The organism is Glutamicibacter sp. NPDC055354 (assembly GCF_053644955.1).
The window spans coordinates 1151271-1610872 of the sequence record NZ_JBSHMB010000001.1 but is presented as its reverse complement, the minus strand read 5'-3'; the positions used below and the strand labels follow the sequence as shown (position 1 = coordinate 1610872).

At 60.8% G+C, this 459602-nt stretch carries 445 protein-coding genes, 6 tRNA genes, 1 pseudogene and 4 riboswitches (1 of these 456 only partly in view); of the genes and pseudogenes, 286 read left to right on the top strand and 166 right to left on the bottom strand.

All coding sequences use genetic code 11. The annotated features are described in order from the left end of the window. From ACWICV_RS07525 to ACWICV_RS07515, 3 genes are all read left to right on the top strand, one after another. The coding region (locus ACWICV_RS07525; RefSeq protein WP_454152483.1) for an LPXTG cell wall anchor domain-containing protein at positions 1–456 on the top strand (456 nt) is incomplete at its 5' end. Positions 457–572: 116 nt separating this feature from the next. Next, complete coding sequence (locus ACWICV_RS07520; protein ID WP_388025240.1) at positions 573–1328, top strand: DUF5819 family protein; 756 nt, start codon at positions 573–575, stop codon at positions 1326–1328. Beyond that, positions 1319–2392, top strand: coding sequence for an HTTM domain-containing protein (locus ACWICV_RS07515; protein ID WP_454090547.1), 1074 nt, complete (start codon positions 1319–1321; stop codon positions 2390–2392). The genes ACWICV_RS07520 and ACWICV_RS07515 overlap by 10 nt, the downstream gene beginning before the upstream one ends. Positions 2393–2493: 101 nt before the next feature. Here ACWICV_RS07515 and ACWICV_RS07510 read toward each other — a convergent pair whose 3' ends face one another. The 3 genes from ACWICV_RS07510 to ACWICV_RS07500 all read right to left on the bottom strand — a co-directional run bounded on the left by ACWICV_RS07510 (position 2494) and on the right by ACWICV_RS07500 (position 5668). Continuing rightward, complete coding sequence (locus ACWICV_RS07510) at positions 2494–3876, bottom strand: NAD-dependent succinate-semialdehyde dehydrogenase (protein WP_454090548.1); 1383 nt, start codon at positions 3874–3876, stop codon at positions 2494–2496. Between the two features lie 272 nt (positions 3877–4148). After that, positions 4149–5210 carry an L-glyceraldehyde 3-phosphate reductase gene (gene mgrA / locus ACWICV_RS07505; RefSeq protein WP_365943115.1) on the bottom strand — a complete coding sequence of 354 codons (1062 nt, stop codon included), beginning with the start codon at positions 5208–5210 and terminating at the stop codon, positions 4149–4151. A gap of 296 nt (positions 5211–5506) precedes the next feature. Beyond that, positions 5507–5668, bottom strand: coding sequence for a hypothetical protein (locus ACWICV_RS07500; protein ID WP_166650864.1), 162 nt, complete (start codon positions 5666–5668; stop codon positions 5507–5509). Positions 5669–5818: 150 nt separating this feature from the next. Between ACWICV_RS07500 and ACWICV_RS07495 the strand changes: the two genes are divergently transcribed. Together ACWICV_RS07495 and hrpB are read left to right on the top strand one after the other, a co-directional pair. Beyond that, on the top strand, positions 5819–6604 hold the full coding sequence (locus ACWICV_RS07495; RefSeq protein WP_448937909.1) for an alpha/beta fold hydrolase: 786 nt from the start codon (positions 5819–5821) through the stop codon (positions 6602–6604). Continuing rightward, positions 6601–9159 (top strand): ATP-dependent helicase HrpB, encoded by a 2559-nt coding sequence (gene hrpB, locus ACWICV_RS07490; protein ID WP_365943117.1) that lies wholly within the window; start codon positions 6601–6603, stop codon positions 9157–9159. The genes ACWICV_RS07495 and hrpB overlap by 4 nt, the downstream gene beginning before the upstream one ends. A gap of 70 nt (positions 9160–9229) precedes the next feature. On the opposite strand, the gene ACWICV_RS07485 is transcribed toward hrpB, so the two are convergent. Together ACWICV_RS07485 and ACWICV_RS07480 are read right to left on the bottom strand one after the other, a co-directional pair. Next, positions 9230–10462, bottom strand: coding sequence for an acyl-CoA dehydrogenase family protein (locus ACWICV_RS07485; protein ID WP_454090549.1), 1233 nt, complete (start codon positions 10460–10462; stop codon positions 9230–9232). 103 nt (positions 10463–10565) lie between these two features. Further along, positions 10566–11255, bottom strand: coding sequence for a TetR/AcrR family transcriptional regulator (locus ACWICV_RS07480; protein ID WP_454090550.1), 690 nt, complete (start codon positions 11253–11255; stop codon positions 10566–10568). Between the two features lie 161 nt (positions 11256–11416). Here ACWICV_RS07480 and ACWICV_RS07475 point away from each other — a divergent pair, with 161 nt between their 5' ends. Next, the gene (locus ACWICV_RS07475; protein WP_105659096.1) at positions 11417–11848 is read left to right on the top strand and encodes a DoxX family membrane protein; all 432 of its coding nucleotides are present in this window, start codon (positions 11417–11419) and stop codon (positions 11846–11848) included. A 104-nt stretch (positions 11849–11952) separates the two neighbouring features. Further along, positions 11953–12135, top strand: a complete 183-nt coding sequence (locus ACWICV_RS07470; RefSeq protein WP_105662724.1) for a hypothetical protein — start codon at positions 11953–11955, stop codon at positions 12133–12135. Between the two features lie 78 nt (positions 12136–12213). On the opposite strand, the gene ACWICV_RS07465 is transcribed toward ACWICV_RS07470, so the two are convergent. The 3 genes from ACWICV_RS07465 to ACWICV_RS07455 all read right to left on the bottom strand — a co-directional run bounded on the left by ACWICV_RS07465 (position 12214) and on the right by ACWICV_RS07455 (position 15369). After that, positions 12214–13668 (bottom strand): DHA2 family efflux MFS transporter permease subunit, encoded by a 1455-nt coding sequence (locus ACWICV_RS07465; protein WP_105659094.1) that lies wholly within the window; start codon positions 13666–13668, stop codon positions 12214–12216. Positions 13669–13729: 61 nt separating this feature from the next. Continuing rightward, entirely contained in the window at positions 13730–14728 is a 999-nt protein-coding gene (locus ACWICV_RS07460; protein ID WP_402473471.1) for a PhzF family phenazine biosynthesis protein, read from the bottom strand. 95 nt (positions 14729–14823) lie between these two features. Next, positions 14824–15369, bottom strand: coding sequence for an AMIN-like domain-containing (lipo)protein (locus tag ACWICV_RS07455; RefSeq protein ID WP_332730864.1), 546 nt, complete (start codon positions 15367–15369; stop codon positions 14824–14826). A 211-nt stretch (positions 15370–15580) separates the two neighbouring features. Here ACWICV_RS07455 and ACWICV_RS07450 point away from each other — a divergent pair, with 211 nt between their 5' ends. Then, positions 15581–16675: a mechanosensitive ion channel family protein gene (locus tag ACWICV_RS07450; protein ID WP_365943121.1), complete on the top strand. Its 1095-nt coding sequence runs from the start codon at positions 15581–15583 to the stop codon at positions 16673–16675. Positions 16676–16744: 69 nt separating this feature from the next. Here ACWICV_RS07450 and ACWICV_RS07445 read toward each other — a convergent pair whose 3' ends face one another. Both ACWICV_RS07445 and ACWICV_RS07440 read right to left on the bottom strand, forming a co-directional pair. After that, positions 16745–17389, bottom strand: coding sequence for a YqaJ viral recombinase family protein (locus ACWICV_RS07445; RefSeq protein ID WP_286134416.1), 645 nt, complete (start codon positions 17387–17389; stop codon positions 16745–16747). 64 nt (positions 17390–17453) lie between these two features. Further along, complete coding sequence (locus tag ACWICV_RS07440) at positions 17454–17714, bottom strand: glutaredoxin family protein (protein ID WP_105659091.1); 261 nt, start codon at positions 17712–17714, stop codon at positions 17454–17456. Between the two features lie 132 nt (positions 17715–17846). On the opposite strand from ACWICV_RS07440, the gene ACWICV_RS07435 reads away from it, so the two are divergent. The 3 genes from ACWICV_RS07435 to ACWICV_RS07425 all read left to right on the top strand — a co-directional run bounded on the left by ACWICV_RS07435 (position 17847) and on the right by ACWICV_RS07425 (position 21161). Beyond that, positions 17847–18590, top strand: coding sequence for an ABC transporter ATP-binding protein (locus tag ACWICV_RS07435; RefSeq protein WP_454090551.1), 744 nt, complete (start codon positions 17847–17849; stop codon positions 18588–18590). After that, on the top strand, positions 18587–19912 hold the full coding sequence (locus ACWICV_RS07430; protein WP_332595053.1) for an FtsX-like permease family protein: 1326 nt from the start codon (positions 18587–18589) through the stop codon (positions 19910–19912). Before ACWICV_RS07435 ends, ACWICV_RS07430 begins: the two co-directional genes overlap by 4 nt. A gap of 190 nt (positions 19913–20102) precedes the next feature. After that, positions 20103–21161, top strand: a complete 1059-nt coding sequence (locus ACWICV_RS07425) for an ABC transporter substrate-binding protein (protein WP_365943124.1) — start codon at positions 20103–20105, stop codon at positions 21159–21161. A gap of 6 nt (positions 21162–21167) precedes the next feature. On the opposite strand, the gene ACWICV_RS07420 is transcribed toward ACWICV_RS07425, so the two are convergent. Continuing rightward, a complete protein-coding gene (locus tag ACWICV_RS07420; protein ID WP_454090552.1) occupies positions 21168–21968 on the bottom strand; it encodes an MBL fold metallo-hydrolase in 801 nt (266 codons plus the stop codon). 20 nt (positions 21969–21988) lie between these two features. Here ACWICV_RS07420 and ACWICV_RS07415 point away from each other — a divergent pair, with 20 nt between their 5' ends. From ACWICV_RS07415 to ACWICV_RS07405, 3 genes are read left to right on the top strand one after another with little or no spacing between them, the layout of a single operon-like run. After that, a complete protein-coding gene (locus ACWICV_RS07415; RefSeq protein ID WP_454090553.1) occupies positions 21989–23038 on the top strand; it encodes a FecCD family ABC transporter permease in 1050 nt (349 codons plus the stop codon). Further along, positions 23035–24141: a FecCD family ABC transporter permease gene (locus ACWICV_RS07410; protein ID WP_359195781.1), complete on the top strand. Its 1107-nt coding sequence runs from the start codon at positions 23035–23037 to the stop codon at positions 24139–24141. Before ACWICV_RS07415 ends, ACWICV_RS07410 begins: the two co-directional genes overlap by 4 nt. Before the next feature lie 3 nt (positions 24142–24144). Then, positions 24145–26052 (top strand): SIP domain-containing protein, encoded by a 1908-nt coding sequence (locus tag ACWICV_RS07405; protein WP_454090554.1) that lies wholly within the window; start codon positions 24145–24147, stop codon positions 26050–26052. A gap of 75 nt (positions 26053–26127) precedes the next feature. Here the strand turns inward: ACWICV_RS07405 and ACWICV_RS07400 are convergent, their stop codons facing one another. Further along, positions 26128–26520, bottom strand: a complete 393-nt coding sequence (locus tag ACWICV_RS07400) for a MarR family winged helix-turn-helix transcriptional regulator (protein ID WP_181148955.1) — start codon at positions 26518–26520, stop codon at positions 26128–26130. A 190-nt stretch (positions 26521–26710) separates the two neighbouring features. Between ACWICV_RS07400 and ACWICV_RS07395 the strand changes: the two genes are divergently transcribed. Then, entirely contained in the window at positions 26711–28555 is a 1845-nt protein-coding gene (locus ACWICV_RS07395) for an ABC transporter ATP-binding protein (RefSeq protein WP_454090555.1), read from the top strand. On the opposite strand, the gene ACWICV_RS07390 is transcribed toward ACWICV_RS07395, so the two are convergent. Then, positions 28552–29037, bottom strand: coding sequence for a MarR family winged helix-turn-helix transcriptional regulator (locus ACWICV_RS07390; RefSeq protein WP_105659082.1), 486 nt, complete (start codon positions 29035–29037; stop codon positions 28552–28554). The genes ACWICV_RS07395 and ACWICV_RS07390 overlap by 4 nt on opposite strands. 141 nt (positions 29038–29178) lie before the next feature. Between ACWICV_RS07390 and ACWICV_RS07385 the strand changes: the two genes are divergently transcribed. Further along, the gene (locus ACWICV_RS07385) at positions 29179–29754 is read left to right on the top strand and encodes an NADPH-dependent FMN reductase (protein ID WP_454090556.1); all 576 of its coding nucleotides are present in this window, start codon (positions 29179–29181) and stop codon (positions 29752–29754) included. 123 nt (positions 29755–29877) lie between these two features. Continuing rightward, the gene (locus ACWICV_RS07380; RefSeq protein WP_454090557.1) at positions 29878–30987 is read left to right on the top strand and encodes a glutathione S-transferase family protein; all 1110 of its coding nucleotides are present in this window, start codon (positions 29878–29880) and stop codon (positions 30985–30987) included. Between the two features lie 69 nt (positions 30988–31056). Here ACWICV_RS07380 and ACWICV_RS07375 read toward each other — a convergent pair whose 3' ends face one another. After that, positions 31057–31365, bottom strand: coding sequence for a hypothetical protein (locus ACWICV_RS07375; RefSeq protein WP_332498779.1), 309 nt, complete (start codon positions 31363–31365; stop codon positions 31057–31059). A gap of 117 nt (positions 31366–31482) precedes the next feature. Between ACWICV_RS07375 and ACWICV_RS07370 the strand changes: the two genes are divergently transcribed. After that, positions 31483–32394 (top strand): RNase H family protein, encoded by a 912-nt coding sequence (locus ACWICV_RS07370; RefSeq protein WP_365943133.1) that lies wholly within the window; start codon positions 31483–31485, stop codon positions 32392–32394. 64 nt (positions 32395–32458) lie between these two features. Here ACWICV_RS07370 and ACWICV_RS07365 read toward each other — a convergent pair whose 3' ends face one another. Beyond that, positions 32459–33907 carry an APC family permease gene (locus ACWICV_RS07365; RefSeq protein ID WP_454090558.1) on the bottom strand — a complete coding sequence of 483 codons (1449 nt, stop codon included), beginning with the start codon at positions 33905–33907 and terminating at the stop codon, positions 32459–32461. Between the two features lie 265 nt (positions 33908–34172). On the opposite strand from ACWICV_RS07365, the gene ACWICV_RS07360 reads away from it, so the two are divergent. The 10 genes from ACWICV_RS07360 (at position 34173) to ACWICV_RS07315 (ending at position 48090) form a co-directional block, all read left to right on the top strand. Beyond that, the gene (locus ACWICV_RS07360; protein ID WP_454090559.1) at positions 34173–35345 is read left to right on the top strand and encodes a serine hydrolase domain-containing protein; all 1173 of its coding nucleotides are present in this window, start codon (positions 34173–34175) and stop codon (positions 35343–35345) included. 47 nt (positions 35346–35392) lie between these two features. Continuing rightward, positions 35393–36169: a GDSL-type esterase/lipase family protein gene (locus tag ACWICV_RS07355; RefSeq protein ID WP_442904123.1), complete on the top strand. Its 777-nt coding sequence runs from the start codon at positions 35393–35395 to the stop codon at positions 36167–36169. Positions 36170–36271: 102 nt separating this feature from the next. After that, positions 36272–36369, top strand: a riboswitch (glycine riboswitch). Between the two features lie 164 nt (positions 36370–36533). Further along, positions 36534–39380 (top strand): aminomethyl-transferring glycine dehydrogenase, encoded by a 2847-nt coding sequence (gene gcvP, locus ACWICV_RS07350; RefSeq protein ID WP_454090560.1) that lies wholly within the window; start codon positions 36534–36536, stop codon positions 39378–39380. Between the two features lie 13 nt (positions 39381–39393). Further along, entirely contained in the window at positions 39394–40521 is a 1128-nt protein-coding gene (gene gcvT / locus ACWICV_RS07345) for a glycine cleavage system aminomethyltransferase GcvT (protein WP_365943140.1), read from the top strand. 60 nt (positions 40522–40581) lie between these two features. Further along, complete coding sequence (gene gcvH, locus ACWICV_RS07340; protein ID WP_105659073.1) at positions 40582–40962, top strand: glycine cleavage system protein GcvH; 381 nt, start codon at positions 40582–40584, stop codon at positions 40960–40962. Continuing rightward, complete coding sequence (gene glyA, locus ACWICV_RS07335) at positions 40962–42284, top strand: serine hydroxymethyltransferase (RefSeq protein WP_402473454.1); 1323 nt, start codon at positions 40962–40964, stop codon at positions 42282–42284. Before gcvH ends, glyA begins: the two co-directional genes overlap by 1 nt. 185 nt (positions 42285–42469) lie before the next feature. Further along, a complete protein-coding gene (locus ACWICV_RS07330; protein WP_105657073.1) occupies positions 42470–43879 on the top strand; it encodes an L-serine ammonia-lyase in 1410 nt (469 codons plus the stop codon). A gap of 416 nt (positions 43880–44295) precedes the next feature. Then, positions 44296–45651, top strand: a complete 1356-nt coding sequence (gene mgtE, locus ACWICV_RS07325) for a magnesium transporter (protein ID WP_402473451.1) — start codon at positions 44296–44298, stop codon at positions 45649–45651. A 58-nt stretch (positions 45652–45709) separates the two neighbouring features. Then, positions 45710–46819 (top strand): oxidoreductase, encoded by a 1110-nt coding sequence (locus ACWICV_RS07320; RefSeq protein ID WP_402473450.1) that lies wholly within the window; start codon positions 45710–45712, stop codon positions 46817–46819. A gap of 140 nt (positions 46820–46959) precedes the next feature. Next, entirely contained in the window at positions 46960–48090 is a 1131-nt protein-coding gene (locus ACWICV_RS07315) for a baeRF2 domain-containing protein (RefSeq protein WP_286134138.1), read from the top strand. Between the two features lie 74 nt (positions 48091–48164). Here ACWICV_RS07315 and ACWICV_RS07310 read toward each other — a convergent pair whose 3' ends face one another. Beyond that, positions 48165–49232 (bottom strand): CPBP family intramembrane glutamic endopeptidase, encoded by a 1068-nt coding sequence (locus tag ACWICV_RS07310; RefSeq protein ID WP_400288713.1) that lies wholly within the window; start codon positions 49230–49232, stop codon positions 48165–48167. 259 nt (positions 49233–49491) lie between these two features. Between ACWICV_RS07310 and ACWICV_RS07305 the strand changes: the two genes are divergently transcribed. The 3 genes from ACWICV_RS07305 (at position 49492) to ACWICV_RS07295 (ending at position 53058) form a co-directional block, all read left to right on the top strand. Further along, on the top strand, positions 49492–50745 hold the full coding sequence (locus tag ACWICV_RS07305; protein ID WP_332485868.1) for a YibE/F family protein: 1254 nt from the start codon (positions 49492–49494) through the stop codon (positions 50743–50745). A gap of 68 nt (positions 50746–50813) precedes the next feature. Then, positions 50814–51920 carry a metal ABC transporter solute-binding protein, Zn/Mn family gene (locus ACWICV_RS07300; protein WP_454090561.1) on the top strand — a complete coding sequence of 369 codons (1107 nt, stop codon included), beginning with the start codon at positions 50814–50816 and terminating at the stop codon, positions 51918–51920. 19 nt (positions 51921–51939) lie between these two features. Next, a complete protein-coding gene (locus tag ACWICV_RS07295; RefSeq protein ID WP_402473444.1) occupies positions 51940–53058 on the top strand; it encodes a CDP-glycerol glycerophosphotransferase family protein in 1119 nt (372 codons plus the stop codon). 10 nt (positions 53059–53068) lie between these two features. On the opposite strand, the gene ACWICV_RS07290 is transcribed toward ACWICV_RS07295, so the two are convergent. The 5 genes from ACWICV_RS07290 to ACWICV_RS07270 all read right to left on the bottom strand — a co-directional run bounded on the left by ACWICV_RS07290 (position 53069) and on the right by ACWICV_RS07270 (position 59016). Further along, positions 53069–54559, bottom strand: coding sequence for a gamma-aminobutyraldehyde dehydrogenase (locus ACWICV_RS07290; RefSeq protein ID WP_454090562.1), 1491 nt, complete (start codon positions 54557–54559; stop codon positions 53069–53071). 20 nt (positions 54560–54579) lie between these two features. Further along, positions 54580–54948, bottom strand: coding sequence for a cupin domain-containing protein (locus ACWICV_RS07285; protein WP_454090563.1), 369 nt, complete (start codon positions 54946–54948; stop codon positions 54580–54582). Continuing rightward, the gene (locus ACWICV_RS07280) at positions 54948–56393 is read right to left on the bottom strand and encodes an NAD(P)/FAD-dependent oxidoreductase (RefSeq protein ID WP_402473442.1); all 1446 of its coding nucleotides are present in this window, start codon (positions 56391–56393) and stop codon (positions 54948–54950) included. The genes ACWICV_RS07285 and ACWICV_RS07280 overlap by 1 nt, the downstream gene beginning before the upstream one ends. A 276-nt stretch (positions 56394–56669) precedes the next feature. Beyond that, on the bottom strand, positions 56670–57110 hold the full coding sequence (locus ACWICV_RS07275) for a hypothetical protein (RefSeq protein ID WP_365943179.1): 441 nt from the start codon (positions 57108–57110) through the stop codon (positions 56670–56672). Continuing rightward, the gene (locus tag ACWICV_RS07270) at positions 57094–59016 is read right to left on the bottom strand and encodes a primary-amine oxidase (protein ID WP_454090564.1); all 1923 of its coding nucleotides are present in this window, start codon (positions 59014–59016) and stop codon (positions 57094–57096) included. Before ACWICV_RS07270 ends, ACWICV_RS07275 begins: the two co-directional genes overlap by 17 nt. Before the next feature lie 130 nt (positions 59017–59146). Here ACWICV_RS07270 and ACWICV_RS07265 point away from each other — a divergent pair, with 130 nt between their 5' ends. The 4 genes from ACWICV_RS07265 to ACWICV_RS07250 all read left to right on the top strand — a co-directional run bounded on the left by ACWICV_RS07265 (position 59147) and on the right by ACWICV_RS07250 (position 63750). Next, entirely contained in the window at positions 59147–59740 is a 594-nt protein-coding gene (locus ACWICV_RS07265) for a TetR/AcrR family transcriptional regulator (RefSeq protein WP_454090565.1), read from the top strand. A gap of 104 nt (positions 59741–59844) precedes the next feature. Continuing rightward, a complete protein-coding gene (locus ACWICV_RS07260; protein WP_332503671.1) occupies positions 59845–60768 on the top strand; it encodes an AraC-like ligand-binding domain-containing protein in 924 nt (307 codons plus the stop codon). 113 nt (positions 60769–60881) lie between these two features. Beyond that, positions 60882–62312, top strand: coding sequence for an APC family permease (locus tag ACWICV_RS07255; protein ID WP_365943153.1), 1431 nt, complete (start codon positions 60882–60884; stop codon positions 62310–62312). A gap of 25 nt (positions 62313–62337) precedes the next feature. Further along, positions 62338–63750, top strand: coding sequence for an aldehyde dehydrogenase family protein (locus ACWICV_RS07250; RefSeq protein WP_454090566.1), 1413 nt, complete (start codon positions 62338–62340; stop codon positions 63748–63750). Positions 63751–63831: 81 nt separating this feature from the next. Here ACWICV_RS07250 and arr read toward each other — a convergent pair whose 3' ends face one another. Further along, positions 63832–64242 carry an NAD(+)--rifampin ADP-ribosyltransferase gene (gene arr, locus ACWICV_RS07245; RefSeq protein ID WP_402473434.1) on the bottom strand — a complete coding sequence of 137 codons (411 nt, stop codon included), beginning with the start codon at positions 64240–64242 and terminating at the stop codon, positions 63832–63834. A 102-nt stretch (positions 64243–64344) separates the two neighbouring features. On the opposite strand from arr, the gene ACWICV_RS07240 reads away from it, so the two are divergent. After that, positions 64345–65160, top strand: coding sequence for a shikimate 5-dehydrogenase (locus ACWICV_RS07240; protein ID WP_454090567.1), 816 nt, complete (start codon positions 64345–64347; stop codon positions 65158–65160). Between the two features lie 23 nt (positions 65161–65183). Here ACWICV_RS07240 and ACWICV_RS07235 read toward each other — a convergent pair whose 3' ends face one another. From ACWICV_RS07235 to ACWICV_RS07210, 6 genes are all read right to left on the bottom strand, one after another. Continuing rightward, on the bottom strand, positions 65184–65639 hold the full coding sequence (locus ACWICV_RS07235) for a hypothetical protein (RefSeq protein WP_454090568.1): 456 nt from the start codon (positions 65637–65639) through the stop codon (positions 65184–65186). 112 nt (positions 65640–65751) lie between these two features. Further along, positions 65752–66228: an HtaA domain-containing protein gene (locus tag ACWICV_RS07230; RefSeq protein WP_286134134.1), complete on the bottom strand. Its 477-nt coding sequence runs from the start codon at positions 66226–66228 to the stop codon at positions 65752–65754. 91 nt (positions 66229–66319) lie between these two features. Further along, positions 66320–66757, bottom strand: coding sequence for a hypothetical protein (locus ACWICV_RS07225; RefSeq protein ID WP_454090569.1), 438 nt, complete (start codon positions 66755–66757; stop codon positions 66320–66322). Positions 66758–66795: 38 nt separating this feature from the next. After that, positions 66796–68154 (bottom strand): FAD-binding oxidoreductase, encoded by a 1359-nt coding sequence (locus ACWICV_RS07220; protein ID WP_454090570.1) that lies wholly within the window; start codon positions 68152–68154, stop codon positions 66796–66798. Positions 68155–68213: 59 nt separating this feature from the next. Beyond that, the gene (locus ACWICV_RS07215; RefSeq protein ID WP_454090571.1) at positions 68214–69593 is read right to left on the bottom strand and encodes an aminotransferase class III-fold pyridoxal phosphate-dependent enzyme; all 1380 of its coding nucleotides are present in this window, start codon (positions 69591–69593) and stop codon (positions 68214–68216) included. Between the two features lie 5 nt (positions 69594–69598). Continuing rightward, complete coding sequence (locus ACWICV_RS07210) at positions 69599–71101, bottom strand: CoA-acylating methylmalonate-semialdehyde dehydrogenase (protein WP_454090572.1); 1503 nt, start codon at positions 71099–71101, stop codon at positions 69599–69601. Positions 71102–71212: 111 nt separating this feature from the next. On the opposite strand from ACWICV_RS07210, the gene ACWICV_RS07205 reads away from it, so the two are divergent. Beyond that, positions 71213–72739 carry a PucR family transcriptional regulator ligand-binding domain-containing protein gene (locus ACWICV_RS07205; protein WP_332485880.1) on the top strand — a complete coding sequence of 509 codons (1527 nt, stop codon included), beginning with the start codon at positions 71213–71215 and terminating at the stop codon, positions 72737–72739. 61 nt (positions 72740–72800) lie between these two features. After that, positions 72801–74543, top strand: a complete 1743-nt coding sequence (locus tag ACWICV_RS07200; protein WP_454090573.1) for an HNH endonuclease signature motif containing protein — start codon at positions 72801–72803, stop codon at positions 74541–74543. On the opposite strand, the gene ACWICV_RS07195 is transcribed toward ACWICV_RS07200, so the two are convergent. From ACWICV_RS07195 to ACWICV_RS07180, 4 genes are all read right to left on the bottom strand, one after another. Next, the gene (locus ACWICV_RS07195) at positions 74540–76462 is read right to left on the bottom strand and encodes an acyl-CoA dehydrogenase family protein (protein WP_365943164.1); all 1923 of its coding nucleotides are present in this window, start codon (positions 76460–76462) and stop codon (positions 74540–74542) included. The genes ACWICV_RS07200 and ACWICV_RS07195 overlap by 4 nt on opposite strands. 79 nt (positions 76463–76541) lie before the next feature. After that, positions 76542–77600, bottom strand: a complete 1059-nt coding sequence (locus tag ACWICV_RS07190; RefSeq protein ID WP_105657046.1) for an ImmA/IrrE family metallo-endopeptidase — start codon at positions 77598–77600, stop codon at positions 76542–76544. 156 nt (positions 77601–77756) lie between these two features. Then, positions 77757–79136, bottom strand: a complete 1380-nt coding sequence (locus tag ACWICV_RS07185) for an aspartate aminotransferase family protein (protein WP_105657045.1) — start codon at positions 79134–79136, stop codon at positions 77757–77759. Continuing rightward, positions 79133–79600 carry an Lrp/AsnC family transcriptional regulator gene (locus ACWICV_RS07180; protein ID WP_105657044.1) on the bottom strand — a complete coding sequence of 156 codons (468 nt, stop codon included), beginning with the start codon at positions 79598–79600 and terminating at the stop codon, positions 79133–79135. Before ACWICV_RS07180 ends, ACWICV_RS07185 begins: the two co-directional genes overlap by 4 nt. A gap of 210 nt (positions 79601–79810) precedes the next feature. Between ACWICV_RS07180 and ACWICV_RS07175 the strand changes: the two genes are divergently transcribed. The 9 genes from ACWICV_RS07175 (at position 79811) to rpsN (ending at position 85967) form a co-directional block, all read left to right on the top strand. Then, positions 79811–81034, top strand: a complete 1224-nt coding sequence (locus ACWICV_RS07175; RefSeq protein WP_105657043.1) for an ABC transporter substrate-binding protein — start codon at positions 79811–79813, stop codon at positions 81032–81034. Positions 81035–81049: 15 nt separating this feature from the next. Then, positions 81050–81211: a hypothetical protein gene (locus tag ACWICV_RS07170; RefSeq protein ID WP_400288699.1), complete on the top strand. Its 162-nt coding sequence runs from the start codon at positions 81050–81052 to the stop codon at positions 81209–81211. Beyond that, positions 81208–82341: an ABC transporter ATP-binding protein gene (locus ACWICV_RS07165; RefSeq protein WP_332727292.1), complete on the top strand. Its 1134-nt coding sequence runs from the start codon at positions 81208–81210 to the stop codon at positions 82339–82341. The genes ACWICV_RS07170 and ACWICV_RS07165 overlap by 4 nt, the downstream gene beginning before the upstream one ends. Then, positions 82338–83261: an ABC transporter permease gene (locus ACWICV_RS07160; RefSeq protein ID WP_105657041.1), complete on the top strand. Its 924-nt coding sequence runs from the start codon at positions 82338–82340 to the stop codon at positions 83259–83261. Before ACWICV_RS07165 ends, ACWICV_RS07160 begins: the two co-directional genes overlap by 4 nt. Position 83262: 1 nt before the next feature. Then, the gene (locus ACWICV_RS07155) at positions 83263–84060 is read left to right on the top strand and encodes an ABC transporter permease (RefSeq protein ID WP_133833539.1); all 798 of its coding nucleotides are present in this window, start codon (positions 83263–83265) and stop codon (positions 84058–84060) included. 360 nt (positions 84061–84420) lie between these two features. Further along, positions 84421–84921, top strand: a complete 501-nt coding sequence (locus ACWICV_RS07150) for a MarR family winged helix-turn-helix transcriptional regulator (RefSeq protein WP_105657039.1) — start codon at positions 84421–84423, stop codon at positions 84919–84921. A 327-nt stretch (positions 84922–85248) separates the two neighbouring features. Continuing rightward, positions 85249–85485 carry a 50S ribosomal protein L28 gene (rpmB, locus tag ACWICV_RS07145; RefSeq protein WP_013349911.1) on the top strand — a complete coding sequence of 79 codons (237 nt, stop codon included), beginning with the start codon at positions 85249–85251 and terminating at the stop codon, positions 85483–85485. Between the two features lie 2 nt (positions 85486–85487). Then, entirely contained in the window at positions 85488–85658 is a 171-nt protein-coding gene (gene rpmG / locus ACWICV_RS07140) for a 50S ribosomal protein L33 (protein WP_013349910.1), read from the top strand. A gap of 3 nt (positions 85659–85661) precedes the next feature. Next, positions 85662–85967 (top strand): 30S ribosomal protein S14, encoded by a 306-nt coding sequence (gene rpsN, locus ACWICV_RS07135; protein ID WP_013349909.1) that lies wholly within the window; start codon positions 85662–85664, stop codon positions 85965–85967. Between the two features lie 60 nt (positions 85968–86027). Here the strand turns inward: rpsN and ACWICV_RS07130 are convergent, their stop codons facing one another. Beyond that, positions 86028–86609, bottom strand: a complete 582-nt coding sequence (locus ACWICV_RS07130) for a DnaJ family domain-containing protein (protein ID WP_166650710.1) — start codon at positions 86607–86609, stop codon at positions 86028–86030. Between the two features lie 219 nt (positions 86610–86828). Between ACWICV_RS07130 and ACWICV_RS07125 the strand changes: the two genes are divergently transcribed. The 11 genes from ACWICV_RS07125 (at position 86829) to ACWICV_RS07075 (ending at position 98342) form a co-directional block, all read left to right on the top strand. After that, positions 86829–87797, top strand: a complete 969-nt coding sequence (locus ACWICV_RS07125; RefSeq protein WP_365943167.1) for an SDR family NAD(P)-dependent oxidoreductase — start codon at positions 86829–86831, stop codon at positions 87795–87797. A gap of 174 nt (positions 87798–87971) precedes the next feature. Continuing rightward, on the top strand, positions 87972–88256 hold the full coding sequence (locus ACWICV_RS07120) for an HU family DNA-binding protein (RefSeq protein WP_013349906.1): 285 nt from the start codon (positions 87972–87974) through the stop codon (positions 88254–88256). 275 nt (positions 88257–88531) lie between these two features. Continuing rightward, a complete protein-coding gene (locus ACWICV_RS07115; protein ID WP_013349906.1) occupies positions 88532–88816 on the top strand; it encodes an HU family DNA-binding protein in 285 nt (94 codons plus the stop codon). 158 nt (positions 88817–88974) lie between these two features. After that, a complete protein-coding gene (locus tag ACWICV_RS07110) occupies positions 88975–89583 on the top strand; it encodes a hypothetical protein (RefSeq protein WP_332730598.1) in 609 nt (202 codons plus the stop codon). A 43-nt stretch (positions 89584–89626) separates the two neighbouring features. Next, entirely contained in the window at positions 89627–90217 is a 591-nt protein-coding gene (locus ACWICV_RS07105; protein WP_105657035.1) for a copper resistance CopC family protein, read from the top strand. A gap of 76 nt (positions 90218–90293) precedes the next feature. Further along, complete coding sequence (locus tag ACWICV_RS07100; protein WP_454090574.1) at positions 90294–90830, top strand: copper chaperone PCu(A)C; 537 nt, start codon at positions 90294–90296, stop codon at positions 90828–90830. Then, positions 90817–91965 (top strand): Dyp-type peroxidase, encoded by a 1149-nt coding sequence (locus ACWICV_RS07095; RefSeq protein WP_454090575.1) that lies wholly within the window; start codon positions 90817–90819, stop codon positions 91963–91965. Before ACWICV_RS07100 ends, ACWICV_RS07095 begins: the two co-directional genes overlap by 14 nt. 65 nt (positions 91966–92030) lie before the next feature. Continuing rightward, positions 92031–94085 (top strand): cytochrome c oxidase assembly protein, encoded by a 2055-nt coding sequence (locus ACWICV_RS07090; protein WP_454090576.1) that lies wholly within the window; start codon positions 92031–92033, stop codon positions 94083–94085. Beyond that, entirely contained in the window at positions 94078–94842 is a 765-nt protein-coding gene (locus tag ACWICV_RS07085; protein ID WP_332498521.1) for a hypothetical protein, read from the top strand. Before ACWICV_RS07090 ends, ACWICV_RS07085 begins: the two co-directional genes overlap by 8 nt. Before the next feature lie 172 nt (positions 94843–95014). Then, positions 95015–96922: an NHL domain-containing thioredoxin family protein gene (locus ACWICV_RS07080; protein WP_332498522.1), complete on the top strand. Its 1908-nt coding sequence runs from the start codon at positions 95015–95017 to the stop codon at positions 96920–96922. 181 nt (positions 96923–97103) lie between these two features. Continuing rightward, on the top strand, positions 97104–98342 hold the full coding sequence (locus tag ACWICV_RS07075) for an MFS transporter (protein ID WP_332485896.1): 1239 nt from the start codon (positions 97104–97106) through the stop codon (positions 98340–98342). On the opposite strand, the gene ACWICV_RS07070 is transcribed toward ACWICV_RS07075, so the two are convergent. The 8 genes from ACWICV_RS07070 to ACWICV_RS07035 form a co-directional block, all read right to left on the bottom strand. After that, complete coding sequence (locus ACWICV_RS07070; protein WP_365943172.1) at positions 98339–99361, bottom strand: zinc ribbon domain-containing protein; 1023 nt, start codon at positions 99359–99361, stop codon at positions 98339–98341. The two genes, ACWICV_RS07075 and ACWICV_RS07070, sit on opposite strands and share 4 nt — an antisense overlap. A 66-nt stretch (positions 99362–99427) precedes the next feature. Further along, the gene (locus ACWICV_RS07065) at positions 99428–100963 is read right to left on the bottom strand and encodes a helicase HerA-like domain-containing protein (protein WP_402473408.1); all 1536 of its coding nucleotides are present in this window, start codon (positions 100961–100963) and stop codon (positions 99428–99430) included. Between the two features lie 18 nt (positions 100964–100981). Then, positions 100982–101749 carry an amino acid ABC transporter ATP-binding protein gene (locus ACWICV_RS07060; protein WP_332498525.1) on the bottom strand — a complete coding sequence of 256 codons (768 nt, stop codon included), beginning with the start codon at positions 101747–101749 and terminating at the stop codon, positions 100982–100984. Then, the gene (locus tag ACWICV_RS07055) at positions 101736–102401 is read right to left on the bottom strand and encodes an amino acid ABC transporter permease (protein WP_105657025.1); all 666 of its coding nucleotides are present in this window, start codon (positions 102399–102401) and stop codon (positions 101736–101738) included. Before ACWICV_RS07055 ends, ACWICV_RS07060 begins: the two co-directional genes overlap by 14 nt. 73 nt (positions 102402–102474) lie before the next feature. Further along, positions 102475–103302, bottom strand: a complete 828-nt coding sequence (locus tag ACWICV_RS07050; protein ID WP_105657024.1) for an amino acid ABC transporter substrate-binding protein — start codon at positions 103300–103302, stop codon at positions 102475–102477. An 87-nt stretch (positions 103303–103389) separates the two neighbouring features. Continuing rightward, positions 103390–104319 carry an AEC family transporter gene (locus ACWICV_RS07045; RefSeq protein WP_332728374.1) on the bottom strand — a complete coding sequence of 310 codons (930 nt, stop codon included), beginning with the start codon at positions 104317–104319 and terminating at the stop codon, positions 103390–103392. 69 nt (positions 104320–104388) lie between these two features. Continuing rightward, positions 104389–104459, bottom strand: a tRNA-Gly gene (locus ACWICV_RS07040). A gap of 105 nt (positions 104460–104564) precedes the next feature. Then, entirely contained in the window at positions 104565–105050 is a 486-nt protein-coding gene (locus ACWICV_RS07035; RefSeq protein ID WP_332485899.1) for an SseB family protein, read from the bottom strand. Positions 105051–105161: 111 nt separating this feature from the next. Between ACWICV_RS07035 and ACWICV_RS07030 the strand changes: the two genes are divergently transcribed. Next, positions 105162–106868, top strand: a complete 1707-nt coding sequence (locus tag ACWICV_RS07030) for a fumarate hydratase (RefSeq protein ID WP_454090577.1) — start codon at positions 105162–105164, stop codon at positions 106866–106868. 417 nt (positions 106869–107285) lie between these two features. On the opposite strand, the gene ACWICV_RS07025 is transcribed toward ACWICV_RS07030, so the two are convergent. Beyond that, positions 107286–108146 (bottom strand): M15 family metallopeptidase, encoded by an 861-nt coding sequence (locus tag ACWICV_RS07025; protein ID WP_454090578.1) that lies wholly within the window; start codon positions 108144–108146, stop codon positions 107286–107288. A 189-nt stretch (positions 108147–108335) separates the two neighbouring features. Here ACWICV_RS07025 and dcd point away from each other — a divergent pair, with 189 nt between their 5' ends. After that, positions 108336–108917, top strand: coding sequence for a dCTP deaminase (dcd, locus tag ACWICV_RS07020; RefSeq protein ID WP_013349886.1), 582 nt, complete (start codon positions 108336–108338; stop codon positions 108915–108917). A gap of 80 nt (positions 108918–108997) precedes the next feature. Here the strand turns inward: dcd and ACWICV_RS07015 are convergent, their stop codons facing one another. Continuing rightward, positions 108998–110320: an MFS transporter gene (locus ACWICV_RS07015; protein ID WP_454090579.1), complete on the bottom strand. Its 1323-nt coding sequence runs from the start codon at positions 110318–110320 to the stop codon at positions 108998–109000. Positions 110321–110546: 226 nt separating this feature from the next. On the opposite strand from ACWICV_RS07015, the gene ACWICV_RS07010 reads away from it, so the two are divergent. The 6 genes from ACWICV_RS07010 to mnhG are packed head-to-tail and all read left to right on the top strand — an operon-like array spanning position 110547 to position 116870. Further along, entirely contained in the window at positions 110547–113516 is a 2970-nt protein-coding gene (locus ACWICV_RS07010) for a Na+/H+ antiporter subunit A (RefSeq protein WP_332594838.1), read from the top strand. Beyond that, complete coding sequence (locus tag ACWICV_RS07005; RefSeq protein WP_105657017.1) at positions 113513–113962, top strand: Na(+)/H(+) antiporter subunit C; 450 nt, start codon at positions 113513–113515, stop codon at positions 113960–113962. Before ACWICV_RS07010 ends, ACWICV_RS07005 begins: the two co-directional genes overlap by 4 nt. Further along, entirely contained in the window at positions 113959–115560 is a 1602-nt protein-coding gene (locus tag ACWICV_RS07000; RefSeq protein ID WP_105657016.1) for a Na+/H+ antiporter subunit D, read from the top strand. The genes ACWICV_RS07005 and ACWICV_RS07000 overlap by 4 nt, the downstream gene beginning before the upstream one ends. Before the next feature lie 8 nt (positions 115561–115568). Next, a complete protein-coding gene (locus ACWICV_RS06995) occupies positions 115569–116198 on the top strand; it encodes a Na+/H+ antiporter subunit E (protein WP_332504067.1) in 630 nt (209 codons plus the stop codon). Between the two features lies 1 nt (position 116199). Further along, a complete protein-coding gene (locus ACWICV_RS06990; protein ID WP_105657014.1) occupies positions 116200–116466 on the top strand; it encodes a monovalent cation/H+ antiporter complex subunit F in 267 nt (88 codons plus the stop codon). Next, positions 116466–116870: a monovalent cation/H(+) antiporter subunit G gene (gene mnhG, locus ACWICV_RS06985; protein ID WP_105657013.1), complete on the top strand. Its 405-nt coding sequence runs from the start codon at positions 116466–116468 to the stop codon at positions 116868–116870. The genes ACWICV_RS06990 and mnhG overlap by 1 nt, the downstream gene beginning before the upstream one ends. Positions 116871–116926: 56 nt before the next feature. Here the strand turns inward: mnhG and ACWICV_RS06980 are convergent, their stop codons facing one another. Then, the gene (locus tag ACWICV_RS06980) at positions 116927–117178 is read right to left on the bottom strand and encodes a DUF4235 domain-containing protein (protein WP_286134132.1); all 252 of its coding nucleotides are present in this window, start codon (positions 117176–117178) and stop codon (positions 116927–116929) included. A 75-nt stretch (positions 117179–117253) separates the two neighbouring features. Further along, a riboswitch (TPP riboswitch) is annotated at positions 117254–117376 on the top strand. Positions 117377–117441: 65 nt separating this feature from the next. Between ACWICV_RS06980 and ACWICV_RS06975 the strand changes: the two genes are divergently transcribed. Together ACWICV_RS06975 and ACWICV_RS06970 are read left to right on the top strand one after the other, a co-directional pair. Continuing rightward, entirely contained in the window at positions 117442–118050 is a 609-nt protein-coding gene (locus tag ACWICV_RS06975; protein ID WP_105657012.1) for an ECF transporter S component, read from the top strand. Beyond that, the gene (locus ACWICV_RS06970; protein WP_454090580.1) at positions 118047–120374 is read left to right on the top strand and encodes an ATP-binding cassette domain-containing protein; all 2328 of its coding nucleotides are present in this window, start codon (positions 118047–118049) and stop codon (positions 120372–120374) included. Before ACWICV_RS06975 ends, ACWICV_RS06970 begins: the two co-directional genes overlap by 4 nt. Here ACWICV_RS06970 and ACWICV_RS06965 read toward each other — a convergent pair. Beyond that, on the bottom strand, positions 120371–121246 hold the full coding sequence (locus tag ACWICV_RS06965) for an aminodeoxychorismate lyase (protein WP_105657010.1): 876 nt from the start codon (positions 121244–121246) through the stop codon (positions 120371–120373). The genes ACWICV_RS06970 and ACWICV_RS06965 overlap by 4 nt on opposite strands. Positions 121247–121412: 166 nt before the next feature. Between ACWICV_RS06965 and cls the strand changes: the two genes are divergently transcribed. Continuing rightward, positions 121413–122909 (top strand): cardiolipin synthase, encoded by a 1497-nt coding sequence (gene cls / locus ACWICV_RS06960; protein WP_286134130.1) that lies wholly within the window; start codon positions 121413–121415, stop codon positions 122907–122909. Between the two features lie 10 nt (positions 122910–122919). On the opposite strand, the gene ACWICV_RS06955 is transcribed toward cls, so the two are convergent. From ACWICV_RS06955 to ACWICV_RS06940, 4 genes are all read right to left on the bottom strand, one after another. Continuing rightward, the gene (locus ACWICV_RS06955; protein WP_454090581.1) at positions 122920–124929 is read right to left on the bottom strand and encodes a chorismate-binding protein; all 2010 of its coding nucleotides are present in this window, start codon (positions 124927–124929) and stop codon (positions 122920–122922) included. After that, on the bottom strand, positions 124916–125425 hold the full coding sequence (locus tag ACWICV_RS06950; protein ID WP_105657007.1) for a low molecular weight protein-tyrosine-phosphatase: 510 nt from the start codon (positions 125423–125425) through the stop codon (positions 124916–124918). The genes ACWICV_RS06955 and ACWICV_RS06950 overlap by 14 nt, the downstream gene beginning before the upstream one ends. 138 nt (positions 125426–125563) lie before the next feature. Continuing rightward, the gene (locus tag ACWICV_RS06945) at positions 125564–126187 is read right to left on the bottom strand and encodes a LysE family transporter (RefSeq protein ID WP_454090582.1); all 624 of its coding nucleotides are present in this window, start codon (positions 126185–126187) and stop codon (positions 125564–125566) included. Continuing rightward, on the bottom strand, positions 126184–126696 hold the full coding sequence (locus tag ACWICV_RS06940; protein ID WP_332498194.1) for a MarR family winged helix-turn-helix transcriptional regulator: 513 nt from the start codon (positions 126694–126696) through the stop codon (positions 126184–126186). The genes ACWICV_RS06945 and ACWICV_RS06940 overlap by 4 nt, the downstream gene beginning before the upstream one ends. Positions 126697–126825: 129 nt before the next feature. Between ACWICV_RS06940 and ACWICV_RS06935 the strand changes: the two genes are divergently transcribed. From ACWICV_RS06935 to ACWICV_RS06925, 3 genes are all read left to right on the top strand, one after another. Then, the gene (locus ACWICV_RS06935) at positions 126826–128967 is read left to right on the top strand and encodes an MMPL family transporter (RefSeq protein WP_332594639.1); all 2142 of its coding nucleotides are present in this window, start codon (positions 126826–126828) and stop codon (positions 128965–128967) included. Positions 128968–129272: 305 nt separating this feature from the next. Continuing rightward, positions 129273–130814 carry a DEAD/DEAH box helicase gene (locus ACWICV_RS06930; RefSeq protein WP_454090583.1) on the top strand — a complete coding sequence of 514 codons (1542 nt, stop codon included), beginning with the start codon at positions 129273–129275 and terminating at the stop codon, positions 130812–130814. Between the two features lie 191 nt (positions 130815–131005). Then, positions 131006–131479 (top strand): small multi-drug export protein, encoded by a 474-nt coding sequence (locus tag ACWICV_RS06925; protein ID WP_105657003.1) that lies wholly within the window; start codon positions 131006–131008, stop codon positions 131477–131479. A gap of 82 nt (positions 131480–131561) precedes the next feature. On the opposite strand, the gene ACWICV_RS06920 is transcribed toward ACWICV_RS06925, so the two are convergent. Then, on the bottom strand, positions 131562–131780 hold the full coding sequence (locus ACWICV_RS06920) for a PLD nuclease N-terminal domain-containing protein (RefSeq protein ID WP_105657002.1): 219 nt from the start codon (positions 131778–131780) through the stop codon (positions 131562–131564). A gap of 249 nt (positions 131781–132029) precedes the next feature. On the opposite strand from ACWICV_RS06920, the gene dnaK reads away from it, so the two are divergent. From dnaK to ACWICV_RS06900, 4 genes are all read left to right on the top strand, one after another. Beyond that, entirely contained in the window at positions 132030–133883 is a 1854-nt protein-coding gene (dnaK, locus tag ACWICV_RS06915; RefSeq protein ID WP_105657001.1) for a molecular chaperone DnaK, read from the top strand. 13 nt (positions 133884–133896) lie between these two features. Then, positions 133897–134478, top strand: a complete 582-nt coding sequence (locus tag ACWICV_RS06910; protein ID WP_105657000.1) for a nucleotide exchange factor GrpE — start codon at positions 133897–133899, stop codon at positions 134476–134478. Positions 134479–134563: 85 nt separating this feature from the next. Next, positions 134564–135538, top strand: coding sequence for a DnaJ C-terminal domain-containing protein (locus ACWICV_RS06905; protein ID WP_105656999.1), 975 nt, complete (start codon positions 134564–134566; stop codon positions 135536–135538). A 113-nt stretch (positions 135539–135651) separates the two neighbouring features. Next, complete coding sequence (locus ACWICV_RS06900; protein WP_105656998.1) at positions 135652–136080, top strand: heat shock protein transcriptional repressor HspR; 429 nt, start codon at positions 135652–135654, stop codon at positions 136078–136080. Here the strand turns inward: ACWICV_RS06900 and ACWICV_RS06895 are convergent. Continuing rightward, positions 136077–136703: a GNAT family N-acetyltransferase gene (locus tag ACWICV_RS06895; protein ID WP_332485912.1), complete on the bottom strand. Its 627-nt coding sequence runs from the start codon at positions 136701–136703 to the stop codon at positions 136077–136079. The genes ACWICV_RS06900 and ACWICV_RS06895 overlap by 4 nt on opposite strands. A gap of 50 nt (positions 136704–136753) precedes the next feature. After that, positions 136754–137611: a tRNA (guanosine(46)-N7)-methyltransferase TrmB gene (gene trmB, locus ACWICV_RS06890; RefSeq protein WP_105656997.1), complete on the bottom strand. Its 858-nt coding sequence runs from the start codon at positions 137609–137611 to the stop codon at positions 136754–136756. 126 nt (positions 137612–137737) lie between these two features. Here trmB and ACWICV_RS06885 point away from each other — a divergent pair, with 126 nt between their 5' ends. Further along, positions 137738–138148, top strand: coding sequence for a YccF domain-containing protein (locus tag ACWICV_RS06885; RefSeq protein ID WP_105656996.1), 411 nt, complete (start codon positions 137738–137740; stop codon positions 138146–138148). Between the two features lie 73 nt (positions 138149–138221). On the opposite strand, the gene ACWICV_RS06880 is transcribed toward ACWICV_RS06885, so the two are convergent. From ACWICV_RS06880 to ACWICV_RS06870, 3 genes are all read right to left on the bottom strand, one after another. Continuing rightward, positions 138222–139406, bottom strand: coding sequence for a TerC family protein (locus ACWICV_RS06880; RefSeq protein ID WP_105656995.1), 1185 nt, complete (start codon positions 139404–139406; stop codon positions 138222–138224). A gap of 308 nt (positions 139407–139714) precedes the next feature. Further along, entirely contained in the window at positions 139715–140182 is a 468-nt protein-coding gene (locus ACWICV_RS06875; RefSeq protein ID WP_454090584.1) for a GNAT family N-acetyltransferase, read from the bottom strand. A gap of 30 nt (positions 140183–140212) precedes the next feature. Further along, positions 140213–140707, bottom strand: a complete 495-nt coding sequence (locus tag ACWICV_RS06870) for a DinB family protein (RefSeq protein WP_454090585.1) — start codon at positions 140705–140707, stop codon at positions 140213–140215. Between the two features lie 170 nt (positions 140708–140877). On the opposite strand from ACWICV_RS06870, the gene clpB reads away from it, so the two are divergent. Further along, positions 140878–143466 (top strand): ATP-dependent chaperone ClpB, encoded by a 2589-nt coding sequence (clpB, locus tag ACWICV_RS06865; protein ID WP_454090586.1) that lies wholly within the window; start codon positions 140878–140880, stop codon positions 143464–143466. Between the two features lie 73 nt (positions 143467–143539). On the opposite strand, the gene ACWICV_RS06860 is transcribed toward clpB, so the two are convergent. After that, positions 143540–144181 carry a septum formation family protein gene (locus tag ACWICV_RS06860; protein ID WP_105656992.1) on the bottom strand — a complete coding sequence of 214 codons (642 nt, stop codon included), beginning with the start codon at positions 144179–144181 and terminating at the stop codon, positions 143540–143542. Between the two features lie 222 nt (positions 144182–144403). On the opposite strand from ACWICV_RS06860, the gene ACWICV_RS06855 reads away from it, so the two are divergent. Together ACWICV_RS06855 and ACWICV_RS06850 are read left to right on the top strand one after the other, a co-directional pair. After that, the gene (locus ACWICV_RS06855) at positions 144404–144622 is read left to right on the top strand and encodes a DUF3073 domain-containing protein (protein ID WP_454090587.1); all 219 of its coding nucleotides are present in this window, start codon (positions 144404–144406) and stop codon (positions 144620–144622) included. 191 nt (positions 144623–144813) lie between these two features. Further along, a complete protein-coding gene (locus ACWICV_RS06850; protein WP_454090965.1) occupies positions 144814–145704 on the top strand; it encodes a Sir2 family NAD-dependent protein deacetylase in 891 nt (296 codons plus the stop codon). A 245-nt stretch (positions 145705–145949) separates the two neighbouring features. On the opposite strand, the gene purM is transcribed toward ACWICV_RS06850, so the two are convergent. The 4 genes from purM to ACWICV_RS06830 form a co-directional block, all read right to left on the bottom strand. Beyond that, complete coding sequence (gene purM / locus ACWICV_RS06845) at positions 145950–147092, bottom strand: phosphoribosylformylglycinamidine cyclo-ligase (protein WP_454090588.1); 1143 nt, start codon at positions 147090–147092, stop codon at positions 145950–145952. 79 nt (positions 147093–147171) lie between these two features. Beyond that, on the bottom strand, positions 147172–148695 hold the full coding sequence (purF, locus tag ACWICV_RS06840) for an amidophosphoribosyltransferase (RefSeq protein WP_402473387.1): 1524 nt from the start codon (positions 148693–148695) through the stop codon (positions 147172–147174). 105 nt (positions 148696–148800) lie between these two features. Then, complete coding sequence (locus tag ACWICV_RS06835) at positions 148801–149127, bottom strand: hypothetical protein (protein WP_105656989.1); 327 nt, start codon at positions 149125–149127, stop codon at positions 148801–148803. A 4-nt stretch (positions 149128–149131) separates the two neighbouring features. Continuing rightward, entirely contained in the window at positions 149132–149512 is a 381-nt protein-coding gene (locus ACWICV_RS06830; protein WP_105656988.1) for a sterol carrier family protein, read from the bottom strand. A gap of 302 nt (positions 149513–149814) precedes the next feature. Between ACWICV_RS06830 and purD the strand changes: the two genes are divergently transcribed. Continuing rightward, on the top strand, positions 149815–151101 hold the full coding sequence (gene purD, locus ACWICV_RS06825) for a phosphoribosylamine--glycine ligase (RefSeq protein ID WP_402473386.1): 1287 nt from the start codon (positions 149815–149817) through the stop codon (positions 151099–151101). A 15-nt stretch (positions 151102–151116) separates the two neighbouring features. Next, positions 151117–152022 carry a phosphoribosylaminoimidazolesuccinocarboxamide synthase gene (locus ACWICV_RS06820; RefSeq protein ID WP_332485918.1) on the top strand — a complete coding sequence of 302 codons (906 nt, stop codon included), beginning with the start codon at positions 151117–151119 and terminating at the stop codon, positions 152020–152022. A gap of 85 nt (positions 152023–152107) precedes the next feature. Here ACWICV_RS06820 and ACWICV_RS06815 read toward each other — a convergent pair whose 3' ends face one another. The 4 genes from ACWICV_RS06815 to ACWICV_RS06800 form a co-directional block, all read right to left on the bottom strand. Then, a complete protein-coding gene (locus ACWICV_RS06815; RefSeq protein ID WP_365945059.1) occupies positions 152108–153916 on the bottom strand; it encodes an ABC transporter ATP-binding protein in 1809 nt (602 codons plus the stop codon). Beyond that, positions 153913–155748, bottom strand: a complete 1836-nt coding sequence (locus ACWICV_RS06810) for an ABC transporter ATP-binding protein (RefSeq protein ID WP_402473385.1) — start codon at positions 155746–155748, stop codon at positions 153913–153915. The genes ACWICV_RS06815 and ACWICV_RS06810 overlap by 4 nt, the downstream gene beginning before the upstream one ends. Positions 155749–155910: 162 nt before the next feature. Then, positions 155911–156864, bottom strand: coding sequence for a metallophosphoesterase (locus ACWICV_RS06805; protein WP_332594633.1), 954 nt, complete (start codon positions 156862–156864; stop codon positions 155911–155913). A 119-nt stretch (positions 156865–156983) separates the two neighbouring features. After that, the gene (locus ACWICV_RS06800; RefSeq protein ID WP_454090590.1) at positions 156984–159272 is read right to left on the bottom strand and encodes a transglycosylase domain-containing protein; all 2289 of its coding nucleotides are present in this window, start codon (positions 159270–159272) and stop codon (positions 156984–156986) included. 225 nt (positions 159273–159497) lie between these two features. On the opposite strand from ACWICV_RS06800, the gene ACWICV_RS06795 reads away from it, so the two are divergent. Both ACWICV_RS06795 and ACWICV_RS06790 read left to right on the top strand, forming a co-directional pair. Then, positions 159498–159974, top strand: coding sequence for a RidA family protein (locus tag ACWICV_RS06795; RefSeq protein WP_105656982.1), 477 nt, complete (start codon positions 159498–159500; stop codon positions 159972–159974). A 61-nt stretch (positions 159975–160035) separates the two neighbouring features. Beyond that, positions 160036–160950, top strand: coding sequence for an NUDIX hydrolase (locus tag ACWICV_RS06790; RefSeq protein WP_105656981.1), 915 nt, complete (start codon positions 160036–160038; stop codon positions 160948–160950). A gap of 68 nt (positions 160951–161018) precedes the next feature. Here ACWICV_RS06790 and ACWICV_RS06785 read toward each other — a convergent pair whose 3' ends face one another. Continuing rightward, positions 161019–161696, bottom strand: coding sequence for a Crp/Fnr family transcriptional regulator (locus ACWICV_RS06785; protein ID WP_022874282.1), 678 nt, complete (start codon positions 161694–161696; stop codon positions 161019–161021). 204 nt (positions 161697–161900) lie between these two features. On the opposite strand from ACWICV_RS06785, the gene ACWICV_RS06780 reads away from it, so the two are divergent. Then, positions 161901–163091, top strand: a complete 1191-nt coding sequence (locus tag ACWICV_RS06780) for a MarP family serine protease (RefSeq protein WP_454090966.1) — start codon at positions 161901–161903, stop codon at positions 163089–163091. Positions 163092–163100: 9 nt separating this feature from the next. On the opposite strand, the gene aroQ is transcribed toward ACWICV_RS06780, so the two are convergent. Together aroQ and acs are read right to left on the bottom strand one after the other, a co-directional pair. After that, positions 163101–163553, bottom strand: a complete 453-nt coding sequence (gene aroQ / locus ACWICV_RS06775) for a type II 3-dehydroquinate dehydratase (protein WP_105656979.1) — start codon at positions 163551–163553, stop codon at positions 163101–163103. Positions 163554–163683: 130 nt separating this feature from the next. Further along, positions 163684–165660 (bottom strand): acetate--CoA ligase, encoded by a 1977-nt coding sequence (gene acs, locus ACWICV_RS06770; RefSeq protein ID WP_454090591.1) that lies wholly within the window; start codon positions 165658–165660, stop codon positions 163684–163686. A gap of 203 nt (positions 165661–165863) precedes the next feature. Between acs and nth the strand changes: the two genes are divergently transcribed. Together nth and ACWICV_RS06760 are read left to right on the top strand one after the other, a co-directional pair. Next, complete coding sequence (gene nth / locus ACWICV_RS06765) at positions 165864–166658, top strand: endonuclease III (RefSeq protein WP_454090592.1); 795 nt, start codon at positions 165864–165866, stop codon at positions 166656–166658. Further along, positions 166655–167332, top strand: coding sequence for an NUDIX hydrolase (locus ACWICV_RS06760; RefSeq protein WP_332728228.1), 678 nt, complete (start codon positions 166655–166657; stop codon positions 167330–167332). Before nth ends, ACWICV_RS06760 begins: the two co-directional genes overlap by 4 nt. A 6-nt stretch (positions 167333–167338) precedes the next feature. Here ACWICV_RS06760 and ACWICV_RS06755 read toward each other — a convergent pair whose 3' ends face one another. Beyond that, on the bottom strand, positions 167339–168988 hold the full coding sequence (locus ACWICV_RS06755; RefSeq protein WP_454090593.1) for a bifunctional 3'-5' exonuclease/DNA polymerase: 1650 nt from the start codon (positions 168986–168988) through the stop codon (positions 167339–167341). Positions 168989–169075: 87 nt separating this feature from the next. Here ACWICV_RS06755 and ACWICV_RS06750 point away from each other — a divergent pair, with 87 nt between their 5' ends. The 7 genes from ACWICV_RS06750 (at position 169076) to ACWICV_RS06720 (ending at position 173695) form a co-directional block, all read left to right on the top strand. Beyond that, on the top strand, positions 169076–170200 hold the full coding sequence (locus tag ACWICV_RS06750; protein WP_365945054.1) for a hypothetical protein: 1125 nt from the start codon (positions 169076–169078) through the stop codon (positions 170198–170200). Next, positions 170197–171438, top strand: coding sequence for a TadA family conjugal transfer-associated ATPase (locus ACWICV_RS06745; RefSeq protein ID WP_332730737.1), 1242 nt, complete (start codon positions 170197–170199; stop codon positions 171436–171438). Before ACWICV_RS06750 ends, ACWICV_RS06745 begins: the two co-directional genes overlap by 4 nt. Before the next feature lie 3 nt (positions 171439–171441). Then, entirely contained in the window at positions 171442–172122 is a 681-nt protein-coding gene (locus ACWICV_RS06740; protein ID WP_365945053.1) for a type II secretion system F family protein, read from the top strand. After that, positions 172119–172655 (top strand): type II secretion system F family protein, encoded by a 537-nt coding sequence (locus ACWICV_RS06735; RefSeq protein WP_332503650.1) that lies wholly within the window; start codon positions 172119–172121, stop codon positions 172653–172655. The genes ACWICV_RS06740 and ACWICV_RS06735 overlap by 4 nt, the downstream gene beginning before the upstream one ends. 126 nt (positions 172656–172781) lie before the next feature. Next, positions 172782–172964: a DUF4244 domain-containing protein gene (locus ACWICV_RS06730; RefSeq protein ID WP_105656970.1), complete on the top strand. Its 183-nt coding sequence runs from the start codon at positions 172782–172784 to the stop codon at positions 172962–172964. A gap of 3 nt (positions 172965–172967) precedes the next feature. Next, the gene (locus ACWICV_RS06725) at positions 172968–173303 is read left to right on the top strand and encodes a TadE family type IV pilus minor pilin (RefSeq protein ID WP_105656969.1); all 336 of its coding nucleotides are present in this window, start codon (positions 172968–172970) and stop codon (positions 173301–173303) included. Further along, positions 173300–173695: an Rv3654c family TadE-like protein gene (locus ACWICV_RS06720; protein ID WP_332727160.1), complete on the top strand. Its 396-nt coding sequence runs from the start codon at positions 173300–173302 to the stop codon at positions 173693–173695. The genes ACWICV_RS06725 and ACWICV_RS06720 overlap by 4 nt, the downstream gene beginning before the upstream one ends. Before the next feature lie 15 nt (positions 173696–173710). Here ACWICV_RS06720 and ACWICV_RS06715 read toward each other — a convergent pair whose 3' ends face one another. Together ACWICV_RS06715 and ACWICV_RS06710 are read right to left on the bottom strand one after the other, a co-directional pair. Continuing rightward, complete coding sequence (locus ACWICV_RS06715) at positions 173711–176041, bottom strand: DEAD/DEAH box helicase (RefSeq protein ID WP_402473368.1); 2331 nt, start codon at positions 176039–176041, stop codon at positions 173711–173713. A 98-nt stretch (positions 176042–176139) separates the two neighbouring features. Further along, positions 176140–176796, bottom strand: a complete 657-nt coding sequence (locus ACWICV_RS06710) for a GNAT family N-acetyltransferase (protein WP_454090594.1) — start codon at positions 176794–176796, stop codon at positions 176140–176142. Between the two features lie 165 nt (positions 176797–176961). Between ACWICV_RS06710 and trhO the strand changes: the two genes are divergently transcribed. Then, positions 176962–177861, top strand: coding sequence for an oxygen-dependent tRNA uridine(34) hydroxylase TrhO (trhO, locus tag ACWICV_RS06705; protein ID WP_105656965.1), 900 nt, complete (start codon positions 176962–176964; stop codon positions 177859–177861). Between the two features lie 54 nt (positions 177862–177915). Here trhO and ACWICV_RS06700 read toward each other — a convergent pair whose 3' ends face one another. After that, positions 177916–178494: a GNAT family N-acetyltransferase gene (locus ACWICV_RS06700; protein ID WP_454090595.1), complete on the bottom strand. Its 579-nt coding sequence runs from the start codon at positions 178492–178494 to the stop codon at positions 177916–177918. Between the two features lie 73 nt (positions 178495–178567). On the opposite strand from ACWICV_RS06700, the gene ACWICV_RS06695 reads away from it, so the two are divergent. The 6 genes from ACWICV_RS06695 to proC all read left to right on the top strand — a co-directional run bounded on the left by ACWICV_RS06695 (position 178568) and on the right by proC (position 186548). Further along, positions 178568–180157 (top strand): DUF7059 domain-containing protein, encoded by a 1590-nt coding sequence (locus ACWICV_RS06695; RefSeq protein ID WP_454090596.1) that lies wholly within the window; start codon positions 178568–178570, stop codon positions 180155–180157. 23 nt (positions 180158–180180) lie between these two features. Then, on the top strand, positions 180181–180831 hold the full coding sequence (locus tag ACWICV_RS06690) for an ArsR/SmtB family transcription factor (protein WP_105657083.1): 651 nt from the start codon (positions 180181–180183) through the stop codon (positions 180829–180831). Between the two features lie 149 nt (positions 180832–180980). Continuing rightward, positions 180981–183770, top strand: coding sequence for a type I DNA topoisomerase (topA, locus tag ACWICV_RS06685; protein WP_454090597.1), 2790 nt, complete (start codon positions 180981–180983; stop codon positions 183768–183770). 32 nt (positions 183771–183802) lie between these two features. Next, entirely contained in the window at positions 183803–184822 is a 1020-nt protein-coding gene (locus tag ACWICV_RS06680; protein WP_105656961.1) for a Ppx/GppA phosphatase family protein, read from the top strand. A gap of 54 nt (positions 184823–184876) precedes the next feature. Further along, positions 184877–185701 (top strand): sugar phosphate isomerase/epimerase family protein, encoded by an 825-nt coding sequence (locus ACWICV_RS06675; RefSeq protein WP_105656960.1) that lies wholly within the window; start codon positions 184877–184879, stop codon positions 185699–185701. 4 nt (positions 185702–185705) lie between these two features. Further along, the gene (gene proC, locus ACWICV_RS06670) at positions 185706–186548 is read left to right on the top strand and encodes a pyrroline-5-carboxylate reductase (RefSeq protein WP_105656959.1); all 843 of its coding nucleotides are present in this window, start codon (positions 185706–185708) and stop codon (positions 186546–186548) included. Positions 186549–186623: 75 nt separating this feature from the next. Here proC and ACWICV_RS06665 read toward each other — a convergent pair whose 3' ends face one another. Continuing rightward, positions 186624–187262: a potassium channel family protein gene (locus tag ACWICV_RS06665; RefSeq protein WP_105657082.1), complete on the bottom strand. Its 639-nt coding sequence runs from the start codon at positions 187260–187262 to the stop codon at positions 186624–186626. Positions 187263–187287: 25 nt separating this feature from the next. Further along, on the bottom strand, positions 187288–188721 hold the full coding sequence (locus ACWICV_RS06660) for a TrkH family potassium uptake protein (protein ID WP_332485933.1): 1434 nt from the start codon (positions 188719–188721) through the stop codon (positions 187288–187290). 205 nt (positions 188722–188926) lie between these two features. On the opposite strand from ACWICV_RS06660, the gene ACWICV_RS06655 reads away from it, so the two are divergent. From ACWICV_RS06655 to ACWICV_RS06635, 5 genes are all read left to right on the top strand, one after another. Further along, entirely contained in the window at positions 188927–190096 is a 1170-nt protein-coding gene (locus tag ACWICV_RS06655) for an acetoin utilization protein AcuC (protein WP_400288764.1), read from the top strand. A 95-nt stretch (positions 190097–190191) separates the two neighbouring features. Continuing rightward, the gene (locus ACWICV_RS06650) at positions 190192–190635 is read left to right on the top strand and encodes an ArsR/SmtB family transcription factor (protein ID WP_353615988.1); all 444 of its coding nucleotides are present in this window, start codon (positions 190192–190194) and stop codon (positions 190633–190635) included. Between the two features lie 190 nt (positions 190636–190825). Further along, entirely contained in the window at positions 190826–192169 is a 1344-nt protein-coding gene (gene gdhA / locus ACWICV_RS06645; protein WP_454090598.1) for an NADP-specific glutamate dehydrogenase, read from the top strand. 256 nt (positions 192170–192425) lie between these two features. Next, positions 192426–192650, top strand: coding sequence for a helix-turn-helix domain-containing protein (locus ACWICV_RS06640; protein ID WP_013349804.1), 225 nt, complete (start codon positions 192426–192428; stop codon positions 192648–192650). Between the two features lie 139 nt (positions 192651–192789). Beyond that, positions 192790–192888 carry a 30S ribosomal protein bS22 gene (locus ACWICV_RS06635; RefSeq protein WP_005504750.1) on the top strand — a complete coding sequence of 33 codons (99 nt, stop codon included), beginning with the start codon at positions 192790–192792 and terminating at the stop codon, positions 192886–192888. A gap of 102 nt (positions 192889–192990) precedes the next feature. Here ACWICV_RS06635 and ACWICV_RS06630 read toward each other — a convergent pair whose 3' ends face one another. Then, positions 192991–193797, bottom strand: coding sequence for an HAD family hydrolase (locus ACWICV_RS06630; RefSeq protein WP_105656956.1), 807 nt, complete (start codon positions 193795–193797; stop codon positions 192991–192993). 62 nt (positions 193798–193859) lie between these two features. Here ACWICV_RS06630 and ACWICV_RS06625 point away from each other — a divergent pair, with 62 nt between their 5' ends. Both ACWICV_RS06625 and ACWICV_RS06620 read left to right on the top strand, forming a co-directional pair. Further along, entirely contained in the window at positions 193860–194105 is a 246-nt protein-coding gene (locus ACWICV_RS06625) for a glutaredoxin family protein (protein ID WP_332485935.1), read from the top strand. A 27-nt stretch (positions 194106–194132) separates the two neighbouring features. Further along, on the top strand, positions 194133–194807 hold the full coding sequence (locus ACWICV_RS06620; protein ID WP_332502783.1) for a redox-sensing transcriptional repressor Rex: 675 nt from the start codon (positions 194133–194135) through the stop codon (positions 194805–194807). Between the two features lie 106 nt (positions 194808–194913). Here ACWICV_RS06620 and ACWICV_RS06615 read toward each other — a convergent pair whose 3' ends face one another. Then, positions 194914–195690 (bottom strand): AI-2E family transporter, encoded by a 777-nt coding sequence (locus ACWICV_RS06615; protein WP_105656954.1) that lies wholly within the window; start codon positions 195688–195690, stop codon positions 194914–194916. A gap of 174 nt (positions 195691–195864) precedes the next feature. Between ACWICV_RS06615 and ACWICV_RS06610 the strand changes: the two genes are divergently transcribed. The 5 genes from ACWICV_RS06610 to ccsB are packed head-to-tail and all read left to right on the top strand — an operon-like array spanning position 195865 to position 200606. Continuing rightward, positions 195865–196527 (top strand): histidine phosphatase family protein, encoded by a 663-nt coding sequence (locus ACWICV_RS06610; protein ID WP_454090599.1) that lies wholly within the window; start codon positions 195865–195867, stop codon positions 196525–196527. Between the two features lie 36 nt (positions 196528–196563). After that, a complete protein-coding gene (locus tag ACWICV_RS06605; protein ID WP_332485937.1) occupies positions 196564–197157 on the top strand; it encodes a TlpA family protein disulfide reductase in 594 nt (197 codons plus the stop codon). An 8-nt stretch (positions 197158–197165) separates the two neighbouring features. Beyond that, a complete protein-coding gene (locus tag ACWICV_RS06600) occupies positions 197166–197921 on the top strand; it encodes a cytochrome c biogenesis CcdA family protein (RefSeq protein ID WP_332485938.1) in 756 nt (251 codons plus the stop codon). Then, positions 197921–199549 (top strand): cytochrome c biogenesis protein ResB, encoded by a 1629-nt coding sequence (gene resB, locus ACWICV_RS06595; protein WP_454090600.1) that lies wholly within the window; start codon positions 197921–197923, stop codon positions 199547–199549. Before ACWICV_RS06600 ends, resB begins: the two co-directional genes overlap by 1 nt. Beyond that, entirely contained in the window at positions 199542–200606 is a 1065-nt protein-coding gene (ccsB, locus tag ACWICV_RS06590; protein WP_105656949.1) for a c-type cytochrome biogenesis protein CcsB, read from the top strand. Before resB ends, ccsB begins: the two co-directional genes overlap by 8 nt. Positions 200607–200872: 266 nt before the next feature. Here the strand turns inward: ccsB and ACWICV_RS06585 are convergent, their stop codons facing one another. Then, entirely contained in the window at positions 200873–201316 is a 444-nt protein-coding gene (locus ACWICV_RS06585; RefSeq protein WP_332502784.1) for a PLD nuclease N-terminal domain-containing protein, read from the bottom strand. On the opposite strand from ACWICV_RS06585, the gene ACWICV_RS06580 reads away from it, so the two are divergent. Next, on the top strand, positions 201217–201660 hold the full coding sequence (locus ACWICV_RS06580) for a DUF4229 domain-containing protein (RefSeq protein WP_400288619.1): 444 nt from the start codon (positions 201217–201219) through the stop codon (positions 201658–201660). The genes ACWICV_RS06585 and ACWICV_RS06580 overlap by 100 nt on opposite strands. Positions 201661–201794: 134 nt before the next feature. On the opposite strand, the gene ACWICV_RS06575 is transcribed toward ACWICV_RS06580, so the two are convergent. The 3 genes from ACWICV_RS06575 to ACWICV_RS06565 all read right to left on the bottom strand — a co-directional run bounded on the left by ACWICV_RS06575 (position 201795) and on the right by ACWICV_RS06565 (position 204872). Beyond that, positions 201795–202679, bottom strand: coding sequence for a 1,4-dihydroxy-2-naphthoate polyprenyltransferase (locus ACWICV_RS06575; RefSeq protein ID WP_332502785.1), 885 nt, complete (start codon positions 202677–202679; stop codon positions 201795–201797). Between the two features lie 75 nt (positions 202680–202754). After that, positions 202755–203882, bottom strand: coding sequence for an AMP-binding protein (locus ACWICV_RS06570; protein ID WP_454090601.1), 1128 nt, complete (start codon positions 203880–203882; stop codon positions 202755–202757). Positions 203883–203909: 27 nt separating this feature from the next. Next, on the bottom strand, positions 203910–204872 hold the full coding sequence (locus tag ACWICV_RS06565) for a 1,4-dihydroxy-2-naphthoyl-CoA synthase (RefSeq protein WP_400288615.1): 963 nt from the start codon (positions 204870–204872) through the stop codon (positions 203910–203912). A gap of 185 nt (positions 204873–205057) precedes the next feature. On the opposite strand from ACWICV_RS06565, the gene ACWICV_RS06560 reads away from it, so the two are divergent. Beyond that, entirely contained in the window at positions 205058–206497 is a 1440-nt protein-coding gene (locus tag ACWICV_RS06560) for an amino acid permease (RefSeq protein WP_454090602.1), read from the top strand. Positions 206498–206569: 72 nt separating this feature from the next. Here the strand turns inward: ACWICV_RS06560 and ACWICV_RS06555 are convergent, their stop codons facing one another. Beyond that, positions 206570–207997, bottom strand: coding sequence for an MFS transporter (locus ACWICV_RS06555; RefSeq protein WP_402470393.1), 1428 nt, complete (start codon positions 207995–207997; stop codon positions 206570–206572). A gap of 336 nt (positions 207998–208333) precedes the next feature. On the opposite strand from ACWICV_RS06555, the gene ACWICV_RS06550 reads away from it, so the two are divergent. From ACWICV_RS06550 to ACWICV_RS06540, 3 genes are read left to right on the top strand one after another with little or no spacing between them, the layout of a single operon-like run. Then, positions 208334–209557: a thiolase family protein gene (locus ACWICV_RS06550; protein WP_402470396.1), complete on the top strand. Its 1224-nt coding sequence runs from the start codon at positions 208334–208336 to the stop codon at positions 209555–209557. Position 209558: 1 nt separating this feature from the next. Beyond that, the gene (locus tag ACWICV_RS06545) at positions 209559–210353 is read left to right on the top strand and encodes an enoyl-CoA hydratase/isomerase family protein (protein ID WP_454090603.1); all 795 of its coding nucleotides are present in this window, start codon (positions 209559–209561) and stop codon (positions 210351–210353) included. A 2-nt stretch (positions 210354–210355) separates the two neighbouring features. Then, on the top strand, positions 210356–211228 hold the full coding sequence (locus ACWICV_RS06540) for a 3-hydroxyacyl-CoA dehydrogenase family protein (RefSeq protein ID WP_013349785.1): 873 nt from the start codon (positions 210356–210358) through the stop codon (positions 211226–211228). An 80-nt stretch (positions 211229–211308) separates the two neighbouring features. Here ACWICV_RS06540 and ACWICV_RS06535 read toward each other — a convergent pair whose 3' ends face one another. Then, the gene (locus tag ACWICV_RS06535; RefSeq protein WP_013349784.1) at positions 211309–212211 is read right to left on the bottom strand and encodes a serine protein kinase RIO; all 903 of its coding nucleotides are present in this window, start codon (positions 212209–212211) and stop codon (positions 211309–211311) included. A gap of 140 nt (positions 212212–212351) precedes the next feature. Here ACWICV_RS06535 and ACWICV_RS06530 point away from each other — a divergent pair, with 140 nt between their 5' ends. The 3 genes from ACWICV_RS06530 (at position 212352) to ACWICV_RS06520 (ending at position 217415) form a co-directional block, all read left to right on the top strand. Then, positions 212352–213074 carry a tyrosine-protein phosphatase gene (locus ACWICV_RS06530; protein WP_454090604.1) on the top strand — a complete coding sequence of 241 codons (723 nt, stop codon included), beginning with the start codon at positions 212352–212354 and terminating at the stop codon, positions 213072–213074. 115 nt (positions 213075–213189) lie between these two features. Beyond that, a complete protein-coding gene (paaZ, locus tag ACWICV_RS06525; RefSeq protein WP_454090605.1) occupies positions 213190–215313 on the top strand; it encodes a phenylacetic acid degradation bifunctional protein PaaZ in 2124 nt (707 codons plus the stop codon). Positions 215314–215639: 326 nt separating this feature from the next. Further along, complete coding sequence (locus ACWICV_RS06520) at positions 215640–217415, top strand: carbohydrate-binding module family 20 domain-containing protein (protein ID WP_454090606.1); 1776 nt, start codon at positions 215640–215642, stop codon at positions 217413–217415. A 57-nt stretch (positions 217416–217472) separates the two neighbouring features. Here ACWICV_RS06520 and ACWICV_RS06515 read toward each other — a convergent pair whose 3' ends face one another. The 6 genes from ACWICV_RS06515 to ACWICV_RS06490 all read right to left on the bottom strand — a co-directional run bounded on the left by ACWICV_RS06515 (position 217473) and on the right by ACWICV_RS06490 (position 224154). Further along, complete coding sequence (locus ACWICV_RS06515) at positions 217473–218186, bottom strand: nicotinamide mononucleotide transporter (RefSeq protein WP_402470411.1); 714 nt, start codon at positions 218184–218186, stop codon at positions 217473–217475. Between the two features lie 216 nt (positions 218187–218402). Further along, complete coding sequence (locus ACWICV_RS06510) at positions 218403–219020, bottom strand: TetR/AcrR family transcriptional regulator (protein WP_013349779.1); 618 nt, start codon at positions 219018–219020, stop codon at positions 218403–218405. A 31-nt stretch (positions 219021–219051) separates the two neighbouring features. Then, complete coding sequence (locus ACWICV_RS06505) at positions 219052–220371, bottom strand: AMP-binding protein (RefSeq protein WP_441717914.1); 1320 nt, start codon at positions 220369–220371, stop codon at positions 219052–219054. Between the two features lie 32 nt (positions 220372–220403). Further along, entirely contained in the window at positions 220404–220850 is a 447-nt protein-coding gene (locus tag ACWICV_RS06500) for a hotdog fold thioesterase (protein ID WP_402470417.1), read from the bottom strand. Positions 220851–220966: 116 nt separating this feature from the next. Further along, positions 220967–221980 carry a GNAT family N-acetyltransferase gene (locus tag ACWICV_RS06495; protein WP_402470420.1) on the bottom strand — a complete coding sequence of 338 codons (1014 nt, stop codon included), beginning with the start codon at positions 221978–221980 and terminating at the stop codon, positions 220967–220969. A gap of 20 nt (positions 221981–222000) precedes the next feature. Further along, positions 222001–224154, bottom strand: a complete 2154-nt coding sequence (locus ACWICV_RS06490) for a S9 family peptidase (RefSeq protein ID WP_454090607.1) — start codon at positions 224152–224154, stop codon at positions 222001–222003. 202 nt (positions 224155–224356) lie between these two features. Here ACWICV_RS06490 and ACWICV_RS06485 point away from each other — a divergent pair, with 202 nt between their 5' ends. The 9 genes from ACWICV_RS06485 to ACWICV_RS06445 all read left to right on the top strand — a co-directional run bounded on the left by ACWICV_RS06485 (position 224357) and on the right by ACWICV_RS06445 (position 231993). Next, positions 224357–225823 (top strand): amino acid ABC transporter substrate-binding protein/permease, encoded by a 1467-nt coding sequence (locus tag ACWICV_RS06485; protein WP_454090608.1) that lies wholly within the window; start codon positions 224357–224359, stop codon positions 225821–225823. Next, the gene (locus ACWICV_RS06480) at positions 225820–226575 is read left to right on the top strand and encodes an amino acid ABC transporter ATP-binding protein (protein ID WP_105656927.1); all 756 of its coding nucleotides are present in this window, start codon (positions 225820–225822) and stop codon (positions 226573–226575) included. Before ACWICV_RS06485 ends, ACWICV_RS06480 begins: the two co-directional genes overlap by 4 nt. A 195-nt stretch (positions 226576–226770) precedes the next feature. Beyond that, positions 226771–227220 (top strand): DoxX family protein, encoded by a 450-nt coding sequence (locus tag ACWICV_RS06475; RefSeq protein WP_332489071.1) that lies wholly within the window; start codon positions 226771–226773, stop codon positions 227218–227220. 141 nt (positions 227221–227361) lie between these two features. After that, positions 227362–228348: a 1,2-phenylacetyl-CoA epoxidase subunit PaaA gene (gene paaA / locus ACWICV_RS06470; RefSeq protein ID WP_105656925.1), complete on the top strand. Its 987-nt coding sequence runs from the start codon at positions 227362–227364 to the stop codon at positions 228346–228348. A 1-nt stretch (position 228349) separates the two neighbouring features. Beyond that, positions 228350–228640: a 1,2-phenylacetyl-CoA epoxidase subunit PaaB gene (gene paaB / locus ACWICV_RS06465; protein WP_105656924.1), complete on the top strand. Its 291-nt coding sequence runs from the start codon at positions 228350–228352 to the stop codon at positions 228638–228640. Beyond that, the gene (gene paaC / locus ACWICV_RS06460; RefSeq protein ID WP_332489070.1) at positions 228637–229497 is read left to right on the top strand and encodes a 1,2-phenylacetyl-CoA epoxidase subunit PaaC; all 861 of its coding nucleotides are present in this window, start codon (positions 228637–228639) and stop codon (positions 229495–229497) included. The genes paaB and paaC overlap by 4 nt, the downstream gene beginning before the upstream one ends. Positions 229498–229534: 37 nt before the next feature. After that, entirely contained in the window at positions 229535–230032 is a 498-nt protein-coding gene (gene paaD / locus ACWICV_RS06455; RefSeq protein WP_105657077.1) for a 1,2-phenylacetyl-CoA epoxidase subunit PaaD, read from the top strand. Beyond that, on the top strand, positions 230029–231189 hold the full coding sequence (paaE, locus tag ACWICV_RS06450) for a 1,2-phenylacetyl-CoA epoxidase subunit PaaE (protein WP_332498867.1): 1161 nt from the start codon (positions 230029–230031) through the stop codon (positions 231187–231189). The genes paaD and paaE overlap by 4 nt, the downstream gene beginning before the upstream one ends. Positions 231190–231207: 18 nt before the next feature. Beyond that, positions 231208–231993: an enoyl-CoA hydratase/isomerase family protein gene (locus ACWICV_RS06445; protein WP_454090609.1), complete on the top strand. Its 786-nt coding sequence runs from the start codon at positions 231208–231210 to the stop codon at positions 231991–231993. Between the two features lie 76 nt (positions 231994–232069). Here ACWICV_RS06445 and ACWICV_RS06440 read toward each other — a convergent pair whose 3' ends face one another. Next, positions 232070–232522, bottom strand: a complete 453-nt coding sequence (locus tag ACWICV_RS06440) for an Lrp/AsnC family transcriptional regulator (protein ID WP_013349765.1) — start codon at positions 232520–232522, stop codon at positions 232070–232072. A 226-nt stretch (positions 232523–232748) separates the two neighbouring features. Between ACWICV_RS06440 and pdhA the strand changes: the two genes are divergently transcribed. The 4 genes from pdhA (at position 232749) to ACWICV_RS06420 (ending at position 237666) form a co-directional block, all read left to right on the top strand. Continuing rightward, positions 232749–233912, top strand: coding sequence for a pyruvate dehydrogenase (acetyl-transferring) E1 component subunit alpha (gene pdhA / locus ACWICV_RS06435; protein ID WP_105656919.1), 1164 nt, complete (start codon positions 232749–232751; stop codon positions 233910–233912). Position 233913: 1 nt separating this feature from the next. Then, entirely contained in the window at positions 233914–234996 is a 1083-nt protein-coding gene (locus ACWICV_RS06430) for an alpha-ketoacid dehydrogenase subunit beta (RefSeq protein ID WP_454090610.1), read from the top strand. Next, entirely contained in the window at positions 234997–236406 is a 1410-nt protein-coding gene (locus tag ACWICV_RS06425; RefSeq protein ID WP_454090611.1) for a dihydrolipoamide acetyltransferase family protein, read from the top strand. A 234-nt stretch (positions 236407–236640) separates the two neighbouring features. Further along, positions 236641–237666 carry a hypothetical protein gene (locus tag ACWICV_RS06420; RefSeq protein ID WP_332498871.1) on the top strand — a complete coding sequence of 342 codons (1026 nt, stop codon included), beginning with the start codon at positions 236641–236643 and terminating at the stop codon, positions 237664–237666. 25 nt (positions 237667–237691) lie between these two features. Here the strand turns inward: ACWICV_RS06420 and ACWICV_RS06415 are convergent, their stop codons facing one another. After that, on the bottom strand, positions 237692–238555 hold the full coding sequence (locus ACWICV_RS06415; RefSeq protein ID WP_402470438.1) for a phosphatase PAP2 family protein: 864 nt from the start codon (positions 238553–238555) through the stop codon (positions 237692–237694). A gap of 80 nt (positions 238556–238635) precedes the next feature. On the opposite strand from ACWICV_RS06415, the gene ACWICV_RS06410 reads away from it, so the two are divergent. The 3 genes from ACWICV_RS06410 to menD all read left to right on the top strand — a co-directional run bounded on the left by ACWICV_RS06410 (position 238636) and on the right by menD (position 243769). Next, complete coding sequence (locus ACWICV_RS06410; protein WP_454090612.1) at positions 238636–239631, top strand: o-succinylbenzoate synthase; 996 nt, start codon at positions 238636–238638, stop codon at positions 239629–239631. Positions 239632–239756: 125 nt separating this feature from the next. Then, positions 239757–241922 (top strand): PhoX family protein, encoded by a 2166-nt coding sequence (locus ACWICV_RS06405; RefSeq protein ID WP_454090613.1) that lies wholly within the window; start codon positions 239757–239759, stop codon positions 241920–241922. A gap of 155 nt (positions 241923–242077) precedes the next feature. Further along, positions 242078–243769, top strand: coding sequence for a 2-succinyl-5-enolpyruvyl-6-hydroxy-3-cyclohexene-1-carboxylic-acid synthase (gene menD, locus ACWICV_RS06400; RefSeq protein ID WP_454090967.1), 1692 nt, complete (start codon positions 242078–242080; stop codon positions 243767–243769). Positions 243770–243840: 71 nt separating this feature from the next. Here menD and ACWICV_RS06395 read toward each other — a convergent pair whose 3' ends face one another. The 4 genes from ACWICV_RS06395 to ACWICV_RS06380 all read right to left on the bottom strand — a co-directional run bounded on the left by ACWICV_RS06395 (position 243841) and on the right by ACWICV_RS06380 (position 247819). Further along, entirely contained in the window at positions 243841–244623 is a 783-nt protein-coding gene (locus ACWICV_RS06395) for an amino acid ABC transporter ATP-binding protein (protein WP_105656911.1), read from the bottom strand. 13 nt (positions 244624–244636) lie between these two features. Continuing rightward, complete coding sequence (locus tag ACWICV_RS06390) at positions 244637–245428, bottom strand: amino acid ABC transporter permease (RefSeq protein ID WP_105656910.1); 792 nt, start codon at positions 245426–245428, stop codon at positions 244637–244639. Positions 245429–245526: 98 nt separating this feature from the next. Continuing rightward, positions 245527–246315, bottom strand: a complete 789-nt coding sequence (locus tag ACWICV_RS06385; protein ID WP_105656909.1) for an ABC transporter substrate-binding protein — start codon at positions 246313–246315, stop codon at positions 245527–245529. Between the two features lie 166 nt (positions 246316–246481). Further along, the gene (locus tag ACWICV_RS06380) at positions 246482–247819 is read right to left on the bottom strand and encodes an isochorismate synthase (protein ID WP_454090614.1); all 1338 of its coding nucleotides are present in this window, start codon (positions 247817–247819) and stop codon (positions 246482–246484) included. 290 nt (positions 247820–248109) lie between these two features. Here ACWICV_RS06380 and ACWICV_RS06375 point away from each other — a divergent pair, with 290 nt between their 5' ends. Further along, on the top strand, positions 248110–249207 hold the full coding sequence (locus ACWICV_RS06375) for a polyprenyl synthetase family protein (protein ID WP_454090615.1): 1098 nt from the start codon (positions 248110–248112) through the stop codon (positions 249205–249207). 83 nt (positions 249208–249290) lie between these two features. Here ACWICV_RS06375 and ACWICV_RS06370 read toward each other — a convergent pair whose 3' ends face one another. The 4 genes from ACWICV_RS06370 to ACWICV_RS06355 all read right to left on the bottom strand — a co-directional run bounded on the left by ACWICV_RS06370 (position 249291) and on the right by ACWICV_RS06355 (position 252013). Further along, entirely contained in the window at positions 249291–249461 is a 171-nt protein-coding gene (locus ACWICV_RS06370; RefSeq protein WP_454090616.1) for a hypothetical protein, read from the bottom strand. A gap of 183 nt (positions 249462–249644) precedes the next feature. Beyond that, positions 249645–250157 (bottom strand): HIT family protein, encoded by a 513-nt coding sequence (locus ACWICV_RS06365; protein WP_332498877.1) that lies wholly within the window; start codon positions 250155–250157, stop codon positions 249645–249647. After that, the gene (locus ACWICV_RS06360) at positions 250157–250591 is read right to left on the bottom strand and encodes a hypothetical protein (RefSeq protein ID WP_105656905.1); all 435 of its coding nucleotides are present in this window, start codon (positions 250589–250591) and stop codon (positions 250157–250159) included. The genes ACWICV_RS06365 and ACWICV_RS06360 overlap by 1 nt, the downstream gene beginning before the upstream one ends. Positions 250592–250609: 18 nt before the next feature. Then, positions 250610–252013, bottom strand: coding sequence for a PucR family transcriptional regulator (locus tag ACWICV_RS06355; RefSeq protein ID WP_454090617.1), 1404 nt, complete (start codon positions 252011–252013; stop codon positions 250610–250612). A 114-nt stretch (positions 252014–252127) separates the two neighbouring features. Between ACWICV_RS06355 and ACWICV_RS06350 the strand changes: the two genes are divergently transcribed. From ACWICV_RS06350 to gabT, 3 genes are all read left to right on the top strand, one after another. Continuing rightward, positions 252128–253735, top strand: coding sequence for a sodium-dependent transporter (locus ACWICV_RS06350; protein ID WP_400288575.1), 1608 nt, complete (start codon positions 252128–252130; stop codon positions 253733–253735). A 2-nt stretch (positions 253736–253737) separates the two neighbouring features. Next, positions 253738–253881 (top strand): methionine/alanine import family NSS transporter small subunit, encoded by a 144-nt coding sequence (locus ACWICV_RS06345; RefSeq protein ID WP_332487043.1) that lies wholly within the window; start codon positions 253738–253740, stop codon positions 253879–253881. Between the two features lie 206 nt (positions 253882–254087). After that, entirely contained in the window at positions 254088–255431 is a 1344-nt protein-coding gene (gene gabT / locus ACWICV_RS06340; RefSeq protein ID WP_332727360.1) for a 4-aminobutyrate--2-oxoglutarate transaminase, read from the top strand. Positions 255432–255525: 94 nt separating this feature from the next. Here the strand turns inward: gabT and rarD are convergent, their stop codons facing one another. After that, positions 255526–256464, bottom strand: coding sequence for an EamA family transporter RarD (gene rarD, locus ACWICV_RS06335; RefSeq protein WP_400288572.1), 939 nt, complete (start codon positions 256462–256464; stop codon positions 255526–255528). 238 nt (positions 256465–256702) lie between these two features. Between rarD and htpX the strand changes: the two genes are divergently transcribed. Beyond that, positions 256703–257581: a zinc metalloprotease HtpX gene (htpX, locus tag ACWICV_RS06330; RefSeq protein WP_105656899.1), complete on the top strand. Its 879-nt coding sequence runs from the start codon at positions 256703–256705 to the stop codon at positions 257579–257581. Between the two features lie 466 nt (positions 257582–258047). Continuing rightward, entirely contained in the window at positions 258048–258395 is a 348-nt protein-coding gene (locus ACWICV_RS06325) for a hypothetical protein (RefSeq protein ID WP_400288567.1), read from the top strand. A 114-nt stretch (positions 258396–258509) separates the two neighbouring features. Here the strand turns inward: ACWICV_RS06325 and ACWICV_RS06320 are convergent, their stop codons facing one another. Further along, on the bottom strand, positions 258510–258998 hold the full coding sequence (locus ACWICV_RS06320) for a YajQ family cyclic di-GMP-binding protein (protein WP_105656897.1): 489 nt from the start codon (positions 258996–258998) through the stop codon (positions 258510–258512). 182 nt (positions 258999–259180) lie between these two features. Between ACWICV_RS06320 and ACWICV_RS06315 the strand changes: the two genes are divergently transcribed. Together ACWICV_RS06315 and trxA are read left to right on the top strand one after the other, a co-directional pair. Beyond that, positions 259181–259262: transfer RNA gene (locus ACWICV_RS06315), tRNA-Tyr, on the top strand. 141 nt (positions 259263–259403) lie between these two features. After that, positions 259404–259778: a thioredoxin gene (trxA, locus tag ACWICV_RS06310; protein ID WP_105656896.1), complete on the top strand. Its 375-nt coding sequence runs from the start codon at positions 259404–259406 to the stop codon at positions 259776–259778. A 24-nt stretch (positions 259779–259802) separates the two neighbouring features. Here trxA and ACWICV_RS06305 read toward each other — a convergent pair whose 3' ends face one another. Further along, on the bottom strand, positions 259803–260765 hold the full coding sequence (locus ACWICV_RS06305; RefSeq protein WP_400288564.1) for a DNA-3-methyladenine glycosylase family protein: 963 nt from the start codon (positions 260763–260765) through the stop codon (positions 259803–259805). A gap of 139 nt (positions 260766–260904) precedes the next feature. Here ACWICV_RS06305 and ACWICV_RS06300 point away from each other — a divergent pair, with 139 nt between their 5' ends. Both ACWICV_RS06300 and ACWICV_RS06295 read left to right on the top strand, forming a co-directional pair. Beyond that, positions 260905–262269: a pyridoxal-phosphate dependent enzyme gene (locus ACWICV_RS06300; protein WP_400288562.1), complete on the top strand. Its 1365-nt coding sequence runs from the start codon at positions 260905–260907 to the stop codon at positions 262267–262269. A 27-nt stretch (positions 262270–262296) separates the two neighbouring features. Next, positions 262297–263454: a cystathionine gamma-synthase gene (locus tag ACWICV_RS06295; RefSeq protein ID WP_332487056.1), complete on the top strand. Its 1158-nt coding sequence runs from the start codon at positions 262297–262299 to the stop codon at positions 263452–263454. A gap of 88 nt (positions 263455–263542) precedes the next feature. Here ACWICV_RS06295 and ACWICV_RS06290 read toward each other — a convergent pair whose 3' ends face one another. Continuing rightward, positions 263543–263959: a hypothetical protein gene (locus ACWICV_RS06290; protein WP_133833604.1), complete on the bottom strand. Its 417-nt coding sequence runs from the start codon at positions 263957–263959 to the stop codon at positions 263543–263545. Positions 263960–264267: 308 nt separating this feature from the next. On the opposite strand from ACWICV_RS06290, the gene ACWICV_RS06285 reads away from it, so the two are divergent. Then, the gene (locus tag ACWICV_RS06285; protein ID WP_105662540.1) at positions 264268–266187 is read left to right on the top strand and encodes a DEAD/DEAH box helicase; all 1920 of its coding nucleotides are present in this window, start codon (positions 264268–264270) and stop codon (positions 266185–266187) included. A 92-nt stretch (positions 266188–266279) separates the two neighbouring features. On the opposite strand, the gene thiC is transcribed toward ACWICV_RS06285, so the two are convergent. Together thiC and ACWICV_RS06275 are read right to left on the bottom strand one after the other, a co-directional pair. Then, positions 266280–268022, bottom strand: a complete 1743-nt coding sequence (thiC, locus tag ACWICV_RS06280; RefSeq protein WP_402470471.1) for a phosphomethylpyrimidine synthase ThiC — start codon at positions 268020–268022, stop codon at positions 266280–266282. After that, positions 268019–268126, bottom strand: a riboswitch (TPP riboswitch). Its footprint overlaps the gene before it by 4 nt. A gap of 273 nt (positions 268127–268399) precedes the next feature. Beyond that, a tRNA-Thr gene (locus ACWICV_RS06275) sits at positions 268400–268471 on the bottom strand. Positions 268472–269004: 533 nt separating this feature from the next. On the opposite strand from ACWICV_RS06275, the gene ACWICV_RS06270 reads away from it, so the two are divergent. After that, positions 269005–269076: transfer RNA gene (locus ACWICV_RS06270), tRNA-Thr, on the top strand. A gap of 47 nt (positions 269077–269123) precedes the next feature. Next, a tRNA-Met gene (locus ACWICV_RS06265) sits at positions 269124–269200 on the top strand. A gap of 82 nt (positions 269201–269282) precedes the next feature. Here the strand turns inward: ACWICV_RS06265 and ACWICV_RS06260 are convergent. Then, the gene (locus tag ACWICV_RS06260) at positions 269283–270059 is read right to left on the bottom strand and encodes a GTP pyrophosphokinase (protein WP_286134123.1); all 777 of its coding nucleotides are present in this window, start codon (positions 270057–270059) and stop codon (positions 269283–269285) included. Between the two features lie 241 nt (positions 270060–270300). On the opposite strand from ACWICV_RS06260, the gene ACWICV_RS06255 reads away from it, so the two are divergent. From ACWICV_RS06255 to ACWICV_RS06220, 8 genes are all read left to right on the top strand, one after another. Then, positions 270301–271242, top strand: a complete 942-nt coding sequence (locus ACWICV_RS06255; RefSeq protein ID WP_365946136.1) for a DUF2797 domain-containing protein — start codon at positions 270301–270303, stop codon at positions 271240–271242. An 87-nt stretch (positions 271243–271329) separates the two neighbouring features. Beyond that, positions 271330–271605, top strand: a complete 276-nt coding sequence (locus ACWICV_RS06250) for a hypothetical protein (RefSeq protein ID WP_332487064.1) — start codon at positions 271330–271332, stop codon at positions 271603–271605. Between the two features lie 101 nt (positions 271606–271706). Continuing rightward, positions 271707–272153, top strand: a complete 447-nt coding sequence (locus tag ACWICV_RS06245) for a MaoC family dehydratase N-terminal domain-containing protein (RefSeq protein ID WP_105656888.1) — start codon at positions 271707–271709, stop codon at positions 272151–272153. Between the two features lie 2 nt (positions 272154–272155). Then, on the top strand, positions 272156–272596 hold the full coding sequence (locus ACWICV_RS06240) for a MaoC family dehydratase (protein WP_133833607.1): 441 nt from the start codon (positions 272156–272158) through the stop codon (positions 272594–272596). Then, positions 272572–273798: an MFS transporter gene (locus tag ACWICV_RS06235; protein WP_388063445.1), complete on the top strand. Its 1227-nt coding sequence runs from the start codon at positions 272572–272574 to the stop codon at positions 273796–273798. The genes ACWICV_RS06240 and ACWICV_RS06235 overlap by 25 nt, the downstream gene beginning before the upstream one ends. 52 nt (positions 273799–273850) lie before the next feature. After that, entirely contained in the window at positions 273851–274912 is a 1062-nt protein-coding gene (locus ACWICV_RS06230) for a UDP-N-acetylmuramate dehydrogenase (RefSeq protein ID WP_365946135.1), read from the top strand. A gap of 46 nt (positions 274913–274958) precedes the next feature. After that, the gene (locus tag ACWICV_RS06225; RefSeq protein WP_365946141.1) at positions 274959–275153 is read left to right on the top strand and encodes a hypothetical protein; all 195 of its coding nucleotides are present in this window, start codon (positions 274959–274961) and stop codon (positions 275151–275153) included. After that, positions 275060–275479, top strand: coding sequence for a GNAT family N-acetyltransferase (locus ACWICV_RS06220; RefSeq protein ID WP_454152491.1), 420 nt, complete (start codon positions 275060–275062; stop codon positions 275477–275479). The genes ACWICV_RS06225 and ACWICV_RS06220 overlap by 94 nt, the downstream gene beginning before the upstream one ends. Positions 275480–275560: 81 nt before the next feature. On the opposite strand, the gene asd is transcribed toward ACWICV_RS06220, so the two are convergent. From asd to ACWICV_RS06175, 9 genes are all read right to left on the bottom strand, one after another. Then, positions 275561–276679 carry an aspartate-semialdehyde dehydrogenase gene (gene asd / locus ACWICV_RS06215; RefSeq protein WP_332594903.1) on the bottom strand — a complete coding sequence of 373 codons (1119 nt, stop codon included), beginning with the start codon at positions 276677–276679 and terminating at the stop codon, positions 275561–275563. 112 nt (positions 276680–276791) lie between these two features. Further along, complete coding sequence (locus ACWICV_RS06210) at positions 276792–277019, bottom strand: NF038396 family protein (protein WP_105656882.1); 228 nt, start codon at positions 277017–277019, stop codon at positions 276792–276794. A 7-nt stretch (positions 277020–277026) separates the two neighbouring features. Further along, positions 277027–277602 (bottom strand): dihydrofolate reductase, encoded by a 576-nt coding sequence (locus ACWICV_RS06205; RefSeq protein ID WP_365946134.1) that lies wholly within the window; start codon positions 277600–277602, stop codon positions 277027–277029. Beyond that, positions 277599–278408 carry a thymidylate synthase gene (locus ACWICV_RS06200; protein ID WP_365946139.1) on the bottom strand — a complete coding sequence of 270 codons (810 nt, stop codon included), beginning with the start codon at positions 278406–278408 and terminating at the stop codon, positions 277599–277601. The genes ACWICV_RS06205 and ACWICV_RS06200 overlap by 4 nt, the downstream gene beginning before the upstream one ends. A gap of 109 nt (positions 278409–278517) precedes the next feature. Beyond that, positions 278518–278847, bottom strand: coding sequence for a GNAT family N-acetyltransferase (locus ACWICV_RS06195; RefSeq protein WP_332594902.1), 330 nt, complete (start codon positions 278845–278847; stop codon positions 278518–278520). A gap of 139 nt (positions 278848–278986) precedes the next feature. After that, positions 278987–279994, bottom strand: a complete 1008-nt coding sequence (locus tag ACWICV_RS06190; RefSeq protein WP_332502983.1) for an NUDIX hydrolase — start codon at positions 279992–279994, stop codon at positions 278987–278989. Then, positions 279994–282210, bottom strand: a complete 2217-nt coding sequence (locus ACWICV_RS06185; RefSeq protein ID WP_365946133.1) for an RNA degradosome polyphosphate kinase — start codon at positions 282208–282210, stop codon at positions 279994–279996. Before ACWICV_RS06185 ends, ACWICV_RS06190 begins: the two co-directional genes overlap by 1 nt. An 84-nt stretch (positions 282211–282294) precedes the next feature. Next, positions 282295–283251, bottom strand: a complete 957-nt coding sequence (gene mshD / locus ACWICV_RS06180) for a mycothiol synthase (RefSeq protein ID WP_454090618.1) — start codon at positions 283249–283251, stop codon at positions 282295–282297. Positions 283252–283303: 52 nt separating this feature from the next. Then, on the bottom strand, positions 283304–283972 hold the full coding sequence (locus ACWICV_RS06175) for a winged helix-turn-helix domain-containing protein (RefSeq protein WP_332487083.1): 669 nt from the start codon (positions 283970–283972) through the stop codon (positions 283304–283306). A gap of 198 nt (positions 283973–284170) precedes the next feature. Between ACWICV_RS06175 and ACWICV_RS06170 the strand changes: the two genes are divergently transcribed. From ACWICV_RS06170 to ygfZ, 3 genes are all read left to right on the top strand, one after another. After that, positions 284171–284839, top strand: a complete 669-nt coding sequence (locus ACWICV_RS06170; protein ID WP_105661542.1) for a hypothetical protein — start codon at positions 284171–284173, stop codon at positions 284837–284839. A gap of 266 nt (positions 284840–285105) precedes the next feature. Beyond that, complete coding sequence (locus ACWICV_RS06165; protein WP_365946129.1) at positions 285106–285720, top strand: FABP family protein; 615 nt, start codon at positions 285106–285108, stop codon at positions 285718–285720. A gap of 2 nt (positions 285721–285722) precedes the next feature. Continuing rightward, positions 285723–286805: a CAF17-like 4Fe-4S cluster assembly/insertion protein YgfZ gene (gene ygfZ / locus ACWICV_RS06160; protein ID WP_133833615.1), complete on the top strand. Its 1083-nt coding sequence runs from the start codon at positions 285723–285725 to the stop codon at positions 286803–286805. Positions 286806–286879: 74 nt separating this feature from the next. Here the strand turns inward: ygfZ and ACWICV_RS06155 are convergent, their stop codons facing one another. From ACWICV_RS06155 to ACWICV_RS06140, 4 genes are all read right to left on the bottom strand, one after another. Continuing rightward, positions 286880–287908 (bottom strand): 6-phosphofructokinase, encoded by a 1029-nt coding sequence (locus ACWICV_RS06155; RefSeq protein WP_400288553.1) that lies wholly within the window; start codon positions 287906–287908, stop codon positions 286880–286882. 254 nt (positions 287909–288162) lie between these two features. Then, on the bottom strand, positions 288163–288405 hold the full coding sequence (locus tag ACWICV_RS06150; protein ID WP_105656871.1) for a PspC domain-containing protein: 243 nt from the start codon (positions 288403–288405) through the stop codon (positions 288163–288165). Between the two features lie 35 nt (positions 288406–288440). Further along, positions 288441–288689, bottom strand: a complete 249-nt coding sequence (locus tag ACWICV_RS06145; protein WP_400288551.1) for a hypothetical protein — start codon at positions 288687–288689, stop codon at positions 288441–288443. 12 nt (positions 288690–288701) lie between these two features. Further along, entirely contained in the window at positions 288702–290024 is a 1323-nt protein-coding gene (locus ACWICV_RS06140) for a PspC domain-containing protein (RefSeq protein WP_400288549.1), read from the bottom strand. 126 nt (positions 290025–290150) lie between these two features. Between ACWICV_RS06140 and ACWICV_RS06135 the strand changes: the two genes are divergently transcribed. Together ACWICV_RS06135 and ACWICV_RS06130 are read left to right on the top strand one after the other, a co-directional pair. Next, positions 290151–291404 carry an ATP-binding protein gene (locus tag ACWICV_RS06135; RefSeq protein WP_400288547.1) on the top strand — a complete coding sequence of 418 codons (1254 nt, stop codon included), beginning with the start codon at positions 290151–290153 and terminating at the stop codon, positions 291402–291404. A gap of 4 nt (positions 291405–291408) precedes the next feature. After that, on the top strand, positions 291409–292077 hold the full coding sequence (locus ACWICV_RS06130; RefSeq protein ID WP_133833619.1) for a LuxR C-terminal-related transcriptional regulator: 669 nt from the start codon (positions 291409–291411) through the stop codon (positions 292075–292077). A 74-nt stretch (positions 292078–292151) separates the two neighbouring features. Here the strand turns inward: ACWICV_RS06130 and ACWICV_RS06125 are convergent, their stop codons facing one another. Then, on the bottom strand, positions 292152–293351 hold the full coding sequence (locus ACWICV_RS06125) for a pyridoxal phosphate-dependent aminotransferase (RefSeq protein WP_400288545.1): 1200 nt from the start codon (positions 293349–293351) through the stop codon (positions 292152–292154). A 268-nt stretch (positions 293352–293619) separates the two neighbouring features. Between ACWICV_RS06125 and ACWICV_RS06120 the strand changes: the two genes are divergently transcribed. The 8 genes from ACWICV_RS06120 to ACWICV_RS06085 all read left to right on the top strand — a co-directional run bounded on the left by ACWICV_RS06120 (position 293620) and on the right by ACWICV_RS06085 (position 299243). Next, positions 293620–293692, top strand: a tRNA-Trp gene (locus ACWICV_RS06120). A 114-nt stretch (positions 293693–293806) separates the two neighbouring features. Next, positions 293807–294055, top strand: a complete 249-nt coding sequence (gene secE / locus ACWICV_RS06115; RefSeq protein WP_038992215.1) for a preprotein translocase subunit SecE — start codon at positions 293807–293809, stop codon at positions 294053–294055. Between the two features lie 72 nt (positions 294056–294127). Then, on the top strand, positions 294128–294997 hold the full coding sequence (nusG, locus tag ACWICV_RS06110; RefSeq protein ID WP_332487099.1) for a transcription termination/antitermination protein NusG: 870 nt from the start codon (positions 294128–294130) through the stop codon (positions 294995–294997). A 130-nt stretch (positions 294998–295127) separates the two neighbouring features. Then, positions 295128–295559, top strand: a complete 432-nt coding sequence (gene rplK / locus ACWICV_RS06105) for a 50S ribosomal protein L11 (protein WP_105657674.1) — start codon at positions 295128–295130, stop codon at positions 295557–295559. A gap of 135 nt (positions 295560–295694) precedes the next feature. Next, positions 295695–296399 carry a 50S ribosomal protein L1 gene (gene rplA / locus ACWICV_RS06100; RefSeq protein WP_105661540.1) on the top strand — a complete coding sequence of 235 codons (705 nt, stop codon included), beginning with the start codon at positions 295695–295697 and terminating at the stop codon, positions 296397–296399. 557 nt (positions 296400–296956) lie between these two features. After that, positions 296957–297478 (top strand): 50S ribosomal protein L10, encoded by a 522-nt coding sequence (rplJ, locus tag ACWICV_RS06095; RefSeq protein ID WP_105657672.1) that lies wholly within the window; start codon positions 296957–296959, stop codon positions 297476–297478. A gap of 73 nt (positions 297479–297551) precedes the next feature. Then, on the top strand, positions 297552–297926 hold the full coding sequence (rplL, locus tag ACWICV_RS06090) for a 50S ribosomal protein L7/L12 (RefSeq protein ID WP_133833621.1): 375 nt from the start codon (positions 297552–297554) through the stop codon (positions 297924–297926). Between the two features lie 147 nt (positions 297927–298073). Continuing rightward, on the top strand, positions 298074–299243 hold the full coding sequence (locus tag ACWICV_RS06085) for an acyltransferase family protein (RefSeq protein ID WP_400288541.1): 1170 nt from the start codon (positions 298074–298076) through the stop codon (positions 299241–299243). Here ACWICV_RS06085 and ACWICV_RS06080 read toward each other — a convergent pair. Then, complete coding sequence (locus ACWICV_RS06080; protein WP_105657669.1) at positions 299197–299694, bottom strand: aminoacyl-tRNA deacylase; 498 nt, start codon at positions 299692–299694, stop codon at positions 299197–299199. The two genes, ACWICV_RS06085 and ACWICV_RS06080, sit on opposite strands and share 47 nt — an antisense overlap. A 614-nt stretch (positions 299695–300308) precedes the next feature. Here ACWICV_RS06080 and rpoB point away from each other — a divergent pair. From rpoB to ACWICV_RS05980, 20 genes are all read left to right on the top strand, one after another. After that, complete coding sequence (gene rpoB / locus ACWICV_RS06075) at positions 300309–303815, top strand: DNA-directed RNA polymerase subunit beta (protein ID WP_388022745.1); 3507 nt, start codon at positions 300309–300311, stop codon at positions 303813–303815. Positions 303816–303912: 97 nt separating this feature from the next. After that, a complete protein-coding gene (locus tag ACWICV_RS06070; RefSeq protein WP_400288537.1) occupies positions 303913–307803 on the top strand; it encodes a DNA-directed RNA polymerase subunit beta' in 3891 nt (1296 codons plus the stop codon). 269 nt (positions 307804–308072) lie between these two features. Further along, positions 308073–309290 carry a phospholipase D-like domain-containing protein gene (locus tag ACWICV_RS06065; RefSeq protein WP_400288535.1) on the top strand — a complete coding sequence of 406 codons (1218 nt, stop codon included), beginning with the start codon at positions 308073–308075 and terminating at the stop codon, positions 309288–309290. A 461-nt stretch (positions 309291–309751) separates the two neighbouring features. Next, complete coding sequence (gene rpsL, locus ACWICV_RS06060) at positions 309752–310126, top strand: 30S ribosomal protein S12 (protein ID WP_013349694.1); 375 nt, start codon at positions 309752–309754, stop codon at positions 310124–310126. Continuing rightward, complete coding sequence (rpsG, locus tag ACWICV_RS06055; protein ID WP_096256908.1) at positions 310126–310596, top strand: 30S ribosomal protein S7; 471 nt, start codon at positions 310126–310128, stop codon at positions 310594–310596. Before rpsL ends, rpsG begins: the two co-directional genes overlap by 1 nt. Before the next feature lie 69 nt (positions 310597–310665). Then, positions 310666–312780 carry an elongation factor G gene (fusA, locus tag ACWICV_RS06050; protein WP_105657667.1) on the top strand — a complete coding sequence of 705 codons (2115 nt, stop codon included), beginning with the start codon at positions 310666–310668 and terminating at the stop codon, positions 312778–312780. A 242-nt stretch (positions 312781–313022) separates the two neighbouring features. Then, positions 313023–314213 (top strand): elongation factor Tu, encoded by a 1191-nt coding sequence (gene tuf, locus ACWICV_RS06045; RefSeq protein ID WP_105657666.1) that lies wholly within the window; start codon positions 313023–313025, stop codon positions 314211–314213. Positions 314214–314367: 154 nt separating this feature from the next. Continuing rightward, on the top strand, positions 314368–318114 hold the full coding sequence (locus ACWICV_RS06040) for a hypothetical protein (protein ID WP_400400515.1): 3747 nt from the start codon (positions 314368–314370) through the stop codon (positions 318112–318114). 398 nt (positions 318115–318512) lie between these two features. Next, a complete protein-coding gene (gene rpsJ / locus ACWICV_RS06035; protein ID WP_013349689.1) occupies positions 318513–318821 on the top strand; it encodes a 30S ribosomal protein S10 in 309 nt (102 codons plus the stop codon). A 20-nt stretch (positions 318822–318841) separates the two neighbouring features. Then, complete coding sequence (gene rplC / locus ACWICV_RS06030) at positions 318842–319492, top strand: 50S ribosomal protein L3 (protein ID WP_013349688.1); 651 nt, start codon at positions 318842–318844, stop codon at positions 319490–319492. 4 nt (positions 319493–319496) lie between these two features. After that, complete coding sequence (gene rplD, locus ACWICV_RS06025; protein ID WP_105657664.1) at positions 319497–320099, top strand: 50S ribosomal protein L4; 603 nt, start codon at positions 319497–319499, stop codon at positions 320097–320099. Continuing rightward, the gene (gene rplW, locus ACWICV_RS06020; protein ID WP_013349686.1) at positions 320096–320398 is read left to right on the top strand and encodes a 50S ribosomal protein L23; all 303 of its coding nucleotides are present in this window, start codon (positions 320096–320098) and stop codon (positions 320396–320398) included. Before rplD ends, rplW begins: the two co-directional genes overlap by 4 nt. A 31-nt stretch (positions 320399–320429) precedes the next feature. Further along, a complete protein-coding gene (gene rplB / locus ACWICV_RS06015) occupies positions 320430–321269 on the top strand; it encodes a 50S ribosomal protein L2 (RefSeq protein ID WP_105657663.1) in 840 nt (279 codons plus the stop codon). A gap of 12 nt (positions 321270–321281) precedes the next feature. Beyond that, positions 321282–321563 (top strand): 30S ribosomal protein S19, encoded by a 282-nt coding sequence (rpsS, locus tag ACWICV_RS06010; protein ID WP_013349684.1) that lies wholly within the window; start codon positions 321282–321284, stop codon positions 321561–321563. 59 nt (positions 321564–321622) lie between these two features. Next, the gene (rplV, locus tag ACWICV_RS06005) at positions 321623–321988 is read left to right on the top strand and encodes a 50S ribosomal protein L22 (RefSeq protein WP_013349683.1); all 366 of its coding nucleotides are present in this window, start codon (positions 321623–321625) and stop codon (positions 321986–321988) included. Then, positions 321989–322771 (top strand): 30S ribosomal protein S3, encoded by a 783-nt coding sequence (gene rpsC, locus ACWICV_RS06000; protein WP_013349682.1) that lies wholly within the window; start codon positions 321989–321991, stop codon positions 322769–322771. Then, positions 322772–323188, top strand: a complete 417-nt coding sequence (gene rplP / locus ACWICV_RS05995; protein ID WP_105657662.1) for a 50S ribosomal protein L16 — start codon at positions 322772–322774, stop codon at positions 323186–323188. A gap of 2 nt (positions 323189–323190) precedes the next feature. Beyond that, the gene (gene rpmC, locus ACWICV_RS05990; protein ID WP_105657661.1) at positions 323191–323454 is read left to right on the top strand and encodes a 50S ribosomal protein L29; all 264 of its coding nucleotides are present in this window, start codon (positions 323191–323193) and stop codon (positions 323452–323454) included. Then, the gene (gene rpsQ / locus ACWICV_RS05985; protein WP_105657660.1) at positions 323454–323741 is read left to right on the top strand and encodes a 30S ribosomal protein S17; all 288 of its coding nucleotides are present in this window, start codon (positions 323454–323456) and stop codon (positions 323739–323741) included. Before rpmC ends, rpsQ begins: the two co-directional genes overlap by 1 nt. A gap of 99 nt (positions 323742–323840) precedes the next feature. Next, entirely contained in the window at positions 323841–324260 is a 420-nt protein-coding gene (locus ACWICV_RS05980) for a RidA family protein (protein WP_454090619.1), read from the top strand. On the opposite strand, the gene ACWICV_RS05975 is transcribed toward ACWICV_RS05980, so the two are convergent. After that, positions 324257–325045 carry a helix-turn-helix domain-containing protein gene (locus tag ACWICV_RS05975; protein WP_402470524.1) on the bottom strand — a complete coding sequence of 263 codons (789 nt, stop codon included), beginning with the start codon at positions 325043–325045 and terminating at the stop codon, positions 324257–324259. The genes ACWICV_RS05980 and ACWICV_RS05975 overlap by 4 nt on opposite strands. A gap of 72 nt (positions 325046–325117) precedes the next feature. On the opposite strand from ACWICV_RS05975, the gene ACWICV_RS05970 reads away from it, so the two are divergent. The 20 genes and pseudogenes from ACWICV_RS05970 to rplQ form a co-directional block, all read left to right on the top strand. Beyond that, positions 325118–325624 carry a VOC family protein gene (locus ACWICV_RS05970; protein ID WP_332730658.1) on the top strand — a complete coding sequence of 169 codons (507 nt, stop codon included), beginning with the start codon at positions 325118–325120 and terminating at the stop codon, positions 325622–325624. A gap of 142 nt (positions 325625–325766) precedes the next feature. Next, positions 325767–326684 (top strand): endonuclease/exonuclease/phosphatase family protein, encoded by a 918-nt coding sequence (locus tag ACWICV_RS05965; protein WP_400288520.1) that lies wholly within the window; start codon positions 325767–325769, stop codon positions 326682–326684. Positions 326685–327196: 512 nt separating this feature from the next. Further along, a complete protein-coding gene (gene rplN, locus ACWICV_RS05960; RefSeq protein ID WP_013349674.1) occupies positions 327197–327568 on the top strand; it encodes a 50S ribosomal protein L14 in 372 nt (123 codons plus the stop codon). Positions 327569–327570: 2 nt separating this feature from the next. Continuing rightward, positions 327571–327915: a 50S ribosomal protein L24 gene (rplX, locus tag ACWICV_RS05955; RefSeq protein WP_013349673.1), complete on the top strand. Its 345-nt coding sequence runs from the start codon at positions 327571–327573 to the stop codon at positions 327913–327915. Beyond that, positions 327915–328484: a 50S ribosomal protein L5 gene (gene rplE / locus ACWICV_RS05950; protein WP_038992189.1), complete on the top strand. Its 570-nt coding sequence runs from the start codon at positions 327915–327917 to the stop codon at positions 328482–328484. Before rplX ends, rplE begins: the two co-directional genes overlap by 1 nt. Positions 328485–328541: 57 nt before the next feature. After that, positions 328542–328940, top strand: coding sequence for a 30S ribosomal protein S8 (gene rpsH, locus ACWICV_RS05945; RefSeq protein WP_013349671.1), 399 nt, complete (start codon positions 328542–328544; stop codon positions 328938–328940). 20 nt (positions 328941–328960) lie between these two features. After that, positions 328961–329497: a 50S ribosomal protein L6 gene (rplF, locus tag ACWICV_RS05940; RefSeq protein ID WP_105657655.1), complete on the top strand. Its 537-nt coding sequence runs from the start codon at positions 328961–328963 to the stop codon at positions 329495–329497. Positions 329498–329499: 2 nt separating this feature from the next. After that, positions 329500–329871 (top strand): 50S ribosomal protein L18, encoded by a 372-nt coding sequence (rplR, locus tag ACWICV_RS05935; protein WP_105657654.1) that lies wholly within the window; start codon positions 329500–329502, stop codon positions 329869–329871. Between the two features lie 29 nt (positions 329872–329900). Beyond that, positions 329901–330578: a 30S ribosomal protein S5 gene (rpsE, locus tag ACWICV_RS05930; protein ID WP_181148849.1), complete on the top strand. Its 678-nt coding sequence runs from the start codon at positions 329901–329903 to the stop codon at positions 330576–330578. Between the two features lie 3 nt (positions 330579–330581). Next, positions 330582–330788 carry a 50S ribosomal protein L30 gene (gene rpmD, locus ACWICV_RS05925; protein ID WP_073705901.1) on the top strand — a complete coding sequence of 69 codons (207 nt, stop codon included), beginning with the start codon at positions 330582–330584 and terminating at the stop codon, positions 330786–330788. A gap of 2 nt (positions 330789–330790) precedes the next feature. Further along, positions 330791–331243 carry a 50S ribosomal protein L15 gene (gene rplO, locus ACWICV_RS05920; RefSeq protein WP_105657652.1) on the top strand — a complete coding sequence of 151 codons (453 nt, stop codon included), beginning with the start codon at positions 330791–330793 and terminating at the stop codon, positions 331241–331243. A 256-nt stretch (positions 331244–331499) separates the two neighbouring features. After that, the gene (gene secY / locus ACWICV_RS05915; RefSeq protein WP_105657651.1) at positions 331500–332804 is read left to right on the top strand and encodes a preprotein translocase subunit SecY; all 1305 of its coding nucleotides are present in this window, start codon (positions 331500–331502) and stop codon (positions 332802–332804) included. Continuing rightward, positions 332801–333373, top strand: coding sequence for an adenylate kinase (locus ACWICV_RS05910; protein WP_105657650.1), 573 nt, complete (start codon positions 332801–332803; stop codon positions 333371–333373). Before secY ends, ACWICV_RS05910 begins: the two co-directional genes overlap by 4 nt. A 145-nt stretch (positions 333374–333518) precedes the next feature. After that, a complete protein-coding gene (gene map / locus ACWICV_RS05905; protein ID WP_105657649.1) occupies positions 333519–334352 on the top strand; it encodes a type I methionyl aminopeptidase in 834 nt (277 codons plus the stop codon). Between the two features lie 230 nt (positions 334353–334582). Next, entirely contained in the window at positions 334583–334804 is a 222-nt protein-coding gene (gene infA / locus ACWICV_RS05900; RefSeq protein ID WP_013349662.1) for a translation initiation factor IF-1, read from the top strand. Positions 334805–334929: 125 nt separating this feature from the next. Continuing rightward, entirely contained in the window at positions 334930–335043 is a 114-nt protein-coding gene (gene rpmJ, locus ACWICV_RS05895; RefSeq protein WP_013349661.1) for a 50S ribosomal protein L36, read from the top strand. Positions 335044–335191: 148 nt separating this feature from the next. Further along, entirely contained in the window at positions 335192–335566 is a 375-nt protein-coding gene (rpsM, locus tag ACWICV_RS05890; protein WP_105657648.1) for a 30S ribosomal protein S13, read from the top strand. A gap of 43 nt (positions 335567–335609) precedes the next feature. Continuing rightward, positions 335610–336011: a 30S ribosomal protein S11 gene (rpsK, locus tag ACWICV_RS05885; protein ID WP_038992179.1), complete on the top strand. Its 402-nt coding sequence runs from the start codon at positions 335610–335612 to the stop codon at positions 336009–336011. 170 nt (positions 336012–336181) lie between these two features. Next, a complete protein-coding gene (locus tag ACWICV_RS05880; protein WP_105657647.1) occupies positions 336182–337183 on the top strand; it encodes a DNA-directed RNA polymerase subunit alpha in 1002 nt (333 codons plus the stop codon). Between the two features lie 82 nt (positions 337184–337265). Further along, positions 337266–337706: pseudogene (gene rplQ / locus ACWICV_RS05875) on the top strand (50S ribosomal protein L17); the annotation flags it as partial. A 166-nt stretch (positions 337707–337872) separates the two neighbouring features. Here rplQ and ACWICV_RS05870 read toward each other — a convergent pair. Together ACWICV_RS05870 and ACWICV_RS05865 are read right to left on the bottom strand one after the other, a co-directional pair. Next, positions 337873–338313, bottom strand: a complete 441-nt coding sequence (locus ACWICV_RS05870) for a hypothetical protein (protein ID WP_400288514.1) — start codon at positions 338311–338313, stop codon at positions 337873–337875. Positions 338314–338440: 127 nt separating this feature from the next. Beyond that, on the bottom strand, positions 338441–338893 hold the full coding sequence (locus ACWICV_RS05865; protein ID WP_400288511.1) for a ferritin family protein: 453 nt from the start codon (positions 338891–338893) through the stop codon (positions 338441–338443). Positions 338894–339061: 168 nt separating this feature from the next. On the opposite strand from ACWICV_RS05865, the gene truA reads away from it, so the two are divergent. The 6 genes from truA to ACWICV_RS05835 all read left to right on the top strand — a co-directional run bounded on the left by truA (position 339062) and on the right by ACWICV_RS05835 (position 345109). Further along, positions 339062–339997: a tRNA pseudouridine(38-40) synthase TruA gene (truA, locus tag ACWICV_RS05860; protein WP_286134203.1), complete on the top strand. Its 936-nt coding sequence runs from the start codon at positions 339062–339064 to the stop codon at positions 339995–339997. Positions 339998–340322: 325 nt separating this feature from the next. Then, positions 340323–340766: a 50S ribosomal protein L13 gene (gene rplM, locus ACWICV_RS05855; protein ID WP_105657642.1), complete on the top strand. Its 444-nt coding sequence runs from the start codon at positions 340323–340325 to the stop codon at positions 340764–340766. 38 nt (positions 340767–340804) lie between these two features. Then, positions 340805–341305 (top strand): 30S ribosomal protein S9, encoded by a 501-nt coding sequence (rpsI, locus tag ACWICV_RS05850; protein ID WP_060702200.1) that lies wholly within the window; start codon positions 340805–340807, stop codon positions 341303–341305. 169 nt (positions 341306–341474) lie between these two features. Further along, entirely contained in the window at positions 341475–342821 is a 1347-nt protein-coding gene (glmM, locus tag ACWICV_RS05845) for a phosphoglucosamine mutase (protein WP_105657641.1), read from the top strand. Between the two features lie 148 nt (positions 342822–342969). Continuing rightward, positions 342970–344343 carry a UDP-glucose dehydrogenase family protein gene (locus tag ACWICV_RS05840; protein WP_454090620.1) on the top strand — a complete coding sequence of 458 codons (1374 nt, stop codon included), beginning with the start codon at positions 342970–342972 and terminating at the stop codon, positions 344341–344343. 58 nt (positions 344344–344401) lie between these two features. Next, the gene (locus ACWICV_RS05835; protein ID WP_402470545.1) at positions 344402–345109 is read left to right on the top strand and encodes an SDR family NAD(P)-dependent oxidoreductase; all 708 of its coding nucleotides are present in this window, start codon (positions 344402–344404) and stop codon (positions 345107–345109) included. A 13-nt stretch (positions 345110–345122) separates the two neighbouring features. On the opposite strand, the gene ACWICV_RS05830 is transcribed toward ACWICV_RS05835, so the two are convergent. The 3 genes from ACWICV_RS05830 to glmS form a co-directional block, all read right to left on the bottom strand. Continuing rightward, the gene (locus ACWICV_RS05830; protein ID WP_400288499.1) at positions 345123–346571 is read right to left on the bottom strand and encodes an NAD(P)H-hydrate dehydratase; all 1449 of its coding nucleotides are present in this window, start codon (positions 346569–346571) and stop codon (positions 345123–345125) included. A 161-nt stretch (positions 346572–346732) separates the two neighbouring features. Further along, positions 346733–347083, bottom strand: a complete 351-nt coding sequence (locus ACWICV_RS05825; RefSeq protein WP_105657637.1) for a holo-ACP synthase — start codon at positions 347081–347083, stop codon at positions 346733–346735. Between the two features lie 87 nt (positions 347084–347170). Further along, entirely contained in the window at positions 347171–349042 is a 1872-nt protein-coding gene (gene glmS, locus ACWICV_RS05820) for a glutamine--fructose-6-phosphate transaminase (isomerizing) (RefSeq protein ID WP_332487181.1), read from the bottom strand. Between the two features lie 167 nt (positions 349043–349209). On the opposite strand from glmS, the gene coaA reads away from it, so the two are divergent. From coaA to tsaD, 7 genes are all read left to right on the top strand, one after another. Continuing rightward, positions 349210–350169, top strand: coding sequence for a type I pantothenate kinase (gene coaA, locus ACWICV_RS05815; RefSeq protein WP_105657688.1), 960 nt, complete (start codon positions 349210–349212; stop codon positions 350167–350169). A gap of 110 nt (positions 350170–350279) precedes the next feature. Beyond that, positions 350280–350678, top strand: a complete 399-nt coding sequence (mscL, locus tag ACWICV_RS05810) for a large conductance mechanosensitive channel protein MscL (protein ID WP_105657635.1) — start codon at positions 350280–350282, stop codon at positions 350676–350678. A gap of 144 nt (positions 350679–350822) precedes the next feature. Then, positions 350823–352022: an alanine racemase gene (alr, locus tag ACWICV_RS05805; RefSeq protein ID WP_133833636.1), complete on the top strand. Its 1200-nt coding sequence runs from the start codon at positions 350823–350825 to the stop codon at positions 352020–352022. Beyond that, positions 352015–352593: a tRNA (adenosine(37)-N6)-threonylcarbamoyltransferase complex ATPase subunit type 1 TsaE gene (tsaE, locus tag ACWICV_RS05800; RefSeq protein WP_105657687.1), complete on the top strand. Its 579-nt coding sequence runs from the start codon at positions 352015–352017 to the stop codon at positions 352591–352593. The genes alr and tsaE overlap by 8 nt, the downstream gene beginning before the upstream one ends. Further along, positions 352586–353260, top strand: coding sequence for a tRNA (adenosine(37)-N6)-threonylcarbamoyltransferase complex dimerization subunit type 1 TsaB (tsaB, locus tag ACWICV_RS05795; protein WP_400288497.1), 675 nt, complete (start codon positions 352586–352588; stop codon positions 353258–353260). Before tsaE ends, tsaB begins: the two co-directional genes overlap by 8 nt. After that, complete coding sequence (rimI, locus tag ACWICV_RS05790) at positions 353260–353751, top strand: ribosomal protein S18-alanine N-acetyltransferase (RefSeq protein ID WP_400288495.1); 492 nt, start codon at positions 353260–353262, stop codon at positions 353749–353751. Before tsaB ends, rimI begins: the two co-directional genes overlap by 1 nt. Beyond that, positions 353748–354827 (top strand): tRNA (adenosine(37)-N6)-threonylcarbamoyltransferase complex transferase subunit TsaD, encoded by a 1080-nt coding sequence (gene tsaD / locus ACWICV_RS05785; RefSeq protein ID WP_400288494.1) that lies wholly within the window; start codon positions 353748–353750, stop codon positions 354825–354827. The genes rimI and tsaD overlap by 4 nt, the downstream gene beginning before the upstream one ends. Positions 354828–355224: 397 nt before the next feature. Here tsaD and ACWICV_RS05780 read toward each other — a convergent pair whose 3' ends face one another. From ACWICV_RS05780 to ACWICV_RS05755, 6 genes are all read right to left on the bottom strand, one after another. Continuing rightward, on the bottom strand, positions 355225–355419 hold the full coding sequence (locus ACWICV_RS05780; RefSeq protein WP_105657631.1) for a hypothetical protein: 195 nt from the start codon (positions 355417–355419) through the stop codon (positions 355225–355227). Between the two features lie 28 nt (positions 355420–355447). Then, positions 355448–355852 carry a hypothetical protein gene (locus ACWICV_RS05775; protein ID WP_400288492.1) on the bottom strand — a complete coding sequence of 135 codons (405 nt, stop codon included), beginning with the start codon at positions 355850–355852 and terminating at the stop codon, positions 355448–355450. Between the two features lie 200 nt (positions 355853–356052). Next, positions 356053–357048 (bottom strand): metallophosphoesterase family protein, encoded by a 996-nt coding sequence (locus tag ACWICV_RS05770; protein ID WP_400288491.1) that lies wholly within the window; start codon positions 357046–357048, stop codon positions 356053–356055. A 234-nt stretch (positions 357049–357282) separates the two neighbouring features. Next, on the bottom strand, positions 357283–358581 hold the full coding sequence (locus ACWICV_RS05765) for an MFS transporter (RefSeq protein ID WP_133833644.1): 1299 nt from the start codon (positions 358579–358581) through the stop codon (positions 357283–357285). A gap of 39 nt (positions 358582–358620) precedes the next feature. Then, positions 358621–359526: a carbohydrate kinase family protein gene (locus tag ACWICV_RS05760; RefSeq protein WP_400288489.1), complete on the bottom strand. Its 906-nt coding sequence runs from the start codon at positions 359524–359526 to the stop codon at positions 358621–358623. Continuing rightward, positions 359523–360995: a GH32 C-terminal domain-containing protein gene (locus tag ACWICV_RS05755; protein ID WP_400288487.1), complete on the bottom strand. Its 1473-nt coding sequence runs from the start codon at positions 360993–360995 to the stop codon at positions 359523–359525. The genes ACWICV_RS05760 and ACWICV_RS05755 overlap by 4 nt, the downstream gene beginning before the upstream one ends. Before the next feature lie 122 nt (positions 360996–361117). Between ACWICV_RS05755 and ACWICV_RS05750 the strand changes: the two genes are divergently transcribed. The 10 genes from ACWICV_RS05750 to ACWICV_RS05705 all read left to right on the top strand — a co-directional run bounded on the left by ACWICV_RS05750 (position 361118) and on the right by ACWICV_RS05705 (position 372898). After that, positions 361118–362146 carry a LacI family DNA-binding transcriptional regulator gene (locus tag ACWICV_RS05750; protein ID WP_400288486.1) on the top strand — a complete coding sequence of 343 codons (1029 nt, stop codon included), beginning with the start codon at positions 361118–361120 and terminating at the stop codon, positions 362144–362146. A 370-nt stretch (positions 362147–362516) separates the two neighbouring features. Then, positions 362517–363542 (top strand): LacI family DNA-binding transcriptional regulator, encoded by a 1026-nt coding sequence (locus ACWICV_RS05745; protein WP_105657624.1) that lies wholly within the window; start codon positions 362517–362519, stop codon positions 363540–363542. A gap of 44 nt (positions 363543–363586) precedes the next feature. Continuing rightward, on the top strand, positions 363587–365263 hold the full coding sequence (locus ACWICV_RS05740; protein WP_400288484.1) for an ABC transporter substrate-binding protein: 1677 nt from the start codon (positions 363587–363589) through the stop codon (positions 365261–365263). A 73-nt stretch (positions 365264–365336) separates the two neighbouring features. Beyond that, positions 365337–366314 (top strand): ABC transporter permease, encoded by a 978-nt coding sequence (locus ACWICV_RS05735; protein WP_105657622.1) that lies wholly within the window; start codon positions 365337–365339, stop codon positions 366312–366314. Positions 366315–366319: 5 nt separating this feature from the next. After that, on the top strand, positions 366320–367294 hold the full coding sequence (locus ACWICV_RS05730) for an ABC transporter permease (RefSeq protein WP_400288482.1): 975 nt from the start codon (positions 366320–366322) through the stop codon (positions 367292–367294). Continuing rightward, positions 367291–368208, top strand: coding sequence for an ABC transporter ATP-binding protein (locus ACWICV_RS05725; RefSeq protein WP_105657620.1), 918 nt, complete (start codon positions 367291–367293; stop codon positions 368206–368208). Before ACWICV_RS05730 ends, ACWICV_RS05725 begins: the two co-directional genes overlap by 4 nt. Next, positions 368205–369152: an ABC transporter ATP-binding protein gene (locus ACWICV_RS05720; protein WP_105657619.1), complete on the top strand. Its 948-nt coding sequence runs from the start codon at positions 368205–368207 to the stop codon at positions 369150–369152. Before ACWICV_RS05725 ends, ACWICV_RS05720 begins: the two co-directional genes overlap by 4 nt. A gap of 8 nt (positions 369153–369160) precedes the next feature. Next, on the top strand, positions 369161–370741 hold the full coding sequence (locus tag ACWICV_RS05715) for a glycoside hydrolase family 32 protein (protein WP_400288481.1): 1581 nt from the start codon (positions 369161–369163) through the stop codon (positions 370739–370741). A gap of 214 nt (positions 370742–370955) precedes the next feature. Then, a complete protein-coding gene (locus tag ACWICV_RS05710; protein ID WP_400288480.1) occupies positions 370956–372227 on the top strand; it encodes an MFS transporter in 1272 nt (423 codons plus the stop codon). Further along, positions 372224–372898, top strand: a complete 675-nt coding sequence (locus tag ACWICV_RS05705; RefSeq protein WP_400288479.1) for a FadR/GntR family transcriptional regulator — start codon at positions 372224–372226, stop codon at positions 372896–372898. Before ACWICV_RS05710 ends, ACWICV_RS05705 begins: the two co-directional genes overlap by 4 nt. Before the next feature lie 27 nt (positions 372899–372925). Here the strand turns inward: ACWICV_RS05705 and ACWICV_RS05700 are convergent, their stop codons facing one another. Then, the gene (locus tag ACWICV_RS05700; protein WP_332731262.1) at positions 372926–374068 is read right to left on the bottom strand and encodes a glutamate--cysteine ligase; all 1143 of its coding nucleotides are present in this window, start codon (positions 374066–374068) and stop codon (positions 372926–372928) included. A gap of 155 nt (positions 374069–374223) precedes the next feature. Further along, positions 374224–375465 (bottom strand): class I SAM-dependent methyltransferase, encoded by a 1242-nt coding sequence (locus ACWICV_RS05695; protein WP_454090621.1) that lies wholly within the window; start codon positions 375463–375465, stop codon positions 374224–374226. A gap of 455 nt (positions 375466–375920) precedes the next feature. Between ACWICV_RS05695 and ACWICV_RS05690 the strand changes: the two genes are divergently transcribed. The 4 genes from ACWICV_RS05690 (at position 375921) to ACWICV_RS05675 (ending at position 380807) form a co-directional block, all read left to right on the top strand. Continuing rightward, positions 375921–377462 (top strand): amino acid permease, encoded by a 1542-nt coding sequence (locus ACWICV_RS05690; RefSeq protein WP_400288473.1) that lies wholly within the window; start codon positions 375921–375923, stop codon positions 377460–377462. A gap of 204 nt (positions 377463–377666) precedes the next feature. Then, on the top strand, positions 377667–377963 hold the full coding sequence (gene groES, locus ACWICV_RS05685) for a co-chaperone GroES (protein ID WP_133833647.1): 297 nt from the start codon (positions 377667–377669) through the stop codon (positions 377961–377963). A gap of 33 nt (positions 377964–377996) precedes the next feature. Further along, positions 377997–379598, top strand: a complete 1602-nt coding sequence (gene groL / locus ACWICV_RS05680; protein ID WP_105657612.1) for a chaperonin GroEL — start codon at positions 377997–377999, stop codon at positions 379596–379598. Between the two features lie 207 nt (positions 379599–379805). Beyond that, positions 379806–380807 carry an NADP-dependent oxidoreductase gene (locus tag ACWICV_RS05675; protein ID WP_454090622.1) on the top strand — a complete coding sequence of 334 codons (1002 nt, stop codon included), beginning with the start codon at positions 379806–379808 and terminating at the stop codon, positions 380805–380807. A gap of 40 nt (positions 380808–380847) precedes the next feature. Here ACWICV_RS05675 and ACWICV_RS05670 read toward each other — a convergent pair whose 3' ends face one another. Further along, positions 380848–381432, bottom strand: coding sequence for a TetR/AcrR family transcriptional regulator (locus tag ACWICV_RS05670; RefSeq protein ID WP_400288470.1), 585 nt, complete (start codon positions 381430–381432; stop codon positions 380848–380850). Between the two features lie 316 nt (positions 381433–381748). On the opposite strand from ACWICV_RS05670, the gene ACWICV_RS05665 reads away from it, so the two are divergent. Together ACWICV_RS05665 and guaB are read left to right on the top strand one after the other, a co-directional pair. Then, on the top strand, positions 381749–383902 hold the full coding sequence (locus ACWICV_RS05665; protein WP_454090969.1) for an acyltransferase family protein: 2154 nt from the start codon (positions 381749–381751) through the stop codon (positions 383900–383902). 121 nt (positions 383903–384023) lie between these two features. Beyond that, the gene (guaB, locus tag ACWICV_RS05660) at positions 384024–385529 is read left to right on the top strand and encodes an IMP dehydrogenase (RefSeq protein WP_454090623.1); all 1506 of its coding nucleotides are present in this window, start codon (positions 384024–384026) and stop codon (positions 385527–385529) included. An 81-nt stretch (positions 385530–385610) separates the two neighbouring features. Here guaB and ACWICV_RS05655 read toward each other — a convergent pair whose 3' ends face one another. After that, entirely contained in the window at positions 385611–386378 is a 768-nt protein-coding gene (locus ACWICV_RS05655) for an SDR family NAD(P)-dependent oxidoreductase (RefSeq protein WP_105657607.1), read from the bottom strand. 24 nt (positions 386379–386402) lie between these two features. Next, positions 386403–387737 carry a short-chain fatty acid transporter gene (locus ACWICV_RS05650; protein WP_388022969.1) on the bottom strand — a complete coding sequence of 445 codons (1335 nt, stop codon included), beginning with the start codon at positions 387735–387737 and terminating at the stop codon, positions 386403–386405. A 292-nt stretch (positions 387738–388029) separates the two neighbouring features. On the opposite strand from ACWICV_RS05650, the gene ACWICV_RS05645 reads away from it, so the two are divergent. The 11 genes from ACWICV_RS05645 (at position 388030) to ACWICV_RS05595 (ending at position 403120) form a co-directional block, all read left to right on the top strand. Next, positions 388030–389091, top strand: a complete 1062-nt coding sequence (locus ACWICV_RS05645; protein WP_286134196.1) for a LacI family DNA-binding transcriptional regulator — start codon at positions 388030–388032, stop codon at positions 389089–389091. A 76-nt stretch (positions 389092–389167) separates the two neighbouring features. Continuing rightward, positions 389168–390490, top strand: a complete 1323-nt coding sequence (locus ACWICV_RS05640) for an MFS transporter (RefSeq protein WP_332731638.1) — start codon at positions 389168–389170, stop codon at positions 390488–390490. A gap of 28 nt (positions 390491–390518) precedes the next feature. Further along, positions 390519–391304, top strand: coding sequence for an SDR family oxidoreductase (locus ACWICV_RS05635; RefSeq protein WP_286134194.1), 786 nt, complete (start codon positions 390519–390521; stop codon positions 391302–391304). A gap of 11 nt (positions 391305–391315) precedes the next feature. Continuing rightward, a complete protein-coding gene (locus tag ACWICV_RS05630) occupies positions 391316–392248 on the top strand; it encodes a 3-keto-5-aminohexanoate cleavage protein (protein WP_454090624.1) in 933 nt (310 codons plus the stop codon). A 271-nt stretch (positions 392249–392519) separates the two neighbouring features. Further along, positions 392520–393836, top strand: a complete 1317-nt coding sequence (locus tag ACWICV_RS05625; protein WP_454090625.1) for a BtrH N-terminal domain-containing protein — start codon at positions 392520–392522, stop codon at positions 393834–393836. 174 nt (positions 393837–394010) lie between these two features. Continuing rightward, a complete protein-coding gene (locus tag ACWICV_RS05620) occupies positions 394011–395162 on the top strand; it encodes a GuaB3 family IMP dehydrogenase-related protein (protein ID WP_448937656.1) in 1152 nt (383 codons plus the stop codon). A 174-nt stretch (positions 395163–395336) separates the two neighbouring features. Further along, the gene (locus ACWICV_RS05615; RefSeq protein WP_454090626.1) at positions 395337–396146 is read left to right on the top strand and encodes an SURF1 family cytochrome oxidase biogenesis protein; all 810 of its coding nucleotides are present in this window, start codon (positions 395337–395339) and stop codon (positions 396144–396146) included. Between the two features lie 50 nt (positions 396147–396196). Then, positions 396197–396661 carry a DUF3817 domain-containing protein gene (locus ACWICV_RS05610; RefSeq protein WP_105657600.1) on the top strand — a complete coding sequence of 155 codons (465 nt, stop codon included), beginning with the start codon at positions 396197–396199 and terminating at the stop codon, positions 396659–396661. A gap of 146 nt (positions 396662–396807) precedes the next feature. After that, a complete protein-coding gene (guaA, locus tag ACWICV_RS05605) occupies positions 396808–398394 on the top strand; it encodes a glutamine-hydrolyzing GMP synthase (protein ID WP_105657599.1) in 1587 nt (528 codons plus the stop codon). 185 nt (positions 398395–398579) lie between these two features. Then, entirely contained in the window at positions 398580–402803 is a 4224-nt protein-coding gene (locus tag ACWICV_RS05600; RefSeq protein WP_332489168.1) for a DUF4011 domain-containing protein, read from the top strand. After that, positions 402803–403120 carry a hypothetical protein gene (locus tag ACWICV_RS05595; protein WP_332728456.1) on the top strand — a complete coding sequence of 106 codons (318 nt, stop codon included), beginning with the start codon at positions 402803–402805 and terminating at the stop codon, positions 403118–403120. The genes ACWICV_RS05600 and ACWICV_RS05595 overlap by 1 nt, the downstream gene beginning before the upstream one ends. Positions 403121–403124: 4 nt before the next feature. On the opposite strand, the gene cpaB is transcribed toward ACWICV_RS05595, so the two are convergent. Beyond that, entirely contained in the window at positions 403125–403835 is a 711-nt protein-coding gene (cpaB, locus tag ACWICV_RS05590; RefSeq protein ID WP_400288453.1) for a Flp pilus assembly protein CpaB, read from the bottom strand. A 61-nt stretch (positions 403836–403896) separates the two neighbouring features. After that, positions 403897–404511, bottom strand: coding sequence for a 5-formyltetrahydrofolate cyclo-ligase (locus ACWICV_RS05585; RefSeq protein WP_105657595.1), 615 nt, complete (start codon positions 404509–404511; stop codon positions 403897–403899). Between the two features lie 85 nt (positions 404512–404596). Here ACWICV_RS05585 and ACWICV_RS05580 point away from each other — a divergent pair, with 85 nt between their 5' ends. Together ACWICV_RS05580 and ACWICV_RS05575 are read left to right on the top strand one after the other, a co-directional pair. Beyond that, positions 404597–405217, top strand: a complete 621-nt coding sequence (locus ACWICV_RS05580; RefSeq protein WP_105657594.1) for a GNAT family N-acetyltransferase — start codon at positions 404597–404599, stop codon at positions 405215–405217. A 180-nt stretch (positions 405218–405397) separates the two neighbouring features. Beyond that, positions 405398–406231, top strand: coding sequence for a hypothetical protein (locus ACWICV_RS05575; RefSeq protein ID WP_454090627.1), 834 nt, complete (start codon positions 405398–405400; stop codon positions 406229–406231). 68 nt (positions 406232–406299) lie between these two features. Here the strand turns inward: ACWICV_RS05575 and ACWICV_RS05570 are convergent, their stop codons facing one another. Beyond that, positions 406300–406806 carry an Lrp/AsnC family transcriptional regulator gene (locus ACWICV_RS05570; RefSeq protein WP_105657592.1) on the bottom strand — a complete coding sequence of 169 codons (507 nt, stop codon included), beginning with the start codon at positions 406804–406806 and terminating at the stop codon, positions 406300–406302. 112 nt (positions 406807–406918) lie between these two features. Here ACWICV_RS05570 and ACWICV_RS05565 point away from each other — a divergent pair, with 112 nt between their 5' ends. The 4 genes from ACWICV_RS05565 (at position 406919) to ACWICV_RS05550 (ending at position 410829) form a co-directional block, all read left to right on the top strand. Continuing rightward, positions 406919–407389: an NUDIX hydrolase gene (locus tag ACWICV_RS05565; RefSeq protein ID WP_402470595.1), complete on the top strand. Its 471-nt coding sequence runs from the start codon at positions 406919–406921 to the stop codon at positions 407387–407389. A gap of 40 nt (positions 407390–407429) precedes the next feature. Next, positions 407430–408335, top strand: coding sequence for a glycine betaine ABC transporter substrate-binding protein (locus tag ACWICV_RS05560; RefSeq protein WP_400342097.1), 906 nt, complete (start codon positions 407430–407432; stop codon positions 408333–408335). Positions 408336–408427: 92 nt separating this feature from the next. Continuing rightward, the gene (locus ACWICV_RS05555; protein ID WP_105657589.1) at positions 408428–409648 is read left to right on the top strand and encodes a pyridoxal phosphate-dependent aminotransferase; all 1221 of its coding nucleotides are present in this window, start codon (positions 408428–408430) and stop codon (positions 409646–409648) included. A gap of 317 nt (positions 409649–409965) precedes the next feature. Further along, positions 409966–410829 carry a PPK2 family polyphosphate kinase gene (locus ACWICV_RS05550; protein WP_454090628.1) on the top strand — a complete coding sequence of 288 codons (864 nt, stop codon included), beginning with the start codon at positions 409966–409968 and terminating at the stop codon, positions 410827–410829. A 17-nt stretch (positions 410830–410846) separates the two neighbouring features. Here ACWICV_RS05550 and ACWICV_RS05545 read toward each other — a convergent pair whose 3' ends face one another. Both ACWICV_RS05545 and xseA read right to left on the bottom strand, forming a co-directional pair. Further along, entirely contained in the window at positions 410847–411077 is a 231-nt protein-coding gene (locus ACWICV_RS05545) for an exodeoxyribonuclease VII small subunit (RefSeq protein ID WP_388022645.1), read from the bottom strand. Positions 411078–411105: 28 nt separating this feature from the next. Next, complete coding sequence (gene xseA, locus ACWICV_RS05540) at positions 411106–412368, bottom strand: exodeoxyribonuclease VII large subunit (RefSeq protein ID WP_454090629.1); 1263 nt, start codon at positions 412366–412368, stop codon at positions 411106–411108. A 276-nt stretch (positions 412369–412644) separates the two neighbouring features. Here xseA and ACWICV_RS05535 point away from each other — a divergent pair, with 276 nt between their 5' ends. The 3 genes from ACWICV_RS05535 to ychF all read left to right on the top strand — a co-directional run bounded on the left by ACWICV_RS05535 (position 412645) and on the right by ychF (position 416202). Continuing rightward, positions 412645–413925, top strand: coding sequence for an SH3 domain-containing protein (locus ACWICV_RS05535; RefSeq protein WP_454132709.1), 1281 nt, complete (start codon positions 412645–412647; stop codon positions 413923–413925). Positions 413926–413952: 27 nt separating this feature from the next. Continuing rightward, positions 413953–415044, top strand: coding sequence for a 4-hydroxy-3-methylbut-2-enyl diphosphate reductase (locus ACWICV_RS05530; RefSeq protein ID WP_105657584.1), 1092 nt, complete (start codon positions 413953–413955; stop codon positions 415042–415044). A gap of 72 nt (positions 415045–415116) precedes the next feature. After that, positions 415117–416202 (top strand): redox-regulated ATPase YchF, encoded by a 1086-nt coding sequence (ychF, locus tag ACWICV_RS05525; protein ID WP_105657583.1) that lies wholly within the window; start codon positions 415117–415119, stop codon positions 416200–416202. A gap of 102 nt (positions 416203–416304) precedes the next feature. Here the strand turns inward: ychF and ACWICV_RS05520 are convergent, their stop codons facing one another. The 5 genes from ACWICV_RS05520 to ACWICV_RS05500 form a co-directional block, all read right to left on the bottom strand. Continuing rightward, positions 416305–417294, bottom strand: a complete 990-nt coding sequence (locus tag ACWICV_RS05520) for a Clp protease N-terminal domain-containing protein (protein WP_454090631.1) — start codon at positions 417292–417294, stop codon at positions 416305–416307. Beyond that, on the bottom strand, positions 417291–417536 hold the full coding sequence (locus tag ACWICV_RS05515) for a hypothetical protein (RefSeq protein ID WP_015771057.1): 246 nt from the start codon (positions 417534–417536) through the stop codon (positions 417291–417293). The genes ACWICV_RS05520 and ACWICV_RS05515 overlap by 4 nt, the downstream gene beginning before the upstream one ends. 227 nt (positions 417537–417763) lie before the next feature. Then, positions 417764–418366, bottom strand: a complete 603-nt coding sequence (locus ACWICV_RS05510) for a GNAT family N-acetyltransferase (protein ID WP_332728461.1) — start codon at positions 418364–418366, stop codon at positions 417764–417766. Then, complete coding sequence (locus tag ACWICV_RS05505) at positions 418363–418968, bottom strand: TetR/AcrR family transcriptional regulator (RefSeq protein WP_332727107.1); 606 nt, start codon at positions 418966–418968, stop codon at positions 418363–418365. The genes ACWICV_RS05510 and ACWICV_RS05505 overlap by 4 nt, the downstream gene beginning before the upstream one ends. Before the next feature lie 613 nt (positions 418969–419581). Beyond that, on the bottom strand, positions 419582–419941 hold the full coding sequence (locus ACWICV_RS05500; protein WP_400288430.1) for a MerR family transcriptional regulator: 360 nt from the start codon (positions 419939–419941) through the stop codon (positions 419582–419584). A gap of 175 nt (positions 419942–420116) precedes the next feature. Between ACWICV_RS05500 and ACWICV_RS05495 the strand changes: the two genes are divergently transcribed. Both ACWICV_RS05495 and ACWICV_RS05490 read left to right on the top strand, forming a co-directional pair. Continuing rightward, on the top strand, positions 420117–421448 hold the full coding sequence (locus ACWICV_RS05495) for an NtaA/DmoA family FMN-dependent monooxygenase (protein ID WP_454090632.1): 1332 nt from the start codon (positions 420117–420119) through the stop codon (positions 421446–421448). A gap of 349 nt (positions 421449–421797) precedes the next feature. Next, positions 421798–422385, top strand: a complete 588-nt coding sequence (locus ACWICV_RS05490) for a GNAT family N-acetyltransferase (RefSeq protein WP_388022628.1) — start codon at positions 421798–421800, stop codon at positions 422383–422385. A 397-nt stretch (positions 422386–422782) separates the two neighbouring features. Here the strand turns inward: ACWICV_RS05490 and ACWICV_RS05485 are convergent, their stop codons facing one another. From ACWICV_RS05485 to ACWICV_RS05465, 5 genes are all read right to left on the bottom strand, one after another. Continuing rightward, positions 422783–423076, bottom strand: coding sequence for a DUF4287 domain-containing protein (locus tag ACWICV_RS05485; protein ID WP_105657576.1), 294 nt, complete (start codon positions 423074–423076; stop codon positions 422783–422785). A gap of 706 nt (positions 423077–423782) precedes the next feature. Beyond that, positions 423783–424622, bottom strand: a complete 840-nt coding sequence (locus tag ACWICV_RS05480; protein ID WP_454090633.1) for an alpha/beta fold hydrolase — start codon at positions 424620–424622, stop codon at positions 423783–423785. Between the two features lie 73 nt (positions 424623–424695). Continuing rightward, on the bottom strand, positions 424696–425463 hold the full coding sequence (locus tag ACWICV_RS05475) for an SCO1664 family protein (protein WP_402470624.1): 768 nt from the start codon (positions 425461–425463) through the stop codon (positions 424696–424698). Continuing rightward, the gene (locus tag ACWICV_RS05470; protein WP_332594880.1) at positions 425460–425999 is read right to left on the bottom strand and encodes a DUF3090 domain-containing protein; all 540 of its coding nucleotides are present in this window, start codon (positions 425997–425999) and stop codon (positions 425460–425462) included. Before ACWICV_RS05470 ends, ACWICV_RS05475 begins: the two co-directional genes overlap by 4 nt. Positions 426000–426009: 10 nt before the next feature. Further along, the gene (locus ACWICV_RS05465; RefSeq protein ID WP_332727113.1) at positions 426010–426693 is read right to left on the bottom strand and encodes an MSMEG_4193 family putative phosphomutase; all 684 of its coding nucleotides are present in this window, start codon (positions 426691–426693) and stop codon (positions 426010–426012) included. A 367-nt stretch (positions 426694–427060) separates the two neighbouring features. On the opposite strand from ACWICV_RS05465, the gene ACWICV_RS05460 reads away from it, so the two are divergent. Next, positions 427061–428026, top strand: coding sequence for an RluA family pseudouridine synthase (locus tag ACWICV_RS05460; protein WP_402470628.1), 966 nt, complete (start codon positions 427061–427063; stop codon positions 428024–428026). Positions 428027–428055: 29 nt separating this feature from the next. After that, positions 428056–428919, top strand: coding sequence for an MBL fold metallo-hydrolase (locus tag ACWICV_RS05455; protein ID WP_454090634.1), 864 nt, complete (start codon positions 428056–428058; stop codon positions 428917–428919). A 66-nt stretch (positions 428920–428985) separates the two neighbouring features. Here the strand turns inward: ACWICV_RS05455 and ACWICV_RS05450 are convergent, their stop codons facing one another. The 4 genes from ACWICV_RS05450 to ACWICV_RS05435 all read right to left on the bottom strand — a co-directional run bounded on the left by ACWICV_RS05450 (position 428986) and on the right by ACWICV_RS05435 (position 433475). Next, a complete protein-coding gene (locus ACWICV_RS05450; RefSeq protein WP_402470634.1) occupies positions 428986–429450 on the bottom strand; it encodes a phage tail protein in 465 nt (154 codons plus the stop codon). A 63-nt stretch (positions 429451–429513) separates the two neighbouring features. Further along, positions 429514–430713, bottom strand: coding sequence for an acyl-CoA dehydrogenase family protein (locus tag ACWICV_RS05445; protein WP_448939514.1), 1200 nt, complete (start codon positions 430711–430713; stop codon positions 429514–429516). Continuing rightward, positions 430710–432296 (bottom strand): fatty acyl-CoA synthetase, encoded by a 1587-nt coding sequence (locus ACWICV_RS05440; RefSeq protein ID WP_454090635.1) that lies wholly within the window; start codon positions 432294–432296, stop codon positions 430710–430712. The genes ACWICV_RS05445 and ACWICV_RS05440 overlap by 4 nt, the downstream gene beginning before the upstream one ends. A gap of 30 nt (positions 432297–432326) precedes the next feature. Then, complete coding sequence (locus ACWICV_RS05435; RefSeq protein WP_400288756.1) at positions 432327–433475, bottom strand: acetyl-CoA C-acetyltransferase; 1149 nt, start codon at positions 433473–433475, stop codon at positions 432327–432329. A gap of 651 nt (positions 433476–434126) precedes the next feature. Here ACWICV_RS05435 and ACWICV_RS05430 point away from each other — a divergent pair. Genes ACWICV_RS05430 through ACWICV_RS05420 form a run of 3 tightly spaced genes read left to right on the top strand, consistent with a single transcriptional unit; the run spans position 434127 to position 435943 of the window. Continuing rightward, entirely contained in the window at positions 434127–434885 is a 759-nt protein-coding gene (locus ACWICV_RS05430) for a class I SAM-dependent methyltransferase (RefSeq protein WP_454090636.1), read from the top strand. Further along, positions 434878–435423 (top strand): GNAT family N-acetyltransferase, encoded by a 546-nt coding sequence (locus tag ACWICV_RS05425; protein ID WP_454090637.1) that lies wholly within the window; start codon positions 434878–434880, stop codon positions 435421–435423. The genes ACWICV_RS05430 and ACWICV_RS05425 overlap by 8 nt, the downstream gene beginning before the upstream one ends. Then, on the top strand, positions 435416–435943 hold the full coding sequence (locus ACWICV_RS05420; protein WP_402470646.1) for a 2'-5' RNA ligase family protein: 528 nt from the start codon (positions 435416–435418) through the stop codon (positions 435941–435943). Before ACWICV_RS05425 ends, ACWICV_RS05420 begins: the two co-directional genes overlap by 8 nt. Here ACWICV_RS05420 and ACWICV_RS05415 read toward each other — a convergent pair. Continuing rightward, a complete protein-coding gene (locus ACWICV_RS05415) occupies positions 435940–436518 on the bottom strand; it encodes a CDP-alcohol phosphatidyltransferase family protein (protein ID WP_402470649.1) in 579 nt (192 codons plus the stop codon). The genes ACWICV_RS05420 and ACWICV_RS05415 overlap by 4 nt on opposite strands. 181 nt (positions 436519–436699) lie before the next feature. Continuing rightward, positions 436700–436993 (bottom strand): Fe-S cluster assembly protein HesB, encoded by a 294-nt coding sequence (locus ACWICV_RS05410; protein WP_105657563.1) that lies wholly within the window; start codon positions 436991–436993, stop codon positions 436700–436702. Between the two features lie 235 nt (positions 436994–437228). On the opposite strand from ACWICV_RS05410, the gene ACWICV_RS05405 reads away from it, so the two are divergent. The 4 genes from ACWICV_RS05405 (at position 437229) to ACWICV_RS05390 (ending at position 439548) form a co-directional block, all read left to right on the top strand. Next, on the top strand, positions 437229–437708 hold the full coding sequence (locus ACWICV_RS05405; RefSeq protein ID WP_286172153.1) for a GNAT family N-acetyltransferase: 480 nt from the start codon (positions 437229–437231) through the stop codon (positions 437706–437708). Positions 437709–437764: 56 nt separating this feature from the next. Continuing rightward, positions 437765–438148 carry a VOC family protein gene (locus ACWICV_RS05400; RefSeq protein WP_402470652.1) on the top strand — a complete coding sequence of 128 codons (384 nt, stop codon included), beginning with the start codon at positions 437765–437767 and terminating at the stop codon, positions 438146–438148. Positions 438149–438180: 32 nt separating this feature from the next. Next, entirely contained in the window at positions 438181–438657 is a 477-nt protein-coding gene (locus tag ACWICV_RS05395; protein ID WP_402470654.1) for a GNAT family N-acetyltransferase, read from the top strand. Positions 438658–438786: 129 nt separating this feature from the next. Beyond that, positions 438787–439548: an isocitrate lyase/PEP mutase family protein gene (locus tag ACWICV_RS05390; protein WP_402470656.1), complete on the top strand. Its 762-nt coding sequence runs from the start codon at positions 438787–438789 to the stop codon at positions 439546–439548. A gap of 227 nt (positions 439549–439775) precedes the next feature. On the opposite strand, the gene ACWICV_RS05385 is transcribed toward ACWICV_RS05390, so the two are convergent. From ACWICV_RS05385 to ACWICV_RS05375, 3 genes are read right to left on the bottom strand one after another with little or no spacing between them, the layout of a single operon-like run. Beyond that, entirely contained in the window at positions 439776–440393 is a 618-nt protein-coding gene (locus ACWICV_RS05385) for an NAD(P)-dependent oxidoreductase (RefSeq protein ID WP_402470659.1), read from the bottom strand. A 41-nt stretch (positions 440394–440434) separates the two neighbouring features. Beyond that, positions 440435–440722, bottom strand: a complete 288-nt coding sequence (locus ACWICV_RS05380; protein WP_133833678.1) for a transcriptional regulator — start codon at positions 440720–440722, stop codon at positions 440435–440437. A 5-nt stretch (positions 440723–440727) separates the two neighbouring features. After that, positions 440728–441159, bottom strand: a complete 432-nt coding sequence (locus tag ACWICV_RS05375; RefSeq protein ID WP_454090638.1) for a hypothetical protein — start codon at positions 441157–441159, stop codon at positions 440728–440730. Positions 441160–441310: 151 nt separating this feature from the next. Here ACWICV_RS05375 and ACWICV_RS05370 point away from each other — a divergent pair, with 151 nt between their 5' ends. Next, positions 441311–442048 carry a hypothetical protein gene (locus ACWICV_RS05370; RefSeq protein ID WP_133833680.1) on the top strand — a complete coding sequence of 246 codons (738 nt, stop codon included), beginning with the start codon at positions 441311–441313 and terminating at the stop codon, positions 442046–442048. On the opposite strand, the gene ACWICV_RS05365 is transcribed toward ACWICV_RS05370, so the two are convergent. From ACWICV_RS05365 to ACWICV_RS05355, 3 genes are all read right to left on the bottom strand, one after another. Then, a complete protein-coding gene (locus ACWICV_RS05365) occupies positions 442045–442539 on the bottom strand; it encodes a DinB family protein (protein WP_454090639.1) in 495 nt (164 codons plus the stop codon). The genes ACWICV_RS05370 and ACWICV_RS05365 overlap by 4 nt on opposite strands. Then, the gene (locus tag ACWICV_RS05360; RefSeq protein ID WP_454090640.1) at positions 442536–443435 is read right to left on the bottom strand and encodes a GNAT family N-acetyltransferase; all 900 of its coding nucleotides are present in this window, start codon (positions 443433–443435) and stop codon (positions 442536–442538) included. Before ACWICV_RS05360 ends, ACWICV_RS05365 begins: the two co-directional genes overlap by 4 nt. A 116-nt stretch (positions 443436–443551) precedes the next feature. After that, positions 443552–445663, bottom strand: a complete 2112-nt coding sequence (locus ACWICV_RS05355; protein ID WP_454090641.1) for an oxidoreductase — start codon at positions 445661–445663, stop codon at positions 443552–443554. Positions 445664–445938: 275 nt separating this feature from the next. Here ACWICV_RS05355 and ACWICV_RS05350 point away from each other — a divergent pair, with 275 nt between their 5' ends. The 6 genes from ACWICV_RS05350 to ACWICV_RS05325 all read left to right on the top strand — a co-directional run bounded on the left by ACWICV_RS05350 (position 445939) and on the right by ACWICV_RS05325 (position 450724). Then, entirely contained in the window at positions 445939–446625 is a 687-nt protein-coding gene (locus tag ACWICV_RS05350) for a VOC family protein (RefSeq protein ID WP_454090642.1), read from the top strand. A gap of 60 nt (positions 446626–446685) precedes the next feature. Then, positions 446686–447405, top strand: a complete 720-nt coding sequence (locus ACWICV_RS05345) for a lysoplasmalogenase (protein ID WP_454090643.1) — start codon at positions 446686–446688, stop codon at positions 447403–447405. Further along, complete coding sequence (locus tag ACWICV_RS05340; protein ID WP_454090644.1) at positions 447396–448190, top strand: alpha/beta fold hydrolase; 795 nt, start codon at positions 447396–447398, stop codon at positions 448188–448190. The genes ACWICV_RS05345 and ACWICV_RS05340 overlap by 10 nt, the downstream gene beginning before the upstream one ends. 121 nt (positions 448191–448311) lie before the next feature. Beyond that, on the top strand, positions 448312–448746 hold the full coding sequence (locus ACWICV_RS05335; RefSeq protein WP_166650724.1) for a GNAT family N-acetyltransferase: 435 nt from the start codon (positions 448312–448314) through the stop codon (positions 448744–448746). 31 nt (positions 448747–448777) lie between these two features. Further along, positions 448778–449209 (top strand): OsmC family protein, encoded by a 432-nt coding sequence (locus ACWICV_RS05330; RefSeq protein ID WP_105657548.1) that lies wholly within the window; start codon positions 448778–448780, stop codon positions 449207–449209. A 294-nt stretch (positions 449210–449503) separates the two neighbouring features. Next, positions 449504–450724: a mechanosensitive ion channel gene (locus ACWICV_RS05325; protein ID WP_454152482.1), complete on the top strand. Its 1221-nt coding sequence runs from the start codon at positions 449504–449506 to the stop codon at positions 450722–450724. A gap of 83 nt (positions 450725–450807) precedes the next feature. On the opposite strand, the gene ACWICV_RS05320 is transcribed toward ACWICV_RS05325, so the two are convergent. Continuing rightward, positions 450808–451767 (bottom strand): GNAT family N-acetyltransferase, encoded by a 960-nt coding sequence (locus ACWICV_RS05320; protein ID WP_454090646.1) that lies wholly within the window; start codon positions 451765–451767, stop codon positions 450808–450810. Between the two features lie 79 nt (positions 451768–451846). Further along, positions 451847–451951: riboswitch (TPP riboswitch) on the top strand. Here ACWICV_RS05320 and thiO point away from each other — a divergent pair. The 7 genes from thiO to ACWICV_RS05285 all read left to right on the top strand — a co-directional run bounded on the left by thiO (position 451949) and on the right by ACWICV_RS05285 (position 458367). Continuing rightward, positions 451949–453046 (top strand): glycine oxidase ThiO, encoded by a 1098-nt coding sequence (gene thiO, locus ACWICV_RS05315; RefSeq protein ID WP_402470682.1) that lies wholly within the window; start codon positions 451949–451951, stop codon positions 453044–453046. Its footprint overlaps the riboswitch before it by 3 nt. Positions 453047–453072: 26 nt before the next feature. Further along, on the top strand, positions 453073–453318 hold the full coding sequence (thiS, locus tag ACWICV_RS05310; RefSeq protein WP_105657546.1) for a sulfur carrier protein ThiS: 246 nt from the start codon (positions 453073–453075) through the stop codon (positions 453316–453318). Positions 453319–453320: 2 nt separating this feature from the next. After that, positions 453321–454142, top strand: coding sequence for a thiazole synthase (locus ACWICV_RS05305; protein ID WP_402470685.1), 822 nt, complete (start codon positions 453321–453323; stop codon positions 454140–454142). Next, on the top strand, positions 454139–455284 hold the full coding sequence (moeB, locus tag ACWICV_RS05300; RefSeq protein ID WP_402470687.1) for a molybdopterin-synthase adenylyltransferase MoeB: 1146 nt from the start codon (positions 454139–454141) through the stop codon (positions 455282–455284). The genes ACWICV_RS05305 and moeB overlap by 4 nt, the downstream gene beginning before the upstream one ends. A 67-nt stretch (positions 455285–455351) precedes the next feature. Beyond that, on the top strand, positions 455352–455894 hold the full coding sequence (locus ACWICV_RS05295; RefSeq protein WP_400288368.1) for a GNAT family N-acetyltransferase: 543 nt from the start codon (positions 455352–455354) through the stop codon (positions 455892–455894). A 147-nt stretch (positions 455895–456041) separates the two neighbouring features. Next, positions 456042–457949, top strand: coding sequence for a translational GTPase TypA (gene typA, locus ACWICV_RS05290; RefSeq protein ID WP_105657542.1), 1908 nt, complete (start codon positions 456042–456044; stop codon positions 457947–457949). Further along, positions 457930–458367: a hypothetical protein gene (locus ACWICV_RS05285; protein WP_105657541.1), complete on the top strand. Its 438-nt coding sequence runs from the start codon at positions 457930–457932 to the stop codon at positions 458365–458367. Before typA ends, ACWICV_RS05285 begins: the two co-directional genes overlap by 20 nt. Positions 458368–458430: 63 nt before the next feature. On the opposite strand, the gene ACWICV_RS05280 is transcribed toward ACWICV_RS05285, so the two are convergent. Together ACWICV_RS05280 and ACWICV_RS05275 are read right to left on the bottom strand one after the other, a co-directional pair. Then, positions 458431–458940: a helix-turn-helix domain-containing protein gene (locus ACWICV_RS05280; protein ID WP_105657540.1), complete on the bottom strand. Its 510-nt coding sequence runs from the start codon at positions 458938–458940 to the stop codon at positions 458431–458433. Positions 458941–459065: 125 nt separating this feature from the next. Beyond that, the gene (locus tag ACWICV_RS05275; protein ID WP_400288366.1) at positions 459066–459308 is read right to left on the bottom strand and encodes a putative acetyltransferase; all 243 of its coding nucleotides are present in this window, start codon (positions 459306–459308) and stop codon (positions 459066–459068) included. A 214-nt stretch (positions 459309–459522) separates the two neighbouring features. On the opposite strand from ACWICV_RS05275, the gene fdxA reads away from it, so the two are divergent. Next, a protein-coding gene (gene fdxA / locus ACWICV_RS05270; protein WP_013349521.1) for a ferredoxin crosses the window boundary here: on the top strand, positions 459523–459602 show its 5' end (the start). It continues 244 nt past the right edge of the window; only the first 80 of its 324 coding nucleotides appear in the window; the start codon lies at positions 459523–459525; its stop codon lies beyond the right edge, outside the window.

Sequence of the window (459602 nt, the reverse complement as noted above, 5' to 3'; positions counted from 1 at the left end):
ACTGATGCGAACACCGATGCGAACACCGATGCGAACACTGCGGATAACGCTGATGCGAACACCGATGCGAACACTGCGGATAACGCTGATGCGAACACTGATGCGAACACCGATGCGAACACAGATGCGAACACTGCGGATAACGCTGATGCGAACACCGATGCGAACACCGATGCGAACACCGATGCGAACACTGCGGATAACGCTGATGCGAACACCGATGCGAACACTGCGGATAACGCTGATGCGAACGCCGGTGCCAACACGGATGCAAACACCTCGGATAACTCGGACTCTAAGTCGGATGACTCTAAGGGATCCCAGAAGGATGACTCCAAGAAGGATCGCCTTGCGGATACCGGTTCTAACGGAGCCCTCTGGATCAGTGCAGGTGCACTAGCACTTGTACTGCTCGGAGCTGGTGTGGCTGTCTTCGCGCGAAAGCGTTCAGCATAGTCGAACTGCAGTAATTTGAAATAGGAGGGGCATCTAAACGATGCCCCTCCCATTTCGCTTTCAAGTAGTCTTTGCAACAATTCACGGGTGTCGAAGAATTTGGAGACAATAGCCTGATGAGGCAACAGAAAACTAAGCCCAAGCTGTTTACAGTGTTGGTGCTTTTAATTGCGGGTGTAGCCGCGTTAGGGCATATCGGAGCCACATTGGCGTTCACGGGTCCTTCAACACCCATCAAGTCATCATTACAGCCCGAATTGAACAAGTATTTTCTAGGGCCGTTAGATCAAGGCTGGAGCCTTTTTGCTCCTGGGCCCTATTCGCAAGATGAATATTTCACAATGCGTGTATGTCTTTCTAGCGCGGAAATTTGTGCCAAGGGTAGCCAACATGGTGCGAAATTCTCAGAGTGGCGCGACGTTACGGCCGAAGAAATGGAAAGCCGTGCCGGCAACATGTTTGCCAATCGTGAGACAAAACAATCCAAATCTATTCACGGACGGCTATGGAGTGCGGCTTCGGATTTGACTGCGGATTCTCGAGCGGAAATCTCTAGACCCTTTATTCAGGGAACGCCCGTTTTTGGTGTGGAACTCAACTCAGCGGAGGCCCGCGAGAAGTATTCTGCAACAGAATTGAGCAATCTTCGAGCCTATAAACGTATGGAAGATACGGCCGTCGGATTCGCGTCACTCTACGCAATAGAACAGTGGGGCGGAGCATCAATGGTGGAAATTAAGCTCCGACGTGAACCAATTGTTCCGTTTGCTCAGCGGAGCGATGAGAACGCAACAACAAAACCTCGCGAAACCTACATCGGATGGCGAGATACCAAGGAATTTAGTCAAGCGGCGGTGTCGGTATGGAGCTGAAACGTGAAACAAGCAGTGCTCCTTCGATCAGCCAATGGATTTCTAAGAATCGCGATTTCGTCCCCAAAGCACTGAACTGGGTCTACGGGTGGTTTACCGAAAACCGGCATGCACCATACGGTCTTGCAGTCATGCGCATGTCGTCGGGACTCTTCATTCTGGGTTGGTTAATTGCCAACATACCAGTCGCAGCTAAGATCTGGGGACCTGGTTCCGAGTACCTTGAACCCTACCGTTCTGTACTTGGGTACCAGTGGCCTTTGGATATTCTGCGTGACGCGGGACTCGGGTTCTTCGTCTTTTGGTACGTGATGGCCATCGTGTTGGCAATCGCATTTGTAGTTGGTTGGCAAACTAGATTCGTCACGCCGCTCTTCTTCATTTTTTATACGGCGATTAACGCACAGAATACGCCGGTTTCGGATGGCGGAAATTATTTCATCCGTATCATGCTGATCTATCTGATTTTTGCTGACTTGTCCAAGCACTGGTCTGTCGATTCTTGGCTACGTAAACGCGCGAGGAAAACGAAGAAAGAATTCGAAGCCGTTACGGTGCTGCACAACCTTGCGTTATGCCTGGTCGTAGCTCAACTTTGTGTTGTCTATCTTGAAGCTGGACTGTACAAGGTTCAAGGCACACTTTGGCAAAACGGTACAGCTATGTACTACCCGGTCAGTTCCGAGGCGTATGGTGTCTTCCCTTGGCTTAGTGATTTGATCACTACGAATTCGTGGATCGTTGCCTTGATCACCTATGTGACAGTGCTTGCTCAAATTGCATTCCCATTCATGCTGTTCCATAAGATCAGCCGGAGAATTGCGCTGATTACTATTCTTGGGATGCATATCGGCATCGCAGTTGTTATGGGCCTGCCTTTCTTCTCAGGAATTATGGCTTCCGCAGACGCTGTGCTGGTGTCTAGCGCGACCTGGTTGACGATTCAGCGCTGGTTCTCAGCGTTGTGGAGGGGTCGGTTCCGTGCGAAGAAGCCGTCGCTGACGGTCTCCGAACAGAACGAAGTTGGCGTGGGATCAGGCGAGAAAGTCTCTTCCAACGCCTAGGAGAAGAAGCACTAGAAAATAAACTTAGGGGCGAACCGTTTTGGTTCGCCCCTAAATTTATGTATCTCTTAGTTCAGGCAGCCGTTGCGGGCCTACCCAGATTATTCGCCTACGTAGAACAGGCGCTTGTTCACGAATTCGTCCATGCCCAGCGGGCCAAGCTCGCGGCCGAAGCCCGAACGCTTCACGCCGCCAAATGGCATTTCTGCACCTTCTGCGCTGGCTGCATTCACGTTGGTCATGCCGGACTGCAGCTTCTGGGCCACCTTGGAAGCGCGCTCGACATCGGTGGAGTGCACCGAGCCGCCCAGGCCGTAGATGGTGTCGTTGGCCAGCTCGGTGGCTTCCTCGTCGCTGGCTACCTTGTAGACCACTGCTACCGGGCCGAAGAGCTCCTCGTAGTAGGCACGCATCTCCTTGGTGATGCCGGTGAGCACCGCAGGGGAGTAGTAGGCCGAAGGGCCGTCGTGCAGCACGCCGCCGGCGTGCAGGGTAGCGCCCTTGGCCACGGCGTCCTGGACCTGCTCGTGCAGGGACTCTGCCGCCTTGCGGGAGGACAGCGGAGCGAAGGTGCCTTCGGCTTCCGCCATCGGGTCGCCAGGCTGCAGGCCTTCGGCACGCTTGGTCAGTTCGGAAACGAACTCGTCATAGATGTCTTCCATGACGATCATGCGCTTGTTCGAGTTGCAGGCCTGGCCGGTGTTGTCGATGCGGTAGCCCCAAGCGGTATCCACGATGCCCGGTACGTCATCGGAGTCCAGGACAACAAATGGATCCGAGCCGCCCAGCTCCAGTACGGCCTTCTTCAGGTTGCGGCCGGCCTGCTCGCCAATAATGGCGCCAGCGCGCTCCGAGCCGGTCAAGGAAACACCCTGGATCCTGGAATCGGCGATGATGGTGGAGATCTGGTCGTGGGTGGCGAAGAGGTTGTTGTAGACGCCGGCCGGTACTCCAGCCTCATCCATGATTTCCTGGATGGCCAGTGCTGAACGCGGGCAGGACTCGGCATGCTTCAAGATGATGGTGTTGCCCAGCATCAGGTTAGGTGCCGCGAAGCGCGCTACCTGGTACAGCGGGAAGTTCCACGGCATGATGCCCAGCAGCGGGCCAACCGGTCGCTTTTGAACGACGGCCTTGCCGCCGGAGAAGGACTTGATCTCCTGGTCCGCTGCCAAGGCTGGTCCCTCGGTGGCGAAGTACTCGAAGATCTCCTGGCAGAATTCAGCTTCGCCCACGGCCTCGGACAATGGCTTGCCCATTTCGGTGGTCATGATCCTGCCGAGTTCTGCTGCGCGCTCGGCGAAGAGCGTGCCTACCTTGGAAACAATCTTGGCGCGTTCGTTGATGTCAACGTCCTGCCATGATTCGTAGGCGCTCTGCGCGGCAGCCAGCGCCTGTTCGACTTGCTCATCGGTGGCCGCGGCGAATTCCTCGACGACTTCACCGGTTGCCGGGTTCAAGACCTTGTAGGTTGGGGCGCTCATCAATGCTCCTGTCGTATGCACAAAAGTGGTCAGCGTAAGCCGTGTGGATCTAACGCTAGCGGACTCCACGCAATAAATGAATGTAATTCACTTCATATTGCGTCTACTCCGAGCTTATCCGCAGAAACAACATTCAGCCACCAAGGAACAGCAGGTATTTGGCTTGAGTAGAAGTTGCAGACGGAAGCGAATGAAAAAGCCGCGGTTTCCAAGACTTGTCTTGGAAACCGCGGCTCAAGAACACAGGTATTACCTGTGTGATCAGTGGATTACTAGCCGATAGCGGAAGAACGCCACCAGTCGATTCCGGCATCGCCCTGGGCGATCTTGGCAATCTGGGCCAATTCGGACTCGGAGAAGTCAAGGTTGTCCAGCGCACCCAAGTTCTCGTCGAGCTGCTTGGTGGACGAGGCGCCGATCAATACCGAGGTTGCCGCGCCATCGCGCAGCAGCCAGGCCAGGGCCATCTGCGCCAGCGACTGCCCGCGTGCCTGCGCAACCTCGTTCAGGCTGCGGACCTTGGCCAGGTTCTGATCGGTCAGCTGGGCTTCGAGCGAACGGCGTCCGCCTTGGCGAACCACATCAGTGGTTTCCAGGTACTTATCGGTGAGCAGGCCCTGGGCCAGCGGGGTGAAAGCAATGGTGCCCATGCGTTCCTTTTCCAGGGTTTGCAGCAGGCCGTGCTCTACCCAGGGGTTCAGGATGTTGTACGACGGCTGATGGATTACCAGCGGGGTTCCCAGGTCCTTGGCGATTGCGGCAGCCTCGGCGGTGCGTTCTGCCGAGTACGAGGAGATGCCCACGTAGGTGGCCTTGCCCTGGCGAACCAGGGTATCCAAAGCGCCGATGGTTTCTTCCAGGGGAGTCTTCGGATCGAAACGGTGCGAATAGAAGATGTCCACGTAGTCCAGATTCATCTTCTTCAGCGAGGCTTCGCAGGAGGCCAGCAGGTACTTGCGCGAGCCGAAGGTGCCGTGCGGGCCTGGCCACATGTCGTAGCCGGCCTTCGATGAGATGACCAGTTCGTTGCGGTAGGGCTTGAAGTCCTTTTCCATCATGCGGCCGAAGTTCTCTTCGGCTGAACCTGCCGGAGGACCGTAGTTGTTGGCCAGATCGAAGTGGTTGATGCCGTTATCGAAAGCGTGGCGCAGGATCTCGCGCTGGGAATCGAATGGACGGTTATCGCCGAAATTCCACCACAGTCCCAGGGACAGCGGGGGCAGGCGCAGGCCGGAGTCGCCAACGCGGCGGTAGCCGAAGTGCTCATAGCGGTCTGCGGCAGCAGTGTAGGGACGGTGCAGTTCCGGGATGGACGGGAGGCGTTCGTATTCCACGAGGCACCTTTCTGCCAGGTCAAGCGCTGGCGAGCGGAAATCGATTTGACGTCATTTTCCACAATAGGCCAGAGCCTGAACTAAATAAATAGCGCAAAGGTGAATCCGCTGTGTGCGTAAAGGTTTCGTGGATTTGGATTAAATGACGAACCGACCCGCCAGGCCAAGGAAGTAACGCCTGTGCGGATCGGTTCATCTAGATCACTCGCACCTTGAGAAGGTACTAACCACACTAGGAGCTGAAACTTGAAAGTAGCTGAATGCGAGGTGTGCGGTCTCTTGGGAAAAGGCTTTTGCTAATAATTCGAGGGCGGATCCGAAGCCGGGAATGACTCGTCTTCCCACTCTTCGACGAGAGCTTCATCGTGCTCGTCATGGCGCTTCTTTTCTTCTGCGGCCAGTCGCAGCTTTTCCTCTTCAGCGCCACCGGGCTGCCCAGCAGCTGATTGTTCAGGCATGATCTTCCTCCCAACTTCCGTGGGCCACCCCCTGCGGATGGCTGGACCCTGTGTCTTCAGTGTTCACCTATTAGCCGCGGATGTCGAGGGCGGCGGCCAACACAGATTTCGCCTTCACCGTCAATACAGGATTTAATCGAAGGCATGCCGATGATCAATAATCCCGCAGATGGTTCCGAAATCTTCTTTGACGATGACGGGGCGGCCGGGGAGCCGATTCTCTTCCTCCATGGCTCCGCCTTGTCCCGGTCCATCTGGAGAGGGCTCGGCTACACCAAGGCGTTGGGCCAGGGGCACCGCACCATCCGCATGGACCTGCGCGGGCATGGCAAGTCGGCCAAATCCCACGACGTGGCCGACTACACCATGGACAAGGTGGCCGGCGATATCCGCGCGGTGATGGATCACCTGGGCATCGGACGTATTCACATTGTCGGCTACTCTTTTGGCGCACGCACCGGGCTGCACATGGCCATGCACCACCCAGAGCAGGTGATCTCGCTTATCATGCTCGGCGGCACCTACGAAATTACCCCCGGCGAAATCGGGAAGCTCTTCTTCCCCGGCTACCTCGAGGTCCTGCGCAATGGCGACATCGAAGGATTCGTCACCGGGCAAGAAAAGAATGGACGCCTGGATCCAGCAACCCGCATGGCCTTCAAGTCCAACGACCCGCTGGCCCTGGCTGCCTACTACGAGGCCGCCGAGACCCTGCAGAATATCAACCTGTCCGAGCTGGCGAAGATCAGAATCCCGACCTTGCTGCTGATCGGCACCCGGGACCAGCCGCGCTTCGACCAGAACAAGATCATGGTCCGCACCTTGCCCAATGCGCGCATGGTGGCCTTGCCGGGGCGAACCCACGGCAGCACCCTGTTCCCGATTGAGCCTGTGGTCAAGGCCATCGAGTCCTTCTGGGATGGACGCCAAGCATGAGTTCGGCCCGCTTCGACCTGAACAGGATTGCTTCAGGGCTGGCTTTCGGTCCCAGCAGGGAAGAACTCCATGAATCCTTGGTGGCTAATCCTGCCCAGCCGCTGGTGATCCAGGCGCCACCGGGATCCGGCAAGACGACGATAGTTCCACCCACGGTAGCCAACGCCCTGGACCAGGCAGGATTGGCTGGCAAGATCATCGTGACCCAGCCACGCCGTGTCGCTGCCCGGGCTGCTGCCCGTCGCCTCGCCCAGCTTGATGGATCGGTTCTGGGGAAGCGCGTTGGCTTCGCCGTGCGCGGGGAACGGCAGTCTTCGGCGCAGACCCGCGTGGAATTCGTGACCGCAGGCCTGATGCTGCGCAGGTTGCTGGCCGATCCGGATCTTGCCGGTGTGAGCGCGGTGATCATTGATGAGGTCCACGAGCGGTCGATCGATACGGATTTGTTGCTGGCGATGGCCAACCAGGTCAGCGAATTGCGTGATGACCTGTCGCTGATCCTGATGAGTGCCACCTTGCACGCCGGGGAACTCTCGGCGCTGCTGGCCCGTGGCCATGCCGCTCCAGTGCTCAGCGCCCACACCGCGCAGTATGCCGTGCAAGAAGCTTTCGACAGCTTCGCCGGAATCCGGAATACCGAACGCGGACTGAATGATGACTACCTGCGCCACGTTGCCGCCGTCGCGGTACGCCACAGCGCGGAAGCCAACGCAGCAAGCGCAACCCCGGTGGACACCTTGGTGTTCGTCCCCGGGGTACGGGAAGTCGACCGCGTCTGCTCTCAGATTGCTGCCTCCGGAGTGCAAGCCCTGGCCTTGCACTCGCAGATCTCTTCCAAGGAACAAGACCGGATCCTCAGTGAGCCGGAGGCTGGCAGCGCCCCGCGGATCATCGTCTCCACCTCCATTGCCGAATCGTCGGTGACCGTGCCGCGCGTGCATCTGGTGGTGGACGCCGGCTACGCCCGCGAGCCGCGCCGAGACAGCTCGCGTGGTTTCTCGGGGTTGATGACCGTGGTGGCCAGCCGTTCCGCGGCCACCCAGCGGGCGGGCCGGGCAGGACGACTCGGGCCGGGCAAGGTGGTGCGGACCTTGGACCCCAAGTCCTTTGCCGCCGCCCCGGCGCACTCCACACCGGAAATCCGCACCGGCGACCTGGTCGCCGCCGGCTTGTCGCTCGCGGCATGGGGGACCCCGCGTGGCGAGGGGCTGGCCATGTGGGAAGCGCCGCCGGCTAGCGCCATGGCCAGCGACGAGCAGATCCTGCGCAGCCTGGACGCGGTTGACGGCACCGGGCAGATCACCGCCCTGGGCGAGCAGATGATGAAGGTTCCAGCAGACCCGCGTGCCGCCCGCGCGTTGCTCGAAGGCAGCCGGATTTTCGGCACCCGGGCTGCCTCGGATGCTGTCGCATTGCTGGCCAGCTCGGAACGCATTGCCAGTGCGGACCTGGATGAATTGCTTGCCGCGGTGCGCCGGAGTTCGCATCCGGCGCACCGTGCCTGGAAGCATGAAGCGCAGCGCCTGGAAAAGCTCCTGGGCAGTGCGGAAAACCGCACCGGGCGGCAGCCTGCACCGGCAGCTGCGGCCCTGGCAGGCGTGTGCGCTTTGGCCTACCCGCAATGGATTGCGCGCAAGGTCGGCCCGGAGGAATACCTGTTGGCTTCGGGGACCCGGGCAACCTTGCCGCGCGGCAGCCAGCTGATGCATGAGGAATTTCTTGCGGTCGCCGAGGTCTCCCGTGCCGGATCCAAGGCGGTGATCCGACGGGCCGTTGGCATCGAACTTGGCACTGCCGTCGACCTGTTGCCGCAGATGCACCAGAAGCGCGAAGTGGCGGAGCTGGTTGACGGCAGGATCACCGCTCGCCAGATCGAGAGCTTTGGCGAGATCGAGCTGGCGGCCCATCCGGTCAAGGCCACCGCAGAGCTGGGCATGCAGGCTGTTGCCAGCGCCATAGCTACGCAGGGGATAGCCTTCTTCGGCACCCATGAAAAGTTTGATGCCTTGCGCCGGCGGATGGCCGTGGCCCATCGCCTGCTGGGCGAACCCTTTGCCGCGGTGGATGACCAGGCCCTGATTGCCTCGGCGGGCAACTGGCTGCAGCCGGTCTTGCGGCAGGTAGCCGCCGGCAAGAACGCTGCCAAGGTTGACCTGTATTCGGCATTGCGGACCTTGCTGCCGTGGGAGCATGCCCATGATTTTGATTCGCTGGTGCCCGAACGGCTCCAGGTGCCTTCGGGATCAAGGATTTCCGTGGCCTATCCCGAGGTCGGTGAAACCGGTCCAGCGGTCGTCGCCGTGAAATTGCAAGAATGCTTCGGGCTCGATGAGTCGCCGCGGCTGGTCAAGGGCAAGCTTGCCGTCCAGTTCCACTTGCTTTCACCCGGTGGCAGGCCGCTGGCGGTGACCGATGACCTGGTCAGCTTCTTCAATGGGCCCTATGCCCAGGTGCGGTCTGAAATGCGCGGGCGCTACCCGAAGCATCCTTGGCCGGAGAATCCATGGGACCACGTGGCAACGGCAAAGACCAAGAACCGATTGGGCCGGCAGTAGGCAAAAGCACGCCGGGGCCGGGGCCCGGAAGAACGAGCCAGGTCCCGGCGTGCTTTCCGGCGCCCAGATTCTAGGCGAACGCTGAGAAGCCGGTGATGTCGCGGCCCATGATCAAGGCCTGCACGGTTTCGGTGCCTTCATAGGTGTGGATTGCTTCCACATCGGCGAAATGGCGGGCCACGCGGTTGCTGGTCAGGATGCCGTTGCCGCCGAGCAGGTCGCGGGCGTTCGCTGCGATGGCGCGTGCGGTGCGCGTAGCGGTGTACTTGGCCAGCGACGCCTGCGGGCCGGTCAGCTCACCGGAAGTTTCGCGCTTGGTCGCCTGCATGACCAGAACCTGGATAGTAGCCAGTTCGGACTGCATGCGGGCCAGGCGCTCCTGGACGATCTGGCTGGCGGCCAGCGGACGCCCGAACTGCACGCGCTGCTTGGCGTAGCTCACGGCCGACTCGTAGCAAGCGGTCGCGTGGCCCACGGCAGACCAGGCGACACCCAGCCGGGTGGCGAACAGGACGCGCGAGGTGTCCTTGAAGCTCTTGGCTTCGGGCATCACATCGTGGTCCGGAACGAAGACGTTCTCCATGCGGATATGCGCCTGCCAGATAGCGCGCAGGGAGAGCTTGTTTTCGATGGTGGTGGCCTTGTAGCCTTCGGCATCCTGGTGCACGATGAATCCGCGGACCTTGCCCTCGTCGTCGCGGGCCCAAACGATGCTCACGCCGCCGACCGAGCCGTTGCCGATCCATTTCTTTTCACCGCTCAGGCGGTATCCGCCCTCGACCTTGGTGGCACGGGTTTCCAGCGAAACCGAATCGGAACCGTGAGTTGGTTCAGTCAGCGCGAAAGCGCCTGGAAGTTCGCCGCGCAGCATGGGGATGGCGTACTTCTGGATCTGCTGGGCATTGCCGCAGTACAGCACGGAGCGCAGAGCCAGACCGCCCTGGACGCCAACAATGGTGGAGACCGAACCGTCGCCACGGGCCATCTCCATGTTGACCAAGCCGGCAGCCAGCGGGCTCATTTCCTCGTAGCCTTCCAGGTTCAGGCCATCGCGCAGCAGATCCGCATCGCCGAGCTTCTTGAGCAGATGCAGCGGGTAGTCGGCCTTGTCCCAGTACTCGTGGATGTCGTCCTTGACCTCGTCGAGGATGAATGCGCGGGCCTTGGCTCGCCACGCGTTGTCCGCTTCGCCTATTTCGGCGAAGATTCCGGTCGGATCGATATTGACGTCTCCGGACCACAGGTCGTATTCGGGTTCGACAACGCCGGCGGGAAATTCAAAACCGGTCTCCAGCTGGGACATTTCAGATGCTCCTAATAGCTACGGTGAAAAAAGCTTCACTCCTAGACTAGTGGAACGCAGTGCCATGTCAAGAAACTTGGTTTCAGAAGTTGGGTGGAATCGATTATTTTCCGTGCTCTTTGAGCGCGCGGGAGACGGCCTGGAGAATCGCCTGCTCATCGGCGCCGGCATCCAAGACGGAAACCACCACGCTGGGGGCCGCCGGCTTGGTGGCAGCCGCTGCCTGTCCGGGGTCGAGCAGATCTGCGAAGCGGTTCAGGAACTGGCGCACATCGTTGGCCAGCTTGGTGCGGTCCGTGCTTTGCGCGTCTTTCAGCCAGCTGCGCAAATGATCGTTGTGGATCGCAACCAGGCCAGCGCTAACGCCCAGGCACAGCGACTTCTCCGTGGCGCTCTTTGCCAAATCGCGACGGTTCAGGAACCCGTAAAACGCCCGTTCGTAACGGTGAGTGGAGACCAGCTCGCGCTCTCGCAGCGACGGCACCGAGGAGAGCAGCTTGTGGCGCAGCTGGGCACCTTCGGGGTTGACCGTGTACTGATCGAAAACCACATGCGCGGCATCGATGAGCGTAGTGATTGCATCAACCGACGAGGCGGCCAGCGTGGTCTCGACGTGTGTAATGATCATTTCCTGGTCGGCGAAGACCATATTCTCTTTCGACCCGAAACGGCGGAAGAAAGTGGAACGGGAAATGCCAGCGGCAGCTGCCAGCTCGTCGACGCTGGTGGCATCGAAGCCCTGGGTAATGAGTAGATCAAGGGCTGCTGGGGGTACTGCGGAAGAAGCGATCATGATTCACGAATTTAGCACGATTCAAGCTGGGAAATTCTTGGGTTCAGCTATGCGCGCCGCGCAAATGATTGTGAACTACTGCGCCCATGACTACGCTGAACATCAGGGCGTTCCATGCAGGAACGCCATTCTTGGACGAAATGAAAGAGAAGTGAGGGCCCATGGGAATCTCGATTGCAAACGCCGCGCTACGTTTGGTCAGTGGTGCGTTCATTCTCAACAGCGGCATCAACAAGTTGCGCATCGATGAAGCCAGCGCCGCAGGCCTGCAGCAGATGGCAGCCAACGGCGTGCCTCAGCTGGCCGAGCTGGAACCGGCAGTTTTCGGCAAGGCCGTATCCATCGGCGAGATCTCGCTGGGTAGCGCCTTGCTGCTGCCGCTGATCCCATCGCGGCTGGCCGGCTTAGGCCTGGGCGCATTCTCCGGTGTGCTGCTGGCTTCCTACCTGCGCACTCCGGGCATGACAGAATCCGACGGCATCCGCCCAACCGCGGATGGCACCGCCCTGGCCAAGGACGTATGGCTGGCAGGTATCGCTGTGGCATTGATTCTTGGCCGCAAGGGCGCCAAGAAGATCAAGAAAGCAAAATAAGCGGACGGAATCGTTTGAGCAAAACGTTCGGCAAGCCGTAAGTTGATCTTGGAGACTGCGGTTTTCAGCGGCCACATTTGAACTACAAGCTAAGAGGAGAACCAATGGGTTTCTTAGATGATGCAAAGAAGAAGCTGGGCGAGGCAGTCGAAAACGCGAAGGATTTCGCAGGCGACGCTACCGAGAACGTGAAGAACTTCGCAGCGGACGCCCAAGAAAAAATCGGCGAGAAGGTCGATGAATTCAAGAACGGTGATAGCAACGAAGAACCTGAAGACAAGGTCTAGCGACCACGAAGCCAGCGCCTGATCCAGCGACTTTCGAGTCCTGGACCAGGCGCTGGCTTCGTTAAGAGCTGCCTCTGGCTAGTGGCGCTGCGCCTTCTTGCCATCGCTGAGGAACGCTACAACGAGGACAGCAGCCACGCCGATGAAGCCTGGCAGCATCAGTGCCTGTCCCAGGCCAACAGACGTGGCTTCCATGATCACCGCAGGATCCTTGGAATCTGCCTGCGCGATCTGTGCCGAAATGCGGGCATCCATCATCACCGCGATCAGCGCAGAACCAAGCACTGAACCGATTTGCCGGGTGGTGTTGTAAATCCCTGAACCGGCACCCGCATCACGCGCGGTCAAGTCCTTGGTGGCTGCCAGCGATAGCGATGGCCAGATCATGGCTGAACCGATGCCTTGAACCGCTGAAGGAATCAGCAGCATCCACAGCGGGATATCGGCGTGCATCATGAAGGCGTAGACCACCGTGGCACCGCCAAACAGGAAGAACCCGGGCACGGCCAAGATCCGCGGGCTGAGCTGATTGACCTTCTTTCCCAGCTGCGGCGCGAGGAAGATCGCCACGAAAGCCATCGGAGAAATCATCAACGCGGATTCGGTGGGAGTCAGGCCGCGGACATTCTGCAAGAAGAACACCATCGGCAAGGCGATGGTCGCGATGGTCAGGCCCATGAAGGTGATCGCGACATTGGCCAAGGAGAAATTGCGGACCTTGAACAATCGAAGCGGAACCAGCGGTTCAGACGTGGTCTTGGACTGCCACCAGATGAAGGCTCCCATCAGCACCGCGCCGATGATAATCAGATGCCACGAATTCAGCGGGCCAATGAATGGTTCCCAATTGGTGGCATCGCCTTCCTGGATGCCGAAGACCAAGCAGAACATGGCTAAAGCCGAAAGGATGACGCCGAACCAGTCGAAGGAATGCGCTTGGGATTCAAGGGCTGGCACGAATTTGAAGACCATGGTCAAGCTGACTACCGCGATGGGCAAGTTGATGAAGAAGATCCATTCCCAGCCGATGGAGTCCACCAGCAGACCGCCGGCAATCGGACCGATCAGCGAAGCGATGCCCGCCACTGCACCCCATAGGCCCATGGCTGCACCGCGGTGCTGATAAGGGAAGAGGCGGGTAATGAGCGTCATCGCCTGAGGGGAAATCATCGAAGCGCCAAGGCCCTGGACGGCGCGCGCCGCCACCAGCGAGCCGAGGGAATCGGACAAGCCGCACCACAGCGAGGCCAGCGAGAAGACCACCATGCCGATGAGGTAGATATTGCGCGGACCGAAGCGGTCACCGAGGCGCCCGGTGACCAGCAGCGGCACCGCGAAGGTGAGCAGGTACGCGCTGTTGACCCACAAGATGCTGGAGATATCGGCGTCCAGCGACGTCATGATGGAGGGCATTGCGGTGGACACGATCGTGGTGTCCAGCAGGATCATGAAGAAGCCGATGACCAGTGCCCAGAGGGCACGCCAGGCGGCTTTCTTGTCGAAGTGTGTTTCGGGATTCGCAGTTTCAGGCACTGGTCAAGGCTAGTCCCTATCAGCCCCGTGCGGAACGGATAGCGAAACTATGCATAGGAAATCAGTCGAAACTCACATCGCCCGAGATGCGGGTGGCGACATCGCCACTGACCCAGACGCCTTTTTCGGTAGCTTCAATATGCAAGATCGCTTCGCGGCCCAAACGCGTGCCCTGGCGCACGGTATAGCGCTGGGGTGCATAACCGGTCTGCGTCAGCCAGATGCCGAACGCAGCATTCAGCGAACCGGTGGCAGGGTCTTCCGGAACAGCCTCGCCGGGAATGAAGGCACGGACCTCATAGTCCGCCGGAGGCTGCAGCACCACATTGCGGAAGCGCTCTTCGGAACGCTCAAAATCAGAGAAGTCCAGCGGACGCAGCTCTTCGCGGGTACCGGAAACGCGCGGCATGACCGATCCGCGCGGTTGCCACACGCTCTGCGAAACGCTGGCTGCGGTGTAGGGGCCGATGACGCCTACTTCCAATCCCTGCAGCGCCTCATAGTCAGGTTCGATGCCCAGCACGATATCGGCGTCACGCACCACCAGGCCCGCAGGATGCGGACCGTTGACCAGCCACTGGTGGTCCACCACGTCTTCTTCGCGAATGCCCAGCCCGGCAATCGCCCATTGCAGGACATCTGGTTCCAAAGGGCCCGACCTGGTCAGCGGGGGTGCGAGGAAGGCCAAGCGCCGCGAGTGGCGGTCGCTGCTTTCCCGTTCCACACGCACCGGAATCAGCCCGGCACCGCATTGCTGGATCAGATGGCCTGCGGGACCAGCCTCGCCACCGGACTCCAGCCAAGCATGAGCCGCGCCCAGCGTCGGATGGCCAGCAAAGGGCAGCTCGGTGCTCGGGGTGAAAATGCGAATGGCGTAGTCCGCTTCCTCATCAGTGGGCTCGACGAAGAATACAGTTTCCGCAAGATTCATCCACTGCGCAAAGTGCTGCATCTGGTCATCGCTCAGGCTGTCGGCATTGAACACGACTCCCAGGCCATTGCCGTTGAAAGCAGTGGGTGCAAAGACATCAACCTGCTGATAAGAGAATGTGCGCGACATACTTAGCATGGTGGCACATTAATCAGCAGGTTGACCCGGTGTTACGTGGTACGTCACGCAAAAAGTTGCGAACGCATCAAGGAAATGAACCTTCTTTACCAATGGTGCGCAACATCGATGACCAAGCGTGAACCGTCGCCAGGTCCAGGCAGTGCGAACACGCGCATGGGCAGCCGTGCCCTGGTCGAGAGCCCCACTTTGGTTTGGCCTTCAAAGCTGCCCAGCCACACCAATTGGCGGAACGTCGTGTAGCCCAGATTCTTCACTTCGGCGCCCGGGTTGAAATCCTCGGTTGCCGGGGCCTGCACCAGGATTTCCAGGTTGGCACCGCCAGTGGTGTCCACCTGCAGGCCGGAACCGATTCCGGTCAGTTCGCTGACATACCTGGCTGAATGGCTGGCAGCTGGTCCTGCGAGATCGATGACCAACCGGTCAAAGCACAGGTGCCGTCCGGTCCGAAGATTTTCCACTGCGGAATGCGTGGACAAGGAGCTGGTTTTGGCCAAGGATCCCCAATAAACCGTTGGGCAGGAAGCAGACGCGAGGGCGGCCGGAGCGGGGGCCGCCGCGGAAGCGGGCGTCACCACGAGCAAGGCTGCCGCCACCGTGCCTAGAACGATTCCAATTTTTCCGTGGCGCATATGGATCACCGTCTCTCTTGGTTTGCGCCCGCAGGCAGAGCGGACTGCCAGTGAGTCAACTAAAGGCCTGGAATGCGGCAAGCGCAAGGGCAGAAAAGAATTGGAACCACTCTGAGACGCTTCTGCAATGGAGCCGGAGAACTCCCGGGCCGTAGGGCGGAAGGCAGGTTCCACACAGCATTTATTTAGCGCCATATGACATGCTTTAAACATGTCACCTACCCCCGTTGAACCCATCGGCGAAACCGTCGAGGAAGTCATTACAGCCTCAAGCTTCCTCCCCGAATCGTTGCAATTTTGGGTTGTCCTGCTCATCGGTGCGCTCGTAGCCGCAATCCTGGCGTTTGTTTTCAGCGGCGTTTCCCGCCGCGTGCTGCGCCGGATCGGCGTGGACGAAGCCGACGTGAAAGCCACCAGATTCCCGTTCTTCGGCCTGGTTACCTCGATTATTGCCAAGTCGGCCTTCGCGGTCTTCTATCGAGAACGCACTTGGTACAACCCCTGGCAGTTCGCCATCCTGATCATTCTGGTCTTCTTCCTCACCTGGTTCATCATCAAGCTGGTGCGCGTGATTGAGACCGGCATGATGGCACGCTTCGAGGTGAGATTCGGTCCAGGGCGCAGGCTGGCCAAGGTCCAGACGCAGGTCGGCCTGATGCGACGGGTACTGGTTGCGGTGCTCTGCATCATTGCAATCGCCGCGGTGCTGCTGACGATCGAGCAAGTCAGGGCGCTGGGCGCCGGCCTGTTGGCCTCGGCTGGCCTGGCTTCGGTGGTCGTTGGCCTGGCCGTGCAGTCAACCTTGGCGAACGTATTTGCCGGCTTGCAAGTGGCCTTTACCGACTCGATTCGCGTGGACGACACGGTGGTAGTCGAGGGGGAACGCGGCACGGTAGAGGAGATCACCCTCTCCTACGTCGTGGTGCACCTGATCGACGGGCGCCGGATGATCCTGCCATCGACCTACTTCACCACGACGCCGTTTGAGAACTGGTCGCGGCGCAGCACGGAGATCTCCGGAAACGTAGCACTGCAGCTGAAGCTCAATGCGCCGATTTCCTACCTGCGCCAGCGCAGCAGCGAACTGCTTGAAGCCTCCGACTGGTGGGATGGCCGGGACAATGAGCTGCTCGTGACCGACGCGCAAAACGGCTTGCAAACAGTGACCATTTATTTATCCGCGCGCAACGCCGGGGACCTGTGGAACCTGCGCAATATGCTTCGGGAGAAGCTGCTGGCCGAGCTGGTGGAAAACTACCCTGATTGCCTGCCGGATCCCCGGATGATTCCAAGCAACCCGGTCTAGCGGCATAACGGAAGCCGCTGATCCCAGTACTGTGAACTGGGATCAGCGGCTTTTGCCGTTTCCGGGGACTTAGAGCCGCAACGCAGCGGGTCCGTAGTCGTTGTAGCGCTCCTGGCGGGCCGTCGCTTCGCGCAATGCGGATATGAGCGACTCGGCCTTGCCAATGAGATCCTGGATCAAATCATCGTCGCGTTCCACCCAAAGGTATTCGGGAACCGCGCGCACCGGCACGAAATTATCGTGCTCTTCCCAAACGAACAACGTGCGTTCGGCCCCGATCACATGCTGCTGCCAGAGCACCTGGCGCAGGTAGCTCTTGGGGATCTTCTTGAAGGGCTTGTTGGTGGTCTTGATTTCAGCCAAAACCGGAACTCCCGATGCATCGAAACCCAAGCCATCGGGAGTCGCCAGATGGAGTCTCGAATGCTGCGAGTGGAAGAGCTGGGAGGAGGGGAAAATATTGAAATTCTCTTGGACCCAGGCAGCGATGACCGGTTCGCGCTTGCGCCCGTGATCGGTGTAGGGATTGCCGGAGAAGCCATTGCCGTATAGCTTGTCCCATGCGGCGTTCTTGATGGACTTCTCGGTGGACAACTTGGCCACGTCCGTTGCGGTGATGCCCTGGGCCCGTGCGCGGAGCCACTCAATGCGGTTGGAAGAGTCGGCTAGAACACGTTCGAAGCATTCATGTTGGACGCCGGGCACAGTAATCACTTGACCTATTCTTCCCCATGAATGGGCAAGAACCGTGCACCTTGGGCTTCGAGCTGGCGTGAGACTAGTCGCTGGCTTCAGCGATAGCGCTCAACAGCTGATTGATAGTCGGTGTCTGGCTGGCACGGAATTTCTCCGTGCCTTCCTGCAATAGCCGAATGACCGGGGTGCTGGTGATTCCCATTTCCTCGCCGCGCTCCACCTGCTCCACGACATTGATCTCCTCGACCTCCAACGCGGGCAGCAGTTCCTGCACGCGGGCGACAGCCAGCCGCGTGCGCACGCACGGTGCGCAGAATGGTTGCGTATACAGTTCCAGCTTCATCTGTTGGCTACTGCTCCTGCTGTCGTCGTGAACTAGCTGCCGGCTGCTCCTACCGGGGGATGAGCCTGGCCGGAGGCTACTTGGAACCCTGCGCTGATGTGCGCGGGTGCCATTTGTTGAAAACATTGGGTCATGCTTGAAAATTCCCTTGACCAACCTCCCGTACTCGCCGCTCACGGACTCTACCGCAGCTTCGGTTCCACCACTGCACTGAACGGCGTCGATCTGCAGATTTCACTGGGCCAGTCCCTTGCCATCATGGGCCCCTCGGGTTCCGGAAAATCCACGCTGCTGCACGCCTTGGCCGGTATTGAACTTCCCGACGCCGGCAGCATCATGCTGAACATCCCGGGCCGAGCACCGGTGGATATCCAAGGGCTCAAGGATAAGGCGCGCACCAGGCTGCGCCGTGAATCCTTCGGCTTCGTCTTCCAATCCGGACTGCTGATTCCCGAGCTCACTGCCGAAGAGAACGTGGCCATGGCCTTGATGATCAACGGGGTGCCACGCAACACCGCCATTTCCAGTGCCGGGGCCGCCTTGGCAGAACTGGGTCTGGCAGGAATGGAGCAACGCCGCATCGGCCAGCTCTCCGGCGGGCAGCAGCAACGAGTAGCCATTGCCCGCGCGCAGGTCACCGGGGCGATGGTGGTCTTTGCCGATGAACCTACCGGCGCGCTGGATTCAACCACGGGCTTCGAAGTGCTGGAGATCTTGCTGCAGTGCACGGTCGGTGCCGGAAAATCCCTGGTGATGGTGACCCATGATCCCAATGTCGCCGCGCGCTGCGACCGTGTAGTGCAACTGCAGGACGGCCAGCTGATCAGCGACAGCCTGCACCCATCGGCCACCGTGGATGGCGGTGCCCAGAAGTGAATATCCTGCACCTGTCATGGATGCTTGGCCGGCCGGCGAAGTCCCGGCTGGCGCCACTGGTCCTGACCGCCAGCGCCTACGCCATGGTCAGTGCGATCCTGCTGATCGTGCTGGGAGGCGCCTACTCCTTTACCAGTTTCGAATCCGCGGCCCAAGGCATGTACCTGCCATTGGCAGCGTTCGCCGTAGTGCTGCTGGTGGTCCCATTGCTGGTGCTGGGATCGGCCGCTGCCCGGCTCTCCGCGCGGTCAAATGACCGCGCCCTGTCGTCCTTGCGCTTGCTCGGCGCGACCGGGGCGCAGATCGGCCTCGTGGCCGTGCTGCAAGCCGCCGGCACGGCGTTGGCCGGCGCACTCGCCGGAATCGTACTCTACCTCCTGGCCGCACCATTGGCTTCGCTGATTCCGTTCCAAGGTGCGCCGATCGGTTCGGCCATCTATTTGCCGCTGTGGGTGCTGGCGATAGCAGTAGTCGCTGTCGTGCTCCTCTCGGCAGGCAGTGCAGCTGCCGGCTTGCGCAAATTGGTGATCACCCCGTTGGCGGTGGCAACCCGCAGCACGGTGCCCACCCCCAGCTGGCTGCGCGCGGTGATCACGCTTGCCGGCATTCTGGTGCTGTACATGGTGTTCTCCAACATGGGCCAATTCGTGCAGTCCATCGCCGCGATCATCGCAGTGGTGGTTGGCGGTTTCGGCTTCGGCTTGCTGGTGATGAACCTGGTCGGTCCGTATCTGGTGGCGAAGGTGGGCAAGGCCAAGCTGCGCAAGGCCAGAACTCCGCAAGAGCTGCTGGCAGCCCGCATGATCCTGGAAAGCCCTGCCGAATCCTGGCGCCAGGTATCCGGGGTTGCCATGGCTTCGTTCGTCGCTGTGGTGGGCGGCAGCGGGGCCGCCTTGATGGAGCTGACCGGAAGCGAACTCGATCAGGGCACCTGGCTGGAGCATGTGCCCGCCGATGTCACCACCGGCGTGCTGGTGACCTTGGCGATCAGCTTCATCTGCGTGGCCGCTTCGGCGGCGATCTCCCAAAGCGCCAGTACCCTGGATCGCGCTGAGCTGTATCGCGGGCTGAACCGGTTGGGCATGCCCTACGAAACGATGAACGCCGCGCGCACCAAGTCGATCATGATCCCGGCGCTGGCTGCCTCGATCGGTTTCGCCATCGCCTCCACGGTGCTCGTGCTGCCCCTGGCCGGGGCCGCCATCCTGCTCAAGCCGCTGACGGTCATCACGGTAATTGTCTCCGTGTTACTCGGCTTGCTGCTGGTGCGGGGAGCAATTTTGGTGGCTGATCCGCGGAAGCTGCTAGCAACTAGAGAATAAAGTCTCTGGTCAGCCCACCGAAAAAACCGCCCGATTTGGTTAGGGTCACTTCAGGGTCGGTGATTAGGGACGTTTCGTGTTGCGTAATGCGCAGAGAAACGCGTATCGTGGCATACGGCCCGGATAGGCTTGCCTAACTTAGCTAAACAAAATGTTGACAGAACCTCGCATAGTCTGGAATCACCGACCCATGAAAAATTCACGTCGCGCCGGAATTTTCGCCGCTTCAACTGCCATCCTCGCCTTGGGCCTGACCGCCTGCGGCGCGTCGAGCAACTCAGCGGATCCGTCGGCTGACACTTCAGCCAAGGCCGCAGAAGACTTCACTCCGGTCACCATCGAGAACATCTATGGTGAAACCACGATCGAAAAAGTCCCGGAACGCATTGCGACCATCTCGTGGGTCAACGCAGATACCCTGCTGGCTCTGGATACCGTGCCGGTCGGCATGGACACCGACACCTACGGCATGAACGAGAACAACTCCACCGCATGGAAGGACGCCGCTCTGGAAGAGCAGGGCGCTTCCATCGGCTCCGAGAAGGCGCCCGTGCAGTACAAGGTGGGCGATGACATCGACTACACCGGCATCGCCGCCAGCAAGCCCCAGGTCATCTTCGCTCCATACTCGGGGTTGAAGAAGGAGCAGTACGAGAAGCTGCAGGAAATCGCTCCGGTCGTTGGCCCCATCGAGCCTAACTACCTGACCAGCTGGGAACAGGTCACCGAAGTTGCCGGCCAGATGCTGGGCAAGGAAGAAGAAGCCGACGCCCTGATCGAAGAGATCGAAGGCAAGCTGGCCAAGGTCGGCGAAGACAACCCAGCGCTGAAGGACACCACCTTCATCGCAGCTGACCTCTCGGCGCCGGATACCGCCTACGTCTACTCCGAAGGCGACACCCGCCCGCGCTTCCTGAGCGCACTGGGCATGACCCAGGCCGAGTACGTGCAGAAGAACGCCGCCAAGGACACCTTCTTCTTCACTGTTTCCCCGGAAAAGGTCAACGAGTGGGATTCGGACATCGTCTTCGCCTCGGCTGTTGCGGACAACACCATGGAAGACGTCGTCAAGGGCCAGCCGCTCTACGGCCAGATCCCTGCCGCGAAGAACGATGCCGTGGCACTGCCAGGCACCGATGAAGCAACACTGGCGATCTCCGCGGCTTCGCCGCTGTCCATCGAATGGGCACTGGATAACGTAGTTCCCGGCATCGTGAAGGCTGCCGACAACGCAGCTGCCGCGAAGTAGATCCGGCTAGGGATTCACTGACAGATATTGCAATTGGGCTTCCAGGGAATGGGTAGCTGCGCCCACCAAGCGCGCATCGAGGTCGGGGTAGACATGCTCCAGCAATTCAGCTGGCTGCGTGTGGACCCCGGCCTTGCCGAGTTTCTGCAAAGTCGCACGCACCTGGTCCAGCCGCGCATGCCGATGCTTGATGTACATCTGCAGCAGCGGATGCGAGGAATCATGCTGCTCGCCGTGCGCCGGATGCAAAGCCATATCGGGCAGCGCGAGCAGCCGCTGCAGGGAATCCAGGTAGTCGGCCAATGTGCCGTCCGGGTGTTCCAAGATGGTGGTGCCCCGGCCCAGCACCGTATCCCCGGTGAACAAGTGGGCAGCCCCGCCCTGGCGGATGAAGCACACCGAGTCCGAGGTGTGGCCAGGGGTGAAGACCACCTGGATGCTGGCACCGGCGGCGCTGATCGTTTCGCCATCGGTGAAGACCGGGGCATCCCGGCAGTACTGCTCCAGCGTGGCACGCACCGGCGCACCGGTCATCCCGTAGAGCGCATCGATGCCTCCCGTGTGATCGGCATGCCGATGGGTAATGAGCACCAGCTGGATGTCGAAGGCCGCCAAGGCCTGCAGATGGTCCTCGAGCTCAGGGCCCGGATCAATCAGGACGACCGGAGTTCCAGGAAGAAGTTCGTCCACAGCAGGGTCGAACAGCAGATAGGAATTAGTCCCGTCCAACGTCATTTCAGAAGGGTTCTGCGCGCGAAGCAGGCCGATGCCTGGAGCGATAATAGTGGGCAAGGGAAGAAGAGCCATAGCAATGAGTGTAGGAACCAATGACCGCGACTGAAAGTATTACGCGCCAAGCACCGGGGGCCAAGTCGCCAAAAGCCGGCCGGAAGATCGGCTCCTTGCTGCTCCTTGCCCTGTTGCTCGGGCTGGCGCTATTCGCTTCGCTGCTGCTGGGCGCGCGAAACGTCTCGATGGGCACCGTGATCGATGCCATCTGGAATTTCGACCCGTCCAATGGCGACCAGGGCGTGGTTGCGTCCCGCTTCGCCCGCACCATCGGAGCCATCGTGGTTGGCGCTGCCCTGGGTTTGGCTGGCGCCGGATTGCAGGGGCTGACCCGCAACCCGCTGGCCGATACCGGGATCCTGGGCTTGAACGCCGGATCCTCCATGGCCGTGGTGCTGGCGATCGCCTTCCTGGGCGTCAGCTCCCTGGCTGGAATCATGGTGGCCGCCTTCCTCGGCGCTGCTGGGGTGATGGCCCTGGTTTATCTCGTGGCCAACGTGGGCCGTGAAGGCGCCACGCCCATTAAGCTTGCGCTGGGCGGTGCCGCCATGGCTGTGGGCGTGGGCGCGATTACCAATGCGATCCTGATGATTTCCGATGCCACCATGGACCGTTTCCGCATGTGGCAGATCGGCACATTGTCCAGCAGCGGCATCGACACCTTCCTCGGGGCCATTCCCGTGGTGGCCGCCGGCGCACTGATCGTGCTGTCCACCGCCAAGGTATCCAATGCCGTGTCCATGGGCGATGACACCGCGATCGCCTTGGGCTTCAACTTGAACCGTGCCCGGCTGATCGGCTCCATCGGGGTGGTCATTCTCGCTGGCACCGCCACCGCCGTGGCCGGGCCCATCGCCTTCGTCGGCCTGATGATCCCGCATGCCGTGCGCTTGCTGGTCGGTTCCGACTACCGCTGGCTGATGCCAGCGAGCCTGATCGCCGGGCCGATCCTGCTCTTGCTGGCTGATACGGTGGGACGAATCATTGCCCCGCCCAGCGAGATCCAGGTAGGCGTCATGTGCGCCATGCTGGGTGGACCGATCTTCATCATCATGATGCGCAGCGGCATGAAGTCGGTGAGCCTGTGAGCACGAGCGAAATGGCAGCAGCGAACATGACCCAGCCCCGCAGCACCACGGAAACGGCCGGACCGGCGACGGCCCCGGCCTCGAAAGCCGCACCGGCGCTGGCAGCCCGCCGCAGATCCCGGGTGCGCCGCACCGCCTTGTGGATGGCCCTGGCCCTGGTGCTCGCCGTGGCGGCCTACCTGTTCTGGGGGCGGGACCGCCTTCCAGCTGCCGAAGTCTTCCAGGTGCTCAGCGGTGAAAAGGTGCCGGGCACCAGCTTCATCATCATGTCCGACCGCCTGCCGCGCATCGCGGTGGGTGCCCTGGCCGGTGCCGGCTTGGGCATTTCCGGTGCCTTGTTCCAGCGCTGGCTGGGCAACCCGCTGGCCAGTCCCGACGTGATCGGCGTGGGCTACGGCGCATCGGCGGCCGCGGTTTTCGCGATGATCACCCTTGGCTATACCGACTGGAAGCTCAACGCCTTCGCACTGGCCGGCGGGCTGCTGGTCGCTGCATTGATCTACTGGCTCTCGGCCTCGGGCAAGCGGACCGGTCCCCGGCTGATCCTGGCGGGCCTGGCCATCGGCGCGATGCTCCAGGCGCTGATCCAGTACCTGCTGACCCAGGCGCAGGTGAATACGGCCAGCGATGTGATGCACTGGCTGACGGGTTCACTGGCCTCGAGCAACTGGGAAAATGCGCTGCTGCTTTTGGCGTCCCTTGGCGCCATCGGCATCCTGTTGCTGCCCCTGGTGCTTCGCCAACTGAAAATGCTGGAGCTGGGCGAGGACACCGCGGCGGCCCTGGGGCTGCACGTGGGCTGGGCCCGGGCGATCTTGGTCTTTGTTGCGGTGGCCATGGGCGCCTTGCCGATTGCGGTCACCGGGCCGATGGCGTTCGTTGCCTTCCTGGCCGGCCCGATTACTGCCGCGCTGACCCGCGGCCCGATCAACATCCTGCTTTCCGGCCTGACCGGGGCAACGCTGGTGACTGTTGCCAATTTCTTTGCCGCGAACCTGTTCGCGGATCTTTCGCTGCCGGTGGGCGTTATCACCGGCGCATTCGGTGCACCCTTCCTGATTTGGATTCTGGTGCGCGCAAACTCAACTGGAAGCGGGGCATAACCCATGGCCACTTTGCAGGCAAGCGATCTGACCCTGGCCTATGACAAGGTCACCATCGTCGACGAGCTGTCGCTGGATATCCCTGCCGGGCAGGTGAGCATCGTCGTCGGGGCCAACGGTTGCGGCAAGTCCACCCTGCTGCGCGCACTGTCGCGGCTGCTCAAGCCAGCCGGGGGCCAGGTGCTCCTGGACGGCGCGGACATCCACTCCAAGCCGGCCAAGGAAGTCGCCAAGACCCTGGGCTTGCTGCCGCAATCGCCCACCGCTCCGGACGGCATCACCGCCCGCGAGCTGATCAGCCGCGGCCGCTACCCGCACCAGGGCCTGTTCAAGCGCTTCTCTGCCGAGGACGAGGCAGCGGTTAATCGCGCCATGGAGCTGACCGGCACCACCGAGCTGGCCGACCGCTCGGTGGACGAGCTCTCCGGCGGTCAGCGCCAGCGCGTCTGGATCGCCATGGCCCTGGCGCAGGAGACCGACCTGCTGCTGCTCGACGAGCCGACCACCTTCCTGGACGTGGCGCACCAGCTCGAAGTCCTGGATGTGGTCAGCGAGCTGAATCGCAGCCGCGGGATCACCGTCGTGATCGTGCTGCACGATTTGAACCTGGCCGCCCGCTACGCCGACTACCTGGTGGCGCTGCGCCACGGCAAGATCTACGCTGCCGGCCATCCCAGCGATGTGGTCACCGAAAAGACCGTCAAGGATGTTTTCGGCATGCCCAGCCGCGTGATCCCCGACCCGGTGGGCGGCACTCCGCTGGTGCTTCCCATTGGCCGCCACCGGGTGCTGCGCACCGAGCAGGTGCTCGCTTCCCAGGGCATTTTCCGTACCGAAGCTTCTGCGAAGAAAACTGCGGTGAAGCAGGCGGCAAATGTGAAGCAAGCTGCCCAAGCAGCCGCCGCGCTTGATCCGCAATCGGAGCGCCCGGCCCATGAGCATGTGCCGACGTTGGCCTTTGATACCACTGTGGTCAATAGCCAGCAGCTCGCGCCATCCTTCCGCCGGGTGACCGTCAGCGGCGAGGACCTGGAGTACTTCGGCACCAACAGCCACCCGCTGGATATGCGCATCAAGCTCTTGCTGCCACCGGCCGGCGGTACTGCGTTGACCGACGAGATCGCCTCGATGCGACCCGGGGCGATGACCAGTCCTGCCGAGCAGCAGGGCTGGTACAAGCGCTGGTTGTCGATTGATCCCGATACCCGCGGCCACATGCGCACCTATACCGTGCGGGCCTTCCGCGAAGCCGGGCACCGGGACAACATCGGGGCCACAGCCGAGCTGGATATCGACTTCGTGATGCACGGGCACATGGTTGACGGCCAGCTCCAGGGCGGGCCGGCTACGGAGTTCGGCGACCGGGCCAAGGTGGGCGACCAGCTGTTGCTGCTGGGCCCGAACAAGACCCTGAACGACTCCAGCTACGGCGGCATCGAGTTCCGCCGCGGCGAGGCAACCCGCGTGGTGCTTGCCGGTGACGAAACTGCCGCCCCGGCGATTTGCGCCATCCTCGAAGCCTTGCCCTCCAACGTCACCGGCCATGCGCTGATCGAGGTCCCGGAGACCACGGATATCCTCGGTGCCTCCACCCGCTCCGGCGTCTCGGTGCAGTGGCTGACCCGTGGCAGCCATGAGCATGGTGAATTGCTGCAGTCGGCATTGCGCCAGGTAGTCGCGATTCCAGCAGCCGGCGTGGTCCATACCAACGCCGAGCCGGAAGATATCGATGTTGATGCGGACATCCTGTGGGAGACGGGCCAGGAAAATTCCGCACCGTTCTACGCCTGGATTGCCGGTGAAGCCGGCACGGTCAAGGAAATGCGCCGTTATCTGGTGCGCGATGCCGGCGTGGACCGCAAGCAGGTAGCCTTCATGGGCTACTGGCGCCGCGGGAAGACCGAGAACTAGCCAGCAGCGGCAACCAGCGCCCGAGGCCCCGGCACGCATATGCCGGGGCCTCGGGTTCTATCCGCTAGCTGGCAGCTAGTTCTCTTTCGCCGGGTTCTTGCAAGCGCCGCGCACCGGCCGCGGGTTCTCGCGGTCCAGGATTGCCAGCAGCCGGGTGAGTTCGGCACGGTCCTCGTCGCCGAGCTTGTCGAAATAGCCGTCCATGCTCGAACGGCGCAATTCGGCGAGCTCGCCGAGCTGGGCGCGGCCCGTGGCACTGAGCGCAATCAACGTGGCGCGGCGATCGGCCGGATCGGGGGTGCGCACGACAAGCTCCTTGGCTTCCAGCTGGTCGACTACCTCGGTGGTCGAGCGCGCGGCGATGTGCAGCTGTTCTGCGAGCTGCGAGTTGCGCAGCCCGATCCTATCGGCCCGGGACAGCAAGGTCAGCACCCTCGATTGGTGCGGAGTGATGCCTAGGGGAGTCAAGCTGTCCCTCCACCTGCCGCGAAGCATGCGTGAAGCGTGGAGGAAAAGATCTGCCAAGTCAGGCTTGGGCTCTTCGTTCTGCATATGCTCAAGGATAGTGTGTTTCTCGGAACAATTTCAAGATGCAACCACATAGTGAGGTTCCCTCTGTTATTCTGGACTTGAGAAATCCAAAGGTAGAGGGGGGCCCATGAGCGCAATGGGAATGCCGGGGCCGTATCCGGGCGGTGGCGGGCAAGGACGGTCCGGCAACGCCGCCCGGGACAAGCAGCGGCTCACCGAGCATCCGGTGTCCCTGGCGCGCATCGCCGCGCTCTTCCGGCCCCATCTGGGGTCGGTGATTGCGGTCATGGCGCTGATCGTGGCAGCGTCGGTCATCGGCCTGGCCCAGCCGTTCATCATCCGCGAACTCATTGATGACGCGATTCCCAACAGCAATATCCGATTGCTGCTCTTGGGTGCCGGGGGACTGGTGCTGATCTCCCTGGCTACCGCGATTCTGGAAGTCGTCCAGACCTGGCGGGCAACCCTGATGGGCCAACGCGTCATGCATGGCCTGCGGACCGGGCTGTTCACGCACCTGCAGAAGCAATCCCTGGGATTCTTCACCAACTCGCGCTCAGGGGACGTGCAGTCGCGCCTGGTCAACGACGTGGGGCAGATGCAATCGGTGATTACCAATTCGGCCACGAGCATTGCCTCGAACCTGACCACCGTTGTTGCCACCGCCTGCGCGATGGTGGCGATCTCGTGGAAACTGAGCCTGATCTCATTGGTCGTGCTGCCGCCAGCGGTGCTGCTCGCCAAGCAAACCGCGAAACTGCGCCGCGCCGTGACAGGAAAGCGCCAGCGCGAGATGTCGAACCTGGCTTCGCTGATCGACGAGCGCCTGAGCATCTCCGGGGTCCGCCTGGCCAAGATCATGGGCACCGGAGCCGCTGATGCGGCGGCCTTCGGAGAGTCCAGCCACAAGCTCATCGACCTGGAAATGAAAAGCGCTTTGGCCGGGCGTTGGCGCATGGCCACGATGAGCATCATTTTCGCGGCCATCCCCGCGGTGCTGTACATCGTGGCGGGGCTGCCCGCCACCGGGCAGGGAATGAGCATCGGCACCTTGGTGGCTTTTACCGGGCTGCAGGCCGGAATCTTCCGTCCGGTCATGGGCATGATGCAGATTTCGGTCCAGTGGGTCTCGGCCTTGGCCTTGTTCAGCCGTGTCTTCGAATACCTGGATACGGACCAGGCGCTGCCGGTACCCCAGCGGCCGCGAGCGGTCGAACCCGGGAAGCTGCGTGGTGAAGTGCAATTGCGCAATGTCAGCTTCCGCTACCCCGAGGCGGACCGCGCCACCCTGGAACAGCTGGATTTGACTCTGGAGGCGGGAACCATGACCGCGGTCGTCGGTTCCACCGGTTCGGGAAAGTCCACCCTGGGGTCCTTGCTGCCCCGGCTGCTTGACCCCACCGAGGGCCAGGTATTGCTCGACGGCATTGACCTGAAGGAATTCGATCCTGAAGGCATCGCCCAGGCGGTCTCCGTCGTTGCCCAGGAAAGCTACCTGCTGCATGCTTCGATTCGGGAGAACCTCCTGTGGGCAGCGCCCCAAGCCACCGAGGAAGAGCTCTGGCAGGCGCTGGAAGCCGCGCAGATTGCACAGTTGGTCCGCAGCCTGCCACAGGGCCTGGAAACCCAGGTGGGGCAGCGCGGCCACCGTTTCTCCGGCGGCGAGCAGCAGCGGCTGGCCATTGCCCGCACCATGCTGCGCAAACCCAAGGTCCTGGTGCTCGATGAGGCGACCAGTGCCCTGGATACGGTCACCGAAGCTTTGGTGCAGCGGGCGCTGGACGAGCTCGCACTGGGGCGAACCACCTTGCTGATCGCGCACCGGTTGAGCACCGTGATGCGAGCGGACCGCATCGTCGTGCTAGAAGCTGGCCGGATTGCCGAAGCGGGAACTTTTGACGAGCTGGTCCAGCTTGGCGGGCAATTCGCCCAGCTGGTAGCCAAGAGCGAACTGGCCGAACGAGCCAGCTAGCACTGGCCATCTTTCAGGCCCTGCTTTTCCAGCGAGGCCAGGATCTTCGGCAGCGCCGATTCCAATGCCGTGCGTTCGGAGGGGCTCAGGGAATCGAAGATGGTTTCACGCACGAAGCTCACGTGGGTTGGCGCGGCTTCCTCAATGGTCTTGCGCCCCTGGGCGGTGAGCGTAATCTGGTGCCCGCGGCGGTCGGTCTCATCTGAGCAGCGGCTGACCAGGCCCTTGGCTTCCATGCGGCGCAGCAGGTGGGAGAGGCGCGAACGGTCCCAGCGCAATGCGGTCGCCACGTCGGCCGGGCGTAGACTTGGTTCGGTTGTTTCCGAAAGCACAGCCAGCACCGAGTATTCACCGGAGAGCATGTTCGAATCGCGCAGCAGCTGGCGATCCATGCCGCTGGGGAACTGCCAGAGGAACTCGCGTATGGTGCGCCAGAGGTCCTGCTCGCTGTCGGTGAGCCAGCGGGTCTCTTCGCTCTTCATTCTCTTTCCTAACCATGTTGTCCCCAGAGGGGACATTCAAAATATTGTTGACGCATCAATCATCTCCTGTATAGTGGAATTTAGCAAGAGAAGATGACGTGTCAACTAAATTGTTGGCCGGAGAACTCCAAGGAGAGCAAGTTGTCGAAGATCGCTATCGTTACCGGTTCCACCCGTCCAGGACGTGTCAACCAGGGCGTCGCCCAATGGGTGCTGGCCAGGGCCCGGGAATTCGGTGGTGCCGACTACGAGCTGGTGGACCTCGTTGATTTCAACCTGCCGATGCTCGACGAGCCGTTCCCGGCCGCCTACCAGAACTACCAGAACGGGCACACCAAGGCCTTCGCCGCCAAGATGAGCGAATTCGATGGATACATTTTCATTGTTGGCGAGTACAACCACTCCGTCCAGCCTGCATTGGCCAACGCACTGAGCTACCTGAATGCAGAACTGAACAACAAGGCCGCCGGCATGGTCGGATACGGCTCCGCCATGGGCTCGCGTGCCGTGGAGCACCTGCGCGGGATCCTCTCGGAACTGCAGATCGCCCACGTGCAGAAAACCGGCATGTTCTCGCTATTCTCCGACTTCGAGAACTTCTCGGCTTTCGCTCCGACTGAACGGTCGGCCAACAGCGTGCAGCCCATGCTTGAACAGGTGCTCGCCTGGAGCAAGGCGATGCGCACCGTACGCGAAGACGCCTCGGTCAACGCCTAGACCGGGTCGAAATCGGCGGGGAGTGGAAAAGTGCATTGCGCCATTTCCATACCTGCCCAACTGCCATAGTCTCGAGGTGAATGGTTTATGCACGGGACTTCAAAATTCTTTGGAAGGAATGCGATGAGCGAGGAATATTCGACCAAGGGCGCCTACGTCACCGGCGGAGAATTCACCCGGGACACCAACTACATCCAGGACCGCATCGTCGCTGATGCCAGCGCCGAGCACTATGGCGAGGGAAACAGCCACAGCAAGATCGGGCATCCCAACGCGGGGCTTTCGGACGGGTCCCGGCTTTGGCCGGTGGAAGCTGGCCGCTACCATCTGGTCGCAGCCCGCGCGTGCCCCTGGGCCAACCGCACCCTGATCGTTCGCCGCCTGCTGGGCTTGGAAGACGCGCTGTCCGTCGGACTGCCCGGCCCAACCCACGACGCACGCAGCTGGACCTTTGACCTGGACCCCGGGGGCAAGGACCCTGTCCTGGGTACCGAGCGGGTCCAGGAGAACTACTTCAAGCGCTTTGCCGACTATCCACGCGGCATCACCGTGCCGGCAATCGTCGATATCCCCACCGGTGCGGTTGTCACCAATGACTACCCGCAGATCACCTGGGACATGTCCACGCAGTGGAAGGAGTTCCACCGGGAAGGCGCCCCGGACCTCATTGCGCAGGACCAGCTCGATGAGATGCTTCCGCTGATCAAGCGGATTTTCACCGAGGTCAACAACGGCGTCTACCGTGCCGGGTTCGCGGGGGACCAGCAGGCCTACAACGATGCCTACGACCGGTTATTCGCCACCTTGGACTATCTCGAAGACCGGCTGGGCACCCGACGCTTCCTGATGGGTGATTACATCACCGAGGCCGATGTCCGGCTGTTCACCACGCTGGTTCGATTCGACCCGGTCTACCATGGCCACTTCAAGGCCAACCGCAACAAGCTCATCGACATGCCGAACCTCTGGGGCTATGCGCGGGACTTGTTCCAGACCCCGGGTTTCGGCGACACCATCGACTTCGAGCAGATCAAGGCGCACTACTACGTGGTGCATGAGGACATCAACCCGACCAGGATCATCCCGAAGGGGCCGGAGTTGGCGAACTGGCTCGAAGCGCCGGGCCGAGACGAGCTGGCCAAGAACGGTCCGTTCCTGAACGGTACGGCACCGGGCGAAGTCCGGGCTGACGAGCGAGTCCAAGCCGGGCACAACCCGTTGTACCCCGCCTAGGCGCGCTGGCGATCCACGGCGGATCGGCTCAGGAGCCCGCTATTTCGAGGGGTCCTGGGCCGATCTGTCCTATTCGAAATCGAAGCCTTGCCCCTCGCAAGCTTCCTGGAAAGCGGCCAAGTCAATAATCCGGGGATCCCCCGATTCATCGGCGGCCACCGCAGCGCTGATCTGTTCGGTGGAAGCCTTCGCCCCATGATCAGCGGCTTTCTGCATATTCGTTGCGCCGATGCCCTCGGGGTCAACCAGGCCCCCGCCAAAATGCACGCAGGCGGTATGGCCCTGGGGATCGAGCTGGCGCAGCTCGTCGACCGAGGGGCCAGCGCATGCGGACAGGACCAGAACCAGGGTGGCCAGTACAGGCAGGATTTTCTTCACATTCCAATCCTAGGCATGGACCTGGCTGGATGCTGTGATCCATTGTGCAAGTATTCGCTGGCGACATGGCCCAATGCATGGAACCGAGTGCGGGCGTCAACGTGGCAGGATTAAAGCATGACGATCATTGCAGCTGCGGATGGATCAGCCCTAGGAAACCCCGGACCGGCAGGTTGGGCCTGGTACGTGGACCAGGACAACTGGGCCGCTGGCGGTTGGGACCACGGAACCAACAACATGGGGGAGCTCCAAGCGGTGCTCGAACTCTTCCGGGCCACCGAGCACCTGCCAGAAGAAGAACTCAGGATCCTGTGCGATTCGCAGTATGCGATCAACTGCATCAGCAAGTGGATGCCGGGTTGGAAGAAGAAGGGCTGGAAAAAGGCCGACGGCAAACCGGTCTTGAACCAGGACATCCTCAAGGAACTTGACCGGGCCATTGCCGGGCGCAAGTACACCTTCGAGTGGGTCAAGGGCCATGCCGGTCATGAGCTGAATGAAGCTGCTGACGGCCATGCGCGCGCGGCTGCCACCGCGCATCAGCAGGGCTCTGCAGTAGAGGCCGGGCCGGGCTACACCGCCGTCGGCGGCCCAGCGGCTTCCCATGCTCCAGCGGCTGAAGACGCAGTGCTGGCACCCGGCGGGCCACCCGCCGCCGCACCGGAACATGGCGTGGACATCGCGGCTACCGTCTTCGAACTGGAACAAGGTTTCCTCGACCCGCAGATCCGCACCAGTTTCGCGGAACTCAACGACTTCCTGCATCCGGGCTACCAGGAAGTGACGCGCCATGGCGGCCTGCTGGATGTGGCCACGGTCCGGACCATGTTGGAATCCGGGGCGAGCCTGCCCAGCACCGGTGCGGTGCAGGTCCTTGCGGCCCGGGAAGTGGATGCGCAAATGGTGCTGCTCGCTTACCGCATGAAGCCTGCAGAGGGCCCGGTGCTCGTCGTATCTTCCTGGTGGCAGCGCACCGAAGGCGGCCTGAAGCTTCGTTTCCGCCAGGAAACGGTCGAGCAGACCGCATAGAAAACACGCGTTAAAGCAGTGATGCCCGCCAAATGGCGGGCATCACTGCTTTAACGGTTTGGGATCAGTACTGTCCCGGGCGGGTTTCGATGACGCCCTTCTTGTAGTTGATCCGGTTGACCAACCAGGTCACGGCCCACAGCAGCACGCCGATGACCAGCAGCAGGCCGGCAATCTCGTACTGGACCCAGTCCTCGCGCGAACGAGCCCATGGGCCGGCAAGGAACAGGCAGAAGAACACGCCGAGGATCGGGATGATCGTTGGAGCGCGGAACGCATCGGGTTCCGGCTTGTCGCGGCGCAGCACCAGCAGGGCTACGTTGACTACGGCGAACACGCACAACAGCAGCAGCGCGGTCGTGCCGCCCAGCGAGCCGACAATGCTGCTTCCGTTGCTCAGGTTCACGTAGACCACCAAGGCGATGGCCAGCACGGTGCTGAACAGGATCGCAGCCCATGGCGAGCGTCGGGTCGAATGCACCTTGCCCAGGAACTGCGGCAGCACGCCTTGGCGGGCCATGCCGTAGAGCAGGCGGCTAGCCATCAGCATGTTCATCAGCGCGGTGTTGACCACGGCGAAGACGGTCAAGAACGGGAAGATCGCGTCAACTGGCAGGTTCGGCAGGCCGATGCGCACAACATCCAGCAGGATGCCGGCATCCGGGTTCTTCGGGTTCAGCAGATCGCCGGTCGGGACCACCATGATCACCGTGACGGCCACCAGCATGTAGATCAAGGCGCAGATGCCCAGGCCGATGAGCATGATCTTCGGGAAGGTCTTCTTGGGATTCTTGGTTTCCTCAACCAGGTTCACCGAATCCTCGAAGCCCACCATCGCGAAGAACGCAATGGCAGTACCCATGGTCACGGCGGCGAAGACGCTGCGGTCGGTGGGGGTCTCGAAGACCACCAGGCGGGAAATGTCACCCTGGCCCGAGGCGATCACCGCGAAGCCGATGCCGATGATCGCGGCCATGATGGCCAGCGAAACTATGGTCAGCACGAGGTTGAACTTCACGCTCTCGCCCACGCCGCGGAAGTTGATCACTGCGAGGATCACGATGATCGCAGTAGCTGCCCACATGCCCGCTTCCGGGGTGTTGGGAACACCCTCGACAAACTGGCCAATGCCAATGAGCAGGTTGCGCCCCACCAAGGTGGCCGAGGTGGCGGCGCTGGTGATGCCCGAGCAAGCCACGGTGAACGCCACCAGGAAGGTGACGAAGTGGATGCCGAATGCCTTGTGGATGTACAAGGCGGCACCGGCCGCGTGCGGATATTTGGTCACCAGTTCGAGGTAGCTGAAGGCGGTGAGGGTCGCGATCGTGAAAGCGATCAGGAACGGCAGCCAGGCGGCTCCGCCCACCTGGCCGGCAACTTTGCCGGTGATGGCGAAAATTCCGGCGCCGATGATATCGCCCATGATGAGGAATAGCAGCAGCTTCGGGCCAATCACCCTGCGGAGTTCTGTTTCTTTGCCGTCGGTAACGGCCGTGTCACTGTTCACAGTCATGCGATCGAGATCATCTCCTTCAATTTTGTAGGCAAACATTACAACTTTAGGGTCAGCGCATGAAGTGGGCAAACCGGCTTCAAGGCTGGCTCACAGACCTCGGAGTCCAGCGGTAGTGAAATGTCGATTAGTGGCTAAAACAAGCTAATGCTGTGAGCTGACGTACCTATATGCTAGGTGTCGGGTCAGCGTGTGGAGCCACCGGGTCATGGGATCGAAGCGGTTAGGGTTAGTTGATGAGAGACAAGCACTTTAAAGGATTTAGATGCAATCGGTGATCACTGAATATTTCGCGCCCCTGGCGGAAGCACTAGAGGCGCGAGCCGCTGAGGAAGAAGGCTATTCGGCGCAGCTGGCCCTGTACCACCGCGGCGAATTGGTGCTCAGCCACAGCGTCGGCGAGCACCTCTCTGGTGACGCGCTGACCTGTGTCTTCTCCTGCACCAAGGGCCTAGGCGCGCTGGTCGTGGCACTGCTCGTGCAAGATGGGCTGATTGATCCGAACGCGCCAATGGCCACCTACTGGCCGGAATTCGGGGACAACGGGAAATCCCAGCTCACCGTCGGCGAGGTGCTCAGCCACCAAGCGGGAGTGCTCGGTGTGCCCGGGGGCGTGCCCAGCGAGATCCTCTTGAACTCCGCCGAATACGCCAAGGTGCTCGCTTCCATGCCAAGCGTCTGGCCGCTGGGCCAGCACATTGTCGGCTACCATGCGATCACCATGGGCGTGCTCATGGAAGAACTGGTACGCCGGGTCACCGGCAAGGAACTGAAAGACGTCTTCGAGGAGCGCATCCGCAAGCCGCTGGGAGCCGAAGCCTACATCGGCCAGGACCCCGCGCTGGAATCGCGCTACCGCGATGTACTGCCGGGCGCTGACGCCGCACCGGAATTCTTCGATCCGTTCTCCCCGGCCGGGCTTTCGGTGAACTCGGCCTCCGGTTTCGCGCTGGAAAACGGCCCGGTCTACAACTGGCACGAACTGGCCAACGCGCCTCAGGTGCGCGAACTGGGCCCCGCATCCATGGGCGCGGTCGCCAATGCCCAAGGACTGGCCGCAATCTATGCCGCCTCATTCGGTGCCGTGCCGGCACTGGGCGCCACCCGCGGATTCCTCACCGCCGACACCTGGTCCCAGGTTTCCACCGAACTGGTCTACGGCCATGACCGGACCAACGGGCTGCTGCAGGCCTTCGCCCTGGGGTTCATGAAGGCCACCGCGCGCAACAACTACGGATCGATTTTCGCCTACGGCCATGACGGTGCGAACTCCTCGCTGGCCTTTGCTGATCCAGCCCACCAGCTGGGCTTCGGATTCATCCCCTCGCGCAATGAAGGCGCCAAGGAGATCTCCACCGGAGTCAAGCTCAGCCAGCTGGCCCGCCAGCTGATCATGCAGAAGAACATGTCGGCCCAGGCTGCCGGCAGCAACGCGTAGTAAACCCATCGGGAATGGAACGAAGCAGGAGCGAAGTGAAGAAGTTTGTGGCACTAGGTGACTCGTTCACCGAAGGCGTTGGCGATGTGGATCCGACCCGGCCCAACCAGGTCCGCGGCTGGGCGGACCGGGTTTCGGAAGTGCTCTGCGCCGAAGGCGAATGGGAATACGCCAACCTGGCGGTGCGCGGCAAGAAGATCGGGCAGGTGATCAACCAGCAGCTGGACCAGGCGCTCGCACTGGCCCCGGACCTGGTCACCATCTATGCCGGCGGCAATGACATCCTGCGCCCGAAGGCGGACCTGGATGCGCTGATGCGCGGCTATGAAGGCATGGTGCGCCGCTTTGCCGAAGCCGGAAGCGCGGTCGTGCTGTTCACCGGTTTCGACACCGTGGAATCACCGTTGTTCTCCAAGACCCGTCCGCGCACGGCCATTTACAACGAGAAGGTTCGCGAAATCGCGGACGAGTACGGCGCGGTGATCGCCGATTACTGGCGGTGGCGCGAATTCTCCGATCTGCGCTACTGGGCGGTGGATCGGCTGCACATGAACGAGCTGGGCCACACGCTGATGGCCTCGAAGGTCCTTGACGTGCTCGGCACCCATCGGATCACCGAGGGAAACTGGTCCTCCAGGATCCAGCAGCCGTCCCTGCCGGAACTGGCCGTGAACTCGCGCGGCGAAAAGCTGAAGCAGGAATTGGGCTGGGCCAGAGAGCATTTGGCTCCGTGGGTCAAGCGCCGGATCACCGGCACCTCGTCGGGTGATTCCTTGTCAGCGAAATATCCTGATTACATCCGTTTAACTGCCGACGCCAACTGAACGCATTTATGACTTTTCCGGACCCCGCTCCTGTTTGACCTTGGGGGCGGGGCAGGTAACATGGTGGTGTGCTGCAGGTCTCCGGCCGGCAGCGCGCGCCATAGACGGATGGCGGGAGAGTCCCGTTCACACCATGGACGGGCGCCGTAGGAGCAATTCCTCCCCAGGAAACTCTCAGGCACCCGTACCGCCATCATGAGGCAACTCTGGAAAGAAACCGGCCCGTTCCGGTTCACCGAAGGTGCAAGTGCCCGGCTTGGTTTGCTGGATGCGTAAAACTCTCAGGTTATGCAACAGGGATGGGGAGGTAAAAAGACCTTCCTTTGGCATGCGCCAAGACAGATCCCATGGAGATACCAGCACCATGACCATCACGCAGACTTCGGCACGAGCGAATACTGAATTCGTTTCACGCCATATCGGCCCACGTCCTTCCGACGTCACCACCATGCTTCAGACCCTGGGCTACGACAGCCTGGAAGAACTGATCGACACCGCCGTTCCGGCAGACATCCGCCAGGACTCCGCACTGGAAATCCCTGATGCCCTGAGCGAAACCGAAGCCCTAGCCCACCTGCGTGCGCTTGCCTCGAAGAACGTCATGAAGACCCAGATGATCGGCCAGGGCTTCTACGACACCATCACCCCAGCTGTGATCCGCCGCAACATCGTGGAAAACCCAGCCTGGTACACCGCTTACACCCCGTACCAGCCGGAAATCTCCCAGGGCCGCCTCGAAGCCCTGCTGAACTTCCAGACCATGGTCATGGACCTGACCGGCCTGCCCATCGCCAACGCGTCGCTGCTGGACGAATCCTCCGCTGCCGCCGAAGCCGTGCTGATGATGCGCCGCGCCAACAAGAAGAAGTCCAAGGGCAAGACCGTGCTGGACTCCAACATCTTCCCGCAGACCCTCAAGGTCGTGCAGGGCCGCGCTGACGCGCTGGGCTTCGAAGTCGAGATTGCCGACCTTTCCGCAGGCCTGCCAGAGGGCGAGATCTCCGGCATCGTCCTGCAGCAGCCTGGCAACGACGGCTCGATCGCGGACCACGCTTCGATCATCGCAGCCGCCAAGGAAGCCGGCGCCATGGTTACCGTGATTGCCGACCTGCTGGCCCTGACCATGATCACCCCTCCGGGCGAGCAGGGTGCCGATATCGCCGTGGGCAACACCCAGCGATTCGGCGTGCCGCTGTTCTTCGGCGGACCGCACGCTGCCTACATGGCCGTGGCCGATGGCCTGACCCGCTCCATGCCAGGACGCCTGGTGGGCGTTTCGGCCGATAACGCCGGAGTCCCTGCCTACCGCTTGGCCCTGCAGACCCGCGAGCAGCACATCCGCCGCGAAAAGGCCACCTCCAACATCTGCACCGCACAGGCCCTGCTGGCCATCTGCGCTTCGATGTACGCCGTCTACCACGGCCCAGCCGGCCTGAAGCAGATCGCCTCGCGCGCCAACAACCACGCCCGGGTCATCGCCAGCTCGCTGGTTTCCGGCGGCTACACCCTGGCATCGGACTCCTTCTTCGACACCGTTGTAGTGAACGTCGAGAACGCCGATGCCATCATTGCCAAGGCCATCGAAGCAGGCATCAACCTGCGCAAGGTGGGCGAGACCCAGGTGGGCATCTCCACCGACGAAGCCACCACCTCGGGCGTAGTCAAGACCCTGCTTGAGGTCTTCGGCGCAGAGCTCTCGGCTCCGGAAGGCTTCGAGATCCCGGCCGGGCAGGTGCGCACCAGCGACTTCATGACCCACCCGATCTTCAACACCATCTCCTCCGAAACCCAGATGATGCGCTACCTGCGCCGGCTCTCGGACCGCGACCTGGCCCTGGACCGCACCATGATCCCGCTGGGTTCGTGCACCATGAAGCTGAACTCGGCCGCCGAAATGGAATCCATCACCTGGCCGGAATTCGCCTCGATCCACCCCTACGCGCCTGCAGCGCAGACCGAGGGCTGGCGCGAGCTGATCGCCGACCTGGAAGGGCGCCTGACCGCAATCACCGGCTACGCTGGCGTTTCGATCCAGCCCAACGCCGGCTCGCAGGGCGAGTACGCGGGCCTGCTGGCCATCTCGGACTACCACCGTTCGCGCGGCGAAGGCCAGCGCGATCTGTGCCTGATTCCGGCTTCGGCCCACGGCACCAATGCCGCGTCGGCAGTGCTGGCCGGGATGCGCGTGGTGGTCGTGAAGACCGCAGCCGATGGCACCATCGACGCGAATGACCTGGATGCCAAGATCGAGGCCAACAAGGACGTCCTTGCAGCCATCATGATCACCTACCCATCCACCCACGGCGTCTACGACGCGGACGTGCGCGAGGTCTGCGACAAGGTCCACGCCGCCGGCGGCCAGGTGTACATCGATGGCGCGAACATGAACGCCATGGTTGGCTTGGCCCAGCCAGGCAAGTTCGGCGGCGACGTGTCGCACCTGAACCTGCACAAGACCTTCTGCATCCCGCACGGCGGTGGCGGTCCAGGCGTAGGCCCAATCGGCGTTGGCGAGCACCTGCTGCCATTCCTGCCAGGCGATGCTTCGGGCACCTACTCCGAGCGTGACGGCGTGCCGGTGGTGGCGACCGCTTTCGGCTCGGCCGGCGTCCTGCCGATCTCCTGGGCCTACATCGCGATGATGGGCGGGGACGGCTTGACCGAAGCCACCAAGCACGCGATCCTGAACGCGAACTACATTGCCAAGCGCCTGAACGAGCACTTCCCGGTACTGTTCACCGGCAACAAGGACCTGGTTGCCCACGAGTGCATCCTGGACCTGCGCGAACTGACCGCCAAGACCGGGGCCACCGCCGAGGACGTGGCCAAGCGCCTGATCGACTTCGGTTTCCACGCGCCGACCCTGTCCTTCCCTGTGGCAGGCACCCTGATGGTGGAGCCCACCGAATCCGAGGACCTGGCCGAGATCGAGCGCTTCATTGAAGCGATGATCACCATCCGCCAGGAAATGGACGAGGTTCTCTCCGGTGCCTACAGCATCGAGGAGTCCCCATTGCGCAACGCTCCGCACACGGTCTCCGCTGTGGTCAACAGCAAGTGGGACCGCAAGTACTCGGTCGAGCAGGCGGCCTTCCCGGTCCCGGCGCTGAAGTTCGACAAGTACTTCCCAACCGTGGGCCGCATCGACGGCGCCGGTGGCGACCGCAACCTGATCTGCTCCTGCCCGGCTCCCGAAGCCTTCGAAGACTAAGGAAGAGTTAGAGATGACTGAGACTACCCAAGCACTCAAGCACACCGCGCTGCACGCGCAGCACGAAGCTCTCGGCGCCAACTTCACCGACTTCGGCGGCTGGGACATGCCGTTGAAGTACGGATCGGAACTGGCAGAGCACAAGGCCGTGCGCTCCACCGCTGGCCTGTTCGACCTGTCCCACATGGGCGAGGTCTACCTCTCCGGCCCGGAAGCCGGCAAGGCGCTGAACACCGCCCTGGCAGGGAACCTGGGCATCATGAAGGTCGGCAAGGCGAAGTACTCGCTGATACTTGACGCCGAGGGCAAGATCATCGACGACCTGATCGTCTACCGCCTGGAAGAGGAGAAGTTCCTCGTCGTGCCCAACGCCGGCAACGCCCCGGTGGTTGCCGCCGAGCTGGCTGCCCGCGCCGCCGGCTTCGACGTCGTCGTGGACGACGCTTCGGGCCGCCAGTCGCTGATCGCCGTCCAGGGACCGAACGCCGAGGCGATTGTGCGCAAGCTGGCCGCCGACGAGGCAACCGCCCAGGCTGTCACCGAGCTGAAGTACTACGCTGCGGTGAAGGTGGTGCTCGGCGGCATCGACGTGCTGCTGGCCCGCACCGGCTACACCGGCGAAGACGGCTTCGAGCTGATCATCGAAAACGAGGATGCGGCAGCACTCTGGGAAAAGAGTGTTGAAGCCGGCAAGGACCACGAGCTGGTTCCTTGCGGCTTGGCTGCCCGCGACTCGCTGCGCCTTGAAGCCGGCATGCCTCTGTACGGCAACGAGCTGTCCCTGGAACGCACCCCGTTCGATGCCGGATTCGGTCCGGTGGTCTCCTTCAAGAAGGAAGAGGACTTCGTGGGCCGCGAAGCCCTGGAAGCGTTGCGCGGTGCGACCCCGCCACGCAAGCTCGTCGGCCTCAAGGGCCTGGGCAAGCGCGCCGGCCGCGGCGGCTACGCCATCGTCAAGGACGGCGCAACCATCGGTGAAATCACCTCCGGCCAGCCTTCGCCAACCCTGGGCTACCCGGTTGCACTGGGTTATGTCGACGCCGAATTCGGTGCAGTGGGAACCGAGCTGGAGGTAGACCTGCGTGGTAAGACTTTGCCTTTTGTCGTAGTCGAACTGCCGTTCTACACCCGAGCCAAGTAACGTTAAACATCAGTAGGGCTAAGCAAATCGCCCGCTAATTCCCTTGGGAGAGGAAATACCGTGAGTAAAGTTCTTTCGTCATTGCGCTACTCGGCCGAACACGAGTGGATCGATGCATCGTCCCCAGCAAAGATCGGCATCACCCAGGTTGCCGCCGACGCCCTGGGCGACGTGGTCTATGTCGACCTGCCAGAGGTCGGCGACTCCGTTACCGCAGGCGAGACCTGTGGCGAAGTCGAGTCCACCAAGTCGGTTTCCGACCTGTACTCGCCAGTGACCGGCACCATCGTTGCCATCAACGACGAGGCAGTGGACAACCCAGGCATCCTGAACGAAGACCCATACGGTGCCGGCTGGCTGTTCACCGTTGAGGTCGCCGAAGAGGGTCCGCTGCTTTCGGCAGCTGACTACGCAAGCGCGAACGGTGGAAACGTCGAGTAATGAGCAACCAGACTTTTGAATCCGTTGCCGCTGCAACGTTGACCCAGTCGCTGGCTTCGCTGGACCCGGAGATCGCGCAGCGTATTGACGCTGAGCTGGCTCGCCAGCAGCGCGGCCTGGAAATGATCGCTTCGGAGAACCACACTGCGCAGGCAATCATGCAGGCGCAGGGTTCGGTACTGACCAACAAGTATGCCGAGGGCTACCCGGGCCGCCGCTACTACGGCGGTTGCGAGGAAGTTGATGTCATCGAGACGCTGGCGATCGAGCGGCTCAAGGACCTGTTCGGCGCGAAGTTCGCCAACGTGCAGCCTCACTCCGGTGCGCAGGCCAACGCGTCGGTGTACCACGCGCTGGTGCGTCCGGGCGATACCGTGCTGGGGCTGAACCTGAACCACGGTGGCCACCTGACCCACGGGATGAAGCTGAACTTCTCGGGCCGCTTGTTCAACATCGTTCCTTACGGTGTGGACGAGGAAACCTATGAAGTGGACATGGACGAGGTGGAGCGCCTTGCCATCGAGAACCAGCCGAAGATGATTGTTGCTGGCTGGTCGGCGTACCCGCGCCAGCTGGATTTCCAGCGTTTCCGCGAAATCGCGGACAAGGTCGGCGCGTACCTGTTCGTGGATATGGCGCACTTCGCTGGCCTGGTGGCTACCGGGTTGCATCCTTCGCCGGTCCCGCACGCTCACGTGGTGACTTCCACGACGCATAAGACGCTTGCTGGTCCTCGTGGCGGCATTATTCTCTCGAATGATGCGGAGATCGCGAAGAAGCTGAACTCGGCGGTGTTCCCTGGCCAGCAGGGTGGTCCGTTGGAGCACGTGATTGCTGGCAAGGCGGTGGCGTTCAAGATTGCTGCGTCGCCGGAGTTCAAGGAGCGCCAGGAGCGGACCTTGGCTGGTGCGCGTATTTTGGCTGAGCGCTTGACCCAGGAAGATGTTGTTGCCAAGGGCATCAGCGTTTTGACTGGTGGCACGGATGTTCACATGGTGCTCGTTGACTTGCGTAATAGCGAGTTGGATGGGCAGCAGGGTGAGGATCTTTTGGCTCAGGTGGAGATCACGGTGAACCGCAATTCGGTGCCGTTTGATCCTCGTCCGCCGATGGTGACTTCGGGGTTGCGTATTGGTACCCCGGCGTTGGCTACCCGTGGTTTCTCGGAGGCTGCGTTCGCTGAGGTTGCGGAGATCATTGCACAGACGTTGATTGCTGGTGCTGAGGGTAATGCGGCGGTGTTGCCGGAGCTGAAGGATCGTGTTCTGAAGCTTGCCGCGGCCCACCCGCTGTACCCGGAACTGGCTAAGGTTTCCGAGTAGCATCATCTGATTAGGATGTGGGCCCGGAAGGTGGAAATACTCGCTTTTCGGGCCCGCGGTCTTTCAACATCCAGAGGTCCAGGCGCTGCACGGTACGTGCGGTGGCCGCACGCCTCTGGAACCACACTCCACAGATCCGGGGCAGAAGCTCTCGGATTACCCAAGTTCTAAGGATGTGACCCGCTATGGCGGTTAGCGTATTCGATCTTTTCTCGGTTGGCATCGGACCGTCTTCCAGCCATACCGTGGGACCAATGCGTGCAGCACACGCATTCATTGCCCAAGTAATCCGAGAAGGCCAACTGGACGCACTGGAAAATATCCGTGTTGATGTCTACGGATCCCTGGCCGCTACCGGACGCGGCCACGGCACCTTCACTGCCATCATGCTGGGGCTTGAAGGCTTCGAACCTGAAACCGTGCTGCCATCACAGGTCGATGACCGCCTGGCGGACATGGAAGCCACTGGAATCCTCCACCTGGCCGAACAGCTTGATCAGCGCAAGGACCTGAACTACAAGGTCGAAGACATGATCCAGCATCCGCTCACCGTACTGCCACGCCACACCAACGGCGTGAAGTTCATTGCCCTCGACGCTGACGGCAACGAAATCGCCAACGAGACCTTCTTCTCCGTAGGCGGCGGCTTCATCGTGCGCGAAGGCGCCGAAGACCGCATCGAGAAGAACCTCGAAGAGAAGCTGAACAAGCAGCCCTATCCCTTCACCACGGCAGCCAAGCTGCTGGAACATGTGAAGGAAACCGGCCTGTCCATTGCCGACATCATGATGGCCAACGAAATGGCCTACCGGTCCCGCGACGAGATCCGCAACGGCCTGGTCCACATCTACGAAGTGATGGAAGACTGCAAGGATTCCGCGCTGGAACGCACCGGTGTGCTGCCCGGCGGCCTGAAGGTTCGCCGCCGTGCGCCCGAATGGCATGAACGCCTGCGCAAGGAAGACAAGGACCGGGATCCGGTCTACTGGCAGGAATGGATCAACCTCGTTGCGCTGGCCGTCAATGAGGAGAACGCCTCCGGCGGACGCGTGGTCACCGCTCCAACCAACGGCGCAGCGGGCATCATCCCGGCCGTGCTGTTCTACGCCACCCACTACGCACCGGGCGCAAAGTACTGGAATGAGGAGGAAAAGCACGACGCTGTCGTACGCTTCCTGCTCACCGCTGGTGCCGTCGGCGTGCTGTATAAGGAGCAGGCATCGATCTCCGGCGCCGAAGTCGGCTGCCAGGGCGAAGTCGGTTCGGCATCATCGATGGCTGCTGGCGGCCTGGCCGAAATTCTTGGCGGCACCCCAGCGCAGGTAGAGAACGCAGCGGAAATCGCCATGGAACACAACCTTGGCCTGACCTGCGACCCGATCGGCGGACTGGTCCAGATCCCTTGCATCGAACGCAACGCCATCGCTGCTTCCAAGGCAGTGAACGCGGCGAAGATGGCGCTGATGGGCGACGGCGAACATCACGTCACCTTGGATGAAGTCATTATCACCATGCGCGAAACCGGCAAGGACATGAGCGACAAGTACAAGGAAACTGCGATGGGCGGCCTGGCCGTCAACGTGGTGGAATGCTGATTTCCCAGTAACGCATGACCCAGTTCGGGAGGCCTGCACTGCAGGTCTCCCGAACTTTTTAAATGTGATCTTGGCCCCCAAGTCCGGCAATTCCCAGCCATAGCTGATAGAACTGGGACTAGGCCCAAAGCGCGCTAGCGCAAACCAGTTTCGAGGAGGTGAGTGTCGTGGAAGACAGTTCTAGTCGATCTATGCACACGAACTCACCCGGACGCTCGTAGCCGAATCAGCCGAATCTGGCAGCATCCTGCCATGGGATCCCAACGAGTTCGTGACTCTTGTACATGTCACCGGCGCCTGGTCCTGCACGCAAATACTGACTGATTTATCTCCCTGTATTCATGGGGTGATTGAGCGGTGAGAAGTTGCTGGCAGGCTTGTATTCACGCGCCAAATGAACCATTTGGACCAAAATCATGTTTTCTCCAGAAAAGGTAGACTTCTCTACTATTTCGCGAGCCTTGCGCTCCCATCTCAATCACGCAGAATTCCAGCTCGCGGCAGGGTTGCTGGGCGGTCTGCACATCGCCCAGACCATTGAGCACCTCGAAGCACTGGATGCCACGGAGGCTGCCCTGGCCTACCGGCTGCTGGACAAGCAGGCCGCGGTACTGGTTTTCCGGGAACTCGACGCCCCGGTGCAAGCCGACCTGGTGCGGGCGCTGCAGTCGCAGACCGTCATCGATGCCTTCGCCCAGCTCCCCGCCGCGGGACGGGTAGCGCTGTTCGATGAACTGCCAGCGATCGTGGCCACGAAACTGCTGTCAGGGCTGCCGAAGGCCAAGCGCCAGGAAACCGGAATCCTGCTGGGCTATCCGGAAGCAAGCGCCGGCAGGGCGATGTCCCCGGATTTCATCGCCACCCATCCGCAGCTGTCTGTGGCCGAAACCCTGGAACGCATCAGCGCACGCCTCGGGAACTGCGAGAACGCGCAGCTCATCCTGGTGATCGATGATGAACGCCGGCTGCTTGGCACCATCAAGCTCAGCGAGCTGCTCACCGAGCCGGCCGGGACAACGATCGGAGAACTGTGCACCCAGAGCCCGGTCGTCCAGGCCTGCGAGCCGGAGACGAGCGCGGCACGGGTGGTGGTGGATCGGAAGGCAGGGATGCTCCCGGTGCTTGATCGGGAAGATCGCCTGCTGGGAGTGCTGACCTTGCCCATGGCGATCGGGATCCTTGAGGATGCCGAAGAGCGCCGCTCCGCGTACGGCTCCGGAACGGATCCGCTCTTCCGCCCTTACTTGGGGACGCCATTGCGCCACCTGGTGAAGGCGCGCATCATCTGGCTGCTGGTCCTGGCTATCGGCGCCACCTTGACGGTCAAGGTGCTGTCCAGTTTCGAGCAGACACTGGAGTCGATGGTGGTGCTCAGCTTGTTCATCCCCTTGATCGTGGGCATTGGCGGGAACACCGGCAACCAGGCGGCGACCACTGTCACCCGTGCGCTGGCCATGGGGGATGTGCGGGGAAGCGACTTCTGGCGGGTGCTGATGCGCGAGGTGCGAATCGGAGCGGTCCTGGGACTGTGCCTGGGCGCCATAGCGCTGGTGGTGGCCGGGAGCATTTTCGAACTGCGTATCGGATTGGTGATAGGCATCAGCCTGGTGGCGCTGTGCAGCATTGCTGCCGCTGTCGGCGGGGTGATGCCGATCATCGGTAAATTCTTCAAGGTTGATCCTGCGGTATTTTCCAACCCCTTCATTTCAACCTTCGTGGATGCCGCCGGGCTGATCGTCTACCTGTCGGTGGCCGTGCTGATTCTTGGATAGCCTGCAGCTGCACTGGGGTGCGCGGAATAAATTCGCGCATCCCAGCGTCGTAACAGGTATGCCTCATAGCAAGCTCTTTACTGAATTTACTGTCCCGGCCAGAAGCGGAGAAGGCCTGAAGCTTCGCAACCGCGTCGTGCTTCCGCCGATGTGCCAGTATTCCGTGGAAAAACGCGACGGCGTTCCAACGACCTGGCACTTGGCTCACCTGGGTTCCATGGCCCATGGCGGATACTCCTTGGTGATCGCCGAAGCAACTGCGGTGGCAGCTGAAGGCAGGATCTCGGATCGCGATACCGGCCTGTGGAATGACGAGCAGGCCGAAGCCTGGAAACCGATTGCCCGATACATCCGCGCCCATGGGGCAGCCGCCGGCGTGCAGCTGGCGCACGCCGGAGCCAAGGCATCGACCTATGGCTGGCTCAAGGATCTTGAAGAAGCTGGAAAATCCGGCAGCATCAGCGCGGAAGATGGCGGCTGGGAAACCTTCACTTCCTCGCCCAGCGAGCTCTACGGGCTGAAGCCAGCTACCGCGATGAGCGTGGAACAGATCGAGGCATCGGTGCAGGACTGGGCTGATGCGGCCAAGCGTGCCGACGCGGCCGGATTCGACCTGATCCAGATCCATGCCGCGCACGGCTACCTGGTGCACCAATTCCTGTCGCCGCTGACCAATAAGCGCACCGACGAATACGGTGGCAGCTTCGAGAACCGCACTCGATACCTGCGTGAAGTCATCGAGGCAGTGGCTGCCGTGTGGCCGGAAAACAAGGCCCTGGGCATTCGCTTCTCCGGAGAAGACTGGGTGGACGATGGATGGAGCATTGCTGACACCGTTCGGATCGCCAAGGAACTCTACGGCTACGGTGTGCGCCACTTCGACCTCTCCAGTGCAGGAATTGGCAAGTTCAACGGACCGTCTGGTCCGGGCTACCAAGTGCCGTTGGCTCAGGCAGTGAAGGAAGCGCTGCCCCAGGATGCCTTCGTTACCGCGGTCGGCGTCATCACCGAGCCGATGCAGGCAGAGCAGATCGTCGTGACCGGGCAAGCGGACGGCGTCTGCGTTGGGCGCGCTGCACTGGGCGATCCGCAGTGGGCTAACCGTTCGGCGCAGGAATTGGGTGCACCGATGGCATTCCCCGCCCAATACTGGCGCGGCCGCTGGTAAACGCAAGTTGCCATGCTGATTTCATCCAAACAACGACATAGTTTCTGGTTACCTCTTCCAGCCACTGAATAGTGATGTTAGGTTAGTGCCACGGATCTAGTCGCACCGCGGCCAAGGGTCGCGTGCGGAAGGGAGTCAGCATGGCACTACGCGCGGATTCTAATGGAATCGACGCTTCGCTCTATCGGAGAAACGGCTCGTGGAGCACAGCTCTCGTGGATGCATCGTTGGGAACCACTGCTGCCCAGGAAGCAGCAGACCGGCTTCCGGACGAGGTAGCCAAGCTGCTCAAGAGCCAGCAGGCGCAGCCCAGCGATGTCCAAGCACTGATCGGCGCACTGGAGCCAGCCCAGGGACTGCGAGCACCAGTAGCACGGTTCGTAGCTGTTCATGACGGCGAAATCGTCCTGAACGAAGTCATCCCAGGCCTCAAGGTCCAAACTTCATCGGTTGATGTGGGTCCGTTCCCGAACTTCACGGCGCTGGCCCGCGCCCGTGGCGGATCGTTCTCCTACCTCGTAGCTGAAGTCAGCAAGGACGGAGGCGAGGTGCACCTCTACAATACGGCGTCACCTGAACGCCTGGGCAGCCGTGGCATCGTCGGGTTGCCCGAGGAAATCCACCATGCACGCAAGGTGCCCGGGGAATACGACCAGCCCAAGGCGCAGGCCGCCGCCGATGAGATGGCTCGTCGAAACGCTGACGAAGTTGCCGAGCTGATCAGTGAAATGTCCAACGAGAACTACGTCCGCCTGATCATTCTTTCGGGCGACATCAAGGCTCGTGAACTGGTGCTCGGGGCAGTACCCGTGGCGCTCAAAGACTATGTAGAAGTCATCGACTCGCATACGCGCACCGGGGGTGCGGACACCAAGCAAGTCGATGCCCAAATCACCAAGCTTGTTGAGGAAGTGAAAGCCAAGTCCCTGGCTGAATTGGAATCGAAGATCGCTGCGCAGTCCGGCAACGGCAAAGCGCAGCTTGCTGTCGGACTCGATGAAGTTGTCACTGCGCTCCAATCGGCGCAAGCCGAAATGGTGCTGGTTGGACAGTACCAAAGCGAGCATACCCTTCGCGCCTTGAGCGCCGAACCATGGATTGCCCATCAGGACGGAGATGACCATGCAGAGCTGGTCGTCGGGGAATGGCCGGCGCCAGAAGTGCTCCTGCGGGCCACCGCGCTGACCGATGCCAGCATTCGCTATGTACCGGATTCGGTGATTCCTGGCGGTGCAGGAATCGCAGCCTTGCTGCGCTGGGCCAAATCCTGAACAGTTCACTAAATGAAACGATCCGCACAGGAAATCCTGCGCGGATCGTTTTTTGCGTTCCAGCTATCTGGTGCCTAGCGATCTGACGAGCCGGCTGCCGGGGGAGCCGGTGGGGAAACATCTGAACCGTGATCGGAGTTCTGCTGCTGTCCAGGCTGATAGGCCGGAGGAGCCCAGTAGGCCTGGTTAGGGTGAACCGGTGGCTGGTTCATCTGCCAAGGCTGCAGCATCGGACGGCGCTCTGCTGCTGGAATCGGGCCTGCCGTACGCGCAATGCCTTGCCTGTCTGCCAGCTTCACCAGCACGAAGGTCAATAGGGCCATGAAGCACACCGAGAAGACCAGCGAGAGCGGGTTGGATTCCGTGGCGTTCAGATCAACTACGCCCATTGCACCGAGCAGGAACAAGAAGGTGTTGTTGATGATGTGCATCGCCATCGCTGCTTCAAGGCCACCGGTGCGCCAGGTCAGATAGCCTGCCGCGATAGCGAACGCCGCCACATCGAGAAGCCCCCAGACATCGTAGAGATGGCCGATGGTGAAGAAGGGAACTGGGAGCAGGATGGCGAACAGTGGATGCTTCAGCCAGCTGCCGATGACCTGCATGAACGCGCCACGGAAAACAAGCTCTTCAGCTGCGCACTGGAAGGGCGTCAAGAGGATCACCAGCAGGGCATAGAACAGCGGATCGGCCGGCAGGCTGCTCGCCGGCACGGGTTCGGACTCGCCAATGCCCAAGGCGCCCAACCCGAAACTCAGCCCGAAATACACTGCGAACAAGATGGCGCTGGCACCCAACGTCAGGCCGAACCAGCGCCAGCGCAATTTGCCGGCGACCGATATCAGCAAGCCGACAGGCTTGGGCCCGATGAGCAAGTAGGCGAGGTAGACCGCCGGGATCATGATGATCAGGGAGACCATGGTCATCGAGAAGTCCGTCGCCGTGGCCATGTTCAGGGTTGGATCCATGAGGAACTGATCGGGAGCCTCATCTGGATTCTCCGCAGCCCACGTCAGCGGGTTCATGATCAGTGCAATGAACATCGCCAGTATGGCGATGAGCAATGCCGCGCCGTAGAAGCCAATGCCGATGCCGGTGAACGCCAGCGGTCTCCACCAGCGGTAGTTCTCACTGCGTCTCATTAGGCGATGGAACGAATAGTTCATCTCACCCTCGGCGCCTTGCGGCAAGGGTGGCTGGTTCATTGGCAAGCTCATGGCTCAATTCTCCCGTTCCGCAGTGTTTGAAGGTATGAACCTTACGGAGGATTTATCGGGTCATCCTTTTGAATATCCAGGACCAGCTCTTCGCAACGCGGTCGGCATCCAAGGCAAACTCCAAGGGGCTAGCTCTTACACTTGGAAAGAACGATTCGCCTTCTTTGATTTGGAGCAGCACCACGTGGGCCATCATCACCATGACGAACCGATTTTGCAGGATCCCCGGCGCCGGCGGCGTGCCTCGATCATCTTGTGGGCGCTGCTTGCGCCTATCGGCGCCCTGGCCCTGGTCATGGTCATCTTGTTGTGGCCGCAAGGCAACTACGACAAGTTTGCCCTGAACGGAGCCATGGACACTACCGGTGGCGCAACGATGGAAGTGGGCACTGTCACGCGCAGCACAGTCCAGGACTGCCCGTCTTCCCAAGGGTTGGAAGAAGTTGGTGGCAAGGTTCTCGAATGCCAAGTCACCTACGTGATGCCCGAATCCGGTGGCGCGGAGATCCAATTGGAAATCCCACCGGAAATGCTGCAATCACGTGATGCGCGCGCGGGCGACAGCATTCGATACCTTGATCTCTCCGCGGTGGACACCACCAGCGGCAGCCCGTACGTATTCGTTGACTTCGTGCGCACTTTGCCCATGGCACTGCTGGCCATCGCCTATGGCGTGGTCGTGGTGCTGGTCGCCGGATGGCGCGGCACGCGGGCGATGATCGGCTTGGTCGGTGGCATCGCCTTCATGATCATCTTCATGGTTCCGGCCTTGCTTGAAGGCGGCAATCCGGTCCTGGTGGGACTCACCGGTTCTACCGCCATCATGTTTGTCGCGTTGTATTTCGCCCATGGGCTGAACGCGAAAACATCCACAGCGCTGCTGGGAACGCTCTTTGGCCTAGCGGTGACCGCGGCGATGGTGCTTTGGTTGACCGATGCGGCCGCTTTGACTGGAGCCAACGATGAATCGGCAATCACCCTATCGACGGTGGCCCCGCAAATTTCCCTGCCCGGCTTGCTGATCTGCGGCGTGCTGGTTGGCGGCATGGGTGTGCTCAATGACGTGACAATTACGCAGTCGGCAACCGTCTGGGAACTGGCAGAGAGCACGCCCAAGGCCTCGGCCAGGGAACTGTTCTTCCGCGGCATGCGCATCGGCCGGGACCATATCGCTTCGACCGTATACACCATCGCCTTCGCCTACGCCGGTGCGGCCCTGCCGGTGCTGGCCATTGCGGCGCTGAGCAACCAGAGCTTCGGGGTCACCCTCGGCTCCGGCGCCATGGCTGAAGAGGTCATCCGAATCCTGATTGGTTCCATCGGATTGGTATTGGCGATCCCGGTAACCACCGCCATTGCAGTGATGGTGGTGAAAGCTACCGGCACCGGCGGTGCCCACGGCAAGCGGGCTTTGCAGAGTGTAAGCTCCGACTCCTAGGTGCGAACCATTCTCATATGTAATGTAGAATAGTTCTCAATAGCGATCCGATTTAGATGGAGACCACCATGAAGAACTACCGCTCGCTGCTCGCAGCTGCCGTCGCCCTGCCCGCTGCCGGACTGATCCTTGCCGGATGCGGTAGCGCCACAGGAAGCGAATCGAACGAAGCGGAATCTGCAGAGATCAGCGTAGTGGCCACGACGAACGTCTACGGACAGATCGCCCGTGCCATTGGCGGAGATAGCGTGGAGGTCAGCGAGATCATCACTTCGGCCGCACAGGATCCGCACTCCTATGAGCCAACCGCACGCGACAAGCTTGCGATCTCCAGCGCGGACCTGGTCCTTGCCAATGGCGGCGGATATGACCAATTCATGGACTCTCTCGTTTCTTCGCTACCGGAAGGCAAGTCTGGAGAGATCACGCTCATTCACGCTGTGGACTCCTCGCCGGTAGCTGCGGAATCCGAAGAGGCCGGGCATGAGGGCGAAAGTGCCGAGGAGCATGCGCGGCACGCTGATGAGGGCGGCCATGAGGGCGAAAGCGCCGAGGAGCATGCGCAGCACGCTGATGAGGGCGGCCATGAGGGCGAAAGCGCCGAGGAGCATGCGCAGCACGCTGAAGAGGGCGGCCATGAGGGCCACGACCACGCGGGCTACAACGAGCACATCTGGTACGACCTGGATTCCATGGGTGAACTTGCTGATGCGCTGGCCGAGTCCTTCGCCAAGGTCGATACCGCCAACGCGGATCAGTACAAGCAGAACGCAGCAGCCTTCAACGAAGGGATCGGGAAACTCGAAGCCCAGCTCGAAACCGCCAAGCTGGATGGCAAGAGCTTCATGATGACCGAGCCGGTTCCATTCCACTTGCTGGAAGCAGCCGGCATGGAGAACACCACTCCTGAAGGGCTGAGCGAAGCCATCGAAGAGGGCGAGGGCATTGCGCCGATGACCATGAAGAAGGCTGAAGACAAGCTCGTTGCTGGCGACGCTGACATGCTTGCCTACAACGTGCAGACCGAAGGCAGCGAAACCAAGGCGCTGAAGAAGAACGCTGAGCGGGGACAGGTACCTGTAGTCGACTTTGCAGAAACCATTCAGGATGATTCCAGCTACCTCGAATGGATGGAATCCAACATTTCCGACTTGGCTTCCGCAATCAACGGCTAAACCTACGTAAACTAAATGCATGGCATTGTTCTCTTCCCAGATAACGCAAGCGACAGGTAAAGCACGCTCCCTCATTGCGGAGCGGTCTGTTCGAGCGGAGATCGCTCACTCGGACCGGGGAATCGAGCAAGCCGACCATGTGCTTTTCTTCGCCGAGGGGCCCGGGCAGTTCTACCAGCTCGGAGTCTGGCTGGGTACCTTCGAGCGCCTGGCTGCCCAGGGGCTCAACGTCGGCGTGGTGCTCATGGACGCACTAAGCGCACGACATGCGCTGGCAGAATCGAACCTGCCGATATTGTTCTCGCGTTCCATGGAGCAGATCGAGAATAAGCTGCGCGAGTGGAATACCAAATCCATCAACTACGTGAACAACGCCCAGCGGAACTTCACAATGCTGCGCTTCAACGGACCGGCGCATATCCACCTGAACCACGGTGAGAGCGAAAAGGCCTCCATGGTCTCCAACCAGCTCAAAGCCTACGATTTCGCCTGCGTGGCTGGTGCTGCCGCGGTAGAGCGCATCACCGAGAACATCTCTCGTTTCGACCCATCGCATCTGGTGCAGATCGGACGCCCGCAGCTCGATGACCTGGAATTGCCCGGCCCTTCGGAGAAGATCCGGGTTCTCTACGCACCGACTTGGGAGGGCGACTCGCAAGCCATGGCGTACTCCTCGGTGGCTACTTTGGGCGAGAGAATTCTGGCCCAGCTGAGCAACGATGAGCGTTTCGAAGTGCGTTTCCGTCCTCATCCGAAGACCGGTGATGTGTCCGCAGAGGCAAAAAAGGCCGTGGTCAGCCTGAAAAGCAACTACGCTGCCACCGTGGATGCGCTCAGCGACGCGGCGCAGTCCTTGGTCTGGGCGGATGTGGCCATCTGCGACACCTCGGCGATGGCCTATGACGCGGTAGCGCTCAACATCCCGCTGTTGCTGGCCGGAGACCCCCAAAGCAAGCTCCATTCAGGGTTGCCATTGGACCAGCGGCTGGGCAACGCCAACGGGCTGGCGCAGCGGGTTGCGGATCTTGCCGCGTCCTCGGTTGCCGGGGCGCAAAAACAGCTGGCCCAGTACTTCTTTGCCACCACAGAACCCGGGGTGGCTACGAAGAAACTGAGCCAGCTGCTTTCGAGCCTCTAGCCTTCTGGACCTAGCGCTGCTTGAAGACCGTATCCTGCCATTCGCGATGGGCCGCGGGATCATGGGAGATCATCACATGCTTGACATTGGTGTACTCATCGAAGGAATACTGGCTCATGTCCTTGCCCATCCCCGAAGCCTTGTAGCCTCCATGCGGCATGTCGGAAACGATCAGGATATGCTCGTTGATCCACACGCAACCGGCCTGGATTTCGGCGCTGGCACGCATCGCGCGGTCAACGTTCTTGGTCCATGCGCTCGCCGCCAGGCCATACGGGGTGTCGTTGGCCAATTCGATGGCTTCGTCATCGGTATCGAATGCCAACGCCACCAGGACCGGGCCGAAGACTTCCTGCTGCACGATCTCTGAATCCTGCGCAGCTCCCACCACCAGGGTAGGACGGTAGAACCAGCCATCGCCCGGAAGCTGCCGGCCTCCGGCAAGCACCGTTGCTCCGGCATCCTTGGCACGCTCAACCATCGAGGAAACCTTCTGCAGGTGGGCTTCGCTGATCATCGAACCCATGTCGGTATCGGGATCGGCCGGATCTCCCACCACCATGGCCTCCATCAGTTCGGCCACCTTGCTGGTGAACTTCTCGAAGACCGAGGAATGCACGTACGCGCGGGTGGCGGCGGTGCAATCCTGTCCGGAATTGATCGTCGAGCCGGCCACCGCACCATGCGCGGCAGCTTCGATATCGGCATCATCGAAGACCACCATCGGCGCCTTGCCGCCGAGTTCAAGATGAACCCGGGTACCGGTCTCGGCCGCCATGGACATGATCTTCAGGCCCACGGCGGTAGAACCGGTGAACGAAGTCATCTTCACCAGCTTGTGGCGCACTAGGGGCGAACCAACGCTGGGCCCGTCGCCAACGACAATATTGATCACGCCGTCCGGCAAACCGGCATCCTTGGCGGCCTGGGCAAAGAGCACCGAGGTGCCCGGGGTCAGCTCGCTGGGCTTGAGCACAATCGTATTGCCGGCGGCAATCGCTGGCAGGACCTTCCACGCAGCCATCTGCAGCGGGTAGTTCCACGGGCTGATCGAACCGATCACGCCGATAGCTTCACGGCGAACCATCGAGGTGGTGTTGCCCGCATAGTCCCCGGCGGCCAATCCCTGCAAATTGCGTGCAGCGCCAGCAAAGAAATTCACGTTGTCGATGGAACCGGGCACATCGAATTGGGTCGACATGCGGATGCTCTTGCCGGTCTGAGCGGTTTCCAGGACGGCGATTTCATCGGCATGCTTTTCCAGTTCGCGAGCGAATGCCAGCAGGTGGTCGGCCCGTTCGCCCGGGGTCAGCCTGGACCAGGCCTTGAAGGCGCCGGCGGCCGCCTGCACCGCCTGGTCAACCTGCTCGCCGGTCGCGGTATCCACGTCCAGCAGCTTCTTTCCGGTGGCTGGATTCGCGCGCTCCAGCACCGGGCCGTGCCCGCGGACCTGCTGGCCATTGATGAACTGGTGTCCAAGGGAACTATCGTAGTAGGCCATGTGAATTCTCCTAGGGGGATTCAGAGGGTGAAATAGATCTTGCGCAGGGTTTCGGTGACGATCCAACGGGTTCTCATGCCCGCATGAAGCCGGACAACGCTGCCTGGAACCAGCACCAGTTCTTGGGCGCCGAAACCATCGGCTTCCAGAATCTGCACCGTCGCGCACCCGGCAAGCACCACGAAGTACTCGTCCGCTTCAATATCCTGCATGGCGCCGCGGGACATCTCCCAGACGCCGATTCCTGCATCCCCGAGGGTGCCCAGCTCGCGGTAGCCTGCGGTTGCGGATGCCTGACCGGCGACCACCTGCTCGTCGCCGATGGCAACATGCTTGACCTCAAGGGCATCGGCTTGGACGATGCCGGCTTGAAGTATTCTTTCAGGCATCAGGAATCGAACCCCATTCCGATCTTATCCATCAGCTTCAAGAAGGCCGAGCGCTCGCCTCGATTGCGATCGGCCTTGACCAGCTGGCTTGTCATCAGGTTCACGCCCACCCATGCGGCAGGTTCCGGCGGGAATGGGATCGGCTTGGTACGCACCAGTTCCAATTCGGTCAGCTCGGTCTTCTGGCCCGAGAGCAGATCCAGCATGACCCTTGCACCGAAACGGGTCGCGCCGACACCGAGGCCGGTGAAGCCTGCACAGTAGGCCACCTTGCCGCCGTAGGCCAGATCGAAGAAGGAGAAGAAGCGGGAGCAGGTATCAATGGCGCCACCCCATGCATGGGAGAACTTCACCTGTGAGAGGTCCGGGAAGCTGCCGAAGAAATGCGCGGCGAGCTTCTCGAAGGTCTGCTGGTTGGTGTCGTAGCTGGAGCGGACCTTGCCCCCGAAGTGGTAGACCGCGTCGTAGCCGCCGTAGAGAATGCGGAAGTTCCCTTCGGCGTCGGTGGTTGGGCGGGCATAGTGGAACCGGTTGTTCAGGTCGGCCAAGCCCACCATGCCATCCCAGCCGATGGCCGCGCGCTGCTGCGCAGTGAGCGGTTCAGTCATCAGCGCGTAGTCGTATACCGGCACAATGCGGGAGCGGTGGCGCTTGAGCAGAGACGGGAAAACATTGGTTGCCAGGGCCACGTGCTTGGCGGTGATCTGCCCGTCGGCGGTCAGCACCTGCACCTGCGTGCCGGCATTGTTCATCTCCACGGCGTGGGTATGCTCGTAGAATTCGACGCCTAATTCGCTGCAGACGCGGGAAAGCTCCCAGACCAGCTTGGCGGGGTGGACCAGCGCGGTTGAATCATGGTCACGGGCGCCGGCCAGGAAGTCTGGCGAATTGACCAGTTGCCTTACCGCGCCGGCATCGAGGTAGTCGACACCCGGTGCCTCAGCTTCCTCGGCCACCCACGCAATCTGATGCTGTTCGGTGGCCACGCTGAGCGCGCCCTCGCGGACGAAGTCCACGTCCATCGCATAGCGGCGCACCGTCGCTTCGAACTCGTCGAGGTTCTTCCTGCCCAATTCCGCAAGCAGCGCATTTTCCTTGGGCAGATGGTTTTCTCCGTTGGCCTCGCCGTGGACCAGGGAGGCTTCGCAGAAGCCGCCATTGCGCCCGGAAGCAGCCCAGCCCAAGCGCTGGCCCTCGATCAGTACAACTTTTCGGCCGGGGTTCTGTTCCTTGGCTTGGAGCGCGGTCCACAATCCGGTGTAGCCGCCGCCGATAATCAGCAAGTCGGCGGTGAGTGAGCCATGCAGCGCCGGGTGGGGTGCGGGGCGGTGCTCATGATCCAGCCAGTAGCTGGTGCGCTTGGCGCCGGCCAATGCTCGGGAGATCAGGGTGGGGGAGACTTCGGCTTCATGCCTGTCAAAAGTCAGGTCATTGGTGCTGTTCATTAGTTCTTTCCTCGAAGGTAGCGGGTTCGGCAGGCGCTATCGAGGCAGGGGAACGACCAGTGGTCCGTGCGGCTTTGCCGTCTGCTGGGCACCGGGGATGCCAGTTGAGTGCCAATCGGCGGCCAAGGCTATCCCTCTTCTCGGAAAGATGAATACAAATTGAATGTGATTCATTACTCATCTAAGCCTGCGCCGCTCGGGGTTGTCAAGGTCCCGAAGCCAAGCCGAAACCCGGCCTTCGAAACAGCAAAGCACTGCTTCGAAGACCGGGCCTGGTCATGCGGGAACCGCGACCGGTTTACCGCTAGTGAATTGATGCGCCCGTCCCGGGAAATGGCGGCTGAGCCAAGCCGCGCCGAACATCAGGAGGAATTCGGCGGCCGCAACTGCCAGCATCACCGGTGCATGCTGGGCGCCGTGCGCAGCGTGGGACGCGTGATGGCCGCCAAACCACGGCATGCCGATCACCATCGCCACATGGGCGGTGCCCATGAGCGCGCTCATCACCAGCAGGCGCAGGGGAGAACCGCCGCGCAGCACGCACCAGGAGCATTTGATGCACCACAAGGTCATGGCAAGCAATGCCAGGTTCCACCACAGGGAGTGCGGCATCAGAACCAGAACCAGCAGGTGGGTTGCGGCCAGGCCCAGCGACGCGGCTCCCAGGGCAATGTGTCCGGCCGGCACCCTGGCCGCATGGCTAGTCGCCGCTGCCACAGCAACCGTCTGATTCCTTGGTGGCGCAGCAGCCGTGCTGGACCGGGGCTGGAACATCAAGGACAGGGGAGCGGTCGAAGAAGCCCTCGGGGCGGATGGTGAAGCCAACGGTGTCCACAGGCATCATCGGCCAGTCCTCGGTCCGCGGGAAGTGGGTCAACGCGAAGGTGTGCCACAGGCTGATCTGCTCGCCGTCGATGTTCTTGTCGTCCTCGATCCACGAGCCAATGCCGTCAACGCCCGGGTTCTGGTTCACGAAGTCACCGGTTGGATAGCGGTGGCCGTCCTCCCGCTTGGTCACCCACAGGGCCTTGGAGGCGAATTCTGCGCGACGATGGATGGAGGATCCTTCGGCGGCCAGCAGGGTCGGCAGTCCCTGGGACATCAGCTTGTAGCCCACCGGCTTGCCGAGGTAGTTCTTCGAATCCGGGTTGGTCACCACCCAAGTGCGGCCGGCGGTCGGATTGCTATCGCGTACCGCCTGCTTCTCGGTAGCCAGCACCGTGTGGCTGCGGGTGAAGGCGTTGCCCCGGGGGTTCTCCTTGCTGATGGGCAGGCGCACGGCTTCTTCTTCGATGACGCGGCTGGGTCCGCCGTCCAGGGCGAAGTCCAGCCGGGCGCCGAAGATGTGCTGGTGGAAGGGCGCGCCCAGGCCAGGCGCCATTTCCGAGCAGTAGCGCTCGTCGAGCATGGCCGAGGTGAACACGATGCCGGTGGCCTTGGCCTCGAATTCGATGGTGCCGTCCAGGTACAGGTACCAGTAGAAGCCGTAGTCGTAGTTGCCCACGGTAGTGAAGAAGCTGATCACCAGGCGGCGGTTGCGGCGCGTGTACTTCACGCCTGACCAGTCATCGGCGTGCTTGGAGAGGATCGAGGCGTCTTCCTCGTGCATGCAGATGCCGTTGGTGATCTTCTGCGCATTGCCATCGGCGTCGGTGACCACAGGGGAGATGTAGTGGATTTCGCCCAGGCAGTCGCAGCCCAGCTCCAGCGAGTTGGCCAGGCGCCCGATCAGGTACTCGCCGGTGTCGAAGTAGTTCTGCCAGCTGCGCACCGGGGAAGGGTCCCCGTAGGGGACTACCATTTCCGCGATGGACGCACGATCCAGGATGCGGCGTTCGGTGCCCCGATCGTTGAAGGCGATGTTGTAGAGCACCAGCCCTTCACGCATGTCGAAACCGATATCCAGCGACCATTTCTCCCACTCGACGTGGTTGCCTGCGCTGACCGTGAAGCTGGCGCCCTCAGGCTGGGTGATCTCGATGGGCTTCTGGGTGGTGCGCACCGGGCCAGTGAGTTCCGGATCCGTGTAGTTGCCGTGGGTTTCGGGCACCGGGATGACTTCCAGGTCCAGCAACTGGTCGATCTTTCCGGCGATGGTGTCAATGTAAACCACCAGTCCATCAACGGGATGGGCCCAGGCGGAGTCTTCGGCGAAATCCTGGCGGAAGGCCAGGCCGCGCAGGATGCGGCGCCCGGCTTCTTGCGGGTACTCGTCCTCATAGACTCCTGCGGAGAGCGGGGCAACGCGCACCTGTTCTGGCGTCAGGTTGCGCTTGGCCAGAGCGGCCGCCCACTGCGGATCGGCAACCAGGATGGCCTCCACCATTTCGAATTCCTCCAGCAGCACGGGCATCTGCCCCACCTTGGCCGGATCCAGGTCGATGCGGGAGTGCACGGCCTGCCCGACCAAGTCCAGGACGACGTCCTTGGGTGAGTTGGCCAGCTTGTCCATGAGCATGACGCGGACAAAACGTCCGGGGCGGTCAGCGCGTGGATCCTCCAGGCCCATGTAGGCGATGCGGGTGTTCTCGGTGAAAAGCTGGTGGCTGACCAGCAATTCCTTGGCGGTGGCAATCTCTGCTTCGCTGAGCAGGGTGAAATCCGTGGTGGTGGTGATTGGCATGGGATTGGCTCCTTCGGCACTGAAGTGTGATCTGCGACATTTATTATTCTCTAGTTGTAGAGAATACGGACGGGGTCAATGTGACGCAAGCCCTTGCCTGAAATAAATTGTTTTTCGCTAATCTTGAACCATGCCGAAAATCGTGGACCATGATCAGCGTCGCCGGGAGATTGTCGAAGTCACTTGGCGATTCATTGCCCGCCAAGGCATCGAGAAGCTGAATCTGCGTGACTTGGCGGCCGCAGCCGGCTATTCGAATGGCGCCTTCAAGCCCTACTTCCCGACGCGCGATTCGCTGCTGGTTGCCACGTTCCGCTACGTGGCCGAGGCTACCGACCGGCGCATCGCCCGCATGTGCCAGGGGCAAGCCGGGCTGGGTGCGCTGGAGGCGTTCTCGCGCGAAGTGCTCCCGCTTGATGAGCTGCGGCGCAATGAAGCCCGCATTGCTGTGCACTTCTGGCATCTGGCCCTCGGGGACCGTGCGCTGGCTGCGGTCAATGCGCAAACCATGGACCGGTGGCGCGAGCTCATCGACCAGTGGCTTGGGCAGCTGCTGGGTCCGGAGCATCCCGCGGCGCGTGTTGCCCGCGACTCGATGATCAATTTCCTGATGGGCGCTCAGGCCAGCAGCGTGCTCGATGAAGCTGTCAACACTGCCGAGTCGCTCGAAGCGCAGCTGCAATACCGCCTGGATGCGTTGCGCCGCCTGCACCCCCAGAGCTAGGCGGATATTCTCCGCGCGAAGAAAATAGTGACTTTTCGCTTCGCTCGGCGTACTCTCATTCGTGATGCCCGACACAGTTGATGGGCTTCAATGGGGAGGCAAGCATGTACCAACTTCAGCACGTCGATTCGTTCACCGCGTGGTCGCGGCTCATTTCCGACGCCTTCGTCAGGCTGCAAAGCGAGCAGATTTCCAGCGGCCACTTCACCGCCACGCTGGGTGCCAATATGCTCGGCGATATCGGTTTGATGCGCATACATGCCAAACCCCACGCAGTGCAACGAACCGAGAACCTGACTTCCAGCGGCGACGGGGATTTCTACAAGGTCTCCTACCAGCTCGATGGCTACGGGCTGCTGATCCAAGACGGTCGCGAGACCCTGCTGGCGCCAGGGGACCTGGCGATCTATGACACGCAGCGCCCCTACACCCTGGCCTTTGAAAAGCCGGCGTCGGTGCTCGTCGCATTGGTTCCCCATGGTCTGTTCCGCCTGTCCCAGCAGCAGGTCGGCCAGCTCACCGCCGTCGCCCTGAGGCAAACCCACCCGCTATCGGGAACCGTCGCCCCGCTGCTGCGCCATCTTGGCGCCAATCTGTCCCAATGGGATGAATTCGGCGGCTACCAGCTGGCGCGCAATACCGTGGACCTGCTGGCAACTGCCCTGGGCGGGGCGCTGGGCGCCGAGTGCCATGGCGATGCCAAGGAGCGGCAGCGCGAATTGGCCACCAGCTACATCGGCGCGCACCTGGATGATCCCGACCTGGGACCTGCACGCATCGCTGCCGCCCACTTCATGTCCGTGCGCAGCCTGCACGCGCTTTTCGAGAACCAGCCGCTCAGTGTTGCCGCCCTGATCCGCCATCTGCGGATGCGCGAGGCCGCGCGCCTGCTGCGCGACCCGCTGCTGGCCGAACTGCCCGTCCAAGCCATCGGGTCCCGGGTCGGGATTGCCGATGCGGCCGGATTCAGCCGCATGTTCTCCAAGGAATTCGGTTCCACCCCGGGCAAATACCGCTGCGCCGGCTGAGGCGCAGGACACTCTTGTGCACGCGGAGCCAATGGTCCTGCACTCAATGCCAAGGACAAGCCCGAGCACTTGGGCGATGCTGATATCCAAGCACTCGGCAAATGGGGGATCGAATGGGACTCGAACAACGCACACTGACGGTGCCGGCTCTGGTCGTGATGATCATTGCCGCCAGCGCACCGCTCACCGCCGTGGCTGGCGGCGTGACTACCAACTACGCGGTGACCGGCATGGAATCCGTGCCGCTGTCCTTCCTCATGGTCGGTGCCATCCTGCTGGTTTTCAGCATCGGCTACACCGCGATGAGCCGCTACATCCCGAACGCCGGCGCCTTCTACGCCTACATTGCCCAGGGGCTGGGGCGGGCATTGGGCGTGGGAGCGGCAATGGTCGCCCTGGTCAGCTACAACCTCATGCAGATCGGCATCTACGGCATGTTCGGATTCGCCGCGGCATCCTTTGCCAATGCGTCCTTCGGCACCGCCATCCCATGGTGGGCCATGGCCCTGGCCGCCTGGGCAGTTGTCGGCTTCCTGGGCATGAACCGGGTCGACTTCTCCGTCAAGATCCTGGGCATCGTCGTGGCCGCAGAATTCCTCGTCGTCATCATCTACAACATCATGGCCTTCGTGCTGGCTCCCGAAGCGCCGCAGCCGGCCGCATCCTTCAACATGGCTGACGCCATCGCACCGGGCATGGGCGCCGTCATGGCCTTCACCATCGCCGCTTTCATGGGCTTCGAATCCGGAACCATCTACAACGAAGAGGTCAAGGATCCAGCACGCACCGCCCGGCGTGCCACGATGATCGCGGTCGTCATCATCGCCTGCTTCTACGCGTTTTCGGCCTTCGCCGTAGCTGTCGGCGAAGGCGCCTCGAACGTCATCGGCGCTTCGGCAGAATTCGGCCCCGACCTGATTTTCGCGTTCTTCGGCGCCAACGCGCCAGCCTGGTTCGTCGATCTGGCCAACATCCTGTTCATCACCAGCCTGTTCGCCGCGCTGCTGGCCTTCCACAACGTCATTGCCCGCTACTTCTACTCCATGGGCCGCGGCGGGGCGCTGCCGAAGTTCCTTGCCGCAACTTCGCGCACCACCCACGCCCCCGTTGCAGGCTCGCTGGCGCAGTCCACCCTCGGACTGGCGGTTATCGCCGTCTTCGCGGTGATCTCGCATGGCAAGGATCCGATGTATGTCGTGTTCACGATGTTCACCTGGATGACCAACTCGGCGGCCTACGGGCTGGTGCTGCTCATGGCACTGACCTCTTTTGCCGTCATCGGATACTTCAAGGCGAACCGCAGCGGAGAATCCCTGATAACCCGGGTGATCGCTCCGCTGGTCTCGGGCATCGCCCTGGTCTATGTCTTCGCTCAAATCGTCATCAACTTCGAAATCTTGCTTGGCATGGCAGAACCGGGAATGCTCGGTTATGTGCTGCAAGGCATCGTGATCCTGCCTGGCCTCATCGCATGGGTGCTGGCACTGGTCATCCGCTCGTCCAAACGGCGTGCACCGATGGCCGAAAAACTTCCCGTCACCTAACAACTCATTACCAAGGAGCTCAAAGATGGCTTACGCAAACGCCCAAGAACTGCTGGATGCGATCCAGCCAGCAACCGGTGGCACCGAAATCCTGGACCCGGCAACCGGTGAACTGGTTGGCCGTGTTGCCGAGCAGAGTGCCGCCGATCTCGACGCGGCCGTTGCCGCCGCAAAGTCCGCCCAGCCGGCCTGGGATGCCTTGGGCCACGACGAGCGCAAGCGCGTGCTTAATGCGGCCGCGGACAATATCGAAGCCAATGCGGAAGCGCTCGCCGAGCTGCTCTCCCGTGAGCAGGGCAAGCCGCTGAACGGGCCGAATGCGCGCTTCGAGGTCGGGGGAGCAGCCGCCTGGCTGCGCGCCGCCACCGCTTACGAAATCGAGCCGGAAGTGGTCGTGGACGACGGCGAAACCTATGCAGCCAAGCACTTCCGCGCACTGGGCGTAGTGGGCGCCATCGGCCCGTGGAACTGGCCCATGATGATCTCCATCTGGCAGCTGGCTCCGAGCTTGCGCATGGGCAACACCGTGGTGATGAAGCCCAGCGAATACACCCCGCTCTCGGTCCTGGCCCTGGTCCACGTGCTCAACGAAGTGCTGCCAGCAGACGTGCTGAAGATCGTGGCTGGCGGACGCGAGGTCGGCGAGAGGCTCTCGGGCCATCCGGATATCGCCAAGATCATGTTCACCGGCTCCACCCGCACCGGCAAGGCCATCATCCGCTCCTCGGCCGATACCGTGAAGCGCCTGACCATGGAACTGGGCGGCAACGACGCCGGCATCGTGCTCGGAGACGCCGATCCGCAGGCCATCGCCGAAGACCTGTTCTGGGGTGCCTTCATCAACACCGGCCAGACCTGTGCCGCGCTCAAGCGCCTGTACGTGCCCGAATCGATCTACGACGCGGTGTGCGATGCACTGGCCGGCGTCGCCGCGCAGATGCCCATGGGTGTCGGCCTCGACGAGAACAACGTGCTCGGCCCGCTGCAGAACAAGGCCCAGTACGACATTGTCGCTTCCCTGGTCAAGGATGCCGTGGATTCCGGTGCCAAGGTGCTGCTCGGTGCCAACCCCGATGAAAACGCGGCCGGCTACTTCTACCCGACCACGCTCATTGCCGACATCGACCCGGGCAACCCGCTGGTGGTCGAGGAGCAATTCGGCCCGGCCCTGCCGATCATCAAGGTCAAGGACACGGCCGAAGCGGTCAAGCACGCCAATGCCCTGGAAGTCGGGCTCGGAGCCTCGGTATGGAGCAGCAACCGGGAGAAGGCACTGGAAGTCGCGGCGCAGATCCAGGCAGGCACCGTGTGGATCAACTCGCACGGCACCATCGACCCGCGCATTCCATTTGGCGGCGCCAAGCAGTCCGGTTACGGCCTGGAATTCGGTATTGACGGCTTGAAGTCCCTGGCCCAGCCGCAGATCATCAAGGGCTGACGGAGACTGCGTTCTCCAGCATTCCCCGGCGGTGCTCGGTGCCTATCCAGGCATCGGACACCGCCTATTTGCGTGCGAAGGCTAGTTGATGATCTCGGCAGTGGGGTCATCGGCGATCCTTGCGATGCGTACACGCCAGCTTTGCAAGGCTTCGGGCGACAGCCGGGTCCAATCGTGGACTTCACGGATCACCCGTACGGGGTGCGCACTGCGGTAGGAGCGCGTGGGGTTGCCCGGGAATTTCTTGTCGGTGACATTCGGGTCATTTTCATACGCCCCGGTCGGTTCCACTTCATAGACATGGGCGGTCCCCTCCAGGGCCGCAATTTCGGCGGCCAACCCCGCGCCATCGGCAAATGCGGTGAAGTAGATGTGGTTCATGATGATTTCCGGACGATAATTCGACGGGAATCCGGCAGTCAAGACTTCTCCTGGCTGCAGTTCGGCTTTCGTGCCGTGGAAGAACGGGCCGTCATCAAGTTCGTTGTTCATAGGCCAAGACGCTAGTCGCCATTGCCGGTTCATGAAAGGATCCGCCGCGTATCGCCACGTATATTGGGAAGTGAACCGACGACAGTATTTGGAGAGCAACGCGTGCCTATTTTGAACAAGGACATGACCCTATGCATTTCGTTATCTGGTCGACCATCTAATATCGGCACCCGGTTCCATAATTACCTGTATGAAGAACTCGGGCTGAACTTCATCTACAAGGCCTTCTCGACCGAAGACCTCGCTGGTGCCATCGCTGGGGTCCGGGCCTTGGGCATTCGTGGCTGTTCGGTATCCATGCCTTTCAAGGAAGGCGTGATGAACATGGTCGATGAGATTGAGCCTTCGGCCAAGGCAATCGACTCGGTGAACACCATCGTGAATACCAACGGGCGACTGGTTGCTTCAAATACCGACTTCGAGGCGATCGCGACGCTCATCGAACGCCACCAGCTGGATCCTGAAAGTTCCGTGCTTGTCCGAGGCTCCGGAGGAATGGCCAAGGCCGTCGTGGCCGCCTTCCGCGAAGCCGGATTCAACGACCTGACGGTGCTGGCACGTAACGAAGTTTCCGGCCAAGCCTTAGCTGACAAATACGGTTACCGATTTACCAGTGCTGACCCGGCTCCAGGACACCAGATTCTTGTGAACGTAACGCCGCTGGGCATGGACGGAGCCCAGTCTGAGGAGCACGCATTTAGCACCCAGCAGATTGAAGCCGCACGAACCGTCTTCGACGTGGTGGCTTTCCCAAGTGAAACACCATTGATCCGCGCAACACGAACTGCTGGCAAGCAGGTGATTACCGGGGCAGAAGTCATCGCCCTGCAGGCCGCGGCGCAGTTTCAGAAGTACACCGGCCACGCACTAAGTGAAGAGCAGGTATTGCGTGCCTCAGAATTCTCCCGGGAATCCTGAAGCCCCGAATATCAGTACGCGCCCTAGTTGGCGGTATGCACCTGGCTTATGATGTTCTTTCCACGAAAAAATACCATCAGCAGGACGAAGAACGCGATCGGCAAGAGCACGATCAATCCCATGGATAGCAACTGGAAGAATTGCGTGTTCAATGCAATTCCATTCGTGATCGGTACACCGTTCTCGGGCATGTAGTCGGCGTACCTTGCAGGCCTGGATGTCGCCCACAAGATGAAGAACCGGAAGATGAATGCACCTGCCGCGGTGATGGCGAGCGAGGGAAGCAGAAGTGACTGGTTGTCGGCACTTGTGCGCCTTATTTGGCATATACGGGCGAAGACCGATATTAGTGCCGAAGCGCCTAGACCCAGCGTGATGATCTGCAATAACCACGAAGGAGCCATGACGAAAGACAAAGCCATCATCGCCATGCTCAGTGCAGTCAGGATTCTGATCTTCGACAGGAAAGTTCTAGACATGATCCGAACCTACCTTGCTAAATGAAGAAAACCAGCCCCGGCAACTGAACACGGGTGATAGATATGCCAATGGCCCGGCACTTTCGTGCCGGGCCCTGTTGCTGGTGAGCTGCTAACCGCGCAGCACGACCTCGACTTCTTCCATCTGCTGGCCGGCAGGGTACTGGCCGTTGAACAGCTTCGAACCTGCCTCGGTGAGCACCGCCGAGAAGCGGGTCTTGACCAAGCCGAAAGCGTTCGAAACGCTGGTTTCGGTGAGCTCGGCAATGGCAACGCGTTCGCCGGCTTCGTCGATCGTGAGGCTGATGTTCTCGTCATGGTTCACGATGCGCGGTTCAAAGAGATCCAGCTTCATCATGCCGCCGTGCCCGGAGAAGGACACACGCCCGTTGAACCAGATTTCGTTTTCCGGTACCTCTGCAGCGGGGGAGACGGGGAACGCCAACGCGTTGCCTGCCTGCCATACCCCGTTGGCAGCTTCAATGCGTCCGTCGGCGAGGGAAGAAATATAGCTCACGAACGAGGTTTTCAGACCCCATTCAAGATGCGGCTGGAACGGATCGCCTGCTGGCGCACCACTTCCGGTCATTGTCTTTTCCCTCCACAGGATATCGGCGTGAAAATATGCTGTGGCCAGTATTTCATACTGAAGTTGGATCATGGCGACAGTTCTCTGCCAGCTAATCCTGCGTCATCTTCGGTTCAACTAGTGGACGGTAGGCAGACTGCATTGAGATCTGGGCATCCACGTAGCTGGTGCCATCGGCAAAGGCGATATCTGCTGTTGCCCACGACCCGTTCCAGTACTTGATCTCCAACTCGGTCGGCGAATATTCCTTCTGGACGTTCGCCACGAGGTTGCTCATCGCGGTGTTGTAGCCGGTGATGCCCATGAGCAGGCAGATGGCCGTTGCCACCACAGCAATTCCGGCAGAAATGAACTCGGTGCGGATGGATGCGCGTCGCGCATAAGTCTGCTCCCCGTCACGCAGGCGGGTGAAGCCGTTGCGTCGGATCAGGGCGTGGATGATCAAGGGCAACCCGATCAGCAAGAAGATCACAGAAGCCGCCAGCGACACGAGAGGAAGGCTGAAGTCCACCGGTAGATACTCATCCATGTATTTACCCTACCCATGTCAGCGGATGACTTCTAGGGTTAAATCGCCTTGCCCGGGTTCAAGATGCCCTGTGGATCGAACACCGCGCGCACCCGTCGCTGCAGCGCAAGCGAGGTTTCCCCCAGCTCCTGGGCCAGCCAATCCTGCTTGAGCAAACCGATGCCGTGCTCGCCGGTGAGCGTGCCGCCCAGGAACTTGGCGAGGTGGAACATGTCTCCCAGCGCGGCCTTCGGCGCGCCGCTGGTGATGGATTGGCCTTCAGGCACCACGATGATCGGATGCAGGTTGCCATCGGCGGCATGGGCGATAGTGAAGATCGATACTCCGCGTTCATCCTCGATGCGCTGCAGGCCGGCGAAGGCTTCGGCCAAGCGATTGCGCGGCACGCCGATATCGCAGATCGAGGCGGTGCCCAGCAGCTCCATGCTCGGGATCGCCTGGCGACGGGCTTCGATCAGCGCCTGTGCTTGCTCCTGGTCCGTGGCGATCTCGATGTGCGCGGCCAGCGGGGCGATCGCATCCTGCAGCGCCTGCATTTCCAGCTGCGCGCCGTAGCCGTCGGTCTGCGCGAGCAGCAAAGCACCGCCGCGCGCTTCGTGATCCGTTCCGAGCGCCGCATCCACTGCCTTCAGGGTCTTGCCGCACATCAGCTCCAGCACCGAGGGGGCCAGCCGTTCGGCGATCACCGCCGAGACGGCCTTTGCCGCGGTATCCTCATCGGGGAAGTAGGCGACCAAGGTGGAGGTGTGCTTGGGCTTCGGGCGCAGGCGCAGCAGCGCTTCAACCACAATGCCCAAGGTGCCTTCCGAACCGATCATCAGCGCATTCATGTCATAGCCGGCCACGCCCTTGATGGTCCGCCGCCCGGTACGCAGCAACTGCCCGTCGGGCAGCACCACCAGCAAGCTGAGCACCGACTCGCGGGTCACCCCGTACTTGGCGCACCACATGCCGCCGGCGTTGGTGGCGATATTGCCGCCGATCGAGCAGATCGCTGTACTGGCAGGATCCGGGGCGTAGAACAGCCCGTGCTCGCCGGCGGCCTGGTTCACCGCCGCATTGAGCACGCCGGGCTGCACCACCGCGGTGGCTTCCACCGGATCGATTTCCAGGATCTTGTCCATTCGGGACAAGTCGAGCACGATCTGCCCGGCCTCGGCGCTGGCCCCTGCCGCCAGCCCGGTGCCGGCCCCGCGCGGGACGATCGTGGCGCCATGCTTGTGGGCCAACTGCATCGCCAGCACCACATCATCGATGTCCTGCGCGAAGATCACCCCGTCGGCAAAGGTCGGGGGCACATAGCCGGAGCGGTCCACGCTGGCCTGCTTGCGGTCCTGCTCATCGAGCGAGGCCCGGGGATGGGCGCATAGCACTGGACTGGTCGCCACGGTAGTCATCTCGATCTCCTTTGAATGCAGAACTGGCAGGACAGCTGAACTGTCCTGCCAGATCGGTGCTATTGAACGAACGTGTCGGCGACGGCCAAGGCCTGCTCGAGGCGATCCAGTGCTTCGATCAGCACGTCGTCCTCGATATTCATCGCCGGCACCACATGCAGCCGGTTGAAGTTCGCGAAGGGCAGCAGCCCTGCGGCCTTCGCGGCGGCAACCACCTGGTTCATCTCCGGGCTGCTGCCTCCATAGGCGGCCAGCGGCTCGCGGGTTTCCCGGTTCTTCACCAGCTCGATCGCCCAGAACACGCCGGTTCCGCGCACCTCGCCCACGCTCGGGTGCTCGGCGGCGAACTGCGCCAGGCGCGGCCCGATGATTTCCTCGCCCAAGCGCTTGGCGTTCTCCACCATGGCCTCGTCCTCCATCGCGGTGATGGTGGCTACCGCCGCCGCGCAGGCCAGCGGGTGGCCCGAATAGGTCAACCCGCCCGGGTAGACCCGCTCGCGGAAGGTCTCGAAGATTTCCGGGCTGATCGCCACCCCGCCCAGCGGCACGTAGCCGGAATTCACGCCCTTGGCGAAGGTCAGCAGGTCCGGCACCACCCCGGCATGGTCCACCGCGAACCATTGCCCGCTGCGCCCGAATCCGGCCATCACCTCATCGGCGATGTACACGATGCCGTGCTTCTTAGTCAGCTCGCGCACGCCCTGCAGGTACCCCGGAGGCGGCAGGTAGATGCCGGCGGTACCCGGAATGCTCTCCAAGATGATCGCGGCAATAGTGCCCGGGCCTTCGAGCAGGATCGTGTCCTCCAGGTGCTTCAGCGCCCGGGCCGTCTCCTCCTCGAGGGTGCTCGAATTGAAGTAGGAGCGGTACGGGTAGGCCGGGAAGAAGCGCACCACCCCATCGGTGGCGTGGTCCGAGGCGAAGCGCCGCGGATCCCCGGTGAGGTTCACCGCCAGGTGGGTGCCGCCGTGGTAGGAACGGTACGCGGAGAGCACCTTGTGCTTGCCGGTATGCAGCCGCGCCATGCGCACCGCATGCTCCACTGCATCGGCACCGCCATTGGTGAAGAAGATCTTGTCCAGCTGCCCGGGGGTGTGCTTGGCGATCAGCCGGGCCGCCTCAGAGCGCGCATCATTCACATGCTGCGGGGCGATGGTGGCCAGCTTGCCGGCCTGCTCCTGGATCGCGGCGATCACCTTCGGGTGCTGGTGCCCGATGTTCGTGTTCACCAGCTGGCTGGAGAGGTCGATCAGCGCGTTGCCCTCGCCGTCCCATACCCAGGAGCCTTCGGCCTTCAGGATGGTCATCGGGGCGAACGGCCCCTGGGCCTGCCAGGAGTGGAAGACGTGCTTGCGGTCCAGCTCGTAGGCGTGCTGGCCAGCGGCGATATCCGCTGCGGAAACGCCCTGCGTCAGTGGCTGTGTCAGTGGTTCAGTCATGGGTATCAGTCATTCTGCGGGAAGCCGAGGTTGATGCCGCCGTGGCTGGGATCCAGCCAGCGCTTGGTGATCACCTTGTTGCGGGTGAAGAACTTGAAGCCCTCCGGGCCGTAGGCGTGCTGGTCGCCGAACAGCGAGGCCTTCCAGCCGCCGAAGGAGTGGTAGCCCACCGGTACCGGGATCGGCACGTTGACCCCGACCATGCCCACCTGGATCTCGTCCTCGAAGCGGCGGGCCGCGCCGCCGTCGTTGGTGAAGATCGCGGTGCCATTGCCGTACGGCGAGGAGTTGATCAGCCCGATGCCCTCGTTGAAGCTCTCCACGCGCACCACCGAGAGCACCGGACCGAAGATCTCCTCGGTGTAGATGGACATGTCCGTGCCCACGCGGTCGAACATCGTCGGGTGCAGGAAGAAGCCCTCGCCATCGGCGTCCACGGTGCCGGTGCGGCCATCGAGCACCAGGTCCGCGCCGGCGGAGATGCCGGCCTCGATGTATCCGGCCACCTTCGCCTTGTGCTCGCCGGTAATCAGCGGGCCCATGTCGCAGCCGCGGGTGCCATCGCCCACGCGCAGCGTCTTGGCACGTTCGGCGATCTTGGCCACCAGCTCATCGGCAATGGTGTCGATCGCGACGACCACGGAGATCGCCATGCAGCGCTCGCCGGCCGCGCCGAAGCCTGCGTTGACCGCCATGTCGGCGGCCAGGTCCAGGTCGGCATCCGGAAGCACCAGCATGTGGTTCTTCGCGCCGCCAAAGGCCTGCACCCGCTTGTTGTGCGCGGTGCCGGTGGAGTAGACGTACTGCGCGATCGGGGTGGAACCCACGAAGGACACGGAGTTCACGCGCGGATCGGTCAGCAGGGTGTCCACCGCCTCCTTGTCGCCGTGCACCACGTTCAGCACGCCCTCGGGCAGGCCGGCCTCGGTGAACAGCTCGGCCAGCCAGTTGGCGGCCGACGGGTCCTTCTCCGATGGCTTGAGCACCACCGCGTTGCCGGCGGCGATCGCTACCGGGAAGAACCACAGCGGCACCATGGCCGGGAAGTTGAAGGGGGAGATGATGGCCGAGACGCCGACCGGCTGGCGCATGGACTGCACGTCGATGCCGGTGGAGGCGTTCTGCGAGAACTCGCCCTTGAGCAGGTAGGGGGCGTTGCAGCACAGCTCGACGACTTCCAGGCCGCGGGCCACTTCGCCCAGCGCGTCGTCCAGCACCTTGCCGTGCTCGGCGGTGATGATCGCGGCCAGCTCGCCCTTGCGCTCGGCCAGCAGCTGGCGGAAGTTGAACATGATCGCGGTGCGGCGGGCCAGCGAGGTGTCGCGCCACTTCGGGAAAGCCTCGGCGGCTGCGGCGATCGCATGCTCGGTGGTGGCCTTGGAGGCCAGCGCAACCTGGCGGGTGACCTCGCCGGTGGCGGGGTTGTAGATCTTGCCGGTGCGGTCATCGGCGGAGTAATTGGCGTTGTTGATCCAGTGCTGCAGGGTGCCGGTCAGCGTTGCGGTCATCGTATCGGCCTTTCGAAGTTGGGTGCCTGCCTTCATCATGGGTCATGGATGTGAGGGACGACACCATCACTGTGTCATGATTTAAGCACTAGTGCTGACGGAGTGTAAAAAATGCTGACGGTAGACGAGGTACTGCACCTGCCGGTGGTCCAAGCCGCCGACCCCCAGGTGCTCTGCGGAACAGGGATGGACGCGCCGCTTCGCTGGGTGCACGTGACCGAATCCACCGAGAACATCGACCTGCTGCTGGGCCGCGAGCTGATCCTCACGACCCTGCGCAACGTGAGCGACGTGCGCGCCTTCATCACCGCGCTGCGCGAGGCCGGGGCCGTCGGGGTCATCATCGAGGACCTTTCCGGCGCACCGCTGGACGTCGCCGACCTGGGCCTGCCGGTCATCGCCCTGCGCACCACCACCCGCTTCGTGTCCATCACCGAGGTCATCCACCAGAAACTCGTCGCCGAGCAGCTCGAGGCCGTCCAGTTCTCCCGCACGGTGCACGAAATCTACACCGGGCTCTCGCTGACCGAGGCCGACGAAGCGCAGATCGTGGACCGCACCGCGCAGCTGCTCTCGGCCCCCGTGGTCCTGGAAGATGTCCGCCACCACGTGCTCGCCCAGTCCGGCGCGCAACTGGAACACTGGATCACCCGTTCGCGCTTCGTCGGGTTCCTGGAGCACACTGGACGCGCCACCGGCACCGAGAACTGGCTGCAGACCCCGGTCGGCGCGGTCCGCAGCCGCTGGGGGCGGCTGATCGTCCCGGCCGTGCTGGAGGACGACGACCGCGCGGCCCTGGTGCTGGAACGGGCCGGCCAGGCGCTGACCATCGCCCGCCTGTCCGGGCGCGACCAGCGCGAGCTGCTCTACCAGGCGCGCACCTCCACGCTGCACGAACTGCAGGCCGGGCACAGCTACAGCGACAAGGACATCGCCATCCGCACCCAGGCCCTGGGCCTGGCCGCCGCCCCCTACTATGTCCCGGTGGTCATCTCCCTGGCCGGTTCCGGCACGCCGACCGAAACCCAGCTGGCCGACCGCGCCCTGCTCGAAGTGCTCGACCAGCTGGCCGACACCCTGCACCTGGGCATCCTGGCCGGCTCGCTCAAGCCCGGGTACCTGGGGCTGATTCTGCCGCTGCGCGCCCGCGAACTGCTGGACTCCACCCTGCAGGGCTTCACTCGCCGCCTGGCCGAGCAGCTCACCGCGCCGGTGGCCATCGGCGTGGGCCCCGAAGGCACCCTGGCTACCAGCATCGCCGGGCTGGAGGAAGCCGCGCAGGTCGCGCAGATCGTCCCGCACCTGCCCACCCGCGCCCAGCCCTACTACCGCTTCGCCGACCTGCGCCTGCGCGGGGTGCTCTCGGCCATGGGCAGCGACCCGAAGCTGCGCACCTTCGCGCTGGCCGAGCTCTCCGGCCTGCTCAACCCGCTCGACCTGGCCGCCCTTGACCTGCTCGATCTCTACCTGGCCCACGGCGGGAACAAAACCGCGCTGGCCAAGGCCGGCTACCTCTCGCGGCCCACCCTCTACTCCCGGCTGGCCAAGCTCGAAGCCAAGCTCGGGGTGCAGCTGGACTCCGCCGAATCCCGCGCCTCGCTGCAGGTGGCGCTGCTCTGGTACCGCATGCACGGCTGAGCTATCCACACTTGGCTCCCGGTGAGAAAACCCCGCAGGACGCCGCAGGCATCATGGGGGCATGAGCACAGAGCAGGCACAGGCGCTGAAGGACCTGGCCGACGCGGAAGAACTCATCGCATCGGCCACCGCGGTCCTTGCCGGCGGGCCATTGAGCCCCGGCCACGCGGCCTGCTTTGCGCAGCTTGCTGACAAGCTCGCCCGCCGCCAGAGCCGCACCCAGCTGCACGCCGCCCATGCGCTGCGCCGCACCGGTGCCCACAAGCTCGACCAGGAATCCTTCCAGGCCGTCACCGAGGCAGGCGAGCACCCGAGCCTCGCCGCATTCCAGGCGGCCGCCGGGCGCACCACCACTGCCCGCACGCATTTCAAGAACACGGCCGGGCTGCTGCACGGCTGGCTGGACATCCCGCGCAGCACGGTCCGCGACCGGCTGGCCCTGGTGGATTGCTTGCTGGGCGGTGTCGACGAGGCAGGGCAAACGCTGCCCGCCTGGTTGCCGGAACTGGCCGGGCAATTCGCCGACCCCGACGTGGATCCCCGGCTGGTGTCCTCGGCCGCGCTGAAACTGCATTCGGCCCGCAAGGACTTCGGCGAAGGCCAGGCCGGGCAGGCCAAGAAGGACCAGCTGCAAGCCGAATCGGCCGCCTTCATCCGCAGCGAACCCAAGGCCGCCCGCAGGCACATCAACGCACTGGTGGCGCAGGTGAAGTCCGGCCAGCGCCCGTTGCAGGCCCTGCTGGATGGGATCGGGATCTTCAAGAAGGGCATGCGCCAGGGCCTGGTCGAATACGTCCTGCGCGTCCTGCCCGCCCATGCGGCGATGATCGAAGCGTATTTCAACGCGCTGGACAACCCGGCCACCGTGGCCGGGAACCGCGAAGCCCTGGCGCACGCCGAGGCGCAGTTCACCGGTGCCCAGGGCAGCGGCTGGGATGACGAGGAATCGATGCCCGACTGGGCCAAAGACGGGGAACCTGCCGGATCGGCACCCGAGGGATCCGCCGAACCTGAAGAACCCGAAGAACCTGACAAACCTGACAAACCTGACGAACCTGGAGAACCCGAGGAACCTGACGAACCCGAAGAACCTGAAGAGCCCGAGGAACCTGCCGGCCCGGCCGCCACCCAGTTCGAGGAGCTCAAGCCAGAACGACGCCGGCTCGTAGGATTCCTGGCCTTGCTGATGACCGACCGCAACCAGAGCGGTTCGCCAGGGAAACAACCCGGGTTGGCGGTACCGCAGGTGAGCATCATCCTGGATTACGAGAAGATGAGACGCGACGGCAAGGAATTCGCGGTCACTTCCACCGGGATCCAGCTATCCCCGGGCGAAACCAGAGCGGCATTGTGCACGGCCGGAATCTATCCGCTGGTGCTGAACGGCCAGAGCCTGCCCCTGGATCTGGGCCGCACCCAGCGGCTGTATAGCAAGGCGCAGGGCCGCGCCATCCGGGCGGCCTATCGAGGGTGCCTGTATCCGGGATGCAGCATGCCCGCCGAACGATGCGAACTGGATCATCTCGACGCGTGGGAAAAGGGCGGCAACACGGACATCGAGTCCGCGGCCTTGGGATGCATGATCCACCATATCGGCAGGCATTGCGGGTTGTTCCACGCGGTGAAGATCCCTGGATGCCGGCCGATGGCCCTGCTGTCCAAGGAACTCGACCCGCAGCAGAAACTCCGGGTGAACACCTACTGGATGACCCCGCAGGAAGCCCTGGCGGCCGATGCCCTCGCCGAGCGCATGACCGCGAAGTGGCGTGCCGGGGAACTGGACATCGAGATCGTGGAGCCCTAGGCATCCTCCGGGTAGGGCCACCGCACGTCTTTGCGAACTCCATCGGACCACTGGGCGATCCACTCTCCGGTGCCTTCGGAGACATCGCGGACCCCTGCCTCCAGCCACTGGAACTTCCCGTCCAGCAGGTCCGCGGCGATCCGTCCATCGGTACGGGTGGTGTTTTTCCAGAGCCTGCCGAAATGCTCCTCGCAGCGTTGCGCGGCCTGTTCGCAGAAGGCCAGGGCAAGATCCTGCGCCGAGTTGCGCTGGCCAGCCGGGGACTGCGGCAGCGCAGTGGTCTTGGCGATCACGGCGGACATGGCGAACAGCTCCGCGCCGATATCCACGATATGGCCCAGGAAGACCTGCTGCTTTTCCAGGCCGGCCTGCCAGCGCGCCATCCCGGCGAACGTCTGGCGTGCCAGCCGCCGCGAGGTCCGCTCCACATAGCGCAGGTGCTTGGCCAATGGGCCGTGCTCGGCATAGGAGTTCGGAAGCGAGCCTGCGCCCATCGCAAGCTTGGGCAGCCACCGGGCATAGAACCCCGAGGCATCCACCGCCGCTCGGGCCTTGTCCTGGATGCTCGACCCGGCACGCGCCAGGTCCCCGGCCGCCTGCAGGTGCGCATCCACGGCCTCGCGGGCAATCAGGAGGTGCATGATTTCGGTGGAGCCTTCGAAGATGCGGTTGATCCGCAGGTCGCGCAGCATCTGTTCGACCGGCACCGCCCGCTCGCCGCGCGCTGCCTGCGACTGCGCGGTCTCGAATCCGCGCCCGCCGCGGATCTGCAGCAGCTCATCGGCGATCGTGCAGGCAGCCTCCGAAGCCCAGAGCTTGGCCAGGGCCGCCTCGATGCGAATATCCTTCATGCCGGCATCGGCCAGCCGGGCGGACACCTCGAACACCGCTTCCAGCGCATAGCTGCTGGCCGCGATGCAGGCGAGCTTGCCGGCGACGGCTTGGTGCTTGCCGACCGGGTGGCCCCACTGCACGCGGGCCGCGGACCATTCACGGGCGATCTTCGTGGACCATTTGCCGGCCCCGGCGCACATGGCCGGGATGGACAAGCGCCCGGTGTTCAGGGTGCTCAGCGCGATCTTCAGCCCCGAGCCTTCCTTGCCCAGGCGGTTGGCCGCCGGCACGCGCACCGAGCGGAACCGGGTCACCCCGTTCTCGATTCCGCGCAGGCCCATGAACTGGTTGCGGTTCTCGACGGTGATGCCCGCGGTATCGGCCTCGACGATGAAGGCGGTGATTCCGCCGCGACCTGCAGGCTCTTGGCCGAGGGCCTCATGCGGCTGCACCGCGGCCATCACCACGAGCAGCTCGGCGACCACCCCGTTGGTGGTCCACAGCTTCGCGCCATCCAGGATGTAGTGGCTGCCGTCGTGACTGATCCGGGCTTCGGTGCCCAACCGTGCAGGGTCGGAACCGACATCGTTCTCGGTGAGCAGGAAGGCGCTGATGGCTCCTGCCGCGCAGCGCGGCAGGTACTCGCGTTTTTGCTCCTCGGTGCCGAAGGCCTTCACCGGTTCGGGGACGCCGATGGACTGGTGGGCCGAGAGCAGCGCGCCGATGGCCGGGGAAACCACGCCGACGCGCATCAGCGCCCGGCCGTAGTCCAGCAGGCTCAGCCCCAGTCCGCCGTATTCGACCGGGATCTTCATGCCGAAGGCACCGATGCGGCGAAGCTGGGCAATATATTCGCCGGGGATGCGCGCCTGGGCTTCGATGCGCTCCGGATCGATGCCATCGAGGACCGCTTCGAGCTGCGGCAGGAATTCCTGTCCGCGTTCTGGATGCAGGGCGCTGGGCAATGGTTCGATCAGGGAGAAGTCCACGGCCCCCATGTACAGGCCCTTGGCGAAGCTGGGCCGGTCGAACTGCTCGCGGGACTCCTCGGCGACTTGCCGGGATTTGTCGGCGTTGATTTGCATGGCGATCCCCTTTGGCTCGGCGATCGGCCGCGGCGCCATCGCCTGGTGGCACCAGCGTAGCTGCCAAACCCCGGGGTTGCTAGAGCGCGTGCAGGTGGCCGCGGGTCGCCTGGCCGGCGTCGTGCAGGTTCTCTCCTTCGAGCAGCACGAACGCCTGCCCGAAGGTCAGCTCATGGATCTGCGATGCGGTTTGCCCTAATTCGCGGGCGATCCGTGCGGTGCTGGCCCGATGGTCGCGCTGCAGGGAGGGGAAGACCAGGGAGAAGACCCGGGAGACCAGCTGCTGGTGCTCCTGGGCCGGTTCCAGCGCCAGCTCCTGGGACAACCACTGGTAGGCGCCTTCGCCCAGCAAGCCGCGGGCACGCGAATGCGCGAGGATCACCTGGGCCGGTGCACCGAACTGCTCTTCGAGTGCCAGCAGCTGCGGGATCTGCAGGGAATCGGAGACCCGAACCTGCAGGGACAGGGAGGGCAGGAGCAAGCGTGCCGCGAATTCGTCGGCTTCGCGTTCCGCGGCGGCCACCTGCTCGCGGTTCTCGCCCAGCGACGAGTGCATCAGCAGATGCCCCAGCTCGTGGGCCATCGCCAGGCGCTGTGCATTGCGGCTGCCGGCGGCCAGGAAGATGAAGGCCTGCCCGTCTTCCCAGAAGCTGAAGGTCTTGACCGCTTCGAGCGAGGCCGGCAGGCTCAGCACCCGCACCCCGCGGGCTTCGAGCAGATGCAGCAGATCGGGCAACGCGCCGCATCCCAGATCCCATTCGGTGCGCAGATGCGCGGCGGCATCTTCCGGGGTGAAGCCGCACAGCTCGGGGATCCCGGTGTGCGGGAGCCGGAAGTTCCGCGTGATCAGGTTGTAGAGTTCCACGCCGTTGCGGCCCAGCGCGGCCGCGGCGACTTTCTGCGCGGTGCTGGTGCGGCGCGGGGAGCGGAAGAAGATCCGCTCGGTGTCGATGCCCTGGGCCGCGGGAAGCCGGAAGAACTGCGGCGCGCAGCCCAGCGCATCGGCCAGCGCAAGGGAAAGATCCTCGGGAGCATGGGCGAGTTCGCGCTCGCAAATACCCAGCGAGGCGGCCAAGGCGGACCGGCTCAGCGCTGCACGTTCGCGTGCCAACCTGATTCTGGTCGGTTCCAAAGTCATGAGGTTCCTGCAATCTTCCAAAAGGCGATCTTGATCGTCTAATGACCTCAGACTAGTGGCCTATGCCACAAAGCACCAATTGCGTGCAGCTTCGTGAAGTAACACGCTCTGACTTGCGAAAAGGCTCGCAGGCGATGCCTGCGAGCCTTCGTGGCGCTAGATCTTGCTGGCCGCTTCCTTCAGCACGGTGCGCAGGATGGATTCGATCTGGTCGAACTCCGGCTGCCCGATCGTGATGGGCGGAGCCAACTGGATGACCGGGTCGCCGCGATCGTCGGCGCGGCAATACAGTCCCGCCTCCCACAGGGCCGGGGAGAGGTACCCGCGCAGCAGGCGTTCGGACTCCGCGTCGCTGAAGGTCTCCTTGGTCGCCTTGTCCTTGACCAGCTCGATCCCGTAGAAGTAGCCGGCGCCGCGCACATCGCCAACGATGTCCAGATCGGTGAGCTTCGACAGCGTGGATTTGAACGCGTCGGCATTGTTCTTGACGTTCTCGTTCAATCCTTCCCGCTCGAAGATGTCCAGGTTCGCCATCGCCACCGCGGCTGCCACCGGATGCCCGCCAAAGGTGTAGCCGTGGTAGAAGGTGGTATCGCCCTTGGTGAAAGGCTCGAACAGCTTGTCGGAAACGACCATCACGCCCAGCGGGACATAGCCACTGGTCAGCGCCTTTGCCGAGGTGATGATGTCCGGGACGTAGCCGAAGTCGTTGCAGGCGAACATCGAGCCGATGCGGCCGAACGCGCAGATGGTTTCGTCGGAAACCAGCAGCACGTCGTATTCGTCGCAGATCTCGCGGACCCGGTCGAAGTACCCCGGTGGTGGCGGGAAGCAGCCGCCGGAGTTCTGCACCGGTTCCAGGAAGACCGCCGCCACGGTGTCGGCGCCTTCGAATTCGATGGCTTCGCGGATGCGCTCCGCGGCCCACAGCCCGAAGTCCTTCTCGTTGTCCGCGAACATCTGCGGTGCGCGGTAGAAGTTGGTGTTCGGCACGCGGAAGGTGCCGGGGACCAAGGGCTCGAACGGGGTCTTCATATCCGGCAGCGAGGTGATGGCCAAGGCTCCCTGAGGGGTGCCGTGGTAGGCCAGGGCGCGCGAAATGACCTTGGTTTTGCCCGGCTTGCCCTTCATCTTGAAATGCTGCTTGGCCAGCTTGAAGGCGGATTCGACCGCCTCGCCGCCGCCGGTGGTGAAGAAGACGCGGTTCAAGTCGCCCGGTGCATAGCTGGCCAGGCGCTCAGCCAGGTCGATCGCCGGTTCGTGGGCGTAGGACCACAGCGGCATGAAGGCCAGCTTCTCGGCCTGCTTGGCCATGGCTTCGGCCAATTCGGCGCGCCCGTGCCCCGCGTTGACCACGAACAGCCCGGCCAAGCCGTCGATGTATTCGCGCCCGGCATCGTCGTAGATCTTGTGCCCCTCGCCGCGCGAGATGATCGGAACGTGCGCGCCGTTGGAAATTCCGGAGTGCCGGGCCATGTGCATCCAAAGGTGATCGCGAGCGGCTTGCTGGCGATCGGTACCACGTGGTGTGTTCATCGTGTTCCCCAGTTGTATTCCTGTTTTTTGAGTGAAAGGTAGGTGTACGTATTGGTGCTGACCACGCCTTCGAGCCCGCGGATCGTTCCGATCACGCGCAGCAGGTCCTCATCGTTCGAGCAGATGACCTCCGCGAGTATGTCCGAGCTGCCGGCAGTGACCACGCAGTAGTCGACTTCCGGAAGTTCGGCGATCCGGTCGGCGGTGCCGCTGATGTCGCTGGCGGCGACGACGCCGATCATGGCCTGGCGGGTGAAGCCCAACTCCAGCGGGTTGGTGACTGCGACGATTTGCACGACGCGGCTCTCGACCAGCTTCTGCACGCGCTGGCGCACAGCCGCTTCGCTCAGGCCCACTGCCTTGCCGATGGCGGCATAGGAGCGCCGGCCATCTTCCTGCAGCTGCTCGATGATCTCCTTGGAAATTTCATCAATGGCCTGTGCCGTATGCGAGGGCAGCGTCATATCGACCTCCTAGGTCTAAGGGACTTTCCACAGACCCTACCGTCACTGATTCAGTTGCGAAAGGGGTATTTTTGAAAGTTTTCAGTTTTCGTAACGTAATTTTTACAAGGAAACTTGCGTTCGGGTCTTGTTGGACCTGTGCATTGCTGGCAGGATGAACGACAACACTTTCATGTGTGGCCGATCACATTCGTCGTTAGGATTCCAGCCATGTCGCACTCGCAACGCCGACTTCCGCAAGACCCCCAAGTCCGCGCACTGGTCCAGGCCATGAGCCAGCGCAGCTACTCCCGCCGCAGCGTGCTTTCCGCGGCCGGCGCATTGGGCCTGACCGGGCTGCTCGCAGCCTGCGGCACCGGAGGAAGCAGCACCAAAGCCGCACCGTCGATCGAGGACATTTCCGCAAATGACCCCACCGTGAACTGGGCCAACTGGACCCTGTACCTGGATTACGACGACGAGAAGAAGACCTACCCGACACTGGATGCGTTCACCAAGCAGACCGGCATCAAGGTGAACTACCGCGAGGATATCGACGGCAACGACACCTACTACGGCAAGGTGCAGGGCCAGCTCAAGGCAGGCCAGGACATCGGCCAGGACATCATCACGATGACCGACTGGATGGCCGGCCGCATGATCCGCCAGGGCTACGCCCAGGAGCTGGACCTGGCGAACATCCCCAACTCGGCCAACCTGCTGCCCAACCTGAAGGACGTGGACTTCGACCCGGGACGCAAGCACTCGCTGACCTGGCAGTCCGGCTACGCCGGCATCGCCTGGAATAAGAAGGCATTCCCCAAGGGCCTGAAATCCGTCGAGGACCTCTGGGATCCAAAGCTCAAGGGCCGTATCACCGTGCTCGATGAAATGCGCGACACCATCGGCCTGCTGATGCTGCACAACGGCGTGGACATCGCCGGCCAATGGGGCGAAAGCGAATTCGGCGCCGCTGCCGACGTGCTGCGCGAGAACATCGGCAATGGCCAGATCCGCCAGGTCAAGGGCAACTCCTACAAGGAGGACTTCGTCTCGGGCGATGCGATCGCCGGCATCGTCTGGTCCGGCGATATCGTGCAGATGAACTTCGAGAACGATGACCAGTGGGAGTTCGTGATCCCCGAGGCCGGCGGCACCCTGTGGAGCGACAACCTGATGGTCCCGGTGGCCTCGCCACGCAAGGCCAACTCCGAGAAGCTCATGGACTTCTACTACGACCCGGCCGTGGCCGCGCAGGTCGCAGCCTACGTGAACTTCATCTGCCCGGTGGTTGGCGCCCAGGAAGAAATGGAAAAGATCGACCCGGACCTGGTCGGCAACCCGCTGATCTTCCCGACCGATGAGGATCTGGCCAAGGCGCATGTCTTCCGCTCGCTGGAAGCGGATGAAGAGACCGCATTGAACTCTGAATTCCAGAGTGCAATCGGCGCCTAGAAAGCGGGGAACACCATGACTCGCCAACGAGCCATCAACTGCCAGCGCCTGCCCAAAGGCCGCGGTCCGGGCCCGGCCAGCGCCAGGGACGTCGTCAACCGGGCAACCTCCGCACGTGCTGTACCGGCAGCAGAAACCGATTTCCACAACCAGTTCCAGGAAGTGATAGGGGCATGACAACCTTGGCAACGCGTACCGAAACCACTGCCACCGGCGCGGATCTGCACCTCTCGGGCATCACCAAGCGCTTTTCCAGCTTCGTGGCGGTCAAGGACCTGGATTTGGTGGTCCCTTCGGGCACCTTCTTCGCCCTGCTCGGACCCTCCGGTTGCGGCAAGTCGACCACCCTGCGCATGATCGCGGGCCTTGAGGCCCCCAGCGAGGGCAGCATCTCGATCGGCGGCCAGGACGTCACCGCGCTGGCCAGCCACCAGCGTCCGGTGAACACCGTGTTCCAGTCCTATGCGCTGTTCCCGCACATGAGCGTGCTGGAAAACGTGGCCTTCGGGCTCAAGCGCAAGAAGGACAAGCAGGCGATGGAGAAAGCCAGGGCCGGGCTGGACCTAGTGGAGCTCGGGCACCTTGCCAATCGCAAGCCGATCCAGCTCTCCGGCGGGCAGCAGCAGCGCGTGGCCCTGGCCCGGGCTCTGGTCAACCGCCCGCAGGTGCTGCTGCTCGATGAGCCCCTCGGGGCACTGGACATGAAGCTGCGCCGCCAAATGCAGCTGGAGCTGAAGAACATCCAGACCGAAGTCGGCCTGACCTTCATCCACGTCACCCACGACCAGGAGGAAGCCATGACCATGGCCGACGTGGTCGCGGTGATGAACGGCGGACGGATCGAGCAGATGGGCCCGCCGCGCGAACTCTACGAACTGCCCAAGACCGCGTTCGTCGCGAACTTCCTGGGCAAGTCGAACCTGATGCGCGGCACGGTCAGCGGCAATGACGCCGGCATGCTCAGCGTCATGGTCAACGGCCAAACCATCTTGCTGCCGGCCGACCGCGCCGTGCAGGCCTCAGGGGAGGTGGTCGTCGGGGTGCGCCCGGAGAAGATCACGATCTCGCGCGAGGGCTATGCGGGGGAGAACCGCTTGTCCGGCACCGTGGTCGACGTGTCCTTCACGGGCACCACCACCGAGTACCTGGTCGAGGTGGACGGTATCGGCACGCTCGGGACCTTCACGCAGAATCGCGGCCAGCAGCCGGCTGCCGAAGGCGACACCGTGTACCTGTCCTGGGAAGCGCAGCATTCCTTCGGCCTGGCCGGTGCCGAGCACGAGGATGCCGGAGTTGACCAGCCATGACGGTCATGACCAAGAAGGGCATCGTCGACCTGCGCAGCCCCGAGGAGATCCGGGCGGAGCGGCGCAAGGGCCGCACCGGCGTCTACCTGATCGCCCCGGGCATGCTGGTGCTCGCCCTGTTCTTCGCGCTTCCGGTGGTTGTCCTGCTGGCAATGAGCCTGTACGTGAAGCCCGAGGGCGGGGAAATCGGCGAATTCGTGCCGGGTTTCGAAATCGGCAACTACGCCACGGTGCTCGCCGCCTACTGGCCCGAGCTGCTGCGCTCCTTCGGGTTCGCGCTGATCGCCACCGTCCTGGCCTTGCTCATCGGCTTCCCGATGGCCTACCTGGTCGCAGTCCGCTTGCGCGAGAAGACGCTGCTGCAGGGCATCTTGCTGGTGCTGCTGATCGCCCCGTTCTTCTCCAGCTTCATTCTGCGCACCCAGGCCTGGAAGCAGATACTGGCCGATGAGGGGTTCATCGCCCAAACGCTGAAATTCCTGGCGATCCTGCCAGCCGACGGGCACCTGACCGCCACGCCGTTCGCGGTCGTCGCGGGCCTGACCTATAACTTCCTGCCGTTCATGGTGCTGCCGATCTACGCTAACCTGGGCCGGCTGGACACACGCCTGCTCGAGGCCTCGGGGGATCTCTATGCCAGCCCGATGACCTCCTTCTTCAAGGTGACGCTGCCGATGAGCGCCCCAGGCGTCTTCGCCGGCACCCTGCTGACGTTCATCCCGGCCGCCGGCGACTACGTGAACGCGGCCCTGCTGGGCAATAACCGCAATACGACGATGATCGGCCAGATCATCGATTCCAGATTCTTCAAGGTCATCGATTACCCGGGCGCCTCGGCGTTGAGCTTCGTGCTGATGGTCTCGATCCTGGTCCTGGTCACGATCTATATCCGCCGCTTCGGGACCAAGGAGCTGATGTAGCATGAAGCAGAAAATCGGACGCTGGTTCATCCCTGCTGTCGGCGGGCTGGCTTTCATCTACCTCCTGGTCCCGATCGCGTACATCTTCGTGTTCTCCTTCAACGATGCCGGCCGCACCAACCTGGACTGGCGCGGCTTCACCCTGGAGAACTGGCAGAACCCCTGCGGCGCTCCGGCGGTCTGCGAATCGCTGGTGCACTCGCTGCAGGTCGGCACGGTGGCCACGATTGCCGCTACCGCCTTGGGCACGCTGATCGCCATCGGCCTGGTCCGCTACAAGTTCCGGTTCCGCAAGCTCACCGATGTGCTAATCATTTTGCCGTTGGCTACGCCGGAGGTCGTGCTCGGTGCTTCGCTGCTGGCACAGTTCCTGAACCTCGGTTGGGAACTGGGCTACGCCACCATCGTGATCGCCCACATCGTGTTCTGCATGTCCTTCGTGATCGTCACCGTCAGGGCTCGTGTCTCCTCGCTGGATCCGCGATTGGAAGAAGCGGCCGCCGATCTCTACGCCTCGCCGCGTGCGGCCTTCTGGAAGGTGACGTTCCCGCTGCTGCTGCCAGGCATTGTGGCCGCCGCGCTGTTGTCCTTCGCGATGAGTTTCGATGATTTCATCATCACGAATTTCAACTCCGGCACCTTCCAGACCTTCCCGAAGTTCATCTATGTGGCAGCTACCCGCGGCATCCCGGCCCAGGCGAATGTCATTGGTTCGGCGATGTTCATCCTTGCCCTGCTCGTGGTGGTCATCGGACAGGTGATCAGCTACCGGAAGAAGAAACAGCTGGAGAATTCCTAGGTTCCAAAGGCCCGCGCTCTTCAGCGCGGGCCTTTGGCTTGCCAGCTGGTCAAAAAGCAGGGATCGTCACTAGCATGAGCGTTACCCAGCTCGCTCCTTGCGCCCTCTGGAACCTGCACGTTTTTGGACTGGCGCTAGGCCTCCGGCCGCTTGCTGCTCTTGCGGTGATTTGCAGGACCATTGCCTGCAGGATGCAGCCGGGCCCAAAGGCCATTAGGGTGGCTGGCGGAACGAAATATTGGCAGAGAGCCGAAATGCGGGCATCTGACATATAGTAAATACTTAGCTTTACAATATATGGTCTACAGGTTGATACCTTGCTGGCCTGTAGGTGCAGGTCTATGAACGATTGGAAACTTCATGAGCGATAAGCCAGTTTGGCTCTCCGGGCCTGAACGCGACGCCTGGCTTGGACTGCATGCTGTCATGACTTTGCTTCCGGCGGCCTTGGATTCCGATCTGCAGGGCCTGGAAGGCATCACGCTTTTCGACTACCACATGCTCGCCATGCTCTCCGAGGCCAAGGACCATCAGCTGACCATGACGACGCTGGCTTCGCACACCAGTGCTTCGCTTTCGCGACTGTCGCATGTGGTCAAGAAGCTGGAGAAGCGCGGCTGGGTTACCCGCGAGCAGTCCGCAGAGGATGCCCGTGTGAAAATCGCCTCATTAACGCAGGCCGGATGGGAAGCCGTGCAGCAGATGGCGCCTCACCACGTTGCCTCGGTGCGCGGACTTCTCTTCGATACCCTTGATGACAAGGACGTTAACGATCTCACGCGGATCGCACGCAAAATTACAACTTCGCTTGATGCGGATCATTGGATCCTGAATTCGGAAAACCTCGATTTGGAACACTGAGGAATTCTCGATAAGCTAATCAGGCGTTAATCGCGTGTGTTGTTATGCCGTCTAACAGCAGAACAACTGCGCGTTGCCCGTAATACCGAATATCGTGGCCGACTGAGTACGGGGAAATTGCTCGACCGGTTGCGAAGTTCACCGACTTACATACTTTAAGGCTCTTCGGTTGGTTCTCACCCAGCCTGGTTACCTTCCTAGTGTGCAGTATTAACGGTGTTTCACTGGTTGGCGGGACTCATAACGCAGAAGCGGTGTCGATATTTTGGTATGGGCACTGTGCGCGAGTACCGCCGAATTTTACTACTAACTAACTGAGGAGTGATCATGGCAGCTGTTTGCCAGGTAACCGGTACTACTCCGGCCTTCGGACATAGCATCTCCCACTCGCACCGTCGCAACAAGCGTCGTTTCGATCCGAACATCCAGAAGAAGACCTACTACGTGCCTTCCCTGCGCCGTAAGGTGACCCTGACCCTGTCGGTCAAGGGCATCAAGGTCATCGATGCTCGCGGTATCGACGCTGTAATTGCTGACCTGATTGCGAAGGGTGTGAAGCTCTAAAAATGGCAAAGAAGGATAAGGACGTACGTCCGATCATCAAGCTGAAGTCCACCGCTGGAACCGGTTTCACTTACGTAACCCGTAAGAACCGTCGTAACAACCCTGACCGCATGGTCATGAAGAAGTACGACCCAGTCGTCCGTAAGCACGTTGAATTCCGAGAGGAGCGCTAAGACATGGCCAAGAAGTCCAAGATCGCAAAGAACGAACAGCGCAAGGTCATTGTCGAGCGTTACGCTGCAAAGCGTCTCGAATTGAAGAAGACCCTGGTTGATCCAAACGCAACCGACGAAGCTCGCGAAGCTGCACGCGTAGGCCTGCAGAAGCTTCCACGCGATGCTTCCCCGATTCGCGTTCGCAACCGCGACGCAATCGACGGTCGCCCACGCGGCACCTTCCAGAAGTTCGGTATCTCCCGTGTTCGCTTCCGCGACATGGCGCACCGTGGTGAGCTTCCGGGCATCACCAAGTCTTCCTGGTAAGACCTGCAAGTCTTTTGACTTAGCAAGCCGCCTTCCCTTTCGGGAAGGCGGCTTCGCCTTTTAACGTCGCCACCACCGGCGTTTCACCGGTGCCTTCTCTGCCACCGGTGCAGGTTCTGCCGCCCGGCGTTCCTGCCAACCAAGCACCTCTGCGGTGGAATCGCGCAAAGCGGTGATCACCGGCGGGCCGCCAAGCAGCTGCCGCCGCGCCTCGATAATGCGGGCATTGAAATCCTCGATATGCTCACGCACGGCCCGCTCAGAGGGCAAGCGGTCCAAGGTCTGCTCCATCTGCTCATCTTCCACGCGCAAAGTCAGCGCTGGTGGGCCCAGCCCGGTAAGCTGCTCTCGGCGCATCATGGACTTCAGCCACCAGTCGGGATCGTCATTGCTGGTGATATGGTCGATCTTCTGGCCCGAGAGGGCAAGATTGTCGAAGTCCCCGCGGGCGAAAGCCTCATCGAGCACGGAGTTGGCCACTTCCCATGCCTCGTCCTCGGCATGCAGCTGCAGCGGCGTCTTCTGCTTCTCGACGGGTGCCATCCCGGTGGCCTGCGCATACTCGTCCACCGGCAACGGCTCGCTGTCTTGCTTCATCTTGTACCGGGCCGCATTCAGTGCGGCATCCTCGCTGTGCTCCATCTTCCAATGATCCCACCGTGTGCCTGAGCCCGGCAACGGCACTGGGACTTTCCGAAGCAATTGATGGGGGAGGTGGGAAGATAAAATCATTCCCTTCGGGTTCGGGCGCTTCGCCAAGGATCCAGTGCCCAGCAAGCGGCTGCGAGGTGGCTGGAGATCGCTATAAGCGGCCATGTCCCACCCGCAATCGAGCATTATCCCTGTAGTAGCGTGTATTCCATGAAGCCAGCGACGCGCTATCCGAGACCCGCAACTGACATCTACGCGAACCGGCAGCGGTGGGCGCCGCTGGGCCAAGGCAAGACCGTTGTGGTGACCGGCGCGAATAGCGGCCTTGGCTTCTTCGCGAGCCTCGGCTTGGCGCGAGCCGGTGCGCAAGTCATCCTGGCCTGCCGCAACCAGAGCCGTGCGGAGCATGCCATGGAGCAGATCCGGCTGCGCGTACCGGCGGCTAGCGTGGAATTCATGCAGTTCGACTCCTCGCGCATGGAATCCGCAATGGGACTGGCAGCTGAACTGCGCAATCGGCCATTGGATGCGCTGATCGCCAATGCCGGGGTCATCCGGGCGCCGCAGAGCCGCGTCGAGGGCCTGCTGGGCCATGAGCTGACCATGAGCACGAATTTCATCGGGCATGCGCGGCTAGTCGGCGAGCTGGCCGAACGCTTCGCCCAGCCGCTGCGGTTCATCGGGCTGGGATCGATGTCCACCCGGATGCTAGCTACCGATCCGCAAAACCTGGCCTTGACCCGCGACTACCATCCATACCGTGCCTATGCGCAGTCCAAGGCGGCAGTGCAAGCCTTCACCTTGGCCCTGGACCACCGGCTGCGCCAGCTGGACCTGCCTGCTCGCGCGCTGGCCATCCACCCGGGGTATTCGCTTTCCGGGCTGACCCCGCAGGTGCCCAACATCAACGAACCGGACTTTGCCAAGCGGCTGATTGGCCAATTGCAGTCCAGTTTCGCGCAGGGCAAACATGAAGGTGCGGTGGGATTGGTCGAAGCGGCATTGGCGCCGGAACTCGAAGACGCGCCCCGAGGCAGCTACTTGGGGCCGAAATACCTCACGAAGGGTCCAACGGCACTGGCCAGCCCGGCGAAAGCGACCCGCGGCAAGGAGCTGCAAAGCAAAGCCTGGGAACTTTTCGTGGAGGCAAACGAAGGCCTCGATCCGTTCGCGCTGTAGGTCCCGGGTGAACTTTCACACCCTTGATTTGGCGAAAATTCAGCAGAATCCGCAAGATGATGCACTTTTTGTCGCTTTCAGCTGGTAAGTTCAACTCTTGATAAGTCCGTGCGACCGTGCGGCGTTCGGGGCCCGGAAGAGGGCTTTGGATCACTAGTCCAGGAGGACCATACATTGGCTATGAACCGTAGCGAACTTGTTGCTGCTGTTGCAGCGAAGACCGAAAACTCCCAGGTTGCCGTTAATGGTGTTCTGGATGCAGTCTTCGAGGTTTTCGTCGACCAGATTTCCAAGGGTGAGAAGGTGTCGATCCCAGGTTGGTTGGCTGTAGAGCGCACCGATCGTGCAGCTCGCACCGGCCGCAACCCACAGACCGGTGAAGCAATCCAGATTCCTGCTGGCCACTCGGTCAAGCTGACCGCTGGGTCGAAGCTGAAGGCTGCTGTAGCCAAGAAGTAAGCTTCCGCTAGAGCTTTGCGCAAGGCCCGCTATCCGTTCCCGGATTGGCGGGCCTTGCGGCGTTAAGGAACGTTGCAAAAGCCTTCATTGAACCCGAAAATGCTGCCGTTGAGCCAAGAAATCTGCAATTAGTTGAAAAAATCCCGGTTTTCCGCCTGTTTTCCGCAGTTCTGGGGCAAAACGTTTGATATGTTCTCACTGGTAAGACCGTGCGACCGTGCGGCGTTCGGGGCCCGGAAGAGGGCTTTGGATCACTAGTCCAGGAGGACCATACATTGGCTATGAACCGTAGCGAACTTGTTGCTGCTGTTGCAGCGAAGACCGAAAACTCCCAGGTTGCCGTTAATGGTGTTCTGGATGCAGTCTTCGAGGTTTTCGTCGACCAGATTTCCAAGGGTGAGAAGGTGTCGATCCCAGGTTGGTTGGCTGTAGAGCGCACCGATCGTGCAGCTCGCACCGGCCGCAACCCACAGACCGGTGAAGCAATCCAGATTCCTGCTGGCCACTCGGTCAAGCTGACCGCTGGGTCGAAGCTGAAGGCTGCTGTAGCCAAGAAGTAAGCTTCCGCTAGAGCTTTGCGCAAGGCCCGACCCGCTCCGGAGAAATCCAGGAGGCAGGGTCGGGCCTTCTGCTTTATCGGAACACCGTTTGAGGCGCTCTTCTACTTCGCGTAGAATCAGCTTCGATCGTAGAACTCCGCGAAGAATGGCTGCCCATCGTGTCACAGAAACCCGCAACCCGCGTTATCCGCGGCTGGTTGGCGGCAAGCGTGTGCACCTGGACAGCCTTTGCCGCGCACGCCCACAGTGCGCCTACAGCGCTATCGGTGGTGGCCATGGTGCTCATTACCTGCGTCTCTGCGGCAATCGGCGTCGTGCTGGTGGGCCGGAAGTTCTCCTTGTGGGCGACCAGCCTGGTCGTGCTGCTCAGCCAGGGGCTCTACCACCTGAGCTTGTCGGTGATGAGCCACCAGGGCGGCGATCTTTCCGGACTGGAACACGCGCACCATGCGGGGCGCAATCCAGCGCTGGCGCAGGACATCACCGCGCAGTACGCCAACGTGCATACCGAATCGATGCTCTACGCCCACGTGCTGGCCGCGATCGCCAGCGTTCTGGTGCTCTACGGCGGTGAACGCCTGCTCAAGGCCTTGGCCGGCTGGCTCACCCTTTCAACGGCCCGGCGGATCCTCTCGCGCATTCGCGTGCAGGTACCTGCTGCCCGGCCGCTTCGTGCCTACTTCCCCTTGCGTTTCCAACTCAAGCTGGCGCAATTGGGAAGACTGCCGGAGCGCCGCGGTCCGCCCTGCTTCATTCTTGCTGCCTGAGTAAAGAATCGAAGCGCCCCGCAAGGGGCTTGGAAGGAACATCATGAGCGTAGTAACCAAGAACATCACCCGGCTGGTCGCAGTACTGGCATTCTCCTTGCTGGCTTTCGCCGGCTCGATCGGTGCCGCCAACGCGCACGACCAGTTGATCGGCTCCACCCCGGAGGCCGGGGCCACCATCCAGGAAGTGCCCGAGGACATCACCCTCGAATTCTCCGGCGTGCTCCAGAGCCTATCCGGCGTGGACTCCACGGTGGTCTCGCTGACCCTCGATGGGGAAAAGATCGACACCGAGGCCAAGACCAAGGGCACCAAGGTCACCGTCACTCCGGCCAAGGAGCTGGGCAACGGCGAGTACCAGCTGGCCTACCGCGTGGTCTCGTCTGACGGCCACCCGATCGAGAACAAGATCGGCTTCAGCGTCGACGCGCCACAGGCCGCCCCCACCCTGGTCAGCTCGAGCGCGCCAGCGGCGCCTAGCGACTCCGCAGGGTCCGCCGACCTTGATCCAGGCGCTAACCCGGTCCAGGACCTGGGCAGCTCGATGAGCCCGGTGGTCTGGGTCATCATCGGCGTGGTCATCCTTGGCGGCGCGCTGGGCGTGCTGGCCAAGTTCATGCGCCAGTCCAAGTAGCCCCCACCCTTCCGGTGCGCCCGAGGCCACCGCTGCCTTTGGCGCGCCTGCACACCGAACCCGAAAGCTTGAGAACATGAATTTCCGCAAAACCACTGCACTGGCCCTGGTCCTTGGACTGCTGCTCACCGGCTGCGCGCAGAGCGCCGACGGGCAGCAGCCCGCACCGGCCGCCGAACAGGAAACCGCCGGGCAAGCCGAAGCGCTGGCCACCAGCGAAACCTGGGCCAAGGCCGCCGAGTCGGGCATGAGCGCGGCCTTCGGCATCCTGCACAATCATTCTGGCACCCCGATTGCGCTGCGCAAGATCAGCAATGCCCAGGGCGATCAGATCCAGATCCACGAAATGCGCGGCACCGGCGACGGGATGACGATGGCGCAGCTCGAAGGGGATCTGGTGATCGAACCCGGCAAGGACGCGGTGCTGGCACCGGGCGGCCACCACCTGATGTTCATGGACCTGCAGGAACCGCTGGTGGCGGCCCAGACGGCGAGGCTGAAGCTGGAATTCGCCGACGGGTCGAGCACCGAGGTGGACTTCCCGATCCGCAACTTCGACGGGGCCAACGAAAGCTACGACGAGCATGCCGGGGATGCGCATGCCGGGCACTAGCGTCAACCGCCGGGTGCTGGTGGGCACCACCGCGGCCGTCGCGCTGGGCGGGATGCTCACCGGGTTCGGCACCGGAAAGCTGAGCGCTCCAGCCCCAGCGGCCACCGCCAACCCGCAGGGGTACCGCCCGTTCTACGGGAAGTACCAGTCGGGGATCCTCGACGGCCAGCAGGCTCACGCGGTCTTCGCCGGGTGGGATCTGCACTGGCGCGAGGGCTCCAAGAAGGAGCAGCTGCGCGCGGTGCTGCAGATGATCACCGATGATGCGGCCCGGCTGGCCAGTGGCCGCGGGGTGCTGGCCGACACCGAACCGGAAATGGCGCAGCCCGGAGGCGAGCTGACGCTGACCGTGGGGCTGGGCCAGAGCCTGCTGGATGTGGCCGGGCGCGGGCAGATCGGCACGCTGCCGCGCTTCGCCGGGGACCAGCTCGATGAGCAGTACGGGCAGTGCGATCTGCTGATCCAGTTCTGCGCGCAGGAGCAGACCGTGCTGCACCATGCGGTGCGGGCGGTGTCCAAGAACCTGCGCGGGCTGGGCGCCAGGCGCTTCGCCCAGACCGGGTTCATCAACCCCGGCGGGCGCGGGTTCCGCAACCTGTTCGGCCAGCTCGACGGGATCAACAACCCCGGCGGAGAACTGCGCGAGAGCGCGGTGTTCGGCCAGCCGGGCTGGATCGAGAACGGGACCACCTTGGCGCTGCGCAGGTTCGAGATGGACCTGGACGGCTGGGACGAGGTGGACGGCGCCGGACGGGACCATGCCCTGGGCCGCCGGCAGTCCGACGGCGCGCCGCTGTCGGGCGCCAGCGTGGATGATCCGGTGGACCTGGCCGCGGCCAATGAGCTGGGGCTGCCGGCGATCGCGGCCAACGCCCACGTGGCGTTGGCCAAGCCGGCCAGCGCGGACGAGACCATGCACCGGCGGGGCTACAACTTCGACGGGGCGGCTTCCGGGTTGCTGTTCGCCAGCTACCAGCGCGACCCGGCCACCAGCTTCATCCCGGTGCAGCACCGGCTGGCGGCCGCAGATGCGCTGAACACCTGGCTGAAGCCGGTGGGATCGGGCCTGTACGCGATCCTTCCCGGGGTGCGCGAAGGCGGCTACCTGGGGGAGGCGTTGCTGGGCCAGGTGTGAGATGCGCCCAAAGCGGGCTGCCGCGCGGTGACCGGCCGGGCGAAAAATGAGATGATGAGAAGGTTATGGATACAGCACAGCGCACGGTTTCAGTCACCCGCTTCATCCTGCCCGGAATCCTCGCTGCGGCGGTGGCCTTCCTGGCGGCGGTGTTGTTCACCGGGATCGCCCGGCCGGCGGATTTGGCCGATCCCGGGGCTTTCGTGCGCTGGTCGCTGCCCATCTCCCGGGCCATCCACCATGCCTCGATGTCGCTGAGCATCGCCGCACTGGTTTTCGGTGCGGCGATCATCCCGCGGTCCGCCAAGGTGACCGGCGATGCCGAAGGCCAGGCCCATCCGGCGTTCGCCCGCACGATGAATATCGCCGCCGGGGCCGCGGTGGTGTGGACCCTGTCCGCGGCCACCGTCATGCTGCTGACCTTCTGGGATTTGGCCGGCATCCCGATGAGCCTGGATCCGCAGTATTCGGCCGCGATCCTGGACTACATCCTGTCGATCACCAGCGGGCGGACCTGGGCCTGGATGGTGGTGATCGCCGCGATCACCAGTTCGCTGGCCCTTGCCGCGCGCTCCAGGACCACGGTGGGGCTCAGCGCATTCTTCTCGCTGTTCGGCATCCTGCCGCTGGCCTTCATCGGCCACGCGGCCGGGGGAGACGACCACTTCGCCGCGGTGAACTCCATCGGCCTGCACCTGCTGGCCGTGGTGCTCTGGTTTGGCGGCATCATGGTGCTGGCCCTGCTCGCTCCGACGCTGGCCGGCGAAGCGCCGGGACGCAAACGCGGGCAGGTGCTGGCCGGGGTGGTGCTCAAGCGCTATTCCGCGCTGGCCACCTTCGCGGTGTTCCTGATGATCGGCTCGGGCCTGGCTTCGGCGGTGATCCGCATTACCGGCTGGGACCAGTGGCTGACCCCGTACGGCATCCTGGTGATCGTGAAGATCCTGATCACCCTGGGGCTGGGCGCACTGGGCCTGTGGCACCGGCGCATGGTGATCCCGCGGCTGCTGGAGGGCAAGTTCACGGCGCTGCGCGCGGCCTGGCAGGTCGTGGCCGGCGAGGTCATCCTGATGGCTGCGGTGATGTCGGTGGCCACCGTGCTGGCGCGCACCGCTCCGCCGACTTCCGATGAGCCTCCGGTGCAAGCGACCCCGGCCCGCCTGCTCACCGGCTACGACCTGCCGCCGGCCCCGGATACCGCCGCGTGGTTCACCACCTGGCGCATGGACTGGATCTGGGTGGCCGTGTGCCTCTTCGGCCTGGCCGTGTACCTGTGGGCCTTCATCAAGCTGGCCCGCCGCGGCGACAAGCCCAGCGTGCTGCGCCTGGCCAGCTGGATCGTGGGCCTTTTCGCGCTGTTCTACGTGACCAGCGGCGCGGTGGCCGTGTACGGCAAGATCCAGTTCTCCACCCACATGGTCGATCACATGTCGCTGACCATGATCGTGCCGATCTTCCTGGTCCTGGGCACCCCGGTCACGCTGCTGCTCAAGGTGCTGGGATCGCGCGTCGACGGCACCCGCGGCCCGCGCGAATGGATCCTCTACCTGGTGCACTCGCGCTACTCGAAGGTCATCACCCACCCGATTTTTGCCGCGGTGAACTTCGCCGGCTCGATCGTCGTCTTCTACTTCACTCCGTTGCTGGAACCGGCCATGCGCTACCACGCGGGCCACGAGCTGATGAACCTGCACTTCCTGCTCACCGGATACCTGTTCGCGCTGTCGCTGGTGGACGCCGACCCGGTCCCCAAGCGCTACCCGTACCCGATGCGCCTGGTGGTGCTGCTGGCCACCGTCGCCTTCCACGCCTTCTTCGGGGTGGCGCTGATGAGCACCGAAACCCTGCTGGCCCCGGATTACTTCGGGAACATGGGCCGCACCTGGGGCGGCACCGCACTGGAGGACCAGGTGGTGGGTGCCGGGGCGATGTGGGCGATCGGCGAAGTGCCGACCCTGGTCCTGGCCATTTTCGTGGTCATCTCGTGGCTGCGCCAGGACAAGAAGGACACCAAGCGCTACGACCGCCAGGCCGAGCGCGACAACGACGCCGAGCTGGCTGCCTACAACGAAATGTTCGCCCGCTTCAAGCAAGCCGACCGAAGGGACCCACGTGCCTAGCACCCAGAAAATCCTCGCCGCCTCCCTGGCGGTGTGCGCGCTGCTGGCCGCAAGCGCCTGCTCCGCGCAATCCGAAATGCCGCAGGACGAAACGCACAAGATCGCCGTGCAGGGCACCGCGACGCCCAGCGCATCGCAAGAGCCGCAAGAGCCTGCCCAGCCGGAAGAAATGACCACCGCGCAGGTGGCCACCACGGCCGGCGCAGTGATGGCCGCCGAGCTCGGCTTCCCCTCCAGCGCCAAGATCCAGGGCGAGGACCTCGAATCCCTGGCCACGCCGCCCACCGATACGCTCAAGGACCTGGTGGTCCTGCCGTCCCAATGCTCGGCTCCGATCGAGGACTTGAACTGGTCGCCGGTGCAGCTGGGCACCGAGGCGGCGCGCACCGACTTCACCAACGAGAACCAGTCGATCACCGGGTCGGTGGAGGTGGCCAAGCTCGGCGACGGGGCGGCGAAGGTGGCGGCGCACAATGCGAACGTGGCCACCATCCTGGAGGAATGCAAGAGCGTGAAGCTCAACGGGCTGGACTACCGCGAGACCCTGGCGTTCTCCGATCCGGGCGTGCAGGATGCGGATTCGGCCCTGTACTACAGCCGTGATGGGCAGTATGCGCAGGATTCGCTGGTGCTGATCAAGAGCACCGGGGAGTATGCGGTGATGGTCTCCTTCCTCTCGGCGACCTCGCTGCAGGATGCCGCCTTCAACCAGGTGGCCACCGGCATCATGGACACCGTGCTCGCGCAGCTGCCCTAGCTCGCCGCCCCGGCAGGGAATAGAAGGCGTGGGCCTGCGGTTACACCAGCAGACCGTGAGCGAGTTTCACACTTTTCTCAATGTTGCTTAACACCGTTAGCCCCAGCGGGCCGCGGTGGCAGATAATTGAGGTTCGAATTGCCGCAGCCGCGGCGACAGCGAAAGGATCACCATGAGCACTTCCGAATCCGTCCGCGCCAATTACAAGGTGCGCGCCAGCGAACTGCTGGGCCGCAACTGGCTGAATACCGGCGGCAAGCAACTGGATCTGGACGCATTGCGCGGCAAGATCGTGCTCCTGGACTTCTGGACCTTCTGCTGCATCAACTGCCTGCACGTGCTCGACGAGCTGCGCCCGCTGGAGGAGCAGTACAAGGACGTGCTGGTCACCGTCGGCGTGCACTCCCCGAAGTTCGAGCACGAAGCGGATCCGGATGCGCTGGCCGCGGCCGTGGAGCGCTATGAAATCCACCACCCGGTGCTCGACGACCCGGAATTGGTCACCTGGCAGGCCTACGGCGCCCGCGCCTGGCCTACCCTGGTGGTATTGGATCCCGAAGGCTACATCGTCGCGCATCTGTCCGGCGAGGGCCACGCCCAGGGCCTGGGCTCGCTGGTCGAGGAACTGGTAGCCGAGCACGAAGCCAAGGGAACGCTGCACCGCGGCAACGGGCCGTACGTGGCACCGGCAGCCCGCGAAGGCGACCTGCGCTTCCCGGGCAAGGCCATCGCCCTGGCCAACGGCAATTTCCTGGTGGGCGATTCGGGCCACCACCGCCTGGTCGAACTGGCCGGCGACCTGTCCACCGTGGTGCGCACCATCGGCGCCGGGGTCAAGGGCTATGCCGACGGGGACGCTGCCACCGCGCAGTTCAACGAACTGCAGGGGCTGGCCGCCTTGCCGGCGGAACTGGCCGCCGAAGTCGGCTACGACGTGATCGTCGCCGACACCGTCAACCACCGCCTGCGCTCGGTGAACCTGGCCACCGGCGCCGTGGGCACCCTGGCCGGCAACGGCGTGCAGCGCCTGCTGGATTCGGAGAACGCCCGCCAAGAAGTCCAGCCCACCGAGCTGGGCACCGATGCGCTGAATATTTCGCTCTCGTCCCCATGGGATGTGCTCTACCACCCATCGGGGCAGGTCATCGTCGCGATGGCCGGAACCCACCAGATCTTCGCCTTCGATCCGCGCACCGGCGCCGTGTCGGTCTTCGCCGGCACCGGGCTGGAAGGCCTAACCGATGGCGCGCCGGATGAGGCCTGGTTCGCCCAGTCCTCGGGCCTGGCGCTGGATGGCGAGAACGTGTGGATCGCCGACTCGGAAACCAGCGCCCTGCGCTGGATCGAGGTTGAAGAAGGCAAGGCCAAGAGCGTGAACACCGCGGTGGGCACCGGCCTGTTCGACTTCGGCTTCCGCGACGGCCAGGCGCAGCAGGCGCGCCTGCAGCACCCGCTGGGCGTGGCCGTGCTGCCGGACCACTCGATTGCGATTGCCGACTCCTACAACGGCGCGGTGCGCCGCTTCGATCCGGCCACCAAGACCGTGTCCACCCTGGCCAAGGGCCTGAAGGAACCGGCCGACGTGCTGGTGGACACCACCGTGGACGGAGATCCGGTGCTGCTGGTCGTGGAGACCAACTCCCACCAGCTGGTGCGCATCCCGATCCCTGCCGAAGCACTGGTGGTCGACCAGGGCGCCAGCCAGACCCAGCGCCCCAAGACCCGGGTGCAGGCCGGCAAGCACGGGATCCTGGTCCGCTTCGCCGCACCCAAGGGGCAGAAGCTCGATGACCGCTGGGGCGATCCGACCCAGCTGAAGATCTCGGCCAGCCCGGAGGAACTGATCCTCGACGGCGCCGGCACCTCGGTGGGCCTGTCCCGCACCCTGGAACTGAACCCGGAGGTGGCCGAGGGCGTGCTGCACATTACCGCCCGCGCGGCGGCCTGCGATGGCGAACCGGGCGGCGAGATTCCCGATCACGCGGCCTGCCACCTGTACCAGCAGGACTGGGGCATCCCGGTGGTGCTGGACGCAGAGGGCGAGGACGAACTGCTCCTTGACCTGCGTGGCGTGAACTAGCCCCGGCCCGAAGCATGCATCAGGCGCACCAAGGATGGTGCGCCTTTTGCGTGCCCGGCGGCGAACGCCCGGGCAGCGCCACAGCAAGAATCTGAGGAAACCTCAGCATTTTCCTGCCCGGGTGGCTAGACTGGAGGGCGGGAGGAGCCGGAGGGATCTGGCGGTAGCTATGGCGTCGAAAATGTTCCGTGCACTGGAAGTACCAAATTACCGGTTGTGGGTGATCGGTGCGCTGGTCTCCAATATCGGAACCTGGATGCAGCGCGTGGCCCAGGACTGGCTGGTGCTCACCGAGCTCACCGACCACGATGCAGTGGCCACCGGCATCACCACCGGCCTGCAGTTCCTGCCCGTGCTGCTGCTGGGCCCCTATGCCGGATTGATCGCCGACCGCTTCGACAAGCGCCGGTTGCTGATCCTCACGCAGAGCTTCATGGGAGTCTGCGCCCTGGTCCTGGGCCTGCTGGTGGTTACCGGCACGGCGCAGCTGTGGCATGTCTACGTGCTGGCCACGATGCTGGGCATCGGCGCCTCCTTCGACGCCCCGGCACGCCAGGCGTTCGTCTCCGAGGTGGTTCCCGGCACCCACCTGGCCAACGCGGTGGCGTTGAACAGCGCCAACTTCAACTTGGCCCGGCTGGCCGGACCCGGCGTGGCCGGTGCGGTCATCGCCCTGGTGGGCACCGGACCGGCGTTCCTGCTCAACGGCACCTCATTCCTCGCGGTGATTTTCTCGCTGGTGTTCATGCGCAAGGACGCACTGAACCCTTCCAAGCCGGTCGCGCGCGCCAAGGGGCAGGTGCGGGAGGGCTTGGCCTACGTGAAGAACCGCAAGGACCTGGTGCTGATCTTCTTCCTGGCCGGCGTGATCGGCACCTTCGGGCTGAACTTCCAGATGACCAACGCGCTGATGGCCACCGAGGTCTACGGGGTAGGAGCAGGGGAGTACGGCATCCTGGGCTCGATCATGGCCGTGGGCACCTTTGGCGGGGCGCTGTTCGCTGCCCGGCGTTCGGCTCCGCGCTGGCGCTTCCTGATCGGCGGCGGCGTGTTCTTCGGCATCGCCGGGATTGCCAGTGCGTGGATGCCCAACTACATCGCATTCGCGCTGGTGCTGATCCCGGTGGGACTGGGGTCGCTGACGTTCTTGAACAGCTGCAACACCATGGTGCAGACCTCGGTGCCCCCGGAGTACCGGGCGCGCGTGCTGGCGCTGTACCTGATGGTGGTGATGGGCGGTACGCCCATCGGCTCGCCGCTGATCGGCTGGTTCGCTGAACTGTTCGGGATCCAGATCGCCGTGACCATTGGCGCCGGGTTGTCGCTGGCCGCCAGCTTGGCAGCGCTGGTGGTCTGGCAGAAGTTCAAGACCAACGCGGTGCCGCTGCGCAGCCAGTTCCGCGAACTGCTCGGACGCTAGCCGGCCACCTGTTCGCCGCCGGCCACCGGAACCACGGAAACTTCGGTGGTGCTGGTGGTCAGCTGCGCGGTGAAGGAGTAGTCATCCTTGACGGTCTTCTTGGCCTTGGCGCCGGTGCGCAGATCCTGCTCAGTCAGGGTCAAGGTGGCGGTGGCCTTCAGCGGGGACAGCACCCAGGCACCGTTGTAGTAGTTCACTTCAATGGTGGGGTACTTCGCGATGGACCAGTCGATGGTTGCCGGGTCCACGCGCGCCGAGGTGCTGTAGGCGAACGGGCATCCGGCAGGCATCAGCACCTGCTCGCTGGCGCACTCGTTGAGGTAGTTCTTCACCTTGGCATTGATGGCAGCGATGAATTCCTTGGTCGGCTCGGTCTTCAGCGCGATCTCCACCGGCTCCTTGGCAGGCTTGGTGACCACCATCCCGCGGGTGTCGGCCGCAAAGTTCTTGGTGCTGAAGCTCGCGTCGAGGATCGAGGGGTAGAACACCGGAAGGGTGCTCACGCCAGCCGATAACGGGATCTTCTGCTCGTTGACCGTGACCTCGTTGACGGTGTTGGCCTTGATCTTCACGCTGGGCAGCGTGCTTGGCTCGAAGGCCCACTTGTCGAACAGCAGCCAGGATTTGCCGGCATGGCGCAGCGTGTAGGTCGATTCCTTGTCCACGCCGTGGGCCTTGTAATGCGCGGTGACGGTGCGCAATTGCTCATCGCCCTCTACCGCCTGGGCCTTGTCGGTGGTGAAATCCGTAATTCCGGCCTGGGTGCGCTTGAGCACGTCCCCGTCCAGGGCAACAGCATCGCCCTGCGGGACCTGGGCCTGCATCAGGCCCAGGGCTTCGGCGCCTTCGCCCCTGGCCAGATGCTGCTGCAGTGCCTGCACCTGGTGCTGGGGGGAGAAGAGCGTACGGTTGGCGGCGATCGTTCCGGCAATGACCAGAACGACGACAGCCGCTGCAGCCAATGCCCAGCGAAGAGCCAGGCGGGCAGCGGAGATCGGCGTGGAATTACGAGTGTTCATCAGTAGCTAGGCTATCTGGTTTCCGGGCCCAGACCGAAAACGGCGTGCTGGAAGAGCCAGGTATTACTAACGGCGGCGCTTGCGGTTGCCGAAGAAGCCGCGGATCAGCTCGCGGCCAAGCACCTTGGCGGCCCCCATGGCCATGTCCATCATCGGGTTCCCTTCTTGGCGCGGTTGGCTCTGGCGTGGGGCGCTTTCCCGTCGTGGCTCCTTCGCCGGCTCGGGAGCAGTCGCTGGCGCCGGCGCCGCGGCCCGGGTTTTGGCCTCGAGCATTTCGCGGGCAGAATCACGATCCACTGCGGCGCTGTACTGCGCAGCCAGCGTCGAAGTGCCACGGACCTGGGCCATCACCTCAGGTGAGGCCGGGCCGATGTTGGACCCCGGCGAGGACATCTTGGTCCACGCTACCGGGGTCGGTGCACCTTGCTCGCCCAGCACGGTGACCACAGCCTCGCCGACACCGGCCTGGGTCAGCGCCTCCTGCAGGTCCAGCTCACCGGTTGGGAAGGTCTTGATGATCTGCTTGAGCGCGCCCTGGTCCTTGGCGGTGAACACGCGCACCGCATGCTGGATGCGGTTACCCAGCTGGCCGAGCACCTCATCGGGCAGGTCGGTCGGGGACTGGGTGATGAAGAACAGGCCCACGCCCTTGGAGCGGATCAGGCGCACGGTGTTGATGATCGCATCGGTGAACGCCTTGGTAGCATCCTTGAAGAGCAGGTGGGCCTCGTCGAGGAAGAACACCAGCTTGGGCTTCTCCAGGTCCCCGGCTTCTGGCAGGTCCTCGAACATGTCGGCCAGGAGCCACATGAGGAACGTGGAGAAAAGCATTGGCTGGGAGCTGACCGAGGGCAGTTCCAGGATGTTGATGACGCCCGCGCCGTCGCGCACCTGCAAGAAGTCCGCGGTATCGAACTCCGGCTGCCCGAAGAACTGGTCCAGTCCCTGGGTCTGCATGATCGTGATGCCGCGCAGGATCACCGATGCGGTGGATGAGGAGACGCCGCCCAGGGCGGCCAGCGCCGGGGCGCCGTCGTCGCTGAGCAGGAAGCTGATGACAGCTTTCAGGTCGCTGAGGTCATCCAGCGGCAGCTTATTGGAATCGGCGTAATGGAAGATCAGCTGCAGGCATTCTTCCTGGGTTTCGTTCAGTTCCAGGACACGGGCCAGCAAAATCGGGCCGAAGGCGTCCACGCTGGCGCGTACCGGGACGCCCTGCCCATTGCCACCCAGGCTGAGGAACTCGACCGGGTTGGTGCGCGCAACGAATTCGTGGCCGAGCTCGGCCAGTCGGGCACTGAGCTTCTCCGACGGTTCGGCAGGCTGCGCCAGGCCGCTCAGATCGCCTTTGACATCGGCGAGGAAAACCGGAACCCCGGCCACGGAGAGCTGTTCTGCCATGGTCTGCAAGGTGACGGTCTTGCCGGTGCCGGTGGCACCAGCGATCAGGCCGTGGCGGTTGAGCATTTTCAACGGCAGGCGGACCTGCGCGGTTGGCTCGGCTTTGCCGCCGATCAGTGCAGCCCCGAGCTCCAAGCAATCGGATTCGAAGTTGTAGCCCTCAACGAGGCTGGTCAGCAAAGTATTCGTTTCCTGGGTCATGGCTTCACTCTATTGCTTTTAGAACGGGTGCAACAGACGCTGGACGAAAGTTTGGGTGCGGGGGTTGGCAGGCGTGCCGAGCACCTGGGCCGCCGGACCGGTCTCCACGACCACCCCGCCATCCATGAACACCACGGTGTCGGCCACATCCCGGGCGAAGGCCAGCTCGTGGGTCACCAGCACCATGGACCAGCCCTCCTGGGCCAATTCCTTGATGACCGTGAGCACCTCGCCGACCAGCTCCGGATCCAGTGCGCTGGTGGGTTCGTCGAAGAGCAGCAGATCCGGCTGCTGCATCAGCGCGCGGACAATGCCCACGCGCTGCTGCTGGCCGCCGGACAGGGAGTTCGGGTAGGCGTCGGCCTTGGCTTCAAGGCCCACGCGGGCCAGCAGCTTCTTCGCCTGCGCCAGGACCTGGTCCTTGGGACGCTTTTGCACCTCGATCGGCCCGATGCTCACGTTCTGCAGCACCGTCAGATGGGGGAACAGGTGATGTCCCTGGAACACCATCGCCGAACGCTTGCGCAGGATCTGTGCGGCCTTGGGTTTCATCCCGGCGCTGAAGGAAACTTCCGGCCCGCCGGCGAATCCGACGGTGCCGGCATCGGCGATTTCCAGGCCGTTCAGGCAACGCAGGGCGGTGGTCTTGCCAGAGCCCGACGGGCCAATCAGTGCCAGCACTTCACCGGAATGCACGGTGAAGTCGATGCCTTCGAGCACCTGGTTCTCGCCGAAGGCCTTATGCAGGGCGGTGACGGAGAGCAGGGCGGAATTACTTGGCGACATACTTTTCAAGCCTTCCTTCAACAGAGTTTTGCAGGGCCGAAAGTACCAGGCAGATGACCCAGTAGATGGCTGCGGCCTCGCAATAGAGCAGCAGGAACTCGTAGGTGGAGGCCGTGATTTCCTGGGCCTTGCGGAACATTTCGGTGACCAGGATGGTGGAGGCCAGCGAGGTGTCCTTGACCAGGGAAATGAAGGAGTTCGACAGCGGCGGCACAGCCACCCGGGTGGCCTGCGGCAAGATCAGCCGGTACAGGGTGCGCGTGCGCGACATGCCCAGGGTGTAGCCGGCTTCCCATTGGCCCTGGGGGACCGAGAGGATCGCGGCACGAATGATTTCAGCGGCGTAACCGCCGATGTTCAGGCTGAAGGCGATGATGGCACTAGGCCACGGGTCGATGGTCAGGCCCACCGAAGGCATGCCGTAGAAGATGACGAACAGCTGCACCAGCAGCGGCGTGCCGCGAATGATGGAGATGTAGATCCGGGCAATCGAGGAGATGACCCGGTTCTTGCTGATCCGCATCAGCGCCATCAGCAAGGCGATGACCAGGCCCAAGGCCATGCTGATCAGGGCCAGCGGAATGGTTGCCGTGATCGCCCCGAGGGCTAACGGCCCGAGCGAGTCGAGGAATAACTGCCATTTCGAATCCATGGGCTACCTTTTGCGCAAATGAGACTGGCTCCACGCGTTCTTACGTGTGGAGCCAGTCTACTTATAGTGTTTGCTACTTGCTGACGTCTTCGCCGAAGTACTTCTCGGAGATCTTTGCCAGTTCCCCCTCGGCGCGCAGCTCCTCGAGCGCGGTGTCAATGGCCTGGGCCAGTTCAGTGGAATCCTTGCGCAGGGCTACAGCGGATTCGCTCTTCTCCTCGGATTCGGCAGCGATCTTGATGCTGTCATCCGGGTTGGTCTTCTGCGCATCCAGGAACGTCAGCTTGTCGTTCACGGTGGCATCGACACGGCCCTGCTTGAGCAGGGTGATCGACTGGGCCCAGCCTTCCACCGGCTCGACGTTCGCGCCGGCGGCCTTGGCGGTCTCGTAGAAGTTGCTGGTCAGCGACTGCGCGGTGGTCTTGCCTTCCAACGTCTCGAAGGAGGTGATCTCGCTGTTATCGCTCTTGGTCACCACCACGCCGGTGGAGACGGTGTAAGGCTCGGTGAACAGGTACTTCTCTTCGCGTTCCGGGTTGATCGAGACCTGGTTGGCGATGGCATCAAAACGCCCGGCATCCAGTCCGGCGAAGATCGCGTCCCACTGGGTTTCCTGGAACTTGACCTCGACGCCCATCTTCTCGCCGACGGCTTCGATGACCTCGACGTCGTAGCCGGTCAGCTCGTTGCCCTCGTGGTAGGAGAACGGGCGGTAGGTGCCTTCGGTGCCCACGGTCAGCACGCCCGAATCCTGGACCTTCTTCAAGGTGGCTCCGGTGTCCGCCGAGGACTTGGCGCCACCGGATTCGCTTGCGGAGGTCGATGGGCCTGCCGAGCCGCAGGCGCTCAGTGACAGGGCGATAATTGCGGCAGTAGCCAGCAGTGGTGCAGTGCGCTTCATGGTGACCTCGCTAGGGGAGTGGATAAAAGCTGTTGTCCTACTGAACACTCTAGTGATGATCGCTTATTCCTGCAGGTGGAAGTTACGCTAAATTCCGAGGACGATCGCCAGCAGCATCATCAGCGGGATCGCGCAGATGGTGGTGACCAGGACCGTGTCCTTCGCGATTACCACCCCGTGGTCATAGCGCATGGCCGTCACGAAAATGTTCTGCGCAGTTGGCAGGCCGGCCATGATGACCGACGCCACCAGCAGCTCGCCACGCAGATTGAATACCCAGTAGGCCAGTGCCCAGGCCAGGAACGGGTGGAGCAGCAGCTTGGCTCCGGCGGCGATCAGCACATCGGCGCGGCGGCCCGACTTCTTTTCCAGCGGCTTGGAACCCACCAAGGAGATGCCGAAAGCCATAAGCATGGCGGGAATCGAGGCGCCGGCAATCAGGTCGATCGGTTCGAGCACGATGGAGGGCAATTCGATGCCGGTCAGCGCGACGGCCAAGCCGAGCAGCGACCCGATGATCATCGGGTTCTTCGCGGTGGCCAGCAGCAAAGCGATCGGGGTGGTGCGGTGCCGCGAGGTGGTGGCATCCAGCATCGCCAGATTGATCGGCTGGTAGAGGGCTAGCTGGAAGAGGATGATCGGGGCCGCGTAGGACATGTCGCCGAGCACGTACAACGCGATGGGCAGGCCCAAGTTGGCGGAGTTCACCGTGGAGGCGGACATTGCCGCGATGATGTTTTCCGAGGCCGGGCGCTTGAGCATCCGGGCCGTTGCCAGGTAGTAGAGCACCGCGGTCAGCGCCGCGGACAGGGCGGCAACCCAGAGCAGCGGCCCGAGCACGGAAACCGGATCGGACTCGGCCAGGGTGGTGAACAGCAGGGCGGGGCTGGCCACGAAGAAGGTGACCCGGCTGAGCACGTGGCGGCCTTGCTCGCCCAGCACCCCGGTGCGGCCCACCAAGTAGCCGACGAGAATGACAACCCAAATGATGGAGAAGCCTTCGAGGACTCCGGTCATCGTGCTCCTTCGCTGGCTATCAGCAGACCAACAACGCCGGAGCACCATTGGTGCCCCGGCGTTCGCTTGAGCGGGCGACGGGAATCGAACCCGCGTATCGAGCTTGGGAAGCTAGCGCTCTACCATTGAGCTACGCCCGCAGTGCACCGAGCGGCCTATTGACGGCCCGGGCATCAAAAGCATATCCCACGAATCCCGCGCACCGGAAAACGGCACGGAAAATCGTGGCCAAAGTTACGCAATGCCTATTCGGAGGGCTTCTCGTTGAGCAGCTGCTCGCGCAGGATCGCCACCCCATCGGCCGGGACCTCGAAGCTGAGCTCGTCGCCGGGGTTCACCACGAAGCCGGTATTGTCCAATGCGCGCACCACGGTGGCGCCCTGGACCTTCACGCCGTAGGGCGCCATGTCGATGTACGAGGAGGGGATGCGCTCCAAGGTGGTGAAGACCGCAACCACGGCCTCGCCGGAAGGGTTGGTCAGCATCATCGGCTGGGCATTCTTGTTCTCGCCGGTGACCTCGTCACGGGAGAGGAAATACACCTCGGCGCTCATGAAAGCGCCGATGACCGAGCCGGACAGCTCAGGTTTATTGAGCCCGGCCTGCAGCATCATTTCGAAATGCGTCTTGGGCTGTGCCCGCTGCTTGTCCATTGGCGTTTCGATGATCGCATCCGGGACCTGGTCTGGTTCTTGGCCTTCAGCGGCGGCGGAGGTGTTCTCGTTGCTCATGTACTACAGCATGTCGCGATAAACCCCCAGGTGCAAACGCCGAATGCGGTTAATTCGGGGTAAAGGCCTAAAATGGCAGATGAGCACACACGATTGAATCAAGGACTGAGCATGCCTGAATTCCGTTACGAGGATCTTCTGCCAATTGGCGAAGATACCACCCCGTACCGCAAGATTTCCTCCGAAGGTGTCGAAGTTGTCGCCGGCCCGGATGGAAAGAACTTCCTGAAGGTCGCGCCGCAGGCACTGGAGCAGCTGGCCGAGACCGCGCTGCACGACATCTCGCACTACCTTCGCCCGGCCCACCTGCAGCAGCTGCGCAATATCCTCGACGACGAGGATGCCAGCCCGAACGACAAGTTCGTCGCCCTGGACCTGCTGAAGAACGCCAACATCGCCGCCGGCGGCATCCTGCCGATGTGCCAGGACACCGGTACCGCGATCGTCATGGGCAAGCGCGGCCAGCGCGTGCTGACCGAAGAGCAGGACGAGATCTCGCTCTCGCGCGGCATCTACAACGCCTACACCCGCCTGAACCTGCGCTACTCGCAGCTGGCTCCGATCACCACCTGGGAAGAGAAGGCCACCGGCAACAACCTCCCGGCGCAGATCGACCTCTACGCGAACACCAAGGACGGCGCTGACACCAGCTACAAGTTCCTGTTCATGGCCAAGGGCGGCGGATCGGCCAACAAGTCCTTCCTGTACCAGGAGACCAAGGCGATCCTCAACGAGAACTCGATGCTGAAGTTCCTCGATGAGAAGCTGCGCTCGCTGGGCACCGCCGCGTGCCCTCCGTACCACCTGTCCATCGTCATCGGCGGCACCTCGGCCGAGATGGCGTTGAAGACCGCGAAGTACGGTTCGGCCAAGTACCTGGATTCGCTGCCGACCGAAGGCGCGATGACCGGCCGCGGCTTCCGCGACACCGAGCTGGAAGACAAGGTCCTTGAGCTGACCCGCCACTTCGGCATTGGCGCGCAGTTCGGCGGCAAGTACTTCTGCCACGATGTGCGCGTGGTGCGCCTGCCTCGCCACGGCGCCTCGCTGCCGGTGGCCATCGCAGTATCCTGCTCGGCTGACCGCCAGATGCTGGCCAAGGTTACCGAAGAGGGACTGTTCGTCGAGCAGCTGGAAACCGATCCAGCCCGCTTTATGCCGGCGGAGGGCCACCCGGCCCTGGCCGCGCACGACGACGAGACCGATGGCGTCACCGGCACCGGTGGCTCTTCGGTGGTCAAGATCGACCTGAACAAGCCGATGAGCGAAATCCTGGCCGAACTGACCAAGTTCCCGGTCAAGACCCGCTTGTCGCTGTCCGGTCCATTGGTTGTGGCCCGCGATATCGCACACGCCAAGGTCAAGGAACGCTTGGACGCTGGCGAGGAAATGCCGCAGTACCTCAAGGACCACCCGGTCTACTACGCAGGTCCTGCCAAGACCCCTGAAGGCATGCCTTCGGGTTCCTTCGGCCCGACCACCGCAGGCCGCATGGACTCCTACGTGGACCAGTTCCAGGCTGCCGGCGGCTCGATGGTCATGCTGGCCAAGGGCAACCGCTCCAAGCAGGTCACCGACGCATGCAACACCCACGGCGGCTTCTACCTTGGTTCCATCGGCGGCCCGGCGGCACGCCTGGCCCAGGATTGCATCAAGAAGGTCGAGGTGCTCGAATACGAGGAACTGGGCATGGAAGCGATCTGGAAGATCGAGGTCGAGGACTTCCCGGCCTTCATCGTTGTCGATGACAAGGGCGAGGACTTCTTCGCCGAGACCTTGAAGCCGACCTTCACCGGCATTCCGGTGCGCGCGAAGTAATTCTCCAGCGCTCTGGGCAGGAACCACCTGCCATGAACTGCTCCCCAAAATTTGGACTGTAGAAGCCAGCAACTTTTGGGGAGCATTTTCATGCCACCTGGCGCCACGCAACCTGGAAAACCGTTCCCGGGATTGCTCGCGGTGCGGAGGGCAGATTCCAGGATGCTCCCGCAAAAGGGAAGCCCCTTGCGCGAAGCGCAGAGGGGCAGGGTGCTGACGAGGCTACTTCGCGTGAACTTGCTGCTTCGCGTCCCGGGCACTAGTTAATATTGGACGCTAGTGCTGGATACCCCGCTGCACCATGATTCGGGCGTTGCCCAACGCCCAGCGGATTGCGGGCGGAGCCGCGAAATGGCGACTCGCAGCGGCAATGTACGTGGTTTCGGCGGTACTGGCATCGGCCTGTTCCAGACCAGGCTACTGGGTGAAGCCGAAGCCCCAGTCGCGGTACGGCGGAAGGAAACGCAGGACCATCAAGTCCTCGTCCACGACCACATCTTCGCCCGCCTTCGTGGATTTTTCCTGCGGCTCTTCGTCTTTGGCTTTCGCGGGTTCTTTCTCGACCGCTGCCTTTGCTTCACTTTGCTCGGCCTCCGCTATCGAGGCGGCCAGCATCTGGTGGTACTCTTCGAAAGTTTCCGCTCCGGAAGCAAGCATCGCTTCGGCATGCTCGACGCCGACATAGCGCACATGCCACGGCTCGTACTTGTAGCCGGTGATCTCTTCCTTGCCCTGGGGGTAGCGGATGATCAGGCCGTATTCCGCCGCGTGCTCGGCAATCCACAGGCCGGCCGGGGTCTGGCCGAATTCGGCTTTCAATTCGGCGCGGCTATTGGTGTAGCCCAGGTCTGCGGCCAAACCAAGCTGGTGCTCGCTGGTTCCGGGGCGCGCAGAAATCCGTTCGGCATAAGCCGTGCCGTACTTGGCTTGGTACTGGTTGAACAAGACCGCCTGGCGCTGGTATGAACGGTATGCGCTCAGCAGCTTGATCGAATGGCCGGCAGCGCGCGCATCAGCAATGAACACTTCAACGGCCTTTGCCGCCTCGGGACGCAGGGTCATCGAGCTGCCGGCAACACCAACGAGCTTGCCGGGAACATAGTCCTCCGGCGAAAGCTTCGTGGTGGGGTTGATCAAGGCCAAGGGGCTCGATGCCTTCGACAGCTGCGAGCTCTCGACGGCAGGCAGATCCTCGGCCGGCGCAGCGAGTGCGGCGGTGCCGGAGAGCAGCAATGCCGATGCGAGTACGGTGCCAGTCAGCGCGGAGGCTAGGCGCATGTTGAATAAACCCTTGAGTTGCGGAGCGATGATGGGAAATCCCACCTTAACGATAGCTGGAAACGCTGGGTAATTGGTGGGAAATCTGCGACCAGCTGGTGAACAGGAGGCGGCCAGTGATCTCGACTCACAGTACATAATTGGCCTAATAGTTCGGCTGCCGGGGAAAGTCAGGATAAATTTATACGCGTGTTGTATTCAGATGGTGACATTCGTCGAGAAATAGCGTCCGGTGAGATTGGGCTAGAGCCCTTTGACCCGCAGATGGTCCAGCCCGCATCCGTGGATGTTCGACTTGACCGGTTCTTCCGGCTTTTCGATAATCACAAGTATGCGCACATCGATCCTTCGGTGGAGCAAGATGAACTGACGCGCCTGGTCGAGGTCGACCCCGATGAGCCATTCATCCTGCACCCGGGCGAATTCGTGCTCGGCTCGACCTACGAAGTGGTGACCTTGGGCCACGGCGTGGCCGCGCGGCTGGAAGGCAAGAGCTCCTTGGGCCGCCTTGGCCTGCTGACCCACTCCACCGCAGGGTTCATTGATCCAGGGTTCTCCGGCCACGTGACCTTGGAACTGTCCAACATGGCTACTTTGCCCATTAAGCTGTGGCCGGGATCGAAGATCGGCCAGCTGTGCTTCTTCAAGCTGACGTCGGACACCGAGCATCCATACGGTTCGGGACCCTACGGCAACCGCTACCAGGGCCAGCGTGGCCCCACGGCTTCGCGCAGCCACCTGAACTTCCACCGGACCATCATCGAGAACTAAGCGGCAGTACCGCTCAGGATCCCGCAAACGGAGCTGGCCCCCAACACTTGTTGGGGGCCAGCGCCGTTTGCGGCTGGAAGCTACGCGGTGACCTTCTTGGGCGACCGGATTGGCAGGAGCAGGAGCAGGCCGAGCGCCAAGACCACCAGAATGCCCAGGATGCCGTAACGCTGGGCTTGGCCGGATGCCACCAGCGGGGTAGCGATGGCGATGGCCCCGGCAAACAGCGCCGGTGCCAGGAAGGACACGGCGCGACCGGTGGTCGCGTACAACCCGAAGAGCTCTCCTTCGCGTCCTTCGGGAATCAAGCGCGAGAGGTAGGAGCGGGAAGCTGCCTGTGCCGGTCCGACGAACAAGCACAGCAGCAGGCCGAAGATCCAGAAGCCCGCGGCTTCGGGGGAGAAGAAGACTCCGGCGCCGGCAACCAGCAGGCCGATCAGCGAACCGACAATGACCGCTTTCGGGCCCGCCACGTCATCGATGCGGCCGCCAAGCACCGCGCCCAGGGCCGCAACGACGTTGCCGACGATCGCGAAGATGATCACTTCGGTCAGTTCGAAACCGAAGGTGCCCGCGGCAATGACGCCGCCGAAGGTGAAGATGGCGGCCAGCCCGTCGCGGAAGACGGCTGAGGAGCAGAGGAAGAAGAGCAGGTTGCGGTCGCTGCGCCACAGTTCCCTGATGTTGTTGAACAGCACCTTGTAGGTAAGCATCAGCGGGATTTTCTTCGAGGTGCTCGGTGGCGCTTCGGGAATCACGAAGAACAGCGGCAGCGCGAAGAGCAAGCACCAAGCGGCAGAGAACACTGCCACCCAGCGCAAGTTCAACGATTCTTCGGTGCTGGTACCTGGCCAGTCCACGATTGGCTGCACGAACAGGAAGAGCACCAGGGCGAGGGCGAGGATTCCGCCGACATAGCCCATGCCCCAGCCGAAACCGGAGACCTTGCCGACCGTTGCCCTGGTGGAAATCTGGTTCAGCACCGCGTTGTAGTTCACGCCGGCGAATTCGCCGAAGACCGACATGGCCGCGACCAGGATCGCGCCGAACCAGAGGTAGGAAGGGTCGGGGTAGACGAAGAAGCAGGCCGCGCAGATGGCGACGAGAACCAGGGTGTTGACCACGATCCACAGCTTGCGCCGCCCGGCAACATCGGCGCGAAGCCCGGTGACGGGCACCAGCAGGGCGATGGCCAGGCCGCCGATGGCCAATGCCTGCGAGAGGACCAGCGACGCATGGTCGGTGTCGCCGAATAGCTCGCTGGTGAGATAGACGGTAAACACGAAAGTGATCATGACAGCGTTGATCGCGGCTTGTCCCCAATCCCAGCTGGCCCACGCCCAGGTGTACTTATTAAGCCACTTTTCACGAATCGCCGACGGTTCGACCTGATTGATTCCCATGCTGGCATCGTACCTGCAACAGGTAATCAGGCGATGAATAGGAACGACCTTTTGGAGAATAGCGGCTAGCTTGGAAAATCAGCTGGTCGCGGAAAACGCAGGGAATATTCCTTAAAGGGCACATTCGTGCGATTGCAGGCAGGTCACGGCTGATAAAATTACAGATGCAGGCGCTTTTCGAAGTGCTCTGGATACTCTGCCCACCACCAGCCGACAGAGGAAAAGCGTGCTAATAATTCTCACTGCGCTGTTTGCCACCGCTGTTTTATGCCCATTAATATTCCGGGCCTTGAAACGAAACGGTTTTTACGTTGTGGCGGCCGTGCCCGCAGTGGGATTCATCTGGTTGCTGACCCGCATGCCGGCGGTGCTTTCTGCCGATAATTCCCTGGCCAATGGTGCGCCAAATGCGCCGCCATCGGTTCAAATGGAATGGATTCCCGGGCTGAATATCGCCCTGAATTTCCGCATGGATTCTTTGGCCGCGACAATCTTGCTGCTGATCCTCGGCGTGGGCGCGCTGGTGCTGTTCTATTGCGCCCGCTATTTCAAGAATGATGATCCGCAGATCGGCAGCTTCGCGGCGAAGATGGTCGCTTTCGCCGGAGCCATGACCGGCTTGGTCACGGCCGATGACATCATCATCATGTTCATCTTCTGGGAAATCACCAGCGTGCTTTCCTACCTGCTCATCGGTTTCAGCCAGGCCCTGATCACCGCGCGCCGTTCAGCCATGAACGCCCTGATCATCACGACCCTTGGCGGACTGGTGATGCTCGCCGGCATCTTGATGCTCGGCGCGGCGGCCGGCAGCTACCAGCTCTCGGAGATCATGGCATCGGCCGATGAACTGGTGGCCTTGGGGGCCTTCACCGATGTTGCGGTGGCGCTGATTATTGTCGGGGCGATCTCCAAATCGGCCCTGGTGCCTTTCCACTTCTGGCTGCCCGGCGCGATGGCCGCTCCGACTCCGGTGTCCGCGTACCTGCACGCGGCAGCCATGGTCAAGGCCGGCGTCTACCTGATCGCCCGCCTGGCCCCGGGCTTCGCCGAGACCACCCTGTGGGTCCCCATGACCGTAGGCATCGGTATTCTCACCATGCTCATCGGCGGCTACCGGGCGCTCAAGCAATACGACCTGAAGCTGATCCTGGCCTTCGGCACGGTCTCGCAGCTGGGCTTCATCATCGCGGTCTTCGGCTTCGGCACCCCCGAAGCGGCTTTTGCCGCACTGGCCATGACGCTGGCCCACGGACTGTTCAAGGCGACGCTGTTCCTGAGCGTGGGCATCATCGACCACAACACCGGTACCCGCGATATCCGCAAGCTCAGCGGCTTGCGCCGTGCCATGCCGATCCTGGCCACGACCACCGGCATCGCCGCGGCGTCCATGGCCGGCGTGCCGCTGCTGTTCGGCTTCGTTGCCAAGGAAGCGGTATACGAATCGGCCCTGCACCTGGAAACCGGGTGGGGAATGGCCGCGCTCATCGGCATCCTGATGGGTGCGGCGCTGACCATGGCCTACTCGCTGCGCTTCTTCTTCGGGGCTTTCGGCGTGAAGAAAAAGAAGCTGCCTGCATTGCAGTGCAAGGCCCCGACACTGATCTTCCTGGCGCCCTTGCTGGTTCTTTCGGCGGCGACGCTGTTCCTGGGCCTGTACCCGCAGCTGGTGGAGCCGCTGGCCATCCACTGGTCGGCCGCGCAGGGCGGACCGGGCAAAATGCACCTGTTGCCATTTGCCGGCTTCAACGCGGCACTGGGGCTGAGCGCCATTTCGGTGGGCCTGGGCCTGTGCTTCTTCTGGCTGCGTCACCGCACCGACACCGGCGCACCGCTGCGCCGGATGGTCACCTCGGCCGAGGAAATCTACCGCATGTCGGTGAACGTGCTGGACAAGGTGGCCATCTGGATCACCGGTCGCACCCAGCGTGGTTCGCTCTCCTTCTACCTGGGCGTCATCCTGGTCGTGGTGCTGGTGATCCCGCTGGCCATCGCGCTGACCGTCTACACCCCGTGGCCAACGAACTGGATCATCGCCGACCACCCGGCCCAGCTGCTGATCGGTGCGGTGATCATCGCCGGTGCCGTGGTCTCCATTACCGCGCCGAAGCGTTTCATGGCGGTGCTGATGGTTTCGGTGACCGGCTACGGCATGGTCGCGATCTTCGCCCTGCAAGGTGCCCCGGACCTGGCGCTGACCCAGCTGCTGGTGGAAACCATCGTGCTGGTTTCCTTCGTGCTCGCCTTGCGCGCCCTGCCCAAGCGACTGTGGGTGGGCCTGACCCGGATCAAGTGGGGCCGGGCCATCCTGTCGATCGCCTTGGCCGTGATGGTCGTCTACATTGCCATCGCGATGATGGCCGCCCGCAACGAGGCCCGCATTTCCCTGGCTTGGCCGGATCTGGCCTACTACGAGGGCTACGGCAAGAACATCGTCAACGTGGCCCTGGTGGACCTGCGCGTGTGGGATACCTTCGGCGAGATCACCGTGCTGGCAGCGGCTGCCACCGGTGTGGCTTCGCTGATCTTCGCCGGGCGCAGCTTCGGCAATCGGGTGCGGGCCCACCAGGTGGCACCGGGCAGCATCGACGCGGGTTCCGAAGCCATGGGCAGCAAGGACTCCAAGGAAACCGAGCTGCGCATTGCCCGCCGCTTTGCCTCCAGCTCCAACCAGGACTGGTTGATGGCTGGCAGCACCCTGGTCGCCGAGCGCCGCTCGATCATCTTTGAAGTGGTCACCCGGCTGATTTTCCACACGGTGCTGATCATGTCGGTGTACACGCTGCTGACCGGGCACAATACCCCGGGCGGCGGCTTCGCTGGCGGGCTGATCGCCGGCTTGGCGCTGACCATCCGCTACCTGGCCGGCGGCCGCGTGGAACTTTCCGAGTCGATGCGCATCGCTCCGGGCATGCTGATCGGCGGCGGCATAGCGCTGGCCGGATTGGCGGGCATCGTGCCGCTGCTGCTGGGTGATGGCATCTTCACCACCTATGCCCTGGAATTCTGGTTCTTCGGCGAGCACAAGTTCGTTTCCTCAACGATTTTCGACATTGGAGTGTATCTGGTGGTCCTTGGCCTCGTGCAGGACGTGCTGCGTTCTTTGGGCAGTGAGATTGATTCGCTCTCCGAGGGCCGCAGCCCGGTGGAGCGCCACGACGAGATCCAGGCCTCCCGGACTGGAGTTGGCCGATGAGCGTGAACATCACTTTCCTCGTAGTCACCGGCGTGCTGCTGGCGGCCGGCTTCTACCTGGTGCTCGAACGCACCCTGACCCGGGTGCTGCTGGGCATCATGCTGCTGGGCAACGGCATCAACCTGCTGATCCTCACCAGCGGCGGGCGCAAGGGCGCGGCGCCGTTGTTCAAGCCGGATGCGGCGGCCGACTCGTACTCGGACCCGCTGCCGCAGGCCCTGATCCTCACCGCCATTGTGATCACCTTCGCGGTGACCGCCTTCCTGCTGGCGATGATCTACCGGTCCTGGACCCTGACCAGCGCTGATGAGCTCACCGATGACACCGAAGATATCAAGGTGTCCCAGAAGACCGCCTACGACGAGGAAGAAGACTCGCCAGTGGCCGAGGATACGACCGAATTCGTCGATGAAGAAGGACGCCCAGTGCGCGAGGGGGAAGAGTGAATTTCCTGGATCTAGCCCCTTTGGCCGTGGTGCTGCCGATCTTCGGCGCCGGGGCAGCCTTCCTGGCCCGCCGCCAGGTCCGCCTGCAGCGCCTGATCACCATCGGCATCCTGTGCCTGACCCTGGTGCTCGAAGCGGGAATGCTCGCCGCCGTATGGGGCGGGGAAAGCTATGCCATCCATATTGGCGGCTGGGAGTCGCCCTTCGGCATCGCCCTGATGGTCGACGGGTTCAGCGCCTTCATGCTGCTGGTCTCCACCGTCGTCTCGCTGGCTGTGCTGCTCTTCGCCACCAGCCAGGGCCTGGCCGACGGGGACGAGCCCGGACCGGTGTCGATATTCCACCCGGCGTACCTGATCCTGCTGGCCGGAGTGTCCAACGCCTTCCTGGCCGCTGACCTTTTCAACCTGTACGTCGGATTCGAAATCCTGCTCACCGCCAGCTACGTGCTGCTGACCTTGGGCGGTACCGCCGAGCGCATCCGCGCCGGTACCACCTATGTGGTGGTTTCCGTGGTTTCCTCGGTGATCTTCCTGATGGCCATCGCGATGACCTATGCGGCCACCGGCACGGTGAACATGGCTGACCTGGCGGTGAAGCTGCCCGAACTGGGCCAGGGCCCGCAGCTGATCTTGCATGTGCTGCTGCTGATCGCTTTCGGCATCAAGGCCGCGGTCTTCCCGCTGTCCCTGTGGCTGCCGGACTCCTACCCGACCGCACCGGCCCCGGTGACCGCGGTGTTCGCCGGGTTGCTGACCAAGGTGGGCGTCTACGCGATCGTCCGCACCGAAACCCTGCTCTTCCCGGGCGGCTCGGTCAACGCCGGACTGCTGGTGGTGGCCGCGCTGACCATGGTCATCGGTATCCTCGGTGCGCTGGCGCAGACGGACTTCAAGCGCATGCTTTCCTTCACGCTCACCAGCCACATCGGCTACCTGATCTTCGGCGTGGCCGTGGGCGGGCCGCTGGCCATCGCCGCGACCATCTACTACGTGGGCCACCACATCATCGTGCAGACTTCGCTGTTCATGGTGGCGGGACTGATCGAACGCCGTGCCGGCAGCTCGAATGTCACCCGGCTCGGCTCGCTGGCCAAGCTTTCCCCGGCATTGGCCCTGCTCTTCTTCATCCCGGCCATCAATCTGGGCGGCATCCCGCCGTTCTCCGGATTCCTGGGCAAATTCGGGCTATTGCATGCGGCCGCGCAGGATGCCGATCCGCTGACCTGGGTCGTGATCGGCGCCGGATTGCTGACCAGCCTGCTGACCTTGATGGCGATCATCCGCGTGTGGGCCCGTGTGTTCTGGCGCCGTGCCGCTGATGCCGAGGTGCCCAACCAGGACCTGGTGGCCGAAGCGACGCAGGTCGCCGACGAGACGTTGGCCGGCGGCGCGCAGAACCCCCGCTTGGGGTTGAAACTGGCCAAGCAGCTGGAAGCCGACTCCTTGCCGTGGGGCATGCGCTACGCCACCGGTTCGCTGGTGCTTGCGGGCATCGCCCTGACCGTCTTTGCCGGGCCGATCTTCGAATTCTGCGAGCGGGTGGCTGCGGAACTGATCGCCCGCGAACCGTATATCAGCTCGATCTTGCCATTCTGATTGGAGGGATGATGCCGAACAAGAACTTTGAACCGCGTGACCAGCGCATTGACGATGCGCTGGATACCTCCGGCGTGCGCCACCGCGCGACACTCAAGCAGGAATGGCCGCTGCTTCTGCTGCTGCTCTTCGTCTGGGGTGCTCTCTGGCAGGACTTCTCCCTGGGGAACATGGTCTTCGGCGTGATCATCGCGCTGCTGATCGTGAACCTGTTCCCGCTGCCGCCGGTGGTCCTTTCGGGCCGGATCAATGCCTGGTACTGCCTGAAGCTGTTCATCTGGTTCCTCGGACAGGTCTTCGCGGCCAGCGTCCACGTGGCCTGGCTGGCGCTGGTCCGCGGGAAGCGCACCCGCAGCGCGGTCATTGCGGTCCCGCTGCGCACCGACTCGGACCTGATCGTGATGACCGTGGGCCACGTGCTCACGCTGATCCCGGGCTCCTTCGTGATCGACGTGGACCGCAGCTCGTCGACGCTGTACCTGCACTACATCGACATCGAGTCGCCTGCGGACGTGGAGAAGGCGCGTTCCGGCATCCGGGACATCGAACGCCGGCTGATCATGGCTATCGGCAGCCGAGACGAGTACGAAGCGATCAAGAGCGAATGCGGACCGAACTTTGATGCGAGGAAGGGGTAACATGCTGGATATCGTCATTTGGATCTGCGGCATCATGCTCGGGCTCGGTGCTGTCGCCTGCCTGGTCCGTGTTGCCAAGGGGCCGTCAATCCTTGACCGGGTGCTGGCCCTGGACGTGATGCTGCTGATCATCTCCGCCGCGCTGTGCCTGGAAATGGTGCTGCACAAGCACACCGACTACTTGCTGTTCGTCGTGGCCGCCTGCATGCTCGGGTTCATCGGTTCGGTGACCGTCTCGCGCTTCGTTTCGGATCAGAGGAACGCCTAATGGAAATCTTCCTTGATGTCCTCGTTGCCGTCCTGCTGATCCTTGGCTGCCTGATGTCATTGATCGCAGGCATCGGCTTGCTGACCTTCCCGGACATGCTCACCCGCATGCATGCAGCGACCAAACCGCAGGTACTCGGCTTCCTGCTGATTTTCGCTGGACTGGCCATTTACCTGCGCAGCTGGGCTGTGGTGCCGGTACTCGTGCTGGCCTGGGGAATGCAGCTATTGACCGCACCGGTTTCGGCCCACATGATTGGCCGTTCCGGCTACCGGACCAAGCACGCTGCCAAGGAAACCCTGTTCTCCGATGAGCTGAGCCACGTGGTCAACAAGGTCAACGGAACACCGCCGACCGGAACCACCCCGGTTTCCAAGACCGGATCGCCAGACGAACAAGATTGAGAAAAAGCGGGAGCCGCCCCTCTGGGCGGCTCCCGCTTTTGGCTCAACGCCGAAGCTTACTTGGTGAACTTGGCAACAACCTTGTTGGCGCTGCGATCAGCCACGGTCTGCAGGATTGCTGCGACCAGGGCCGAAACGACTGCGAAGCCCAAGGCACGGCGGAAAGAAGCTTCCGCTGCTTCCTCAGTGCCCTTGCGTGGTGCTTTGCTGCCGGTTGCCTTCAACCAAAGGAAATCAACCAGCTTGCCGCCGAGCATGCCAGCGCCAACGGTGATACCGGTAGTGGCAAGTTTCTGCACTTTATCCATTTTTTCCTCGCGATCAAGCTCTTGACATATCGTTCCTCTGCCCAGCATACCTGCGGTATGGTGGGGGAGCAGTAATTATTCCGACAGGGGAGCGTCAGACTTTTAAAAAAAGTCGCAAGACGCTGAGAGTGCGATAGATCGCAGACCCTCGAACCTGCCCCGGCTAGTACCGGCGAAGGAAGTCGAGCATCTCGGATGCGGATAGGCGCGGCAGTATGCCCTCATTCCGTCCATCTCCCCTCCTTTCCACAGGAGGACCAGCAATGAACGAAACAGTTTCGAAGCAGCGTACCGGCTGGCGTGTAGTTGATATCGTCGTCGCCTCGGTGATCGCCGTCGCTTCAGGGGTTATTTTCTGGGCGTGGAGTGCCGGCTATGGCCTGTTCTCACTCGCCTTTGCGGCTTTCCCGCCAGCCACCGCGCTGCTCACCGGCATGTGGCTCTTCCCGGCGGTGCTCGGCGCACTGATCATCCGCAAGCCAGGCGCCGCAATCTACTGCGAGCTGCTGGCCGCCGTAGTTGAAGCGCTGCTGGGCTCGCACTACGGCTTGACCGTACTGATCTCCGGCCTGGTCCAGGGCCTGGGTGCAGAGCTGGTCTTCGCAGCATTCCGCTACCGCAAGTGGAACCTGGGCGTGGCGCTGCTGGCCGGCTTGTTCGCTGGCTTGTTCGCCGGCATTTCCGAGGCCTACATCCTGGCCTACTATGTTGAGTACACCGCCGGAATGAAGATCTTCCACGTGATCGCCACCGGTATTTCCGGCGTAGTCGTCGCAGGGCTGCTGTCCTGGTTGGCCACGCGTGGACTGGCGAAGACCGGTGCATTGAGCGCCCTGCCGAGCCGGCGTGCGCACCTGGAAAGCGCAAAATGAGTTCCTTTGCCAATTCCGGCGCAGCCTCGCTGACCCAGCGCGGTGCCGCCATCACCGCAACGGGGTTCGGCTGGCAGCACTCCGAGAGGAAGAATCCTGCCATCTCGGGACTGGACCTTGTGATCCACGCCGGTGAGAAGGTGCTGCTGGTCGGTCCATCGGGCGCCGGCAAGTCAACCTTGCTGCACGCGATGGCCGGGTTGCTGGATGCGGATGAGGGCGATCAAGTCGCTGGCCGGCTGCTCATAGATGGCAGCGATGCCTTCATCCGGAGCCACCCGGTGGGCTTGATGCAGCAAGACCCGGAAACCCAGGTAGTGCAAAGCAGGGTCGCCGATGATGTGGCCTTTGGCGCGGAGAACCTCGGAATGGATCCCGAACTGATCCGCCAGCGGATCCCCGAAGTGCTGGACGCTGTGGGTCTGGGTGCGCTGTCCTTCGAGCACCGCACCCAGCAACTTTCCGGCGGACAGAAACAGCGGTTGGCCTTGGCCGGCATTCTGGCCATGGAACCCAGCGTCATGCTGCTCGATGAACCGACTGCCAATGTGGACCCGCAGAGCATTGAGCTCTTGCGCGATGCGGTGCTGAACGCCGCCCGGCTTTCCGGTGCCACGCTGGTCGTCGTGGAACACCGGATTGAAGCCTGGGCGCAGCATGTGGACCGGGTTATCGTGCTGCAGCCCGGTGGGGGAGTCGCGCACGATCTGGACCCGCAGCAGCTGTACACCGATGAAACGGTGCGCGAGGAGCTGGCTGCTGCCGGGCTGTGGATTCCAGGCTACTTCCCGCAGGTGGCCCGGGCAACGAACGGTGCCGGTGCCATGCTGCTGGAAGCGCAGCAGCTGGTATCCGCCCGCACCGCCACGGCACCGCGCACCCAAGCGGTGGACGTGAAAGTGCAAGCGGGCACCGCGACGGTGATTCGCGGCGAGAATGGCGCTGGAAAGTCGACGCTGGCCTTGACCTTGGGCGGATTGCTCGTCCCGGCCGACGGCGGGTTGGCGGCCACCGCGCAACTGGCCGACGGTCTGGGCAACTCCCCGTTTGCCTGGAAAGCCGGTGCATTGATTGGGCGGATCGGTTCGGTGTTCCAGGAACCCGAACACCAATTCGTGACCCAGAGCGTTCGGGAAGAGCTGGCTTTCGCTCCCAGCCGCGCGCAGGCCAGCAGCGCCGATGCGCCGAAATACGAGCCGGCCCAGGTCCAAGCGCGCGTGGACGCGTTGCTGGAACGCTTGGGCCTGGCGCATTTGGCAGACGCGAACCCGTTCACTCTCTCCGGGGGCGAGAAGCGGCGCTTGTCCGTGGCCACTGTTCTGGCCGCATCCCCCCAGGTGCTGATCCTCGACGAACCGACCTTCGGGCAGGATGCGAATACGTGGAGGGAACTGGCCGGGCTGCTGGTTGAGGAATTGCAGCAGGGCACCGCGATCATTGCTGTGACCCACGACGATCACTTTGCCTCGGTGCTCAAAGCAAGGGACCTGGTGCTCACTGCCGGCACCCCGGAAGCTGGTACCCCGCGACAGGGGCCGGTGCTTGATGCGCCGGTAGGGCATAGCTGGTTGGCGAAGATCAATCCGCTGGCCAAGCTCGGTGCGGTGGCTGCGGCAACACTGCCGTTGATCACCACCTTGGATTGGGTTTCGGCGCTGGTCGTGATCGTGGCGACCGTGGTGTTCTTCCCCCTGGCAGGGCTGAGCCCGCTGAAATTCCTCAAGCGCGCGTGGCCACTGCTGATTGCCGGAATCCTTGCGGCGTGGGGCATCGCCTTGGTGGGCCAGGATAGCGGCATGGTCTACGCCCAATTCGGCGCCTTCAGCATCACCGAGGGATCGGTGGCCGGGGGCATTGCCACCGGACTGCGCGCTTTCGCGCTGGCCATCCCGTGCATCTTGCTGCTGGCCACCACGAATCCAAGCGATTTGGGCGGGGCGCTGTCTCAGCAGCTGAAGGTACCCCACCGGTTTGTGCTCGGGGCCTTGGCCGGCATGCGATTGCTCGGGTTGATGGTGGAAGAATTCACCACGCTCACGCTGGCCCGGCGCGCTCGCGGTGTCGGGAACTTCGGCACCGTGGGCCAACGCATCAAGGCAACCCTGGGCCAGGTGCTGGCCTTGCTGGTGCAAGCGATTCGCCGCGCCGGACGGTTGGCCACCACGATGGAGGCCAAGGGGTTCGGCACGGCCAAGCGCACATGGATTCGCACGGCCACCTTCACCTGGCGTGATGGCATGGTGCTGGCCACGGGGATCCTGTTTGGCACGGCCGCAATGGCTGCGGCCGTGCTGGCAGGGACCTACAACTTGGTGTGGTCCTAGCGGATTGCTTCGCTCAGGGCGCTGAGCTCTTCATGGAGCTCAGCGTCCAGGCGCAACGGCTTGGCATCGATGGTGCGCACCGGGGTCAGCAGGCGGATGGAGGAAACCAGCCACACGCCATCGGCCTGATACAGGTCTTCCGGGCGCAACGGGCCGTAGCCCAGCTCCCAGCCATCCTGGGCCGCAGCGTCGAAAATGGCGCTTTGCGTGGTGCCTGGCAGGATGCCGGTTTCAAGCATCGGGGTCAGCAGCCGCTTGGTCTCGCCATCGCGCTGGGCTACCAGCACGGTCGAGGTCGGAGCTTCCAGGATGATCCCGTCGGCGGAGGTGAAAATGACATCATGGGCGCCGTGCTTGTGCGCGTAGCGCAGGGCGGCCATATTGATCGAATAGGAAAGGGTCTTGGCGCCCATCATGAGCCATGGCGCACGTTCGGCCAGCTTCGAGTCGTAGCCGCGATCCAGCATCAGGACATCCACACCGGTTTCACGCTGTTCCCTGCCCAAAGCCGGGGCAGGGGTCACGGTGACCCAGCAAATGGCAGGATCATTGTCGTGCTCGCCGCGCGCGGCGACCAGCTTGACCACCGCTTCTTCAGCGCCGCCGGTGGCATCGAAATCGGCCACAGCGGTATCTACCGCGGCAAACCAGCTGCGCGCATCGGGAATGGCCAAGTCGGCAACTTCAGCCGAGGTCGCCAAGCGTGCCAGGTGCGCTTCGAATTTGCGTACGGCCTGGTTGGTGTAGAGCATCGATTCAAAGATGCCATCACCTCGCGTGACTCCCTGTGCTGTGACCAGAAGTTGCGGTGCAGTGATGTCTGCAAGACGACCAGCCGGATAGGCCGGATCCAAGAATACAAGTGAGCTCATAAAGACAGATTATCGAACCCCAGCGTCTTCTGCGCGATTTCTGCAGGCGGAGATTCAGACAAGTCCGGCAATGTTCGATAAGCTAAGCGAAGGATTTTGGCCTGTACATCGCAGATCAGAGGCCGATAATGCCGAATTCGCGGGGTGTAGCCAAGGGGGTGCCCGAGTGTGGCCAAGTAATGAAGTCTTCTTGCAGATTGGCGGCGTTCTCTGGAGCGTGCTGGTCGCAATAGAGCTAGCGGTTCGCTACTTCATGATCGGCATCGTTCCGGGCAACCGGCGCCCCACCACCGCCATGGCATGGCTATTGGCTATCTTCTTCCTGCCCGTTGTGGGACTTGTCGCATACTGGCTTTTCGCCAATCCGCACCTGTCGCGCCGCCGCTTGGAAAAGCAGCGGCGTGCGCACGATGAAATCATGAAGGCCACGAGCCACATGCAGCTGCCCGAAGAATTCCATTCCCAGGAGGAATGGGTCGAATCGGCAGTCATGCTCAACCGCAATCTTGGTGCCATGCCGCTGGAAGGCGGCAACCAGGTAGAGGTCATCTCCGATTACCGGGCTTCGCTCGATGCCATGCGCAAGGAAATCGATAACGCCACCCGCTATGTGCACATCCAGTTCTACATCATGGGCGATGACCCGGATTATGTTGGACCGGTACTCGATGCGCTGGAAGCGGCCGCGGAGCGCGGCGTGCACGTCCGGTTGCTCTTCGACCACCTGGGAACCTTGCGCGTCAAGGGCTACAAGGATTTCAAGAAGCGGCTGAAGAAATCCGGTATCAACTGGCGCCCGATGCTGCCCATCGACCTGATTGGCCGTCGTTGGCGCCGCCCGGATCTGCGCAACCACCGCAAGATCCTCGTTGTTGATGGCGAGGTGGCCTTCACCGGAAGCCAGAACCTGATTGAACCCGGCTACAAGCGCGAGTCCTCGCATAAGGTGGGCCGCGAATGGGTTGAAATGATGCTCCGGGTCGAAGGTCCGCTGGTGCGCAGCCTCGACGTCACTTTCGCTACCGACTGGTGGCAGGAGGACGACGACCAGGAAGTGCTGATGGACATGGCCGAGGCCCGCCACCCGCTGGCCTATGAGGAACGTCCCGGTTCCACCCTGGCGCAGCTGCTGCCCAGCGGCCCCGGATACGGTACCGAGAACAACCTCAGGCTGTTCAATACGCTGATCTATTCGGCCTCCGAACGCCTGGAAATCACCAGCCCCTACTTCGTTCCCGACGATTCGCTGCTCTATGCCATCACCACTGCCGCCCAGCGCGGAGTAGAAGTGGAATTGTATGTTTGCGAAGAGGGCGACCAGTTCCTGGTGCACCACGCGCAGCAGTCCTACTACCAGCAGCTGCTGGAAGCCGGCGTGCGCATTCACCGCTACCCGGCACCGATGGTGCTGCATACCAAGTGCTTCACCGTGGATAACGACGTGGCCGTGGTGGGATCCTCGAATATGGACATGCGCTCATTCAGCCTGAACATGGAAATTTCCGTGATGCTGCTGGGCAAGGAAATGGTCGATGCGGTTAATCAGGTGCAGAACCACTACCGCGGGATTTCCTCGGAAATCACCCTCTCGCAGTGGCGCCGCCGTCCTCGCATGCAACGCTGGATCGACAACGTGGCGCGCTTGACGGCCACCTTGCAATAATTCAGTTGGCTTAAGTGTCTTGCGGGAAGCTGGCGCCCAGCGCTTGAAGCACGCCACGGGATTTGGTGATGACCTCGTCCCACTCTTCAGCGGGCACCGAATCAGCGGTGATTGCCCCGCCAAGGCCCAGGCTCAACCGCCATGACTGGTCAGCTAGCCGGTCGCACACCAGGGTTCGGATCACCACGGAGAAATCGGCGGCACCATCGGCACCCAGATACCCCACGGCCCCGGAGTACAGGCCGCGGGCACGGTGCTCTTCGAGCTCATCCAAGATGCTCATCGTGGACAGCTTCGGTGCACCGGTCATGGAGCCCGGCGGGAAAGCTTCGCGCAGGGCTTCGGCGGCCAGCTGCGGGGAGGATAGCGTGGCGTCGATGGTGGAGACCATCTGGTACACGGTCGCGTAGGTTTCCACCGCGCACAGCCGGGCGACCTTCACCGACCCGGGAACCGCATGGTGCGACAGGTCGTTGCGCAACAGGTCAACGATCATGATGTTCTCGGCCCGGTCCTTGGGATGGGTGGCCAGATCATGCTTCAACGCGAGATCTGATTCTTCATTTTCGCCACGCGGCCGGGTGCCCTTGATCGGCTCGGCCCGCAACTGCCCGTCCTTGGACAGCGCGAGGAACCGTTCCGGTGAAATGCTGGCGATTTGCAGATCAGTGAAACGCAGGTAGTGGGCAAACGGTGCAGGGCTGGAGCGGCGCATCCGGCAGTAGGCCTCGAACGGATCGAACAGTTCGGCATGGGCCGTCAGTTCGGTCGTCAGGCAAACTTCGTAGGTGTTGCCTTCATAGATCTCGCGTTGGGCCTGGCGTATCTTCTGCTTGTAACCGGCTTCGGTATCCGCGCAGCTGAACTGCGGGATAGGCAACGGGTGGTGGGCGCGCAGTTCTGGAGGATTGCCCAACAGGATGCTCAGCGCTGCTGCCGGTTCGCTAATGCTGTGCAGATGCATCTGGCCTTCTTGATGGTCAATGACCACCACGGTATCCGGCGCAAAGAACTGGGCATCGGGGCGCACCCGCCCGGGTTCAACCACTGCCTGCAGATCCGCGGCGCCGAGCTCGCGCTTGAGCTCATAACCGAGGTACCCCACCCATGCCGGCAGCGGGTAGCCGACTTTAGCGGTGGTTCCGGCAGGCCAGAGGCCTGCCAGCGCGCGGAAGAAATCCTCGCCCAGCCGTACTTGCGCTCCGGGCAGGCTGACGGTCGTGCCGTGGCTGGTGGCGCTCAGTACCGGGGGCTGTTCTGCCGCCGAAAGCGCGATCACCGAGTAGCGGTTGCGTCCCAACGGGTCGTTGAGCTTATGGCTTGTTGATTCCAATAGTGCGGCATGCGGAAGGGACCGGGCCAGTTCCTCGAAGAGTGACGCCGTATCGTCTGGCGCCTCGTAGCTCTGGCGGAAGGTTGGGGCAATGGGGGACTGGTTGGAGCGGAGGCAAAGCTGGCGCATCATGGCCGGCAGGTAGCGGCAGGAACGCGCCCAGATCTCGATGGGGTCCTGGTCGTCAGCGGCATCAATGAGCAGGGTTGCTGCGGCGTGCGGCTGATGGGCCAGCAGGTAGCGTTCCTCTTGTACGGCCCACATCTGCCAGTACGGACGGTAGGCCTGTCCATCGCGTGCCAGCGCCCGGTCGCGGCGGAAGCCTTCGGGTGCTTCCAGCCAGATCCCGATGTCGAGGAATTCTCGGGCGTCGGAATGGATCGCTCCTACGCCTTCGATGATCACTACCTCGGCCGGAGTGAAGTTCTTGGATGCGCCAAGGGCACCCGCGGCCCAATCCCAGGTGGGGTAGGTGATCGTGTTGCCTGCTGCGAGCTGAGGCAGGATCCGGTGGTAGAGATCGAAGGACCGGTGCAGCCCGTCCCAACCGTGGTAGAGCTCTTCAAGGCGCAAAATAGCTACGGAGGCGGTGGCTTCCAGGTATTTCGCTAGGTCTGTTGCAAAGGTGCTTTTGCCGGATCCGGAACGCCCGTCAATGGCAATCAGCGTTGGTCTAGCGGTTTCCACGAGAGGCGATGTTACTCCGCACGTAATCTACAAGGGCAGGCAGGGAAGCAGAAATGAGTTTCCAGGTCTCGCGGAAGTCTCCGGCATCACCGTACCAGGGGTCATAGATGCCCTGCTGGTCGTGCGGGGAGCTCGCGGTTCCCGGATCAAAGGAACGGAACATCCGCAGTTGCGGACGTTCGCTCGGATCGATTTCGGCCAATTCGGGAACGAGTTCCTCGAAGTGGTCGGTGTCCATCGCCAGTACGAGATCCATCTTGGCGATTTCGTCCGAGTCGATCTGGGCGGCAATGTGCTCAGATGCATCAAGGCCATGGCTGCGCAGAGTACTGGCAGCACGCTCATCGATGCGCTTGCCGACTTCACCGTCGGTGATGGCTCGCGATATGACCTCGACCTGCGAGACCTCGGCATCCTTGAGCGCATTCTTGAGCATGTACTCGGCCATAGGCGAACGGCAAATATTTCCCGTGCACACGATCATTATCCGGAACATGGCATCAGTCTATGGGCACAAGGCGATTCGATCGATAGCTACGCGCCCGTTTCCCGGCAACAAATCGGCAACGATTCGGAAATTGGCCCGGGAATCGGTTCACGGCTAGGAGTTCTACGGCAAGAGCGGGCGAAAATGCTAGTGCATGAGCAGCAGGAGCGCGGCGACCAGGATGAACAGTACGCCGAGGAGGATGTTCAGCAGCTTGGCGCCGCGGTAGGTCGCGGTGAAGCGCTGGAAGGTGCGGGCCGTGCCGGCAAAGAAGAAGAACATCACCGCGATGTCCACCACGATGACCGTGCCGATGAAGATGGCGTATTGGGCCAGGAGCGGCTGATCGGTGCGGATGAACTGCGGGGTGAAAGCCAAGAAGAAGACGATGGCCTTCGGATTGAGCAGGTTGACCAGGATGCCCCGGTTGAGCATGGACCAGCGGGTCAGGCGGTGCCCGGTGCTGGTTCCATCGGAGGCGACCTCCGGCTTGGAAAGCAGCATGCGGATACCGAGATACACCAGATAGGCAGCGCCTGCGTAGCGGATGATGGCGAACAGCAACGGCGAGCTGGCCACGAGCAAACCGACTCCTGCGGCAACGATCACCACGTGGATCAGCAAGGCGATCTGCTGCCCGAGCACGCCCCAAATGGAAGCGCGCCAGCCTTGGCGCATTGAATTGCTCATCGTGTTGATGGCTCCGGCGCCGGGGGTGAAGCTGATGACGATGCAGGCGCTGAGAAGGGATATCCAGAGTGAAAGGGTCACTGCTTAAGGCTAGTGTCCGTCGCGCTCTTGGCTGGTTTCGTTGTCCGCTGTGTTACGACTTCTTCGCGCGCGCTGTCCACGCCGGCGACGGCTTCTGCCATGAAGCGGGCTATGACCTGCAGCTGCTGCTCGTCGTAGTGGCTGATCACTTCCCGCATTTTGGCACCTAGCGGCATGAACATTTCCATGCCCTTGCCGCGGGCTTTGGGTGTCATGGCGATGCGGATGACACGGCGATCCCGGTCCGAGCGCTGGCGCTCGATCATTCCCAGTTTTTCCAGGCGGTCGAGCATGGCGGTGGTAGCCGGGGAACTCAGTTGCAGGTCGCGGCTCAGGTCGCGCGGGGAAGGCAGAAGGCTGCGCTGCTCGTATTTCATGATGATCGACAGCGCATTCATGTCCGTGCGGTGCGTTGCGTAAAGTGCTCCGGTGGACTCAACGTAGCGGTCCGAGGCTTGGCCGAATTCCTGCAGGAGCATGACCAAATTGTGCTGTTCTCTTGCGCTCATAGGCGCAATCCTAGTCGGAAAAGCATTTAATAGCCTGGGAAGTATTTCTACCATGGAAGTAAGTCTTGTAGTATGGCATTCGGATCGCCCTTTGATCCACCGCCAGCAATCACGAGTGAGGACGGATCAGTGGCGCATGTAGCGAAAACCGACCAGCCATCGGGCAAGAAGCGATTGGACAAGAAGGGTATCGGCATCAGGGCAGGAATCTACGCCCTGCTGATCATCCTCTGGCTGGGTGTAGCAGGAATCGGCGGCCCGACCTTCGGCAAGCTTTCCGAGGTCCAGACCAACGACCAGACCTCGTTCCTCCCGGCCACCGCCGAAGCAACCGAAGCCCTGGAATGGCAGAATAAATTCCGCTCCACCGAAGCAATCCCCGCGGTGGTCCTGCTCACCAGCGATGGCGAGGTCAGCAAGGAAACTGCTGGAGGGATCGGCGAGGCGCTGAAGGACTTCACGCATCTGGACGGGCAGATCACCGGGCCCTTCCTTTCCGAAGACGGCAAGGCCGCTGAATTCATCGTTCCGGTCTCCGGCGAGGTGGAGGCCGATACCGGAGTCGAAGAGCTGCGTTCGCTCCTGGCCGCCGAGAAGCCCGAAGGTACCACCGCCTATGTCACTGGGCCGGCAGGCTTCAGCGCCGACCTGGTCGAGGCCTTCGGCGGCATCGACGGCGTGCTGCTGGGCGTGGCCCTGGTAGCTGTGCTGGTGATCCTGCTGCTGGTCTACCGTTCGATCCTGCTTCCCTTCACGGTGCTGCTCACCTCGGTCGTCGCGCTGTGCGCGGCAATTGTCGCGGTGTACTTCATGGCATCCGAAGGCTGGATCCGGCTCGACGGCCAGGCCCAGGGCATCTTGTCCATCCTGGTCATCGGTGCGGCTACCGACTACTCGCTGCTGTTCGTGGCCAGGCACAAGGAAGCGCTCATGGCCGGCCAGGACAAGTGGCAGGCCGTGGCTTCCGCATGGAAAGGCTCGCTGGAACCGATTGTCGCTTCGGGCGGCACCGTGACGGTGGGCCTGCTGTGCCTGCTGTTCTCCGATCTGAACTCCAATAAGGCACTGGGACCCATTGGCGCCTCGGGCATCATCTTCTCGATCATTGCCGCGTTGACGTTCCTGCCGGCGGTGCTCGGCTTGCTGGGACGGGCCGCTTACTGGCCCTTCCCGCCCAAGCCGGCGGCCGTGGACGCCCAAGGCCAGGAGAAGGAAGGCTTGTGGGGCCGCATCGCGCGGTTCGTTGCCAGCCATCCGCGCCCGATCTGGATCATCACCGCTCTGGTGCTCGCCGTGGGAGCGCTGGGCATGACCCAGCTCAAGGCCCATGGCGTGCCACAGAGCGAGCTGGTCGTAGGCGGTTCGGAGTCGCGTGACGGGCAGATCGCCCTGGGCGAGCACTTCCCTGGCGGCTCGGGATCCCCGGCCACGGTGATTGTCGATGAAGCCGAAGCGCAGACGGCCCTGGAAAAGGCCCTTGATGTCACCGGCGTGGATTCGGCCTACTTGCAGGCTGAAGACGGCGGACCGGCCATGGCCGCCCGCGGGGCCGAGCCAATGAGCGTCGAAGGCCGCAACCTGATGTCGGTGACGCTGGCCGATGCGGCCGACTCGGATGCCGCCAAGCAGACCGTGGTCGAACTGCGCGAGCAGCTGCATGCGGTCGACGCCGACGCGCTGGTCGGCGGCACCACTGCGACCCAGCTCGATACCAACGAGACGGCCATCGCGGATCTGTTCAAGATCATTCCGATTACCCTCCTGGCCATTTTGCTGATCTTGATGCTGCTGCTGCGTTCCATTCTGGCTCCGGTGCTGCTGATCCTGACCACCGTGCTGTCCTACGGCACGGCGATGGGTGTCAGTGCGCTGGTCTTCAACAATGTCTTCGGCTACGTGGGTGCCGATCCATCCGTACCGCTGTTCGGCTTCGTCTTCCTGGTGGCGCTGGGCGTTGACTACAACATCTTCTTGATGACCCGTGTGCGCGAGGAATCCTTGAAGCGCGGAACCCGTGAGGGCATGCGGGTGGGCTTGAAGGTCACCGGCGGCGTGATTACCTCCGCCGGCGTGGTGCTTGCCGCTACCTTCGCCGCACTGGGTGTGGTGCCAATCATGTTCCTGGGCCAGTTGGGCTTCATCGTGGCCTTCGGGGTGCTCTTGGATACCTTCGTCGTGCGAAGCCTGCTGGTGCCGGCGCTGGTCGAAGAAATCGGACCTAAGGTCTGGTGGCCCTCGAAATTGGCGAAGAAGGAATTCGAGCTGAACTAGGCAGCGCGGTGGACTGTCCCGGGAGCCCTAGTGGTGAACGTCTCCCGGGGCGGCAGTGCAAAGCGGGGCCGCTCACAGACGGGCCCCGCTTTTGCACTGTAGTATGGATACTTGTGCGTCACCGGAAAATTCTGTGGCGCATGCGTCGACAGTTTAGATTTCCCTCCTGTGGATCGCCCGGAAAACCTCCGCCGGTCCACTTTTGGCAGCAGGCCTTCCTTGGCCTTGCATGTTGCGGACTTCCTCCTGGCTCGGCGAAACCCAACGCCTGAAACAGGCGTGCGAATCAGAGAGAAAGTTTGAATATGTCCGTAACTTTTAGCGCCCTCGGCGTGCCCGAATACCTGTCGAAGGTCCTTGCTGCCAGCGGAATCGAAGCCGCTTTCCCGATCCAGGAAGCCACCTTGCCGTCGACCTTGGCCGGCGGCGACGTCCTGGGCCGCGGCCAGACCGGCTCCGGCAAGACTTTGGCCTTCTCGCTGCCCCTGGTAGCTCGGCTGGCAGATCGCCCACAGCGCCGCAAGGCCCGTTTCCCACGAGCGCTGATCATGGCTCCAACCCGTGAACTGGCGACCCAGATTGCCAAGACCGTTGACCCCCTGGCAAAGGCCGCAGGCCTGCGTACCACCGTGATCTACGGTGGCGTGGCCCAGAGCCGCCAAGAAAAGGCCATGAATGAGGGCGTGGACATTGTCATCGCCTGCCCGGGCCGCCTGGATGACCTGATCAAGCAGAAGGTCGTGGACCTGTCCCAGCTGGAAATCTCCGTGCTGGATGAAGCCGACCACATGGCCGACATGGGCTTCCTGCCTGTAGTTCGCCGCATCATGGACCGCATGCCAACCGGCATCCAGCACATGCTGTTCTCCGCTACCTTGGACAACGGTGTGGACAAGGTGGTCAAGCGCTACCTGAGCAACCCGACCATTCACTCGGTGGATGCACCCAAGGCCGCTGTGAACACCATGGAGCACCACGTCTTCGTCATCGGCAACGATGATAAGAAGGACCTGATCCGCGTTCTGGCCCAGGGCACTGCCCGTCGCATCATGTTCATGCGCACCAAGCACCACGCCAAGAAGATGGCGCTCACCCTGTCCAAGGCTGGCGTTCCGGCGGTAGACCTGCACGGTAACCTCTCGCAGAATGCCCGTGACCGCAACCTTGCTGCTTTTGCTTCAGGCGAGGCGAAGGTTCTTGTCGCCACCGACGTAGCCGCTCGTGGCGTGCACGTTGATGGTGTGGAGCTGGTTGTCCACGTAGATCCACCAGCAGAGCACAAGGCCTACACCCACCGCTCCGGCCGTACCGCACGTGCGGGTTCGGATGGAACTGTAGTGACCATCTGCACCCCTGATCAGCAGGGCGACGTTTCGACTTTGCTGAAGCAGGCCGGACTGAAGGTGCCTTTCGAAAAGGTCAACCTGAATTCTCCGGTTGTGGCCAAGGTCGTCGGCGAAGTTGCCGAGCCGGTTGCCTACGTTGCTCCGGCTCAGCAGAAGCGCAATCCTGCCAAGAGCAAGCCTGCCGGTGAAGGTGCCGGCCGCGGTGGCCGCGGCCAGCGCCCGGCGCGTGGCGCCAGGCCAGCTGCCGAAGCCCAGGGCCGTGGCGGCGAACGCCGCCGTACGGAACGTGACGGCGCTAGCCAGGGCGAGCGTCCAGCGCGCAGCGCCCGCGGTGCGAACTCTGACCGTCCAGCCCGCGGCGCACGAGGTGCCAACGCTGAACGCCCGTCGAGCCCTTCGCGCTCACCGCGAACCGACGGCCGGAATGCCGCTGGCGGTGCAACCGGTGGCCGTTCGCGTGGCCCGCGTCGCGCATCGAGCCCAGCTGGTCGTGGCAACTAGGCGCTGGCACTAATCCTTGCGGAGTACTCCCTCACATCCATCCCAATGGATGCGGGGGAGTTTTGCGTTATACCCGGGAAATTGCGCGTCAAAAGTTTAGCTCCGCTGATTGATCCCTCCTCGACTAGGCGATACATAGGATTGAAGCAACGAGTCGCCGATTAACCTTCACCGCTTCAGGAGCACCAGCCATGATTGAATCCCTGCAGAACTTCGCCGCGTCCTTCCCAGAACCGCTACAGTTCTTGGCTGTTGCTTTGCTAGCTGCCATTCCGCTGATCGAGTCCTACTTTGGTTCGGCCATTGGCGTGGTTATCGGTGTTCCGGTGGTTGCTGCCATCGCCACCGCCGTGATCGGCAACGTGATTTCCATGCTGTTGTTCGTCAACAGCGCCCACGCCGTGCGCAACAAGGTTCGCAAGGGCAAGGACTCGGAGAAGAAGGAACGCAAGTTCGAGAAGCTGCGCCGAGCTTTCGATAAATACGGCATTGCCGGGGTGAGCCTTCTGGGGCAGACCATCCTGCCTTCGCAGGTGACCTCGGCTGCCTTGGTCTCCTTCGGCGCCAATAAGCAGAAGGTGATCATCTGGCAGATCATCTCGATTATCTTGTGGGGCACCGCGTTTGGCGTTCTGGCTGCCCGGGGAATTAGCCTGATGGGCTAACCGGAAATCGCTGAAAGCGAACAAGCCGTCCTCGAACCAACGAGGACGGCTTGCTTTCCAGTGGCTATGGAATGCCAAGGGATTACTTGCGGCGTCCAAAAGCAAAATAGGCGATGGGGCCAAGGAAATTGATCATGCTGGCCGCTGCCCATGCCGGCTTTGGACCCTTGACCTGTTCGGCGGGGCGCTTGTACAAATCCCGCAGTGCCGCAACCATCAAGGTCAGCTCGGCAATTGCCGCAGAGGCGACCGCGATCTTTCCGCCCGGTGGCAGATCCTGGAACTTGCGCTTCGTTTCCATGAGGTGGCTCCTAGCTGCCGCTTTTCCCGCCCGCTGGAAGCGTTGAAAGCGGATGAATGAAAAATTTTTTCAGGATGGGAATTATTCTCTCACCACGGCAGTTGAAATGAGCAGAACGCAAAGTTGAGTCACCTTCGCTCAAGTTGATTTGACAGTCGAAAGCGGCTGAGTAAACTTGAGTGCAGAACGCTCAATGAGGATAAATGTCCTCAGCGTTAGTACTTTCAACCAAGGCAAAGGAGAGCCATTATGTCGCGTGCCGTAGGTATCGACCTAGGAACCACCAACTCCGTAGTTTCCGTGCTCGAAGGTGGTGAGCCAACCGTTATCGCAAACGCGGAAGGCAACCGCACTACCCCGTCGATCGTTGCTTTCTCGAAGAGCGGCGAAGTCCTGGTTGGCGATATCGCCAAGCGCCAGGCTGTCAACAACATCGACCGCACCATCGCATCGGTCAAGCGTCACATGGGTACCGACTGGACCATTGACGTTGACGAGAAGAAGTACACTGCTCAGGAAATCTCGGCTCGTACCCTGATGAAGCTGAAGAACGACGCTGAGTCGTACCTGGGCGAGAAGGTCACCGACGCGGTGATCACCGTTCCTGCATACTTCAACGACGCAGAGCGCCAGGCCACCAAGGAAGCTGGCGAGATCGCCGGCCTGAACGTCCTGCGCATCGTCAACGAGCCAACCGCAGCTGCGCTGGCTTACGGCCTGGAAAAGGGCCAGGAAGACGAGCTCATCCTGGTCTTCGACCTCGGTGGCGGCACCTTCGACGTTTCCCTGCTGGAAGTCGGCAAGGACGACGACGGCTTCTCGACCATCCAGGTCCGCTCCACCGCAGGCGACAACCGCCTGGGCGGCGACGACTGGGATCAGCGCATCGTGGATTGGCTGCTGGCCCAGGCCAAGGCCAAGGGCGCGGACCTGTCCAAGGACAAGATTGCGCTGCAGCGCCTGAAGGAATCTGCTGAGCAGGCCAAAAAGGAACTGTCCTCGGCTACCAGCACCAACATCTCGCTGCAGTACCTCTCGGTGACCCCGGAAGGCCCAGTGCACCTGGACGAGCACCTCTCGCGTGCCAAGTTCCAGGACCTGACCAAGGACCTGCTGGAGCGCACCCGCAAGCCATTCAACGACGTCATCGCCGAGGCAGGCGTCAAGGTTTCGGACATCGCCCACGTGATCCTGGTTGGCGGTTCTACCCGCATGCCAGCCGTTGCTGAACTGGTCAAGGACCTGGCCGGCAAGGAAGCGAACAAGGGCGTGAACCCAGATGAGGTTGTCGCCGTGGGCGCAGCGCTGCAGGCAGGCGTGCTGAAGGGCGAGCGCAAGGACGTTCTGCTCATCGACGTCACCCCACTGTCCCTGGGTATTGAGACCAAGGGCGGCGTGATGACCAAGCTGATCGAGCGCAACACCGCGATCCCGACCAAGCGTTCGGAGACCTTCACCACCGCCGAGGACAACCAGCCTTCGGTATCCATCCAGGTCTTCCAGGGCGAGCGCGAGTTCACCCGCGACAACAAGGCGCTGGGCACCTTCGAGCTGACCGGTATCGCACCGGCTCCTCGTGGCATTCCGCAGGTTGAGGTCACCTTCGATATCGACGCCAACGGCATCGTGCACGTATCCGCCAAGGACAAGGGCACCGGCACCGAGCAGTCGATGACCATCACCGGTGGTTCCTCGCTGTCCAAGGAAGACATCGAGCGCATGGTCCAGGAAGCTGAAGCACACGCCGAAGAGGACAAGGCACGCCGCGAGGCCGCTGAGACCCGTAACGCCGCTGAGCAGGCTGCCTACTCCGTAGACAAGCTGATCAAGGACAACGAAGACAAGCTGCCTGAAGAGGTCAAGACCGAGGTCCAGGCTGACGTCGACGCCCTGAAGGCTGCCCTGGAGAAGCAGGACAACGACGACGAGGTCAAGGCCGCGTTCGAGAAGCTGCAGGCATCGCAGACCAAGCTGGGCGAGGCAATCTACGCCAACGCGCAGGCCGAGGGCGCCCAGGCTCCTGAGGGCGAGCAGGCACCGAACGCTGATGAAGACATCGTCGACGCCGAGGTCATCGACGAAGACGAAGCCGACAAGAAGTAAGGAGTTTAGGAATATGTCCGAGGCAAAGGACCAGAACGAGAACTCCGGCCAGGAGCCGGAGAACCAGCCAGAGGCCGCCAACGAGCAGCCAACCGCTGACGCCCTGGGTCAGGCCGAGGCGATCCTGAACGAAGCTGCTGCTGGCGCTGAAGCCGATTCGGCGCAGCCGGAAGAGGCCGGTGCGGTGGAAACCGAACTGCGCAACGACCTGCTGCGCCTGCAGGCCGAATACGTCAACTACCGCAAGCGCGTGGAACGCGACCGGGCCGTAGCGCGTGAAAACGCCGTGCAGTCCGTGCTCAACACCCTGCTTCCGGTGCTTGACGACATCGATGCGGCACGAGCCCACGGCGACCTCGCCGACGGCCCGTTCGCATCGATCGCCAACAAGCTGGATGGAATTCTGGCTCAGCATGGCCTGGAGCGCATCAACGAGGCCGGCGTGGAATTCGACCCGAACATCCACGAAGCCCTGCTTCGCCAGGCTGTTGACGAGATTCCAGCCGACCACGTGGGACAGGTGCTGCGCACCGGTTACCGCAAGGGAACCATCATCCTGCGTGCAGCTCAGGTGCTGGTAGCAACCGGCGAATAGCCACGAATAGCACAATCGATACTGCCCACTGCCGAGTCTTCGACAGTGGGCAGTGTCGAATTGGCACTGAAAGGATGGGGCCCTGATGGCAAGTCAGGACTGGATCGAAAAAGACTTTTACGCCATTCTGGGCGTCTCCAAGGACGCCAGCGAGGCGGACATCAAGAAGGCGTACCGCAAGCTTGCGCGCAAGTACCACCCGGATACCAACCAGGGTGATGCGGCCGCTGAAAAGAAATTCAAGGACATCTCCGAAGCCAACTCGGTGCTTTCGGACAAGGAAGAGCGCGAGCAGTACGACGCGATCCGTGCCATGGGCGGCGGAGCGCGATTCTCTGCTGGTGGCGGACCGGGCGGCCCCGGCGGGCAAGCCGGCTTCGAGGACATCTTCTCCAACCTCTTCGGAGGCGGCGGAGCGGGCCCACGTGGCCGCGGCGGGCAGCCGGACTTCTCCGACCTCTTCGGTGGTGGCGGCGGTTTCGGTGGCGGCGGCTTCGGCCAGAGCGCACCACCGCGCAAGGGTGCTGACCGCACGGCGAGCACCACGATTTCCTTCTCCGGATCAATTAAGGGCACCACCATTGGCCTGCGCGAGCAGAATGGCGAGGTCATTGACGTGCGCATACCGGCGGGCATCAAGGATGGCCAGTCGGTGCGCGTGCGCGGCAAGGGCCAGCCTGGTGCTGCCGGCAACGGTGACCTGCTGGTCAAGGTCAAGGTCAGCGAGCACCCGTTCTTCAAGCGCGAAGAGAACAACATCCGCATCCACGTGCCGGTGACCTTCGCTGAAGCGGTGCTTGGAGCAAAGATCCACGTACCGACCCTGGACGGGGATTCCGTTGCGGTGAAGGTTCCCGCTGGATCCAACTCCGGGCGCACCTTGCGTCTGAAGGGCCGCGGCGTGAAGACCTCCAAGGCCACCGGCGATCTGCTGATCGTCCTGGATGTCGCGATTCCGCAGAACCTCTCGGATGCTGCAAAGAAGGCCGTGGAGGACTTCGCATCAGCCACCGAGGGCGAGGATCCACGAGTGGATTTGGCTGCCAAAGCCAAGCTCTGAACCCAATAGGCTGTCTTCCCTGCCCCCTCATCGAATTGGCTGGGCAGGGAAGATAGACTCGAAGTCAATAGGGACCGAATCCAAGGTCCTTGCAGAAAGGTGGTAGAAGCAACGTGAACGGGGAGTACCTGCGACCTGTCTTCGTCATTTCCGTCGCCGCGCAACTTGCAGACATGCATCCGCAGACGCTGCGCCAGTATGACCGCATTGGTTTGGTTTCGCCCAGCCGCCAGAGCGGAAAGCAACGCCGCTACTCGCAGCGCGACGTATCGCTGTTGCGCCAGGTGCAGGCCTTGAGCAAGGAAGGCGTCTCGCTCGAGGGCATCAAGCGCATCCTGGACCTGCAAGATCAAGTCGCCTATCTGCAAACCGAAGTCAATGGGCTTCGCCAAGAACTTTCCGCCGTACGCCAGGGCCAATCTCGCATCTTCGCTGCGGGTACCGCTGGAGGCGACATCGTTTCGTTGGCTAGGGGCATGCGCCCTGAACGCCGTGAACCGACCGTGACGCTGTTTACCGCGCGCCGCGCTATCGGACGCTAGATCCGTCCGTGCCGGGCCAAGCGCGCTTCCAATTGGGTGCGCACGGCAGGCCATTCGTGCGGGAGTATTGAGAACACCACCGTATCGCGCAGGGTACCGCTCTTTGGATCATATTTGTGATTGCGCAGCACGCCATCCTGCTTGGCGCCGAGCCGTGCAATCGCGGCGCGTGAAGCGGCATTGTGCCAGTGCGTGCAGAAAGCCACTGAATAGCAATCCAGTTCCTCGAAAGCCCGGCGCAGCAGCATGAACTTGGCAGCTGGATTGATCCCGGTGCCTTGGGCTGGCATGGCCAGGAACGTTGAGCCGATTTCCACGCGGTGATTTGCCGCGTCGATATTCAAGTAAGTCGTGGCCCCCACCGCTTTGCCGGTGGACAGGTCGATGATCGCAAAGGGAGCCATCTCGCCAGTTTCCTGCAATGCCAAGCGGCGCTGGATATCCAAGCGCATGGATTCGGCCGATGGAGTGGTGGCAAACCACGCTTCATCCAACTGGCCGTTGGCTGCGAGCTGGATCAGATCCGGGGCGTGGTCCATTGACAATTGTTCTAGCCGCACCCCGGCATAGTCCATTCTCGGAGCTTGGGCGTAGTGCAGACTTAGCGCAGAAGAAGAGGCCATGGAATCCATCCTATGGATTCCATGGCCTCTTCAATGCTTTATTTCCGCGACTAGCCGATGCGGGTGTACGCCAGATCGAAGACCAGACGACCAGCCTTGAGCGCCTTGCCTTCGAAGCTGGTCAGGATCCGGCGCTCGAAACGCGGGGCCCAGCCACCCTGGGCATCGGTGAATTCTGGCTCGGGGTCGAAGCCTTCCATGCCCTCGCGGCGCACCTTGGTCAGGTTGCTCTCAGTGCCGGACAGATTGCCATGATGCTGGTTCTCGAAGTCCGGATGGGCTTCGAGGACTTCGCGCATTTGCTCGGCGTAGTTGGACCAGTCGGTGGCCAAGCGCAGGGTGCCTCCCGGCTTGAGCACGCGGGAGACCTTGTCGAGGAACGAGGCCTTGATCAGGCGACGCTTATGGTGGCGCGGCTTGTGCCATGGATCTGAGAAGAAGATCCAGATCTCATCGGCGCTGTTCTCGTCCAGCATGACATCCAGAACCTCTGGTGCATTGGCCTGCACTGCGCGGACGTTGGCGATGCCGAAAGACTCGACCTTCAGCATCAGCTGGGCCAGGCCCGGACGGTAGACCTCAACGGCGAGGTAGTTGCGCTCGGGATCATCTTTGGCGGCGTTGGCGATGCATTCGCCCAGGCCGGTGCCGATCTCCACGATCAGCGGTGCGGTGCGTCCGAAAGCCTCGGCAGGATCGAGCTGGAAGTCATCGGCAACCGAAGTGTCGGCGATCTTGCGGGGCGGCTCAATGACGTACTGATCGGCATTGCGCTCCCAGGCGCTGGCACGGCGGCCCTGCAGGCGGTTGCCGCGGCGCACGAAGGATACCGGCTCGGCACGGAAAAGGTCTGGGTTCCTAGGGGCAGTGCCGTGGGCTGGGCGCTGCTGCTCGCTCGATTCGCTCATGATGATTAATCCTAGCCGAGCAAGCTGCTTCGATGCTTGCCGAACTGTAGGGGATTGGACACCCCTAGAAGAAAATCGGGGGGATCCCCGATGGAGTAAAACAGGCAGAAGACAGAGAATATAACCATGACTGATTTAGTGCGCGGTATTCTCAACATTATTTGGCTGCTTTTCGGCGGCCTGTGGCTGGCCTTGGGCTACGTGTTGGCGGGCATCATCTGCTGCGTGCTGATCGTGACCATTCCATTCGGCATCGCCTCGTTCCGCATTGCCGGCTATGCGCTGTGGCCGTTTGGCCGCACCGTGGTCGACAACGGCCCGGTAGGCGCGTTCTCCACCCTGGGCAACATCATCTGGATCATTTTTGCTGGTATCTGGATTGCCGTGGGGCACGTGGTAACCGCGATCCCGATGTTCATTTCGATTATCGGCATCCCGCTGGGTATCGCAAACTTGAAGATGATCCCGGTTTCCTTGATGCCTCTGGGCAAGGTCATTGTGCCTTCGGACTATTTCATCGGCGGTGTTCGCCGCTAGGCAGCACCAAGACAGCGAATGGCTGCCAACCCTTGATGGGGTTGGCAGCCATTTGCTTTATGTACGAACCTGATCAGCTCTTGAGGTACTCATCGTGCTGGCGGTGCGCTTCGGCGACCTCGACACGGATCTTGTCCACGTCCTTGGCCTTGTCGCGGTACTTCTTTTCCATGGTTTTCACATACGCTTCTTCCTCCACCAAGGCGCGGTAGATGCGTTCGCGTTCGACCGCGTCCGAGGTGTAGCTCAGGTCGTTGTAGCTGTTGGCATGGCGGCGCAGGTTGCCGATGGCAGTCTGGGCCTTGCCTGCCTTGCTGAACAGCGAAGCGAGAATTGTCAGCACCAGGACGCCGATAATGACGCTCAGCGACAGGCCGGTGCTGATTTCAATGACCATCACGTGTTCGCCATCGTTGATGAATGGCAAGTTGTTCTCGTGCAGTGCATGCAGGATCAGCTTCACGCCGATGAATGCCAGGATTGCTGCCAACCCGTAGGACAGGTAGATCAAGCGGTCCAGCAATCCGTCGAGCAGGAAGTAGAGCTGGCGCAGTCCCATGAGCGAGAAGGCGGTAGCCGTGAACACGATGTAGACGTTCTGGGTGAGTCCGAAGATCGCAGGGATGGAATCCAGAGCGAAGAGAATATCGGTACCGCCGATGGCCACCATGACCAGCAGCATCGGAGTCAGGACCTTCTTGCCATCGATCTTGGTGAACAGCTTGTCGCCGTCATAGTTGTCGGTAGTGTGGAATAGCTTCTTGGCGATCCGGATGATGAAGTTGTTGGCCTCATCGGATTCGTCATCCTTCTTCAGCAGGTTGCCCGCGGTCAACAGCAGGATCAGGCCGAACAGGTAGAAGACCCAAGCGAACTGGTTGATCAGCGCCGCGCCGACAAAGATGAAGGCGGTACGTGCGATCAGCGAGAAGACGATGCCGAAGAGCAGGACTTTCTGCTGGTCTTCGCGGGGTACGCGGAAGCTGGCGATGATAATCAGGAAGACGAACAGGTTGTCGACCGACAGGGCCTTCTCGGTAATGTAGCCGGCAAAGTACTCGGCACCCATGTCGATGCCGCCGAAGACCAGCACCAGAACACCGAAAACGAGGGCCAAGCCAACATAGATGCTGGACCAGATGGCTGCTTCACGCAGCGATGGAACGTGGGCCTTGCGGATGTGGAAGAAATAGTCGAAGGCCAGAAGGGCGAGAATCACGACAATCGTGATTCCCCAAATCATAGGGGAAACTCCCATAGGGATTCCTGCTTTCGTAAGTAGCGCGCGAACGCATCTGAGTAAGTCTCTTCACCGACCCCGGGGCTGGCCGCAAAACCCGGCAGGACCATGAAGTCCTGCGTATTGACGGATTCAACGATTATGAATACTCCCTTACGTTCTACCAGCTTATCCTGATGCGATGCTTCTGGAAAAATCTTGGTCCGTGGATGTCATGATGATCTGTAATGTACTTTGTCTTTGTGCAGTTGGGTAGGCATCAATAGCAATTCGAAGAATGCAGTTCGCTTGGAGCAACGTGGGCCAGCGGCAGGAACTAGGCGCTGCTAGAGCGACTTGCGCATCTTGATGCTGGTGGTTTCATATCCAAGCGATTCATAGAGGCCGCGAGCGCTCTGGTTGAAACCGAACACATTCAGCCCCAGGGTACGTGCGCCGTGGGCACGGGCGTATTCTTCGGCCAAATTCATGGCCTGGCGTCCGAACCCCTTGCCGCGGTGCCCGGGGTCGACAACTATGTCCCAAACCCACCATGAAGCCGGATCACCTGAGGTGTCGTGGCCGATCCAGACATAGCCCACATCGCCGAAAATGCCATGCTCCCGGGTGAATACCGCATTGGTGCAACTTGGCAATCCGGTGGGAAGGGCCCGGGTCATGGTCCGGTCTGCATCTTCCTGCGCCTTGCGCTGGGAACTGCCAGCGGCAACAAGGTCCGATACGTACTCGGCGGTACTTCGTGCCATCCACGATTGGAATTCTTCAGCGGGAAGCGGGTGGAGTTCTAATGGCATGCCCGGAGTCTACCGGTTGAGGGCGGCACGCTATTTCCGCGCGGCCAGGATTTGTTCACGCAGGATATCTGCGTGTCCGCAATGCTGTGCCAATTCACGCAGCATATGCAGCTGGATCCAGCGCAGCGGCAGCGGTCCACGCCGGTTGCCTGAGAAGACGTCATCCCCTGTTTTGCCTTCGACTGCTTGATGCGACAGTTCGATGGCTTGGGCATATTCGTGCCGAATCGAATCGATGGTGTCGGAAGCCTCCAAGTCGAATGATTTGCTGGGCGAAGAGGCAATGCCCAGCTCTGCACGGCTCCGGCCGGTGGCTGCTTCACCGAACCAGACCCGTTCCACGAAGATCGCATGTTTCACCAGCCCGAGCAGCGTGGTCTTGGATTCAACCAACTTCAATCTGGCTTCGGCTTCACTCAGTCCGCCGGTGCAGGAAAGCAGCATCTGCCGGTGCTGATCGATGAAAACTTGGACCATATCATCGCGGGTCAGTGAAAAAATGTCTTTGGAATCCGGGTTGTCCATGCCTTATCTTAAGTCGGCAAATCGTTAGTGACAAGGGATTTTGCCTCTGGGGCAAGTGAAATAGAAAATCTTTCGAAAATCTTGCTCTAGCTGGAATACGAAGAGTGCGAGTAGAGTTGAGTTAAGTACACTCAAGTTTATGGGTTCACCCAATTAGAGAAAGGATGCGCGTGGACACCAAACTCACCACTAAGAGCCAAGAAGCTCTCTCGGCTTCCGGGATGAACGCTTCAACCGCAGGCAATCCGCAGATTGAACCTGCGCACCTGCTGAAGGCCTTGCTGGACCAGCGCGACTCCGTCGCAGTCGCCCTCCTGAAGACCGCCGGATTGGATGTCGACGCGCTTTCGGTCAAGGCAAGCGCTGTCATCAACGCATTGCCTTCCAGCTCCGGCAGTTCAGTGGCCCAGGCCCAGTACTCCCGACAGCTGCTGCAGGTTGTGAGCAACGCCCAAGCGGCTGCCGCAGAAATGGGGGACACCTACGTCTCCACGGAGCACCTGCTTATCGCCTTGGCATCAGACCAGACCAAGGCCGGCGACGCGCTGCGCGAATTCGGGGCCACCCGCGAACTGCTGGTGGGCACCTTGCCCACCATCCGTGGCGACCGCAAGGTCGATAATCCGGATCCGGAGGCCACCTTCCAGTCCCTGGAGAAGTTCGGCACCGACATGACCGCACTGGCGCGCTCGGGCAAGCTGGATCCAGTCATCGGCCGCGACCGCGAGATCCGCCGCGTGGTCCAGGTGCTCTCCCGCCGAACCAAGAACAACCCCGTGCTGATCGGCGAGCCAGGCGTTGGCAAAACCGCTGTAGTTGAGGGGCTTGCCCAGCGCATGATCGCGGGCGACGTGCCGGAATCCCTGCGTGGCAAGACCCTGATCTCGCTGGATCTGGGTGCCATGGTCGCCGGGGCCAAGTACCGTGGCGAATTCGAAGAGCGGCTGAAGTCGGTATTGGAAGAGATCAAGGCTTCGGATGGCCAGATTGTCACCTTCATTGACGAGATCCACACCGTGGTCGGCGCCGGAGCCTCCGAAGGCGCCATGGACGCGGGGAACATGCTCAAGCCAATGCTCGCCCGAGGCGAGTTGCGCTTGATTGGTGCTACTACCTTGGACGAGTACCGCGAAAACATCGAGAAGGATCCCGCCCTGGAACGCCGCTTCGCGCAGGTGTATGTCGGCGAGCCCAGCGTGGATGACACCATTGCCATCCTGCGTGGGTTGAAGGAGCGCTACGAGGCGCACCACAAGGTTTCCATTGCGGACTCCGCCTTGGTGGCAGCATCCACGCTGTCCAGCAGGTACATCTCCGGCCGCCAGCTGCCAGACAAGGCCATCGACCTGGTTGATGAGGCCGCTAGCCGCCTGCGCATGGAGATCGACTCGGCTCCGGAGGAAATCGATGAGCTGCGCCGCGAGGTGGACCGGCTGACCATGGAGGAGCTGGCGCTGTCCGATGAAACGGATCCAGCCTCGGTGGAACGCCTGGATGCGCTGCGCAAGGACATGGCCGACAAGAAGGAACAGCTGGACGCGCTGAACTCCCAGTGGGAAGCGGAGAAGGCCGGGTTGAACCGCGTCGGCGACCTGAAGGTCAAGCTCGACGAATTGCGCAGCCAGGCCGACAAGGCCCAGCGCGAGGGCGACCTGGAGAAGGCCTCTCGCCTGCTCTACGGGGAGATCCCAACGCTGCAGCAGGAACTGGATGCGGCGGCCGCTGCCGAAGCCGATAAGGCCGATACGCACACCATGGTTGCCGAAGAAGTCACCGCGGATGACATTGCAGAAGTCATCTCGGCGTGGACCGGTATTCCGGCCGGGCGCATGCTGCAGGGCGAAAGCCAGAAGTTGCTGGATATGGAAGAAATCATCGGGCAGCGCCTGATGGGGCAGAAGCAGGCTATTGCCGCTGTCTCTGACGCCGTTCGCCGTACCCGCGCCGGCATTGCCGACCCGAACCGGCCTACCGGATCCTTCCTGTTCCTGGGTCCTACCGGTGTCGGCAAGACCGAGCTGGCCAAGTCCCTGGCTGACTTCCTCTTCGATGATCCACGGGCGATGGTGCGGATCGACATGTCCGAATACTCGGAGAAGCATGCGGTTTCGCGCCTGGTCGGTGCCCCTCCGGGCTACGTAGGGTATGAAGAGGGCGGGCAGCTGACCGAAGCTGTGCGCCGCCGCCCGTACTCGGTGATTCTGCTGGACGAGGTGGAAAAGGCGCATCCGGAAGTATTCGATATCCTGCTGCAGGTGCTCGATGACGGGCGGCTGACCGATGGCCAAGGCCGCACCGTGGACTTCAGGAATACCATTCTGATCCTCACCTCGAATCTCGGTTCCCAGTTCCTGGTGGACCAGAGCATGGAAGACGAGGCCAAGAAGTCAGCGGTGATGAGCGTGGTCAATGCATCGTTCAAGCCGGAGTTCTTGAACCGTCTCGATGAGGTCATCCTCTTCGACCCATTGAGCATCGAAGAGCTGGGCAGCATCGTCAAGCTGCAGATCGACCTGCTCGCACAGCGCTTGGCCGACCGCCGCTTGAACCTGGAGGTGGATCAGGCCGCCAGCGATTGGCTGGCCCTGACCGGTTACGATCCTGCCTACGGCGCTCGTCCGCTGCGCCGCCTGGTGCAGCGCGAGATCGGAGACCGGCTGGCCAAGGAGATCCTGGCTGGAACGGTGCAGGACGGGGATACCGTAGAGGTCACCCTGGACGAAGTTGGCGACAAGCTCAAAGTTGCCAAGAAGGCCTAGGAGCCTGGCAATGGCGAGGGCACGAACGGATGGAATTCCGTTCATGCCCTCGCCATTTTTCCTGAACGCAGACTTAGCTGTCGGTGGTCTCCTGTGCCTTGGACGGCTCCTCTTCGGAGTTCTCCGATTCTCCATCCGTAGCGCCCTCGGGCAGCAACGAGTTGCGGACGTCGCCCTCGGACAGGCTCAGGAAGCATGAAACGGTGCGGTCGCCCTGGCCCCAGGTGCTCTCAGAGGGACGCGAGAAGTGATAGGTCCAGGTGGAGTCCAGCCCTGCACGAGGATCCAGTGACACCGATTTGCACAGGTCTTCGGATTGGGTGAGCAGCACGTTGGCTCCCGGGTACTCCTCGCCGGTGACCTGGAAGATGCCGATCAGCTGGGCGTTATGGGAGGAATCACAGGTCACGACCGTCTGCGGATCCAATGGCGAATTGAATCCGCGCAGGCAGTCGCCTTGCTCCAACTGGGTTGGAGGCATCTCGGTGGCAACAATGCCGTCGAGGCCTGGATTCTCGTTGCGCTCCACGTTGTTCGCAGTTGGCGAAGCAGGGGGATCCACTAGTCTCAACACCACGAAAACCACTGCCGCGGCCAGTGCGAGAACGGCGACAATCATCAAGGCCCATTGGGCACTTTGACGCTTGGGCTTCTCCGGTTCTGGCTGCAATGGCGGCAAAGCCGCCTGCGGCTCGGGCAGATTGTTTTCCACCACCTGTTGAGCTCCTTCGTGGTTGGGTCGGGCGATCGCTCGCCGGCTCAATACATAGTCGTTGGACTAATCGACAGTCTAGCGGTTTCGGAGGGTGTTGCATTCAGCGCTCGCCGGTGAATCGTGTTAACCTTTAATTACGAAAGAACTGATCACATATTCGGGGGCCTTCATCTTTTCAAGGTGGACCACCTCCCGACTCTACTGAAAAGAGGGGGTCACGCCATGGGGCGCGGCCGTCAAAAGGCTAAAGCACAGCGTCAGGCGCGAGATATCAAGTACTACTCGCCGTCCACTGACCTTTCGGCACTTGAACGCGAGTTGGGCGTTCAGTCCCATCATCATGCTCAGAACACTGAGCGTAATGATTCATCGTATGACGAAGAATATTCGGAATACGACGAGCTGACTAAGAAGTACTCGGGAGATGACGAAGACGAGTAGCCTCGTCTTCTGATGCCGGGAGTCCTTGGCTCAGAGTGCCACACCTTAAGCATTGAGTGGTACAGCTCTTCAGTACATTTTGCGACAAGCCGCAGCGACTAAGCTAAATTAGCTTTTAGTCGTTGCGGCCTTTGTCGTGCCCAGTAATTGTTAGGTGGAACGTGAGCACTCCAGAAGAGCTATCCATCCAGATGGCGCATCATTCGGCCATCCGGTCGATGCAGCGCATTGTCGAGCAGCAGGCACCTGAATCCCCGGAAGCCGAAGCGCGTGCCGGGGTGCGCCACATGCTTTCCGCTGGCGGGGTCCTGGTGGTCACCGGAGCCGGTGTCTCTACCGATTCCGGAATCCCCGACTACCGGGGACCCAACGGTTCATTGCAGCGCCACCGGCCGATGACCTATCAAGAATTCCGATTCCGTCCTGAAGCCCGGCAGCGCTATTGGGCCCGTGGCTACGTCGGCTGGCGCCATATGGACAAAGCCGAGCCTAACCACATTCACCAGCGCTTGGTGCAGTGGGAAGAGCACGGGAAAATCAGTGGAATCATTACGCAGAACGTTGACGGGCTGCACCAGCAGGCCGGATCCAAACGGGTCATTCCGGTCCATGGCGACTTGTCGATCGTCCGCTGCCTGGACTGCGGATACAGCGAGAACCGCAATGACTTTGATTTGCGCCTGCAGGCGGCCAACAAGGGCTATTTGGAGGCCGTGGAAATCGACCCCAGCGCGGTGAACCCCGATGGGGATGTGGAGCTGCCCCAGTACCTGGTTGACCGGTTCAACATGGTGGCTTGCTTGAGCTGCGGCTCGCTGGCCCTGAAGCCTGATGTGGTGTATTTCGGCGAGAACGTTCCGGTTGAACGCAAGGAACGCATTGCGGCACTGGAAGGGGAATCCACGTCGCTCTTGGTGCTGGGCTCATCCCTTGCAGTGATGAGCGGATACAAGATCCTGTTGAACTTCGTCAAGCGGGATTTGCCGGTGGCGCTGATTACCAACGGCCACGTCCGCGGTGAACAAAAAGCAACCTGGCGCTGGCGTGTGCCTTTGGAGCACGCCCTGAAGCAACTGGACTAGCAGGCCGGTATTTCGTCCCGCAAGGGACACCAATGAAGCGCGCCAAATGCTGCTCTGGGCAATCAGCCCGGCAAGAAGCTCGCACTGGTGCAGCACCACCGGCAGCATTGCCTGGCGCCTGGAAGCCGGGCAAGAGGGCTCCGCTCAACCCTGCATCCCCATTCGCATGGCGATGGCGTTAAAGAACCGATGCGCCGCACTGGGATCAGTGCGGCGCATCGGCAAGGAAGCGGATCCTGCGAGTACTACTTGGCGTAGTTGCCGGTCAGCAGCACTGCGCCGCCGTCAACGCCCTTGGCTCCCTGGACGTAGTCCAGTCCGGCATCGGCTGCCGCTGGATCGATATTCTCGACGCCGCCCATGACCCAAGCTCCCATGCCAGCCTTGTTCAGCAGCTCTACGGCACGATCAGCTACAGCTGGATCAACAACAGCAACCATGCCCACACCCAGGTTCAGGGTGCGCTCAAGGTCAGGCTGCGGCACGTTGCCCAGCTGGGCGATGGTGGAGAAGACTGCTGGCAGGGACCAGGTCGAGCGGTCCACACGGGCCATCAGGCCCTGGGGCAGCACGCGAGCCAGGTTGGCAGCCAGGCCGCCACCGGTGACGTGGCTGAAGCCATGCACGCCGAAGTTCTCGCCGTCGTTCAGTTCGCCCACCAGATCCAGGCACGCGGTGGTGTAGATGCGGGTCGGAACCAGCAGTTCCTCGCCCAGGGTCTTGCCGAACTCTGCAACTTCGCGTTCCAGCTCCCACTTGGCGTGGGCGATGACGCGGCGCACCAGCGAGTAGCCGTTGGAGTGGATGCCCGAGGACGCCATGCCGATGACGACGTCGCCGGCCCGCACGCGCTCCGGGCCCAGCAGCTGGTCAGCTTCGATGACACCGGTAGCAGCACCGGCAACATCGTATTCGTCCTCGGCCAGCAGGCCCGGGTGCTCCGCGGTTTCGCCGCCAACCAGCGCGGTGCCGGCCAGCTTGCAGCCCTCCGCGATGCCGCGCACGATATCCGCGATGCGCTCCGGGACGACCTTGCCGGTGGCGATGTAGTCGGTCATGAACAGCGGCTTGGCGCCCACCACGACAATATCGTCGACCACCATGCCGACCAGGTCCTGGCCGATGGTGTCGTGGACGTCCAGCTTCTGGGCGATGGCAACCTTGGTGCCTACCCCGTCGGTGGAGGTAGCCAGGTACGGCTTCTTGTAACCGGTCAGGAACGATACATCGAAGAGCCCGGCGAAGCCGCCGACCCCTCCGACAACGCCCGCGGTGTGGGTCGCCTTGATCGCGCCCTTCATCAACTCAACGGCACGGTCACCGGCCTCAACGTCAACGCCGGCACCGGCATAGGTGATGGAAGTTGGCTGCTGATCATTGCCGCTCATGGCAGTCGGTTCCTTTTCTGTTCTGGGCGCCGCATTTCCGGCGCCCTTTGCAACGAGATGGTTGGGATCGTGGAGGGGATTAGCTGTTGGTTTCGAACTCGGCATCAGGACCCGGCTCGCAGCCGCCCTGGTTGCTGCGCTCCAGCAGGTTCTTGCCGCGGCGCTCCTCGTTCGGCAAGGCGATCGGGTACTCGCCGGTGAAGCACGCGGTGCACAGGCGCTCGCGCGGCTGGCGGGTCGCTTCGATCATGCCGTCTTCGGAAATGTAGGCCAAGGAGTCCGCGCCGATGGAGGTCGCGATCTCAGCCACGGCAGCGCCGTTGGCGATCAGCTCGGCACGCGAGGCGAAGTCGATGCCGTAGAAGCAAGGCCACTTGACCGGAGGCGAGGAGATCTTCACATGCACCTCGGCGGCACCGGCCTCGCGCAGCATGCGCACCACCGCGCGCTGGGTGTTGCCGCGGACGATCGAATCATCCACTACCACGACGCGCTTGCCGCGCAGCACGGTTTCCAGCGCATTGAGCTTGAGCTTGATGCCCAGCTGGCGCAGGGTCTGCGATGGCTGGATGAAGGTACGGCCCACGTAGGCGTTCTTCACGAAGCCGTGGGTGAATGGAATGCCCGATTCCTCGGCGTAGCCGATGGCGGCCGGGGTGCCGGACTCCGGAACCGGGATCACGATGTCCGCGTCCGCGCTGTTCTCGCGTGCCAGCTGGCGGCCCATTTCCACGCGGGATTCGTAGACCGAGCGGCCGGCAATGGCAGCATCGGGACGAGCCAGGTAGACGTACTCGAAGACGCAGCCCTTGGGGGTGGCTTCGGCGAAGCGGGTGGAACGCACGCCGTTCTCGTCGATGGCGATCATTTCGCCGGGTTCGATTTCGCGGATGAACGAGGCGCCAACGGTAGCCAGTGCAGGCTGCTCCGAAGCAACAACCCAGCCTCGGTCCAGCCGGCCCAGGACCAGGGGGCGAACACCATGCGGGTCGCGGGCTGCGTAGAGGGTGTCCTCGTTCATGAAGACGAAGCAGAAGGCGCCTTCGATCTTCGGCAGCAGCTCCAGCGCGGTTTCTTCCAGCGACTGGCCTTCGGAACCGGCCAGCAAGGCGGTGACCAAGGCGGTGTCGGTGGTGTTGCCCTGGGCGAGTTCGCCGCGGACCTTGCCGCCTTCGGCCCGCTGCTTGGCGGAGACCATATCGGCCAGATCAGCGGAGTTGGTCAGGTTGCCGTTGTGGGCCAGGGCGACGGTACCGGCCTGGGTCGGGCCCAAGGTCGGCTGCGCATTGGCCCAGTGGCTGGCACCGGTGGTCGAGTAGCGGCAGTGGCCGATAGCCAGCTGGCCGGCCATGGAGTTCAGCGTATTCTCGTCGAACACCTGGGAGACCAGGCCCATGTCCTTGTAGACGTTGATACGCGCACCGTCGCTCGTGGCAATACCAGCGGATTCCTGTCCGCGGTGCTGCAGGGCGTACAGGCCGTAATAGGTGAGTTTTGCGACCTCTTCGCCAGGAGCCCAAACGCCAAAAACGCCGCATTCATCCTGCGGCCCCTTTTCGTTTGGAAGCAGGTCGTGATTTAAGAATCCATCGCCACGCGCCATGTTGGTTATTCTCTCATGTTCCAGTTGGTCGACACCGACCAAAAATGTGGTGGGTGGCGGCCAGGTGCGCGGCCGCCTGCTCTTCTAATTCAGGAGAAAAGCTGCCTAGCCTTGTAGTCCGCTGGAGTCAGTGTCCTCGGCCAGAGGAACTGCCAGATGCTTGGTGGTTTTGCGTGAGGTCACGCGATCAACAATCACATACGCCAATGCGCCGATGCCTACGCCCAGGCCTGCACCGAATATGGCGAAGAATCCGGACGCCGAGGTGCGGGTGTAATCCTGCGATGGTTCGCCAAGCAGTCCAATGATGAGACCGGCTAGCGCGCCAAGGACCGCGAAAGTCAAAATGAACGGCCAGAACTTGGGCGACGAGTGAATATGCACTTCAACACTCTGATCGGCAGAAGACGGGGTAGCGGGGTGTTGCTCCATACCTTTAAGGGTACTCAATAAGTGGTAGGTGCGCTGACAAGTCTGCCCTAAGTCCCGAAGCATGCAATTGCCCAGTCTGCAAGGCCTCGGCCCAGCCGATACGCCCAGTAGCAAGGGAAAGCCAGAGTTCAGCAGGCATTTCGACCACGTTCGGGGGTGTTCCGCGGGTGTGCCGGGGACCTGCTATGCACTGAGTCACACCGAAGGGCGGAACGCGTACCTCGACCGAGTTGCCCTCGGCGCGGGAGGCCAGCTCCTCCAGCGAAAAGCGCACCGCGGTGGCGAGCACCGGGCGGGCTATTTTTCCTTGTCCCTGCGTGGTTCCGGACCATTCGCGCAGGGCCGCTCGGCCAGCGGTTTCATCAACGCGCCGTTTGATTGCCATGGGTCAATTCCACTTTCTCTCAATGACGGAGAAACGTCATATTTGCGTGCGCTGGGCATCTACTGTGGATCTGGAAAACCAAGAAATCCAGCCATGCCAACTCTAGTTCAGCCAACGCAGCGCCGGTTGGATGCCGGCATGATGCTGTGCCGAAGACTTCCAGGGGGTGCTTTGGGCTTGCTGCTGCCGAATTCGCCCCGCGGCCCGGTGCCAGGCGGGCGGCTTGATGGACGGGGCCTGCGGCTAATGCCTGTGCGTCATAGACGCGGTTGACCCGCTGGATCTCCGGTAAACTCGACCGGGTGAAGGTACTGGTTATTGGCCCAGGCGGCCGTGAGCATGCAATTGTCCGTGCACTGAGTGCAGACCCCTACGTCAACGAAGTTCATTGCGCCCCCGGCAACGCCGGTATCGCACAGGACGTCACTACCCACGCGATCGATGCGCAGGACCCTGCCGCAGTCGTCGCGCTCGCCCAGGAATTGGGCAGCGATCTGGTGGTCGTCGGCCCCGAAGCGCCGCTGGCTTCCGGTGTTTCCGATGCGCTGATCGCAGCGCAGATCCCGGTCTTCGGCCCGACCCAGGCTGCCGCGCAGCTCGAAGCGTCCAAGGCTTTTGCCAAGAACGTCATGGCTGCCGCTGAGGTTCCCACCGCCATGGCCCATGTGGCCACCAACCGCGAGGAAGCCGCCAGTGCGCTGGATGACTTCGGTGCGCCGTACGTGGTCAAGGACGATGGCCTGGCCGCCGGCAAGGGCGTCGTGGTCACCGGCGATCGCGACGAAGCGCTGGAGCACGCAGAAGCCTGCTTTGCCGCCGGCGGAACCGTAGTGATCGAAGAATTCCTCGATGGCCCAGAAGTTTCCCTGTTTGTCATCTGCGATGGCAAGCATGCTGTTCCGCTGGCCCCGGCACAGGACTTCAAGCGCATCTTCGATAACGACGAAGGCCCGAACACCGGTGGCATGGGTGCCTACTCGCCGCTGGAATGGCTGGCTGAGAGCTTCGTCGACGAGGTCATGGACCGCGTCGCCTACCCGACCCTGCGCGAAATGGAAAAGCGCGGCACCCCGTTCACCGGCGTGCTGTACTGCGGCTTGGCGATCACCAAGCGCGGCATCCGCGTCATCGAGTTCAATGCCCGCTTCGGCGACCCGGAAACCCAGGCTGTCCTTGCCCGGCTGAAGACTCCGCTGGGCGGTGTGCTGCTGGCTGCCGCCAAGGGCCGGCTCGATGATGCCGAGCAGCTGACCTGGTCCGCGCAGACCGCAGTTGATGTGGTCATCGCCGCCGAGAACTACCCGGACACCCCGGTCAAGGGAGCGGTGATCTCCGGGCTGGAGGCAGCCAACGGAATTGACGGCGTGCACGTGATGCATGCCGGAACTTCCGCGGATGCTGAAGGAAACATCATTGTTTCCGGTGGCCGCGTACTGGCCGTGGTGGGCCTGGGCGATGACCTCGCCGCGGCCCGCGCCGCAGCGTACGCCGGGGTTGCCGAGATCAGCTGGGACGGTGCCCAGTCACGCACCGACATTGCGTTGAAGGCCGAACGCGGCGAAATCGCCATCGCCAACGAAAGCAAGTAGAGGACTACAGAACTCATGGCAGGATTCCAGACCGAAGTGCTCGACCTAGAAGGTTGGGACCATTACTACTCGGGCAAGGTACGCGACCTGTACGTGCCTGCGGGCGCCAGCTTCGAAGGCACCGACCGTGTCCTCGTGGTGGCCTCCGACCGCATCAGCGCCTACGACTTCGTGCTGGCCAGCGAAATCCCGGACAAGGGCAAGGTGCTCACCCAGCTCAGTCTCTGGTGGTTCGAGCAGCTGGGCGACTTCGCCAACCATGTCATCTCCACCGATGTTCCAGCCGAGGTGGCCGGACGCGCGATGGTGTGCAAGAAGCTGGAGATGTACCCGATCGAGTGCATCGCCCGCGGATACCTGACCGGATCGGGCCTGGCCGAGTACAAGGTCTCGCAAACCGTGTGCGAGCTGCCACTGCCGGCAGGACTGGTGGATGGCTCGCGCCTGGAACCGGCGCTGTTCACACCATCGGCCAAGGCCGAGGTGGGGGAGCACGACGAGAACATCTCCTTCGAGCAGACCGTGGAACGCGTTGGCGCCGAAGTGTCCGAGGCGCTGCGCGAGAAGACCGTGGCCCTGTACGAGCAGGCCGAGCAGATCGCCCGCGCGCGCGGCATCATCCTGGCCGATACCAAGGTGGAGTTCGGAGCTGATCCGGCCACCGGCGAGATCACCCTGGGCGATGAGGTGCTGACCCCGGATTCCTCGCGTTTCTGGGATGCCGAATCCTACAAGCCGGGCCAGGCGCAGGCCAGCTTCGACAAGCAGTTCGTCCGCGACTGGCTGACCTCCGCCGAATCGGGTTGGGACAAGAACTCGGGCGAAGAACCGCCTCAGCTGCCAGCCGGAATCATCGAGAAGACCCGTGCCCGCTACATCGAGGCCTATGAACGGCTCACCGGCCAGGTCTTCAGCGCCTAGGCGCAGGCGAAGAAGAACCACGCACGGCAAAGCCCTCCGCTGATCGAAGTGATCTGCGGAGGGCTTTACGCTGTCCTGGGCGGGATCAGACCAGCGAGTCCTTCCAGGCCTTGTGCAGGGCCGCGAAGCGTCCTTCATCGGCAATCAGCTGCGCTGGGGTGCCGTCCTCGGTGATCTTGCCATCATGGACCACCAGCACGCGGTCCGCGATCTGCACGGTGGACAGGCGGTGCGCGATGATCAGCGCGGTGCGGTTGCCCAGCAGGGTTTGCAGTCCGCGCTGCACGGCCCGTTCCGAAGGGATATCCAGGGAGCTGGTAGCCTCATCAAGGATCAGCACCGCAGGATCGGCCAGGAAGGCGCGGGCAAAGGAAATCAGCTGGCGCTGGCCGGCCGAGACCCGTCCGCCTCGCTTGTTCACGTCGGTGCCGTAGCCCTCAGGCAGATCCATGATGAACTCGTGGGCGCCGACCGCGCGGGCGGCGGACTCGATATCCTCCGGGGAGGCGCCCGGCCGGCCCAGCGCGATGTTCTCGGCCACCGATCCGGAGAAGAGGAACGCCTCCTGGGTGACCATCACCACGTGCTGGCGCAGTTCCTGGTTCGACAGCTCGTTTATCGGCACCGAATCCAGTTCCAAGGTGCCCGAACGCAGGTCGTAGAAGCGGGCAATGAGCTTGGCCAGCGTGGACTTGCCGGCACCGGTCTGGCCTACCACGGCCACCGTTTGGCCCGCCGGGATCCGCAGGTTGAATTCCTCCATGATCACCGGGCCCTCGCCGTAGCCGAAGACCGCGTCCTTGAAGACCAGCTCGCCGGCCACCTTGCGGATGGTGCGCGGGGCCGCAGGCTCGCGGACCGTCGGTTCTTCCTCCAGCAGCCCCGAAACCTTCTCCAGGGCGGCGGTGGCCGACTGCAGCGAGGAATAGAACATGGCGATCTGCTCGACTGGCTGGAACAGGCGCTTGGAGGCCAGCAGGATGGCCACCATCGCACCGACCTGCATGGTGCCGTCGATGATGCGGAATCCGCCGTAGGCGAGCAATGCCGCCACCGTCAGGTTGCCGATCAAGACCAGTCCCGGCTGCAGGACGCCGAAGAGGTTGAAGGAACGCACCGAGTTCACCCGGTACTGCTCCGCGAGATCCGAGTAGTTCGCGTCGTTGGCTTCCTCGCGGCGGAAGGCCTTGACCGCGCGGATGCCGGTCATGGTTTCCACGAAGGTGGAGATGACCTTGGCCGAGACCACGCGGGATTCGCGGTAGAGCAGTTCGGAGCGGCGCTGGTACCAGAAGAAGAGGATCGCAACCGGGAGGGCGGCCACGCAGACCACCAGGCCGCTGCGCCAGTCGAGGAAGAAAATCGAGACCAGGGTGAAGACTACGAACACGCAGGAGGAGGCCAGTTCCGAGACGCCTTGATCGAGCAGCTCGCGCAGCGTTTCCAGATCGGAGGTCTGCCGGGAAATGATCCGCCCGGAGGTGTAATTCTCGTGGAATTCGAGGCTCAGCCGCTGGGTATGGCGGAAGACCTGCTGGCGCAGATCCAGGAGCATCGCCTGGGAGATCTTCGCCGCACTGGTGATGTACCAGGAGAGCAGCACGCCGCTGAGCACGGCGCACACGATGTATCCGGCCCCGGTCATCCCCAGGGCACCCCAGTTGCCTTCGCGCACCTGCGGCAGGGTCCAGTCGATCGAGAAGGCGATCAGCACCGGAAGCAGCACGCGTGCCGCGTTGGAGAACAGCACCAGCACCACGGTGAGGACGAACAGCTTCTTCTGCGGCACGGCCAGCGAGGCCAGCAGCCGGAAGGAACGTTGCCGCACGACCTTGCGTTCGGCGGCAGAGAGCTTGATGGCGTCTTCATTGGCGACGCCCAGTGGCTTGCTCATCGGGAGACCTCCACGGTGGCTGGCTGGTCTTCGTCATCCAGGCTGGCGATGACGAATCGGTAATGCTCATTGGTGCTCAGCAGGTGGGCGTGGCTTCCCACCGCGTCGATGCGGCCATCGCGCAGCAGCGCCACGCGGTCGGCGAGCATCACGGTCGAGGGCCGGTGGGCCACGATCAGCGTGGTGGTTCCGGCCAGGACTTCGCGCAGCCTCTCGGTGACCAGTTCCTCGGTACGCACATCCAGGGCGGACAGCGGATCGTCGAGGACCAGGACGCTCGGGCGCGCCGCGATGGCGCGGGCCAAGGCGATGCGCTGGCGCTGGCCGCCCGATAGCGACAGGCCTTCCTCGCCGATCAAGGTGTCTACCCCTTCGGGCAACGCGTAGGCGAACTGCGCCTGGGCGACGTCCAGGGCTTCGGCGAGCAGGGCTTCGCGCTGCTGCTCATCCAGGTTTTCCGGGGCGCCGAGCAGCACGTTGCCGCGGATGGAGGTGGAGAACAAGGTGGTGTCCTCGAAAGCCACGGCGATCTCGGTTCGCAGTTCCTGGAGGTCCCAGTCCTTGACGTCCTGTCCATGGATGAGCACCTCGCCGGCGGTCGCCTCATGCAGGCGCGGAACCAGATTCAGCAAGGTGGACTTGCCCGAACCGGTGATGCCGACCAGGGCCATGGTTTCCCCGGGACAGATCTCCAGGTTGATGTCGGCCAGGATCGGCCGGTGGCTGCCGGCGGTATCCGGGTAGGCGAAGCGCACATGCTCCAGCTTCACGCTGCCATCGCGTTCTGCAGGGACCCGGGGCTGCGCGGGGGAAGCGATGTCATTGATTGAATCCATGACCTCGAAGTGGCGGTCCAGCGCAGTTTTGGTGCTCAGCGTCATGCCCAGCAGCATTCCCATGCCCTCGACGGGGCCGGCGATGACCGCGGCGATGGCGAAGTAGGCCACCAGCGAGCCGACGCTCAGCGTGCCGTTGGCGACCTGGGCAATGCCGATGAGCAGGCCGATGCCCAGAATGGTTTCAGGCACCGCAACCACGGTGAGCAGGAAGCTGGCCAGGGTCTTGGCCTTGGTTATTTCGGTTTCCTGCAGGGACTTGGCCTGGGCGCTGAAGCCCGCGTAGACATGCGGTCCGCGGCCGAAGGCCTTGATGACGCGGATGCCGTGCACTGATTCTTCCACCGCGGTGGCCAGGTCGCCAGCCTGGTCCTGGCTGCGGCGGCTGGCAGCCCGGTAGTCGTTGCGGAAACGGTAGGCCTTGATGGCAATCGGGATGGATCCCAGCAGGTAGAGCAATCCCAGGATCCATGAATGGGTGAACATCAGCACTAGCCCGGTGATGACGGTGACAGTTTCAACGACCAGCATCATCGCGCCGAATGCGAGCCAGCGGCGCAACAAGGAGAGATCCGACATGGAGCGGGAGAGCAGCTGCCCCGAGCCCCAGCGTTCGTGGAACGCCACGGGCAGGCGCTGCAGGTGCTTGTAGAAGCGGATGCGCATCTGCGCTTCAAGGCCGGCTGCGGGATTCAGCACGAATTGGCGGCGCAGGAAGATCAGCAGGGCTTCGACAAAGCCCAATGCGGCAACGATGCCAACAGAGAGCCACACCTCCGAAGCTGCTCCATCACGATGCAGGACGACATTCACCAGCCAGGCGAGCACCTGGGGGATGGCCAGCGCGACAATGCCGGCGCCGAGCGCGCAGAGGAAACCGCAAAAGAGCCGGGGGAAGATCGGCTTGACGAAAGGAGCAAGCCGTTTCAGTGTTGCGGAGAGCGGGACCGGATCTTTCGAACCGGCTTGTTGAGCTTGAGCCACGGTACCCCGCATTCATCCAGAAGTTTGACAGAGCTACAGACTACCGGCAGTAGTTGGGATAATTCAATCAATAGGCAACTATTGGAAAGAAGTGCTTCATATTGGAGGCAAATAATCCCCGGTCGAGCACCAAGAAGGTGCTTGACCGGGGATTACCCGAAGAAATTTCGTGGCTTAGTCGCGGGCAGCCAGGGTAACCATGACGGCTTCCGGCGGGCAGGCGAAGCGAATCGGAGCGAAGCGCGAGGTGCCCACGCCAGCGGAAACATTCAACGGAACGGTGTTGCCGTTGTATTCCCAATCGCTCAGGCCGCGGGCGCGCCACGTAGGCAGATCGCAGTTGGAGACCAACGCGCCATAGCCCGGGATGCACACCTGGCCGCCGTGGGTGTGGCCAGCGAAAATGACATCAGCCTTCGCCTCGGTGAATTGGTCAAGAACCCGCTGGTAGGGCGCGTGGGTGAGCGCAATGCGCACGTGGGGCGCCTGGCTGCTTGAGGAGGAACCACGCGGCCAGCCAGCGAAGTGGTCCCGGTCGATGTGCGGATCATCCACGCCGGTAAGATCCAGGCGCAGGCCATTGAGCACCGTGGAATGCGCACGGTTGGACATGTTGATCCAGCCGGCTCCGCCGAAGGCCCGGTGCATTTCTTCGAACGGCAACTGGTCGCGCGGGGCAGGGTTGGGAGTTCCGGTGGAAGGAGCCAAATACCTGAACGGGTTCTTCAGCTTTGGAGCGTAGTAGCAATTGGACCCGGGAACGAAGGCGCCAGGGAAAGCCATCAGCGGTTCCAGCGCCTTGATCAAAGCCGGCACGGCCTTGCGGTGGCTGAGGTTATCCCCGGTGTTGATGACAAAGTCGGGCTTCAGATCAGCCAGACCGCGCAGCCACTGGGTTTTGGCTTCCTGCCCTGGAACCATGTGGATGTCCGAAAGGTGCAGGACCTTGATGTCGCCGTATCCGCGGGGCAGGACCTTAAGCGATTCGTGGCGCAGCCCGAACTTCTGGGCCTCCAGCATGCCATAGCCCACCAGAGCTCCGCCGATAGCCAGAGCGCCGGTGGCGGCAAGGGCCGCAGTACCGCTGGCATGACGTAATGCCGAAGCGAAATTATTCTGTTCAACCATGACTTCTGTGCCATCGTCCTTTCAAGCCCGGAGGCAACTTCTGGTGGAGTTCTCCTATGCCAATCTAAACCGAAAGGCCGCGTCCAACCAAAGTTGAACGCGGCCTTTCGAATATTCAGCTAGTCATCGGACTTCTTGCCGTTGCCGTTTCCGTTGCCCTTGTTATCGGAGTCGGGCTTCGGCGAGGATTCTTCCTTAGGCTTGGAATCTTCCTTCGACTCTTCCTTGTCATTGTCCTTCTCATCCGAGTCGGACTTGGAATCGTCTTCTTCGTTCGGCTTTGGCGGAGGCGGCTGGCGACGGGCCGAACCGAAGTTGTTCCGCTCGTATTCGTGCACGGCCTCCTCCATGAAGTCCACCCACAGCGGGGCGGCGAAGGTCGAGGAATCGACCATCCAAGGGGCCTTCTTGTCGTTGACCATCGCGCCGTGCATCTGGTTCTTCTCTTCGCCGGCCTTGCCCTTGAGTCGGCCGACCCAGGTGGCGGTCGAAATTCCGGTGGTGTAGCCGACGAACCAGGTCGAGGACGCGTAGTTGTTGGTACCGGTCTTGCCAGCGATTGGGCCGTCGACGCGGCCCTTGGAGACGCGGTTGGTGGCGATCTTCTTCAGGGTGCCGTTCAGATCGGCAACGTAGGTCGGGTCGATCTCCTGGGAGCAGGATTCCTTCTTGACCTTGTACTCGTTGCCGTCCTTGTCGGTCACGCTGTTGATGGCACGTGGTTCGCAGTACTCGCCCTTGTTGGCGAAAGCCGCAAAAGCGGCAGCCTGGGACAGCGGGGTGATTTCTGCCGAGCCGATGATGAACGAAGGGTTGGAAGGCGAGATCGGGGCAGGGCCGCCCTTGGCGCCCTGATCCAGTACGCCAAGCTTCTTGGTGTAATCGGCGATGGTGCACAGGTCGGTCTTGTAGGCCTCCTGCACGGTCGCGGTATTGATCGACCAGTACAGGCCGGTATCCACGGTCATCGAGCGGTAGAAGCCAGGCGATGCATTCTTCGGTTCCCAATTAGAACCAACAGTTGTCGTTCCTCCGGGAAGGCAAGATGCCCGCCACTTGGAGCCGGGTACGAAAACCTGCTTCTTGGCATTGATCTTGTCGTACATGCGGTTGCCTTCGGACAGCCAGCCCAAGGTGGTGTACGGCTTCATGGTAGAACCACCCTGGAACCCGCCAGCGCCACCCAGGGAACGCTCGACAGCGAAGTTGTAATAGGTGTTCTCGCCCGAGTTCTTGACTTCCGGACCGTAGGTGGTGTTCTGCGCCATGGTCAGGATCTTGCCGGTGCCCGGCTCGACCGAAACGATCGAGGAGTAAATGTCGGTATTGGACTTGGCCTTTGGATCGATAGCCTTCGCTGCGTCCTTGGCGGCCTTCTTGTTCAGCTTGCTGTTCAGGGTGGTCTTGACGGTCAAGCCGCCACGGTACAGCAGGCCTTCGCGATCTTCCTTGGTCTTGCCATAGGTGTCATCGGAAAGGATCAGATTGGTGACGTAGTCGCAGAAGTACGCATTTTCCTTGGCCGCGGTGCAACCGGAAGGGGACGTGCGCGGATCCAGTTCCAGGTCCGACTTCACCGCCTTGTCGTATTCCTTCTTGGTGATTGCACCGGTGCGGTACATGTTGCCCAGCACCTTGTTGCGGCGGTCGATGGATCGCTCAGGGTTGTTGATCGGGTTGTAGACGTTTGGCAGCTGGACCATGCCGGCAAGCATGGCCGACTGCTGCACGTTCAAGTCCTTGGCATCGGTTGAGTAGAAGTGCTGAGCGGCAGCCTGCACGCCGTACTCGCGACCCGAGAAGAGCACCAGGTTCAGGTAGCCCTCCAGGATCTGGTCCTTGGACATTTCCTTCTCGATGGCCACCGCGTACTTCAACTCGCGGATCTTATCCGAGTAGCCCTTCTGGCCGGAAACAGTGGATTCGTCCGAACCGGTGAGCACTTGGTTATTCACCAGCAGGTTGTTCACGTACTGCTGGGTCAGGGTGGACGCACCAGAGCGGCTCGAAGAGGTGAGGTTGCCAACTACTGCACGGGCGATGCCCTTGGGGTCGATGCCCTTGTGCTCGTAGAAACGCTCGTCTTCCACCGAGATGATCGCCTTGCGCATGTTCGGCGAGATGTCATCTAGCTTCACAGGCTGGCGATTTTGCTGGTAGAAGTTCGCAATGGCCTTGCCATCAGCGTCAAGGATCGTGGAAGGCTCAGGAATGGGGAGCTTTTCGAACGAGCTCGGGAGCGCGCTGACGATGTTGTTACCGGTGGTCAAACCGGTTTTTGCGATAGCTGCAATGGGCACGAGCATGCCTGCTGCGAGCACACCACACAGGGCGCTGATTCCGAAGAATGCAACGACTTTTCCCAGGGTGGTAGCGGTATCAAAAAAAGGGGACTTCTTGGCTGCCATACCCACTAGTTTACAAGGACGCGCTAACGTATCGAGTATGACTAAATGGGAATACGCCACTTTGCCGCTTTTGATTCACGCTACGAAGCAGATTTTGGACCAGTGGGGTGACGATGGCTGGGAGCTGGTAACCGTGGTTCCAGGCCCCAACGGCTCATCTCCAGTGGCTTACATGAAGCGTCCGAAAGCGTAACTAGCAACAACATTTACTGAAGGAGAAATCCCATGCAAGAAGCTACTTCCTCGCGTGTCGAGGCTCGTCTGGCCGAGCTCGGTCATGCCTTGCCAGCTGTGGCAAAGCCGGTAGCCGCCTACCTGCCAGCCGTTACCACCGGCAACTATGTCTACACCTCCGGCCAGCTTCCGCTGATTAAGGGTGAACTCACAGCCGTTGGAAAGGTTGGTGCCGAGGTTTCGGCCGAGGAAGCGAAGGCCCAGGCGCAGACCGCTGCGCTTAACGCGCTAGCCGCCATCAAGGCCGAAATTGGTGATCTAGATCGCATTAAGCGCATCGTGAAGGTTGTCGGTTTCGTGTCGTCCGCACCGGACTTCACCGGACAGCCAGGCGTCATCAACGGGGCATCGGAGTTCTTCGGCGAGGTACTCGGCGATGCAGGTTTGCACGCACGCTCGGCCGTCGGCGTTGCCGTTCTGCCGCTGGATGCACCTGTCGAGGTCGAGGTCATCGCCGAATTTGAGTAATTCAAGCCAGATTCCTGCTGCGCGGTCCCGACGGGCATTCCCGGCGGGGCCGCGCAGCGGTATGGTGCGCCGGCTCTTTGATTTGCCACCGCATCAAATTGCCACCGCCGAAAACTGGTTCTCTTTCGGTTCGCGCACGCCGCGCACCCCGCGGCGCGCGTCCTCCATCTGCCTTGTGAGGGATTCTTCCCACGGCGTGGAGACCTATCTGACTTATCGCCCCGGGGGCTCCCCACTGGGCAACGTGGCCTTTCCAGGCGGCAGCCACGAGGCGAGCGACCGTGCCACCTACCAATGGTTCGGTCCAAGCCTGTCCCAATGGTCCAAGCGCATGGACATGCTGGACCAGCAGTTGGCGCAGGCATACATCGTTTGCGCCATTCGCGAGCTTTTCGAAGAGACCGGAATCCTGCTGGCCGGCACCGATGAGCAATCCGTGGTCGAAATGACCGATGCAGAAGACTGGATGACCGCCCGCGAAGCAATCGCCGGGCAGGACCTGGCCTTCGACGAATTCCTGCGCCGCCGCGGACTGGGCTTGCGCACAGACCTTTTGCGTCCGGTTTCCCACTGGCTCAACCCGAACTTTGCCCTGCGCCGCTTCGACACCTGGTACTTCACTGCCACCGTGCCCAACCGCCAGGAGGCTGCCTTGCTGCGCGGCAAAGGCAAATGGGGGCGCTGGTGTGCCGCCGGGGAAATATTGGCCAAACGCAGCACCAGCGAGCTGGGGGACAGCGTTGGCCAACCCAACACGGTGAACCTCGCGCTCTCGGAGATCAGCTACCCGGCGGTGGAAATGATCCTGGAAGCCATGGCGGAGGCCAATGGAGTGGTCGCCTACCTTTCGAGGGCCCGTTCGTTGAATCTCAAGCATCCGGACCTGCTGGTGCGCGATGGCATTTACTATCTGGAAGTCCTTGGCTCCATGAGCGCTGAATCCTCCCGCCCATGGCAGACTACTGCCGGGCACTGAGAGCAGAACTTAAACAAAGCAGGCCGGGAATCCTTGAAGGATTCTCGGCCTGTTTGCATCACTGCGGTTTAGCGCGAGCGCTGGCGCAGACGTTGGATGTCCAGGATCACGACGGCGCGTGCTTCCAGGCGCAGCCAGCCGCGCTGTACGAACTCGGCCAGAGCCTTGTTCACGGTTTCGCGGGAAGCACCAACGAGCTGAGCCAGCTCTTCCTGAGTCAGTTCGTGGGCAACCAGGATGCCGTCGGTAGCTGGGCGACCGAAGCGGTCAGCCAGATCCAACAGAGCCTTGGCAACACGGCCAGGAACGTCAGAGAAGACCAGATCGGCCAGGGACTCATTGGTACGACGCAGACGTGCAGCCAGAGCCTGCAGCAGCTGGATCGAGACCTCAGGGGAGTTCAAGATAGCCTTGCGCATGTTCTCGTGGCTCAGGCCCGCCAGGCGGGTCTCGGACACGGCGGTTGCAGTTGCGTTGCGTGGGTGTGGATCGAACAATGCCATCTCGCCAAACAGTTCGCCTGGGCCAAGAACAGCAATCAGGTTCTCGCGACCATCCGAAGAGGTGCGACCCAGCTTGATCTTGCCCGAAACGATGAAGTACAGACGGTCACCCTGATCGCCTTCACGGAACACCGATGCGCCGCGGGAGAGATCAACCTCGGTCAATTCTTCGGTTAGCGCGGCGAATACTTCATCACCAAGCGACGCAAACAGTGGCGCGCGACGCAGTACCTCGATATCCATTAAATCTCCTGTCAACAGTAGTAGGCGCTTACTTCATTGTGCCGTATTCGGTAACAATGTGACAGTTTCCACACGTGGTTTAACCAAGAAAATGTTGAAAATCACGCACATTCGACTAAAACTCGCGAATCTGCTCGCAGAAATCCATCAGCTTCTAAGGGTACCTTGGGTCTATACGAACTTTATGAATGAACTGGGGTCTTGGTGCTCGGAATTTTCAGCTGGCTCGACGTAGTCATCTGCGCTGTTTTGCTGACGTTTTTCGTTGTTGGAGTTCGTCGAGGTTTTCTGCTGACCATTGGCGACATGCTCGGCCTGATTGTCGGCGGCGTCGCCGCATTCTTCGCCATCCCGCTGGTTTCCACCTTCGCCACGAACCCCTGGTGGCGGGTCGGCCTGATGATAGCTACCGCAGCCGTGCTGATCATTCTCGGGCAAGCTCTGGGACGGGTGATTGCAACCCGCATCCGCCACTGGATGAATGTCGATTTCCTGCGTGCCGCGGACCGCATTGCCGGTGGCGTGCTGTCGGTGTTCATTACCGCCACAATCATCGGTGGCTTGGCCTTTTCCACTTCAAGCATGGGTATTCCAAGGCTTTCGCTGGAGATCAGAAAGTCCAAGATGATCGACTCGATTCGTGGCCTGACACCCGAGTTTGTCGATGCCGCGATTTCCACCGCACGCTCCAAGGTGATCGCCGAAACCCTCCCCGCATTCCTGGAGCCTTTCGCGCCCCCGGTCCAGGCGCCGGCCAACACCGAATGGGCAGCTAACGACCTGCAGCTGGCCGCTGCTCAATCGGCCGCCAAGATCTCCGGTACCGCGGTGCAATGCGGTGTGAACCTGACCGGCTCAGGCTTCGTTGTCGACCACGAGCTGGTCATGACCAACGCGCACGTGGTCGCCGGATTGAGCGCGGCAACCGTGGAGGTCGGCGGTGACGAAGTTCACCGCGGAAAGGTTGTTTATTTCGATCCCAAGGCCGACATCGCGCTGCTTTACGTCGAAGGGCTGGGGGCAGAGCCTATCGACCTCGCTGCTGATGACCTGATGCGCGGCGACTCGGCAACCTTTATCGGGCACCCAGCGGGCGGCCCGCAGCAGATCCGCGGAGCCTTGATCGCTTCCCGTGCCTTCGTCTCCATTGCCAATATCTATGGCGCGGACCCATCTCGAATCTCTGTCTACCAGCTCACCGCGGAAGTAGCCCAGGGCAATTCCGGCGGACCGCTGCTGGATGAATCCGGCGACGCGGTGGGCTTGATCTTCGCCAAGTCGCGCAGCGATGACGAGGTCGGCTTCGCCCTGAGCCTCGAAGAGATCGAGAACGCCATGGAGCTGGGCGGCGATCGGCGCACCAGCATCAAAACAGGCGACTGCGTCACCGGCTAGGGCTTGCGGCTATTTGCCCAGCAAATGCGCGAGCTGCTGAACCGCCAGCTTGTAGCCGTGCACGCCCGCACCGATGATGATCGAGCTGGCTACCGGCGAGATGAAGGAATGGTGGCGGAACGCTTCACGCTTGTGCACGTTCGAGATGTGCACCTCGATGGCTGGCAACTGCACGCCGCTGATGGCATCGGCAATAGCCACAGAGGTATGGGTGAATGCGCCGGGGTTCATGATGATGCCGGCTGCGGTAGTGCGGGCCTCGTGAATCGCGTCGATGAGCACACCCTCATGGTTGGACTGCAAGGCGCGCAATTCGAAGCCGAGGGCCGCAGCGGTTTCCCGGGCCAACTGCTCAACATCGGCCAGGGTGTCGTGGCCATAGATTTCCGGCTCCCGGGTGCCCAGCAGATTCAGGTTGGGGCCGTTGAGCAGCAAGATGGTGTTCGATGCGTTCTCAGTCATGAACTCAAATCTATTACACAACCGGGAAATTCCCGCCCGAATCCTTTGGCCCCGTAATACAAGAAGCCGCCGTTCGTCCACACCAGCGGTGTGGACGAACGGCGGCTTGCTGCACTGGGGCGTGCTGAGGCTATTTGCCCATGGACTGCGCGATCTGGCTCATCACCGTTGAATCGGACAGCGTGGTGGCATCGCCGACCTCGCGGCCCTCGGCCACGTCCTTGAGCAGGCGGCGCATGATCTTGCCCGAGCGGGTCTTAGGCAGTTCCGGAACCACCAGCACATGCTTCGGCTTGGCGATCGGGCCGATGTCCTTGCCCACGTGGTTGCGCAGGGTCGCCACCACATCCTCGCCTTCCGCCGGCTCGGTTTGCAGGATCACGAAGGCCACCACGGCCTCGCCGGTGGTCTCGTCCTTCGCTCCCACCACGGCGGCCTCTGCCACGTACGGGTGGGCGACCAGCGAGGACTCGATCTCGGTGGTGGACAGGCGGTGCCCGGAGACGTTCATCACGTCATCCACGCGGCCCAGCAGCCAGATATCGCCATCGGCGTCCTTCTTCGCGCCGTCGCCAGCGAAGTACATGTTCTCGAACCGCGACCAGTAGGTGTCCTTGTAGCGTTCCATGTCGCCCCAGATGCCGCGCAGCATCGCTGGCCACGGCTCGCGGATGACCAGGAAGCCGCCCTCGCCGTCGGCCACGGATTCGCCGGCTTCATCCACCACGTCAATGGCGATGCCCGGCACGGCCACCTGGGCCGAACCCGGCTTGGTTGCGGTGACGCCCGGCAGCGGAGCGATCATGTGCGCGCCGGTTTCGGTCTGCCACCAGGTGTCCACGATCGGGGCCGGGTGTTCCTTGCGTTCGCCGTTCTTGCCGTTGTTGGTGCCGATGGCATCGCGGTACCACATCCATGCTTCCGGGTTGATCGGTTCGCCCACCGAACCCAGCACACGCAGGGAAGACAGGTCGTAGCTATCCGGGATCTCGCGGCCCCACTTCATGAAGGTGCGGATTGCTGTGGGCGCGGTGTACAGGATGGTGACGCCGTACTTTTCCACCAGTTCCCACCAGCGGCCCTGGTGCGGGGTATCCGGGGTGCCCTCGTAGATCACCTGGGTGGCGCCGTTGACCAGCGGCGCGTAGGTGACGTAGGAATGGCCTGTCACCCAGCCGATGTCCGCGGTGCACCAGTACACGTCGGTTTCCGGGTGCAAATCGAAGGTGTCGCGGTGGGTCACGGCGCCCTGGGCCAAGAAGCCGCCGGTGGTGTGCACAATGCCCTTGGGCTTGCCAGTGGTGCCCGAGGTGTACAGCACGAACAACGGGTGCTCGGAGTCGTGGGCTACCGCAGTGTGCTCGGTGGCGGCGGTGCCGACGACGTCATCCCACCACTTGTCCAGTGCGCCGAATTCGGTGGGCTCGCCGTTGCGCTTGACTACCAGCACGTTTTCCACGGTGTGGCCCGGTGCTTCCAGCGCCGCATCCACTGCCGGCTTCAGCGAGGACGGCTTGCCGCGGCGCCAGGTGCCATCGGCGGTGACCACGAGCTTGGCGTCCGCATCATCGATGCGGCTGCGCAGCGCGTCGGCGGAGAAGCCGCCGAAGACCACCGAGTGGATGGCGCCGATGCGGGCGCAGGCCAGCATGGTGATGACGGCTTCCGGGATCATTGGCAGGTAGACGGCCACGCGGTCGCCCTTGGCCACGCCCAGGGATTCGAAAGCGTTGGCGGCCTTCTTGACCTCTTCGGTCAGCTGCGCGTAGGTGTAGGTGCGGGTATCGCCCGGCTCGCCTTCGAAGTAGATGGCGACGCGGTGGCCCAGTCCGTTTTCCACATGGCGGTCCAGCGCGTTGTAGGCCGCGTTGAGCTTGCCGCCGACGAACCACTTGGCCACCGGTGCCTGCGACCAGTCCAGGGTTTCAGTGAAATCGGTGTCCCAGGTCAGTACCTGGCGTGCCTGGTCCGCCCAATAGCCCAAGCGGTCTGCCTTGGCTGCGTCGTAGCGGGCCTGCGTTGCGATGGCCTGATCGCTGAAGTCCTTGCTCGGGGCAAAGGAACGGGTTTCGGTCGACAGGTTATCCAAGGTTTTCGAATCACTCACTGTGTTCGCGTCCTTCCGCGTAGTCACAAATATTTCCCTGTGATCAAAGTTACATCCTCCAGCAGGGCCGGTGTGCTTTGTGTCACCGGGAAAGGGGAAATGGGGTAATTTGTGCGCCGAGCGGTTAGCTGCACGCGATGAACAGCACGCCAAGATGGTGTCCAAGGGTGAAAACTTCACGCCCTCATGACACGATCTAAAGCGTGGCGAAGAAATTGGACAATGAAACCGAGCTGGGGCTGAAGCGCCGGGCACGCAAGATCAACCGGGAACTGGCGAAGGCCTACCCCTACGCGGTGCCCGAACTGGACTTCGAGAACCCCTTCGAACTGCTGGTAGCCACCGTGCTCTCCGCGCAGACCACCGACGTGCGGGTCAATGCCATCACTCCAGCGCTCTTCGCCCGTTTCCCGGACGCCCACGCAATGAGCCAAGCCGAACGGGGCGAGCTTGAGCAGCTGATCCGCCCCACCGGTTTCTTCCGCGCCAAGACGGACTCCCTGCTCGGGCTATCCGCCGCCTTGGTTGAACGCTTTAACGGAGAAGTGCCAGCCAAGCTCGAAGAGCTGGTGAAGCTTCCCGGGGTGGGACGCAAAACCGCCAACGTCGTGCTGGGAAATGCCTTCGGTGTTCCCGGAATCACCGTGGACACCCACTTCGGGCGCCTGGCCAACCGCTTTGGGTGGACCGATGAAACCGATCCGGTCAAGGTCGAGCACGCGGTGGGGGAACTGTTCGAAAAACGCGACTGGACGATGCTCAGCCACCGCGTGGTATTCCATGGCCGCCGCGTCTGCCACTCGCGCAAACCTGCCTGCGGGGCCTGCGCCATTGCCAAGCTTTGCCCCTCGTTCGGCATCGGCGAGGAAATACCTGCCAAGGCCACAGCGTTGCTCAAGTATGAGCTCGCACCAGGACGGGAAGAATTGCTGGCGAAAATGATCGCCGGCGCAACCCGCCGCGAGCTGAGGGCTGAAGGATACGGATTGGACGCATGAGCGCGCGCTTGGAATTGGAAAAAGTAATTGCCCGCCACACGGCACAGGTCGGGGCAACGCAGAAACTGCCCAGCGAATGGGTGATGAGCGATATTGAGCTCGGTGCTGCACGCCGTGCCGCGGTACTGATCCTGTTCGGTGCTGCCGGCGAAGCGGCCTTGGAGCCGAACTCCCGGGCCGGCGATCTGGACGTGCTGTTCGTGGAGCGCGCCGCGACCCTGCGCAAGCACGCGGGCCAGATCGCTTTCCCCGGAGGCGGGATCGACCAGGAGGATTCGAGCGTTGCCGGCGCCGCCTTGCGCGAGGCGTGGGAGGAAACTGGCGTGGACACCTCCGGGATCGAGGTCCTGGGCACCTTGGGGGAAACCGAATTGCCGGTTTCGAACTTCCTGGTCACCCCGGTGATTGGCTGGTGGCATACCGAATCCAGGGTTTATCCGGCTGACCCGGCCGAAAGCGCCGGCGTATTCCGCGCCCCGGTGGCGCACCTGCTGGAGCCGAGGAATCGCCTGACCGGCGTGGTGCAGCGCGGCAATCAGAAGTTCAAGTCCCCGGCCTTCGATTTTGAAGACCGGATCATCTGGGGCTTCACCGCGATCGTGCTGGACAGGCTGTTCAACGAGCTGGGTTGGACCCAGCCGTGGAACAACCGCCGCGAACTGCGCATGGCCTGAAGCCGGCTACTTCGCATCCGCGTAGTTCCCGGAGATCGCAACACTGACCGGGAAGCGCGGGGAGGCCTGGCCGAACAGGGAACGCCCGGCGAGCATGGCCGCATGCCGGATGAGCTCCTGCAGTTGCCCAGCCAATTCGGTGGGGCATTCAAAGACAATTTCGTCATGGACAAAGAACACCTGGCGGCAGGTCCGGCTCCACCCGGCCTGATGGATCAGGTGCCGTGCGTGGCCCATCCACACCAAAGCCCACTCCGCGGCGGTCGCCTGTACGACAAAGTTCCTGGTGAACCGGCCGCGGGCTCTCGCCGCGCCGTCAGCAGCCCGCTGCGATGCTTCATCGTTGGTAGCTTTCTGCGCCTGCAGCCACTGCTCATCGGCTGGAGGGCAGCCGCGGCCGAGGAAACTGCGCACGCCTTCACCTTGCTCGCCGGCAAGAGCTGCCTGTTCGACAAAACGCATGGCGGTGGGAAAACTGCGGGTCAGGGCCGCACCCACTGCACCTGAAGCACCGCCGCCACCGCCGTAGATGACCGAGAGCATGCCCAGCTTGGCATCATCTCGGGAAGCCACGAGCTGGGCATCGAGCAGCCACTGGTACAGGTCATCTTGCTGGCCTGCTTTTTGCAATTGCTGGTCATTGGAAATAGCTGCCAGGATTCGAGGTTCCAGTTGCCTCCCGTCGGCCACCACAAACGTCGAGCCGGGACGGGTGCGCACGACTTGCCGGATGGAATGCGGCAATTGGAGCGCCCCGCCACCAGAAGCGGCCCAGCGTCCTGAAGTCACCGTTCCCAGCACATAATGCGGATGGAAGCGGCCGCCTTTCACCCATTGATCCAACCACGCATCACCATGGGTGCTGGCAAGGCGCGAGAGTTTCTTGTATTCAAGAACCTCAGAAATCAATGGATGCTTGATCTGCTCCAGTTCCCAGGCCCGCACCGAGCTCACCGCGAAACCGGCCTTATGCAGGGCGCGCAACAGCTCCTGCGGCGAATCCGGGTTGAGCCCGGGACTGCCTAATGCCTTGGCCAATTGCTGGGCCTTGGCCGCTAGTTTTGGCGGCCGTCCATAGTCGGATACGCGTTCGCCCAATTGCTCGCGCAGCAGGGCGCGGTGTCCGGCTTCATCCCACGACAAACCGGCCGCTTCCATCTCGCAGGCAATCAACGCACCTACCGATTCGGCGTGGATCAATAATTCCAGACGCTGACGGGTGCTGGGCTCCTGCGGCAACGCTTTGCGCTGGGCAACGTACATGGCTACGAGCTCGGAAAGGGACTCGCCGTAGGTCGGGGCGGCAAAGAGCGCATCCTGGTTGGCCCTTTCGTGAGCCTGAACTGGTCGTTCAAGATCGAAGTCTTCGAGCTTTTCCGCACTCAGCGGCGAGCGGTGCAAGATGCGTTGGGCCAAAGAGAGAATATAGGCCTTGGCCAGATGAACACCGGCAGAAACAAGCGGCTGCATCCACGGGGTGGTGCGGAGCATGGCCCATCGGGGCGAATGCCGTGCTTCGATTTCGGCAACAAATCCGGCAAAATCATCCCGGGATACCGAGACGACCGGCTGCAGCGAGTTGCCAGAATACTGGTCGCGAAGATCGATCAGGGCATAGCCATCAGGATCGGCAGCAAGGAAAGCGATGGCACTCATGGATCTATTGTGCCGTGCCAGCGGCCGATATCCCCAGTTGGTTGGCGAGCGGCACGCAAATGATCGGGCAGATGCCACGCTCGATGCATGAAATGGCTATCAGAGTCCTCATCGGCTAAACCGCTGAAGAACACCCAACGATTCGTGATGACTGAACTGGATTTCGCGCAGGCGCCTCCGAACAGCACCAGGAGGCCGGCAGCGGCTGACCGCACGGCGGAAGATGAACCGATCTGCACCATCGTGAGCAACGATGCACGGATTATTGAGCGATGCGCAGTGATCGCGGTCGGCGCGGCGGTGAGAATCAACAAATGCACCGACCCGCAGCTGCTGCCCGCCGATGGTTCTGGGCCGGTGCTGTGGGGCAGCGACATGGCAGCACTAGCCGAAAACACGAGCCGGCCGGTGGATGTCCTGGTCGGTCTGGAAGATGGCGAGGCCATCGTGTGGAGCTTGGCCAGCAGAATTCCCAAGGCAAGGGTGGCAGTTTTGCCCTCGGCCAGCCAATGGCTCGGCGAGTACCTGGGTCTATGGGCCATGAGGGCAGGGCATGGACACACACTGGCACTGCATTCCACAGCAGGCGGGCTGGGAACAACGACCCTGGCCCTGTTGCTGGCGCATGCCGGGACATTAAGTGGTCTTCGCAGCGCCATGATTGATCTGGATCCGCATTCCCAGGGCGCTTGGCCGCTGGTTTGCACACAACCGCCAACGGGAATTGGATGGGAAGAATTGCGGCAATCCGGTGGCGCGCTTGCTGCTCATCAACTGGCTGAAACGCTGCCGAAGCTTCGCGATACCGCGATCTTGACCTGGTCCCAGGCAAGCAGAACGCATGAGCTGGAGGACCAGCTGGTGATCCGCCTGCTGGCCGCCGCCCGGCAAGGATTCGATCTGGTCGTAGTGGATGCCGGGCGCGCACCGCATCCGCAACGGCTGGCACTGAACCAATTCATAGACCGGAATATCGCCACTGCCAGTTCGCTGACCGTGCCAGCCACTGGGGAAGTGGTGCTGTGCGGGGAACAGAAACTACGCAGCACCCCTGCGGGTTTTCCTCAGATTCTTGGTGCCTTCCCCGATTTTCCCCGGATCGGCAAAGCGATCGAGCGCGGCCAATTATTCGACAGTTTCAAATCCCGGGCATTGCGCCAACACCTGTCCAACCTCTGCCTGATACCGCAAATGAAGGAGCAGCACCCATGAGCCCGGGACGGCATAGCCACAACGCCAACCCATCAACGGGCGGGCCTGTGCTGGATGCCAAAATCCTTGAATCCGTGCGTGAACGCGCATTGCTCACCGGCGGGCAGCTTGATGCGATTGCCTTGGCAGGAGCCGTTCACGACTCCGGCGCGGCTCTGGGTTCCCAAGGTGCCGCACAATCGCTGGAATCGCTGCAGAACGAAGTGGCAGGATTATCAATCCTCGAGCCTTTCGCACAGCGGCCCGAGGTGACCGATGTCCTGGTCGACGGGCAAGGGATGGTCTGGACGGATTCTCCGGCCGGCCTGCAGCCCACCGAATTCCGGTTTTCTTCCCCAGAGCAGGTTCGGACCCTGGCCGTCCATCTTGCAACCCTTGCGGGCCGACGGCTCGATTCAGCTAGCCCGTTCATGGACATGAGCTTGAAGAATTACCGCGTCCACGCTGTACTGCCTCCAATTGCCACAGCCGGACCGCTGATCTCGATTCGCGTCAAGCGCAGTGCCCAGCTCGAACTGGGCACCGTCCTGGAAGGATCGAACGGGTTCTGGCTACCGCTGCTTCAAGCCATCGTGGAACGCCAGATGAACTTCCTGATTACCGGAGGAACAGGCAGCGGCAAAACTACCCTCCTGCAAGCCATGCTTGCCGAAGCCAATCCGCGGCACCGTCTGGTCATCGTGGAAGACTCGCAAGAACTGCATGTACCGCACCCGCATGTTGTGTCCTTGCAAACCCGGTCGGCCAACGTCGAATCTGCCGGCCAGGTGCAGCTGAAGGATTTGGTTGTCCAAGCCCTGCGCATGCGCCCTGACCGCCTGGTCGTTGGCGAATGCCGTGGGGAGGAAATACGCGATTTTCTGGCAGCCATGAACACGGGGCATCAGGGAGCCGCAGGCACCATGCACGCCAACAACCCGCAGTCAGTTCCGGCCCGCTTGGCGGCGCTGGGTGCGCTCGCCGGATGGAGCGTGCAGGCGACTTCGTTGCAGGCCTCCAGCGCCTTGGATCTTGTCATTCACATGAACAGGGGGAGCCAAGGGCAGCGCGGACCGGTGGCCCTTGGATGCCTGGACACCGGTAGCGATGGCCAGATGCACATGCGGCGCCTGATAGACCTGGACGCCGCCGAACCGCTGGCCGACTACGGGCACAGCTTCCTGGCGAACAGATTTGGCCCATCGCTCACGCGCACCATTGCCAAGGCGCTAGGCGATGAGCATGCCAAGGAGCAATGACCAATGCTGATCCTCATCTTTGGCGCGCTGGCCTTGTGGCTGTGGATCCCCGCGCACCCGGCAAGCAAAATCAAAGCGGGTTCCCTGCGCAGGCTCCGGGATCGCCGGGCGGAACGCCACACGGACGATGACCAGGTACTGAGCACCGATGCCCGCATCATTCGTGAACTCTCGGCGCTGCTCCGAAGCGGATTGGATTTCCATCCCGCAGTTGATGCGTTGCTGGAGGCCGAGGACGACAGTGGGAACATCATCCGAGCGCTCAAGGACCTCCAAGCAACGCATCGGCTAAGCAACAGCGCTCCCGGACCCGGTCTTCCGGCGGAGCAGGGACAAGGTCCAGCGGTGCGACGACTGCACTGGTGCCTGGAACTCTCCGAACGCAGCGGTGCCAGCCTTGCCGATGTGCTGGAACGGCTAGCCGAAGACCTCGAATGCGCCCTAGCAGCCCAGCAAGCATTCGAAGCGGCCATGGCAGGCCCGAAAGCAACCACTAAGTTGCTGACATGGCTTCCACTAGTCGGGTTTGGATTCGGTCTGCTTGTGGGCATTGATGTTCTGGGCACAATAGGCCGATCATGGGCGGCGCAACTCAGCGTGCTCATTGGAGCATTGCTGTGGATCGCCAACCGGATCTGGTGCCGGCGGCTCATGCAGGCAACCACTAGCCAGGCACTGTCATGATCGTTCTGATTCTGCTTCTAGGGGCGCTTTCCATCGCTTTGGCATTAGGACGGCCCAACTCGAAAAGTCGAGAAGGCAAGGCGCCGCAGTGCCTTGGGAAAAGACGGCAGGAAGATGAAAAACCTGTCGAGCTGATCCTGGATCTGAGCGCCAGCCTGTTGGACTCGGGGATGCCCATCACCGAGATCCTCGATCTGCTCGGTCACAGCATTGAACAGTGCGCGGTGCTGCGCAGCGTAGCGCGCTGCTTGGAAATGAACATGGCGTGGGACAAAGCCTGGGAAGCCGTTCCGCCCTGGCTCGACCCGCTGCGGAGAGCACTGCACTTTGCCCACATGACCGGAGCGCCGGCAGCCAATCTGCTACGAAATACCGCGATTCTGCAACGCCGTGAACATGCACAGAAAGTCGCGCGCCTCGGAGCACAATTCGGTACCAGGCTCGTACTGCCTCTAGGGGCCTGCGCACTGCCGGCTTTCATCGCCCTGGGCGTGGTTCCACTGATCATCGCGCTATTCCCCAGCTACCAGTAATCCCCGGCCGAAGGTTATGCCCAGCTCGTAGGAAACCCATGTTGCTGCCCGCGGCGCTCGCCGATGGTAGAAGCACAACATCCACGGTATCGACGCCGGGGATGACAGTCTAGAAAGGACAACACAATGAACCGACGGTTCCGGGAAATCAGGGATCTGCTGCGAGAAGAGCAGGGATCCACCACCGCCGAATTTGCTATGGTCACGCTGGCTGCCGTGGCTTTTGCCGGCTTGCTGATCAGCATCCTGTCGAGCGGCGACGTACGTGGCATGCTGATGGGCCTGATTACTAAAGCGCTGTCGCTGTAGGCCATGAGCTTCAGCGACGAATCGGGTAGCAGCACCGCCGAATTTGCGGTGCTGCTACCCGCGGTTGCCATGATGCTGTCCTTGGGTTTGTGCTTGGGTGTCGTCGGGATCCAGCAGATCCAAGTTCAGCAGGCAGCCGGGGCCATGGCCAGGGAATTGGCCCGCGGCGAGGACGATGCAACCGCTCGCGCCAGTGGCGTGAGGCTGGCAGGAAGCCAAGCCCGTTTCTCGCTCTCAACAGCCAACGGCTACTGGCAGGTTCACGTCAGCAAATCGGTGAGCCTTCCAATCGTTGGCAGCCTTCAAATCCATGGACAAGCCAGCGTGGCCGTCGAATGAAAAAGCGGCGGAGCCTTCGAAGCGAACAGGGTAGCGGAACGGTCATGGCAACAGCGCTCGTGGTTGTTGCACTGCTAATTGCCGGTGCCGTTTTAGCATGGGTTGCAGCAACCCGAGCCGCGATGCAGGCTGCCAGCGCCGCCGATCTGTCGGCGCTGGCTGCTGCGGATACGGCCCGCGGGTTGCGCCCCGGGGACCCCTGCACAGTTGCGGCGTTGTTGGCCGAATCCAACGGTGCACTGCTGGCAGCATGCACGGTGGAACCCGACGGCCAGTCGGTGCGCGTTACGACTAACGTTCCTGTCGGATTCCGTGCCATGGGCATAGAACTGTATCTGGCCGAAGCCCAGGCACGGGCGGGTGCACCGCCACTGGATGCACCGGGGCGGTGAGCATGGCGGAAGCGGTTAGCGGTGGTGCGCTGGCTCCACGTCGTCAAGCACGGCCGTCAACAGCAAGATCGCTCCAGCCTTGTCCAATGGATTATTGCGGTTACCGCACTTGGGGGACTGCACGCAGCTTGGGCAGCCGTGCTGGCATTCGCAGGCCTCGATGGCATCCCGGGTGGCCCGGATCCAATCGGTGAAGCGCTCGAAACCACGCTCGGCGAATCCAGCACCGCCAGGCTGCGCGTCATAGACGAAAATTGTCGGATGGCCGGTATCCATGTGCAGCGCAGTGGATACTCCGCCGATATCCCAACGGTCGCTGGTAGCAACCAGCGGCAGCAACCCGATCATGGCATGCTCGGCAGCATGCAAGGCTCCGGGGAACTGATCTACCTCCAAACCAGCTCGAAGCAATCGCTGCTCGGTCAGGGTGAACCAAATGGACTTGGTATTCAGATCCCGGGCTTCAAGCTCCAACGGTTCTTCGGACAGCACTTCATTAGAAGCCACCGACTTCCGCTGGAAAGACACGACCTGGGTGGTCACAGTGACTTCACCGAAATGAATCGTCAGTTCTCGGTGGTTACGGCTGCGTTCCTCGGAATCAATGGCAACCGTGGTGAGATCACGCGCCGTGGTGTAGTAATCAGGATTCACCCGAGTCACGATCACCACGTGGTTCTGCTCATCAAGTTCTTCCACATGGTAGCTGGCACCCTGATGGACGTAGATGGCCCCGGGATGCGCCTGATAATGCGTTTGCGGGGAATCCATCGTGCCTAGCAGAGCGCCGGTTTCCGCATCGATGATGTCCACTGGTCCACCGCCATCGGCCCGAATGGAGAACATCCCTGCCGCATGTTGCGGATGCGTCCAGAACCATCCAGCCGGGCGCCGGCGCAAGTAGCCGCGTTGCACCAGCGAATCCAGAAGCTGTTCGGTCTGCGGACCGAAAATTTCCAACTCCTCCGGGCGCAGGGGAGATTCTTGCGCGGCGGCGCAGAGGTGGCCGCTAAGCACATACTTATTCTGCGGATCAAAGACTGTCGCTTCGACACCCAAATCGAAGATGGCTTCGGGATGATGTGCCAGGTAGGTGTCCAACGGATCTTCAGCTGCGACAAAGATCGCCAGCGCATCCTGGCCCGAACGTCCGGCACGGCCGATTTGCTGGAAGAACGATGCGCGGGTGCCTGGCCACCCAGCCACCACTACCGCGTCCAGCCCCGCAATATCGATGCCCAGTTCCAGCGCCGAAGTTGAGGTGACACCCAGCAGCTCGCCACTGCGCAATTGCTTTTCCACCTCACGGCGTTCATTAGGCAAGTAGCCCGAGCGGTACGCTGCAAGCCGGACGGATAGATCCGGTGCAAATTTTTCCAGATGCTTGCGGGTGAGCGTTGCGATTGTTTCAGCACCGCGGCGGGACTTGATGAAGACAATGGTTCGAATATGATCAGCCATCAGATCGGTGAGGATCGAAGCGCTCTCGGCGATGGCGGTACGCCGTACCGGTGCACCATTTTCACCGCGGTGATCACTCATCGGAGGTTCCCACAAGGCCATCACCAGTTCACCGCTGGCGGAGAAATCGTTGGCCACCGCTTGAGCTGGCGCCCCAATGAGACGCCCGAAGGATGCTTCGGGGTCTGAGCTCGTCGCGGACGCACCGATGAAGACCGGGCAGCTGCCGTAATAGGCGCAAATGCGACGCAACCGGCGCATCAGGTTGGCTACGTGTGCGCCAAAGACCCCACGGTAGGAATGGGCCTCGTCGATAATGATGTAGCGAAGGCGCTTGAAGAATCTGGACCAGGCCGGATGGTTGGGCAGGATGCCGCGGTGCAGCATATCTGGGTTGGTGAAGACGAAGTTGGCGTGCTGGCGTACCCAAGCACGGGTGGCCTGGTCGGTATCGCCATCGTAGGGAGCGGCTCGGACCCCGGGAACGCCTAGGGACTCCACAGCGGAAAGCTGGTCAGCTGCCAGTGCTTTGGTTGGGCAGATATAAAGCACCGATGCACCGGCATCAGCATCGTTGAATCCGCTGTCCTTCGCCTGGTACAACTGTTCCAGACTTGGCATCAGGTAGGCCATGGACTTGCCTGAGGCGGTACCGGTGGAAACTATGGTGTGGTGGCCCTCGTGGATGAGGTTGGCTGCTTGGGCCTGGTGCAGCCAAGGCTGCTGGATGCCCAGTCCCTGGAATATCCCAACTAGTTCAGCGCTGAGCCACGCTGGCCATTGGCTGGTGATCTCGTCTTTGGCAGCCCTGGTGCGGCGGTGCACCACAGCATCGGGATCATTGGTCCGGTCATAGGGATCTAAGAGAGAACGCACTGACTTCACGAGGACGCCTTCCGGACCGAGAACTGCTGGAGTTAAAGACTATCGCCGTGCTTGACGCGGAAGCGTCAAGCACGGCGATAAGAGTAATCTTGGAGGCCCTAGGCCTTGAACATGACAACCTTGCCCAGCGAAGTCCAGCCCAGCGAAGCGTAAAGCTGCTGGCCATCGACCGAAGCGATCAACAGGCCTTCATCAACATCGTGTTCTTGAGCCAGCGAAGCCAGCGCACGCATGATCAGGGTACCTAGGCCCTTGCGGCGGAAATCGGCGCCGGTGATGATGCGGTCGAAGATTGCGTATCCGCCAACTGCTGAGACATGGCCGGATGCCGCAACGACTTCCTGGTTGTCCTCGGGATGCAGCGACACGTAGGCATGAGTGCCATCGCGTTCAATCTGGAAGACGAAGCCGTCTGCAGGCAGTGGGACCTCGACGTCGTGCACGGCTAGTTCGGTGACCATCAGTGCTTCGTCATCGGCAGTGACCTGCAGGCCTACTTCAGCCGCAATGGCAACCAGATTCTCGGCGGAGTCGTCGAAAGCCGTCAGCCGACGGTTCGGGTGCTTCGTCAGGGTCTCGGCTACTGCTGCGAGTTCCTCTTTGGAGGGAGCATAGATGACGTATTCCCAGTCTTCAGTGGTGTCGTGGCGCAGCGCAGCGTGGACCCGTCCTTCGTTGCGGGTTTCATAACCACGAGCCCCAGCCCAGCCTGCTACCCAGGTGCCAATCAGTTCATCGCTTGCGTTTGATGCCATAATTTGACCCTACCTTGTCTTTCCTAGGAATTAGCTGACATTGAACTAATCGTTGCCTACTTGGAACTATTGCACTGGCCGAGAGCCCGATATTTTCGGGAAAGATCAATGTGACATTGCTCTTTTCCTCGGCGTTTCGCGGCCAAAAGCTACTAACATTGTAGGGTGGCCATTCATCGTATTGTTCTGTATTACGCTTTTACTCCGCTCCCAGACCCGGAGGCAATCCGCCTTTGGCAGCGCTCGCTGCTGGAGCGCTGGGGCTTGCGCGGACGCATCATCATCTCCAAAGACGGCATCAACGGCACCGTTGGTGGCGAGATCTCCGCAGTCAAGGCCTACGTCAAGGCCACGCGAGAACTGCCAGCTTTCAAGAAGATGGATATCAAGTGGTCGGAAGGTTCGGCAGAAGACTTCCCGCGTATCTCCGTCAAGGTTCGCGACGAGATCGTGACCTTCGGCGCTCCTGGCGAACTGGAAGTTGACGAGAACGGTGTTGTCGGCGGTGGCACCCACTTGCGCCCCGAAGAACTTCACGAGCTGGTTGACAACAAGAAGAAGACCGGCGAGAAGGTCCATTTCTTCGATGGCCGCAACGCATTCGAAGCGCAGATCGGCAAGTTCAAGGACGCGATTGTCCCCGAAGTGGACACCACCCGCGATTTCGTTGCCGAGCTGGATTCGGGCAAGTACGACCACCTGAAGGACCAGCCGGTGGTCACCTACTGCACCGGCGGCATTCGCTGCGAAGTGCTTTCGGCTTTGATGGTCAAACGCGGATTCCAAGAGGTGTACCAGATGCAGGGCGGCATCGTCCGCTATGGCGAGAAGTACGGGGATGAAGGCCTATGGGAAGGCTCTCTCTACGTTTTCGATAAGCGCATGCATACCGAATTCTCCGAAGACGCTGTCACCATCGGTGAATGCGTGGGCTGCCAAGGTCCAACCAACAAGTTCGAGAACTGTTCGGACCCGGCCTGCCGCAACCTGCGCCTGTTCTGCGAGGACTGCGCAAAGGACGAAGCACTGCGCCGCTGCCCAGACTGCAGCACCGTAGACGCCTAACTTCAGCTTTCACCAACCGCGGCCTGGACTTTCCATAAGTCCAGGCCGCGTTTTCTATGCGGTCACTTTCGGCCACATTCCGCGCGACGCATCCTTGACGTCGACCTGTTCCACCTCGGTCCGGTAGATTCTCAGCCCTCGCGCCTGGTAGTTCGGTAGCGCCGCCGGTCCGTCCAGTGAGCAGGTATGCAGCCATACCCGGCTGACCTCAGGCAGCTGCGGCCATCGTGAACCCAGGGCCCAGGCCTGTTGCAGTGCTTCGCTGAGCAGCACCCCGCCAAGGCCGCGGCCGGTAGCTTCGGGAAATAAGCCGAAGTAGAAGATCTCGACTTCACTGCCGGCGTCCGCGACTTCCGTGACGAGCTCCACGTACCCCTGGGGAGCACCGTGCTGGTAGAGCACCCAGGTTTCTGAGCCCGGGCGTCGAAGCACTTCGTCCCACTGGTCTCGGGTCGAACCCAGGCGGTCAGACCAGTTCAATTCGCTGCCCACGCTCTGATACAGAAACCGCGAAAATTCCGGGGAGATCTCCTTGGCCAGCTCGATCCGGGCGTCCTCGGGCAAGGACTTGGCCGAGCGAATGACATCAGCGGAGTCGAGTTGCTGGAGATAGGTCACCGTTACTTGGGTCATGCCCACATCATAGGTCGCCGTAGTTTGCCTGGCCTAGCTATCACCCGTTGAGTTACTCGGTAGACTTGGAGGTGTGAATGCTGCTGAATTTTCTTCCATTGATGACGCTCCCCAGAGCTACAATCAACTGCTCATCGACTCCCTAGCCAAAGACCTCACTGATGTCGGGTACAACTATGAAAATGTTGCGGGGCTGCTTGGTGAGGAAGCTGCGGCAGCATTTGCCCGCGACCAGCTCCACCCTGCCTTGCGAAACCTGGATCGTAGCAGGCCAGATAGCTCGCTTGCCTGTGTGGTTCGCCTCTTCCAAATGGGCCAGACCCAGGAAGACGCGGCCATCAATGCCGCCTTCCCGACATTGAAGACCGACGGATTGCTCAAGCTGGGCCTGATCGAGTCCTGGGCTACCGGTTACCGGGCCAAGATTGCCCTGGCGCTGCATTCCTCCGATGCTGACGGTGAATTGTGGGTGGCCCACGACCTGGGTGCCCACCAGCGTCCCGGCGTGTTGCGCACCGACCATGTGCTGGGCATTGGACAGGCGTCCCTGACCCTGGCGCAGATCACGATCCGCGAAAAGGTCGAGCGCGCACTGGACTTGGGTACCGGCTGCGGCATCCAGCTGTTCCATCTGCTATCGCACGCGGAGCATGTTACGGCCACAGACCTGTCGGCCCGAGCCCTGGGCTTCACCCGCTTCAACCTGATGCTCAACTACCAGGCCCTGGAGCTGGATCCGGATAACCTCGAATCGCGGGTCACCCTGCTCCAGGGAAGCCTGTTCGATCCGGTGGCTGGATCCACTTTCAACCTGATCGCCAGCAACCCGCCGTTCGTGATTACCCCGCGAAGCAGCAATGAGCGCGCCAAGGACCGGTTCACCTACCGTGATGGCGGAATGGCCGGCGATACGCTGGTGAGCACCTTGATCGAGCAGGCTCCTGGCTTCCTGGCGCCGGGTGGCTGCATGCAAATGCTGTCAAACTGGGAGATTCCTCGCCTAGATGATGAATCCAACCAGCCGTGGGATGCCCGCGTGCGCCAGTGGTTCGGCGACGAGCTGGACGTATGGGTGATCGAGCGCGAGCAAACAACGCCAAGCGGCTACGCCGAGACATGGCTGCGCGACTCTTCCCAGACCGAGGACAGCACTTCATACATCTCCGCCTACAACGCATACCTCGATGACTTCGAGTCCCGCGGCGTGGGTGCCATCGGCTTCGGTCTGGTGTACTTCCGCCGTCCAGCCGCAGGCCATCCGGTACTGCAGCGCTACGAGCAGATCTCGCACCAGGTGGAACAGCCGCTCGCCCCGACCCTGCAGCGGGACATTGCCATGTCCGACCAGCTGGCCGCCGCCAATGAAGGGTTCAAGGATTGGCACCTGCTGGTGGCCGAGGATGTTACTGAGGAGCGCCATCAGCGCCCGGGGGCGGAGCACCCCGGCGTGATCTTGCTGCGGCAGGGGGCAGGGCTGCGCCGTACTGAATTGCTTGATACCGCACAGGCAGGATTTGTTTCCGCCTGCGATGGTGATTTGTCGGTATCGCAACTAGCCAACGCGTTGGATTCCTTGATTGGAGAAGGGCAAGAAGACTTCGCGGACTTGCTTTATGAAGCAGTGAAGCGACTCTTGCGACATGGCCTGCTTCAGAAAATGTGAAACAAGCGCTAAAGTTTTTCCCTATGACACGGAACACAATTGAGGAACAAGGTGGGGCCGCCTCGCGCGATGAGGCGGAAATCCCACAAGTTGTCTCGATCACTGACCCCCAGGCGATTCGAGCGTTGGCCCATGACGCTCGACTGATCGTCTTGGATGAGCTCTTTGCTTCGCAGACCACCCGCACCGCTACAGAACTTGCATCCTTGTGTGCGCTGACACCTAGCGCCATGAGCTATCACCTCCGGGCCCTGGAGAAGTACGGGTACGTGATTCGTGCTGCCAGCGAAGGAGACGCACGCGAGCGGCGGTGGCGAGCGGCTGGTGAACGGCTAGAGCTGAACACGCAGATCGACTCGGCGAACGCCAAAACTGCGTACTTGAACGTGCAATTGAACGCCTTCCGCACCCGGCTCAATGCTGAAGTCCAGCGGCGCGAGGCAGAAGCGAAGACCGGAATCGCTCCGGACCCGGATCGTCCGCCGATGCTGACTAGCGGTTTGGTCTTCCTCTCGGAAGCCAAGCAACGCGAGTTCAACCGCAGAATGCTGGATCTGGTCTACGAATACGAGGCACAGGCAACAGCCGAGGAACGCAGTATTGATTCGCGGCGTATGTTCTACTTAATCTCATTGCTTCCCGAATACCAGAGCATGGGGGAGGCATCATCATAAGTATGCCCGGCTCAGGGAGCGCAGATTCTTCGGTGTAAGATCATCGGGAAATGTGCTTATAGAGTAGGCATGAAGAACGAAGCTGCGATGGCGGATTGATCAGGGCCCGGAAATGGGTATCCAAGGTCCGTGTTGTCTAAAGGAGTGCTGTGCCCCCCAAGGCCAAGGAAAAGACTGGTAAGAAACTCGTAATCGTGGAGTCTCCTGCCAAGGTGAAGTCGATCGCCAAATATTTGGGTGAAGGCTTTGACGTGGATGCCTCCGTGGGCCATATCCGCGACCTTCCGCAGCCCTCAGAACTGCCAACCGAGCTGAAAAAGACCTCAGTAGGCAAGTTCGCTGTCGATCTGGACAACGACTTTGAGCCTTACTACATGGTCTACCCGGACAAGAAGAAGCGCGTTTCCGAACTGAAGGCGAAGCTCAAAGAAGCTGACGAACTTTACCTCGCAACCGATGCGGACCGCGAAGGCGAAGCCATCGCGTGGCACCTGCTGCAGGTCCTGAAGCCAAAGGTTCCGGTACGCCGCCTGGCATTTACCGAAATCACCAAGGAAGGCATCGCCCGCGCACTGGAAAACATGCGCGAGCTCGATACCGACCTCGTCGACGCCCAGGAAACCCGCCGTGTCCTGGACCGCCTCTATGGTTACGAAATTTCACCGGTGCTCTGGCGCAAGGTGGCTCGCGGGCTGTCCGCAGGCCGCGTGCAGTCCGTGGCAACCCGTTTGGTCGTCGAGCGCGAACGCGAACGCATGGCCTTCATCCCCGCCGGATACTGGGATGTGAAGGGCAACTTCGCCACCAGTGAAGGCGAAGGCTTCGCAGCGAAGCTCTCGGCAGTGGACGGCGCCCGTGTCGCCTCCGGCCGTGACTTCGATGACCGCGGCCAGCTGAAGACCACCCGCAATAAGCTGGCCCACCTGGATCAGGAGTCGGCCCAGTCGCTGGTGGCGAACCTGTCGGATACCGGCTTTGCGGTGACCTCCGTCGAGGACAAGCCGTACACCCGTCGTCCGGCCGCCCCTTTCACCACCTCCACGCTGCAGCAGGAAGCATCCCGCAAGCTGCGCTGGAGCTCCAAGATCACCATGCAGATCGCTCAGCGGCTGTATGAAAACGGCTACATCACCTATATGCGTACCGATTCGGTCTTCCTCTCGGGCGAGGCAGTGAACGCCGCGCGCAAGCAGGCAACCGAACTGTATGGCGCGGATTCCGTTCCAGCCAAGCCGCGCGTCTACAAGGCGAAGAACGATGCCGCGCAGGAAGCCCACGAGGCAATCCGCCCGGCCGGTGACATGTTCCGCCGCCCGAAGGACGTGCGTTCCTCCTTGTCCAAGGACGAGTACGCATTGTACGAGCTGATCTGGAAGCGCACCGTCGCCTCGCAGATGGCCGATGCCAAGGGCTTCACCGCCACCATCAAGCTGCAGGGCACCGCCAGCGATCAGCGCGTGGCCGAGTTCTCGGCCTCCGGCACCGTAATCACCTTCCGCGGTTTCCTTTCCGCCTATGAGGAGGGCAAGGACGAACAGGCCCTGGAAGCCGCAACAGAGAATGCCGAAGCCCGCCTGCCGCAGCTGGCTGTGGGCCAGCAGCTGGCCGGCGATGAACTGACCGCTCTGGGCCACGAAACCTCCCCGCCGGCTCGTTACACCGAAGCTTCAATCGTGGCCGAGCTGGAAAAGCGCGAGATCGGCCGCCCGTCGACCTACGCGCCAACCATCTCCACGATCATGGACCGCGGCTATGTCACCAAGCGAGGCGGCGCCCTGGTGCCGAGCTGGATCGCCTTCTCGGTGATCCGCTTGCTCGAAGAGCACTTCGCGAAGTACGTGGACTACGATTTCACCGCCCGCCTGGAAGATGATCTCGATGAGATCGCCAAGGGCCATCGTGCCCGCACCGACTGGCTGAACCTGTTCTACTTCGGCAAGGGCGCGGAGACCGAATCCGAAGGCTTGAAGCATGTGGTCGATAACCTCGGCGACATCGACGCCCGTGCGATCAACTCGATCAAGGTCACCGACGACATCACCTTGCGTGTGGGCAAGTTCGGCCCGTACCTGGAACGTGCCATCCCGGAAGGCGCCGAGGAAGGCACCGAGCCGCAGCGCGCCAACGTGCCTGAGGATCTGGCCCCGGATGAGCTGACTGCCGAAAAGGCAGAGGAGCTCTTTGCCAACTCGCAGGTCTCCGAAATGCACTTGGGCATTGATCCGGAAACCGGTCGCCAGATCGTAGCCAAGGATGGCCGCTACGGCGCCTACGTCACCGAGATCATCCCGGAGCCAACCGAAGAGGAATTGGCGGCCCAGCCGGTCGAGTACTACAAGAATGGCAAGCCGAAGCCGCCGAAGAAGCCAACCAAGGTCAAGCCGCGCACCGCGTCGCTGTTCAAGTCCATGACTGTCGAATCAGTGACCTTGGAAGATGCCCTGAAGCTGATGAGCCTGCCTCGCGTACTGGGTGCTGACGCTGACGGCGAAGAGATCACCGTGCAGAACGGCCGCTTCGGTCCGTACCTGAAGAAGGGCAGCGATTCGCGCTCGATCGAGAGCGAAGAGCAGATCTTCACGATCACCTTGGACGAAGCGCTGGCGATCTACGCGCAGCCGAAGCAGCGTGGCCGTCGTGCCGCGGTACCGCCATTGGCCGAGTTCGGAGTGGACCCGACCAGCGAGAAGAACATCGTGGTCAAGGATGGCCGCTTCGGTCCATACATCACCGACGGCGTCACCAACATCACCGTTCCGCGCACTACCTCCCTGGAGGAACTGACGCGCGAGCAGGCTATCGAGCTGCTGGCAGACAAACGTGCCCGCGGACCGGTGAAGCGCACGGCAAAGAAGGCGCCGGCCAAGACGCCAGCAGCCAAGAAGACCCCGGCGAAGAAGGCTACGGCCAAGAAGACGACCGCGAAAAAGACTGACTAGTCTTTCTTGCCAGGCCTAACGAGGAGCGCACCATGAGACTCGGTGTATTGGATATCGGTTCGAATACCGTTCACCTGTTGCTCGTCGATGCATATCCGGGAGCCCGCCCGGTTCCCTATGCCTCGCACAAGCGACCCTTGTCCTTGGTGCGCTACCTCAATGAGTATGGCGCCATAACTGAAGAGGGCCAGCGCGAGCTGATCTCCTTCATCAAGGAAGCCGCCAAGTTCGCCGAAAACCACCAGGTTGAGGACTTCATGGCTTTCTGCACTTCAGCGATTCGCGAATCCTCCAACGGTGCTGCCGTCCTGGAACGCGTCGAAGTCGAGACAGGCGTGAGCTTGATGGAACTGACCGGCGAAGAAGAAGCCGGCATGACCTTCTACTCCGTACGCCGTTGGTTTGGCTGGTCTTCGGAATCCATCCTGAACCTGGATATGGGCGGAGGCTCGCTGGAGCTGGCCTTGGGCGTTGACGAGTTCCCGCAAACAGCCTTCTCCGTGCCCCTGGGTGCCGGCCGGCTGACCCGCGAATGGCTTCCTAACGACCTGCCGTCCATTAAGGAAGTCAAGGAACTGCGTACGTACGTGCGTGACGTTCTCACGGACCCAACTACCGAGCTGCGCCAGTATGGCAAGCCCACCTTGGCCACCGCTACTTCCAAGACTTTCCGCTCGCTGGCTCGCATCACCGGAGCCGCGCCGAGCACGGAAGGCCCCTATGTTAAGCGCGTGCTCAATCGTGACGCATTGAAATTGTGGACCAACCGATTGACCGCGATGAGCTGGGCTGAACGGGCAGAATTGCCCGGTGTCTCAGAGATTCGCGCCCCGCAACTGCTTGCCGGGGCGATTGTCGCTCACGAAGCGATGAATGCCTTGAAACTGAAATCTGTGCGGATTTGCCCTTGGGCGATTCGTGAAGGCTTGATGCTGCGACGTTTTGATCACGTGATGTTTGACTCTGCGACACCGCTCAGTAGTAGCGTTGGAGTTGGGGAAGTAGCTCTGGATAACGAGAAGTACAAATTTCTCGCCAAACCCAGCAGCTAACCTTCTTGGCTAAGCGGTGCCCGCACAGTGGACCCGGTAACAGGAGGCAAGAGCATGGAAGACCAGAAGAGCACAATGAAGGTGCCAGTCACCCTCTCTAGCGCGTCAGTTTATCCGCTGACCGTCCATGACGCCTTCGCGATGGCCAAGGACGTGGGATACGACGGGCTGGAAGTGCTGATTACCGGCAACGCAGCCAGCCAATCTGCGACCGCGCTCAAAGCCTTGATGGACAAGTACCAACTGCCGATCATGGCCATTCACGCACCGACACTGCTGCTCACCCAGCAGGTGTGGGGCTCTGCTTGGGCCAAGATCGAACGTTCGGTCATCCTGGCCCAAGCGGTCGGCGCAAATGTGGTTGTCGCCCATCCGCCATTCAGGTGGCAGGGCGCCTACGCCGAAGAATTCGCCGAAGGCGTGCAGCGATTGGTTGAGACCACGGGGATGAAAATCGCCGTGGAAAACATGTACCCATGGCGTGCCCGGGGCCGTGAAGCGAAAATGTACCTTCCGCACTGGAACCCAGTCCCGCAGCACTACCAGCATGTGACCTGGGATTTCTCCCATGCGGCGATTGCCAATATGGATTCGCGCCAAGCCGTTGAGGACCTGGGCCAGCGACTGGCGCACGTTCATCTGTGCGATGGTTTGGATAACGGCAAAGACGAGCACCTTGTGCCAGGCCTGGGCACCCAACCGGTGGCCGAAACGCTGCAATATCTGCGTGATGCCAATTGGAGCGGCACCGTAGCGGTCGAGGTCTCCACACGCAAAGCTCGCAACACCGGGCAAAAAGAAGAATGGCTGGGAAAGACCCTAGAATTTGCCCGCCAGCACTTAACAGTCGGCAGCGACCCCAAGCCAATGACACAATAGCCATATGAGTGAAGCAACAAAGAATCTGTCCCTGTCCTTCCTCGGCGCCGGCTCCATGAACGGCGCCATCCTGCGTGGCATTATCGCCTCGGGCCATGACCCGCAGCTCATCACCGCTACCGTGCGAAGCGATAACCGCGTAGCGGAACTGCGCGAATTGGGCATCAACGTCTTGGTCAGCGAGGAAGATCCCGAAGCCAACCGCCGGGCTGCCGCCAGCGCAGACATTATCTTCCTGGGCGTGAAGCCGGTAGGCATCACCGAACTGTGCGAGGAGATTTCCGGATCGCTGGACGCGCAGAAGGTCGTTGTTTCCGTAGCCGCCGCTATCACCCTGAGCAGCATGCAGTCTCATCTGCCAGCTGGCCAGCCGGTCATCCGTTCCATGCCGAACACCCCTTTGATGGTCGGTGCCGGCGTGGTGGGAATCAGCCCGGCGGCAAGCGTGAGCGACGAGCAGACCAAGTTGGTCACCGATCTGCTCTCCGGATCCGGCGACGTGCACGTCATCGACGAAGAGCAGCAAAATGCGCTCTCGGCAATTTCCGGGTCCGGTCCGGCCTATGCTTTCTACCTGGCTGAGGCCATGGCCAATGCCGGTGTGGCCATGGGCTTGGATGAAAAGCTTTCAATCGCGCTGGCACGTGCCACTGTGGCCGGTGCCGGCAAGATGCTCTCGAACCCTGACGCGGATCCCGCGACCCTGCGCAAGGCAGTAACCAGCCCGAAGGGCACCACCGAGCAGGCTATCGCCACCTTCGATGAGCAGGGAATTCCAAAGATTATTGCTGCGGGCACGCAAGCGGCAGCCGCCCGTGCAGCGCAGCTGAGTGAAGAGCTCGGCTAGGAACGAGCATCCAGTACGTCGGTGGCCGGCAACCAATTGGTTGCCGGCCACCGCCGTATTCCCGATCCTCGTGCCCTACGGGCGGGCTGCGAAACGCTCGAGCAGGTCCACGTGCCCCGAGACGATCAGGACATCTCGGCGAGTCACCATGGTATCCGGCATGGCGTAGGTGAAATCCTCGCCCGGGGACTTCACACCAACGATCGTCACCCCGTACTTGGAGCGGACTTGGGACTGGGCCAAGGTGAAGCCCTGGGTCTCCTTCGGAGGGTACATCTTCACGATGGCGAAGCCGTCATCGAATTCGATGAAGTCGAGCATGCGGCCACCGACCAGGTGCGCGGCACGCACACCGGCATCGGCTTCCGGGTAGATGACGTGGTTGGCACCAATGCGGGTAAGAATCTTGCCATGGGAGGGCGTAATGGCCTTGACCCACAGATGCTCGATGCCCAGATCCACCAGGTTCACGGTGATCAGCACGGATGATTCGATGGAGGTACCCACGCCCACGACGGCAGAGGAGAATTCCTGGGCGCCGAGCTGGCGCAGGGCGTCAATATTGGTCGCGTCGGCCGCGACCACGTGGGTCAAGGTGCTGGCCCACTGCTGAACGAGCTCCGGGCTGCGCTCAATGGCCAGCACTTCGCGCCCCTGCTTGACCAGCGTTTCAGCGACAGATGCACCGAAGCGGCCCAGGCCGATCACCAGCACCGGGGCATTGTGGTCTATGTTCTTGTCAGCCAATGAGCGGCCTTTCTTCTGGGAGTCTGAACAGCGTATTGCGGTGGCGCATGGTCAACGCGCTGGCGAGCGTAATACTGCCGATGCGTCCGGCAAACATCAACGCGCTGAGCACATACTTGCCGGCCGGAGGCACTTCTTGCGAAACCCCGCTACTCAGGCCCACGGTAGCAAAGGCCGAGATCGACTCGAACAGGGCTCGCGAGAAGCCCACCGATTCGTCGATGGTCACGAGCGCGCCGGTAGCGACCATCACCAGCGAAGCACCCATGGCGACCACGGAGATGGCCACGCGCATGGTGCCCTGCGGAATCTGCCGGCCAAAGGCCTTCGCGTCAGTATCGCCACGGACCTCGGCCAAGATCGCCAAGAACATCACGGCAATGGTGGTGACCTTGATGCCGCCAGCAGTAGAAGCTGAACCGCCACCAGCGAACATCAATGCGTCGGTCAACAAGATGGTCACCTGGTGGATGTCGTTCTGATCCACCAGGTTGAAGCCGCCAGAACGGGTCATGGTGGAGGCGAAGAAGCCATGAATGAGCTTGTCGCTGATGGATAAGCCGCCGATGGTCTTGGGATTGGCCCATTCGAAAATCAGCCACAGGAAGGATCCGGCAAAGAGCAGGATGGTGGTGGTGAGCATGGTCAGCTTGGTGTGCAGGTTCCACTTCTTCATATTGAACTTGTGCGCCAGCAGCACCATGATCACCGGGAAACCCAAGGAACCGGTGAACACGCCGGCCATCAATGGGCCCAGGATCCACAGGTCGGTTTCGTAGGGAACCAATCCGTCGGAGTGCGGGGTGAAGCCTGCATTGTTGAAAGCCGAGACGGCATAGAAGATTCCATGCCAGATGGCGGACAGGACGCTTTCACCCAGCATGTAGAAGCGCGGGATCAGAAAGAGCGCGATGACCGCCTGCAGGCTGATCGCTGTGAGGATCACGATGCGCAGCAATGAGCTTACTTCACCCAGGGCTGAGGCTCCAGAACTGTTCATCGAATTCTGCGCCATCAGCTTGGCTCGCACGCCCAGCTTGCGGGATACCGCCAGGGACATGATGGAGGCCAGAGTCAAAATGCCCAGGCCGCCCATGAACGTTGCGACCAGCATGATCAGCTGACCGGCGAATGACCAGTGCACAGCGGTGGAGACGGTCGTTAGGCCAGTAACGCAAACTGCCGACACAGCGGTGAATAATGCGTCATGCAGCGCGGTGGCTTCCCCCGTGGCCGAGGAAAACGGCGCCGCGAGCAGGGAGGTGAACAACGTGATTGCCAGCAAGAAGGCGCCAAGAGTCAAGCGCGCGGGGGAGCGCACGGTGAAGTCCGCAACTGCGATGCGAACGGTCAGCCATTTCTTGCGTCGCTGTTCGCGCATTTCAGCTGCCCGGGCGCTGGGGCCCGATGCACTGGCTGTGCTCATTTATTACTCGCCGTTTCCTGGGGAACAGTTCTTTGCCATGAGGATTTGAAGTCCTTCTAGTAATTTACGCGTTTCCACCGCTAAACGCTTGTGTTGCCCGGCTAAAGACCCGACAAGCCGCGCAAACTGCCATGAATTCATGAGTTGGGTCACTATCGGGTAGCCTGAAATCGTGTTAGATCCGCAGCATGCCCCACGGCCCACCATGGTGATGTGGGATGAAGAGTATCTGAAGTACAAATTCAGCGACTGGCATCCCATGCACCCTTCACGGCTAGAACTGACCTATCGGCTCAGCGATGAGCTGGATATCTTCGATGCGCCGAACGTCACGATACAGGCTCCGGATATTGCCGACGATGCGGTCATCGGCTCCGTCCATGACCAGAGCTATATCGATCAGGTGCGGCGGGTGAGCAAGGATCCAACACTCGTTGCCGAAGAATTCGGCTTGGGCACCGAAGACGACCCGGTATTCGCCGGGATGCATGAAGCCGCCGGGCGCATTGTTGGCGGTTCGGTAGCAGCGGCCCAAGCCATCATGGACCAAGACGTGGTCCGTGCGGTGAACTTCGCCGGTGGCATGCACCACGCCGCGAAAAGCAAGGCCAGCGGTTTCTGCATCTACAATGACGCTGCTGCCGCGATCCATCGCATGCTGGAACAGGGTGCCCAACGCGTGGTCTACATCGATGTGGACGCGCATCATGGGGATGGCACCGAGTCGATCTTCTGGGATGACGAACGCGTGCTGACCATTTCCATCCATGAATCCGGGCTGTCGCTGTTCCCCGGTACGGGATTCGCCAATGAAATTGGCGGCAAGAACGCCGAAGGCAGCGCAGTAAATGTTGCTCTGCCGGCAATGACCGGGGACTCCGGGTGGATGCGTGCCTTCCATGCGATCGTTCCGCAGCTGGTACGCGCTTTCAAGCCGGAAATCATCGTCTCCCAGCACGGTTGCGATGCGCACCGCGATGATGACATGACCAATTTGAAGCTGTCTGTTGATGCGCAACGCCAGGCGGCCCTGGACATATCCCAGTTGGCAGATGAGCTGTGCGAAGGCCGGTGGTTGGCTACCGGAGGCGGGGGATACAACGTCACCGCCGTCGTGCCGCGTACCTGGACCCACCTGACGGCGATTGTTGCCGGCAAGCCGGTGCCGTTGCGTACCTATGTTCCCGAGACCTTCCGCCGCTACGTTCTGGAAAGGTACGGCCGTGCCATGCCTTACCTCATGGGCGATGACGCTCAGCTGTGGTGGCGCAATTGGGAAGTCGGCTTTGATCCGGCCGATCCGGTAGACCGAACCATCATTGCTACACGCAAGGAGATATTCCCGCTTTTCGGGCTCGATCCATGGTTCGACTAGCCTCGCATGGCTGCGGCCACCGGAGACAGAGGCGAGACTTCACAGCATTTTAGGCATGGAAATCGATTGCCAACCGTTCATATGCCGTTAGGGTTATGTGTGTGGCAATTGATGAAGTGTTTTCGGCGTTGGCTGAACCAACCCGACGAAAGATTATAGAAGCGCTCAAGAACGAGCCGAAAGCAGTGGGCACTCTGGTCACTGAACTGGAGATCTCGCAGCCGACTGTTTCCAAGCACTTGAAGGTGCTGCGCGAAGCTGAACTCGTGAGCATGGCCGCTGCCGGGCAGCGGCGCATCTACAGCATTGATACCTCAGCGCTGGAAGACCTCGTGCGCTGGTGCGCCGATTTGGTACCTGCCCAACCGGAGGGCCAAGAGCTGGCAACCACGCAGGCCGAAGCCGAGGGGCAGCTGGCAGCGGTATCGAATCCAACGGCTCAGCAGATCGGGCGGCGCGTTGGCCAAGGCCTGGAACAAGTTACTGGACGTGCGCAAGAGTTTTTCGAGAAACTTCCGCGGTTCGGGCGTCGGCGCTAGCTCTTGTCCAGTCATCGGCGCTGCAACCGTGCAATATGGTCAATCTTTTAAGTTACGCGCGCAATCCTGTTTTATAACATGAAAATTTTGTTCAGAATGCCCAGCATGGCATTCTCGTGTGCGGGGCAGTGACGCCGGCAATGAGGCCCCTTGTGCGCCTGTGCCTGCCCCAAGTGATGAGGAGAAAAACTTGGATAAGCACTTAGCGACGATTCGCGACGAAGTCTTCCGCCGCAATCCCGGCGAAGCAGAATTCCACCAGGCCGTCACGGAAGTATTCGACAGCCTTGAAGCTGTATCGGTCAAGCATCCCGAATACGCCGAAGCCGCAATCCTGCAGCGTTTGTGCGAACCTGAACGCCAGATCATCTTCCGAGTGCCATGGGTTGACGACGAAGGCCGCGTGCAGATCAACCGCGGCTTCCGCGTTGAATTCAACTCGGCTCTGGGCCCATACAAGGGCGGTCTGCGTTTCCACCCATCGGTTTACCTTGGCATCGTCAAGTTCCTGGGCTTCGAGCAGATCTTCAAGAACTCCCTGACCGGCATGCCCATCGGCGGCGGCAAGGGCGGCTCGGACTTCGACCCGCGCGGCAAGTCCGATGGCGAAGTCATGCGCTTCTGCCAGTCCTTCATGACTGAGCTCTACCGCCACATTGGCGAATACACCGACGTGCCAGCCGGCGATATCGGCGTTGGCGGCCGCGAAATCGGTTACCTCTTCGGCCAGTACAAGCGCATCACCAACCGCTACGAGTCCGGTGTGCTGACGGGCAAGGGCTTGAGCTGGGGCGGTTCCCTGGTTCGCCCGGAAGCCACCGGCTACGGCGCAGTGATCTTCACTGAAGAAATGCTCAAGACCCGCGGCCAGACTTTCGCTGGCCAGCGCGTGGTCGTTTCCGGTTCGGGCAACGTGGCAATCCACGCCATCGAGAAGGCGCAGGCACTGGGAGCGAAGGTCGTTACGGCTTCCGACTCGGCCGGCTTCATCGTTGACGAGGGCGGCATCGACCTGGATCTGCTGCGTCAGATCAAGGAAGTTGAGCGCGGCCGCATCTCCGAGTATGCCGAACGCCGTGGCACCAAGAAGGTGAAGTACGTTGCCGGTGGCAGCGTCTGGGACGTTGCAGGCACCGTGGCGCTGCCCTGCGCAACCCAGAACGAATTGGGCGCTGAGGCCGCAAAGAAGATGGTTGCTGCTGGCACCATCGCCGTGGCCGAAGGCGCCAACATGCCTACTACCGCAGAAGCGACCTCGATCTTCCAGGATGCAGGGGTGCTCTTCGGCCCGGGCAAGGCTGCCAACGCTGGTGGTGTTGCTACCTCGGCTCTGGAGATGCAGCAGAACGCCAGCCGCGATGCATGGAGCTTCGAGCACACCGAGCGTCGCCTGACTGAGATCATGGTCGGCATCCACACCAGCTGTGCTGCTACTGCAGACGAGTACGGCATGCCGGGGAACTACGTCGCCGGCGCCAACATCGCAGGCTTCGTGAAGGTCGCAGACGCAATGCTCGCACAGGGCGTCATCTAATAATCTGCAGCGCTGCAATCCGCGTGAATTCATTGGGGACCCGGTGAAATCACGCGGATTGTCTCGTTCAGGCATCAAAAAATGTGATTCAGATGGTCACGTGTGTGTTTCGTGATGCAAAAGTTACAAAAGTGCGATTAGACTAGTACAAAGCGAACGTGAACCTGAACCGCCGATGTTGATCCAAAGTCGTGTAAGTTCATCTTCGCAAAATTAACGCGACGAATAAGAGATCAGCGTCAGGAGAATATCCCGCATGACGGATAAACAGAATTTTGCCGGAGCCCGTTTCATGACTGTGGCCGAAGTGGCCGACATGATGCGCGTTTCCAAAATGACCGTTTATCGGCTGATCCACGCCGGTGATTTGCCTGCTGTTCAGTTCGGTCGCTCCTATCGCGTTCCGGAAAACGCCGTGGAATCATATCTGAATGCCGCGGCCATTGATCCGCAGCACGGTACCGGTTCTTACGGTCGATAGTCCGCGCGATGGTCAGAGCATGACCGAAAAGCGGGTAATCTGTTAAGGAACGTTTAACGTCCGGTCAACCTTGTCCTTGGGCTCGCGCGCAAGCAGGCATTTGGGGTTGACGCATTTATTTAGTTTGTGAGGAACCACTATGGGCTCTGTTATCAAGAAGCGCCGCAAGCGTATGTCGAAGAAGAAGCACCGCAAATTGCTTCGTAAGACCCGCCACCAGCGTCGTAATAAGAAGTAAATCTACTTCTGAGCATTTGCCGCTTGGCAATCATCGCCACCGCTTCACAGTGAAACTGTTGAACGGTGGCGATTGCTTTATCCAAAGCCGCCCAGCGTCGGTCTAAGAGCCGGAACGGCGCAGAATGGACCGTCGCGCCGCCCAGAGCGCACCAAGCACTCCAGCGGCCTTCAGGCCTAGTTTGGCAGCTCGCTGGCCGGTGCGGAAGTCGTAGACCTGCCAGCCGCGGCGCTTGGCGTAGGCGCGAAGCCGCGCATCGGGATTGATGCACACAGGATGTCCCACAGCTTCAAGCAAGGGAACATCATTGTAGGAATCCGAGTATGCCCATGATTTCGACAGCGAGATGCCGCGAGCCTTCGCCAGGGTGCGCACCGCTTGCGCTTTTTCCGCAGCGTGCAGGATCGGGCTGGCCAGCGCTCCGGTGTAGAAACCGTCTTCGCTGGCCACTACAGTGCCCAATGCACCGGTAAGTTCGAGACGTTGCGAGATGACATTCGCCACTTCCAGGGGAGTGGCAGTGACTAGCCAGACTTCACGGCCCACCGTCCGATGCTGGCGAGCAATGGCTACCGTACCGGTCCATAGCTTGGGTTCGATGTATTCGTCATAGATCTCGTTGCCGATCTTCTCGATCTCGGACACCGGGATCCCTCGGACCATCATCAACGCACGGTCGCGAATCTGGTGAATGTCCCCTAGGTGCTCACCGCGCGCGGCGAAGCGCAACTGCTTGAGCGCGAACCAGAGGATTTCGCGGAATTGGAAGAAGCGGCGCTCATGCAGTTTCCGGGCCAGCAGATACAGCGATGCACCGCGCACAAGGGTGTTATCTACATCGAAGAAAGCGGCGACCGTGTCCGGAGCCAGGGCGGAATTCGGGCTGGGGTGATGATCGATGGAAGACATTTGATCCAGTTTATTTCATTGCCAAGTTTAAGGGCGGTTACGGCTCGTGAGATTATAGGCAGGTGAGTACTTTGAATCAGATCCAGCTGTTGGTTCGAGAAGGCTGCCACCTGTGCCAGGCCGCACGCGCAACCGTGGCCGAGGTGACTGGCCGGTTGAATATGGAGTTTTCCGAACTGGATATTGACCAGCACCCTGAATTGCTGGCCAAGCACCACGAGGAAGTGCCGGTTCTGCTGATCAACGGAGAAGTCCGCGACTTCTGGCACATCGACGCACAGCGTCTGGAACGACTACTGAGCAGCTAGCCGCTGCCGAATAAATGAAAATGCGTTGTGCTCTTCAAGAGCACCGAAAAGTGCGGGAGAACGAAGATGTCAGAGCTTGAAGCCCGGGTCCTGCCTGAGGCCACGCTGGCTCGACTGACCCAGTACTTGCGCGCGCTGAACGCCTTGGAAGCCCAGGGCCTGGAACGCACCAGTTCCGGGGTGCTGGCCAAGGAAGCTGGAGTGAACCCCTCCATCCTGCGCAAAGACCTTTCCTGGTTGGGTTCTTACGGAACCCGCGGGGTGGGCTACGTGGTCCGCGAACTGGCAGAACATATCAGCCGCACCCTCGGCCTGAACCAGGACTGGCGTGTGGCCATCCTCGGCGCCGGTAACCTGGGGCGCGCGCTCAGCGGATATGCAGGATTCAGGACTCGTGGCTTCAACGTCAAGGCGATCCTGGATATCGACCCCGCACTGGTCGGCAGGCCGGTCGGCGAGCTGCACGTGGAAGCGATCGCGGACTTGGCCGCAGTGGTTGAACGCGAAGAAATCAACATCGCTGTTCTGGCAATTCCGGGCGATGCTGCGCAGGACCTGGTCTACGAACTGGCCGCGCTTTCGGTCCGCTCGGTGCTCTCGTTCGCACCGATGCCGCTTCGCGTACCCGCGGGCATGAACCTGCGGCGCGTTGATCTTTCCACTGAATTGCAGATCCTGGCATACCTCGCCGTTCAAGGCTGAAGCCGCGCAGACGAGAAAAGGCGTAGCCGCGTTATCCTTTGGGTGGATGGAGCGGCTACGCCTTTATTGTCCCTGCAGGGCCTCGCGAAGAGGCTCGGCCATGCGTTTAGCGGAAGCCGGCCAGGCGAGCCTGGCGGCGCTGCGCAATGTATTGCGAAGAAGGGCGCAACCAGGCGAAGACCACGCCTGCAATGCCCAACAAGATGCCCACAACGTAGACAGCGTTGATAATTCCGGCTTGAGTGTCAGCGAACATGCTGATCATTGGAACGATAGTCACCAGATTCAGCAGTGAAAGCGCACCGAGGATCGTGGCGATAATTCGCATGGCGCCCACGCCGCGGCCAACGAAGAAGCCCACCAGGAAATACAGGGCCAAGGTGATGATCATGGAGATAATCACGAAGGTCGACATCATGGAATTGACCTGGGCCATGAAGGCCTCAGGGCTTGCCATCATCTGTTCAACCAGTGGATCCTGCTCCATGCCCGGGGTGCTCTGCATCTGGTTCTGGAACTCTTCTTGCACCAGCGACCACTGCTGGCCAATCATGTTGGCCATCATGTTGGAGTTGGTCATCAGCCAGCTGGCGAGGGCACTGAAGATGCCCGCGAGCATGATCAAGCCAAAGGCGATAGCCAAGGTCCGTGGCCGCTCGGTCGGCGGCTGCACGCCGGCGTAACCTCCCTGCTGGGCATACTGGTCGTAGCCCGGTGCCTGCGGTTGCCCGTAAGGATTCGGATTCTGGCCGTACGGGTTCTGGCCGTACGGCGAGGGCTGCTGGCCGTAGGGGTTTTCGCCGTACGGGTTCTGCGATGAACCCTGGCCGGAAGGGCCCGGGTTGTAGGGCTGGCCCGGCTGGTTAGGATCGTTGTCGCTCATGATGCGTCCTTCTGGGTCGAACTGTCTTATTAACTAAGCGTAGTGGCAGTCGGTTGTGAGCAACCCCTCCGAAAGGATGGTTTTTCCATATGGGATTCCAATGCGTGTCCTGTGAATAGTTGACGGTGGCCACAATATGGCTAATTTGCACCGAATATTTGAGACACTGGAGGCATGCCTTTATCGACCGTCCATTTGTTGCGCCACGGGGAAGTTTTCAACCCTGACCGTATGCTCTACGGCAGGATCCCCGGCTTCGGGCTCTCGGAACTCGGATTCCAGATGGCCGATGGGGCAGGAGAATATTTTGCCAAGCGCCAAGCAGAAGGCGGCAACCTAGTGCGCCTGGTGGCCTCACCGCTCCTGCGAGCCCAGCAGACAGCCGCGCCGACCTCCAGTGCTCTGGATCTGCAGGTCCACACCGACGAGCGGGTTATCGAAGCCGGCAACAAGCTGGAAGGGCTGTCCAAGGTTGCGGAGCACCTGCGTCAGCCGAAGTACTGGCCGCTGCTGGTCAACCCGCTGAAGCCTTCATGGGGCGAACCATATGCCCAGCAGGTTGCTCGCATGCGCCTGGCCATGGATGAGCACCGCAAGGCCGCCCTCGCCGAGCACGGCGAAGGAGCGGAAGTCATTATCGTCAGCCACCAGCTGCCGATCTGGGTTACGCGCCGCGCCGCCGAGAAGAAGCCGCTGTGGCACGATCCGCGCCAGCGCGAGTGCACTCTGGCTTCCATCACCAGCTTTGATTTTGAGGGAGACGAATTGGTCTCCGTGCGTTACACCGAGCCGTGCCCCGAGCTGCTTGCCGGCGCGGCGAATATCCCTGGAGCCTAAAGCAAAATGACAGATCCTGTGCCTAATCCTCGCCACTTGAGCCGCCGCACCATGTTGCGTTCGCTCATGGTTGCCGCCGCCGTGGTGCCCTTGGCTGCCTGCAGCGGCAAGGAAGATGCGCTGACCGCGCAAGCAAACAGCGGCGACGGCAAGAACTACATCGCTGGCGACGGCGCCGTGGAAGAGTACGAAGTTTCCAAGCGCAGCGAACCGGTTGCCCTCAAGGCCACCACCTACCATGGCACCGATATCGACTTCACGCAGTGGCAGGGCAAGCCCGTAGTCATGAACTTCTGGTATGCCGCCTGCGCTCCGTGTCGCATCGAGGCACCGGATCTGAAGGAAATCGCTGAAGGCTTCGGCGAGAAAGTCGAATTCATTGGCGTCAACGTACGCGATGAAGCCGAAGCGGCGAAGGCCTTCGAGCGCACTTTCGAGATCCCCTATGAGTCGGTACAGGATACCTCCGGGGACATCCAGCTGGCGATGACCAAGTACGTCCCGTTGCAAGCGGTTCCATCCACCTTGGTGCTGGACCGCCAGGGCCGTGTCCGTGCCCGCGTGATCGGTGCCGTAGAGCCTGGCACCCTGAAGTCATTGATCGACTCCGCTCTGACCGAAGAGTTGTGAGCTGATCAGTGACCACTAATCCCTTTGCCGACATCGTCCTGGACGGGTCGTTGCTGCTGGCTGCCCCAGTAGCACTGCTGGCCGGGCTGGTCTCCTTCCTTTCGCCTTGCGTCCTGCCGCTGGTGCCGGGCTACCTCGGTTACGTCACCGGGTTGACTGGTGCGGATCTGAAGGAGCACCGGCGCGGCCGCGTGGTCTCCGGCGTACTGCTCTTTGTCCTGGGATTCTCCGTGGTCTTCATCGCAGCGGGCGTGCTTTTCAGCCAGGCCTCCGCGTGGCTCAGGTTCAACGGCTCCTGGGTCACCCAGGCATTGGGCCTGGTCGTGGTCTTCATGGGCATCGTGTTCATGGGCGGCTTCTCCTGGATGCAGCGTGACCGCAAGATCCACAGGAAACCGCCTGCAGGCCTGTGGGGTGCCCCGGTTCTGGGGCTGACCTTCGGCCTGGGGTGGGCACCGTGCATCGGCCCCACCTTGAGTGCGGTACTGATCATGTCCACCGGTGTGGACGCGAACGTAGGGCGTGGAACGCTGCTGACTGTGTTCTATTGCCTCGGATTGGGTTTGCCCTTCATCCTGATTGCGATGGGGTTGCAGCGCGGCATGCAGGCGCTGGCGTTCTTCCGCAAGCACCAGGTTTTCATCATGCGTTTGGGCGGGGGACTACTCATTGCCTTGGGACTGGTCATGGTGACCGGTCTGTGGGGAACATGGGTAGCAGAACTGCAAAACTGGTTTGCCAATGAAGTGAGGTTGCCAATTTAATGGCGAAACAACAACGGAATTCCAAGGGAACTGGCGACGCGCCTGCCCTGGGATTCATGGGTTCCATGCGTTGGATCTGGACCCAGCTGACATCGATGCCGACAGCTTTGTTCTTGCTGTTGCTGCTTGCCGTTGCTGCGGTACCGGGATCGATCTTCCCGCAGCGCGACGCCAACCCCGAATCTGTAGCCCAGTACCTGGAACAGCACACCACCGCTGGTCCATGGCTGGATCGCTTCCAGATGTTCGAAGTGTATTCATCGGTGTGGTTCTCCGCGATCTACATCTTGCTGTTCGTCTCGCTGATTGGCTGCATCATCCCGCGTGTGAAGAAGCACGCCAAAGCCTTGCGCACCCCGCCGCCGAGGACCCCGGTGCGCCTGGAACGACTTCCCCAGTACAGCTCGCATGAAATTCTGGAAGGCGAGACGGATACGCCCGATGACCAGCAGGTCATCGAGGATTCGTTCAGGATCCTGAAGAAGCGCGGCTACCGTGTCGAGCGCCGCGAGGATGCCACCGGGGCCTCGGTTGCCGCAGAGCGCGGGTATACCCGCGAAATCGGCAACCTGCTCTTCCACATCTCGCTGATGGGCGTACTGGCTTCGGCCGCGATCGGCGGAGCCCTGGGCTACACCGGGCAGCGCGTGGTTGTCGAGGGGGAGACCTTCGTGAATTCGCTGGTGGCCTACGACTCCTTCACCCCGGGCACCGGCTTCAATGCCGATAATTTGCCGCCCTTTGCTGTGACGCTGGACAAATTCGACATCATCTTCGACCGCGAATCCGAATCGCATTTCGGACAGCCGCTGGACTTCACCGCCCACGTCAAGGTGCGCGAATCGCCCGATGCCGAGCCAGTGAAGCAGGAGCTGAAGGTCAACCATCCGCTGCGGATCAGCGGCGGTGACGTGTACCTGGTCGGCAATGGCTACGCCCCGGTGATCACCGTCAAGGATGGCAACGGCAATGTCTCCTATTCCGGCCCGGCGGTTTCCATTCCGCAGGATTCGGTCTACACCTCGATGTTCGTGCTGAAGGTTCCGGACGCCGAGCCATCGCAGCTGGGCTTCCAGGGCTTCTTGCTGCCAACCGCACTGGTGGATGAGAACGGCTTCGGCATCTCGGGCGACCCCAACGCCATCAACCCCCAGCTGCACCTGAACTCGTACTTCGGGGATCTGGGCCTTGACGACGGCAATCCGCAAAACGTGTTCGTGCTGGACACGGAGAAGATGGAACCGCTGAACAGCCGTGATTTGGATGCCGGCGGCATCATCCTCGAAGCGGGGCAGACCTACGAGCTGCCCGACGGCAAGGGCTCGATTACCTTTGACGACCTCAAGCGCTTCGTCGCATTGGACATCAATCATGACCCGGGCAAGCTGCCAATCGGCATTTTCTCAGGTCTGGCGCTGATCGGCCTTGCGGTCTCGCTGTTCACCCCGCGTCGCCGCGTCTGGGTGAAGCTGAAACAAGAAAACGGCAAGCGTAGTATCGAGTACGCACTGCTGGCACGTGGCGAGGATCCGCGTCTGGAACGCGAAGCTACAGAACTACAGAAGATCTTTGACAAGGCTTGGCCATTGGCAAGCCAGGAGCAGAACCAAGGAGCAGTAAATGGATAACGCTGGGGCATTAGCGCCAATCAATGAAACGCTGGGTGAATACAGCCAGTTGTTCATGCTGCTGGCCGCCATGGTCTACGGAGTGGTCTTCATCATTTTCGCCTTGGACCTGGCAAAGACCAACAAGTCCATCAGCGAAATGGATTCCGAAGCGCTCAAGCGCGACGAGGAACTGCTGGTTAGCGCTGGCGGCGCCGTGGGCACCAAGCCCCGTTCGCGCCGGGGTGCCGCTGTGCGTGCCGACAACGTCGGCGAGCATATCGTGACCGACAAGATGGAGTACACGCAGTTGTCGGCCAAGCGCCCCACGGCTCGCATTGCCGTGGTGCTGATGTGGCTGGCCGCTGCCCTGCACGGCGGTGCCGTGGTTTCCCGTGCGATAGCCGCGCACCGAGTGCCCTGGGGCAACATGTACGAGTTCCTGTCCACCGGTGCATTCCTGGTGGCTCTGGTCTTCTTGCTGGTGCTGATCTTCAAGGACCTGCGCTTCATGGGATCCTTCATCTCCGGCCTGGTCACCTTGATGCTGTGCGGTGCCACCATCGGCTTCCCGACACCGGTTGGCCACCTCGTTCCTGCCCTGCAGTCGCCATGGATCGTCATTCACGTCTCCATCGCCGTCCTGGCGTCGGCACTGTTCGCCATCAGCTTCGCCATGAATGTGCTGCAGCTGGTACAGCATGCTCGCATGAACCGGCTGGCCGCTGGCCAGGACGACAAGCTGCCCTTCATGCGCGTGGTGCCAGGTGCCGGCGCATTGGAGAACTTCGCCTACCGCATCAACACCATCGGCTTCGTGATGTGGACCTTCACTGTCATCGCTGGTGCGATCTGGGCAGAGGCCGCTTGGAGCCGCTACTGGGGCTGGGATCCAAAGGAAGTCTGGTCCTTCGTGATCTGGGTTGTCTACGCAGGCTACCTGCACGCCCGTGCCACCGGTGGCTGGACGGGCCCACGCTCGGCCTGGTTGTCGATCATCGGCTTCCTGTGCGTGGTCTTCAACTTCACCATCGTGAATATCTTCTTCGACGGTCTGCACTCCTACGCCGGAGTCTAGTTCCTAAGAATCCAGCACTGCGAGCGGTTTCCCTTTAGCGGAGAGGCCGCTCGCAGTACTTTAAGCGTTCGTTGCAGGCCCTGGTACTCAAGTGCGGGGCACTGACGGGCGCCTGCCCCCGTCCGTCCCTCCAGCGCCCGTAGAGGAAGCCCCGCGCCCCGGGCCGCCTGCAAGAATGCCCGAAGCTCCCACGAGGCATGAAAAAAGCCCAGCGGCGCTGGCACGCGTGCTGGGCTGGTTGCCGGAATCCCGGCAGAACTAGGTGGTTATTCGGTTTCAGACGAAGAGCTGTCGGTGCCTTCTGGCTTGTTCTTGCGTTCTGCACCTGGCTTCGGTTCCTTGGCCTCAGGCTTGGCTGGTTTCTCGCCATCGGCCTTCTGCACGTCTTCACGTTTAGTGAGGTCTTGCTCACGCGCCTTCGAGTCGGCTTCACGCTGCTGCTGGCGGCGCCAGACCTCCAGCTGGCGCAGGAAATCCTCATCGTCGTCCGGAGCCATGGACTTCTGCGCAGGGGCTCCATTTGACGCAACAGGGCGACCTAGGAGGAACCACAAACCGGCTCCGATTAGCGGAAGGAGGATGACGACCGCAATCCACGCAGGCTTAGGCAATGAACGAATGCTGCGGCGCTCTGCACGAGCGCATTCGATCAGGGTATAAATCGTCAAAGCAACCGAAACCACTGCGGCGAAAATCAATAAGCGGACCATGCTTCCATTCTAGTGATAATCCTGTTCACAGGTTCACCGGTAGAATTGAGACTATGCAGTTTGTGAAATATAGCGTTATCCGCCTAGGCATATTCCTAGCCGTTTTCTTGGGCCTCTGGTTAGGTATGAAGTGGCCAATCTTCGTTTCCGGAATTATTGGCCTGGTCGTGGCCTTCGCGGTGGCCTACCTTTTCTTCAATAAACTTCGGCTAAAGGCGAACGAAGATATCCGCAACGCTTTCAGCAAGACCTCGGCAAACAAGACCAGGATGCAGCTAGCTGATGAAGCCGTTGAGGATGAATTCGACGAATCACAGCGCAAGCAGACCCCTGGCGCCGAGTAAATTTCCCCACGCAGGTTCACCTCGAACTGCATAGCCCAGCCATTAGCGCATGGCCGGCATGACAATTAACGAGATGGGCTGGCCGGATCAATTGATCCGGCCAGCCCATCTCGTTTTTCCTTCTGCAGCGGTGGCTAGGCCAAAACCTCGATGGCGATAGCCAAGGAGAAGAGCACCGCATATACGACATTGACCATGCCGGTCTGCTTAAGCACCAGCACCAGCTTTGGCAGCTGCTGCTCGCGAAGCATCAGCAGCGATGGAGCCACTGCAGGAACGAAGGTGAGCAGGACCAGCCACATCCATGGGAAGGCGCTGGTGGCCAGCAAAGGGAGGAGGATGGCTACCGCCAGCATCAGCACGTAGCTCAAGCGGGCATTGTGTTCGCCAAGGCGCACCGCCAAGGTAATCTTTCCCACCTCTTTATCGGTAGGAATGTCTCGCACATTATTGGCCATCAGCAGAGCGCAGCCAATCAGGCCGGTGCCGATGGCACCCCACAGCGAAGCCATGGTCAGCTGGTTGATCTGGGTGAAGGTGGTACCCAAGGTGGCGACCAAGCCGAAGAAGATGAAAACGTAAATATCGCCCAAGCCGCGGTAGCCGTAGGGGTTCTTGCCGCCGGTGTAGCCCCAAGCGGCGAAGATCGCGGCGACGCCTACCAGCAGCAGCGGCCACGAGGAAGAAATGATGACCAGCACGAGGCCGAAGATGGCGGCTAGCCCGAAGCAGCCGAAAGCGGCATTGCGCACGTTCTTCGGCTCGGTGAGCTTGGAACCGGTCAGGCGCAGCGGGCCGACGCGTTCGTCATCGGTGCCTCGGATGCCGTCCGAGTAGTCGTTGGAGTAGTTCACTCCGACCTGGAGCAGCAGGCCCACCAGCAGAGCCAAGACGAAACGGAACCAATGAACGGTTCCAGTTTCGCCCAGCGCGGCTGCGGTACCGATGACAACCGGGGCAATGACGATAGGCAAGGTGCGCAAACGCGCCCCAGAAACCCACTGGGAAAGTGTGGCCACTTTCTGTCCTTTCAGGGCAAGCGGAAACTCGTACCCTCTAGTTTCCCGCGATTAGGCGTGCAAGGCGAATCGAGACTAGTCGCGAACGCCTAGTTCTTCGATGACCAGCTGTCGATTGAACTTGCCATTAGGCAGCTGCGGCAAGCCAAGAGGGTAGTGGCGCACGTGCTTGGGCACCGCTTCCTTGCCCAAGGTCCGGCGCACCGCTTCGAAGGCATCGGCGGTATTGGTCGGGCCCGCATAGGCCAGGCCAACGCTGTGGCCCCATTGCGGATCGGGCACCGGGACCACGATTGCCTGCGTGAAGAATTCTTCCAGCAGCCCTTCAATCTTCGATGCCGAAAGCTTGATGCCCCCGGTATTGATCACATCATCGATGCGTCCAATGATCTTCAACCGCTGTTTTTCAACGGTGCCCAGGTCATCGGTGACGTACCAGCGGACACCATCGCGTTCAATGAAGTGCTCGGCGGTGGCTTCGGGGGAGTTGGCGTATCCGTCGGCGAGCATGGGGCCGGCGACCCAGATGCGCCCCTCATGCGCTGCCAGCTGCACGCCGGGAAGGGCCGTGCCGTTGTAGACCAGGCCGCCGGAAGTTTCCGAGGACCCATAGGTCTGGAAAATCTTCAGCCCATGATGGCGGGCGCTGACCAGCAGGTCCTTGCTGGCTCGCGCGCCGCCCAAGAGGATGGCGTCGAAACGCTTCAGCGCCTGCAAGGTTTCCGGCGCCGGGTTATCCAGCAGCCGGGCAAGCTGGGTTGGAACCAGCGAGGTGATCCGGCGGGAGTCGATCATTTGATTGGCGGCTTCGGTGAATGCCGTGGCCGAGAAACTGCCCTCGGTGTCCATCACCACGGGCTTGGTGCCGGCGAACAATGAACGCGTCAGCACGCTCAGTCCCGCGACATAGTGCACCGGCAAGGCCAGCAGCCATTGGCCTTCGAAGCCGAGGAACTCGGCCGTGGCCTGCGCACTGGATGCCAACGCCGAAACGCTGAGCACCGTGCGCTTGGCCCGGCCGGTGGAACCGGAAGTCCGCACCACTGCCATGGGCTGCTCGAAACCTGGCAGGTCCTGTGGCGCCAAGTACTCGATGCGCCAGCCGTTGGGGTTGGCCTCATCGAGCAATACCTCAACGGCCGGCCCCCCGTCGTTGGCCACCGTGGCCAACGCTGCGAGCAGTTCAGAGAGTTGTTCGTCCATATCCGGTCCTCGTTCCGTCGCGGAAGATTAGAAGTAGTAAGGGTAGTTGGACCAATCCGGGTCGCGCTTGCCCAGGAACGCGTCGCGTCCTTCTACTGCCTCATCAGTCATGTACGCCATGCGGGTGGCTTCGCCAGCGAAGACCTGCTGGCCGGCCAAGCCGTCATCGGCCAAGTTGAAAGCGAACTTCAGCATGCGGATGGCCTGCGGGGACTGGCGGGCGATGTCGGCTGCGTACTCCAGGGCCACCTCTTCGAGGCGTTCGTGCTCTACCGACTCGTTGACGGCGCCCATGCGGACCATGTCATCGGCCGAGTACTCGCGGGCAAGGAAGAAGATTTCGCGGGCGGTCTTCTGCCCGACCTGGCGGGCGAGCAATGCCGAACCGTATCCGGCATCGAAGGAACCGACGGTAGCGTCGGTCTGCTTGAACTTGCCTTTCTGCTTCGAGGCAATGGTCAGATCCGAGACCACGTGCAGCGAATGGCCGCCACCGGCAGCCCAGCCGTTGACGACGCAGAGGACAACCTTGGGCATGGTGCGCATCAGGCGCTGGACTTCCAGGATGTGCAGGCGCCCGGCACGCGCCGGGTCGATGGATTCGCGGGTCTCGCCTTCGGCATAGCGGTAGCCGTCACGGCCGCGGATGCGCTGGTCGCCGCCGGAGCAGAATGCGTGTCCGCCGTCCTTTTCGGAGGGGCCATTGCCGGTCAGCAGGACGGTGGCTACGTCGCTGGTCATGCGGGCATGGTCCATGGCGCGGAACAGCTCGTCCACGGTGTGCGGGCGGAAGGCGTTGCGCACCTCGGGGCGGTCGAAAGCGATGCGCACGGTCGGAAGGTCGCGCACGATGCTTCCATCCGCCGCTCGCTGGACTTGGCGATGGTAAGTGATGTCGGTGAAGTCGAATCCCTCGACCACGCGCCAGCGCGTTGGGTCGAAGACATCGGAGACCTTCTCGGGCAATGCGGAATTATTCAGGCTACTCACCCTATGAATGCTAGTCGGTTTCGTCCGGAACTCTAAGAAAGGAGTAGTAGACTTTTCACGGCCCGACTCGCGGTTGCGCGTGGAATCCCCGCCCGTACGACTTGGACCATCCAGTGAATCACCGGATTCATTTCACGATTTTTGCACGGATCCATTGAACGCGTCCGTAGGTCAGGAGTTCATCTATGCCATCTGGTCAGCATCGCCCGGCAACCCCGGAAATCAGTGCCGAGGGCTACAAGAAATCCCTGAGCCGCCGCCACGTCCAGATGATCGCGATCGGCGGAGCCATCGGTGTGGGCCTGTTCATGGGCTCCGGCGGGCGCCTGGCCTCGACCGGTCCGGCGCTGGTGCTGTCCTATCTGGTAGCTGGCGCCTTGGCTTACCTGCTGATGCGGGCACTGGGCGAACTGATCATGTACCGCCAGACTTCCGGTTCCTTCGTCTCGTACGCGGCTGAGCTCTTCGGTCCCAAGGGCGCCTTCATCTCCGGATGGATGTACGTGCTGAATTGGATCATGACCGGCATTGCCGAGCTGATCGCCATCGGCCTGTACTTCCAGTATTTCTTCCCGAATGTTCCGGTAACCGTTTCCGCGTTCTGCGCGTTGCTGCTGCTGGTGGCCATCAACCTCTTCAGCGCCAAGGCTTTCGCAGAATTCGAGTTCTGGGCAGCTTGCATCAAGGTGGCCGCGATCGTCCTGTTCCTGGCCGTGGGTACATACATGGTGGTGACCAACGCACAGGTGGGAGACCACACCGCGTCGGTGGCCAACCTCTTCATCGGCGATGAGAACGGCGAGGGCGGTATGTTCCCCCGTGGTTTCTTCGTCAGCATCCTGGTCCTGAACTCGGTGATCTTCGCCTATAACGCCATTGAACTGGTGGGCATTGCCGCCGGCGAGATGGAGAACCCGGAAAAGGAAGTTCCATCGGCAATCCGTGCGGTGGTCGTTCGCATCCTGGTCTTCTACGTAGGCAGCGTCTCCCTGCTGGCCATGGTGCTGCCATGGAACGAATACGAATCCGGGGTCAGCCCGTTTGTCACGGTCTTCGAGAAGATGGGCCTGGGCTGGGTTGGCAGCGCGATGAACCTGGTGGTGATTACCGCTGCGCTGTCCTCGTGCAACTCGGGCCTGTATTCCATCGGCCGCATCCTGCGCACCATGAGCGGCAATGGGCATGCTCCGCAGTGGCTCGCGAAGATGAACAAGCACTTTGTTCCCTCCACCGGCATTATCACCGTGGGCGTGGTCTATCTTGCCGGCGTTATCCTGAACATCTGGCTCGGTGATTCCTTCGCCTTCGACCTTGCCTTGAATACCGCATCCATCGGCGTGCTGTTCACCTGGGCCTCGATTTTCGGATGCCAGCTCATGCTGCGCAAGAAAAAGGGCTCTGTTTCCTCGCTGCCCATGCCCGGGTCGCCTATTACCGGTTGGGTCGGATTGATTTCCTTGCTGGTTATCACCGTCCTGATTTCTTTCGATACCTTGACCGGGGAAAGCGGCGAGGTCTTCCCGGTGGGGCTGTACACGATCGCCACAATTCCGGTGTTCGCCTTGCTGTTGTGGGGCGGATGGCTTTTTGCTCGCAAGCACGCCCGGGTGGGCATCGATTTCTAGGCCGCCAGCGATTATGCGCCAGCCGCCAAGGGGAGCAGTGCAACTGATGCGCCCCCTTGGCGGCTGGATGGCTCAGGACGTTCGGTTTTCATCGCGCTGCACCGCAGCGAGGATGCCGGTGTCCAAGGCATCGGGAATCGCGGTGCCGCGCAGCGACGCGCCGGCGGTCTCCGGCATGAACTTGATGGCGATCGCACCAATCACGCACGCTGCCATCATGTAGATGGCCGGGAAGAGCAGGAAACCGGTGGCATTGATGGCCGCTTCATTGACCATCGCGGCGGTGCCGCCGAAGACCGCCGTAGCGATGTTGTAGGTAATCGCGAATCCTGCGAAGCGCACCTGCGAAGGGAACATCGCCGGGAACGTCGCGGTAATCGTGGCCAACTGCGGAATGTAGAGCAGACCCAGCACGGCGAAGCCGACAATGGCCCAGGCGAAGGACTTGCCCATCAGCCAGAACATCGGTATTGCCAAGACGAACAGGCCAATGACTGAGGCGTACCACATTGGCTTGCGTCCGACCTTGTCCGAAAGCGAGCCCGCAAATGGAATTACGGCCATCATGGCCACCTCGCCGATCAGGATGGTGGCCAGCGAAGCGTTGGGGTCCAGCCCCAACTGGGTTTCCAGGTACGTCGGCATGTAGCTGAGCAACGTGTAGTTCACGACGTTCAGCGCGATGACCAGTCCGGTCATGGTCAGCATGGGGCGCCAGTAGGTGAACACCAGTTCCTTGAGCGACCCGCCCTGCTGGGCTTCGCCGGATTCTTCCATCTCCTGGAAGACCGGCGTGTCCTCCAATCTGCTACGCAGGTACAGGCCGATCAGGCCCATGGGCAAAGCGAGGAAGAATGGGATGCGCCAGCCGTAAGCCATCATGGCTTCCTCGCTGAGCACCACCTGCAGGCCCAGCATCACGGCGGTGCCGAGGGCGAAACCGCCCAAGGTGCCGAATTCCAAGAAGGAACCGAAGAAGCCGCGTTTGCGATCCGGCGCATACTCGGCCATGAAGGTTGCCGCGCCGCCGTACTCGCCACCGGTGGAGAAGCCCTGGATCATGCGCAGCAGAACCAGCAGGATTGGCGCGGCGACGCCAATGGCTTCGAAGGTTGGCAGGATGCCGATGAGGAAGGTGGCCAGCGACATCATGATGATGGTCAAGGCCAGGATCTTCTTGCGGCCCAGCTTGTCGCCCAGCGGGCCCCAGACCAGGCCGCCAATCGGGCGGACCAGGAAGGAGAGGGCGAAGGTGGCCAAGGCCATGAAGGTGCCGCCCTCGGTGGGGAAGAAGTGGGCGGTGATGTAGGTGACGGCCACGGCATAGACACCGTAGTCGAACCACTCGGTCATGTTGCCCATGGCCGATGCCGCAGTGGCCTTGCGAACTTCTTGCCGGCCTTCTTGCGTGTTCATGTCCGGCCCGATGTCATGGTCCAGGTCGGGAGTGAAATTATGTGCATTCGAGTTGTCGTTTGGCTGGCTATGTTCCGGTTGCATTGCTGCTCCGTTGTTTTCAGCTTTCCGTCGACCGATCGCCCTAAGGCCAGATAGGAATTCATCGCCTTGGCCGCGGTCCACGATCCGGGAGTTCCCCGGAGTCGGTTAAATACCAGAGGCTATTCGAATCAATTTCTAAAATCAACCACTGACATGGAATTGATTGCCCGCAATTGCGGACAGAACGGGGGTTGGCCCGTGGCCCGGCCATGTGGTCTCGGCGGCCTTGAAATGCTCAATTGTGAAAATCCGGCGACCCGCGACTTTATTATTGAACGAATGGTCGGTAAGTTTAGGTGTTGAGGGTCACTAACCATTTTGGCATAAGGAGCACAGATGACCGAGGCATTTCTCGTAGGTGGAGCACGCACGCCGGTAGGCCGTTATGGAGGTGCGCTCAGTGCCGTGCGCCCCGATGACCTGGCAGCGCTGACTATTCGCCGAGTCATTGAAGACGCGGGCATCGATCCGGCCGACGTTGATGAAGTCATCTACGGAAACGCCAACGGCGCGGGCGAAGAGAACCGCAATGTTGCCCGCATGGCTGCGCTGCTGTCCGGCCTGCCCGTGACCGTCCCGGGCATCACGGTCAACCGCCTCTGCGCCTCGGGCATGAGCGCCATTACGATGGCCAGCCATATGATCAAGGCAGGAGCTGCGGACATCGTGATCGCCGGCGGCACCGAATCCATGTCGCGCGCCCCCTGGGTGATGGAAAAGCCATCCAAGGCCTTCGCCAAGCCAGGAGCAACCTTCGACACCTCCATCGGCTGGCGCTTCACCAACCCGCAGTTCCTCTCCGGCGAATACTCGCGTGATGGCAAGGCCACCTTCTCCATGCCGGAGACCGCTGAGGAAGTCGCCCGCGTGTACAACATCTCCCGCGAGGACTGCGACCAGTTCGCCGTGCAGTCCCACGAAAAGGCCATCGCCGCCATTGAAGCTGGCCGCTTCGTCGATGAAATCGTCCCGGTGACCGTCAAGCACCGCAAGGGCGAGAGCATCGTGGACACCGATGAAGGCCCGCGCCCCGGCACCACCATGGACGTGCTGTCCGGACTGCGCCCGGTCGTCAAGGGCGGCAGCGTAGTTACCGCCGGCAACGCCTCCACGCTGAACGACGGCGCCTCGGCCATCCTGGTGGTTTCCGAACGCGCCCTGAAGAAGTACGGGCTGACCCCGCGCGCCCGCATCGTCGATGGCCAGGCCGCCGGCCTGGAGCCGGAAATCATGGGCATGGGCCCAGTTCCAGCCACCCGCAAGGTGCTGGAACGTGCCGGGCTGGGCATCGAGCAGATCGGCGCCATGGAGATCAATGAAGCCTTCGCCAGCCAGTCGCTGGCCAGCATGCGCGAGCTCGGCGTGGATCCGCAGATCGTGAACCGCGACGGGGGAGCCATCGCATTGGGCCATCCGCTGGGATCCAGCGGTTCACGCATTGTGATCACCCTGCTGGGCCGCATGGAACGCGAACTGGTCTCAGCGCAGCGCAAGCTGGCGGTCGCCACCATGTGCGTCGGCGTGGGTCAAGGCTCGGCCATCTTGCTGGAAGGAGCCTAGAGTGGAAAGCCTCGCTAGCGAATTCCAGACCCTCAAGGTCAGCGAAACCGATGATCGACTATGGGTCCGGCTCCACCGGCCCGAGGTGCGCAATGCGATCGACCAGGCGATGGTCGACGAACTGCATGCCGTCTGCGATTACCTGGAAAGGAATCCCAAAATCCTGATCTTAGCCGGCACTGCCAGCCAAGCGCCCAGCGCCGCGAATCCCAAGGGGAGCAAGGGGATTTTTGCTTCCGGTGCCGACATTTCGCAGCTGCGAGAACGCCGCCGCGATGATGCACTCGCCGGGATCAACTCTGGGATCTTCGATCGCGTCGCCAAGCTGCCGATGCCCGTGATCGCCGCCCTTGACGGATTTGCTTTGGGCGGGGGAGCAGAACTGGCCTACGCCGCGGACTTCCGCATAGGCACCGAAGAGCTGCGCATGGGCAATCCCGAAACCAACCTCGGCATCATCGCCGCGGCCGGCGCGACCTGGAGGCTCAAGGAGCTGGTGGGTGAACCGATGGCCAAGGAGATCCTCCTGGCTGGCAAGGTGCTCACCGGCCGGCAGTGCCTGGAAACAGGACTGATCACGGAAATGCATCCGGCCAACGAACTGGATGCGGCGGCTGAGGCGCTGGCTGATCGCATTGCGGCCCAGGATCCCTTGGCTGTGCGGATCACCAAGTCGGTATTCCACGCTCCGCGTGAAGCCCATCCGGTCATCGACACTTTGGCCCAGGGGATGCTGTTCGAATCCCAAGCCAAGTTTGAACGCATGCAGGCATTCCTTGATCGAAAGAAGAAGTAACCATGAGTGCAACCAATGAAATTGTGATGGGCCAGCTGCCTAAGTACAGCGGAGTACTCGGCGGCGGCCGCATGGGCGCGGGAATCGCCCACGCCCTGCTGACCAGCGGCAGCACGGTGGTTGTCGTTGAGCGCGATGAGGCCTCTGCGCAGGCTGCCTATGAGAGGGTCGCCGAGTCCGTCGACAAGTCCATCGCGCGCGGCGTCGTGTGCGAATCCAAAGATGAGCTCATGCAGCGTTTCTCGGTGAGCACGGACTACGAGCAATTCGCCACCGCTCAATTGGTGATCGAGGCAGTTCCGGAAATCTGGGATTTGAAGGTCTCCTCGCTGCAGGCTGTGGAGCAGGTGCTGGACGCCGAGGCCGTGCTGGCCTCGAATACGTCCTCCCTGTCGGTCAGCGGGCTGGCTAAGGAACTGGCTCGGCCCGGCAAGTTCCTCGGGCTTCATTTCTTCAACCCGGTGCCCGCCTCGACGCTCATCGAGGTGGTCATCGGCGAGCAGACTGATAAGAACCTGGTTGATGCATCGCGCAGCTGGGTACAGGCGCTGGGGAAGACCGCCGTGGTGGTCAATGACGCTCCGGGCTTCGCTTCTTCGCGCCTGGGCGTGGCAATCGCCCTGGAAGCCATGCGCATGGTGGAAGAAGGCGTAGCCAGCGCCGAAGACATCGATAATGCCATGGTCCTGGGTTACAAGCACCCGACCGGACCGCTGAAAACCACCGACATTGTCGGCTTGGATGTGCGCCTGGGAATCGCAGAATACCTCCATGAGACCTTGGGTGACCGGTTTGCTCCACCGCAGATCCTCAGGGATATGGTGGCCGAGGGCAAGCTGGGGCGCAAGAGCGGCCAAGGCTTCTACAGCTGGTAGGAAACCCGCCATATAACCTTCAGCGACAATGGCCTCCGCCGGTCAGGAATGACTGGCGGAGGCCATTGTCCCTCTGGATTCTAGAAGAGATGTCCTAGCAGTGAAGCAAAGAGCTCATCTGGATCATGTGACAGTCCCTTGGAATCAAACCACTCGCACAAATTGACGCAGTCGCGGTGCAAGAAGTCCATGCCTTGCGGATTGCCCGCCAAATCCACGCACTGCGGAACATCGATGACCACTAGGCGCTCGCCAGAAACCAGGAGGTTGTAGGCGGACAGGTCGCCATGGGCAATGCCCAATCCAGCGAACTTCTCAAGGGCGTCAGTGAGTTGATCCCATAGTGCGGGAAGCCGTGGATCAAAGCGCGCAAGCTGTTGCAGGCGGGGTGCTGCCGCCAGCGAATTGTCCGGGTCGGCAATGAATTCCATGAGGATTTCGGTGCCGTCAATCTGTACCGGATACGGCACCGAAATGCCGGCTTCGTAACAGCGCAAGAGGTAGGTCCATTCCGCGTTGGCCCACTGCAAAGCGGCGATGTCCCGGCCGTAGGCGGAATTGTTGCTGATGGCTCGATTATCGCGCGAGCGCCGGGCAGACCTGCCATCGCTATAAGCTTGCGAACGGCTGAATTGAAGGTGGTCGCGGGAGCGATAGCGTTTGGCGGCCAGTAAGCTTGAGCGCTCCTGTGTTGCTCGTTCCAACAGGAAGACGTCGCCTTCTTTGCCGGTTTTGAGGATGCCTAATTCGGTGTCTACGGCACCGGCGTCCTCAATCAGCCATAGCGGGTATGGTTGCGGCCCGCGCATGCCCTTTTCGATAAACGGCCAGGTGGAGTAGCGCTGGCCAGCCGGTGGCTCATCCGAGGATGATTCGTTCCATACGGGCTTGTGCCTGCGGAATTTGAGTTTGGTATCTGCGTCAGCGAAGTTGGACGAGGTTACCTGTGAGCTGGTGGTTGGTTCTCCAGCAGGAAAATGCATGGGGATAAGTCCTTAGAAAAAGAGATCAATGACCGGGAACTGCGGTAAGCAATCATCGTTACCCCTCCTTCAATAGACTGATTGGCAGTTGCCAATGAGTAGAACTCTACAACAGAGAATCAATATGTTGCAATGGGTAAATGAGTCAGGGCCTGAACTATCAAAAGCAAGGCGGAGATCTGGAATGGGAAGGATCCGTGAATGCGCGGCATATTTGCGGAGCCTTTTATCGAATGGGTCGCCACGAGTGGCTTAGTGCCCGGGGCTGGCAGCAAATGCACGAGGGCGGAGTCAGCAAGGTCGTGGACCTGCGCAACCCCAACGAGATCCGCCGGCGGGAGCATGACCCCGCCGTACCCCAGGCAGCGTTCTCCGGCATTGAACTGGTGAACCTGCCGCTGGAGACGCCCGGCAATCCGAGGTTCGAATCGATTGCCGTGCCATATATGAATCACACCGCCATGTACAGGTTGGTGTGCGAAGAATTCGGCGACCAACTGCGTGCAGTCTTCGAGAATTTGGCGAACTCCCAAGGGTCAACCGTGATCCACTGTTCGGCAGGCCGCGACCGCTCCGGCTTGATTGCCACCATGCTGCTGGATCTCGCAGGTTCCCGGGATCAGATTCTCGTCCATGATGAGCTGGCGGTGCGGGGTATCAATGAATGGCATCGTGTCTCGCCGCGAAAGCATCCCTACGAGAGCTATCGGGGTGAAGAAGAGCTGCGGGAAATCATTCAAGAAAGAGCCACGGCCCTGTCGGAATTCTGTGCATGGCTTGGTACGGCCCGCTCCTATCTGCTGTCCCAGGGCATGAGCGAGGAGGGTCTCGATCACCTGAGTGATCTCGCACGGAATTCCTGAGTAGCGGGCGGGGTGGAGAATTCTCGCGAACAACAATTTGAGGTGTTCCCGGTCACGCTCTTGCTGATAAGGTTAAGGTTAATACTGACCGACCGTTCAGAAAGGAATTATGTCGATGTCGACAAAACAGATCAGAGTGGTACCCAGCTTTATCGCCGGAGAATGGCGGACCCCGCAGTCCGAGGGCGGAACAGAAGTCCGCGACGCCAACACCGGAGAACTTCTAGCCACTGTCACCAATGACAAGCTGGATGTTGCAGCGGCGGTGGACTATGGCCGTGGCACCGGGCATCAGGAGCTGGCCAAGCTCTCCTTGCATGAGCGCGCACTCAAGCTCAAGGAACTCGCGCTGTATCTGAACGAGCGACGCAAAGACCTTTACGAGATTTCCTTCAAGACCGGGGCCACCAAAATCGATTCCATGGTGGATATCGATGGCGGAATCGGTGTTCTGTTCACATTCTCATCCAAGGGCCGCCGTGAACTTCCCAATAGCAATGTCATCCTGGACGGGCCAACGGAACCGCTGAGCAAGGACGGCTCTTTTGTCGGCACGCATATCTACACCGCAATGAGTGGTGTCGTGGTGCAGGTCAACGCGTTCAACTTCCCGGTATGGGGCATGCTCGAAAAGTTTGCCCCGGCGTTTATCGCTGGTGTTCCCACCATCGTCAAGCCAGCGACTCCAACGGGGTACCTCACCGAGGCAGCCGTGAGGATGATGCTGGAATCAGGCATCCTTCCCGAAGGGTCCCTGCAGCTTCTCTCGGGATCAGCCCGCGACCTGATGGACCACCTCGACTACCGTGACATGTTCGCCTTCACCGGCTCGGCCGCCACGGCCAGCAAGCTGAAGTCCCATCCAAATGTCATCGACGGGGGAGTGCGCTTCGCAGCAGAAACCGACTCCCTGAACGCGGCCATCCTCGGCCCTGATGCAGAGGAGGGAACAGCGGAATTCGAGGCCTTCGTCAAGGTCGTCGTCACCGAGATGACCTCCAAGGCCGGCCAGAAATGCACCGCGATCCGCCGCAATATCGTGCCTTCCCATCTGGTAGAACCGGTCATTGCCGCCATCGGCCAGCGAATCGAGCAGCGGGTTGTCATTGGCGACCCCCGCGTCGAGGGCGTGACCATGGGTGCCTTGGCTTCCCTGGAACAGCTGGCTGATGTGCGTGCTGCAGTGCAGGACATGATTGACGCTGGTGGCGAGCTGGCCTTTGGCCGCCTGGATGCCCCAGCCGTACGCGTGGCGCCAGAACGCGACGCCGTGGCCGAATTCGGTGCCTTCATGTCTCCGGTGGTTCTGCGATGGGCCGATGCCCGCAACCCGCTTGTGCACTCCCGCGAGGCGTTCGGACCGGTCAGCTCCGTCATCGGCTACGACAATCTTGACGAAGCCGTGCGGCTGGCCGCCATGGGTGCAGGGTCGCTGGTAGCCACCGTGTGCAGCAATGACACCGACACCGTGCGTTCACTGGCCCTGGGAATCGCCGCCCACCATGGCCGCGTGCACATCCTGAACCGGGAAACCGCGCGATCAACGACCGGTCACGGTTCACCAGTGCCACACCTGGTCCATGGTGGCCCAGGGCGCGCCGGCGGCGGCGAGGAGCTAGGCGGAATCCGATCAGTGAAGCACCATATGCAGCGCACTGCCGTTCAGGGCTCGCCGAATATGCTCACTGCGCTCAGCGGCGTGTGGCATGCCGGTGCTGAACAGCGCCTGGCCGGATGCGAAAAGTTCGGCGGCCAGGAGCAATACACGCACCCGTTCCGCAAGTCGCTGGCCGAGCTGCAAGTAGGCGATGGCTTCGCCTCTGATCTGCGCGTAGTGAACCTTGAAGAGATCAGCGAATTCGCCAAGAAAACTGGCGACACCTTCTACGCCCACACCGATGCAAAGGCAGCCGAAGCGAACCCGTTCTTCCCGGGAATCGTCGCCCACGGGTACCTGCTCGTGTCGTGGGCTGCCGGCCTCTTCGTAGAGCCAGCGCCGGGGCCAGTGTTAGCCAACTACGGATTGGAATCCCTGCGCTTCATCACCCCGGTGGCTGCCGGAGATTCAATCCGCGTGACCCTGACGGCCAAGAAAATCACGCCGCGAGTCACCGATGAATATGGCGAGGTCGCATGGGATGCGATCTTGCACAACCAGAATGATGAGATTGTCGCGACCTACGATGTCTTGACCTTGGTTGAGAAAGAAAACCTCACCTACGCCAACTTCGAAGGCTAAAACGCAACTTCAGCAAGGGTGGATGCCGTCAACCACGGCATCCACCCTTTTGCGTGCTCGGAGCCAGGACAGCTTTGCCGGATATCTATGAAAGCGTTTCCAATTTTGGCAAGATTTGACGTGGAGTAAAAAAATTTTAGGGCAATTTACGCGGACAGTTTCGCGGGTTTAATGTATTTACAGAAATTTACTTATTGGAGAGAGCTAAGAAAACGCTTACAGTTGTGTCGCAGGTCACGCGTTGATGGGGAACGTGTGGTTGAGCGATCCCGACGCTGTCGCGTCGAGCTATCGCAGCCCGATCATCACAACAAAGGAGTTTTTCTGTGGAACTTTTGCCATCACGCGCCAAATCAACACAACGCCAGCACGGAGCCAGGACGGTGAAGCCGGTGGCAGCACTCGGCGCCTCGCTCGCCCTGCTCGCCGCACCGTTGTTCGCAGCACCCGCCCAAGCCGCCACCCCATCCAACGACGGCAAGGATGTCATCCTCAACCTGTTCCAATGGAACTGGAATTCGGTAGCCCAGGAATGCGAGTCCAGCATCGCCCCAGCAGGATATGGCTACGTCCAGGTCTCGCCTCCAGCTGAGCACCTGCGCGGCACTGCATGGTGGACCTCGTACCAGCCGGTGAGCTACAAGGTGGACTCGAAACTGGGCAACCGCGAGGAATTCTCCGCCATGGTCAAAAGTTGCAACGACGCAGGCGTGAAAGTGATCGCAGACGCCGTGGTCAATCACATGACCGGAGCCGGGCAGACCGGTACTGGAACCGCAGGCTCGGCTTTCTCCGATGGCAACTTCCCAGAGTATTCGGCCCAGGACTTCAACGATTGCCGCACCAACATCACCAACTATGCCGACCGCTGGCAAGTGCAGCACTGCCGCCTCGTGGGCTTGCAGGATCTGAAAACCTCCAGCAGCTACGTCCAGCAAAACATCGCCGACTACCTGGATGATCTCGTTTCGCTCGGCGTCTCCGGCTTCCGCATCGATGCCTCGAAGCACATCCCGGCAACAGACCTGGAAGCTATCAAATCAAAGATGAAGAACTCCGGTGCCTACTGGGTGCACGAAGTCATCGGCGCCTCGGGAGAGCCAATCCAGGAAAGCGAATATTTGGGCAGCGGCGACTCCCACGAATTCGACTACTCGCGACAGCTCAAGCATGATTTCGACGCGCAAATCGCCAACTTGCGCTTCATCGGCGACGGCAAGCTCACCAGTGACCGGGCCGGGGTTTTTGTCACCAACCACGACACCGAACGCAACGGCGAATCCATGAACTACAAGTGGGGCGCCAAGTACCTGCTGGCCAATGTTTTCATGCTGTCCTGGCCCTACGGGTCACCCACCGTGTATTCCGGATTCGCGTTCACCGACAAGGAAGCAGGCGCTCCGGGCGCCAGTGACGCATCGGTACCCAATGCCGACTGCGACTCCTCCGCCTGGACCTGCGAACAGCGGCAAGATGAAATCACCGGAATGGTGGGCTTCAACAACGCCGTCGGCGACGCGGCTGTCAGCAATTGGTGGGACGATGGCGGCAACCAGATCGCATATGGCCGCGGCAATAAGGGCTTCGTAGCCCTCAACAACACCTCGGCGGCAACCACCCGCGAATACACCAGCTCGCTGGCCGGTGGCACCTATTGCGATGTGGTGTCCGGAGACGATTGCTCGAAGACCATCACTGTGGGCGCCGACGGCAAGTTCACCGCGACACTGCCTGCCTACGGTGCCATGGCCCTGCACATCGGTGCCGTATCCGATGGCGGATCAGGAACGCCGGATCCGGTCGAGGACACCACTGATGTCAGCGTCGCGGTCACCGCCCAAACCGTCATGGGGCAGAACATCCGCATCGTCGGCAACCAGCCGGAACTAGGCAGCTGGGATCCGGCCAAGGCGCCACAGCTATCAGGTGCCAGCTACCCGAGCTGGAGCGGAACGGTGGACCTTCCGGCAGGAACGCAGTTCGAATACAAGTACGTCAAGTACGACCAGAGCGGCAATGCCACGTGGGAATCAGGGGCCAACCGCATCGCGACCGTGAATGCGGACGGTTCCCTGAACCTGAACGACAGCTGGCGCAATTAGCCACAAAAAAATGATCCCGCCCCAGTTTACACTGGGGCGGGATCATTCTAGGTTCAGCTACTTTTCGGTTTTGGCATTCAGCTTGTCCAAGGTTGCCTGCTTGGCTTTTTGCAAGGCCAGCTCTTCCTCGTCCAGCTCGACCTGCACCGGCTCGGCAGCCTGGGCAGGAAGGCCGCGCCACAGGAAGAAGCCATACACAGCTCCCAGAGCGATGAATACGAACAGGCCCATCATGCCCAGCATTGGGGAGATCAGGAAGTAGATCACCAGATCGGCAATGGCGGCCAGAGCCAAGACCAGCCAGCCGGTGCGCACGCCGCGAGCGATCATCACGAAAGAGGCGAAGATGGCTGCATCAGCGAAGTAGAGGACCCAGATTTCAGGGGTTGCGCTCATGAAGCCGCCGTTGAAGAGGAACGGGCCGAAGCGCAGGGCAACGAGCAGGATCAAGCCCATGAGCAGGCCGACCGCTGACCAAATGGTTACCGGGGTGCTGGTGACTATGCGGGTGAATTTCCCGTTGAGCTTGAACAGCGAGAAGCGCCACAGGCCGAAGACAGCGATCAACAGCAGCGGCACGGCGTAGAGCAGGCCCATCAGGTCGTACTGCAGCGAGGTGATGACGGGGCCGGTGAAGGCGCCCAGGATCAAGGTCCACCAGCCCAGGTCATTGCGGTGCGCCAGCAGTACTGCAGAAATGAAAACTAGCAGCATGCTTGCCGCAGAGAGCAAGATCTGGACATAGGAACTACTGCTTTCGGCGGTAGCCATGAAAAGGGTTTCTAAGAGGGAATCCACAGCGCTCTTCACTTGGTTGATCGAGAATGACTGGTGCTAAAGCACCCCTTCGATGCTAACGGCGATTTCTGTGAGGAAGACAAGATTACAAGGAGGCATACGCCACATTGCCGCTTGCCCTGTGGCACGCTTAAACGACGCTGGCTCCCACCGATCAGGTGGGAGCCAGCGCAAGATGCAATCCAGCGATTAAGCCGCTGTGGTGTGCAATCCGTTGAAGAGCAATGAAATGGCTTGGTCTTCCAATTCTGGTCCGTTGATCGGACCGTCAGCGCGGTACCAATCCACTACAGAGTTGATCAGGCCGAACAGCAACCTGGCCGTGGCCCGCGGTTCCAAGTCCGCGCGCAGCTTGCCGTCGGATTGGGCTGCGGTGACCAGCTCAGCGAGCTGGCGGTCCATCGCCCGTCGGCGCTGAAGAGCTTGGCGTTCCAGTTCGGTGTTGCCGCGCAAGCGCAGCAGCAGTGTCACGTAGGAACGCTTGGCCAACAGGATCCGGAAGGTAGCGCGCAAGAAGAATTCCAAACGCTCATCGGCGCTGCCCTCATGGGAGCGGACCTCGGCGATCACCGCTTCCAGGGGAATGAGCGCTTCATCCAACGCCAGACGCAGCAGGTCCTCTTTGGAAGGGACGTGGTGGTAAATCGCGGACTTGCTGATACCCAGCCGGTCAGCGAGCTTGCCCATGGAGGTCGCGTCGTAGCCGTATTCGTTGAATGCCTCTACGGCAATGCGCAATACGGTTTCCTGGTCGTACCCGGGGCGGCCACGCTTGGCCGGACGGTTCACAATATCGGTAGTTTCCATGATTTATCGATTATCCCATGTGCTCACTGGGTTAGCTGTTGCGCAGATCAAAGATGCGCTTGAGCTTGCCCATGGAACGCTCCAAGGATTCTGGCTCGACCACGTCGATGGCGCAGGAAGAACCGACGTGGATCTTGATCAGCTTGGCCAGCTCCTTGGCCCCGTTGGCGGCGTCCCCGGATGAGGCATCCATGCGGCGCTCCACCTTCACTGCCAGCTGGTCCATGCGGTCTGGACGGGAAAGGATGAGCTGGAAGTGCGGCGAAAGCGATGGCACCTTCAGGATCAATTCCTCGATCTGGCTTGGGAACAGGTTCACCCCGCGCAGGATGATCATGTCATCGCTGCGTCCGGTGATCCGGCCCATGCGACGGTGACCTGGGCGGGAGGTACCTGGCATCAGGCGGGTCAGATCATGGGTGCGGTAGCGGATGATTGGCAGTGCCTGCTTGGTCAGCGAGGTGAAGACCAGCTCGCCGTGTTCGCCGTCCGGCAGCACCTTGGTCTCGTCGAAGGCGTCAATGATTTCTGGGCGGAAGTGGTCTTCCCAGATGTGGCTGCCGTCCTTGCGTTCGCCGTTCTCGCCAGCCACGCCAGGGCCCATGACTTCGGACAGGCCGTAGATGTCGCAAGCGGTGATGTTGAACATCTCTTCCAGCTCGTGGCGCATTTCCTCGGTCCATGGTTCCGCGCCGAGCACGGCAACCTTCAGCGAGGTGGCACGAGGGTCCAGGCCCTTGCGCTGCATGGCATCGCCAATGGTCAGCAGGTAGGTCGGGGTGCACAAGATAGCATCCGGCTCGAAGTCCTGGATCAGGGAAATCTGCTTATCGGTCTGTCCGCCGGACATCGGAATGACGGTGGCACCGAGGTATTCAGCTGCCGCGTGGGCACCGAGGCCGCCGGTGAACAGGCCGTAGCCGTAGGCGTTGTGCACCTTCCAGCCTGGCTTCACGCCGGCCATGCGCAGGCAGCGGGCACCGAGCTTGGCCCAGTCTTCCAAGTCCTGCTTGGTGTAGCCGACCACGGTCGGCTGCCCGGTGGTGCCAGAGGAGGCATGGATGCGGGCGATCTCATGCTGCGGTACCGCGAACATGCCGAAGGGGTAGTTCTTGCGCAGGTCTTCTTTGTCGGTGAACGGGAACTTGGCCAGATCGGCCAGTTCTTTCAGATCATCCGGGTGCACCCCAGCGGCATCGTACTTCGCCTTGTAGTACGGAACGTTGTTATAAGCATGGTGCAGCGTTTCCTTCAGGCGGGTCAGCTGGATCGCTTCGATCTGCTCGCGGCTCATGGTCTCTTCTGGATCAAGCGGATTCGGAAGGCTGTCGCGGTCGGTGTTCTGAGACATGCTGAAACTTTCGTGTGGAGTGGGCTGGGTGCTTAGCGGCTTTGAGGCTTTGGGACCGTGCGCGAACGTCCGCGGAACTGCGCCACGGTTTCAATTGAGCCGTCGGCCGCTGGCTGGGTCACCGTGATGTCATAGATCCCGCTGCGTCCTTGCTGCGAGACTCGGTTGCCGGTGGCGGTCAGCACTCGTCCGGGTATTGCTGGCTTGAGGAAGTTGACGTCAGCGCCCGAAGCGACCGTGATGGTCTCATCGGAGCCCTCCTGCGGATTGCAGGTCAACGCAAATGCCGTGTCTGCTAAAGCGAAGATCATGCCACCGTGGCCAATACCAAAGCCGTTGAGCATTTCCTGGCGCAGCGTCATCGTGATGACTGCGTGCCCATCGGAGACCTCGACGACTTCGATTCCCATCCACTGGGTCGCGTAGTCATTGTGGAGAATGGCGTGTGGGACCGTATTCTCTACCTGTGTTTCGCTCATCGTCTTCCTTCGCCGAATTATTTACCGAACGATCATTAGGTAATAACATTATGTGAGCTAAGTCAAGTTATGCGACCGTATTGGCGGTACTGTTTCAGCGATGAAGCGCAGCGGATTCAGGCAGTGAATATCCCTTGATGGACGTCAAGGATGAAAGGTTCCTTGATCCGGTTGTAGTCCATGACCAGGCCGTTCTCGCCGTCGCTTGCAGCCAGTGCGCGGGCGGCTTCCCGCTTTACCGCGGCGTATGCCAAACGGTCGGCTTCATGGTGTTTCAGATGCTCGCGGAAAAGCACGAGCCGCAGATACTCGGGGCTTCCTGCACTGAAGACATGGATATTGGCCTCGGGGAGCCGCGAACCGGCAGCGGGCTTGAGCATGCGGTGGCCATACCAGCCAGGTTCACGGTGCCAAAGAAGCATGCCGCTGGATTCCAGCGCCGGAACGTAGGACGCTTCCTGATCCGCGTCGGGGACCAGCAAGACGATGTCGATGATCGGCTTGGCGGGCAGGTCCGGAACGGATGTCGAGCCGGTGTGTTCAATGGCCAACGCGGTGGCCCCCAGGACACTGGCGATTCGATGGTGCAGGCGGTGGAAGTCCCTGGCCCATTGCTTCGATGGCTCGGCAATCTCTATGAGGCCGCGCATCAGCTCTCCACCCACGGCCTCGTATTCCGGATCTTCATCTGGCTGGCCGGTGAGCAGCGGGTAGAAGGGCAAGGTGCACAGGTACCGCCGGGCATCCGGCCAGCGCGGGTCGGCAGAAGACTGCGAAACAACGCAACCCAGCGAGCGGTAAAAACCCACCGCATCCTCTGCAGTGGTGGCCCAAACGTTCTTCTCATGGCAGTCGCGCAGCTCAGCGAGCAGCCTCGAGCCCAGCCCCCGGCCCTGGTGGGATGTTTCCACGGCCAGGTATTCAACGCACACCGCGTATTTGCCGCTGTGCCGGTAGGCGGCCAGTGCCGCAATATCGCCCGCGGCAGTGGCGATGGAAAGCACCTCAAGGCCTTCGCATTCATCGAGCAGCGCTTCGAGCGCCTGCTCGTTGGCAGGTTCGGCGGCCAGCACCAGCAAGCGGCGAATCGCAGGGTCATTGCGGTAGTCGCTGATCTTGATGTGGTGCATGGCCGCCGTTCCTTTGCTACTTAGATTTCGTCGGTGCATCCCAGGGCGTCCAAGGCGAAGGCGTAGTCCCACGCGCGGGCCTTCCAGGACTCGTAACGTCCCGAAGCGCCGCCGTGACCGCCATCCATTTCGGTCTTCAGCACAATCGGGGCCTGTCCGGTACCGACTTCCCGCAGCTTGGCCACCCATTTGGCTGGCTCCACATACAGTACACGGGTGTCATTGAGCGAGGTGACCGCCGCGATCTTCGGGTAATCCTGTGCTGTGACGTTTTCGTAGGGAGTGTAGGACTTCATGTAGTCGTAGACCTCCTTGCTCTCGATCGGGTTGCCCCATTCTTCCCATTCCAGTGCCGAGAGCGGAAGCTCTGGATCCAGGATGGAGGTCAAGGCATCGACGAACGGCACCTGGGCGATGATCGCGGTATACAGCTGCGGAGCCATGTTCGCGACAGCGCCCATCAGCAGTCCGCCGGCCGAACCGCCCAGGGCGGCGATGCGCTGCGGATCGGCCCACCCGGAATCGAGCAGGTACTGTGTGGAATCAATGAAGTCGGTGAAGGTGTTCTTCTTGTGCAGCTTCTTGCCCTGCAGGTACCAGTTGCGGCCCAGCTCGCCGCCGCCGCGCACGTGGGCAATGACAAAGACCACTCCGCGATCCAGCACGCTCAAGCGAGGGATGCCGAAACCAGGATCCATGGAGGCCTCGTAGGAACCGTAGCCGTAGATCAGCACCGGCTGGGGAACCGAGGTATCCAGGTCGGCACGGCGCATGATGGTCAAGGGGATCTTGGCGCCATCGGCCGCGGTGGCCCACTCGCGGGTGGACAGGTACTTGGCAGGATCGAAGTTGTTCACCGGGGTCTGCTTGCGCAGCACCAGCGACTGGTTCTGGAGCCACAGGTCGTATACGCGGGCCGGGGTGAAGTCTGCGGTGTAGCCGATGCGGATCAACGGAGCATCCAGCTCGGCAAAGGTCGCCGAGGCAGTGAACAGCTCATCATCGAAATCCGGTTCAATGGCCGGCTGCTGGGCTTTGGTGCCCAATCCGTCCAAGGCGATCAGCTGCACGCGCTCGCAGGTATCTCGGCGCACCGAGAGCACCACGTGCGAACCGGTCAGCGCGGTGCCTTCGATCTTGACCGTGTCCTCGTGGGCCACCACGGTCTGCCAGTGCGCCGGGTCGGCGTTTTCGCCCAGCTGGTCCAGGGATGCCAGCGACACCATGTTGTTCGGTGCCTGGTGGTCGTGGGTGATCAAGGCCTGGCCGGCGCCCGGCATCAGGTCGATTCCGTGCAGCAGGCGCAAGGAGCGCGGCATCAGCAAGGTCACGGCAGCCGAAGGATCGGCCAGATCCAGCATGCTGGTTTCGGCGTATTCGGAGTTGCCGCTGGAGATCATCAGGGTGTTGCGGTCCGGGCTCAGATCGAAGCCGAGCCACATGCCAGGATCATTTTCCTCGAAAATGATCTTGTCCTGCGTTGGGAGGGTCCCCAGCAGGTGAGCACGAATCTGGTGTGGCCGCCAGGTTTCGTCAACCACCGTGTAGAAGACAGTTGAAGAATCGGGGGAGAAGGCCAGGCCGTAGAACACTCCTTCAATGGTGTCGCTCAGCAGCAGGCCGGTGTCCAGGTCCTTGATGAAAAGGGTGAATCGCTCATCGCCCGCATTATCGACACAGTAGGCAAGCAAGTTGCCTGCTTCATTCAACGCCATGCCGCCGAGCGAGAAGAACGGCTGCCCTTCGGCTAAGGCGTTGCCATCAAGCAGCACCCCTTCGGCAGGCAATGCAGTTTCCGCGTCGATGACCGGGGGAGTCCAGTCGGCAACAAGGTCCCCGGTGTCCGATGCCTTGACGCGGCACTGGATGGTGTAGGGCTTGCCTTCGGCCGAACGGGTGAAGTACCACCAGCCGCGGCGGCGCACTGGAACCGACAAGTCGGTTTCAACGGTGCGTGCCTTGATCTCGCTGAACAAGGCATCGCGCAGCGGCTGCTGGCTAGCGGTGATGGTGTCGGTGTACTCGTTTTCTGCGGTCAGATGCGCGATGACATCCGGGTTGGCTTTCTCCCGCAGCCACTCGTAGTTGTCGATGAAGTCATCGCCGTGGAAGCTGCGGGTGGTGGGCAGCTTTGCGGCACGCGGTGCATTGGCGGTCAACGATTCTGGAGTCATACCCCTATTCAATCCCACTACCGTGCTATGCGGGTGCAGCTATGCTCAGCGCGGACAGAACAGCGGTTTCAAACCGATAACGATGCAAGTGCAGGCGAGTCGCGGGGTACCGGCTAGGCTTTATAAGTCCTAGGCTTGCAGGCAGAACGTATCATCTGCACCTTGGGCCATTCGCCCTTCAGTACGAGAAAGCGATACATCAGTGGAAAAGAAAAGAACAGCTGCCCCCACAGGGCGCCTGGCCCGATGGATAGCCGCGGCTGCCATCGGTTTGATGGCCCTGGTCGTCGGGGCACCCTCGGCCGTGGCCCAAGACAGTGAAAGCGTCGAGGGCCAGACCTACGTCATCGGCACGGATACGACTTTCGCGCCCTTCGAGTTCCGCCAGAACGGCGAACTGACCGGTATCGACATGGATCTTCTGCGCGCCATTGCCGAAGACCAGGGTTTTGAAGTCGAGATCAGGTCCCTGGGCTTCAACGCCGCTTTGGCCGCCCTTTCCTCCAACCAGGTGGATGGCGTGATCGCCGGCATGTCGATTACCGACGAGCGCAAGGAGATCTACGACTTCTCCGAGCCGTACTTCGAGTCCGGCGTGCAGATGGCTGTCGCTGCCGGCAATGACGAGATCACCGGTTACGAGGACTTGGAAGGCAAGACCGTTGTCGCCAAGACCGGCGCCGAGGGCGAAAGCTATGCAAAGTCCATCGCCGAGGAATACGGCTTCGAGGTCAAGTCCTTGGACCAGTCGGCCACCATGTACGAATCGGTCAAGGCCGGTTCTGCAGTTGCCGTCTTCGACGACTACCCGGTGCTGGCCTACGGCATTGCCCAGGGCAATGGCCTGAAGACCGTCACCGACAAGGTCCCGGGCGGTTCCTATGGCTTCGCCGTGAACAAGGGCGAGAACACCGCGCTGCTGGCAGCGTTCAACGACGGCTTGGCCGAGCTGAAGGCCAACGGCCAGTACCAGCAGATCCTGGACTCCTACCTTGCCGACCCGACCGCAGCGGCGCCAAGCAACTTCTTCGACCTGCTGGTCAAGTCCATTCCCGCATTGATGACCGGTCTGTGGCACACCCTGCTGGTGACCGCGATTTCCTTCGCCATTGCCATGGCATTGGGCCTGGTCTTCGGCTTCATGAAGATCTCCGGGAACATCGTGCTGCGCGGCATCGCCACGACCTTCGTGAACATCTTCCGCGGCACCCCGTTGCTGCTCTGGGCCTTCATGTTCTACTTCGGCCTGCCGCAGCTGACCGGCTGGGAGATCAGCGTCTGGACCGCAGGCGTGCTGACGCTGTCGCTGAACGCCGGTGCCTATGTCGCCGAAATCGTTCGCGGCGGTATCCAATCGGTGGATCCAGGGCAGCTTGAAGCATCCCGTTCGCTGGGCCTGGGCTATGGCAAGTCGATGCAGAAGGTCGTGATCCCGCAGGCTTTCAAGATGATGACCCCGTCGCTGATCAACCAGTTGATCATCAGCCTGAAGGACTCCTCGTTGCTGCTGGCTATCGGCTTCACGGAGCTGCTCTACCAGGGCCAGCAGATCTACGCGGCGAACTTCCGTGTCACTGAGACGCTGCTGATCGTGGGCATTATCTACTTCATTGCCATTATGGCGCTGACCAAATTGGCAAATTATGCCGATCGGAGGTTCAACAAGTGAGCACCGTAACCGAGCAAAGCTCCAACGTGAAGATCCAGGTCAAGGACTTGCACAAGTCCTTTGGCTCCAACAATGTCCTCAAGGGCATCGACATGGATGTCCGCGAAGGCGAAGTGGTGTGCGTGATCGGCCCTTCCGGGTCCGGCAAGTCCACCTTGCTGCGTTGCCTGAACAAGCTTGAGGACATTACCTCGGGCAAGGTGGTTGTCGATGGCTTTGATGTCACCGACCCCAAGGTGGACATCAATGAGGTGCGCCGCCATGTAGGCATGGTGTTCCAGCACTTCAACCTGTTCCCGCATATGAGCGTGGCAGAGAACATCATGCTGGCGCCGGTCGAGCTCAAGAAGATGAGCAAGGCGGAAGGCCGGGAGCGCGCACTTGAGCTGCTGGAACGCGTGGGCTTGCGCGAGAAGGCCAACGCCCGTCCCGCCTCGCTCTCTGGCGGCCAGAAGCAGCGTGTGGCCATCGCCCGCGCGCTTGCCATGGCCCCGGGCATCATGCTCTTCGACGAGGCTACCAGCGCTCTTGACCCGGAGATGGTCGGCGAGGTGCTGCAGGTTATCAAGGAGCTGGCCGACACCGGCATGACCATGGTTCTGGTGACCCACGAGATGGGCTTTGCGCGCGAAGTCGCTGACCGCGTGGTCTTCATGGCTGATGGTGTTGTCTGCGAGCAGGGTGCGCCCGAACAGCTGTTCGGCAACCCGCAGCAGGCGCGTACCCAGGACTTCTTGTCCAAGGTTCTCTGAGCCGTACCGCCAAGCCAGCGGAAAACCGTGCTGTCCACGACCAGATGAAACTGGTTGCGGGCAGCACGGTTTTTTCGTGACGAAGCTTACGGGACAAAAACCTTCATATGCTTGAAGGTTCAACTTATTCCCTTGTAGGGTTGGAGCAGTAGCCACACGGGATCTTCCCGTGCCCCAATCCCTAGGAGTTAAAATATGTCCGCTCTGGAAAACAACCCGGGTCTGCAGACCGCTGCGCGTACCCTGCTTCGCTTGGCCTTCGGCTTCCTCTTCCTGGCTCATGGCTGGCAGAAGTACTTCCAGTTCACCATCGAGGGCACCACTGCGGCCTTTGGCCAGATGGGCGTTCCTGCTGCCGGCTTGATTGCTCCAGTGGCGGCAACCCTGGAGATCGCCGGCGGCGCCGCGATCATCCTTGGCCTGCTGACCCGCGTCTTCGCTGGCCTGCTGGGCCTGCAGATGATTGCCGCCCTGTTCATGGTTCATGCCTCAGGTGGCGTGTTCGTGGAAAATGGCGGCTTCGAGCTTGTCCTGGCACTGGCTGCCGGCGCGCTGGCACTGCTCTTGACTGGCCCAGGCCGCATCTCGCTTGATGCGCTGATATTCAAGGGCAAGAACTCGGAAAAGGCGCTGGCTAACGCCTAATCCCCAGCTTCAAGGAAACCCCGGGAATTCTTTCCCGGGGTTTTGTTGTGCCTGGAGGGGGTTGGTGTTGACGTGATCGAGCGCACTCTGACATACTGAACGAACGGTCAGTATGTAATTTGTTTTCGATGAGGTGAACCCATGGCCCCGACCACACCGCAGGAGCCGGGACTGAGTGCCGTCCCGAGCTACGAAGAAGAGCAGTCCCAAGCGCGTTTCGACGCCTTGATCGATCAGGACTCCCGCGTCGAGCCACGCGACTGGATGCCTGAGAAGTACCGCAAGACCCTCAGCCGCCAGATCTCCCAGCACGCGCACTCCGAAATCATCGGCATGCAGCCTGAGGCCAACTGGATCACCCGCGCTCCCTCGCTGAAGCGCAAGTCCATTCTGATGGCCAAGGTGCAGGATGAAGCCGGGCACGGGCTCTACCTCTACTCGGCTGCCGAGACCCTGGGCACCACCCGCGACGAGTACAACGAGCAGCTGCTCTCCGGCAAGGCCAAGTACTCCTCGATCTTCAACTACCCTGCACGCACCTGGGCGGATATGGGTGCTATCGGCTGGCTGGTCGATGGTGCGGCCATCGCCAACCAGGTTCCGCTGTGCCGCGCCTCCTACGGCCCCTACGGCCGTGCGATGGTGCGCGTGTGCAAGGAAGAATCCTTCCACCAGCGCCAGGGCTTCGAAATCCTGCTCTCGCTCTCCCGCGGCACCGAGGCGCAGAAGAAGATGGCCCAGGACGCCATCAACCGCTTCTACGAACCCTCGCTGATGATGTTCGGTCCGCCAGATGACCAGTCGCCGAACTCCCAGCAGTCCATGGCCTGGAAGATCAAGCGTTTCTCCAATGACGAACTGCGCCAGCGCTTCGTTGGCATGATTGCCGAGCAGGTCAAGGTCCTGGGCCTGACCCTGCCGGATCCCCAGCTGCACTTCGATGAAGAAAAGAAGCAGTGGATCCACAAGGATTTGAACTGGGATGAATTCATGGCAGTGATCAAGGGCAACGGCCCGGCCAACGCGCAGCGGCTGGAACGCCGCCGTGAAGCGCACCGCGAAGGTGCCTGGGTCCGAGAAGCAGCCGCAGCATACGCAGCAAAACAAGCACGAAGTGAGGTCGCCTAGCATGAGCCAACAGAGCAATTGGCCCCTGTGGGAAGTATTCGTCCGTTCGTCCCGAGGACTCTCGCACGTCCACGCCGGATCCCTGCATGCACCGGATCAGCAGATGGCACTGCGCAACGCCCGCGATCTGTACACCCGCCGCAATGAAGGCGTCTCGCTATGGGTCGTAAAGTCCTCGGACATCATCAGCTCCGACCCCGGTGAAAAGGATTCCTTCTTCGAATCCCCGCAGGGCAAGGACTACCGCCACGCGACCTATTACAAGGCCAGCGAGGGAGTGAAGCACCTGTGAAGCACGAAGAACTCGACGAAGCGCTCGATAGCTTCGGCGACGCGCTGGCCTCGGCCACCCGCGTCACCCCGGGCAATGCCCTGCGTCCGGAGGACATCGCAGTAGACGGCGTCAAGCCAAGCGAAGAGGTCGCGCGCTACGCGCTGACCCTGGGCGACGATGCCCTGATCCTGGCGCAGCGCATGTCGCACTGGATTTCCCGCGCTCCGGAACTGGAAGAAGATGTTGCCCTGGGCAATATCGCCCTGGATATCCTGGGCCACGCCCGCTCGTTCCTGACCTACGCCGGACTGGCCTGGGGCAAGACCGAAGACGAATTGGCCTACTGGCGCGAGGAAGAAGAATTCACTTCGCTGTGGATTGTCGAACAGCCTAACGGCCACTTCGGCGTGACCATCATCCGCCAGCTGATCGTTTCGATCTTCCAGAACCTGCTCTACAAGCAGCTGGCGCAGTCCAAGGACGAAACCCTGGCCGCCATCTCGGCCAAGGCAGTCAAGGAAGTCGACTACCACCGCGACCACGCCATCCAGTGGACCATCCGCCTGGGCATGGGGACCGAGGAATCAGCGTCCAAGATGCGCCATGCCCTGGAAATCCTCTGGCCGTACGTCGATGAGATGTTCCGCGATGAGGAAGTCCACCAGGACCTTGCGGGCATCGCCGTGCTGCCCTCCACCCTGCGCGGTGCATGGGATGAAGAAATCACTGCGGTACTGGCCGACGCCGGACTGGAGATTCCTGCAACCGGACAGGCCATGGCCTACGGACGCCGCGGCGAGCATTCGGAGCACCTGGGCTACCTGCTGGCAGAGATGCAAGTTCTCGCCCGCAAGCATCCCGGTGCCAGCTGGTAACTACGCAACATTTTTGCCCGAAAAGGGGGAAGCAGTCTTGAGCAAGACGATCGCTGGCGCCAAAGACCTGTTCGCTATCGCCTCCCAGGTGACCGACCCGGAAATTCCGGTGCTATCCATCGCGGACCTGGGAATCCTGCGCGAGGTGGAGATGGCCGAGGACGGAACCGTGCAGGTAGTCATCACCCCGACCTATTCAGGTTGCCCGGCGATGGATGCCATCAATGGCGACCTGTACACCGCTTTCGCAGACGCCGGATATGAAAAGGTGGACGTCAAGCTGGTGCTGAGCCCGGCGTGGTCAACGGACTGGATGACCGCGGAAGGCAAGGCCAAGCTCGAAGAGTACGGGATTGCCCCACCGACCGGCCAGGGCCACGCAGGCCGCGTCACCCTGGGCATGAGCGTGAAATGCCCGCGGTGCCACTCGCTGAACACCCGGGAGTTGGCCCGCTTCGCCTCGACTTCCTGCAAGGCGCTCTACACCTGCAAAGACTGCTTGGAACCCTTCGACTACTTCAAGGTGCTCTCATGACCGAACAAACCACTCCCACCCGACGCCGGGCATCCTTCCATCGGCTCACCGTCTCGAATGTGCGCCGGTTGACCAAGGACTCAATTGAAGTCAGCTTCGCCATCCCTGGCGACTTGAGCGAGGAATACGACTACGTCGCAGGCCAGTACGTGGCGTTGCGCAAGGAAATCCCCAACGCCGAAGGCGAGCTGGTCGAATTGCGCCGTTCGTACTCGATCTGCGCCGCCCCGACGGGCGACGAGATCAAGGTGGCGATCAAGCGCGACCTGGGCGGCCTGTTCTCCACCTGGGCCAACGAGTCCCTGGCCGCAGGGGACCAGATTGATGTGATGAGCCCTGCCGGCGCTTTCATTTCCAAGCACAAGCTCACCCAGATCAATAACCCGTCGACCATCGACACTAAAGCGCAGGACCGTTTCGTGGCCGTCGCCGCCGGCTCGGGCATTACCCCGGTGCTGGCCATTGCCCGCACGATCCTCGAAGCCAATGACCACACCCGCTTCGACTTGATCTACGCGAACAAGGCCGCCATGGACGTCATGTTCCTGGAGGAACTGGCCGACCTGAAGGACCGCTACACATCCCGGCTGGCACTGCACCACGTGCTCAGCCGCGAACAGCGCATTTCCCCATTGCTTTCGGGCCGCATCGACGCCGAGAAGCTCACCACGCTGCTGACCAGCGTGGTCCAGGCACCGAATGTTGACGAGTGGTTCCTCTGCGGCCCATTCGAGCTCGTCCAGTTGGTCCGCGACCAGCTGGCCAGCTTGGAAGTTCCCGCCGAGAAGGTCCGTTTCGAGCTATTCACCACCGGCGAGCCGACGAAGCCGCAAGGGCATATCGGCCGTCCCGTGGTGGCGGACGAGAATGAGGAAAGCTACGAGATCAGCTTCAACCTCGACGGCCTGAAGGGCGAGGTCAAGTCGCCGGTGCGTGCCAACGAAACCGTGCTGAACGCTGCCTTGCGCGTGCGTCCGGATGTGCCGTTCGCTTGCGCTGGCGGCGTGTGCGGCACCTGCCGTGCCAAGGTCACCTGCGGTACGGTCACCATGGCCGAGAACTACGCGCTGGAACCCGACGAAGTCGAAGCCGGCTACGTACTGACCTGCCAGTCGCACCCAACCAGCGAAAAGCTGAGCGTCGACTTCGACGCCTAGAAAGGCCAGGACGAATCCATGATCGAACTGACGATTGAAGATTCCATCGCGCGGGTGGTGCTCAACGCTCCGCAGAAAATGAACTCGCTGGATGAAGCGGCCTTGGCGCAGCTCTCGGAAGCCTATGACAAAGCGGCTGCCGCAGTGGCTGCGGGCACCGTGCGCGCGCTGGTACTGACCGGCGAGGGACGCGGATTCTGCGCAGGTCGCGACATCTCCGGGGTAGATCCCGCGGACGATGACGTGATCGGCTATCTTGACGGCAAGGTCCAGCCGCTGCTGGAGAAGATGTCCAGCTTCCCTGCGCCAACCTTCGCGCTGGTGCAGGGTGCCTGCTTGGGCGTGGGTTTGGGGCTGGCGATCGCTACCGACGTAGTCTACGTCGCGGAAAACGCCAAGATTGGTTCCCCGTTTGCGAACCTTGGCGCGACCCTCGACTCCGGCGGGCACTGGCTGTTCACCGAGCGTCTCGGGGCACACCGCACGCTGGATCTGATTTACACCGCCGAACTGATCTCCGGTGCTGAAGCGGTGCGTTCCGGGCTTTTCTCCCGGGCATTCCCAGCAGAGGAACTGGCAGAGCGCAGCGAAGAAATCATTGCCAAGGTAGCCCAGGGTGCAACTCAGGCATTAGTCGCTTCCAAGCAGCTGGTCAAGGAAATCCGTGACCAGCGTGCGGGACTGTGGGAATCGATGCGTACCGAGAACCGGGCGCAGGCAGCGCTGTGCGACACCGCTGACTACGCCGAAGGTTTCAAGTCCTTCCAGGAGAAGCGCAAGCCGGTGTTCACCGGCCAGAAGTAGTTTCGCAGCAGACACGAGAAGAGCACCTGGAAATGGTATCCAGGTGCTCTTCTCGTATCTTCTGGTGAACTGCTGCCTATCGGGTGTCGGTGTCTTCGAAGATCAGCAGGGTCTGCGTATCCAGGACCGTTGGCAAAGACTGCAATTGCTCGAAGACCACGCGGCGCAGATCCAGATTGTCCTTGGCTCGCACCAGCAGGATCACATCGAAATTGCCTCCGACCAGGCCCACATGATGCACCTCGGGAATGGACGCCAAGTGATCGCGCAGTTCGCGCCAGGAATGCTGGCGGAGTTTCAAGGTCACGTAGGCGCTGGCCTTGAGTCCTGCCTTCACCGGATCAATCACCGCCGTATAACGAGTGATCACCCCGGCATCTTGGAGCTTTGCGATACGGGAGTAGGCGTGGGCACGCGATACATGCACCTTTTGTGCCACGGTGGTGACCGACTGGCGCCCGTCGCTGGTTAGCTCAGCGAGGATCGCATGGTCGACATCATCGAGTTTTAACTCCGCTTCCGCGGCCATTGGTACTCCTTGTTGACGTGTCGGACGTCTCTGTTCCAAACACAATCTATCGAAACTTTTCGTCTACGAGTATAAGGATACCAATCGCAACTTTCCACGATTCCACGCCGGACTGGATACAGAATGCCACGCATACCCATAATTGATTGCAAATGATGTTTAGGTGAAGTGAGTCACAAGCAGTTGTGCTCATGGACCGAGCCAGAACCACGAAAGGTGGGAGAACATGAGCACTGAAGCGCATGCAGATCGCATCTCTGATGTCAGCAAGAAGTTCGGGATTACCCCCGAAGACTACATGCTGCCAGCACGCCACATGATCAACCTGTTGAACCCGGACGGAACCCTGCGCCCAGAGGACCAACAGGGTACTGAACCTGGCCACGAGTACCCGCTGCCAAGCCCGGCCCGGCTGCTGGAAGCCTATGCGGCCCTGGTCACCGGCCGCCGCGTCAACGACCAGAACTCCGCACTGGTCCGCCAGGGCCGCATGGCTGTCTACCCCTCCAGCCACGGGCAGGAAGCCTGCCAAATCGCAGCAGCCCTGTGCCTGGGCGAGAACGACTGGCTTTTCCCAACCTACCGCGACACGGTAGCGGTGCTGACCAAGGGCGTAGCCCCGATGGAAGTCATGACCAGCTTCCGCGGCGAATGGCACTGCGGCTACGACCCGAAGGCGTATAACTGCGCACCGATGTCCACCCCGCTCACGACCCAGCTGCTGCACGCAGTGGGTGTCGCCCACGCTGCCAAGCTGCGCGGCGAAGACACCGTAGTGGTGGCCATGTGCGGCGATGGCGCCACCAGCGAGGGCGACTTCCACGAAGCGCTGAACTTCGCCGCGGTCTTCAACCTTCCGGTGATCTTCTTCGTGCAGAACAACAAGTACGCCATCTCGGTTCCGCTCTCGCAGCAAAGTGCCGCCCCGTCCCTGGCCCACAAGGCTGTTGGCTACGGCATGGCCGGCGAGCGCGTGGATGGCAACGACCTGATGGCCTTGATGGCAATCATGACCCGAGCGGTGCGCATGGCCCGCGAAGGCAACGGCCCGCTGCTGATCGAGGCCCACACTTACCGCATGCAGGCGCACACCAACGCAGATGACGACAAGCGCTACCGCGAGGACTCCGAAGTCCAGGAATGGATCGCCAAGGATCCGGTGACCCGCATGAAGGCGTACCTGGACGATGCCGGGCTCTTGACCGATAGCACCGTCGCCAAGATCACCGCAGACGCCGAGTCGGTCGCCAAGACCTTGCGTGATGGCATGAACCAGGAAGCCAACACCGATCCACGTGAGCTGTTCGAGCACGTGTACTCGGCCAAGACCCCGCAGCTGGCTGAACAGCAAGCCATGCTCGTCGACGAACTAGACCGTGAGGAGGCCTAGGATGACTGCCACTACTTCGCGCTTGAACCCGAACGTCAGCGCTGCCACCGCACGAGCCGCAGCCAAGGCCGCCAATGAGCACCAGCCGGTGACCTTCGGCAAGGCGCTGAATACCGCCTTGGCTGATTCGCTGGTTGACGACAACTCGGTAGTGATTTTCGGCGAGGATGTGGGAACCCTTGGCGGCGTTTTCCGCATCACCGACGGGCTGACCGCACGCTTTGGTTCCGAACGCTGCTTTGACACCCCGCTGGCCGAATCCGGCATTGTCGGCATGGCCGTGGGCATGGCCATCAACGGCATGCGCCCGGTTATCGAGATGCAGTTCGATGCATTCGCCTACCCGGCGTTCGAGCAGATCGCTTCGCATGTCGCCAAGATGCGCAACCGAACCCAGGGCAAGCTGAACCTGCCGATGGTCATCCGCATACCGTACGCCGGCGGCGTGGGCGGCGTGGAGCACCACTGCGATTCCTCGGAAGCCTACTACGCCCACACTCCAGGGCTGAAGGTCTTCACGCCCTCGTGCGTAGAGGATGCCTACCTGATGCTGCGCGAAGCCATCGATTCGGATGATCCGGTGGTCTTCTTCGAGCCGAAGAAGCTGTACTGGTCCAAGGAGCAGGTGGACTTGGCGCAGCTGGCCGAGCAGTACGAGGCCAAGAAGAGCGCTAGGACCGAGGGCCAGGCGCGCATCGCCCGTCCGGGCAGCGATGCCACGCTGATTACCTATGGTCCAAGCGTTTCCACCGCATTGGAAGCTGCCAAGTTGGCAGCCGAGGAAGGTATCAGCCTGGAAGTTCTCGACATCCGGAGCATTGTGCCCTTCGATGACGAGACCGTCTGCGCATCGGTGCGCAAGACCGGACGCGCTATCGTGGTTGCCGAAGCCCAGGGCTTCGCCTCGGTAGCCAGTGAAATCGTGGCCCGGGTGCAGGAGCGCTGCTTCCACTCGTTGGCCGCTCCAGTGCTTCGCGTGACCGGATTCGACATTCCATACCCGGCCCCAACGCTGGAAAAGTTCCATCTTCCAAGCGCCGAACGCATTCTCGACGCGGTTGACCAGCTTCAGTGGGAGGCGTAAATGAGCATCAAGACTTTTCTCTTGCCAGACCTTGGCGAAGGCCTGACCGAAGCCGAGCTGGTGCGCTGGATGGTTGCCGCCGGTGACGTTGTCGCAGTTGACCAGCCCATAGCGGAGGTGGAAACCGCGAAGTCGCTGGTGGAGATCCCTTGCCCGTTTGAAGGCGTAGTGTCGACCCTGCATGGGGACGCTGGCCAGATGATGCTGGTGGATGAGCCTTTCATCTCCGTGAACACCGGTGGCGAAGAAGCTGAAGCGCCTGAAGCCGAACGTGCGCAGTCCTACCGCGAGGAAGAGCGTGCTGGCACCCAGGCTCCTGCCGAAGAATCAGCAGAAGCCGATGAGGGTAGCGGCAATGTGCTCATTGGCTACGGCACTTCCTCTGCCCAGCGCAAGACCAGCCGTCGGCGCAAGCCGCGCGGCGGGGTAGCCGCGCCAGCGGCACAGGCACCGGCCGAAGCGGCCCGCGTGATCAACCCGCTGGTACGCAAACTGGCGCGGGATAACGCCTTGGATATCAGAACGGTTCTAGGCTCTGGTCCAGAAGGGCTGATTCTGCGCACCGACGTGGAAGCTGCCTTGTCGGCTGATGCGGGGCTGCCTGCAGCTGCGGCGGCCGCTGCCCCGGCAGCACCGACCCCGGCTTCCGCAGCCGCGGTGCCCGCTGCACCAGCCCAGGCTGGCGGGGCGGATTCGAAGACCGGCCTGCCGGTCGCATCTTCCCAGGTGCTCTCGGGCGTGCGCAAGACCATCGCCACCGCGATGAGCACTTCGCGCCGCGAGATCCCCGAGGCTACCGTGTGGGTGGATGTCGATGTCACCAAGCTGCTGAAGCTGCGATCGAAGATCAAGGAAGCCGAAGGCCAAGCTCCAAGCGTCATGGCACTGATCTCCCGTTTCGCGGTGGCCGGCTTGCGGCGCTTCCCTGAACTGAACAGCCGCATTGAGGCTGAAGCTGATGGGGGCTTGCGCCATACCCTCTTCGAGGGCGTGAACCTCGGGTTCGCAGCCCAGACCGATCGCGGCCTGGTTGTGCCAAATGTGCGCAACGCCCACAAGCTGAACGCCAAGGAACTGTCAGCCGAGTTCGCTCGACTGGCTACGGTGGCCCGCGAGGGCAAGGCCGGTGTCGCCGACCTGTCCGGCAGCACCTTCACCATCAACAACTACGGCGTGTTCGATGTTGATGGCTCCGCGGCCATCATCAACTATCCGGAAGCGGCCATTCTGGGGCTGGGGCGCATCATCGAGAAGCCGTGGGTGGTCAATGGCAAGATCAAGGTCCGTTCCATCTGCGAGATGACACTGAGCTTTGACCACCGGGTCTGCGATGGCGGAACCGCTGCCGGCTTCATGCGCTATGTTGCCGACGCGATGACGGATCCAAAGACTGCGCTGGCTTCGCTCTAGCGCCTACTGTGCGCAGTGCTCGCTCTCAAGAGTGATCTTGATGCCCGTCGAACCTCACGAGGATTGACGGGCATCACCCTTTTTGCTGATATTTCATCTATGTTCGATCATTTATCAGCATGTCAAATATAGGTTGCTAGAATCGAACCAATTATTATTTCTATGCTGGAAATATGTTGGGTTGCTTTCCAGCCGCTTATGACGCGGGCTAGGCAGCAGGAACAGGGGATTGAGATGTCAACAGCGGGGACCGGAATCAAGAACCGGCCATTCATCTACCTGCTGCTCCTGCTACCGACGGCCATTGTGCTGGGCGCCTACGCCCTGCTCGCCGGCAAACTGCCGGAAATGACCGCCACTCACTGGAGTTCGACCTATCCGGACGGGTTTACCCGCACCGCGGTGTTTGTTCCCGTCTGCATCGGGCTATGCATTCTTGGTGCCATCACCGGAGTGATTTCCTTGGCGCTGCGCAGCAAACCGGCACTGTTCATGGTGCTGCTCTTCGCCGGCGGGTTGCTCTCCTGGAGTGCAGCTGGCGTATTCGTCGGCTCGGCGGTGCCTACAGCGCTCGCCGAGACACCTGAAACCGCAGTGCTGGGCGGCATGATGGTTGTGCTGATTGCCTGCTCGCTGCTGGGCATTGCACCACTGTGGGTCAGCGGCATCTACCAGCAATACACCAGGCAATCCGTTGAGGCCCGCCAGGCACGAAGTGATGCAGCGCAGGGCATCCAGCGGCCTGTTGCGGCGGGGACACCAGTCATGGCACGGCAAGAATTCAATCAAACGATGGCAGCACCGTGGTGGATGCGGCTGCTATGCCTGGTGGTGTTCGCGGCGCTTTTCATTGCTGTTGCGTTGCCGCTGCTGACCGGTGACAGCCAAGATGGCGACTGGGTGGGCTTCATCGTTGCCATGACCCTGTCGGCCGTGGCGTGCGTATCGATTCTGGGTTTGATCTGGATTCGGGTATCGATCAGCGGTGATCGCTTCCGGGTATCATCAGCGGTCTTGGGGTTCCCGATGCGAACCATCAAAATCGACGAAATTGAATCTGCGACCAGCGAAAAGATCGTTCCCATGATGTGGGGAGGCTGGGGCTGGCGAATCATTCCAGGCGGTTCGGCCATCGTGATGAAAGAACACGAAGGCCTCGTTTTCGAACTCAAGAACAAGAAGCGTTTCGCCGTGACCATCCCGGAATCGCAGCAAGCCGCAGACCTGCTCAATGCCCGCATGGCCTGCGGTAAACAGTAGCGAACAACGTTTCTGGGCCTGCGCCCTACTTATTGAAGGTGCGCATGGGCCCGATAACCACCGAGCGCAGCACCAAGCCGGATACCAGCGAAGCGGCCACGACATGGATGATCCCCAATGCCGCGTAGACCAATTGCAGGAACTCCGGGATCTTCTGGATATGCGGGTGCGGCAGGAGGAACGAGAGCCCGATTACCGCAGCCCAGACAACCAGGCTGCCGGCCCCAACTTTCCTCGACCAGGTGCCCTTTGGCAGTTCATGGCTCAGCGGCTGGATGCGTTGGAGCACTACCGAGGCCAAGACCATCCAGAATCCGGCCACCACGAAACCAGCTGCAATGTCACTTGGACGGTGCCAACCGCAGATCAAAGTGGCCACCCCGGTCACCGTCGCGAACAACCACGCGATCGGCTGGACTACCGGACGCAGTTTCGGTGGTGAAACCAGGTACATCAGTCCCATTGCGGCGGCAGCGGCGGTGGTGTGTCCTGACGGAAAAGAATTTCCTGTGGTGCCGAAGTTGAAATCCGGGCGAGACAAGATCTCGTGCTTGAGCAATTGCGTGCTGCCCGCTGCGGCTGCGGCCGCGATGACCGCCACGATGGCCCGCAGGAAGCGCCGGTCGCGAATCACGCGATACAGCAGGAAAACTGCCGCAATGATGCCGCAGATTGCCGGCAAGAGATTCAGGAATTCACGGATCGGATTAATCAGGTCCGTCCGGGGCCACCATTGCGACCACGCTATGAATCCAGCCTGATCGGCCCATTGCCCCACACGCTGCTGGACGAAAAATAAGTATTCGAGGCAGAACAGCGAAATCAGCAACAGCAGAGCCCACCACCACCTGATATGGTGCGGGCGCGCGGATGCTGGATTGCGAGGCATATCTCTAGGGTGTCATATCCGGCACGGGGAACGGCACAGTTCAGGCATGTAACTATGCCCACCCTCGATAGGCTTAGAGCATGAGTGTTGAACTTCCGCCCCTTGAAGATCTGCTGGCAAATTCCCATGTTGTCCGGTTGCCGATGCGTGTGAAATTCCGTGGTGTCACCCAGCGTGAAGCGCTGCTGATCAACGGGCCGGAAGGTTGGGGCGAGTTCTCTGCATTTACCGAGTACGGACCGGCCGAAGCCTCACGGTGGCTAGCCGCCGGAATCGAGGCCGCTTACCAGCCGTTCCCGGAACCGTTGCGCACCAGCATTCCGGTCAACGCCACCTTGCCTGCAGTTGCGGTCAAAGATGTCGGAGCGGTTCTCGAACGCTATGACGCGCCGCACACCATCAAGATCAAAGTGGCAGAAAAAGGCCAGGGGATTGAGCAGGACCTGGCGCGTGTAGCTGAGGCCCGTCGACTCTACCCGCAAGCAGCGCTGCGCGTGGACGCGAATATGGGATGGGATATTGCCCAGGCGGTCCCGGCCTTGAAGGCCCTGAGCGAGTACGACCTGCAATACGCGGAGCAACCCGTGCCTGGCATTACCGGGCTGGCAGAAGTCCGCGAGCAACTGCGCAACGCCGGCAACCCCTTGAAGATCGCCGCTGATGAAGTGGTGCGGAAGCACACCGACCCCTTGGAAGTCTCGCGGTTGGGCGCCGCAGATCTGATGGTCATCAAGGCCCAACCGCTGGGCGGCATCGGTGCGGTGCTGCAAATTGCCAAGCAAGCCGAACTGGATGTTGTCGTGTCCAGCGCCCTGGATACTTCGGTAGGGCTGGCCCAAGCCGCCGCCTTAGCCAGCGCGCTGCCAGAACTGCCCTATGCCTGCGGCCTTGCGACGGGCACCTTGTTCGCCGAAGACGTATGTGCCGAGCCGTTGCTGGCCACCGCTGGGTACTTGCCGGTGCGTCGCATTGAGCCGGATCACCAGAAATTGGATGGCTTGCGTCCGCAAGAGGCGCGCGTGCGCTGGTGGCTGCAACGCCTGGAGTCCTGTTATGCCGAGCTGACTAGGGGATAACCCCAGGCAAGAATCTATTTCCCCGGCGTTAACCTTTGCGTTGCATTTAGAACACTTCCAAGTGAAAACCTCAGTTCGAGTCATTCCCCTGACAATGAGCCACATACTGAGGAAGTGAGCGGATCATGAATCCAACCCGTACCCTTTTGCCAATGCTGGGCCACACCCGCGGCGGTCGTTCTGCAGCTACTTGCCACTTCAAGTGCGCCGACGCCTGCACCAAGCCGGATTGCAACACTTCGTCCAACGGCTACTTCAAGGACATTGCCGACAAATCGCTCTCCCGCCGCAGCATGCTGGGCCTGGGAGCCGTCGGTGCTTCAGCGCTGGTCATCGGCCCGCAGCTTTTCGGTGCAGCCGACGCTACCGCGGCACCACTGGTGCCAATGAAGCCGGGCAAGGGCGGGCACCTTTCATTCGATGCCATTGAGCCGGTGTCGCGTTCGGTGGATACTGTTTCCGTTCCCGAGGGCTACGACTGGAATGCCATCATCCGCTGGGGCGACCCGCTCTTCAAGAACACCGCGGAATTCGATGCTTCCAAGCAGTCCGCCCGCAAGCAGGCTGAGCAGTTCGGCTACAACTGCGACTACCTGGACATCATTGTCGACAAGTACTCGGGACGCACCGGCGTGCTGGTTGCCAACCACGAATACACCAATGAAGACATGATGTTCGACTCGGCTTGGTTCGAAGCGAACCAGGAAGAAGCCCGCAAGATCGCGATGAACGCGCATGGCTTCTCCGTGGTCGAGGTCAAGCGCAAGAAGAATGACAAGAAGTGGAGCTACGTGCAGGGCGGCGAACGCAACCGCCGCATCACCGCCAGTACTGAATTCCGGGTCGATGGTCCAGCCGCAGGCAGCGACCTGCTCAAGACCGCCGCAGATCCAACCGGTACCAAGGTTCTTGGCACCTTGAACAACTGCGCCGGAGGCACCACCCCATGGGGCACCGTACTCTCCGGTGAAGAAAACTTCGACCAGTATTTCCGCGGCAACGGCACCGCCGAGGAATCCCGCTACGGCATTGGCACCACCGCGACCGACCGCGGCTGGGAAGAAAGCGACCCGCGCTTCGGCCTGCACAACGAAGGCTACGAAAACGAAGCCAACCGTTTCGGCTGGGTAGTCGAAATCGATCCGCAGGACCCTTCGTCCACCCCGGTCAAGCACACCAGCCTGGGCCGTTTCAAGCACGAGGGCGCCAACGTTCGCATTGCCAAGAACGGCAAGGCTGTTGCCTACTCCGGCGATGACTCGCGCTTCGAGTACCTGTACAAGTTCGTCTCGAAAAACACTTTCTCCAAGCACGATCGCAAGCACAATATGGGCTTGCTCTCCGAAGGCGACCTGTACGTTGCCAAGTTCGCCGGCAACTCTCCAGCTAGCGAGATCGACGGCAGCGGCACAGTTCCGTCTGATGGTGCTTTCGACGGCATGGGAACCTGGCTGCCACTGGTGAAGAACGGCGAATCCAAGGTGGAGGGCATGGGCATCGACGAGGTGCTGGTCTACACCCGCCAAGCAGCTGACAAGGTCGGCGCCACCAAGCTGGACCGTCCCGAAGACGTTGAGCCGAGCCCGGTATCCGGCAAGGTCTATGTGGCACTGACCAACAACACCGACCGCGGCAAGGACGGCAAGGAAGGCGCAACAGAGGTCAGCCCACGGGTACGCAACCGCGACGGCCACGTCTTGGAAATCACCGAAGCCGGCAACGACGCCACCGCCGCGAAGTTCACCTGGAACATCTTGCTGGTTGCCGGCGATCCAAATGTGAACGGATCGACCTACTTCTCCGGCTACCCAACGGACAAGGTCTCGCCGATTTCCTGCCCGGATAACCTGGCATTCGATTCCAAGGGCAACCTGTGGATCTCCACCGACGGCGCCCCTGGCACCATCGGCTACTCCGATGCACTGCACAAGGTCACCCTGACCGGCAAGGATCGCGGTCGCGTCGAGCAGTTCCTGGCCGTGCCAACCGGCGCAGAGACCTGCGGCCCGCTGATCCATGACAAGGACAACTCGGTCTTCGTCGCGGTACAGCACCCGGGTGAAGGCGGCAGTTTCGCCAGCCCTACCTCGCTGTTCCCGGACTTCGTGAAGAACGCAGGAGGAGCCGGCAAGGGCGAGTTCTACGGCCCGCGCCCATCGGTCGTCCAGGTCTTCAAGCAAGATGCGAAGCCGGGCAAGGGCAAGGGCAACGGCAAGGGCAAGGGACACGACAAGGGCAAGGGTCACGACAAGGGCAAGGGTCACGACAAGGGCAAGGGTCACGACAAATAAGTCGGACTAGCCTGCAGTGCAAGGGCGTCGGCAGGATCCTCTCCGGGATCCGGCCGGCGCCCTTTGCCGTTCCAAATCGGTTGACCGGCAGGTCAAGGCATAGACTTGGATCATTGCCTTCAGCTTTGGAATCTAAGGAGTCATGCGGCGTGGGAATGCAGCAACCTGGCGAGCAACGCGCCATCACTACAGCTCGCCATGTGCTCGCCGCCCTGATCAGTGCCGGGATCAGGGATCTGGTGATTTCTCCCGGTTCGCGCAGCGCACCCTTGGCCTATGCTGCAGCCGAGGCAGAAGCCGCGGGGATCCTGGATATCCATGTGCGCATCGACGAACGCTCCGCGGCCTTCATGGCACTGGGCCTCGCCCAAAGCACCATGCGGCCGGTCGCCCTCGCCGCCACCAGCGGCTCGGCCATCGGGCAAATGCTGCCGGCAGTAATGGAAGCCAACCACACCGCGACACCACTTCTGGTCCTTTCTGCCGACCGTCCCGATGAACTGCACGGCACCGGAGCCAGCCAGAGCACGCGCCAGAAAACCCTCTTTGGCGAGCACGTTCGCCTGGCCGCCAATGTCCCCGCTGGGACCGATCCGCAACACGAGGTCCAACGCGCATTACTGGCCTTGGCCGGTGACCAGCACACTGCCGCAGGTCCGGTCCAATTGAATCTGCAGTTCCGGGATCCGCTCACCCCCGCACAGGACGAGAGGATCGAGAGCCAAAGCTGGACGGCAGTTGAGCCGGGGCAGTGGCAGGCACACGACCAGCTGGACAGGGCGAGCTTGCCGGTCCAGCAGCTGGAGCCACGCCGGAGCGTTGTCATCGCCGGGCATGGCGCCGGAGAAGAGGCGCAACGTTTCGCCCAGGCTTTGGGGCTGCCATTATTTGCCGAACCATCTTCTAACGCACGCTTCTCGGCCAATGCCATCGGCCACTATCGTCCGCTGATAGCGGTGGGCCTGGACCGCATTGAACGCGTGGTGCTCTTTGGCCGTCCGACGTTGAGCCGCCCGGTGGGCCAGCTCCTGGCCAACCCGGCGATCGAATCGGTGATTTGGCAGCCTGCGCCAGTGGCCTGGTATCAAGCGGGACGGCGACGCGAAACACCGGTCAGCTCGTGGAGCGAATTGCAGGAGTTCGCCGGAACCGGTGCAAAGGGGTGGCTGGAAGCGTGGCAGCAGCTTGATGCCCAAGCTTTGGAAGTACGGCAACGCCTGAGCCGCGAATCGCTGATTAACGGGGTAGATGTTGCCGAAGCTATTTGGGATCACGCGCCGGAAGTCCTGCTGCTGGGCTCATCCAATATCGTTCGCGACTTCGACCTGGCGGCCCGACCGGCACCCGAACCAACTATGACCGTGCATGCCAACCGCGGTCTTGCCGGAATCGATGGGACCATTGCCACCGCCCTGGGCCTGGCCCGGGGAAGCAAAAAGCGGACGCTTGCGGTGATGGGAGATATTACCTTCGCCCATGACGCCAGCTCGCTGTCCTGGACCCCCGGCGAAGAGCAGCCAATGGTGGATATCGTGGTCTACAACGACGGGGGAGGAGCAATCTTCTCCACCCTGGAGCATGGTGCCGTGGATGCCTCGGGCCGGTACGCCAATGCGGTGGAACGGCTCTTTGCCACACCGCAGCAGCTGAGCCTGCCTGCGCTCGCCGAAGCCTATGGCTGGCAGTACGCCAGGGCCGCAAGCAAGGAAGAGCTCAGCGCCGTCTTGACTTCAACGCAGCCGGCGAACCTGCGCCTGATTGAAGTGCCTGCATCGCGGAGCAGCCTGCGCGCCGAGAATCTTGAATCAAATCAACAGATCGGGCAGCTAGCCTGGCCAGAGCTGTAGGGAAAAAAGAAATTCCCCTGCGTCGACCATCGGCAACGATGGGCAACGCAGGGGAATTTTTGCAGTTGAACTCAGATATCCACGTGCGTGGGATCGAGCACGCGACGCAGGAAGTCCTGGGTACGTGGCTGCTGCGGATTGCCAATGACATCCACGGCCTTGCCTTCTTCCACCACGACGCCACCGTCCATGAAGAACACGCGGTCAGCAACTTCCTTGGCGAAAGCCATCTCGTGGGTGACCACCAGCATGGTCATGCCCGCTTGGGCCAGATTCTTCATAATGGACAGGACCTCGCCCACGGTCTCCGGATCCAATGCACTGGTTGGCTCATCGAAGAGCATCAGCGTTGGTTCCATGGATAGCGCTCGGGCAATGGCCACGCGCTGCTGCTGGCCACCGGAAAGCTGGTCAGGGTAGCGATCGCCGAAGTCGCCCAGGCCTACACGCTCCAGATTGCGCAACGCGACCTTCTGGGCTTCGGCCTTCTTGCGCTTGAGCACCTTGATGGGGGATATCGTGCAGTTCTCCAGCACGGTCAGGTGCGGGAACAGGTTGAACTGCTGGAAGACCATGCCTACCTGCTGGCGCATCTTGTCCAGGTTCACATCGGGATCGGTGACGTTGAAGCCACCGACCATAATGGTTCCTCCGTTTGGCTGCTCCAGCAAATTCACGCAACGCAGCAGGGTGGACTTGCCTGAACCGGAGGGGCCGATCAGGCAGACAACCTCGCCCGGAGCAACATTCAAGTCAATGCCCTTGAGCACTTCGTTGCTACCGTAGGACTTGCGCAGTCCGGTGATTTCCACGCCCGAAGCATGGACTGAAAGTTCATTGGTGTCAGTCGACATTTTCAAGTCCTATCTATCGCTTGGTCTTGGCGGCGCGGGATTCAAACTTGCGGGCCACCAAGCTCAGCGGGATGGTGATCACCAAGTAGAACAGGCCGGCGACAACCAGCGGGGTGATGCCGGCATCGATTTGCGAGATGCCGTCACGGCCAAACTTGGTCATTTCGTACTGGGCCATCGACGCACCGAGGATGAATGCCAACGAGGTGTCCTTGGTCAGCAAGATGATTTCGTTGGTCATGGGCGGCAATACGATCTTGAACGCCTGCGGAATCACGATGGTGACCATGGCACGCCACGCTGGCATGCCCAACGAACGTGCAGCTTCGGTCTGTCCCTTTGGCACCGCCTGCAGGCCTGCACGCAGGGTTTCCGCGATGTAGGCGGCGGAGACCAGGCCCAAGGCGCACATGACATTGACCGGCTGCGGCCACTGGGTTCCGAACGCCTGAGGCAAGCCGAAGCCGAAGGCCAATAGGACCAGGATGGCTGGAATACCGCGGAAGAATTCGATAAATGCGGTGGCGAACCAGCGATAGGGCGCGAAGGACGCCATTTTCATCAGGGCCAGAAGCAGACCCAGGATGAGGCCGAAGGCGAAGGAGATGATCGTGTAGAAGATCGTGTTCTTCAGACCGACCAAGATCATGCCAGGGAACATCGGTCCCAATTTGTCGAAGGAGAAGAAGGCATAAATGGCCTTGTTCCAATCAACGGCCAAGACCAGTGCGATGATCGCGATGATGAAGATGGCGATTTGAATGGTCTTGCTCATGCGGGCGCGCTGACGTGTAGTCATTGCCATGCTTGATTACCTCTCATAAAGGAAGCGGAAGCTGGACTGCCAACCTGTGGGTGCAGTCCATGCCCCCGCTTGCCTTGGAATCAGTTGATGCTCGAGAATTACTTCTCGCCGAACCACTTCACAGTCAGTTCTTCCATGGTTCCTGCATCGGCCAGCCGCTTGAGGGTGCCATTGACCAGTTCCAAGGTCTTTGGCTGCTCCTGTGGAACCGCAATGCCCAGCTGCTCGCCGGTCTTGAAGTCGGCCACGACGCTGAAGCCGTCCTTATCCTTGATCGCGTAGCCCAAGACCGACTGGTTGCCCAGCAATGCATCCACTTGGCCAGCCAGAAGTGCCTGGGTTTGCAAACCGGCATCCTCGAAGCCAACGATGTTGCTCAAGCCCTGTTCCTTGGCGTACTTCTCGCCGGTGGTGGCCTGCTGGACGCCGACCTTCTTGTCCTTGGCGGATTCAAGATCCTTGATTTCAGAACCGTCAGCCGAAATCAGCACCAGATCGTCATCCATATAAGGGGTGGAGAAGTCCATCTTGGCCGAACGCTCTTCGGTGATCGATACCGAGGAGATCGCGATATCGCACTGGGTGCTGAACAGACCGGATTCGATGGAGTCGAAGCTGGCATCGATGACGTTCAGATCCAGTTCTGCATCCTTGGCAATCTCGGCAGCGATATCCATATCGAAGCCGACGTTCTTGCCGTCCTTGACGAATTCGAATGGTTCGTAAGGAATGTCTGAGCAAATGGTGAGTTTGCCTTCGTTGAGCGGGAAGGAACCAGCTTCGGCTTCACCTTCGGAACTGGAGCCGGAACCGCAGGCGGTGAGAGCCAGCAGTGCAACGGACGTGACGGCAACAGCGGAGGCGAACTTCTTCTTGAGACTACGCATAGGATCAGAACCTACTTTCGGGTTATGCGAGTGGATCAGTGCGTAGCCACAATCATAACCGGGGCAACACTAGGCTGAGATTCACCTCACACATGTCGCGTCGAGACTAAGGATTATTTATGCTCAGTGCGATCCTAGCGGCCTTGATCCGCTGCGCAGCCTGCGCCTACTCGGCTCCGAGGGCTTGGCGCATGGGGCGCATCTTCGCCCATGATTCGGCTAGTTCATCCTCGGGCACCGAGCCCGGAACAATGCCGCAACCCGCGTACAGGCGCATCAGCTTTTCGTCTTCCAGGATTCCGCCACGCAGCGCGATGCCGAATTCGCCATCGCCACGGCTGTCAACCCAGCCCACGGGGCCGGCATACGGTCCGCGGTCCATGCCTTCCAGCTCGCGCAAGAGCACGCCAGCCTTCTTGGTCGGCGTGCCGCACACGGCAGCGGTCGGATGGAAAATCTCGGCAACATCCAGTGCGGTAGGCAGAACGCCGGCGGCATCGGCGCGCAACTGGGCGCGTACGTCGCTGGCCAAATGCCAAACATTGGGAAGCTGCAGAATAAAAGGTTCTTCCGGCGCGCTCATGCCGTGCGAAATGGGATTCAAGGAAGCCGTGAGCGAATCTATGGCCAACTGGTGCTCGTTGCGCTGCTTCGGATCTTCAAAGAGGTTGCGGTGCGCGAAACCGGGGTCCTCAGCGCCAGCGGCCGCGCGGTCCAGCGTGCCAGCTAAAACGCGGGCCTCGGCCAAGCCGTCGGTAACGCGCACCAGCATCTCCGGGGTAGCGCCTACCAGGCCGTCCACTGAATAGGTCCAGCAATTGCCATAGTGCTCGGTCAGCGCATCGACCACGCGGGCAAGATTAATCGGGGTGGAACTATGTGCCAACACATCGCGGGCCAGCACCAGCTTGGAAATTCCGCGTTCCTCGAAACGGCCCAGCGCCTGATCCACGGCATCAAGATAGGAACCGGCGGTCAGCTGCCCGCTGGTCAGTTCAATGCTGCCCGGTTCGCCCGCCGGCAACGACGCATCGGCCATCGCGGCTTCGGCGCGGGCCAAAGCCTGCTGGTAGGTTAGCCCGTCGAGTTCCTCTGCGCTGCCGGTGATGGTAATCCAGGACTTTTCCTCATCGCGTCCGATCACCAGCTGCGGGATCACCATGCGCGATTCGAAGACGCTGGTGAAGGAGAACGCAAAAGAACCGAAGGAAACCAGGCCGCTGCCGGGGCGGGCGATCGGGTCAATGATCTGTGCCTGTTCGATGACCTGTGCAAGCCAGGCGCGGGCACGTGCAAAGCGCTCTTCGCCGTGGGTGTGCAAGCGGGCCGCTGTGCCAAAGCCAACCAGACCGTGGCCGTTGCGGGTCCAGACCAAGCTTCGGTGACGCAATGAGTCGGCAACCAGTGTTTCGGCGGCATCAAGGTATTCAAAGGTGATGCTGGTGAGAACAGGAGCCGACGGCTGATGAGCACTGGCGCTAAGAACGGGCGAATCTGCAGACATGATAAGGCTAAGCCTACCGCGCAATGCCGGGGGAAAAGGCTTGCGGGTGTCCGTGGTCACCCCTGTGAGTTCGGCCGGGTCTGGTGAGAAGTACCGGGGGAACCCGGTAAACTCTAAAACGACCTCCTAGGTCGCTGGTACCAGACCGGTATGCCCGGTCTGGCCATGCCAGCAATGTGCAGTGGAAAGCATCGGCTAGAGTGAAGAGATGTTTGCGTGCATCTTGCAGGCAGATTGCCTTCGCATACCGCGATGGCCAACCCGATGAAAGATAAGTAAGCCGTAGAACAGTGACTGATTCGAAGAGCAACTGGACCGCAGCCGGACACGACGTGTCCGACTCGATTGAGCTGAATCCTGAAACCGCTGCATTAGCTGCGGCCATCAATCTTCCCTCGGGCTTCGCTTTGCTGGCCGAGGACCCGGACTTCGGTCCGGCTATTTCCATCGGCATGGCAAAGGTGGAGAAGCTGCTGCGCGACGCGCTGGCCAACTCCGACCCCTTGATCGACGCATCCAGCCGCCACCTCGTTGAGGCCGGAGGCAAGCGAGTGCGTCCCCTGCTGGTGCTGCTGACTTCCCTGCTGGGCGACGGCGTGAATGACGATGTCATCAAGGCCGCTGCCGTAGTGGAACTCACCCACCTGGCAACCCTGTACCACGATGACGTCATGGACTCCGCTCCAATGCGCCGCGGTGCACCAACAGCTCACGAGGTGTGGGGCAACTCGGTGGCGATTCTCGCCGGCGACCTGATCTTCGCCCGTGCATCGGTCTTCGGATCCGAGCTGGGCCCAGAAGCAGTCATGTGGCAGTCGCGCACCTTCGAGCGCTTGTGCCTCGGACAGCTGCATGAATCCATCGGCCCGCGCGAGGGCGACGATGCCATCGAGCACCACATCCAGGTAATCAGCGACAAGACCGCGTCGCTGCTCTCCACCTCCGGAGCCTTCGGCGCCCGTTTCGGTGGCGCCCCGCAGTACATTGAGATACTGCGGGAGTATGGCGAAAAGGTTGGCGTTGCCTTCCAGGTCGCCGATGACGTGATCGACTTGGCATCCACGGAAGCCGACTCAGGCAAGACTCCGGGCACCGATTTGCGTGAAGGCGTGCCGACCCTGCCAATTCTGCTGCTGCGCCAGGCAGCAGCCGAGGGCGATGCGCAAGCGCAGCAGGCTGTCGAACTGGTTGATGCGGACCTGGCCACCGATGAAGCACTGGCGGCCGCTGTGGAAGCTGTCACCTCGCACCAGGCAATCCATGATGCATGGAAGGCCGCACGCCAGTGGGCCGATGACGCGATTGCCGTCTTGGCTCCACTGCCGGAGGGCACCGTGAAGCAGGCGCTGATTTCCTTCGCGGATGCGGTTGTTACCCGCGAAGCCTAGGCAAGCTCGAACAAGCAAAACCCCGGAAGACTGCAAAGGTCTTCCGGGGTTCTGTTTTGTCCGCGGCTGCTGCCAGATCCCTGCTAGAGCTGGTCGTTGCAGTTCTGCCCGTCGTCGGTTGACGCTTTACTCCCAGGACGATTCTTGCTGGCGGTAAAGAATCTGACGGCGAGAATGACCAGGCCAATGGCCACGAGGGCCGGGATGATGTAGAAAATAATCAGGTCGTAGGTATTCGGGACCAGGGGATTCATGTCTTCATCTTATGAAGGTCCTGACAGATGCAGTACCACCTCAGTGATGATATTCCTGTAAACCGGGAGCATGGCCCTAGTGCTGAGCGGAAAATGCCTGAGGTCTCCCATAAGTGGCAAGCAGGCCCCGGCAACAAATTCTCGTTCCCGAGGCCCGCGCGCGCCAGCGTCATGCCCTAGTGCTTATCGGACGATGTTCTCCGGGACCAGCGGCTGCGGATGCTCGGGGGAAAAGAGCGCTTGGCGCAGCTGCTGCGCTTTGCCGGCCCGATCCTGGATCGATACCCGGTGGCGCAGCTGCCGATAGAGCTCGTCATCGGCGTAGCGCGGGAAAACGTGCTGATGGTAATGCCAAACATGCTGATTGCCCGCAGGCTCATTATGCTGCCGAGTGCTCGTGCCTTCGGGATTCCAGGCGAGCTTCATCGCCAAGGCAACGCGCTTGGTCTCCCGCATGATCGCGGCGCCGGTCTGCTCGTCCAGATCGTAGAGCGCTTCCAGATGCGCGGTCGGAATGATCATCACGTGCCCGCCGTAATTGCCGAACCCATCACAAGCCATGATTGCTGCCACCAGATCTGTCTGGTAGATCAGATCCGTGGGCGCGCACAAGTTGTCCTGGCTGAAAGGCTGGTCGTTGACCAGCTCGCAGAAGGGACACTGGTAGTTGGCTGGTTCATGGGAACGGTGGAGCACTAGTCCTCCAATTCGGCGGCCAGCTCTTCAAACACCCAGGTGTACATGTCCAGGGTGAATTCGCTGAAGGTGCCTTCCTCGCTGGTCCATTTTCCCTTGGCATTGCTGCGGCGGTAGACGATTGGATCCGGAACATCGAGCTGGGATGCCTTGAAGCCCCACACGAACTTCTCTTCCTCATCTTCCAGGAACAGGAGGTAGCCGTCTTCGATTTCCAGTTCTTCAGGGTCGAAGAAGTAGTGGTAGGCCTCCATGAAATCCTCATTGTTGCCCAGAGCACGATAGAACTCTTCAAGGACAAATGGAATTGAAACCTCGGACTGCGCCAGCCCTTCGCGCAATTCTTCGGCGCTCAAGCCATCGGCTTCGTTCCACTGGTCTTCCAAGTACTTGGGAACCAGGGAACAGAACTTCTCTAGAAACATGTCTGCCATGTCTTTATCCTATCGAGATTAGCCCAGCTCAAGGGCACTCAACGCGATCCAGAGCTGGACTCGGTCGCTAGTCACATTAGGGTCGTAGCCAGAAAGATCGGAAATCTGCTGGATCCGGTAGCGCACCGTATTGCGGTGCAGGCCCAAGGACTCGGCCACTGCTCCCACCGAGCCATCGCGGTTGAGGTATTCACGCAAGGTCAGCAATAGGTCAGAATCGTGGGAGGCGTCGAATTCCTGCAACGGTCCCAGGGCTTCGATGGCCAAATCCTGCAGCGGAACATCGTGGGCGGCGAGCAAGAGCGAGGTGAGAGAAAGCTTGGTGGGTTCGTTGACCCGCTCTCCGTGGCGCAGGGACTCCAGGGCCTCGAAGTAGCTCCAGCGGATGCCGGTGGTATTCGGGTAGCGCCCGCCGTAGCCCACCCGAGCCGGAAGGCCGGCCGCGAGCAGATACTCATCGAGGTGCTTGATGGACAGCTGCAGCTTGCTGTGCGCGACAATGATCGCCAAGCGGCCATCTATGATGGCTGAGACCTGCGAGGACAGATCTGCGGGCAGTGGCAGAGTTTGCAAACGCTCGACCTGTGATGGAGCGTGCACCAGGATGACCGAGTGCTCACGCTGGGTATTCAAGCCAAGTGCCCCAAGGCGGCCAGCGGCATCGGCGCCAACCAGGGCGCCAGTGGCCAGGTCCTCGAGCACCTGGCCGTTGGCATGGCGCTGCGAGGCGCGCAGGCGGGATTTATTGGCCAGTTCCAGCCCGATCAGCGACTGCGCGTAATCGACTACTGGATGGTGGACATAGGGTTCTGCAATATGCAGGGTGCACTTATCACGCAGGCCCGTCGCCACCGGGCGTTCATTCCAGGAACGTGCAGGGTCATAGTCCCCGCTGATCACTTCACCGTGCAGGGTCAGCGCTACCTGGGTGCCGAGCATTCGCTCGAGTTCCTCGAGCATGCTGTCCAGATCCGAGGAAAGCAGTGTCTGGGCCAGCTTCTGGTGGGATTTCAGCAGGCTTTCAACACGCTTGAGGTGGTCGGAATTCAGTGCTTCGGCGATCAGCCGGGTAATTGCGGCAAAGGGTATCTGATAGGGCACCTCGAAGACAGGAAGCCCTACTTCGCGGGCGGCTTCAACGGTCGCTTGCGGTACTGAAGCGTGTTCCAGGCCTGTGCCGAAACCCAGAGCTACGGCATCGTTGGCCGCAAGGACTTTGACGAACTGCCGCTGTGCGGCTTTTGTCTTCTGGCGCACGCCGGTGGTCAACACAATTTCTCGCCCGGTGAGGAACTGCGACGGGTCAAGCAGCTCGGTCACCGCGCCCCAGGTGATGACCATGCCATCGCGGTGGGTGTGTTCAGTCAGCGGTCGAAGATCGAGCTCGTCATGTTCCAGAAGACCGCGTAAACTAATTGCCATATAGCCATTCTAGAGGGATGGCGAAAAGTTCCCGATTTAGCAATATGCTCAAAATGTGGACACGCGACCCCTAGAAATGACCACAATGTGAAAGTTTTGCAGTAGCTTAGACACATGAGCACTCCATCTTCATCACAGGGCGCTCCACTCGCAACCGAGAAGCGTGAGACTTTCAGCTCCCGAAAGTTGTTCATCCTTTCAGCGATTGGTTCGGCCGTTGGTCTGGGAAACATCTGGCGTTTCCCTTACGTCGCCTACGAAAACGGCGGCGGCGCATTCTTGATCCCATACCTGGTCGCAATTCTCTGCGCCGGTATTCCGTTGCTGTTCCTCGACTACTCCATCGGCCACCGCTACCGCGGCTCTGCTCCGCTGGCGTACCGCCGGGCCAACCGCAAGGCCGAGGTCCTGGGCTGGTGGCAGGTACTGATCTGCTTCATCATCGCCATCTACTACGCGGCCATCATTGCGTGGGCGGCCATGTACTGCTGGTTCTCCATCACCAAGGCTTGGGACAAGAACGCCGACGGCGCCGCCGGGTTCTTCATGAACGACTTCCTCAAGGTCTCGGAAAACGTCAACGTCGGCTTCGACTTCGTCGGCAACATCTTCATCCCGATGTTCTTCGTTTGGCTGGTGACCATCGTGATCATGGTCGCCGGTGTGAACAAGGGTATTTCCCGGGCAAACGCCGTCTTCATGCCTTTGCTGATCGTGATGTTCCTGATCCTCGTGATCCAGTCGGTCTTCCTGCCAGGTGCTGTGGACGGCTTGAATACCTTCTTCACGCCGAACTTCGAGGCGCTGTCGAACCCTGCGGTGTGGGCTGCGGCCTTCGGGCACATCTTCTTCTCGCTGTCCGTGGCTTTCGGCATCATGGTGACGTACTCGTCGTACATGAAGCGCAAGAGCGATCTGACCGGTTCGGGCTACGTTGTTGCTTTCGCCAACTCCAGCTTCGAACTGCTTGCAGGTATCGGCGTCTTCGCGGCGCTTGGCTTCATGGCGTACAACGCCGGCAGCTCCGTCGACGAAGTGGCAACCAGCGGAATCGGCCTGGCCTTCATCGCCTTCCCGACCATCGTTTCGCAGGCTCCCTTGGGCGGCGTCATCGGCGTGCTGTTCTTCGGTTCGCTGGTCTTTGCCGGCATTACCTCGTTGATCTCGATCCTCGAGGTGATTGTTGCGGCTTTCCAGGACAAGCTGGGCTGGAAGCGCCAGTCGGCCACCCTGGTTGTTGTCGTTCCGGTGGCATTGATCTCCATGATCTTGTTCCCAACCACCACTGGATTGTATTTGCTGGACACCATGGATGCGTTCGTGAACCAGTTCGGCATCCTCGCTTGCGCACTGGTGATTGTGATCGTCTTCGGTGCAGGCCTGGGCATGCTGCCTAAGCTGGCCAAGCACTTGAACCGCCACAGCTCCATCAAGCTGGGTACCGGCTGGATGGTCCTGGTCGGCGGCGTGGGCCCAGCTGTCTTGGGCTACATGCTGATCAATGAAATCCAGACCAAGCTTGCAACTCCCTATGAGGACTACCCTGTTTGGTTCCTCGGGATCTTCGGTTGGGGTATGGCCGGGGCATTGATTGTCGGCGCGGTCCTGCTGTCCCTGGTCCCTTGGAGCAAGAACTCCAAGAAAAACGACCCCGAGTTCGATCAGCATCGTGCGAACGTCGAGGCAGAAGAAGTCCCTGAAGTGTCCAGGAAGGAATACTAGCCATGAGTCCTATAGCGATTGTCTTCATGATTATCTCCATGCTGACCATTTGGGGAGGCCTGGCCATCGCCTTGATCAGCCTGAATCGCCATCCTGAAAAGCACGATGACGATGTGATCGAGCCAGCTGGCTCGGCAGGCAACTAGAACCTGCAAGCAGCATCTGGATCGAAGGCCTCTTCGTTTCAAGCCCCGGCTTGGAATGAAGAGGCCTTTTCCTGTGCAAATGCACTATGCGACACGAAACGTGTTGTGCCGATCCGCGTAGTGGCCGGGCAGCCGGGAGAATACTCTCTAGTTATAGAGACAATAGGGCCAGTGAGCTCACGAATAAGTTCTGGAAGGACAATCACATGGACGTTACCTACCGCATTGACCAGAAGCGCAAGATCAACGGTCCGTTCCCCGGCCCGAAGTCGCAGGAACTGACCGCACGCCGAGCCAAAGCAGTTGCTGCCGGCGTAGCTTCCAGCCTGCCGGTGTACGCGGCAGAGGTTGATGGCGGCATCATTGTCGATGTCGATGGCAACCAGCTGATTGACCTGGGCTCCGGCATCGCCGTAACGACCATTGGCGCCTCGAATCAGGCAGTAGCCAAAGCCGTCGCCGAACAGGCCGCGCGCTTCACCCACACCTGCTTCATGGTCGCTCCGTACGAGAACTACATCGAGCTGGCCGAGAAGCTGGCTGCCATCACTCCGGGCAACTTCGAGAAGCGTGCAGTCTTCTTCAACTCCGGTGCCGAAGCGGTAGAGAACGCCATCAAGGTAGCCCGCATTGCCACCGGCCGCCAGGCAGTAGTCGCCTTCGACCACGCCTACCACGGCCGCACCAACCTCACCATGGGCTTGACCGCCAAGGCCGCCCCATACAAGCGCGGCTTCGGCCCACTGGCACCGGAGATCTACCGCATGCCAATGAGCTACCCATACCGCGAAGAGAACCCGAACATCTCCGGCAAGGAAGCAGCCGAGCGCGCGATCCTGGCCATGGAAAAGCAGATCGGCGGCGACCAGATCGCTGCGATCATCATCGAGCCGATCCAGGGCGAGGGCGGCTTCATCGTTCCGGCCACCGGCTTCCTGCCGCGCATCGCCGAATGGGCCAAGGAAAACGGCATTGTCTTCGTTGCTGACGAAGTCCAGGCAGGCTTCGCACGCTCCGGTGCTTGGTTCGCCTCGGACATCGAAGGCATTGAGCCTGACATCATCACCCTGGCCAAGGGCATCGCCGGCGGCATGCCGCTGTCTGGCATTATCGGCCGTGCCGAACTGCTGGATTCGGTGCACGGTGGCGGCCTGGGCGGCACCTACGGCGGCAACCCGGTTGCTGTGGCCGCGGCTCTGGAATCCATCAAGTTCATGGAAGAGCAGGACTTGGCGGGTCGCGCCCGCGAGATCGAAGAGAAGTTCTTCACCCGCTTCGGTGCGCTGCAGAAGGACATCAAGGAACTGGGCGACATCCGTGGCCGTGGCGGCATGGTTGCAATGGAATTCGTCAAGGCTGGTGGCAAGCAGCCGGACGCCGAGCTGACCAAGGCCATCGCAGCCGAATGCCTGGCCCAGGGCGTCTTGATCCTCACCTGCGGCACCTACGGCAACGTGGTTCGCCTCTTGCCTCCGCTGGTGATCGGCGACGAGCTGCTCGAGGATGCATTCAACGTATTGGAAGATGCGATCCGCAAGGCTGTCGCCTAAGTAGCTCAAAACTGGTCCTAAACAGCGAATGCCTCGAACCTCCCACGGGAGATTCGAGGCATTCGCTGTATCGGCGGTGAGTGCAACCGGGCGTTCAGACCAACTTTTTCGGTTCGGGCATGGAGCCAATGCGTGGAATTCGCATCATGTCCACGAGCACGAAGAGCACCGCAACCCATACCAAGGCGAAACCAACCCAGCGTTCGAATGGCATGTGCTCGCCAAAGACCAGCAGGCCCAGGATGAACTGCAAGAGCGGGGCGAGGAATTGCAATGAGCCCAGGGTGCTCAAAGGCAGGCGGCGAGCTGCACCCCCGAAGAGCAGGAGCGGTACTGCGGTGATGATGCCGCTCGCTGCCAAAAGCGAGAGGCCAGGAACATCAGCCGAGAACAGCGCAGACTTCCCGTCAACGGCCAGCCAAACCAGATAGCCGATGGCCAACGGGGTCAGCAAGACGGTTTCAATGGTCAAGGACCCCAGCGCAGTTCCGCTTTGGCCCACTTTGTTCTTCACCAGGCCATAGAAGCCAAAGGAGAAAGCCAAGCCGAGGGAAATCCAAGGGACCTGTCCCAAGCCGATCGTCAAGACAAGTACAGCAACGGTGGCTATGGCAACAGCGATCCATTGCAGCCGACGCAATTTTTCTTTCAGGACGACGACACCCAGAAGGATTGCCACAATTGGGTTGATGAAGTAGCCCAGCGAGGCTTCCAGCACATGTCCGGTCAAGACCGCCAGTGCGTAGAGAGTCCAGTTGGCTGCAATCAGAACACTAGCCAGTCCCAACTGCCAGATGGTCCTGGAATCCTTGAACATCGCAAGGAACTGCTTGACCTGGCGCGTGAACGCCAGCAGCAACAGGCAGAAAACCAGCGAGAAGATCACGCGAACGCCAACGAATTCGAAGGCCGAGATGTCAGGCAGCAATAGGAAGTAAGCCGGTAGCATGCCCCAAATCAGGTACGCGGCGGTGCCTTGGATCAGTCCGTAGCTATGTTCTGAACGGATCGGTTTAGCGGTACTTACGGACATGCAGGGCGCACACTTTCAGAAACAAAATGGATCAAGGGAGCGGCCCACCGGGAAATAAGTTGTGGAACCGCATCTTAAAACTACAACGTTCCCGCCGTCTGGATATTCCCCTGGGCCGGCGGTGCCTGCCATTCCACACGGCTCTGTGATATTTTCACCGGAACATAAATGGAATTCCAGTCGTTGACTAGACTAGAGAACACCAACTTGGTTTGCTTCATTGAGGGAGTGCATCGCCGTGCATGGACATAACAACGGACTCAAAACCGCCTTTTTGATGGGCGGAATGTTTGCCCTGCTGCTGGCCATTGGCTCGCTGATATCCGCGGGCACCGGCCGTTCAATGTTCATTTGGATATTTGCCTTGATAGGCCTCGGAACTACTGCCTACAGCTATTGGAATAGCGACAAGCTGGCTCTGCGCTCGATGCATGCCTACCCGGTCAGCGAAGCGGAACAGCCGGGAATGTACCGAATCGTGCGTGAGCTGTCGATGAACGCGCAGCAGCCGATGCCGCGACTGTACGTTTCGCCAACCACTTCGCCGAACGCCTTTGCCACCGGCCGCAACCCGCAGAATTCGGCGGTGTGCTGCACCGAAGGCATCCTGCAGTTGCTGAACGAACGCGAATTGCGCGGGGTGCTGGGCCACGAGCTGATGCATGTCTACAACCGGGACATCCTCACTTCTTCGGTCGCCGCCGCGGTTGCGGGCGTTATCACCTCCGTTGCCCAGTTCCTGATGTTCTTCGGCGGCGGCAACAGCAATGACAACCGCGGGGTGAATCCGATCGCCTTGATTGCCCTTTCCCTGCTGGCGCCACTGGCAGCGTCGATCATCCAGATGGCCGTGAGCCGCACCCGCGAATATGATGCAGACGAGGACGGAGCCAAGCTGACCAATGACCCGCTGGCGTTGGCGAGCGCGCTTCGGAAACTGGAATCAGGGATTACGCAGGCTCCGCTGGCTTCCAACGACCAGAAGCTGGTCAACAGCTCGCACCTGATGATCGCCAATCCATTCGGCTCGCGCCTCAAGCGCATGTTCTCCACCCACCCGCCAATGGAGGATCGCATCGCACGGCTTGAAGCGATGGCTGGCGGACGCGGATACTAAGTGCAAAGCAGCTCCTGGGCTAAAGGCCGCATCTCATATGGAGATGCGGCCTTTAGCTTGTTTTGGGCCTTTACCGTTGAACTAATAGTTACTTCCCCTCCTACTAAAGGATGAGGCGATATTCTTCGTCTTCCCTAGTCAATCGAGGATGGGCTGATCGTAGCGGCACCGAAAAGAAGACCCTCTGCCGTCTGATGATGGAGCAAGGAACAAGGATGCGAGACGACGACGCGGCACTTCTGCCCAGGCTTGGGGATGCCATAGCCGGTCAACTGGCCACCGGAACGGTCAAAGGATTGGCTTGCCTGCTTGCGGCCTGGATTTGCTCATCATGGATTGCCCTCCACACTGCTTTCGGCACATTCGCTATCACGCTGGCGATCTCGTATCTCCTCTCGGAAATCCTCGGCGCCATCATCGTTCGACCGATTGTCCTGAAAGAACGCCGTCCCAACCCCGGGGGGGAGTGCTGTACGTCGTCCTTCCATTCGTGGTGTCCATCATGGTCAGCTTTGCTGCGGCCTATGCAGTTACCAGCTCATTGCGTGACAGCAGTTTTGTGACAGTGCTCGTTGCCGCATGCAACGCCGCTGAGATCCTCTGGATCAAACCATGGGTGCCGGGACCTTCGCCGGAAGAGATGGCCGCGAAGTTCAATGAATTCAAAGCCATGACCAAGGACCACTTCGCTGATGATGTGGCCGAGGTCAAGCGGCGGGCCAGGGAAAGGACTCGCGAACAGTACTACGCGAAGAAGGCCCGCGAAGAAGCAAAGAGGCTGAAGAAGCAGAAGCGCGACGAGGATCAGCGCTGATCCTTCCCGGGTCCATGATCCAGTGGTGCGCAGATGGCAGCGAGGGCTGTTTCCCATGGTGAATGGGAAACAGCCCTCGCTGTGTATCACGTGATTTCTAACGCTGGGTCAGTCCTAGCGGAAGTTCACGAACTGCAGATCCGCTTCTTCGAAGTCGCGCAGCAGAGCCATCGTGGCCTGCAGGTCATCGCGGGACTTGGAAGAGACGCGAAGCTCGTCACCCTGAATGGTTGACTTGATGCCCTTAGGCGCCTCATCGCGAATCAGCTTGTTGATCTTCTTAGCGACATCCTGGGCGATGCCCTCCTTGATGCTTGCTTCGATGCGGTATTCCTTGCCGGATGCAAATGGCTCGCCGGCATCCAATGACTTCAGGGAAATGCCGCGCTTGACCAGCTTGGACTGGAAAACATCCAGTACTGCGTTGACGCGCTCTTCCGAGTTGGCCTTCATCAGGATCTTCTCACCGCTGAAATCAACTTCAGCGCCAACGCCCTTGAAGTCGTAGCGCTGGGCAATTTCCTTCTGGGCCTGGTTCATCGCGTTGGCGACTTCCTGGCTATCAACCTTGCTTACGACGTCGAATGTGGAATCACTAGCCATGTGAATACTCCTAGTTGAAACGGGTCTGATTCGCTTCATAGCCTACCGGTTTTGCCCCCTGGATTTGGGGTGTGATCAGGCTTACAGCAAAAATGCCCCTCTCGATTTCACAACATCGAAAAACTCCTGTAGAGTTATTTCTCGTTCCGACAAGAGCAAATGTTCTTGAAGCGAACGTACTCGGCAGATTACCCGAGTGGCCAAAGGGGGCTGACTGTAAATCAGCTGGCAACGCCTTCACTGGTTCGAATCCAGTATCTGCCACAAAATAACTCCCGGATCCCAGGATCCGGGAGTTTTTTGCATGCGGAAGGAATGCACGGCAACCCGGATCTTTCCTATTCCCGGTTCCGAACAAGATCACCTTTCTACGTATTTCAAATAAGGATCGGCTACCGTATAACCATGGCAACGAAAAATGTGAGCGAAGACGACTTCGCGAAGTTGATTGAAGACAACGACATCGTCCTCGTGGACTTCTGGGCCGACTGGTGCGGGCCGTGCAAGCAGTTTGCACCGGTTTACGACCAGACCTCGGACAAGTTCAGCGACGTCGTTTTTGCCAAGGTGGATACCGAAGCTGAGCAGGGCCTGGCACGTGCAGCTAACGTGACCTCGATTCCTACCATCATGGCGTTCCGCGAACAGGTCCTCGTGTTCTCGCAGGCTGGTGCGTTGAACCAGACCCAGCTCGAAGATCTAGTCACTGCGGTCAAGGGCATTGACATGAGCGAAGTGCACAAGCAGATCGCCGAGGAAGCCGCGCAGGCTGATTCCTAAGAACCATTAGAGGCTTCGGGCTCCTTACCTCCGCCGGTGATCCAGCGGTGCGTAACGGGGCCCGAAGCTTTGTTTTTTCTGCCCCGAAAGCACCAGCAAGCGCACTACGCGTTGACGGTGCGGGGCGTATGGCGCCAATAGCTCCAGCATCTGCCCATCGCTGATTCGGGAACCGGTAAGCACCTGGCCCACGAAATCAGCCAGATGGAAATCTCCCACCGAAATATGGTCACTGGATCCGTGGGAGCGCTGCAGGGTTTCGGCAATTGTCCAGGGACCAATGCCCGGCACCGAACCCAAGGCGGCTTCCAAGGTGCCCGGAGCCTTGGCGGTGGGCCGTGCATGGTCCATTGGCTTCTCTGCCCACCACTGCAAACTGCCGGCAACCTGCAGCAGGCGTGCCATGGTGTTAGCCCGCTGTCCTTCAACGCGCGCCTTTTGCCAGTCCCAGCGCCTCATCGAGGCTAGCTTTTGCGATCCGGGGAAAATCATCAGGCCCTCGGGAGCCGGACCCGGAGCCCGCTGTCCCAAATGGCGGATCAGCCAGCGCCAGGCATAATTCGCTTCAATCCCGGTCACCCGCTGTTCCAAGATCGCCCCAGCGGCGTGCTCAAAGATCCTGCCGGTGCTGGGCAGAACGAAGTCCGGATGCAACGAGCGGGTGCGCGCGATAATTTCGGGGAACTGCCCTTCTTTGATCCTCGCGTCGAAATCGCTCCAGTCATCGAGCGCCCCTAGAAGGTTCGGAGCTGAGCCGATGGCCCAGTGGGCTCCGGGACCCCATGCTCGAAACGTTGCCGGGGCGGTGGGCGCGGGCTTGCTGATTTGCAGCGTGGCATCTCCGAACGGTGTTCCAAAGGCCAGCCATGCTTCGCTCTGGGACAGGCGGATGGTCGGATCTCCCAGTCCCCGGCGCAGGATTCCCAAAGTCTTGAGCAAGGACACGGGGCGGTGCGGATCGTAATCGGCGCTCAACGGCTTCTCCATGAATCGCATCCTATAGCCTCGTGCCTGCAGTAGCTTGCGGCAGGCTTGCCTAGCACTGATGAAAAGTGCCCGTCCACTGCGTGACGTTTCGCTACGTGCCGGAACGACATGTATGACAACCGCCGGTAAAGTTCTTGACATGAAGTATGCGTCCACAGTCCTAGATCTGATCGGCAATACCCCTTTGGTGAAGCTCAATCGAGTCACCGAGGGGATCAAAGCCACTGTATTGGTGAAGCTTGAATACTTGAATCCGGGTGGTTCCATCAAGGACCGCATCGCATTGAAGATGGTCGAGCGCGCCGAAGAATCCGGCCAGCTCAAGCCCGGCGGAACCATCGTGGAACCAACCAGCGGCAACACCGGTGTCGGCTTGGCCATGGTGGGCCAGCTCAAGGGCTACAACACCATCTTCGTCACCCCGGATAAGGTCGGCGAGGAAAAGCGCGACGTACTGCGCGCCTACGGTGCCAAGGTAGTAGTCACCCCAACCGCGGTGGCCCCGGATTCCCCTCAGTCCTACTACGGCGTATCGGACCGCCTGGTTACCGAGATCGACGGCGCCTACAAGCCCGACCAGTTCGCCAACCCGGCAGCACCCGACAGCCACTTCGAAACCACCGGACCGGAAATCTGGAACGACACCGACGGCAAGCTGACCCATGCGGTCATCAGCGCAGGAACCGGCGGCACCATCACCGGCACCGGACGCTACCTCAAACAGGTTTCCGCCGGCCGCGCCTCGGGCCCGGTCAAGATCATTGCCGCAGACCCGGATGGCTCGGTCTACTCCGGTGGCACCGGACGCCCATACTTCGTCGAGGGCGTCGGTGAAGATATGTGGCCAGGGAACTACGACCCATCCGTGCCGGATGCCGTGGAACCAGTCACCGACGCTGAGGCTTTTGAAATGACCCGCCGGTTGGCCAAGGAAGAAGGCCTGCTGCTGGGCGGTTCTTCGGGCATGGCAGTGGTCGCCGCGCTGCGTGCAGCCAAGGACCTGGGCGAAGACGACGTAGTTGTCGTGATCGCCCCGGATGGCGGCCGCGGCTACCTGGCCAAGATCTTCAACGACCAGTGGATGCTGGACCAGGGCTTCACCACTGATGAATACTCCGCCTTGGACTTCATCGGCGCGGCACTTGCCAAGCAGGGCACCACCACGGTGGCTTTGGATACCACCCTGGCCGAAGCGGCCAAGGCACTGCGCGAGCAGGGCGATGACGCGTTGGTCGTGTCGACCTCGCCGCTGCCAGCGCGTATCGGCGAGATCCGCGGTGTCATTGGCGCGGGGGACATCACCGACGCACTGCTGGCTGGCGCAGAACCAACCAGTACGCTCGCAGACCTGGGCGACTTGGCCAAGCCATTCATCGGCACCGCAGACACCCCGGAACATGCACAGGAACTGCTCAGGAGCCACCCGGCCGTACTGCTGACCAAGGGCGGCGAAGTGATCGCCGCGGCTACCGCAGCCGATCTCTTGGCCTACTCCACCCGCTAGAGACAACACCTCAAAGGATTGATATCGATGACTGAAAACCATCAGGGAGCAAACACCCGCTTTGTCCATGCGGGCCAGGAATTCGAACCGGTCACCGGCGCGGTAGTTCCGCCGCTGCATTTCTCCTCGACCTACGCGCAGGACGGCATTGGCGGCCTGCGCAACGGCTACGAGTACGGCCGCGGCACCAACCCGACCCGCGACGCGCTGCAGGCGCAGCTGGCCGGCGCAGAATTCGGCACCCACGCCTTCTCCTTCAGCTCCGGCCTGGCCGCCGAGGACTCGCTGATCCGTGCGATCCTGCGTCCGGGCGACCACATTGTGCTGGGCAACGACGCCTACGGTGGAACCTTCCGCCTGATTGACCGCGTGCTGGGCGACTGGGGCATCGGCAACACCCCGGTGAACATGGCTGACGAAGCAGCGCTGGCTGCCGCCATCGAAAAGAACAAGGCAAAGCTGGTGTGGGTTGAGACCCCTTCGAACCCGATGATGACCATCACCGACATCGCCAAGGTCGCTGAAATCGCCCATGCTGCCGGCGCATTGCTGGTCGTGGACAACACCTTCGCCAGCCCATTCCTGCAGCAGCCGCTGACCCTGGGTGCTGACATCGTGGTCCACTCGACCACCAAGTACATCGGCGGCCACTCCGATGTGGTGGGCGGTGCGGTGATCGTCAAGGATGCGCAGCTGGCAGAAAAGATCGGCTTCATCCAGTTCGCTGTGGGCGCCGTCTCGGGCCCGATGGACGCCTTCTTGACCACCCGCGGCCTGAAGACCCTGGGCGTTCGCATGCGCGCCCACTCGGAGAACGCTGCACAGGTTGCCGGGTGGCTGCGTGAGCGCAGCGAAGTCGAGCGCGTGCTCTACCCGGGCTTCGAAGACCACCCGGGCCACGAGATTGCCAAGAAGCAGATGTCCGGCTTCGGCGGCATGGTGTCCGTCCAGTTCACCGGCGGTGAAGCGGCGGCCCGCAAGATTGCCGAGAGCACCAAGCTATTCACCCTGGCAGAATCCCTGGGCGGCATCGAATCGCTGATGAACTACCCGTCGGAGATGACCCACGCTTCGGTGAAGGGTACCGAGCTGGCGGTTCCGGTGAACCTGTTGCGCCTGTCCGTTGGCATCGAAGACCCTGCGGATTTGATTGAAGACCTGGATAAGGCCTTCGCCAACCTGTAAGAACCAAGCGCAAAGGACCTGGGTTCCGCTGCCCGCAAAGGGCAACGGAACCCAGGTCCTTGGTGCTTTGAACGAAGTTCCGGATCGGCTACCGGCGGCGCTTGGCCGGTTTGGGATCCACGATCTTGAAATACCTGTTGCTCGCTGGCATCCACATCAAGGCCACGCTGAACATGATGATGGCCGCCAGCAGCGAATAGCGGCCGAATCGCAGCAACAGCGGCAGCGCGGTAATCAGGCCCAACCAGGACAGCTGGGCGCGCGCGGCCCGGTCCCCGGTGAATAAGCGGTAACCCAGCACACAGCAGGCAAGGCCGGCAGCGGCGAAAAAGATCATCAGCGCAATGGCTCCGAAATCCAGCGCGGAATCCTGGATATGCTCGTAAGCCAGGAAGCCTCCGAAGCCGAGAAAAAGCACTCCGGCTAGGAGCCATAGCATTTGGGCGATGAACAATCCGCCTGGGGTGGGCTCATCTGGACGTCGCGGAAAAAGTGGTTTCTTCACGTTCTCAACCCTACGTGCTTTGGTGCGGTGCCCGATCTCACACGCTCTCGACACTGACAATAGTGGCCTGTTCAAGCTAGCATTAAGTGTTCGCGAACATCAGGGTATCCCTCTCGCATCCAGCCCAATTTTTGAGGCCGGAGCCTTCTCGTGTTGTATTTTCCGCAAAGTGTGTGCGGGTCTTTATGTCATAGGGGAGCGCTTGATGAGCGTGACTTGTATCTGACTGTGCAGCCTATACGTCGTTTCTTTGGGGACGGCCAAGGCCTATCCCCTAACGAATGAGGTAATTCTTCGTGTCTTCTGACATGCCCGTAAACACCGACGACAACCAGACCCCGGAAGAGCCAACCGTGCTCTTCTCCGAACTTGGCCTGGATGCCCGCGTGCTTGCATCGCTTGCCGACCTTGGCTACGAAAAGCCATCGCCAATCCAGGCAGCGACCATTCCACTGCTTCTCGAAGGCCGCGACGTTGTCGGCCTGGCCCAGACCGGTACCGGCAAGACCGCTGCTTTCGCGCTTCCTGCCCTGTCCCGCATGGCAGAGCTGGCTGACACCAATGGTCCAGCCAAGACCCCGCAGATCCTGGTTCTGGCTCCAACCCGCGAGCTGGCCCTCCAGGTCGCCGAAGCCTTCACTTCCTACGCCAAGTACCTGCCGAACTTCACCGTTCTGCCAGTGTACGGCGGCTCGCCATACGGCCCGCAGCTCAACGGCTTGCGCCGTGGCGCCCAGGTAGTCGTTGGTACCCCAGGTCGCGTTATCGACCACATCAACAAGGGTTCCTTGGACCTGTCGAACCTGCAGTACGTTGTCCTTGATGAGGCCGACGAAATGCTGCGCATGGGCTTCGCCGAAGAGGTCGACAAGATCTTGGAAGCTACCCCAGAGGACAAGCAGGTTGCCCTGTTCTCGGCAACCATGCCACGCACCATCCGCCGCATCGCTTCGGAATACCTGCGCAACCCGCAGGAAGTTGCCGTGAAGTCCAAGCAGTCCACCGGCACCAACATCACCCAGCGCTACCTGCAGGTCATGGGCGCCCACAAGCTGGACGCCATGACCCGCATCCTGGAATCCGAGTCGTTCGAAGGCGTTATCACCTTCGTCCGCACCAAGATGGCTACCGAGGACCTGGCCGACAAGCTGAAGGCCCGCGGCTTCACCGCGGCTGCCATCAACGGCGACATCCCTCAGCAGCAGCGTGAGCGCACCGTTGAGAACCTGCGCTCGGGCAAGATCGACATCCTGGTTGCTACCGACGTGGCAGCTCGTGGCTTGGACGTTGAGCGTATTTCGCACGTTATCAACTTCGACATCCCGCATGACACCGAGTCCTACGTGCACCGCATTGGCCGTACCGGCCGTGCCGGCCGCTCGGGCGACGCGATCCTGTTCATGACCCCGCGCGAGAAGTACTTGCTGCGTGCCATCGAGAAGGCTACCCGCCAGCCGGTGACCCAGATGCAGCTGCCTTCGCTGGATTCGGTCAACGACCGTCGTATCCAGAAGTTCACCGATCGCATCGACAAGACCATCAGCGGCCAGGACCTGACCACCTTCCGCGAAATCGTGGAGAAGTTCGCTTCCGAGCACGAAGACCTGGACCAGCTGGAAATTGCAGCTGCACTGGCTCTGATGGCCCAGGGCGGCCGCCCGCTGCTGATGACCGAACCAGTCATGTCCCCTTCGAAGAAGGCACGCATGGATCGCCCAGAGCGCGGCGAGCGTAGCGAACGCGGTGACCGTGGCGATCGCGGTCCACGTGCCCGCAAGACCGCTGCCGAAGGCAACGCCATGTACCGTCTGGCCGTAGGCCGACGCAACCGCGTGCAGCCGGGCTCGATCGTTGGCGCACTGGCCAACGAGGGCGGCTTCGATTCTTCGGAAATCGGCGGCATCGAGATCCGTTCGGACCACACCCTGGTCGAGTTGCCAGCAGAGCTGAGCAAGGACCAGTGGCGTGCACTGTCCAAGACCCGCATCGGCGGCGAAGCCATCGAGCTCGAGCTCGACAATGGCCGCAGCCCGCGCCGTGACGACGAAGGCGACCGCGGTGGCTTCCGTGGCGGCCGTGGTGGTGGCTTCGGCGGCGGACGCAGTGGCGGCCGTGGCGGTTTCGGTGGCGGACGCGGCGGCGGACGTGGCGGCTTCGGCGGTGGCGGACGCGGCGGCAAGGATCGCTTCAGCGACTCGGGCCGCAGCGGTGGACGTCGCGACTACTAAGCCAGCCGCACGCAGCTGAACAGCATTGAATAACGCCCTTGGGGCAAGCCGAAAGCTTGCCCCAAGGGCGTTTTTCGTGCGCCGCAGGCTATTTACGGAGCAGGAGTTCCCACCGGGATCCCGTCCCCGAGATAGACCGTGCCGCCGCTTTCCAGGAACTGCCTGCTTTTCTGCGCCATCCCGGCCAGGGCGGCTTGCGCCTCGGCCGAGCCGTACTCGTCGCGGATATCCTGGGAGATGCGCATGGAGCAGAACTTCGGCCCGCACATGGAGCAGAAGTGGGCGGTCTTGGCCGGCTCGGCCGGCAAGGTCTCATCATGGAATTCCTGTGCGGTGACCGGGTCAAGGGACAACGCGAACTGGTCATTCCAGCGGAATTCGAAGCGCGCCTTGCTCAGCGCATCATCCCGCGCTGTGGCGCCCGGGTGGCCCTTGGCCAGATCGGCGGCGTGCGCAGCGATCTTGTAGGTGATCACCCCGGTCTTCACATCATCCCGGTTGGGCAGTCCCAGATGCTCCTTGGGAGTGACGTAGCAGAGCATCGCGGTCCCGTACCGTGCGATCTCCGTGGCGCCAATGGCGCTGGTGATGTGGTCGTAGCCCGGGGCGATGTCGGTGACCAGCGGGCCCAGGGTATAGAACGGCGCCCCATCGCACAGCTGCTGTTGGCGTTCCACATTCTCGCGCACCAGATGGAACGGGATATGCCCCGGGCCTTCGACCATCACCTGCACATCGTACTTCCAGGCGCGCTTGGTCAGCTCGGCCAGGGTGTCCAGCTCGGCGAACTGGGCGGCGTCGTTCGCATCTGCGATGGAACCCGGGCGCAGCCCGTCGCCCAGCGAGAAGGCCACGTCGTACTGCGCGAAGATCTCGCACAGCTGATCGAAGTGGGTGTAGAGGAAATTCTCCTGGTGGTGCGCCAAGCACCAGCCGGCCATGATGGACCCGCCACGCGAGACCATGCCGGTGACCCGGTTGGCAGTCAGCGGGATGTAGCGCAGCAGCACCCCGGCGTGGATGGTCATGTAGTCCACGCCCTGCTCGCACTGCTCAATGACGGTGTCGCGGAAGATCTCCCAGGTCAGTTCGTTGGCTTCGCCGTTGACCTTCTCCAACGCCTGGTAGATCGGCACGGTGCCGATGGGGACCGGGGAGTTGCGGATGATCCACTCGCGGGTGGTGTGGATGTCATCTCCGGTGGACAGGTCCATAACCGTGTCCGCGCCCCATTTGGCCGCCCACTGGAGCTTGGAGACTTCTTCTGCGATGGAGCTGGTCACCGCCGAGTTGCCGATATTCGCATTGATCTTGACCAGGAACGCCTTGCCGATGATCATCGGCTCGGATTCCGGGTGGTTGATGTTCGCCGGGATGATGGCTCGCCCGGCCGCGAGCTCGCTGCGCACCAGCTCGACATCGCATTCCTCGCGCAGGGCCACATAGCGCATTTCCGGGGTGATGATCCCGGCACGCGCATAGTGCATTTGCGTCACGCGGGCTCCGCCAACGGCCTGCAGCGGCGGGGCTGAGCGTCCGGCCCATTCCGCGCTGGCCGTGCCGCGGCGGACCGCTGAGCGTCCGTCGTCGTGCAGGTTGCGTTCGCGGCCTGCATAGGTTTCCACGTCCCCGCGTTCCAGGATCCACCGCTCGCGGAAGGGTTGCAGGCCTTGGGTGGGCTCGCTTCCCGGTCCGCTGGTGCGATATACAGCCAGCGGCTCGTTGGACTGTCCATTGGGGGAGTCTGCCAATTGGATCTGCGTGACGGGAACAGAAATTCCCGCAGATTCACGGTAGGCAAGGGTGTGGGCAGGGTGCTGTTCAATTTGTTCCACTGGGGAAACTCACTTCCTTCGCCGGCATTACCCGGACAGGTTCAACGGTCGCGGACGGCGATAGCCCGATCTCAGCCCTTGCCAGGGCACCCGTGTGGTCGCGAACAACTTAGCACGCTTGCGAGGGTTAAACGCAAACCCAGTGGTCAGGGCCTGACATCAAGGAAGTGGGAAGGGCCGGCTGTGGCGGGCCAAGATGCTTTTCATTGGCCGGAGACTCTTGCCGGGGGCACCTGGAATCCGGGGCGCAAGACGCAGCCGGTAGCCGGTGCTGCAGCTTGGGGTGTGCCCTGGGCCATGCTCGCAGTGGCTACACGGCATCTGCGGGATAAACGAAAAGAGAGGCAATCTGGAACCAGATTGCCTCTCTTATTTCGAGCCCCCTGCCGGAATCGATCCGGCGACCTCGTTCTTACCAAGAACGCGCTCTACCACTGAGCTAAGGGGGCAACAGGTAAATACTTTACACAGGTTTTTGAGGTTTGCAAAATCCGTCGGGAATTTGTTGCTGAGGTCACAATATTCCTACTCAAGACCGGAATGGGCGGCAAGGAGCTGTTGCCTTCCTGGCGGTTTCCAGCACCCCGGTTCGCGGCCTGGGATCCAACTGCCGGCCGCTGGAGCCGTGCCTGCGTGCCAGGGTGGATCGGGTGTTGCCCAAGTGCCGCTCGGTCACGGGTTCTGGAGCGGGAAAAGGTGGCAGCGTTCCGAAATTCCAAGCGGAGTAATTCGATGCTTGGCCACCGGGAAGAATCCGCGGGATTCTATCCTGCGCACCCGGGCAAATCCGCGATTGACCACGAGGAGCACTCCCGTGAGCATCGTCACCAGGGCACTTTTTGTCCCACCCTTCGTCCCCGGGGTGGCGAGTGAGGGGATAAATAGCCATTGACTAGTGGTTTTACAGAATTTTCCGGGTCTTTTCCGGGGTGATCCGCCGATTTTTCTTTGCCGGGAAATCCGTGTAGAGTATTTACTCGTTGCCCCCTTAGCTCAGTGGTAGAGCGCGTTCTTGGTAAGAACGAGGTCGCCGGATCGATTCCGGCAGGGGGCTCTGAGTGAGAAGCATTCTTGGCTTCTACTGGATTGCTTCTCACTTGTGGCGGCGTAGCTCAGCTGGTTAGAGCGCACGACTCATAATCGTGAGGTCCCGGGATCGAGTCCCGGCGCCGCTACCAAATCAAAGATCCTCGGCCTCGGCCGAGGATCTTTTTTGGTTTCCGGCCCCGAAGCAGCATTGTCCTTCGAGGGCATGAACGGCTAGTGATCCAAGTCCTTCTCCTGGTTCCCGTCCTTGGCTTGCTGAGCCAGCGACAGCAGCCCCTGGATCGCTGTCGTATCGAAATCCGCCTCTTGGCTCGGTGCCTGATTGGCATCATGGCCGTGGACTTCGGTATGCAAGCGCTGCATCTGCATGTCGAGTTTCGTCGCCATGGCCGCCGCGTCGGCAAGCTCTTGCACTAGATGTTCTGGAACTTCGCCCTCGTACTTGTAGAAGATCTTATGTTCCAGGCTTGCCCAGAAATCCTGGGCAATGGTACGGATCTGCAGCTCCACCACGACATCGACCGGGCCATCGGATAAGTAGACCGGGATCTGCACGATCGCATGGACACTTTTATAGCCGTTGGGCTTCGGGTTCTTGATGTAGTCCTTGATTTGGAGGACCTTCAGGTCATTCTGCGAGGTTAGCGTGTTCAGAACCTTGTAGATGTCCTTGACGAAACTGCAGGTAATGCGCACGCCGGCAATGTCGCTGATGTTCTCGCGAATGGCAGGCAGGGACGGGGAGATGTTCCGGCGGGAGACCTTGCGCATGATGCTCTCCGGAGTTTTCACCCGGGAAGTGACGTGCTCAATTGGATTGTAATTGTGCAAATACAAGAACTCTTCACGCAAGATCGAGACCTTGGTCAGCACCTCGTCCACCGCAAACTGGTACTCCATCATGAAACGCTGGAAATCATGGCGGAAAGCCTGCGTCAATCGCTGCAGCTCGGCCGGCGAAGGGGCGGTCTCGGCAGCTGCGATGGCCACTGCACGAGTCTTGTCATCAAATGGGACAGAAATCCTGGATCACCTCAGCAGATCATGGCCCGGCCCGCGGTACGGTTCCGGTGCAGTTCCAGCTTAAGGGCATCTCCTAGGAATTAGGCCAGAACGAATCGGGAATTCGTCCAGCAAACTTTCGGGCTGCAGGCGCCGGCCAACCTGCCTTGCAGGAGCTAGCCATGTCCGGTGAACTATCGTTAAAGAGGTAACTTCGAGGAAGGCATCGATGGAATTCGCCAGCGACCACCGGCAGCTCTGCCACGGCATCAGCTTCTCAGAGCATGAATGCGCCCCCATGCTCCGGCTTCGGCAAGCGGAAAAATGGAGCACCGAATACCTGGAAGCCAACCGTTCACTAAGCCTGCGCATCGGCGAACTGAAATTCTGCCTGGGCTACATCACGATGAACAGCGATGGCTCTCGCAACACCTTGCCTTGCCCGAAGAACAAAGCGCTGCGTACCGGAACCCAGTGCGAACGCTGCCGCCGGCTGGATCATTCAAAGTTCATGCATCATTTCCACAAGACCGGCGAAGCCCCGGAGGGCATGCGCAAGTACCTGGAGCAGCCGCACTTCTTGTATGTCGCAAGCTTCGCCCATGGGGCGACCAAGGTCGGTACCACCTCGACCCATAGCAAATGGACTCGCTTGGCGCAGCAGGGAGCGGTCATTGCCCGCTATGTTGCCCGCGCCGCTGATGGCGCCGCTATTCGAGTGCTCGAAGACCTGGTCACTGAACACGTGGGCCTGAGCCAGCAAGTCCGGCAGAAGTCCAAGATCAAGGGACTGGCCAGCTGGGAACTGGACTACGCCCAGCTGGACCAGATCAACTCCGAAGCGGCAAGCCGGACCCGGGTCTTCCTTGGCGCCCAGCGGGGCCTGGAGACCTACGGCGTGCAGCTGCGCGACGAGCTATGGAAACAACCGGCCTTCGCCCGCCCGGTCGTTGACGCCTGGGATACCCATGCGCTGCATGCCTGGAATGCGGCACTGGGCGGGAACACCGTGAATCTGCGCATCCGCGGCGTGCTGGGGCAAAGCATCCTCGCAGACAGCGGCGAAGGCACCACCGTGCGCCTGCTGGATGCCGCCGAGTTGAAGACCCGCGAGGTCGCCATCGTGGAGAACTTCGGAGATTTCAGGGAAGAGCAATCCGCCCTGTTCTGAATCAGGCCCAGCGTTGTCGGGGGAGTCACGGGGAAATGCCCCGGCCTCAATGAGCGGACACAGCCGGAGCTGAACTAGACTTGAACCATGACCAACACTCCTTGGGAATCGGCCTCATCACGCTATAAGAAGCTCGTCTTCGCTGCCATGGGCATCATGGGCGCAGGCATCATCTTGGCCATCATCGGCGCCAACATTCCATCGCTGCCAACGGTCTACACAGCAATCGGCATCATGGTCATCGGCATGCTCTGCCACATCGCCGGACTGGTTGTCCGCGCCAGGGATGCGCGCCAGTGGCGTATTGCCAATGGCCTGGCGGCCCCTCGAGCCAAGAAGCGCCCGGCGGACGGGCAGGACTAGGGCTCCGCAAGAATTCCACCGTGTGACCGCTTGGCTGCGCCCGGGTCCCGTATCCGGCGGCAGCCTCGCCTGGCCACTTCCAACAACGTTCAGGAGAATCCATGGGCATCAACCCCGACCTGGTAGGGCGCATCTACCCTGCCGGCGAGTCCTACCAGGTAGGCCGCGAAAAGATCCGCGAATTCGCCAAGGCCACCAAGGCCGCCAACCAGGCGCACTACGATGTGCAGGCCGCTCGCGAGCTGGGCTATAGCGATGTCGTTGCCCCTCCGACCTTCGCGATCATCATCGCCCAGCGCGCTGACGCGCAGCTGATTGCCGACCCGGCCAGTGGCATCGACTTCTCCCGCGTGGTGCACGCCGACCAGCGCTTCACCCATCACCGTCCAATCGTTGCCGGCGATGAACTGCTTGCCGAGCTCTACGTGGACCAGGTCCGTGAAATGGGTGCCGGTGCCATGATCACCACCCGCGCGGAAATAACCACCGTGGCTGGCGAGAAGATCGCAACCACCGTTTCATCGCTACTTGTACGAGCTGAGGACTAAGCATGATTGAATTCGAAAGCCTCGAAAAGGGCCAGGTCATTGGCTCGCACACGGTGCAGGTCAACCGCGCGGACCTCGTCCGCTATGCAGGTGCCTCGGGCGACTTCAACCCGATTCACTGGAATGAGCGCTTCGCCAAGGAAGTGGAACTGCCATCGGTGATCGCCCACGGCATGTTCACCATGGGATCGGTCATCGACCTGGTCTCCCAGTGGGTCGGCAACCCGGGAGCCATCATCGACTACCAGACCCGCTTCACCAAGCCGGTAGTCGTCGAAGATCCCGAAGGAACCAACCCGGCGAATCACGAAGGTACCACCATTTCGGTGGAGGGCAAGGTCGGCGCCTTGGACTCCGAAGCCCGCACCGCCCGCATCGATTTGGCAGTCTCGGCCCATGACAGCAAGGTACTGCTCAAGTGCCAAGCCGTGGTGCAGCTCTAGGCATGCAACTTCCCGGTGAAGCGCAGAGGCCTGTAACCCAGTGGCGCAACGCGCTGATGGCCGCCTACCTGGCCAGCGGCCTGCTGATCTCGGCCCTGGTTTCGCGCTTGCCCGCAGTGCGTGATGCCCTGCAGCTGGACCACGCCAGCGTTGGACTGCTGCTGCTGTGCATGAGTGCAGGATCCTTCCTGTCCGTCTCGGTCTCAGGACAACTGGTTCTGCGCCTTGGGGCCACCCGCGTCATGCGCATCGCCGCGACAATAGCCGGCTGTTCACTCATTCTTGTAGGCGTGGGCGCAGGAATCTTTGGCAGCGCCCTGATCTGCGGCATCTTCCTCTTCGCCCAGGGCCTGGGGACCGCATCATGGAATGTCGCCTCCAATGTCCAAGGTGCGGCCATGGAACGCGCCTTGGGCAAGAGCATCATGCCCGCCCTGCACGGTTTCTTCTCCATCGGCACCGTGATCGGTGCCGGCGCTGGTGCGCTAGGTGCCCGACTGCAGATCCCGTTGCAGTACCACTACGGCTTCATGGGCCTGGTTATCGTCTTCACCGTGCTCTACAGTGCCCGATTCTACGGAGAAGACTACAGCCGGACCCCGCGCACCAGCAGCGGGACCTCGCTGAAGAAGGCATGGACCGAACCGCAGACCGTCCTCTTGGGCGTTCTGGTTCTGGGCATGGCCCTGGCTGAAGGCGCAGCCGGCGACTGGGTGGCCATGGCACTGGTGGATGGATACCACACGAAGGAAGGCGTCGGAGCCATCGGCTACGGCGTCTTCGTTACCGCCATGACACTGACCCGGCTGCTGTCCGGCGATCTGATCTTGCGCCTGGGCCGTGTCGTCATGATCCGGGCCAGCGCCATCAGCGCCCTGGTCGGGGTACTGCTCTTCGCCTTTGGCAACAACCTGCCGCTGGCCTTCGTGGCCTTGGCCATCTGGGGCATGGGCGTGGCCCTGACCTTCCCGCTGGCCATGAGCGCGGCATCGGATGATCCTGTTCATGCCGCGACCCGCGTCTCGGTAGTGTCCACCATCGGCTACGGCGCCTTCCTCGGTGGCCCGCCGCTTTTGGGACTGCTGGCTGAAGTCATCGGCCTGCTACCTGCTTTGGGTTCCATTTCCATCCTGGTGGTCGTGGCCTTCTGCTTGTCCTCCAATGCCGCCGGAAACCGTACCGGCGGCGCAGGCAAAGCGTAGAACGCCGGCCGGCCGCACCTATTCGTTCCCATACGGAAAGTAAACTGAAGCAATGCTGAAGAATCTGACCACGACCCACGTTGGTGGGCCAGCCCAGCAATTGGTGACCGCTACCAGCGAAGCTGAACTGGCTCAAGCCGTTGCGGCAGCAGACACCGCAGGGCACGACGTTCTGCTCATTGGCGGGGGTTCCAACCTGGTGATCTCCGACGAGGGGTACCCGGGCGTCGCAGTGCAGATCGCCACCCGCGGACTGCACCTGGACGAGCAGCCTAATGGCAAGGTGCTGCTGCGCGCTGCCGCCGGCGAGAACTGGGACACGACCGTTGAATACAGCCTGGCTGAGGGCCTGAGCGGACTGGAAGCGCTCTCGGGCATCCCCGGGTGCACCGGTGCCACTCCGGTGCAGAACGTCGGGGCCTACGGGGCAGACATTTCCCAGACCCTGGCGTGGCTGCGTGCCTACGACCGCCAGAGCAACCAGGTACTCAAGCTGGATAACTCCGAGCTTGGTTTCGCCTACCGCGATTCGGTCATCAAGCGCACGAGCACCAACGGATCCCCACGCTACGTGGTCCTGGAAGTGGCCTTCCTGCTGACCCGTGAAAATGAATCGGCTCCTATCCGCTATGCAGAGCTGGCCCGCCGGCTCGGAGTTGAAGCTGGCGAACGCGCCGACGCGCTCGAAGTGCGCCAGACCGTTCTGGACTTGCGTCGTTCCAAGGGCATGGTCTTTGATGCCAGGGATGCCGACTCGCACTCCACGGGTTCCTTCTTCACCAACCCCATCGTTGAATCCAGCGTCATGGGCAAGCTTCCCGAGAACGCTCCGAGCTACCCGGCGGAACAAGCTGGCTTCCTCAAGCTGTCCGCCGCGTGGCTCATCGACCAGGCCGGTTTCGGCAAGGGCTACGGCTTGGAGGGGACCGAGGGGTTCGCGCTCGCTGGCGGCCGAGCGTCCCTGTCCACCAAGCACACACTGGCCATCACCAACCGCGGGGAAGCCACCGCCCAGGACATTGTGGCCATTGCGCGGGCAGTTCGTGCCGGCGTGCAGCAGCGTTTTGGCATTGAACTGGTCAATGAGCCGTTGCTGATCGGCCTAGCTCTCTAAGCGAGCAGCATGCCAGCCATCGCCGGAACACGGGAGGAAAACAAGGGTGCACTTGTCATTGCGAAAGCTCGGGCTGGAGGATATCGACCTGCTGGAAGCGAACTTCCAATCCGTGCAGGGTGCCGGTGAAGCCCAGTGGTTCGGCTTCTGGGATACGAACAAGCTGCGCGCCCGTGTCGGCCAGGACCAGTTGATCGGCAACGCCGATGGCGCGCTGGCAGTCTGCTTGGGGGGCAAATAATCGGCAAAGTCGATTGGTTCACCGTTTCGTCGTGGGGCCGGGCCAACACCTCGGCCTGCTGGGAAGTCGCCATCGGCATCTTTGCCCAGTACCGCGGCCAGGGCCATGGCACGCAGGCGCAGAAGATGCTCGTCGACTACTTGTTCACCCACTACCCCCGTCATCGGATCCAGGCTACGACAGCCGCAGAAAATGCGGCTGAGCAGAAGTGCCTGGAGAAGCTGGGGTTCACCCGCGAGGGTGTCATCCGCCAAGCGCAGTGGCGCGCCGGTGCGTGGCATGACCAGCTGATCTATTCGGTACTCCGGGATGAGTGGGCCCACTAGAGCTCATCTGCAAGGGAAATGGCCAAGCCCAGAACAGAAATTTCTGTTCTGGGCTTGGCCGTGGCTTTGCCTCGGAGGTGCCTAGAGGCGGCCCTGGGCGATAGCGAGCATGCGGCGCAGCGGCTCGGCAGCGCCCCACAGCAGCTGGTCTCCAACGGTAAAGGCCGAGATGTACTCAGGACCCATTTCCAGCTTGCGGATACGGCCGACCGGGATATCCAAGGTACCGGACGCCGCGACCGGAGTCAGCTGGTCCATGGTGGCTTCCTTCTCGTTGGGAACGACTTTGGCCCACTGGTTGTCTGCTGAGAGCAGCGACTCGATTTCGGAGACCGGCAGGTCTTCCTTCAGCTTCAGCGTCAGTGCCTGCGAGTGCGAGCGCATGGCACCGATGCGGACGCACAGGCCGTCCATGATGATCTGCTTGTCGCCGGGGGTCTGCAGGATCTTGTTGGTCTCCACGCCTGCCTTCCACTCTTCGCGGGACTGGCCGTTGCCCAAATCAGCGTCGATCCATGGGATCAGCGAGCCGCCCAGTGGTACGCCGAATTGCGCGGCATCCAGGTTTCCGCGCTGGGTTTCCAGGACCTTGCGGTCGATTTCCAGGATGGCGCTGGCTGGATCAGCCAACTCGCTGCCCACCGACGCATTGATGTCGCCGAACTGGGTGAGCAGTTCGCGCATATGGCGTGCGCCGCCGCCGGAAGCGGCCTGGTAGGTCATCGCGGTGCCCCACTCGACCAAGTTGTTCTTGAATAGCCCGCCCAAGCCCATGAGCATGCAAGAGACGGTGCAGTTGCCGCCGATGTAGTCCTTGACGCCAGAGGCCAGGGATTCATCGATCACGGCTCGGTTGACCGGGTCCAAAACGATGACCGAATCATCATTCATGCGCAGCGAGGACGCCGCATCGATCCACAGGCCGTCCCAGCCGGACTTGCGAAGCTCGGTGTGGACCTTGGTCGTGTAGTCCCCGCCCTGGGCAGTGACGATGATCGGCAACTTGGACAGCGTTTCAATATCGAACGCGTCCTGCAGCGGCCCAGCACCCTCAGCGAATGCCGGGGCGTTGCCGCCGGCATTGGAAGTCGAGAAAAATACCGGGTCAATCTGGGCGAAATCGCCCTCGTCGAGCATGCGCTGCATCAGCACGGAACCAACCATGCCTCGGTAACCTACAAAACCAACAGATGAAGTCATGTATCCATGGTAGGGGCGTTTATCCGGCAGAGCCCGGTTCGTTACACCAGTTAAAGCAGAATCACACCCAAGCCCCAGCAGGGTTCAGGTGTGACTCGGTGCAGCGAAAGTTTTACTTTTCCTCAAGCAGCAGCTTGCGGTTCTTGATCGCCCACATGGCGGAGAAGATAAAGATCTGCGTCGGGACCAGCAGCATGATCAGGCCGAATACCTTGTGGCCGCCGAGAACCATGAAGAAGCCGAGTACGGCCACCACCAAGGCCAGCAGCGGGAAGAGCATGTATCCGAGAATGAAGAGTGCTTCGGGGTGCTGCTTGAGCTCTCCGATGTATTTTTTCATGGTCGTTCTAATCCTTTTGGCGAAGCCAGGTTTCAAAGCGGTAGCGGGTACCGGTGGAGGAAGTGTGCCAGTGGGCAGCTTCCGAATCTAGGGACGGATCGGATGCGCCCAGAGCGAAGTCAGCGGTGAGCTTCGGTGCGGAGGTATCTCCAGCAGGGGAGGCATCGAGCTTGGTAATCACCGCGACGTCCAGCAGCGCCAGTGCCTGGGCATAGACCTTTCCGCCGCCAATGATCCATACTTCTTCGCCGCCGGCGCTGCGCTGTGCCAACGCGATGGCTTCTTCCAAGCTGGAGACGGGGAGTGCGCCATCCTTGCGCAGCTGCGCGTGGGCATCAGCCTGCGTGGTCAGTACGATGTTGGTGCGTCCTGGCAATGGACGGAACTTCGCCGGGAAGGAATGCCATGTGGCACGACCCATGATCACTGGATGGCCAGCGGTCGTGCGCTTGAAATGGGCCAGGTCCTCGGGAACGTGCCATGGCATGGCGCCGTCAGCGCCAATAATGCCGTTCTCGGCTTGGGCCCAAATGGCGCCAATCAGCGGTTCAACGTCGTGTGCGTGGCGAGGCTTGGGAGTCATACCGCTACGGCTCCCTTGATCGTCGGGTGGTGCTGGTAGTGGTTGATGCTGAAATCTTCCAGCGTGTAGTCGAAGATCGACTCGGGCTTGGAATTGAAGCTGAGCGTCGGGTATGGGTAAGGATCGCGGGAGAGCTGCTCCTTGACCTGTTCCAAGTGGTTGGTGTAGATATGCACGTCGCCACCAGTCCAGATGAACTCGCCTGGCTCCAGATCGAGCTGGTGGGCAAGCATGCGCGTGAGCAGTGCGTAGGAAGCGATGTTGAACGGTACGCCCAGGAACATGTCTGCACTGCGCTGGTAGAGCTGGCAGGAGAGCTTGCCCTCGGCCACGTAGAACTGGAAGAACACGTGGCATGGAGGCAACGCCATATTCTGGATCTCTGCGACATTCCACGCCGAGACGATGTGGCGGCGGGAGTCCGGATTGTTCCGCAGCGAGTCGACCAGCTGGGAGATCTGGTCAATGTGGCCGCCATCGGGAGTTGGCCAGCTGCGCCACTGGACACCATAGACCGGTCCGAGTTCGCCGGCTTCGTCAGCCCATTCATTCCAGATACGCACGCCCTGGTCCTGCAGCCACTTCACATTGGATTCGCCGCGCAGGAACCACAAGAGTTCTGCTGCCACGGATTTGAAGTGCACGCGTTTGGTGGTGACCAGCGGGAAAGAATCCTTCAGATCGAAGCGGATCTGGCGGCCGAATACCGACAGCGTTCCAGTTCCGGTGCGGTCTTCCTTGGAGGCGCCGTTCTCCAGCACGTCTCGAAGCAGATCTTCATAAGGGGTTGCGATTGGAGTCGTCATCATACCTGTCGTGCTGGTGGTCGGCGCTGGCATATTCACACGTCCCAGTTTAGATCAAACGGAAAGTTCCTGGAACTAAGCGCATTGATGATGCTGCTCGCACTCGAGCCTAGCTCGCAGCCACCATGTCGTTATACTCCGGGTAGCGGCGCAGGTAGTCCTGGACGTAGCTGCACTCCGGAACGATCTTCAGCCCCTTGTCGCGGAACTTGTCCAGGACCAAGGTCACCAGCGCGCGGGCGTATCCACGACGGCCAAATTCCTCATTGACTATGGTGTGCTGGATGGTGGCGATGCCATCTTCTTCGTAGTAGCCGAGGAAACCGACAAAAGTGGAACCGTGCCACAGCGAATAGCGGCCGCGGCTGGCATCGTGATCCAAACGCAGTCCATGGTGCACAATCTTCTCGACTGGCTGGTTCGGTTGCTGGGCAGTCATGGCATTACCTCATTCTTGGCTGTGACGTGTCTCCTATTCATAGTCTCATCCCTAACCGGAGGCAGATGCAACGGCTGGTGCCACGCCCTGAGAGAACACTGAAGCCCGGCATGCAATGCCGGGCTTCATCCGCATCAGACTAGTCGTGATACGGCGTATGAATCTCAAAGGAAACAATTCGCGGGCTGCCGGATTGGACCTGCTGCGCAATGATCAGGGACCCCGGTTCCAAATAGGGATCCTGGTCCGGCAGGGCCTTGGCCAGTTCATCAGTGGAGTTCTGGGCAAGAACCTCCAGCACGAAGGGCAGCACCGGGCGATGGGTGCAAATCACCTGGGAACGGTACTTGTCGAAGAGCTTCTGCACGGCCTTGCGTGCCCGCTCCGGATTGCGTGTCGCCGCATGTTCGGTCAGGGCCTTAACGCTCTTGAGCTTCAACGCGTGCAAGGCGGCATAGGGCGTGATCGTCTGGACGCATCGCATCCACGGAGAAGAGGCCACGTGCATCGGCTTCCAGGCTTCGAGCATCCGGGAAACTGCCTGCGCCTGGCGTCGTCCCGTCGCCGCCAGCGGGCGGTCTCCTTCGGCACGAGTCCAGTTGCCGCGAGGCTTGGCCTTTGCATGGCGGACAATGAGCACCGGGTGCGTATCGAGCACACCGGCTTCATAAGCCAGGACCAGATCGGCCAGCGGCTGGTTGTCCGTGGCAATGGACAGCATTTTGGCAGCCTTCTTGGGACTGGTCCAAAGAGCCTCGTCGCATTCTGCGCCATCAGGCTCAATTACCGTCTGCGCATCGGTCTTGGCTGCCCAATAGTAGACAACCTTGGTTTTCTGGCCCACGGAGTAGGCGGTGGCTGAAAGCGGGATGCCCAAGGTGATGCGCAACCCGATTTCCTCGCGGACCTCGCGCAGCGCACACTCGGCGATGGATTCACCCTGATCCAGTTTGCCCTTGGGCCAGGACCAGTCATCGTACTTTGGGCGGTGGATCAGGAGAACTTGGAGTTTGCCGTCCTTCACGCGCCAGGGGATTGCCCCGGCGGCCACGATGTCGTATTCGCCAAGGCGGATTTCCTCGGCATCTGCAGAACGGATGATGTCACGAGCCCTGGTGCGGGTATCGCGCAGCTCTGGTTCGGTCACTAGCTATTACGTCCACTGTTTCGTCGGCGGGCATGTTCTTCAACTAACCAGAACTGGACGTCCGAGAGCGCCTTGCCATCCTCGTCCTGGTAATGGCGAATCCAGTCGCCATCGGAGTTCAGGTGCCACGAAGCGGTCTTGTCGTCCATGTAGCGGGCCAGCAGGGTGATCATGCGATCAATGTCCTCCTGGTTGCGCAGCGAGACCAGGGCTTCCACGCGACGATCCAGGTTGCGGTGCATCATGTCGGCGGAGCCGATGTACACCAGTGGATCTCCGCCGTTTTCAAACATGAACACGCGGCTGTGCTCAAGGAACCGGCCCAAGATGGAACGTACTTCGATGTTCTCGCTCAGTCCCGGCACTCCCGGGCGCAGGGCGCAGATGCCGCGAACGATGACTTCCACCTTGACCCTTGCCTGGCTGGCCCGGTACAGCGCATCGATGATGGCTTCATCCACGATGGAATTGACCTTGATGACGACCTTTGCCGGCTTGCCGGCCGCGGCGTTGGCTATTTCCTTCTCGATATGCGCCAGCAAGCCGGTGCGTACCGAGCGCGGAGCAACCAGCAGGCGGTTGTAGGTCGAGCGCGGGGCGTAGCCCGAAAGCTGGTTGAACAGCTTGGAGATATCCTCGCCAACTTCGTCGTCGCAGGTGAGCAGGCCGAAGTCTTCGTAATACCGCGCGGTGCGCGGGTGGTAGTTGCCGGTGCCGATGTGGCAATAGCGGCGCAGCTTGTCGCCTTCGCGGCGAACCACCAAGGAGAGCTTGGAGTGGGTTTTCAGGCCCACGATGCCGTAGACCACGTGCACGCCCGCCTGTTCCAGCTTGCGCGCCCAAGAGATGTTGGCCTGCTCGTCGAAGCGGGCCTTGATTTCTACCAGGGCCAGAACCTGCTTGCCAGCTTCGGCCGCATCAATCAGCGCATCGACGATGGGCGAGTCGCCGCTGGTGCGGTACAGGGTCTGCTTGATGGCCATGACCTTCGGATCAGCTGCGGCCTGTTCCAGGAAGGCCTGCACGCTGGTGGAGAAGGAATCATAGGGATGGTGAAGCAGGATGTCGCGGCGCCGAACGGCCGCGAACACATTGGCGGCTTTGGCAGTTTCTGATTCGTTCAGGTAATTCGAGGTATGGCCAACATGCTTGGTGTAGTGAAGCTCTGAACGGTCCAGCGACGCGATAACGCCCAAACCGCGCAGGTCCAATGGGGTGGGAAGCTTGAAAACCTCGTCCTCTTCAACACCGAGCTCGCGGGTGAGCAGCTCCATGATTTCAGGGTTGATGTCATTGGCGACTTCCAGGCGAACGGGAGGACCGAAGCGGCGGCGCAGCAATTCCTTCTCCAGCGCCTGCAGCAGGTTCTCTGCATCGTCCTCTTCAACTTCCAGGTCCTCGTTGCGGGTGACACGGAAGAAGTGGTGCTCGACGATTTCCATCCCCGGGAACAACAGCTCCAGGTGCACCGCAATAAGTGCTTCGAGCGGGATGAACCGGGCCGTGCGCAACGAAGAGTGCGCCGCGCGGTTGCCGTCGATGCTGATCAGGCGGGCGATGGTGTCTGGCACCTTCAAGCGGGCAAAGAGTTCCTTGCCGGTCAGCGGGTTGCGGACCACCACAGCCAGATTCAGCGACAGCCCGGAGATGTACGGGAATGGGTGAGCAGGGTCAACCGCCAGCGGAGTGAGTACCGGGAATACCTGGGAAACGAACCACTTGGAAAGCAGGTCACGCTCGGATGCCGAGAGGTCTTCCCAGGTGGTGATGCGGATACCCTGCTCGGCCAAATCGGGGTATACCGAGTCGGCGAAGACTTTGGCATGGCGGGTCTGCAGCGCGTGGGCCGAGGATAGCAGCAACTCCAACTGGTCTACCGGGTTCATTCCGTTAGCCGCCGGCACCGCCAGTCCAGCGTGGATGCGGCGCTTCAGCCCGGCAACGCGAACCATGAAGAACTCATCAAGGTTCGAGGCGAAGATGGACAGGAAGTTCACCCGTTCAAGCAAGGGCAGATCGGTGTCTTCGGCCAGCTCCAGAACGCGGGCGTTGAAATGCAGCCAGCTGAGCTCACGGTCAAGGAAACGCTCATTTTTGAATCCGCCATCGGGATGCAGATCCGGTAGCGAATCTGCTGGCTCTATACGATCTTCATTGACCTTCGAGGAAGGAACATCACGTAGCTGAGTACCAGTTTCCTTGGGGTAGCTATTCATCGGCTGAACTCACTTCTTTCCTGCAAGTGGACGCTAAAGACACCGCTGGCGGCAGTCCCGATAAATCAGGGACTGCCGGTACCCCTAGTCTATCTTCTGCGGACCGTACATAATGTCCGCATCCCAAAGTGTGAAGCCCAGCGAGCGGTAGAGCTTAACTGCAGCTTCATTATCGGCATCCACGTACAAGATCACCGCATCGACGCCCAATTCCAGCAGGTAGTTGATGCCGGTGGTGGTCAAGGACCGGCCCAGGCCTAGTCCCCGCGCCTCGGGAACGACGCCGACAACGTAAACCTCGCCGGTGGGGCGGACCGCGTCTGCGGTAGCAGGATGGATCTTGGTCCAATGGTAGGCGAGCAGATTCTCCTCCGCGTCAAAGGCCAGGAAGAAGCCGGATGGGTCGAACCAGTCCTCGGACATGCGCGCTTCGAGGTCATTGAGGGTCAGCGAACCTTGCTCGGGATGATGCGCGAAGGACTTGGCGTTAGCTTCCAGCCATTGCGGCTCGTCCTCGCCAACACGGAAGGTGCGGACCGTAATCCGGCGATCAATCGCAGGCTCTTCAAGGTAATCGGTGCCTTCGCGGCGCATCCGGAACAGCTCGCGTACGCGGTCCAGGCCCACACCTGCGGCCAGCTTCTTGGCTGCATCGTGGTCGCCGTGCGCCCACGCCTGGATCTTCGAGAGATCCAGCAGCTCACCGAGCTTGCCCAGCAGGGTCCGGCCAATGCCAGCGCGGCGATGCTCGGGGTGGACTACCAGTTCCAGGACCCAAGGCTGATCCGGGGATTCCCGAACCGCGATGGCAACGCCGGCCAACGTCGACTCCGCGCCTTCGCCGGCTTCAGCCAGCAGGGCAAGCAGATTCTGGCTAGGCTCATCGGCTGCCAATGCCACCAGGGTCTGGTCGCTCAACGGCGGGTTGCCATCGGCTTTCTGCGCATCGAGGGCTAGCTGGCGCACGTCGGATAGCGCCCGTTCATCAAGCTCACCGGGGACGTGCTGGATGGAAACAGTGTTCTGTGGCAGTTCGCTCATGCATTTCACGATAGTCGTAAAATGTGCGAAGTGGGTAGGAGTTATCTGAAAGTTATGATTCGGTGTGGAAGCGGTAGCCGACGTTGCGCACCGTTCCGATGAGCTGTTCATGATCGGTGCCGAGTTTCGCGCGCAAACGTCGCACATGCACGTCTACGGTACGGGTGCCTCCGTAGTAGTCGTATCCCCACACTTCATGCAGCAGCTGTTCGCGGGTGAAGACTCGGCCGGGGAACTGTGCCAGGTACTTGAGCAGTTCGAACTCTTTGTATGTCAGGTCCAGCATGCGGTTATCGATACGGGCGGTGTAGCTCAACTCATCGATGCGCAGGCCCGAAGTGCTTTCAGTGGCCACCGGTGCGGGGGCGGGAACCGTGGCTCCGGAGAGCATCAGGCGGATGCGTGCATCAAGCTCGGCAGGGATGGCGGAAGGCAACAGGAAATCAGTCGCAAACCAATCCGAGTTCAAAATGCCCAGTGCGCCTTCGCTGACAACCAGCAGCAAGGGCAGATTCAAATTGGCGTGCAATAACTGCGCCAGGGAGCGCGCCGGAATGAGATCTGTACGGGCATCGAGGATGACCGCGTCGCACTCAGGGATTTGGCTCAGCGACTCCGTTGTTGCAGGGAAGAAAGAAATCTCGTGCAATAACAGTTCGAGTGCCGGAAGAACTTCAGCGGCATTTTCGGCATGATTACTTAATAGCAGTAGGTGAGCCAATCGGTCTTCCTCCTGCCAGATAGTTGCGAAAAAATCACTTTTACGTGTCACAGTATAAGGAATGAATCAGTTGAAGCACGCATGTGAACACGCAAGTGCGGACACATTACCGTCAGGAATCAGAATTTGAGAATCAAGGTTTTATTCAGTGGACTCGTTGCAGCGGCACTGCTTGTCGTTGTTGCAAGTCTGGATTCGATGAGCTGGCTGATGGGTGTGCTCACCGCGGTCTTGCAGCTGATTTTCGCCTATACCTGGCCACGAATGGTCCGCTCCGATGCGCCTTGGCCGATCACCATCATCTTGGCGTTGTGCTCTTTGGCGGCTACGGCTTCGACCATGTTCATGCCAGGCGGGTCGGTGATGTCACATAGTGTCGAAGCAATCGCCGTTGGCGTGCTTCTGGTATTTATCAGCCAGGTATTGCGCGGGGCAGAAGCCGAAGGCCGGCTGGCCGGTGTGGTTTCTGGCGTGACCGGCATAGTCCTGGGCGTGCTGGGTTCCGCCTGGGCCGCTAGTGCTTATGTGCCCTACGGCTTTGGGCTGGCCGTCACAACCGTGGTCGCTCTGCTTGGGGCTGGTGCGGTTGCCGTTACCCGCCTGCCAAACCGGATGACCATGATCCTGGCGCCTGTGGTCGCTGCCGCATTGGGCGCGGCCTCCAGCGCGCTGCCAATCGATATGCTCTGGTACCAAGGGGCGACCCTGGGACTGCTGACCGGCTTGCTGGTGGGTTCATTACGGGCATTGGCCTTGGTCAGCCGCAGCGTACGAAACATGAGTGGAATCCTTGGCCTTGCCTGCGCCATCTTGCTGATGAGCGGTGCGGTCAGCTGGTACGCGATGGAAGTGCTGGCTTTCATTTAGCGGTGAGCGGTTCAAATATGATGCTAGCTGCGTCACGCGTGTCGAAGTTCTCCTGCCTCCCGCGCTAAGATGAAGCCATGAATGAAAATTACCTTGCAATCGAAATTTTCTTCCAGGCACTTGTAGTGATCGCCGGTCTCGGAATGGCTGGGTTCGCAGGCTTGGTAGTGAAGCGCCTCTTCCAGGGCCAGAAGTAGAAACAGCGCACACAACAACGTGTGCGCTGTTTTCATTTCATCACTAACTGACTTAGGAGCGAGTAGTCCATGGCTTTTGACCTACCTACGGACCTCACCCCGGAACTTGTACCTTTCGCATGGCTCATCGGCACCTGGGAAGGTGCTGGCCGTCTTGGCGAAGGCGAAGCCGAGGACGAGTTTTTCTGGCAGCAAGTCACCTTCCGTGACGTTTGCGGGCCGTACCTTGAATACCGCAGTGAAGCCTGGCTGACCGAAGCCGATGGCACGAAGCTGCGGATCCTAGCCGTTGAAACCGGCTTCTGGTCCTTGGACCGTGAACAGCAGGAAGCCGATGCCGGTCCTGGCATGGAGCCCGGTGACATCTTCCCGGTACTGCGTTCGGCCGACGATGTGCAGAAGCTGCATACCGAAGACGGCTTCAAGATCCAGGCGCAAATTGTCCGACCAGACGGCATCTCAGAGCTGTATTACGGCCTGATTAATGGACCACGCATTCAGCTGGCCACCGAGAGCTTGCTGCGCAGCAAGAACGCCCAAGCTTACGCGTCCTCAACCCGGATCTACGGTCTGGTCAATGGCGAGCTGTTCTGGCGCTGGGATGTTTCCAAGGGCAATATGGATCTTCAAGCGCACGCCTCGGCGGCGCTCAAGCGTGTCACCTCGGAAGGCACGGTGCACTAATCATGGCCACTGAATACCGTTCGGTCCTGCTGGACCGTGCTGCTGCAGTGGAAGCTGGCGGCGTAGATGCCGGCGTCGCAGCCCACTACGGCGCTCCTACCCGCGAAGCTCGCAAACTCGCTGAGGGCCAGGCAATTGCCGATCTGAGCCACTTCGATGTTGTGGAGATCCGCGGCGAAGACCGCCAGAGTTGGCTCGATACGCTCAGCAGCCAGCGCATTTCCAGCCTGAAGCCAGGAGACAGCACCCAAACGCTGCTGCTTTCGGTTCAAGGACGCATTGAGCACGAAATGAAGGTGCTGGCCACCGCAGATCGCTTGCTGCTGATCGTTGAACCTGGTGCCGGAGCAGCGTTGGCGCAGTTCCTGAACTCAATGCGCTTCATGCTGCGCGTTGAGGTCAATGATCTTTCCGAGAGCTACGGCGTATTGGCGGCTACCCGCAAGATTGGCACTGCCGGGAGCCTGGTCTGGGAGAACCCATGGCCCGGAATCACCGACGGTGGTTGGGCCTATTCCCGTGAGGATCACCCGGGCAAGGAACGTCCGTGGTTCTTGCATATCGTGGAGTTGGAGCAGCTTGCCGTCGCAGTAGCTGACGAAGAGCTGTCAGGCATGATGGCTGTCGAGGCCTTGCGTATCGCCGCGTGGGAGCCGCGCTTCGGTGCCGAGATAGACGACAAGACCATTCCCCACGAGTTGGATTGGCTGCGTACCGCGGTGCACATGGACAAGGGCTGCTATAAAGGCCAGGAAACAATTGCCCGGGTGCACAACATCGGCCACCCGCCTCGTCGCATGGTTTTCTTGGACCTCGACGGTTCCATGCACACGCTGCCTGCCACCGGCGCCGAAGTGAAGCTGGGGGAGCGCACGGTTGGCCGGATCACTTCCGCGACTTTGCACTATGAAGCCGGGCCAATCGCCTTGGCCGTGGTCAAGCGCAACGTTGACCCGGAAGCGGTTCTGTCCGTGGTGGACGGCGAAACGAGCTACCCGGCAACGCAGGAAGTCATTGTGGCGACCGACGCCGGCCAGGTCGCTGGGCGCTTTACCGGGTTCCTGAGAACCCCGCCGCAAGGCTAAAGGCCAAAGAGAAGGGCGTGGGTTGGAATGCTGTGAACAGCATTCCAACCCACGCCCTTGGTGTATCTCCAGGCCTAGCCGAAGAGCACGGCGGCCTCTTCGTAGCGTTCCATGGGGACACGCTTGAGGTTGTTCAGTGCGGCACGCAGCGGTACGCGCAGCACCTTGGTGCCGTGCAACGCCACCATGGTGCCCCACGCCTCGGCATGGATGGAATCCACCGCAGCCATTCCCAAACGGGTGGCCAGGACACGGTCAAAAGCGGTGGGGACGCCGCCGCGCTGAATATGTCCCAGCACGGTTGCACGCGTTTCGATGCCGGTACGTTCCTCAATGACCGGGGCGAGCATCTCCCCGATGCCGCCAAGGCGGGCGCGTCCGAAGGAATCGAGACCACGTACCGAGAACGCTTCTTCCATGCCTTCTGGCACAAAGCCTTCGGCCACAACCACCAACGGGGCGCGTCCGCGCTCATGGGCTTCGTTCACCCACTGGCAGATCTGCTCCATGGTGGTGGAAACCTCCGGGATGAGCACCGCGTGCGCACCGGATGCCATCCCCGCGTGCAGTGCAATCCAGCCTACGTGGCGGCCCATTACCTCGGCCACCATGCAGCGGTGGTGGGAATCGCCGGTGGTGCGCAGGCGGTCAATGGCTTCGACCGCAATCTGGTTAGCGGTATCGAAACCGAAGGTGTAATCCGTGGCGTCCAAGTCATTATCGATGGTCTTGGGAACGCCAACGATAGGAAGGCCGGCTTCGCATAGGCGCTGGGCGCCAGCTAAGGTGCCTTCCCCGCCGATGGCAATCAGCGCATCGATGCTAGTGGATTTGAGAACCTTGGAAATGTTCTCCGCGCCACCAAGTTCCCCTTCAAACGCATTGGTGCGTGAGGTGCCCAAAATGGTGCCGCCTTGCTTGGCGATGCCACGCACAGCGGTTCGCGGAAGGTCGAAGAAGTCGCCTTCCTTGACGCCGCGCCAGCCGTCGCGGAAACCGACGAATTCGTCGTCGTAGCTTTTGATGCCATTCAGTACCGCACCGCGGATGACGGCGTTCAGACCGGGGCAGTCGCCGCCTGAGGTCATGATTCCAATGCGCATTGGCCCTCGCTTAGTAATGGGAAAGCCTTGTGCGACAGCTGGAGCGTGCAGGCCCCGTGATAACGCTGTAACAGCAAAGAGTTCCATTCGGATTTCAGTCAATATCCGCGCGCCATTGAGCATCTACTCTGCGTGCCATTGTACGTGCTTAAAGCCACTAGGGCGAGTCTCATGTCACGGAAGTGCACGAGCCTCGCCCTAGCCGGATAGCGATGCCAAGCATCGTTCCCGAGCAGGCCAGCCGGGAACGGTATTTAGAATTTGCGAAGCCAGTTCTGCAAGATGATGGTGTTGTCCTGCGCTGGGATCAGGATCCACGCCAGGATATATGCAGCAACACCCATTACCGGAAGCAAGAACGAAAGCAGTAGGGCGATACGCACCAAGGTGACATCCCACCCGAACTTGTCGGCGATGCCCCCGGCGACGCCACCGGCCAATCGGCCTGGCCCGCGACGAAGCGGCATGGAACGAAGCGAGTTGAAGAATGCGTCCATCAGAGAACTCCTAATTGTTGGAAAAGCTTGGAGGCTTAGAGATTGGGGTCGGTGGGAACCGGTGCTTCGGCTTCGGATTTGCGGGCCTTGCCGGCCGATGCCAATCCGGAGAAGATCATGGCTACGCCGGCCAAGGCGACGATAGCGATGAAGAACAGCGGCATGTCAAAGCTCCACTGCAAGACCAGACGGCTGAGCGATGCCAGGGCGACAACGATCAGAATCAGGCCGAAGACCAAGGTTCCGGTAGGGAATTTCCTAGCGGGAGTAGAAGAAGTATTCATGGGGCTCAGTCCTTAGAAATCCGTGTTGCTGGGGTTCAGGATGCTGGGATCATCCACGGTCGTGGAGAACGAGGAAAAAACTCCGTCTACTTGAATGGTCAGCATTGGTGCATTTCCCGGCAAGGACCGCCGGTCCTGCGGCAGTTCCATATCCATTCCGGAAAGGAATGCGCCGTCGGTCTCGATCTTCACCGGAACATTGTCCGGCAGCAGCAGATCCATTCTGGAGAAGACCGAATCGATCTCCACCGTGGTGGGTTTGGTGATACTGCCCAGATGGGTCAGGTCAACCGTTGAGCTGCTGAAAACAGCGCTGTATTGGCTGTCGCTGCCGGTAGCCGATCGAACGAACCCGCGGGCAGATTCCTCGAAAGACGTAGCAGAGAAGATCACCGTCAGGACCAGCAATGGAATGGCCAAACCCAACAGGCCTCCACTGGTTCGCCCGGAGAGGGCCGCTAGGACAATGGTGATGCCAACAAGCAACAGGCCGCAAGCCAAGGCCACGGTCCAGCCCGAACCAGGCAAGGCCACGATATCCAGGTAGTCGGCCAGCATGACCACGGCGACCACCAGCACGGTAACGCCGAAGACGGTGGTGCCAAGCCAACCCGGAATCGGGCGGCTGATCGGCTTGCGATTCGCCTTGGCACTGTAGGCCTTCGTGTATGCGGGATCCGGCGAATAGCTATTTTCGTACTGGCCCGCTGGACCAGAATCACCTGAATTCATGGGGTGCTCCTTCATCGGCGCATCCGGGTAGTTCGTCCCGAACCCGCTAGCTACGCTCGCATTGAAACTCTGGGTGCCGTCCTCACGCCAAGGATGCTCCAACGCGGTGCTCTTCTCGGCAGCCCTTGGCGAGGCAGCAGAGCTGTCACCGGTCGCTGCCGGATTGCGGGCTTGGTCCGGACGCGCAAACCGGGTGTTCTTCCTGCTGAAGATAATGAATGCGATAGCCGCAACAATAGCCAGGGGCCACAGGACCGGTGCCAGCGAATCCAAGAACCAGGGAGCAGGGAAGATGCCCAGCGCAAAGATGATCACCGCGCCAGTCATGCCGCTGGTCCAGTTCCGGTTCACGGCACTTTCCAGATGCATTTTGCCTCCCGCATCAGGAAGCAACGCCCAAGCCAGTCCATAGAGCACCATGCCCAAGCCGCCTAGGACACCGAGCACCACGAAGATGCCGCGGATCAGCACTACATCGACCTTGAAATATTCGGCGACACCAGTTGCAACGCCACCGAGCCACTGCGAGTCCTGGCGAGTGATCGGTGATTTGCGCAGCTGGTCGTAAAAGCCGCGACGACGTTGAGAGCCTTCGTTGTTCATAGTCCAATGTTCTCGTGTGGCAGGGGTCCCGCGCTATGAGGGGATACCCTGAACTTCCCCTAGGGGTGCCCCTAGATCCGGTGATCAACCGGGAAGAAACGACAAGAACGTGCTTGACTTAGAACTATGGAAAGTCCTGAACGGCGTTTGATGGTGCGCAGCGAGAACCGGCTAATCGCCGGCGTCTGCGGCGGCCTCGCGGAGCACCTGGGCATCCCGCTGGGGTACGTGCGTATTGGGTTCCTGGGATTGTCCGCACTGGGCGGCATCGGCATTCTGCTCTACGCGTGGCTTTGGGCATTCGTCCCGAGCGCCGAAGAGGCGCACGCTGACGAGCTTCGCTCCTGGGGCACCAGATCACGCAGCCTTGCTGAAGAAATGAACCGGGTGCAGCAAGGCATCTTCCGTCCACGCGAAGGTTGGGAAAGGAACTCCACCTGGCGTGACACGCTGATCGGTGCGGGCCTGCTGGCGCTCGCCGTCCTGGCTTATGGACAGTGGACCGGCTGGAATATCCGCTGGGATCTGATCTGGCCTACCTTGGGCGTGATTGCCGGTATTGTGCTGGCTTGGATCCAGTTCGATGAAGGTATCACCGAGCACAAGAAGCGCCCGTCATTGCCTTTCTTGCTGCGCCTGGCTTTTGGCCTGGTCCTGGTCATCGGCGGTCTGCTGGCCCTGCTGGGCAATACTGTCGGAGCCACAGACCTGCTCGGCGGCTTGTGGGCGGCCTTGGCGATCATTGTCGGCGCAGTCGTGGTGTTGCTTCCCTGGGGCACTCGGCTTTGGCGCGATTTCATCGCTGAACGGAGCTCGCGCCAGGCGGCGGCCCAACGTGCAGAGTTCGCGGCCCACCTGCACGACTCGGTCTTGCAGACCTTGGCAGTGATTCAAAAACGCAGTGAAGACCCAGCGGCGGTGAGAACCTTGGCACGCGTCCAAGAGCGTGAACTGCGCCAATGGCTGTACGGCAACCATGACCTTGATGATGAAGATGTAATCGTTGAGATCCAGCACGAGGCAAGCCACATCGAACAGCTGCTACTGCGTGATGTAGAAGTCATATCCGTAGGCAATGCTCAGGGCTTTGCCGGGCAGCAGGCACTGGTGGCCGCTAGCCGCGAGGCGATGATGAACGCAGCGAAGCATGCCGAGGGCAAGATTTCGGTATTCATCGAATGCTCGGCCGAACAAGTAGAAGTGTATGTGCGTGACCGCGGCACCGGTTTTGAAGTAGATGGAATACCGGCGGACCGGCACGGCGTCAGGGAATCAATCATTGGCCGCATGCAACGCGCAGGCGGCATGGCGCATATCCGGAGCGGTGAATCCGGAACCGAGGTGCAGCTGAGCATGCCACTGAACATGGAGGAAGAATAGAAACATGAACGCTGAGAACACCACCGAGAACTACCGTGTAGTGCTGGTGGATGACCACGCCATCTTCCGTTCCGGTTTACGTGCCGATTTGGCCCAGGACATCCAGATTGTCGGGGAAGCTGGCACCGTGGAAGGAGCCATCGAGGTGATCACCGAACAGCAACCGGATGTGGTGCTCCTGGATGTGCACCTGCCCGGTGGCCGCGGCGGGGGCGGGGCCGAAGTGCTCAAGGGGTGCACCGGGCTGCTGGGATCCACGCGTTTCCTGGCATTGAGCGTTTCCGACGCAGCACAGGACGTAGTGACGGTCATCCGTGCCGGTGCTCGCGGGTATGTCACCAAGAGCATTTCCGGGGCCGAAATTTCCGATGCAGTACGTCGCGTGGCCGGGGGAGATGCCGTGTTCTCGCCACGCTTGGCCGGGTTCGTCCTGGACGCCTTTGGCAGCAGCGGTCCGGTGGCAGAAATTGATGAAGAGCTGGATTTGCTCTCTGACCGCGAATTGCAAGTCATGCGTTTGATTGCCCGGGGATATAGCTATAAGGAAGTAGCCAAGGAACTGTTCATCTCGGTAAAGACCGTGGAATCGCATGTGTCCAATGTGCTGCGCAAGCTCCAGCTATCCAACCGCCACGAACTTACCCGTTGGGCTGTGGACCGCAAGATCCTCTAAACGGCACTGCGGCAAAGCACAGAAGCCGGGCAGTCCATCATGGACTGCCCGGCTTCTTTAGCGGCGCGGTTTTTCTACTTGGCTTCGCCCAGCAGCTTGGCCATCCGTGCGACGCCTTCTTCGAGATCAGCATCACCCAGTGCATATGACATGCGGATATAGCCGGAAGGGCCGAATGCTTCACCTGGAACGACGGCAACTTCTGACTGTTCCAGGATGAAAGCAGCAAGTTCTGCACTGGTGTTGTTCACAACGCCGCGGATTTCGCGACCCAGCAGGCCTCGAACATCCGAATACGCGTAGAACGCGCCTTCCGGAGTAGGGCAGTGCAGGCCGTCAATCGCGTTCAGTGATTCGACGATGGCCAAGCGGCGACGGTTGAAGGCAACCTTCATGTCGTTCACGGCATCCAGCGGCCCGGCAACAGCAGCCAGGGCGGCTCGCTGCGATACGTTGGAAACGTTCGAGGTGGCGTGGGACTGCAGGTTGGTGGCGGCCTTGATGACATCCAGCGGACCTGCCATCCAACCCACGCGCCAGCCGGTCATTGCGTAGGTCTTTGCCACGCCGTTGAGGATGACAACTCGGTCTTCGAGCTCTGGGACCAAGGTCGCGATGGAGCTGAAAGTTGCATCGCCGTAGGTCAAGTGCTCGTAGATCTCATCGGTAACAACCCACAGCCCCTTGGAAGCAGCCCACTGGCCGATCTCGCGGACCTGCTCCGGGGTGTATACGGAACCGGTGGGGTTCGAAGGAGAAACGAACAGCAGCACCTTGGTGCGTTCGGTCAGTACGGATTCGAGCTGTTCGACGGTAACCTTGTAGCCCTGCTCCGGGCCGGCAAAGACCGATACGGCCTTGCCTCCGGCGAGCTGGATGGCTTCGGGATAGGTGGTCCAGTACGGAGCCGGAACGATGACCTCGTCACCTGGATCAAGCAGGGTTGCGAAGGTGTTGTACACCGCCTGCTTGCCGCCATTGGTGACCAGAACCTGGTTGGCCTTGAGCTCGTAGCCCGAATCGCGCATGGTTTTGGCGGCGATTGCTTCGCGCAGCTCGGGAAGGCCGGCTGCAGGGGAGTAGCGGTGGTTCTTTGGATCCTGGGCCGCCTTGACTGCTGCTTCGACAATGTAGCCAGGGGTTGGGAAGTCGGGTTCACCGGCCCCGAAACCGATTACTGGTCGACCTGCTGCTTTAAGAGCCTTCGCCTTGGCATCTACTGCGAGAGTCGCGGATTCGGAAATTGCGCCGATGCGGCGAGAAATGCGAGACATTGGGGATTCGTCCTGAAGTCTATGGGGACAGCTGTTACACCTCAGTTTAGTTCGCAACCTTGCACTTCAGCATCACAATTTTGAAAATGACACAATAAGGTGCGCAACGGGGCGCGGGAATGCGTTCTGCGCCACACCGGAGGTTGTTAGTTCGACATTTCCGATTTCGTTGCGTAAAGTTATTTCTCGTTGCCGAGACATCGCAACGGACGAAGCTGAATGTTTTATCCGCTAAGATGTTCTAGGTGGGAGCGGTAAAAAGCTCCGAAGGGTAGTGGCGCAATTGGTAGCGCAGCGGTCTCCAAAACCGCAGGTTGCAGGTTCGAGTCCTGTCTGCCCTGCGCAATAGCGATTTATCGCTTAGCGAATTATCTCATCACGGTGTGTTGCAGTCGAATAGACTATGGCACACCGTGATTGTTTCAACTGGCCAAATTTTTGAAACGAGGAAGAACATGACCGAATCTGCTCTCAGCTCCGGTAAGGGTGGACAGAAGTTGGGTTTCTTTGCCCGGATCTTCTTGTTTTTCCGCCAGGTAATCGCAGAACTTAAGAAGGTCGTCACCCCGACCCGCAGTGAACTAGTGAATTATTTCCTGGTTGTTGTCGGTTTCGTGGTCGTGGTGATGCTGATCGTGACGGCCCTGGACTTCGTCTTTGGGCAGGGTTCGATCCTCCTGTTCACCAACAAGGTCGAACAGTAATTTTGTTGCCTCGGAGGTATGATTACCCCGAGGCAATTTAGTGTCATTCAGTCAAAGAAAGCAGGAGCTGCAGTGTCCGACAAGGAACTCGAACCGCAGATTAATGACGAGGTCGAAAACGAGTTCGTTGAAGCCGCCGGCGATCAGGTTGAGCCAGCTGTAGAAGCTGACGTCGACCCAACCGAAGCACCAGCACAGGACGCTGAAGACGCTCAGGTAATCGAAGGCGCAGCTGAAGAAGCTGAAGGCGAAGACAACGAAGCCGAAGCTGAAGAAGCCGAGGGCGAAGACAACGAAGCCGACGCTGAAGAAGCCGAGGGCGAAGACAACGTAGCCAAGCTCAAGGAAGAATTCCGCGCTAAGCTCCGTCGTCTTCCAGGTGACTGGTTTGTCATTCACACCTACGCTGGTTACGAAAACCGCGTGAAGGTCAATCTTGAGACCCGTATCCAGACCCAGGACATGGATGAGTTCATCTTCGATATCCAGGTTCCAATGGAAGAGGTCGTCGAGGTCAAGAACACTCAGCGCAAGATCGTTCGCCGCGTGCGCATCCCGGGCTATGTCCTGGTCCGCATGGAGCTGACTGACGCGTCGTGGGGTGTTGTTCGACACACTCCAGGTGTCACTGGATTCGTTGGCAACGCCCACGATCCAAACCCACTGAGCCTTGACGAAGTGTTCTCCATGCTTGAGCACACCATCGTTGATCCAGTAGAGCAGCCATCGGCGTCCAAGCCAGGCCGTGCTCCAATTACTGAGGTCACCGTGGACTTCGAAGTCGGCGAATCGGTTATCGTCAATGACGGACCGTTCGAAACGATGCCGGCAACCATCTCGGAGATCAAGCTGGATGCCGCACAGCTGGTAGTACTGGTTTCGATCTTCGAACGTGAAACCCCAGTGACCCTGAACTTCAACCAGGTCACCAAGATCCAGTAGTATTAAGTCTTCGTGCCCCGCATCGGTCGCTTATCGATGCGAGGGTACGCTTGGCTGTCGCGCCACGATAGCCAGATCCCCGTGCCACGCTCCTGTGCCACGGGAAACGCAAGAGTAAGAAGGACCCGACATGGCCCCAAAGAAAAAGGTCACCGGACTCATCAAGCTGCAGATCCAGGCAGGTGCTGCTAACCCAGCTCCTCCAATCGGTCCAGCCCTTGGTCAGCACGGCGTCAACATCATGGAATTCTGCAAGGCTTACAACGCAGCGACCGAGTCGCAGCGCGGTAACGTTGTTCCAGTTGAGATCACCGTATACGAAGACCGTTCGTTCACTTTCATCACCAAGACTCCTCCTGCAGCTGAGCTGATCAAGAAGGCAGCTGGCATTGCAAAGGGTTCGGGTGTTCCGCACACCGACAAGGTTGCTAACCTGACCCAGGCTCAGGTTGAGGAAATCGCCACCACCAAGATGGCTGACCTGAACGCAAATGACCTGGCTGCTGCAGCCAAGATCATCGCCGGCACCGCCCGCTCCATGGGCGTGACCGTAGAAGGCTAATCCCGCCTTCCGCTGTTCACACGCTGGATAGCACTCAAGAATTCAATCTAAGGCGAAACGGTCATCTGATCGATTCGCCCGTGGCAGGACCCCGCGCGGTCCATATGACCACGACTGCATAAGGAGAAAACGCAGATGGCAAAGCGCAGCAAAGCATACGTAGCCGCCGCGGCTAAGATCGATGCCGACAACAACGTCTACGCTCCAGCCGAGGCAATTGCCCTGGCTAAGGAGACCGCAGGCGATAAGACCAACTCGACCGTTGAGGTTGCTTTCCGCCTGGGTGTTGACCCACGTAAGGCTGACCAGATGGTTCGCGGTACCGTAAACCTTCCACACGGCACCGGCAAGACCGCCCGCGTGGTTGTTTTCGCTAACGGTGACAAGGCAGAAGCAGCTCGCGAAGCTGGCGCCGACTTCGTTGGCTCGGACGACCTGATCGAAAAGATCCAGGGCGGCTGGACCGACTTCGACGCAGCAGTTGCAACCCCTGACCTGATGGGCAAGGTTGGCCGCTTGGGTAAGGTACTGGGTCCTCGTAACCTGATGCCAAACCCTAAGACCGGCACCGTGACCATGGATGTGGCCAAGGCTGTAACCGACATCAAGGGCGGCAAGATCGACTTCCGCGTCGACAAGCACTCGAACCTGCACTTCATCATTGGCAAGGTTTCGTTCGACGCAAAGCAGCTGACCGAGAACTACGCAGCAGCTCTGGAAGAGGTTATGCGCCTGAAGCCTTCGGCTTCGAAGGGTCGCTACATCTCGAAGGCAACCATCGCTACCACCTTCGGTCCAGGTATTCCTGTTGACGCGAACGTAACCCGCGTTGAGGCCTAAGTCTAGTAGCTAACTAGCTTGGGGGAGCATGCCGATAATCGGCATGCTCCCTTCCTTTTTAAGCGAGGAATCTGCGCGATGGCCACGGCTGCTGGAAAGCGTATTCATGTTTCGTACCAGCCGGTAGCCGATGATAAGCTTTGACTACCGAGTATCTCGGTCATCCGCGTATGGATCCCCCAAGGCCCTACGCGGATGAGATACGAAAGTTTCCCCAAAACTTTTGTATCGGCGGGACTTACTACTAGCGTTCCCCAAGCGTTGGTAAATGAGTCCCGCCATTCTAATTTAATTCCCCTAGTGACCAGGATCATGAGATTGGCTCCGGCTTCGATTTGCTGTGGGCTGGAGTGCTCCTATAAACTAGAAATACCGAAGACCGTCGGTCGAGCATTTGGTTTCCAACTGCTCCTAAAGATCCGCAAGGATGACCAACGCAGGTTACATAGATTTTTTGACTTTGAATAAGTTGAAACGCCCTGTGCTCCTGCGCGGGGCTATTTTTATGGCCTCGCCGGTTTTGAAACGGTACCGAACAAATCCCCGGAAGGAGTGTTATGGCAACCCCAAGCAAGACTGCAGCGATTGAAGAAATCACCGCGGAATTCAATGATTCGTCGGCGGCTGTCTTGACCGAATACCGTGGGCTTACCGTTGCACAGCTCAAGGATCTGCGCCGCTCGCTTGGTCAGGAGACCAAGTACGCAGTCGTAAAGAACACCTTGACCGCAATCGCAGCGAAGAACGCTGGCATCGATGCTTTCGATGAACAGCTTTCTGGTCCAACCGCAATCGCCTTCATTAAGGGCGATGCAGTTGCTGCCGCTAAGAGCCTCACGGAATTCGCCAAGACTAACGAAAAGCTGGTCATCAAGACCGGTTGGTTCGAAGGTAAGGCACTGGACCAGAGCGGCATCGCTGCTTTGGCTGCGCTGGAATCCCGCGAAACTCAGCTCGCCCGCGTTGCAGCAGTGCTGCTGGCTCCAGCTTCCGCTGCTGCCCGCGCTGTCGAAGCTCTGCGTGCAAAGCTCGACGAGAACGGTGGCGAAGCTGCCGAGGAAGCTCCGGCAGAAGCCTAAGCTTTCGAGTTCTCTCGCAACGTAAACCCAAATTCATCGGCCCTCAAGGCCAAAAACCGAAAGGACGCCCACCATGGCGAAGCTCAGCAACGAAGAGCTGCTTTCCGCATTCAAGGAAATGACCATCATCGAACTGTCCGAGTTCGTTAAGGAATTCGAAGAGACCTTCGACGTAACCGCTGCTGCTGTTGCAGTTGCTGGTCCAGCTGCAGGCGGCGAAGCTGCTGCTGAAGAGAAGACCGAATTCGACGTAGTCCTCGAGTCGGCCGGCGACAAGAAGATCGCAGTTATCAAGGAAGTTCGCGCACTGACTTCCCTGGGCCTGAAGGAAGCTAAGGAGCTCGTTGACGCTGCTCCAAAGGCTCTGCTTGAGGGTGTTGCAAAGGACGCTGCCGAGAAGGCTAAGGAAGCTCTGGAAGCTGCCGGCGCTACCGTCACCGTTAAGTAAGTACAGCGGTCACTCGCAACTTATTGCCAAAGGTCCACAGACGAAAGTCTGTGGGCCTTTGGTCGTTAAGCTGGGAAGTCCATAGCAATTGTTTTATAACGTTTCTATTAACAGCGTTTATTCAAGTTCATTGTTTACAGTGAAAATGTGTCAAAAACCGTAGCTACCCAGAACCAGAAACCAGCACCGCGGCTAGGGCTCCTAGACGCATTGAGGATTACAGCTGCGCTAATTGTCGTCCTGTACCACTACACCGCATGGGGACATGATCACTGGGGGAGGCAGGCCGCAGAGTTCTGGCCAGTACTCTCCGAATTCACCCGCTACGGACAGCTGGGTGTGCAGTTGTTCTTCCTCATATCGGGCTTCGTAATCCTGATGTCCCTCCAGGGAAAGAACGTCATTGGTTTCATCGGCTCGCGTGTGGGCCGCCTCTACCCGGCCTACTGGCTCGCGGTACTCGCAGCAACAGTACTCTCGCTTGGGATCTGGCCCTCCGGCAACGAGGGACGCTCGGCCAGTGATATTCTGCCCAACCTGAGCATGATGCAGGCTGGATTCGGCGTCACCGATATGGACGGTGTCTATTGGACGTTATGGGTCGAGTTGCGTTTCTACGTGTTGCTCGCAGTGCTCTTGTCCATGGGCTTCGTGAAGAACAAGCACATCCTCTTGCTCTCTGCCATTTGGCCCGCTCTGGGCCTGTATCTGCATTTCACAAGCTTGGACAAGCTGCAGGAATGGATTGCCGGGCAGTATGCGGCCCTGTTCGCAGCCGGCATGGTGCTCTTCTTGATCTATCAAAGCGGCCACAGCATTCTGCGGTGGTCCATGGTCGCAGGCAATACTGCCATCGCCGCATTTTTCACCGGCATCAAGGGGCGCAGTGACGCGGACTTGCTCTCCGGGATGGATATCCCGGCCTGGCATTTCCAGCTGCTGACCGTCCTGTGCGTAGTTCTGCTGGCGGTGTGCACCCTGACTCCGCTCAAGAACGTCCAGGGCAAATGGCTGGCTGTGGCCGGTTCATTGACTTACCCGGTGTACCTGGTGCACCAGTTGTGGGGTTGGTGGCTAATCAACCAGCTGCACGGTTTCGTGAACAAGTACGTGCTGCTGGCCGGTTTGCTGGTGCTGATGCTAGGAATTGCCTACCTGGTGGCACGCTTCGTCGAGCAGCCGCTGGGTCTGCTGCTGCGCAACGCGACGATCAAGGGATTGACCAAGTCGCAGGCCTGGGCCAAGAAGGCATTGGCTAAGCCAGGGCTGGTTATTCCGGAGTCGAAATATCAGCAATCGTGGCATCAAATCCGCTAACCAAATCCTTGGCGCGAACCAGCAGTCCATGGGCTCGGTCCCCGCTGCCCAGTCCTATCTGTTCCGATACGGGCTCTTCGAAGACGCTGGCATCGATGTAGACAGGCAGTACCGTGTGCGAGCCAAAAGGCGTAATGGTTCCGCTCTCGTAGTGCGTGACATCCCAAGCGATATCTGAAGATGGCAGGGAGAGCTTATTGACGCCCATGACTCCGCGCAGCTTCGCCCAGTCCAGTTTCCGCCCGCCGGGGATCAGCGCGAAGACAAAGGTGCCGTCTGTGCGTTTGATAACCAGCGTCTTGAGCAAGGCCGAGGCCGAGATTCCCAAGGCGTCCGCAGCCTCTTCCAGCGAGCGGACCTTGTCGCGCGGCACAATCTCGATTGGGATGTTCCGGCGCGAGGCGTCCAGGGTAACTCGGGTCAGTGCTTCATCTGACTGCAGCTTATTCACTTCGTCTCCTAACCGTGGATGTTTGCTCGATCATAGCTAGTGGCGAAAGAAGAAGCCACCGGACACACGAGGTCGCAAAGGCTTATATCTGCTGGGGGAGCGTGTAGCTTCAAGCCTCCCGGATACCCGGAAAAAAATCTCCAAGAACGTTCGCCATGCGGCTGAAGCGGAGAAAAATTGGGGTTTCTGATGCCTGCTGAGGAGAATGTGACAGAAAGCATAACGTTGCCTGATGCCCGGAATCCGGAGACTGCGTTCAGCGGGCCGAGACCTTTGGCAATTCGCAAGAATCCGCGAAAACAAGGGCATCAGTTGGGAAAATGCATGCACTTTTCGGTGCGCGGTACGACCGGGTTGCGCGCTGGCGCGGTGCTTGGAAACCTGAGTGGCAGCCCGCGCGAAAGTGGGGGCGAAAACTATAGCACGAATTTCTGCACCGAGTATCGACAACCGGATTTTCCTCCGGTAGAGTAGAAATTTGCGCCTTACTGTTTGCGCGCGCGGCCTTCATATAGCGGTGGGTTCGTGCGGACGAAAAAAGAGGAACTGTCCTATGGCGGGAACCTTAGCACGGTAAGCGTTCGGAAACCTGACGGTCTTTGGAAGGATCCATCTTGGTCGCCTCGAGCAACCCTAACAACCAAACCGCTAGTTCGGCTCGCGATGCTGCATACGCTGGCCGACTTTCTTTTGCAAAGATTCACGAACCCCTTGAAGTGCCTAACCTGCTGGCATTGCAGACCGAGAGCTTTGACCGCCTCGTCGGCAACCAGAACTGGGTAGAGCGCCTGGCCAAGGCAGAAGCCGCTGGTGACTTCAGCGTGCCCAACACCTCGGGCCTGGCAGAAATCTTCGAGGAAATCTCCCCAATCGAGGACTTCCAGGACACCATGTCCTTGAGCTTCTCGGATCCGGAGTTCGCTGATCCTAAGTACTCGATCGCAGAGTGCAAGGACCGCGACGCCACCTACGCGGCACCGCTGTATGTCAAGGCCGAATTCATGAACAATGAAACCGGCGAAATCAAGCAGCAGACCGTGTTCATGGGCGATTTCCCGCTGATGAGCGAAAAGGGCACCTTCATTATCAACGGCACCGAGCGTGTCGTTGTGTCCCAGCTGGTTCGCTCCCCAGGTGCGTACTTCGAGTCCACGCCGGACAAGACCAGTGACAAGACGATCTTCTCGGCACGTATCATCCCATCGCGTGGTGCATGGTTCGAGCTGGAAATCGACAAGCGCGACCAGATCGGCGTACGCCTTGATCGCAAGCGCAAGCAGTCGGTCACCGTCTTGCTCAAGGCCCTTGGCTGGAGCGAAGAGCAGATCCTGTCCGAGTTCGGCCAGTACGATTCGATGCGCGCAACCTTGGAAAAGGACAGCATCAAGGATCAGAACGAAGCCTTGCTGGACATCTACCGCAAGCTGCGTCCAGGCGAGCCTCCTACGGTTGAGGCCGCCCAGGCACTGCTGAAGAACATGTACTTCGAGCCTAAGCGCTACGACCTGGCAAAGGTTGGCCGCTACAAGATCAACCGCAAGCTGGGCGTGGAGACTCCGGTCAACGCCGAGAACGCTTCGGTGCTCTCGCTGGACGACCTGGTAGCGATGATCCGCTACCTCGTTGCGCTGCACGCAGGCGAGAAGACTGTTCAGGGCACCCGCAAGGGCGAGATCGTTGACGTTCCCGTTAACGTCGACGACATCGACCACTTCGGCAACCGCCGCATCCGCGCCGTGGGCGAACTGATCGAGAACCAGGTCCGCACCGGCCTGTCCCGCATGGAGCGTGTTGTGCGCGAGCGCATGACCACCCAGGACGTCGAGGCGATCACCCCGCAGACCCTGATTAACATCCGCCCTGTCGTGGCTGCCATCAAGGAGTTCTTCGGAACCTCGCAGCTTTCGCAGTTCATGGACCAGAACAACCCGCTGGCCGGCCTGACCCACAAGCGCCGCTTGTCGGCTCTGGGCCCAGGCGGCCTGTCCCGTGACCGCGCAGGCATGGAAGTACGAGACGTCCACCCGTCCCACTACGGACGCATGTGCCCAATTGAAACCCCTGAAGGCCCGAACATCGGCCTGATCGGTTCGTTGGCTACCTACGGACGCATCAACTCCTTCGGCTTCATCGAAACCCCGTACCGCCGCGTCGCCAATGGCGTCGTGTCCAACGAGGTCGACTACCTGACCGCCGATGACGAGCTGCAGCACTACATCGCACAGGCCAACGCGCCACTGGATGAGAACGGCCGCTTCGTTGAAGAGACCGTTCTGGTTCGCGAAAAGGGCGGTGGCGGCGAGCCTGTTATCGTCGACTCCGATGAAGTGACCTTCATGGACGTTTCGCCGCGCCAGATGGTTTCGGTGGCAACCGCGCTGATTCCATTCCTCGAGCACGACGATGCCAACCGCGCACTGATGGGCGCCAACATGCAGCGCCAGGCTGTGCCGCTGCTGAAGTCCGAGCGTCCGCTGGTGGGTACCGGCATGGAGAAGTTCGCCGCGGTTGACGCCGGCGACTCCGTTGTCGCCGCCAAGCCAGGCGTGGTCACCGAGGTATCCGCTGACCTGGTTGTCGTCATGAACGATGACGGCACCGAGTCGATGTACCCGATCATGAAGTTCGCCCGCTCGAACCAGGGCAACGCCTACAACCAGCGCGTTCGCGTGTCCGAAGGCGACCGCCTGGAATACCAGTCGATCATCGCTGACGGTCCTTCGACCGACTCCGGCGAGCTCTCGCTGGGCAAGAACCTGCTCGTGGCATTCATGTCCTGGGAAGGCTACAACTACGAGGATGCGATCATCCTCTCCCAGCGCATGATCTTCGACGACGTGCTCACCTCGATTCACATCGAAGAGCACGAAGTCGACGCCCGCGACACCAAGCTCGGTGCCGAGGAAATCACCCGCGACATCCCGAATGTCTCGGAAGACATCCTCTCCCAGCTCGATGACCGCGGCATCGTCTACATCGGTGCCGAGGTCGAGGCCGGCGACGTGCTGGTAGGCCGTGTCACCCCTAAGGGCGAGACCGAACTGACCCCGGAAGAGCGCCTGCTGCGTGCCATCTTCGGTGAGAAGTCGCGCGAAGTGCGCGACACCTCGCTGAAGGTTCCGCACGGCGAGTCCGGCACCGTCATTGGTGTTCGCATCTTCGACCGCGACAACGACGATGACCTTTCCCCTGGTGTCAACCAGCTGGTCCGCGTCTACGTTGCCCAGAAGCGCAAGATCTCGATCGGCGACAAGCTCGCAGGTCGCCACGGTAACAAGGGTGTCATCTCGCGCATCATGCCGCTGGAAGACATGCCATTCCTGGAAGACGGCACCCCGCTGGATGTCATCCTGAACCCGCTAGGTGTGCCAGGTCGTATGAACGTCGGCCAGGTTATGGAAATCCACCTGGGTTGGGCTGCCAAGCAGGGCTGGAAGATCGAAGGCGAGCCTGAATGGGTCCGCGATCTGCCGAACCTGCCACGCGAGTCCGGTTCCACCACCGTGGCAACCCCGGTCTTCGATGGCGCTTCCGAAGAGGAAATCCGCGGCATCCTGGATTCGACCAGCAAGACCCGTGACGGTGTGCGCCTGATTGGCAACTCCGGCAAGGCGAAGCTGTTCGACGGCCGCTCCGGCGACCCGCTGCCGGATCCGGTTTCCGTGGGCTACATGTACATCTTGAAGCTCCACCACCTGGTGGACGACAAGATCCACGCCCGTTCCACCGGTCCATACTCCATGATCACCCAGCAGCCACTGGGCGGTAAGGCCCAGTTCGGTGGCCAGCGCTTCGGCGAGATGGAAGTTTGGGCACTGGAAGCATACGGTGCCGCTTACACGCTGCAGGAAATCCTGACCATCAAGTCGGATGATATCCACGGCCGCGTGAAGGTCTACGAAGCTATCGTCAAGGGCGAGAACGTTCCAGAGCCTGGTGTTCCAGAATCGTTCAAGGTGCTCATCAAGGAAATGCAGTCGCTGTGCTTGAACGTCGAGGTACTCGGTACCGACGGCAACACTATCGAAATGCGTGAGTCGGACGAGGAATCGTTCCGCGCCGCTGAAGAGCTGGGCATCGACCTTTCACGGTCGGAGCCGAACTCCGTAGAGGAAGTGTAATCTGGCGCCCTGCCTGCAGGACCTGCAGGCAGCGGCGGCAAATTCCCACCCTCATTCGTATCGACTTCAGACACCACAGAAGAGAGAAAAGGACCATATGTCCAGCGATTCCTCATTCGGCCTCATGCGAATCAACCTTGCCACCGCGGATGAAATCCGTGGATGGAGCTACGGCGAGGTCAAGAAGCCGGAAACCATTAACTACCGCACCCTGAAGCCGGAGAAGGACGGTCTTTTCTGCGAAAAGATCTTCGGCCCTTCCCGCGACTGGGAATGCTACTGCGGCAAGTACAAGCGCGTGCGCTTCAAGGGCATCATCTGCGAGCGTTGCGGCGTCGAGGTGACCCGCGCGAACGTACGCCGTGAGCGCATGGGCCACATCGAGCTGGCAGCTCCTGTGACCCACATCTGGTACTTCAAGGGCGTTCCATCGCGCTTGGGCTACCTGCTCGATCTGGCTCCGAAGGACCTCGAAAAGGTCATCTACTTCGCTGCCTACATGATCACCGGTGTCGACGAAGCACGCCGCCACGCCGAAATGCCTAACCTGCAGGCCCAGCACGACCTGGAACTGCGCAACCTTGCGAACAACTCGGAAGCTGACAAGAAGGCTGTTGCAGCCGACCTGGAAGCCGAGCTGGAGCGCATGGAAGCTGACGGCGCCAAGAATGCCGAGCTGAACAAGGCCCGCACCTTGGCCGAGAAGACTGTTCTGCAGATCGACAAGCGCGCCAAGGCCGAAGCCGAGCGCCTGCGTGCGGTCTGGGAGCGCTTCAAGAACCTGAAGGTCGCCGACCTCGAAGGCGACGAAGGCCTGTACCGCACCATGCGTGAGAAGTACGGACTGTTCTTCGAAGGCTCCATGGGTGCAGAAGCTATCCAGAAGCGCCTTGAGAACTTCGATCTGGCGGCTGAAGCTGAAGAGCTGAAGACCATCATCGAAAACGGCAAGGGCCAGAAGAAGGCTCGTGCGCTCAAGCGCCTGAAGGTCGTCAACGCGTTCCTTGTCAACGGCAACTCGCCTAAGGGCATGGTCCTTGACGCCGTTCCGGTGATCCCGCCAGAACTGCGCCCGATGGTCCAGCTCGACGGTGGCCGTTTCGCTACCTCGGATCTGAACGACCTGTACCGCCGCGTGATCAACCGCAACAACCGCCTCAAGCGCCTGCTTGATCTCGGTGCGCCAGAGATCATCGTGAACAACGAAAAGCGCATGATGCAGGAAGCTGTTGACTCGCTGTTCGATAACGGCCGTCGTGGCCGTCCGGTGACCGGGCCAGGCAACCGCCCGCTGAAGTCCCTGAGCGACATGCTCAAGGGCAAGCAGGGTCGTTTCCGCCAGAACCTGCTGGGCAAGCGCGTTGACTACTCGGGCCGTTCGGTCATCGTTGTCGGCCCGCAGCTGAAGCTGCACCAGTGCGGTCTGCCAAAGCAGATGGCCCTGGAGCTGTTCAAGCCTTTCGTGATGAAGCGCCTGGTTGACCTCAACCACGCACAGAACATCAAGTCGGCTAAGCGCATGGTCGAGCGTTACCGCCCGCAGGTTTGGGATGTTCTCGAAGAGATCATCACCGAGCACCCGGTACTGCTCAACCGTGCACCTACCCTGCACCGCTTGGGTATCCAGGCCTTCGAACCACAGCTGATCGAAGGCAAGGCCCTGCAGCTGCACCCATTGGTTTGCGGCGCGTTCAACGCTGACTTCGACGGTGACCAGATGGCAGTCCACCTGCCGCTGAGCCCAGAAGCACAGGCTGAAGCCCGTATCTTGATGCTGTCCTCGCACAACATCTTGAAGCCTTCCGATGGCCGCCCAGTGGCACAGCCTTCGCAGGATATGATCATCGGCTTGCACCACTTGACCACCAAGCGTGCAACCGAAAAGGGCGCCGGCCGCGTGTTCGCTACCGTATCCGAGGCCATCATGGCCAAGGATCTGGGCGAACTGCACCTGAACGCACCGATCAAGGTCCGCGTGGAGAACTTCGTTCCTTCCGCAGACCAGCCAGCCCCTGAGGGCTGGGAGCCAGGTACCCCGGCATTGCTGGATACCTCGCTTGGCCAGGTGCTGTTCAACGACACCCTGCCTGCGGACTACCCATGGGTAGCCACCGTAGCGGGCAAGGATGCGCTCTCGGAGATCGTCAACGATCTGGCAGAGCGCTACCCGAAGATCATTGCCGCAGCTACCCTGGATAACCTGAAGGACGCCGGTTTCTACTGGTCGACCCGCTCGGGTGTCACCGTGGCGATCTCGGACATTACCTCGAACATGGATAAGGCAGCCATCTTGGCTCCTTACGAGGTAAAGGCCGCCAAGGTCCAGGCTTCCTACGACAAGGGCCTGATTGCAGATACCGAGCGCCGCCAGGACCTGATCGACATCTGGACCAAGGCTACCGACGAGGTTGCCGAGGCAATGAAGAACGGCATGGAAGAGCTGAACACCATTAACCGAATGGTGACTTCCAAGGCTCGTGGTAACTACCTGCAATTGCGTCAGATCGCGGGTATCCGTGGTCTGGTGTCCAACCCTAAGGGTGAAATTATTCCTCGCCCGATCAAGTCTTCCTACCGTGAAGGCCTGTCGGTTCTGGAGTACTTCATCGCGACCCACGGTGCCCGTAAGGGCCTGGCGGATACCGCGCTGAAGACCGCTAACTCGGGTTACCTGACCCGTCGTCTGGTGGACGTTTCGCAGGATGTTATCGTTCGCGAAGAGGACTGCGGCACCAAGCGCGGCTTGACCGTTGCCATTGCAGATAACTCTGCCGGCATCCGCGTCAAGCACGAGACCGTGGAGAACTCGGCGTACACCCGTACGCTGGCTACCGACGTCAAGAACACTGAAGGCACCGTGCTGGCTACCGCCGGTTCGGATGTCGGCGACGTGCTGATCGACGAGCTGTACGCTGCAGGCGTGGATGAAATCCGCGTTCGCTCCGTGCTGACCTGCGACTCGGCTGTTGGAACCTGTGCTCTGTGCTACGGCCGTTCGCTGGCCAGCGGCAAGACCGTGGACATCGGCGAGGCTGTTGGCATTATCGCCGCGCAGTCCATCGGCGAGCCTGGTACCCAGCTGACCATGCGTACCTTCCACACCGGTGGTGTAGCGTCGGCTGACGATATCACCCAGGGTCTGCCTCGTATCCAGGAACTGTTCGAAGCCCGTACCCCTAAGGGTGTGGCTCCGATGTCCGAGGTTTCCGGTCGCGTGTCGATCGAAGACGACGAGAAGCAGCTGCGTGTTGTAGTGACTCCGGACAACGGCGACGAGAAGCAGGCCTACCCGGTTCTGCGTCGTGCTCGCCTGTTGGTTGAAGAGGGCGAAAGCATCGTTGCCGGTACCCAGCTCACCAGCGGTACCTTGGATCCGAAGCAGGTTCTTCGAGTCCTCGGCCCACGTGAGGCACAGAAGTTCCTGGTCCGCGAGGTCCAGGATGTGTACCAGTCCCAGGGTGTGGGCATCCACGATAAGCACGTGGAAGTCATCGTCCGCCAGATGCTGCGCCGCGTCACTGTCATCGAGTCGGGCGAGACCGACTTGCTGCCAGGCGAGTTGGCCGATCGTTCGCGCTTCACCGCGGCGAACCGCAAGGCTGTCTCGGAAGGCAAGCGTCCAGCTGCCGGCCGTGACGAGCTGATGGGCATCACCAAGGCATCGCTGGCCACCGATTCGTGGCTGTCGGCTGCTTCCTTCCAGGAAACCACTCGCGTCCTGACCCAGGCTGCGATGGAAGGCAAGGAAGATCCACTGCGCGGTCTGAAGGAAAACGTGATCATCGGTAAGCTGATCCCGGCCGGTACCGGTCTGGATCGCTACACCCAGGTCAACGTCGAGCCAACCGATGAAGCAAAGGCAACTTTGTTCACCGGCACCTCGGCCTTCTCCTCGGGCCTGTACGACGATGCGCTGGAAGGCGGGCTGTCGCCTGAATTCCGTGCCATCTCGATGGATGACTACGATCACGGCTCGGACTTCCGCTAAACCGGAGAAGCCCGAATCGAGCAGTAGCTAGCCGGCAGGGCCCGTTGCACGCAGATGCGTGCAACGGGCCCTGCCGCATTTAAGCTGTTTCGCTTCTGTTCACCCTCGGGACACGCAATTATCACCGGTGCATGAAAAAGTTCAGTTGCCGGAGCGATGCGTTCCATGGGACGCCTTCCACCCATGCGGCGCGGCCGAGCCGGCCAGACCTCGGGGACATCAGCAAATTCCGCTCCCGTCGCCGATTGATGCCAGAAAAAGGTGAGAAGTTGAGTAAAACATTGAAAGCCGCTGCAACCGGCGCCATGATCCTCGCGCTGCTGTTCAATTCCATGCCGGCCCATGCCACGCAGCGGATCGAAACTGGCAAGCAGCCCGAGACCCCCTGCGCGGCAGCGCCGTTGGCCAAGGTTGAAACCGGAGCGGTCTTCTCCGATCCGCTAGAAGGCCGGGCCGGAGCAGTGTCCGAGCGCCTGTGCTCGTACTTCAAGCAGGCCTATGCAGGATCAACCATTAAGCTGGCGGCTTTCGTGATTTCGGGGGAGAGCGGCGAAGACTACGTGGACCAGTTGCTCGCAGCACATGCGCGCGGGGTAGAAATACAGGTGGTCATCGACGGGTGGCAAATCTCCAAGGCTCCGGCAGCGAGGCTCATCAATACGCTGGGCACAGATATGAGCTCAGGATCGTGGGTAGCGGTGTGCTCCCACCAGTCGCCTGAGGGAAACACCAGTTCTTGCCAGGGAACCAAAGGCATGCACAACAAGTTCGTGCTGTTCTCAGCGCTGGGTGGGCAGGAAAATGTTGTAGTGCAGGCTTCTGCCAATGTCACCGACGTGAATCACACCAGCTACTGGAACAACGCGCTGACCGTGACCGGCGATGATGGTTTGTACGATGCCTATCGGTCCTACCATGCCGATTTGGCGCGCATGGAACAGTCGCCAGACTACAACAAGACAGTGGCTTCGCGCGGCCCGGCTGGGGCATCGGTAGTCCGGTTCTTCCCAGCTGCCGCCGATGATCCGGTAGCGCAGCGGCTCGCGCGGCTGGAGTGCAAAAACAGGAACAGCTCGGCGGCAGTGGTCATGAGCGAATGGGACGATACACGCACCGCCATCGCTGAGGAACTGGCCCGGCTGAAAACCCAAGGCTGCGCTGTCTCAGTAGCTGCTGGGCCGGTCGGGGCGCAGGTTGCCAATATCCTGGATGCCGCAGGGATCAGCCGTCGCTCAGTAGAGGACAGCTCGACTACAGGGCGCATTCATTCGAAGTATCTGGTGGTTTCCGGCCTTCGGGAGGTGGCTTCTTCGGAAGGCTGCCGCGGGGATGCGTCTTTCGTCTTCACCGGTAGCCATAACTACAACTCCACCAGCCTGCGCCGCAATGACGAAGCCATCCTGGAACTGCATAACCGGAATGTCGTGAAAGACTACCATGCTAATGCCCAGCGTCTGATGCAGATTGGCGTGCCTGCCGCCGGCTAGTAGAGCAAGTTTAGGGTGATTTGTCCTCTGGGCGATGAAACATCTGGTGTGACGTGGCTACGGCCACAACACGCCATTGGCGGCGGCTGTGGATTCAGGTGGTTTTCATCTGGCGGTCCCGTGGCGTTCAGCTGGGGTCGATAGCGTAGTCACTACCCAAACCGTCTCGATGGCGGCGGGGGCCAAGAGTTGCCAGGTCGGTGAGATAGCTTACTGTACATGGTGGCTCGGTGGATTAATGCTAGACTGGGATCAATTGTTTTATGTGTGGCAAAATGGACTCCGTCCGGGTTGCGGGTAGGTTGCGCAACGAATGCCACACTTTCGCACGCCTAGGGACTTTTGATTCTGAGTGCGCGGTAAAGCAAGCAGCTAGCTACATTGCGAAGCGCTAAAACTTTTCTAGGCTTAGGCGTTTTCGTCGTGTTGCCGAAGAACTTAGACAATGGAAGGACACGAAAGTGCCTACTATTCAGCAGCTGGTCCGCAAGGGCCGCTCGCCTAAGGTCGTCAAGACCAAGGCCCCTGCCCTTAAGGGCAACCCAATGCGCCGTGGCGTGTGCACCCGTGTGTACACCACCACCCCGAAGAAGCCAAACTCGGCTCTGCGTAAGGTCGCACGTGTGCGCCTTGCCGGTGGCGTCGAAGTGACCGCTTACATTCCAGGTGTCGGACACAACCTGCAGGAACACTCCATCGTGCTCGTTCGCGGTGGTCGTGTAAAGGACCTTCCAGGTGTTCGCTACAAGATTGTTCGTGGTGCTCTGGATACCCAGGGTGTGAAGGATCGTAAGCAGGCTCGTTCCCGCTACGGTGCAAAGAAGGATGGTAAGTAATGCCTCGTAAGGGTCCGGCGCCAAAGCGCCCACTAGTTTCTGATCCAGTCTTCGAATCCCCATTGGTCACCCAGCTGATCAACAAGGTTCTCGTAGACGGCAAGAAGTCCACTGCAGAGCGCATTGTTTACGGTGCACTCGAAGGTGCCGCAGCAAAGTCCGGCGCCGACGCTGTTTCGACCCTCAAGAAGGCTATGGACAACATCCGTCCAGCCCTCGAGGTTCGTTCCCGCCGCGTCGGTGGCGCTACCTACCAGGTTCCTGTTGAGGTCAAGCCAGGCCGTGCAACCGCACTGGCTCTGCGCTGGCTGGTTGGCTACTCGAAGGCTCGCCGCGAGAAGACCATGATCGAGCGTTTGATGAACGAGATCCTGGACGCATCGAACGGTCTGGGTGCCGCTGTGAAGCGTCGCGAAGACACTCACAAGATGGCCGAGTCCAACAAGGCCTTCGCACACTACCGCTGGTAAGAACCGCTCGGAAAAGCTGGGCATCAACCGATGCCCAGCAATTCCGGCCTCACCTTATAGGGAGACAACGTGGCACAGGACGTGCTTACTGACCTTAACAAGGTCCGCAATATCGGCATCATGGCTCACATCGATGCCGGTAAGACCACTACTACTGAGCGCATCCTTTTCTACACGGGTGTGAACCACAAGCTCGGTGAAACCCACGACGGTGCTTCGACCACCGACTGGATGGAACAGGAAAAAGAGCGCGGTATCACCATTACCTCCGCTGCTGTTACCTGCTTCTGGAACAAGAACCAGATCAACATCATCGACACCCCGGGCCACGTTGACTTCACCGTTGAGGTGGAGCGCTCGCTGCGCGTGCTCGATGGCGCCGTTGCCGTCTTCGATGGCAAGGAAGGCGTTGAGCCTCAGTCCGAGACCGTTTGGCGCCAGGCTGACAAGTACGACGTTCCACGTATCTGCTTCGTCAACAAGATGGACAAGCTGGGCGCTGACTTCTACTTCACCGTAGATACCATCATCCAGCGCCTTGGTGCCAAGCCGCTGGTTATGCAGCTGCCAATCGGCTCCGAGTCCGAGTTCACCGGTGTCGTTGACCTGCTGTCCATGAAGGCATTCGTTTGGGAAGGCGACTCCAAGGGTGACGTCACCATGGGCGCTGCTTACGAAACCCGCGAAATCCCTGCCGACTTGGTTGAGCGTGCTGAAGAGTACCGCGCCAAGCTGGTTGAAGATGTCGCTGAGGCATCCGAAGAGCTCATGGAGAAGTACCTCGAAGGTGAAGAAATCTCCGTTGAGGAACTCAAGGCTGGCATCCGCAAGCTGACCGTGAACTCGGAAGCTTACCCAGTATTCTGTGGTTCGGCCTTCAAGAACCGCGGCGTTCAGCCAATGCTGGATGCAGTCATCGACTTCCTGCCGAACCCACTGGACGTTGGCGCCACCATCGGTCACGATCCGAAGGACGAAGAAGTTGAGCTGACCCGCGAGCCTTCGGAGGACGCACCGTTCTCGGCACTTGCGTTCAAGATCGCCGCTCACCCGTTCTTCGGCCAGTTGAACTTCATCCGCGTTTACTCCGGCAAGGCAGAGTCCGGCGCACAGCTGCTGAACTCCACCAAGGGCAAGAAGGAACGCGTAGGCAAGCTCTTCCAGATGCACTCCAACAAGGAGAATCCGGTAGACGAGATCCACGCAGGTCACATCTACGCTGTAATCGGACTGAAGGCCACCACCACCGGTGACACCCTATGTGATCCAGCCCACCCAATCGTTCTCGAGTCGATGAGCTTCCCGGATCCAGTGATCTCTGTGGCCATCGAACCAAAGACCAAGGGTGACCAGGAAAAGCTGTCGACCGCTATCCAGAAGCTGTCGGCGGAAGATCCAACCTTCACCGTGTCCCTGAACGAAGACACCGGCCAGACCGTCATTGGCGGTATGGGTGAGCTTCACCTGGACATTCTGGTTGACCGCATGAAGCGCGAATTCCGTGTGGAAGCAAACGTTGGCAAGCCACAGGTTGCATACCGCGAAACCATCAAGAAGGCTGTGGAGAAGGTTGACTTCACCCACAAGAAGCAGACCGGTGGTTCGGGTCAGTTCGCAAAGGTCCAGGTCTCGTTCGAGCCTCTGGAAGTTGTTGACGGCGTCACCTACGAGTTCAAGAACGCCGTGACCGGTGGTCGTGTTCCTCGTGAGTACATCCCATCCGTTGACGCTGGTATCCAGGACGCAATGCAGTACGGTATCCTCGCAGGCTACCCACTGGTCGGTGTCAAGGCTACCCTCATCGATGGTGCTTACCACGATGTCGACTCCTCGGAAATGGCCTTCAAGATCGCTGGTTCGCAGGTATTCAAGGAAGGCGCACGCCGCGCTAACCCTGTTTTGCTTGAACCGCTGATGGCTGTTGAAGTCCGTACCCCGGAAGAGTACATGGGCGACGTTATCGGCGACCTGAACTCCCGTCGTGGTTCGATCAGCGAGATGTCCGACGCTGCTGGCGTCAAGGTCATCCGCGCTGGTGTGCCACTGTCGGAAATGTTCGGTTACATTGGTGACCTGCGTTCGAAGACCCAGGGTCGCGCAGTTTACTCGATGACCTTCGACAGCTACTCTGAGGTCCCGAAGGCAGTTGCCGACGAGATCATCCAGAAGTCCCGCGGCGAGTAATCGCCTCGGTATAAAAACCTGGCCGTGACCCCCTTAGCGGGGAAGTGGCCGATCGCGGGCCGGTTCCGTTGAAAAACGGAGCCGGCACCGCAAACGGCCAACGAGGGATTTGCATCACAATGCAGGCCCCGCAGAGGACCGGAATTTCCTAAATTATCCAAGCCCCCAGTAGACTATTTCTAGTTCGTTTGCGAACCGCGCAGACGAAGAATGTCTTCTGTAAATGTTTCTAGGAGGAACTTGTGGCAAAGGCAAAGTTCGAGCGCAACAAGCCGCACGTCAACATTGGTACCATCGGTCACGTTGACCACGGTAAGACCACTCTGACCGCGGCAATCTCCAAGGTTCTGGCTGACAAGTACCCAGACCTGAACGAACAGCGCGACTTCGCTAACATCGACTCGGCACCGGAAGAGCGCCAGCGCGGTATTACCATCAACATCTCGCACATCGAGTACCAGACCGAGAAGCGCCACTACGCACACGTAGACGCTCCAGGTCACGCTGACTATGTCAAGAACATGATCACCGGTGCTGCTCAGATGGACGGCGCAATCCTCGTTGTTGCCGCTACCGATGGCCCGATGGCTCAGACCCGTGAGCACGTTCTGCTGGCCCGTCAGGTTGGTGTTCCAACCCTGATGGTTGCACTGAACAAGTCGGACATGGTTGATGACGAAGAGCTGCTCGAGCTCGTGGAGATGGAAGTTCGCGAACTTCTGTCCTCGCAGGGCTTCGATGGCGATGACGCTCCAGTGATCCGCGTTTCGGGCCTGAAGGCTCTGGAAGGCGACGCAAAGTGGGTTGCAGCTATCGAGGAACTGATGGATGCAGCTGACAGCTTCATTCCAGACCCAGTTCGCGACCGCGACAAGCCATTCCTGATGCCAATTGAAGACGTCTTCACCATCACCGGCCGCGGTACCGTTGTTACCGGTCGCGCCGAGCGTGGCACCCTGGCTATCAACTCGGAAGTTGAGATTGTTGGCATCCGCCCAATCCAGAAGACTACCGTTACCGGTATCGAGATGTTCCACAAGCAGCTCGACGAAGCATGGGCTGGCGAGAACTGTGGTCTGCTGCTTCGCGGTCTGAAGCGCGACGATGTTGAGCGTGGCCAGGTTATCGTAGCCCCAGGCTCGATCACCCCACACACCAACTTCGAAGCTAACGTCTACATCCTGTCGAAGGACGAAGGCGGACGTCACAACCCGTTCTACTCGAACTACCGTCCGCAGTTCTACTTCCGCACCACCGACGTAACCGGCGTTATCACCCTCCCAGAGGGCACCGAAATGGTTATGCCTGGCGACAACACCGAAATGTCGGTTGAGCTGATCCAGCCAATCGCCATGGAAGAGGGCCTCGGCTTCGCAATTCGCGAAGGCGGCCGCACCGTTGGTTCGGGCAAGGTAACCACCATCACCAAGTAGTCTCTACTTGATGAGGTAGTTCCCTAGTGAACTGAAAAGAATCTCCCAGCACTTTTGTGCTGGGGGATTTTTTTCGTTAAATACGAGCCTCAGCTAGTGAATATATCTAGAAGGTGGTCTAATTGGAGGGCGCGACAATTCGCTAAGTGGGGGAGTGGCATCAATGATGGGCTGGATCATCGTTTCTATCATCTTGGTCCTATTGGCTTTCGGCCTCGGCCGGCGCCAGGGGAGTCGGGATAAATCGCAAAGCCAGCAGCAGCTTGATGCGCTGGGCGAAGCGTGGCAGCAAGGCTACGACGAGGCAGTGAAGTACCTGGGGCAACCCGGGCCGCCGGGTGCCTCGGCACCGGCTGCTGCCCAAGCGCCGGGGGTCCCCGCACAGCCGCTCGAAGCGCAGCCTGCAAGCCGCAAAGATGCAGCGCCGGCCGCATCGATGGCACCTTCCAGCCAGCCATACCTCCAGCCATCGGCGGCCGGTGCTGCCCCCGCGTACCGCGCGCCGCTCCCCACGGCCACTCTCCAGCCTGCTGCACCGGTTAAGCCAATCAAGGTGCTCACCAAACGCGAGCGCGAACTGCGCAACATCAACATCACGCTGTACGTCGCGGCCCTGATGATCGTTGCCGCCGGCGCACTCTTCCTGAGCTTCGCGCTTCCGCCACTGTCAAAGCTCATCGCCTTATTCCTGCTGTCTGCCGCTTTCTACGGCGGAGGCCTGGTCACCTTCGCAGTGAAACCGTCCTTGCGTCCGGCAGGAGCCGCCTTTGCCGGCACCGGGCTGGCTTTGTTGCCGCTGTGCGCCATCGCTACCTACAGCACGGTGAACATATCCGGCCCGGCGACCTGGCTGGTTTTCTCAGCCATCGGCACATTAGCCGTGGGCTACGCAACACTGACGTTCAAGTCCCGTGTTCTGGCGTGGGTTGCCGTGCTGATTCTGGTCAGCAGCGCCATGGCCGGCGCGGCCGCGATGCAGCGTGGCGTCCTCTACTACATGCTGATCCTGCTGGTGCTCTCAATTGCGCTGATGCTCTTGGCGGTACGCAGCGAAAGGATCCGCCACTCAATCTTCTTCCGGGCCCTGCACGGCACCGCGCAGCTGCTGCCTGCGTTTGTCTTTGCGCTCTCGGTGATCCTCTTGGAGATGCTCGCCAGCCGGGATTTGTTCTGGATCTTCGCGTTGCTCACCGCCCAGTTGCTGCTCAGCGTCAGGCTGTTGCCCAACCTGCGGCTGCTGCGCACCTACGCTGCCCGCGCTGCTTTCATGGCGATGCTCGTGGCCGGCTGCAACTACCTCGGTTTCTCCGCAACGAGCAGCTGGCTGGTGCTCGCCTTCGCCTTCGGGCTCCAAGCCGTAGCGGTATTGCTCTGCTCCACCGGCTACCAGCAGAGGCTGGGATTGGCACGCAGGCACCTGCAAAGTGAACGTGCGGTGCTGTGGTGCTTAGCGGTGGCTTCGGTGATCGGCGCGTTTCTCTACGCGCAGGGCTTCGAGGCCTTCGTGCTCAGCTACATCGCGGTTCCGATCTTCATGGCGCTGGGCATTCCCGGCTTGCTGCGCAGCGCCAAGCTGGAAGTTGGAGTCATCGCGGTTCTTCCCCTGGTGGCGCTGGTAGATATGCAGAACCACAGTTGGCGCCCGCTGGTGGTATTCGCCCTGGCCCTGCTCGGGCTTTCGCTGGCTCAGCGCAACGCCCGGAACCTGCGCAGGGAAATGACGCTCCATGCGCGCTGGGTCGTTACCCTGGTTGGCGCAGGCGTGCTTGGTGCTGCGCTTGATGAGCTCACGGCTGGGGACTATGGAAATCCTGACGGCTCATCCCCGTTGATTGCGGTGCTCTTCGTGCTGTTCATCTTGTGGGCGGCGAATCTGGCGAGCCGTGCCGTGCTGGATTCCGGCATGGCGCAGGGGCACCGGCTGGGACGGGTGGGCGCTTCGGCTTTGCTTGGCGTGGTGCTGCTCTTCAGCCTGCGCCTGCTGACAACCGCTGGCGACTATTCCTACGCCAGCGAAAGCACCGTGGTGTTCCTGGGTATCGGCGGGCTGGCGTGGTTCATCACTGGCCTTGTGCTCGCAGTTGGCCTGGTCATTGCCTCGGGTTGGCGGCTTCGCGATATTCCTGCACAGCGCCCCGAGCTGGAACAGCCGATCAATGTCGTTGCGGCCTGCCTGCTGATGGGGCTTTATGCGCTCAGCTTCGGCAAGGAGATCTGGCCGCTGGCAATCCTCATCGGGGCGGCAACCTTGGGCTATTTCATCTGGAGCTTGCGCCGCAGCACAAATACGCGGTGGAAGATCCTCTATGCAGCGTTGGCCCAAGTGCTCTTCAGTTCCATGGTGTGGTGGATTGCCTACAGCATGGAATTCGACATCCATGGCCGGTTCTGCCTGCTGCTGGTTTCGATAGCCGTCCCGCAGCTGCTCCGCTTGCTGGCTAGCATCCGCGACGGCAAAGCACTGCGCCGGGAATTGCGCTGGATGGCAGTGGGACTGCTGGCTGGCATTCCACTGGCGACGCTGCCCTACGGGCAGTTCGCGGGCGGCATGGATCGGGGAACGATCCTCTTGGCCTGCTTATTCTTCGGGCTGCACGGGCTGGCCGCGTTCAAGGCCGAGACCAGCTTGACGGTGGCCAAGCGACAGCTCTATCTATTTGCCCCGATCCTGGCACTGATCCTGCTGATCAGCATTCCGGCACTGGCCATGGAAGATGCGACCGGATGGGTCCGCTCTACGTGGTGGAGTTCCCAGGTTGCTTGCGCCATGCTGCTGGCCCTGAGCCTGGCGGCACTCGTGCTTGAACGGCGGTTGCGCGCCAACAAGTCGTACTCGATAGCCCTGGGCCTGGCCATCTTCCTTCCGGCGGCGTGGGCCGCCGCGTGGCAGGCGGGGTCGTGGTGGGCAGTGGGTGCGCACCTGCTGCTGGCCCTCGGCTTCATCCTGCTGGTGCACACGCGCAAGAGCGCCTGGTACGCGGCCGGAGCCGCCATCATGCTGTGCGTCGCTATCCTGCGTGCAGTCTTCGAGGTGCGGCAAGCCGGTGGGGCAGTGGTGCTAGCACCGATGGATGCCGCATGGGCGCTGGTTGGCGCGGGCCTCGCGCTGTACCTGCTGGCAATCTTCCATGGGCGAATGAAGGATCCAATTCCCGGCTATCCGGAATCCGGCTACCTCCATGCCGATCCGCCCGGCAGCTCCTCGCGCTTGTACTTCGCGGCAATGCTCCTGGCCCTGTTGCTGGCCGGTGGCATCGCCCATCTGGATGGCGGTGCGATTTGGCAGGTGGCTGGCGGAGCGCTGCTGGTCTTCGGCGTTGCGGTGCTGGTGCGGCTCTTTGAACTTCCGCGGCGGCTGGTGCCCTACGCGGTGGACGGCTTCATCCTCCTGGGCGCGCTGCTGGCGCTGGGCAGCTATGCCCAGATCCTTGGCACACCGCGGGCCAGCAACTTGGCGGCCTACGCCTGCATTGTTGCAGTAGTGCTGGTCGCGTGGCGCAATATCAGGGCCAACGCGCGATTGGAGAGGGCATACCTGCTGGCCGCCTCGGTGGCCGGCAGCCTGGCCTTGCTCGCCGCACTGGTCCAATCCAATGGTGTTGCGCAGGCGATCGGCCTGGTCTTCTTCGGTGGATTGGTGGCCTGGGGCTTGAAGCTGGGGGAGCGGTTGTTCATTTGGTGGGGTGCGGCGGCTATCACCTTGTCCGTCTTGTGGTTCCTGCGCGATTTGGCATTCCTCTGGCTGGTGGTCATTGGCTTGGGGCTGATTGCGGCCGCGGTCTTCAAGCTGGTGAAGGTCGACAAGCAGAATTCGCTGCCGGTGAGGCCGCAAAACCCTGTTGATCCACCGATCCCTGCGGGGCAGGAGCCGTCCGGGCAGGACGGGCCGCGCCAGGTGTGAGGTCAAGATCACGGGCGCGGATAGGCATAAAAGATTTGCGCGATCGTTGCCGACCTGTCAGACTAGATAAGTTGCTTCAATGCAACCCGGTCCCCATTTATGGGGTAACCGGTCTGGTTTGAACGACCGGGATCGACTCTCACGCAGGATAATGCCTGGGGTTCGGGATCGATACGACTGCTTCAAACTATAAGGCCCTTCGATAAAGTGAAAACTTTGTGGGAGTGTTGTGACTGAAAATTTCACGACACGCCCGAGCGCGGGGGTCGGAGCCTCCTGCGGGTGAGGAACCCGGATCTGATCCGGATTCAGCCGCAGAGCAAGGCGTGCCGGTCTGCAAGGACCCGTATATAGGCACAGAAACTTTAGATAGTGCTAACAGAAAGAGGCATGACGCCATGGCGGGACAGAAAATCCGCATCCGGCTGAAGTCGTATGACCACGAGGTCATTGACGTTTCGGCCCGGAAGATCGTTGAGACGGTCACGCGCGCAGGCGCAACCGTAGTCGGCCCAGTGCCGCTGCCAACGGAGAAGAACGTGTACTGCGTTATCCGTTCGCCACACAAGTACAAGGACAGCCGTGAGCACTTCGAAATGCGCACGCACAAGCGTCTGATCGACATCGTCGATCCGACCCCGAAGGCTGTTGATTCGCTGATGCGTCTCGACCTGCCAGCGGATGTCAACATCGAAATCAAGCTTTAAGGGGAGGTGGCGAGAAAACTATGACCGCAACCCGTAATTTCAAGGGCCTGCTGGGCACGAAGCTCGGCATGACCCAGGTTTGGGATTCGAACAACAACCTGATCCCTGTCACCGTCGTGCAGGCTGATAGCAACGTTGTCACCAAGCTCATCAACGAAGAGCGCGATGGCTACACCGCAGTTCAGATCGGCTACGGCCAGATCGATCCTCGCAAGGTCACCAAGCCACTGGCTGGTCACTTCGAGGCTGCTGGCGTCACCCCACGTCGCCACTTGGTAGAACTGCGCACTGCAGACGCTGCCGAGTACACCGCAGGCCAGGAACTTTCCGTAGAGGTCTTCGAAGCCGGCCAGAAGGTCGACGTCGTAGGCACCTCGAAGGGTAAGGGCTTCGCCGGCGTTATGAAGCGTCACAACTTCCACGGTGTTGGCGCATCGCACGGTGCTCACAAGAACCACCGTAAGCCAGGTTCCATCGGCGGCGCATCGACCCCAGGTCGCGTTTTCCGTGGACAGAAGATGGCTGGTCGCATGGGTGCTGAGCGTGTTACCACTCAGAACCTGACCATTCACGCTATCGACGCTGAGAAGAACCTCCTGCTGATCAAGGGTGCCGTTCCAGGCGCCCGCGGCCGCGTCGTTCTCGTACGCAACGCCGTGAAGGGAGCATAAGTAAATGACTAAGGCACTTAACGTCGAACTGCCTGCAGAGATCTTCGACGTACAGACCAACGTCCCGCTGCTGCACCAGGTTGTCGTTGCACAGCTTGCTGCTGCCCGCCAGGGTACCCACAAGACCAAGGACCGCTCCGAGGTTTCGGGTGCAGGTCGCAAGCCGTTCAAGCAGAAGGGTACCGGCCGCGCCCGTCAGGGTTCGATCCGTGCTCCGCACATGACCGGCGGTGGCATTGTCCACGGTCCAACCCCACGTGATTACTCGCAGCGTACCCCGAAGAAGATGAAGGCTGCTGCACTGCGCGGCGCCCTGTCTGATCGCGCACGCTTCGATCGCGTTCACGTGATTGAGAACTTGGTTGCTGGCGAAACGCCTTCGACCAAGGATGCTCTGGCTACCTTGCGTTCGCTCACCGAGCGCAAGAACCTGCTTGTCGTCATCGATCGCGCCAACGATGTTGCAGCCCTTTCGGTTCGCAACCTCGTCAATGTGCACGTTCTGTACGTCGACCAGCTGAACACCTACGATGTTCTGGTTTCGGATGACGTAGTCTTCACCAAGGCTGCCTTCGATGCCCTGGTCCAGAAGGAGGAAGCCAAGTGAGCGCGTTCTCAAAGGCTCCACACGACGTGGTCATCGCACCTGTCGTATCGGAAAAGAGCTACGGTCTGATCGATCAAGGTCAGTACACCTTCGAGGTGGCACCAAGCTCCAACAAGTCGGAAATCAAGTACGCCGTTGAAGCGATCTTCAACGTCAAGGTTGACTCCGTAAACACCATCAACCGAGCTGGTAAGCGCAAGCGCACCCGCTTCGGGTGGGGATCGCGCAAGAGCACCAAGCGCGCCATCATCACCTTGAAGGACGGCTCGATTGACATCTTCGGCGGTCCGCTTTCCTAAGCGGAGACCACTTTAACGAGGAATATTAATAATGGGAATTCGTAAGTACAAGCCGACTACCCCGGGCCTTCGCGGCTCGTCGGTAGCCGACTTCGCAGAAATCACCCGATCGACTCCGGAAAAGTCGTTGGTTCGTCCCCTGACCAAGTCAGGCGGCCGTAACAACACCGGTAAGATCACCACCCGTCACAAGGGTGGCGGACACAAGCGCGCCTACCGTGTTATCGACTTCCGTCGTCACGACAAGGACGGCGTTCCGGCAAAGGTCGCTCACATCGAGTACGACCCGAACCGTACCGCTCGTATCGCACTGCTCCACTACGTGGACGGCACCAAGCGCTACATCATCGCACCGAACAACCTCAAGCAGGGTGACCCAATTGAGGCCGGCGCAAGCGCCGACATCAAGCCAGGCAACAACCTGCCACTGCGTAACATCCCGGTTGGTACCGTGATTCACGCTGTTGAGCTTCGCCCAGGCGGCGGCGCTAAGATGGCTCGTTCCGCTGGTGCATCGATCCAGCTGGTAGCCCGTGAGGGCCGCTACGCCCAGCTGCGTTTGCCTTCGGGTGAAATCCGCAACGTTGATGTGCGCTGCCGCGCAACCATCGGCGAAGTTGGCAACGCTGAGCAGATCAACATCAACTGGGGCAAGGCCGGCCGTATGCGCTGGAAGGGCGTACGCCCAACCGTTCGCGGTGTTGTCATGAACCCAGTTGACCACCCACATGGTGGCGGTGAGGGCAAGACCTCCGGTGGTCGTCACCCGGTCAACCCTAACGGTAAGCGTGAGGGACGCACCCGTCGTCCAAACAAGGAAAGCGACAAGCTCATTGTGCGTCGCCGCAAGACCGGCAAGAACAAGCGATAGGAGCCTGGAAACATGCCACGCAGCCTGAAGAAAGGCCCCTTCGTCGATCAGCACCTGTTCCTAAAGGTCGTTGCTGAAAACGATAAGGGCACCAAGAACGTCATCAAGACGTGGTCCCGCCGTTCGATGATCATCCCGGACATGCTGGGACACACCATCGCCGTACACGACGGTCGCAAGCACATTCCTGTGTTCGTAACCGAATCGATGGTTGGACACAAGCTCGGAGAGTTTGCCCCAACCCGTACGTTCCGTGGCCACGTGAAGGACGACAAGAAGGGCAAGCGCCGCTAGGCCCCGCAAGGGTACTAGTATCGCTTAGCACTTCTTCGATAGACGAGAGAAGGATAGCAATGGAAGCCAAGGCAATTGCGCGTCACATCCGCGTAACGCCTATGAAGGCCCGGCGCGTCGTCAACCTTGTTCGTGGTCTGCAGACCAACGAAGCACTGGCCATCTTGAAGTTTGCCCCACAGGCAGCTTCGGAGCCGGTATACAAGGTTGTCGCATCGGCAGTGGCTAACGCCCGTGCCGCCGCGGACCGCGCAGGTGAAGCATTCAATGAGGACGAGCTGTTTATCAGCGAAGCGTTTGTTGACGAAGGTCCGACCATGAAGCGGTTCCAGCCGCGTGCACAGGGTCGCGCATTCCAGATCAAGAAGCGCACCAGCCACGTGACTGTGGTTGTTTCAACCACGCAGAAGGGTGGGGAGAACTAAATGGGACAGAAGATTAACCCGAACGGTTTCCGTCTCGGCATCACCACCGATCACGTTTCCCACTGGTTCGCTGATTCCAGCAAGCCAGGCCAGCGTTACGCTGACTACGTGAAGGAAGATGTCCAGATCCGCGCCCTGCTGTCTAACGGCATGGATCGCGCTGGCATCGCCCGCGTCGAGATCGAGCGTACCCGTGACCGCGTACGTGTGGATATCCACACTGCACGTCCAGGTATCGTCATTGGTCGTCGCGGCGCAGAAGCTGACCGTATTCGTGGCGAGCTGGAAAAGCTCACCAAGAAGCAGGTTCAGCTGAACATCCTCGAGGTCAAGAACCCTGACATGGAGGCCATGCTGGTCGCCCAGGGCATCGCCGAGCAGCTTGCTTCCCGCGTGGCTTTCCGCCGTGCGATGAAGAAGGCAATGCAGTCGGCAATGCGCGCTGGTGCCAAGGGCATCCGCGTTCAGTGCTCCGGTCGACTTGGCGGCGCAGAAATGTCCCGCAAGGAGTTCTACCGCGAAGGCCGTGTGCCACTGCACACCCTGCGCGCGAACATCGACTTCGGCAAGTTCGAAGCCAAGACCACCTTCGGCCGTATCGGCGTGAAGGTCTGGATCTACAAGGGTGACGTAACCGCCAAGGAACTGGCTGCACAGCAGGCTGCTGCTCCAGCTCGTGGCGGCCGCGGTGGCGGCAACGACCGTCCACGTGGCGGCGAACGCCGTCGTCGTAACGATCGCAAGGGCGCTGCAGCTCCGGCTGCGGAAGGAGGACAGGCTTAAATGCTTATCCCACGTCGTGTGAAGTTCCGCAAGCAGCACCACCCAAAGCGTTCGGGTGCTGCCAAGGGCGGTACCACCGTTGCTTTCGGTGAGTACGGCATCCAGGCGTTGACCCCGGCTTACGTGACTAACCGTCAGATCGAAGCCGCTCGTATCGCCATGACCCGTTACATCAAGCGTGGCGGTAAGGTCTGGATCAACATCTACCCAGACCGTCCGCTTACCAAGAAGCCTGCCGAAACCCGCATGGGTTCCGGTAAGGGTTCGCCGGAGTGGTGGGTCGCCAACGTAAAGCCAGGACGAGTCATGTTTGAACTCGGTGGCGTCAGTGAAGAGGTAGCTAAAGAGGCATTGCGTCTTGCAATCCACAAGCTGCCAATGAAGGCACGCATCGTGCGTCGTGAAGGTGGTGAATAGGGATGTCTATCGGCTCGAAAGACCTTAGCATTGAGTCCCTGGACGGCTTCGATACCGCTCGTTTGAACGAGGAATTGAAGAAGGCCAAGGCAGAACTGTTCAACCTGCGTTTCCAGTCGGCTACCGGCCAGCTGGATTCCCACGGGAACCTGAAGACCATCAAGCGCGATATTGCACGCATTTACACTGTGCTGCGCGAGCGCGAGCTGGGCATTCGTCAGGATGTCGTTGTTCCGGTTGAAGAAACCAAGAAGGATTCCAAGTAATGAGCGAGAAGGAGAACGGTGTGGATAACGCTACCGAGCGTAACGACCGCAAGACCCTCCGTGGTTACGTGGTATCTGACAAGATGCAGAAGACCATCGTCGTTGACGTTGAGGACCGTGTTAAGCACGCCCTTTACGGCAAGGTCATGCGTCGCAACAAGAACGTGAAGGCTCACGACGAGAACAACGACGCCGGCATCGGCGACTTGGTTGTCATCGCTGAGACCCGCCCGCTGTCTGCTGACAAGCGCTGGCGTCTCGTTGAGATCGTGGAGAAGGCTAAGTAAGCTTTCGCTTCGATTTCACGGATCTCGTGATTGAAGAATGCCCCGAACACTTCGCAAGAAGAGTTCGGGGCATTTCTGTCTTAAAAAGCAGTGAATAAAATGCCACACTGGACTATGGAACAGATCAGGAAACTGCGTCCCGCTGGCCTTGTCAACTCCCCAGCTTTCAGCCACGTAGCCATCGTCCCGCCGGGTGCCACGACTATCTATGTTGGCGGGCAGAACGCTGTAGACGGCACAGGGCATCTGATCGGAGCCGGGGATGCCGCAACGCAGGCGACCAAGGCACTGGGAAACGCCAAGCTCGCACTGGCGGCGGCCAGCGCGGGATTTCAGGATGTTGTGCAGTGGAACGTGCTGCTGGTGGAAGGAACCGACGTCATCAGCGTCTATGGAGCCATAGGCGAACAGTTGGCAGCCACTGAACCACCCCTGGTGTCTGCAGCCTTCGTCGCGAAGCTCGGTGTGCCAGGTGCGCTGGTTGAAATCAGTGCCGTGGCGGCGGTACTGCCGGACTAGGTCCGGCCCTTTCGATAGGTATCAGGGGAGTAGCCCAAGACTTTGCGGAAGTCTGCCGCTAGATGGGCTTGATCCGCATACCCCATTTCCGCTGCGATGCCAGCGATAGAAACTGCAGTGTCTGCGCGCAGCCGATGAGCAGCCTCTTGCAAACGGTACCGCCGAATCACCGCCAGCGGAGCCAGTCCCAAATACCTTTCCGAAATCCGTTGCAGACTGCGTGTACTGAGCGACAAGCGATGGGCCAGTTGGGAGACCCTTACGATTCCGCGCTCCGCTGCGACGGTGTCGAGCAGCTTATTAGCTTGGAGGCCAGAACTTGTGGCTGCTGGAAGGTGAGCGGTGAGCCACGAATCGAAGAGCTCGGCACAGGCCGAACCGGAGTTCCCGTGGCCGGGTTGAGTCTTCATCCTTGTTATCGAGGCCAGCAGCCCAGGTGCGCTGAACTGGATTTCCTGGTCCAGCATCTCTGCGGGGGACACATTGAGAGCCTGCGCAGCCGCTGGGCGCAACAAGGCGGAGACTGCCCAACTGCTCCCGGCCAGGTCGCGGTGCGAAGCGCCGCTGGCCGGGCCGGAAAGCGTAATGCCTCCTGGCTCAATAACCAGATTCATTTGCGGAAAGGGCAGGAGTTCTTGCCGTGAGGTACGTCCGGGCGCGATGTTCCAATCCACCAGCCAAAACCAGGAGACCAATTCCTGCAGTCCTGGACCGGGGGAGAATCGCTCGATTGCCGGTAGCCGGGCAGGATAGAGAACGCCTCGCGGATCCGGTGCTGATTCCATGGCCTCTACCACCCGTGCAGGTTGTCGCATATCTACAAGAACCAGCGTGCCACACAGACTTAGCCTAGGGACATGGAAAATCAAGATGAAGTCACGCAAGGTGTGACGGGAATGCATACAACTGCCGGTGTCCCTCATGGATTCACCAGTCTGACGCCATTCTTGGCTGTGCCCAACGCAAGGGCAGCGCTGGGATTCTATGAAGAAGTATTCGGTGCGACAATGGTAGATTCCACCGAAATGGGAGGCGTTGTCGTGCATGCAGAAATTGCATTCGGCAATGGCCGTTTGCAGATCGGGGAACCTTCGCCGGCCTACGGACTAGTCAGCCCGCCAGCTTCGCCGAATGCCTGCTATTCCTTGGGTTTCTACTGCGAAAACGCAGATGAGGTGGTGGCCAGGGCCGAGGCTGCCGGTTCCAGTATCCGAGAACCACTGGGCAACTTCGTCTCGGGTGACCGCTTCGCTTCGATTCTGGATCCCTTCGGTGTGCGCTGGTCCATCATGTCCAGGGTGGAAGACCTGTCGCTGGAAGAGAGCGCCCAGCGCGTCGCGCAGTGGGCCTCGCAGCAGTCATGAAGAAGCCAAGGGCAGTCGCAATCGCATCGAGCCGCTATCGTACCTAGGCGGAAGTGTCCTTGCCGGAATTGTCATCTGCTTCGAATAGGCTCGGATGATGATGACGATGACGCGTGCCCGAAAACCTTCCCTGGGATGGCCTATGGGTTCGCTTCTTGTTGCTTCCCTAGCTATTGGCATACTCCCGTATCTGGGTTTCCCCGGTGCAGGATTGATTCCCAAGCTTCAGGCATTCCAGCCATATCTGTTGCTCTTCCCGGCAGTGGTTCTGGTTATCGGGCTACTGCGCAAGCAATGGCTCATCAGCGGGTTCGTGCTGGTGTTCCTGCTCTGCGGTACACTGCCCAACGTGCAATGGAGCTCTCCCGCTGGCCAGACCGGAAACGGCAGCTCCGAGCTGGTTCTCCTATCGTTCAATGCCCTGAAGGCAGGAGCGAATCCGGCGCAGCTCGCTGAACTGATCAGGGACACGGATCCGCAGATTCTCGTCCTTGTTGAAACCAGCGAACCAATGCACCAGCAACTCGCAGGGCTGGACGCGCTGGATGGATTTGGCTATCGGAGCCAAGAGGCACCCGCCGGGGGAGAACGGGATACCGTGATTTTCTCAAAGTACCCATTGCAGGAACGCTCCACCGATCTGGATTCAGCGGACACCGGTTGGTACTCCTTGCCGGTTGCCGATGTGCAGGCACCCGGTGGGATCGTGCGGGTGGCCGGCATCCATGTCTATCCGCCGGTTGGCGATGCGCAACGATGGAGGCAGGGCTTGGAAGCAGTCATCGACTGGTCGAATCAGCAGCGTGATCATCCCGTTATCCTTGCTGGCGACTTCAACTCAGTTCGCTCCCATCCAGGATTCCGTGCCCTGGGACACGGGTATGCGCAGGCTGATGGAATCTGGCCCCGCGCGACCTGGCCAGCCAGCCGGAGCTTCCCGCCATTGATCGGCATTGACCATATCGTGGCGAGGGGCCTGTCCATCACGGGCTCTTCTTCTCACATCATCGACGGCTCGGATCATCTTGCGGTGAGCGCCACGGTCGAATTCCGTCGCTGAGCAATGATTCCTGCCGGTGACGGCCGGATGCTGGAGCTGCCCAGGGCTGACCGAAAAATAATTTCACTTTTGGCGATTCAGCCGCTTTTTATCTTCTGTGGCGCATGGGCTACCTCGAATGGCACTCTGATGCCACCGCAAGCGACCAGTTGCCCAGCTGGATGGCAGTACCAAAACCCCGAAATTCAGCGAATCTGCGGTGTCCTTGGTGTGACGAACGACGCTCGCTTTTCTCTTACCACACCATTTCGGATTCGCGCCACTCTAGGCTAGACTTAAGAATCTGTGCGCATCATGCCCGGGGACTATCCACCTTCGACATAATGCAGTGCGGTCCAAATCCGTTTGGCCGCGCAAGTGCAGCCTCGATATTTTACGCCTCGGCCCTGCCGGCATTTGGGATCAGCATTCGGTGCGCCCGCGCCAGTGGGGGTAAGCGATACGTATCGTGGAGACCATATCCGTTCCGCAAGGCTCATTCATGAGAACCAGCGAGACGACAGGAGTAAGAAGTGATTCAGCAGGAGTCGCGACTTAAGGTTGCCGATAACACTGGTGCTAAGGAAATCCTTACCATTCGTGTTCTTGGTGGCTCGAAGCGTCGCTACGCAAGCATTGGCGACACCATTGTCGCTACCGTCAAGGATGCAATTCCTGGCGGCAACGTAAAGAAGGGCGACGTCGTAAAGGCAGTCGTCGTTCGCACCAAGAAGGAAATCCGTCGTGCAGACGGTTCCTACATCAAGTTCGACGAGAACGCTGCAGTGATCCTCAAGGGTGACGCTGCCGATCCTCGTGGTACTCGTATTTTCGGCCCAGTGGGCCGCGAGCTTCGTGACAAGAAGTTCATGAAGATCGTTTCGCTGGCTCCGGAGGTGCTGTAACCATGGGCGCAAAGATCAAGAAGGGTGACCTGGTTCAGGTCATCGCTGGCAAGGAACGTGGCTTGCAGGGCAAGGTCCTGAAGGTCATTACCGAGTCCAACCGCGTGCTGGTCGAAGGCGTTAACCGCGTCACCAAGCACACCAAGGCAGGTCAGACCGAATCCGGTTCGACCACCGGCGGCATCGAGGTTGTCGAGGCTCCAGTGCACGTTTCCAACGTTGCAGTGGTTGACCCAGAGACCAAGAAGCCAACCCGCGTCGGCTTCCGCGAGGAAACCGTAGAAAAGAACGGCGTGTCCAAGACTGTACGCGTTCGTTACGCCAAGGCTTCCGGAAAGGATCTGTAATGACTGAAGCAGCCACCAAGATCCAGCCACGTCTGAAGGCTAAGTACGCAGCTGACATCCGCCCTGCCCTGCAGGAGCAGTTCAACTACGCCAACCCAATGCAGGTACCATCCCTGACCAAGGTTGTCGTGAACATGGGTGTTGGCGAAGCAGCCAAGGACTCGAAGCTCATTGAAGGCGCCGTACGCGACCTGACCGCAATTACCGGTCAGAAGCCAGTGGTTACCAAGGCCCGCAAGTCGATCGCACAGTTCAAGCTGCGCGAAGGCATGCCAATCGGTACCCACACCACCCTGCGTAACGATCGCATGTGGGAATTCGTCGACCGCCTGATCACCCTGGCACTGCCTCGTATCCGCGACTTCCGCGGCTTGAGCGACCGCCAGTTCGATGGCAATGGCAACTACACTTTCGGTCTGACCGAACAGTCGATGTTCCATGAAATCGATGTGGACAAGGTTGACCGCGTACGTGGTATGGACATCACTGTCGTTACCACCGCCAAGACTGATGACGAAGGCCGTGCCTTGCTTAAGGCTCTGGGCTTCCCATTCAAGACCAACAACTAATCTCACTACGTTACAGGTCCGCTAAGGAAACCGTAACGAGGAAGGGCTGAAGCCCACATGTCTATGACAGATCCAGTCGCAGATATGCTGACTCGTCTGCGCAACGCCAACTCGGCTTACCACGACACTGTGTCGATGCCGTCGAGCAAGCTGAAAGTGCGCATTGCTAACATCCTCAAGGAACAGGGCTACATCGCCTCGTTCGAGGAAGTAGCAGCAGAAGTCGGCAAGACTCTGACTATCACTTTGAAGTACGGCCCATCGCGCGAGCGTTCGATCGCTGGCGTACGCCGTATCTCCAAGCCAGGTCTTCGCGTTTACGCAAAGTCCACCAACCTGCCTCACGTGCTCGGTGGTCTTGGTATCGCTATCCTGTCCACCTCCTCCGGTCTGCTTACTGACCGTCAGGCTGCAAAGAAGGGCGTGGGTGGGGAAGTCCTCGCCTACGTCTGGTAACGGGAAAGGGGAAACATACAATGTCACGTATTGGACGTCTTCCGATTTCCGTACCTGCCAACGTTGAGTTGAACGTCGACGGCCAGCTGGTCGCCGTCAAGGGTCCTAAGGGTGAACTTTCGATCACCGTTAAGGCTCCAATCACCGTTGCCAAGGACGAGAACACTGTTACCGTCAGCCGCCCGAACGACTCCCGCGAGGCTCGTTCGCTGCACGGTCTGACCCGTACCTTGATCAGCAACATGATCACTGGTGTAACCGATGGTTACGAGAAGAAGCTCGAAATCCACGGTACCGGTTACCGCGTACAGGCTAAGGGTGCCGAGCTGGAGCTTGCTCTGGGCTACTCGCACCCAGTGAAGGTTGCTGCCGTTGAAGGCATCACCTTCTCGGTCGAGGGCAACAACAAGATCACCGTTGCCGGTATCGACAAGCAGCACGTCGGTGAAGTTGCCGCTAACATCCGCAAGCTGCGCAAGACCGAGCCTTACAAGGGCAAGGGCATTCGCTACGCTGGCGAGATCATCCGCCGCAAGGTCGGAAAGGCTGGTAAGTAATCATGGCTATCGGAATCAAGGGCAAGAGCAAGTCCGCTCAGCGCGGTCGTCGTCATCAGCGTTTGCGCAAGCACATCGTTGGTACCTCCGTTCGTCCACGCCTGGTTGTCAACCGCTCGGCTCGTCACATCTTCGTACAGATCGTAGACGACTCGCAGGGTATCACCCTGGCCAGCGCATCGACCATGGAAGCAGATCTTCGCGCAAGCGATGCCGACAAGACCGCAAAGTCCAAGCGCATTGGTGAGCTCGTTGCAGAGCGCGCCAAGGCTGCTGGCATCGAAGCAGTTGTCTTCGACCGCGGTGGCAACAAGTACCACGGTCGCGTGGCTGCTGTTGCTGACGGCGCACGTGAAGGTGGGCTGGCACTGTGAGCGAAGCAACTAACAAGAAGGAAACTCAGGTGTCTGAAGCTACTGAAGCAGTCGAGACTGCATCGGCTCCCGCTACCGAGAACGCAGGATCCCGTCGCGGCGAAGGCCGCGGTCGTGGTGAAGGCCGTGGACGTGGCGAAGGCCGCGGTCGTGGTCGCGACCAGAAGGATAGCCGCAACGAAGACAAGGACAAGTTCCTTGAGCGCGTTGTAGCTATCAACCGCGTCTCCAAGGTCGTCAAGGGTGGTCGTCGCTTCAGCTTCACCGCACTTGTGGTCGTTGGCGACGGCAACGGTATGGTCGGCGTTGGCTACGGTAAGGCCAAGGAAGTTCCTGCTGCTATCGCAAAGGGCGTAGAAGAGGCCAAGAAGTCCTTCTTCCGCGTTCCACGCGTTGGCACCACCATTCCACACCTGGTCAAGGGTGAGGCCGCCGCTGGCGTTGTCTTGCTCCGTCCAGCAGCTCCTGGTACCGGTGTTATCGCCGGTGGCCCAGTGCGCGCCGTGTTGGAATGCGCAGGCATCCACGACATCCTGTCGAAGTCGATGGGTTCGCAGAACCAGATCAACATCGTTCAGGGCACCATTGCTGCACTGAAGGCTCTGGAAGAGCCTGAAGCTGTTGCAGCTCGCCGCGGTCTTCCGCTGGACGAGGTTGCACCAGCAGCAATGCTGCGTCACATCCAGGCCCAGAAGGCAGGTGCTTAATCAATGGCTAAGAACATTGTTCCAAGCGATGCCAAGCTGGCAATCACCCAGGTCAAGTCCATCATTGGTGGAAACCAGAGCCAGCGCGACGTTGTTCGCTCGCTGGGTCTGAAGCGCATCGGTCACACCGTTGTTCGCACCGCCGATCCTGTGACTGTTGGCATGGTCAACAAGGTCCCACACCTGCTGAAGGTCGAGGAGGCGAAGTAGAGATGGCTGAAGAAAAAGCACTTAAGGTTCACCACCTGCGCCCAGCTGAGGGTGCCAAGACCGCTAAGACCCGCGTGGGTCGCGGTGAGGGCTCCAAGGGTAAGACCGCAGGTCGCGGTACCAAGGGTACCAAGGCTCGTTACCAGGTGAAGGCAGGCTTCGCAGGTGGTCAGCTTCCGCTGCACATGCGTCTGCCAAAGCTGCGCGGCTTCAAGAACCCATTCCGCGTCGAGTTCCAGGTTGTAAACCTGGACAAGATCTCGGAACTGTTCCCAGAAGGTGGCGAAGTCACCGTCGAGGCACTGGTTGCCAAGGGCGCCGTTCGCAAGAACCAGCCTGTCAAGGTGCTGGGCACCGGCGACATCACGGTTAAGGTTGACGTGAAGGTTAACGCCTTCTCGACTTCCGCTTCCGAGAAGATCGCTGCTGCTGGCGGCTCGGCAAACACCCTCTAATACAGGGTCAAGCCTTTGAATGGTCCCGGTTCGCGTTGAGCAATCAACGTGAACCGGGACTTTCTTTTTCTCTCGGCGAAACATTCTAAGATTTCTTATAATTGCTTGGCTGATTAGTCGGTTTAGGATCATTCCTGCAAACATTTGTGTGCATTTCGTGTGGCGCATTTGGCAGGATTGCCTAACAGACCGCTAGAATCGTTAGGTCTGGGAAGAATCTCTTCCTCAGGCTCAAGCACTTACTTCAGGAGGACGCTTGTTCAGCGCCATAGCCCGAGTTTTTCGGACGCCTGATCTGCGCAACAAGTTGCTGTTCACGCTTGGGATCATTGCGATCTATCGTGTCGGTGTATTCATTCCCGCTCCGGGCATTGATTACAGCAACGTTCAGCAGTGTCTGGCAATGGGTGAAACCACCGGTGGACTTTATTCATTCGTGAACCTGTTCAGCGGCGGCGCCCTGTTGCAGGTCTCGGTTTTCGCAATGGGAATCATGCCGTACATTACTGCGGCAATTATCGTCCAGTTGCTGCGTGTGGTGATCCCGCACTTCGAGGCCCTGCACAAGGAAGGCCAGGCCGGCCAGGCCAAGATGACGCAGTACACGCGTTACCTGACCATCGCCTTGGCACTGCTTCAGGGAACCACCTTGGTCACCCTGGCCCGTACCGGCAGCCTGTTCCCAAGCTGTACCCTTCCGCTGGTCCCGGATGACTCGTTGATTGTCATCCTGCTGATGATCATCACCCTTACCGCAGGCACCGGCCTGATCATGTGGATGGGCGAGTTGATCACCGAGCGTGGCATCGGCAACGGCATGTCCATCCTGATCTTCATCTCCATCGCTTCGGGTTTCCCATCCTCGATGGGCGCCATCTTCCAGGCGCAGGGCATCATGACCTTCATTGGCGTGCTGCTGGTGGGCTTGTTGATTGTTGCTCTGGTGGTCTTCGTCGAGCAGTCCCAGCGACGTGTTCCGGTGCAGTACGCCAAGCGCACCGTGGGACGCCGCACCGTGGGCGGCACCTCCACCTATATTCCTTTGAAGCTGAATATGGCGAACGTGATCCCAGTGATTTTCGCCAGCTCCATCCTGGCTTTGCCGCAGATGATCGTTCAGTTCAACCAGAACGATGATGGCACCTTGCCCCAGTGGGCGATGTGGCTGCAGGAGCACTCGGCGACTTCATCGCCGTGGTACATGCTGGTGTACACCTTGATGATCATCGGCTTCACCTACTTCTATGTTGCGATTACCTTCAACCCTGAAGAGGTCGCCGACAACATGAAGAAGTACGGCGGATTCATTCCGGGCATTCGTGCTGGTCGTCCGACCGCCGATTACCTGCAGTACGTGATTTCCCGTATTACCTTCCCGGGCGCGTTGTACCTTGCGTTCGTTGCGTTGATCCCGCTGATTGCCTTCGTGCTGTTCAACGCTGACCAAAGCTTCCCATTTGGCGGTACATCGATCCTGATTATGGTTGGTGTGGGTTTGGAAACCGTCAAGCAAATCAATGCTCAAATGCAGCAACGGAACTATGAAGGGCTTCTGCGATGAGTCGACTGCTTATTATTGGACCACCGGGTGCCGGCAAAGGCACCCAGGCCGTAAAGATCTCCGAGCGCTTGGACATTGTCGCCATCTCGACCGGCGACATCTTCCGTGCCAACGTCAAGGGCGGCACCCCGCTGGGTCTCGAAGCCAGCAAGTACATTGACAACGGAGACTTTGTACCTGATTCGGTCACCAACAACATGGTTGAAGACCGCCTGAACCAGGACGATGTCGCCAAGGGCTTCCTGCTCGATGGCTACCCGCGCACCAGTGCGCAGGTGGACGCGCTGGATGCGATGCTGGCCAACAAGGGCATCGCCCTGGACGCAGTGCTGCAGCTGACCGCTGATGACGACGAGCTGGTAGCCCGTCTGCTGAAGCGTGCGCAGATCGAAGGCCGCGCCGATGACACCGAAGAGGTCATCCGCCACCGCCTGGGCCTGTACAACGACGAGACTCGCGTCGTTGTGGAGCGCTACGAGGAACGCGGCATCGTGCGCAAGGTCGACGGCCTGGGCGCTATCGACGAAGTCACCGAGCGTGTTCTTGCAGCGTTGAACGTCAACGCCTAGACACAAGCGTTACAACGCGCAGGGACCGTGCAGCAACAATGGATGTTGCAGCCCGGTCCCTGCGCACTTTTTGCATTGATGGACCTTGCGGTTGCCGGCAGCGGCACGCGGCAAGGACATCACACTTTGAGGCAGGGGAATCACATTGGCTTTAGGACAGCCGAAAATCGAGTACAAATCCAACTCCGAGATCCTGAAGATGCGCCAGGCCGGATTGGTGCTGGCTGAAGCGCTGGACGAAGCCGTTGCGATGGCTCGGCCCGGGGTGCGGACCGAAGAGATCAACCAGGCCTTTGGCAAGGTGCTCGAACGCCACAACGCGACCAGCAACTTCCTTGGCTACCATGGCTTCCCAGCGAACATCTGCGCTTCGGTCAATCACGAGGTAGTCCACGGCTTCCCATCGGACTACGAGCTGAAGGACGGCGACGTGCTGAAGATCGATGGCGGCGCCATTATCGACGGCTGGCACTCCGACTCGGCACGCACCGTGCTGGTGGGCGAGAACATCGACCCAGCTGACCAGCGCCTGAGCGACATCACCGAGCAGGCCATGTGGGCCGGCATCGCCGCGGCGGCCAACGCACGCTTCATCGGCCAGATCGGCCAGGCCATCGATGACTTCGTCACCAGCCAGCCAGGCGACGAGCTGGGCATCCTCGAGGATTACTGCGGCCATGGCATCGGTTCGCAGATGCACATGGCACCGGATGTGCTGAACTACAACTCGGGGCACCGCGGCCCGCGCATCAAGCCGGGCATGTGCTTGGCCATCGAGCCAATGCTGGTTCGCGGTGGCATCGAGACCTCCGTGCTGGAAGACGACTGGACCGTTGTCACCAACGACAAGTCCAACGCCTCGCAGTGGGAGCACACCGTGGCATTCCACATGGGCGGCATCTGGGTATTGACCGCGCACGATGGGGGAGCGGCCGGGCTGGCCCCATTCGGCGTCACCCCATCGCCGATCCAGGGCTAGCACCAGCCGGCAAATCATCGGATCCAGTACGCCACATGGCTGTGGCGTGCTGGATCTAACATTTTAAATGTCAATGAACGATTGGCACTGTGTGGACTAATGCCGTATCGTTGTTTGTTGGTTCCTGATTTAATTGCGCCTAAAACCCTCGGGTTTTCGGTACAGGGATCAAGGACCAGAACCAATTACTTGTTGGTGGAAATTGCCAACAAAAAAAGTTAGCGGGGAAAATGGGCAAGAAGGAAGGCGTCATCCAGGTAGAGGGCACCGTCTCGGAAGCACTGCCGAACGCGATGTTCCGCGTGGAGCTGCCGAATGGACACGTAGTGCTCGCCACTATCTCGGGTAAGATGCGTCAGCACTACATTCGAATCCTCCCAGAGGACCGAGTGCAGGTTGAAATGAGCCCATACGACCTCAACCGAGGTCGCATCGTTTACCGCTACAAGTAAATCTGCAGAATCCAAGACTTTCCCAGCGTGCGAAGCACAATCTTGTGCTACGGCCGCTGAATGATGTTCTTGGACAAAGCTTTTTACTGCTCCACATTTAACTGCAACCGCAAAAGGACAAAGCCTTGAAGGTTAACCCTAGCGTGAAGCCGATCTGCGACAAGTGCAAGGTGATCCGTCGTAACGGCGTGGTCATGGTGATCTGCGAGAACCCACGCCACAAGCAGCGTCAGGGCTAATTCCGTTTTTACGGGATTCCCACGCGTAGTCAATTAGGCAGTATCAGCTAGGACGAAAGTCCTGGTGTACCCCCGGATTCGGAGGCCGGGGCCGTGAGCAATCACGGAAGGTACTGCTCCAGACCTCCGTTCGTTGAAAGGTAGCCACTTGGCTCGTTTAGCAGGCGTGGACATTCCACGCGAGAAGCGCGTAATTATCGCGCTGACTTACATCTACGGCGTGGGCAAGACCCGTGCAGAAGAGACCATCGCAGCGACCGGCATCAGCCCGGACACTCGCGTCAAGGATCTCACCGATGACCAGCTCGTGCAGCTGCGCGACTTCGTCGAAGGCACCTACAAGGTTGAAGGTGACCTGCGCCGTGAGGTTCAGGCTGACATTCGCCGCAAGGTTGAGATCGGATCCTACGAAGGTATTCGTCACCGTAAGGGCCTGCCGGTCCGCGGTCAGCGCACCAAGACCAACGCACGTACCCGTAAGGGCCCGAAGCGTACCGTCGCAGGTAAGAAGAAGACTCGCTAAATCTTAGCGATCTAGTTCAAATACTTTTTTCGTAGGAGAAGAAATGCCCCCAAAGACTCGTGGAGCGGTACGTAAGCCGCGTCGCAAGGACAAAAAGAATATTGCGCAGGGACAGGCGCATATCAAGAGCACCTTCAACAACACCATCGTATCGATCACCGATCCGACTGGCGCTGTTATCTCGTGGGCTTCGGCCGGCGAGGTAGGCATGAAGGGTTCGCGCAAGTCGACCCCATACGCTGCCCAGATGGCTGCTGAGTCCGCTGCAAAGCGCGCTCAGGAGCACGGCATGCGCAAGGTTGACGTTTTCGTCAAGGGCCCAGGCTCGGGACGCGAAACCGCGATCCGTTCGCTGCAGGCTGCTGGCCTTGAGGTTGGATCCATCCAGGATGTTTCCCCAAGCGCTCACAACGGTTGCCGCCCATCGAAGCGTCGCCGCGTCTAATTGATTCGCTAGGCTTAGCCTAAGAAGTCACCGAAGCATTCACTCGTGGGTGCTCCGGTGACTATCTTGGACTTATTAGCCTGCAAAAAGACGAACGGCCACCTCAGGCTACCGTCGTTTCCACCCCCGTGAGGCGTCATATAGCGGACGCTCGCTGAAAGGAAATGTAAGTGCTCATTACGCAGCGCCCAACCCTGACCGAAGAAGTAGTTGCCGAAAACCGCTCCCGGTTCGTTATCGAACCACTGGAGCCAGGCTTTGGCTACACCCTTGGTAACTCGCTCCGCCGTACCCTGCTCTCTTCGATTCCTGGTGCTTCTGTCACCAGTGTTCGAATTGACGGTGTACTGCATGAGTTCACCACCGTAGCCGGTGTCAAGGAAGATGTCACCGAACTGGTCTTGAACATCAAGAACCTGTCGGTATCTTCCGAGCACGACGAGCCAGTCGTTGCCTACCTGCGCAAGCAGGGCCCGGGCATCGTTACTGCAGCGGACATCACCCCTCCAGCAGGTGTGGAGTTCCACAACCCTGATCTGCACATCGCCACCCTCAACGCCAATGGCAAGTTCGACATGGAACTGACCATTGAGCGCGGCCGTGGCTATGTGTCTGCCGCTCAGAACAAGAACATTGATGGCGAGATCGGTCGAATCCCAGTTGATTCGATCTACTCCCCAGTGTTGAAGGTGACCTTCCGCGTGGAAGCAACCCGTGTCGAGCAGCGCACCGACTTCGATCGTTTGATCGTTGACGTGGAGACCAAGGAATCGATCACCCCGCGCGATGCAGTTGCATCCGCAGGTACCACCCTGGTTGAGCTGTTCGGTTTGTTCCGCGAACTGAACACTCAGGCTGAAGGTATCGAAATCGGTCCATCGCCAACCGATGCAGCTATGGCTGCTGACATGGCGCTGCCGATCGAGGATCTGGAACTCACCGTTCGTTCGTACAACTGCTTGAAGCGTGAGGGCATCCACTCTGTGGGTGAACTCGTAACCCGCTCCGAGGCCGACTTGATGGACATCCGCAACTTCGGTGCGAAGTCCATTGACGAAGTCAAGGCCAAGCTGGTTGAACTGGGTCTGGCCCTGAAGGATTCCCCTCCAGGCTTCGATCTGGCCGCTCGTAGCGCCATCGACGATGGCGACGAATACGACGAAGGTCTGTAAGACCCGCGTCTAGCGACACACTACTTCATCCGACTGAACGAAATATTCGTCCAGTACGGGTTATTCATCTAGGAGAACCACAATGCCTACCCCTACCAAGGGTCCGCGTCTCGGCGGCAGTGCAGCACATGAGCGATTGATTTTCGCTAACATGTCGGCACAGCTCTTCGAGAACAAGAAGATCACCACCACCCTGACCCGTGCCAAGCGTCTGCGTCCACACGCAGAGCGCCTGATCACCTTCGCTAAGCGCGGAGACCTGGCTTCGCGTCGCCGCGTCCAGGCCGTCATCGCTTCGCGTTCGCGCACCAACAAGTCGATCGTTCACGAACTGTTCGAGAACATCGCACCAGCAATGGCAAACCGCGAGGGTGGCTACACCCGCATCACCAAGATCGGTAACCGCAAGGGCGACAACGCTCCTATGGCTGTTATCGAGCTCGTGATGGAGCCAGTTTCGCCAAAGCAGGCTGTCGTCAAGGAAGCCACCAAGGCTACCGAGAAGGCTGCTGAGACCGAAGAGGCCTAAGCCCCTTCGAGCTAATGCTCTCTCGCCTGCAAAGGCGAAAAAGATTCCCGTTGGATCCGCAAGGAACCAACGGGAATCTTTTTTTATGCCTGTTTGCGTGAAGACGCGGGTGATCTTGCCCGTCAGTTGGAGGGCAGGGGCATCCGCATCTTGGAATTGCCTAGCTGAACGAATCCATGTCCGGGCAAGCCGTATTCAGGTATTCGGTAGCCTCGGAAGCCTCAGCCGTATCCAGTTCGGCGATCTTCTGCGAAATTTCCATCATGTTGCTGCTGTTGCCCTCAGCCATCAGGCCAGCCATTTTCTTGGTCTGTTCCGATGCCGCATTCAAGGACGTGGCAAGCTTGTTGTCCTTCGTGTTCTCAGCGGCTTCGCCCAGGATGGAATCGAACTCGTTCATGATCTCGGCATAAGCCGATGTATCGCCAGCCAAGAGCTCTGCGCTGGAGTCCTCCGCCTTCTTCTGCAGTCCGCGTTCAGCCACCTGGTCGTTGATGTAAACGCAGGTTTCCTCGGTGGACAGTTTGCCTGCACTGCAACCAGTGAGCATGACAGATGCAAGGGTGAGCGCAGCGGCAGATGCCGCGAACTTTTTCGACATTGAGATCCTTAGACGATGATGATCCGATGGCCCAGCACGTGAGGCACCGATAAGTACCTGTTTATTCTATAATCAGGAGTTATTACAGGCAGTGTATGACATGAGCGGATCGGCAAGCAGCGGTTTCCTAAGAAGCGGACCGATCAGGTTCAGAAGCGGAAGCTGGGCACGTTTCACGCACATAGTCGGTGTATTGATCTTGCAGTCCGCCCTCGGCTGCCTCAACGTCTGACGCGAGCGTTGGATCGTCAAAGGAGCGATTGGCAATGAGGTCAATGAAGTCTTGGTAGTTTTCGATTTCGGACCGCAATGCAGTGCGCAAGTGCCTATCGCCAGTTTGCTCGGAGACTTCCCGGTAGATGCCGATGGCTGTTTCCATAGCCTCAATCGCAGGTTGTGAATTCTGCGCAAGAATTCCCATATATGCCAGCGCCCACTTTTCCTCTATGGAATGCTCTACGGCCAGTTCATTAATGAGGGCGCATGATTGCTTTGTGCTCAGCTGTCCCGAACTGCAACCGCTTAAGCAGAGCGGGACAGCAGCGGATATCGCGATAAAGCTAACTGCATTCCTGAACATGGCGAGTCCTTAGAATGGTGCTGGTGAACCAGCCGCCTGCGTGGCAGGTCCGTGGAATGCACATCGGCTACTTCCGGCAGCAGCTCTCGTTTTGGCGCCTGTGGATAACGGCGTGAAGGCGGGCACTTGATTCGACGGTTGCGCGTCTGCTTACGCATAATTGAATACATGAGTACTCAGCCAGAAAGCATCGATCCAATGGGCACCACCGCATTGGGGGCCACTGCAGCACCAGCATGGATCCGCATGCGCATGGTGCTCGGATACGACGGTGCCGCCTATAGCGGTTGGGCTCGCCAGCCCAATGTCTTGGGCGTGCAGCAGCTGGTTGAAGAGGCCCTGGAAATGATGATCCGGCGCCGCGTGCGCGTGGTTGTTGCCGGACGCACCGATGCAGGTGTGCATGCCCGCCACCAGGTGGTGCACTTCGATTTGACCGAGGAAGAATACGCGGGACTGCCACGCAAGGCGCCCTTGGCTCCCGGTCCTGCGCTCGTACGCCGCATCAACGGCATCCTTGGCCGTCAAGATGGTGCCGTTTGGGTGCATGAAGCCGAACGCGCACCAGAAGGCTTCGATGCCCGCTTCTCCGCGCTGGCCCGCCGCTACTCCTACCGGATTGCCGATGGGCAGCAGCGCTGGGATCCACTGACCCGGCACCTGACGACGTGGCACCGTGAAGAGCTGGATGTCGAGGCGATGAATCGCGAGGCGCAAAGCGTGCTGGGCCGCCACGACTTCTTGACCTACTGCAAGCCCCGTCCGCATGCCACGACCATTCGTACCCTGCAGGAATTCACCTTCACCCGTGGAGCCGACGGCTTGGTACTGGCCCATTTGAAGGCCGATGCCTTCTGCCACAACATGGTCCGTGCGCTAATCGGTGCCGCGATGATGGTGGGGGACGGGCGTGAGCAACCGGGGTTCCTGGCCCAGCGGCTGGAACAGATGGTCCGCGACTCCAAGACCAAGCTTTCGCACCCGCGGGCCCTGGTCCTCGAAGAGGTCTACTACCCAGAGGCTGAAGAACTGGCAGAACGAGCACTCCTGACCCGCGCACGGCGAACCGAAGCTGAGGTTGACGAAGCCTGCATGGAAAGCTGATTAGCCGATAATCCCCGGGATCTTAAGGGTGTTGTTGCTCACGACGTACATGCTTTTTTGGCCGGAAACACTTTAATCCGCTAAACTTTTATGAGTTGTGTATGTCCACGTTCGACACTACACGCCCAAGCGTGACGGCTTAGTTGCATAGTCGCTGGTCTGCTGGGTGTGCGAACAATATATGGACGGCCGGTTATCATCAGTCCTCACCTGGCGTACTGGTCTAAACACAAGAACAACACGACAGTGCCTGTCACTGGGGGATCTCACCGCCTTCAGCCAAGCGACTGTTTGACCAGAAACGAATCAACGTAAGGCAATTACTGTGCGTACGTACACCCCAAAGCCGGCTGACCAGACTCGTCAGTGGTTTGTCATTGACGCCACCGACGTAGTACTCGGCCGTCTCGCCGTCCAGGCCGCAACCCTGCTGCGCGGCAAGCACAAGCCAACCTATGCTGCACACATGGACATGGGCGACCATGTCATCATCATCAATGCAGACAAGGTTGCACTGACCGGTAAGAAGCTGCTGAACAAGCGCGCTTACCGCCACTCCGGTTTCCCAGGTGGCCTGAAGAGCATCAACTACGCAGACCTGCTGGAAAAGAACCCAGTACTGGCTGTTGAGAAGGCCATCAAGGGCATGCTGCCTAAGAACAAGCTTTCCGATGCCCAGCTGTCGAAGCTGAAGGTCTACCGCGGCGCCGAGCACCCACACGCTGCTCAGTCGCCAAAGGCACTGGAAATCACCCAGGTCGCTCAGTAGTCCTGGCCCCGAGAAGAAATACTTAATAGGAGATTATCGTGGCTCAGAACGCTGAAGAAACCACTGAATTCGAAGGCGAGACCCCTTCGACTTACACCACCGAGACCTCTGCTTCGGCTGTAGTTGCCGAAACCGAGCGCGCTCCGCTGACCGTTCCAGGTGCAGCAGTTGGCCGTCGCAAGCAGGCTATCGCCCGCGTTCGCCTGGTACCAGGCACCGGCAAGTGGACCGTTAACGGTCGCACCCTGGAGAACTTCTTCCCTAACAAGCTGCACCAGCAGGACGTCAACGAGCCTTTCAAGATCCTTGGTCTTGAGGGTGCTTACGACGTTATCGCTCGTATCAACGGTGGCGGCATTTCCGGCCAGGCCGGTGCACTGCGTTTGGGTATCGCTCGCTCGCTGAACGAGATCGATCGCGATGCAAACCGCGCAACCCTGAAGAAGGCTGGCTACTTGACCCGTGACGCACGCGTCATCGAGCGCAAGAAGGCTGGTCTGAAGAAGGCACGTAAGGCTTCGCAGTTCTCGAAGCGCTAAACCTTGCTTCAAGGTCTTTCCAAAGGCCCTGGCATCCTGCAAAGGACGCCGGGGCCTTTGGCCTTTTAACGCAGAAGACTGCAAGATCCCATTAATCTTTTTTCATCTCACTGCCAATGCGGGACCTTAAGCCGTTTAAATCAATGCAGAGGGCATATGATTGAAGGCGATGGCAAGGTTATTTGGGACCGATGGGGTCCGAGGAAAAGCAAACGAACTGTTAACTCCCGAGCTCGCGCTGGAACTGGCGCAGGCGGCATCGGTGGTGCTGGGCTTGAGCCAGCCAGAGGACGGCTACAAGCCGGTCGCTGTGGTTGCCAAGGACCCGCGCATCAGTGGTGACTTCCTGTCTGCCGCAATTGAGGCCGGCCTGGCCGCCTCCGGCGTAGACGTCATGGATGCCGGCACGCTGCCGACTCCTGCGGCGGCATTCCTGGTAGGGGACCTGAACGCCGATTTCGGTGTCATGATCTCCGCCTCGCACAACGCGGCTCCGGATAACGGTATTAAGTTCTTGGCCCGTGGCGGCAAGAAGCTGGACGATGCGCTGGAAGATGCCATCGAAGCCTGCTTGAAGATGCCAAAGCCACGCCCAACCGGTGGTGAGGTAGGTCGGGTCTCGCGTTTCGCCGACGCTGAGGACCGCTACATCATGCATCTGCTGCAGGCACTGCCCAACCGGCTGGATGGCATGAAGGTAGTTCTGGACTGCGCCCACGGCGCTGCTTCGGGCTGCTCCCCAGAGGTGTTCAAGGCTGCCGGCGCCGAGATCGTCGTGATTGGCGCAGATCCAGACGGCATCAACATCAATGATGGCTACGGCTCCACCCACCTGGAGAAGCTGCAGGCCGCTGTGCTGGAGCACGGCGCGGACCTGGGCATCGCGCACGACGGCGACGCTGACCGCTGTCTTGCAGTAGACCATGAAGGCACCGTCGTCGACGGTGACCAGATCATGGCCGTGATGGCACTGGACATGAAGGACCGCGGCGAACTCAAGGACAACACCCTGGTTGCCACCGTGATGAGCAACCTCGGCCTGACCCTGGCCATGGAAGCAGCAGGCATCACTGTTAAGCAGACCGGCGTGGGTGACCGCTACGTGCTCGAAGGCATGCGCGAAGGCGATTACTCCCTGGGTGGCGAGCAATCCGGCCACGTGATCTTCTCCAAGCACGCCACCACCGGCGACGGCGTGCTGACCGGCCTGATGATTGCGGCCCGCGTGAAGGCTACCGGCAAGACCCTGAAGGAACTTGCTGCCGTGCTGACCGTCCTGCCACAGGTGCTGATCAACGTACGCGGCGTAGACAAGGCCAGCGTTCCAGAATGCGAACCGCTGCAGCGGGCAATTGCCGCTGCTGAGGCACGCTTGGGCACCACCGGCCGTGTGCTGCTGCGTCCGTCGGGGACCGAGCCAGTAGTTCGCGTCATGGTCGAGGCGGCTACCCACGAGCAGGCCCAGGCCGAAGCCGAAGCTCTGGCAGGATCGGTCAAGGAGCATCTGGCCCTCTAGGCCCAGTAGCTTCCCAGCAACCAACACGTAAATATCAAGAAAACTCACACCCCCGCAGCGCGTTCCACGCCGGAACAGGCTGCGGGGGTGTGGCATGCTAACTAATAGAAACTGATATCGGTTCGCGTTCTCGGAGAGAAGGACTTTCGTGACTTTACGCATCAGCGTGATCGGCACCGGCTACCTCGGTGCAACCCATGCCGCCTGCATGGCTGAACTGGGCTATGAAGTCATTGGACTGGACGTAGACAAAGCCAAGCTGGAAGCACTGGCCGCTGGCGTTCTGCCCTTCCACGAGCCAGGCCTGCCAGAACTGCTGCGCAAGCATGTGGCCTCCGGACGCCTGCGCTTCACCGACAGCTACGCAGAAGTCGCTGCCGGCGCGGATATCCACTTCATCACCGTGGGCACCCCGCAGCGCGCCGACTCGCAATCAGCAGACATGTCCTACGTAGACGGTGCCGTGGATTCGCTGCTGGAGCACATCACCGGCGAAGCGCTGATTGTCGGCAAGTCCACCGTGCCGGTGGGCACCGCACGCCGGCTGAGCGAGAAAATTGCCCAGGACGCCAAGAACGGAAGCAGCATCGCGCTGGCATGGAATCCAGAGTTCCTTCGCGAAGGCTTCGCCGTCCAGGATACCCTGCGCCCCGATCGCCTCGTCTACGGCCTGGAGCATAAACGCGGACTGGAACTGCTGCGCAAAGTCTATGCACCGATCCTTGCCTTGGATACTCCGGAGATCGCCACGGACCTGGAGACTGCAGAACTGGTCAAGGTTGCAGCCAACGCCTTCCTGGCTACCAAGATTTCTTTCATCAACGCCTTTGCGGAGGTGACTGAAACCGTAGGCGGCGACATCAAGGTCCTTGCCGACGCCATTGGCCACGATAAGCGCATTGGACGCCGTTTCCTGAACGCTGGAGTGGGCTTCGGTGGCGGTTGCCTGCCCAAGGACATTCGAGCCCTCCAAGCACGCGTCAGCGAACTTGGCCTGAGCCAGACCATGGGCTTCTTGGCTGAAGTCGACCAGATCAATTTGCGACGCCGTGACCGCGTGGTCTCGCTGGCCTCGCACATGCTGGGCAATGAGCTGGCAGGCAAGCATGTCTGCGTACTCGGCGTGACTTTCAAGCCGAACAGCGATGATGTGCGGGACTCGCCAGCACTGGATATCGCCGTCCGCCTGTACAACGAGGGCGCTGAAGTCTCGGTCTACGACCCAGAAGGCAACGCCAACGCTGCCGGCCGTTTCCCGCGCTTGAACTACGTTGATTCCTTCAAGGAAGCGGCGAAGGATGCGGACCTGACCTTGGTGCTGACCGAATGGAATGAATTCCGCGAACTGAATCCGTCGGATCTGGCGGATGTAGTGGCCAACAAGCAGCTGATTGACGGGCGCAACGTCCTGGACCGCCCTGAATGGCGGAATCAGGGCTGGACTGTTACCGGTCCGGGTGAATACTTCGAGCTGGGCAACATGGCTCCGGCAACTACCTCGATTCCGGTACAGGCTTCCTGAAGCTAGCTGCGGTACGCGACCGCAACTGCAAGAGAGAGCGAGCCTCATGGCATACACTGTGGTCACCGGCGGTGGTCGTGGCTTAGGAGCCGCGATTGCGGTGCGTCTAGCCACCGACCGCAACTTGATCATCGGCTACAGGCAGGATGAGAAATCGGCGCAGGCAGTGGCAGATAAAGTCCGTGAGCTCGGCGCTATTTGCCATGTCCTGCAGATCGACTGCGCCAATGAAGAATCAGTGGCAAGGTTCTTCGCCCGAGTGAAGGACATTGGTGAACTTGAAGGACTGGTAAACAACGCGGGATCAGCGACGGCCATCGGAAATCTGGCAGACAACGAGTTGACCGATATCGCCGCGGATCTGAACGTGAACCTTCTGGGCCCAATTACCTGCATTAAATATGCGCTGCCCCTGCTCCGGTCACATGGCGGTGGTGCAATCGTGAACATTTCATCGGTGGCGGCTGAATCCGGAAGCCCCTTTACGTACGTGCATTACGCTGCAGCCAAGGCCGGAGTAGAAGCCTTGACAGTGGGACTGTCCAAGGAACTGGCTAAGGACGGCATCCGAGTGAATGCGGTTAGCCCGGGAACGCTTTGGACTGAATTCCATGAGGATCCACAGCGCCCTGCGCAAATCGCCGAGACGATCCCGATGGGACGCGCAGGCAAGCCGACAGAAGTAGCCGGTGCGGTGGCTTGGCTATTGTCTAGCGAAGCCGCCTACACCACCGGCAGCGTTCTCAAAGTTTCTGGCGGCCTCTAGAGGGACCCAGAGCCTAGAAGCCGAACTGCTTCATGACCTTAGGCAGGTTCTCGATCAGGCGCGAAGCATTGACAGTTCCCTCTGAAGCGGTCACCCGGCCCAGGTGGCCATGAATGTAAGCGGCACACGCGGTCAGTTCCATCATGCGGCGGTTAGGCACGGTTCGCAGGCCTTCGGTGCCCGTGAGCGAGCTGTCGGAGAGCATGTAGCCCAGGATGCCGGTCAGGACATCGCCGCTGCCTGCAGTGGCCAATTCTGGTGCCGAGTGGCTCACCATCAGGCTGTCGCCATTGGGGGCCACAATGTAGCTGGTTGGTCCCTTGAGCAGGACCACGGCGTTGTATGCCAGGGCGGCCCACCGGGTCCAGCGAATCGGGTCCTGGGAAATCTCATCGGGAGTGATCTTCACTCCAGCGCGGCTGAGCAGCATGCGCAGTTCCTTGGCATGAGGCGTCAGCACGCGAGGCTGCTCGCTTGGGCCGGCAGGAACGACTTCCAATCCGGACGCGTCAATGACGGCCGGCTGCGGGCTGGTAAAGACATCAGCGATGGCGCCAGTCGGGGGAGTGCGTCCATCCAAGCCCGGGCCAATGGCCCAAGCCTTGATCTTGGCGCCCTTGCCGTGAATCTGACGGCGGGAGGAAGACAGCGCTTCCTTGATCTGCTCATCATCCAGTGGCACGGACTCCGGCACGGCGACGGCCATGAGCGGCTGAATGGATTCTGGCACGTGGGTGCGAAGCAATCCGACGCCGCAGGCTACAGCGGCCTTGGCGGTCAGCTGAGCAGCTCCGGGATAAAGGCCGGAACCGGCGATGAGTCCCAGGACTCCACGCTGGTACTTGTGCCGTCCGGCATCCCGCCAAGAGCGGTGCTGGTCCAGCAGCTCGCGAGTGGCCACCTCGTCCACAAGCTGCGTTCCAGCTTGGACGGAAGAAAAGTCGAATTCGAGATCTGCCACGGTAATGTCACCGGTAACCAGCGGTCCGTCTACAGACAGAAGACCGGATTTCATGGCACCGAAAGTTACCGTGCGTTCTGCGCGAAGAACAGAGTCCTGCGCAACGCCCGTTTCAGGATCCAGGCCTGAAGGAATATCGCAGGCCAACACCCGTGCGCCAGCAGGAAGCTTCGGCAAATCAGAGCCGGCACGGTATCCAAGGCCGTAGATGGCGTCAATAATGAGCGAGGCATTAGCTAATTCGCCTTGACCGTCGGAGAGGTCCAGCACGGTACCGCCGGCAGCTTGATATGCTGCAGCACCTTCGGCATGGATCTGTTCGTGGCACTGCAGAGCCAGAGTGGAAATCTTCTGCAGTTGGAGCTCTGCCAGTGCATACAAGCCATCTCCACCGTTGTTGCCCGGGCCGATAAGCGCCACCACGAAAGCCGGATCGGCGCTGGAATTCTCGATCAGCATGGCGACTGCCGTTGAAGCCAAATGGGCGGCTGCTTGCTTCATTAAGCTGGTCTCGCCCCGCTTGGAGTTCTCCTGGGCTTCAACCGCACGAATTTGCGCAACACTGTAGACAGGAATCATAAGACAAACAATACTCAAGGCACCTGTGCGATGCCCTATTTAATGAGATGCGTGTCGTTATTCTTTCGTCGTGGCGTTGGTGCCTAGCGTTCTGCAACCACCATTGCGATAGCCATATCTCCATCGTGGGACATGGTCAGATGCCATGATTTGATGCCACGCAGCTCGCTGGCAGCGGCCACTGAACCAGTGTTGTGAACCTGGGGATCACCGGCTTCATCTTTGCGGATAGTGCAGTCCTGCCAGTTCATGCCCGCAGGAGCTCCCAGCGCCTTGGCGATGGCTTCCTTGGCCGCGAAGCGGGCCGCCAGGGATCGCAGGGGCAGGCCCCGCTCTTCTTCGGTGAAGAGCCGTTCACGCAAGCGTGGAGTCTTCTCGAGCTGGCGGCCAAAACGCGGCACATCAACGATGTCCACTCCAATTCCTGCAATCATGCCTATCAGTTTATCCAGTGCTTGCAGGGCATAAAAATTGCGGGCATTCTCGGAAAGGGAATGCCCGCAATTCTGGTGCTCGGTGGATTACTCCACGGTCACCGACTTGGCCAAGTTGCGTGGCTGGTCGACATCGAAGCCCTTGGCGGATGCCAGTTCGCAAGCGAAGATCTGCAGTGGCACGGTGGCCAGCAGAGGCATCAGCAGGGTTGGGGTTTCTGGCACGTAGAAGACCCACTCGGAGAAGTCCTTGACCGCAGCATCGCCATCTTCGGCAATAACCAGGGTCTTAGCGCCACGGGCGCGCACTTCCTGGATATTGGAGACAACCTTGGAGTGCAGCGAGTCGCGACCACGAGGGGAAGGAACTACGACGAACACTGGCTGGCCATCGTCGATCAGGGCGATAGGTCCGTGCTTCAGCTCGCCAGCGGCGAAGCCTTCAGCATGGATGTAGGCGATTTCCTTGAGCTTCAAGGCGCCTTCCATTGCTACCGGGTAGCCTACGTGGCGGCCCAGGAACAGCACGGAGTTGGCATCTGACATGTTGCGTGCCAGATCCTTGATCTCTTCCGCGCGGTCCAGGACGTCCTGGATCTTGGAAGGGATCTTGCCCAGGTCGGCAAGGATGTCCTTGATCTGGCCCTGGAACAGGTTGCCGCGCAGCTGCGCCAGGTACAGGCCCAGCAGGTAGGTTGCGGTGATCTGTGCCAGGAATGCCTTGGTGGAAGCCACAGCAATTTCCGGACCAGCGTGGGTGTACAGCACCGCATCCGATTCGCGTGGGATGGTCGATCCGTTGGTGTTGCAGATCGACATGGTCTTGGCGCCCTGCTCCTTGGCGTAACGCACAGCCATCAAGGTGTCCATGGTTTCGCCGGACTGGGAGATCGAAACGATCAGGGTCTTTTCGTCCACGATTGGCTCGCGGTAGCGGAACTCGTGGGAGAGCTCAACTTCTACCGGGATACGGCACCAGGACTCGATAGCGTACTTGGCCACGGAGCCGGCATATGCCGAGGTGCCGCAAGCAAGAACAACAATCTTGGAGATTTCGGCCAGTTCCTCTGGAGCGATACGCAGTTCGTCCAGGGTCAGTCGGCCATCAGCGTCCGAGCGGCCCAGCAGGGTGTCGGCAACAGCTGCAGGCTGGTCGAAGATTTCCTTCTCCATGAAGGATGGGAAGCCGCCCTTTTCAGCGCTGGCTGCATCCCAGTCAACGGTGAATTCCTTGCCTTCGGCCGGGTTGCCGTCGAAGTCGGTGATGGAATGGTTATCCGGGGTGATGGTTACGATCTGGTCCTGGCCCAGTTCTACGGCACGACGGGTGAAGTCGATGAAGCCGGAGACATCCGAACCCAGGAAGTTTTCGCCATCGCCCAGACCGAGAACCAGAGGGGAGTTGCGGCGAGCCGCAACGACAACACCTGGGTGGTCCTGGTGAACTGCCAAGAGGGTGAAAGCACCTTCGAGCTGCTGAACAGCAAGCTGCATGGCGCGGGTCAAATCGCCTTCGGCCTCGGAGCTGTAGAGCTTGCCCAGCAGAGCTGCGGCAACCTCGGTATCGGTATCCGAGAGGAATTCAACGCCCTCGGCTGCCAAGCCGGCCTTGATGCCGGCGAAGTTTTCAATAATTCCGTTGTGGATCATGGCAAGCTTGCCACCATCGGCCAGGTGTGGGTGAGCGTTCTGATCGCTCGGACCACCGTGGGTTGCCCAACGGGTATGCCCAATGCCGGTCATCGACTTAGGCAATGGGGACTCGGCAATTTCATTTTCCAGATTGACCAGCTTGCCGGCCTTCTTACGAGAATGAATTGCGCCATCGGCAACAACAGCGACACCAGCCGAGTCGTAGCCGCGGTATTCCAACCGACGCAAACCTTCAATTAGAACGTCGAGGGCGCCATGATCGGCGACCTGGCTCGAGGTTCCTGCATATCCAACAATTCCGCACATGGGAAAAATCCTACCGGTTCAATGCCCATCGATGGGAATAATCGTGTCGGAGCACTCAAAATTACCTATGTCTTAGATCACCAGTCGGCCGTTTTTTGACTAATCCAATTGCCTTGTTGATGTTGTTAATTGGGATATGGAGCATATTCTTGGCAGAATTTACCCTCGTGGAACCACACGGAACACTTGAAACGCCTATCTCGCCTTTCGTTGAACTGGAGCGCGAGACATGGGCGCGCCTGTCCAATCAAATGGAACAGCCGCTGAATTATTCGGACATTGAGCGGCTACGCGGCCTCGGCGACCAGCTGGACTTGCAAGAGGTCCGGGACGTCTACCTGCCACTGAGCCGCCTGCTGTCGCTTTATGTTGAGGGTGCCGGCGCGACGCATCAGGCAACCACTACCTTCTTGGGCGAGCAGACCAGCCGCACACCTTTTGTCATCGGCGTCGCCGGCTCGGTTGCCGTGGGAAAGTCCACAACTGCCCGTGTTCTGCAGGAAATGCTGCGCCGCTGGCCGCATACGCCTGATGTCCAGCTCATAACCACTGATGGCTTCTTGTACCCGAATGCCGAGCTTGAGCGCCGCGGGATCATGCACCGCAAGGGGTTCCCCGAATCCTATGACCGGCGGGCGCTGCTGCGCTTTGTCTCGGCGGTAAAGTCTGGTGCCCCAGAAGTAAGTGCTCCGGTCTACTCGCACCTGACCTACGACATCATCCCGGGGGAGCGCAATGTAATCCGCTCACCGCAGGTATTGATTGTCGAGGGACTGAACGTATTGCAGCCTGCTCGAACCCGTTCCGATGGAACCGTGGGCCTGGCCCTGAGCGACTTCTTCGACTTCTCCGTCTATGTGGATGCGCGTACCGCGGATATCGAAGAGTGGTACATCAAGCGGTTCATGCGTCTGCGCTCCGGTGCCTTCTCCGACCCTGCCAGCTACTTCCACCGCTATGCCCAGCTCACTGATGTCGAGGCACGGGAAACTGCTCACGGTATCTGGAAGCGCATTAACGAGCCGAACCTCAGGGAAAACGTCTTGCCTACGCGCGGGCGGGCGCAATTAGTACTGCGCAAGGCGGCGGATCACTCGGTGCGCAGGATGCTATTGAGGAAAATCTAGGCTTCTTCAGCTGATATTTAAGCTAACGATTTCTGTGAGCTTGCCGAACTATTACAGATCGGAGCCCAAATTCGTAGTCGTGCTGTGATTTTCCTGTGTATGCTCTAACCATGCTAAAAGGTTTCCGCGATTTTATTATGAAGGGCAACGTTGTCGATCTGGCCGTTGCTGTTGTTATCGGCGCTGCCTTCGGCGCCGTAGTCACCGCCTTGGTCGATAATGTGCTGATGCCATTGATCGCCGCCCTGGTTGGATCTCCAAACTTCGACAGCTTCTTGTTGCTAACCATTGACGGCGTTGACATCAAGTTCGGTGTCTTCCTGACTGCACTGGTCAACTTCCTGCTGATTGCTGCAGCTGTCTACTTCGCGCTGGTTCTGCCAATGACCAAGCTCAACGAGCGACTGGCTGCACGCCGCGCTGCCGGTGCAGAAGAGCCAGAGGAAGAAGTAGATCCACAGCTGGAGCTGCTCGCCCAGATCCGCGACGAGCTGAAGACTCTGCGCTAAGCCCTGACAAATATCCGTCTCCAAGGGGCGGACCCAGCAACACAGTTGCTTGGGTCCGCCCCTTCCGACTTTAACTCGCACTATGTGCCGAACTGCGCACGGGTGGACAAGGCAAGCGGAACCGAAAAGTGCGAAGATGATTAGGTGAACTCTGAAGCGCTTGAAGAAAGCAACCTGACAAACAGCACCAGCGGTGCACAGGCTATCGGATTTGAACGTCGTGCAGTCATTGACTTGTCGGCCATCCGCAACAACGTCAAGCAGATTTCTGATGTTGTAGCCCCAGCTGCAGTTATGGCCGTCGTCAAAGCAGACGCCTACGGCCATGGAGCTATTCCCGTAGCCAAGGCCGCCTTGGAGGGCGGCGCCCGCTGGATCGGGTGTGCCCATGCCACGGAAGCTCTCGCCCTGCGTGAAGCGGGCATCGATGCTCCCATGATGGCCTGGCTGCACACCGAGGACACCCCATTCGAGGCCGCCATTGATGCCGGTCTTGATCTGGGAGTCTCAGGCTGGGAGCTGGAATACGTTGCCGCCGCAGCACGTGCCGTGCAGACACCGGCACGTATCCACATCAAGGTGGACACAGGACTTGGCCGCAATGGCTCCACTATGGATGCCCTGCCTGATCTGTTGAACCGCGCCAGCGACTTCCAAGAAGAAGGACTGCTGCGCGTAGTTGGCATCTTCTCCCACCTCGCGGTCGCAGATGAGCCAGAGCGGCCCGAAACGGACGAGCAGCTGGAAATCTTCAACAAGGCCATAGAACTGGTAGAAGCAGCCGGCTTCGATCTTGAAGTGCGCCATATCGCCAATACGCCGGGTATCCTTTCGCGACCTGATTCGCACCACGACATGGTGCGCTTGGGGTTGGGCCTGTATGGCCTGAGCCCCTTTGAAACCGACTCGCCAGAAAGTTTCGGCCTGCGTCCAGCCATGACAGTGAAGACCCGCGTGGCTAACGTCAAGAAGGTCCATCCGGGGCAGGGCGTGTCCTACGGCCTTAATTACAAGACTGAAGCGGAGACCTACCTCGGGCTGATCCCCATGGGCTATGCAGACGGTTTGCCGCGCATCGCAACAGGTGCGCCGGTAACAGTTAACGGACGCACCTACCCGGTACGCGGACGCATCGCCATGGACCAGTGCGTCATTGATCTGGGCGCGGACATCAAGCCTGAGGACTTCCTCGGCGCCGAGGCGATTATCTTCGGTAAAGGCGGGCAGTCGGTGAACACTTGGGCCTATGCGGCGAACACCATCAACTACGAAGTGGTAACCCGCATTTCTCCGCGCGTGCCCCGCTACTACATCGAGGGCAGCTGGGGTGAAGCCGGTGAGTAACCCGGTGCGGGAATTCTCCTGCCAACTAGATGACCTCACTGTTACCGAAGCGCTGGGGGAAGCTCTTGGTGCCCAGCTCAAAGCCGGAGACTTGGTGATTCTTACCGGGGCCTTGGGCGCTGGTAAGACGACCCTGACTCAGTCACTGGGCGTGGGACTGAATGTACGCGAGGGAATCATCTCGCCTACATTCGTTTTGGCCCGCCAGCACCCGGCGCTAGGCGATGGCCCCGGACTGATCCACGTGGATGCCTACCGCTTGAAGGGCCACGACGACGTGGACACCCTGGATCTCGAATCAACGCTGGCTGATTCAGTCACCGTTGTGGAGTGGGGGCTGGGCAAGGTGGAACATCTCACGGACTCGCGTCTGGAAATCCAGCTGGACCGCGAAGCCCTGGCCGCACCGAGTGCCAACCCGTGGGAAGAATCGGAGGAAGAGCTGGACGAGCCGCGGTTGTTCAGCCTGAAGGGGATCGGCCCGCGCTGGGACGAGGACACCTTTGCCCAGTTGAAAGACACTTTGCTGTCTGCAGTAACTGCGCAGCACACGGAAGAGAAGCATGCCTAACTACTTAGCTATCGACACCTCCGCCAACGCATCGGTGGCACTGGTTGACAAAGCCACCGGTTTAGTTGTCGACCAGCGGGTTTCATCCAAGGGGAACGACCAGACCGAAACCCTGTCGGCATACGTCAAGGAACTCTTGGACGCTCATGGAAAGAAAGGCCAAGACCTTGCTGGCATTATCGTTGGCGTAGGGCCGGGCCCGTTCACCGGCCTGCGCGTTGGCTTGGTTGCCGCGCGTACCTTCGGCTTCGTATGGCAGGTACCCGTGCATGGTGTGATGTCCTTGCATGCGCTCGCCGAACAGGTGCTGGATGCAGGCGAGGCTCCGGCACAGTTCATTGTGGCTTCCGATGCGCGCCGCAAAGAAGTGTACTGGGCTCGCTACGACCAGGACGGAGCCATGGTTGATGGCCCGCATGTTTCAGCTGCTTCAGCCCTTCCTGCATTCCCGGTCTACGGCATTGGCGCCGGAATCTATGCCGAGCAATTGGAAGAAGCCGGGGCCAAGCCCATGCCTGAGTCCTTTGAATGGATTGCAAACGCTGGCTACCTCGTCCGCCGAGGCATAAGCGATCTGGCTGCGGGCAAGGATCTGTCTGACACTTCGCCGCAGTACCTGCGTGAATCCGATGCACAGGTTCCGGCGTTCATGAAGCAGGCTAAGTGATGAACGAGGCGAACCAGGTCATCCTGCGTCCCATGGTTGCCGAGGATCTGCTGGCCGTCCACGAGCTGGAACAGCAGCTGTTTCCCGAGGATGCATGGCCACTGGCTGGTTTCGAATCCGAGCTAGCGCAGCGCGACACCCGCACCTACTGGGTCTATGAAGACTCTGGTCGAGTTATCGGCTATGCCGGCCTGTGCGTGGTTTTGCCGATTGCCGATGTGCAGACCATCGCCATGCACCCTGATTACCAAGGTCGAGGCCTGGGACGCAAGCTATTGTCCCTGCTGATCAAGACGGCTGGTGAGAAAAATGCACTGGATGTGATGCTCGAAGTCCGCTTTGATAACCCCACTGCTATTGGCCTGTATGAATCCATCGGATTCACCACCATCCACCGCCGCAAGGGGTACTACAAAGGCGGGGTTGATGCACTAATTATGAGACTCCCGCTGGATGCACAGCAAGGACAAGAGGAAGAACGCAACGCATGAGCATCACCGAACCCGTAGTACTAGGCATTGAGTCCTCCTGCGATGAAACCGGCGTGGGCATCGTACGCGGCAACAAGCTTCTGGCTAACGCTGTCTCCAGCTCCATGGATGAGCATGTACGCTTTGGTGGCGTGATTCCCGAGATCGCTGCGCGAGCACATTTGGAAGCCTTCGTGCCTACCTTGCAGTCCGCCTTGGATACCGCGGAGCTGACTCTTGAGGACATTGATGCCATCGCCGTGACCAGCGGTCCCGGCCTGGCCGGCGCCCTCATGGTTGGCGTATCAGCGGCCAAAGCCTTGGCCCTGGCTACCGGCAAACCGCTGTACGGGATCAACCACTTGGTTGCTCACGTAGGTGTTGGCGTTCTCGAAGGAACCGTATTGCCGCCTACTTTCGGGGCACTGCTGGTCTCAGGCGGGCATACCGAAATCTTGAAGGTCACTTCGCTGACTAACGACGTGCAGCTGTTGGGCTCCACAATTGATGATGCAGCCGGTGAAGCCTATGACAAGACTGCTCGTTTGCTGGGTCTTGGGTATCCAGGTGGACCGGCTATCGACAAGGCGGCCAAGGATGGAGACCGAAAGGCATTCCGGTTCCCTCGTGGCTTGTCGCTGCCGAAGTTCGTGGGCAGTGCCGAGAATCCTGGCAAGCACCGCAACAACTTCTCGTTCTCAGGACTGAAGACTGCTGTAGCCCGCTGCGTCGAGCACTTCGAGGCCAACGGAGAAGAAATTCCTGTCGCTGATATTGCTGCGTCATTCCAGGAAGCAGTCGTTGACGTGATCACGTCGAAGGCAGTCCGGGCGATGAAGGAACAGGGACTGAAGACTCTGCTTCTGGGCGGGGGAGTGGCGGCGAATACCCGCTTGCGTGAACTTCTGGCGGCCCGATGTGCCTCTGCGGGCATAGCCTTGGTGGTTCCTCCGTTTAGTTTGTGCACGGACAACGGCGGAATGGTTGCAGCTCTCGGCGCGCAGCTGGTTGCTGATGGCGTTTCTCCGTCTGGGCTGGAATTCGCAACCGACTCTTCGCAGCCGGTAACGAACATCGTTTTGAATTCTCGAAGCTAGACACCTGAGCAACCTCAGTTTGGGGCCACCACGTACAGGCGGTGGACCCCAAACTAATTTCTAGGGTTGTCCATCCTAATCGGCATTCGTAGTCAAGATCTGTCGGTCCAAGACTAAACAAAACTCCTAACGGGGTCATGAGCCACTGAGTGGAAAAGCGAACAGCAAGACCTCTTGCACCTATGTACGTCTATGTGTCTCAGGGTAATGATTCGTCATAGCATCACGTTGCGAAGGCTTCCTAGCCCGATCTTGCAAACCAGTCGCAAGAAGAAAATGAACTATCTCGTCCGGGGCATCCACCTCTAGCTAGGCATTGATTGCCTTTTGCGTCCTTCTCCCGAGGTGTAGGTGATCTTGTCAATAGTCTCGGGAAGACTTGGCGATGAACTGAAATCTATCGGTCCATTTGCAATCGCTTCACGTTGTAACTGCTCGTGTGGTTCGGCGTGCGCATGATCGATTCGACGGCATTGATTTGGTCGTCGTCGCTGATTCCGGTGTCTTCGAATAGCTCGTTGATCTGCTTAATCTGTCCGTCGAAAGTGCGTAGGGTCGTCTCCCGCACAACGCCCGAATCGGCTGCAGTCACCTCTCGATTCCCTTGCCTTGCCCACCCACTAGCTCCAGGTCCTGTGCTTCTTGCACCTCAGGGCATAGTGGGTGAGCGCCGCATCGGAAAGGTCCAAGCTGTTGCCGGTGGCTGTGGTCTGCAGTGCCTTGGCCAGTAGCTTCAGGTAGATCGCGAATTTCTCGATTCGGGTGCTGCCGTAGTCGATGACCTGCGAGAAGAAGTCGTAGGACTTGTTGAAGGCGCCCGCGGTTTTGCGGAATTCGACTGGTTGTTCCGGTTCCAGAGTGTTGTTATCCTGCGTGGCATTCCTGCGGCGGTCGTGGAATACGTCGATGGGAGGTTGCAGGTGTGAGTCCGAGCCCTTGTGGTTGTGTTGGGCTACCCACTTCGTGGCGACCTGGTCCACGTCCTTGTCGCTGTAGCTCCCCATCGAGTCCGGTTTCATGATCATGTCGAAGATGATGCCGAGTTGGATTCCTCGTGGATGGAGGCGTCTTCGTAGAAGGTCTGGAACGCTTTACAAATACGCCGGCCATGGTTTCCAGCTGTTCGATAATTTGCCGTTACCAGTTTCGCTGCGGTAAAAAAGTCTGGGCAAGACGAAATCGCTCATTCGTCGGTCGGTTTCGTCTTGCTCAGAACTTGTCTTGGCTATGGAAGCGGCAGTGGCCCTTCGATCGGTTGTCCCTGAGTACCCATGTCGATACCCAGATCCTTGGAGAACACGGTGCGGGTTCCGGCGTAAACGCTGTTCTTGTTCTCGTCGAGTTCGAAGACCCGGGCGCCGCGTAGGTGATGGTTCTCGGTCCCACCGAGGCCGTAGGTGCCGAAACCGGTACCTGGACCGTAGCCGAGCTCGATGCCGTAGTAGTCACCCATGTAGGTGTTGATGTGGTTGTGCTCCCACAGTGGTATGTGGAAGAACATTAGCGACTGAACCTTGCCGTAGCGGTTTTCGGTGGCTATGGAAGCTTCGCGATACCAAGCGATCTGCTCGGGACGGATCCAGTCGTAGGACATGAGGCCCTCGAAGTCCTGGCCGCCAACAGTCTTTGGAGCGTAGCGGTTCGAATCAAGCAGCCAGATGCCAAAGACAGGTTTGGCGCTCTTCGAGGAAGCGAGCAGCAACTGGGAATTCGATTCGCCAACAATCTTGTCATTCTTCGAGTTGGCATTGAACTCATAGCCTCGGATGAAGTTCAGGATCTTTGCCTCGTCCATGCCTGTGCCATTGGGCATTGAATCTTCATCGTGATTGCCGAAGGTAAGTGCCCAAGGGATACCGCGGGACTCCATCGGCTGCACGACGTTGTTGATAGCCTGCTTGCCTTCGGTAACTGTTTGAGAGGAGCCATTGATTACATCGCCGTTGATCAGGGCGAAGCCGGGCTTCTCGGCATCCAGAACCTTCTCCATCAGCTCAATGGTGCGACGATCGGTGCGCGGTCCATCCTGGGTGTCATTGAACTGAACGATCTTGAACTTGCCATCTGCCGCGAATTTCAGTTTTGGCCTGGGACCCGTTCCCGGATTCTCAGCCGGTGCTGGGGATGCAGTTGCGCTGTTGGCGGCGAAGAGTCCAGTGATAGCGGCTGCGGTGCCGGCAACCAATATCCCGCGACGTGGAACAGAAGACGATGTTTTCATGGAGACCTTTCAAAATGATTCTGTGATTCGCCGTGTAATTATCGTGGCGACAATGTTTAGATCGTAGGAAGCCAGAGTGACGAAATGAAGAAATTAAGTCATCGACAATAGGTGTGCAACATAAATAAACCCAATGCAGAAGTTGCGCATTTTTGACATTCCTTACTCAAACGAGAGCGGGGTGGGATGTCGTCGAATTCGACAACATCCCACCCCGCTTCGCCTAATAGTCAGCTATGAGTTCATGGCAGCTTTTGAATGACGCATGAACGGGTCACCATCTACCTGCTGATCATCTTTTTTGAGAGCGAAGAATCCGTAGATCCCAGCTAATAGCACAACTAGAGAAATCACGATGAAGGTCTGCTGGTAGCCCATACGGTCATGGAGCGCACCGAGGGGAGTGGACAGAATGACGTTGCCAATCTGTGCCGATACTTGGAACCCAACCATGTATAGGGTTGCCGACAGTGCCGGATTGAAGTGCAGCGTGAAGTAACGGAAGATCGGCAAGATGAATAGCGGTGTCTCAATGGCATGCAACATCTTGATTGCCGAGACCAGCACCGGATCGTCAACCAGGGCGCAGCCGATGATGCGGACAAACATGATGGCCACTCCCAGTAGCAATGCTGAACGAATGCCTATCCGGCGCATGACCAGGGGGATGATGCCAAGCATGGCTGCTTCAACGAACACCTGAACTGAGTTCAAGATTCCGTATACCCGCTGTCCGGTCTCGGGTGATTCAAATAGGCCGGTGTAGAACTCGGGGAACATCTGCTGGTCGAAGACGGTGTAGAACGTCCAAGAGAGCATGACGAACAAGATGATCAGCCAGAGACTCGGCAGACGGAATAGCCTGAACATTTCACGAATTGTCGGTGTAGTTGCGGGGGAAAGAATTTTCCTGCCGGAACCGGCGGCGATCACTGGCTGTCTATTGGTACGGCCCAGCACCAGCAGCAGGAGATGGGCCAGGCCCAGAACGGACCCGATCCAGAAGTTCAGCATGGGGTTGATAGTGAACAGGAAGCCGGCCGCCAATGCGACCAGAGCGTAGCCAAAGGACCCCCACATGCGGGCCTGCCCGTATTCAAAGTTGAAACGGCGACTGTAGCGTTCGGTCAAGGCTTCAAATAGCCCAACTCCGGCTAGGAAACCAGTTGACAAGACAATGGCGCCAATGAGCACGCCGGCCATGAACTGGGACTGCAATAGTGGCTGGTAGACCCACGTGCAGAATGGCCCGATCAGGGCGGTCACCGAGGCAAGAATGGTGGCCAGATGCTTTCTGTCGCCAAGCCGATCCTGAATGGCCCCGTAGGCAAACATCAGGATCAGCGTTGCCAGCGAGTTTACCGAGTAGAGCGTGCCGACCTGTGCCCCGGTGAGCCCTAGACCTGCTGATTCGCTGGTGAGCCAGATCTGGAAGAAGGACCACCAAATGCCCCACGATGCGAAGAACAGGAGCATCGAGAAGGAACTCTGGAGGTAAATAGGATTCTTGTAAGTAGTCGTAATGCCAGCCATCTTTGTCCTGGATTCTTTCGTGAACGCTGCGAAGCGTAGTTACTGAGCGATTGCGAGGGAGAAGTCTTTAATCCACGGGGGATTGGCTCCGGCTTGTGCCACTGTCAGTGCAGCTGAGGTTAAGGCCTGACGAAGTGTCTCTTCAACATCTTGAGACTTAGCCGTTGCGCCGTGACGAAGAGCTTGAGCGAATTCTGGATTAGCCAGCACTCCAAAGAGCAGCCCGGACATGAAGGCGTCCCCGGCACCTATGGTGTCCACAAGATTGGTGGGAGAGGCAGCGACATCAAATTGCCGTCCCGAGGAAAGCGCCACGCAACCATCGCCGCCCTGAGTCATCACTGCCAAGGCTGGGCCGAGGCTGGCTACGTGCTTCAGAACCTCCCATGGCTCTAGGCCTGGGTATAGCCACTGACCATCAACGTCGCTGAGCTTCACGATGTGGCTCAGGCCCATCAGCAGCTCAATGCGTTGCAAAGCCGAGTCCCTGTCCTCGATAAGATCCGGACGGAGGTTAGGGTCATAGCTTCGAAGTGAATCGTCTGATGCATTCTTGAAAGCATCGACAATAATTTGACCCGAGGGTTCAATCCAAGCAGCGATGGAACCGGTGTGCAGCAATTCGCTGGAATCATCAGCGGGGACAGCAGGAATCTGCTGGTGGATGTCGAAGTTGTAACGAGCATTGAAGTGCTCATCCATCACTACCTGGGCTACGGACGTGGGATGCCCAGTTACTGAGCCGGCGGCAACATGCACTCCCGCCTGATCCAGGTGCTCCGCAATTTGAATGCCGTAGGAATCCTGACCGAATTCCGTATAGAACTGAACATCATGTCCCAGCCGGGCAAGCCCGACGGCGACATTCAGCGGTGATCCGCCAGGATGCGCAGTTTCTTCAACAACGTCGACGAGGGATTCGCCCATTACGCTAATGCGGCTCATGCCTTGGGCTCCAGTGCGTTATCAGAGAGTTCTTGAACTTTGAAAGACGCATTCGCACCAGTTGCGACGCGCAAGGTCGCGTAGGCCAGCGCTGCCTCACCGGTGAGCTGATCCGTAAGGGAACGTCGACCACCAGCAGCTAGGATTTCGATAGATCCGTGATCCACGAGAACTTTCACATCTAGTTCATCCGAACCAGCGGGCAGAGGCATGCGCTGGTTGGAGGCGTAGAGCTCGTGGTCTACCTTGCCTGCTTCGCGGCGGTGCTGAATCAATTCGGATTCAACGGTGAGTTCGCTGATAAGAGTGTCATCGGCGCGGAATAAGGAAAGGACTGCTGGTTCGGTTGGGCTGGTAGCAAACGTCAGTTCAACCAGAGCGGGGGAGCCCAGCTCAATACGATTTTCGCCAGCGTTGGCCTTGCTTGATGCAACGTCGGCTTTTGGCAATCCGAGAATGCGCTGGCGAATGTCAAACTTGCCGTTGGAGTCTTTCACCAAATCCAGCCGGCGTGCGGCGCTCATGGATCCGCGCCATCCGTCGTGGGGGAGCTCGCGGGCGTAGTCCCAGTTGCTCATCCAGGCAATGAGAGTTTGCTCGTCTAGTGGCAAGCCGTGGAAGCTGACACCTGCATAGAAGTCGCGTCCCCAGTCCAGCCAGTCGCCCTGCTTCAAGGATTCGTATCCGAAGCTATCCCAAGTTTCCTGAGTCTCATCAGGAGTGAAGGTGGTGCCGTTGAATTCACCAATGAAGTACTGGGTACCTGAGCCGCCGGCCACGCCGCCTGGGTTCAGCGAAACAATTAGAACCCACTTCAGCTGGTCTGTGCCGGCAACTGGTAGCTGGAATAGATCTGGGCATTCCCAGATTCCGGCAACAGCAGCCTGGGGTCCGAAGCTGGAGAGCTCGGTCCAGTCCTTGAGGTTCTCAGAACGGTAGATCATCACTCGGCGATCAATGGCTTCAACAGCAACCATGACCCAGAAGGAACCCTGCTCGGATTCGTATCGGATGACCTTTGGGTCGCGGAAGTCCTTGGACCCTCGATCCAGAACTGGATTCTGCCCGTATTTGGTGAAAGTGATTCCACCATCCAGCGAGTAGGCGATGGCTTGGGACTGGTTGGTCTCATCCTTGGCTGCCGCGGTGTAGATGGCAACGACCGGCGCAACCGTGCCGTCGCCGAAGCCGCTGGTATTTTGGTGGTCCACCACGATGGAGCCGGAGAAGATATCAGCCATGTCGCCGTGCAGAATCGCGATAGGAAGTTCTTCCCAGTTCACCAGATCGGTGCTGACCGCGTGGCCCCAAGACATGAATCCGTGGCCTACGCCGTGAGGATTGTGCTGGAAGTACAGGTGGTATTGCTTTCCGTCAAAGAACAATCCATTGGGGTCATTGATCCAGTTTTTCTTCGCAGTGAAATGTAGCTGTGGTCGCTTCACCGCGACCTGTTGAGTTTCGGGCAACGCTGCCATCCTTCGATATGAGTTGGCTAAATGGATTTAGCACAAGACTCTAACAGCGTGGCCGAATCACTGCAATAGGCTAGGGTCGAATAATTGCATTCGAACTGTCTCAAGAGGGAAATGTGGAATCGCCTAAAGCCAAGCGGATAACAATTGCTGACGTTTCAGAAGCTTCGGGGATGTCCAAGGCTGCCGTCAGCATGATCCTGAACAATAAGCCGGGCACGCGACTGTCCGCCGAAGCCACGGAACGAGTGCGCGCGGCCGCCAAGAAACTGGGTTACCGGCCAAATGCGGCAGCCCAATCCTTGCGAAGCGGGAAGACGCGCACCCTGGGGTTCATCTCTGATCAAGTTACCGTGACTCGTTTTGCTTCCGAAATGATCACCGGCATCCTGCGCGCAGCGGAAGAGCGAGACCATACGGTGCTCATTGCTGAGACCTTCGGCAAGCCAGAGCAAATGGCTGAAGCAATAACGCAGATGACCCACCGGGACGTTGACGGGCTGATTCTTGGGTTCATGGATTCTCGCCAACGTGATTTGAAGATCCCGAAAACTGGATTGCCCACCGTGCTGGTCAACGGCATTGACGACAGCCCTTGCGTCGCAGTGCTTCCCAATGAGATGGATTCGGGGGCTAAAGCCGTGCAGAGGGTTATCGAATCCGGGGCGAAGGGTGTTGCGGTCATCGGTGAACTTGAAAACGCCGAAAAGGATCCGCGAACCTATCCAAGTATCTCTCGCCGCTTCGGCTCCCTGCGCAGAGCCTTAGCGGAATCAAACCTCGAAGTACTGGGCCACTGGGTGCTCGACGACTGGAACCCCACCGACGGATATGAAGCAACAATCCGGATGCTAGCCGACGGGTACAACCCTGACGCCATCATTTGCGCCAATGACCGCGTGGCCATGGGTGTCTTCCAAGCGCTCGCCGAAAATGGCCTGAAGCCAGGAACGGACCTGTCCGTGCTGTCTTTCGATGACGAGATCATTGCCAGCTACCTTCGCCCGCAATTGACCTCTATTCGACTTCCATATGAGGGGATGGGTGCTCTGGCCGTTGAGCTTCTGCTCGATGGAAAGCTGGAGCCCGGGGAGCATCAGATCGACATGCCGCTCATTGAGCGCGAGTCCATGAAATCCCGCTGACTCGTGGGCACAACCGAGCCGGCCGGTTCCGCGAACCTGATTTCCACGATTTCCTTTGTGTCCACCAGTGCCATTTCGGGGAATGGCTGCCATGCTTCGGGGTGCTGATTACGCCTCTGCCCTGTGGCATCGTGCCCCATTTGCCCTACTCAGCTGAATGAAGCAAGGGATTCCCATGTCTTGGATCCATGGCCTTGACGGTCAGGAATCGATCCTGTCAATGATTTTCACTGCCGCAAAACTTCTTCCTTGACAGCCGTAAGTGATGTAGGTTACCTTATTTCACAGCGTAGTAACGCGCGTTACTGAATCGTGTTAGCAAACCGTTGGCACGACGCGAAACGCACTGATCTCGAAGGGGAGGAGGGGCATGTCTCAGCAGTCAGTGACCATGGCCGACGTTGCCAAAGCAGCCGGGGTGAGCCGAACAACCGTCTCATTCGTACTCAACGGCCGGATGGAATCAAGCATCCCCGAAACCACAAGAGAACGAATCAACCAAACGGCGCGCGAACTGGGCTACCGCCCCAACGCAGCCGCACGAACCTTGGCCAGCAAACGCAGCTCCTGGTTCGGGCTGGTGACCGAAATTGCCACCTCGCCCTTTGCCACTGACGTGATCAAGGGAGCGCAGCAGGCAGCTTGGAAAGACGGCAACTTCCTCCTTATCGCACCCAGCGACGATGATCCAGGCATGGATAACCTCGCCGTTGAGAAGCTGCTTGAACAGCAGGTTGGCGGATTGATCATCGCGACTTCCTGGCACCGCCAAATCACGGTGCCGGAAAATGCAAAATCAGTTCCCTGCGTACTGGTCAACTGCTTCGATGCCGGAGGCCAATTGCCATCAATTGTTCCGGATGAATTCGGCGGCGGATACGCTGCCGCTGAAATCCTGGCCAAGGCCGGGCACACCAGCATCGGGCACATCACTCTCAAAACAGGAATTCCTGCGCAAATCGGACGCCAAGCCGGTATGAAGCAGGCCCTGCGCGATCACGGAATTGAATTCGATGATTCCCGGATCGTGCCTGGTGATGGAACTGCCGACAGCGGGTACCACGGTACGCAAACGCTGCTAAGCCAACTGGATCCGCCTACCGCAATTTTTTGCGGAAATGACCGGATCGCCATGGGCGCCTATGACGCAATCAAGGAACGCGGATTGCAGGTGGGAAAAGACATTTCAATCGTCGGATTCGATGATCAGGAAATTCTGGCACCGCATATGCGGCCAAAGCTGACAACCATTGCCTTGCCCTTCGAAGAACTGGGCATGGCGGGGGTGTCCCTATTGAATCAAATGGTAGAGGGCTCGCCGATCGAGAATCGCCAAATTACCATCGGCTGCCCCCCACGCATTCGTTCGTCTGTGGCCATGCACGGCCGCAGATGAACTTCCCCTCCGCTACACATCACATGAATGGATGAGGAACTTCAATGATAATCAAATACTTACGTCGCGCGCACCTTGCCGTGGCCGCGACCGCTGTGGCCGGCACCCTCGCCTTGAGCGGATGCGTCTCATCGAATCCAGGCGGAACTGATGGGGGCGACGGATCAGCCAACGCCGCGTTCCTGACCATTCCGCGCGAGGACATGGGAACCTTCTCAAAAAACTTCAACCCCTTCTCGCCCAATGCTGCGCCAATGACCGGGCAGTCCATTTACGAATCCATGCTGGTCTACAACCCGGCAGGCGGCGACACCGTGCCTTGGCTGGCCACGGAGTGGAGTGCAGGCAAAGACGGAAAGTCGCTGGCCTTCAATCTGCGTCCGGGCGTTAAATTCTCCGATGGCACCCCGCTGACGTCCAAGGACGTCAAGCTCTCAGTTGAACTGCAAAAGGAACTGCTCGGCGGCTATGACTACCTGAAGTCCATCAAGACTCTCGATGACTCGACCATCGAGTTCCACTTCAAGCAGGCATTCACCCCGGCCCTCTACGAACTGGGCCAGCAGGTGATTGTCCCGGCCCACATCTGGTCCAAGTTCGACAAGCCCGGAAATGAAGAGAACCCGAAACCGGTAGGCACCGGACCATACACCGAAGTAGCCAATTTCCAGGCGCAGTCCTTCGAATTGGGCAAGAACCCATACTATTGGCAACCCGAGAAGCAGAATATCGGCGGCATCCGCATGCTCGCTTTCGCCGGCAACGACGGAGCCAACCTCGCCGCCATCTCCGGCGATGTTGACTGGACGCAAACCTACATGCCGGATATCCAATCGACCTACGTGGACAAGGATCCGGAGCACCGTCATTTCTGGTTCCCGACCACTGGCGCCGAAATCAACTGGCAGCTGAACACTACCAAGAAAGAATTCTCGGATGTTCGCGTACGCAAGGCGTTGAGCATGGCCGTAGACCGCGAACAGGTTGTCAAGGTCGGCATGTCCGACTACGCCAAACCAGCGGACTGCACCGGACTGTCCGGCAACTATGACAAGTGGCGCGACGCTGCGGTCGTCGAACAGTGCGACTGGACCACGCGGGATGTGGAAGGCGCAAAGAAGCTTCTTGATGAAGCAGGCTTCAAGGAGAATGCACAGGGGCAGCGCACCACCGCCGCTGGCAAGCCATTCACCTTCGATATCTCCGTGGGTTCAACCTCCTCGGATTGGCTTTCGGTAGCGAATATCATCGCCCAAAACCTCCAGGACGTGGGCATCAAGGCGACTGTTGATTCGCCGGATTGGGCCGCGGTGACCGCAAGCTACGAAACCGGTGAATTCGACACCGGAATCGTTTGGACCGCTAACGCTCCGACTCCTTACCAGTACTACCTCAACCTCATGGGCAGCCAGAACGTCAAGCCCGTGGGCAAGCAGACCTTTGACAACTACCACCGGTTCAGCGATAAAAAAGCAGATGAGCTGTTGAACAAGTTCGTGGCTGCCGGCGATGAGGGAGAACAGAAGCAGATCGTTAACGACCTGCAGGCTCGCTACAGCGAACTGGCACCGGTAGTACCGCTATTCGCCGGACCGGAATGGGGTGCCTACACCACTGAGAACTTCGTGGGTTGGCCAACCGAAGATAACCCGTATGCCACGTTGAGCAACCGGGCCCCGACCACCGTTCTGGTGCTCACCAGCCTGGAACCAGCGAACTAGCAACATTTTCCCTTCGCAGCGGGCGGATACCGTCCGCCCGCTGCGTTGCGATCCTTAGCCAAGGACACACAACATGAGTTTCCTCCTACGGCGCTTGGGCTTTTATCTCCTAGCCTTCTGGGCGTCAATCACCCTGAATTTCCTTCTACCGCGGCTGATGCCAGGCGATCCCGTCACCCGCATGCTGTCCCGCTCGCAGCAACGGCTTGAGCCACAACAAGTCGAAGCACTTCGAACCCTGATGGGAGTGGACGGCGGCCCCATCATCCCCGAATACTTTGGCTATCTTAGCCGTGTCTTGACCGGCGACTTTGGGATGTCGATTTCCCGTTTCCCCACTCCAGTCTCCGAGGTCATCGCCTCGCAGCTGCCGTGGACCTTGCTGCTGGGACTGACTTCATTGATTTTCGCCGTGATCCTCGGAAACCTCCTGGGCATCCTTGCCGCCTGGCGCCGTGGCGGCTTCTTGGACTCGGTTGCTCCACCGCTGCTGGTGTTCATCGGTTCTTTCCCGTATTTCTGGCTAGCCATGGGGGCCTTGTACATCTTCGGCATCAACATGGGCGTCGCCCCGATGCGCCATGCCTTCTCCGTAGGCCTGGTTCCCGGATTCAATCTCGAATTCATCCTGGACGTTGCAGCGCACCTGGTCCTGCCCGCGCTGACCATCGTGCTGGTTTCCCTGGGCGGCTGGATGCTGGGCATGCGCAACACCATGATTGCCACCAACTCCGAAGACTACATTTTGATGGCCGAGGCCAAGGGGCTGCGACCGCACCGCATCATGCTGAACTACGCGGCACGCAACGCGATGCTGCCATCGGTCACCAGCATGGGCATGAGCATCGGCTTCATCGTCGGCGGCGCACTGCTGACCGAAGTGGTATTCGCCTACCCAGGCGTCGGCTACCAGCTGCTCGGCGCTGTCCAAGGCCTTGACTACCCGCTGATGCAGGGCATGTTCCTGACCATTACTGCCGCGGTGCTGATAGCCAACTTCCTCGTAGACCTTGTCTACGTCCGACTCGACCCTCGCGTGCGGAAAGGCTGATCGCCATGACCCAGAATGCTACAGATCCACAGACTCTGGCTGCCTCGCAACCAGCGGAGGAAAGCGGATCCGCGCGTGCCAGAGTCAGTGCTACCCGGTTGCTGCGGACTTTGCTCCGCAACGGCAAGGCCGTGGCTGGGCTCAGCATCCTGCTTGCCTTTATCATCCTGGCCTTGCTTGCCCCGGCGCTCTTCCCCGGGGATCCGTCGCGGATTACCTCGGCCGGTGCCAGCGCACCAAGCTTGGAGCATTGGCTGGGTACCACCAGCAAGGGCCAAGACGTTTTGGGGCTGACCCTGTGGGGTGCCCGCTCGTCGCTCTTCGTCGGCTTCGCCGCCGGCATCCTCTCCACCATTGTCGGCGTGCTGGTCGGGTTGAGCGGGGCCTACTTCGGCCGCGGCCTGGACGAGGTGCTCTCCCTGGTTACCAACGTCTTCCTGCTGGTGCCCGGCCTGCCGTTGCTGGTGATCCTGGCGGCATTCATGCCGCCTGGTCTTGGCACGGTGATCGTGGTGCTGATGATTACCGGATGGGCAGGCAGTGCACGCGTCATGCGTTCCCAGGCCATGTCCATCCGCGGAAAAGACTATGTTGCCGCGGCTTTGGTATCGGGCGAGCGCCCGCTGCGCATCATGGTCCGCGAAATGCTCCCCAATATGGCCTCGGTCGTCATGACCACGCTGCTTGGCTGCATCATCGGCTCCATCGGCGCACAGGCTGGGCTTGAATTCCTGGGCTTGGGCGACGTGAACACCATCTCCTGGGGTACCAACCTGTTCTGGGCGACCAGCGACGGATCGCTGATGCTGGGCCAATGGTGGATTTTCGTGCCATCGGGCCTGGCCATCGCCTTGGTCGCCTTCGCCTTGGCCCTGTGCAACTACGCGGTGGATGAAATCACCAATCCGCGCCTGCGCCGCCCGAAGCATGCAACGAAAAGCACCGCGGCGACTACCGTGGTGCGAAAGGAAGAAAAATGAGCGTCCCGGTATTGGAAGTCCAGGACCTGACCGTCGAGTACGTCAGCGACGAGAGAGCTGTGCGCGGCGCTGACCGGGTCAGCTTCGCCATCCACTCCGGTGAAATCTTCGGTTTGGCGGGGGAGTCCGGCTGCGGCAAGTCCACCATTGCCAACTCGATCATGCGCTTGCTGAAAGATCCTGCGCGGATCACCCACGGCAAGATCCTCTTTGAAGGCCAAGATGTGCTGGGCATGGACGAAGCGGAACTGCGCGCCTGGCGCTGGAACAACGTCGCCATGGTATTCCAGTCGGCGATGAACTCATTGAACCCGGTCACCCGAATTGGCGAGCAGTTTGTCGACGTGATCCGCACGCACCGTGGCGGCACCCGTGCTGCCGCGGTGCAGCGCGCCGAAGAGCTGCTCACCATGGTGCGCATCGATCCGGCGCGATTGCGGGCCTATCCGCACCAGCTTTCAGGCGGACAGCGCCAGCGCATTGTCATTGCCATGGCCTGTGCGCTGAACCCGCGGTTGCTGATCCTGGATGAGCCCACCACGGCGCTGGACGTAGTGGTTCAGCAAGAAATCCTGGAGCAGATCAGGGAACTGCAAAGCGAACTCGGATTCGCCATCCTGTTCATCACCCATGACATGTCGCTGATGCTTGAGCTCTCCGATCGCATTGGCATCATGTACGGAGGGCGCATCGTGGAGCTGGCACCGGCGCCGTCGTTGCGCCATGGTTCGAAGCACCCCTATACGCAGGCGCTGCTCGGGGCGTTCCCGCCCCTGCACGGACCGAAAGTCAAGCTCACCGGCTTGGCCGAAGGCACCAGATTCACCAACATCAAGGACCTTAGGCAGGTAGGCGAAGGCCATTGGGTCGCCCCGACCCAAGCCCCGGTCCTCACTCAAGGAGAACTGCCATGACCTCGACAGCTGCCAAGCACGCCTCTATGGTGCCAGTGGTGCGTATCCGTTCGCTGAGCAAATCTTTCACCAGCACCGCACTGTTCCGTCGCACGAAGGTTCCGGCCCTGAGGGGTATCGACCTGGATCTGCACCGCGGTGAAATCGTGGCGCTGGTGGGCGAATCAGGTTCCGGTAAATCGACGTTGGCCCGCTGCTTGGCATTGCTTGAGGCACCGGATTCCGGGGAAATGCTGGTCAATGGAAAGGACATATCCGGGCTCAAGGGATCAGCGGCCCGGAACTACCGCAGCGAAGTGCAAATGGTGTTCCAAGACCCTTTCGGTTCGTTGAACCCGGCCTTCCGAGTGGAGCACATCCTGGAACGCGCCTTGGCGCTGCACCAGCCAAGCATCAAGTCCAAGCGCGCAGAAATGGCCAAGCTGGTGTCCACCGTCGGGCTGAGCCCGGATGTGTTGTCCTCATTCCCGCACGAGCTCTCCGGCGGACAGCGCCAGCGCATTGCAATCGCCCGCGTGCTGGCCGCCAAGCCGAAAGTCATCCTGGCCGATGAGCCTACCTCCATGCTGGATGTCTCGGTGCGGATCGGCGTGCTGAATCTGCTGCACAAGCTGCGCGATGAGCATGGGATCTGCATCCTCTATGTCACCCACGACTTGGCATCCGCCCGCTATCTCTCGGACCGGATCGCGGTACTTAACGAGGGGCGAATAGTCGAGTCGGGCGAGTCCGTGCAGCTGCTGGACAATCCCCGGCATCCATACACCCGGCTGCTGGTGGGCGCGGTACCCGACCCGGACCGCGACAGCAGCCAGGATGCGTCGAAGCGCGCGGCCCTGCGTGAACAGATCCACCGCTGGTCGGCCAGCACCACCCTGAAAAAGCACATGATCGATGAATCACGCCAGCACTGGGTGCTGGCCGGCGAAAGCGAAATGAATTGAATCTGGATATGAATGCCGCCTACGGCAGCGCCTCCCGGAGAAATGTTGTCAAAACCCTGGCTGCAGCCACCGCTTTGGGGCTGGCCGGGGTTGGCCCAGATGCAGCCCATGCCGCTCCCGCAGGCAGCTCCAAGACCAAGAAGGGCGTTTCCCCGGCCATGAGCTACCGTCCCAGCTACCACTTCAGCGTCCCCGACAATTGGAAGAACGACCCGCAGCGTCCGGTGTATCTTGATGGCGAATACCTGTACTACTACCTCTACAACGAGGACTACATTCTCGGCGGCAATGGGACCAGCTGGCGCATGGCGAGTACCACTGACCACGTGAATTTCACTGACCGCGGCGTAGCTATCAGCAAGCATGAGAGCCCCAACGGAGACTGCTGGTCCGGATCAATTGTCATCGACCAGCAAAACACCGCAGGATACGGGAAGGGCGCATTGATTGCGTTGGTCACCCAAGCACCCAATGGCATGCAGGCCCAGTACCTCTGGTACTCCACCGACAAGGGGCGCAGCTTCAAGCCCGGAGGGACCGAACCGGTTCTGGCCAACCCGGGCACCGATGCCTTCCGAGACCCGAAGGTGATCTGGCATGAGCAGAGCTCTCAGTGGGTCCTGCTCAATGCCGAGGGAGACCGCATCGGAATCTATGCTTCGGCGGATCTGAAGCAGTGGACGAGAACCAGCGAATTCGTGCGCACCACGCTGGGCATTCTTGAATGCCCGGATCTCTTCCAGATCCAGGCTTCGGATGGTTCCAGGCATTGGGTGCTGGGAACCAGCGCTAACGGCAAGCCCCGCGATTTGCCCGCTACCTACGCCTACTGGATTGGCGACTTCGACGGAAAGGCCTTCACTGCTTCTCAGGCCGAGCCGCAATGGCTGGATTGGGGCTTCGACTTCTACGGCGCGGTGACCTATCCAGACCACCACGCCGATGGCAGCGAAAATCCCGGAATGCGCCGCGCCATTGGCTGGAACAACTTCTGGGATTATCCGCATAATGCTCCGAGCATGGCCACCGATGGCTACAACGGAGACGACATGATTGTGCGCGAGGTGCGGATGGTTGCCGGACCGAATGGCAACTACCTCGCTTCTGTTCCGGTGGCGCAACTGGACAGGCTAGCCCGTGCAACCACCAAGTTCGGCAGCCCTGTGGTTTCGGGGGAGAAGATTCTCCCGTTCTCCAGCAGTGCTTATGTGCTGCAGTGCGAATTGCGGTGGGACCCGGCCAATCCGCCGGAAAACATCGGTTTCGAGCTGTGCCGGGCCGTATCCGGAACGCGTCATGTGGCAACCGGGCTCTATTTGGCCGGCGGGTTCGCCTATGTGAATCGCAAGCCGGGCTTCCATCCGGGGGATAAGGGCGAATCCAAGAGCCCATTGGAGGTACCGAGCGGGAAACTCGACGTGCGCATCCTGGTGGATCGCTCTAGCGTCGAGGTGTTCTTCGGCGACGGGCGGCTCGTCCACTCTCATCGCGTGTTCCCGCTGTCCACTGATGCCGGGATCAAGCTCTTTGTCTCCGGCGGGAAAGCGTCATACAAGAATCTCACGGCGCGCGAGCTGGGCTTCGCATAGGAGGCTGGCTGCTGCCAGGATCCAGGAAGCCCGAGGGTGGCTTGGGGTAAATCGGGTCGCGGGCCATCCTGCGGTGCTTGCCAAGTGCACGACGTAGCCGGCGTTCTGTCCCGAGCAGCAGCACTTGGCGGACGGAAGCGGGCACGCCGCGAGGTTCTGATGCGCTGGATCACAGGATTCGCCGCGTGAAACATCAAACGTCTAATGTTTAAACGTGATCGACAACGCATCAGAATCCGCGGCCCCGCCTCCTGCCAGCAAAGCCGCCAAGCATCCCTGGCGGGCAAGCGCACTGGCAGTTGCGGCGGTGATCCTCGTCGGGCTGAACCTGCGCATGGGTATTGCCTCGGCATCTCCGCTCTTCCATGACCTGCAGGAGATGATGGGGTACGGCACGTTCATCGCTTCGCTGCTGCCGACGATCCCAGTTTTGTGCTTTGCCGTGGCTGGCGCGGCAACGAGCTTGGTGATCCGCAGGACCGGACTGGAACTGGGCATCGCCCTGTCCTTGCTGCTGCTCACCGCTGGGCTGGCCTTGCGCATTGTCGATTCAACTTGGGCTTTGCTGGCCGGCACCGTGGTAGGCATGTGCGGCTTGGCCATCTGCAATGTGGCCATGCCCTCATTTATTCGAGAGCACCATGGGAACCGCGCCGCGTCGATGACCGCGGCCTACACGACCACCATGTCCATCGGCGCGACGCTGGCCTCCGCAATCAGCGTCCCGCTGGCGGTGAAGGCGGGTTCGCCGACGACGGCATTGGCTTTGTGGGCGATTCCCGCCGGCCTGGCTTTGCTGGTCTTTGTGCCGCTGTCCATCTCCGGGAAGCGTTCCGCTGTTCAGAAGGGCACGCATGTTTCTCCATGGCCGCTACTGGCCACGCGCAAGGGCTTGCTGTTCACCACTGTTTTCGGCATCCAGTCGCTGCTGGTCTATACCGTGGTCAGCTGGTTGCCGCATATCCTCATTTCGCGCGGGCTGGAGCCAGTTGATGCCGGCTTGATGCTGGGCATCGTGCAGGGAGTCAGCATCCCGGCAGTCATGATCATGCTCTGGATGGCTTCGAAGCCGGCCCTGCTGCGCAGTGCCTTCGTGCTGACTACCAGCTGCTCGGTACTCGGTTTTATCGCTCTGCTGCTCTTGCCGGTAGAACTGTCCTTGATCAGCTCGGTCTTAATTGGCCTGGGCTTCGGGGTGTTCCCGCTGGTGATGCTCATGCTCAGCCGCAGTGGCGGCAGCGCAGAAGAAACGACAGCAATGTCCACGGTGGCCCAATCTGTCGGCTACCTGATTGCAGCCATTGGACCCTTCGCCCTGGGGCTCATGCAGGGCGCATTGGGATCTTGGACGGTTGGCTTGGTGATCATCCTCGCCTTCGCTGTGGTGCAGCTTCTGTTCTGCTACAAGCTGGGCGGCCTGCGTACCGAAGCCGATTCGCATCCGTTGATCGAAGTGGACGGCTCGGCTGAAGCGGAGCGGCCATGAGCAAGACCCCATTGCGTCCGCCCTTGTCCGAAGAGGTTGTGGCGAAGCTGCAGAGCGCCGTAGCGCAGGGCCGCTGGAAGGTGGGGGACCGCATTCCGGCTGAACCCGAGCTGATGGCGGAAATGGGCGTCTCCCGCGGGACCTTGCGCGAAGCCATCAAGGCGCTGGCCAGCACGGGGATCTTCGAGGTCCGCCGTGGAGATGGCACCTACGTGCGCGCGACCAGCGAGATCAGCGGCACCGCCCAACGGGTGTACCGCGACCACTCCGACCAGGACGTGCTCCAGGTGCGATTCGCCCTGGATACCCAGTCGGCCCGGCTCGCTGCCAAAGCCGCTGATGCAAAAGTAGTCGAACAGCTGCGCGCTTTGCTGGGCCAGCGAAGCGAAGCATGGGGAAACCGGGATTATCCTGCGTGGGCGAAAGCCGACTGGAAATTCCATCTGGAAGTGGCGCGGGCTTCCGGTGTTCCGCTGATGCATGAGATCTATGAGAGCTTCGGGGATGTTTTCCACGGAACCAAGATGGTCCAGAGGCTTTCCGACGGATTCGATGGCTGCCTGCACGAGGGCCACGAATCACTGGTAGACGCAATCGAAGCAGGCGATCCCGAAGCAGCAGCTCGAACTGTTATCAAGAATCTTGATTACTGCATGAGCTGGATGCCTTAATTCCTGACTTCAAGGGCTCTGCCCGGACTAAACAGCCTTCATGCGCCGGACGTTTTCCTGCACCACTGCCTTGAAATCCCCGCCCGAAGCCGCAAAGGTATTGCGCTGCAACTGGTATTCCGCCCCGCGTTCGATCAAGCGGATGATGCCCTGCAGTTCCTCGGCGCATCCCAGCTGCTCGGCAATCGGTGCCAGGCGCTTGACCTCTGAGCGCAGGTGGTCGGTCACGAGCATCTCGTCGCCTTGGGCGTTGAGGATGATGATGGCATCCAGCCCGTAGCGGGCGGCGCGCCACTTGTTCTCCACTCGGAACCAGGCCGGCATGACAGGAATCTTGTAGCCGGCTTCGATTGATAGCGACATGTCGTGCACCAGGCACTGGGTCAGTGCGGTAAAGGCGGCAATGTCATCCAGAGAGCTCACGCCATCGCAGATGCGCATTTCCACGGTGCCCAAACGAGGTACCGGACGCACATCCCAGCGGATCTCGGAGACATCATCAATAACCCCGGTGTGCAGCATGTCTGTAACGTGGGATTCGTATTCGGACCATGAATCGAAGTGGAAGGGGATCCCGGCAGCTGGCAGCTGCTGGAACATCAGCGAACGCTGCGAAGCGTAGCCGGTGTCTTCCCCGCCCCAGTAGGGGGAGGAGGCGCTGAGTGCTTGGAAATGCGGCTGGTAGTTGATCAAACCGTCAGTGATTGGAAGCGCTTTTTCGCGATCGTCCAAGCCCACGTGCACGTGCACGCCGTAGATCACCATCTGGCGGCCCCACCACTGGGTGCGGTCAATCAGCTTGGCATAGCGGTCCTTGTCCGTCACCGGCTGCAAGGTCGGCGCGGCAAAAGGATGGGAGCCCGCGGAATACAGGTCCACGCCGTGGTTTCCGGCGACCTCGTTGAGCATGCGCACGTTGGTGCGCAGTTCCTCAGCCGCGTCTGCCACGTTGGTATGGACACCGGTGACCACCTCCACGGTATTCATCAACAATTCCGGCTTCACTGTCGGATGCTCATCTTCGCGGTCAAGACCGGCCTCATCCTTGAGCTGGTCAAGGATACTCTCGGCAACCGAGCACAAGTCCGCACTTTCGCGATTGACCAAGGCGATTTCCCATTCGACACCGATAGTGGATTGGGAAGAGTGGGCGAACTCGATTTTCTGCACGGCGCTCCTATTGATGACGTCTCGGACGGAATGCTCCGGAGCCGAACAAAGTGGATGGAGCGTCCACCGATTCCTCGATGTTTCTCCATACTCATTGTATGTATTGCGCCGCTCCTGCCGGGACAATGCTCCGGTGGGACCTGCGTCACCCCAGACTAGTGCGGGATGACCTCGAAAGCTACGCGTTTGTCGCCGAGGCGAGCCAGGATCAGCGTTGCCTTGTTCTTGGCGCTCTTGGGGGAGCCTGCCAGCAAAATGCGGCGCAATTCTTCGGGCGTGACGTCGACTCCGCGCTTCTTGATATCCAATGTGCCGATGCCGTTGGATTTCACCCAGCTGCGCAGCTTCTTCACGTTGTAGTCATGCACTGCCATGACTTTGTATCCGCGGGCAAACGGCGTGGAGATCTGCTGGTTATGGGTGAAGTAGGCGATGTGCTCATCGAGCAGGTGGCCGCCAGTGCGCTCCAGCAAGGTCGAGATCAGGTGGGAACGGATCACTGCGCCATCGGGTTCGTAGATGTGCGCTTCCAATTCGCCTACCGGGGCTGGCTGATCATTTGCCGCGGCAGCTGCACTGGCCAACTCGTGGGCGCCGTCCTTGTCGATGACCAGCGCGGCACGGGCGATGTCCTTGCGCTTGAGCTTGCCGAACCAGAGGCAGGCCTCGATGACCGAGCCGTGGTCCGAAATCCAGACAGCCTCGGCGTTCGCCGGAATCGCTTCATGGGGCAGGCCCGGACCAAGTTTCACTCCGACGTCCAGCCCGGAGTCCACCAGCTTCTCCACGAAAGACAGGGGCGGGGAAAACGCCTCGGGGTCAAAGAGTCGGCGGGTGCTTCCCTTCACGTCGGTACGCCGGGCTGGATCCAGCCAGACGCCGTCAACCCCGGTCAGATCGGTGTCCTCGGCGCTGCCGTGGATCACAGTGGCATTGTCGAAGGGCATCAGGTTCAGTGTTGTGGCTGCCGCGGTGGTTTCATCCATGTCTACTGCGGTGACCTGCACGCCAGCGCTGGCCAGCGCAATGGAGTCGGTGCCGATGCCACATCCGAGGTCGGCGACGTGGGTGGAACCGGCATTGGTGTAGCGGCGGGCATGCAGCCCGGCGATGGTCAGGCGCGTGGCCTGCTCCAGTCCGGCCGGGGTCAAGATCAACGAGTCTGCAAAGGGGCCGAATTTCACCCTCGCCCGGAAACGCAGCTCGGCCTGCGCCATGACGGCGCGAACCACCTGGGCGTCGTGGCCTTCCTTGCGCAGCTTCTCATTCAGCGACCAAGCAGCATCCTTGGTGGCCACCATGGACGGGTCGATGGTGGAAAGCAGCTTCCAGCCGTCTTCCGAAAGCAGGGCGGCGAATTGTTCATTGAGCGTGGAGTCATTTGAAGCCTGGGCCATGATCCAAGACTATCGTTGATGCGTCTTGGAACAGACTGGCCCTCTCGGTGTGCCCAGCCCGCAGGGCCAGTGATCTATGTGACAAAAACGCGTCACATTCAGAATTCACAGAATTGCCAAGCGGGCTTCGCCAAGCTCCGGGATCCGGCCGCCCAGCAGTTGCGCCAAGAGCAGTTCGAAGCCGGGAGGTGTGAAGCACTGAAACCAAAAGACTAAGTATCACTATCTCATGGGCATTGATTTGGTTAGAGAGAGTAATGCTTGTTGCTAATTGGATCATCTGGCTAACGAGTAGCCCTATCGCTGTTTTACAGTTCTCCGCCACTAGGAAACGGTTCGCTGGACCAACTCGCCCCGCTTGCTGCAAGCGGCTGCATGTCCTCCGCAAGACCTGAAGTGATCCACGTCGCATTCCCCTGTGGAACTGGTGTTGTATGGCACCTGTGATGAAACCTATGCAGCGAACGACAGTGACGTCGACAACCGGTCCAAAGGCCGTGGATCCCGCACCCCTGGTGCAGAACCAGCTTAAGCGCGGCATGAGCAGCCGCCACCTGCAGATGATCGCCATTGGCGGTTCCATCGGCACCGGGCTGTTCGTGGCCTCCGGCGGCACTATTGCCCAGGCGGGTCCCGGCGGCGCGCTGCTGGCCTACGCCGCGGTGGGTCTCATGGTGTACCTGCTCATGCAGTCCCTGGGCGAGATGACCGCGAAGATCCCGGTGGCCGGATCCTTCCAGACCTTCGCTACCCGCTTCGTTTCCCCCTCCTTCGGCTTCGCCATCGGCTGGAACTACTGGTTCAACTGGGCCATCACTGTCGCGGCGGAACTGGTGGCCGCTGGCATCGTGATGAGCTTCTGGTTGCCTGATGTCCCCGGTTGGGTCTGGGCCGGCTCTTTCCTGGTGGCCTTGACCGCCTTGAATGCTTTGTCCGCCAAGGCCTTCGGCGAAGGCGAGTTCTGGCTGGCCATGATCAAGGTGGTCACCGTCATCGCCTTCCTGGCCGCCGGCGTGCTGATGATCTTCGGGGTGCTCGGCGCGCACACCGATCCGCTGGCCAACTGGCGCGAAGGCAACGATGTCTTCCATGGCGGCTGGCTGTCCATCGTCTCGGTCTTCATGATTGCCGGATTCTCCTTCCAGGGCACCGAGCTGGTGGGTGTCGCCGCAGGCGAAGCCAAGGATCCGCGCCGCGAAGTGCCCAAGGCCATCCGCCGGGTGTTCTGGCGCATCATGCTCTTCTACATCGGTGCCATCTTCATCATCGGCTGCCTGATTCCGTTCACCGACCCGAGCCTGCTGGCCAGCGGCGAAGCCGACGTGGCTTCCTCGCCCTTCACCCTGGTCTTCGAGCGGGCCGGCATCGCTTTTGCCGCTGCTGCCATGAACGCGGTCATTCTCACCGCCATCCTCTCGGCTGGCAACTCGGGGCTCTACGCCTCAACCCGCATGCTCTACTCCATGGCCCACGATGGCAAGGCTCCGAAGATCTTCGGGCGCACCAACTCCCGCGGCGTGCCGATCATGGCTCTGCTGGCCACCGCTGCGGTAGGCCTCTTCGGGTTCCTCACCGCCCTGGTGGGCCAGGGTGCGGCCTATACCTGGCTGCTGAATGTCTCGGGGCTGTGCGGGTTCATCGTCTGGGTGGGTATTGCCGTATCCCACTACCGCTTCCGCCGCGGTTATCTCGCCCAGGGCTACAGCGTGAAGGACCTGCCCTACTTGGCCCCGCTCTTCCCGCTAGGACCCATCGTGGCCTTCCTGATGCTGATTGCCGTGATCGTCGGTCAGAACTACCAAGCGGTGCTGGCCGGCCACGGGCTGGAAGTGCTCTCGGCCTATATCGGGCTGCCGCTGTTCCTCGGACTGTGGCTGGTGCACCGCATGGTGACCAAGTCCAAGATGGTCAAGCTCACCGAGATGGATCTGGACGCTCCGGAGGATATCGAAGAGTCCGCGGCTGTGCGCTCTGCGCGAACCGGTGTGAAGAAGTAGGGCAATGATTAGCACTCGCCTTGACCGAGTGCTAAAGCTCGTCCTAAAGTCATGTGTGGGTGTCACGATGGAAGTCGCATCTGCAGCTTGCAGCGTTACACACCGCCTGACTGGATACCACCAACTGGCACCGCGACGACGGTTGGTCCAATGCCATAGGGCGCACCCCTACAACCATTGGTTCATACACGAAAAGGAGAGACCATGTCTGTCTCCATCAAGCCGCTCGAAGACCGCATTGTCATCAAGCAGGTCGAAGCCGTAACCACCACCGCTTCGGGCCTGGTCATCCCAGACTCCGCTAAGGAAAAGCCACAGGAAGGCGCCGTAGTCGCCGTAGGCCCAGGCCGCATCGATGACAACGGCAACCGCATTCCCCTGGACGTTGCAGAAGGCGACGTAGTCCTGTACTCGAAGTACGGCGGAACCGAGGTCAAGGTCGGCAACGAAGAGTACCTGGTGCTCTCGGCTCGCGACGTACTGGCAGTCGTCGTAAAGTAACGCCAACCTCTCTAAAGTTTCAGGAGAAAATGCATGGCTAAGCAGCTAGCATTCAACGAGGAAGCGCGACGCGCCCTCGAAGCGGGCATTGATAAGCTCGCAAACACGGTGAAGGTCACCCTCGGCCCACTCGGCCGCAATGTGGTGCTTGCCAAGACCTGGGGCGCCCCGACCATCACCAATGACGGTGTCACCATTGCGCGTGAGATCGATCTGGAAGATCCATACGAGAACCTTGGCGCGCAGCTGGCCAAGGAAGTAGCCACCAAGACCAATGACGTAGCAGGCGACGGCACCACCACCGCCACCGTGCTCGCTCAGGCCCTGGTCAAGGAAGGCCTGAAGAACGTCGCCGCAGGCGCCGCTCCGGGCGATGTCCGCAAGGGCATTGAACTGGCTGTGGAGATCGTTTCGGACGCATTGGCCGCTAACGCCGTTGCCGTAGAGGACAAGGTTGCTAACGTAGCCGCGATCTCCGCGCAGTCGGATGAAATCGGCGAATTGCTGGCCAAGGCCTTCAAGACCGTGGGCACCGATGGCGTGATCACCATCGAGGAGTCCTCGACTACCGCTACCGAGCTGGTCCTGACCGAAGGCATGCAGTTCGACAAGGGCTACCTCTCGCCACAGTTCATCACCGACCAGGAGCGCCAGGAAGTTGTCCTGGAAGACGCACTGATCCTGATCAACCCAGCCAAGATCTCCACCGTGGCAGAATTCCTGCCACTGCTGGAAAAGGTCCTGGAAGCGAAGAAGCCGCTGCTGATCATCGCCGAGGATGTCGAGGGCGAAGCCCTTTCCACCCTGGTGGTCAACAAGCTGCGCGGCCTGCTGAACGTGGTAGCCGTCAAGGCTCCAGGCTTCGGTGACCGCCGCAAGGCAATGATGCAGGATCTGGCTATCCTCACCGGTGCCCAGGTTGTCTCCCCGGAACTGGGCCTGTCCCTGGACCAGGTTGGCACCGAGGTACTCGGCTCGGCACGCCGCGTGACCATCACCAAGGATTCCACCACCATCGTTGATGGCGCTGGCACCGAGGAAGATGTCGCAGAGCGCGTAGCCCAGCTGAAGGCTGAGCTGAACCGCACCGATTCGGAGTGGGACCGCGAGAAGCTGTCCGAGCGCCTGGCCAAGCTGTCCGGCGGCATCGGCGTGATCAAGGTGGGCGCTTCCACCGAGGTCGAGCTGAAGGAACGCAAGCACCGCATCGAGGATGCTGTGTCCTCCACCCGTGCTGCCCTGGAAGAGGGCATCGTTGCCGGCGGCGGTACCGCCCTGGTTGACGCGCTGGCTTCGCTGGATACCGATGCCCGCATCGCAGCCACCGAAGGCGACGTAGCAGCAGGCGTTGCGATTGTCCGCCGCGCGCTGGTGCAGCCGCTCTTCTGGATCGCTACCAACGCCGGCTTCGACGGTGCGGTAGTTGCTTCCAAGGTGGCGGAGTCCCCAGCCAACGAAGGCTTCAACGCCAAGACCGGTGTCTACGAGAACCTGCTGCACGCAGGCGTCATCGACCCAGTCAAGGTAACCCGCTCGGCACTGCGCAACGCAGCATCGATCGCGGCCTTGGTTCTGACCACCGAGACCTTGGTGGCAGAGAAGGCTGAAGAAGCTGAAGAGGCGCACGGCCACTAGGGTTTAGCCCGTCACCGAAGCATTGCTTCGTGAGCGAAAGCCGCCGTTGGATCCAGGATTTATCTCCTGGATCCAGCGGCGGCTTTTTGTTCTCAGAAAACGATCCACCCGGGGTGACCCAGCTCATTGACACGATAAATGAGTGCGCTCATAATTGAACTCAGTCAAAGATTGATGCCCATTTCATATCCGTACAGGAGATCTTCCATGCACGCGTTCGTTCTCGAAAACTACAAGGGTGCCCTGGTGCAGGCCGAGGTCGCTGAACCTGAGTTGGGGGAGCGGGAGGTACTCATCGAGATTGCGGCCGCTGGCGTCAACCAGCTTGACGAGAAGATCCGCGCAGGCGAATTCAAGGCAATCCTGCCATACAAGATGCCGCTGGTTCTCGGCCACGACGTCGCCGGGACCGTGATCGGGCTCGGCTCAGGAGTCCGCGGCTTTACGGTAGGGGACCAGATTTTTGCCCGCCCTCGAGATCATCGGATCGGAGCTTTCGCCCAGCGCATTGCCGTGAATGAAATGGATATTGCGAAGACGCCTGTCTCCATCGATCTGGTGCAAGCGGCCTCGCTGCCCCTGGTTGCACTGACTGCGTGGCAGGCACTAGTTGAGCGGGGAAATCTGCAGCCGGGGCAGCGAGTACTCATCCACGCTGGCGCTGGCGGCGTCGGAACCATCGCCATCCAGCTGGCCAAGCACCTGGGCGCTTACGTCGCGACAACAGCGTCGGCGACGAACGCCGAATTCTTGCAGGATCTCGGAGCCGATGAAATCATCGACTACAAGACCGAGGATTTCCAGGTAAGTATCTCGGGCTATGACCTGGTGCTTGACAGCCTGGGCGGCGAAACGCTTGCCAAGTCGCTGGGAGTCCTGCGCCCTGGAGGGAAGGTCATCGGCATCTCGGGTCCGCCGACTCCGGCATTCGCCAAGGAAGCAGGGCTGAATCCGGTGATGGGCTTGGCGGTCCGCGCGCTAAGCCGGTCAGTTCTCAAGAAGGCCAAGAAGCTGGGTGTCGGGTACGAGTTCCTCTTCATGAAGCCCAGCGGCCAGCAGCTGCGAGGCATTGCCGAACTGGTGGACTCCGGGGTCCTGACGCCCGTGGTGGGCCAGGTCTTCGGTTTTGCGCAAACTGCAGAGGCCCTTGAATCGATGGAGGCTGGTGGCCGGCGCGGCAAGACCGTCATCTCCATGCAGCAGAAGTAAAGCGAGCGCGTTCGCCTGGGCGGTGGGCGCGCTTTGCTCGTCAGTGGGGGAGGATTGCAGCAATCTGAGCGCGGATGCCCCGGGCGACTTCAGCTGTGGCCAGTGCCGGGTCCGCAGCAGTAGCCATCGCCAGGAACTGGATGGAAGTGATGGCCCGCGCAATCGTGGCTGCCTCCGGCGCCTCCAGATTCCTATGCGTGCCCAGGAGCTCGGCAATCGCCTGTTCGGTCAACGCCGCTATGCGCAGGGCTTCGGCATGATGCGGTTCCGCCGAATCGCCAAAAACCATTTCGCGCAGATAAAAGCGCCCGTTGTCGACATGCTTCCGATTGCAGTCGATGATCGGTACCAAAAGGGCCATGGTTGCCTCCAGCGCGGTCTTTGCTGATTTAGAGGCCTCGATGCCTTGCTCCAAGGAGCGTTCGTAGCGGTGGTTCTGCACCATGAGCAGCAGCTCGGATTTGGACTTGGCGTAGAGGAAAAGGGTTCCGGTTCCGATATCCGCCGCGTCGGCGATCTGCTGCGTGGTGACCTCATCGACACCGTGTGCCGCGAAGAGTTCGCTGGCCGCGGAGATGATCCGTTCAAGCTTCTGCTGCTTGTTGCGTTCGCGTCGTCCTGGCATAGGAGTTGAAGACGTCACCCGGGAGCCCCTCGGCTAGAACTGATCAGAGTTATTCATGAGTCTAATCAAGAAAGCTGCTGTTTCAGAATGCGCGGATTGACTTCGCTCACCTGGCCAAGCAACAATTTGCCGCCGTGCCGACGATGGCTGGGCGGCAAACCGCCGTGGAACTTTGCGCCAGTTCTCGAATTTCGACAGCTAATCCTGAGCAGGTCAGGCCAATACGGTCAATCTATATACGCTGCTTTACAGCGGCAGCAGCGTCAACTCGCACGGTGTGGCCATGGCGAATTGATAAGATGGTTGGTTGTCTGACGTGAATCAAGTAGAAAACGCCGAGGACAATAACCTGTCCCCGACGAAAGCGCAGCCAGTGAGCCATACCTTGGATCAGTCTCGGACCAGCACCCAGCGTGCCGGTTTCCGAGTTGATTTGCAGGGACTTCGCGCCCTCGCAGTCCTGCTGGTGATGTGCTACCACATCTGGTTCTCCCGGGTCTCCGGCGGTGTGGACATCTTCTTGATGCTCTCCGCTTTCTTCCTCACTTCTTCCACCGCACGGCGCATCGCCCGCGGGCAGCGCCCGCCTCTGCTCGACGGCTGGCTGCATCGATTCTCGCGCCTGATACCGCAAGCGGCGGTAGTCATCATTGGCGTGGTCATCGCGGCGTGGATCATCCTGCCTAGTACGCGCTGGCTGGAGCTGATCGACCAGTCCAATGCCGCGCTGTTCTACTGGCAGAACTGGTACCTCTCGGATCACCAGGTGGACTACTACGCCTTCAACACAGCCGCCGCCTCGCCGCTGCAGCACTTCTGGTCCCTGTCTGTCCAGGGACAGATCTTCATCATCTGGCCGCTGGTTCTTGCCGGCAGCGCACTGCTCTGGAAGAAGTTCTTCTCCCGGCACAGCTTCGCCGCCGTAGCAGGCGGCGCCTTCGGAGCCATCTTCCTCGGCTCGCTCGCGTATTCCATTCACATCACCGCCACCAACCAGCAGGTGGCCTACTTCCACACGGGCGCGCGCCTATGGGAATTCGCCCTCGGTTCGCTGCTCGCCTTGGCATTGCCGTGGCTCTCCAGCCTGCCCGAGAAGATCCGCCGCATCGGAGGCTGGGCCGGCCTGGCCACCGTCATAGGCAGTGGCGCCGTACTGGATGTGCAGGGGCAGTTCCCGGGCTTCATGGCTTTGGTGCCCACGGTCGCCGCCGCCTTGGTGATCTCGGCTCCGGCACCGCGCAGCTGGGCCAACCCGTCGGGCCTGCTTTCCTTGCCCCCGCTGGTAAAGCTGGGCGACCTGTCCTACGGCATGTACCTGTGGCACTGGCCGTTGCTGGTCTTCTACCTTGAGGTCTCCGGGAACGAGAAGGCCTCCTTCGCTGCCGGCAGTGTCTTGATTCTTGCCTCGATTCTCGCTTCATGGGCTACCACCAAGTTCGTCGAGAAACCGGCCATCGCCTGGCAAGCCAGTGCCAGCTTCTCGCGCCTGATTCCGCAAACCGGGTTCAAGCTCATTGCCCAGTTTGCCGTGGTCGCTGTGGGGCTTGGCGTAGCCAGCCTTCCGGTGATGGCCTGGGAGAACAACGTCGAGCACCGCAGGGCCATGGCCGCGGCGCAGACCGCCACCGACAACCCCGGGGCCAACGCTGAAGATGACTGGGATCCGTCACCTGCGGCTTTGACCCTGCCGCTGGCGACCGAACTGGATAGCGAATGGCAGACTCCCGGCGATGTCTGCGAAGGGGCGAACGCTCCAGATGACGAGCGCATCCACTTCTGCGAGCAGGGCGGCACTTTCGACGGGGGAGCGCCGGACCTGGTAATGCTGGGAGATTCGCACATGCAGCACTGGTCTGCGGCGGCTTCGGCAATGATCGAGGAAGCTGGCGGCAGCTGGATCTTGGTGTACGAACCGGGTTGCCGCTACGGCTCCGATGCTGACCGCGTGGAAGAAGCCTGCTCCGGTTTCCAGGACGCGGCGCAGGAATACGTAGCGGATCTGGCTCCGCAGATGGTGCTGACCACGGCCAGCAAGACCGTAGCGGACCCTGATGACATGCTTCGCAGCCCGGGGGAGCAGGAGATCCTGGTGGACAACTACGCCGAGATGATCCAGCCGCTGCTCGATGCCGGAAGCCGGGTCATCGCGATGCGCGATACCCCGCGCTATACCTACTCCATTCCGGAATGCGTGGATTCGAACAAGGGACTTCCTGCCAACTGCGATGGTTCGGCCGGCTACGCCTTGAACAGCGTGAATCCAGTGGAGCAATTCCTGGATTCCAATGATTATGGCGACCAGGTTGTTTCCCTGGACATGACGGGGTTGCTCTGCCCCGAGGGGGTCTGCAAAGCTGTCATAGGCAACGTCTTGACGTACCTGGATGATTCGCACCTGTCCAAGACCTTCGTGCTCAGTGCCAAGCGCCAGTTCGCTTCTTCTTTCAAGGAAGCAACAAACTGGGAATAAATCACCCCTGATGCGGGATGGGGCATGAGGTTGAACACAGTGCGCCAAGAAGGAATAACCGGAACGCCAAAAGAGCTCTACCATTTAATCAACCTCCGCTGTCGCCCCGAAAGGTTCCCCCGTGACTGAGTTCAACCCCTTTGCCTTTGAAGGACTCACCTACGACGACGTTCTGCTGTTGCCTGGCCCGACGGATGTGATTCCTTCGGAGGCGGACACCACCACCCGCTTCACCAAGCGCATCAACATCCACGTGCCCATCAGCTCCGCTGCAATGGACACGGTGACCGAAGCACCCATGGCAATCGCGCTGGCACGCCAGGGCGGTATCGGCGTGATCCACCGCAACCTTTCCATTGAGTCCCAGGCCAAGCAGGTTGACCAGGTTAAGCGCAGCGAGTCGGGCATGATCACCGACCCAGTCACTGTGCACCCGGGTGCCACCTTGGCTGAATGGGATGAGCTGTGCGCTCAGTACCGCGTCTCCGGTCTGCCAGTGGTAGATGAGAACCGCAAGCTGTTGGGCATCATCACCAACCGCGACACCCGCTTTGTTCCTCGCGAACGCTACATGACCACCAAGGTCTACGAAGTGATGACCGGCATGCCGCTGGTTACCGCTCATGACGGTGTAGCTCCAGAGAAGGTAATCGAGCTCCTGTCCAAGAACCGCATCGAGAAGCTTCCACTCATCGATAACGACGGCAAGCTCACCGGCTTGATCACCGTCAAGGACTTCGACAAGGCCGAGCAGTACCCGCTGGCGACCAAGGACGACGAAGGCCGTCTGCGTGTTGCAGCTGCTGTTGGCTTCTTCGGCGAAGGCTACGAGCGTGCCATGACCCTGATCGACGCCGGAGTTGACGCACTGGTTGTCGACACCGCCAATGGCCACTCGCAGGGCGTGCTGGAGATGATTGCACGCCTGAAGAAGGATCCAGCGGCCGCGCACGTGGACATCATCGGCGGCCAGGCAGCCACCTATGACGGTGCCAAGGCACTGATCGATGCTGGCGCTGACGCCATCAAGGTCGGCGTTGGCCCGGGCTCCATCTGCACCACCCGCATCGTTGCCGGCGTGGGCGTTCCCCAGGTTACCGCTATCTACGAAGCAGCCAAGGCAGCTATTCCAGCTGGCGTTCCATTGATCGCTGACGGCGGCCTGCAGCACTCGGGCGATATCGGCAAGGCCCTGGTGGCCGGCGCCGACTCGGTCATGCTCGGCTCCCTGCTGGCAGGTACCGCTGAGTCCCCAGGCGATCTGGTCTTCATGGGCGGCAAGCAGTTCAAGGCCTACCGCGGCATGGGCTCGCTGGGCGCAATGGAAACCCGTGGCAAGAACACCTCGTACTCCAAGGACCGCTACTTCCAGGCTGACGCGCCATCGAACGAGAAGCTGATCCCTGAAGGCATCGAAGGCCAGGTCCCTTACCGCGGCCCGCTGTCGGCTGTCACCCACCAGCTCGTGGGCGGCCTGCGCCAGACCATGTTCTACGTTGGCGGACGCACCGTTCCCGAGCTGAAGGCACGCGGCAAGTTCGTCCGCATCACCGCAGCAGGCCTGAAGGAATCGCACCCGCACGACATCATGATGACCGTTGAGGCACCGAACTACCGTTCGCGCTAAGGCTCATCTGATGCGGAAAACCCCATCACCACTGGCGCATTGCCAGAGGCGATGGGGTTTTTCGCATCTCTGCTAGCTGATTCAGGAGGCCAGCCAGCCACCGTCGACGTTGAGCATCTGTCCAGTGATGTACCGGGATGCTTCCGAAAGCAAGAAAACCACCGGTCCGGCAAAGTCATCAGTGTGCCCCAGCCTATTCATCGGGATCCGTGAGAGAATTCGTTCTCTGTCTGCCGGTTTGGCCAGGAGATCTGAAGTGAGCTGCGTTTGGACGTATCCGGGAGCAATGCCGTTCACGCGGATGCCTTGTTGCGACCATTCCCGGGACAGCGCGCGGACAGCTCCGAGTACGGCTGACTTCGACATGACGTATGGTGCGACATTGGGCAGCCCAATGGTGCTTGCCAGGGAGCAGAGGAAGACGTGGCTTCCGACCGCGCTGCCGCGGGAGATCTCCCGCCGCGCGATCTCGGTGCTGAGGAACAGAGGGGCTTCGGCATTGACCTTCTGTACCCATCGCCATTCCTCAGGATCCAAATCGATGGCCTGCTTGCGCAGCTGCACACCCGCAGCATGGATCACGGAATCAACCGGACCGTTGCCTTCGGCAAGGTCTACAAGTTCATTGGCTTTGCCGGTTTGCGCTACATCCCAGGTATAGGTGTGCAGGCGTTGCCCATCGAGTCCGGCAAGCTGCCGTGTTTGCTCCAGCTGGGACTCCGTGCGGGACACTGCGCTGACACGTGCGCCGGCTTTGACGGCTGCCAGTGCCATAGCCTGCCCGATGCCGCGGCCAGCTCCGGTCACCAAAACGTGACGGTTGGCCAGTGAAAACTGTTCAAGACTCATGGGAATTCCTTGTTTGCGTGCTCGTTAGAAAATGTAGGTGGGCAACAGCAAGATGAAGAGGAATACCGCACCGCTGATGACCAATGAAACAAAGGTGTACTTCAAGATGGATCTCACTCCGAGCCCCGCGATCGCCAAGATCGGCAATGCGAAGAACGGCTGGATCATGTTGGTCCAGGTGTCGCCGTAACCGATTGCCATGATGATCAAGGCGGGATCCGTGCCCAAGGCGTTGGCCGCTTCGATGAAAATCGGTCCCTGAATGGCGAATTGGCCGCCACCACTGGGCACGAAGATGTTTACCAAGCCGGCGGCGAGGAAGGCGACAATCGGCAATGAGTTCGCGTTGGACATCGAGATGAACGCATCGCTGAGCACGGTGATCAGTCCCGTCGTTGTCACGATCCCCAGGATGCCGGCGTACAGCGGATACTGCAGCAGCACTTCGCCGGTGACTGTCGAAGCGTTCTTGATCAGCCCGGCCAACGCTACAGGGGAGTCAACCAGCAAGAGGATGATCGCGAGCATCGACCAGTTCACGATGTCGAAGGTCAAAACGAAGCCCAGGCGCATGAAGTGCCCGACGATGAAGACGCTGAGCAGTAGTCCCAGTCCGGTCGTGACGTAGCGCTTGGATTCAATCCAATCTGCCGGGCTTTCCGGTTTCCCAGCTTGACGGGCCTCCGTCTGGGAATCCGGGTTGCTGAGCGGGATCTCCAGGATCTCCTCGTCGGTCTTAGGCCGGGACATCACCATGCCGATGACCAGCGCGGGAATCATGATGAGCAGGCCAGTCATATTCCACCAGCTGAAGACCGTTTCCGTAACCGGGACCGGAGCACCCAGGAATTCCTCGATGAAGCTGCCAGGAGTGGCCGAAGTCAGCGGGGCTGCCCCTGAATATCCCATATGGTAGGGAATAAAGCCGGTGTAGGCGGCAGCGACCAACAAAGGGAAGTGGACTTTGATGCCGCGTTCGCGGCAGCTGGTGGCGATACCCTTGGCCAGAATCGCTCCGACGATTAGTCCCAGGCTCCACTGGGCCCAGGACACCAAGCAGGTCAGCAGGGTGACCCAGGCGTAGGCCTGCACCGCGTTCTTTGGAATGCTTGATACTTTCGACAGCACCCCCTGGACCTGGCGGGTATGGGCCAGTGCATGCCCGAAGAGCAGGGCCAGGCACATCTGCGTGATGAAGGCCAGTAGCCCTGTCAATCCTTCGCCCCAAGCATTCACCACGGCGACCGGAGACGAGTCGGTCATCGTCAAGGCCATGAGCATCACGATCAACGTCAGCAGGACGGCGAATACCATTGCTGAGGGCATCCATCGTTCGACAAGACGAGTCACAGGCTTCATTGCGGTTGTGAGCATCGTGCACCTCCAAGAGTAGGCCGATCAATTTGCTGGAGAGGAATATGACTGCCGTCACATCCTTTCGAGGACGCTACTAGTGCGGTTCGGCATTAAGCAATCGTAAGTGGCTAGGCGTCCTATCTCCGGTTGCACCCGGTGCTTCAGGTGCATGAATAAGGTGATTCAGAAGATTTAGCTTTTGAAGCTTAATGTTGCTTAACGTATTTCCATGCCATGTAATGGTGATCACAAGCATTCGCAGGTTCTTATCCGATTTCACCAATGGAGGTGCGCGTTGACCACCCAGTCGCATTTATCGCTTCGACCAGCGCGTGTCTCTGCTGCTGCTGTTGCCCGAGCTGCAGGGGTCTCTTCTGCAACGGTCAGCTACATCATGAACGGTCGACCCGGTGCCTCGCCTGAGACCCGGCGCCATGTGCTGAAGGTGGCGAACGAACTTGGCTACCGTCCCGCCAATCATGGGCAGCAGCAGGACCCGCTTCTGACCCGCGTGGTCGGCCTAGTGCTGCCGAACATCGTGAACCAGATGTATACGATCTGGGCACAGCACATCATCAATGCCACCGCCGCGGCCGGGTTCGATGTCTTTGTCGCAACAACGGGGGACGACCCCGAGGCGCTGGATCAAGTTGCTCGTACCCTGGCTGCCCGGAATGTTGATGGCGTCATTATCGCCGCTGCAATCAAGGAAGATTCGCGTTCTCTGAGGACCTTTCGCCAGAAACGAATTCCCTATGTCTGCCTGTCGCGCAATTCCGAGCATCTGCCTGGTGATTTCGTCGGGATCGATGACGACGCGGCTGCGGGGGAACTCATGTCCCACGTTCTGGATCACGGCTATTCGGAGGTGGCCACTGTCATCGGGCCGCGTTCCTCTACTGCGTCTTTGTTGCGCGAACAGGCTTTTGTCCGGGTTGCCCAACAAAGGGGTGTCCGGGTTGCGGGAGAACGCCTGATCAGTACCAAGCTCAGTTCGGAAGGCGGGCAGCTGGCCGCCAAAAGATTGTTCAGCTCGGCGCATCCGCCACGGGCTGTGGTCTGCGGATCGGATGAAATTGCCATTGGTGTCATGGAGCATGCGCTGTCGCTGGGCCTGCGCATTCCACAGGATGTCGCGATCGTCGGCTGTGACGGACTCAGGCACAGCCGCTCGAAAATCATCGGGCTGACAACAATTGTCCAGCCGGTGAAAGACATGGCGGAAAGGTCCTTCGAGCTACTCCTGGAACAGATCGTCGAGCCGCGGAACACCTACAAGCACACGATCTGCGAGCACAGCCTCCATATCGGTAGGACTTGCGGGTGCCCTGCTACAGGGCGAATGCCTGCCCTCTAGCTCACCACTAGACATTCTCAAAGCCAAGGGCCTGGTGCCCTCTACTCGTCATGCCTGCATGCGGAAGGAACTGACCGTGCAAACTACCAACGCGACACGTCGGATGCGCTCACCGGAAATGCTCAACAAGCTGATTTTCCGGCGCATCATGCCGCTGCTGATCGCAGCCTATGTCATGGCTTTCATTGATCGCACGAATATCGGCATGGCCAAAGACCGGTTGGAAATCGATCTGGGTATCTCGGCTACAGCGTACGGCGTGGGTGCGGGGCTGTTCTTCTTGACCTACGCGCTTTCGGAGATTCCCTCAAACCTGATCATGCACAAGGTCGGCGCACGGTTCTGGATCATGAGGATCATGATCACTTGGGGAATCCTGTCTGCCTGCATGGCACTGGTCCAGGGGGAGTGGTCCTTCTATATCCTGCGCATGCTGCTGGGCATCGCTGAGGCGGGCCTATTCCCGGGAGTCATCTACTTCATCACCCAGTGGTTTGTCGTCAAAGACCGCGCCCGGGCCAACGGACTCTTCTTGCTCGGCGTAGCCCTGGCGAACGTCATCGGGGCGCCGCTGAGCGGCCTGCTGCTGACTATGGACGGCGTTGGCGGGTTGCACGGATGGCAGTGGATGTTCATCATCGAGGGGTTGCCAGCGTGCTTCTTGGCTATCGCAGTTTGGAAACTCCTGCCCAACAAGCCCACCGAAGCTAAATTCCTCACCCAGGCCGAGGCCGAGGACTTGGAAGCGCGAATCGCGGCTGAGGAAATCGCCGGCGCGCAGGCTGCTGGAAATTCCAAGCTTCTCCATGTTCTCAAGGACAAGCAGATCCTGTTGGTCGTTGCGATCTACTTCTCCCACCAGATCGCAGTCTACGCATTGAGCTTCTTCTTGCCTTCGATCATCGGTACATACGGAGAGCTATCCACCATCCAGATCGGCTTGCTCACCTCGATACCGTGGGTCTTCTCTGCCGCAGGCGCCTTGCTGATCCCCAAGCTTGCCACCAATGGCTCGCGATCGCGGATCGTTGCCAGCGCAACCATGACCGGCATCGTTGCCGGGTTCACCCTCGGTGCGCTTGGCGGACCGGTGCTCGGACTGATCGGCTTCTCGCTAGCCGCGTTCAACTTCTTCGCGTTGCAGCCGATCCTGTTCACCTACCCGGCAACCCGCCTTTCCGGTGCGACTCTGGCTGGCGGCATTGCTTTCGTGAACACCGTCGGGCTGTTCGGCGGATTCCTTGGTCCCTACATCATGGGGCTGATGGAAGAAGCTACTGGAAGCAAGATGTCGGGCCTCTGGTTCATTGTCGCGATCTGCGCCGTTGGCGCACTGCTCACTCTCAAGCTCAAGCAAGGCACCGAGGATCCCGCTAAAGCCGCTGTGTCCGGCCACTAGGCATCTAACTAAGGAGCAACGAACTCTAATGAATACCCATAACATGAAAATGGACTTTGACGGACTCCGGGTTCTCGTCACGGCTGGAGCTGCGGGCATCGGCCTGGCGATCGCTCAAGAGTTCAGGAACCATGGCGCACAAGTCTTCGTTACGGATATCAATCCTGAAGCAGTGCGTGCCGCCGCGTCGGCGGGTTTTGCCGCCTCCGTGAGCGACGTGTCGGATGAAGATCAGGTACGTGGATTGCCCGATCAGATCCAGCAGTCTCTAGGGGGACTGGACGTCCTGGTGAACAATGCCGGAATCGCCGGTCCTACCGGGCCTATCGAGACTCTTGAATCCGAAGATTGGATGACGACTTTCGATATTAATGTCCACGGACAATTCTTCTGCATCAAGCACTTGCTCCCGTTGCTGCGCCAGTCCACCCGCGGATCCATCATCAACTTGTCCTCGGCCGCTGGCCGTCTGGGCATGGCAGGTCGGAGTCCGTACTCGGCATCGAAATGGGCAGTGATCGGGCTGACCAAGACGCTTGCCATCGAGCTCGGCGGTGAAGGAATCAGGGTCAATGCCATCTGCCCGGGGGCAGTCAATGGCCCGCGCATCCAATCCGTCATCGAGGCGAAGGCGCGAATGCTCCAGCGTCCGGTGGACGAAGTCTCCGATCTGTACCACGCGCAGTCATCGCTCAACAAGCTGGTCGAGGCCGAGGACATCGCCAATATGGCGGTGTTCCTGGCCAGCCCGATGGCACTTCGGATCAACGGCCAGGCCATGGCAGTCGATGGCAACACCGAGAAACTGTACTAGGAAGGCGTATTGTGAAAAACAAGCGAAAAGTCATCATTACCAGCGCTGTCACCGGCGCTATCCATACCCCCAGCATGTCGCCGCACCTGCCGGTGAGCGCCGATGAGATTGCCGAAGCTGCGCTTAGCGCCGCCAAGGCTGGCGCGGCCATAGTCCACATGCACGCGCGTGATCCCAAGGACGGCCGCCCATCTCAGGATCCCAAGCATTTCGAACCGATCTTGGAGAAGCTCAAGAACGGCACCGACGCCATCGTCAACATCACCACCGGTGGCTCCCCGCATATGACCGTCGAAGAACGCATGCTTCCGGTGGCAACCTTCGAACCTGAACTCGCTTCGCTCAATATGGGATCAATGAACTTCGGACTGTATCCCATGCTGGACCGGTTCACGGAGTTCGAACACGATTGGGAACGAGAAGGCCTGGAAAATTCACGGGATCTGGTCTTCAAGAACACCTTTGCCGATATCCAGAGGATCCTGGAAATCGGTAACGCCAATGACACCCGGTTCGAATTCGAATGCTACGACATTTCCCACCTAAATAACCTGAGTCACTTCCACCAGCGCGGCCTGGCCCGTGGCCCGCTTTTCGTGCAGTCGGTTTTCGGTCTGCTCGGCGGCATCGGGGCGCATCCGGAAGACTTGATGCATATGCGCCGCACGGCTGACCGCCTGCTGGGGGAGAACTACGAATGGTCCATCCTCGGTGCAGGCAAGAACCAGATGCCGTTAGCTACCATTGGAGCGGCCATGGGATCGCATGTACGTGTTGGGCTGGAAGATTCCTTGTGGATCGGACCGGGGCAGCTCGCCGCTTCCAATGCCGAGCAAGTGACCCGTATCCGGACCATACTGGAAGCACTGAATTTCGAGGTCGCGACTCCCGAGGAAGCCCGGGAGATGCTGGAGCTCAAGGGGCGCGACAAAGTCGGTTTCTAGGCGCCAAATGCCTTCGGCCTGAATAGCAGCACAAAATCAAACAGACTCGAGGCTCCATCTGTCCTGCCCCATGCAGGCATAGATGGAGCCTTGTTTTGTCCTAGTCCCAGTTTGACGCCGCGCATTGGCGCGCGCCGTGGCGTATCCAATCCCACTAGAACATCGCGGGACTCGCTCGCCGCGGACACGTAGACTTGTTCGATGGCGGCGCTTCCCTGCGCGTGCGGGAAACCTCGCGCCAATGCGCCGGTGACGGAAGGACAATCAGTACATGGGCCAGCCAGCCAACCTGAAGAAGCAAACCCGACAGCGTATGGAACGCACGGGGGAGAGCTACACCACCGCGCGCAAGAACATCTTGGCCGGCAAGCCTGAAAGCCCTCGGGCCGCTCGCGCTGCCGCCGCACGCGACTACGCCAAGGAAGCACGCGAAAAGGCCAAGGCGCAGGAGCAGAAAGGCAAGAACGCTCCGGCTGCTTCGCCAGCTGACGAACTGCCTGAGTACCCAGCGCCAAAAGATGTCATCCAGTACGATGCTGCGCTCTGGCACCGAGTCCTAGTCCAAGCTGGCGTCACCAACAAGCACACCGGCGAACCGCTGAGCCAGGCATTGCTCGCTGGCCTTGCCGGCGGTATCGGCTTCATGGCTTTTACCCATGAAGGCGGCGAAGAGACTGCAGTAACCTTGGTGACCCGCCACAACCCGGAACCCTATACACAGAACCTGCTGGCTCGTTGCGGTGCTACGGTGACCGAACGTACCACCGGCTCAGCCGAACGCGCTGTCGAATACATGGACGCTGCCCTGGACGCAGGCCGCACCGTGGTGGTTCGCGTGGCAATCAGCGCGCTGCCATGGATTGACGGCAACACGGTTGATGAGGCCGAGACCCTGGATCTCGTCGTCGTTGGCGAGCACAAGAAGGACCTGATGGTAGATGACGGTTCAGGTGCGCTGAACCTTATTAGCCCCAAGGAACTGGCCATCGCCCGTGCGATGCGCAAGAAGGAAAAGCACTGGCAGGCATGGATCCCGTCCTCGCGCTCGCCGAAGGCCGAGACCCTGGCCGCCAATGCTGTCGAGGCGATTGGGGAAACCACCGCTCGCCTGCTGGGCACCAGCGAGCTTTCCGGGGTTCCAGTGCACTTTGCCAAGAACTTCGGCATTACCGGCATGCGCACCTTGGCCACGCGACTGCGCGATAACGAGTCCAAGACCGGTTGGTCCCAGATCTTCGCAAGCCAGCAAGCGCTGGCCAACGGCTTGGACCAGCTCGCAGGTTTCTTCTCCGACACGCGTTTCAGCGGCGAGGGCGCGTTGCGCGGCCTGTACGCGGAGTTCCTTTCGGAAGCGGCGGAACTTCCAGGCCTGGCGGCGCTGGCAGCTCACGTAGATGCTTACCGGCAGCTCTCCACCCAGTGGGATGAGTTCGCGGACCTGATTGATCCAGAGACCGAGTTCGCCAAGCGTGCTGAGCACTTCGCCGTATTGGCTGACGCGATTGAGCGCATTGCCGATTCTGAAGAGCAAGCCGCCACCTCCTTGGCCGTGACCGCCAAGAAGCTTGCATCCAAGGCAGCCAAGTAAACCTGGCTCAACATAGGCCCTGCCATCCGGTGATCTTACTCACCGGCCGGCAGGGCATTGTTGTCCCGGTGTGCCACTTGCGGCCCCATGCGCCAGAGCCAGCGCAGAAACATCGCCTAAAGCCAATGCGCTATCAAAAGCGGGATTATCCGGGAATCTTGATAACCTAGTTAGGTGAGTAACGAGATTGAGATCGGCCGCGGCAAGCGGGCAACTAAGGCATATTCCCTGGACGACGTAGCGATCGTACCGAATCGCCGTACCCGTGATCCGAAGGACGTATCGGTGTCCTGGCAGATCGACGCCTTCCAGTTCGACACCCCTATCCTGGGCGCACCAATGGATTCGGTGACCTCCCCATCTACTGCAATCGCCTTGGGCAAGCTCGGCGGCCTGGGCGTGCTGAACCTCGAAGGCCTGTGGACCCGCTACGAGGACCCGGAAGCAGTGCTGGCTGAAATTGCCGGCCTGGAGTCCGAGGCGGCAACCCGCAACGACCCGAAGATCACCGCAAAGCTGCAGGAACTGTACTCGGCTCCCATCCAGCCTGAGCTGATCACCTCGCGCATCTCCGAGATCCGCGACTCCGGCGTTGTCGTTGCAGGCTCGTTGACCCCGCAGCGCACCCAGGAGCACTACAAGACCGTTGTCGCTGCCGGCGTGGACATCTTCGTCATCCGCGGCACCACCGTTTCGGCCGAGCACGTCTCGAAGACCACCGAACCGCTGAACCTCAAGCAGTTCATCTACGAACTCGATGTCCCAGTGATCGTGGGCGGCGCAGCAGGATACACCCCGGCCATGCACCTGATGCGCACCGGTGCAGCCGGCGTGCTCGTTGGCTTCGGTGGCGGCGCGTCCTCCACCACCCGCCGCACTCTGGGTATCCACGCGCCGATGGCTACTGCCATCGCCGACGTTGCAGCCGCACGCCGCGACTACATCGAAGAGTCCGGCGGACGCTATGTCCACGTCATCGCCGATGGCGGCATGGGGAACTCCGGCGACATCGTCAAGGCCATCGCCATGGGCGCCGACGCAGTGATGCTCGGTACCGCACTGGCCCGTGCCGATGAAGCACCAGGCGCCGGCTACCACTGGGGCATGGAAGCAGTTCACGAGGCCAGCCCACGTGGCGACCGCGCCAAGGTCGGCACCGTCGGCTCGCTGGAGAAGGTCCTGCACGGCCCATCGCACGAGACCAACGGCACCTCGAACCTGGTTGGCGCACTGCGCCGCTCGATGGCCACCACCGGCTACTCGACCCTCAAGGAATTCCAGCGCGTCGACGTCGTGCTGTCCCCATACGAATCCGATCGTTTCTAGCGGATCCTGATCTGGCCCCGCTCTTCTTTCGAAGGGTGGGGCCAGTGTCGTTTAAGCGCTTGGTCTCAACGAATGAATAAGCAAGTTGGTTCCACCAGCGGAAAATAAGGCAACAGGGCTAATCTCACGCCATCGCATTTCGAGTTCTACGCCAAATAGAAGTACCGTTAGAGTGTGCTTAAAACCGCTCTGAAGCCCAAATGGATCGGCGCCCTCTTTGCCGCGCTAGCTCTCGCCACCGGATTCGTTCTCTTGTCCGGATGGCAGTTCGGCGCCTCCGAAACCGAGCCGCCGGTCAAGATCGACAAGACCGAGAAGCCGGTCGCGCTGATCGAGCATCAGGAAGTCGGCAAGGAGCTGCTGGGCATCAAGGCAGACCAGATCGTCACCATGGAGGGCGAATTCGTCCCCGGCACCGATCAGCTGATTGCGCCTCGGCTGAATGGCGATCAGCGCGGTGTCTGGGTCATCACCCAATTCAAGGTCGAGGGCGCGGCCCAGGACGCCGGTATTGCGGTGGTACGCGGCTGGCAGCCTGAAGCAACCAAGCCAGCTCCGGCACCTGAAGGCGAACTGGAGATCACCGGGCGCCTGCTGCCTAGCGAAGGCCCGGAATTCCGCGAAGACCTGCGCAGCGCAACGCTGCCAACTCTCGCCTCGGCACAGCTGGCGAACATCTGGGATTCGGTCCTCTTTGAAGGATTCGTCACGGCCCACGAAATCACCACGGCCAAGGGCGAGACCGTAGCGCAGCCGGGCCTGGATATCGTCGACGTCGGTCCGCAGCCCCAGGAAGCGCAGATCAACTGGCTGAACGTTTTCTACGGCTTGGAATGGGTCCTCTTCGCAGGGTTCGCCATCTTCCTCTGGTACCGCATGGTGCGCGATGATCACCAGCGGGATCTTGACGAGATTGCTGAGCGCGCTGCCGAAACACATATCACGGGCGGCAACGCCACCCAAGCTGGAAACAGCAACGAATAGCATTTCACGCACACCGCACTTCTTACCGAAATCGGAAGGAATCACCAACGATGTCCAGCACCACCCCGGCACCGAAGCCCCGGAAATTCGGCGGCACCCCTAAGCAGATCCGTGCAGCCGCAACCTTCTACAAGGTCTTCGCCTACATCACCGGCGTGATGCTGCTGCTGCTCGTGCTGGAAATGATTTTCAAGTACTTCTGGTCCTTGGAACTCTTCGTGGGTGGCACCTTGGTAGATGGCACCTCCAACGCCGTCGGCATGTACAACCGCGCCGAGGTGGCCGGGGGACTGAACCTCTCGCTGGGCATCCTGATCGCCCACGGCTGGCTATACGTGGTGTACCTCTTTGCCGACTTCCGCCTGTGGACCTTGATGCGCTGGCCGTTCATGCGCTTCATTACGATCGCCCTCGGCGGCGTCGTCCCGTTTCTTTCCTTCTGGACCGAAGCCAAGGTGCACGCAGAAGTAGACCGCGAGCTGGCCGCGCATCCAAAGGCCGCCAAGCGCTACTGACACGTGGCCGCATTCATTGCCAAAGGGCAGATCCGTTCATCGAAAATGAACAGATCTGCCCTTTGCCTTTGCCAAAAATCCACTAGGTGACGCTGATGACATCACCTTGGCTGTTTCGCGCGCAGTGAACCGCGTAGACTGTAACGGTGACTACTGCTCCCCTCAATCCAGAACATAAGCCGGTTCTGGTCGTCGACTACGGGGCCCAATACGCGCAGCTTATCGCTCGCCGCGTACGTGAGGCCCGTGTGTACTCGGAGATCGTTCCGCACACCCTGTCCACCGAAGCCATCCTGGCCAAGAACCCTGCAGCGATCATCCTCTCCGGTGGTCCTTCCAGCGTTTACGCCGATGGCGCCCCTTCCGTCGGGGCTGACCTGTTTGAAGCCGGCGTGCCGGTCTTGGGCATCTGCTACGGCTTCCAGGCCATGGCTAACGCCTTGGGCGGTACCGTGGCCGAAACCGGCCTGCGCGAGTACGGCCGCACCGCAACCAACTTTGAGGGCGATGCCCGCTCCATCCTGGCAGGTGCCGCTCAGGCCCCTACCGTCTGGATGAGCCACGGCGACTCCGTCTCCAAGGCCCCAGAAGGCTTCGAAGTGCTGGCCACCACCGCTGGTGCTCCGGTTGCCGCTTTCGCAAATGAAGCAAAGCGACTGTACGGCGTGCAGTGGCACCCAGAGGTGAAGCACTGCGAGTTCGGCCAGGATGTCCTGGAGAATTTCCTGTACAACGGTGCTGGCCTGAAGGGCGACTGGACCGCTGACAACATCGCTGACGAGCAGATCGAGCGCATCCGCGCCCAGGTCGGCACCGGCAAGGCCATCTGCGGCCTGTCCGGCGGCGTGGACTCCGCTGTTGCAGCTGCCCTGGTGCAGCGCGCCATTGGCGACCAGCTCACCTGCGTGTTCGTCAACCACGGCCTGCTGCGCGAAGGCGAAGCCGAGCAGGTTGAGAAGGACTTCGTAGCTTCCACCGGCGCCAAGCTGTACATTGCCGACGAGCGCGAGCGCTTCCTGACTGCTTTGGACGGTGTCACCGACCCGGAGACCAAGCGCAAGATCATTGGCCGCGAATTCATTCGCGCCTTCGAAGCAGCGGAAGCGGCGATCATCGCCGAGGCCGCTTCCGAGGGCGAGCCAGTGAAGTTCCTGGTCCAGGGCACTTTGTACCCGGACATCGTCGAATCCGGCGGTGGCGAAGGCACCTCGAACATCAAGAGCCACCACAACGTGGGCGGCTTGCCAGAGGACCTGGACTTCGAGCTGGTTGAACCACTGCGCACCCTGTTCAAGGACGAGGTCCGTGCAGTGGGCCGCGAGCTCGGCTTGCCTGAGGAAATCGTTGGCCGCCAGCCATTCCCTGGCCCAGGCCTGGGTATCCGCATCATCGGTGCCGTCAACGAAGAGCGCCTGTCCATCCTGCGCAAGGCTGACGCGATCGCTCGCGCCGAGCTGACTGCTGCAGGACTGGATGACGAAGTTTGGCAGATGCCAGTAGTGCTGCTCGCTGACGTACGCTCGGTAGGCGTACAGGGCGATCACCGCACCTACGGCCACCCAATCGTGCTGCGTCCGGTTTCCTCCGAGGATGCCATGACCGCTGACTGGTCGCACCTGCCATACGATCTGCTCTCGAAGATCTCCAACCGCATCACCAACGAGGTAGATGGGGTGAACCGCGTGGTGCTGGACGTTACGTCCAAGCCACCTGGAACCATCGAGTGGGAGTAAATCCCCAAGACTGCTAATTCACTGCGCTTTGGCGGGTGAATGGGAAGCGGATCCGGTACGCCGGTTCCGCTTCCCGCAGTTAAAACGTGTTTCGCGCACCGGTTCTGCACGGTGCGTGCACTACGTTAGAAAGAGGCGTATCTGCACCTGTGGTGCGCCCGAATGTGGTCGGTTCAGTGAAGGGAATGACTGTCGTGACTAGTGGACAGAATGCTGCCGCCGAGCGTGTAGCTGCCTGGGTGAAATCCCTGGGACAGAGTGCCGGGGCGGATACCACCCTGCGATTTGCTCCGTCGACCTCCAATAGCATCGACATAACCCATGCCAATCCATCGGGATTGGCCCAGTTCCTTGCCGGACGGCGTACCCGCCTGTCCACGCTGCTGCACGATGCGGACCAGTACGCTACCGCGCGCCGCACTGCCCGTGCGCTCTCGGCCAAGATCAATGAACTGTGGGAAGAACGCGGCATCGACGTCGGCTACCTGGCCGCCGGTGTCGCCAACTGGCGCGCGGTCCACGATGGCAAGAGCGAGCCTGTCTCGGCTCCCATCATGCTCGGCCGCATCACACTGACCAAGCACGTTGATGCTGACGACTACGACCTGCAGCTGGTCGGCCGCGCCACCGTATCCCCGGCCTTCGTGCGCCAATTCGAAGCCGACCACAACGCCAAGGTCGATGTCGCCGCGGTGGACGCCGAAGCGTACTCCATCGCCCGTTTCGACCCGGTCCGCGGAATGGATGCCCTGCGCCACCAGATGTCCGAGGTTCCCGGCGTAGTGGTGGGCCACCGCCTGCTGCTCTCCACCTTCTCCGAGCTGATGGACCCAGCTGACCCGGCCAAGCTCAATGGGTCCCACCCGGTCATCGAGGCGCTAATTCGTCACGACTCCGCGGAAAAGCAGGCTGGGAACAGCCAAAGCAGCAAGACCTCCGAAGCGCTGGCCAACCTGGTCGCTTCCAAGCCGGGCGCTTCCAAAACCGAGGGCTCAAAGCCTGAAGAAGCCAAGGACGAGTCTGCCGCTGAAAAGAAGCAGGACGAAGAGCAGCCTGAAGCGCAGGCCGCCGATGCCAAGGGCCATGAAGCTGCCGGCTCCCGCCTGAGCCGCGTGAAGAACATTCTCAAGGAAACCGCGCGCTCGCGTAAGCAGAGCCTTGCCTCCGAAGGATCTTCTGCCCGCAAGGTCCACACCGGAACCACCACCATTGCCAAGTCTTCTGATGACCGTGATCCGGAAGATGAACTGTTCTTGCTGGACGCGGATGAGTCCCAGTCCAAGATGCTTGACTACATCGCTGCCGGTGAATCGGTGGCCATCAACGCCGCTGCCGGTACCGGTGCTACCCAGACCGCGCTGAACGCAGCCGCGCTGCTGGCCGCCCAGGGCAAGAGAGTACTGGTGGTTGCGGAACAGCGTTCTGCCGCCGAAGAATTCGTGACCCGCTTCAACGAGCACCTGGATGCAGGCAGCATGCTGCTGGAACCCAACGAGGATCCAGAAGCGCTGCGCGCGATGATGACCAAGGCAATTCTGCGCAACGAACGCGCTGCCGAGCCGCAGCTGGGCTCCATGTTCAAGCGCCTGCGCGAATCCCGCCACGCACTGCACGAGCACGTGAAGTCGCTGCACTCGGTGCGCAGCCGTTGGGGTTGCTCGCCATACCAGGCAATGCAGGAACTGGCACGGCTCTCCGCACTGGAACCAGCGCCATCCACCACCGTGCGCCTGAAGCGTTCGGTGCTGGATTCCATGGGCCAGCGCGGACATGTTGCCGCACAGCTCAAGCGCGCAGCGCAGCTTGGCGCCTTCTCCAAGATGCACACCACCAGCCCATGGCATGGTGCACCGCTGCGCAACACCGAAGCCACCGAAAAGGCCTTGAACCTGGCCAGCGGGCTGGGCCGCGACCTGCCCATCCTGCATGAGCACATGCTGCAGATCGCCGAGCGTTCGCAGATCCGCCTGGAAGAAAGCTACGACAAGTGGGGAGACCAGCTGCAGTTGCTGGTCGCCGTCCGCGGATCGCTGGACAAGTTCGAGGCCGACATCTTCGAGGGCGACATCGATGATTTGATCGCCGCTACCGCAACCAGCGCATGGCGCCGCGAGCACGGCGTGGAGATGGGCTCCATTGTCCGTTCCCGGCTGCGCAAGATTGCCAAGGAATACGTCCGCCCGGGCATGCACGTAGCTGACCTGCAGTCCGCTCTGCAGGCGGTGGCGGTCCAGCGCGATGCCTGGCGAGCCATTGCCACCAGCCAGCGCAACCCGCAGGTCCCAGGCGGCCTGCTGGATGTTGAAGCCGGATACCACGACGCCGGTGCCCGCATCGACAAGCTGGCCGAAATGCTGCCGTCCTCCCTGGGCTCGCGCCTGCGCGAAATGCCCATCAAGGAGCTGCTCTCGGTGATTGCAGCGCTGGTCGAGCGCCGCGAGGACCTGGGCGAGCTGCCCGAGCGCACGTTGATCTCCGAGCAGCTGGCTGAAGCCGGGCTGGGCGACCTGCTCGATGACTTCGCCGAACGCGAGATCGACGCCGACCAGGTAGACAGCGAATTGGAGCTTGCCTGGTGGCAGTCCGTGCTGGATGCCATGATCTCCGGTGACGACTTCCTGGCCATGAATGACGGCTCCAAGCTGGAGAAGATCGAGGCTGACTACCGACTGGCTGACGGCGCGCACATCGCTGCCGGCCCGCAGCGCATCCGCTGGGCGCTGACTCGCAACTGGAAGGCAGCGCTGGCTGACCACCGAGCCGGTTCCCGCGCGCTGCGCGAGATGCTCAAGGGCGGAACCCCGAGCATTGCCGGGCTGCTGGATCTTGGAGCACCGCTGGCCAATTCGCTGACCCCGGTCATCGTCTCGGCTCCGCTGCTGCTGGGCAGCGCCCTGCCGGAGGACACGAAGTTCGATGCGGTCATCCTGCTGGAAGCCAACTACCTCACCCTGCGTGAAGTCCTGGATGCGATCCGCCGCTCCGGCCAGGTCATTGCCATTGGCGATGAAATGCTGGGCGGTCCGAAGCGCTTCGAGGTCTCCGTAGACCCGACCGCACGAGTTCGCGAGCAGAGCGTGGACCGTTCCGCGCTGGAAGCCCTGAACAAGGTCCTGGTGACCGGTTCGCTGTCCACCGTGTACCGCGGCATTGACGAAGGCCTGGTGGAACAGCTGTCCGCCACCTACTACGATTCGGCGCTCTCGCGCCTGCCAATGGCGGTGAACCTCACCGGCGACTCCTCGCTGCTGCGCGGCGAATACGTGCCAGATGCCACCGGCTCACTGTCCAGCAGCGAAGACGGTGTGCAGACCACCGCAGCAGAAGTGGCGCGCGTGGTGGATCTGGTCTTCGGCCACTTCAAGAACCACGGGGGCGAATCGCTGGCAGTCATTGCCTCGAACCGCAGCCATGCCTCGGCCATCGCCGAAGCGATCCGTGTCCAGCTGCCAAACCACAAGTACGCGATGGAGCACCTGCGCTCCAAGCGCGAACCATTCGTGGTGACCACCATGGACCGGCTGATCGGCCTGCGCCGGGACTCGGTCATCTTCGCCTGGGGCTACGGACGTACTCCGCACGGCAAGACCCTGCACGAATTCGGTGCACTGTCCCGCGAGGGCGGCGAACAGCTGTTCGTCGCCGCCATGACCCGATCGCGGACCCGCATGACCTTGGTGTCCAGCCTGTTGCCCGAAGACGTGGACCTGAACCGCGTCTACCGTGGTGCCCGACAGTTCTTCGAACTGTTCGGACGCGTGCAGGCAGGGGATTCCGGAGTCAGCTCGATGCGCAATCCGCGCTTCGATCCATTGGTTTCCGATCTGGCCCGCCGCCTGCGCGAAAGCGGTGCCATCGTTTCCGAGGACTACCGCGGTGTGCTGGACCTGTCGGCTCACGCCTACGACTCTGCGCACAGCGGCATCCGCCCATTGGCTGTGGTCTACGACGGCACCGAGCACTATGCCGGACTGACCGTGCGTGAACGCAGCCGACTGCGCCCGGAATTCTTCGAGAAGCACGGCTGGCGCTATGTTCCGCTGTGGACCATTGACGTCTTCACCGATCCGGGTGCTGTCACCGATCGCCTGGCCCATGCACTGGGATTGAAAAAGCCTGCGGCCCCGGCCCAGGCTTCGACCCGTACCGGTGTGGCCGCCGCTCGGCCGGTGTCGGCCCGTGAAGTCACCACCGAGGCGGAAACGCCGAAGGAAAAGTCCAATCTGCTCAAGTCCGCCAAGGCGCGACTGGAACCAAAGGCCGAGACCAAGCAGGAAGCGCCAGCTGCTGAAAGCGGTGCCAAAGCTGAAGCTGGCGACGCACCTGCAAAGGACAGCGCGGATAAGCCACTGACTCCAGCCCCTGTTCCGGCTACCAGCAAGAACGAGGATCCGGAGCCAAAGAAGTAATGACTTCTGAGCAAGAACCAACGCGCGGCCGCCGCAAGCGGCCGCGCGTTGTCGCACCCCCGCAGCATCTGACTGCTCGCGTTGAACTCACCGGCAGCTACGCGCCAGTGCCGCATTCAGACTCCGTGAACCGGGCACTAGCCGGCCACCAGCCCGCCGAGACTTCTGCTGCGGCGATGGCGTCCCGCGCTAAGCAGCCGGCCGCCGATCCGCTGTCCGAGTTGCTGGCCAAAGACCAGGACCCGAGAAACTGGGGCGACGCCAAGGAAGACCTGGCTGAGATGATGAAGCGCGAGAAGCCGCCGCACTGGGGCTGATTTCCTAATTCACCAAGACGGCTGAAACCTTGCCGCGCGATACTGCCCCGGCCAGATCATCCGAGAGGCTGCTGGCAGCCGCGACCACCACAATTCCTTCACCGGTCGGAGCCGCGCCGCTGAGCATGCCGAATTCGGAACTGCTGGCATTATCCGGAACCCAGAGCACCGGCACCGCCTTGGCGATGGTCTGCGAGCTGATTTCCTTTTCAAAGCCATCTCCGGTGGTCAATACGATATCCACCAGTTGCCCTGGATGGAGCAGCGTCACGGTGGCAGGATCGCTCAAGCGCAAGGGAACGGCCACGGTGCCTTCCGGCGAACCGGTCAAAAGTTGAGGCCCCACCAAGGAATAGTTGCGCAGCACCGTTCCGGCAGTCAGTGCCACGGCTGCCCGTTGCCCCGAGATGGCATCGATGCTTTCAAAGACTTCGGCATCTTCCGGGGCCAGCCGCACCGTTTGCACCGTCAGCTGGTTGGCGGATATGCGGGACCCGGCAGGAATGTCGCTCAGCGCCACCACGACTTCGCGCTGCGCTAATTGCCCGGAGGAAAACACATTGAGCACGCCCGCCAAGGCCAGCAGCGCGCAGGCGATGGCCAAAGGCTTCCGGTAGCGGCGCAACAATTCATTGCGGTTGCGCACGGGACGGATCTTCGGCTTGGGAATCACCGGGGGCCGGGAGGCAGCATGCGGTCTGGAGAAGAAGCTCATAACCCCATGCAACCTTCAGGTCCAGCGGCCCACTGCGAGCTGCCCGCGAGCTGTGGGTAAATCAGATGATTTGATGCACCTGCTGCGGAGTGAACACCAAGTCCACGGGTTGGTCATGCTCATCGATCTGGAAGGAACCGGCCGGAACATACTCGTGCTCATAAACCACGGCCGCCACACGGACCGGCGCATCGTCGATCAAGGGCAGGAAGCGATCGTAGTAGCCACCGCCTTGGCCTAAACGCAGCCCGTTCGAATCGATGGACAGCGCAGGCATGATCAGCGTATTGATCTCGTCAAAGAGCTCTGTGCCCATCCGCTTGCCCACCGGCTCCATCACCGGGGCCAAGGTACTTGGCTGGAATTCCATGCCGGGGGAGTACTCAACCCACGAGAGCGCGTACTCCGGTTCGCACACTGGCAGGTAGACTTCAATGCCTTCCTTGGCCAAAGCATCCAAGAGCGCCTCGGTGGACGGTTCATCCGGACCCGAGCAATAGGCCGCGACCTTCTGGACGACACCGGTGCTCTGGCTCAGATAGCCAATCACCGTGTGCGCCAGATCCAGTCCGAACTGCTCACGCTTGCTCGGATCAAGTGCCCTGCGCCAAGTGCGCACAGCGGCACGCGCGGCCTTCTTGCCGGCGCCAGAATTCAGATCAGCGGTGGGATTCATGCCTACAGCTTACGTGCAAGAAACGAAACGCTGCCTGCTAGCGCTGTTGCCAGCTGCAAGCATGACGAAGTAATACGATGTGCACATGTTCTTCTCTCGTCGAGCAAAACGCCTGGTTCCGGATCTGGCCTCGGAACGGCTGTTGTTGCGCCAACTGACTGCCAGTGACGAAGCCGAGTGGATCAATCTGCGCTACGCCAATTCCAAATGGCTCAAGCCATGGGATCCCACCAGTCCCTTGGGCCCGCCAGAAGCCATGACTTTTCGCGAGATGCTCAGGGCCAAGGATGAATCAGCAGTTGACGGCAGCGGATTCACCTGGGCCTTGGCTCTTCCCCAGCTGCACAAGGGGCGCCCGCCATTAATCGGGCAGGTTTCCGTGGCGTCGGTGCAATATGGTGCCGCGCGCACAGCGTCCATCGGCTACTGGCTGGATCGCAACCATGCCGGCTTCGGCCTGATGCCCGAAGCCTGCGCCTTGGTCATAGACCATTGCTTCGAGCAACTGCAGCTGCACCGCCTGGAAATCAACATCCGTCCGGAGAATTCGGCCAGCCTGCGGGTGGTGGACAAGCTCGGGTTCCGCGATGAAGGGCTGCGCAAAGGCTATCTGCACATCGATGGGCAGTGGCGGGATCACCGCACCTTTGCGTTGACCCGTGAAGAGGTGGAAACGACGCTGCTCGAACGCATCTACGAATACTGAGGCGGATTTCGTGCTATTTCGTTCAATCGAGCTCTGATATGAGAGAACTGCATTGAAAACATGCAGACACGCCAAGGGATGTGCATGAGCGCGCACCCAAGGTTGCATAGTGTTGATTCGAAGGAACCATATTTAGTTCCACGAGGATTTGACCGACTCAATCGGTGATGGAGGACCCACATGGCTGGCACGTCACAGAGCGCTTCGCAGGAAAGTGCTGCGACCAAACTCAAGATTCGTGTGCGCTATGGCCGGTTGTCCGTCGCGCTCGTCGGTGCCTTGGCTGTCCTCGCGACCGTCTTCGGTCTCATCCTGGCTCCTTTCACTGCTCTGACCTTCGGCACCGTAGGCCTGTTCGCGCTGATTGCTGTAGCATCCTTCGCCACCCTGCGCGGGCTGGCTGTCCGCGACCGCAATCGCAAGCTGCTCGAGCACCTCGAAGCCACCCGGCAGCAGGCGCTGCGGACTCCCGCTTTTGACGACGCGGCTAACCAGGTCATCTCGCGCAAGCATGAGGATGACGAGGTCTTCGACGCTCGCCCGGGTTCGTCCCGCCGCGCTCCAGCGATTACCGCTGAAGAGCTCCGCGCCGAAGCGCTGCGAGTGGCCCACGGCTATGGCGGTGTAAAGCAGCCAGGTACTTGGGAACCAACGCATGTGCCCAAGCCAACGTACGTGGAAGCCAGCGAGCGCATCGCCAAGACCGCGGAGCTGGCAGCTGAACAGGGTGCCAAGCGGACCCACAAGGCAGCACTGCCGGTGGAAGAACCGCTGCGTCCGAGCAAACAGATCAGCCTGAAGGCATCGGAAGATGCAAAGCGCCTGGCCACCGAAGTTTCGGCCGAAGAGCGCGCAGCGGTCGCTTCGGTAGTTGCCAAGCGTACCGAGAGCGCACCAGCTGTCACGGAAACCGTTGCAGCGCCATCCCCCGCACCGGAAGCCGCACCCGTGGCTGCCGCGGGTACCAAGCCTCGCCTGAACCTGGACGCGGTCATGCAGCGCCGCCGCGCATAAGCATTCCAAGCACAAAGACTTGTGGCCCGGACCTCGCGAGGTCCGGGCCACAAGTCGCTTAAGCGCTGCTAGCTGATCATGTCATCGAATGGCAGCGGGCCGCGGTTGCCGCGGTGGTGCGCGAAGACCAAGGTGGTTTCGGTATGGCCCACCGACTCGTCGGTGGCGAGGTTGTCCAGCACCCAGTCACGCAGTGCATCGGTGGAACCGACCGCGATATGCAGCAGGTAATCGGTGCCGCCGGAAACATGGAACATGGACAGCACCTCGGGCAGCTGCGGGATGCGTGCCACGAAAGCGTCAATCTTCTCGCGGTCGTGGGCGCGCAGCTTGACCGAGATCAGTGCCTGCACGGTACGGCCTACAGCGCCCAGCGATACCTCGGCGTGGTAGCCGGTGAGGATGCCGCGCTCGACCAGCGAACGGGTGCGCAACAGTGCGGTGGATGGAGCGATGCCCGCACGCTGTGCGAGGGTCGCATTGGAGATACGTGCATTAGCGACCAATTCGTCGATGATGATTCGATCGATTTCGTCCAGATCGACGTTTGATGAAAGCTCTGATTGCTGGGCCATAAGAATATTTCATCATATTCGCGAGATATCAGTGGGATCTTTGGCAGAAAAATCGGCGTATGCCGTCCGCGTACGAGTAAATAATCGGTGAACAAACGGATATATTGGGGATATGACACGTCGTTCTGAGCACACCGGTGAATCCTTTGATACCAGGCTGGCGGCCTATTGCTTGGTGGAACATGAAGGAAAGGTACTGCTTACGCTCTGGGATATGCGTCATCGCGATCCACGCTTCACCCCGCGCTGGTCCCTTCCCGGCGGCGGCATCGACTTGGGGGAGCCTATCGAAGAAGGCGCGCGCCGTGAAGTCTATGAAGAGACCGGCTACGCAGTGGGCGAGCTGGCGCTTCTGGATGTCAGCACGGGAGTTATTCCCGGTTCCAAGCGCTACTCGGGCGAAGGCCATGCCATGCAAACGGTGGCGGTCACCTATCGGGCCAAGCTGACCGGTGGAGAACTGCGCCATGAAGTCAACGGTTCTACCAGCCAGGCCGCCTGGTTTACCCGCGAGGAGATAGCCAAGCTGAACTGCATTGAACGCGTTGAGAGCATCTTGCGACTGACCGCACCCGGCAAGTAGCGGCGGATCGCCGCTGGCCTGCCCTAGAATCAATAGGGACATGAACTTGCGAAATACCATCACCGTTGGCGCACTCAGCGCAACCCTGCTGCTAACCCTGTCTGCTTGCACCGAAGAGGCAACGCCGACGGCCGAGCCAAGCAAGGCCATCACCTTGCAGATTGCTGCCGGTTCTCAACCTGCAGACCAGGCCTTGGTCCATGTCTATGCCAATGCGCTGAAAGCCGAAGGCTATAAGGTGTCGTTGAACAAGCCCAGTGCTGATCCTTACCAGCAGGTGGTCGACGGAAAAGCCGATTTGGCGGTGGACCAAGCGGCCAAGGCGCTACCCCTGGTTGCTGACCCGGCGGCCATCACTGGTGAAGATCAATTGCTGAGCGTCGAGGAATCCAAGAACCTGCGCAGCGCCATCAATGACGCTGAGGGGGAGCTCTCTGCCTTGGAACTCAGCCCAGCTGATGCGGGAAAGGTCTTGGTCATGAGCCAGGCCCAGGCAACCTTGCACAAGGTCGATTCGGTGGAAACCCTGATTGCGGCTTGCACAGATCTGACGATCATTAGCGATGAAGCCAACGCCGCATCCTTGAAGGCATCATTGGAGGACGCTGGCTGCGAGAAGCCGAAGGTCGTGGCTGAGGAGCCGGCGAAACTGGCCAGCAAGCTGCGTGCCTCGGTGGACAGCGCGGTGGCGCTCGGGTCGGGAGATGCAGTCATCTCCGATGAAGGCTTCTACAGCATTCCGGGAAGCGCCGCCTTCTTCAACGCCGAGCAGTACATGGTGCTGGCCAACGGCGACGTGGATGACAAGGCCCAGGCAGAACTGGACAAGATCACCGGCGAATTCTCGCAGCAGTCCCTCGTGGACCTGAACCGCATGGTCAGCCAGGCCGACGGACTGAGCCCAGAGCAAGCGGCCACCCGTTGGGAATGGATCATCGAAGAGTAGGCCCCAGCCAGCTCTCCCAGGATTTCGACCGCTGACCATAGCGGTCGAGTAACAAGGTGTGTCGATCGCACCTGACGTGAGAAAGTGTAACCATGGCAGAATTCAAACAATCAACGAAACTGCACAACGTCCTCTACGACATCCGCGGCCCGCTGCTTGAGCACGCCACGCGCATGGAGTCCGAAGGACACCGCATCCTGAAGCTGAACATCGGCAATCCCGCGCCGTTCGGCTTCGAGGCCCCCGACGCGGTGCTCGTTGACATGATTCGCAACCTGCCTAACGCCCAAGGATACTCCGACTCCCGCGGCATTCTCTCGGCACGTACCGCCGTCTCGCAGTACTACCAGACCCGTGGCATCCAGACCATCGGCGTGGATGACGTCTACCTGGGCAACGGTGTCTCCGAGCTGATCACCCTCTCGTTGAATGCGCTGCTGAATAACGGCGACGAGATCCTGATTCCCGCCCCTGACTACCCGCTGTGGACCGCTTCGGTTTCACTGGCCGGCGGCACCCCGGTGCATTACATGAATACCGAGGAAGAAGGCTGGCTTCCTGATCTTCAGGACATGGAAGCGAAGATCACCGATCGCACCAAGGGCATCGTGATCATCAACCCCAATAACCCGACCGGTGCGGTGTACCCCAAGGAAACCTTGGAGGGGATCCTCGAGCTGGCGCGCAAGCACAACCTGATTGTGTTCTCGGACGAGATCTACGAAAAGATCCTCTACGAAGACGCCGTGCACATCAACACCGCTTCGTTGGCAGATGACGTGCTGATACTGACCTTCTCCGGCCTGTCCAAGGCCTACCGCGTGTGCGGCTTCCGTGCTGGGTGGATGGCTATTTCCGGTCCCAAGCACCAGGCCGGCGACTACATCGAGGGCATCAACCTGCTGACCAACATGCGCCTGTGCGCCAATGTGCCGGCACAGCACGCAATCCAGACCGCCTTGGGCGGCTACCAGTCGATCAATGACTTGATCCTGCCTGGCGGACGCCTGCTTGAACAGCGCGATGCGGCCTACAACCTGCTCAGCGCGATTCCTGGCGTGAGCGTCCAGAAGGCCAAGGGCGCGCTCTACATGTTCCCGAAGCTGGATCCCGAGGTCTACCCGATCCACAACGATGAGACCTTCGCCCTTGAACTGCTCAAGGCGCAGAAGATCCTGATCTCCCAGGGCACCGCCTTCAACTGGATCCGTCCGGATCACTTCCGTTTGGTCACCTTGCCCAACGTGCGCGACCTGACTGATGCGGTTGGACGCATCGGACAGTTCCTGGAGGACTGGCGCGCTCGCGCATAGGCTGCCCGGATGCTGAACCGGCCCAGAATCACCCACGTGATTCTGGGCCGGTTGTGCGTTAAGGCGGCCACCGGGGAATGCGGCCCCCGGAACTTCAGGGATATCGCCTGCCAGCGACTGCGACCGGAGAATTTGGTGTCCTGAGGATTTGGCGTATCGGCCCGTTGCCGGCGCTTTCGCGAGGCTTAGCGATCCTGTGCATCGAGCCGTGATGGGTGCTTCGCCGTTGACGAATACCGCTTCTCACGGCGCCTGCAGTGGCAGTAGGCTGGCAACAACGAATCGCATCACTTCGACACACGCGTGAGGACTTAATGATGAGCGCCTATCCTGCCAACCTGTTAGAAGCGCTACGTGCAGAACCGGGCGTGAAGCTTTCAGAGCGCGCAACCAAGGATGCTGATTGGTGGCCCGGCGACGCCCCGCAGGATAAGAAGGCCGCCGAGAAGCGCATGGAGCAGCTGGCTGAACTGCTCTCGGATCTGCAAGAGAGGCTCTTCGCCGCCTCGGTAGCTGGCGGGCAAGGCCCAGCAGTCCTGCTCATTTTGCAGGGAATGGATACGTCCGGCAAAGGAGGGACTGTTCGCCACGTCCTTGGCATGCTGGATCCGCAGGGCGTCAAGCACCATGCCTTCAAGGCGCCAACCGAGGAAGAAGCAGCCCATGACTTCCTCTGGCGCATCACCAAGCAATTGCCCGCCGGGGGACTAGTGGGAGTCTTTGACCGTTCCCACTATGAAGACGTTCTGGTCGCCAAGGTGAAGGGCTTCGCCGCCCCGGAGGCGGTCGAGTCCCGCTACGGGAAAATAGTCGACTTCGAGAAGCAGCTGATCGAGCAGGGCATCCACCCGATCAAGGTGATGCTCCACATCAGCCGAGAAGAACAATTCGAGCGCCTCTCGGCACGCCTGGAGCGTGCCGACAAGCATTGGAAGTACTCGCCGGGCGACGTCGATGATCGCCTGCTGTGGGATGACTTCCAGTCCGCCTACGAGGTGGCGATTAACCGCACCGATAACCAGGGCGCACCATGGCATATCGTTCCCGCTGACCAGAAGTGGAAAGCCCGCTTGTGCGTCGCCGAGCTGCTGCTGGCTACCCTGGAGCGCGTCGCTCCCGACTGGCCCGTTGCCACCTTCGATGTGGAGCAGGAGAAGGCCCGGCTGGCGGCCACGAAGTAGGTCCGGGTGAGGACAGGCTATTCGCCGGCGGCCTGCTCGTGGTTGGCGCGGGCCTGCTCCAGACGCTGAGAGACACCGTTGAGCCAGTTCTCGCAGTGGGCTGCCAGTGCTTCGCCACGCTCCCACAACGCCAGCGAGGCTTCCAGCGCAACTCCGCCGGTCTCGAGCTGGTTGACCACGGCCAGCAGTTCTTCGCGAGCCTGCTCGTAGGAAAGCTTGGCAATGTCTTCAGGGATTTGTGCAGTCATGATTACTCCAAATTGGTATTCGTGGTGATTAGCTTGCGTTGTTGCCGGCAGGGAGGGATTCAAGGGTTCGTGCAACCAGCTGCCCGGAAGCCACCCGGATGAGCACCTTGCTGTCTGCTGGCGCCTGGGCTGCCTCGCGCACGATGCTTCCGTCCTCCAGCTGGGTGACCGAATAGCCGCGGTCCAGGGTCTGCTGCGGGGACAGGGCACGCATCTGGTTCTTCAGATGGTTGATCTCGTCGTTGGCGCGCATCACGCGGTGGCGCAGCAGATCCGTCGAGCGCTGCTTCCAGCGCTCCAGGTCTTCGGCACGGGAGGTGACCATCACCTGCGGGTTGGCCAGCACCGGGCGTTCGCGCACCGAGGCCAGCAGCTGGGCTTCGCGCTGGAGAAGATTGTTGATGGAACGGTCCAAGCGATTGCGGGCGATTTCCAAGCCGGCGAATTCTTCTTGCAGATCCGGGACAATGCGCTTGGCTGCATCGGTGGGGGTCGACGCGCGAAGATCGGCCACATCATCCAGGATCGGGCGGTCCGCTTCGTGGCCGATGGCCGAAACCACCGGCGTCTGGGCTGCGAAGACCGCACGCACCAGATCCTCATTGGAGAAGGGCAAGAGGTCTTCCAGGGCTCCGCCGCCACGGGCGATGACGATGACATCGATGTCCGGGTCCGCATCCAGCTGCTGCAGGGCTGCGATGACCTGGTTGGCGGCATCCATTCCCTGCACGGCGGTATTGATGACCTTGAATTGCACGGATGGCCAGCGCAGGCTGGCATTGCGCAGCACGTCCTTCTCCGCATCCGAATCACGCCCGGTAATCAGGCCGATGCGGTGGGGAAGAACAGGCAGCGGGCGCTTGTGCTCAGGGGAGAAGAGGCCTTCTGCTCCCAGCGCCTGGCGCAATCGTTCCAGGCGCACCAGCAGCTCGCCCAAGCCTACCGGTCGCAGGTCCGTGGCATTCAAGGAAAGCCGGCCGGTTTTCGCGTAGAAGCTCGGTTTCACCTGGGCCACCACGCGGGAGCCCACCTGCGGGGTGGCATCCAGCTTGCGCATCGTCGAGGCCCAAATGGTCACCGAGAAAGAGAAGTCCGCATCGACATCGCGCAGGGTGAGGTAGGCGTGGCCGTTGCGCACATTGGCTTCCAGCAATTGGCCTTCAACCCAAACCACCGGAGAGTTCTCGATATGGATTTTCAGCTTTTCCGAGAGCAGCCGCAGCGGCCAAGGATTGTCCGCGGTGGTCTGCCCGGCGGTCGCCGGCAAACTGGCGGGGGCTTGGGGATCCATCGGTGCCGCTCCTTGGAAAGTCGAATCTCTGGTGCATCTGTGAGACTACCGCATGGCACCGACGGCTGGCCGGATCCCCGGGGGCTGGGGCTAGGCCGCGGCAGGTGGAGCGCAGGTATCGCAATGGGCGATTTTCATACCCGATTGGCCCCGCAAGACCCGGGGAAACGGGGTTTTCCAACGATTGGGACAAGCCTGCCTGCGGGCATTGCGAGGGGCAATGTGCGGGTGGACACTATTGAGCATTGGGGAAGCACTTCAGAAGGATGCAGGGCCATGCGTGGGGCATTGGGGAATAAGAATATTGCGCGTTCTGGGTGGACTTGGGTGGCAGCGCTCAGCTTGCTGGCCGGTTCCATTCCGCTCTCCGCCGCGGCCCCGATGCCCGTGCTGGCGGCTGCGGCAGTGCCGGCCGCAACGGTGGACGTTGCCAGTGCCATATCCATCGACTTGCCGGTCCGGGTGCGCACCACGGCGGATCTGAATATGCGCACCGGCGCCTCGACCAGTTACCGGATCCTGGTGCAGATACCCACGGGGACCTCGGTTCCTGTATCCGGGCGTGCCTCCAACGGCTGGTACAAGGTCAGCTACAACGGGTACACCGGGTACGTCAGCGGCTACTACGTGGTCGCCGCTTCGGTGCGCACGCTCGATGACCTGAATCTGCGCACCGGCACATCCACCAGCTACCGGGTCCTGCTGAGCATCCCGAAAGGGAAGACGGTTCCCGCCTACGCCCGCGCCTCCAACGGATGGTACAAGGCCAGTTACGGAGGGTACACCGGCTGGGTCAGCGGCAGCTACGTGACCACCTATCCGAAGCCGCCCTCCGCCCCGCGGTCCACCGGTCCCAACCGGACATCGAGGGTGGTGCTCACCTTCGATGACTGCCCGCGCACGCTGAGCGCCTTCACCTCGGTCATGGATTACGCCGCCAGCAGCAACATCGGCCTGGTGATCGCTCCCACCGGCGATTGCCTCGGCTCGTTCAAGTCGCGCTACGGCGTGGACCTGGCCGCGCTGGCCCGGGCCAAGGGCCAATGGGTGATCAACCATTCGATCAGCCACCCGGATCTGCGCCCGCTGTCCTGCCAGCAGGCCGGTGCGCAACTGGGCGGCTCCGGCGTGCACACGAATTTCGGGCGCCCGCCTTTTGGAGCCATCGACGGTTCGGTGCGTTGCGGCTACGACAGCCGCGGGATGGCCATCTGGACCTGGTCCCGCGACACCCGCGACTGGGACGTGAAATCCAAGTCGATCACCATCTCGCGGGCCTCGGCCGCGGTGCCCGGGGACACCGTGCTGATGCACATGCAGTGGTACGGCTTCTCGCCCGATGCGCTGCGCCCGATGCGCTGCGCCAGATCAAGGCGAACCTCGGCGCCCGCTCGGTGGGCGTGTGCCGGGCCTACCACGGGTCCGATGGCACCGGCGCGGTGGTGCGCACCCCGGTGCTGCTGCCCAGTTCGCTGCCCTGCTGAACCGGCAAGCACCCTTCGGAGGCAGATCTCACAGTCCCCGGAGGGTGGCGCGCATCATATGAGCATGGGCTAACTTGCATGCACTTCGTAGACTAGAGGTATGGCTACTTCCACTTCCACTACGGTCTCGCTGTCAATGCCTCGGATCCCGCGGGTGCGCCGCACCCCGGCCGAGATTGCAGCTGCCTCCCCAACGGTCACCGAGCGCAAGGTCCTGCTGGCCGCTCCTCGCGGCTACTGCGCAGGCGTGGACCGGGCAGTGGTTGCCGTTGAAAAGGCGCTGGAGCACTACGGTCCTCCGGTGTACGTGCGCAAGCAGATCGTGCACAACCTGCACGTGGTCTCCGAGCTGGAATCCCGCGGAGCGATTTTCGTCGAGGAGAACGAGGAAGTGCCCGAGGGCGCCCTAGTGGTCTTCTCCGCCCACGGCGTCTCCCCGGCCGTGGTGCAGTCCGCGGCGGACCGCAACCTGCAGACCATCGATGCCACCTGCCCGCTGGTCACCAAGGTGCACCGCGAAGCCGTGCGCTTCGCCAAGAACGACTACGAGATCCTGCTGATCGGCCACGAAGGCCATGAAGAGGTCGAGGGCACCTACGGCGAAGCCCCGGAGGTCACCACCATCGTGAACAACCCCGAGGAAGCCGACACCGTCCAGGTGAAGAACCCGGACAAGCTGATCTGGCTCTCGCAGACCACCCTGAGCGTGGACGAGACCATGGAAACCGTGCGCCGGCTGCGCGAGCGCTTCCCGAACCTGCAGGATCCACCCAGCGATGACATCTGCTACGCAACCACCAACCGCCAGGCCGCGATCAAGAACATTGCGCCGCAGTCGGATCTGGTGATCGTGGTCGGTTCGGCGAACTCCTCGAACTCGGTGCGCCTGGTCGAGGTGGCACTGGACCACGGGGCAAAGGCTTCCTACCGCGTGGACTTCGCCAACGAAGTGGACGAGGCCTGGTTCGAGGGCGTCTCCACCGTCGGCGTGACCTCCGGTGCCTCGGTGCCAGAGGTGCTGGTCCGCGAAGTCGTGGCGCTGCTGGCAGAGTACGGCTTCACCGACGTTTCCGAGGTCACCACCGCGCAGGAAGACATCATCTTCTCGCTGCCCAAGGAAATCCGCGGAAAGCTCAAGGAAGCCGGGGACGAGGAACGTGCCCTGGGCGGACACGCCCGCCCGCAGGCCTGATTTCTCCATAAGAATTCAAGCGCCAGTACACCATTGCGCGCTCATCACTAGTAAAAGGTAGAATTTCCTCCCGTGGCTCTTACTATCGGAATCGTCGGACTGCCAAACGTCGGCAAGTCCACCATGTTCAACGCGCTGACCCGTGCCCAGGTGCTGGCAGCCAACTACCCGTTCGCAACCATCGAACCCAATGTGGGTGTCGTGCCGTTGCCTGACTCGCGGCTGAAGGTGCTCGCCGGAATCTTCAATTCCGAGCGCATCCTGCCTGCGACCGTCTCCTTCGTGGATATCGCCGGCATCGTCAAGGGCGCTTCGGAGGGCGAAGGCCTGGGCAATAAGTTCCTGGCGACAATCCGCGAAGCTGATGCGATCTGCCAGGTCACCCGCGCATTCGTGAATGACGACGTGATACATGTGAACGGCAAGGTGGACCCGGCCTCGGATATCGAGACCATCGCTACCGAGCTGATCCTCGCGGACCTGCAGACCATCGAGAACCAGCTGCCTCGCCTGGAAAAGGAACTGCGCACCAAGAAGATCGAGAAGTCGTTCCTGGACGCAGTGCTCAACGCGCAGAAGGTGCTCGAAGAAGGCATCACCTTGTTCGCCGCCGCGAAGACCAAGGGCGTGGACCTTGAAGAGCTCGCGCCGATGCAGCTGATGACCACCAAGCCATTCATCTACGTGTTCAACACCGATGAGGCTGGCCTGGCCGATACCGAGATGCAGGCCAAGCTCTCCGAGCTGGTTGCCCCTGCCGAGGCGATCTTCCTGGATGCCCAGTTCGAATCCGAACTGGCTGAACTGGAAGAAGACGAAGCGGCCGAAATGATGGAAGATGCCGGCATCGTCGAGTCCGGCCTGGGCAAGCTGGCCCGCGTCGGCTTCGACACCCTGGGCCTGCAGACCTACCTGACCGCTGGCCCGAAGGAAACCCGCGCATGGACCATCGCCAAGGGCGCCACCGCGCCTGAGGCAGCCGGTGTCATCCACACCGACTTCCAGCGCGGCTTCATCAAGGCCGAGGTCATCGGCTTCGAAGACCTCGTTGCCGCTGGTTCGGTGGCTAATGCCAAGTCTGCGGGCAAGGCCCGCATCGAAGGCAAGGAATACATCATGAAGGACGGCGACGTCGTGGAGTTCCGCTTCAACGTGTAGTCGCGTTCCGCTTCAATGTCCCGCTCGAGTGCCCGGATCTCCCTGTGGAGATCCGGGCACTTGATCTATGTGCGACCAGCAGGCGAGTCGCCGTGCCAGGGACTAGCGAAATGTTCGGCTGATCGCGCTGCCGGTCTGGAACAGGGTGATCCACACCAGGAACTTCTGGACTGGACGCAGCGGCCATGCGACAAGTCCTCGCCACCCTTGGCGTCGCGACCAGGACCTGCTGATCCGCAGCTGTGTGCCACCGGTCGCGTTCGCCAAGGTGAATTCAGCCAGAATCGAATTACCCTGCGCGACGTCGGGATAGCCAAAGCTCCATGCGATCCTGTCCGGTTGGTGAATTGCGATGAGCTCAACACTGCGTCGACGAAACTGAGGCTTGATCTTCACAGGTTTGCCGTCTGGATAGATTGCGGGTGCCGTGCCCTCCCAGACCGTACCCGGCATCGCTTCTTGACCGGTCTGGTCGAGGGTGCCGATGCTCGGTTCCCACTCGGGGATACGTGCGGGATCTGTGAGGAACGCCCACACTTCGTCCAGTGGTGCGGATACGAAAGTCTCAATCGTTCCCGTGGTCCGCCCCTTCACTTTCGCTGCAAAGGGCATGGACTTCATAGAGGGCGAGTCGGCCCGATCGAGGCGTTCGATGAGCGCATCGGATGTTGTGCCAAGGCGGCCGAGGATATCCGTGATCAGGCCGCTGGGCTCTGCGACGAGTTCCCGGAGAACGGCGGCAGCGTCGCCCGACTTGCCTTTGCTGCTGGATTTCGCGATGAGGTCCCGAGCGGGACGAGTCCACTCGTACCCATCCGTCTCATGGAACACGATGCGCCCGGCCTCGGGGAACGACGCCTCGATGCCGAGTGAAGCCAGCTGTGCATCACGTTGGTCCTCGACGGCGAGACGGGCGCTGTCAATGTCGATACCCAGCTCGCGCAGTGCGCGGCCGGCAGACTGGTCGTTGATGACCAATGCGAGGAACAGGTGGTCGATGTCGGCTTCGCGGAGCCCGAGCCGGGATGCTTCCTCCATGGCGGCCAGGGAAAGCGATTGGCTGGTCTGAGCGGCGCGGACGAGTTTGTTCATCTGTTCCTCCTGGGTGTCGAGATCGCGGGGTCAATTCTTTTGGAGTGCTTCTTGTGGGCAGCTTGTCGCGTCACTCCGAGCGCGTCGGCGATCTCCTGCCAACTCATGCCCGAACGCAACGCGGCCTCGACCTGCCGAAGTTCCAAGGTGTCCGCAAGCACGCGCAAGGACGCTACGGCCCGCAATCCTGCTTTCGGGTCGCTGGTATCGGCTGCTACTGTTGCGATCCGCGGAGACTCCATGTCGTCAACCTATGTTGCTAAGTGGCCGGATGTCAACCTGGGTTGCCTATTTGCTCGGCGAGTTTGGTGTTCGCAGGGCCAAGAGAGGGTCGACGCTTCGGGGATTCGCCGGGTACTGAGAGGTTGGTAAGAGCGGCGACGTGGTGGAGTTTAGATTTTCGAACTAGAGTGCGGACTTGAGGACAGCCCAGAAGCGCGCTTCCGGGCCTGTCGAGCCCGGACGTTCTTCAAGCATCAGCCTGAGCGCGGTTGAGCCCCATGGAGACATACGCGGAGAACCCCGCTCGCTTCGCGAACTTGATGCGTCGCCGCTGTGTCTCGGTGAAGCCGAGCTTGGCGTACAGCCCGAGGGCGGGGGTGTTGGTGTCCTTGATGTCGCGCAGCACGAACTTGTCGGAGGGCAGTTCCAGGAGCCGGCGCATCAGCGCAGTGGCTACGCCTTTGCCCTGATGCTGCGGCGCTGTCGTGACGAACGCAATCTCCGTCAGACCGGTGCGGGCACCGTCATAGGCCCCCATGAATCGACTGCGGATGATCCGATAGCTGATCATGCCGTGTATTGGACCGAGCACGCGCTGGAGCTCGCGCCGATCCGGCTCGAAGCACTCCTGCTCGCCTTCGGTGACGACCGCGACCGCGGCGGGCTCGCCGTCGACGAGCGCGACGTGGAAGCGCTCCAGGATGAGCATCGGGGCGAACGCGTCGGCAAGCACACCGGGGTCCTTGGAGAAGAACGCGAAATCCTCGGCGAACCCTTGCGTGAGAACTTCAGCGATCCTGTGCCGATACCCCTCACCCAGTTCGTCTGCGCGCGCGACTTCGATCTTCATCGGGGTCCTCCTGTGAACATTCGTAGGATCAGCTCGACATCGGGCTCCGCAAATCCCTCCCGAAGAGCAACGTGCATCGTCGTTATACCGGCAAGCATGGCGAAGTAGTGAGAAGTCATTCGGGTTGGGTCTCCCGCGGTGATTTGGCCTGCGGCCTGGCCTCGACTGATGAGCAAGGCGAAGGCCCGCCAGAGCGTCCCCTGCGTTGCGGCCAGTCGCGCCGCAGTCCCCTCAGGAGTGTCCGTCGAGAAGCCCTGGTTGATCACCATGTAGAACTCGGCCGCGCCGTTGTTCGCTGCGAGGTCTGCCACGTATACCTCGGTGAAGGATCGGATCATGGAGAGCGGATCCCCTTCGGTCGAGAGCTGAACGGCGACAGCCTCGAGCCCGCGTGAGGCCTGATCGATTAGTTCATCGAACAGTTCTTCCTTGCTCGCATAGTGCCGGTAGATCGACCCAGTGCTGATCCCCGCCTCGACGGCGATCTGACGCATGTTCGTGGCCGCGAAACCACGGTGCGCGAAGACCCGGACGGCGGCCGTCTCCACAGCAGCGCGTGTGGCTGAACGCAACGCTTCATTCTGTTCCGTCGTCCGCGGCACGAAAATCCTTTCAATGAATTTCTGTTCATTTTATGCTTCGATCGCAGACGGCACAACTCTGTGCTCTTCCTGGGCTGGTGCCCGCGAGGTGCCAGGTGGTCGGTGGATTGATTCGTGGCACCGGTTCGGCACCCAGCGGTTGGTAGTGCCGGAACTCGGTGGAGTTCCGCTTCAACGTGCAATTCTCATGTCTCAATCGCCCTCGATTTCTTTTGGAGCCGGGGGTGATTTTTTGCCTCGTGCCATTGATTCATCACGAAGTGGCGCCGGAAGGAAAGCTCCTCCACATTAGCGATGCCGTTCAAGGTGCATGGGCCTTTTCCCTTATGGGGCAACGCCGCAAGCAGGCTGAGGAACCAGGTCCCGCGTTGCGGCGATTTAACCGACGGTCTGGGAGCCGGATCCGCGCGGCAATCCGGACGAACTCCGCCCTGCGCTCTAGAGCTCTTACTTGGGTGGAGCCCCGAAGCGCGATTAGGGACCTGTTGAATTCATGGGCACTCAAGTATCGGCCTGAGCTCCCTGCGGCCACTGCCCGCGGCGCGCAAGGAGCTGCCCTGCCGATCATGCCCCGCAGAGGACGGGATTCTCCGGCGGCTTGTGCGTGCGGAAGTCAGGCGCGATCCATCGCGTCGATGTATCGCGTCAGCGCGTCGCGGTTCTGCTGGAGCAGGACGATGCGCTCGGCCAGCTTGTCGCGCTGTTCGACGAGCATCGCGCGCAGTTCGGGATCGGGATCGGCAACGATCGTGCTGCCAATGTCGTTCAGGCACGGCAGCATGTCGCGGATGATCCGGGTGGGGACCCCTGAGTCGAGCAGCCTGCGGATTTTCAGCACGCGCTCCACGAGATATTCGTCGTAATCGCGGTACCCGTTCTCCAGCCGCAGCGGCGTGATGAGTCCCTGCTCCTCGTAGTACCGGAGCATGCGCGTGGGCACCCCAGTTCGATTGGCCAGCTCGCCGATCCGCATTCCAGTTCTCCTTCACATCCATGTCAAGGATACGGGTCGGAACCGCCTCCCGGCCACGGCAGCTCTCCGCGAATCCGCCCGCAGGCTGCGCAGTCTGCCTTGGTGCCAGAGTCCGCGGGCCTGCAGGCACGGTAATTTGACCTTTACATGGATGTCAATGTTCGATGATGGTTCCATGAACAAGGAACAACGCAAGATGATTCTCGGCTTGTCGCTGACTGACGGCTACGGCACCCTGCCCGGTGCCTGGCGGGCACCGCACGTCGACCCCGGAAACTACTCGAAGGTCGAGGCGAACATTCGCTACGCCCAAGCCGCCGAGCGCGGTGGCTTCTCGTTCGTATTCACGCCCGACTTCCCGGCCGTGCGGGGCAGCCTCGAGCATTCGACCGTCAGCAACATCATGGATCCGCTCATGGAGGCGGCCGCGATCTCGCAAGCGACGAGCAACATCGGTTTCGTGCTCACGGGGTCCACGACGTTCCAGGAACCCTTCAACACGGCTCGGCAGTTCAAGACGCAGGACATCATGAGCCGTGGCCGCGCCGGCTGGAACGCCGTCACGACGAGCGACCAGCTCGTCGCGTCGAACTACGGCAAGCCCGTCGCGGACCGGGTCGAGCGATACCAGCGCGCCCATGAATCGATCCAGATCGTGCAGTCGCTCTGGGGCAGCTGGGAGATGGATGCCTGGATCAAGGACCAGGAATCGGGCCGCTTCATCGACCCCGCGAAGCTGCAGCCGATCAGCCTCAGCGGCGAGTACGTCGCATCCCGCGGGCCGCTCGCGTTGCCGCCGTCGGAGCAGGGGCAACCCGTCGTCTTCACTTCGGGAGGACCGAGCCCGCATCTGCTCGAGCTGGCTGGGCGCTATGCGAGCGGCTTCATCACGGAGGTGTGGACGATCGAGGAGGCTCGCGCTGCGCGGAGGGCGCTGCGCCGGGCCGCCGAGGAAGCTGGCCGCAACCCCGACGACGTGAAGTTCATCGTCGGCATCATGACCACAGTGTCCCCAACGGTACGTGAAGGGCTCGACCGGCGCCTGTCGATGTCAGGCAAGGTCATGGAGGCGCGCCTGCCGCACCTCAGCGCGATGATCGGTGTGCCGATCTTGTCCGAGCGCATCGACAAGCCGCTCACGCCCGAACAGCTGGCCAGCGCTCACGCCTCGCCGCAGGACCCGCGCTCCGGGATCGCGCTCAAGGTGGCGCGCGAGGGGTGGTCGCCGCGCGACATCCTCGCGCACGGCGTGATCGACTACCATCCCGTGACCGTGGGGCCGGGAACGGTGCACGCCGATCACCTGCAGGAATGGTTCGAGGCCGGTGCCGCCGACGGCTTCTGGCTGTCGCCCGATGTCTATGAGGACGGCGTTGACGCGTTCGTCGACGAGGTCGTGCCGATCCTGCGCGAACGCGGCCTGTATCCCGAGGACTACGTGGGCTCCACGTTGCGCGAGAACCTCGGCATCCCCGGCCAGTACGGACTCGGCGAATGGCTGAAGTGATCACGCCTGATCGGATGCCTGCGAACTCGCTCGAGCTGGTGCCGCTGGTCGCGCCGCTCGTCTTATTGCAGGTCGCGAGAGCAGAGGTTGGCCTGTGTCGGACCCCGGTGGAGTTCCTGGTCGCTGCGCAGTCGCGTTCCACGCTGACTACTGGATGAGCTGCGCCAGACAGGGGGCAGGATCCGCACGTTGGCGCGGGTCCTGCTCTTTTTCGTTGGACTCAGCCAGCCCGGAAGCTCGTAAGGTGCGGGATGCGGGCAAGGGAAATATGGCAGGAGACAGTAATCCATATCCCACGCATACTCCTGATACTTGAAGCAGTTACCGGAATCCAAAAGGAGGCCTGTCGTTGACGCGAGCAGACGATTCGAGCGAAGCCCCGATACTTGAAACTGCGCTGGAGATTGTTGCGCACGCAGAACTGGCAGAACAAGATGCCGCAGAGCTTCGCAGACTGTTCGATGCCGAGTACCTGCGGGATGCCGGCATCTGGGATCCGGATCTGCCATATGGCTATGCCCCGCATGATTTCCACATCATGGCCCGGTGCAAAGGCGAGGTTGTCGGCCATGTCGGGTGGGCGCGACGCACGATCGGTGTGGGAGGCCGCGGCCTTGTCGTTGCAGGTGTGGGTGGAGTGCTGGTTTCCGAGCGCGCGCGGGGCCGCGGCCTAGGCGGGATCCTGATGAATCTCGTGGCTTCGTCGATGGTTGATGCCGGCGGGATTGCGTTCGGCTATCTCGGTTGCCGCGAGGAGGTGGCCGCTTTCTACAGCTCGTGCGGATGGACTCGGATTTCCGCTGCCGAGCGTTCGATTAGCCGTGGAGGCCACGCAATTTACGACCCGCCGGGCCAACCTCTGCTTATTCTGCCCATCGAGTCCCAGCTTGCTTCCTGGCCAGAAGGTGAAGTCGACCTTCGCGGGCGGGCGTGGTGACGCCCAAGCGGTATCCTGCGCAGGATATGACCGGGCTTGGCGATAGCCCGGGCTATTTTTCACGGTCGATGTTGTCTATCCCCACAGCTCAACATACCGTTGGAAGAAATAGGACCGAGCGCTAGGGAAGTGGAGGCAGATCGAATGAGGAAACTTCCCAAGGTAGCCTGGCTACGAGTCTCGGTGTACCTTGGCATCTCGATTTTGGGGCTGGCCTTGTTCCTTGCGTGCTATTGCATGATTTCCGGCCGGTCGCTCGCCGAGGCTCTTGGCAGCTTCTGGATCGCGATAGCAATTGCTCTTGCTACATCCACTATCACTGCGGTCCGCGACCAACGGCAAGACACTGGAACCGAGTACTCCGAGCCGGAACTATAGCCCCTGCCTTTCGGCTGGTTCAGTTGGAAGGCTTAGTTGCGATGCCGTCGAGCCACAGAACATCTGATTCGTCATTGTGCTTGCCTCCGGATCCAACGTGCTTGCTGGAGATATTCGGTCCCTTTTGAATGACATGGACCATCGCCATGCCGTGGCCCCGGCCCAGCTGGTAGTCCTCCTTGAGCCATGCCAGGATCTCTGCTGCTTTGACCCCTTCTTGGCCAAGGCCTTTCTCACGGGCGATCTCGATTAGCTGGCGAGCAGTGAGCCCGGTCTTCATTTCTATGGTGTCCAGATAGGCTTGAAATGACATGGAGAAACCTCTCGAAGGCATGAATAGGTGCCTCGAATACTAGACCTAATCCCACGCCGCGCATAGAAGTAGTAGCCGGAGGATGCCACGCGGCCAGCGCACGAGAACCACGGTGTGCTCCACGACTGGCATCCTTGCGGCCTTCCGCGTCTAATCGCCACCAGTGATGGCGCCCTGATCGGCAGCAACCAGGCTGGTTGAAATGACCCGCAGGCAAGTAAAGACGCATGTCTCGGGACAGTGGAGAACAGCTGCCCGCAAGTGCTGAAGCCTAGTTCCGTTCGCTGAATTCCAACGTGTAATTCTCCGCCGTTGGCAGGTGCCCGGGATCGTCTTCAAACGGCCTGTAATCGACTGAATGCAGGTATCCGGCAACAACCCAGAGATCCAGATGCCCCAGCTCCTTGCCATCTTTTGAAACGAGAACAGTGGAGAATGGGCCACCACCATGCCGGACGCTTTGGCAATCGCGTTTGCTTGTGAAGGAAATCGAGAAGCACTCGCATTCTTTGAACTGGTAGCCGCCCCAACGCGCAAACTTCAGTTGCTGTCGAGCCTTTGCTGATACAGCATCTGTGCCGCTGCAGAGCAAGGCCAGCAGCTCTAGTTCAGCAGGTCGAAGTTCTCCGCCTGGGACTCGCTTAGGTCGGTTATCCATGGGGACAGCCTATATTGCCCTGTGACTAGGAATTGCATCGCTACGTTCCTAGAGCAGCAGCATCGAAGAAGCTACCTCGGGGATCGCCGAAGACGGAATGGCAGTTGAAGCGTTTTCAAGGACGAGCAAGGAAGCGTTCGGGATTTCTTCGGCTAGCACTATGCCGTTGCCGACGGGGAAGAACGGATCCTTTGCACCGTGAACCACCAAGGTGGGGATATCGAGCTCGGACAGCCGCTCGCGCCAGCGCGGAGTGCAGTCCAGCTTGGAAAAGACGATCCCGATTTGGTTTGCCAGATGGGCTTCTGCCTCTGCGCTTGCCGTACGGTCCCAGATGCGGGAGGCCAAGTCCATGGCAACTTCTGGATCATTGCCTAGAATTTGCGAACCCTCGGCGGAGAATTGGGCAACGGCCGCGCGGTCTGCCCAATCCGGCATAGGGCGGGAAAACAGCTTGCCCATGGTTGCCTGGTCATGATCTGGCAAATCTTTGTCTACCGGTCCGGGAGCTACTGGTCGTGTGCCTATCAGCGTCAGGGCGCCGAATGATTCGGGATGATCCAGCGCCGCAATCTGCGCGATCATGCCGCTGACTCCGATACCGGCTACATGCGCTGGACGGCTATCCAGTAATCTGGCCAGCGCTGCGGCATCAGAGGCCAGATCGCGCAGGTTGTATTCGGGTTTCATCGGGTTCCCGGCCGTTGATTCACCGCAATCCCGCAGGTCGTAGCGAACCACATGGCGCCCGCCAGCGGCCAGGGCCTGGCACAGGGCATCTGGCCAAGCAAGCATGGTGATTCCGCCGATGAGGAGAACCAATGGATCACTTTTGCTGCCGAAGGATTCGGCACCGAGCTCCACACCGTTGGCTTCAACCGTTCCCATGCGCGACCTGCCTTTGCTATCAGAATCCAAGGATGGCTTGCCTGCCGCCTTGAGGTCAATAGGAATCGGAGTTCTAGAAGAGCGGCCAGGGCACGGCGGGCATCTGCCCCCTATGAGCAGGGAAGTGCCCTTCGCTGCGCAGGGTAGCGCAGCGCTCGGCGAGCGCCGCGATTTCTTCATCGGCTAGCAGCTGGGACAGTTCTTGGCCAAGTTCTGCGTCCAGGGCATCGCTGACCGTCCGGAGGCCGGCCAGTTCTTCTTCACCCAGCGGTTGGCCAACCCAACCCCAAAGCACGGTGCGCAGCTTGTGCTCTGCGTTGAAGCAGAGCCCATGATCGACTCCGTAGCGGTGGCTACCTGGCATGGCTAGAATGTGGTCGCCCTTGCGGTCTGCGTTGTTGACCAGTGCATCGAAGACCGCCATGCGCCGCAGCACAGGTGTATCCTCGTGGATCAACGTCATCTGCTGCCCCGATTCATCCTGCCCATGCAGAATGGTCTTCCAACCGCCAGCTGGCACCATGTCCGCGGCTACGATGTCTACTGGGCGCTGTCCTCGATCAACATCTTGCCATAGCTGCACCATGCCTTCGCCAAACTGCCCTTCGCGCAGCCAAGTGCGCGGGACGAGGTTCCAGCCCAGGGCTTCAGATACGAGGAAGGCGGCAACTTCGCGGTATGCGAGGGTGCCATGGGGAAAATCCCAGAGGGGTTTCTCGCCAGCAATGGGCTTGTAGACCACGCTGTTCTCGCCGATGCTGCCCAGGAAAGTTGCATTGGAGGCGGTGGTGATGCGGCCGGTGAGTTCCAGCTGCGCGGTCAGCAGATCGGGCGAGCTCATTCGCCAGTCTCATCTTTGCAAGTATGCCCATCCGGATCAATCGGATAACCGCAGTTGGCGCACATAGGCCGCCCAGCAGCCACGATCTCATGGGTGCGCATGGCGAAAGCGCGTGCAGTGCCTACGGGCATGCGCACGCGCAGCAGCGCGCCCGGTCCATCTGGATCAAAGTCGGCTTCATCTTCTTCGTTCAAGGAGAAGGCTTCCAGAACTACCTGCGCTACGGTGGCATCCCATCCGAGATTCATGGAACCCACCCGGAAGGACTCGTTGACTTCTTCCAGCGGATCGTTGTCAACCAGTTCCACCGGAGTATGTTCGGGAACGCTGAAGGGGTTGCCCTTGACGGTGGAGAGCTGATCGAGAATCTCGTCAATCATCTCGGCAACCACCGCGGCTTGCTGTTTTTCCAAGGCGATGCTGGACAGTTCCTTGCCGGCTCTTGCCTGGAGGTAGAAGGTGCGGGACCCGGGCTCGCCGATGGTGCCAATGACAATGCGGTCTGGCCAATTGAATTCGTTGACTGTTGCCGTCATTTCGCTCTCCTTAGTGTCCTGCTCCGCCGCCGACTGGGGCATCGGTTGTCTTGATTCCTGGGGCTAGCCAGGAGAGGTCTCCGGCGTCGGTGTTGATGGAATACACGCGAGGCGCACCGGTCCCGTAGTGCACAATTGATGCGGAAGCCGGGCCCACATTCAGTCGCTGGAACAGATCCAAATGCATTCCCAGCGCGTCAGCCAGTACCGACTTGATGATATCGCCATGGCTGAAGGCCGCCCATACCGCTCCGGCACCATGCTCGGCCTCGATGGCCGCGTCATGGCGCCTGATGGCTGCTACTGCCCGGGATTGCATTCCGGCCATGGATTCGCCATCCGGGAAGGTCACCGAGGACGGAGCTGACTGCACTGCTTTCCAGAGGTCTTCGGCGGCCAAGTCCTGCAGCGTGCGGCCTTGCCACTGGCCGTAGTCGCATTCCGAGAGTTCGGGTTCAATCAGCAATTGCGCCGCTGGGCTTTGCCGCTGCATGGCGAACTCCGCCGTCTGCACACAGCGTTCCAGCGGGCTTGAGACAACGCCAGCCAAGGGGAGCGCTGCTAGGCGTTCGGCGGTACGAATCGCCTGTTCTTCGCCGGTTTGGTCGAGGAATACTGAGGGGGTGCGTCCGGCCAGTACGCCGGTGGCGTTGGCGGTAGTGCGTCCGTGCCGCACAAGGATTACTGTGGCCATGAACCCAGCCTAGTCATGGAGATGGTGGCAAGCGACTCCTGGGCTGAAAACAGGACCGGGGCTTCGAAGAGCCCGGCAGGTTCTGGAGGTGCGGTACCTTCACCCGTTGCACCCTTGCTGCAACGCGAGGGTCAGGGCTGATCATTGGTTCGCCGAGCGAACGCTATGGCTCGATGAGCGCCGGGCGAGGTGTGAGTTCAGTCCTCATAACAGCGCCTTTGTTCGTACCGGCTCACGGCATCGGGGTACCATGAAAGTTGGCCAATTCGGGGCGGCAGCTCTCGGAAGTCCCTTGCAAATGACTCGTCGAAAGCGGCGACGCCATGATCCACCACTGGATGTGGCCTTATAAACGGAGTGATAATTCTTGTCTGGAGTCCTCCAGCAGCCAGCGTCAGAACAGCGGTCTGATTCCAAGACACGCACCATCCTTGTCGACGGCGAGCATGCTGGCCGGCGGATCGAGAAGTTCCTCCGGGTCCAGCTCAAGACGGTGCCCGCCGGGCAGCTTTTCCGGCTGATGCGCAAAGGGCAACTGCGTGTTAACGGCAAGAAAGTCCAGGAAGGCTACCGGCTAGCCGTAAACGACCAGATCACGCTGCCGGCGCTATATGCAGAACAGGGCGTGGCACCAGCCTTCGATGTCCCGGCACCATTGCTCAATCGGCTACGCAACTGCGTCCTGCACGAAGACCGGGACGTCCTGGTGATTGACAAGCCTGCCGGCGTCGCCGTGCACCGGGGAACCGATGTTCCTGCGGGGGTTATCGAAGCTTTCCGCCAGTTGCGCCCCGAGCTGCCGGACCTGGAATTGAGCCACCGGCTGGATCGCGATACTTCCGGGCTGCTGGTGTTGGCGAAGACCCCGAGCATGCTGCGCTACCTGCATGAGATGCTTCGGGAGAGCGAAGAGGAGATAGAACGCCACTACCTTGCGCTCGTTGCAGGGCATTGGAGCGAAAAGACCGAAACGATCCACTCGCCGCTGCTGCGCCGTGCCGACAAGGTCGTGGTTGATCCGAACGGTCAGCGAGCCGAAACCCATGTCACCGTGAAGCAGCGCGTAGGCCAGCGCGCCACCATTCTGGATGTGCAGCTGATGACCGGACGCAAGCACCAGATCCGGGTCCACCTGCAAAGCGAAGGCCATCCGATTGCAGGAGACGACCGGTATGGCTTCGCGAAGTTCAACCGCCGCGTCGAACAGCTTGGGGGTCGCGGGCTGTTCCTGCATGCGACTAAGCTGGTGATTCCCAAGCCCGACGGCCAGGAACTGGTGATCGAGGCACCCATGCCGCAGCGCTGGAAGCAGTTGCTGAAGGCAGGGCTATAGCCCGAGCAAGGCTGGCAAGAGGGGAAAAGATGGCTGAAGGACCCTGGAAGCACGTTGCCGAGGGAGTATTCCAGCGCAGATATGATCCGTTGGATATTACCGTGGGAGCGGTGCACGGCGGGCAAGGCGTGACGATCATCGATACCCGCAACAACGCACCCGAAGCACAAGAAATCCTTGACGAAGCCACAACGCAATTCGGACTGCCGATCGTTGCCGTGATCAACACCCACGCGCATTATGACCACACCTTCGGCAACCAGCTCTTTGCCCAGCGGGGAATCCCGATTTACGGCCATCACCGGATCCCCGCGCACTTCGAGCAGTTCGAGAAGCCCCGGCTTGAAATGGTGCAGCGCTCGCCGGAAATCGAGCCTGAAATGAATTGGGGCGGTGTAACGCTGACGCCGCCTAGCCACTTGCTGGCCGAACCCTGCACGGCAAATCTAGGCGGACGGGAAGTTGAACTGATCCCGCTGGGTGCTGGGCATACCGACACCGACCTTGCGATCCATATTCCTGATGCCAAGGCATGGTTCCTTGGCGACATCATCGAGCAGTCTGGTCCACCGATGTTCGACTCGGACGCCTATCCGATGAAGTGGCCTATGGTGCTCCAATCCCTGCTAGCGCGCATCCAGCCGGGAGACGTGATTGTTCCAGGCCATGGAGAGCCCGTCGACCGGGAATTCGTCGTTCGGCAAATGCACTGCTTCGAGCTGCTCGCCACGACCCTGGGTTCGGCTCATGAGAACGGTGCGGCAATCACGGACATTGCGTTCCCTGCAGAGCTGCAAGAACTGTGGCCTGCCGATTTCCTTCTCGAAGCTGCCAAGGATGCCTACGCGCAGCTGCCGGGTAACGCGAAGGAATCAAGAAAGCGCGGCGATTGAAGCCAGAGCACTAAATGACCTCACGGCCGGCACGCGCCTGAGGGCAGCGGCGGAATGGGCGAAATGTCAGTATTCGTTCTTGATCACGAAGTACGAGCCGCGGATGGTCCCTGCAAGCTTGGACTTCTGGCGGGCGAACTTGAACTTCCCTTCCAGCTCGTTGGGCACAGCCATGCCATCGGAAAGCTTGAAGCCCACGGCGCGCTTCTCGCTGGGATCCAGGCCGTAGAGAACATTGATGGATAAGCCGGACTCGTAGAAGACATAGGCGCGCTTGGCGCCATCCGCCTCGAACACAGTTGCCTGCAATGGCTTCGATGCGATGTGCAAGTCGCGTTCCTGCGCCAGAATCGTGTGCACCCAAGCTATGGCTTCCCTAGCGTCGTCTGCTTGCTCCACGGCAAAGTCGTGGTTGAACTTGTTCTTCAGATAGCGCGCTTCGTTGGCGCGCAAGCCTGCCAGCGCGTCAGCAACAGGCGAAGTCTCAAGACCGTGGGTGGATACGTCTTTGAAATCGACAAGGTATGGCATGGGCATCCCTTCCGGCGTTGGCCCCGTGGATTCGGTAATTCGTTGTTATCGTACTCCGCGAAGCTAGCCGAAGGCACTGAATCCGGTCAGATCCCTGCCGAGGATCAACGCCTGCACAGACTCGGTTCCCTCATAGGTATGCAAGGCTTCGATATCGCCGAAATGGCGAATCACGTGATTTTCCAGCAAGATTCCATTGCCGCCGAGCAGGTCGCGGGCGGTGGCTGCCACCCGGCGGGCAGCCCTGGTGTTGTGGTACTTCAGCAGCGAAGCTTGCGTGTCTTTCAACCGGCCGGCAGCCTGGGCGCCGGCCACGGCCACGCACTGCAACTGCATATTGGTGATTTCCGCCAGCATCTGCGCCAACCGTTCCTGCACCATCTGGTGCGCGCCCAGGGGTTTGCCGAACTGCGTGCGCTGCTTGGCGTACTGCAGGGCCGCTTCGAAGACGAACTGGGCATGGCCTAGCGCCGACCAGCCAACATTCACCCGGGTTTCAACCAGCGCCCGCGAGACATCCTTGAATGCGCCGGCCCCGGTGAGCCTGGCGGATTCTGGAACGCGAACGTCCGTGAGCCGGATCTCTGCCTGTTCGATCGCGCGAAGCACGCCCTTGCCGCGCACCGGGGAAGCCTCGTAGCCAGGGGCCTGCTGGTCGAGAATGAACCCCTTGACCCGGGAGTCGGCGACGTCGCGTGCCCACACAATGGTGATGCCTCCGGCGGCTCCATTGCCGATCCATTTCTTGTGTCCATTGATGATCCAGTGATCTCCATCGCGCCGGGCACTGGAATCCAGGCCAACAGAGTCCGAGCCATGATGCGGCTCGCTGAGGGCGAAACCACCGAGCAGCTCACCGGAGGCCACGGGTTCCAGATACCTCTCCTGCTGTTCGGGGCTGCCGAAGAATTTCAGGCTGCGCAGCACCAGGCCGCCCTGCACCGCGGCGGCCGCGGCCATCGAACCGTCCGCGCGCGAAAGCTCCATGGCCACTAGGCCCGCGGCCAGCGGGGACAAGTGGGCATGGCCTGGAATCTCAAGACCGTCGGTGAACAAATCGAGTTCGCCCATACGGCGAACCAGATCCAGCGGATAATGCGCGTTCTCCCAATGCTGGTTGATGCTGGGCAGGATCTCTTCTCCGTAGTGCCGGGCGCGGGCCCAATGCTTGCGATCCTCGTCGGTGGCAGCATCGAAGGTGGATAGATAATCGATGTCCAAAGCCGAGGCCAGGTCGTAGGGTGCCCATGGGTCCCGGGTCACTGGGCGCCACCCGAAGTCTTGTTGCGTTCGGCACGCAGCTGGCGCTTGAGCAATTTGCCCGATTGGTTGTGGGGCAGCTGTGCGGCAAAGTCCACGCGCTTGGGAACCTTGTAGTGCGCCAGCTTGGACTTGACGTGCTCGCGCACCTCTTCGGCGGTGAGCGTGGCGCCGGCCTTGAGCACAATGACCGCGGTCACCGCCTCGATCCAGCGTTCATCATCGATGCCCACCACCGCGACTTCCGCAACTTCGGGCAATTCGTAGATGCAGTCCTCCACTTCGCGCGGGGCCACCAGCACCCCGCCGGTATTGATGACGTCCTTGATGCGATCCACCACCTGGATGTAGCCGCCCTGGTCCATGACCACTTGGTCGCCGGAGCGGAACCAGCCGTCGGCAAATGCCTGCTCGGTTTCCGCCGGCTTGTTCCAGTAGCCGCTCATGACCTGTGCAGAACGGTATTGGATCTCGCCGGGCTCACCGGCACCGGCGAGCTTCCCCTCGGCGGTCATCACGCGCGCCTCGATGAAGAACACCGGGCGGCCGCAGGACGCGGGGCGTGCATCGTGCTCCTCGGGGCGCAGCACCGTGCACAACGGGCCGAGCTCGGACTGGCCAAAGCAGTTGTAGAACCCGATCTGCGGATAGCGGTCGCGCAAGCGGGCCAGCACGGTCACCGGCATGATCGAGGCACCGTACTGCGCCTTGGCCAACGAGCCCAGATCGCGGGTGTCCAGATCCGGGTGATTGCTCAGAGGCACCCAGACGGTGGGGGCCAAGAACAGCGAGCCGATACGTTCGGCTTCCACACGGTCCAGAATTTCGCCGATATCGGGTTTGGCGAGCAAGCGGATGCTGGCACCCAATGACAGATAGGGAAGCAGGAACACATGCATGGCCGCCGAGTGGTAGAGCGGCATCGCGATCAGCGGCCGGTCCGTGCCCTCCAGATCCAAAGCAATAATGGCTGAGACGTACTGGGCCACCAGCGCCGAATGGGTCATCATTGCGCCCTTGGGTGCCGAGGTGGTTCCGGAGGTATAGAGCAGCTGGGCCAGATCCGTGCCGGCCACCGCAGCTCCAGGCGGCGCGGCCTCCACGCTTTCATCCATCGCCGTTTCCAGCACGCTGGTTCCGGTTCCGGGCAGCAGCGGCCAAACATCCTTGACTGCCGGCAGGCCACCGGCATCACGCAGTTCCTGGACCAGTTCGAGGCGGGACTCATCGGCGATGACCAGTGCGGCCCCGGAATCGTGCAGCAGGTAGCGCAACTCGTCGCCCCTGAGCGCGAAGTTCACCGGCACGTGGACCAACCCGGCACTGGCGCAGGCGAGGAACAAGATGGCATAGGCGTCGCTGTTCGCTGCATAGGCAGCAACGCGCGAACCGGCCGGCAGGCCTGCCTGCCGCAACCGGGCAGTCACCCGATTCACCCCGCCGGCCAGCTGGCTGTAGGTCCAGTTCCGTTCCCCGAAGGCCAGAGCATTGTCCGCGGGGCAGCGGGCCACCGAGCGGCGCAGCAGCGCGCCAATGGTGTTCTGGTCATCGGGATTCATCGCCGAGGTGGCGCGCAATGCACTCATGGTAGTTTCCTTTGCGGCGGGTGCGGGTAGCTAGAGGCGTTCGATGATGGTGACGTTGGCTTGGCCGCCGCCCTCGCACATGGTCTGCAGGCCGAAGCGGGTATCGCTGCGTTCCAGCTCATGGAGCAAGGAGGTCATCAGCCGTGCACCGGTGGCACCGATGGGGTGGCCCAGGGCGATGGCGCCGCCATTGACGTTGACCTTGGACATGTCGGCGCCGGTTTCCTGCTGCCAGGCAAGCACTACCGCGGCGAAGGCCTCATTGATTTCAATGCGGTCCATGTCTTCGATGCCCATCCCGGCGCGTGCCAGGGCATGCTTGGTGGCGCGGATCGGGGCCGAAAGCATCATGACCGGGTCATCGCCTCGGGCCGAGATGTGGTGGATGCGGGCGCGGGGTTTCAGCCCATAGCGTTTGACCGCGGCCTCGGAAGCAATGAGCAGCATCGCGGCGCCGTCAGACATCTGCGATGCTGTGGCTGCCGTATGCGCGCCGCCTTCGGCAATCGGTGCCAATGACTGCATCTTGGCACGGTCCACGGGGCGTGGCCCCTCATCTGCAGCCAGGGAATCCAAAGCAAGGATCTCGCGGTCGAAGTATCCTTGCGCCTGGGCGTTCAATGCCCGCTCATGGGAGGCCGCAGCGAAGTCCTCTAGCTGGGTGCGGGTGAGGCTCCAGCGTTCTGCCATCATCTCTGCGCCGCGGAACTGCGAGATTTCCTGCTCGCCGTAGCGCGACGCCCACAGCGTGGAGCCGGTGTAGGGATCGGGGAAGCCGAAGTCCTTGGCGGCGGAGTTGGAATAGGACAGGGGAATGCTCGACATGGACTGGACGCCACCGGCAACCACGAGGTCGCTGCTTCCGCTCATGACTGCTTGGGCCGCGTAGGAGATCGCCTGCTGCCCGGAGCCGCACTGGCGTTCTACCGTTGTCCCGGGGACGTGTTCGGAAAGGCCGGCGGCCAACCATGCGTTGCGGGCGATGTCCATGGCCTGGGGTCCCAGCTGGTCGATGCAGCCGAGGATGATCTCGTCGTATTGCTCGGAATCAATGTTGTTGCGGTTCACCAGTTCGGCCAGCGGCGCGGCGGCGAGATCCAGCGGATGCGTCTGCGCCAGCGATTTCCCACGGCGTCCGACAGGTGTACGCAGCGCATCGATGATGTAGGCCTCGGGCATGGGCTCCTCCAGGAAGTTTTCGAGAAGACTGGAAACGTCTGTTGAACCAACAATGCCCAATTCACCACCGGTTGTCTAGGTCACAATTGCCACGCTTGGCTTGGGAAAATGCCATTGCGCCAAATCCGCTTCCGATAGGCGCGGCTTGGCTGGGGAATATGCTCCGGAACGGAAAACGGATGCGCGGGCGAAGCGAGCCGGGAAATTGCCTGCGACCGGAATAGCGCCCAGTCCGGGTTCAGCGACCCCAACCTGGACCTGCTAAACGTCGCCGAGTCACGGGCACAAGACCGTCTGATCGTTTTTGCTTCGGGAAGCCTGCAGCCGATGCCGGGACTCATCCGGCCTCCGCTGGAATTGCGGTGCCCAAGGCCGCGGTCAACTCGTGACGTGATTCCGGGTGCTGCCAGGTGGAGACAGGGCATGGAAGGCAGCCAATTCGGTTCCGCGTTTTGCCAAGGCTGCAGTCCTGGAAGGTCAAAGCAGGAGCGTGGTGCCCTCGGTGTTGACGCGAGGACTCGGCGTGGTGTCCGGCGAATTGAACACGCCTGATGGAAGTACTTGCCAATGGGCGGGCTGCACCTAGGCAATGCAAGAATTGATGGAGCACGCTGCACCTCGACGGAAATTTTGAGAACGGAATAGGCCCAAGTGAGCTTCGCTGACTACGATCCACGAATCATTGCGCTCTACGATACGGATAATCCCGACGGACCGGATCATGACTATTACCGTGCCTTAGCGGCTGGAACCAAAGCGAACCGGATTCTGGATCTCGGCTCCGGCACCGGCCTTTTGACGGTTACGCTTGCCATTGCGCAAAGAACTGTCGTTGGAGTTGACCCCTCACCGGTAATGATGGACTACGCCAGACAACGGCCCAACGCTGAGCAAGTCACATGGATTGACGGCGACGCTTCGGCAATCGACGGCGGACCCTTTGACCTGATGGTGATGACCGGCAACGTAGCCCAGCACATCCCGGATCCGCAGTGGGCGCAAACCCTGGAACAACTACGCGCTGCCGCGGCGACCGGGGCCGTGCTGGCCTTTGAAAGCAGGAACCCATCGACTCGCGCCTGGGAGAAATGGAATGACGAAGAAGCAGTAACCCGGGACACGCAATTCGGTCCGCTGACCGAGTGGAGCGATGCGGAAGAAACCAGTCCTGGCCTCGTCAAACTACGCTTCCACAGCAGGTTTGAGGAGACATGCGAAGTGCTGGTTGAGGAGCTGGACCTGGCTTTCCGCAGCGTCGAGCAGATCAGTGCAGATCTAGTTGCCGCAGGGTTCAGAGTTCGCGCAATTTGGGGTGACTGGCAGAAGAACCCCTTCAACGGAGAACAACCCCTGATGATCTTCGAAGCTGAAGCGATCAGGAAAGTGGCCGGGGAGACTGCTCATGGATAGGCAATCTTCCAAGTTGCCGGTTACCCTGCTTTCCATCGAGCATTCAGCTTGCCTGCAACGGCTGATGGAAAGCAACCCGGGATATTCGCAACGTGTCACCGGTGCCGGGCCTGCATCCGATGCCGCAATTCAGGCATTGAGCGCCCTGCCGCCGAAGGCGCAATCCGAGCAGAAAATTGATCTTGGCCTTTGGGAAGGCGAAGAACTGTCCGGATTCGCGGATCTGATTGTCGGCTGGCCGAGATCAGATACAGTCCACATCGGATTGCTCATGGTCGACGGCGCCAGGCAGGGACAAGGCCTGGGGAAGCGGATCCATGAAGCGGTGCTCACTGTGATCCAGGATCATCCGTCAATCACCGCCTGCCGGATTTCGATTGTCGATACAAATGCCGCAGAAGCGGAACCGTTCTGGAAGAGCCTTGGCTATGTGCCTACCGGAGAAGCCAGCAACTATGCGGTGGGGGACAAGCAGTCATGCGCACGCACGTGGTCGCGCCCGATCACCAGCATGAGGAAGGAGAACCTTGATGAGTAGGTCCCCGGACAACATTTTGCTGCACCTTCCAGCAGAGCAGGAGCAGCAAGTGCAGGAGATCTTTGCCCAGTTGGAGATGCGCGGCTTCCCCACCCAACACCAGACTCCACATATCACCATCACCTTTTCGCCCAGCATGAGCGAGATCGTGACGCAGCGGGCCGCAGAATCACTGCCTGCGCTTATCCCCGCGAGCTTCCAACGGGTGGGCACTATTGTCTTTGGCACGAAGCGCAAGCAGACGGTTGCGTGGCTGCTGGAAACCACGGATGCCTTGGAAATGGCAGCCCGGGAAATCAGCGCACTGAATCACGATGGACGCGGACCACGGTGGACCCCGCACCTGACCATGGGGTTGCGGCTGCCACGCGAAATTGTTCCCGACTATATCCGGGCACTTGATGAGCTGGCCTCAACACAGCTCAGGGAACTGAGTGCCTGCCGGGCAGCCTTGTGGAAGCCGCGAATACCCGAACTGACGCTCCTGGCCGGAGCAATGCAGCAGGAAAACCGCGACTAGTTGGCCGATGCCCCTTGCTCTTTGGCAGAAGCACGCATGATGCGCAGATAGCCGAACCCGACAAATAAATGCAGCACCGTACCGGCAGTCAAAATGGCTACGCCCGGGATTGCCAGCACCGAAAAATCGGGGATCCTGCCACACGCCACGCAGGCCAGCCCCAGCATCATGATGGCGGTGCGGATCTTTCCCAGCCACGTGGAAGCCGGCGGGGAGCCCAGGCGCAAGAAGAAATAGGTGCACAGCAGGATCAGGTCAGTGATGAAAATGGCCAGGCCAACCCATACGGGGATCGCCCCATTGGCCACCAGGGCGATCGCGATAGCCACGATGCCCAAACGATCAGCTATGGGATCCAGCAGGACGCCCAGATGCGAAACCTGATTGAACTTGCGGGCAATAAACCCGTCAACCCAGTCGCTCAGGCCGAAGGCAAGAAGCAGAACCGCTGTCAGTGCCGGTTCGGTATCGGCCAGCAAACAGCCGATGATGGGAACCACCAGGAGAAAGCGAATAATCGTGATGGCGTTCGGAATCGTCGCCCACTCATGTTTGCGTACCGCGCGCGTTTCCACTGCTTTCCCCTTTCCCTTAGTTGAACGATGACGCACTGCGTCGCAATATACAAGGGTGCGGGGCATCTGGCCTGCAAATATGATCCGTCCAGCGTACCGGTGCAGGGAGATTGTTAACGAACTGCGGGGGCCGTCCCGAAGGACGGCCCCCGCAGCCAAAGCTAAAGAGCAGGGTGCAGAATTAGCCCTGCTCAAGGAGCTGGAAGCTTACGCCACCCTGCTCATCCACCGCCGCGTCGAGTACTTTGCCCTCCAAAGCGTCGGCAATCGCTTCATCCACGTAGACTGGGCTGCCTTCGGAAGCCACGACGCCGTCGGTGCTTTCGGGAGCGGGGACAATCTGCAGGCCGAAAGCGGCATCTTCCGGGTGTGTGCTGTCTGCCTGCATGATGCGCAGACCAGCGGTTTCTTCCTCGGCCTGGTTGGTGACGATCGCGGTCACGATCGATGCTGCTTGGTCGGTCAGTGCGAGCACGAGGCTCTCCTTCCGGTTGAGGACATACCAAGTTCAGGGCATGTGGGTGCCACGATTCCAAAAAACGCAACGAATCTCAACACCGCTTAACAGCTGCGCAACATGCTTGGACTTGAACCCCGCCAGCCCGATAGGGTCCGCCCCAACACATAGACTGGCGTTGCCCTGCAAAGGAGAAATAGTGCGCGACGCTCAGGCAGCCAGCGGCAGGAGTGCCGCTGGGCACGGAATACGCTTGGCTGATTTTCAACCGCAGGACTTGCCTGCAATCCATGCCTTTGCCGCTGACCCAGTGGTGTGCCAGTACTCGACATGGGGACCCAACCAACTGGCCGACACCCGGGAATTTCTCGCCGATGCACTGCTCGAGCAACCGCATAGGGTCCTGCAGGCGGTCATGCTCGGTGATGTTCTCATCGGTTCAGCGTCGGTGTGGGTCACCGACCGGAAAGCCAAGGCAGGGGAGATCGGCTACACCCTGAATCGAGAATACTGGGGAAACGGATACGCCACCGAAACCGCTGGACTCCTGCTCCGTCGGGGATTCGAGGATCTTGGTTTGGAACGGATCAGTGCAACCTGCGATGCGAGAAACGCAGCTTCCATCCGAGTCCTTGAAAAGACCGGATTCAAGCTGGAAGGACGCCGGGTTGAAGATCCAGACAGTGACGCAGCACGGGCTGAAACCCTGATCTTCAATATTGGCCGAACCTAGCCCTGGGCAGTCTCCTTGCAGGTATATTGGCAGCAACAGCGACGAGGAAGGCCCAGATGAGACTCCATCACGTTCAGTTGCCGATGCCACGCGGCCAGGAAGCTGAAGCCCGCCGGTTCTACGGTGAAGCCCTGGGCCTAAGCGAAGTCCCCAAGCCGCCTTCCCTTGCCGGCAGGGGAGGTTGCTGGTTCCGCGCTTTCAACGCAGATGCCGTTGTGGCGGAAATCCATCTGGGCATAGACGATCCATTCATTCCAGCCAAGAAAGCGCATCCTGGAATGGTCTGCGACTCGGTAGAGGAGTGGGAAACCCTCGCTGGCCGTATCGATTCCATGGGCTATGAACTGTCTTGGGCAGAGCGCGAAACCTTTGAAGGATATCTGCGGTTCCATGCCCGCGACGGTTTCGGGAATCGTCTGGAAATCATGACCCCACTCTAGCTAGCGCAAGTACTATCCGGTCAGGAGCCATCGTGGAACAATCCAGCTTTGCAGCAACCAGGGACCATCCCGTGCCAGACGACGTTGCGCGGTTGCTTGCCACCGTTCCTGAATGGTTTGGCCAACCTGAATCAAACGCAGAGTACATCCAGTCCGCGCGGACCAAGGAAACCTGGACCGTTCGCAATGCCCAAGGCGCAGTGCTCGGTGTGCTCTTGGCAGAACGGCACTACCACCACTCCGTTGAGATCCATCTGATGGTGGTCGACCGTGGATACCACGGCGGTGGAATCGGTTCGGCTTTGTGCGCAGCCATTGAAGCCGAGGCGCTCGCCGGCGGAGTGCAGCTCTTGCAGGTCAAGACCCTGGGTCCTTCGCACCCGGATGCCGGCTACGCGAAAACTCGGCGATTCTATGAAAAGCAGGGCTTCCTTCCCCTGGAGGAAGCTAGCCTCTGGGGAGCTGGGACGCCCTGCTTGATCATGGTTAAACCGCTACCTGGCAAGTAGCAATAGAATTGAAATGATGCCTGGTTCCAGCGCTCATGCCGAATCCTGGGAGTTCATCTTCCAGTTGTTTCCATCGTGGACTCCGAGCCGTAGACTGGGTGGATTCCGTCACGACTCTAGGAGATATCCTTGACTGAAATTTCAGCTCTCGCCCAGAACCTCGCCAAGCAGCACGCCTCAGGTGAACTGCTGGTCATGCCAACCGTGTGGGATGCCTTCAGCGCCAACATCGCGGCATCCGCTGGCTTCGCCTCGCTGACTGTCGGAAGCCACCCCGTCGCCGATGCCTTGGGCAGTGAAGATGGCGAGAAGATGGACTTCGCAGACTATCTGGCCGCGGTTCAGCGAATCACCAGCAGTGTCGATGTGCCGGTCAGCGCTGACGTTGAATCCGGCTACGGCCTGGATCCGAAGGAACTCTTCGAACGCGTTGCGGCAGCGGGCGCTGTCGGCGTGAATATCGAAGATGTTCTCCACCGTGAAGGCGGCCGTGTCCGTGAACGCCAGGAGCATGCGGACTACATTAACGGCGTCCGCCAAGCAGCAGATGCAGCAGGCATCGAATTCGTGATCAACGGACGCACCGATGCAGTGAAGCTGGCCGATAAGTTCGCAGACCCGCTGGGCGAGGCAATCGAGCGCATTAAGCTGATGGAGCAGGCTGGTGCGCGTAGCGTGTATCCGGTGGCCCTGGCCAATGCCGATCAGGTTGCGCAGGCCGTGCGAGCAGTCAGCATTCCGGTGAACGTGACGGCCCACCCAGTCAACGCGCACCCCGCCGGGGACCTCGGAACCTTGCGTGAGCTAGGGGTTCGTCGCGTGAGCTTCGGACCGCTGTGGCAAATGTGGTTGGCGGAGATGTCCGGCAAGCAGCTCGGACCTTGGCTCTAGGCCTTCCCCGGATCAGGCAGTGCGCGCCAGGCGGGCGACGGCCGCACGCGGGTTGCATCAAGGAACGGCAACCCGGGCACAGCCCGGCACCTCTCAGGACATTTGTGTTCTGTGAATAGTTGGAAAATCTGCCGCCAGGGCATTTCGCCTTGGCGGCAGGCTCCGGCATTGCCGGGACTGGCCCGCACCAAACGGGTGTCAAGGGCCCCTGGCTTTCCGCAGCCGAACTAGTTGCTGATGCCGTAGGCCTTGCTGATGCTCTGGTTGCTTTGAAGTGTTTCGAGCATGAACGCGGCAAGATCATCACGCGTAATGCTTCCACCCAGCCGGCCTGGTTCACCAACTTGCAGTGCGGTCCACTTGCCGAGGGCAGGCTTGCTGCCCAATCCGGTGGGGCGCACAATGCTCCAATCCAAGCCAGAATCTTCCACTAGCTTTTCCTGCTCGGTGTGGTCGGACAAAGGCTTGGCCAATAGCATTTTGGAGAGGAAACCGATGACGCCGGGAAGTTGCGAACCGGAGTTTCCGGCGCCCAGGGAAGACTGGATCAACAGGCGCTGGGGACCGTTCGCCTGCATCGCGTGGACAACACTGCGAGTCACGCTAGTGCGGGCATTTTTCTTTCCCTTGCTGCCACCCACGGTGATAGCTACGGCGTCGGCGCCGGCAATCGCCTGCACCGCGAATTCAGGATCAGAAGCATCGCCGTTGAGCTGAATTATTTGCCCATGCGCGGTGCGGGAACCGCTTCGCGAGACGACGGTAACTTCATGGGATGCCTGGCGCGCGAGTTCAGCCAGCGCAGCGCCGGTTCCGCTGTTGCCACCGATAATAACGAGTTTCATGAGTTCTTTCCTTGAAGCGTGAAGGCATCAGGTGCCCTGCACTATTCTCCCGCAATGCGGTTGAGAGTTTTCATCAGTTTCTTGAAGGTGCGCTGGCCAGTCTCCGACAGGCACACGAGGGTGATGCCGTAGCGGTCTTTGCGTTCCTTTGACAGGTGGATTAGTTCACGATTTTCCAGATCCTTGAGGATCTTTGAAAGGTCGGCGGTGGACAGCCCCGTCGCTGCTTGGAGTCCAGCGAAATCCGCCCGTTCGACCTGGCTCAGATGCGCCAGCGTAACGAATCTTTTGGGCGCCAGAAGCAAGGGATCAAGTTCTTGGTAATTCATGGAGCTCAGCGCCGAATTAACAGGAAGAGGTAGTATCCAAGCCACAGCACCGGTGCGAGGCCTGCCAGCAGCAGTGCTTCAGGCCAAGGTGCGGTTTCATGATGGACGATGCTTCGCCAAATAGGCAGGAACAACCAGGTGGCAAAAAGGACCAGGATCGTGCGGGCACCGCGAAAACGCGGTTCATTGATGCGGCGTTGCCGCGCAGAGAACCAGTGATTCGCTGACAATAAGGCAGTGATTGCTGGCGCTACGGCGATCCATCCGTATCCGGACAGCGCCAGCAGTCCTGCCGCCAATGATGCGGCAACGACCAAGATCGCTATCGCATGATCGACGGCCTCGAGTTCTCGGCGGGGGCGGTGGGGGACCGAGCCCAGCAGTTGCTGCGCCTTGCCGGGCGATAGCGGGGTGGATGAACTGGAATCTTGGCTCATGCCTCAATCTTTGCAACTAGTTGCAATAATTGCAAGTAGTATTTTGTTTCAATTCCGTATCTGTTCATGCTTTTTATGATCGGACGGTTGAGGAACTGCTATTCTCGGACGGAGCCAGCTAAACCAACCCACGGCACCGAGGCACGTCAACATGAATGCTTTTTCTGCTCGATCTGAAACAGCCATGGGCCACCGTCGGAGTGCATTCGCGTGGCGACCTGAAGCCGATACGCTCATTGCCTTGGCCACGTTGCTGGCGTTTTCCCTGTGCTACTACGCGGGGACCGCGATTAATAGCCTTTTTCTCTGGCTCGGCATCTTGGTCTTCGGAACCTTTGTCCCCCTCTGGACGGTGCTGCACCGGCGCCGAGAGACTCTTGCAGGGGTGGGGATCACGAGAAAACTCCTGCTGGCATCCCTCGCTATTTCCCTGGTGCTGGGTGCCGGGTCCGCCTACCAGCTGGTCACCTTGGCCAACGCCAGTGGCGCCGATATCGCAAGCCATCTGGCGGCGAACTTCTTGGCCTTGTGGGAACCGTTCTTTGTCTTTGGATGGTTGTATCTGCGGTGGGAACGCGCTTTCGGATGGTTGCCAGCTATTGCGCTGACTGGCCTCGGCTTTATGGTTCAGCACCTCGGTTCGGTTCCGGCGGCAGCTGCAGCAGGATTCGGTGCTTTCGCGATCTTGTTCGCGATTGCCTTTGCCATGATGCGCAACCTCGCGGTGTTGTGGCCGCTGTTCTACCCAGTAGCCAGTGGAATCGGGACCTTGCAGGCTGGGTATTCGATGGGATGGGGCGATGCCGGCATCTCGGCTATCGTACTGGTGCTCCAGCTGGTGATCTTCTGGTGGATCGCCAAGAGGGCCAAAAGCCTGCCTGCAGCCTAGCCCAAGGCGCCAGCGGCATAGGCAGCCTGCCCGACATGGACCGAGGCGTCGTCAATGATCGATACCAAGCGCACCCCACGGGTAACCGCCGGGTCCCAGCTTCGATCAATGATTTCGTCGAGTTCTTCCTCGCGCAGTCTGGAGGCGTAGCCGCCGAGCGCGGAAAGGCACGCCTCCAAATAGTCCAGGAGCAGCTGCTGGTCGTTGACGATGATCGAGCGAGCCTGCTCGGCACTGTGCCCGAAGCCCATCGAATCGCCGAGCTCGCCCAAATTGAAGCGGTCCCGGAACTGCTCCCAGAGTTCAGGCTGACCGCTCAGCGCCGAGAGCTGGATATCTGCTTCGCGCCCTGAATGCCATAGAAGCCAGGCAATGGAGTTGGGGTGGTTGCCCGGGTGCGCGTTGAGCTGTTCACTGCCCAGCTGCGGAAGCGCGCGTACCGCGTCAATTGTCCGCTGGGCCAAGTCTGACAGGAGCTCGGAGACTTTCATGATTCCTCGTTCTCCCCGCGATGCCAGTCGCAGGATTCGTTATCGGCAATGAATTCGGCGGCGAGATAGGTGGCAACGGCGGCAGTGTTGTCGCTGGCAGTGCATACCAAGGCGCTGGATGCTCCCATGGATCGCAGTTCTGCAGCGGCCGCCAGGCTGATCGCCGTGCCGTACCCTTGGCCGCGGGATGCCGGATGCACCGCTATGGGCTCCAGCAGCCCTGGCCGTCCGGGACCAGCAGACCAGACCGCTGCGACAGCCAGCGGGTTCATGTCGCTGTCATAGGCGGTCAGGCATTGCCCCTGGGCATAGATGGGAGTACTGGCCATGGTATGCCAGCGCTGCACCGCACGCGCCAAGTCTTCTGCTGAGAAATCGGCGCCGCGAAAGGCATTGAGGTGGACTTCCATCCATTGGCTGGCTTGGGCAGAATCCACCCGTCGAAAGGTAAGCTCCGGCAGATGCACCGGAGTGTCCAGCGAACGGCGCAAGGGAGTCCATGCTTCGCCCGGAGCCCACCCGTTGGCCTGCAGGACCTGGCCCAAGGCCGTCGCGCCGCGGGCTTCGATGCTGGCGGATGAGGAAGGGAAGATCCGCTGTTGCGGCGAGAGGAGGTCGGTGTGGATCTGCTCGGCCAGCGGCTGGATGCCGACGTAGTCCGGATGCAGGGCCATTCGCATGAGATCCGGGCCATCGAGCAGGCCAATGGCATAAATCGATTCGCGATCCGCCCAGACCCGCAGGCTTTGCGCAGTGATTTCCAGACCCCGCATTGCGTACCAGCCCACATCCCCGGGATGCAGCTGCAGGGGCAGGCCATCGCGTTGCCAACTGGCGAGCTCATCGACGAGGTCGGCAACCTGCGCCGCGGCGGGGGTAAGCATTCTAAGGCCCATTGGCCCATTCAAGCACTGGGCCTGCCATGGGACAAGGGTTCGCGACAGGCAGCGGGCCAGCAGCATCCGCCTGATGCTGCTGGCCCGCTGCCTATGGGCGTGCAAGTTGCATCGGACTACAGGTCGGCGGTGGCCTTCCACGCCGAATGCACGGCACCGTGGATGTAGTTGACCGCACTGGCATCGCCGATGACATCGACGCTGAATCCGGCACCGCGCAGCTGATCGGCTACCGGCGCGGCACTGGTGGTGCCATCGGCGTAGATGACCATGTCGGCCGGGGCGCTGAACTGCTCTTCGCCTTCGGTCCATTCCACGGTCTTCTCGGTGATGCGGGTGACCGAGACATTGCGGTGGATCTTGACGCCATGCGCGAGATTCTCCTTGACGCCGGTCCAGCGGCGCGGCATGGCCAGCGGCAAGCCCAGCTGCTGGCTCTCATGGACCAGAGTGACGTTGCGGCCGCGCTCGGCCAGGAACTCGGCCAGTTCCAGTCCCACCAGCGAGCCGCCGATGACTACAACGTCCTTGCCCATCGGCAGCCAGAACTTGGTGAACTGGCGGACGAATTGCGGGGACTTGGTCAAGCCCGAGAGCCGTCCGAGCTTGCCCATGGTGCTCAGCACCAGTCCGGCTTCCTCGGCTGTAGCGGTACCCAGCATCATGGCGCGCAGGGTGTCGCCGGTCTGCACGTTGGGCAGGTCGCCGCCTGGCATGTCCGGCTTCGGGCGCACGGCGCCGGTAGCGACAATGACGTGGTCGGGGTTCAGCCCGCGGATGGTTTCCGCGGTGGCTGGGGTATTGAGCTTCACCGCAACCCGCAGGCGCTTGAGCTCGGATTTCAACCAGCGCAGCAGGCGCTCGTTATCCGGGGTGGTCATGGTGGAGAACCACATGGTTCCGCCCAAGCGGTCGGCCTTGTCGACGATGGTCACCCGGTGCCCGCGCTCGGTGAGCACGCGTGCGCTCTCCATGCCCGCAGGGCCCGCGCCAACGACAACCACATGCTTCGAGGCGCTTGCCGGCTTCAACGGCAGCAGCTTCTCGTTACCCAGTGCCGGGTTCACTGCGCAGAACGGGGTGTCATCGAAGAAGTTCTCCGCCACGCACAGGTAGCAATTGATGCATGGGCGCACCTGGTCAAGCTTTCCGTCGCGCAGCTTGTTGGGAAGCTCCGGGTCGGCCAGCAGCTGGCGTCCCATGGCAGCGAAGTCCACCTTGTTCTGGGCGATCGCCTTCTCGGAAATGTCCGGGAGCATGCGGCCCACGGCGATCACCGGAATGGAAACATGCTTCTTGATCTCTGCGGCATTCTCCAGGTAGGCCCCGACCTTGTTCGGCAGCGGCCCGTCGGTGAAGTTGTCGAAGGGGTTGCGTCCCCAACCGGTCACGTGGATGCCGTCAGCGCCTGCGGCTTCGAACATCTTGGACGCCTCGATGGATTCGGCAAGGCTCAACGCGCCTTCCTGGCCGTATTCCTCTCCGGCTACGCGCACCAGGATCGCCAAGGAATCTCCCACGCGTTCCTTGACGGCGGCGATGACCTGGCAGGCCAGGCGGGCACGGTTCTCCAGCGAGCCGCCGTACTGGTCGGTGCGCAGATTATCGCGCTGGTTCAGGAAGACGCCAAGGATGTATCCGTGCGCCGCATGGATCTCGATGGCATCTGCTCCGCCCTTGGCTACGCGTTCTGCCGCGTCGGCCCATGCGGCGATCAGCCAGTCGATGTCCTCTTGGGCCATCTCGTGGTAGCTGGCTTGCTTGCCCTTGGTGGCAGCACCCATCTTCGCGAGTTCCTCGGGGGTGCAGTCGGCCAGCGCGCTCATGGAGTAGCTGTAGTCCGGCTTGTTCGGCGCCATGACTGGACGTCCGTTGGCGGTGTCTACGCGCGCTACCTTGCCATGGTGGGTGGACTGGATGCACAGCTTGGAGCCTGCAGCGTGGATGGCGTCGGCCAGTGCCTTGATGCCCGGGACGTATTTGTCCTCTGACAGTCCCGGTTCTTTCATCGAGGCCGCTCCGTAAGGGAAGGCGATAGCGCATGCGCCGGTGATGACAAGTCCGGCTCCGCCGGCGGCACGCGCGACATAGTGGTCGATTTCCGACTGCTCGATTTCACCGCCTTCGGAAACGTTCATGTCCATCGCGGGAAGGACAATGCGGTTGGCGGTGCTCATAGGCCCGATCCGGCCTTCTGACATCAGGTGGGGAAAATCCGTGTTGCTCATGGCAACATAATACCGGCGGAAAATGCCCCAATTTCCGCCAGGAGGATCTTGGAATTGGAATTAATGCCACTAAAATAAACGACTTGTTCAAATTCAGGCATGCCATCATGCTATTAGAAAATGTCATTGCAAATAATTCTAGCGGAAATCCTGCGAAAAGAATTCCTGTTTCCATTGCCTAAGTCAATGATAATCAATTTCCATATGCGGATATTATTGGCCGGTTCAACGAATGCGCGAAGTGACCGGCATCACCCCAGCGGTAGGCTGGAAGCATGTACTGGGAAAATATCGTCTTCGATGCCGAGAGCCCGAAACAGCAAGGGGAATTCTGGGAGACCCTGCTCAAATGCCAGATGCTGACCGATAACGCCGACGGCTATGAAACCCGGCTGCAGCTGGCCGGACCGAGATACCTGGATTTGTGCCTCCCCGCTGTCCGGAACCCGGACCGTGCTCAACAGCGCGTGCACCTGATCCTCGGATCCGGCACCCATTTCAGCGAACGCCTTGGCGATTGGCACCGGCATGCCATGGAGTCCAGGCTCGATGCCGCAGGCAACGAATTTCTGCTCCGTGCCCACGACCAGGACGCAAGCGGCTTGGAGCTTGAAGCCCTGCAACTGGCCTGCGTTGACCCGGCCGGAGATGCAGAATTCTGGAAGCAGCTGCTGGGATGGGACATCGTTGCGCGGTCTCCAGTGGTTCTGGCTCATCCATCAGGCGCGGGCCCGCGGCTGGTCCTTGTCCGGGAAGCTTCACCCAAGACTGCGGGGAAGAATGCGATCCATCTGGACCTGCGTCTCGAACAGGCCGAGAGCATGGAGGACGCGTTGGGAATCATCTGCGCATTGGGCGGCAAGGAACTGGACGGTCCGTGGGGTACGCTGCCATGGCGGGTATTCCAGGACCGCTCGGGCAATGAATTCTGCGTCCTGGCCCCGTCGGCTTCCAACCGGTGACGGATCCGGCAACGCCCCGAGGCCGCTAAACGCAATTATCGGCACTACCCAAGGAAGAAAGTGCAACCACACCTAGGCAATGAGCACACCGTTGCGGTGATCCCGGGGCAGTCACGCCGCGGGATCGCGGCTCTGGCGCTCCCGCTCGCAACTGCCACCCATTTGCTGGCACAACTGTTCTGGCCTTCGGGGCTGCTGGCGGACGTCACGCAGATCCTGCTGATGCCGCTGTTGGCAGGAACGGTTCTCGCCCTCACCACCTCGCCGCGTGGCACACTGATCCTGCTGGTGCTCATAGCCCTTTTCTTCTCCTGGGTCGGTGACACCTTGCCCCGGTTCATGGACGGCGATTCTGTATTCCTGGCCATGGTTAGCGCATTCCTGGTTGCGCAGTTCTTCTACATCGCCGCTCTGGCAAGATACTGGAAATCTTCGATACTGCGCCATTGGTGGATGCCGCTTCCTTATCTTGCCGCATTTGCCCTGCTGCTGGTCCTCTGCTCACCCGGTGCGGGAGTGCTGCTCGCCCCGGTGATCATCTATGGCTTGGCATTGATGACGATGGCCATCCTCAGTACCGGGCTGGGTCCGATCGCAGGCTTCGGCGGCGCAATATTCTTCCTCTCCGATTCCTTGATCGCGCTGCGCTCATTTGCGGATATCGATGTCCCCGGAATGGGATTCTGGATTATGCTCACCTACGTAGCTGGCCAATGGATGATCAGCTACGCTGCGAGCCAGCGCGAGGCACAGGAGAAGAGCACGGTGAAATGCGAGTAGCCCCAAAGAGCAGGATCCCGTTGTTCATGGTGCATGGCAACGGGGTAGACCACCGTATCCTCAAGCCGCTGGAAGCAGAGCTGGCCAACGCGCAGATCTTCGACTTGCACTACGTCGACTTGCCCGGCTTCGGAACCTGTCCACCGCTAGGGAACCCCGGGGGACTGCCAGAACTTGCAAACTGGTTGGAGGAACTGATCAGGCAAACCGCGGGAGAGGGGCCGTTCGCACTGCTGGGCAACTCTCTTGGCGCCTTGCTCTGCCAGGAGATGGCCGACAGGTTTCCCGGCCAGGCCCAAGGACTATTCCTCCTGGCCCCAGTGGTCTTTCCCGATGCCTCGCGGCGCACTGTGCCCGAAGCGCAGGTAGTCGTAGAGGATCCCGGGCTGCTGGCCCGGATAGATACCCGCCAAGCACAGCAATTCTCCGATATTGCCGTGGTGCAATCGCAGCAGGCGTGGCAGAGCTTCGCGCAGTGGGTGCTGCCCGGGCTGGACTGCGCGAACTTGCGCTCCATGGCCAAGCTATCCAAGCGCTACTTCCTGGATCCTCTGCCCGTGGAGCGTAAACGCCAGCTGGATATTCCGGTAACCATCCTGTGCGGGAAACAAGACCACATCACCGGATACCGGGATCCCGAGCATCTATCGCGCCGGTACCCCTCGATGAGGATCCGCGTGCTTGATTCTGCAGGGCATAACGTGCACCTTGAGCAGCCCGAGCAGGCCGCGGCCGAATTGCGGGACTGGGCCCACCGCACGGGCCGCATGAACGAGCCGGCTTGAGCCGGGGAAAAACCGCATGCTGGTGTGCCGCAACGATCCATGAAAACTTGAGGAATCGCTGGCACCCGGCTACATTTCGAATCAGCAAGTACGGATTCGCTTGAGCATGAAGGAATATGGCATGGAAGAGACTCTCCTGCTGCGCGAGCTGTCGAGCGTGGATGAAGTGCCTGACCTGCTCGACATTTGGCGCAGTTCGGTGGAACGCCGGGGAGACTTCCTCTCGGCTGCTGATATTGATGCGGTGGCCGTCGCCCTGGAAGCTGTCTATAGCCAATCGGTCTCAGTCAGGATTGCCCAGCATGGTCGACGCATTGTTGGCTTTGCAGCATGGAGCAGTACACGCATCGAACTGCTCTGGGTGAGGCACACTGATCGCCAGAAGGGTGTGGGCCGCATCCTGCTGGATGAAATCATCGCCAGCATTCCCGGGATCAGCGTTCATCTCGATTGCCAGCGCCAGCCTGCCATTGCGTTCTTTGGCGACTGCGGATTCGTGCCTGTGCCCGGGGAATCTGCATCGTCGCCGCAACGAGTCGTATTGCGCCACGTGTAGTCTTCAGCCTGGATCGTGGCACGATAGTTTCATGAGTGAAAATAGCCGTGAGATCCGTGAAGTCAGCATCGAACGCGTCGAGGCACGCAAGTACAGGGCCACCAGCCTCGAATCGGGAGCCAGCCTAGAATTCGGCCAGGGCGAAGGATTGCTAACCCCGGTGGAGTTGCTGCTTGCTGCCATCGCAGGATGTTCCGCAATTGATGTTGATGTGGCGACCACCAGGAGAAGCGAGCCTGAGAAATTCGAAGTCAAAGCGGGCGGCTACAAGGTCTCTGAGAACTCGGCGAGCCGGATGGAGGACATCCATCTTGGTTTCGATTTGAAGTTCCCCGATACCGAGGAAGGCCGCAAGGCAGCCAGCATGGTGGAGCGCATCGTCAAGCTTTCGCATGACAAATACTGCACCGTCTCCCGCACCGTTGAACTGGGCGCTTCCGTGCGGAGCGAAGTCATCAACTAGGTAGCGGGACTTCCGGCAATTCCCGGACTAATAAAGGTCAATGGCTGAATCCGCAATAGCTTTCATGGCAATTCACGGGTTTGGACGCAATCGCGAACTTTCTAACATTGCGTGGATCAGTTGTCGGCAGGGTCTTATTGTTCGGAATTCGTTGAATACATCGGGATATAGTCAGCTTTTCGCAATTCGAGCTGTGAAAGTCCAATGATTCAAGCTGGGAGCATGGGTCTTTGCCCTAGTCAGCGGAGAACCTTCATCGTAGGGTCGGACTGTCCCTACGTTGAAGGGGCAGCAATGCAGTCTGAGAACGTTTTAGACAATATCGACTGGGCGTCGATGCTACAAAAGGTTGGCATCGCGCTAATCATCCTCATCATTACGTGGCTAGTTGCACGCATAATTCGTTGGGCTGCCGCCAAACTGGTGAACAGGGTGAAGTTCCTGCAAAAGCAGGGCAATGACGGAGAACAAATAGGCCAATCCCTAGGCAAGGTCGCGGGGTTGATTGTCTGGCTCTTCGGCCTCGTGGCAATCCTGCAGGTCTTCGCTCTATCCGAAGTGCTATCGCCGGTGCAGGGCATGCTCGGCGGCGTCATGGCCTTCATCCCCAACCTCATCGGTGCGGGCTTCATCTTCTTCATTGGCTACGTCATCGCGAATATCGTTCGCCAGCTGCTGAGGACCGGTTTGGGAACTGTCGATTTTAGCGGACTGGTCCGCAAGGTCACCCCAGGCAACGAACCAGTAGATGAAGTTCAGTCTCGCGAATCCCAAGCGAAGATCGTTGACATCATTGCCAACATCGTCTTCGCCTTGATCCTGCTAGTCGTCGCAATATCAGCCCTGCAGGTTCTGGGCATCGCGGCAATTTCGGAACCTGCCCAGCAGATGCTGCAGCTGGTCTTCACCGCAATCCCGCAGGTCATCATGGCCTTGGCGCTCTTGGCCGTGGGTATCCTGATTGCCAAGTTCGTCGGGCAGCTACTTGAATCCACCCTCCACGGCGTGGGTACCGACACTGTTGTTGCCCAGTGGGGCGTAGTTCCCGAGGGCAAGAGCGCTTCGGGAATCATCGCTGGCATCGTCAAGATTGCTATCGTGCTGTTCTTCGGTGTGATGGCGGCCCAGATGCTGAACTTCCCAGCGATCACCAATATCCTCAATGAGATCCTGGCCTTGGGCGGCAAGATCCTCTTCGGCGCAGCAATTATCGCCGCAGGTTTCGTCATCGCCAATGTGATTGGCCGCTTCTTGGGTGACACTACTGCTTCGAAGATCATCCGCTACACGGCAATTGCGCTGTTCGTGGCGATGGGCCTGAAGTACATGGGTATCGCCGATTCGATCATCAACATGGCCTTCGGCGCAATCGTCATTGGCGCAGCATTGGCAGCGGCTCTGGCCTTTGGCCTCGGCGGTCGTGATGCTGCGGCCCGCACGCTGAAAAAGATGGAGGCCCAACAGGCCACCAATGGCCCGGACTCGACGCCACCGGCATCGAACCCAGGCATCTAACCACGCATCACAAAACCTGAGGGACAGATAAGAAGTCGCGGAATCCAAAACCGGATTCCGCGACTTTTTTGATGCCCGCCAAGCTACTGCTGCGTGCCCCACGGCAAGGGCATGACCGCAGAGCCGCCATCGGTACGCAACCGCGCGTAGGTGTGCACATCGATGCGTTCTCCGGCAACCAGGAATTTGCCCCGCTCGACACCTTCGTGCAGGAAGCCGTTGCTTTCTGCCACATGCTTCGACCCGGGATTATTTGCCCGCAAGCCCAGCTCCAAGCGGTACAGTCCCAGCTCGTCGAACAGGTAATCCACCAAGGTTGCCACGGCGCGGGTGGCCAGCGACCGGCCCCGGTAATTCTGGTTCATCCAATACCAAATCCACGCGTTCCGATTGGCCGGGTCGACCGTACCGCACACCAGTCCCACCAGCCGATCCCGATATGCGACGGCCATCGCCTGCTGGCGTTCCCCGGCCTCCAGCAGTGCGCGCACATACGACTCAGCCTTTTGCGGGGAATCGGCGTCGCCTTGGCGCAGCATGTCGGGGTTCGAGGAGAATGCCTCGAAGACCGCTTCGGCATCCGAAAGGCGCAGCCGGCGCACCGTGAATTCACCGTCGGCATGCACGGTTTCCTTCGGTCCTGCAGATGGCTGCGGATGAGCGGCGACCGTGCCCTGGTGGAAGAGCAGCTGCCAGCGGCCCTGCTCATGGATCCACAGTGAACTGCGTTCGCTGGGGGAACCGGAGAGCAGCTTCCAGCGCAGCAGCACCAGCTGGTCTGAAAGCTGGAGAGCCACCGGGCTTTCGACTTTCAACGCCCCGGCAGCCCGTGCCGGCTCCTGGGCCAGCTGGGCAATGATGGCCTCGCGATCATAGACTCGCCCTCTGGCTCCCACCTCGGCGAACCGAGGATGCAAGCGCCGCTGCAATTGCTCCTGGCTATGGCGTTGGCTAGATTCCAAGAGTTCTTGCTCCAACGAGATGATGGTGCTGGATAGCGCAGAACCTTGGGAAAGCTCGATAGGGAAGTCATGGAATGCCATGTCAGCAAGTACATCACAGAAGATGACGGAACTGCGTTCAGTGAAGTTCGACTTTATGAGCTGCATCATGCTTATAATCGCTGTAATCCGCGGGAGCCTGAATCGACCAGGCTGAGAGGGCACCGAGCCGACCGCTACACCTGATGCGGGTCATGCCGCCGTAGGAAGGAAGCGTGCCCTTGTGCATGTCAACATTGTTGGCGCCGGGATAATCGGCCTGGCCGTCGCGTTCGAGCTGGATTCACGCGCACACACCGTCACCCTCATCGATCCGGCACCCGGCCAAGGTGCAAGCTACGCGGCAGCAGGAATGCTGGCCCCGGCAGCTGAAACGGTCTGGGGCAATGGCCCGTTGCACCAGCTGCTTGCCGCCTCGAATGCCGCCTATCCGCAGTTCATCGAGCGCATCGAATCGGCCACCGGGCAACGCCCGGACTACTTGCAGAACTCCACGCTCGTTGTCGCCGCAGAGCCTGCGGACCGCGAAGCCCTGCACGAGCTGGCCGAACTGCAGATATCCCTCGGCCTGTCAGCGCAAAAGCTGCTGCCCAGCCAAGCCCGCAAGCTCGAACCAGCCTTGGCCGCCAATATTGCTGGCGCGGTCCTGTGCCAAGATGACCACCAGGTCGACCCTCGATCCATCGTCAAGATCCTGTTGGAGCATCTGCGTCCGCACCTGGTCGAGGAACGGGCGCAGGCACTGGTGACCGACGGGAAGCGGACCACCGCTGTGTGCACCGCATCGGGCCGAATCTTCGAAGCGGAGCAGACCATCGTGGCCACCGGTCTTGGCACCCTCGATGGCTTGAACGAACTTCCGCTGCGTCCGGTCTACGGAGACATCCTCCGGATCCAGGGACCAGCAGGCCCGCCGCTCATCACCCGCACCATCCGCGGCATCGTGCACCGGGAACAGGTGTATCTAGTGCCGAGAAGGGACGGCAGCCTCGTCCTTGGCGCCAGTGTCCGTGAAGACCGGCAACAAGCGGTGAACATTGGCGCGATGCACCTGCTGCTGGACAACGCGAGAAAGCTTGTCCCCGGCATCAGCGACTGCACGCTGAACGAGGCAACGGCCCGGGCACGTCCCGCCACGCCAGATGACCGGCCGCTGCTTGGACGCCTTGATCCAGGGCTGCTGCTCTGCACCGGGTACTCCCGGCACGGCGTGCTGCTGGCTCCGCTGGGCGCAACGCTCACTGCGGATCTCGCCCACGGCCACCAATCCCACCCCTTGCACCAGGCTGTGGATCCCCACCGCTTTGCCAACGCAACCTAGACCGCTCACCGAACGGAGCAGCAACCATGACAAGCATCGGCATCAATTTCAATTCACGGCAACTGAACCTGGACGAAGGAACCACCCTTCGCGAATTCATCAGCACGCAAATCGGCAAGGAACTGGACGCCAACTCGGTGGCCGCTGACGGCAGCAAGCTCGGAGTTGCCGCCGCCGTCAATGGCGCTGTCGTTCCACGCAGCGCCTGGAATAGCTACCTGCTGGCCGAAGGGCACAGCATTGAACTCGTTACCGCGGCCCAGGGAGGCTAGGCATGGAAACGCGCAACATCACCGAGCTGGACATCCACAGCGACCCATTCCAAATCGCCGGACGCTCCTTGTCCTCGCGCCTGATCCTCGGCACCGGGGGAGCGAGTTCGCTGACCACCCTGGAAAGCGCGCTGCAGGCCTCCGGAACGGAGCTGACCACCGTGGCCATCCGCCACTTTTCGGCGGCCGGCGCAGGCAACGTGTATGAACTGCTGCAGCGCAACAACGTGATTGCGCTGCCCAACACCGCTGGATGCTTCACCGCCCGCGATGCGATCCTCACCGCGCACCTGGCCCGTGAAGCTCTGGAAACCAATTGGATCAAGCTCGAAGTCATTGCCGATGAGCACACGCTGCTGCCGGACCCGCTGGAACTGCATGCGGCCACCGAGCAACTAGTGGCCGACGGGTTCCAGGTTTTCGCCTACACCAATGATGATCCGGCACTTGCCCAGCGCCTGCAGGACGCCGGGGTTGCGGCAATCATGCCGGCCGGAGCACCGATCGGCTCGGGCCTGGGGATCCTGAATCCGCACAATATTTCCACCATCGTCTCGCGCGCGCAGGTACCGGTGATCCTTGACGCCGGGGTGGGCACCGCCTCGGATGCGGCCCTGGCCATGGAGCTCGGCTGCGACGCGGTGCTGCTGGCCAGCGCGGTGACCCGGGCGCACAACGCGCCGCTCATGGCCAGGGCCATGAAGGATGCCGTGCGTGCCGGGCGCGCCGCGCGGCTCGCTGGCCGGATCCCGCGCCGCGATACCGCACTGGCCTCCTCGCCGGCCGAAGGCATGATGCAAACCCTGGTCGGTGACTTCTCGTGAGCCGGGAAGCCTTGGTAGCACCCGGCGCGGAGCTGGAACCGGAAGAGCTGGCGCGCTATTCCCGGCACTTGTCCTTGCCCGGGGTGGGAGAAGAAGGGCAACGCCGCATCGCCAACGCCAAGGTGCTGGTTATCGGAGCCGGGGGCCTGGGCAGTCCCATTGCCAGCTACCTGGTCGCTGCGGGAATCGGCACCCTCGGGATCATCGACGATGACACCGTCGAGCTGTCCAATCTGCAACGACAAACCATGCACCGGCAACAGGATGCAGGGCGCCTGAAAGTGGATTCGGTGCGGCGGATGGCCCACGAGCAGAACCGGAACGTCCAGATCATCACCGTGGATGAAAAGCTGGATGAATCCAACGCAGTGGCGCTATTCAGTGAATACGACTTGGTCATCGACGGCAGCGACAACTTTGCCACGCGGTACCTGTCCAATGATGCCGCGGAAATCACCGGCACCCCGCTGGTGTGGGGAACCCTCTTCCAGTTCTCCGGGCAGGTGTCCGTCTTCGATCCGCGCACCGGCCCGATGCTGCGTGATCTTTTTCCTGAAATCCCCGACGCGGACTCCGTGCCCAGCTGTGCCGAAGGAGGAGTCTTCGGCGCACTGTGCGGCGTTATCGGTTCGGTGATGTGCGCCGAAGCCCTGAAGCTCATTACCGGAATCGGGACCACACTGAGCGGCAAGCTCTGGCTCTATGATGCGCTGGAAGCCAGTGTGCGGACCCTCGATTTCGTCAGGGATCCGCAACGTGAGCCGGTGACCGGGCTGGGGGAGTACCTGCCGGTTTCCTGCGCTGCCGAAGGGCATGTCCCGGAGCTCACGGTTCAGCAGCTAGCGGAGCTGGAAGCGGACGAACCGGTATTGCTGGTGGATGTGCGCGAATCCTGGGAGCGCGACATCATAGCGATCCCGCACAGCCAGCACCTCCCGCTCGCGCAGCTCAAAGAACGGGGTCTGGGAAAGCTCGCGCACAGCGCTTCGGCGGTCGTATTCGTGTGCAAAACCGGTGCCCGTTCGCAGCAGGCGGCGCGGATCACCATGTCCGGTCGGGATGCAGGCATTGCGGTCTACAGCCTTAGCGGCGGAACCGTGGAATGGGCCAGGCAAGTGCGGGGCCAGCAGGTGGCCTACTAGGGCTCAGGCGCATCTTTGGCGCGCAATTCACCGGTGGGAGGCGAAGGCGCTCTGGCATACTGGCGCTATGACGTTGGGAAAGACGCTGGAGATCCGTGAATTGGAAAGCCAGGACGAACAGCAGGCAATCGACGCCCACCACTTGATGCTTCGCGAAGACTTCGAGTTCTTGCCAACTTGGTCTGCCGCCGAGGACTGGGAAGACTATATCTACCGGATGAAGGCAGGGCGCCGAGGCGAGCACATTCCAGAAGGCTGGGTTCGCTCGGCGCTGTTCGCCGCCTTTGACGATGGGGATCTGGTAGGTCGGGTTTCCGTCAGATATGAAATCAACGAGAGCCTGTTTCAGGTCGGCGGACATATCGGCTATGGTGTAATTCCCGAGTATCGTCGCCGTGGTGTGGCACAGGAACTGTGCAAATTCGGGTTGCAGGAACTTCGCGAATCAGGAATTGAACATGCGCTGGTTACCTGTGATTCCGATAACATCGGTTCAAAATCCACCATAGAAAAATGCGGCGGCTTGCTGGACGCTGAACTCCCGGAAATTGAAGTCAACTTTGGGCCTAGCAAGCTGCGTTTTTGGATGCCAACGCGGTCAATCCGCTGAATTCTTTGCGACTGATACATGAAATTCCTGTATGTTCTGACACAGATCAACAGACTATGAGTCTCGAGCGCGTAAACTGGATTGTTGGGTCGACTTTGGCCCCGACTCCACAGACCCAAATTTTCGAGCGGAAGTGAGCCTTCACGCATGTCAGCAAACACCATTACTCGCGATGAACTTCGCAATGTAGCCATCGTTGCGCACGTTGACCACGGCAAGACCACCCTCGTCAACGCCATGCTCCAGCAGACTGGCGCATTCGACAGCCATGGTGAAACCGAAGATCGCGTGATGGACTCAGGTGAGCTGGAACGCGAGAAGGGCATCACCATTCTTGCTAAGAACACCACCGTGTTCTACAACGGCCCAGCAGCCGAGGGCAAGAAGATGACCATCAACGTCATTGACACCCCAGGCCACGCCGACTTCGGTGGCGAGGTGGAACGCGGCCTGTCCATGGTTGACGGCGTGGTTCTGCTCGTTGACGCATCCGAGGGCCCGCTCCCGCAGACCCGCTTCGTGCTGCGCAAGGCATTGAGCGCCAACCTGCCAGTGATCATCGTGGTCAACAAGACCGACCGTCCCGACTCCCGCATCGATGGCGTCATCTCCGACTCCATGGACCTGCTGCTGGGCTTGGCTTCGGACTTGGCTGACGAAGCTCCGGATCTGGATCTGGACGCAATCTTGAACGTTCCTGTCGTCTTCGCCTCGGGCAAGGCCGGCTACGCTTCGATGAACCAGCCTGGCGATGGCACCCTGCCGGACAACGAAGATCTTGAGCCACTGTTCGAGACCATCATCAAGCATGTTCCTGCACCGACCTACACCGAAGGTGAAGTCCTGCAGGCCCACGTCACCAACCTTGACGCTTCGCCATTCCTTGGCCGCCTGGCGCTGCTGCGCATGATCAACGGCACCTTGCGCAAGGGCCAGCAGGTTAACTGGGCTCGCCAGGACGGCACCATGAAGCAGGTCAAGATCACCGAACTGCTGGCCACCCAGGGCCTGACCCGCGTTCCAGCTGACGAAGCTGGTCCAGGCGAGATCGTTGCAGTTGCCGGTATCGAAGACATCATGATCGGCGAGACCCTCACCGACCTTGAGAACCCTAAGCCGTTGCCATTGATCACCGTTGATCCACCTGCGATCTCGATGACCATCGGTATCAACACCTCGCCACTGGCTGGCAAGGTCAAGGGTGCCAAGGTCACCGCACGACAGGTCAAGGATCGCCTGGACAAGGAACTGATCGGCAACGTTTCGCTGAACATCCTGCCTACCGAGCGTCCAGATGCTTGGGAAGTCCAGGGCCGTGGCGAATTGGCACTGGCCATCCTCGTTGAGCAGATGCGCCGTGAAGGCTTCGAGCTGACCGTTGGCAAGCCACAGGTTGTTACCAAGATGGTTGACGGCAAGGTTCACGAGCCAATGGAACGCATGACCATCGACGTGCCTGAAGAGTACCTGGGTGCTATCACCCAGCTGATGGCATCGCGCAAGGGCCGCATGACCGACATGGCTAACCACGGCACCGGCTGGGTTCGCATGGAATTCATGGTTCCAGCACGTGGCCTGATCGGCTTCCGTACCCGCTTCATGACCGAAACCCGCGGCGCCGGCATTGCTGCTTCGCTGGCTGAAGGCTACGAGCCATGGGCAGGCCCAATCGAATACCGCATCAACGGTTCGATCGTTGCCGACCGTTCAGGCGTTGTGACTCCATTCGCGATGATCAACCTGCAGGAGCGCATGAACTTCTTCGTGAAGCCAACCGAAGAGGTTTACGAGGGCATGATCGTCGGCGAGAACTCCCGCGCCGACGACATGGACGTGAACATCACCAAGGAAAAGAAGCTCACCAACATGCGTGCTGCTTCCTCGGACTCGTTCGAGAACCTGACCCCACCACGTAACTTGACTCTGGAAGAGTCGCTCGAATTCGCTCGCGAAGACGAGTGCGTTGAGGTTACCCCGGAAGCCATCCGCATCCGCAAGGTTCTGCTGAACGCCAACGACCGTGCCAAGGCTACCCGTGCACGCGCTCGCTCCTAATAAGCGCAAATCCCTCGGCAGCAACTTCTCCGCGCTCTGGCGCGGTGTTGTTGCCGCCGTGGCAGCAGGATTATTCGGGACCGCAATCCACGCCTCCATCAGCTATGTCGGAAACGACATCCCGCTGGTTTGGGGTGTGGGTCTGGCCTGGCTCCTGCTCGGAGTTCTGGTGTACTGGGCTGCGGTGTCTTCATCGAAGCTGTGGGCCGGTGCACTGGGGTTCATCGGTTGCTATGTGACCGTTGGCCTGATTTCCTATGTGGGCGATGACCAGCTGATCTTGGGCATGGAGTACTACAAGTACCTGCCCGGGCCAACGCTGGCCTCGGCCTTGTGGATGTATGGAATGGTTATTCCATCGGTGATTGCCCTGCTGTGCTCCTTGCGAGTGCTGCGCAAGCAACAACGCCAGAACTGAAAACAGAAGGAGCTCTTCCCAACGGGAAGAGCTCCTTCTGTGTTTAATTAGGCGAAAAGCAGGCTACTGGTCTTTGCGCGCATTGCCGGTGATATCCAGGTGGTGGGCCAAGAACAACGAGGTGGCAACGCCGTCTGGATCCGGATCTCGCATCGCGTAGTCCTCGATCACAGCGCGCAGCCGGCTCATGAGATCCTTCTGGCTTTCTTCATTGAGCTTCAGGCCCAAGCGGATTACCTGTATCTCCTGGGGATCAAGTCCCTCGATTTCCTGCAGGAAGGTGTCCACCAGCATGGGGGCCGCGTCGGGAATGCGCGTGCCCCAGGACTGCTTGGTGCTGCGGTAGGGCACTTCTTTGGCGCCACGGTTGCCTCGGCGCGATTCTTCTGCCGCGAGGTAACCGTTGCTGACCAGGGTTCGCACGTGATGCAAGGAGGTGGCGGGATTCAAATCGAGAATGTCCGCAATTTCCTTGTTCGTTCGTGACTCATGGAGGCACAAGCGCAAGATGCGAAGCCTCAGCGGGGAGCTGAGAGCTCGTGCTCGCGATTGGACAAGTTTATCGGAGGGCATGGAAACAGCATACGCGAAAAGCGCTGAGTGATTGGCAGTTTCAAATCACATGTCGTCCCAAGCGGTATGGGTGTGCCCGCGGCAGCAACACCTGGAGGCAGGAAAATTGCGCGGCTTGCAGGCTGCTACTCGGCGCGAGGGGCACGGGGCCTGCGGCGCGTCGGAGCCGGCGGTACCCGCTTGGCGTGAGTGATCGCCGCGCGGGGGATGCATACCAGTTCAGCTCGGGTTTGGATGCTCACCGATTCCTCCGTCACTTCCTGCAACTCGCCCAGTGCATCGGAAAAATGCTCACCGGCCCGCCCGTCGGCCAAGCGGTAGCGGACAACAAGCCGTTCACCGGGCGTCACATCACTGAAATTAAGCATTTGGAAACGTCATCTTTTCGTAAGAAGAATTCATCTGGACCCCGGGAAGCTGAAATGTGAATGGTCGATTACGTCACAGCGAGCCAATGGGCGGTCCGATGCATGGGTATCAGGACTAGACTGTAGTTTGAGCTGGTAAAGGATTCAAAGAGCATCTGAGGAAACCACTAGCTCCTGTTGAAACCACCCAGTGCAAGGAAAGGTCTCGGCCCTCGTGACTTACATCATCGCTCAGCCGTGCGTCGACGTTAAAGACAAGGCGTGCGTCGAAGAGTGCCCGGTAGATTGTATCTA

Bases quoted from the DNA above. Each gene is read 5' to 3' on its own strand.
- ACWICV_RS07205 (WP_332485880.1), top strand. From the start codon at position 71,213: ATGCTGACGGTAGACGAGGTACTGCACCTGCCGGTGGTCCAAGCCGCC.
- ACWICV_RS07210 (WP_454090572.1), bottom strand. From the start codon at position 71,101: ATGACCGCAACGCTGACCGGCACCCTGCAGCACTGGATCAACAACGCC.
- purM (WP_454090588.1), bottom strand. From the start codon at position 147,092: ATGAGCGGCAATGATCAGCAGCCAACTTCCATCACCTATGCCGGTGCC.
- ACWICV_RS06125 (WP_400288545.1), bottom strand. From the start codon at position 293,351: ATGTCTCGCATTTCTCGCCGCATCGGCGCAATTTCCGAATCCGCGACT.
- ACWICV_RS06805 (WP_332594633.1), bottom strand. From the start codon at position 156,864: ATGGTTGAACAGAATAATTTCGCTTCGGCATTACGTCATGCCAGCGGT.
- ACWICV_RS06820 (WP_332485918.1), top strand. From the start codon at position 151,117: ATGGCAGGATTCCAGACCGAAGTGCTCGACCTAGAAGGTTGGGACCAT.
- ACWICV_RS07405 (WP_454090554.1), top strand. From the start codon at position 24,145: ATGGCCACTTTGCAGGCAAGCGATCTGACCCTGGCCTATGACAAGGTC.
- ACWICV_RS06680 (WP_105656961.1), top strand. From the start codon at position 183,803: ATGAGACTCGGTGTATTGGATATCGGTTCGAATACCGTTCACCTGTTG.
- asd (WP_332594903.1), bottom strand. From the start codon at position 276,679: ATGACTTCATCTGTTGGTTTTGTAGGTTACCGAGGCATGGTTGGTTCC.
- ACWICV_RS06355 (WP_454090617.1), bottom strand. From the start codon at position 252,013: ATGGCAATTAGTTTACGCGGTCTTCTGGAACATGACGAGCTCGATCTT.
- ACWICV_RS06855 (WP_454090587.1), top strand. From the start codon at position 144,404: ATGGGGCGCGGCCGTCAAAAGGCTAAAGCACAGCGTCAGGCGCGAGAT.
- ACWICV_RS07290 (WP_454090562.1), bottom strand. From the start codon at position 54,559: ATGGCCTACTACGATAGTTCCCTTGGACACCAGTTCATCAATGGCCAG.
- ACWICV_RS06895 (WP_332485912.1), bottom strand. From the start codon at position 136,703: ATGGCCTCTTCTTCTGCGCTAAGTCTGCACTACGCCCAAGCTCCGAGA.
- ACWICV_RS05565 (WP_402470595.1), top strand. From the start codon at position 406,919: ATGACACGTCGTTCTGAGCACACCGGTGAATCCTTTGATACCAGGCTG.
- ACWICV_RS07155 (WP_133833539.1), top strand. From the start codon at position 83,263: ATGAAGCAGAAAATCGGACGCTGGTTCATCCCTGCTGTCGGCGGGCTG.
- ACWICV_RS06320 (WP_105656897.1), bottom strand. From the start codon at position 258,998: ATGGCTAGTGATTCCACATTCGACGTCGTAAGCAAGGTTGATAGCCAG.
- ACWICV_RS05420 (WP_402470646.1), top strand. From the start codon at position 435,416: ATGAGTAGGTCCCCGGACAACATTTTGCTGCACCTTCCAGCAGAGCAG.
- ACWICV_RS05970 (WP_332730658.1), top strand. From the start codon at position 325,118: ATGGAAAATCAAGATGAAGTCACGCAAGGTGTGACGGGAATGCATACA.
- ACWICV_RS07025 (WP_454090578.1), bottom strand. From the start codon at position 108,146: ATGCGCCTAGCCTCCGCGCTGACTGGCACCGTACTCGCATCGGCATTG.
- ACWICV_RS06965 (WP_105657010.1), bottom strand. From the start codon at position 121,246: ATGAGCTCACTTGTATTCTTGGATCCGGCCTATCCGGCTGGTCGTCTT.
- ACWICV_RS06240 (WP_133833607.1), top strand. From the start codon at position 272,156: ATGATTGAATTCGAAAGCCTCGAAAAGGGCCAGGTCATTGGCTCGCAC.
- ACWICV_RS06155 (WP_400288553.1), bottom strand. From the start codon at position 287,908: ATGCGCATTGGAATCATGACCTCAGGCGGCGACTGCCCCGGTCTGAAC.
- rpmG (WP_013349910.1), top strand. From the start codon at position 85,488: ATGGCAAAGAAGGATAAGGACGTACGTCCGATCATCAAGCTGAAGTCC.
- rplB (WP_105657663.1), top strand. From the start codon at position 320,430: ATGGGAATTCGTAAGTACAAGCCGACTACCCCGGGCCTTCGCGGCTCG.
- ACWICV_RS06550 (WP_402470396.1), top strand. From the start codon at position 208,334: ATGACCGAGGCATTTCTCGTAGGTGGAGCACGCACGCCGGTAGGCCGT.
- ACWICV_RS07035 (WP_332485899.1), bottom strand. From the start codon at position 105,050: ATGAGCAACGAGAACACCTCCGCCGCCGCTGAAGGCCAAGAACCAGAC.
- ACWICV_RS05625 (WP_454090625.1), top strand. From the start codon at position 392,520: ATGGGCCAGCCAGCCAACCTGAAGAAGCAAACCCGACAGCGTATGGAA.
- ACWICV_RS05440 (WP_454090635.1), bottom strand. From the start codon at position 432,296: ATGAGTGCATTGCGCGCCACCTCGGCGATGAATCCCGATGACCAGAAC.
- ACWICV_RS06570 (WP_454090601.1), bottom strand. From the start codon at position 203,882: ATGGACGAACAACTCTCTGAACTGCTCGCAGCGTTGGCCACGGTGGCC.
- ACWICV_RS05550 (WP_454090628.1), top strand. From the start codon at position 409,966: ATGAGCGCCTATCCTGCCAACCTGTTAGAAGCGCTACGTGCAGAACCG.
- ACWICV_RS05655 (WP_105657607.1), bottom strand. From the start codon at position 386,378: ATGAGTCTTGAACAGTTTTCACTGGCCAACCGTCACGTTTTGGTGACC.
- ACWICV_RS06905 (WP_105656999.1), top strand. From the start codon at position 134,564: ATGGCAAGTCAGGACTGGATCGAAAAAGACTTTTACGCCATTCTGGGC.
- ACWICV_RS06880 (WP_105656995.1), bottom strand. From the start codon at position 139,406: ATGGGAGTTTCCCCTATGATTTGGGGAATCACGATTGTCGTGATTCTC.
- ACWICV_RS06445 (WP_454090609.1), top strand. From the start codon at position 231,208: ATGATCGAACTGACGATTGAAGATTCCATCGCGCGGGTGGTGCTCAAC.
- aroQ (WP_105656979.1), bottom strand. From the start codon at position 163,553: ATGACTGAGAACGCATCGAACACCATCTTGCTGCTCAACGGCCCCAAC.
- ACWICV_RS05425 (WP_454090637.1), top strand. From the start codon at position 434,878: ATGGATAGGCAATCTTCCAAGTTGCCGGTTACCCTGCTTTCCATCGAG.
- ACWICV_RS06990 (WP_105657014.1), top strand. From the start codon at position 116,200: ATGCTGGATATCGTCATTTGGATCTGCGGCATCATGCTCGGGCTCGGT.
- arr (WP_402473434.1), bottom strand. From the start codon at position 64,242: ATGAACAACGAACTTGATGACGGCCCGTTCTTCCACGGCACGAAAGCC.
- ACWICV_RS05740 (WP_400288484.1), top strand. From the start codon at position 363,587: ATGATAATCAAATACTTACGTCGCGCGCACCTTGCCGTGGCCGCGACC.
- ACWICV_RS06830 (WP_105656988.1), bottom strand. From the start codon at position 149,512: ATGGCAATCAAACGGCGCGTTGATGAAACCGCTGGCCGAGCGGCCCTG.
- ACWICV_RS06380 (WP_454090614.1), bottom strand. From the start codon at position 247,819: ATGTCTGCAGATTCGCCCGTTCTTAGCGCCAGTGCTCATCAGCCGTCG.
- truA (WP_286134203.1), top strand. From the start codon at position 339,062: ATGAGTACTCAGCCAGAAAGCATCGATCCAATGGGCACCACCGCATTG.
- ACWICV_RS05360 (WP_454090640.1), bottom strand. From the start codon at position 443,435: ATGGGCCTTAGAATGCTTACCCCCGCCGCGGCGCAGGTTGCCGACCTC.
- ACWICV_RS07425 (WP_365943124.1), top strand. From the start codon at position 20,103: ATGAAAAATTCACGTCGCGCCGGAATTTTCGCCGCTTCAACTGCCATC.
- ACWICV_RS06710 (WP_454090594.1), bottom strand. From the start codon at position 176,796: ATGGCATCAAACGCAAGCGATGAACTGATTGGCACCTGGGTAGCAGGC.
- resB (WP_454090600.1), top strand. From the start codon at position 197,921: ATGGCGAAACAACAACGGAATTCCAAGGGAACTGGCGACGCGCCTGCC.
- ACWICV_RS06135 (WP_400288547.1), top strand. From the start codon at position 290,151: ATGGAAAGTCCTGAACGGCGTTTGATGGTGCGCAGCGAGAACCGGCTA.
- ACWICV_RS06515 (WP_402470411.1), bottom strand. From the start codon at position 218,186: ATGGCTACCGCCGAAAGCAGTAGTTCCTATGTCCAGATCTTGCTCTCT.
- ACWICV_RS06245 (WP_105656888.1), top strand. From the start codon at position 271,707: ATGGGCATCAACCCCGACCTGGTAGGGCGCATCTACCCTGCCGGCGAG.
- ACWICV_RS05325 (WP_454152482.1), top strand. From the start codon at position 449,504: ATGCAGTCTGAGAACGTTTTAGACAATATCGACTGGGCGTCGATGCTA.
- ACWICV_RS06210 (WP_105656882.1), bottom strand. From the start codon at position 277,019: ATGAAAAAATACATCGGAGAGCTCAAGCAGCACCCCGAAGCACTCTTC.
- ACWICV_RS07440 (WP_105659091.1), bottom strand. From the start codon at position 17,714: ATGAAGCTGGAACTGTATACGCAACCATTCTGCGCACCGTGCGTGCGC.
- rplO (WP_105657652.1), top strand. From the start codon at position 330,791: ATGGCTGAAGAAAAAGCACTTAAGGTTCACCACCTGCGCCCAGCTGAG.
- ACWICV_RS06295 (WP_332487056.1), top strand. From the start codon at position 262,297: ATGACTGAAAACCATCAGGGAGCAAACACCCGCTTTGTCCATGCGGGC.
- ACWICV_RS06940 (WP_332498194.1), bottom strand. From the start codon at position 126,696: ATGAGCGCAAGAGAACAGCACAATTTGGTCATGCTCCTGCAGGAATTC.
- trmB (WP_105656997.1), bottom strand. From the start codon at position 137,611: ATGAGCGAATCGAGCGAGCAGCAGCGCCCAGCCCACGGCACTGCCCCT.
- ACWICV_RS06795 (WP_105656982.1), top strand. From the start codon at position 159,498: ATGCAAGAAGCTACTTCCTCGCGTGTCGAGGCTCGTCTGGCCGAGCTC.
- rpsC (WP_013349682.1), top strand. From the start codon at position 321,989: ATGGGACAGAAGATTAACCCGAACGGTTTCCGTCTCGGCATCACCACC.
- ACWICV_RS07030 (WP_454090577.1), top strand. From the start codon at position 105,162: ATGCCTGAATTCCGTTACGAGGATCTTCTGCCAATTGGCGAAGATACC.
- ACWICV_RS06725 (WP_105656969.1), top strand. From the start codon at position 172,968: ATGAGCTTCAGCGACGAATCGGGTAGCAGCACCGCCGAATTTGCGGTG.
- rpsG (WP_096256908.1), top strand. From the start codon at position 310,126: ATGCCTCGTAAGGGTCCGGCGCCAAAGCGCCCACTAGTTTCTGATCCA.
- ACWICV_RS06585 (WP_332502784.1), bottom strand. From the start codon at position 201,316: ATGGTCCGCTTATTGATTTTCGCCGCAGTGGTTTCGGTTGCTTTGACG.
- ACWICV_RS07045 (WP_332728374.1), bottom strand. From the start codon at position 104,319: ATGACCGGAGTCCTCGAAGGCTTCTCCATCATTTGGGTTGTCATTCTC.
- rplF (WP_105657655.1), top strand. From the start codon at position 328,961: ATGTCACGTATTGGACGTCTTCCGATTTCCGTACCTGCCAACGTTGAG.
- ACWICV_RS05670 (WP_400288470.1), bottom strand. From the start codon at position 381,432: ATGCCAGGACGACGCGAACGCAACAAGCAGCAGAAGCTTGAACGGATC.
- menD (WP_454090967.1), top strand. From the start codon at position 242,078: ATGCAGCAACCTGGCGAGCAACGCGCCATCACTACAGCTCGCCATGTG.
- ACWICV_RS07265 (WP_454090565.1), top strand. From the start codon at position 59,147: ATGCCGAAAATCGTGGACCATGATCAGCGTCGCCGGGAGATTGTCGAA.
- ACWICV_RS05510 (WP_332728461.1), bottom strand. From the start codon at position 418,366: ATGAAGATCGAAGTCGCGCGCGCAGACGAACTGGGTGAGGGGTATCGG.
- ACWICV_RS07060 (WP_332498525.1), bottom strand. From the start codon at position 101,749: ATGTCGCCAAGTAATTCCGCCCTGCTCTCCGTCACCGCCCTGCATAAG.
- rpsN (WP_013349909.1), top strand. From the start codon at position 85,662: ATGGCCAAGAAGTCCAAGATCGCAAAGAACGAACAGCGCAAGGTCATT.
- ACWICV_RS05465 (WP_332727113.1), bottom strand. From the start codon at position 426,693: ATGGCCACAGTAATCCTTGTGCGGCACGGACGCACTACCGCCAACGCC.
- ACWICV_RS05720 (WP_105657619.1), top strand. From the start codon at position 368,205: ATGACCTCGACAGCTGCCAAGCACGCCTCTATGGTGCCAGTGGTGCGT.
- ACWICV_RS05330 (WP_105657548.1), top strand. From the start codon at position 448,778: ATGAGTGAAAATAGCCGTGAGATCCGTGAAGTCAGCATCGAACGCGTC.
- ACWICV_RS07280 (WP_402473442.1), bottom strand. From the start codon at position 56,393: ATGAACAGCACCAATGACCTGACTTTTGACAGGCATGAAGCCGAAGTC.
- ACWICV_RS07435 (WP_454090551.1), top strand. From the start codon at position 17,847: ATGCTTGAAAATTCCCTTGACCAACCTCCCGTACTCGCCGCTCACGGA.
- ACWICV_RS05870 (WP_400288514.1), bottom strand. From the start codon at position 338,313: ATGTCGAAAAAGTTCGCGGCATCTGCCGCTGCGCTCACCCTTGCATCT.
- ACWICV_RS07480 (WP_454090550.1), bottom strand. From the start codon at position 11,255: ATGATCGCTTCTTCCGCAGTACCCCCAGCAGCCCTTGATCTACTCATT.
- ACWICV_RS07230 (WP_286134134.1), bottom strand. From the start codon at position 66,228: ATGACCGGAAGTGGTGCGCCAGCAGGCGATCCGTTCCAGCCGCATCTT.
- ACWICV_RS05555 (WP_105657589.1), top strand. From the start codon at position 408,428: ATGGCAGAATTCAAACAATCAACGAAACTGCACAACGTCCTCTACGAC.
- rplL (WP_133833621.1), top strand. From the start codon at position 297,552: ATGGCGAAGCTCAGCAACGAAGAGCTGCTTTCCGCATTCAAGGAAATG.
- ACWICV_RS06425 (WP_454090611.1), top strand. From the start codon at position 234,997: ATGAGCATCAAGACTTTTCTCTTGCCAGACCTTGGCGAAGGCCTGACC.
- paaZ (WP_454090605.1), top strand. From the start codon at position 213,190: ATGTCGACAAAACAGATCAGAGTGGTACCCAGCTTTATCGCCGGAGAA.
- ACWICV_RS07285 (WP_454090563.1), bottom strand. From the start codon at position 54,948: ATGCCTGAAAGAATACTTCAAGCCGGCATCGTCCAAGCCGATGCCCTT.
- ACWICV_RS07100 (WP_454090574.1), top strand. From the start codon at position 90,294: ATGAATTTCCGCAAAACCACTGCACTGGCCCTGGTCCTTGGACTGCTG.
- ACWICV_RS05435 (WP_400288756.1), bottom strand. From the start codon at position 433,475: ATGCCCGAGGCCTACATCATCGATGCGCTGCGTACACCTGTCGGACGC.
- ACWICV_RS06255 (WP_365946136.1), top strand. From the start codon at position 270,301: ATGGAATTCGCCAGCGACCACCGGCAGCTCTGCCACGGCATCAGCTTC.
- paaB (WP_105656924.1), top strand. From the start codon at position 228,350: ATGAGCCAACAGAGCAATTGGCCCCTGTGGGAAGTATTCGTCCGTTCG.
- ACWICV_RS06070 (WP_400288537.1), top strand. From the start codon at position 303,913: ATGTCCAGCGATTCCTCATTCGGCCTCATGCGAATCAACCTTGCCACC.
- ACWICV_RS05830 (WP_400288499.1), bottom strand. From the start codon at position 346,571: ATGAAGCAAGCAGCCGCCCATTTGGCTTCAACGGCAGTCGCCATGCTG.
- ACWICV_RS06750 (WP_365945054.1), top strand. From the start codon at position 169,076: ATGAAATGGCTATCAGAGTCCTCATCGGCTAAACCGCTGAAGAACACC.
- ACWICV_RS05735 (WP_105657622.1), top strand. From the start codon at position 365,337: ATGAGTTTCCTCCTACGGCGCTTGGGCTTTTATCTCCTAGCCTTCTGG.
- ACWICV_RS07125 (WP_365943167.1), top strand. From the start codon at position 86,829: ATGAAGCCAGCGACGCGCTATCCGAGACCCGCAACTGACATCTACGCG.
- infA (WP_013349662.1), top strand. From the start codon at position 334,583: ATGGGCAAGAAGGAAGGCGTCATCCAGGTAGAGGGCACCGTCTCGGAA.
- ACWICV_RS07090 (WP_454090576.1), top strand. From the start codon at position 92,031: ATGGATACAGCACAGCGCACGGTTTCAGTCACCCGCTTCATCCTGCCC.
- ACWICV_RS06875 (WP_454090584.1), bottom strand. From the start codon at position 140,182: ATGCCATTAGAACTCCACCCGCTTCCCGCTGAAGAATTCCAATCGTGG.
- ACWICV_RS05275 (WP_400288366.1), bottom strand. From the start codon at position 459,308: ATGCTTAATTTCAGTGATGTGACGCCCGGTGAACGGCTTGTTGTCCGC.
- ACWICV_RS06510 (WP_013349779.1), bottom strand. From the start codon at position 219,020: ATGGAAACTACCGATATTGTGAACCGTCCGGCCAAGCGTGGCCGCCCC.
- ACWICV_RS06980 (WP_286134132.1), bottom strand. From the start codon at position 117,178: ATGGATAAAGTGCAGAAACTTGCCACTACCGGTATCACCGTTGGCGCT.
- ACWICV_RS07185 (WP_105657045.1), bottom strand. From the start codon at position 79,136: ATGAACACACCACGTGGTACCGATCGCCAGCAAGCCGCTCGCGATCAC.
- ACWICV_RS06305 (WP_400288564.1), bottom strand. From the start codon at position 260,765: ATGGAGAAGCCGTTGAGCGCCGATTACGATCCGCACCGCCCCGTGTCC.
- rplJ (WP_105657672.1), top strand. From the start codon at position 296,957: ATGGCAACCCCAAGCAAGACTGCAGCGATTGAAGAAATCACCGCGGAA.
- ACWICV_RS05715 (WP_400288481.1), top strand. From the start codon at position 369,161: ATGAATGCCGCCTACGGCAGCGCCTCCCGGAGAAATGTTGTCAAAACC.
- ACWICV_RS07455 (WP_332730864.1), bottom strand. From the start codon at position 15,369: ATGCGCCACGGAAAAATTGGAATCGTTCTAGGCACGGTGGCGGCAGCC.
- ACWICV_RS07080 (WP_332498522.1), top strand. From the start codon at position 95,015: ATGAGCACTTCCGAATCCGTCCGCGCCAATTACAAGGTGCGCGCCAGC.
- ACWICV_RS05965 (WP_400288520.1), top strand. From the start codon at position 325,767: ATGGGTTCGCTTCTTGTTGCTTCCCTAGCTATTGGCATACTCCCGTAT.
- ACWICV_RS07070 (WP_365943172.1), bottom strand. From the start codon at position 99,361: ATGAACACTCGTAATTCCACGCCGATCTCCGCTGCCCGCCTGGCTCTT.
- ACWICV_RS05485 (WP_105657576.1), bottom strand. From the start codon at position 423,076: ATGTCATTTCAAGCCTATCTGGACACCATAGAAATGAAGACCGGGCTC.
- rplD (WP_105657664.1), top strand. From the start codon at position 319,497: ATGACTAAGGCACTTAACGTCGAACTGCCTGCAGAGATCTTCGACGTA.
- ACWICV_RS07510 (WP_454090548.1), bottom strand. From the start codon at position 3,876: ATGAGCGCCCCAACCTACAAGGTCTTGAACCCGGCAACCGGTGAAGTC.
- ACWICV_RS06950 (WP_105657007.1), bottom strand. From the start codon at position 125,425: ATGTTCCGGATAATGATCGTGTGCACGGGAAATATTTGCCGTTCGCCT.
- ACWICV_RS06740 (WP_365945053.1), top strand. From the start codon at position 171,442: ATGCTGATCCTCATCTTTGGCGCGCTGGCCTTGTGGCTGTGGATCCCC.
- ACWICV_RS05475 (WP_402470624.1), bottom strand. From the start codon at position 425,463: ATGAGCTCGCCCGATCTGCTGACCGCGCAGCTGGAACTCACCGGCCGC.
- rpsS (WP_013349684.1), top strand. From the start codon at position 321,282: ATGCCACGCAGCCTGAAGAAAGGCCCCTTCGTCGATCAGCACCTGTTC.
- ACWICV_RS05560 (WP_400342097.1), top strand. From the start codon at position 407,430: ATGAACTTGCGAAATACCATCACCGTTGGCGCACTCAGCGCAACCCTG.
- ACWICV_RS07015 (WP_454090579.1), bottom strand. From the start codon at position 110,320: ATGGGAATCAATCAGGTCGAACCGTCGGCGATTCGTGAAAAGTGGCTT.
- ACWICV_RS06640 (WP_013349804.1), top strand. From the start codon at position 192,426: ATGACGGATAAACAGAATTTTGCCGGAGCCCGTTTCATGACTGTGGCC.
- ACWICV_RS05675 (WP_454090622.1), top strand. From the start codon at position 379,806: ATGCACGCGTTCGTTCTCGAAAACTACAAGGGTGCCCTGGTGCAGGCC.
- ACWICV_RS07170 (WP_400288699.1), top strand. From the start codon at position 81,050: ATGACTCGCCAACGAGCCATCAACTGCCAGCGCCTGCCCAAAGGCCGC.
- ACWICV_RS05340 (WP_454090644.1), top strand. From the start codon at position 447,396: ATGCGAGTAGCCCCAAAGAGCAGGATCCCGTTGTTCATGGTGCATGGC.
- paaE (WP_332498867.1), top strand. From the start codon at position 230,029: ATGACCGAACAAACCACTCCCACCCGACGCCGGGCATCCTTCCATCGG.
- ACWICV_RS06690 (WP_105657083.1), top strand. From the start codon at position 180,181: ATGACACGGAACACAATTGAGGAACAAGGTGGGGCCGCCTCGCGCGAT.
- ACWICV_RS05350 (WP_454090642.1), top strand. From the start codon at position 445,939: ATGTACTGGGAAAATATCGTCTTCGATGCCGAGAGCCCGAAACAGCAA.
- rplK (WP_105657674.1), top strand. From the start codon at position 295,128: ATGGCCCCAAAGAAAAAGGTCACCGGACTCATCAAGCTGCAGATCCAG.
- ACWICV_RS06730 (WP_105656970.1), top strand. From the start codon at position 172,782: ATGAACCGACGGTTCCGGGAAATCAGGGATCTGCTGCGAGAAGAGCAG.
- cpaB (WP_400288453.1), bottom strand. From the start codon at position 403,835: ATGAGCTTCTTCTCCAGACCGCATGCTGCCTCCCGGCCCCCGGTGATT.
- ACWICV_RS05980 (WP_454090619.1), top strand. From the start codon at position 323,841: ATGCCACACTGGACTATGGAACAGATCAGGAAACTGCGTCCCGCTGGC.
- ACWICV_RS06635 (WP_005504750.1), top strand. From the start codon at position 192,790: ATGGGCTCTGTTATCAAGAAGCGCCGCAAGCGTATGTCGAAGAAGAAG.
- ACWICV_RS07420 (WP_454090552.1), bottom strand. From the start codon at position 21,968: ATGGCTCTTCTTCCCTTGCCCACTATTATCGCTCCAGGCATCGGCCTG.
- ACWICV_RS06540 (WP_013349785.1), top strand. From the start codon at position 210,356: ATGAGTGCAACCAATGAAATTGTGATGGGCCAGCTGCCTAAGTACAGC.
- mscL (WP_105657635.1), top strand. From the start codon at position 350,280: ATGCTAAAAGGTTTCCGCGATTTTATTATGAAGGGCAACGTTGTCGAT.
- ACWICV_RS06700 (WP_454090595.1), bottom strand. From the start codon at position 178,494: ATGACCCAAGTAACGGTGACCTATCTCCAGCAACTCGACTCCGCTGAT.
- ACWICV_RS06970 (WP_454090580.1), top strand. From the start codon at position 118,047: ATGAGTTCCTTTGCCAATTCCGGCGCAGCCTCGCTGACCCAGCGCGGT.
- ACWICV_RS05545 (WP_388022645.1), bottom strand. From the start codon at position 411,077: ATGACTGCACAAATCCCTGAAGACATTGCCAAGCTTTCCTACGAGCAG.
- ACWICV_RS06930 (WP_454090583.1), top strand. From the start codon at position 129,273: ATGTCCGTAACTTTTAGCGCCCTCGGCGTGCCCGAATACCTGTCGAAG.
- ACWICV_RS07235 (WP_454090568.1), bottom strand. From the start codon at position 65,639: ATGTCTAGAACTTTCCTGTCGAAGATCAGAATCCTGACTGCACTGAGC.
- ACWICV_RS06615 (WP_105656954.1), bottom strand. From the start codon at position 195,690: ATGAGCGACAACGATCCTAACCAGCCGGGCCAGCCCTACAACCCGGGC.
- ACWICV_RS07215 (WP_454090571.1), bottom strand. From the start codon at position 69,593: ATGACTGAACCACTGACACAGCCACTGACGCAGGGCGTTTCCGCAGCG.
- ACWICV_RS05580 (WP_105657594.1), top strand. From the start codon at position 404,597: ATGTTCTTCTCTCGTCGAGCAAAACGCCTGGTTCCGGATCTGGCCTCG.
- ACWICV_RS07225 (WP_454090569.1), bottom strand. From the start codon at position 66,757: ATGGATGAGTATCTACCGGTGGACTTCAGCCTTCCTCTCGTGTCGCTG.
- ACWICV_RS06810 (WP_402473385.1), bottom strand. From the start codon at position 155,748: ATGCGGGGTACCGTGGCTCAAGCTCAACAAGCCGGTTCGAAAGATCCG.
- groES (WP_133833647.1), top strand. From the start codon at position 377,667: ATGTCTGTCTCCATCAAGCCGCTCGAAGACCGCATTGTCATCAAGCAG.
- ACWICV_RS07270 (WP_454090564.1), bottom strand. From the start codon at position 59,016: ATGCCAATCACCACCACCACGGATTTCACCCTGCTCAGCGAAGCAGAG.
- ACWICV_RS06745 (WP_332730737.1), top strand. From the start codon at position 170,197: ATGAGCCCGGGACGGCATAGCCACAACGCCAACCCATCAACGGGCGGG.
- ACWICV_RS07300 (WP_454090561.1), top strand. From the start codon at position 50,814: ATGAAGAACTACCGCTCGCTGCTCGCAGCTGCCGTCGCCCTGCCCGCT.
- hrpB (WP_365943117.1), top strand. From the start codon at position 6,601: ATGAGTTCGGCCCGCTTCGACCTGAACAGGATTGCTTCAGGGCTGGCT.
- typA (WP_105657542.1), top strand. From the start codon at position 456,042: ATGTCAGCAAACACCATTACTCGCGATGAACTTCGCAATGTAGCCATC.
- ACWICV_RS06300 (WP_400288562.1), top strand. From the start codon at position 260,905: ATGAAGTATGCGTCCACAGTCCTAGATCTGATCGGCAATACCCCTTTG.
- ACWICV_RS07165 (WP_332727292.1), top strand. From the start codon at position 81,208: ATGACAACCTTGGCAACGCGTACCGAAACCACTGCCACCGGCGCGGAT.
- ACWICV_RS05520 (WP_454090631.1), bottom strand. From the start codon at position 417,294: ATGAACAAACTCGTCCGCGCCGCTCAGACCAGCCAATCGCTTTCCCTG.
- rplV (WP_013349683.1), top strand. From the start codon at position 321,623: ATGGAAGCCAAGGCAATTGCGCGTCACATCCGCGTAACGCCTATGAAG.
- rpmC (WP_105657661.1), top strand. From the start codon at position 323,191: ATGTCTATCGGCTCGAAAGACCTTAGCATTGAGTCCCTGGACGGCTTC.
- ACWICV_RS06785 (WP_022874282.1), bottom strand. From the start codon at position 161,696: ATGGATATCGAGGTACTGCGTCGCGCGCCACTGTTTGCGTCGCTTGGT.
- ACWICV_RS05585 (WP_105657595.1), bottom strand. From the start codon at position 404,511: ATGAATCCCACCGCTGATCTGAATTCTGGCGCCGGCAAGAAGGCCGCG.
- ACWICV_RS06195 (WP_332594902.1), bottom strand. From the start codon at position 278,847: ATGACTGCCCAGCAACCGAACCAGCCAGTCGAGAAGATTGTGCACCAT.
- ACWICV_RS07250 (WP_454090566.1), top strand. From the start codon at position 62,338: ATGGCTTACGCAAACGCCCAAGAACTGCTGGATGCGATCCAGCCAGCA.
- ACWICV_RS07395 (WP_454090555.1), top strand. From the start codon at position 26,711: ATGAGCGCAATGGGAATGCCGGGGCCGTATCCGGGCGGTGGCGGGCAA.
- ACWICV_RS07460 (WP_402473471.1), bottom strand. From the start codon at position 14,728: ATGTCGCGCACATTCTCTTATCAGCAGGTTGATGTCTTTGCACCCACT.
- ACWICV_RS06430 (WP_454090610.1), top strand. From the start codon at position 233,914: ATGACTGCCACTACTTCGCGCTTGAACCCGAACGTCAGCGCTGCCACC.
- xseA (WP_454090629.1), bottom strand. From the start codon at position 412,368: ATGGATCCCCAAGCCCCCGCCAGTTTGCCGGCGACCGCCGGGCAGACC.
- trxA (WP_105656896.1), top strand. From the start codon at position 259,404: ATGGCAACGAAAAATGTGAGCGAAGACGACTTCGCGAAGTTGATTGAA.
- ACWICV_RS07470 (WP_105662724.1), top strand. From the start codon at position 11,953: ATGGGTTTCTTAGATGATGCAAAGAAGAAGCTGGGCGAGGCAGTCGAA.
- ACWICV_RS06925 (WP_105657003.1), top strand. From the start codon at position 131,006: ATGATTGAATCCCTGCAGAACTTCGCCGCGTCCTTCCCAGAACCGCTA.
- ACWICV_RS06185 (WP_365946133.1), bottom strand. From the start codon at position 282,210: ATGAATAGCTACCCCAAGGAAACTGGTACTCAGCTACGTGATGTTCCT.
- ACWICV_RS06500 (WP_402470417.1), bottom strand. From the start codon at position 220,850: ATGAGCGAAACACAGGTAGAGAATACGGTCCCACACGCCATTCTCCAC.
- ACWICV_RS06200 (WP_365946139.1), bottom strand. From the start codon at position 278,408: ATGACGACTCCAATCGCAACCCCTTATGAAGATCTGCTTCGAGACGTG.
- ACWICV_RS05975 (WP_402470524.1), bottom strand. From the start codon at position 325,045: ATGGAATCAGCACCGGATCCGCGAGGCGTTCTCTATCCTGCCCGGCTA.
- gcvP (WP_454090560.1), top strand. From the start codon at position 36,534: ATGACCATCACGCAGACTTCGGCACGAGCGAATACTGAATTCGTTTCA.
- ACWICV_RS06675 (WP_105656960.1), top strand. From the start codon at position 184,877: ATGGAAGACCAGAAGAGCACAATGAAGGTGCCAGTCACCCTCTCTAGC.
- ACWICV_RS06410 (WP_454090612.1), top strand. From the start codon at position 238,636: ATGAGTGTTGAACTTCCGCCCCTTGAAGATCTGCTGGCAAATTCCCAT.
- proC (WP_105656959.1), top strand. From the start codon at position 185,706: ATGAGTGAAGCAACAAAGAATCTGTCCCTGTCCTTCCTCGGCGCCGGC.
- ACWICV_RS07515 (WP_454090547.1), top strand. From the start codon at position 1,319: ATGGAGCTGAAACGTGAAACAAGCAGTGCTCCTTCGATCAGCCAATGG.
- ACWICV_RS06535 (WP_013349784.1), bottom strand. From the start codon at position 212,211: ATGCATTTTCCTGCTGGAGAACCAACCACCAGCTCACAGGTAACCTCG.
- ACWICV_RS07495 (WP_448937909.1), top strand. From the start codon at position 5,819: ATGATCAATAATCCCGCAGATGGTTCCGAAATCTTCTTTGACGATGAC.
- ACWICV_RS06800 (WP_454090590.1), bottom strand. From the start codon at position 159,272: ATGGCAGCCAAGAAGTCCCCTTTTTTTGATACCGCTACCACCCTGGGA.
- ACWICV_RS07075 (WP_332485896.1), top strand. From the start codon at position 97,104: ATGTTCCGTGCACTGGAAGTACCAAATTACCGGTTGTGGGTGATCGGT.
- ACWICV_RS05530 (WP_105657584.1), top strand. From the start codon at position 413,953: ATGGCTACTTCCACTTCCACTACGGTCTCGCTGTCAATGCCTCGGATC.
- ACWICV_RS05335 (WP_166650724.1), top strand. From the start codon at position 448,312: ATGGAAGAGACTCTCCTGCTGCGCGAGCTGTCGAGCGTGGATGAAGTG.
- rplR (WP_105657654.1), top strand. From the start codon at position 329,500: ATGGCTATCGGAATCAAGGGCAAGAGCAAGTCCGCTCAGCGCGGTCGT.
- ACWICV_RS05725 (WP_105657620.1), top strand. From the start codon at position 367,291: ATGAGCGTCCCGGTATTGGAAGTCCAGGACCTGACCGTCGAGTACGTC.
- ACWICV_RS05610 (WP_105657600.1), top strand. From the start codon at position 396,197: ATGTCCAGCACCACCCCGGCACCGAAGCCCCGGAAATTCGGCGGCACC.
- ACWICV_RS07200 (WP_454090573.1), top strand. From the start codon at position 72,801: ATGAGCACAGAGCAGGCACAGGCGCTGAAGGACCTGGCCGACGCGGAA.
- ACWICV_RS05480 (WP_454090633.1), bottom strand. From the start codon at position 424,622: ATGGGAACGGTTGAAGCCAACGGTGTGGAGCTCGGTGCCGAATCCTTC.
- ACWICV_RS05365 (WP_454090639.1), bottom strand. From the start codon at position 442,539: ATGAAAGTCTCCGAGCTCCTGTCAGACTTGGCCCAGCGGACAATTGAC.
- ACWICV_RS06250 (WP_332487064.1), top strand. From the start codon at position 271,330: ATGACCAACACTCCTTGGGAATCGGCCTCATCACGCTATAAGAAGCTC.
- ACWICV_RS05600 (WP_332489168.1), top strand. From the start codon at position 398,580: ATGACTGTCGTGACTAGTGGACAGAATGCTGCCGCCGAGCGTGTAGCT.
- ACWICV_RS06140 (WP_400288549.1), bottom strand. From the start codon at position 290,024: ATGAACAACGAAGGCTCTCAACGTCGTCGCGGCTTTTACGACCAGCTG.
- ACWICV_RS06350 (WP_400288575.1), top strand. From the start codon at position 252,128: ATGAGCACTCCATCTTCATCACAGGGCGCTCCACTCGCAACCGAGAAG.
- ACWICV_RS05280 (WP_105657540.1), bottom strand. From the start codon at position 458,940: ATGCCCTCCGATAAACTTGTCCAATCGCGAGCACGAGCTCTCAGCTCC.
- glyA (WP_402473454.1), top strand. From the start codon at position 40,962: ATGAGCAACCAGACTTTTGAATCCGTTGCCGCTGCAACGTTGACCCAG.
- ACWICV_RS05295 (WP_400288368.1), top strand. From the start codon at position 455,352: ATGACGTTGGGAAAGACGCTGGAGATCCGTGAATTGGAAAGCCAGGAC.
- ACWICV_RS06420 (WP_332498871.1), top strand. From the start codon at position 236,641: ATGTCAACAGCGGGGACCGGAATCAAGAACCGGCCATTCATCTACCTG.
- ACWICV_RS05575 (WP_454090627.1), top strand. From the start codon at position 405,398: ATGGCTGGCACGTCACAGAGCGCTTCGCAGGAAAGTGCTGCGACCAAA.
- ccsB (WP_105656949.1), top strand. From the start codon at position 199,542: ATGGATAACGCTGGGGCATTAGCGCCAATCAATGAAACGCTGGGTGAA.
- ACWICV_RS06975 (WP_105657012.1), top strand. From the start codon at position 117,442: ATGAACGAAACAGTTTCGAAGCAGCGTACCGGCTGGCGTGTAGTTGAT.
- ACWICV_RS05305 (WP_402470685.1), top strand. From the start codon at position 453,321: ATGGAAACGCGCAACATCACCGAGCTGGACATCCACAGCGACCCATTC.
- ACWICV_RS07520 (WP_388025240.1), top strand. From the start codon at position 573: ATGAGGCAACAGAAAACTAAGCCCAAGCTGTTTACAGTGTTGGTGCTT.
- ACWICV_RS06610 (WP_454090599.1), top strand. From the start codon at position 195,865: ATGCCTTTATCGACCGTCCATTTGTTGCGCCACGGGGAAGTTTTCAAC.
- ACWICV_RS07380 (WP_454090557.1), top strand. From the start codon at position 29,878: ATGAGCGAGGAATATTCGACCAAGGGCGCCTACGTCACCGGCGGAGAA.
- ACWICV_RS06285 (WP_105662540.1), top strand. From the start codon at position 264,268: ATGCCCGTAAACACCGACGACAACCAGACCCCGGAAGAGCCAACCGTG.
- ACWICV_RS05730 (WP_400288482.1), top strand. From the start codon at position 366,320: ATGACCCAGAATGCTACAGATCCACAGACTCTGGCTGCCTCGCAACCA.
- rpmD (WP_073705901.1), top strand. From the start codon at position 330,582: ATGGCTAAGAACATTGTTCCAAGCGATGCCAAGCTGGCAATCACCCAG.
- ACWICV_RS07050 (WP_105657024.1), bottom strand. From the start codon at position 103,302: ATGAAGCGCACTGCACCACTGCTGGCTACTGCCGCAATTATCGCCCTG.
- ACWICV_RS05385 (WP_402470659.1), bottom strand. From the start codon at position 440,393: ATGAAACTCGTTATTATCGGTGGCAACAGCGGAACCGGCGCTGCGCTG.
- ACWICV_RS06760 (WP_332728228.1), top strand. From the start codon at position 166,655: ATGAGCGCGCGCTTGGAATTGGAAAAAGTAATTGCCCGCCACACGGCA.
- ACWICV_RS06910 (WP_105657000.1), top strand. From the start codon at position 133,897: ATGTCCGAGGCAAAGGACCAGAACGAGAACTCCGGCCAGGAGCCGGAG.
- ACWICV_RS06390 (WP_105656910.1), bottom strand. From the start codon at position 245,428: ATGGCAATGACTACACGTCAGCGCGCCCGCATGAGCAAGACCATTCAA.
- ACWICV_RS05690 (WP_400288473.1), top strand. From the start codon at position 375,921: ATGCAGCGAACGACAGTGACGTCGACAACCGGTCCAAAGGCCGTGGAT.
- ACWICV_RS07485 (WP_454090549.1), bottom strand. From the start codon at position 10,462: ATGTCCCAGCTGGAGACCGGTTTTGAATTTCCCGCCGGCGTTGTCGAA.
- ACWICV_RS07500 (WP_166650864.1), bottom strand. From the start codon at position 5,668: ATGCCTGAACAATCAGCTGCTGGGCAGCCCGGTGGCGCTGAAGAGGAA.
- ACWICV_RS06560 (WP_454090602.1), top strand. From the start codon at position 205,058: ATGCCATCTGGTCAGCATCGCCCGGCAACCCCGGAAATCAGTGCCGAG.
- ACWICV_RS06920 (WP_105657002.1), bottom strand. From the start codon at position 131,780: ATGGAAACGAAGCGCAAGTTCCAGGATCTGCCACCGGGCGGAAAGATC.
- ACWICV_RS06555 (WP_402470393.1), bottom strand. From the start codon at position 207,997: ATGCAACCGGAACATAGCCAGCCAAACGACAACTCGAATGCACATAAT.
- ACWICV_RS07320 (WP_402473450.1), top strand. From the start codon at position 45,710: ATGCCTCATAGCAAGCTCTTTACTGAATTTACTGTCCCGGCCAGAAGC.
- ACWICV_RS06385 (WP_105656909.1), bottom strand. From the start codon at position 246,315: ATGCGTAGTCTCAAGAAGAAGTTCGCCTCCGCTGTTGCCGTCACGTCC.
- ACWICV_RS07005 (WP_105657017.1), top strand. From the start codon at position 113,513: ATGAGCGTGAACATCACTTTCCTCGTAGTCACCGGCGTGCTGCTGGCG.
- ACWICV_RS06850 (WP_454090965.1), top strand. From the start codon at position 144,814: ATGGCGCATCATTCGGCCATCCGGTCGATGCAGCGCATTGTCGAGCAG.
- ACWICV_RS05910 (WP_105657650.1), top strand. From the start codon at position 332,801: ATGAGTCGACTGCTTATTATTGGACCACCGGGTGCCGGCAAAGGCACC.
- ACWICV_RS06755 (WP_454090593.1), bottom strand. From the start codon at position 168,988: ATGAGTGCCATCGCTTTCCTTGCTGCCGATCCTGATGGCTATGCCCTG.
- ACWICV_RS06885 (WP_105656996.1), top strand. From the start codon at position 137,738: ATGACTGATTTAGTGCGCGGTATTCTCAACATTATTTGGCTGCTTTTC.
- purF (WP_402473387.1), bottom strand. From the start codon at position 148,695: ATGGCGCGTGGCGATGGATTCTTAAATCACGACCTGCTTCCAAACGAA.
- tsaD (WP_400288494.1), top strand. From the start codon at position 353,748: ATGAGCATCACCGAACCCGTAGTACTAGGCATTGAGTCCTCCTGCGAT.
- ACWICV_RS07065 (WP_402473408.1), bottom strand. From the start codon at position 100,963: ATGACCCAGGAAACGAATACTTTGCTGACCAGCCTCGTTGAGGGCTAC.
- ACWICV_RS06395 (WP_105656911.1), bottom strand. From the start codon at position 244,623: ATGTCGACTGACACCAATGAACTTTCAGTCCATGCTTCGGGCGTGGAA.
- tsaB (WP_400288497.1), top strand. From the start codon at position 352,586: ATGCCTAACTACTTAGCTATCGACACCTCCGCCAACGCATCGGTGGCA.
- ACWICV_RS05765 (WP_133833644.1), bottom strand. From the start codon at position 358,581: ATGGCTGGCATTACGACTACTTACAAGAATCCTATTTACCTCCAGAGT.
- ACWICV_RS07105 (WP_105657035.1), top strand. From the start codon at position 89,627: ATGAGCGTAGTAACCAAGAACATCACCCGGCTGGTCGCAGTACTGGCA.
- ACWICV_RS07190 (WP_105657046.1), bottom strand. From the start codon at position 77,600: ATGACTTTGGAACCGACCAGAATCAGGTTGGCACGCGAACGTGCAGCG.
- ACWICV_RS06995 (WP_332504067.1), top strand. From the start codon at position 115,569: ATGATGCCGAACAAGAACTTTGAACCGCGTGACCAGCGCATTGACGAT.
- ACWICV_RS07370 (WP_365943133.1), top strand. From the start codon at position 31,483: ATGACGATCATTGCAGCTGCGGATGGATCAGCCCTAGGAAACCCCGGA.
- rplA (WP_105661540.1), top strand. From the start codon at position 295,695: ATGGCAAAGCGCAGCAAAGCATACGTAGCCGCCGCGGCTAAGATCGAT.
- ACWICV_RS07220 (WP_454090570.1), bottom strand. From the start codon at position 68,154: ATGACTACCGTGGCGACCAGTCCAGTGCTATGCGCCCATCCCCGGGCC.
- ACWICV_RS06145 (WP_400288551.1), bottom strand. From the start codon at position 288,689: ATGAATACTTCTTCTACTCCCGCTAGGAAATTCCCTACCGGAACCTTG.
- ACWICV_RS06655 (WP_400288764.1), top strand. From the start codon at position 188,927: ATGGTGATGTGGGATGAAGAGTATCTGAAGTACAAATTCAGCGACTGG.
- ACWICV_RS05320 (WP_454090646.1), bottom strand. From the start codon at position 451,767: ATGGCATTCCATGACTTCCCTATCGAGCTTTCCCAAGGTTCTGCGCTA.
- ygfZ (WP_133833615.1), top strand. From the start codon at position 285,723: ATGGCCACTGAATACCGTTCGGTCCTGCTGGACCGTGCTGCTGCAGTG.
- ACWICV_RS06205 (WP_365946134.1), bottom strand. From the start codon at position 277,602: ATGACTCCCAAGCCTCGCCACGCACACGACGTTGAACCGCTGATTGGC.
- ACWICV_RS06790 (WP_105656981.1), top strand. From the start codon at position 160,036: ATGGTGCGCCGGCTCTTTGATTTGCCACCGCATCAAATTGCCACCGCC.
- ACWICV_RS06650 (WP_353615988.1), top strand. From the start codon at position 190,192: ATGTGTGTGGCAATTGATGAAGTGTTTTCGGCGTTGGCTGAACCAACC.
- ACWICV_RS07175 (WP_105657043.1), top strand. From the start codon at position 79,811: ATGTCGCACTCGCAACGCCGACTTCCGCAAGACCCCCAAGTCCGCGCA.
- ACWICV_RS05745 (WP_105657624.1), top strand. From the start codon at position 362,517: ATGTCTCAGCAGTCAGTGACCATGGCCGACGTTGCCAAAGCAGCCGGG.
- ACWICV_RS05375 (WP_454090638.1), bottom strand. From the start codon at position 441,159: ATGAGCCAAGATTCCAGTTCATCCACCCCGCTATCGCCCGGCAAGGCG.
- ACWICV_RS06530 (WP_454090604.1), top strand. From the start codon at position 212,352: ATGAGTCAGGGCCTGAACTATCAAAAGCAAGGCGGAGATCTGGAATGG.
- ACWICV_RS05455 (WP_454090634.1), top strand. From the start codon at position 428,056: ATGGCTGAAGGACCCTGGAAGCACGTTGCCGAGGGAGTATTCCAGCGC.
- ACWICV_RS05355 (WP_454090641.1), bottom strand. From the start codon at position 445,663: ATGAGCAACACGGATTTTCCCCACCTGATGTCAGAAGGCCGGATCGGG.
- ACWICV_RS07365 (WP_454090558.1), bottom strand. From the start codon at position 33,907: ATGACTGTGAACAGTGACACGGCCGTTACCGACGGCAAAGAAACAGAA.
- ACWICV_RS05705 (WP_400288479.1), top strand. From the start codon at position 372,224: ATGAGCAAGACCCCATTGCGTCCGCCCTTGTCCGAAGAGGTTGTGGCG.
- ACWICV_RS07310 (WP_400288713.1), bottom strand. From the start codon at position 49,232: ATGAGACGCAGTGAGAACTACCGCTGGTGGAGACCGCTGGCGTTCACC.
- ACWICV_RS05770 (WP_400288491.1), bottom strand. From the start codon at position 357,048: ATGAAAACATCGTCTTCTGTTCCACGTCGCGGGATATTGGTTGCCGGC.
- secE (WP_038992215.1), top strand. From the start codon at position 293,807: ATGACCGAATCTGCTCTCAGCTCCGGTAAGGGTGGACAGAAGTTGGGT.
- rpmB (WP_013349911.1), top strand. From the start codon at position 85,249: ATGGCAGCTGTTTGCCAGGTAACCGGTACTACTCCGGCCTTCGGACAT.
- rpsJ (WP_013349689.1), top strand. From the start codon at position 318,513: ATGGCGGGACAGAAAATCCGCATCCGGCTGAAGTCGTATGACCACGAG.
- rarD (WP_400288572.1), bottom strand. From the start codon at position 256,464: ATGTCCGTAAGTACCGCTAAACCGATCCGTTCAGAACATAGCTACGGA.
- ACWICV_RS06835 (WP_105656989.1), bottom strand. From the start codon at position 149,127: ATGGAGCAACACCCCGCTACCCCGTCTTCTGCCGATCAGAGTGTTGAA.
- ACWICV_RS07260 (WP_332503671.1), top strand. From the start codon at position 59,845: ATGTACCAACTTCAGCACGTCGATTCGTTCACCGCGTGGTCGCGGCTC.
- ACWICV_RS07315 (WP_286134138.1), top strand. From the start codon at position 46,960: ATGGCACTACGCGCGGATTCTAATGGAATCGACGCTTCGCTCTATCGG.
- ACWICV_RS05400 (WP_402470652.1), top strand. From the start codon at position 437,765: ATGAGACTCCATCACGTTCAGTTGCCGATGCCACGCGGCCAGGAAGCT.
- ACWICV_RS07055 (WP_105657025.1), bottom strand. From the start codon at position 102,401: ATGGATTCGAAATGGCAGTTATTCCTCGACTCGCTCGGGCCGTTAGCC.
- rpsH (WP_013349671.1), top strand. From the start codon at position 328,542: ATGTCTATGACAGATCCAGTCGCAGATATGCTGACTCGTCTGCGCAAC.
- ACWICV_RS05500 (WP_400288430.1), bottom strand. From the start codon at position 419,941: ATGCGGATCGGCGAGCTGGCCAATCGAACTGGGGTGCCCACGCGCATG.
- ACWICV_RS06720 (WP_332727160.1), top strand. From the start codon at position 173,300: ATGAAAAAGCGGCGGAGCCTTCGAAGCGAACAGGGTAGCGGAACGGTC.
- glmS (WP_332487181.1), bottom strand. From the start codon at position 349,042: ATGTGCGGAATTGTTGGATATGCAGGAACCTCGAGCCAGGTCGCCGAT.
- ACWICV_RS06870 (WP_454090585.1), bottom strand. From the start codon at position 140,707: ATGGACAACCCGGATTCCAAAGACATTTTTTCACTGACCCGCGATGAT.
- rplC (WP_013349688.1), top strand. From the start codon at position 318,842: ATGACCGCAACCCGTAATTTCAAGGGCCTGCTGGGCACGAAGCTCGGC.
- ACWICV_RS06165 (WP_365946129.1), top strand. From the start codon at position 285,106: ATGGCTTTTGACCTACCTACGGACCTCACCCCGGAACTTGTACCTTTC.
- ACWICV_RS05595 (WP_332728456.1), top strand. From the start codon at position 402,803: ATGACTTCTGAGCAAGAACCAACGCGCGGCCGCCGCAAGCGGCCGCGC.
- ACWICV_RS06230 (WP_365946135.1), top strand. From the start codon at position 273,851: ATGCTGAAGAATCTGACCACGACCCACGTTGGTGGGCCAGCCCAGCAA.
- ACWICV_RS05380 (WP_133833678.1), bottom strand. From the start codon at position 440,722: ATGAATTACCAAGAACTTGATCCCTTGCTTCTGGCGCCCAAAAGATTC.
- ACWICV_RS05650 (WP_388022969.1), bottom strand. From the start codon at position 387,737: ATGAAGCCTGTGACTCGTCTTGTCGAACGATGGATGCCCTCAGCAATG.
- ACWICV_RS06345 (WP_332487043.1), top strand. From the start codon at position 253,738: ATGAGTCCTATAGCGATTGTCTTCATGATTATCTCCATGCTGACCATT.
- ACWICV_RS06360 (WP_105656905.1), bottom strand. From the start codon at position 250,591: ATGGCAGACATGTTTCTAGAGAAGTTCTGTTCCCTGGTTCCCAAGTAC.
- ACWICV_RS06815 (WP_365945059.1), bottom strand. From the start codon at position 153,916: ATGAGCAAGCCACTGGGCGTCGCCAATGAAGACGCCATCAAGCTCTCT.
- ACWICV_RS07295 (WP_402473444.1), top strand. From the start codon at position 51,940: ATGGCATTGTTCTCTTCCCAGATAACGCAAGCGACAGGTAAAGCACGC.
- mgtE (WP_402473451.1), top strand. From the start codon at position 44,296: ATGTTTTCTCCAGAAAAGGTAGACTTCTCTACTATTTCGCGAGCCTTG.
- ACWICV_RS06630 (WP_105656956.1), bottom strand. From the start codon at position 193,797: ATGTCTTCCATCGATCATCACCCCAGCCCGAATTCCGCCCTGGCTCCG.
- ACWICV_RS07390 (WP_105659082.1), bottom strand. From the start codon at position 29,037: ATGAAGAGCGAAGAGACCCGCTGGCTCACCGACAGCGAGCAGGACCTC.
- rplP (WP_105657662.1), top strand. From the start codon at position 322,772: ATGCTTATCCCACGTCGTGTGAAGTTCCGCAAGCAGCACCACCCAAAG.
- ACWICV_RS07160 (WP_105657041.1), top strand. From the start codon at position 82,338: ATGACGGTCATGACCAAGAAGGGCATCGTCGACCTGCGCAGCCCCGAG.
- ACWICV_RS05570 (WP_105657592.1), bottom strand. From the start codon at position 406,806: ATGGCCCAGCAATCAGAGCTTTCATCAAACGTCGATCTGGACGAAATC.
- rpsQ (WP_105657660.1), top strand. From the start codon at position 323,454: ATGAGCGAGAAGGAGAACGGTGTGGATAACGCTACCGAGCGTAACGAC.
- ACWICV_RS07195 (WP_365943164.1), bottom strand. From the start codon at position 76,462: ATGCAAATCAACGCCGACAAATCCCGGCAAGTCGCCGAGGAGTCCCGC.
- ACWICV_RS05635 (WP_286134194.1), top strand. From the start codon at position 390,519: ATGAATACCCATAACATGAAAATGGACTTTGACGGACTCCGGGTTCTC.
- ACWICV_RS06405 (WP_454090613.1), top strand. From the start codon at position 239,757: ATGAATCCAACCCGTACCCTTTTGCCAATGCTGGGCCACACCCGCGGC.
- paaA (WP_105656925.1), top strand. From the start codon at position 227,362: ATGGCCCCGACCACACCGCAGGAGCCGGGACTGAGTGCCGTCCCGAGC.
- ACWICV_RS06490 (WP_454090607.1), bottom strand. From the start codon at position 224,154: ATGACTCCAGAATCGTTGACCGCCAATGCACCGCGTGCCGCAAAGCTG.
- ACWICV_RS06415 (WP_402470438.1), bottom strand. From the start codon at position 238,555: ATGCCTCGCAATCCAGCATCCGCGCGCCCGCACCATATCAGGTGGTGG.
- ACWICV_RS07095 (WP_454090575.1), top strand. From the start codon at position 90,817: ATGCCGGGCACTAGCGTCAACCGCCGGGTGCTGGTGGGCACCACCGCG.
- ACWICV_RS06495 (WP_402470420.1), bottom strand. From the start codon at position 221,980: ATGCACCACATCAAGATCAGCGACTACCGCAATGACCCTGCGATTCGC.
- ACWICV_RS05450 (WP_402470634.1), bottom strand. From the start codon at position 429,450: ATGCCATACCTTGTCGATTTCAAAGACGTATCCACCCACGGTCTTGAG.
- ACWICV_RS05865 (WP_400288511.1), bottom strand. From the start codon at position 338,893: ATGTTCAGGAATGCAGTTAGCTTTATCGCGATATCCGCTGCTGTCCCG.
- groL (WP_105657612.1), top strand. From the start codon at position 377,997: ATGGCTAAGCAGCTAGCATTCAACGAGGAAGCGCGACGCGCCCTCGAA.
- ACWICV_RS07450 (WP_365943121.1), top strand. From the start codon at position 15,581: ATGTCACCTACCCCCGTTGAACCCATCGGCGAAACCGTCGAGGAAGTC.
- mnhG (WP_105657013.1), top strand. From the start codon at position 116,466: ATGGAAATCTTCCTTGATGTCCTCGTTGCCGTCCTGCTGATCCTTGGC.
- gcvT (WP_365943140.1), top strand. From the start codon at position 39,394: ATGACTGAGACTACCCAAGCACTCAAGCACACCGCGCTGCACGCGCAG.
- ACWICV_RS05775 (WP_400288492.1), bottom strand. From the start codon at position 355,852: ATGATCATGAAACCGGACTCGATGGGGAGCTACAGCGACAAGGACGTG.
- dnaK (WP_105657001.1), top strand. From the start codon at position 132,030: ATGTCGCGTGCCGTAGGTATCGACCTAGGAACCACCAACTCCGTAGTT.
- ACWICV_RS06440 (WP_013349765.1), bottom strand. From the start codon at position 232,522: ATGGCCGCGGAAGCGGAGTTAAAACTCGATGATGTCGACCATGCGATC.
- mshD (WP_454090618.1), bottom strand. From the start codon at position 283,251: ATGAGCGAACTGCCACAGAACACTGTTTCCATCCAGCACGTCCCCGGT.
- ACWICV_RS06580 (WP_400288619.1), top strand. From the start codon at position 201,217: ATGAACGAATGCTGCGGCGCTCTGCACGAGCGCATTCGATCAGGGTAT.
- ACWICV_RS07130 (WP_166650710.1), bottom strand. From the start codon at position 86,609: ATGGAGCACAGCGAGGATGCCGCACTGAATGCGGCCCGGTACAAGATG.
- rplX (WP_013349673.1), top strand. From the start codon at position 327,571: ATGGGCGCAAAGATCAAGAAGGGTGACCTGGTTCAGGTCATCGCTGGC.
- ACWICV_RS05535 (WP_454132709.1), top strand. From the start codon at position 412,645: ATGCGTGGGGCATTGGGGAATAAGAATATTGCGCGTTCTGGGTGGACT.
- ACWICV_RS06660 (WP_332485933.1), bottom strand. From the start codon at position 188,721: ATGAGCACAGCCAGTGCATCGGGCCCCAGCGCCCGGGCAGCTGAAATG.
- ACWICV_RS05825 (WP_105657637.1), bottom strand. From the start codon at position 347,083: ATGATTGCAGGAATTGGAGTGGACATCGTTGATGTGCCGCGTTTTGGC.
- thiS (WP_105657546.1), top strand. From the start codon at position 453,073: ATGACAAGCATCGGCATCAATTTCAATTCACGGCAACTGAACCTGGAC.
- ACWICV_RS07150 (WP_105657039.1), top strand. From the start codon at position 84,421: ATGAGCGATAAGCCAGTTTGGCTCTCCGGGCCTGAACGCGACGCCTGG.
- ACWICV_RS07360 (WP_454090559.1), top strand. From the start codon at position 34,173: ATGCAATCGGTGATCACTGAATATTTCGCGCCCCTGGCGGAAGCACTA.
- ACWICV_RS05695 (WP_454090621.1), bottom strand. From the start codon at position 375,465: ATGGCCCAGGCTTCAAATGACTCCACGCTCAATGAACAATTCGCCGCC.
- glmM (WP_105657641.1), top strand. From the start codon at position 341,475: ATGGCAAGGTTATTTGGGACCGATGGGGTCCGAGGAAAAGCAAACGAA.
- rpsK (WP_038992179.1), top strand. From the start codon at position 335,610: ATGCCCCCAAAGACTCGTGGAGCGGTACGTAAGCCGCGTCGCAAGGAC.
- ACWICV_RS06475 (WP_332489071.1), top strand. From the start codon at position 226,771: ATGTCCGCTCTGGAAAACAACCCGGGTCTGCAGACCGCTGCGCGTACC.
- ACWICV_RS06505 (WP_441717914.1), bottom strand. From the start codon at position 220,371: ATGTCTCAGAACACCGACCGCGACAGCCTTCCGAATCCGCTTGATCCA.
- rimI (WP_400288495.1), top strand. From the start codon at position 353,260: ATGAACGAGGCGAACCAGGTCATCCTGCGTCCCATGGTTGCCGAGGAT.
- ACWICV_RS07180 (WP_105657044.1), bottom strand. From the start codon at position 79,600: ATGACGCTGCCCTCGCATACGGCACAGGCCATTGATGAAATTTCCAAG.
- rplE (WP_038992189.1), top strand. From the start codon at position 327,915: ATGACTGAAGCAGCCACCAAGATCCAGCCACGTCTGAAGGCTAAGTAC.
- ACWICV_RS05470 (WP_332594880.1), bottom strand. From the start codon at position 425,999: ATGACGGCAACAGTCAACGAATTCAATTGGCCAGACCGCATTGTCATT.
- pdhA (WP_105656919.1), top strand. From the start codon at position 232,749: ATGAGCACTGAAGCGCATGCAGATCGCATCTCTGATGTCAGCAAGAAG.
- ACWICV_RS06130 (WP_133833619.1), top strand. From the start codon at position 291,409: ATGAACGCTGAGAACACCACCGAGAACTACCGTGTAGTGCTGGTGGAT.
- ACWICV_RS06150 (WP_105656871.1), bottom strand. From the start codon at position 288,405: ATGGACGCATTCTTCAACTCGCTTCGTTCCATGCCGCTTCGTCGCGGG.
- ACWICV_RS05760 (WP_400288489.1), bottom strand. From the start codon at position 359,526: ATGAGCCGCATTAGCGTAATGGGCGAATCCCTCGTCGACGTTGTTGAA.
- ACWICV_RS06735 (WP_332503650.1), top strand. From the start codon at position 172,119: ATGATCGTTCTGATTCTGCTTCTAGGGGCGCTTTCCATCGCTTTGGCA.
- ACWICV_RS07475 (WP_105659096.1), top strand. From the start codon at position 11,417: ATGGGAATCTCGATTGCAAACGCCGCGCTACGTTTGGTCAGTGGTGCG.
- ACWICV_RS06170 (WP_105661542.1), top strand. From the start codon at position 284,171: ATGAGCTGGCTGATGGGTGTGCTCACCGCGGTCTTGCAGCTGATTTTC.
- ACWICV_RS06370 (WP_454090616.1), bottom strand. From the start codon at position 249,461: ATGAATCCCCTGGTCCCGAATACCTACGACCTGATTATTTTCTACATC.
- ACWICV_RS07415 (WP_454090553.1), top strand. From the start codon at position 21,989: ATGACCGCGACTGAAAGTATTACGCGCCAAGCACCGGGGGCCAAGTCG.
- ACWICV_RS05515 (WP_015771057.1), bottom strand. From the start codon at position 417,536: ATGGAGTCTCCGCGGATCGCAACAGTAGCAGCCGATACCAGCGACCCG.
- ACWICV_RS05370 (WP_133833680.1), top strand. From the start codon at position 441,311: ATGAATGCTTTTTCTGCTCGATCTGAAACAGCCATGGGCCACCGTCGG.
- ACWICV_RS07255 (WP_365943153.1), top strand. From the start codon at position 60,882: ATGGGACTCGAACAACGCACACTGACGGTGCCGGCTCTGGTCGTGATG.
- gabT (WP_332727360.1), top strand. From the start codon at position 254,088: ATGGACGTTACCTACCGCATTGACCAGAAGCGCAAGATCAACGGTCCG.
- ACWICV_RS07330 (WP_105657073.1), top strand. From the start codon at position 42,470: ATGGCGGTTAGCGTATTCGATCTTTTCTCGGTTGGCATCGGACCGTCT.
- ACWICV_RS05495 (WP_454090632.1), top strand. From the start codon at position 420,117: ATGAACAAGGAACAACGCAAGATGATTCTCGGCTTGTCGCTGACTGAC.